Origin of the sequence: Domibacillus indicus (assembly GCF_000970685.1) — a bacterium.
GTDB classification, from domain to species: Bacteria; Bacillota; Bacilli; order Bacillales; family Domibacillaceae; genus Domibacillus; species Domibacillus indicus.
On the sequence record NZ_LAJB01000007.1, the window covers coordinates 1 to 461373 of the forward strand.

The 461373-nt window shown below is 43.5% G+C and carries 469 protein-coding genes, 1 tRNA gene, 1 other RNA gene, 4 pseudogenes, 7 riboswitches and 1 other annotated feature (1 of these 483 only partly in view); of the genes and pseudogenes, 86 read left to right on the plus strand and 389 right to left on the minus strand.

Going from position 1 to position 461373, the window contains the following annotated elements; all coding sequences use genetic code 11:
• Nucleotides 1-5 precede the first annotated feature (5 nt).
• The 3 genes from VP98_RS08125 to VP98_RS08135 form a co-directional block, all read right to left on the minus strand.
• Nucleotides 6-605, minus strand: coding sequence for a lytic transglycosylase domain-containing protein (locus VP98_RS08125; protein WP_052712189.1), 600 nt, complete (start codon nucleotides 603-605; stop codon nucleotides 6-8).
• A 112-nt stretch (nucleotides 606-717) separates the two neighbouring features.
• Nucleotides 718-2229, minus strand: coding sequence for a glycine betaine uptake BCCT transporter (locus VP98_RS08130; protein WP_046174892.1), 1512 nt, complete (start codon nucleotides 2227-2229; stop codon nucleotides 718-720).
• Between the two features lie 106 nt (nucleotides 2230-2335).
• On the minus strand, nucleotides 2336-3838 hold the full coding sequence (locus tag VP98_RS08135) for a hypothetical protein (RefSeq protein WP_046174893.1): 1503 nt from the start codon (nucleotides 3836-3838) through the stop codon (nucleotides 2336-2338).
• 219 nt (nucleotides 3839-4057) lie between these two features.
• On the opposite strand from VP98_RS08135, the gene VP98_RS08140 reads away from it, so the two are divergent.
• The 3 genes from VP98_RS08140 to VP98_RS08150 are packed head-to-tail and all read left to right on the plus strand — an operon-like array spanning nucleotide 4058 to nucleotide 6702.
• Nucleotides 4058-4411, plus strand: coding sequence for a DUF485 domain-containing protein (locus VP98_RS08140; RefSeq protein ID WP_046174894.1), 354 nt, complete (start codon nucleotides 4058-4060; stop codon nucleotides 4409-4411).
• Nucleotides 4408-5931: a solute symporter family protein gene (locus VP98_RS08145; protein WP_046174895.1), complete on the plus strand. Its 1524-nt coding sequence runs from the start codon at nucleotides 4408-4410 to the stop codon at nucleotides 5929-5931. Before VP98_RS08140 ends, VP98_RS08145 begins: the two co-directional genes overlap by 4 nt.
• A 60-nt stretch (nucleotides 5932-5991) precedes the next feature.
• Nucleotides 5992-6702: a L,D-transpeptidase family protein gene (locus VP98_RS08150; RefSeq protein ID WP_231584147.1), complete on the plus strand. Its 711-nt coding sequence runs from the start codon at nucleotides 5992-5994 to the stop codon at nucleotides 6700-6702.
• An 11-nt stretch (nucleotides 6703-6713) separates the two neighbouring features.
• Here VP98_RS08150 and VP98_RS08155 read toward each other — a convergent pair whose 3' ends face one another.
• The 5 genes from VP98_RS08155 to VP98_RS08175 all read right to left on the minus strand — a co-directional run bounded on the left by VP98_RS08155 (nucleotide 6714) and on the right by VP98_RS08175 (nucleotide 13386).
• The gene (locus VP98_RS08155) at nucleotides 6714-7940 is read right to left on the minus strand and encodes a PucR family transcriptional regulator (protein ID WP_046174896.1); all 1227 of its coding nucleotides are present in this window, start codon (nucleotides 7938-7940) and stop codon (nucleotides 6714-6716) included.
• 189 nt (nucleotides 7941-8129) lie between these two features.
• Nucleotides 8130-8309 carry a hypothetical protein gene (locus VP98_RS08160; protein ID WP_046174897.1) on the minus strand — a complete coding sequence of 60 codons (180 nt, stop codon included), beginning with the start codon at nucleotides 8307-8309 and terminating at the stop codon, nucleotides 8130-8132.
• 169 nt (nucleotides 8310-8478) lie between these two features.
• Nucleotides 8479-9060 carry an SCO family protein gene (locus VP98_RS08165; RefSeq protein ID WP_046174898.1) on the minus strand — a complete coding sequence of 194 codons (582 nt, stop codon included), beginning with the start codon at nucleotides 9058-9060 and terminating at the stop codon, nucleotides 8479-8481.
• Between the two features lie 103 nt (nucleotides 9061-9163).
• Nucleotides 9164-12271, minus strand: a complete 3108-nt coding sequence (locus VP98_RS08170; protein ID WP_046174899.1) for an SbcC/MukB-like Walker B domain-containing protein — start codon at nucleotides 12269-12271, stop codon at nucleotides 9164-9166.
• Nucleotides 12268-13386, minus strand: coding sequence for an exonuclease SbcCD subunit D (locus VP98_RS08175; RefSeq protein ID WP_046174900.1), 1119 nt, complete (start codon nucleotides 13384-13386; stop codon nucleotides 12268-12270). The genes VP98_RS08170 and VP98_RS08175 overlap by 4 nt, the downstream gene beginning before the upstream one ends.
• Before the next feature lie 129 nt (nucleotides 13387-13515).
• Here VP98_RS08175 and VP98_RS08180 point away from each other — a divergent pair, with 129 nt between their 5' ends.
• Nucleotides 13516-13941, plus strand: coding sequence for a DUF2621 domain-containing protein (locus VP98_RS08180; RefSeq protein WP_046174901.1), 426 nt, complete (start codon nucleotides 13516-13518; stop codon nucleotides 13939-13941).
• Between the two features lie 22 nt (nucleotides 13942-13963).
• Here the strand turns inward: VP98_RS08180 and VP98_RS08185 are convergent, their stop codons facing one another.
• A complete protein-coding gene (locus tag VP98_RS08185) occupies nucleotides 13964-14458 on the minus strand; it encodes a CcdC family protein (RefSeq protein WP_407919215.1) in 495 nt (164 codons plus the stop codon).
• Nucleotides 14459-14490: 32 nt separating this feature from the next.
• The gene (locus VP98_RS08190; protein ID WP_046174903.1) at nucleotides 14491-15207 is read right to left on the minus strand and encodes a cytochrome c biogenesis CcdA family protein; all 717 of its coding nucleotides are present in this window, start codon (nucleotides 15205-15207) and stop codon (nucleotides 14491-14493) included.
• Between the two features lie 172 nt (nucleotides 15208-15379).
• Between VP98_RS08190 and VP98_RS08195 the strand changes: the two genes are divergently transcribed.
• Nucleotides 15380-15559: an aspartyl-phosphate phosphatase Spo0E family protein gene (locus tag VP98_RS08195; protein ID WP_046174904.1), complete on the plus strand. Its 180-nt coding sequence runs from the start codon at nucleotides 15380-15382 to the stop codon at nucleotides 15557-15559.
• Between the two features lie 26 nt (nucleotides 15560-15585).
• On the opposite strand, the gene VP98_RS08200 is transcribed toward VP98_RS08195, so the two are convergent.
• Nucleotides 15586-16110, minus strand: coding sequence for a hypothetical protein (locus VP98_RS08200; protein WP_046174905.1), 525 nt, complete (start codon nucleotides 16108-16110; stop codon nucleotides 15586-15588).
• Between the two features lie 349 nt (nucleotides 16111-16459).
• Between VP98_RS08200 and VP98_RS19435 the strand changes: the two genes are divergently transcribed.
• Together VP98_RS19435 and VP98_RS08210 are read left to right on the plus strand one after the other, a co-directional pair.
• Nucleotides 16460-16657, plus strand: coding sequence for an S-layer homology domain-containing protein (locus VP98_RS19435; protein ID WP_046174906.1), 198 nt, complete (start codon nucleotides 16460-16462; stop codon nucleotides 16655-16657).
• Complete coding sequence (locus VP98_RS08210; protein WP_046174907.1) at nucleotides 16651-16857, plus strand: hypothetical protein; 207 nt, start codon at nucleotides 16651-16653, stop codon at nucleotides 16855-16857. Before VP98_RS19435 ends, VP98_RS08210 begins: the two co-directional genes overlap by 7 nt.
• A gap of 350 nt (nucleotides 16858-17207) precedes the next feature.
• On the opposite strand, the gene VP98_RS08215 is transcribed toward VP98_RS08210, so the two are convergent.
• From VP98_RS08215 to yneA, 5 genes are all read right to left on the minus strand, one after another.
• Nucleotides 17208-17423 carry a YneF family protein gene (locus VP98_RS08215; protein WP_046174908.1) on the minus strand — a complete coding sequence of 72 codons (216 nt, stop codon included), beginning with the start codon at nucleotides 17421-17423 and terminating at the stop codon, nucleotides 17208-17210.
• A 133-nt stretch (nucleotides 17424-17556) separates the two neighbouring features.
• Nucleotides 17557-19578: a transketolase gene (gene tkt, locus VP98_RS08220; protein ID WP_046174909.1), complete on the minus strand. Its 2022-nt coding sequence runs from the start codon at nucleotides 19576-19578 to the stop codon at nucleotides 17557-17559.
• A 120-nt stretch (nucleotides 19579-19698) separates the two neighbouring features.
• Nucleotides 19699-19932 (minus strand): DUF896 domain-containing protein, encoded by a 234-nt coding sequence (locus tag VP98_RS08225; RefSeq protein ID WP_046174910.1) that lies wholly within the window; start codon nucleotides 19930-19932, stop codon nucleotides 19699-19701.
• A gap of 71 nt (nucleotides 19933-20003) precedes the next feature.
• A complete protein-coding gene (locus VP98_RS08230; protein ID WP_046174911.1) occupies nucleotides 20004-20660 on the minus strand; it encodes a YneB family resolvase-like protein in 657 nt (218 codons plus the stop codon).
• A 6-nt stretch (nucleotides 20661-20666) separates the two neighbouring features.
• Nucleotides 20667-20978 (minus strand): cell division suppressor protein YneA, encoded by a 312-nt coding sequence (yneA, locus tag VP98_RS08235; protein ID WP_052712190.1) that lies wholly within the window; start codon nucleotides 20976-20978, stop codon nucleotides 20667-20669.
• Nucleotides 20979-21134: 156 nt separating this feature from the next.
• On the opposite strand from yneA, the gene lexA reads away from it, so the two are divergent.
• Together lexA and VP98_RS08245 are read left to right on the plus strand one after the other, a co-directional pair.
• On the plus strand, nucleotides 21135-21752 hold the full coding sequence (lexA, locus tag VP98_RS08240) for a transcriptional repressor LexA (RefSeq protein ID WP_046174912.1): 618 nt from the start codon (nucleotides 21135-21137) through the stop codon (nucleotides 21750-21752).
• A 340-nt stretch (nucleotides 21753-22092) separates the two neighbouring features.
• Nucleotides 22093-22854, plus strand: a pseudogene (locus VP98_RS08245) (SDR family NAD(P)-dependent oxidoreductase).
• A gap of 216 nt (nucleotides 22855-23070) precedes the next feature.
• Here the strand turns inward: VP98_RS08245 and VP98_RS08250 are convergent.
• The 10 genes from VP98_RS08250 to VP98_RS18820 all read right to left on the minus strand — a co-directional run bounded on the left by VP98_RS08250 (nucleotide 23071) and on the right by VP98_RS18820 (nucleotide 31805).
• Entirely contained in the window at nucleotides 23071-23856 is a 786-nt protein-coding gene (locus VP98_RS08250) for an ABC transporter permease (protein ID WP_046174913.1), read from the minus strand.
• Nucleotides 23857-23859: 3 nt separating this feature from the next.
• The gene (locus VP98_RS08255; RefSeq protein ID WP_046174914.1) at nucleotides 23860-24651 is read right to left on the minus strand and encodes an ABC transporter permease; all 792 of its coding nucleotides are present in this window, start codon (nucleotides 24649-24651) and stop codon (nucleotides 23860-23862) included.
• Nucleotides 24644-25660: an ABC transporter ATP-binding protein gene (locus tag VP98_RS08260; protein WP_046174915.1), complete on the minus strand. Its 1017-nt coding sequence runs from the start codon at nucleotides 25658-25660 to the stop codon at nucleotides 24644-24646. The genes VP98_RS08255 and VP98_RS08260 overlap by 8 nt, the downstream gene beginning before the upstream one ends.
• A gap of 116 nt (nucleotides 25661-25776) precedes the next feature.
• The gene (locus tag VP98_RS08265; protein WP_046174916.1) at nucleotides 25777-27087 is read right to left on the minus strand and encodes a D-serine ammonia-lyase; all 1311 of its coding nucleotides are present in this window, start codon (nucleotides 27085-27087) and stop codon (nucleotides 25777-25779) included.
• Nucleotides 27088-27117: 30 nt separating this feature from the next.
• Nucleotides 27118-28305, minus strand: a complete 1188-nt coding sequence (locus VP98_RS08270; RefSeq protein WP_046174917.1) for a DNA polymerase IV — start codon at nucleotides 28303-28305, stop codon at nucleotides 27118-27120.
• A gap of 182 nt (nucleotides 28306-28487) precedes the next feature.
• The gene (locus VP98_RS08275) at nucleotides 28488-28781 is read right to left on the minus strand and encodes a Dabb family protein (protein WP_046174918.1); all 294 of its coding nucleotides are present in this window, start codon (nucleotides 28779-28781) and stop codon (nucleotides 28488-28490) included.
• Between the two features lie 491 nt (nucleotides 28782-29272).
• Entirely contained in the window at nucleotides 29273-29551 is a 279-nt protein-coding gene (locus tag VP98_RS08280) for a helix-turn-helix domain-containing protein (protein WP_046174919.1), read from the minus strand.
• A 157-nt stretch (nucleotides 29552-29708) separates the two neighbouring features.
• Nucleotides 29709-29796, minus strand: a riboswitch (cyclic di-GMP riboswitch).
• Nucleotides 29797-30034: 238 nt separating this feature from the next.
• Entirely contained in the window at nucleotides 30035-30343 is a 309-nt protein-coding gene (locus VP98_RS08290; protein ID WP_231584148.1) for a hypothetical protein, read from the minus strand.
• A gap of 62 nt (nucleotides 30344-30405) precedes the next feature.
• Nucleotides 30406-30500, minus strand: a riboswitch (cyclic di-GMP riboswitch).
• 469 nt (nucleotides 30501-30969) lie between these two features.
• On the minus strand, nucleotides 30970-31533 hold the full coding sequence (locus VP98_RS08295) for a hypothetical protein (protein WP_052712191.1): 564 nt from the start codon (nucleotides 31531-31533) through the stop codon (nucleotides 30970-30972).
• Nucleotides 31534-31646: 113 nt separating this feature from the next.
• Nucleotides 31647-31805 (minus strand): hypothetical protein, encoded by a 159-nt coding sequence (locus VP98_RS18820; protein ID WP_156151344.1) that lies wholly within the window; start codon nucleotides 31803-31805, stop codon nucleotides 31647-31649.
• A gap of 251 nt (nucleotides 31806-32056) precedes the next feature.
• On the opposite strand from VP98_RS18820, the gene VP98_RS08300 reads away from it, so the two are divergent.
• On the plus strand, nucleotides 32057-33526 hold the full coding sequence (locus VP98_RS08300; RefSeq protein ID WP_052712192.1) for a recombinase family protein: 1470 nt from the start codon (nucleotides 32057-32059) through the stop codon (nucleotides 33524-33526).
• Here the strand turns inward: VP98_RS08300 and VP98_RS18825 are convergent.
• The 6 genes from VP98_RS18825 to VP98_RS08325 all read right to left on the minus strand — a co-directional run bounded on the left by VP98_RS18825 (nucleotide 33425) and on the right by VP98_RS08325 (nucleotide 36413).
• Entirely contained in the window at nucleotides 33425-33796 is a 372-nt protein-coding gene (locus VP98_RS18825; protein WP_156151345.1) for a hypothetical protein, read from the minus strand. The genes VP98_RS08300 and VP98_RS18825 overlap by 102 nt on opposite strands.
• A 191-nt stretch (nucleotides 33797-33987) precedes the next feature.
• Nucleotides 33988-34242 (minus strand): hypothetical protein, encoded by a 255-nt coding sequence (locus VP98_RS08305; RefSeq protein ID WP_046174923.1) that lies wholly within the window; start codon nucleotides 34240-34242, stop codon nucleotides 33988-33990.
• Between the two features lie 221 nt (nucleotides 34243-34463).
• Nucleotides 34464-35054, minus strand: a complete 591-nt coding sequence (locus VP98_RS08310) for a YiiX/YebB-like N1pC/P60 family cysteine hydrolase (protein WP_046174924.1) — start codon at nucleotides 35052-35054, stop codon at nucleotides 34464-34466.
• Nucleotides 35055-35326: 272 nt separating this feature from the next.
• On the minus strand, nucleotides 35327-35896 hold the full coding sequence (locus VP98_RS08315) for a manganese catalase family protein (RefSeq protein ID WP_046174925.1): 570 nt from the start codon (nucleotides 35894-35896) through the stop codon (nucleotides 35327-35329).
• Nucleotides 35897-35920: 24 nt separating this feature from the next.
• Complete coding sequence (locus VP98_RS08320) at nucleotides 35921-36184, minus strand: spore coat protein CotJB (protein WP_046174926.1); 264 nt, start codon at nucleotides 36182-36184, stop codon at nucleotides 35921-35923.
• A complete protein-coding gene (locus VP98_RS08325; RefSeq protein ID WP_046175458.1) occupies nucleotides 36177-36413 on the minus strand; it encodes a spore coat associated protein CotJA in 237 nt (78 codons plus the stop codon). Before VP98_RS08325 ends, VP98_RS08320 begins: the two co-directional genes overlap by 8 nt.
• A gap of 154 nt (nucleotides 36414-36567) precedes the next feature.
• On the opposite strand from VP98_RS08325, the gene VP98_RS08330 reads away from it, so the two are divergent.
• Entirely contained in the window at nucleotides 36568-36798 is a 231-nt protein-coding gene (locus tag VP98_RS08330; RefSeq protein WP_046174927.1) for a hypothetical protein, read from the plus strand.
• A 162-nt stretch (nucleotides 36799-36960) separates the two neighbouring features.
• Here VP98_RS08330 and VP98_RS08335 read toward each other — a convergent pair whose 3' ends face one another.
• From VP98_RS08335 to VP98_RS08345, 3 genes are all read right to left on the minus strand, one after another.
• Entirely contained in the window at nucleotides 36961-37815 is an 855-nt protein-coding gene (locus tag VP98_RS08335; RefSeq protein WP_046174928.1) for an STAS domain-containing protein, read from the minus strand.
• Nucleotides 37816-38278: 463 nt separating this feature from the next.
• Nucleotides 38279-38515 carry a hypothetical protein gene (locus VP98_RS08340; RefSeq protein WP_046174929.1) on the minus strand — a complete coding sequence of 79 codons (237 nt, stop codon included), beginning with the start codon at nucleotides 38513-38515 and terminating at the stop codon, nucleotides 38279-38281.
• Nucleotides 38516-38745: 230 nt separating this feature from the next.
• On the minus strand, nucleotides 38746-39063 hold the full coding sequence (locus VP98_RS08345; RefSeq protein ID WP_046174930.1) for an IDEAL domain-containing protein: 318 nt from the start codon (nucleotides 39061-39063) through the stop codon (nucleotides 38746-38748).
• A 489-nt stretch (nucleotides 39064-39552) separates the two neighbouring features.
• Between VP98_RS08345 and VP98_RS19075 the strand changes: the two genes are divergently transcribed.
• Nucleotides 39553-39723 (plus strand): hypothetical protein, encoded by a 171-nt coding sequence (locus tag VP98_RS19075; protein WP_197076573.1) that lies wholly within the window; start codon nucleotides 39553-39555, stop codon nucleotides 39721-39723.
• A gap of 49 nt (nucleotides 39724-39772) precedes the next feature.
• Nucleotides 39773-39994: a DUF2188 domain-containing protein gene (locus VP98_RS08350; RefSeq protein ID WP_046174931.1), complete on the plus strand. Its 222-nt coding sequence runs from the start codon at nucleotides 39773-39775 to the stop codon at nucleotides 39992-39994.
• Between the two features lie 203 nt (nucleotides 39995-40197).
• Here VP98_RS08350 and VP98_RS08355 read toward each other — a convergent pair.
• Both VP98_RS08355 and VP98_RS18830 read right to left on the minus strand, forming a co-directional pair.
• Nucleotides 40198-40758 (minus strand): annotated as a pseudogene (locus VP98_RS08355) (glycoside hydrolase family 25 protein); the annotation flags it as partial.
• A gap of 247 nt (nucleotides 40759-41005) precedes the next feature.
• Complete coding sequence (locus VP98_RS18830; RefSeq protein ID WP_156151346.1) at nucleotides 41006-41254, minus strand: hypothetical protein; 249 nt, start codon at nucleotides 41252-41254, stop codon at nucleotides 41006-41008.
• 274 nt (nucleotides 41255-41528) lie between these two features.
• On the opposite strand from VP98_RS18830, the gene VP98_RS08360 reads away from it, so the two are divergent.
• Nucleotides 41529-42059 carry a GNAT family N-acetyltransferase gene (locus tag VP98_RS08360; RefSeq protein WP_046174932.1) on the plus strand — a complete coding sequence of 177 codons (531 nt, stop codon included), beginning with the start codon at nucleotides 41529-41531 and terminating at the stop codon, nucleotides 42057-42059.
• A gap of 343 nt (nucleotides 42060-42402) precedes the next feature.
• A complete protein-coding gene (locus tag VP98_RS08365; protein ID WP_046174933.1) occupies nucleotides 42403-43152 on the plus strand; it encodes a TraR/DksA C4-type zinc finger protein in 750 nt (249 codons plus the stop codon).
• Between the two features lie 99 nt (nucleotides 43153-43251).
• Here the strand turns inward: VP98_RS08365 and VP98_RS19080 are convergent, their stop codons facing one another.
• Nucleotides 43252-43428, minus strand: a complete 177-nt coding sequence (locus VP98_RS19080; RefSeq protein ID WP_197076574.1) for a hypothetical protein — start codon at nucleotides 43426-43428, stop codon at nucleotides 43252-43254.
• 214 nt (nucleotides 43429-43642) lie between these two features.
• Between VP98_RS19080 and VP98_RS18835 the strand changes: the two genes are divergently transcribed.
• From VP98_RS18835 to VP98_RS08380, 3 genes are all read left to right on the plus strand, one after another.
• Nucleotides 43643-43813 carry a hypothetical protein gene (locus VP98_RS18835; protein ID WP_156151347.1) on the plus strand — a complete coding sequence of 57 codons (171 nt, stop codon included), beginning with the start codon at nucleotides 43643-43645 and terminating at the stop codon, nucleotides 43811-43813.
• A 379-nt stretch (nucleotides 43814-44192) separates the two neighbouring features.
• Nucleotides 44193-44546 carry a response regulator gene (locus tag VP98_RS08375; RefSeq protein WP_269431499.1) on the plus strand — a complete coding sequence of 118 codons (354 nt, stop codon included), beginning with the start codon at nucleotides 44193-44195 and terminating at the stop codon, nucleotides 44544-44546.
• Nucleotides 44547-44656: 110 nt separating this feature from the next.
• The gene (locus VP98_RS08380; RefSeq protein ID WP_046174935.1) at nucleotides 44657-45151 is read left to right on the plus strand and encodes a L,D-transpeptidase family protein; all 495 of its coding nucleotides are present in this window, start codon (nucleotides 44657-44659) and stop codon (nucleotides 45149-45151) included.
• A gap of 81 nt (nucleotides 45152-45232) precedes the next feature.
• Here the strand turns inward: VP98_RS08380 and VP98_RS08385 are convergent, their stop codons facing one another.
• On the minus strand, nucleotides 45233-45679 hold the full coding sequence (locus VP98_RS08385) for a hypothetical protein (protein WP_046174936.1): 447 nt from the start codon (nucleotides 45677-45679) through the stop codon (nucleotides 45233-45235).
• A gap of 833 nt (nucleotides 45680-46512) precedes the next feature.
• Between VP98_RS08385 and VP98_RS08390 the strand changes: the two genes are divergently transcribed.
• Both VP98_RS08390 and VP98_RS08395 read left to right on the plus strand, forming a co-directional pair.
• Nucleotides 46513-47169: a 2OG-Fe(II) oxygenase gene (locus tag VP98_RS08390; RefSeq protein WP_046174937.1), complete on the plus strand. Its 657-nt coding sequence runs from the start codon at nucleotides 46513-46515 to the stop codon at nucleotides 47167-47169.
• Between the two features lie 764 nt (nucleotides 47170-47933).
• Nucleotides 47934-48140 carry a hypothetical protein gene (locus tag VP98_RS08395; RefSeq protein WP_046174938.1) on the plus strand — a complete coding sequence of 69 codons (207 nt, stop codon included), beginning with the start codon at nucleotides 47934-47936 and terminating at the stop codon, nucleotides 48138-48140.
• A 54-nt stretch (nucleotides 48141-48194) separates the two neighbouring features.
• Here VP98_RS08395 and VP98_RS08400 read toward each other — a convergent pair whose 3' ends face one another.
• Both VP98_RS08400 and VP98_RS08405 read right to left on the minus strand, forming a co-directional pair.
• Nucleotides 48195-49037 (minus strand): STAS domain-containing protein, encoded by an 843-nt coding sequence (locus VP98_RS08400; protein WP_046174939.1) that lies wholly within the window; start codon nucleotides 49035-49037, stop codon nucleotides 48195-48197.
• A 187-nt stretch (nucleotides 49038-49224) separates the two neighbouring features.
• On the minus strand, nucleotides 49225-49482 hold the full coding sequence (locus tag VP98_RS08405; RefSeq protein ID WP_046174940.1) for a hypothetical protein: 258 nt from the start codon (nucleotides 49480-49482) through the stop codon (nucleotides 49225-49227).
• Between the two features lie 363 nt (nucleotides 49483-49845).
• On the opposite strand from VP98_RS08405, the gene VP98_RS18840 reads away from it, so the two are divergent.
• Nucleotides 49846-50001, plus strand: a complete 156-nt coding sequence (locus tag VP98_RS18840) for a hypothetical protein (protein WP_156151348.1) — start codon at nucleotides 49846-49848, stop codon at nucleotides 49999-50001.
• Between the two features lie 712 nt (nucleotides 50002-50713).
• Here the strand turns inward: VP98_RS18840 and VP98_RS19330 are convergent.
• The gene (locus VP98_RS19330) at nucleotides 50714-51643 is read right to left on the minus strand and encodes a methyl-accepting chemotaxis protein (protein WP_046174942.1); all 930 of its coding nucleotides are present in this window, start codon (nucleotides 51641-51643) and stop codon (nucleotides 50714-50716) included.
• 379 nt (nucleotides 51644-52022) lie between these two features.
• Between VP98_RS19330 and VP98_RS08420 the strand changes: the two genes are divergently transcribed.
• On the plus strand, nucleotides 52023-52274 hold the full coding sequence (locus VP98_RS08420; RefSeq protein ID WP_046174943.1) for a hypothetical protein: 252 nt from the start codon (nucleotides 52023-52025) through the stop codon (nucleotides 52272-52274).
• A gap of 5 nt (nucleotides 52275-52279) precedes the next feature.
• On the opposite strand, the gene VP98_RS08425 is transcribed toward VP98_RS08420, so the two are convergent.
• The 5 genes from VP98_RS08425 to VP98_RS08440 all read right to left on the minus strand — a co-directional run bounded on the left by VP98_RS08425 (nucleotide 52280) and on the right by VP98_RS08440 (nucleotide 55002).
• Nucleotides 52280-52666, minus strand: a complete 387-nt coding sequence (locus VP98_RS08425) for a DUF6173 family protein (protein WP_052712194.1) — start codon at nucleotides 52664-52666, stop codon at nucleotides 52280-52282.
• 496 nt (nucleotides 52667-53162) lie between these two features.
• A complete protein-coding gene (locus VP98_RS08430) occupies nucleotides 53163-53390 on the minus strand; it encodes a hypothetical protein (RefSeq protein WP_046174944.1) in 228 nt (75 codons plus the stop codon).
• Between the two features lie 137 nt (nucleotides 53391-53527).
• Entirely contained in the window at nucleotides 53528-53674 is a 147-nt protein-coding gene (locus VP98_RS18845; protein WP_156151349.1) for a hypothetical protein, read from the minus strand.
• A gap of 165 nt (nucleotides 53675-53839) precedes the next feature.
• A complete protein-coding gene (locus VP98_RS08435; protein WP_046174945.1) occupies nucleotides 53840-54061 on the minus strand; it encodes a hypothetical protein in 222 nt (73 codons plus the stop codon).
• A 299-nt stretch (nucleotides 54062-54360) separates the two neighbouring features.
• Complete coding sequence (locus VP98_RS08440; RefSeq protein ID WP_046174946.1) at nucleotides 54361-55002, minus strand: deoxynucleoside kinase; 642 nt, start codon at nucleotides 55000-55002, stop codon at nucleotides 54361-54363.
• Between the two features lie 491 nt (nucleotides 55003-55493).
• Here VP98_RS08440 and VP98_RS19230 point away from each other — a divergent pair, with 491 nt between their 5' ends.
• Nucleotides 55494-55598 (plus strand): aspartyl-phosphate phosphatase Spo0E family protein, encoded by a 105-nt coding sequence (locus tag VP98_RS19230; protein ID WP_231584163.1) that lies wholly within the window; start codon nucleotides 55494-55496, stop codon nucleotides 55596-55598.
• Here the strand turns inward: VP98_RS19230 and VP98_RS19085 are convergent.
• Nucleotides 55567-55728, minus strand: a complete 162-nt coding sequence (locus VP98_RS19085; protein ID WP_197076588.1) for a hypothetical protein — start codon at nucleotides 55726-55728, stop codon at nucleotides 55567-55569. The two genes, VP98_RS19230 and VP98_RS19085, sit on opposite strands and share 32 nt — an antisense overlap.
• A gap of 170 nt (nucleotides 55729-55898) precedes the next feature.
• Between VP98_RS19085 and VP98_RS08450 the strand changes: the two genes are divergently transcribed.
• The 6 genes from VP98_RS08450 (at nucleotide 55899) to VP98_RS08475 (ending at nucleotide 61126) form a co-directional block, all read left to right on the plus strand.
• Nucleotides 55899-57197, plus strand: coding sequence for an ATP-binding protein (locus VP98_RS08450; protein WP_046174948.1), 1299 nt, complete (start codon nucleotides 55899-55901; stop codon nucleotides 57195-57197).
• A 135-nt stretch (nucleotides 57198-57332) separates the two neighbouring features.
• The gene (locus VP98_RS08455) at nucleotides 57333-57818 is read left to right on the plus strand and encodes a hypothetical protein (RefSeq protein ID WP_156151350.1); all 486 of its coding nucleotides are present in this window, start codon (nucleotides 57333-57335) and stop codon (nucleotides 57816-57818) included.
• 251 nt (nucleotides 57819-58069) lie between these two features.
• Nucleotides 58070-58576 (plus strand): hypothetical protein, encoded by a 507-nt coding sequence (locus tag VP98_RS08460; RefSeq protein WP_046174950.1) that lies wholly within the window; start codon nucleotides 58070-58072, stop codon nucleotides 58574-58576.
• A gap of 1084 nt (nucleotides 58577-59660) precedes the next feature.
• A complete protein-coding gene (locus VP98_RS19335; protein WP_082087897.1) occupies nucleotides 59661-59825 on the plus strand; it encodes an aspartyl-phosphate phosphatase Spo0E family protein in 165 nt (54 codons plus the stop codon).
• 405 nt (nucleotides 59826-60230) lie between these two features.
• Nucleotides 60231-60584: a hypothetical protein gene (locus VP98_RS08470; protein WP_046174952.1), complete on the plus strand. Its 354-nt coding sequence runs from the start codon at nucleotides 60231-60233 to the stop codon at nucleotides 60582-60584.
• Nucleotides 60585-60844: 260 nt separating this feature from the next.
• Complete coding sequence (locus VP98_RS08475; protein WP_046174953.1) at nucleotides 60845-61126, plus strand: hypothetical protein; 282 nt, start codon at nucleotides 60845-60847, stop codon at nucleotides 61124-61126.
• Nucleotides 61127-61192: 66 nt separating this feature from the next.
• Here VP98_RS08475 and VP98_RS08480 read toward each other — a convergent pair whose 3' ends face one another.
• The 4 genes from VP98_RS08480 to VP98_RS08490 form a co-directional block, all read right to left on the minus strand.
• Nucleotides 61193-64240 (minus strand): DEAD/DEAH box helicase, encoded by a 3048-nt coding sequence (locus VP98_RS08480; RefSeq protein WP_046174954.1) that lies wholly within the window; start codon nucleotides 64238-64240, stop codon nucleotides 61193-61195.
• Nucleotides 64241-64604: 364 nt separating this feature from the next.
• Nucleotides 64605-64742 (minus strand): DUF3199 family protein, encoded by a 138-nt coding sequence (locus VP98_RS19440; RefSeq protein ID WP_082087898.1) that lies wholly within the window; start codon nucleotides 64740-64742, stop codon nucleotides 64605-64607.
• A 205-nt stretch (nucleotides 64743-64947) separates the two neighbouring features.
• Nucleotides 64948-65790 (minus strand): STAS domain-containing protein, encoded by an 843-nt coding sequence (locus VP98_RS08485; RefSeq protein ID WP_046175462.1) that lies wholly within the window; start codon nucleotides 65788-65790, stop codon nucleotides 64948-64950.
• Nucleotides 65791-66323: 533 nt separating this feature from the next.
• The gene (locus VP98_RS08490) at nucleotides 66324-66707 is read right to left on the minus strand and encodes a VOC family protein (RefSeq protein WP_046174955.1); all 384 of its coding nucleotides are present in this window, start codon (nucleotides 66705-66707) and stop codon (nucleotides 66324-66326) included.
• 465 nt (nucleotides 66708-67172) lie between these two features.
• Here VP98_RS08490 and VP98_RS08500 point away from each other — a divergent pair, with 465 nt between their 5' ends.
• A complete protein-coding gene (locus VP98_RS08500) occupies nucleotides 67173-67454 on the plus strand; it encodes a hypothetical protein (RefSeq protein ID WP_046174957.1) in 282 nt (93 codons plus the stop codon).
• A gap of 362 nt (nucleotides 67455-67816) precedes the next feature.
• On the opposite strand, the gene VP98_RS08505 is transcribed toward VP98_RS08500, so the two are convergent.
• Nucleotides 67817-68176 carry a hypothetical protein gene (locus VP98_RS08505; RefSeq protein WP_156151351.1) on the minus strand — a complete coding sequence of 120 codons (360 nt, stop codon included), beginning with the start codon at nucleotides 68174-68176 and terminating at the stop codon, nucleotides 67817-67819.
• Between the two features lie 250 nt (nucleotides 68177-68426).
• Between VP98_RS08505 and VP98_RS19090 the strand changes: the two genes are divergently transcribed.
• Entirely contained in the window at nucleotides 68427-68591 is a 165-nt protein-coding gene (locus VP98_RS19090) for a hypothetical protein (RefSeq protein WP_197076575.1), read from the plus strand.
• A 415-nt stretch (nucleotides 68592-69006) separates the two neighbouring features.
• Here VP98_RS19090 and VP98_RS08510 read toward each other — a convergent pair whose 3' ends face one another.
• Nucleotides 69007-69318 (minus strand): IDEAL domain-containing protein, encoded by a 312-nt coding sequence (locus VP98_RS08510; RefSeq protein ID WP_046174959.1) that lies wholly within the window; start codon nucleotides 69316-69318, stop codon nucleotides 69007-69009.
• Nucleotides 69319-70093: 775 nt separating this feature from the next.
• Here VP98_RS08510 and VP98_RS08515 point away from each other — a divergent pair.
• Complete coding sequence (locus tag VP98_RS08515; protein WP_046174960.1) at nucleotides 70094-70339, plus strand: DUF2164 domain-containing protein; 246 nt, start codon at nucleotides 70094-70096, stop codon at nucleotides 70337-70339.
• Nucleotides 70340-70600: 261 nt separating this feature from the next.
• Here VP98_RS08515 and VP98_RS18850 read toward each other — a convergent pair whose 3' ends face one another.
• The 6 genes from VP98_RS18850 to rpoC form a co-directional block, all read right to left on the minus strand.
• The gene (locus VP98_RS18850; protein ID WP_156151352.1) at nucleotides 70601-70762 is read right to left on the minus strand and encodes a hypothetical protein; all 162 of its coding nucleotides are present in this window, start codon (nucleotides 70760-70762) and stop codon (nucleotides 70601-70603) included.
• A gap of 524 nt (nucleotides 70763-71286) precedes the next feature.
• Nucleotides 71287-71472: a hypothetical protein gene (locus VP98_RS08520; RefSeq protein ID WP_046174961.1), complete on the minus strand. Its 186-nt coding sequence runs from the start codon at nucleotides 71470-71472 to the stop codon at nucleotides 71287-71289.
• A gap of 1099 nt (nucleotides 71473-72571) precedes the next feature.
• On the minus strand, nucleotides 72572-73387 hold the full coding sequence (locus tag VP98_RS08525) for an SDR family oxidoreductase (protein ID WP_046174962.1): 816 nt from the start codon (nucleotides 73385-73387) through the stop codon (nucleotides 72572-72574).
• A 17-nt stretch (nucleotides 73388-73404) separates the two neighbouring features.
• Complete coding sequence (locus tag VP98_RS08530; RefSeq protein WP_046174963.1) at nucleotides 73405-73812, minus strand: VOC family protein; 408 nt, start codon at nucleotides 73810-73812, stop codon at nucleotides 73405-73407.
• A gap of 1350 nt (nucleotides 73813-75162) precedes the next feature.
• Complete coding sequence (locus tag VP98_RS18855; RefSeq protein ID WP_156151353.1) at nucleotides 75163-75333, minus strand: hypothetical protein; 171 nt, start codon at nucleotides 75331-75333, stop codon at nucleotides 75163-75165.
• A gap of 164 nt (nucleotides 75334-75497) precedes the next feature.
• On the minus strand, nucleotides 75498-79736 hold the full coding sequence (gene rpoC / locus VP98_RS08535; RefSeq protein WP_231584149.1) for a DNA-directed RNA polymerase subunit beta': 4239 nt from the start codon (nucleotides 79734-79736) through the stop codon (nucleotides 75498-75500).
• 341 nt (nucleotides 79737-80077) lie between these two features.
• Here rpoC and VP98_RS08540 point away from each other — a divergent pair, with 341 nt between their 5' ends.
• Complete coding sequence (locus tag VP98_RS08540; protein WP_052712195.1) at nucleotides 80078-80710, plus strand: thermonuclease family protein; 633 nt, start codon at nucleotides 80078-80080, stop codon at nucleotides 80708-80710.
• Between the two features lie 65 nt (nucleotides 80711-80775).
• Nucleotides 80776-80820 carry an excalibur calcium-binding domain-containing protein gene (locus VP98_RS19240; RefSeq protein ID WP_331428620.1) on the plus strand — a complete coding sequence of 15 codons (45 nt, stop codon included), beginning with the start codon at nucleotides 80776-80778 and terminating at the stop codon, nucleotides 80818-80820.
• Nucleotides 80821-80934: 114 nt separating this feature from the next.
• Here VP98_RS19240 and VP98_RS08545 read toward each other — a convergent pair whose 3' ends face one another.
• Both VP98_RS08545 and VP98_RS08550 read right to left on the minus strand, forming a co-directional pair.
• Entirely contained in the window at nucleotides 80935-81792 is an 858-nt protein-coding gene (locus VP98_RS08545) for a hypothetical protein (RefSeq protein WP_046174964.1), read from the minus strand.
• A 64-nt stretch (nucleotides 81793-81856) separates the two neighbouring features.
• Nucleotides 81857-84307, minus strand: a complete 2451-nt coding sequence (locus VP98_RS08550; protein ID WP_046174965.1) for a hypothetical protein — start codon at nucleotides 84305-84307, stop codon at nucleotides 81857-81859.
• A gap of 526 nt (nucleotides 84308-84833) precedes the next feature.
• Here VP98_RS08550 and VP98_RS08555 point away from each other — a divergent pair.
• The 3 genes from VP98_RS08555 to VP98_RS08560 all read left to right on the plus strand — a co-directional run bounded on the left by VP98_RS08555 (nucleotide 84834) and on the right by VP98_RS08560 (nucleotide 86479).
• Entirely contained in the window at nucleotides 84834-85157 is a 324-nt protein-coding gene (locus tag VP98_RS08555) for an ImmA/IrrE family metallo-endopeptidase (protein WP_082087899.1), read from the plus strand.
• Between the two features lie 188 nt (nucleotides 85158-85345).
• Nucleotides 85346-85513 carry an Arm DNA-binding domain-containing protein gene (locus VP98_RS19245; protein ID WP_231584150.1) on the plus strand — a complete coding sequence of 56 codons (168 nt, stop codon included), beginning with the start codon at nucleotides 85346-85348 and terminating at the stop codon, nucleotides 85511-85513.
• Between the two features lie 6 nt (nucleotides 85514-85519).
• Nucleotides 85520-86479 (plus strand): tyrosine-type recombinase/integrase, encoded by a 960-nt coding sequence (locus VP98_RS08560; protein ID WP_231584151.1) that lies wholly within the window; start codon nucleotides 85520-85522, stop codon nucleotides 86477-86479.
• 110 nt (nucleotides 86480-86589) lie between these two features.
• Here the strand turns inward: VP98_RS08560 and glnA are convergent, their stop codons facing one another.
• The 3 genes from glnA to VP98_RS08575 form a co-directional block, all read right to left on the minus strand.
• Complete coding sequence (glnA, locus tag VP98_RS08565; RefSeq protein WP_046174966.1) at nucleotides 86590-87924, minus strand: type I glutamate--ammonia ligase; 1335 nt, start codon at nucleotides 87922-87924, stop codon at nucleotides 86590-86592.
• Nucleotides 87925-87971: 47 nt separating this feature from the next.
• Complete coding sequence (locus tag VP98_RS08570; protein ID WP_046174967.1) at nucleotides 87972-88367, minus strand: MerR family transcriptional regulator; 396 nt, start codon at nucleotides 88365-88367, stop codon at nucleotides 87972-87974.
• 110 nt (nucleotides 88368-88477) lie between these two features.
• On the minus strand, nucleotides 88478-89740 hold the full coding sequence (locus VP98_RS08575) for a methionine gamma-lyase family protein (RefSeq protein ID WP_046175465.1): 1263 nt from the start codon (nucleotides 89738-89740) through the stop codon (nucleotides 88478-88480).
• 155 nt (nucleotides 89741-89895) lie between these two features.
• On the opposite strand from VP98_RS08575, the gene VP98_RS08580 reads away from it, so the two are divergent.
• Nucleotides 89896-90498, plus strand: a complete 603-nt coding sequence (locus VP98_RS08580; protein WP_046175466.1) for a trimeric intracellular cation channel family protein — start codon at nucleotides 89896-89898, stop codon at nucleotides 90496-90498.
• Between the two features lie 51 nt (nucleotides 90499-90549).
• Here the strand turns inward: VP98_RS08580 and VP98_RS08585 are convergent, their stop codons facing one another.
• The 7 genes from VP98_RS08585 to VP98_RS08615 all read right to left on the minus strand — a co-directional run bounded on the left by VP98_RS08585 (nucleotide 90550) and on the right by VP98_RS08615 (nucleotide 97572).
• A complete protein-coding gene (locus VP98_RS08585; protein WP_046174968.1) occupies nucleotides 90550-91185 on the minus strand; it encodes a TetR/AcrR family transcriptional regulator in 636 nt (211 codons plus the stop codon).
• 37 nt (nucleotides 91186-91222) lie between these two features.
• Nucleotides 91223-92131 carry an AAA family ATPase gene (locus tag VP98_RS08590; protein WP_046174969.1) on the minus strand — a complete coding sequence of 303 codons (909 nt, stop codon included), beginning with the start codon at nucleotides 92129-92131 and terminating at the stop codon, nucleotides 91223-91225.
• A gap of 78 nt (nucleotides 92132-92209) precedes the next feature.
• The gene (gene hfq, locus VP98_RS08595) at nucleotides 92210-92443 is read right to left on the minus strand and encodes an RNA chaperone Hfq (protein ID WP_046174970.1); all 234 of its coding nucleotides are present in this window, start codon (nucleotides 92441-92443) and stop codon (nucleotides 92210-92212) included.
• A 43-nt stretch (nucleotides 92444-92486) separates the two neighbouring features.
• Nucleotides 92487-93428 carry a tRNA (adenosine(37)-N6)-dimethylallyltransferase MiaA gene (gene miaA, locus VP98_RS08600; protein ID WP_046174971.1) on the minus strand — a complete coding sequence of 314 codons (942 nt, stop codon included), beginning with the start codon at nucleotides 93426-93428 and terminating at the stop codon, nucleotides 92487-92489.
• Nucleotides 93429-93481: 53 nt separating this feature from the next.
• On the minus strand, nucleotides 93482-95104 hold the full coding sequence (locus VP98_RS08605; protein WP_046174972.1) for a glycerol-3-phosphate dehydrogenase/oxidase: 1623 nt from the start codon (nucleotides 95102-95104) through the stop codon (nucleotides 93482-93484).
• Between the two features lie 152 nt (nucleotides 95105-95256).
• Nucleotides 95257-96747: a glycerol kinase GlpK gene (gene glpK / locus VP98_RS08610; RefSeq protein WP_046174973.1), complete on the minus strand. Its 1491-nt coding sequence runs from the start codon at nucleotides 96745-96747 to the stop codon at nucleotides 95257-95259.
• Entirely contained in the window at nucleotides 96748-97572 is an 825-nt protein-coding gene (locus VP98_RS08615) for an MIP/aquaporin family protein (protein ID WP_046174974.1), read from the minus strand.
• 240 nt (nucleotides 97573-97812) lie between these two features.
• On the opposite strand from VP98_RS08615, the gene VP98_RS08620 reads away from it, so the two are divergent.
• Entirely contained in the window at nucleotides 97813-98577 is a 765-nt protein-coding gene (locus tag VP98_RS08620; RefSeq protein ID WP_046174975.1) for a polyphosphate kinase 2 family protein, read from the plus strand.
• A 204-nt stretch (nucleotides 98578-98781) separates the two neighbouring features.
• Here the strand turns inward: VP98_RS08620 and VP98_RS08630 are convergent, their stop codons facing one another.
• The 120 genes from VP98_RS08630 to VP98_RS09235 all read right to left on the minus strand — a co-directional run bounded on the left by VP98_RS08630 (nucleotide 98782) and on the right by VP98_RS09235 (nucleotide 223287).
• On the minus strand, nucleotides 98782-99342 hold the full coding sequence (locus VP98_RS08630; RefSeq protein WP_046174977.1) for a glycerol-3-phosphate responsive antiterminator: 561 nt from the start codon (nucleotides 99340-99342) through the stop codon (nucleotides 98782-98784).
• A gap of 12 nt (nucleotides 99343-99354) precedes the next feature.
• Nucleotides 99355-101187: a DNA mismatch repair endonuclease MutL gene (gene mutL / locus VP98_RS08635; RefSeq protein WP_046174978.1), complete on the minus strand. Its 1833-nt coding sequence runs from the start codon at nucleotides 101185-101187 to the stop codon at nucleotides 99355-99357.
• Nucleotides 101188-101198: 11 nt separating this feature from the next.
• A complete protein-coding gene (gene mutS, locus VP98_RS08640; protein ID WP_046174979.1) occupies nucleotides 101199-103778 on the minus strand; it encodes a DNA mismatch repair protein MutS in 2580 nt (859 codons plus the stop codon).
• Between the two features lie 85 nt (nucleotides 103779-103863).
• Nucleotides 103864-104364: an outer spore coat protein CotE gene (gene cotE / locus VP98_RS08645; protein WP_046174980.1), complete on the minus strand. Its 501-nt coding sequence runs from the start codon at nucleotides 104362-104364 to the stop codon at nucleotides 103864-103866.
• Nucleotides 104365-104466: 102 nt separating this feature from the next.
• Nucleotides 104467-104904 (minus strand): RicAFT regulatory complex protein RicA family protein, encoded by a 438-nt coding sequence (locus VP98_RS08650; RefSeq protein ID WP_046174981.1) that lies wholly within the window; start codon nucleotides 104902-104904, stop codon nucleotides 104467-104469.
• Between the two features lies 1 nt (nucleotide 104905).
• Nucleotides 104906-106441: a tRNA (N6-isopentenyl adenosine(37)-C2)-methylthiotransferase MiaB gene (gene miaB, locus VP98_RS08655; RefSeq protein ID WP_046174982.1), complete on the minus strand. Its 1536-nt coding sequence runs from the start codon at nucleotides 106439-106441 to the stop codon at nucleotides 104906-104908.
• A gap of 125 nt (nucleotides 106442-106566) precedes the next feature.
• Complete coding sequence (locus VP98_RS08660; protein WP_046174983.1) at nucleotides 106567-107448, minus strand: 2-oxoacid:ferredoxin oxidoreductase subunit beta; 882 nt, start codon at nucleotides 107446-107448, stop codon at nucleotides 106567-106569.
• Nucleotides 107448-109193, minus strand: coding sequence for a 2-oxoacid:acceptor oxidoreductase subunit alpha (locus VP98_RS08665; RefSeq protein ID WP_046174984.1), 1746 nt, complete (start codon nucleotides 109191-109193; stop codon nucleotides 107448-107450). The genes VP98_RS08660 and VP98_RS08665 overlap by 1 nt, the downstream gene beginning before the upstream one ends.
• Before the next feature lie 361 nt (nucleotides 109194-109554).
• On the minus strand, nucleotides 109555-109815 hold the full coding sequence (locus VP98_RS08670) for a stage V sporulation protein S (protein WP_046174985.1): 261 nt from the start codon (nucleotides 109813-109815) through the stop codon (nucleotides 109555-109557).
• Between the two features lie 67 nt (nucleotides 109816-109882).
• A complete protein-coding gene (locus tag VP98_RS08675) occupies nucleotides 109883-110683 on the minus strand; it encodes a TIGR00282 family metallophosphoesterase (RefSeq protein WP_046174986.1) in 801 nt (266 codons plus the stop codon).
• Nucleotides 110684-110745: 62 nt separating this feature from the next.
• Nucleotides 110746-112305, minus strand: coding sequence for a ribonuclease Y (rny, locus tag VP98_RS08680; RefSeq protein WP_046174987.1), 1560 nt, complete (start codon nucleotides 112303-112305; stop codon nucleotides 110746-110748).
• A gap of 244 nt (nucleotides 112306-112549) precedes the next feature.
• On the minus strand, nucleotides 112550-113599 hold the full coding sequence (gene recA / locus VP98_RS08690; protein ID WP_046174989.1) for a recombinase RecA: 1050 nt from the start codon (nucleotides 113597-113599) through the stop codon (nucleotides 112550-112552).
• 310 nt (nucleotides 113600-113909) lie between these two features.
• A complete protein-coding gene (locus VP98_RS08695) occupies nucleotides 113910-115202 on the minus strand; it encodes an O-acetylhomoserine aminocarboxypropyltransferase/cysteine synthase family protein (RefSeq protein ID WP_046174990.1) in 1293 nt (430 codons plus the stop codon).
• Nucleotides 115203-115281: 79 nt separating this feature from the next.
• Nucleotides 115282-116517 (minus strand): competence/damage-inducible protein A, encoded by a 1236-nt coding sequence (locus VP98_RS08700; protein ID WP_046174991.1) that lies wholly within the window; start codon nucleotides 116515-116517, stop codon nucleotides 115282-115284.
• A gap of 63 nt (nucleotides 116518-116580) precedes the next feature.
• Nucleotides 116581-117159: a CDP-diacylglycerol--glycerol-3-phosphate 3-phosphatidyltransferase gene (pgsA, locus tag VP98_RS08705; protein WP_046174992.1), complete on the minus strand. Its 579-nt coding sequence runs from the start codon at nucleotides 117157-117159 to the stop codon at nucleotides 116581-116583.
• 24 nt (nucleotides 117160-117183) lie between these two features.
• A complete protein-coding gene (locus tag VP98_RS08710; protein ID WP_046174993.1) occupies nucleotides 117184-118071 on the minus strand; it encodes a helix-turn-helix domain-containing protein in 888 nt (295 codons plus the stop codon).
• A gap of 18 nt (nucleotides 118072-118089) precedes the next feature.
• A complete protein-coding gene (locus VP98_RS08715) occupies nucleotides 118090-118881 on the minus strand; it encodes a DUF3388 domain-containing protein (protein WP_046174994.1) in 792 nt (263 codons plus the stop codon).
• Nucleotides 118882-119020: 139 nt separating this feature from the next.
• Entirely contained in the window at nucleotides 119021-119266 is a 246-nt protein-coding gene (locus tag VP98_RS08720) for a DUF3243 domain-containing protein (RefSeq protein ID WP_046174995.1), read from the minus strand.
• 58 nt (nucleotides 119267-119324) lie between these two features.
• Nucleotides 119325-120047 (minus strand): elongation factor P 5-aminopentanone reductase, encoded by a 723-nt coding sequence (gene ymfI / locus VP98_RS08725; protein WP_046174996.1) that lies wholly within the window; start codon nucleotides 120045-120047, stop codon nucleotides 119325-119327.
• 3 nt (nucleotides 120048-120050) lie between these two features.
• Entirely contained in the window at nucleotides 120051-121346 is a 1296-nt protein-coding gene (yfmH, locus tag VP98_RS08730; RefSeq protein ID WP_046174997.1) for an EF-P 5-aminopentanol modification-associated protein YfmH, read from the minus strand.
• Nucleotides 121346-122623 (minus strand): EF-P 5-aminopentanol modification-associated protein YfmF, encoded by a 1278-nt coding sequence (yfmF, locus tag VP98_RS08735; RefSeq protein WP_046174998.1) that lies wholly within the window; start codon nucleotides 122621-122623, stop codon nucleotides 121346-121348. Before yfmF ends, yfmH begins: the two co-directional genes overlap by 1 nt.
• Nucleotides 122624-123081: 458 nt before the next feature.
• Nucleotides 123082-124041, minus strand: a complete 960-nt coding sequence (locus VP98_RS08740; protein ID WP_046174999.1) for an ABC transporter permease — start codon at nucleotides 124039-124041, stop codon at nucleotides 123082-123084.
• The gene (locus VP98_RS08745; RefSeq protein WP_046175000.1) at nucleotides 124042-125088 is read right to left on the minus strand and encodes an ABC transporter permease; all 1047 of its coding nucleotides are present in this window, start codon (nucleotides 125086-125088) and stop codon (nucleotides 124042-124044) included.
• A complete protein-coding gene (locus VP98_RS08750) occupies nucleotides 125081-126607 on the minus strand; it encodes an ABC transporter ATP-binding protein (RefSeq protein WP_046175001.1) in 1527 nt (508 codons plus the stop codon). The genes VP98_RS08745 and VP98_RS08750 overlap by 8 nt, the downstream gene beginning before the upstream one ends.
• A 151-nt stretch (nucleotides 126608-126758) precedes the next feature.
• On the minus strand, nucleotides 126759-127847 hold the full coding sequence (locus VP98_RS08755) for a BMP family lipoprotein (RefSeq protein WP_046175002.1): 1089 nt from the start codon (nucleotides 127845-127847) through the stop codon (nucleotides 126759-126761).
• A gap of 27 nt (nucleotides 127848-127874) precedes the next feature.
• Entirely contained in the window at nucleotides 127875-128618 is a 744-nt protein-coding gene (locus VP98_RS08760) for a GntR family transcriptional regulator (RefSeq protein WP_046175003.1), read from the minus strand.
• 392 nt (nucleotides 128619-129010) lie between these two features.
• Complete coding sequence (locus VP98_RS08770) at nucleotides 129011-131242, minus strand: FtsK/SpoIIIE family DNA translocase (RefSeq protein ID WP_046175467.1); 2232 nt, start codon at nucleotides 131240-131242, stop codon at nucleotides 129011-129013.
• Between the two features lie 160 nt (nucleotides 131243-131402).
• A complete protein-coding gene (locus VP98_RS08775) occupies nucleotides 131403-133070 on the minus strand; it encodes a ribonuclease J (protein ID WP_046175005.1) in 1668 nt (555 codons plus the stop codon).
• Nucleotides 133071-133299: 229 nt separating this feature from the next.
• Nucleotides 133300-134166 (minus strand): 4-hydroxy-tetrahydrodipicolinate synthase, encoded by an 867-nt coding sequence (gene dapA, locus VP98_RS08780; protein WP_046175006.1) that lies wholly within the window; start codon nucleotides 134164-134166, stop codon nucleotides 133300-133302.
• A gap of 43 nt (nucleotides 134167-134209) precedes the next feature.
• On the minus strand, nucleotides 134210-135418 hold the full coding sequence (gene dapG, locus VP98_RS08785) for an aspartate kinase (RefSeq protein ID WP_046175007.1): 1209 nt from the start codon (nucleotides 135416-135418) through the stop codon (nucleotides 134210-134212).
• Between the two features lie 40 nt (nucleotides 135419-135458).
• Complete coding sequence (gene asd, locus VP98_RS08790; RefSeq protein WP_046175008.1) at nucleotides 135459-136511, minus strand: aspartate-semialdehyde dehydrogenase; 1053 nt, start codon at nucleotides 136509-136511, stop codon at nucleotides 135459-135461.
• Nucleotides 136512-136680: 169 nt separating this feature from the next.
• Nucleotides 136681-137286: a dipicolinate synthase subunit B gene (locus VP98_RS08795; RefSeq protein WP_046175009.1), complete on the minus strand. Its 606-nt coding sequence runs from the start codon at nucleotides 137284-137286 to the stop codon at nucleotides 136681-136683.
• A gap of 3 nt (nucleotides 137287-137289) precedes the next feature.
• Complete coding sequence (gene dpsA, locus VP98_RS08800) at nucleotides 137290-138162, minus strand: dipicolinate synthase subunit DpsA (RefSeq protein ID WP_197076576.1); 873 nt, start codon at nucleotides 138160-138162, stop codon at nucleotides 137290-137292.
• A 103-nt stretch (nucleotides 138163-138265) separates the two neighbouring features.
• Complete coding sequence (locus VP98_RS08805) at nucleotides 138266-139507, minus strand: M16 family metallopeptidase (protein WP_046175468.1); 1242 nt, start codon at nucleotides 139505-139507, stop codon at nucleotides 138266-138268.
• A 130-nt stretch (nucleotides 139508-139637) separates the two neighbouring features.
• Entirely contained in the window at nucleotides 139638-141761 is a 2124-nt protein-coding gene (gene pnp, locus VP98_RS08810) for a polyribonucleotide nucleotidyltransferase (RefSeq protein WP_046175011.1), read from the minus strand.
• 75 nt (nucleotides 141762-141836) lie between these two features.
• Complete coding sequence (gene rpsO, locus VP98_RS08815) at nucleotides 141837-142106, minus strand: 30S ribosomal protein S15 (RefSeq protein ID WP_046175012.1); 270 nt, start codon at nucleotides 142104-142106, stop codon at nucleotides 141837-141839.
• 111 nt (nucleotides 142107-142217) lie between these two features.
• Entirely contained in the window at nucleotides 142218-143180 is a 963-nt protein-coding gene (gene ribF / locus VP98_RS18865; RefSeq protein WP_046175013.1) for a bifunctional riboflavin kinase/FAD synthetase, read from the minus strand.
• An 18-nt stretch (nucleotides 143181-143198) separates the two neighbouring features.
• On the minus strand, nucleotides 143199-144095 hold the full coding sequence (gene truB, locus VP98_RS18870) for a tRNA pseudouridine(55) synthase TruB (protein ID WP_046175014.1): 897 nt from the start codon (nucleotides 144093-144095) through the stop codon (nucleotides 143199-143201).
• Between the two features lie 82 nt (nucleotides 144096-144177).
• Complete coding sequence (gene rbfA, locus VP98_RS08830; RefSeq protein ID WP_046175015.1) at nucleotides 144178-144528, minus strand: 30S ribosome-binding factor RbfA; 351 nt, start codon at nucleotides 144526-144528, stop codon at nucleotides 144178-144180.
• Between the two features lie 24 nt (nucleotides 144529-144552).
• The gene (gene infB / locus VP98_RS08835) at nucleotides 144553-146544 is read right to left on the minus strand and encodes a translation initiation factor IF-2 (RefSeq protein ID WP_046175016.1); all 1992 of its coding nucleotides are present in this window, start codon (nucleotides 146542-146544) and stop codon (nucleotides 144553-144555) included.
• Between the two features lie 31 nt (nucleotides 146545-146575).
• Complete coding sequence (locus VP98_RS08840) at nucleotides 146576-146890, minus strand: YlxQ family RNA-binding protein (RefSeq protein WP_046175017.1); 315 nt, start codon at nucleotides 146888-146890, stop codon at nucleotides 146576-146578.
• Nucleotide 146891: 1 nt separating this feature from the next.
• The gene (gene rnpM, locus VP98_RS08845; RefSeq protein ID WP_046175018.1) at nucleotides 146892-147167 is read right to left on the minus strand and encodes an RNase P modulator RnpM; all 276 of its coding nucleotides are present in this window, start codon (nucleotides 147165-147167) and stop codon (nucleotides 146892-146894) included.
• Between the two features lie 14 nt (nucleotides 147168-147181).
• The gene (gene nusA / locus VP98_RS08850; RefSeq protein ID WP_046175019.1) at nucleotides 147182-148318 is read right to left on the minus strand and encodes a transcription termination factor NusA; all 1137 of its coding nucleotides are present in this window, start codon (nucleotides 148316-148318) and stop codon (nucleotides 147182-147184) included.
• Between the two features lie 42 nt (nucleotides 148319-148360).
• Nucleotides 148361-148834: a ribosome maturation factor RimP gene (gene rimP, locus VP98_RS08855; protein ID WP_046175020.1), complete on the minus strand. Its 474-nt coding sequence runs from the start codon at nucleotides 148832-148834 to the stop codon at nucleotides 148361-148363.
• Between the two features lie 148 nt (nucleotides 148835-148982).
• Nucleotides 148983-153296: a PolC-type DNA polymerase III gene (locus VP98_RS08860; RefSeq protein ID WP_046175021.1), complete on the minus strand. Its 4314-nt coding sequence runs from the start codon at nucleotides 153294-153296 to the stop codon at nucleotides 148983-148985.
• A 62-nt stretch (nucleotides 153297-153358) separates the two neighbouring features.
• Nucleotides 153359-155065: a proline--tRNA ligase gene (locus VP98_RS08865; RefSeq protein WP_046175022.1), complete on the minus strand. Its 1707-nt coding sequence runs from the start codon at nucleotides 155063-155065 to the stop codon at nucleotides 153359-153361.
• Between the two features lie 36 nt (nucleotides 155066-155101).
• Complete coding sequence (gene rseP, locus VP98_RS08870) at nucleotides 155102-156358, minus strand: RIP metalloprotease RseP (RefSeq protein ID WP_046175023.1); 1257 nt, start codon at nucleotides 156356-156358, stop codon at nucleotides 155102-155104.
• 43 nt (nucleotides 156359-156401) lie between these two features.
• The gene (dxr, locus tag VP98_RS08875; RefSeq protein ID WP_046175024.1) at nucleotides 156402-157553 is read right to left on the minus strand and encodes a 1-deoxy-D-xylulose-5-phosphate reductoisomerase; all 1152 of its coding nucleotides are present in this window, start codon (nucleotides 157551-157553) and stop codon (nucleotides 156402-156404) included.
• Nucleotides 157554-157566: 13 nt separating this feature from the next.
• Nucleotides 157567-158355 carry a phosphatidate cytidylyltransferase gene (locus tag VP98_RS08880; protein ID WP_046175025.1) on the minus strand — a complete coding sequence of 263 codons (789 nt, stop codon included), beginning with the start codon at nucleotides 158353-158355 and terminating at the stop codon, nucleotides 157567-157569.
• A gap of 25 nt (nucleotides 158356-158380) precedes the next feature.
• Nucleotides 158381-159142: an isoprenyl transferase gene (locus VP98_RS08885; RefSeq protein WP_046175026.1), complete on the minus strand. Its 762-nt coding sequence runs from the start codon at nucleotides 159140-159142 to the stop codon at nucleotides 158381-158383.
• A 117-nt stretch (nucleotides 159143-159259) separates the two neighbouring features.
• Nucleotides 159260-159781: a ribosome recycling factor gene (frr, locus tag VP98_RS08890; protein ID WP_407919216.1), complete on the minus strand. Its 522-nt coding sequence runs from the start codon at nucleotides 159779-159781 to the stop codon at nucleotides 159260-159262.
• Nucleotides 159782-159818: 37 nt separating this feature from the next.
• Nucleotides 159819-160541 carry a UMP kinase gene (gene pyrH / locus VP98_RS08895; RefSeq protein WP_046175028.1) on the minus strand — a complete coding sequence of 241 codons (723 nt, stop codon included), beginning with the start codon at nucleotides 160539-160541 and terminating at the stop codon, nucleotides 159819-159821.
• 91 nt (nucleotides 160542-160632) lie between these two features.
• Nucleotides 160633-161514, minus strand: a complete 882-nt coding sequence (tsf, locus tag VP98_RS08900; RefSeq protein WP_046175029.1) for a translation elongation factor Ts — start codon at nucleotides 161512-161514, stop codon at nucleotides 160633-160635.
• A 110-nt stretch (nucleotides 161515-161624) separates the two neighbouring features.
• Nucleotides 161625-162377: a 30S ribosomal protein S2 gene (rpsB, locus tag VP98_RS08905; protein WP_046175030.1), complete on the minus strand. Its 753-nt coding sequence runs from the start codon at nucleotides 162375-162377 to the stop codon at nucleotides 161625-161627.
• Nucleotides 162378-162525: 148 nt separating this feature from the next.
• Nucleotides 162526-163011: a hypothetical protein gene (locus VP98_RS08910; protein ID WP_046175031.1), complete on the minus strand. Its 486-nt coding sequence runs from the start codon at nucleotides 163009-163011 to the stop codon at nucleotides 162526-162528.
• Nucleotides 163012-163020: 9 nt separating this feature from the next.
• The gene (locus tag VP98_RS08915; RefSeq protein ID WP_046175032.1) at nucleotides 163021-163317 is read right to left on the minus strand and encodes a hypothetical protein; all 297 of its coding nucleotides are present in this window, start codon (nucleotides 163315-163317) and stop codon (nucleotides 163021-163023) included.
• Between the two features lie 27 nt (nucleotides 163318-163344).
• Complete coding sequence (locus VP98_RS08920) at nucleotides 163345-164106, minus strand: FliA/WhiG family RNA polymerase sigma factor (protein ID WP_046175033.1); 762 nt, start codon at nucleotides 164104-164106, stop codon at nucleotides 163345-163347.
• A gap of 113 nt (nucleotides 164107-164219) precedes the next feature.
• Entirely contained in the window at nucleotides 164220-164717 is a 498-nt protein-coding gene (locus VP98_RS08925) for a chemotaxis protein CheD (protein ID WP_046175034.1), read from the minus strand.
• Complete coding sequence (locus VP98_RS08930) at nucleotides 164710-165351, minus strand: chemotaxis protein CheC (RefSeq protein WP_046175035.1); 642 nt, start codon at nucleotides 165349-165351, stop codon at nucleotides 164710-164712. Before VP98_RS08930 ends, VP98_RS08925 begins: the two co-directional genes overlap by 8 nt.
• A 12-nt stretch (nucleotides 165352-165363) precedes the next feature.
• Nucleotides 165364-165801: a chemotaxis protein CheW gene (locus VP98_RS08935; RefSeq protein WP_046175036.1), complete on the minus strand. Its 438-nt coding sequence runs from the start codon at nucleotides 165799-165801 to the stop codon at nucleotides 165364-165366.
• Nucleotides 165802-165814: 13 nt separating this feature from the next.
• The gene (locus tag VP98_RS08940; RefSeq protein ID WP_046175037.1) at nucleotides 165815-167869 is read right to left on the minus strand and encodes a chemotaxis protein CheA; all 2055 of its coding nucleotides are present in this window, start codon (nucleotides 167867-167869) and stop codon (nucleotides 165815-165817) included.
• A gap of 6 nt (nucleotides 167870-167875) precedes the next feature.
• A complete protein-coding gene (locus VP98_RS08945) occupies nucleotides 167876-168967 on the minus strand; it encodes a protein-glutamate methylesterase/protein-glutamine glutaminase (RefSeq protein ID WP_082087900.1) in 1092 nt (363 codons plus the stop codon).
• Nucleotides 168964-169854, minus strand: coding sequence for a MinD/ParA family protein (locus VP98_RS08950; protein ID WP_046175038.1), 891 nt, complete (start codon nucleotides 169852-169854; stop codon nucleotides 168964-168966). Before VP98_RS08950 ends, VP98_RS08945 begins: the two co-directional genes overlap by 4 nt.
• A gap of 5 nt (nucleotides 169855-169859) precedes the next feature.
• The gene (gene flhF / locus VP98_RS08955) at nucleotides 169860-170966 is read right to left on the minus strand and encodes a flagellar biosynthesis protein FlhF (RefSeq protein WP_046175039.1); all 1107 of its coding nucleotides are present in this window, start codon (nucleotides 170964-170966) and stop codon (nucleotides 169860-169862) included.
• Nucleotides 170963-172999 (minus strand): flagellar biosynthesis protein FlhA, encoded by a 2037-nt coding sequence (gene flhA / locus VP98_RS08960; RefSeq protein ID WP_046175040.1) that lies wholly within the window; start codon nucleotides 172997-172999, stop codon nucleotides 170963-170965. The genes flhF and flhA overlap by 4 nt, the downstream gene beginning before the upstream one ends.
• 21 nt (nucleotides 173000-173020) lie before the next feature.
• Entirely contained in the window at nucleotides 173021-174100 is a 1080-nt protein-coding gene (gene flhB, locus VP98_RS08965) for a flagellar biosynthesis protein FlhB (protein WP_046175041.1), read from the minus strand.
• Between the two features lie 4 nt (nucleotides 174101-174104).
• Nucleotides 174105-174881, minus strand: a complete 777-nt coding sequence (gene fliR, locus VP98_RS08970) for a flagellar biosynthetic protein FliR (RefSeq protein WP_046175042.1) — start codon at nucleotides 174879-174881, stop codon at nucleotides 174105-174107.
• 6 nt (nucleotides 174882-174887) lie between these two features.
• Nucleotides 174888-175157: a flagellar biosynthesis protein FliQ gene (gene fliQ, locus VP98_RS08975; protein ID WP_046175043.1), complete on the minus strand. Its 270-nt coding sequence runs from the start codon at nucleotides 175155-175157 to the stop codon at nucleotides 174888-174890.
• 12 nt (nucleotides 175158-175169) lie between these two features.
• Complete coding sequence (gene fliP, locus VP98_RS08980) at nucleotides 175170-175835, minus strand: flagellar type III secretion system pore protein FliP (protein WP_046175044.1); 666 nt, start codon at nucleotides 175833-175835, stop codon at nucleotides 175170-175172.
• Nucleotides 175828-176499 (minus strand): flagellar biosynthetic protein FliO, encoded by a 672-nt coding sequence (locus tag VP98_RS08985; protein ID WP_046175045.1) that lies wholly within the window; start codon nucleotides 176497-176499, stop codon nucleotides 175828-175830. Before VP98_RS08985 ends, fliP begins: the two co-directional genes overlap by 8 nt.
• A gap of 13 nt (nucleotides 176500-176512) precedes the next feature.
• Complete coding sequence (locus VP98_RS08990) at nucleotides 176513-176875, minus strand: response regulator (protein ID WP_046175046.1); 363 nt, start codon at nucleotides 176873-176875, stop codon at nucleotides 176513-176515.
• A 22-nt stretch (nucleotides 176876-176897) separates the two neighbouring features.
• On the minus strand, nucleotides 176898-178100 hold the full coding sequence (fliY, locus tag VP98_RS08995) for a flagellar motor switch phosphatase FliY (protein ID WP_046175047.1): 1203 nt from the start codon (nucleotides 178098-178100) through the stop codon (nucleotides 176898-176900).
• 31 nt (nucleotides 178101-178131) lie between these two features.
• Complete coding sequence (gene fliM / locus VP98_RS09000) at nucleotides 178132-179091, minus strand: flagellar motor switch protein FliM (RefSeq protein WP_046175048.1); 960 nt, start codon at nucleotides 179089-179091, stop codon at nucleotides 178132-178134.
• Nucleotides 179092-179122: 31 nt separating this feature from the next.
• Complete coding sequence (fliL, locus tag VP98_RS09005) at nucleotides 179123-179572, minus strand: flagellar basal body-associated protein FliL (protein WP_046175049.1); 450 nt, start codon at nucleotides 179570-179572, stop codon at nucleotides 179123-179125.
• The gene (locus VP98_RS09010; RefSeq protein ID WP_046175050.1) at nucleotides 179562-179783 is read right to left on the minus strand and encodes a flagellar FlbD family protein; all 222 of its coding nucleotides are present in this window, start codon (nucleotides 179781-179783) and stop codon (nucleotides 179562-179564) included. The genes fliL and VP98_RS09010 overlap by 11 nt, the downstream gene beginning before the upstream one ends.
• Before the next feature lie 67 nt (nucleotides 179784-179850).
• Entirely contained in the window at nucleotides 179851-180771 is a 921-nt protein-coding gene (gene flgG, locus VP98_RS09015) for a flagellar basal body rod protein FlgG (RefSeq protein WP_046175051.1), read from the minus strand.
• Nucleotides 180772-180856: 85 nt separating this feature from the next.
• Entirely contained in the window at nucleotides 180857-181243 is a 387-nt protein-coding gene (locus VP98_RS09020) for a TIGR02530 family flagellar biosynthesis protein (RefSeq protein WP_156151355.1), read from the minus strand.
• A gap of 14 nt (nucleotides 181244-181257) precedes the next feature.
• Nucleotides 181258-181914 carry a flagellar hook assembly protein FlgD gene (flgD, locus tag VP98_RS09025; protein ID WP_046175052.1) on the minus strand — a complete coding sequence of 219 codons (657 nt, stop codon included), beginning with the start codon at nucleotides 181912-181914 and terminating at the stop codon, nucleotides 181258-181260.
• Nucleotides 181915-181917: 3 nt separating this feature from the next.
• The gene (locus tag VP98_RS09030; protein ID WP_046175053.1) at nucleotides 181918-183273 is read right to left on the minus strand and encodes a flagellar hook-length control protein FliK; all 1356 of its coding nucleotides are present in this window, start codon (nucleotides 183271-183273) and stop codon (nucleotides 181918-181920) included.
• A 51-nt stretch (nucleotides 183274-183324) separates the two neighbouring features.
• Nucleotides 183325-183942: a MotE family protein gene (locus tag VP98_RS09035; RefSeq protein ID WP_046175054.1), complete on the minus strand. Its 618-nt coding sequence runs from the start codon at nucleotides 183940-183942 to the stop codon at nucleotides 183325-183327.
• A 7-nt stretch (nucleotides 183943-183949) separates the two neighbouring features.
• The gene (fliJ, locus tag VP98_RS09040) at nucleotides 183950-184396 is read right to left on the minus strand and encodes a flagellar export protein FliJ (RefSeq protein WP_046175055.1); all 447 of its coding nucleotides are present in this window, start codon (nucleotides 184394-184396) and stop codon (nucleotides 183950-183952) included.
• Nucleotides 184397-184399: 3 nt separating this feature from the next.
• A complete protein-coding gene (gene fliI / locus VP98_RS09045; protein WP_046175056.1) occupies nucleotides 184400-185716 on the minus strand; it encodes a flagellar protein export ATPase FliI in 1317 nt (438 codons plus the stop codon).
• Between the two features lie 3 nt (nucleotides 185717-185719).
• A complete protein-coding gene (fliH, locus tag VP98_RS09050) occupies nucleotides 185720-186478 on the minus strand; it encodes a flagellar assembly protein FliH (RefSeq protein WP_052712196.1) in 759 nt (252 codons plus the stop codon).
• Nucleotides 186471-187484: a flagellar motor switch protein FliG gene (gene fliG, locus VP98_RS09055; protein WP_046175057.1), complete on the minus strand. Its 1014-nt coding sequence runs from the start codon at nucleotides 187482-187484 to the stop codon at nucleotides 186471-186473. Before fliG ends, fliH begins: the two co-directional genes overlap by 8 nt.
• Nucleotides 187485-187496: 12 nt before the next feature.
• The gene (gene fliF, locus VP98_RS09060) at nucleotides 187497-189068 is read right to left on the minus strand and encodes a flagellar basal-body MS-ring/collar protein FliF (protein ID WP_046175058.1); all 1572 of its coding nucleotides are present in this window, start codon (nucleotides 189066-189068) and stop codon (nucleotides 187497-187499) included.
• 33 nt (nucleotides 189069-189101) lie between these two features.
• Complete coding sequence (gene fliE / locus VP98_RS09065; RefSeq protein WP_046175059.1) at nucleotides 189102-189407, minus strand: flagellar hook-basal body complex protein FliE; 306 nt, start codon at nucleotides 189405-189407, stop codon at nucleotides 189102-189104.
• Nucleotides 189408-189420: 13 nt separating this feature from the next.
• Nucleotides 189421-189867 (minus strand): flagellar basal body rod protein FlgC, encoded by a 447-nt coding sequence (gene flgC / locus VP98_RS09070; protein WP_082087902.1) that lies wholly within the window; start codon nucleotides 189865-189867, stop codon nucleotides 189421-189423.
• A 2-nt stretch (nucleotides 189868-189869) separates the two neighbouring features.
• Nucleotides 189870-190256, minus strand: coding sequence for a flagellar basal body rod protein FlgB (flgB, locus tag VP98_RS09075; protein ID WP_046175061.1), 387 nt, complete (start codon nucleotides 190254-190256; stop codon nucleotides 189870-189872).
• A gap of 236 nt (nucleotides 190257-190492) precedes the next feature.
• Nucleotides 190493-191272, minus strand: a complete 780-nt coding sequence (gene codY / locus VP98_RS09080) for a GTP-sensing pleiotropic transcriptional regulator CodY (RefSeq protein ID WP_046175062.1) — start codon at nucleotides 191270-191272, stop codon at nucleotides 190493-190495.
• Between the two features lie 20 nt (nucleotides 191273-191292).
• Nucleotides 191293-192699: an HslU--HslV peptidase ATPase subunit gene (hslU, locus tag VP98_RS09085; protein ID WP_046175063.1), complete on the minus strand. Its 1407-nt coding sequence runs from the start codon at nucleotides 192697-192699 to the stop codon at nucleotides 191293-191295.
• 11 nt (nucleotides 192700-192710) lie between these two features.
• Nucleotides 192711-193253 carry an ATP-dependent protease subunit HslV gene (gene hslV / locus VP98_RS09090; RefSeq protein WP_046175064.1) on the minus strand — a complete coding sequence of 181 codons (543 nt, stop codon included), beginning with the start codon at nucleotides 193251-193253 and terminating at the stop codon, nucleotides 192711-192713.
• Nucleotides 193254-193268: 15 nt separating this feature from the next.
• Nucleotides 193269-194168 carry a tyrosine recombinase XerC gene (gene xerC, locus VP98_RS09095; RefSeq protein WP_046175065.1) on the minus strand — a complete coding sequence of 300 codons (900 nt, stop codon included), beginning with the start codon at nucleotides 194166-194168 and terminating at the stop codon, nucleotides 193269-193271.
• 62 nt (nucleotides 194169-194230) lie between these two features.
• Nucleotides 194231-195535 carry an FADH(2)-oxidizing methylenetetrahydrofolate--tRNA-(uracil(54)-C(5))-methyltransferase TrmFO gene (gene trmFO / locus VP98_RS09100; protein WP_046175066.1) on the minus strand — a complete coding sequence of 435 codons (1305 nt, stop codon included), beginning with the start codon at nucleotides 195533-195535 and terminating at the stop codon, nucleotides 194231-194233.
• Between the two features lie 141 nt (nucleotides 195536-195676).
• Nucleotides 195677-197755, minus strand: coding sequence for a type I DNA topoisomerase (gene topA, locus VP98_RS09105; protein WP_046175067.1), 2079 nt, complete (start codon nucleotides 197753-197755; stop codon nucleotides 195677-195679).
• Nucleotides 197756-197958: 203 nt separating this feature from the next.
• Complete coding sequence (gene dprA / locus VP98_RS09110; RefSeq protein ID WP_046175068.1) at nucleotides 197959-198837, minus strand: DNA-processing protein DprA; 879 nt, start codon at nucleotides 198835-198837, stop codon at nucleotides 197959-197961.
• A 66-nt stretch (nucleotides 198838-198903) separates the two neighbouring features.
• Nucleotides 198904-199806 (minus strand): succinate--CoA ligase subunit alpha, encoded by a 903-nt coding sequence (sucD, locus tag VP98_RS09115; protein ID WP_046175069.1) that lies wholly within the window; start codon nucleotides 199804-199806, stop codon nucleotides 198904-198906.
• A gap of 34 nt (nucleotides 199807-199840) precedes the next feature.
• Entirely contained in the window at nucleotides 199841-201001 is a 1161-nt protein-coding gene (gene sucC / locus VP98_RS09120; protein ID WP_046175070.1) for an ADP-forming succinate--CoA ligase subunit beta, read from the minus strand.
• A 155-nt stretch (nucleotides 201002-201156) separates the two neighbouring features.
• On the minus strand, nucleotides 201157-201432 hold the full coding sequence (locus VP98_RS09125) for an EscU/YscU/HrcU family type III secretion system export apparatus switch protein (protein WP_046175071.1): 276 nt from the start codon (nucleotides 201430-201432) through the stop codon (nucleotides 201157-201159).
• Nucleotides 201429-203186, minus strand: a complete 1758-nt coding sequence (locus VP98_RS09130) for a hypothetical protein (RefSeq protein WP_046175072.1) — start codon at nucleotides 203184-203186, stop codon at nucleotides 201429-201431. The genes VP98_RS09125 and VP98_RS09130 overlap by 4 nt, the downstream gene beginning before the upstream one ends.
• Before the next feature lie 20 nt (nucleotides 203187-203206).
• A complete protein-coding gene (locus VP98_RS09135; RefSeq protein WP_046175073.1) occupies nucleotides 203207-203971 on the minus strand; it encodes a ribonuclease HII in 765 nt (254 codons plus the stop codon).
• 70 nt (nucleotides 203972-204041) lie between these two features.
• Nucleotides 204042-204896: a ribosome biogenesis GTPase YlqF gene (gene ylqF / locus VP98_RS09140; RefSeq protein WP_046175074.1), complete on the minus strand. Its 855-nt coding sequence runs from the start codon at nucleotides 204894-204896 to the stop codon at nucleotides 204042-204044.
• A gap of 24 nt (nucleotides 204897-204920) precedes the next feature.
• Nucleotides 204921-205460, minus strand: coding sequence for a signal peptidase I (gene lepB / locus VP98_RS09145; protein WP_046175075.1), 540 nt, complete (start codon nucleotides 205458-205460; stop codon nucleotides 204921-204923).
• Nucleotides 205461-205556: 96 nt separating this feature from the next.
• The gene (rplS, locus tag VP98_RS09150) at nucleotides 205557-205904 is read right to left on the minus strand and encodes a 50S ribosomal protein L19 (protein WP_046175076.1); all 348 of its coding nucleotides are present in this window, start codon (nucleotides 205902-205904) and stop codon (nucleotides 205557-205559) included.
• Between the two features lie 113 nt (nucleotides 205905-206017).
• Nucleotides 206018-206764, minus strand: a complete 747-nt coding sequence (gene trmD / locus VP98_RS09155; RefSeq protein WP_046175077.1) for a tRNA (guanosine(37)-N1)-methyltransferase TrmD — start codon at nucleotides 206762-206764, stop codon at nucleotides 206018-206020.
• The gene (gene rimM / locus VP98_RS09160; protein WP_046175078.1) at nucleotides 206761-207282 is read right to left on the minus strand and encodes a ribosome maturation factor RimM; all 522 of its coding nucleotides are present in this window, start codon (nucleotides 207280-207282) and stop codon (nucleotides 206761-206763) included. The genes trmD and rimM overlap by 4 nt, the downstream gene beginning before the upstream one ends.
• 4 nt (nucleotides 207283-207286) lie before the next feature.
• Nucleotides 207287-207676: a YlqD family protein gene (locus tag VP98_RS09165; protein ID WP_046175079.1), complete on the minus strand. Its 390-nt coding sequence runs from the start codon at nucleotides 207674-207676 to the stop codon at nucleotides 207287-207289.
• 81 nt (nucleotides 207677-207757) lie between these two features.
• Nucleotides 207758-208030 carry a 30S ribosomal protein S16 gene (rpsP, locus tag VP98_RS09170; RefSeq protein ID WP_046175080.1) on the minus strand — a complete coding sequence of 91 codons (273 nt, stop codon included), beginning with the start codon at nucleotides 208028-208030 and terminating at the stop codon, nucleotides 207758-207760.
• Nucleotides 208031-208132: 102 nt separating this feature from the next.
• Nucleotides 208133-209482 carry a signal recognition particle protein gene (gene ffh, locus VP98_RS09175; RefSeq protein ID WP_046175081.1) on the minus strand — a complete coding sequence of 450 codons (1350 nt, stop codon included), beginning with the start codon at nucleotides 209480-209482 and terminating at the stop codon, nucleotides 208133-208135.
• A 12-nt stretch (nucleotides 209483-209494) separates the two neighbouring features.
• Nucleotides 209495-209809 carry a putative DNA-binding protein gene (locus tag VP98_RS09180; RefSeq protein ID WP_046175082.1) on the minus strand — a complete coding sequence of 105 codons (315 nt, stop codon included), beginning with the start codon at nucleotides 209807-209809 and terminating at the stop codon, nucleotides 209495-209497.
• A 90-nt stretch (nucleotides 209810-209899) separates the two neighbouring features.
• Nucleotides 209900-210916 (minus strand): signal recognition particle-docking protein FtsY, encoded by a 1017-nt coding sequence (gene ftsY / locus VP98_RS09185; protein WP_046175083.1) that lies wholly within the window; start codon nucleotides 210914-210916, stop codon nucleotides 209900-209902.
• A 20-nt stretch (nucleotides 210917-210936) separates the two neighbouring features.
• Nucleotides 210937-214494 carry a chromosome segregation protein SMC gene (gene smc, locus VP98_RS09190; RefSeq protein WP_046175084.1) on the minus strand — a complete coding sequence of 1186 codons (3558 nt, stop codon included), beginning with the start codon at nucleotides 214492-214494 and terminating at the stop codon, nucleotides 210937-210939.
• A gap of 17 nt (nucleotides 214495-214511) precedes the next feature.
• The gene (rnc, locus tag VP98_RS09195; RefSeq protein ID WP_046175085.1) at nucleotides 214512-215246 is read right to left on the minus strand and encodes a ribonuclease III; all 735 of its coding nucleotides are present in this window, start codon (nucleotides 215244-215246) and stop codon (nucleotides 214512-214514) included.
• A 213-nt stretch (nucleotides 215247-215459) separates the two neighbouring features.
• The gene (acpP, locus tag VP98_RS09200) at nucleotides 215460-215693 is read right to left on the minus strand and encodes an acyl carrier protein (protein WP_046175086.1); all 234 of its coding nucleotides are present in this window, start codon (nucleotides 215691-215693) and stop codon (nucleotides 215460-215462) included.
• A gap of 59 nt (nucleotides 215694-215752) precedes the next feature.
• Nucleotides 215753-216496 carry a 3-oxoacyl-[acyl-carrier-protein] reductase gene (gene fabG, locus VP98_RS09205; RefSeq protein WP_046175087.1) on the minus strand — a complete coding sequence of 248 codons (744 nt, stop codon included), beginning with the start codon at nucleotides 216494-216496 and terminating at the stop codon, nucleotides 215753-215755.
• A complete protein-coding gene (fabD, locus tag VP98_RS09210) occupies nucleotides 216493-217440 on the minus strand; it encodes an ACP S-malonyltransferase (RefSeq protein WP_046175088.1) in 948 nt (315 codons plus the stop codon). Before fabD ends, fabG begins: the two co-directional genes overlap by 4 nt.
• A 7-nt stretch (nucleotides 217441-217447) precedes the next feature.
• Nucleotides 217448-218440 carry a phosphate acyltransferase PlsX gene (gene plsX / locus VP98_RS09215; protein ID WP_046175089.1) on the minus strand — a complete coding sequence of 331 codons (993 nt, stop codon included), beginning with the start codon at nucleotides 218438-218440 and terminating at the stop codon, nucleotides 217448-217450.
• Nucleotides 218424-219014: a transcription factor FapR gene (gene fapR / locus VP98_RS09220; protein WP_046175090.1), complete on the minus strand. Its 591-nt coding sequence runs from the start codon at nucleotides 219012-219014 to the stop codon at nucleotides 218424-218426. Before fapR ends, plsX begins: the two co-directional genes overlap by 17 nt.
• Nucleotides 219015-219101: 87 nt before the next feature.
• Nucleotides 219102-221159 carry an ATP-dependent DNA helicase RecG gene (gene recG / locus VP98_RS09225; RefSeq protein WP_046175091.1) on the minus strand — a complete coding sequence of 686 codons (2058 nt, stop codon included), beginning with the start codon at nucleotides 221157-221159 and terminating at the stop codon, nucleotides 219102-219104.
• Between the two features lie 79 nt (nucleotides 221160-221238).
• Nucleotides 221239-222906, minus strand: a complete 1668-nt coding sequence (locus VP98_RS09230) for a DAK2 domain-containing protein (protein ID WP_046175092.1) — start codon at nucleotides 222904-222906, stop codon at nucleotides 221239-221241.
• An 18-nt stretch (nucleotides 222907-222924) separates the two neighbouring features.
• Nucleotides 222925-223287: an Asp23/Gls24 family envelope stress response protein gene (locus VP98_RS09235; RefSeq protein ID WP_046175093.1), complete on the minus strand. Its 363-nt coding sequence runs from the start codon at nucleotides 223285-223287 to the stop codon at nucleotides 222925-222927.
• Between the two features lie 223 nt (nucleotides 223288-223510).
• On the opposite strand from VP98_RS09235, the gene rpmB reads away from it, so the two are divergent.
• The gene (rpmB, locus tag VP98_RS09240) at nucleotides 223511-223699 is read left to right on the plus strand and encodes a 50S ribosomal protein L28 (RefSeq protein WP_018392308.1); all 189 of its coding nucleotides are present in this window, start codon (nucleotides 223511-223513) and stop codon (nucleotides 223697-223699) included.
• A gap of 53 nt (nucleotides 223700-223752) precedes the next feature.
• On the opposite strand, the gene spoVM is transcribed toward rpmB, so the two are convergent.
• The 16 genes from spoVM to VP98_RS09320 form a co-directional block, all read right to left on the minus strand.
• Nucleotides 223753-223836: a stage V sporulation protein SpoVM gene (spoVM, locus tag VP98_RS19445; protein WP_046175094.1), complete on the minus strand. Its 84-nt coding sequence runs from the start codon at nucleotides 223834-223836 to the stop codon at nucleotides 223753-223755.
• The gene (locus VP98_RS09250; protein WP_046175095.1) at nucleotides 223833-224486 is read right to left on the minus strand and encodes a thiamine diphosphokinase; all 654 of its coding nucleotides are present in this window, start codon (nucleotides 224484-224486) and stop codon (nucleotides 223833-223835) included. Before VP98_RS09250 ends, spoVM begins: the two co-directional genes overlap by 4 nt.
• Nucleotides 224483-225142: a ribulose-phosphate 3-epimerase gene (rpe, locus tag VP98_RS09255; protein WP_046175096.1), complete on the minus strand. Its 660-nt coding sequence runs from the start codon at nucleotides 225140-225142 to the stop codon at nucleotides 224483-224485. The genes VP98_RS09250 and rpe overlap by 4 nt, the downstream gene beginning before the upstream one ends.
• Before the next feature lie 4 nt (nucleotides 225143-225146).
• Nucleotides 225147-226022, minus strand: a complete 876-nt coding sequence (rsgA, locus tag VP98_RS09260; RefSeq protein ID WP_046175097.1) for a ribosome small subunit-dependent GTPase A — start codon at nucleotides 226020-226022, stop codon at nucleotides 225147-225149.
• 11 nt (nucleotides 226023-226033) lie between these two features.
• Nucleotides 226034-227971, minus strand: a complete 1938-nt coding sequence (gene pknB, locus VP98_RS09265) for a Stk1 family PASTA domain-containing Ser/Thr kinase (protein ID WP_046175098.1) — start codon at nucleotides 227969-227971, stop codon at nucleotides 226034-226036.
• A gap of 4 nt (nucleotides 227972-227975) precedes the next feature.
• A complete protein-coding gene (locus tag VP98_RS09270; protein WP_046175099.1) occupies nucleotides 227976-228728 on the minus strand; it encodes a Stp1/IreP family PP2C-type Ser/Thr phosphatase in 753 nt (250 codons plus the stop codon).
• A gap of 4 nt (nucleotides 228729-228732) precedes the next feature.
• Nucleotides 228733-229812 (minus strand): 23S rRNA (adenine(2503)-C(2))-methyltransferase RlmN, encoded by a 1080-nt coding sequence (gene rlmN, locus VP98_RS18875; protein WP_046175100.1) that lies wholly within the window; start codon nucleotides 229810-229812, stop codon nucleotides 228733-228735.
• Complete coding sequence (rsmB, locus tag VP98_RS18880) at nucleotides 229813-231138, minus strand: 16S rRNA (cytosine(967)-C(5))-methyltransferase RsmB (RefSeq protein ID WP_046175101.1); 1326 nt, start codon at nucleotides 231136-231138, stop codon at nucleotides 229813-229815.
• 1 nt (nucleotide 231139) lies between these two features.
• Nucleotides 231140-232081 carry a methionyl-tRNA formyltransferase gene (gene fmt, locus VP98_RS09285; RefSeq protein ID WP_197076577.1) on the minus strand — a complete coding sequence of 314 codons (942 nt, stop codon included), beginning with the start codon at nucleotides 232079-232081 and terminating at the stop codon, nucleotides 231140-231142.
• Nucleotides 232078-232563 carry a peptide deformylase gene (gene def / locus VP98_RS09290; RefSeq protein ID WP_046175102.1) on the minus strand — a complete coding sequence of 162 codons (486 nt, stop codon included), beginning with the start codon at nucleotides 232561-232563 and terminating at the stop codon, nucleotides 232078-232080. The genes fmt and def (VP98_RS09290) overlap by 4 nt, the downstream gene beginning before the upstream one ends.
• 14 nt (nucleotides 232564-232577) lie before the next feature.
• Entirely contained in the window at nucleotides 232578-234974 is a 2397-nt protein-coding gene (priA, locus tag VP98_RS09295; protein ID WP_046175103.1) for a primosomal protein N', read from the minus strand.
• Nucleotides 234971-236176, minus strand: coding sequence for a bifunctional phosphopantothenoylcysteine decarboxylase/phosphopantothenate--cysteine ligase CoaBC (gene coaBC, locus VP98_RS09300; protein WP_046175104.1), 1206 nt, complete (start codon nucleotides 236174-236176; stop codon nucleotides 234971-234973). Before coaBC ends, priA begins: the two co-directional genes overlap by 4 nt.
• A gap of 95 nt (nucleotides 236177-236271) precedes the next feature.
• Nucleotides 236272-236499, minus strand: coding sequence for a DNA-directed RNA polymerase subunit omega (rpoZ, locus tag VP98_RS09305; protein ID WP_046175105.1), 228 nt, complete (start codon nucleotides 236497-236499; stop codon nucleotides 236272-236274).
• On the minus strand, nucleotides 236499-237122 hold the full coding sequence (gmk, locus tag VP98_RS09310) for a guanylate kinase (protein ID WP_046175106.1): 624 nt from the start codon (nucleotides 237120-237122) through the stop codon (nucleotides 236499-236501). The genes rpoZ and gmk overlap by 1 nt, the downstream gene beginning before the upstream one ends.
• 5 nt (nucleotides 237123-237127) lie before the next feature.
• Nucleotides 237128-237388 (minus strand): extracellular matrix/biofilm regulator RemA, encoded by a 261-nt coding sequence (gene remA / locus VP98_RS09315; protein WP_046175107.1) that lies wholly within the window; start codon nucleotides 237386-237388, stop codon nucleotides 237128-237130.
• Nucleotides 237389-237444: 56 nt separating this feature from the next.
• On the minus strand, nucleotides 237445-237693 hold the full coding sequence (locus VP98_RS09320) for a hypothetical protein (protein WP_046175108.1): 249 nt from the start codon (nucleotides 237691-237693) through the stop codon (nucleotides 237445-237447).
• Nucleotides 237694-237837: 144 nt separating this feature from the next.
• On the opposite strand from VP98_RS09320, the gene VP98_RS09325 reads away from it, so the two are divergent.
• Entirely contained in the window at nucleotides 237838-239541 is a 1704-nt protein-coding gene (locus VP98_RS09325; protein WP_046175109.1) for an Rqc2 family fibronectin-binding protein, read from the plus strand.
• A 32-nt stretch (nucleotides 239542-239573) separates the two neighbouring features.
• Here VP98_RS09325 and pyrE read toward each other — a convergent pair whose 3' ends face one another.
• The 39 genes and pseudogenes from pyrE to VP98_RS09520 form a co-directional block, all read right to left on the minus strand.
• On the minus strand, nucleotides 239574-240200 hold the full coding sequence (gene pyrE / locus VP98_RS09330; protein ID WP_046175110.1) for an orotate phosphoribosyltransferase: 627 nt from the start codon (nucleotides 240198-240200) through the stop codon (nucleotides 239574-239576).
• Nucleotide 240201: 1 nt separating this feature from the next.
• The gene (gene pyrF, locus VP98_RS09335) at nucleotides 240202-240912 is read right to left on the minus strand and encodes an orotidine-5'-phosphate decarboxylase (protein ID WP_046175111.1); all 711 of its coding nucleotides are present in this window, start codon (nucleotides 240910-240912) and stop codon (nucleotides 240202-240204) included.
• On the minus strand, nucleotides 240912-241823 hold the full coding sequence (locus tag VP98_RS09340) for a dihydroorotate dehydrogenase (RefSeq protein ID WP_046175112.1): 912 nt from the start codon (nucleotides 241821-241823) through the stop codon (nucleotides 240912-240914). The genes pyrF and VP98_RS09340 overlap by 1 nt, the downstream gene beginning before the upstream one ends.
• Entirely contained in the window at nucleotides 241820-242599 is a 780-nt protein-coding gene (locus VP98_RS09345) for a dihydroorotate dehydrogenase electron transfer subunit (protein WP_046175113.1), read from the minus strand. The genes VP98_RS09340 and VP98_RS09345 overlap by 4 nt, the downstream gene beginning before the upstream one ends.
• Nucleotides 242596-245802, minus strand: a complete 3207-nt coding sequence (gene carB / locus VP98_RS09350) for a carbamoyl-phosphate synthase large subunit (RefSeq protein ID WP_046175114.1) — start codon at nucleotides 245800-245802, stop codon at nucleotides 242596-242598. Before carB ends, VP98_RS09345 begins: the two co-directional genes overlap by 4 nt.
• Nucleotides 245795-246910 (minus strand): carbamoyl phosphate synthase small subunit, encoded by a 1116-nt coding sequence (locus VP98_RS09355; protein ID WP_407919211.1) that lies wholly within the window; start codon nucleotides 246908-246910, stop codon nucleotides 245795-245797. The genes carB and VP98_RS09355 overlap by 8 nt, the downstream gene beginning before the upstream one ends.
• Nucleotides 246883-248169: a dihydroorotase gene (locus VP98_RS09360; protein WP_046175115.1), complete on the minus strand. Its 1287-nt coding sequence runs from the start codon at nucleotides 248167-248169 to the stop codon at nucleotides 246883-246885. Before VP98_RS09360 ends, VP98_RS09355 begins: the two co-directional genes overlap by 28 nt.
• On the minus strand, nucleotides 248153-249061 hold the full coding sequence (locus tag VP98_RS09365; protein WP_046175473.1) for an aspartate carbamoyltransferase catalytic subunit: 909 nt from the start codon (nucleotides 249059-249061) through the stop codon (nucleotides 248153-248155). Before VP98_RS09365 ends, VP98_RS09360 begins: the two co-directional genes overlap by 17 nt.
• Before the next feature lie 190 nt (nucleotides 249062-249251).
• Complete coding sequence (pyrR, locus tag VP98_RS09370) at nucleotides 249252-249788, minus strand: bifunctional pyr operon transcriptional regulator/uracil phosphoribosyltransferase PyrR (protein ID WP_046175116.1); 537 nt, start codon at nucleotides 249786-249788, stop codon at nucleotides 249252-249254.
• Between the two features lie 158 nt (nucleotides 249789-249946).
• Nucleotides 249947-250858, minus strand: a complete 912-nt coding sequence (locus tag VP98_RS09375; protein ID WP_046175117.1) for an RluA family pseudouridine synthase — start codon at nucleotides 250856-250858, stop codon at nucleotides 249947-249949.
• A gap of 1 nt (nucleotide 250859) precedes the next feature.
• Complete coding sequence (gene lspA, locus VP98_RS09380; protein WP_046175118.1) at nucleotides 250860-251321, minus strand: signal peptidase II; 462 nt, start codon at nucleotides 251319-251321, stop codon at nucleotides 250860-250862.
• A 60-nt stretch (nucleotides 251322-251381) separates the two neighbouring features.
• Complete coding sequence (gene ileS, locus VP98_RS09385; RefSeq protein ID WP_046175119.1) at nucleotides 251382-254153, minus strand: isoleucine--tRNA ligase; 2772 nt, start codon at nucleotides 254151-254153, stop codon at nucleotides 251382-251384.
• Between the two features lie 156 nt (nucleotides 254154-254309).
• Nucleotides 254310-254528: a binding site (T-box leader), on the minus strand.
• Between the two features lie 53 nt (nucleotides 254529-254581).
• Nucleotides 254582-255091 (minus strand): DivIVA domain-containing protein, encoded by a 510-nt coding sequence (locus tag VP98_RS09390; RefSeq protein WP_046175120.1) that lies wholly within the window; start codon nucleotides 255089-255091, stop codon nucleotides 254582-254584.
• A gap of 87 nt (nucleotides 255092-255178) precedes the next feature.
• Nucleotides 255179-255955 carry a YlmH family RNA-binding protein gene (locus tag VP98_RS09395; RefSeq protein WP_046175121.1) on the minus strand — a complete coding sequence of 259 codons (777 nt, stop codon included), beginning with the start codon at nucleotides 255953-255955 and terminating at the stop codon, nucleotides 255179-255181.
• A gap of 12 nt (nucleotides 255956-255967) precedes the next feature.
• The gene (locus tag VP98_RS09400; RefSeq protein ID WP_046175122.1) at nucleotides 255968-256228 is read right to left on the minus strand and encodes a YggT family protein; all 261 of its coding nucleotides are present in this window, start codon (nucleotides 256226-256228) and stop codon (nucleotides 255968-255970) included.
• Between the two features lie 5 nt (nucleotides 256229-256233).
• Nucleotides 256234-256658: pseudogene (locus VP98_RS09405) on the minus strand (cell division protein SepF).
• A 21-nt stretch (nucleotides 256659-256679) separates the two neighbouring features.
• A complete protein-coding gene (locus VP98_RS09410; protein WP_046175123.1) occupies nucleotides 256680-257351 on the minus strand; it encodes a YggS family pyridoxal phosphate-dependent enzyme in 672 nt (223 codons plus the stop codon).
• On the minus strand, nucleotides 257341-258171 hold the full coding sequence (gene pgeF, locus VP98_RS09415) for a peptidoglycan editing factor PgeF (RefSeq protein ID WP_046175124.1): 831 nt from the start codon (nucleotides 258169-258171) through the stop codon (nucleotides 257341-257343). Before pgeF ends, VP98_RS09410 begins: the two co-directional genes overlap by 11 nt.
• Nucleotides 258172-258229: 58 nt before the next feature.
• Nucleotides 258230-258490 (minus strand): YlmC/YmxH family sporulation protein, encoded by a 261-nt coding sequence (locus VP98_RS09420; protein WP_046175125.1) that lies wholly within the window; start codon nucleotides 258488-258490, stop codon nucleotides 258230-258232.
• A gap of 75 nt (nucleotides 258491-258565) precedes the next feature.
• Nucleotides 258566-259345, minus strand: coding sequence for an RNA polymerase sporulation sigma factor SigG (sigG, locus tag VP98_RS09425; protein ID WP_046175126.1), 780 nt, complete (start codon nucleotides 259343-259345; stop codon nucleotides 258566-258568).
• Between the two features lie 61 nt (nucleotides 259346-259406).
• Entirely contained in the window at nucleotides 259407-260126 is a 720-nt protein-coding gene (gene sigE / locus VP98_RS09430) for an RNA polymerase sporulation sigma factor SigE (RefSeq protein WP_046175127.1), read from the minus strand.
• 21 nt (nucleotides 260127-260147) lie between these two features.
• Nucleotides 260148-260996: a sigma-E processing peptidase SpoIIGA gene (locus VP98_RS09435; protein ID WP_046175128.1), complete on the minus strand. Its 849-nt coding sequence runs from the start codon at nucleotides 260994-260996 to the stop codon at nucleotides 260148-260150.
• Nucleotides 260997-261149: 153 nt separating this feature from the next.
• Nucleotides 261150-262316 (minus strand): cell division protein FtsZ, encoded by a 1167-nt coding sequence (gene ftsZ, locus VP98_RS09440; RefSeq protein ID WP_046175129.1) that lies wholly within the window; start codon nucleotides 262314-262316, stop codon nucleotides 261150-261152.
• Between the two features lie 36 nt (nucleotides 262317-262352).
• The gene (ftsA, locus tag VP98_RS09445) at nucleotides 262353-263666 is read right to left on the minus strand and encodes a cell division protein FtsA (protein WP_046175130.1); all 1314 of its coding nucleotides are present in this window, start codon (nucleotides 263664-263666) and stop codon (nucleotides 262353-262355) included.
• 210 nt (nucleotides 263667-263876) lie between these two features.
• Complete coding sequence (locus VP98_RS09450) at nucleotides 263877-264674, minus strand: cell division protein FtsQ/DivIB (RefSeq protein ID WP_046175474.1); 798 nt, start codon at nucleotides 264672-264674, stop codon at nucleotides 263877-263879.
• Nucleotides 264675-264746: 72 nt separating this feature from the next.
• Entirely contained in the window at nucleotides 264747-265856 is a 1110-nt protein-coding gene (murG, locus tag VP98_RS09455) for an undecaprenyldiphospho-muramoylpentapeptide beta-N-acetylglucosaminyltransferase (RefSeq protein WP_046175131.1), read from the minus strand.
• Between the two features lie 130 nt (nucleotides 265857-265986).
• Nucleotides 265987-267048: a putative lipid II flippase FtsW gene (gene ftsW, locus VP98_RS09460; RefSeq protein ID WP_046175132.1), complete on the minus strand. Its 1062-nt coding sequence runs from the start codon at nucleotides 267046-267048 to the stop codon at nucleotides 265987-265989.
• Nucleotides 267049-267139: 91 nt separating this feature from the next.
• Nucleotides 267140-268489: a UDP-N-acetylmuramoyl-L-alanine--D-glutamate ligase gene (murD, locus tag VP98_RS09465; RefSeq protein ID WP_046175133.1), complete on the minus strand. Its 1350-nt coding sequence runs from the start codon at nucleotides 268487-268489 to the stop codon at nucleotides 267140-267142.
• Nucleotides 268486-269457, minus strand: a complete 972-nt coding sequence (gene mraY, locus VP98_RS09470; protein ID WP_046175134.1) for a phospho-N-acetylmuramoyl-pentapeptide-transferase — start codon at nucleotides 269455-269457, stop codon at nucleotides 268486-268488. The genes murD and mraY overlap by 4 nt, the downstream gene beginning before the upstream one ends.
• Nucleotides 269450-270937 carry a UDP-N-acetylmuramoyl-L-alanyl-D-glutamate--2,6-diaminopimelate ligase gene (locus VP98_RS09475; RefSeq protein WP_407919212.1) on the minus strand — a complete coding sequence of 496 codons (1488 nt, stop codon included), beginning with the start codon at nucleotides 270935-270937 and terminating at the stop codon, nucleotides 269450-269452. The genes mraY and VP98_RS09475 overlap by 8 nt, the downstream gene beginning before the upstream one ends.
• Before the next feature lie 119 nt (nucleotides 270938-271056).
• Nucleotides 271057-272949 (minus strand): stage V sporulation protein D, encoded by a 1893-nt coding sequence (locus tag VP98_RS09480; RefSeq protein ID WP_046175135.1) that lies wholly within the window; start codon nucleotides 272947-272949, stop codon nucleotides 271057-271059.
• A 104-nt stretch (nucleotides 272950-273053) separates the two neighbouring features.
• Nucleotides 273054-275258: a penicillin-binding protein gene (locus tag VP98_RS09485; protein ID WP_046175136.1), complete on the minus strand. Its 2205-nt coding sequence runs from the start codon at nucleotides 275256-275258 to the stop codon at nucleotides 273054-273056.
• On the minus strand, nucleotides 275255-275605 hold the full coding sequence (ftsL, locus tag VP98_RS09490) for a cell division protein FtsL (RefSeq protein WP_046175137.1): 351 nt from the start codon (nucleotides 275603-275605) through the stop codon (nucleotides 275255-275257). Before ftsL ends, VP98_RS09485 begins: the two co-directional genes overlap by 4 nt.
• Complete coding sequence (gene rsmH / locus VP98_RS09495; RefSeq protein WP_046175476.1) at nucleotides 275598-276563, minus strand: 16S rRNA (cytosine(1402)-N(4))-methyltransferase RsmH; 966 nt, start codon at nucleotides 276561-276563, stop codon at nucleotides 275598-275600. Before rsmH ends, ftsL begins: the two co-directional genes overlap by 8 nt.
• A gap of 22 nt (nucleotides 276564-276585) precedes the next feature.
• Entirely contained in the window at nucleotides 276586-277017 is a 432-nt protein-coding gene (mraZ, locus tag VP98_RS09500; protein ID WP_046175138.1) for a division/cell wall cluster transcriptional repressor MraZ, read from the minus strand.
• Between the two features lie 125 nt (nucleotides 277018-277142).
• Nucleotides 277143-278759 (minus strand): bacillithiol biosynthesis cysteine-adding enzyme BshC, encoded by a 1617-nt coding sequence (bshC, locus tag VP98_RS09505; RefSeq protein ID WP_046175139.1) that lies wholly within the window; start codon nucleotides 278757-278759, stop codon nucleotides 277143-277145.
• Between the two features lie 111 nt (nucleotides 278760-278870).
• Entirely contained in the window at nucleotides 278871-279734 is an 864-nt protein-coding gene (locus tag VP98_RS09510) for a 2-dehydropantoate 2-reductase (RefSeq protein WP_046175140.1), read from the minus strand.
• Between the two features lie 274 nt (nucleotides 279735-280008).
• Complete coding sequence (rpmF, locus tag VP98_RS09515) at nucleotides 280009-280182, minus strand: 50S ribosomal protein L32 (RefSeq protein WP_046175141.1); 174 nt, start codon at nucleotides 280180-280182, stop codon at nucleotides 280009-280011.
• Nucleotides 280183-280244: 62 nt separating this feature from the next.
• Nucleotides 280245-280775: a YceD family protein gene (locus VP98_RS09520; RefSeq protein WP_046175142.1), complete on the minus strand. Its 531-nt coding sequence runs from the start codon at nucleotides 280773-280775 to the stop codon at nucleotides 280245-280247.
• 146 nt (nucleotides 280776-280921) lie between these two features.
• Between VP98_RS09520 and VP98_RS09525 the strand changes: the two genes are divergently transcribed.
• Nucleotides 280922-282109, plus strand: coding sequence for a nucleotidyltransferase (locus VP98_RS09525; protein ID WP_046175143.1), 1188 nt, complete (start codon nucleotides 280922-280924; stop codon nucleotides 282107-282109).
• On the opposite strand, the gene VP98_RS09530 is transcribed toward VP98_RS09525, so the two are convergent.
• Nucleotides 282101-283138: a SepM family pheromone-processing serine protease gene (locus VP98_RS09530; protein ID WP_407919213.1), complete on the minus strand. Its 1038-nt coding sequence runs from the start codon at nucleotides 283136-283138 to the stop codon at nucleotides 282101-282103. The genes VP98_RS09525 and VP98_RS09530 overlap by 9 nt on opposite strands.
• 182 nt (nucleotides 283139-283320) lie before the next feature.
• Between VP98_RS09530 and ylbJ the strand changes: the two genes are divergently transcribed.
• Nucleotides 283321-284445, plus strand: a complete 1125-nt coding sequence (gene ylbJ / locus VP98_RS09535; RefSeq protein ID WP_046175145.1) for a sporulation integral membrane protein YlbJ — start codon at nucleotides 283321-283323, stop codon at nucleotides 284443-284445.
• 18 nt (nucleotides 284446-284463) lie between these two features.
• Here the strand turns inward: ylbJ and coaD are convergent, their stop codons facing one another.
• The 3 genes from coaD to VP98_RS09550 form a co-directional block, all read right to left on the minus strand.
• On the minus strand, nucleotides 284464-284958 hold the full coding sequence (gene coaD / locus VP98_RS09540) for a pantetheine-phosphate adenylyltransferase (protein ID WP_046175146.1): 495 nt from the start codon (nucleotides 284956-284958) through the stop codon (nucleotides 284464-284466).
• On the minus strand, nucleotides 284958-285527 hold the full coding sequence (gene rsmD / locus VP98_RS09545) for a 16S rRNA (guanine(966)-N(2))-methyltransferase RsmD (protein ID WP_046175147.1): 570 nt from the start codon (nucleotides 285525-285527) through the stop codon (nucleotides 284958-284960). The genes coaD and rsmD overlap by 1 nt, the downstream gene beginning before the upstream one ends.
• Before the next feature lie 101 nt (nucleotides 285528-285628).
• A complete protein-coding gene (locus VP98_RS09550) occupies nucleotides 285629-287032 on the minus strand; it encodes a stalk domain-containing protein (RefSeq protein WP_046175148.1) in 1404 nt (467 codons plus the stop codon).
• A gap of 132 nt (nucleotides 287033-287164) precedes the next feature.
• Here VP98_RS09550 and VP98_RS09555 point away from each other — a divergent pair, with 132 nt between their 5' ends.
• Nucleotides 287165-287542 (plus strand): DUF7147 family protein, encoded by a 378-nt coding sequence (locus VP98_RS09555; protein WP_046175149.1) that lies wholly within the window; start codon nucleotides 287165-287167, stop codon nucleotides 287540-287542.
• 35 nt (nucleotides 287543-287577) lie between these two features.
• Here VP98_RS09555 and VP98_RS09560 read toward each other — a convergent pair whose 3' ends face one another.
• The 3 genes from VP98_RS09560 to VP98_RS09570 are packed head-to-tail and all read right to left on the minus strand — an operon-like array spanning nucleotide 287578 to nucleotide 289352.
• Entirely contained in the window at nucleotides 287578-287853 is a 276-nt protein-coding gene (locus VP98_RS09560; protein ID WP_046175150.1) for a YlbG family protein, read from the minus strand.
• Between the two features lie 25 nt (nucleotides 287854-287878).
• Complete coding sequence (locus tag VP98_RS09565; RefSeq protein ID WP_046175151.1) at nucleotides 287879-288319, minus strand: YlbF family regulator; 441 nt, start codon at nucleotides 288317-288319, stop codon at nucleotides 287879-287881.
• Nucleotides 288320-288356: 37 nt separating this feature from the next.
• Nucleotides 288357-289352 (minus strand): CAP domain-containing protein, encoded by a 996-nt coding sequence (locus VP98_RS09570; RefSeq protein ID WP_046175152.1) that lies wholly within the window; start codon nucleotides 289350-289352, stop codon nucleotides 288357-288359.
• 234 nt (nucleotides 289353-289586) lie between these two features.
• Between VP98_RS09570 and VP98_RS09575 the strand changes: the two genes are divergently transcribed.
• Nucleotides 289587-289943, plus strand: coding sequence for a YugN family protein (locus VP98_RS09575; RefSeq protein WP_046175153.1), 357 nt, complete (start codon nucleotides 289587-289589; stop codon nucleotides 289941-289943).
• Nucleotides 289944-289981: 38 nt separating this feature from the next.
• Here the strand turns inward: VP98_RS09575 and VP98_RS09580 are convergent, their stop codons facing one another.
• From VP98_RS09580 to cyoE, 7 genes are all read right to left on the minus strand, one after another.
• On the minus strand, nucleotides 289982-290446 hold the full coding sequence (locus tag VP98_RS09580) for a DUF420 domain-containing protein (RefSeq protein ID WP_046175154.1): 465 nt from the start codon (nucleotides 290444-290446) through the stop codon (nucleotides 289982-289984).
• A gap of 62 nt (nucleotides 290447-290508) precedes the next feature.
• The gene (gene ctaG / locus VP98_RS09585) at nucleotides 290509-291414 is read right to left on the minus strand and encodes a cytochrome c oxidase assembly factor CtaG (protein WP_046175155.1); all 906 of its coding nucleotides are present in this window, start codon (nucleotides 291412-291414) and stop codon (nucleotides 290509-290511) included.
• 130 nt (nucleotides 291415-291544) lie between these two features.
• Complete coding sequence (ctaF, locus tag VP98_RS09590; RefSeq protein WP_046175156.1) at nucleotides 291545-291877, minus strand: cytochrome c oxidase subunit IVB; 333 nt, start codon at nucleotides 291875-291877, stop codon at nucleotides 291545-291547.
• Nucleotides 291878-291879: 2 nt separating this feature from the next.
• A complete protein-coding gene (locus tag VP98_RS09595) occupies nucleotides 291880-292509 on the minus strand; it encodes a cytochrome (ubi)quinol oxidase subunit III (protein WP_046175157.1) in 630 nt (209 codons plus the stop codon).
• Nucleotides 292509-294389 carry a cytochrome c oxidase subunit I gene (gene ctaD, locus VP98_RS09600; RefSeq protein ID WP_046175158.1) on the minus strand — a complete coding sequence of 627 codons (1881 nt, stop codon included), beginning with the start codon at nucleotides 294387-294389 and terminating at the stop codon, nucleotides 292509-292511. The genes VP98_RS09595 and ctaD overlap by 1 nt, the downstream gene beginning before the upstream one ends.
• A 34-nt stretch (nucleotides 294390-294423) precedes the next feature.
• Entirely contained in the window at nucleotides 294424-295509 is a 1086-nt protein-coding gene (gene coxB / locus VP98_RS09605; RefSeq protein WP_046175159.1) for a cytochrome c oxidase subunit II, read from the minus strand.
• Nucleotides 295510-295595: 86 nt separating this feature from the next.
• Nucleotides 295596-296504 carry a heme o synthase gene (gene cyoE, locus VP98_RS09610; RefSeq protein WP_046175160.1) on the minus strand — a complete coding sequence of 303 codons (909 nt, stop codon included), beginning with the start codon at nucleotides 296502-296504 and terminating at the stop codon, nucleotides 295596-295598.
• Between the two features lie 298 nt (nucleotides 296505-296802).
• Between cyoE and VP98_RS09615 the strand changes: the two genes are divergently transcribed.
• A complete protein-coding gene (locus VP98_RS09615; RefSeq protein WP_052712197.1) occupies nucleotides 296803-297741 on the plus strand; it encodes a COX15/CtaA family protein in 939 nt (312 codons plus the stop codon).
• Between the two features lie 20 nt (nucleotides 297742-297761).
• Here VP98_RS09615 and pyc read toward each other — a convergent pair whose 3' ends face one another.
• The 3 genes from pyc to VP98_RS09630 all read right to left on the minus strand — a co-directional run bounded on the left by pyc (nucleotide 297762) and on the right by VP98_RS09630 (nucleotide 302790).
• Entirely contained in the window at nucleotides 297762-301199 is a 3438-nt protein-coding gene (pyc, locus tag VP98_RS09620) for a pyruvate carboxylase (protein WP_197076578.1), read from the minus strand.
• A 70-nt stretch (nucleotides 301200-301269) separates the two neighbouring features.
• Nucleotides 301270-302421 (minus strand): FtsW/RodA/SpoVE family cell cycle protein, encoded by a 1152-nt coding sequence (locus tag VP98_RS09625; protein WP_046175162.1) that lies wholly within the window; start codon nucleotides 302419-302421, stop codon nucleotides 301270-301272.
• Between the two features lie 87 nt (nucleotides 302422-302508).
• On the minus strand, nucleotides 302509-302790 hold the full coding sequence (locus tag VP98_RS09630) for a YlaN family protein (RefSeq protein ID WP_046175163.1): 282 nt from the start codon (nucleotides 302788-302790) through the stop codon (nucleotides 302509-302511).
• A gap of 162 nt (nucleotides 302791-302952) precedes the next feature.
• On the opposite strand from VP98_RS09630, the gene VP98_RS09635 reads away from it, so the two are divergent.
• Nucleotides 302953-303453, plus strand: coding sequence for a hypothetical protein (locus VP98_RS09635; protein WP_046175164.1), 501 nt, complete (start codon nucleotides 302953-302955; stop codon nucleotides 303451-303453).
• Between the two features lie 277 nt (nucleotides 303454-303730).
• Here VP98_RS09635 and VP98_RS09640 read toward each other — a convergent pair whose 3' ends face one another.
• Both VP98_RS09640 and VP98_RS09645 read right to left on the minus strand, forming a co-directional pair.
• The gene (locus VP98_RS09640; protein WP_046175165.1) at nucleotides 303731-304834 is read right to left on the minus strand and encodes an HD-GYP domain-containing protein; all 1104 of its coding nucleotides are present in this window, start codon (nucleotides 304832-304834) and stop codon (nucleotides 303731-303733) included.
• Nucleotides 304835-304870: 36 nt separating this feature from the next.
• The gene (locus VP98_RS09645; protein WP_046175166.1) at nucleotides 304871-305332 is read right to left on the minus strand and encodes a pyridoxamine 5'-phosphate oxidase family protein; all 462 of its coding nucleotides are present in this window, start codon (nucleotides 305330-305332) and stop codon (nucleotides 304871-304873) included.
• Between the two features lie 105 nt (nucleotides 305333-305437).
• On the opposite strand from VP98_RS09645, the gene VP98_RS09650 reads away from it, so the two are divergent.
• Both VP98_RS09650 and VP98_RS09655 read left to right on the plus strand, forming a co-directional pair.
• Nucleotides 305438-305641, plus strand: coding sequence for a YlaI family protein (locus VP98_RS09650; RefSeq protein WP_046175167.1), 204 nt, complete (start codon nucleotides 305438-305440; stop codon nucleotides 305639-305641).
• On the plus strand, nucleotides 305629-306054 hold the full coding sequence (locus VP98_RS09655) for a hypothetical protein (RefSeq protein ID WP_046175168.1): 426 nt from the start codon (nucleotides 305629-305631) through the stop codon (nucleotides 306052-306054). Before VP98_RS09650 ends, VP98_RS09655 begins: the two co-directional genes overlap by 13 nt.
• A gap of 14 nt (nucleotides 306055-306068) precedes the next feature.
• Here the strand turns inward: VP98_RS09655 and VP98_RS09660 are convergent, their stop codons facing one another.
• Both VP98_RS09660 and typA read right to left on the minus strand, forming a co-directional pair.
• Nucleotides 306069-306383 carry a YlaH-like family protein gene (locus VP98_RS09660; RefSeq protein ID WP_046175169.1) on the minus strand — a complete coding sequence of 105 codons (315 nt, stop codon included), beginning with the start codon at nucleotides 306381-306383 and terminating at the stop codon, nucleotides 306069-306071.
• A 15-nt stretch (nucleotides 306384-306398) separates the two neighbouring features.
• Nucleotides 306399-308231, minus strand: a complete 1833-nt coding sequence (gene typA / locus VP98_RS09665) for a translational GTPase TypA (RefSeq protein ID WP_046175170.1) — start codon at nucleotides 308229-308231, stop codon at nucleotides 306399-306401.
• 157 nt (nucleotides 308232-308388) lie between these two features.
• On the opposite strand from typA, the gene VP98_RS09670 reads away from it, so the two are divergent.
• Nucleotides 308389-308574: a YlaF family protein gene (locus VP98_RS09670; protein ID WP_046175171.1), complete on the plus strand. Its 186-nt coding sequence runs from the start codon at nucleotides 308389-308391 to the stop codon at nucleotides 308572-308574.
• Nucleotides 308575-308677: 103 nt separating this feature from the next.
• Here VP98_RS09670 and VP98_RS09675 read toward each other — a convergent pair whose 3' ends face one another.
• Complete coding sequence (locus VP98_RS09675; protein WP_046175172.1) at nucleotides 308678-309466, minus strand: inositol monophosphatase family protein; 789 nt, start codon at nucleotides 309464-309466, stop codon at nucleotides 308678-308680.
• A 144-nt stretch (nucleotides 309467-309610) separates the two neighbouring features.
• On the opposite strand from VP98_RS09675, the gene VP98_RS09680 reads away from it, so the two are divergent.
• Nucleotides 309611-310246: a YktB family protein gene (locus VP98_RS09680; protein WP_046175173.1), complete on the plus strand. Its 636-nt coding sequence runs from the start codon at nucleotides 309611-309613 to the stop codon at nucleotides 310244-310246.
• Between the two features lie 19 nt (nucleotides 310247-310265).
• On the opposite strand, the gene VP98_RS09685 is transcribed toward VP98_RS09680, so the two are convergent.
• On the minus strand, nucleotides 310266-310535 hold the full coding sequence (locus VP98_RS09685) for a UPF0223 family protein (RefSeq protein ID WP_046175174.1): 270 nt from the start codon (nucleotides 310533-310535) through the stop codon (nucleotides 310266-310268).
• Between the two features lie 139 nt (nucleotides 310536-310674).
• On the opposite strand from VP98_RS09685, the gene VP98_RS09690 reads away from it, so the two are divergent.
• On the plus strand, nucleotides 310675-312144 hold the full coding sequence (locus VP98_RS09690; protein ID WP_046175478.1) for an aminotransferase class I/II-fold pyridoxal phosphate-dependent enzyme: 1470 nt from the start codon (nucleotides 310675-310677) through the stop codon (nucleotides 312142-312144).
• 94 nt (nucleotides 312145-312238) lie between these two features.
• On the opposite strand, the gene VP98_RS09695 is transcribed toward VP98_RS09690, so the two are convergent.
• The 5 genes from VP98_RS09695 to pdhA form a co-directional block, all read right to left on the minus strand.
• Entirely contained in the window at nucleotides 312239-312355 is a 117-nt protein-coding gene (locus tag VP98_RS09695) for a GapA-binding peptide SR1P (protein ID WP_046175175.1), read from the minus strand.
• A gap of 172 nt (nucleotides 312356-312527) precedes the next feature.
• A complete protein-coding gene (lpdA, locus tag VP98_RS09700; protein WP_046175176.1) occupies nucleotides 312528-313937 on the minus strand; it encodes a dihydrolipoyl dehydrogenase in 1410 nt (469 codons plus the stop codon).
• Nucleotides 313938-313940: 3 nt separating this feature from the next.
• Complete coding sequence (locus tag VP98_RS09705) at nucleotides 313941-315305, minus strand: dihydrolipoamide acetyltransferase family protein (RefSeq protein ID WP_046175177.1); 1365 nt, start codon at nucleotides 315303-315305, stop codon at nucleotides 313941-313943.
• Nucleotides 315306-315373: 68 nt separating this feature from the next.
• Entirely contained in the window at nucleotides 315374-316351 is a 978-nt protein-coding gene (locus VP98_RS09710; RefSeq protein WP_046175178.1) for an alpha-ketoacid dehydrogenase subunit beta, read from the minus strand.
• Nucleotides 316352-316354: 3 nt separating this feature from the next.
• Nucleotides 316355-317464, minus strand: coding sequence for a pyruvate dehydrogenase (acetyl-transferring) E1 component subunit alpha (pdhA, locus tag VP98_RS09715; RefSeq protein ID WP_046175179.1), 1110 nt, complete (start codon nucleotides 317462-317464; stop codon nucleotides 316355-316357).
• Between the two features lie 393 nt (nucleotides 317465-317857).
• Here pdhA and def (VP98_RS09720) point away from each other — a divergent pair, with 393 nt between their 5' ends.
• The 4 genes from def (VP98_RS09720) (at nucleotide 317858) to VP98_RS09735 (ending at nucleotide 321251) form a co-directional block, all read left to right on the plus strand.
• On the plus strand, nucleotides 317858-318412 hold the full coding sequence (gene def, locus VP98_RS09720; protein ID WP_046175180.1) for a peptide deformylase: 555 nt from the start codon (nucleotides 317858-317860) through the stop codon (nucleotides 318410-318412).
• Between the two features lie 375 nt (nucleotides 318413-318787).
• Entirely contained in the window at nucleotides 318788-318997 is a 210-nt protein-coding gene (locus tag VP98_RS09725; RefSeq protein WP_046175181.1) for a DNA-dependent RNA polymerase subunit epsilon, read from the plus strand.
• A gap of 3 nt (nucleotides 318998-319000) precedes the next feature.
• Complete coding sequence (gene rnjA, locus VP98_RS09730; protein WP_046175182.1) at nucleotides 319001-320668, plus strand: ribonuclease J1; 1668 nt, start codon at nucleotides 319001-319003, stop codon at nucleotides 320666-320668.
• A 58-nt stretch (nucleotides 320669-320726) separates the two neighbouring features.
• Nucleotides 320727-321251 (plus strand): C39 family peptidase, encoded by a 525-nt coding sequence (locus VP98_RS09735; protein WP_046175183.1) that lies wholly within the window; start codon nucleotides 320727-320729, stop codon nucleotides 321249-321251.
• Here VP98_RS09735 and VP98_RS09740 read toward each other — a convergent pair.
• From VP98_RS09740 to VP98_RS09830, 19 genes are all read right to left on the minus strand, one after another.
• Nucleotides 321248-321907: a potassium channel family protein gene (locus tag VP98_RS09740; protein ID WP_046175184.1), complete on the minus strand. Its 660-nt coding sequence runs from the start codon at nucleotides 321905-321907 to the stop codon at nucleotides 321248-321250. The genes VP98_RS09735 and VP98_RS09740 overlap by 4 nt on opposite strands.
• A 74-nt stretch (nucleotides 321908-321981) precedes the next feature.
• Complete coding sequence (locus VP98_RS09745) at nucleotides 321982-323001, minus strand: cytochrome d ubiquinol oxidase subunit II (protein WP_046175185.1); 1020 nt, start codon at nucleotides 322999-323001, stop codon at nucleotides 321982-321984.
• A 15-nt stretch (nucleotides 323002-323016) separates the two neighbouring features.
• Nucleotides 323017-324351 (minus strand): cytochrome ubiquinol oxidase subunit I, encoded by a 1335-nt coding sequence (locus VP98_RS09750; protein ID WP_046175186.1) that lies wholly within the window; start codon nucleotides 324349-324351, stop codon nucleotides 323017-323019.
• Between the two features lie 153 nt (nucleotides 324352-324504).
• Nucleotides 324505-324960, minus strand: coding sequence for a TlpA family protein disulfide reductase (locus tag VP98_RS09755; RefSeq protein WP_046175187.1), 456 nt, complete (start codon nucleotides 324958-324960; stop codon nucleotides 324505-324507).
• A 76-nt stretch (nucleotides 324961-325036) separates the two neighbouring features.
• Nucleotides 325037-325579: a biofilm-specific peroxidase AhpA gene (gene ahpA / locus VP98_RS09760; protein ID WP_046175188.1), complete on the minus strand. Its 543-nt coding sequence runs from the start codon at nucleotides 325577-325579 to the stop codon at nucleotides 325037-325039.
• A gap of 230 nt (nucleotides 325580-325809) precedes the next feature.
• Complete coding sequence (locus VP98_RS09765) at nucleotides 325810-326931, minus strand: N-acetyldiaminopimelate deacetylase (protein ID WP_046175189.1); 1122 nt, start codon at nucleotides 326929-326931, stop codon at nucleotides 325810-325812.
• A 64-nt stretch (nucleotides 326932-326995) separates the two neighbouring features.
• Nucleotides 326996-327706, minus strand: coding sequence for a 2,3,4,5-tetrahydropyridine-2,6-dicarboxylate N-acetyltransferase (dapD, locus tag VP98_RS09770; protein ID WP_046175190.1), 711 nt, complete (start codon nucleotides 327704-327706; stop codon nucleotides 326996-326998).
• Nucleotides 327707-327770: 64 nt separating this feature from the next.
• Entirely contained in the window at nucleotides 327771-328661 is an 891-nt protein-coding gene (locus tag VP98_RS09775; RefSeq protein ID WP_046175191.1) for a LysR family transcriptional regulator, read from the minus strand.
• 3 nt (nucleotides 328662-328664) lie between these two features.
• The gene (locus tag VP98_RS09780) at nucleotides 328665-330113 is read right to left on the minus strand and encodes an MDR family MFS transporter (protein WP_046175192.1); all 1449 of its coding nucleotides are present in this window, start codon (nucleotides 330111-330113) and stop codon (nucleotides 328665-328667) included.
• A gap of 54 nt (nucleotides 330114-330167) precedes the next feature.
• Nucleotides 330168-330608, minus strand: a complete 441-nt coding sequence (cbpB, locus tag VP98_RS09785; protein WP_046175193.1) for a cyclic-di-AMP-binding protein CbpB — start codon at nucleotides 330606-330608, stop codon at nucleotides 330168-330170.
• A gap of 119 nt (nucleotides 330609-330727) precedes the next feature.
• Entirely contained in the window at nucleotides 330728-330988 is a 261-nt protein-coding gene (locus VP98_RS09790; protein WP_046175194.1) for a YkuJ family protein, read from the minus strand.
• Between the two features lie 128 nt (nucleotides 330989-331116).
• The gene (locus tag VP98_RS09795) at nucleotides 331117-331335 is read right to left on the minus strand and encodes a hypothetical protein (RefSeq protein WP_046175195.1); all 219 of its coding nucleotides are present in this window, start codon (nucleotides 331333-331335) and stop codon (nucleotides 331117-331119) included.
• A 64-nt stretch (nucleotides 331336-331399) separates the two neighbouring features.
• Nucleotides 331400-332605, minus strand: a complete 1206-nt coding sequence (locus tag VP98_RS09800; protein ID WP_046175196.1) for an EAL domain-containing protein — start codon at nucleotides 332603-332605, stop codon at nucleotides 331400-331402.
• A gap of 98 nt (nucleotides 332606-332703) precedes the next feature.
• The gene (gene treR, locus VP98_RS09805; RefSeq protein ID WP_046175197.1) at nucleotides 332704-333423 is read right to left on the minus strand and encodes a trehalose operon repressor; all 720 of its coding nucleotides are present in this window, start codon (nucleotides 333421-333423) and stop codon (nucleotides 332704-332706) included.
• Between the two features lie 48 nt (nucleotides 333424-333471).
• Complete coding sequence (treC, locus tag VP98_RS09810) at nucleotides 333472-335136, minus strand: alpha,alpha-phosphotrehalase (RefSeq protein ID WP_046175198.1); 1665 nt, start codon at nucleotides 335134-335136, stop codon at nucleotides 333472-333474.
• Between the two features lie 43 nt (nucleotides 335137-335179).
• The gene (gene treP, locus VP98_RS09815; protein ID WP_046175199.1) at nucleotides 335180-336589 is read right to left on the minus strand and encodes a PTS system trehalose-specific EIIBC component; all 1410 of its coding nucleotides are present in this window, start codon (nucleotides 336587-336589) and stop codon (nucleotides 335180-335182) included.
• 116 nt (nucleotides 336590-336705) lie between these two features.
• On the minus strand, nucleotides 336706-337470 hold the full coding sequence (gene fadH, locus VP98_RS09820; RefSeq protein ID WP_082087903.1) for a 2,4-dienoyl-CoA reductase: 765 nt from the start codon (nucleotides 337468-337470) through the stop codon (nucleotides 336706-336708).
• An 86-nt stretch (nucleotides 337471-337556) separates the two neighbouring features.
• Entirely contained in the window at nucleotides 337557-339656 is a 2100-nt protein-coding gene (locus tag VP98_RS09825) for an RNA degradosome polyphosphate kinase (protein WP_046175200.1), read from the minus strand.
• A 14-nt stretch (nucleotides 339657-339670) separates the two neighbouring features.
• Nucleotides 339671-341206 carry a Ppx/GppA family phosphatase gene (locus VP98_RS09830; RefSeq protein WP_046175201.1) on the minus strand — a complete coding sequence of 512 codons (1536 nt, stop codon included), beginning with the start codon at nucleotides 341204-341206 and terminating at the stop codon, nucleotides 339671-339673.
• 129 nt (nucleotides 341207-341335) lie between these two features.
• On the opposite strand from VP98_RS09830, the gene VP98_RS09835 reads away from it, so the two are divergent.
• Nucleotides 341336-341800 carry a YkyB family protein gene (locus VP98_RS09835; protein WP_046175202.1) on the plus strand — a complete coding sequence of 155 codons (465 nt, stop codon included), beginning with the start codon at nucleotides 341336-341338 and terminating at the stop codon, nucleotides 341798-341800.
• A gap of 40 nt (nucleotides 341801-341840) precedes the next feature.
• Here the strand turns inward: VP98_RS09835 and VP98_RS09840 are convergent, their stop codons facing one another.
• Nucleotides 341841-342743 carry a chemotaxis protein gene (locus VP98_RS09840; protein ID WP_046175203.1) on the minus strand — a complete coding sequence of 301 codons (903 nt, stop codon included), beginning with the start codon at nucleotides 342741-342743 and terminating at the stop codon, nucleotides 341841-341843.
• 142 nt (nucleotides 342744-342885) lie between these two features.
• Here VP98_RS09840 and VP98_RS09845 point away from each other — a divergent pair, with 142 nt between their 5' ends.
• Nucleotides 342886-344037: an aminotransferase A gene (locus tag VP98_RS09845; RefSeq protein WP_046175204.1), complete on the plus strand. Its 1152-nt coding sequence runs from the start codon at nucleotides 342886-342888 to the stop codon at nucleotides 344035-344037.
• A 151-nt stretch (nucleotides 344038-344188) separates the two neighbouring features.
• On the opposite strand, the gene ptsP is transcribed toward VP98_RS09845, so the two are convergent.
• Together ptsP and VP98_RS09855 are read right to left on the minus strand one after the other, a co-directional pair.
• Nucleotides 344189-345907, minus strand: a complete 1719-nt coding sequence (gene ptsP / locus VP98_RS09850; RefSeq protein WP_046175205.1) for a phosphoenolpyruvate--protein phosphotransferase — start codon at nucleotides 345905-345907, stop codon at nucleotides 344189-344191.
• A complete protein-coding gene (locus VP98_RS09855) occupies nucleotides 345907-346173 on the minus strand; it encodes a phosphocarrier protein HPr (RefSeq protein WP_046175206.1) in 267 nt (88 codons plus the stop codon). The genes ptsP and VP98_RS09855 overlap by 1 nt, the downstream gene beginning before the upstream one ends.
• Before the next feature lie 143 nt (nucleotides 346174-346316).
• Between VP98_RS09855 and VP98_RS09860 the strand changes: the two genes are divergently transcribed.
• Nucleotides 346317-346703 (plus strand): PilZ domain-containing protein, encoded by a 387-nt coding sequence (locus VP98_RS09860; RefSeq protein WP_046175207.1) that lies wholly within the window; start codon nucleotides 346317-346319, stop codon nucleotides 346701-346703.
• Here VP98_RS09860 and VP98_RS09865 read toward each other — a convergent pair.
• The gene (locus tag VP98_RS09865; RefSeq protein ID WP_046175208.1) at nucleotides 346691-347428 is read right to left on the minus strand and encodes an SDR family oxidoreductase; all 738 of its coding nucleotides are present in this window, start codon (nucleotides 347426-347428) and stop codon (nucleotides 346691-346693) included. The two genes, VP98_RS09860 and VP98_RS09865, sit on opposite strands and share 13 nt — an antisense overlap.
• A gap of 12 nt (nucleotides 347429-347440) precedes the next feature.
• Entirely contained in the window at nucleotides 347441-347635 is a 195-nt protein-coding gene (locus tag VP98_RS09870; protein ID WP_046175209.1) for a hypothetical protein, read from the minus strand.
• 173 nt (nucleotides 347636-347808) lie between these two features.
• Between VP98_RS09870 and VP98_RS09875 the strand changes: the two genes are divergently transcribed.
• Nucleotides 347809-347988 carry a YkvS family protein gene (locus VP98_RS09875; protein ID WP_046175210.1) on the plus strand — a complete coding sequence of 60 codons (180 nt, stop codon included), beginning with the start codon at nucleotides 347809-347811 and terminating at the stop codon, nucleotides 347986-347988.
• A gap of 39 nt (nucleotides 347989-348027) precedes the next feature.
• Here VP98_RS09875 and VP98_RS09880 read toward each other — a convergent pair whose 3' ends face one another.
• From VP98_RS09880 to VP98_RS09890, 3 genes are all read right to left on the minus strand, one after another.
• Nucleotides 348028-350163, minus strand: a complete 2136-nt coding sequence (locus tag VP98_RS09880) for an ATP-dependent Clp protease ATP-binding subunit (RefSeq protein ID WP_046175211.1) — start codon at nucleotides 350161-350163, stop codon at nucleotides 348028-348030.
• Nucleotides 350164-350385: 222 nt separating this feature from the next.
• Nucleotides 350386-350994, minus strand: a complete 609-nt coding sequence (locus VP98_RS09885) for a CPBP family intramembrane glutamic endopeptidase (protein WP_046175212.1) — start codon at nucleotides 350992-350994, stop codon at nucleotides 350386-350388.
• Between the two features lie 67 nt (nucleotides 350995-351061).
• Nucleotides 351062-351499, minus strand: coding sequence for a MarR family winged helix-turn-helix transcriptional regulator (locus tag VP98_RS09890; RefSeq protein WP_046175213.1), 438 nt, complete (start codon nucleotides 351497-351499; stop codon nucleotides 351062-351064).
• Nucleotides 351500-351677: 178 nt separating this feature from the next.
• Between VP98_RS09890 and VP98_RS09895 the strand changes: the two genes are divergently transcribed.
• Together VP98_RS09895 and VP98_RS09900 are read left to right on the plus strand one after the other, a co-directional pair.
• Nucleotides 351678-352679 (plus strand): acyltransferase family protein, encoded by a 1002-nt coding sequence (locus VP98_RS09895; RefSeq protein ID WP_046175214.1) that lies wholly within the window; start codon nucleotides 351678-351680, stop codon nucleotides 352677-352679.
• Complete coding sequence (locus tag VP98_RS09900) at nucleotides 352676-354412, plus strand: B12-binding domain-containing radical SAM protein (protein ID WP_046175215.1); 1737 nt, start codon at nucleotides 352676-352678, stop codon at nucleotides 354410-354412. The genes VP98_RS09895 and VP98_RS09900 overlap by 4 nt, the downstream gene beginning before the upstream one ends.
• Nucleotides 354413-354599: 187 nt before the next feature.
• Here the strand turns inward: VP98_RS09900 and VP98_RS09905 are convergent, their stop codons facing one another.
• The 3 genes from VP98_RS09905 to VP98_RS09915 form a co-directional block, all read right to left on the minus strand.
• Nucleotides 354600-355388 carry a TerC family protein gene (locus tag VP98_RS09905; RefSeq protein ID WP_046175216.1) on the minus strand — a complete coding sequence of 263 codons (789 nt, stop codon included), beginning with the start codon at nucleotides 355386-355388 and terminating at the stop codon, nucleotides 354600-354602.
• Nucleotides 355389-355491: 103 nt separating this feature from the next.
• Nucleotides 355492-355594: riboswitch (yybP-ykoY riboswitch) on the minus strand.
• A gap of 32 nt (nucleotides 355595-355626) precedes the next feature.
• Nucleotides 355627-358707: an efflux RND transporter permease subunit gene (locus VP98_RS09910; protein WP_046175217.1), complete on the minus strand. Its 3081-nt coding sequence runs from the start codon at nucleotides 358705-358707 to the stop codon at nucleotides 355627-355629.
• A 300-nt stretch (nucleotides 358708-359007) separates the two neighbouring features.
• Nucleotides 359008-360579 (minus strand): peptide chain release factor 3, encoded by a 1572-nt coding sequence (locus VP98_RS09915; protein WP_046175218.1) that lies wholly within the window; start codon nucleotides 360577-360579, stop codon nucleotides 359008-359010.
• Nucleotides 360580-360750: 171 nt separating this feature from the next.
• Between VP98_RS09915 and VP98_RS09920 the strand changes: the two genes are divergently transcribed.
• The 3 genes from VP98_RS09920 to VP98_RS09935 all read left to right on the plus strand — a co-directional run bounded on the left by VP98_RS09920 (nucleotide 360751) and on the right by VP98_RS09935 (nucleotide 362874).
• Nucleotides 360751-361968 (plus strand): NupC/NupG family nucleoside CNT transporter, encoded by a 1218-nt coding sequence (locus tag VP98_RS09920; protein ID WP_046175219.1) that lies wholly within the window; start codon nucleotides 360751-360753, stop codon nucleotides 361966-361968.
• A gap of 69 nt (nucleotides 361969-362037) precedes the next feature.
• The gene (locus VP98_RS09925; RefSeq protein WP_046175220.1) at nucleotides 362038-362472 is read left to right on the plus strand and encodes an OsmC family protein; all 435 of its coding nucleotides are present in this window, start codon (nucleotides 362038-362040) and stop codon (nucleotides 362470-362472) included.
• 150 nt (nucleotides 362473-362622) lie between these two features.
• Nucleotides 362623-362874, plus strand: a complete 252-nt coding sequence (locus VP98_RS09935; RefSeq protein ID WP_046175222.1) for a GlsB/YeaQ/YmgE family stress response membrane protein — start codon at nucleotides 362623-362625, stop codon at nucleotides 362872-362874.
• Between the two features lie 47 nt (nucleotides 362875-362921).
• Here the strand turns inward: VP98_RS09935 and metC are convergent, their stop codons facing one another.
• Together metC and VP98_RS09945 are read right to left on the minus strand one after the other, a co-directional pair.
• Entirely contained in the window at nucleotides 362922-364067 is a 1146-nt protein-coding gene (gene metC, locus VP98_RS09940; RefSeq protein ID WP_046175223.1) for a cystathionine beta-lyase, read from the minus strand.
• A gap of 5 nt (nucleotides 364068-364072) precedes the next feature.
• The gene (locus VP98_RS09945; protein ID WP_046175224.1) at nucleotides 364073-365173 is read right to left on the minus strand and encodes a methionine biosynthesis PLP-dependent protein; all 1101 of its coding nucleotides are present in this window, start codon (nucleotides 365171-365173) and stop codon (nucleotides 364073-364075) included.
• A 62-nt stretch (nucleotides 365174-365235) separates the two neighbouring features.
• Nucleotides 365236-365341, minus strand: a riboswitch (SAM riboswitch).
• Nucleotides 365342-365503: 162 nt separating this feature from the next.
• Here VP98_RS09945 and VP98_RS09955 point away from each other — a divergent pair.
• Both VP98_RS09955 and VP98_RS09960 read left to right on the plus strand, forming a co-directional pair.
• The gene (locus VP98_RS09955; protein ID WP_046175226.1) at nucleotides 365504-366808 is read left to right on the plus strand and encodes an NAD(P)-dependent malic enzyme; all 1305 of its coding nucleotides are present in this window, start codon (nucleotides 365504-365506) and stop codon (nucleotides 366806-366808) included.
• A gap of 175 nt (nucleotides 366809-366983) precedes the next feature.
• A complete protein-coding gene (locus tag VP98_RS09960) occupies nucleotides 366984-367259 on the plus strand; it encodes a hypothetical protein (protein WP_046175227.1) in 276 nt (91 codons plus the stop codon).
• Between the two features lie 31 nt (nucleotides 367260-367290).
• On the opposite strand, the gene VP98_RS09965 is transcribed toward VP98_RS09960, so the two are convergent.
• The 7 genes from VP98_RS09965 to VP98_RS09995 form a co-directional block, all read right to left on the minus strand.
• Nucleotides 367291-367803 carry a divergent PAP2 family protein gene (locus VP98_RS09965; protein WP_046175228.1) on the minus strand — a complete coding sequence of 171 codons (513 nt, stop codon included), beginning with the start codon at nucleotides 367801-367803 and terminating at the stop codon, nucleotides 367291-367293.
• Between the two features lie 102 nt (nucleotides 367804-367905).
• On the minus strand, nucleotides 367906-368808 hold the full coding sequence (locus tag VP98_RS09970) for a diacylglycerol/lipid kinase family protein (protein ID WP_046175229.1): 903 nt from the start codon (nucleotides 368806-368808) through the stop codon (nucleotides 367906-367908).
• A 198-nt stretch (nucleotides 368809-369006) separates the two neighbouring features.
• Nucleotides 369007-369636 carry a thiamine phosphate synthase gene (gene thiE, locus VP98_RS09975; RefSeq protein ID WP_046175230.1) on the minus strand — a complete coding sequence of 210 codons (630 nt, stop codon included), beginning with the start codon at nucleotides 369634-369636 and terminating at the stop codon, nucleotides 369007-369009.
• Nucleotides 369633-370439, minus strand: coding sequence for a bifunctional hydroxymethylpyrimidine kinase/phosphomethylpyrimidine kinase (gene thiD, locus VP98_RS09980; RefSeq protein ID WP_046175231.1), 807 nt, complete (start codon nucleotides 370437-370439; stop codon nucleotides 369633-369635). The genes thiE and thiD overlap by 4 nt, the downstream gene beginning before the upstream one ends.
• 1 nt (nucleotide 370440) lies before the next feature.
• A complete protein-coding gene (gene thiM / locus VP98_RS09985) occupies nucleotides 370441-371247 on the minus strand; it encodes a hydroxyethylthiazole kinase (RefSeq protein WP_046175232.1) in 807 nt (268 codons plus the stop codon).
• Between the two features lie 15 nt (nucleotides 371248-371262).
• Complete coding sequence (thiW, locus tag VP98_RS09990) at nucleotides 371263-371745, minus strand: energy coupling factor transporter S component ThiW (protein ID WP_156151359.1); 483 nt, start codon at nucleotides 371743-371745, stop codon at nucleotides 371263-371265.
• 51 nt (nucleotides 371746-371796) lie between these two features.
• A riboswitch (TPP riboswitch) is annotated at nucleotides 371797-371896 on the minus strand.
• A 118-nt stretch (nucleotides 371897-372014) separates the two neighbouring features.
• On the minus strand, nucleotides 372015-372452 hold the full coding sequence (locus tag VP98_RS09995) for a peptidylprolyl isomerase (RefSeq protein ID WP_046175481.1): 438 nt from the start codon (nucleotides 372450-372452) through the stop codon (nucleotides 372015-372017).
• A 149-nt stretch (nucleotides 372453-372601) separates the two neighbouring features.
• Here VP98_RS09995 and VP98_RS10000 point away from each other — a divergent pair, with 149 nt between their 5' ends.
• Entirely contained in the window at nucleotides 372602-374302 is a 1701-nt protein-coding gene (locus VP98_RS10000) for an AAA family ATPase (protein WP_046175233.1), read from the plus strand.
• 29 nt (nucleotides 374303-374331) lie between these two features.
• Here the strand turns inward: VP98_RS10000 and VP98_RS10005 are convergent, their stop codons facing one another.
• The 3 genes from VP98_RS10005 to VP98_RS10015 form a co-directional block, all read right to left on the minus strand.
• Nucleotides 374332-375054, minus strand: coding sequence for an amino acid ABC transporter ATP-binding protein (locus VP98_RS10005; protein ID WP_046175234.1), 723 nt, complete (start codon nucleotides 375052-375054; stop codon nucleotides 374332-374334).
• On the minus strand, nucleotides 375041-375706 hold the full coding sequence (locus VP98_RS10010; protein ID WP_046175235.1) for an amino acid ABC transporter permease: 666 nt from the start codon (nucleotides 375704-375706) through the stop codon (nucleotides 375041-375043). The genes VP98_RS10005 and VP98_RS10010 overlap by 14 nt, the downstream gene beginning before the upstream one ends.
• 62 nt (nucleotides 375707-375768) lie before the next feature.
• Nucleotides 375769-376596 (minus strand): basic amino acid ABC transporter substrate-binding protein, encoded by an 828-nt coding sequence (locus tag VP98_RS10015; RefSeq protein ID WP_046175236.1) that lies wholly within the window; start codon nucleotides 376594-376596, stop codon nucleotides 375769-375771.
• 560 nt (nucleotides 376597-377156) lie between these two features.
• On the opposite strand from VP98_RS10015, the gene VP98_RS10020 reads away from it, so the two are divergent.
• The gene (locus VP98_RS10020) at nucleotides 377157-377636 is read left to right on the plus strand and encodes a hypothetical protein (RefSeq protein ID WP_046175237.1); all 480 of its coding nucleotides are present in this window, start codon (nucleotides 377157-377159) and stop codon (nucleotides 377634-377636) included.
• A 76-nt stretch (nucleotides 377637-377712) separates the two neighbouring features.
• Here the strand turns inward: VP98_RS10020 and VP98_RS10025 are convergent, their stop codons facing one another.
• From VP98_RS10025 to VP98_RS10130, 22 genes are all read right to left on the minus strand, one after another.
• Complete coding sequence (locus VP98_RS10025; RefSeq protein WP_052712198.1) at nucleotides 377713-378081, minus strand: 2Fe-2S iron-sulfur cluster-binding protein; 369 nt, start codon at nucleotides 378079-378081, stop codon at nucleotides 377713-377715.
• The gene (locus tag VP98_RS10030) at nucleotides 378074-378928 is read right to left on the minus strand and encodes a family 1 encapsulin nanocompartment shell protein (protein ID WP_046175238.1); all 855 of its coding nucleotides are present in this window, start codon (nucleotides 378926-378928) and stop codon (nucleotides 378074-378076) included. Before VP98_RS10030 ends, VP98_RS10025 begins: the two co-directional genes overlap by 8 nt.
• A 12-nt stretch (nucleotides 378929-378940) precedes the next feature.
• The gene (locus tag VP98_RS10035; RefSeq protein ID WP_046175239.1) at nucleotides 378941-379513 is read right to left on the minus strand and encodes an IMEF encapsulin system ferritin-like cargo protein; all 573 of its coding nucleotides are present in this window, start codon (nucleotides 379511-379513) and stop codon (nucleotides 378941-378943) included.
• A 103-nt stretch (nucleotides 379514-379616) separates the two neighbouring features.
• A complete protein-coding gene (locus tag VP98_RS10040) occupies nucleotides 379617-381074 on the minus strand; it encodes a nicotinate phosphoribosyltransferase (RefSeq protein WP_046175240.1) in 1458 nt (485 codons plus the stop codon).
• 109 nt (nucleotides 381075-381183) lie between these two features.
• Entirely contained in the window at nucleotides 381184-382482 is a 1299-nt protein-coding gene (locus VP98_RS10045) for a hemolysin family protein (RefSeq protein ID WP_046175241.1), read from the minus strand.
• Between the two features lie 129 nt (nucleotides 382483-382611).
• Entirely contained in the window at nucleotides 382612-383856 is a 1245-nt protein-coding gene (locus VP98_RS18280; protein WP_052712199.1) for a polysaccharide deacetylase family protein, read from the minus strand.
• 96 nt (nucleotides 383857-383952) lie between these two features.
• Complete coding sequence (locus VP98_RS10055; protein ID WP_082087904.1) at nucleotides 383953-385386, minus strand: cobyrinate a,c-diamide synthase; 1434 nt, start codon at nucleotides 385384-385386, stop codon at nucleotides 383953-383955.
• 34 nt (nucleotides 385387-385420) lie between these two features.
• Nucleotides 385421-386494, minus strand: a complete 1074-nt coding sequence (locus VP98_RS10060) for a cobalt-precorrin 5A hydrolase (protein ID WP_046175242.1) — start codon at nucleotides 386492-386494, stop codon at nucleotides 385421-385423.
• Complete coding sequence (gene cobM, locus VP98_RS10065; protein WP_046175243.1) at nucleotides 386491-387264, minus strand: precorrin-4 C(11)-methyltransferase; 774 nt, start codon at nucleotides 387262-387264, stop codon at nucleotides 386491-386493. The genes VP98_RS10060 and cobM overlap by 4 nt, the downstream gene beginning before the upstream one ends.
• Nucleotides 387261-387965, minus strand: a complete 705-nt coding sequence (gene cobI, locus VP98_RS10070; RefSeq protein ID WP_046175244.1) for a precorrin-2 C(20)-methyltransferase — start codon at nucleotides 387963-387965, stop codon at nucleotides 387261-387263. Before cobI ends, cobM begins: the two co-directional genes overlap by 4 nt.
• Nucleotides 387962-389170 carry a bifunctional cobalt-precorrin-7 (C(5))-methyltransferase/cobalt-precorrin-6B (C(15))-methyltransferase gene (locus VP98_RS10075; protein WP_046175245.1) on the minus strand — a complete coding sequence of 403 codons (1209 nt, stop codon included), beginning with the start codon at nucleotides 389168-389170 and terminating at the stop codon, nucleotides 387962-387964. Before VP98_RS10075 ends, cobI begins: the two co-directional genes overlap by 4 nt.
• Nucleotides 389163-390251, minus strand: coding sequence for a cobalt-precorrin-5B (C(1))-methyltransferase (locus VP98_RS10080; protein WP_046175246.1), 1089 nt, complete (start codon nucleotides 390249-390251; stop codon nucleotides 389163-389165). The genes VP98_RS10075 and VP98_RS10080 overlap by 8 nt, the downstream gene beginning before the upstream one ends.
• The gene (locus tag VP98_RS10085; RefSeq protein ID WP_046175247.1) at nucleotides 390248-390892 is read right to left on the minus strand and encodes a precorrin-8X methylmutase; all 645 of its coding nucleotides are present in this window, start codon (nucleotides 390890-390892) and stop codon (nucleotides 390248-390250) included. The genes VP98_RS10080 and VP98_RS10085 overlap by 4 nt, the downstream gene beginning before the upstream one ends.
• Nucleotides 390882-391661, minus strand: a complete 780-nt coding sequence (cobK, locus tag VP98_RS10090) for a precorrin-6A reductase (RefSeq protein ID WP_046175248.1) — start codon at nucleotides 391659-391661, stop codon at nucleotides 390882-390884. The genes VP98_RS10085 and cobK overlap by 11 nt, the downstream gene beginning before the upstream one ends.
• Nucleotides 391658-392563: a sirohydrochlorin chelatase gene (locus VP98_RS10095; protein WP_046175249.1), complete on the minus strand. Its 906-nt coding sequence runs from the start codon at nucleotides 392561-392563 to the stop codon at nucleotides 391658-391660. Before VP98_RS10095 ends, cobK begins: the two co-directional genes overlap by 4 nt.
• A 12-nt stretch (nucleotides 392564-392575) precedes the next feature.
• On the minus strand, nucleotides 392576-394141 hold the full coding sequence (gene cobJ, locus VP98_RS10100; protein WP_046175250.1) for a precorrin-3B C(17)-methyltransferase: 1566 nt from the start codon (nucleotides 394139-394141) through the stop codon (nucleotides 392576-392578).
• Entirely contained in the window at nucleotides 394138-394509 is a 372-nt protein-coding gene (locus tag VP98_RS10105; RefSeq protein WP_046175251.1) for a (2Fe-2S) ferredoxin domain-containing protein, read from the minus strand. Before VP98_RS10105 ends, cobJ begins: the two co-directional genes overlap by 4 nt.
• Nucleotides 394510-394650: 141 nt before the next feature.
• Nucleotides 394651-394843: riboswitch (cobalamin riboswitch) on the minus strand.
• 187 nt (nucleotides 394844-395030) lie between these two features.
• Complete coding sequence (locus VP98_RS18285) at nucleotides 395031-395549, minus strand: PepSY domain-containing protein (RefSeq protein ID WP_052712200.1); 519 nt, start codon at nucleotides 395547-395549, stop codon at nucleotides 395031-395033.
• A gap of 89 nt (nucleotides 395550-395638) precedes the next feature.
• Nucleotides 395639-396154 carry a PepSY domain-containing protein gene (locus VP98_RS18290; protein WP_052712201.1) on the minus strand — a complete coding sequence of 172 codons (516 nt, stop codon included), beginning with the start codon at nucleotides 396152-396154 and terminating at the stop codon, nucleotides 395639-395641.
• Nucleotides 396151-397533, minus strand: a complete 1383-nt coding sequence (locus tag VP98_RS10120; protein ID WP_046175252.1) for a sensor histidine kinase — start codon at nucleotides 397531-397533, stop codon at nucleotides 396151-396153. The genes VP98_RS18290 and VP98_RS10120 overlap by 4 nt, the downstream gene beginning before the upstream one ends.
• Nucleotides 397530-398201: a response regulator transcription factor gene (locus tag VP98_RS10125; RefSeq protein WP_046175253.1), complete on the minus strand. Its 672-nt coding sequence runs from the start codon at nucleotides 398199-398201 to the stop codon at nucleotides 397530-397532. Before VP98_RS10125 ends, VP98_RS10120 begins: the two co-directional genes overlap by 4 nt.
• An 82-nt stretch (nucleotides 398202-398283) precedes the next feature.
• Nucleotides 398284-399120, minus strand: a complete 837-nt coding sequence (locus VP98_RS10130) for a TetR/AcrR family transcriptional regulator (protein ID WP_052712202.1) — start codon at nucleotides 399118-399120, stop codon at nucleotides 398284-398286.
• 159 nt (nucleotides 399121-399279) lie between these two features.
• Between VP98_RS10130 and VP98_RS10135 the strand changes: the two genes are divergently transcribed.
• Nucleotides 399280-400773: a DHA2 family efflux MFS transporter permease subunit gene (locus VP98_RS10135; protein WP_082087906.1), complete on the plus strand. Its 1494-nt coding sequence runs from the start codon at nucleotides 399280-399282 to the stop codon at nucleotides 400771-400773.
• Nucleotides 400774-400841: 68 nt separating this feature from the next.
• Here VP98_RS10135 and VP98_RS18295 read toward each other — a convergent pair whose 3' ends face one another.
• Entirely contained in the window at nucleotides 400842-401246 is a 405-nt protein-coding gene (locus VP98_RS18295; RefSeq protein WP_052712203.1) for a DinB family protein, read from the minus strand.
• A gap of 158 nt (nucleotides 401247-401404) precedes the next feature.
• On the opposite strand from VP98_RS18295, the gene VP98_RS10145 reads away from it, so the two are divergent.
• The gene (locus VP98_RS10145; RefSeq protein ID WP_046175254.1) at nucleotides 401405-402700 is read left to right on the plus strand and encodes a lysine N(6)-hydroxylase/L-ornithine N(5)-oxygenase family protein; all 1296 of its coding nucleotides are present in this window, start codon (nucleotides 401405-401407) and stop codon (nucleotides 402698-402700) included.
• Nucleotides 402701-402723: 23 nt separating this feature from the next.
• Here VP98_RS10145 and VP98_RS10150 read toward each other — a convergent pair whose 3' ends face one another.
• The 4 genes and pseudogenes from VP98_RS10150 to VP98_RS10165 all read right to left on the minus strand — a co-directional run bounded on the left by VP98_RS10150 (nucleotide 402724) and on the right by VP98_RS10165 (nucleotide 407424).
• A complete protein-coding gene (locus VP98_RS10150) occupies nucleotides 402724-403374 on the minus strand; it encodes a CAP domain-containing protein (RefSeq protein ID WP_046175255.1) in 651 nt (216 codons plus the stop codon).
• A 231-nt stretch (nucleotides 403375-403605) separates the two neighbouring features.
• Nucleotides 403606-404091: pseudogene (locus VP98_RS10155) on the minus strand (amidase domain-containing protein); the annotation flags it as partial.
• A 359-nt stretch (nucleotides 404092-404450) separates the two neighbouring features.
• Entirely contained in the window at nucleotides 404451-405215 is a 765-nt protein-coding gene (locus tag VP98_RS10160; protein WP_046175257.1) for an IclR family transcriptional regulator, read from the minus strand.
• A 52-nt stretch (nucleotides 405216-405267) separates the two neighbouring features.
• Entirely contained in the window at nucleotides 405268-407424 is a 2157-nt protein-coding gene (locus VP98_RS10165) for a malate synthase G (protein ID WP_046175258.1), read from the minus strand.
• A gap of 341 nt (nucleotides 407425-407765) precedes the next feature.
• Between VP98_RS10165 and VP98_RS10170 the strand changes: the two genes are divergently transcribed.
• The gene (locus VP98_RS10170; protein WP_046175259.1) at nucleotides 407766-407996 is read left to right on the plus strand and encodes a cold-inducible protein YdjO-related protein; all 231 of its coding nucleotides are present in this window, start codon (nucleotides 407766-407768) and stop codon (nucleotides 407994-407996) included.
• 64 nt (nucleotides 407997-408060) lie between these two features.
• Here the strand turns inward: VP98_RS10170 and VP98_RS10175 are convergent, their stop codons facing one another.
• Together VP98_RS10175 and VP98_RS10180 are read right to left on the minus strand one after the other, a co-directional pair.
• A complete protein-coding gene (locus tag VP98_RS10175; RefSeq protein WP_046175260.1) occupies nucleotides 408061-408351 on the minus strand; it encodes a hypothetical protein in 291 nt (96 codons plus the stop codon).
• Nucleotides 408352-408424: 73 nt separating this feature from the next.
• Nucleotides 408425-408907, minus strand: coding sequence for a DUF456 domain-containing protein (locus VP98_RS10180; protein ID WP_046175261.1), 483 nt, complete (start codon nucleotides 408905-408907; stop codon nucleotides 408425-408427).
• A gap of 67 nt (nucleotides 408908-408974) precedes the next feature.
• Between VP98_RS10180 and VP98_RS10185 the strand changes: the two genes are divergently transcribed.
• Nucleotides 408975-409352, plus strand: coding sequence for a nucleotide excision repair endonuclease (locus VP98_RS10185; RefSeq protein WP_046175262.1), 378 nt, complete (start codon nucleotides 408975-408977; stop codon nucleotides 409350-409352).
• A 230-nt stretch (nucleotides 409353-409582) separates the two neighbouring features.
• Nucleotides 409583-409756 carry an aspartyl-phosphate phosphatase Spo0E family protein gene (locus VP98_RS18570; RefSeq protein WP_082087907.1) on the plus strand — a complete coding sequence of 58 codons (174 nt, stop codon included), beginning with the start codon at nucleotides 409583-409585 and terminating at the stop codon, nucleotides 409754-409756.
• Between the two features lie 125 nt (nucleotides 409757-409881).
• Here the strand turns inward: VP98_RS18570 and ssrS are convergent.
• A non-coding RNA gene (gene ssrS / locus VP98_RS18575) (6S RNA) lies at nucleotides 409882-410083 on the minus strand.
• 162 nt (nucleotides 410084-410245) lie between these two features.
• Here ssrS and VP98_RS10190 point away from each other — a divergent pair.
• On the plus strand, nucleotides 410246-411223 hold the full coding sequence (locus tag VP98_RS10190; RefSeq protein ID WP_046175263.1) for an LLM class flavin-dependent oxidoreductase: 978 nt from the start codon (nucleotides 410246-410248) through the stop codon (nucleotides 411221-411223).
• Nucleotides 411224-411387: 164 nt separating this feature from the next.
• Here VP98_RS10190 and ppnP read toward each other — a convergent pair whose 3' ends face one another.
• The 19 genes from ppnP to VP98_RS19095 form a co-directional block, all read right to left on the minus strand.
• Nucleotides 411388-411702, minus strand: a complete 315-nt coding sequence (gene ppnP / locus VP98_RS10195) for a pyrimidine/purine nucleoside phosphorylase (RefSeq protein WP_046175264.1) — start codon at nucleotides 411700-411702, stop codon at nucleotides 411388-411390.
• Between the two features lie 267 nt (nucleotides 411703-411969).
• Nucleotides 411970-412269, minus strand: coding sequence for a hypothetical protein (locus tag VP98_RS10200; protein ID WP_046175265.1), 300 nt, complete (start codon nucleotides 412267-412269; stop codon nucleotides 411970-411972).
• Between the two features lie 60 nt (nucleotides 412270-412329).
• On the minus strand, nucleotides 412330-414147 hold the full coding sequence (gene asnB, locus VP98_RS10205) for an asparagine synthase (glutamine-hydrolyzing) (RefSeq protein ID WP_046175489.1): 1818 nt from the start codon (nucleotides 414145-414147) through the stop codon (nucleotides 412330-412332).
• 77 nt (nucleotides 414148-414224) lie between these two features.
• Nucleotides 414225-414674: a MarR family winged helix-turn-helix transcriptional regulator gene (locus tag VP98_RS10210; RefSeq protein ID WP_046175266.1), complete on the minus strand. Its 450-nt coding sequence runs from the start codon at nucleotides 414672-414674 to the stop codon at nucleotides 414225-414227.
• Nucleotides 414671-415150 (minus strand): glutathione peroxidase, encoded by a 480-nt coding sequence (locus VP98_RS10215; protein ID WP_046175267.1) that lies wholly within the window; start codon nucleotides 415148-415150, stop codon nucleotides 414671-414673. The genes VP98_RS10210 and VP98_RS10215 overlap by 4 nt, the downstream gene beginning before the upstream one ends.
• Nucleotides 415151-415163: 13 nt before the next feature.
• Complete coding sequence (locus VP98_RS10220; RefSeq protein WP_046175268.1) at nucleotides 415164-415583, minus strand: organic hydroperoxide resistance protein; 420 nt, start codon at nucleotides 415581-415583, stop codon at nucleotides 415164-415166.
• A gap of 90 nt (nucleotides 415584-415673) precedes the next feature.
• Nucleotides 415674-416270: a TerD family protein gene (locus tag VP98_RS10225; protein ID WP_052712204.1), complete on the minus strand. Its 597-nt coding sequence runs from the start codon at nucleotides 416268-416270 to the stop codon at nucleotides 415674-415676.
• A 72-nt stretch (nucleotides 416271-416342) separates the two neighbouring features.
• Nucleotides 416343-417146: an SGNH/GDSL hydrolase family protein gene (locus VP98_RS10230; protein ID WP_046175269.1), complete on the minus strand. Its 804-nt coding sequence runs from the start codon at nucleotides 417144-417146 to the stop codon at nucleotides 416343-416345.
• A 179-nt stretch (nucleotides 417147-417325) separates the two neighbouring features.
• On the minus strand, nucleotides 417326-418213 hold the full coding sequence (locus tag VP98_RS10235) for a peptidylprolyl isomerase (RefSeq protein WP_046175270.1): 888 nt from the start codon (nucleotides 418211-418213) through the stop codon (nucleotides 417326-417328).
• A 107-nt stretch (nucleotides 418214-418320) separates the two neighbouring features.
• Nucleotides 418321-418950: a GTP pyrophosphokinase gene (locus VP98_RS10240; RefSeq protein ID WP_046175271.1), complete on the minus strand. Its 630-nt coding sequence runs from the start codon at nucleotides 418948-418950 to the stop codon at nucleotides 418321-418323.
• A gap of 90 nt (nucleotides 418951-419040) precedes the next feature.
• The gene (locus tag VP98_RS10245) at nucleotides 419041-419427 is read right to left on the minus strand and encodes a PDDEXK family nuclease (RefSeq protein WP_046175272.1); all 387 of its coding nucleotides are present in this window, start codon (nucleotides 419425-419427) and stop codon (nucleotides 419041-419043) included.
• An 86-nt stretch (nucleotides 419428-419513) separates the two neighbouring features.
• Nucleotides 419514-419810: a hypothetical protein gene (locus tag VP98_RS10250; protein ID WP_046175273.1), complete on the minus strand. Its 297-nt coding sequence runs from the start codon at nucleotides 419808-419810 to the stop codon at nucleotides 419514-419516.
• A gap of 127 nt (nucleotides 419811-419937) precedes the next feature.
• Entirely contained in the window at nucleotides 419938-420537 is a 600-nt protein-coding gene (locus VP98_RS10255; RefSeq protein ID WP_046175274.1) for a response regulator transcription factor, read from the minus strand.
• Entirely contained in the window at nucleotides 420534-421667 is a 1134-nt protein-coding gene (locus VP98_RS10260; RefSeq protein ID WP_046175275.1) for a sensor histidine kinase, read from the minus strand. Before VP98_RS10260 ends, VP98_RS10255 begins: the two co-directional genes overlap by 4 nt.
• Before the next feature lie 66 nt (nucleotides 421668-421733).
• Nucleotides 421734-422759, minus strand: coding sequence for a fatty acid desaturase (locus tag VP98_RS10265; RefSeq protein ID WP_046175276.1), 1026 nt, complete (start codon nucleotides 422757-422759; stop codon nucleotides 421734-421736).
• Nucleotides 422760-422909: 150 nt separating this feature from the next.
• Nucleotides 422910-425393: a bifunctional 2',3'-cyclic-nucleotide 2'-phosphodiesterase/3'-nucleotidase gene (locus tag VP98_RS10270; RefSeq protein WP_046175277.1), complete on the minus strand. Its 2484-nt coding sequence runs from the start codon at nucleotides 425391-425393 to the stop codon at nucleotides 422910-422912.
• Nucleotides 425394-425703: 310 nt separating this feature from the next.
• Entirely contained in the window at nucleotides 425704-426582 is an 879-nt protein-coding gene (locus VP98_RS10275) for a TRM11 family SAM-dependent methyltransferase (protein ID WP_082087919.1), read from the minus strand.
• Nucleotides 426583-426736: 154 nt separating this feature from the next.
• A complete protein-coding gene (locus VP98_RS18885; RefSeq protein WP_156151360.1) occupies nucleotides 426737-426877 on the minus strand; it encodes a 3-methyladenine DNA glycosylase in 141 nt (46 codons plus the stop codon).
• A 143-nt stretch (nucleotides 426878-427020) separates the two neighbouring features.
• Nucleotides 427021-427197 (minus strand): hypothetical protein, encoded by a 177-nt coding sequence (locus VP98_RS19095; RefSeq protein WP_197076580.1) that lies wholly within the window; start codon nucleotides 427195-427197, stop codon nucleotides 427021-427023.
• Between the two features lie 122 nt (nucleotides 427198-427319).
• Between VP98_RS19095 and VP98_RS19100 the strand changes: the two genes are divergently transcribed.
• Nucleotides 427320-428198, plus strand: coding sequence for an exonuclease domain-containing protein (locus VP98_RS19100; RefSeq protein ID WP_197076581.1), 879 nt, complete (start codon nucleotides 427320-427322; stop codon nucleotides 428196-428198).
• A gap of 15 nt (nucleotides 428199-428213) precedes the next feature.
• On the opposite strand, the gene VP98_RS10285 is transcribed toward VP98_RS19100, so the two are convergent.
• Nucleotides 428214-428759, minus strand: a complete 546-nt coding sequence (locus tag VP98_RS10285; protein ID WP_046175279.1) for a hypothetical protein — start codon at nucleotides 428757-428759, stop codon at nucleotides 428214-428216.
• 116 nt (nucleotides 428760-428875) lie between these two features.
• Between VP98_RS10285 and VP98_RS10290 the strand changes: the two genes are divergently transcribed.
• Nucleotides 428876-429475, plus strand: a complete 600-nt coding sequence (locus VP98_RS10290) for a TetR/AcrR family transcriptional regulator (protein ID WP_046175280.1) — start codon at nucleotides 428876-428878, stop codon at nucleotides 429473-429475.
• A 29-nt stretch (nucleotides 429476-429504) separates the two neighbouring features.
• On the opposite strand, the gene VP98_RS10295 is transcribed toward VP98_RS10290, so the two are convergent.
• The 3 genes from VP98_RS10295 to VP98_RS10305 all read right to left on the minus strand — a co-directional run bounded on the left by VP98_RS10295 (nucleotide 429505) and on the right by VP98_RS10305 (nucleotide 432763).
• Nucleotides 429505-431301 carry a sensor histidine kinase gene (locus VP98_RS10295; protein ID WP_046175281.1) on the minus strand — a complete coding sequence of 599 codons (1797 nt, stop codon included), beginning with the start codon at nucleotides 431299-431301 and terminating at the stop codon, nucleotides 429505-429507.
• Between the two features lie 19 nt (nucleotides 431302-431320).
• Nucleotides 431321-432301, minus strand: a complete 981-nt coding sequence (locus VP98_RS10300; protein WP_046175282.1) for a BMP family ABC transporter substrate-binding protein — start codon at nucleotides 432299-432301, stop codon at nucleotides 431321-431323.
• Between the two features lie 159 nt (nucleotides 432302-432460).
• Nucleotides 432461-432763: an iron-sulfur cluster assembly accessory protein gene (locus tag VP98_RS10305; protein WP_046175283.1), complete on the minus strand. Its 303-nt coding sequence runs from the start codon at nucleotides 432761-432763 to the stop codon at nucleotides 432461-432463.
• Nucleotides 432764-433074: 311 nt separating this feature from the next.
• Here VP98_RS10305 and VP98_RS10310 point away from each other — a divergent pair, with 311 nt between their 5' ends.
• Entirely contained in the window at nucleotides 433075-433794 is a 720-nt protein-coding gene (locus VP98_RS10310; RefSeq protein ID WP_046175284.1) for a gamma-glutamyl-gamma-aminobutyrate hydrolase family protein, read from the plus strand.
• Between the two features lie 62 nt (nucleotides 433795-433856).
• Here the strand turns inward: VP98_RS10310 and VP98_RS10315 are convergent, their stop codons facing one another.
• Nucleotides 433857-434729 carry a glycerophosphodiester phosphodiesterase gene (locus tag VP98_RS10315; RefSeq protein WP_046175492.1) on the minus strand — a complete coding sequence of 291 codons (873 nt, stop codon included), beginning with the start codon at nucleotides 434727-434729 and terminating at the stop codon, nucleotides 433857-433859.
• A 301-nt stretch (nucleotides 434730-435030) separates the two neighbouring features.
• Here VP98_RS10315 and sspK point away from each other — a divergent pair, with 301 nt between their 5' ends.
• Genes sspK through VP98_RS10325 form a run of 3 tightly spaced genes read left to right on the plus strand, consistent with a single transcriptional unit; the run spans nucleotide 435031 to nucleotide 435595 of the window.
• On the plus strand, nucleotides 435031-435186 hold the full coding sequence (sspK, locus tag VP98_RS10320) for a small, acid-soluble spore protein K (RefSeq protein WP_046175285.1): 156 nt from the start codon (nucleotides 435031-435033) through the stop codon (nucleotides 435184-435186).
• 17 nt (nucleotides 435187-435203) lie between these two features.
• Nucleotides 435204-435380, plus strand: a complete 177-nt coding sequence (locus VP98_RS18890; protein ID WP_156151362.1) for a hypothetical protein — start codon at nucleotides 435204-435206, stop codon at nucleotides 435378-435380.
• Nucleotides 435381-435406: 26 nt separating this feature from the next.
• Nucleotides 435407-435595 carry an H-type small acid-soluble spore protein gene (locus tag VP98_RS10325; RefSeq protein WP_046175286.1) on the plus strand — a complete coding sequence of 63 codons (189 nt, stop codon included), beginning with the start codon at nucleotides 435407-435409 and terminating at the stop codon, nucleotides 435593-435595.
• Between the two features lie 126 nt (nucleotides 435596-435721).
• Here VP98_RS10325 and abc-f read toward each other — a convergent pair whose 3' ends face one another.
• Both abc-f and trhO read right to left on the minus strand, forming a co-directional pair.
• Nucleotides 435722-437284, minus strand: coding sequence for a ribosomal protection-like ABC-F family protein (abc-f, locus tag VP98_RS10330; RefSeq protein ID WP_046175287.1), 1563 nt, complete (start codon nucleotides 437282-437284; stop codon nucleotides 435722-435724).
• A 289-nt stretch (nucleotides 437285-437573) separates the two neighbouring features.
• Nucleotides 437574-438530, minus strand: a complete 957-nt coding sequence (trhO, locus tag VP98_RS10335; protein ID WP_046175288.1) for an oxygen-dependent tRNA uridine(34) hydroxylase TrhO — start codon at nucleotides 438528-438530, stop codon at nucleotides 437574-437576.
• Nucleotides 438531-439023: 493 nt separating this feature from the next.
• Here trhO and VP98_RS10340 point away from each other — a divergent pair.
• Nucleotides 439024-439094, plus strand: a tRNA-Cys gene (locus VP98_RS10340).
• Nucleotides 439095-439153: 59 nt separating this feature from the next.
• Here the strand turns inward: VP98_RS10340 and VP98_RS18300 are convergent.
• Nucleotides 439154-440110, minus strand: coding sequence for a lysozyme inhibitor LprI family protein (locus VP98_RS18300; RefSeq protein ID WP_052712205.1), 957 nt, complete (start codon nucleotides 440108-440110; stop codon nucleotides 439154-439156).
• 317 nt (nucleotides 440111-440427) lie between these two features.
• Between VP98_RS18300 and VP98_RS10355 the strand changes: the two genes are divergently transcribed.
• Nucleotides 440428-441147 carry a hypothetical protein gene (locus VP98_RS10355; RefSeq protein WP_046175290.1) on the plus strand — a complete coding sequence of 240 codons (720 nt, stop codon included), beginning with the start codon at nucleotides 440428-440430 and terminating at the stop codon, nucleotides 441145-441147.
• Here VP98_RS10355 and VP98_RS10360 read toward each other — a convergent pair.
• A complete protein-coding gene (locus VP98_RS10360) occupies nucleotides 441144-441548 on the minus strand; it encodes a hypothetical protein (protein ID WP_046175291.1) in 405 nt (134 codons plus the stop codon). The two genes, VP98_RS10355 and VP98_RS10360, sit on opposite strands and share 4 nt — an antisense overlap.
• Nucleotides 441549-441965: 417 nt before the next feature.
• Here VP98_RS10360 and VP98_RS10365 point away from each other — a divergent pair, with 417 nt between their 5' ends.
• Nucleotides 441966-442358 carry a hypothetical protein gene (locus VP98_RS10365; protein ID WP_046175292.1) on the plus strand — a complete coding sequence of 131 codons (393 nt, stop codon included), beginning with the start codon at nucleotides 441966-441968 and terminating at the stop codon, nucleotides 442356-442358.
• A 38-nt stretch (nucleotides 442359-442396) separates the two neighbouring features.
• Here the strand turns inward: VP98_RS10365 and VP98_RS10370 are convergent, their stop codons facing one another.
• The 8 genes from VP98_RS10370 to VP98_RS10405 all read right to left on the minus strand — a co-directional run bounded on the left by VP98_RS10370 (nucleotide 442397) and on the right by VP98_RS10405 (nucleotide 452791).
• On the minus strand, nucleotides 442397-442642 hold the full coding sequence (locus tag VP98_RS10370; protein ID WP_046175293.1) for a hypothetical protein: 246 nt from the start codon (nucleotides 442640-442642) through the stop codon (nucleotides 442397-442399).
• Between the two features lie 38 nt (nucleotides 442643-442680).
• Complete coding sequence (locus VP98_RS10375) at nucleotides 442681-443307, minus strand: TVP38/TMEM64 family protein (protein WP_046175294.1); 627 nt, start codon at nucleotides 443305-443307, stop codon at nucleotides 442681-442683.
• 98 nt (nucleotides 443308-443405) lie between these two features.
• The gene (locus VP98_RS10380; protein ID WP_046175295.1) at nucleotides 443406-444293 is read right to left on the minus strand and encodes a TIGR01777 family oxidoreductase; all 888 of its coding nucleotides are present in this window, start codon (nucleotides 444291-444293) and stop codon (nucleotides 443406-443408) included.
• Between the two features lie 137 nt (nucleotides 444294-444430).
• Nucleotides 444431-445105 carry a 4'-phosphopantetheinyl transferase family protein gene (locus VP98_RS10385; protein ID WP_046175296.1) on the minus strand — a complete coding sequence of 225 codons (675 nt, stop codon included), beginning with the start codon at nucleotides 445103-445105 and terminating at the stop codon, nucleotides 444431-444433.
• Between the two features lie 12 nt (nucleotides 445106-445117).
• The gene (locus VP98_RS10390; protein ID WP_082087908.1) at nucleotides 445118-448690 is read right to left on the minus strand and encodes a non-ribosomal peptide synthetase family protein; all 3573 of its coding nucleotides are present in this window, start codon (nucleotides 448688-448690) and stop codon (nucleotides 445118-445120) included.
• Nucleotides 448691-448740: 50 nt separating this feature from the next.
• Nucleotides 448741-450384: a methyl-accepting chemotaxis protein gene (locus VP98_RS10395; protein WP_052712206.1), complete on the minus strand. Its 1644-nt coding sequence runs from the start codon at nucleotides 450382-450384 to the stop codon at nucleotides 448741-448743.
• 224 nt (nucleotides 450385-450608) lie between these two features.
• Nucleotides 450609-450692, minus strand: a riboswitch (cyclic di-GMP riboswitch).
• Nucleotides 450693-451336: 644 nt separating this feature from the next.
• Complete coding sequence (locus tag VP98_RS10400; protein WP_046175297.1) at nucleotides 451337-451738, minus strand: hypothetical protein; 402 nt, start codon at nucleotides 451736-451738, stop codon at nucleotides 451337-451339.
• A gap of 93 nt (nucleotides 451739-451831) precedes the next feature.
• Entirely contained in the window at nucleotides 451832-452791 is a 960-nt protein-coding gene (locus VP98_RS10405) for a glycine-rich domain-containing protein (RefSeq protein ID WP_046175298.1), read from the minus strand.
• Nucleotides 452792-453240: 449 nt separating this feature from the next.
• Between VP98_RS10405 and VP98_RS10410 the strand changes: the two genes are divergently transcribed.
• Entirely contained in the window at nucleotides 453241-454509 is a 1269-nt protein-coding gene (locus VP98_RS10410) for a M48 family metallopeptidase (RefSeq protein ID WP_052712207.1), read from the plus strand.
• A 97-nt stretch (nucleotides 454510-454606) separates the two neighbouring features.
• Here VP98_RS10410 and VP98_RS10415 read toward each other — a convergent pair whose 3' ends face one another.
• Nucleotides 454607-456154, minus strand: a complete 1548-nt coding sequence (locus VP98_RS10415; protein ID WP_046175299.1) for a histidine kinase N-terminal 7TM domain-containing diguanylate cyclase — start codon at nucleotides 456152-456154, stop codon at nucleotides 454607-454609.
• Between the two features lie 274 nt (nucleotides 456155-456428).
• Between VP98_RS10415 and VP98_RS10420 the strand changes: the two genes are divergently transcribed.
• Nucleotides 456429-457325, plus strand: coding sequence for a patatin-like phospholipase family protein (locus tag VP98_RS10420; protein ID WP_046175300.1), 897 nt, complete (start codon nucleotides 456429-456431; stop codon nucleotides 457323-457325).
• A gap of 61 nt (nucleotides 457326-457386) precedes the next feature.
• Here the strand turns inward: VP98_RS10420 and VP98_RS10425 are convergent, their stop codons facing one another.
• The 5 genes from VP98_RS10425 to VP98_RS10445 form a co-directional block, all read right to left on the minus strand.
• Nucleotides 457387-458616 carry a DUF418 domain-containing protein gene (locus VP98_RS10425; RefSeq protein WP_046175301.1) on the minus strand — a complete coding sequence of 410 codons (1230 nt, stop codon included), beginning with the start codon at nucleotides 458614-458616 and terminating at the stop codon, nucleotides 457387-457389.
• A gap of 227 nt (nucleotides 458617-458843) precedes the next feature.
• Nucleotides 458844-459641 carry a DUF4097 family beta strand repeat-containing protein gene (locus VP98_RS10430; protein WP_046175302.1) on the minus strand — a complete coding sequence of 266 codons (798 nt, stop codon included), beginning with the start codon at nucleotides 459639-459641 and terminating at the stop codon, nucleotides 458844-458846.
• On the minus strand, nucleotides 459634-460194 hold the full coding sequence (locus VP98_RS10435; protein ID WP_046175303.1) for a DUF1700 domain-containing protein: 561 nt from the start codon (nucleotides 460192-460194) through the stop codon (nucleotides 459634-459636). Before VP98_RS10435 ends, VP98_RS10430 begins: the two co-directional genes overlap by 8 nt.
• Nucleotides 460187-460510, minus strand: a complete 324-nt coding sequence (locus VP98_RS10440; protein WP_046175304.1) for a PadR family transcriptional regulator — start codon at nucleotides 460508-460510, stop codon at nucleotides 460187-460189. Before VP98_RS10440 ends, VP98_RS10435 begins: the two co-directional genes overlap by 8 nt.
• Before the next feature lie 637 nt (nucleotides 460511-461147).
• A protein-coding gene (locus tag VP98_RS10445; RefSeq protein WP_046175305.1) for a winged helix-turn-helix domain-containing protein crosses the window boundary here: on the minus strand, nucleotides 461148-461373 show its 3' portion. Its footprint extends 971 nt past the window's final position; only the last 226 of its 1197 coding nucleotides appear in the window; the start codon falls outside the window, past its right edge; the stop codon is at nucleotides 461148-461150.

Genomic DNA, 461373 nt, shown 5'->3' on the forward strand with positions numbered 1-461373 from the left:
ATTTTTTATTGTTCTTTTTTTGTATATATATCTACATAATACAAAATGTCTGCTACATACTGATCACTTTTATTGTAGGCAAAGATAGCACGTTCAATATCTCCGTCTGCTGCCCCATTTTCACTTAAATAGTAGGCGGCACTGTAAATGGCATCTTCCGCGTTAAAAGGGTCTGCCTTTCCATCCCCATTTGCATCTACTCCGTACCCCCCGTACTTTGCGATAACAGCCGGGTCTGTTTTTTCTTCTTCTGAAATGTTTCCTTCTCCAAGACCACTGCAGGTCGGATGCTCCCAGCCGACAAAAGTGCAGGGCATAAACTGCATTGGACCTTCGGCGCCGGCCGGTGAAACCATTGGATCCATCGTTGAAAACTTTGTTTCAACACGGTGATGGGCTGCAAGCAGCTCCCATTGAATTCCGTATTCTTTTGCGGCAGCTTTATAAATAGGAATGTACTCTTCCGGAATCGCTTTAGACTGCAGGAATTTTGGTGTTTGATCTGTTATCGAAAAAACAACCAAAATTAAAACAGCCGCCGCCAGAAATGGAATTGCTAAACAGCCATACGCCCTTTTTTTCAGCTTTCTTCTTTTCTTAGCCATAATATAAATTGAACTCCTTTATTGCACTTGCTTAACTCATCATAGAAAAGACAGACCAAAAGTTCAAGCAAAATAAACAACCTGCCAGATGATGGCAGGGTGTTTAAGATTATTATGTAAGCGGACGGCGTCCACTTACTTTTCTCATTTCTTTTCTTTCAACCGCGAACGCTTTATAAAGAGAAACCATCATTAAAATCATAATAATGGAAAATGGAAAAGCTGCGGCAATCGCTGCATTTTGAAGAGCCTGCAAGCCGCCGCTGTATAACAGCACGACTGCTATCAGGGATTGAAAAATCCCCCATGTAACTTTTACGTTGTTCGGCGGTGTCAAAGAACCATATGTGGTTTGCATGCCAAGAACAAACGTAGCAGAGTCAGCGGACGTAATGAAAAAGGTTGATACAAGCAAAATCGCCACAACAGACAGCACTTGTGACCATGGGAGTTCATTGAAAACAGCGAACAGCACTTCTTCTGTAGCAAATTGTGTTAAGTCGGCTGCGCCTTCCATTTGAAGATTCATTGCTGAAGCCCCGAATACGGCAAACCAGAAAAAGCTCACCACGGATGGAGCCAGCAGCACACCGATCAAAAATTCTCTTACTGTGCGGCCTCGTGAAACCCGGGCAATAAACACGCCAACAAATGGCGCCCAGGAAATCCACCATGCCCAGTAGAAGATTGTCCAGCCATTGATCCAGGTATTATGTTCCTCATCTAATGGTGCAATTTGAAAGCTCATTCGCGCGATATTTTGTAAATACGCCCCGATTGTGTCTGTAAACAAATTTAAAATAAACATAGTCGGCCCTAAAATTAACATTAGAACAAGCAGGGCAATCGCTAACACCATATTGGTATTACTTAAAATCTTAATTCCTTTTCCAAGGCCTGATAGGGCGGAAATGATAAACAGTACAGTAACCACAGCAATAATACCGAGCTGTACAGTAAATGAAACAGGTACCCCGAACAAATACGAAAGACCTCCATTGATTTGCGCCGCGCCAAATCCAAGCGTCGTCGCTACCCCCACAACTGTAGCAAAAACCGCAATAACATCAATGACTGTGCCAACCCATCCTTCTGCATACTTCCCGAGTACCGGCTTCAGCGTTCTGCTGATCAATCCCGGCTCTCCTTTTCTAAATTGTGAATACGCAAGCGCTAAAGCTACAACAGCATAAATAGCCCACGCATGGAGACCCCAGTGAAAAAATGAATATCTCATTGATTCACGAAGCGCTTCATTTGTTCCCGGCTCTGAAAGCGGGCTTGAGATTGCATAATGGCTGAGCGGTTCAGCCGCACCCCAGAAAACAAGACCGATTCCCATTCCGGCGCTAAACAGCATAGCGAACCACGTAGCTGTAGAATACTCCGGTTTCTCCCCCGGCTGCCCGAGCCGTATTTGTCCGATCGGACTAAAAACAAGCACGAGGCAAAACAATACAACAACAGAAACTAAAATTAAATAATACCACCCAAACGAGGAGGTAATAAAACTTTGAATATTTGCAGTCATAGCGCCGAACGACTCAGGAACAGCCGCACCGAACACTGTGGCAGCCAGGACTAATGCCGCAGTCCACCAAAAAACACTTGACATCTTCTTCATACATTTCCCCTTCCAAATTGTGCATCCAAGCAAAATAAAATTAGTTATAATGCCACACTTTTCTTTTACGACACCTTTAATACCGTATCAAAAGAAAGAAGCCCTATCAAGCGATAGGGCTTCTTTCAATGGCTTCTCCTGTTCCAATCTGTTTTAATCCCGGTGTTTTGGAAGCGGATTCCGCCGCTTTCTCACGCAGTTTCAGTTCTTCACTTCTTATTTCGGATAAAGATTTTGCCGTTTCTGCATCTTTTTTCCGGAGCCTGCTGCATTCGGACTCCCACTCATTTGCATTTGCACGGGCGGTTACTAATTCTGATATCAGATCTGCTTCATAGTAAGGGTACTTTTCCATCACTTCATCGGCCATTTTCTCATAAGATGACTGAAGTTTTTTCTCTAATGTGTTTTTTTCCGCCTGCAGATAAACATTTGAAAGCCAGGCACTGGTTGCTTTTAATACACCTGTCCTGGACTTATTGGATTCCATTTTTCCTGTCACCCGCAAAAATTTTTCTCTTAACCGTGTATTTGTTACACTAATGTCTCCAAGATACGGGCGGGCAGGGTCCGTTTTTAGCAGTACAATCAGCCGTTCCCGCAAGCTATGATAAACAGCACGCGCACGTTCTTCGGCGCTTTCTGCTGAAGCAAGCTCTTTTTTAATCTGTGCAATCTGTTTTTCTTCTTGCTGCTGCTCTACTTTCAACTCATTTATTTGCCTGAGCAAAAGAAGGTACGCAGACTCCCTTGCCATCCACTCAGAGGCTAAAATTGATTCGTCAGCCTTTTGAACGCTTTCATCGGGTGCATATAAAAGCAGCATGGCCGCAGGCAGCGACCAGTTCCCCAAAAATAATGTCTTGATTGCTTCATCCGGTGTAAACACAGCATTCGGATGTAGAATCCATAACTCTTTTGGCAGACCTTTTGGGATATCCTCCTGAATAGAAGGAAATATATTCCTATACATAGCAAGGCCTGAGCGCGTGCCCATTTCAAATAGAAGCGCAGCGGTGCCTGCTTCAGCAACAAGTTCCTCGAATGTAGCCTCACGGCTGATTTTTAAATGTTCAAAAATCTGTACCTTCCGATACGCCGGCAGCTGTTCCCAATAGTGGCGAATGCTTTCTTGAAGCGGTTCTTTTTCTTTATCAACTTTTTCATTTTTTAAAAAACGTTCCAGCAGCTGTACATACTCATAATGCAGCATAAATTCTAACTTGTTTGTCAGCAAAGATGCTTCAAAGCGCTCCTCGATCGATTTATCTTTTTTTGCTTTTCTATCAAACCACTTATTGCCGATTTCCTCTGCACGTGCCGTCACTTTTTCTTTTTCATTCAGGCGCGCAGCCGGCAGTTTCAATAATTTGGACAAAGCAATAAATACATCAAGCTGCAATGCCTGCTCTGAACTTTCATTTCTTTTTTTTGCTTCCTCGGCAATGGACTTAAAATAAGAATTGCCCTCTTCCTTTAACAAATGGCTTTTTGCTTTTAATGCAAGCAGCTCCTTTGCTTGAATGGAATAAAGAATCGCATGAACAATTTGAAGTCTCATACCTGTTAAATTGGCTGCAGCCAGCCCGACTGGTTTTATATCTGTCATGTTGATCCGCTCCATTTGCTGTCTTTTATATGATTGTACACGAAAAGGAATGGAAAGAAAATGAAGAGCTATTTTTCTGACTGACTAGTCTTTTTTACTTAAAATGTTCACTTTTTTGACAAAAATAGTTGCACAAATTCCACTATTTTTTTAGAATAAAGATACAATTCTGAATTGTAAGCGATTACAGAATTGAATACAGCCTGGGGGAGGGCTACTATGGAGCAGAAAGTAGAACGTATGGGGCAGCCGCAAAAAAAGCACGACTATGAAACAATTGCGGATAGTCCGGAGTTCAAGTCACTGGTTAAAAGAAAAAACAAGTTTTTGCTTCCTGTTACGGTATTTTTCTTATTATTTTATTTTTCACTGCCGGTTTTAACTTCTTTTTCTACTGTATTAAATAAGCCGGCTATCGGCGATATCACCTGGGTGTGGATACTTGCCCTGGCTCAATTTGTTATGACGTGGACGCTTTGCATGATTTATGTAAAAAAAGCAAATGGATTCGACTCAGAGGCGGATGAAGTTCTACGCCGCCATAACAAGCTGGAGGGGCGTGAACGCACATGAGTGTTATTGGACTTTTATTTTTTGTTGCTATTGTTGGCCTGACTTTATTTGTTACATATTTGGCCTCAAAGCGGACAAATTCAGCCAGTGAGTTTTATACAGCCGGCGGCGGGCTGACTGGCTGGCAAAATGGAATCGCCATCGCAGGCGATTATTTATCTGCTGCTTCTTTCCTGGGAATTGCCGGGGCTATTGCACTAAATGGATTTGATGGCTTTTTCTACAGCATTGGCTATCTTGTTGCTTACCTCGTTGTGTTATATATCGTTGCAGAGCCGCTTCGAAATTTAGGAAAATACACGCTTGCTGATATGATTACCGCACGATTCAACCAGCAAAAAGTTCGTGGAGCAGCAGCGGTCAGCACATTAACAATTGTGTTATTTTACATGATTGCCCAGCTTGTCGGGGCTGGAGCACTTATTCAGCTTTTACTCGGCATTGATTACTGGATTGCCGTTTTGCTGGTGGGAATTATGATGACTACTTATGTTTTATGGGGCGGAATGGCTGCAACAAGCTGGGTTCAAATTATTAAAGCTATTTTATTAATGATTGGAACCATTCTTATTTCCTTCCTTGTTTTGTTGAAGTTTGATTTTAGTATTTTTAAAATGTTCAGCGACATGAAAACAGTCACTCCTGCGGGGGAAGCATTTTTAAATCCCGGCGTTAAGTATACCAATGGAATTGATACAATTTCTATGATGATCGCGCTTGTTTTTGGAACAGCCGGTCTCCCGCATATCTTAATGCGCTTTTTCACTGTAAAAGATGCCAAAACAGCACGAAGCTCTGTCGTGTACGCCACCTGGATTGTCGGAATCTTTTATATATTAACCATTTTCCTTGGTTTTGGCGCAGCTGCTTTTGTCGGGTCAGATGAAATAATTGCTGCAAATGCAGCTGGAAACATGGCTGCTCCGCTTCTTGCCCAGGCTCTCGGCGGCGATCTGCTTATGTCTTTTGTATCAGCTGTTGCTTTCGCTACAATCTTAGCCGTTGTAGCCGGCCTTGTTTTATCAGGAGCTTCTGCTTTTGCTCATGATATTTACGGACAAATTATAAAAAAAGGGAACATAACAGAACAGGAACAAATGAAAGCTGCTCGATTTGCCTCGATCGGCGTATCTGTTATCTCAATTATTCTGGCCCTGGGCGCACAGTCAATGAATGTCGCTTTCCTTGTATCGCTTGCATTTTGTATTGCGGCAAGCGCCAACCTGCCAGTGATTATTTACACAATATACTGGAAACGATTTAACACAACCGGCGCATTGTCTGCCATGATTACGGGTCTTGTTACAGCTCTTATTCTTGTGGCAGTAAGCCCAAATATCTGGAGTCCTGAAGGTACGGCTATTTTAACGGGAACAGCGCTGTTCCCATTAACCAACCCTGCCATCATTTCAGTTCCAGCCGGCTTCATTGCAGGTTATATCGGATCGGTCCTTTCAGAAAAAGCAGACGCACGCAAATATGCAGAGGTGGCAGTAAAAGCCAATACCGGGTTAAAATAATACAAGGAGCAGACGGAATGGTCCGTCTGCTTTTTTAATGAGAAAAAAGGAGGTTTTCCTATGCGAAAAGTTCTAGCAGCGGGTTTATGCTTTCTTTTGGCGGCTGCCGCTGTTTTACCGGCTTCCTCTGAAGCAGCAAGAGATCCCTATACGGCTGCACTTTTACATGTTAAGGACAGCAGGCAGGTAATTATCGCTGAAGGAAGCACAAAGTCTACCAAAGCCGTCATGCGCCTTTATGAAAAAAGCGGAAACAGCTGGAAGTTAAAAAGCACCTATCCCGCCGTAACCGGCAAAAGCGGTCTTTCCTTCCACAAGAAAGAAGGCGACGGCGCGACACCGACAGGTAGATATGCTCTTGGACGAATGTTTGGCTATGCTCAAAAGCCATCTGGTGTCAAAACGGATTATACAATTACAAACCGGTTTCATTACTGGGTTGATGATCCTTCTTCGGTTGACTACAACAAATGGATTTACTACCGCGGCAACCCGTCATTGCGCTGGAAATCGTTTGAACGCCTGAATCATGAATTATACAAACACGCCATTGTCATCCGCTACAATGAAAATCCAATTGTAAAAAAAGCCGGGAGCGCTATTTTTATTCATCGCTGGCGCAAAAGCACTACCCCGACAGCCGGCTGCCTTGCATTGAACGAGTCTAATTTAATTTCTCTGATGAAATGGATTGATCCTGCCAAATCCCCTAAAATTATTATTGGCACACCCAGCTCGATCCAATCTGATTTAAGTAAGCCAGGACGCTGATCAGCTATTTCTTATAAAAGAGAATGATCCATATGCCGGATTAACAAATCGATATACAAAATGGTTTTTTCATTCATATCTTTGCTGTTAAACCCGGTAATTTCACTGATGCGCTTAAGCCTGTATGAAAGCGTATTTGGGTGCACATGCATGACACGTGCTGCTTCATTTATATTTCCGTCATAAGCTAAAAACATATAAAGCGACTCCAGCATATTGGCATTATGCGCCTGATCATATTCGGCAAGTGTGTCAATAACGGCATTTCTTTTTCCCAGCCGAATCGTGCGAAATTGTTCAATCGATTGAAAAATCCCAAGTTTATCGAAGCAATGCGGCAGCGTAATCGTTGTAAATAACTGCTTCATTCTAAAAACACGGACCGCTTCCTGATAACTGTCTTGTACGTGCAAGGGGTTTTGAATAGCAGCCCCTGCCGCTCCTGCTGGTGAGATTCCAAGCCGTTCTGCGGATTTAGCGATAAAATTGTCAATGTAACTGCTGACTGCATCCAGGTTATTTTCTTCTTTTAAACGAATCAGCATAACGAGCTGGCCATCATCATAGGTGCGGGCAATACAAGACAGCTGTTGAAGTGTTTCAACTAAATAGTCAATTTGCCGTTCAAGCGTTCGATTAATCGGCTGGCCAAAATCAAAAAGAATCACCAGTAAGCTTCCGGTCAATGACAGGCCATACGTTTTATTCGCCTGCTCGATTTCATTCCGGCTCGTAAAATGGCCGGTTAACAATTTCCAGAAAAACTCTTGATGACTTTCTTCAGCAGCACGTTTTCTTTTTTCATGCTGAAGCAGCTGATTTTTCACTGCTTCTGCTGCCTCTTTTAAAATATCCATCTGTTTTTTTGAAAAATGGCCGCCTGACTGCGCCCAAATAAACCCGATTACCTTGTCCTGTTTTCGAACGGAAATCGCTACACGCTCGCCAAGAGCTACTTGATCAATGGCCGGAATCGTTACCGGCTCATCTGTTTCAAAAAGAGTCGGAATCGCACCGCTTTTCCATAAGCTGTTGATGACGTGTTCCGGAACGCGCCTTCTCATAATAGTGGCAATTCGGACCGGGTCAATTTCTCCTTCATGGCGGCTGTAAGCTATAATTTGATGATTGGCATCTTCAATTGTAATCGGGCAAAGAAGAGCTTCGCTAATTCGGTCTGCCAGCATTTCAATTGATTCATATTCATGGGCAAAATAGTGGGTTTTATCATTTGACATAGTGTTCCTCCGGTGCAATAGGCTATACTTATTATAATCGCCGGCTGGCTGGTTGTAAAAAAAATTAGGAAAAGCGGGCTCCATTATAAGGAACCCGCTTTTTTACTGCGGCACTTGGCTTTTAAAGATGAAGGGACATTTCGAAAGAAAGATCAAATAGAAGGGTTACTCATTAAGGTTGAGGATGTATTAATATTTTCTTGAACCGCATTCAGGGCAAATATAGACGTCTTCTGCATCAAAAATGGATCCGCACTTCGTTTGTTCCAGAACAATCATGGCGCTTCGGAGTTCCGCCCGTTGCCCTTCCCATCCGCACTCACATTTAACACGGCTTGTTGAACCATACTTATACAATCCATAATTCACGTTTATTCCCCCCTTTAAATAAAAGTACGCAGATATATACATCTGTATGATTATTTTACACATTAAACCATTATTTTGCAATAAAAATAATATAATTATTCATAAATTTCTGATAAATAAATGTTTTTTTAAAAAAAGACTCCGGTTTTCCGGCCGGAGTCTTTTTAGTTTATTGTTTTGATAATTGTTTTACATCTTGAACAATTTCATCATACGGGACATCCCCATTTCCTGAATAGCTTTTGACAACGGTCCCTTCTTGATTAATTAAGTAAAAATAGGTTCCATGTACAAACTGGTCTGTATTTGGTTCAGCTACAGCTACTGCCTGGAAGCTTTCTTCTGCAAAAGTACGAATATACTCTTCTGTATAGCCTGTTAACAGCTGCCAGTTCGTTTCGTCTGCTTCATAGTGGGAGATATATTGCTTCAATGCTTCAGGGGTATCGCGTGAGGGATCGATGCTAAACGAAACAATTTCATAGTTTTCCACTCCCTCTTCATTTAACAGATCCTGCACCTCGCTCATGTTTCGGGTCATGGGCGGACAAACGGTTGTACAATTTGTAAAGATAAAGTCCGCAAGCCACACTTTTCCTTTCAGGTCAGCCAGGCCGACTTTTTCGCCGTTTTGATTTGTATTCGTAAAGTCCTGCACTTTTACATCCATATTTCCTTCAAAGTCACTGCTGCACGCGGATAACAAGAAAAGGGCAGCGACCGCAATGGTCAAAGCTCGTAATAGTCTCAAAAAAAATTCCCTCCAAACAGCTTTTATATCTTTTATGGTAGAGGAAACGCTCCTGCTTCTCAATGCTCTTCTTTCATCTATCTTGAATAATTTATGAACGTTTTCATCCTTCCCCTGTAAAAACAAATTTCGCTTTGCTTCCGGTATCAGACTGTCCTACTTCAAGGCGGGCATCAATTCTTTCTTTCAGCTCCGGCACATGTGAAATAATTCCAACCAGACGGCCATCTGCTTGAATATCCATCAGTGTTTCAACCGCCTGGTCAAGCGACTCTGGATCAAGCGTACCGAAGCCTTCATCTACAAACATCGTTTCCAGAGAGACACCTCCTGCATAGTTTTGAACCACTTCTGCGAGTCCAAGCGCTAATGCCAGAGCAGCTTTAAAGGTCTCTCCCCCCGACAGCGTTTTTACATGCCGGCTGGCGCCTGTATATTGATCAAAAGCCAGCAGATCCAGTCCACTTTGTGCATTTCCTTTCGATCGTTCCTTCAGGCGCTGAAGCTGAAACCGCCCATTTGTCATTCGTGTCAGCCTTGTATTAGCTGAAGCAAGAATATCTTCCAGAAAAGAAGCGAGCACATAGCGTTCAAATGTTACTTTCAATTCATTTTTCCCATGTGTTACTTCATATAAATGACCGGCCAGGCGGTATGCTTCTTCAGCTTCTGCTATTTGGCCCGCTATTTTTTTAATTGACTCCTGAATTCGGATCGAGTCTTTTATTTGTGCCGTAATAGAAGCAGACTGGGCCGTCAAATGGGCAAGCGTTGGATTCAATAACTCAATGTCTTCTTCAAATTTCACAATATCTGCACGGACAGATCCTTTTAAAGCGTCTTTAAGCTCTGTTATCAGCAGGAAAAGCTCCCGCTGGCTTTGTTCATATTGCTTTACTTCTCCTTTTAGATCAGCAAGCGACTGAGCCAGCTGCCTGGCGGTTTGGTAGCATTCCATTGACTCAAACCCGGCTTCTTTACATGCTTGAAGAAATACAGCATTTGCTTCCTGCCAGGCAGCTTCCGCTTCTTTTTGTGACTGCTGGCGCTCTTTGAAAACCGACTGGGCTTCCTTCCAGGAGATAGTTGATTTTTGGGCTTTTTCCGCTGCCTGCTCGAACTGCTTCTGCATAAGCTCTGTTTCTTTTTTCAGCCGACTGAGCTCTGCTTGAAAATAGCTGTGCTCCCGCATCGGTTCGGGTACAGCCTGCTCGAGCTGATGCAGCAAACTTTTCTTCTCGATTAGATTTGTATTTTCACTTATTTCAGCTGTTTTATTTTCTTCCAGCTTTTCTGCCGACTGTTTTCTCAGCTGTTTAACCCGGAGAAGCTCCTGTTCCAGCTTCGCCTTTCTCTCCATGTCCTGCTTTGCCTTCTGATAGTTACGGTCAGCCTGCTTTAAACGAGCTTCTGTTTCCTCCACTTGAAAATCTTTCTGCAGTTTTTTTTCTGAATTCGCAACGTTTTCCTGTGTGTTTTTCATTGCAAAACGGACTTCCATCCAGTTCTGCTCTGCCTGTTTATTTTCTTCATTATAACGGCCGGCCTGTTTTTCCGCTTCTTCCAATTCCCGTTCTGATACATAAGAAGCCTCTGCTGCAGCGGGATTTGGATGGTGAAGAGCCCCACAGACAGAACAGGCTTCTCCTTCTTTCAGCTGGCCGGCTAGCACCGCAGCCTGCCCTCTGCTCCATTCATCCCGAAGGCGCTGCAACTGTTTTCGTGAATTAGCAGCATATTCAGCTGTTTTTTCGGCTTGAAGCCGGGCCGCTTTTTCTTTTTCCTCCTGCTCTTTCAATACACGCCGGGCTGCAGAAAGCTCTTGAAATTGGTCCAGCAATGCTTTTAATTTTTCAATCAAGTAGCCCGCTTCTAAATACTTTTCTCTGGAAGTCTGCAGAGAAATCAGTGCCTGCTCTACTTCCTGTTCACTATTCAGCGATTCTTGATCTTTTTTGAGCAGGACCAGGCCTTCCTGCTTTATTTTTGTGAGTCGCTCTTCCGCTGCTTTTACTTCATCCGCTGTTTTTTGATAAATCTTCACGGATTCTTCCATTGATTGCAGCTTTTGCAGCTGCTTTGCTGATTCATTACGAACTGGCTGTAAATCCTGCTGTTTTTTAAACTGGCTTTCTGCTTTTTCGTGAATCCGGGCGGCTTCCTGCATTGCTTTTTCTGCTTCATCCTTACGTTCTATAGCAGTATGGGCTGTTTGGCCGGCATTCTTTTCAAGCATTTCATATGAAACGATCTTTTCCGCTTTTACAGCCCAGTTTATCTGCGACTCTTTTCTTTCTATCTCTTCTTTTCGTTCATCAAGCTGATTTTTATTTCGAATAGCGTTTTCCAGGCGGTCAAATTGAGCATTTCTTGCTATGCCTCGTTCCCGCTCACCGAGCAGGAAATCTCGGCGGCGGCTCGTCTCATCTATCTCCTGCTGAAGAGCTTTGTGCTGTTTATTCATTTCCAAAAGATCAAGATCAAGCTGCTTGAAAATGGCTTCCTTTTGAACCTCTTCCTCCTCAAGCAGCTGCCGCATTTCTAACGAATACGCCGGCAGGCTTTTTAAAAGTGCGGCCTGCTGGCCTGCCGCTTTTCCTGCTTTTTTCTTCAGCGCATCAGCTCTTTCCTTTAACACGTCTTCCACTCGTTTATAAAAGGAGGTTTGAAACAGCTTTTGTAAAATCTTTTCTTTTTCCTGGCTTCCGGAGATTAACAGTTTTTGAAATTCCCCCTGCGGAATCATTAAAATTTGCCTGAATTGATTCGCTTCGAGCCCAATCAACTCGTTCACTTTTTCATCGGTATCCCGGACATTTGCCGCAAGCAGCTCGTCGCTGCCATCCGCTTTTTTTTCATACAGCTCCGCTGCCGCTCCTACTGTCGTCATGCCGCCGCCTCTTGCTTTGGGCTTTTCCTGCTGAGGCGACCGCCGAATAAAAAACGTCCGCCCTTTCAGCTGGAATAAAAGAGAAACTTCTGTAGGCTGTTTTGGATCGGCAAACTGGCTTCTCATTTCCGAAGCGCTCCGCTGGTCTCCGCTTGGTTTTCCGTACATTGCAAAACTAAGGGCATCAAAAATTGTTGTTTTTCCCGCTCCCGTTTTGCCTGAAATAACAAACATTTTTCGATTTTCAAGCTGTGAAAAGTCAATCACCTGTCGGCCCGCATATGGACCAAAGGCTGTTATGGTTAAAGTAATCGGCTTCATGATCGCTCCTCCCTTTTTGCTTCTTCTAAAACAGATGCTATATAGGCTTTTTTTTCTTCTGAAAAAGCAAGCCCGGTCATGGCCTCATAAAACTCCTTGAAAAGCTCCAGGTTATTTTGCTTTTTTTTTGTTGAAGAAGCAAATTCAAAAGAAGAAGGAGCAGCTGTCAATTTCTCAAGGTGAAGGATATTGGGAAATTTCCGTCTAAGCTTTGCCATCGGATCGATCAAGGCACCCTCATCTTTTAAAAGCACTTTTATATAATCCTCAGAGGCTTCAGCTTCCATCAACTCATCAAAAAAGCCAGTCATCACCTTCATATCCCGTACAGGCTTTAATGCTTTATTCGTAACGGATACGCATTTATTTTCATCAATCTCCACGATTGCCACACTTTTTGTATGCGCAGCTTCTGAAAATGAATATTTAAGAAGAGACCCTGCGTATTTAACAGAAGCATGCTGAATGGCCCTGGGATTGTGCAAATGCCCGAGAGCTGTATAGTGAAACGGAGAAAACAGTTCAGCTCCCACATTTCCTGTTCCCCCAACCGATAAAACTCGTTCCGAGTCACTTGTCTGGCCTCCTGCCACAAACGCGTGCCCGACCGCAACATGGACCGCATCCGGGTCCATCTTTTCACTCAGCCGGCTTATAACAGCTTTCATGGCATCATGATGCGTATTCACCGAGTCATCTTTAAACAAATGCCGGATTACTCCGGGTTCTGCATAAGGAAGGCAGTGGAAATGAACACCCTCGATAACCGGACAGAACATTTCCTGTTCCATTTTTCCGGCAAGATAAAAACGGTTTTGGCGAAACCAGGTTGCACCAAATGCCAGGCGGTCCGCGCTGTCATGATTGCCTGAAATAGCTACAACCGGAACATTCAGCTCCACGTTGATTTTAAAAAGCGTTTCATTAAGCAGGTTTACAGCTGAAGCAGGCGGAACCGAACGGTCGTATAAGTCACCAGCTATAACCAGTGCATCTGGCTGTTCCACCTCAATTAACTGAACCAGCTCCTGCAAAATAAAACGCTGGTCGTCAATCATTGAAATCCCATGAACGATCTTGCCGAGATGCCAGTCAGCCGTATGGATAAATTTCATTTTACTTTCCTCCCAATACGTATGTATGTTCCGATCATATCAGATGAATCAAATCTTGAAAAGAATCAACAAGAGGTTTACAGTTTGCTATAATAAAAAGATAGAAGAAATCATAACGGAGGTTTCAGCATGCTTGAAGGCTGGTTTTCTTATTTTATCGTTGCCTGGACATTTATTCTTGTGGGCCTGTTTGCAATTGGCGGTTTTTTTATGTTCCGGAAGTTTTTAAAAAAAATGCCCAAACAAGACGGCCGTTCTGATATGGATTGGGAAGAATATTATGTAAATCAAACAAGAAAGCTATGGGGATCTGAAGAAAAAGAGATGTTAGAAGAATTGGTGAGCCCGGTTCCAGAATTGTTTCGTGATGTGGCCCGCCAGAAAATCGCCGGCAAAATCGGCGAGCTGGCTCTGCAGGAAAAAGCCCGCTTTATTTCTACTGATCTCATTATCCGCGGCTATATTATCGCAACGCCTAAGAGAGACCATAAATTTTTACGAAAAAAACTTGATGAAATGAAGATTGATGTGACACCTTATCTTCACTTATTTTAATGCAGAAAAAAACAGCCTTCATTTAAAAGGCTGTTTTTTCAGTTATAGCAATCGAACGGCCCGAAAGCTGGCGTTTCAGCAAGATATATTTTTTATACATGGCGATACGCCATGGAAGAATCATCGAAAAAGCGAGAATAAAAAACATGCCGCCAAGCTCTCCTATATCAATCGCCGTAGCTAAAACAAGCTTTCCGACGATTCGGACAACAAGCAGCGTCATCAAAATAACCGGAAACGCTTTTGATCTTTTTAAATAAATATCCTGTCCACGTATCTCAAAGTTTGACGTTTTAATAAGCAAAATGGAAAACACACACCCTACGGCCGCTGCTTCCAGTAATTCAAGACCGGTTACCCGAAACATTGGAAATAAAAACATAAGCGCCCCTGTGCTCATAAAAAGCGGCGGCATAATAATTTTTTTAGCAGAAGCCGGTTTTTTGGCAGCTCTCATCCGAATAAATAAAGCGCCAATCCCCATCATAACAGCTGCAAGTGATGATGCCGCAACCATCCAATCCATATCGATCATTCCTTTAGTGCAGATTAAAAACCTGTAAACCCGCCGAATAGCGGTGTTAAAATCATGATGATTTTGGTCATCCAGTCGAAAAATAAGATAATGCCCATTCCTATCATAACATACCCGCCGATATTTACAATCCTGGCACTATGCGTCCGAATCCATTTCATCCGCCCAATAAAGAAGGACAGCACAAAAAACGGAACCGCGAAGCCAAGTACATACGCCATCATGTAAAGCATGGCAGAATCGGGATTTGTGCCAGCCATGTAAATCACCGCAAGCAAAATAGGTCCCGTACATGGCGTCCATCCAGCACCGAACGCCAGCCCGATCAATACGGACCCGGCGTACCCAACCGGCCGGTTTTTAAATTCAACCCGCTTTTCAGACATCATAAATTTTGGCTGCAAAATACCTGTCACGATCAGTCCGAAAAAGATAATAAAAATTGCGCCGAGCTGGCGAATGAGATCATCCCATTCCTTTAAAAGCTGGCCAATAAACGATGATCCAAAACCAAGTAAAAGAAAGACGAGTGAAAAGCCAAGAAGAAAGAAAAAAGTATGCAGCATACTGCGTTTTTGCAGCATGGCATTATCATTTTTCAGCTCGTTTACACTCATGCCTGTTATATATGATAAAAAAGCAGGATACAAAGGCAGGCAGCAGGGCGAAATAAAGCTCAAAAACCCAGCACCAAATGCCAGAAAAATATTTAAATCGGTTAAACCAGCCATGACTTCAACATCCTTTCCCTCTTATTGTAACAGAAACCAATCACTTTGGATGTTTACATATGTGTGAACAGAAAAAAGGAAAAGAAACGACAAATTTTTTTGAAAATAAGTAAATGATTGGGTATACTAGATAGTGTAAAACTTTACTAATCAATGGAAAGGATGGTCCTCCGTGAACAAAGAGTCGCTGCTTGACAAAATTGAAGTGAAGCGGACTGAATTACTTAACGTTGCTTTTAAAAACGGGCTCACATCCTCTCTTGCAATTGAGCACAGCCAGGAGCTTGACCGGCTGTTAAATTTATATGATGAACTCCACATTCAAAACTTAAAAGAAGTACATATAAAATAAAAAAGCTGTCCGTTTGGACAGCTTTTTTATTTATTCTTATAAACGCCGATCAGCCCATTTTCAATAAACATCTGGTCAAATTCAGCTGTTACTTTATCACCAGGAAGAAGTTCATCTCCATATACATTATCACTCGTAAATATAATATCCCCTGACTTGGAACTTGTTCCTGATATATACATTTGGCCGTGCTCATACCAAACGCGTTTTACAGTATAGCCCACTTTTTCCGGCTTTACATATTCAGCAATATTGAAACCGCCATCCTCCCAGTATGTACGGATGCGGTCACCTACTGATAGTTCAATTTCTACATCCGCCGATGTAAATCGAATGGTTTCTCCATTACTGGCTGTAGCTTGATAATATCCATTTTCAATTTGTTTAGATTTATATGTAACAATATAATGCTTTAAAGAAATACCTTCTTTTTCTAGCATTTCGTATGGCGTGCCTGTTAACTCCTCTTCTGTTTCAATTGCCGATGCTGGTAAGCCTGCGCCTGCTAACATGAGTGGAATAATTAATAAAGACAATAACTGTTTTTTCATGCTGCTTGTCCCCCTTTTTGTCTTATAGTTATATGTACCCCAATCTTCATCAATTACTCTTAAAAAAATAAAAAAAACCGTTTTCAAAAGAAAAACGATTCATGACTTTTTGTTTAGCTTTTCACTTACTTTTTTCTTTTACGGATGAACACCGTTCGCACACTGTAATTATTAGGAAATTGGCAATGAATTACTTATCCGTTTCCACAAACAGATTACATTGACTAGGACTTTTGAATCAAAAAAATATCACTTTTGTAATAATTTTGGATAATTTATTAAAATAAAGTAATGAATAGAGGATATATTCCAAAGAGTAGATATCTTTGATGAAAAAAATTGTAGTTTCTTGTTAGTTTGCTGTTTCTTCTTTTTCACCTCCAGTTTTGCTTTTGCCTCATTTAATGATGTTTCCAAATCACACTGGGCAAAGGATGAAATTACATATTTATTCGGCCAAAAAATTATTAATGGCTTTGCAAACGGTATCCGTATCGTTCCTGCTTTAAAATGGGATTACCATAAAGAGTCCCTTGCAATTTGGTGAAAAAACACGGCAGCTACTATTACTGCTATCAAAATCTAGCCGGACATCCTTATAAACCAGATTATCGGGAAACTGCTGAAGCAAAAGCATATGGCCGGCTGCATGACAGACTTGAAAAGTCCAATCTTTCTATTCAGCCAAATCAAAAAATAGACTCACTTAAACCCGCTGTTGAAATGCCCGGCGGGTTTTTAAATTAAAAGCACCGGGAGTATAGCTCAAGGGGACCGAAAGCGTGCGTTTGTCAACCGCTTGAGCACCGTTTCATATAGAACTCTATATTTCCTTTACAGATTTCATTCAAACAATAATGGGCACATTTATATTTTCGGACGGAACATGATCATTTTCTTTAAGAGCAGCTTCTAAAAACACAAAAACCACCCTTTCCGTTAAGCTTACACGGAAAAATGGTGGTTGAAGTGGTCTGTATGATAAATTAATCATTATCTTTCAATAAAATAAGATGGATTAATTATTTCCTTTTCATCGCATTATCAATGCATAGATGAGTCCTGGAAATCTGGCCATACCTTTGATACAAGCAGTTTTACTTCTTATCCATTTTATTCATTTGAGCCATCATTTGATTAATTTTCTTCTGCGACGGCTTCATGCCCATTTGCATCATCATCATGCGCAGCATTTGCTCGTTAATCGGCGGATTTTTCTTTAGATAATCCATCATGTAACGGCGTGCGATGAAAAAACCAATAGCGATACCGGCAGCGAGTGCCAGGACAGCCGTAAGCACATACCAAAACATAAACGTGTTCCTCCTTCAAGTCATCTATTCAAAGTGTACTAAACCATTGGCGATTATACAATAAGCGGCTGTAAATTTTTGCGGAGCTATGGCGAAAAAAAGTCCGGAACCGAGGTTCCGGACCGGCCTTTTATTATCTTTCTAAAAGTGCTTTAACGCGTGCTACCACATTTTCGACTGTAAAGCCGTATTCTTTCATAACAATATCACCAGGGGCAGAGGCACCAAATTGATCAATTGCCAAAATGTCTCCTTCATCTCCTGTATATTTATGCCAGCCGAATGAAGAGCCGACTTCGATGCCAAGACGTTTTTTCACTGATTTCGGGATAACTGACTCTTTGTAAGCTGCATCCTGCTGTTCAAAACGGTCAAAAGACGGCATGCTGATAACATTTGCATGAATGCCTTCCCCCTGAAGAACTTTTTGCGCTTCTACGGCAAGGCCTACCTCTGAACCTGTTGCCAGAAGAAGAACATCCGGTGTTTTTTCTGCTTTTACTACCGTATAAGCACCTTTTTCTACACCTTCATGCGCTTTTTCTTTTGATCCTGGAAGAACCGGCAAGTTTTGACGAGTCAAAACAAGGGCAGTCGGTGTCGACTTGCTTGTGAGCGCCAATTTCCAGGCTGCTGCTGTTTCATTTCCGTCAGCCGGACGGATCACAGATAGGTTCGGCATGCCACGAAACGCGGAAAGCTGTTCTACCGGCTCATGTGTTGGTCCATCTTCTCCTACAGCAATACTGTCATGCGTAAACACATACGTAACCGGAAGACCCATTAATGCAGCCAGACGAATCGCCGGACGCAGGTAATCAGAGAATACAAAGAACGTTCCGCCAAATACCTGCAGCCCACCATGCAGTGCCATTCCATTCATAGCAGCGCCCATTGCAAATTCGCGGACACCAAACCAGATGTTACGGCCTTCATAGCTGTTAGGAGAGCCGTAGCCCGCCGGCATAAAATCTCCGGAATCCTTAATAGTGGTTTTGTTTGAGCCTGCTAAATCTGCAGATCCGCCAATAAATGTCGGCACTGCTTTAGCAATGGCATTTAATGCTTCACCGGATGTGTTGCGTGTCGCATTGGATGTTCCTTCTTCATAAACTGGAAGTGATTTTTCCCACTCATCCGGCAACTCACCGTTAATTGCTTTTTGAAGCTGATCTGCCAGTTCGGGATAATTTTCTTGATAAGAAGCAAATAATTTGTCCCACTCTGCCTGTGCTTCAGCCCCGCGGTTCACTGCAGCTTCTTCAAAACGGCTGTATACCTCGTCTGGCACATGGAAGTCCTGCTCAAATGTCCATTTGTAATACTCTTTTGTCAGTTTCATTTCATCTTCACCAAGCGGTGCACCGTGGGAAGCAGATTTACCTGACTTATTTGGAGAGCCGTATCCAATTACCGTTTTTACTTCGATAATAGTTGGAGCATCTTCGTGCTGCTTAGCAGACTCAAGCGCTTTTACTACTTCATCCAGGTCATTGCCGTCTTCTACACGAATATAGTTCCAGCCGTATGCTTTAAAGCGGCCTTCTACACTTTCAGAAAACGATTTATCAAGTTCTCCATCCAACGAAATGTCATTGGAATCGTAAAGAACAACGAGACGGTTTAATTTCAAGTGTGCTGCAAGCGATGCTGCTTCGGATGCTACACCTTCCATTAAATCGCCATCACCGCATAATGCGTATGTATGATGGCCAACGACCTCATGTCCATCTTTGTTGTAAACGGCTGCCAGGTGACGCTCTGCCATTGCCATTCCAACGGCCATTGCAATTCCCTGGCCAAGCGGACCCGTTGTTGCTTCTACGCCATCTGTATGCTTGTATTCTGGATGGCCTGGTGTTTTGCTTCCCCATTGGCGGAAGTTTTTAATTTCATCAAGCGAAAGATCATAGCCGGCAAGATGAAGCAGGCTGTATAAAAGCATGGAACCGTGACCGGCTGAAAGTACGAATCGATCCCGGTTAAACCATTGCGGATTTTTCGGATTGTGATTCATTACTTTTGTCCAGAGTGCATACGCCATTGGAGCAGCACCCATTGGCAAACCCGGATGGCCGGAATTCGCTTTTTCAATTGCATCGATGGATAGCGTGCGGATTGTCGTTACCGCAAGCTGGTCTGTTTTGTCAAACATGAGATTCATCCTTTCAAAAGGGGATTTACCCCTCTATATTAAAGGTCTTTGGCAGAATATACAACAAAAATACTGAACAATATGAAAAAAGAGACAGCTTTAGCTGTCTCTTTTAAATCATTAATTCATCTTTCTGCGCTTTTGGATATCTCGTACCTTTTTCGGTGTTACTTCCTTTCCATTCGGATCAAACACACGGACATGTTCAACAGTGTCACGCATTGAAGCGCGAAATACGCTTAAATATTCCTGGCGAAGTGCCGTCTGCTCTTGCAATTCCTCATCCGATAATGAGGACTGCTTTGCTTTTTTTGCCAGCTCATTTATCCTGGCAATTTTTTCAGATGATAACATACCTGCCGCTCCTTTCCCGACTCCGTTATCGCTATCGTACAAAAATGACGCGAAACTGACAAGAAAAAAGCTTAAAGGCTGTCGGTATTATTTTCAATAAATTCTATGTAACGCCGGTGAACAGTCGCACGGGAGATTTTATAGCCGAACCCCCGAAGAGTAGCGGTTATTTCTTCATAGGTTAAACCGTTTTCACGAAGGCGGATGATTTCAGCAATTGGCACTTCTTTCCGGCTCCGGCCGTTATCGTTGCCTCTATTTTTTAAATTTTCTTCTGGGCGGTAGCCTTTTTCAACAGCTCTCTTCATTCCACGCTTAATTTTTAAATTATGTATTTTACGCTGATATTCCTCCACCATGCTGACAATCTGTAACACCATTGAGTCAGATTCAGATAACCGCAGCTCTCCGTCATCCGCTATGCTAAAAACAGAAACATCTTCTTTATATAAGCAGTGGATAAGGGCAATTTTAGCGTTTCCCCGCCCAATCCGCGTTTCATCCTGAATCAAAACAGCTTCTATCTTTTCCATTTTGATCAGGTCGAGCATTTCAAGCATACCGGGACGGTTCAGCTCATAGCCGCTTGCCCTGTCACGGATCACGCGGACTGCTTCAAAGCCTTTTAAACGGGAAAGAGCCAGGAGTTCTTCTTCCTGGCGTTCAAGAGAAGATTCCTGAGTTTCTTTTTCCGTGCTGACGCGGCAATAAATAACTGCTTTTTTCATTCTTCATCATTTCCCATCTGCCAGTTGAAGCTCGTTTTTAAAGTTTCCCGCGGGTACTGGAATAGTTAATTCCTCACCCGGCACAATTTTTGTTGTAATCAATCCATTTTCTTCTTGAACCCATTTTATAAAGTCAATTTGATCCATTTTGTGCATTTCCCGGTATTCCTCCGCTAAACTCCATAGTGAATCGCCTTTCCCTACTTTTATAGACTGATAAACAGTCTCGCTTGGGCCTGAAAAACTAAAATACAAAGCAGCAGATGCCATCATTGCCGCCAGTAGTAACATAAATGAATAGTTTTTTGCTTTCTTCACTAAGAACACCCTTTCCTCGAATACTCGTTCGTGATATAATTTCATTGTAAGGCGAACGATTGTTTCAGTCAAGAGAAAATTCGAACTTACGTTTGTTAAATATTAGAACACATGTTATACTGTACGTAAATATTAACTAAGAGAGGTGTAAAAACATTGACTAAGTTATCAAAGCGCCAGCAGGACATTCTCGATTTCATCAAGGATGAAGTTCGCCGTAAAGGCTATCCCCCATCTGTACGGGAAATTGGCGAAGCAGTCGGCCTCGCTTCAAGCTCAACGGTCCATGGCCACCTTGCCCGTCTTGAAGCAAAAAATTATATCCGCCGGGATCCCACCAAGCCGCGCGCCATTGAAATTTTAGATACCGACAGCTCCGTGCCGAAACAGCATCCTGTCAACGTACCGGTCGTTGGGAAAGTAACCGCCGGCCTGCCGATTACAGCTATTGAAAATGTGGAAGAATATTTCCCTTTGCCTGAGCGGCTTGTCCCGCCTGACGAACATGTATTTATGCTTGAGATTGTTGGAGAAAGCATGCGCGAAGCGGGTATCTTAAACGGTGACTATGTTGTTGTAAAACAGCAGCAAACAGCCAAAAACGGTGACATTGTTGTTGCGATGACAGAAGACGATGAAGCAACGGTAAAAAGGTTTTATAAAGAAGCCGATCACATCCGCCTTCAGCCTGAAAACTCTTCTATGGAGCCGATCTTGCTTCCTACCGTAACCATTCTGGGAAAAGTCATTGGAGTATACCGGGAAGTTCACTAAGCTTGTTCATCCTATGTAAGCAATCTGTGCAACATGAAAAAAATCCCCTAATTTTATTAGGGGATTTTTTCGATAATATAAAAAACACCCTGCCTTGAGGCAGGGTGTTTCTCGAAATTTGCGGCGTTCAAGCCATGCTCCACAACATGTTTCTTAAAAAGAAGTGCCTGATCGTCTTACGCAAACGAGCTCATCGCATAAATTAAATAATACACTTTTCTTTAATAACTGTCAACCTTATTTTCTCTGCTTTAAAACTGTAAAGATAAGTCCTCTCTGCTTTGCAAAATTCTCCCTGATCTTTTATTGTTATAGTATCCGAAATAAGGAGCTGAGAAAAATGAGCAGGACTGTTTTAATTACCGGGGCCTCAAGCGGGCTGGGTCTTGAATTTTCAAAAATTTTCGCCGAAGCTGAATATAACCTTGTTATTACAGCCCGCAGTGAAAACAAATTAGAAGCTTTTGCGGATTTATATCCAAATACCGAAATTAAAATAATCAAAAAAGATTTAAGCAAACCTGGAGCGGCAAAAGAGCTGGCAGAAGAAGTGAAGCGGGCCGGCATTCAAATAGATGTTCTGATCAATAACGCAGGCTTCGGGCTGTCTGGGTCATTTGCGGATTTAAGCCTGGAAAAGCAGACAGAAATGATGTAGCTGAACATAATGGCTTTAACAGAACTAACACATCTTTTCCTTCCCGGCATGCTTGAGCGGAATTCCGGCCGGATTTTAAATGTCGCAAGCACAGCGGCTTTTCAGCCTGGCCCGATGATGGCTGTTTATTTTGCGTCAAAGGCTTTCGTTCTTTCGTTTTCTGAAGCACTGGCAGAAGAGCTGGCAACTACCAATGTTACAGTAACGGCTCTCTGTCCGGGAGCGACCAAAACAAATTTCGGCACAGTTGCCAGTGTTGAAAAAACCAAAATGTTCAGCCAGGCTATGCCGGCAGCACAAGTTGCACAGGAAGCAATCGATGGACTGTTGCAAGGAAAGCGTGTTATTATCACCGGCAGCAAAAACAAAGCAGGTGCACTGGCTGCAAAACTGCTGCCGCGAAGTACGGTGGCAAAAGCCGTAAAGTCGATCACTCAATCATAAATAAAAAGCCAGTTCGAAAACGAACTGGCTTGAAAGTGTAAACAAATTTAGAAAGCAGACGGATTGAAAACGTTTATTCTTCCAGGAACGCGGCCGGCTGGGAAGCGGTGGAGTGACCTTTCGGGGTTCTGGAGCATTCCCAGCCGGCAAGTGACGCCAAAGGCAAGCGTTTGTCACCAGCCTGAAGACAGTGCGAAAGTGTACTGGATTTTTATGTTAATTGCCGGCTCCCCGGTATTTGGTGACGCCTGCATTCCACATAAAGATAGAAAACAGAAAAAAAACGAGGCCGATAACCGGCGTTAAAAAAGCATATAAATACCAGTTTTCACGGCCTAGAAAATACGCAGCCGGATAAACACCAACAAATGCAAAGGGCAGAATCCACGTAAGTAGAAAGCGGATAATACTATTATATATATTAACGGGATAACGGCCGTAGTTCCCTATGTTATACATCATCGGCATAATACTGGTCGGGCTGTCCGACCAAAAACTGATACTGGCAATTAAAATAAATATGGAAGCATAAACGAGTGTGCCGCCCAGCACAAGAAGCACAAAAACAAATGGATCATACCAGGCTATTGTCAAATCAAGACGGCTTCCTGCATAAAACATAACGGCAATCCCCGTTATGACACCAAAAAGTGACTCGAGCTCCATCCGTTCCAGCACAATTTGAAAAAGGCTGTGGATTGGACGGGTCAAAATCCGGTCCATTTCTCCTTTGACAATGTAGCGCTCATTAAAATCCCAAATGTTAAAAAAAGCACCAAATATGGCAAATGGCACAAGAAAAAATCCATAAATAAAAATAATTTCCTCACGTGACCAGCCGCTGATCATTGATGTATGGCCAAAGACCAGCAAAATAAAAATAAAATTAACGGCCTGTGACAGTAAATCGGATACGATTTCCACCACCATATCGGTTCGGTAGGTGAGCCGTGTTTTCATATATTGTGCCGCATATTGGAAAAAAAGCTGTGTATATTTCATGGTTTATCCTCCCTGCACAACCAGCTGTTTTCTGGCGATCAGCCATAGAGTTTGAATTGGGAGAACTAAAATGAACACCCAGACAATTTGCAGCAATACGGCATGGATCACTTCAGAGCCACTGAAGCTTTCTGTAAAAATCATGCTTGGCACATAGCTGATCCCCTGAAAAGGCAAGAAATTCATAATTTGCTGTGCCCAGCCTGGAAAGAAGCTAATCGGAAGCAGCAGCCCGGAAAACAAATCAATAATAACCCGTTTTGCCCGGATCAGGCCTGTATTGTTATAGAAGAAAAATGTTAAAATGCCCGTCAATAAATTTATCTGCATGTTAATTAAAAAGCTGAATACAAGCGCAACAGCAAATAGCAGCCAGGTAACCGGATCAGCTGAAAAAGCAATCGGAAAAATAAGCGCCACAATTACCATGCCGGGAAACGAAAAGAAAGAAAGGCGGAAAATCCCTTCACCAAGCCCCTGCATTGTTTTCATAAGCAAATAGTTGTAAGGGCGGATCAGTTCTACCGCTACTTTTCCTTCCTTAATTTCCTGTGCGATTTCCCGGTCGATATTATTAAAGTAAAATGCCCGGGCCATCCATGCGATCGCAATGTAAGAGGTCATTTGCAGAGCGCTCATGCCTTCAATCGATCCTTTATCCCCATAAATCGCATTCCAAAGAAAATAATAGGCTCCAATATTAATGCTGTAAATTAAAATACCGCTATAATAATTTGTTCGGTACGCCAGCATCATTAAAAAACGGATTCGAATCATTTCAATATACTTACCCATTTTTCACGCCTTCTTCATAAATATTACGAATAATATCTTCAATGGAAATTTCGTGGACTTTTAAATCCGTGATTTTATGCGCAGCCACAACCCGGCCAATCACTTCTGAAATTACCTGTTCTTCATTCAGTACATTGGCAATCCAGACGTTTGGGCGGCCGCCAGGTGTCCAGGCAGCTTCCATTTCTGCCAGCAGCGGCTGAAGCGTTTCTTTCGTTACAGCGGTGTCAGCAAACTGAAATTCAATCTGCTTGCCTTCTCCCCAATTTGACCGCAGGCTTGAAAGCCCGCCATCATAAATGATTTTCCCTTCATCCAGCATTACAACCCGCTCACAAAGCGCTTCAATATCGCTTAAATCATGCGTGGTAAGCAAAATGGTTGTGTTGTATCTGGCGTTCATTTCCTTTAAAAATTCCCGGATTTTCAATTTTACAAGCACATCCAGCCCAATAGTCGGCTCATCTAAAAACAAAAGCGGCGGATTATGCAGCAGCGCTGCTGCAAGCTCACACCGCATCCGCTGGCCCAGTGACAGCTTACGAACAGGCTTATCAAGCAGCGGACCGATATCAAGTGAGTCAATCACATGGCTCATATGATCATGGTAAACTTCATCCGGTACATTATAGACTTTCTTCAGAAGGCGAAAGGATTCCTGAACAGCGATGTCCCACCAGAGCTGTGAACGCTGGCCAAATACAACTCCAATGGACCGGACAAACTGCTCGCGCTCTTTATGGGGATCCATCCCATTCACACGGACAGCTCCGGATGTAGGTGTTAAAATACCTGTAAGCATTTTAATACTCGTTGACTTTCCGGCTCCATTCTCTCCGATATAGCCAACCATTTCCCCTCGTTTTACTGAAAAAGAAATATCGTTTACAGCCGGAATTACTTTGTAGTTGCGCGTTAGCAAATCACGGAATGCACCTTTCAATCCCGAGCGGCTTGAATGTGATTTAAATTCTTTTCGCAATTCTTTTACTTCAATTATCTTTTCCAAAACAATACACGTCTCCTCTTTCTTTTCACCTTCAATAGTTTACCGAAGAGCATGCAGGGACACAAATTATTTTTCCTGGCTGCTGCATTCAAACTGTTTTGGCTAATAAAAACCACTTATATATTCATCTTAAAGCTTTCTTCCGAAACGCTGCGTCCTTTTCGAATGTACTGCTCCATGATGCTGTCCGGTACCATGCTTCCTCCGGTTGCCCAGACAAGATGCAGTGGATGGCCTTTCACTTTCTTATGATGGGAAAGGACTAGCGGGCCGGCCATTCCTGCCAGGGCGGATGGTTCAAGCCTGATTTTTTCTGTTTCCGCCAGCCCGGCAAGCATGCCGAACAATTGCTCATCTTTAACCGTATAGCTGCCAGCTATAAAAGAGGCTGCTAGTTTTCCAACAAAGCCGGAAGGGCGCCCGACCGCGAGACCGTCTGCCTCTGTTTGATTGGAAAGGCCAATTTCCTGTACAGAAATTTGATCATGAAGGCCTGTTGCAAGACCAAGAAGCATACAGGGACTTTCCGTCGGCTCTGCAAAAAAACAATGAACATGCGGACCAAATACGAGCTGAAGGCCAAACGCAACGCCGCCCGGCCCGCCGCCAATGCCGCAGGGTAAATATACGTAAAGAGGATGATGCCTGTCCACTGTAAGCCCGGCACGAGCAAACTGCTTTTTCAGCCTCAGCCCTGCAGCTGCATACCCTAAGAACAAAAGGTGGGAATGCTCGTCATCAACAAAGTATGCATTCGGGGACTGTTCTGCTTCTTTCCGCCCCCGGGCGACCGCTTTTTCATAATCAGCTCTATGTTCTACAACAATCGCTCCCCTGTCACGCAGCAATGCTTTTTTCCACTCTTTTGCGTCTGCTGACATATGGACTGTTACATTAAAGCCCATTTTAGCGCTCATAATTCCAATGCTAAGACCTAAATTCCCGGTTGATCCAACAATAATGTGGTGCGAGGAAAAAAGCTGCTTAAACGCCGGCTGCTTAAACGCTGAATAGCTGTCTTTTTCTGTTATCAAGCCTTTTTCCAGAGCAAGGTTTTCAGCATAGGTTAAAACTTCATATATCCCTCCCCGTGCTTTAATTGAACCGGATACGGGAAGAGCATGATCCGCTTTCAGCCATAAATCACCGTCAATTTTTCCGCCGGCTTTTTGCTCAAGCCATTTTTTCATGTGAGGAATAGCCACAATCGGGGACTCAATCAATCCATTCGTTTGCTCGAGCTCCGGAAATGCTTTTTCAAGATAGGGAGCAAACCGCTGCAGCCGGCTTTCCGCTTCTTCCACGTCTTTTATCGTAAACCGGGAAAAATCCTCTCTCTTCCGGCTGTTATTCATCCATAAAGTGTTCTGCTTCTCCCTTAATTCCTGAATGATCGGGTGCTGCCGTGAAAGTGCATTAAGATCCAATCCTCTCTTCCTCCCCCGGTAATTGCTCCATTATTGGAGCCCTTTTTTTATAATACTTTCGCCGAATTTTTGCTTTAAAGCTTCAACAGCCGTATAAAGCGGTTCTAATTTGTCCGCTTCTTCTTGAAAAGAAAACAGGTCCATCTGTGTGGTCTCGGTTCGCTTATCAACGGCATTTTGTGCGGTAACGCCAAGCAGCCTGACCGGTTCGCCATTCCAATGTTTAAAAAAGAGCGATTCGGCGGCAGCCAGAAGCTGCTCCTCATCCTGTATATCTTGCTTGAATGTCCTGCTCCTTGTGACCGTTGTAAAATCATCGTAACGAATCGTTACCTGGATCGTCCTCGAGACGGCGTTTTTCTGCTTCATCCTACCGCTCACGGATTGAGATAGCCCGCGCAATTTAGCGCGAATGGCGGCCGGTTCCGTAAGGTTTTGAGGGAATGTAGCAGAATTGCCAATGCTTTTGTAAGATGTATTCGCTTCTGGATCAACCGGGCGGTCGTCTATGCCGTTAACCCTGTCGCGCATCCTCACCCCTCTTATGCCCATTATTGCACGAATTTTGGCAGTATCTGCTCTTGCCAGATCGCCTATGGTAATTATCCCCTGCTCCCGCAGTTTCGCAGCTGTTTTCTCCCCTATTCCGTGTGCTTCTAATACGGGCTTATCCCAAAGTACATGCTTTACATCCCTTTTTCTTAACACCGTAAGCCCGAGCGGCTTTTTCATATCACTCGCCATCTTGGCTAAAAATTTATTCGGGGCAATTCCAATAGAAATAGGAATATGAAACCGGTCCGCAATCTCCTGCTGAATCTGCACGGCAATATCAATTGGAGAGCCAAGATGGGAGCACTTTGTAATGTCAAGGTAAGCTTCATCAATAGACGCATACTCAATAACAGGGGAAATTTCGGCCAGGCAGGCAAATATTTTTTGAGAGTATTCTTTATAAACAGCGTGATTCGGTTTAATGACAACTGCTTCCGGTACAAGCTTTAACGCTTCCTTCAGGGCCATTGTTGTGTAGACACCTTTTTCCTTGCATAAATAATTAGCCGCTACTACGATTCCTTTTCGCTCTTCCGGGTTCCCGGCAATGATGACCGGCTTATTTTTCAGTGCTGGATTTTCCGCTATTTCCACACTGGCAAAGAATGCGTTCGCATCAATGTGGAGAATTACCCGGCCATTTTTCGGATAAAATTCCGCCATCTTCTCACCCCCTGGGAAAACCACTTTAAATTATTTTACCATTTTGCAAACATTTATATTATAAATAGACAGCGGGCGCGATTAACCCCATGGCAGCTGCCATGGGGTTAACATTAAGCCGTTATAGTTTTTAGCAGAAAATAACTTCAAAAAACCCCTCGAACAATCAAGGAATGAAAGCCTTAGATTTCAATATCAACAACAATGCTGTCAAGCCGGCCCACTTCACGAATAAAAGCAGCTACTGCCTGATGCTCAGGATGAGGCCCGTAGGCGTCAAGTGCCGCCTTATTTTCAAAGCGAGTCGTTAATACAACTTGATAGCCTTGATTTTTTTCAGAAAAATTAATACCTGCCTGAATATCGATAACACCTTCAAGGTGCTGTTCAAGAGCTTTAAAACGCTTTGTTACTTCTTTAAGCTGCTCGGGAGTCGTTGTTTCCGCAAATTTCACAAGTACAATATGATCAATCATGGTAAGTCCTCTTTTCAAAAATTACTTTCATTGACTATAGCATTTTTTTACCCGTCGGTAAATAATTCCCTTCTATCCCGGCTTTCTTTTGGATAATTGACGGAACCATTGTTCATCATCTGTCATAATGGCAAGTGCTGACACAATGAAAAGCAGGTATGTTTGTAAAACGATTACTCCTAAAGACATGTAACCATTTATACAAATAAACAAATTGATTCGAACACATTGAAACTAGTTATTTTCTTTTATTAAGTGGTAGAATCTCGATATTAAATTAAAAATTATATAGGCTTTTATCACACATATAGAGGAGATTGTCAGCCAATGCCTGGTCAAGAGGAAAAAGAAGGTCTTTATACGTTTGGGTCCCTCTCAATCATGATTTTCTGTTAATAGATCATAAGGAAATTGCGTATCCTTCCGTATTTAGATAAGCCCTGGCTGAAACCAAGGCTTTCGGGCAGCTCGCCCTTCCAAATTGAATGTATTCATTTCTTATCTACAATGATAATCTGCATATCCATGGCATCCAATATACTGATGATTGTTTTTAAAGTCGGGTTTACCCTCATTGTTTCCAGTCTCGCAATGGCCGCTTGATCCGACCCTATTTTTTTGGCAATATCTCTTTGTGTAAATCCGCTTTTCTTTCTTTCATAAACTAAGTTTTCTATAAATTTCTTTTCTTTCTTTGAAAGCACTTGCCCCGGAACCCGTTTATCGTCTTTTAATGGGATCGTTTTTTTTATTTCCGCTCTTATTCCCATTCCCGTATTTCCTTCCCCGTCTTATTAAAAAAGATCCTATCTTTATTCATCTTCTTTAAAAACCCGGTTCTAGTCCACTTTACTAACATTAAACTTTCTTTCATGGTGTATAGCGGCATAAAATGTTCTCCCTTTTTAAAATTGTACGTAAACCGTATTCGATAACTGGCTGGCATAGTGTTTTTTTCACCTTAGCCCCTTTAGCTTTGCGTCACTATTTTTTAATAGTTTTGCCCGTTCGTACAATAGTTGGATGCACTTTATATATCGGCCTATATACCTATTTTGTTAAGCTTAAACTTATGGCAAATTGCTGCTTTCAACTCCTTTTAAATCATATCTGTTTTATATTATCTTTTTCTATTCTTTTTAATATAATAAAAAGCAAACAGGAGGAGTATCCCGTTTGCTTTGTTTTGATGCTTAAATAAGCGCTCTATCCTCTTATAATATTATTAATAGTGCTTTTCCGATTGGCACCTGTTACTTTTCATTTTTATTTTCAAAAATGGCCTGAAGTTTATTTTCCGCCTCTTGGATATTCATAGAGAGGCCAGTTAAAAAAGCCAGCATGTTATCTTTTTCCGATAGCTTTTTCATCGTTTGAAAAACAACAGGTTTATGTTCTTTCAGCAAAGTCATTATTTCAATAGCCGGCAATACATCTTTTTGGGTATTTCCTCTTAAAAAAGAGCGCAAAAATCTTACATAAATAAAAGTTGAATCTACGCTGTCTGGATAGTTTTTTAACAAAATAAAAAATTTCTCAATATGTGACCTTACTTCATTCATTTCCTTCCGCATCACTGTCCGCCTTTCATCATTCTTAGACCAAATACGGAGGTACTTCCCTATTTGGCAGCCCGGCTGCCGTAACTCAATAAATAAATGAATGTTAGGCCCGTGGCTTTGCGTCCTTCCCTTTCGGATAAGTTTGCCTTTATCATTGTATTTATTAAATCATGTCGAATCGTGTCGGTCAATGAAAAATTACTTACTCTCAGTTTTAAAAATCAGACCATTATTCCTATTGATCATAACAAGCGAATGCGTTTTTTAATTCAAAATAACTAAACATCTTTAGAGAATATGAGAAAAAGCTGCTCCTGTCCTTTTTCTATGAAATCATTAATGCTTCAGCAGCCGGATAATTTCTTCCGGCTTTTTTGCATACATCATTTTTTGCAGCATATACCTTTATTGGTGGTAAGTGTGAAAAGGGATCTGCCAATGGACAGCCAGGACAGCCTGGCTTTTTTTATTTCTTGTTTAAAATTTTATTAAGCGGAGATACTGGTAGTGTGAGTTTAATACTCAACTCCTTACAGTCGAAGTCTTCTTTCAGCCAGAGTCTCCTCTGGCTGTTTTTTTATGCTTGCATTTCTTCATTGCAGCTTCCAGCCGAAAATTCTTTTATTTCAGCCAGTTCTCTTTCGGAACCCAGCCCAGCAAGCGACAACTAGTCCTCCTGCTGTACCCGTCAGCAAATCCGTCATCGTATCCTTGTTTTTGTCTTCTACCATAAAGCCTGTAACAGCCCCGATAAATTCAGCGCTTTCCCATAATATGTTAATAGTCATTGCAAATGAAAAAACGAATAAAAAAATCATCCATCGTGAAATTCCTTTTTCCAGGGCATTTGGCAGAAGAATATTATAAATAGCTATGCCAATAAAGGCCGTATAAGCACTGCCGAAAAAATGAAGCACTGTATCCCACCAGCGGAAACGATTATAAAAGCCGAGAATGGCACCCAGAATGAATGTACAAAATAAGAAAAGGTAGTAACCGATGATCAAAGAAAGGCTGAACCGAATTTTTCTAAGAAATAAAAGAAAAACAGGCAGTACACTGAACAAAATTCTGCCCAGTGCATCCGGCCAGGTGGCAGAAAAGTCTCCCTTTGTGATGTCTTGGATAAAAACGGCGGCCATTACGACTACAAACGTTATGCTTAAAAATAAAATCATTTTCTTTTTCAAATGCATCACCATCTAAAACAGTTTTTTATTAGCATATCCAATAAAAACTGTTTCAACTCAATAATCAAAGTGCCTCCTTTCTCTTTATTCCCCTTTGAATGTATAAAGAAAGATCAAGAAGGTTCATCTCTGCGTTTGCGAGGCGCTATCTCATAGCTGGTGATTACGACCCTGGTGCCCGTATGGCGAGACAGAATTTCTTCCATAACTGCCTTCACTTTTTCTGCTTTCTCCGGCGTGAAATCAACAGGCTCGAGGATAGGCTTCTTCATTACATGACCGCCTTTCATAGCTGTAATGCTTATAACTATGCCTCTCTTTATGCCGGTATGGCTGGACAAACATTTTAAATTGAATTAGTCCTTTTTCGCCAGATTACCTTATAAAATAAAAGGAGGTCTATCTTGATAAGAAATTCCTGACAGCGCATGTATGTTCACTGCCTGTTAATTGACGCAACTGTATTACTCGCTTTCTTGAATTGCGCTTGAAAGCAATTAACTCTTGATACCGAGGTGAAAAAATGAAAGCTGCTCTTTATATACGTGTATCAACGGAGGAACAGGCGCAGCATGGCTATTCACTCGCTGCCCAGGAAGAAAAGCTGAGTGCCTATGCACTCTCCCAGGACTGGGAAATTGTCCAGGTTTATCGGGATGAAGGCCGCTCAGCGAAGGATTTAAAACGCGAACAACTGCAGCGGATGCTGACGGATTTAAAAGACGGACTGTTTGACGTCGTTCTTGTCTATCGTCTCGATCGTCTCACCCGCTCCGTTCTGGATCTGTACGAGCTGCTTAATATTTTTGATCAGTATGGCGTGAAATTCAAGTCTGCCACAGAGGTTTATGACACCACTACAGCGATCGGGCGCTTGTTTATCACACTTGTAGCCGCCCTGGCACAATGGGAACGCGAGAACCTCGCTGAGCGTGTTAAATTCGGTATGCTGAAGAAAGCCAGCCTGGGTGAATGGATGGGCGGAATTGTTCCGTATGGATATACGTTAGAGGGCAGCTCTTTTCGCATCATTAAGCATGAAGCAGATATTGTCAAAAAAATTTTTAAAATGGCAAAATCAAAAGGTATGGATGCCATTTCCAAATCACTTAATGCAGAGAACTGCCGCACGAGAAAAGGCTTTAATTGGAGCGGATTCACTGTACACTATATTTTAAGGAATCCAGTCTACACAGGGCGCTTCCGCTATAATGAAGGCAGCGGAAAAACGGACCGGCCGCTGGAGGATCAGCGTATTTTTGAAAGTGAGCTGATTGATCCTATTGTCACGGAAAACGAATTCTGGGAGGTACAAAAAATATTGGACGCGCGAAAAAGTAAGAAAGGAAAAGCATTGACCGGCAAATATTATTTCACCTCTGTTCTCCTATGTGGAAAGTGCGGCGCCTCTATGACTGGAACTGCTTATAAGTATAAAGAAAAAAATGGAGAGACAAGGGTTACGAAGTATTATCGGTGTTCCAATAAAATAAAGTCCGGGGACTGCGCCATGCCCCAGATACAAGAAAGCCGGTTAGCAGAAGAAATAATACGGACTTTCAACGATTTAACCGAAAACTGGTTTTCAAAACCGCAGGCCAAACAAATTGCGGATTCAAACGCTGACAGAAAAGCTGCTGCCAGGGAACTTGATAACGTGAAAAAAACGATCAATAAATACAAATTAATGTTCATCAATGATTTGATTGACATGGAAGAGTTAAATAATCAGCTGGCTGCTTTGAAAATAAAGCAGAAAAATCTGGAAGAAGGATGGAGCAGGGTGCCTGATCAGGACGATACAGCCAAACTATCTCCTGGGGAATTAGAAAACATGATTTATCATTTTAAAGCTGTCTGGGATATTGCAGATGATGAAGAACGAAAAAAATTAATCACGTCCATTTTTTCGGAAATTGTCATTGATGCCAGAGTGAAATCTCCCTGTGGACCGGGCACATCCAAGCATTTTTGGATCGTTAGTGCGAAATAGCTGAATCAGCAGGGTATACCTGCTTTTACCCCTGATAGGGAGGTCAATCATGGCGTCCCAATCTTCTTTGGCCAGGGTCAGTCCCACCGCCATTACTTTTTTTGTTTCTACAACCTCTAGAACTGGTTTAATGGCTGTTATCCGTTTGTCCAAATACTTAGACACTTGTACAATGTACACTTCATTCCGCAGTCTGGAAAAGTCGCGGATAAATCCAATAATCCGTTCCTGCCCATTTGCAATAATAACCCAGTCACCGGGTTTGAGCATATGTCCCCCCTCCTCGCCGCTACTGCTATTAATATTAGATGCAATTAGCCGGCTGAATGCGCTTCTTTTTAACAGTAATTTTGCTTCTTCTGCTTGAATTTCTTTATTGATTCCTTATAAAAAATACTATCTCCACCAGGGACTTCTCAGCGGAGACAGCATTTTTCCAATAAAAAGAGTATGGTGTTTGATTATTCTTCTGGCCCGGTATTTTTTTCAAGAAACTCATAACCGGATACTGTAACTGAACATTCATCCTCAATTGTATAGCCAGTCACTTCTTTTGTTTCGTCTGCACGGTTTACAGTAATTCCTGTAGCAAGATTATTGGAATCAAGAAAGTGAAGAGCTTCTCCAAACAATTCAAGGCTGTCATTTCCCTGTTCAGGCTTGCTGCCATTTTTGATTTCAGTCAATACTTGTAATGCCCGTTTTTCTATTTGCATAACTGGTCACTTCCTTTTTCTTTTTCAGTATCATCCTTTTCCCTTTTTGCTGTAATGTATGCTTTTTTTTATAAATTTTGAATTTTACATATAGTGTTTTAATTCAAATAAATTTTTGCTTATTAAGCATCACTGTTTTAAAAAGAGTGTTTAATAAGTGACGAAATGGCAGAATTTGCGGTATTTACTTACAGAGCAAATATACTCCTGGCTGCTTTACGTCAGGCTGCCAGTTCAAACATCGGATAAACACTGGAATCAGCTGCAATATGCTCAGGGTAAATAAAACCTCCTTCATCACGAGGAAACGAGATGCCTATTTGCTGGAAGCACTGGTCGACAAATTCTGAACAAATATATTGGTCGTTATCCTCGTGCCGGCCAATCCCAAGCTTAATCCGGGTCAAAATTTTAATTAATTCCGCCTGGTTATAATCCTGATTGAGCAAGTCGATTGCTTTGCCCATCATATTTTTTAAAAGGGACCGGTCAAAAGAAGAAGATATCAGCTGTTCATGACGGGCAATATAAAGCGAGCCTTTATACTTTTTTCCGGTGTTTTCGTAATTTGATACGTATTGCAGAAGCGGAATAATCCGGACACCGGTACCTTCCACGCTCTCGAATACAAGAGTCCGGTTATGCCATTTAAACAAAAAAGCAACATGGCTTATAAAAGAATTAGAGGCTTTTTTAATGAATTCACTGATTAAATACGTACCGCTGCAAAGTAAAAGATCCCCTGTTTGAATACTTTTCACTGCCTGTTCATAATGAACGGGATTAATTTCCTGGAATTTTTTTGTCCCCATTTCTCTTCCCCCCCCTGAACACCTCATTACACAATATGCTTTCTTTGCTGAGTCGTTATTAACAAAGCCTGCCTGTCCAGGAAGTGGTTTTTTTCTCAGCATACTCTGGCATACAGAAGACGGGAAAGCGAATTCAAGCGCAGAAGAAAGTGCCGGGGATATGGGCAGGGTCTTTTCTTATTGCATTTTTTATTCTCTTATCATTATTGGAACAGTCATTGATTTTAGTTCTCATTAAAAAAACCAGAGCGGGAATGCTCTGGTTTTGTTCATTAAAAAACTTTTTTCCGGTTCTGATCCTCTTTTAACATCTCCACTGCTTCACGAAAGCGCTGTGAATGAACAACTTCCCGTTCTCTTAAAAAACGAAGTGAATCGTTTAAATCCGGGTCGTCTGACAGGTCAATAATCCATTGATAAGTCGCTCTTGCTTTTTCTTCCGCTGCAATATCTTCATATAAATCAGCAATTGGATCTCCTTTGGCCTGTATATAAGCAGCTGTAAATGGCACCCCTGCTGCATTATTATAAAAAAGGGCACTGTCATGGCTGACATAATGCTCGGCCAATCCCGCATCGCGGAGCTGCTGGGGAGTCGCGTCTTTTGTCAGCTTATAAATCATCGTTGCAATCATTTCCAGATGGGCAAATTCTTCTGTGGCAATATCGTTTAAAAGCCCAATTACCTTATCCGGAATGGTGTACCGCTGATTCATATACCGAAGAGCCGCCGCCAGCTCTCCGTCTGCCCCTCCGTACTGCTCCATTAAATACTTTGCCAGCGTTGGATTACACGTACTGACTTTGACTGGATATTGCAGTTTTTTCTCGTAGATCCACATTCCATTTCCACCTTTTCTGCTTTTTTAGACCTGCCAGGGCCACGGAGACTCGCCCCATGTCCAAACAGTCTGCGAAGGGTTTGGGCTCCCGTGCTGCAATGGACCAAATTGAACTTCAAATGCCTGCTTTAACTGCCTGCTGTGACGGGCAAATTGATTGTGTTGTTCAATTGCCTGCCGGTCAGTCGGGTGTGTGTTTAAGTACAGTACTAATTCTAATGCAACGAAATCAGCTGCCTGAATTTCTTCCAGCCTCGTGTAGTACTCCTTAGGAAGAGGTTTAACCATGAGTTTTCCCCGCTCCTTTACGGTAAGGATTATCATAATAATCATAAAGTACTTTCCAGAGTGTCCCTTTCCTTAAAGCATCAGCAGGAGAAAACTGCGGCAGACCCGGCGGCTGGAAGCCTAAATATAAATTAGGCGGTGTACTGTAATATTTCGTTCCGATAGGTGGACATGGATCAAAAGGGCTGCGAGGCGGGACATACGACTTAACATGACTAAAAATCTGCATCTGGCTATTCACATTTTCCCCTCCTATCCATCATCCATTTTATATATGTTTTGCTGCTGAATATTATGAACCGGGTCCCGGGCTGTTTAATACGAAAAATAGGTTTTTTCAAGCCGGTTTTGTGGGTATGGCATGCAATAAAGGAGCGATTTTTATGAATATTGATTATCAGCGTCTTTATGAAGACTATTTGCTTTCAAAAGAAGAAAAAACCAGACAGCTTGAAATTGATGAATTTGAAGATGAAAAGCAGCACATGGCCAACTGGCTGCAAAAAGTCCGGGGAATGACCGTAGAACAGGCCGAAGCCGTAATCGAGCATTCTCCTATCAGAAGCCAGATTGAGCAAGAATACAAAAAAAGAAGCGACTCATCAAGCCGTTAAAAGAAAAACAGCGATAAGCTGAAACAACCGCCATAAATGTTGATACAAATTGCGGATTCCTTCATTTTCTGTTTCGCTTAACCACTGTCTTTGTTTTCTCAGCAGCTAAAAAAGGAGCCTTTTAAAAGGCTCCTTTTTTAGCTGCTTTGTCAGTTGTCTGGATTATTTATCTTTGAGTAAACGGATATCCTCAAATGCCTGATGTAAGTTTGCTTTTACGTTTAAATTTTCAACGCTTAAACCAAGCGTGATCATTGTCTGTGCGACTTCAGGGCGTATCCCAGTAATGATTGTCTCCACACCGAGAAGCGATAAAGCGTCAATGACTTTAAAAAGCTGGTCTGCTACCATAGTGTCTACAATCTGCACACCGGATACATCAAAGATAAGATGAGTCAGTTTTAAATTTGTAGCTTGCTGCAAGGTTTTTTCCATCAGCAAACGCGACCGTTCTGTATCAATGTTTCCGATCAGCGGAAGAACCCCGACTCCTTTCAACAGTGGAACGACAGGCACCGACAGTTCCAGGAAAGCATTTCTTGCATTTTCCAGCGTTTTTTGATGCATTCGAACATATTCCAAACTAAAGTAATAAACTGCGTGATCTAATAATGGGTCAAATACCGAAATAAGTTTGAAGATAGAAGCGGCAGACAGATTTCTTGCAATAGCCTCTTTCTCCATAGCCTTCCAAATATATGTACGGTAATATCTTGTTTCTTTTAAGGCTTCATCCAAAGGGGCACCAAGATCATAAAAATAAGCCCCTGTCTCTTTCCCCCATTCCTCTATTTCGGGGAATATCTTTTGCGAGCCGGATTGTTCCGTTATCCCTGCCCCAAGCAGCTCAATAAATTGAATGCGCATGTCCATTATAGTGGGTTCCAGCCTTTGAAGTTCCTTTTTTTGCTGTTCGGTTAACATCACGCCAGACATTCTTTTCTCATGAATTAATTGGGCAATTTCCCGTTTCTTTTCAATGATTATATCACCTAATAGCTGCAATTCATTGACCATTTCTTTTCCTCCTCCATGCGCCTGCCGGCTGAATCATTACCGGCAGAAAAAACAGCTGTATCCAATTTTTCTTTCAGTCATTGTTACTTAAAGGCATGGGGAGCATTTTTGAAATAAGAATCCTTCTCTTTAAATCCGAGAATGTCTTTTTATTTCCTTTCCTGCTCCTTCCGCACTCTGTTTTAAGCTTTTTTTATTATAGGTTATCCAATCAATGTCGTATAGCCTTTTTATATTATTGAGTTCTATCCGACAGTATATACGAAGACGTTTTTCTACCTGTATTTCATTTAAAAACAGAACCATTAAACGTTCCTTTTATCTTTTTGTTGTGCCGAGTATATTTACTGGCGGATAAGTGAAAACCAAACACAAAAAGAAACGGCAAGAGCTCCTGATTAACGGAGGCTTTTGCCGTTTCCGAAAAAGCAGCTGTTCGCTGCTTCACTATTATTCTATCTTTTTAGATTGCTGTCTCAAACCGTCCATGCTTCTTTTTTTGAAACGGTTTTGAAGCCGCTAAAATATTTTCCCGCTTAAACGTCCGCAGTCCTCTCCGCTTAAAGCAGTAGGCCTGAATATAGTCAGGATGGATTTTTCTTACAATAATGTTACGATCGGTAATCACCCTGTCTTCTGTCATATACATAATTAAAACAGGCTTTTTTTCTTCAAGGGACATTTGAAACAAACCATTCATTTTACATCCTCCCTTTCCTGTTCCTATTATACCGAACAAACGTTCAAAATTCAACTGAGAAACGAACATATTTTCGTTATAGAACCCTGCCGGTCAAACAGCCCGGCCCATCGCCTCATATGTTCAATGAAAAAATTACATGTTCTTAAATACAAAAAAGCGCCTCTGAGGACGCATCCCGGCATTTACCGCCTCTATATTTAAAGAAAGGAAATACAGATTCTTTTTTTCTAATCTGTTTCTTCGCAGCCTGGACGTTTTTGTGTCAGCTGTTCAAACCACTGTTTATCTCTTGTGGCAAGCGCTAAATCAATCAAAATGGTTTTATCCTGATACTGGTCCAGCAGCCTGACAGCGGAGCGGAGACGATTTGATTCGTAAATGCCCTGTGTCGGCCTGCGCCATTCGATGATTCCACCAATTATCCAGCCTACTTTTGTAAATTCAACGCAATCTCCAGGACAGCTATAATTATTAATATTGCTTATATAGCCAATAGCTGTGGCATCACCAATTTTAATGGTTTTCCATTCGCCCATTTTCAGCATACTAACCTTCCTTTCTGCTTAATTTTTTTGAACTGGCCAACACTTCTTATCCCAAAAACAAAAATTGTTTATGAGTCTTTTACTATGCCTGAAAAGAACCTGGCTTAATTTTTATAAAAGCGTTCTAGTTCCATCTTTCGAAAATTTCTGCTTGTTTCAGTGTATGTTATAAAAGACTGTAATAGACGTTTCTTTCTATTCCGTTTATATTCGAATTTTACATATTTTATATTATTCACTTATTATTCTTTCTTTTATTTTAGAATTGCGTTTTTAAAATGCCTGGTTCTTTTTTGGTATATTTTTTTACATACAGGTTAAGCTGATAGAGTCGGGATATCTATTCCCTCTACTCCTATTTCAGCCAGTCTTTTAAACCGGGGAAAATTCCCGGTTTTTTATTTTTCTTTCAGCACAGTATGTTTACCTTTTATGAAAAAGGGTAAAGAAATAATTCAATATTCCATGAGCAAGGAGGTTTTCTGTATCATGGCACCAATTGAAATAGTTGGGTGGTTTTTATCTGCTTTTTTAACCATCTGTTTTATTAGTTCCGTTCTTTTTATATTAAAAAAACCAAAATTATTTTCTGAATCTGATTCCAGCTTTCTGCAGAAAAATTACGAAAAAGCAAAATCAAAAAGCAACAGGCTCTTTTAACAATTTTTTCTTATTATTTCAAAAGATTTCTTATAGGAGGCGGCTGTGAGTGGGCAAAGACCAGCATATTTTAAAACATGAACAAGGATGGCAGGTAAAAGGTTCCGGCAACACGAAAGCAACCAAATTGTTTGAAACTCAGCAAGAAGCAAAGCAGTTTGCAAAAGAAAAAGCGAAAAACCAACATTCGGAAGTAGTGATCCATGGCCGCGATGGACGAATTCGTACAAAAGACAGCTACGGAAACGACCCATTTCCACCAAAGGGATAAAGCAAAAAGCCTTTCAGTTTTCTGAAAGGCTTTTTGCTTTCGAATTGCATTTTCTCTTTTTTCGTTTACTTAAACAGCCTGTGAATGATTTGAACAGCCTGGGAAGCTGCTTCCTTTAACAAAAAAGCTGGTTTTTCATCTTTTCTGCTTTTATTGTTAATCGCCTTTGTTTTTTCTCCAGCAGCTTTAGTTGGAAGATCGCCAAGAAACCATTCTAATGTTTTGCTTCCATTTAACCGGTTAAGGTCAACATTCCCGGTAATACCGGCTACTTTTCCTTGATCGGTGTACTGCCAGAGATCACAGGGAAATGCCGGTTTATTGCTGCTATAGCGGGGAATCCATTTAAAGTCAGCTTTAACATCTGCTGCTTCAAAAGCCGCATACCTGTGATGAGCTGCATACAAGCCTGCTTTTTTGGCTCCCAAATGGTACAGTTCATCAATAAACGCTTGAGTGCCGGCACGCATATCCTCCATTGTTTTGATTTCTACATCCGCTACCCAAAAGAAAGCGTCCTGATCTCCTCGTTCCCAAAAATCACGGGCTTCTTTCCTGGCATCCTCTATTGAAACAAACCGGCAAAAAGCGTAGTTTCCAAATGGTATGTGATTTTTTTTACATCCAGCTGCATTTGCCGCATACTGCCTGTCAGGCGTAGTGCTGCCATCCTGTACACGTAAAATAGCAAGTTCTACCTGTTCCCTGGCTGTAGACCAGTCAATTACTCCCTGATGATGCGACACATCAATAATCCTCTTCATTTTCCTCCTCATTTCCGTATAAAGTGTGTCCGCGGACTTTTGTATAGAATTCGTTACTACCTAGCCGTTCCCTCTTTACAGAGCTGCAAACGCGGCAGCCGTTGCTTTCTTTTGTTAAAAATGCTAAACCCATTATTTCTTTCATATCTTATTAGTAGAAAGGTCTTTTTTTGTTCCTTTTTAAAAACTTAATACAGGAGGTGTTCGGATGGATTCTGTTGAGGTTTTCGGCTGGATTGTCTGTACGCTATTGGCGGTAAGTTTTATTGTCTCTCTTGTTTTTCTGCCAAAACAGCAGGAGCAAGAAGTAAAACATGATAATAGAAGCAGATTTCAAAAAAACAAGCTGCCAAAAACAAAAAGAAAACACCGTTCCTCCTAAAGCGCTTAAGGCGCTTTTTGCTGCGGAAGTAAAAGGCGCGCGAAAATTGGAATCATCGCAAAAGATGATGCGGTAACGGATAGGAAAATAAAAATAACCAGGCTCCTTTTTCATTCCGGCCCCCCCCAAGATAAATCACTCGGAGCGAAAAGAAGCGATCAAATACAATTCAGCACTTCAAATTGCCACAATACTGAAGATTCTTTAATTAATGAATACAGCCATATGCGGATCAAAATACTCTGCACTTTTACAATTAAAACCATATTTTTATAAATAAAGATAAAAATGGTACAATTTATAAATCCAGCCCTGAATCAGAACGAAAAATCCCCCGGCAGCTGTTTTTCACTTATTCATTACTTGTATAACAAGGAGGTACAGGAAAATGAAGGATTTTTTACATACCGAAAGATTGTATTTAAGAAAAATAACAGAAGCTGATTCCCGCCGCTTATTTGAAATCTGGTCTGATCCAGAAGTTACTAGATTTATGAATATAACAAACTTCACCAAAGAGGAGCAAGCAAAGGAAATGATCCTGCTGCTGAATAAACTTGCTGCGGAAAACAGGGCAATCCGCTTCACCATTATTGAAAAAAAATCAAATCTGATAATTGGTTCCTGCGGTTTTAATGTTCTTGACCGCGAAAACGCCAGAGCGGAAATCGGGTATGATCTTGCCAGAAACTTCTGGGGAAAAGCTTATGCTTCTGAAGCTGTTTCCATTCTGGAAGATTATGCTTTTAAAGAGCTGGGTTTGGTTCGAATTGAAGCAAAAGTAGAACCTGAAAACTTCAATTCTATTAAAGTATTAGAAAAATCAGGGTTTTATTTTGAAGGAACATTGAGAAAAAGCGAAAAAGTAAAGGGCCGTTTTGTTGATCTTAATATGTATTCAAAGCTGAGCACAGATTAATTTGTTTTCGACCCATTTATAATGTAAAAAAAATGATATTACAAATCCTTTTATTTTGGCGTTATAAAACGCTTGTTTTCTGATGCAATTCGCCGGCCGTATGAAAATCACTTTTTTACAAATGCTATACCTGCAGCAAAATCGGGAACCGGCATCAAAGAGGCAAGCCTATTCTCAAGGTGGACCGTAATGATTATTTTTGCCATATTGTGAGTTAAAAATACACCTGTGTATTTCTTCCCGGATTTAAAACACATACTCTGGGAATCCTACTTAGAAAGCTCCTGCTCATTGTAAGCAGCAATGCAGTAAACCTAAAAACGGAATGCAAAGGACTGAACTTATGCTGAATAAAACCCAATTAGCCAATTTTCAAACCGAGCTGACCAACAGAAAAAAGGAATTGACAGCCCGCTTTGAGGATAATGATAAGTTTCAAACAGAGAGGGGCCTGCCCGATTCTACGGGAGAATTATCACTGTATGATAACCACCCGGGTGATACAGCAACAGAGGAATTTGAGCGGGGCAAGGATATTGCGTTAAATGAACACGCTAAACTTGAACTGCTGGAAATCAACAGAGCCCTGGAAGCCATTCAAAATGGTACTTACGGTATTTGCAAGGTTTGCAAAAAAGAAATTCCATTTGAGCGCCTGGAAGCTATTCCAACCACCCTGTTCTGTACAGAGGACTCTAAGGATCAAAACATTTCGAATGACCGGTCGATTGAAGAACGGTTTTTGGCTCCTGCCTTTAAAAAATTTGATATGGATGTGAAAGATGAGAACGTTGCTTTTGACTCAGAAGACTCCTGGCAGGAAGTTGCACGCTATGGAACATCCGAATCTCCATCTGATTTTGCAGATCCGCCCGAGGATTACGAAGATATGTATGTGGAATCTCAAGAAAACGTCGGTTATGTAGAGGACTACGAAAATTTTGCAGCTGTTGACATTAACGGCAGAAGAATAGATGTGTACCCTTCAAAAGAACATGAAAATTACGAGGATTCCCTGGACGAAGAGGACCTTATGACGCCTATTGGAGACCTGCCTGCGTTTGAGCACGAGCCTTATACTGATAAAGATTAAATAAGTAAAACCAGCTGAAGCAGTAAAGGGGCAGCTGGTTTTATATTTCTCTGCTCCAAAGTACGTTAAAACTTCCATAGCTTCTCTCCTTCAATATTCTTAGGAGCCCGACGGCCTCATATTTCTGGTATTTCTTGAGCGAGAGGAAAATCGCTCTCCTACTGTCTGCTCTGCTTTTCTCAAATATGCCGGCCGTTTCTGTTCGAATTTTTGGAAATACATATCCATTTCTTCCCTCGTCCAATGCTGTGCCACGACCGTTCTCCGATATGCCATTTATTTTTCCCTCCAATAAATGCGGCTTTTACTTTTACAGCCGCTCCGATTTGACTATATTTTCCCCTTGATTCGCTCTCCTCATTCGTATTGATTACAGAGTTCTTTTTTTGTTTTCCTGCTTCTTTTCCCGAACGGACGTTTAAACTTCTTTAAGCAGGGAATACCTATCTTAATTACCTGGCAAAGTTAATTAATGAGGAGGTCCGTTTTAATGCTTACAATTGACTTTTTTGCATCCGTACTGCTGGCTCTTATTTTTATCGGCCTGATCGGGTCATTAATGTTTATTACAGAAAAGCCAAAGCTTTTATCAAGAACGGAATACAGCAATCCATCTAAAAATAATCCGCCTGTTTATAAAAAAGGAAAACAGCTGAATTAAAATATTTCTTCTTTTTGCTGTTGGGAAACAGCATCGGCTTGCTGGAATTAATTTCAGTCATTTTTTTAAAAATTGTTTAGTGATTCAAATTCAAAAAATCAGCCAGTTTGTTTCTGGCTGATTTTTCATTTTATCGTTTTTTGGAATGATATTCCTCATGGCTTATTATGCAGTGATTTTCAATCCTTATTTTTCCTTAATAAAAAATATTTTTAAAATCATATATTTTTTTAAATTCATGTTATGATTTTTACGAAGTGAATTTTTATTAAAAAGCTAAAGTAATAAAGCTTTTAATAGCAGCCAGATTTTCAAAAAATTTATATTCGGAAATCTCTTTTCGTTTTTTCCTCATTTTAACTGAAAAAGGTGAACACTTTTGAAGACTGTTTTAATTGCAGATGATTCTCGATTTATGAGAAAGTGGCTTTCCGATATACTAGTCTCAGCAAATTATTTAGTTATTGAAGAAGCTGAAAATGGCCAGGAGGCAGTATCAAAATTTAAATCTGCAAAACCTGATATTGTGTTAATGGATGTTACGATGCCTCTTAAAAACGGGGTTGCCGCCCTTTCTGAAATAATAGAAATATGTCCCGAAGCAAATGTAGTCATGTGTTCCTCAATGGGCCAAAAAAGCTTGATCCTCGAGTGTTTGCAATTGGGAGCAAAAGATTTTATTGTTAAGCCTTATTTTACTAATCTTATCCCCATTCTCCGTAATCTTGATTAAAAGGCTGTCCCAAAACTTTCCGGCCGCTCTTTTGCTTTGCTCCCTTAATTCTTTCTTCCTTTTTAGCATGCTTTGAATAAGATAAAGTAAAGCAAAAAAGGGGGATTACTTTGATTCACATCGTTAAGCGCGGAGAAACCCTTTCCTCAATTGCCGGCGATTACCGGGTCTCAGCTGGTTTACTGATTGCCGCTAATCCGGGAATTAATCCAAATTTGATCTATGCAGGACAGCAGATTGTTGTCCCGGGCTTTCCTGATCCGTCCGCAGTCCCCTTTTCGATTTATGTTTCCCTGACAAACAGGACTTTAACACTGCGGCATCACGGGCAAACGAGAAAAGTATATTCGGTGGGAGTTGGCAGAATGCTGCATGAAACCCCGACAGGGAATTTTATTATCATTAACAAAGCTCCCAACCCGGGCGGACCCTATGGAACTATGTGGATGAGTTTATCTAAAAAAGGCTATGGAATACACGGCACTAATGACCCTTCCTCCATCGGAAAGTATGTATCAAGAGGCTGCATCCGCATGTATAACCGGGATGTAGAAGAACTTGCCAGAACCGTGCCGATTGGGACGCCTGTTTCTATCAGTTCATAATTCGGTCTTAAAGCTTCACTCACGGTAAACGGCCCGGTGTTTAACAAGCTCCGGGCTTTCCGTTGATTTCTTGGCCACGGCTCATTTTTTCGGCGGTCCAGCCAGGCTTTTCTCAATCACAATGGCATTAAGAGCAGGCGTCCCGTCATCCGCTTTCTCCACAGCGGCCACTCCATAAACGGTAACCATACTTCCTTCTTTCGGTTCTACTTTTGTTGAATTTATAATCGTAAATATTCCGTCATCCGCCTGAAGAGTGAATGTACCCATAATGCCTGGTTCTATAACTTGCAGAACTCTGCCCAATACTTTAACTTTTTTGCTCTCTGGCAGGCTGCCGTTATCAAGATCCGCGAATCGGGCAGGCTCAGCTTCTTTTTTCATTAACTCGGCCAGTTCTTCTTCCGTCGGCTCTTCTATCATTGAAGGAGCTTCTTCACTAAACATTTTCTGCACCAGCTTTTCCTCATCCGCTGAACAGCCGCTTATTATCCCTGAAAGACTAATTGCTAGAAGCCAATTTTTCATTCCATTACCGCCTTTTTAATCTGCTTGTCCCGTATAAAAATGTATATTAAACAAATCCCTTGTAAGACCATCTTTAAGTAAACAGCAGAAATTATACAGGCGAAGATTTGACTTATCTCAAAAAAAACAAAAGATAGTCTTGAGCAATAGAAATAAAAGTGCTCATAGTATCTTTCATTAATCAGCTTAAAAAGTTTTTAAAAAATAGAGCTGCTTTTTTATTTTTTAGGTTTCATTTTTTTAAAACAGGGTAATAAAAATTTGGTTAAGCTGATTATTCTGGAGGATGCTTCCCTATGTTATCCATTCATTTTTTTGTTTATATCTTTTTAATATTATTAGAAATGAGCCTGCTCATTTTGCTGGGCACTATTTTAAAAAAATTCAGCTTGTTTTCCAAATCTGAGTATAAGCCTGCAAAAAAGACCAATCGGTCTGTTTACTGGAGAGATAAACTGTCTTCTTAAACTAAATTATGCGCTTTTTATTTTAGTCTTTTAAACACTATTTTTTGCTTGCCCATACCTACGTATGCAGCATTTTCTTTCCTCACTTTGGATCTAAAGGATAGTCAACCCGATAAAAGAGCTGACTATTCTTTAGTACCGCCTCGAAAATCTGCGAATATCCGCGAACGCCTCGCGAGCCAGCAGATACCTTCTAGCCATATCTTTCATACCTGGCTTTTCAACAGGAAAACAGCAGGTTTTGCCCGCCTAAAAATGAGTTGAAAATTCCATCTAGATTTATGGTATTATTATATATTGTAAGCGCTATCCTAAATGAAGAAATAAAACACTTTGAAATTTTACTTTTTAAGGGGCTGACGAACGTTGAAAATAGAGAGTAAGCAATCAACCATTAAAGAACAAACGATTTTTAATCACACAGGATCTACTATCAAAACTGAAGATAGAGAAATTCATATTATTGCCCGCTTAGAAGAGCCGCTTGTAGCCGTTTTGGGAAATGTTTTGAGTGACGATGAATGTGACGAACTTATTACATTATCAAAGAACAGAATGCAGCGTTCAAAAATTGGCGCTTCACATCAAGTAAATGAGATGAGAACAAGCAGCGGTATGTTTTTCGATGATAATGAAAACGATATCATTACTAAAATTGAAAAAAGGCTTTCATCAATTATGAATATACCTGTTGAACATGGGGATGGTATTCAAATTCTTAAGTATTCAGCCGGAGAGGAGTATAAACCGCACTATGATTTCTTTTCGCCAGAAATCGGCGCTTCAAGAAATAACCGAATCAGCACACTCGTCATGTATTTAAATGATGTAGATCAAGGCGGAGAAACATTTTTTCCACAGCTGAATTTTTCTGTCTTACCAAAAAAAGGAACGGCCGTGTATTTCGAATATTTCTATACCGATATGAATTTAAACGAACGGACCTTGCATGGCGGCGCGCCTGTTATTACCGGTGAAAAATGGATTGCAACACAATGGATGAGAAAACAAAAATTCAGATAAACACAAAAATTCTATAATAAAAATCACTCAAAAAAAGAGTGATTTTTATTGCTGCCGGCTTAATAGATAATTCAATTCCCCTTGCAACAATGATCCCTGCATAAATTCGCAAACCTTCATTCTAAAATCCTTCAATCCCGGATTCTATTCAACAGCAAGTAACAGCCGTGAAAAAAAACAATCTACTTCTTTGACAAAAAAGTATCAAAAAACACGAAATTTGCGCATGTTTTTTTGAAAAAAGGGTAATAATATACACGGCTCTTGATTTTTTACTTTCGTTTTCAAGGAAAATACCTCAAGTCTTATGGATCGAACATATATACAGCTAAATTACACGAAAAAGGAGCGTTTACTCTGGAAGATGTGACTATGATATTGTCCGCTGAATTGAGCCGCCTTATAGATGACTATTACAGATGTAACGATTCATCCCTCAAAGCACAAATTCAACTCGATATTCAACTTTTACGCGAAGCGCTAAAAGAATGTGAACAGCCGATATAGAAATATGTTGGTTTTTTTTATTTATAATTTTGAATTTTGTACAGTGATCTTTTTTACAAGAATGTATATTTGCCCCTCATTTCCTTATTAATCTATTCCTTTTTTTCCATTTCTCTCTTTTATCTGTAAATTACCAGTTACAAAAGCCTTCTTTTCATTTCAAAAAAGAGAGGATTTTCATTTCTCATTCGGGTTACGAGTAGCTTTTTACCTATTATTTTTGATATAATTTCCATAAACGAGAAGGGAGTGACATTTTGAAATTATTACAGTATGTCTCTGACCGGTCTTTCTATCGACTGCTTGACGAAAAGAAAAACCGGATAAGTCTGCCATTTGACAAAAATGGTACTATTCTTGAGCAAAGCAACCAGCAAGAAACCTGGGTAGATGCATTGTCGGTTGATATGGCAAAGTGGGAAACAAAAAACGCATACACACAAGCAGTTAAGAAAGACCGGTAACATACCGGTCTTAACAAAAAAGAACCGCGGACTGTACCGCAATTCTTTATATAATCAAAGAGTTTCCGGATTATAGTTCAAAGCTCTTGATAGTGTGGAAGTAACCGGAATATTATCAAAAGAAAGACCAAGCTGAATGGCAGTTTGCGCAATTTCGGGACGAATTCCTGAGAGGGTTGTTTTTACTCCTATTAAACTTAGCGCATCATGCAGCTGAAAAATTTGCTGTGCTACCATTGTATCGATTGCCACGACTCCTGATAAATCAACATACAGGCAATTAAGCTTTTTATCGGCACATTGTGTTAATGTGTTTTCAAGGATAAGTTTAGCACGCGCAGTATCAATGTCTCCGACAAGCGGAAGCAATCCAGTGGTCTCATTCAGCTTAATAACCGGTGAGCTTAGTTCATAAATCAGCTCCTGATGATCCTGCAGTCTTTTCTTTAAGTATTTACTATGTTCTTCTATAAACCAAACTGTGACTTTATCCATTGTGTCAATAATCATCTTATTCCACAAATCGATATCTTCCTGTGTATACTGGCCTTTTTGGAGTGATACAAACTCTCTTACAAGTTCTATGTACTGGTCACGAGTTCGATAATACTCATTTAAAATTGAATGTGAAGGAGTCGCAAGGTGATTCGGGTCGCTCGCAACGTTCACAATCCACTCTTCAAATTGTTTTATACAGCTTGCTTCTTCTTTAGTGAATACTTGAAAAAATTGTTTATGAAATTCCTGGTTTTGTTTTTTAACAAGCTTGATGTCTTCCTCGCTTGAAGAAGCATAAACTCCTGACGAATTACTTTTTTCTAACGTTTGGTACCATTCTTCTGTTAATCGTTCTGTTTGATCCATTAAATAGCTGTAAAGCTCCTTATTCTTTTCCACTAATCTTTCCTCCTGATTAATCCGAAAAAATGAATGTTTTATAATCATTTTAACGCAATAAAAGAATGGAAGCTATTTATTCAATTTTCAGCTTCTGTTTTTGCTTCTTTTTGAATCCTTCAAAAACAAATAAAACGGCTCCTGGCAAGTTTGTTTTTCAACACTTTGCTCAATAGCCGCTTTTCATTCATTTAAATTCTTTTGTAAAATCATCATTTATCTTCAATTCTACGGATTGGTAAATCTTTTTGGCTTCTTCTGCGGAAATATTGAATTCACGGCCGACAAGGGCAGTGATTTGCGGATCATAAATCTCATCTTCATACGTATTTCCGTTTTTTATTGACTGATTGTATTGTTCTTTCATAAAACGATAGATATCTTGTTCTTCCTGCCCGGGCTCCTCCATGTCTGTTTTCGCCTCATACTTTTGTTCAAATACCAATTGATTCAGACTCCTTTCTTCTTTAGTTATTATGCTTCCCCTAAAAATATCATTTAATCACTTCTCTGAACGCTGCCTTTATCCTGTTTACATTCCGTTCATAAACCTCCTTTGAAGCAGCTTTTTTTAAAGGGTAATACAAACGGATGGAAAAAGTCTGATACTGAATTAAGGGGCTTTTTCTGTTCTTCAACTTGCCACTCATGCCGGCCGCTTCGTTTTGCTTTGCGTTTTCCAGCGAAAGAAAAGGGGTAAATATTTACTGGATTTGCTTTCCAGATAAACCGGCCAGACAGCTTGCAGCGAATAATTTTGCTGCCTGGACAAATACTGCCAATAACTTTATTGAGAGGAGTAAAATCATTGCGCAAATACCTGTTGTTTTTCATATCAAGCCTTTTGTCTGCTGTTATACTCTCCGGATGCAATAACACCGATACTAAAACGGATACGTATACGCCTGACGGTACCGATGAACACGAGTCGCACGAGGAACAGGAGGCAAAAGAAGACCAGTAAGCTTCCCGGGAGCACTGCTTTACGCAGGGCGCAGTGTTCGCCCTGCCGGAAAGTGCATCCGCCAGCCCGCATCCCATTATGCTGCTTTTTTATGTGATCGGAAACGGCGGAAGCAAAGCTTATTTCACTTCTATTGTTCAGAGAATGGAAGTACTTTTATTACATCATTTCGATTAACAATTTCTTTTCTCAACCGCATGATAGATTTTTTAATTCATCCCTTAAAATAAAAAAGCAAATAGAGGCAGTCCGCCAATTCTTTATTTTAATTGCTTTTTGTCTTGAATTCTTTTCATAATTGCAGCGTATATATAGTTAACCTGGCGAAGGGAGGAGACAGAATGGATACTGCTGCATGGGTGGCAATATGCATTGCTGTTTTTTCAGGTATTATGGCTGCGAACAATGGAAGCAAAAAAAAGAAATAAAAGGAACAGTTTAAGAGTGTGTTTTTCTTCATCGGGCATCATACATTGGATTCTATGAAGTGGTTTCCAATTTCAATACTAATTAAAGAAGCGGCCGCAGCAGACAGAAAATGTTGAAAAATATCGATTTTTTTCGAATTTTTTGTTTACAGCGCGCTAAAACGGGTACTTAATTTGTAGTTCACTTACCTAATAACCCTTTTTTCTTTTTGCCGAGGCTTCACTTCGGCATTTTTTTATTGAACAGACCGTTTTTTTTAATGATAATTTTTATTTTTCAGCTATTATAGAATATCTTTAAACACCTGTGCCTGCTCCTCAAGACGGCGCGCCGCCTCATCTATCTCTGTAAATGCTTCTGATGCCTGTTTTATCAGCATTTGGCTGTTTATAATGCTGCCTTGTGAATGCTCCGTTGTGCTGCTAACCTTGTTTACTTCAATGGTAATTCCTTTTATATGGGCATTTACTTCCTGGATCGAGTCCTGTACACGCCCAGCAAGCTTTCTTACTTCACTTGCTACAACATTAAACCCTTTCCCATGCTCCCCGGCACGGGCCGCTTCAATAGAAGCATTTAATGCCAATAAATTGGTCTGGGCAGCTATTTCCCTTATTGTTTTAACGATTCCCTCAATAGAACCTGCCTGGTTTTTTAATGACTTTAAAGCCTCCAGATTTTCATTTGACTCTAAAACAAGTTTTTCGGAGGCTTCTGCAATCTCTTCACTTCTCTCCATTCCTTGATCAGCGCGGTAACGCAATTCTGTAGCCATTCCTTGAAGTACAGAAGCCACTTTTACTGTTTTCTTTTCGCGCTCATTAATATTAGTGGCTATTTTTACAATTCCCGCTACTTTCCCATCTACATCGTACACAGGTGTATAAGTTGCTTCAAGCCAAACAAGAGAGCCATCTTTTGTAACCCGCTGAATTTTTTGCTGCATTCCCTGCCCGCTTCGTAAATCGCTCCATAGCTTTGAATACCCGGGACTCCTGACAAAATCCTCTGTGCAAAACTGCTTGTGGGAAAGCCCTGGCATTTCTGCAACGCTGTATCGCATTGTTCTGGCAAAGTTACTGTTTGCCCAAAGAACTTCTCCCTGCGGATTAAATTCAATCATGGCAAGCGAGCCCTCAATTGCCGCTAATACAGCTTCTTTATCAAACTTTTGTGTGCTGACAGCTATTTTTTCTGTTTGCTGAATCTTCATATAAAGCCTCCCGTTGTCATATTTAAACCTGTGAAACTCATGACCTTTTTCCTATCCAAATTCAACGGTAGCAGTATATAATTTTAAAAGCAAATCTGAATGTTTTACTTCCCTGGCATTTTTCTTTGATCGATTAACAGCTCAGTATAAAGAAAAAACACCCACATCATGTGAGTGCTTTTCCATCTTTTATATGCATACTATTACGATTTTTTTGTGGCTTACCAAACCATATAAAGTGTATACCCTGTACACCTGATTTTAAACTTTGGCCTGTTCACTGCGGCAGAGGTTGTTTAGCTTTATGGCTGCTTTATATACTTCAGGAAAAAGTATGCATTGAAATTCCAGGACGAATTTCAGTATAGAGAAACCGCTTATGCCTAATTATGACGTTCTTTTTTCTTTTTTCCCGTTTTTAGCAATTGGTTTGTTTAAAAATATCCGGAAGGTATTAAAAGCGAAAGGTCATGAAGATTTTAAAAAATTAATTAGCTTCATTATGGGTGACGGCGAACGTTTTATCCTTTGTGGCTCTGCCTTTTTTACTTTGTTTAATATCTGGTGGAGATTATTCTTCTGGCCTTCCCCTGCTTTGAACGATTGGAGGATATGCCGCTCCTTACATTGACTTTTTTATTGAATAAAACCTAATGGAGTTTTAGGCTCTTTGGGGTTGGGCCGGGGCATCGCCATCAACAAAAAATTAAGCTGCGATACATGTTGAACCAACTGCACTTCTAATCCGCTCTCCGTAACGCCCGCAAACGTGATTAAACTGGGGTCGCAGTAGCCCAGTGCCTTGACCTGGAAGGTAATGGACTGCCCCGAGGGAATAAGCCTGATTCCCACCCCCTGGCTGCCATCCAGTTTATTATCGAAATCTTCAGCTCTTTTTTTTAAATGCTTATAAAATTCACTTGCCAGGGTTTGTTGTCCCTCTGCATTTGCTGGCAGAGGCAATTCATTGCAAATTTCGTTGCCGCCTGGTGGTTGTTTTGATGGTTCTTCCTTGGATTCCACTTTGTCATCTCCTTCGCCAGCCGGTTAAAGCTGCCCTGAATTCTGCTTTATTATCTCCTTTTTCGTCACCTTATTATGCTTCACACTAAGCCAAAAGCTCCTGTTCTTCTCCAGCTTTTATACGAAACCATTTTAAGCCGGGCATTTTCTTCCGCTTTATTTCTTTTGTATAAACTCTTCTGCTGCGGGTAATATATTAGTGGTGAGGTGGTCTTTTCCTCCCAAGCTTGTATTCCCATTACCCAGTGCAGCCAGGACCCCTCTGGCTGTTTTTTGCTTTATAAATCCCTTCTTTGCCCTTTTGCAGCTGCCTGAAATATCGATTTGTGATTTAAAATATCATATTCGTTACGGACAGGTTATCTATTTCAGCAGCAAATAGAGCAATGCTGAAATTTGGCATTGGTATGTTTTTAAGTTTCAGCTTCTCGCGCTGCTTATTTTTATTCTCGGCAAAAAAAACAGCACCCATAGATGCTTGTTATCTTTTTTTGCATTATATGTTTTTCGGTTCATTTTTAATGCCGGCCGGGCTTATAAATGAGATTTTTGTAACTAACTCTAAATTAAACGCCTGGTTATTTTCATCAATAAGCCATTTTTCTTCATGGTCGGTAAACATTCTCAAAACTACCTCCTCCTTGCCAGGCGGACCTTTAACTTCAATGATTTCACTATTTTCTTTATCAAATTGAAGTTTGACTTTATAGATGATTTTATCCATTAAGCACTCCTCCTTTTATCTTGCATTTCGACAAAAGGATTTGTTTTCCTTCCCCTCACTCACCTTTAAAATCTCTTTCCTGTCCAATAGGCTGAAAAGGCTTTTCAACCCACTAAAAAAAGCATCACTGTGGATGCTTACTCAATTACTGTTTTGCATTTTGGACAGTAATGCTCCCAATAAGAATCGGATCCGTTTTCTGCTGCCCTCTCGTCCTTGTCTGTTTCCTCAAACTGGCCTTCCCATTTACAGCTCGGACATTTAAAAATTTCTAAATCAGCCATGAGCTTCACCCCTGTGCTATTTATGTGCAAACAAGTAAGTTTAATTTTGTTTCTGTAAAGTTTATAAAAATTATACCCTTTCATAAATATCCTAAGCATGCCAGGAAAACATTTTTTGTTCTCCAAGGATTTGTGCTGCTATAGCAGCAATCATATATGCTTAAATCAATGCCGTATCCCTTTTGTTGTATATTGCCGTTTCTGGCCATTTGCAAAACGGACATCCACTGCGTTTTTTTGCGGGTTCGATGTTACTGCCACTACACTTCCAAGCCCGTATTGCCCGCGCTCTTCACCTTTGAGCAATCCAAGGTGTTTGTTATGTGCCAGGATAAATAACTCCCGTTCGGCATCGCTTAAATGTTCATAACCTTCAATAGGCTTCATGCTGTTTTCCTCCTCCTGCTCGTACATTTGTGTCAACTAGGCCGGCAGTTTTTTATACACTCCATAGCATTGGTTTTCCCAAAAGTAACGATTAATATAAGTGGTTTCACAGCAGTTTTATTTTGCACATAGTGTCTTTTTAATAAACTTTGCAAAGAAGCAGCAATGAATGGAGAATTTGTTTCTAAGCAAAGAAAACAGCACCTCCCGGGATGCTGTTTATAAAAAAGGAAAGCTGCTTTATTACATTTTATGAGTAAGAAGCTTATCATCGGTACTGTTAACTGAAGCATCCAGTGTTATCGGGGCTTTTCAATTTTCATTTCAAAATAGTGAATGTCTTTTAAAGCTTTGCCGATTAAGCACAGTACACTTTCTTTATGATCTTTGTTGTTCGCGAAATCCAGATGATTTACACCAAGCAGAACCTTTGGGGAATGGTGATAATTTTCATACCAGGCATCATATCTCTCATTCAGCCGCTCCCAATAATTTATATCCACTTCAGATTCAAATCCTCGTCTGCGGCGGTCGATCCGCTCTTTTGCTGTTTCTGTATCACACTGAAGATAGATCAGCAGATCCGGTGCTTTTGTGGTTGCCACAATAGCTGCAAGAAGTTTTTTATATGTCCGATACTCTTCCGGTGCCATGCTTCCATCTTCACTTAAAAGCTCTGCAAATATCTCGTCACCAAAAATAGACCGGTCGAGTATACCGTTTCTTTGTCCAGAAACTTGTTTAATCATTTCCCAGCGCTCTGTGGCAAAATGAATTTGCGTGGTAAAAGACCATCTTGAACGGTCTCGATAAAAACGATTCAGCAATTTTTCTGTATCTGGATTGCCCAGCTCTTCAAAAACTGGAATGCGAAAATGATCGCTGATTAAACTGGAGAGTGTTGATTTCCCTGCTCCTACCGTTCCCTCAATAAGTATCATGAGGTCTTCTCCTTTATATTTCTTTTTATTTCGGCAGTGTATACCAATCCTGGATAGCATCGCTTTTAGCGAGCTCTTCTAATTTGATTGTGAATCTTAACCCATCATTTTATACAAAAAAAGACTTCGCTTTTTTGCTTTTCCATTTTTCGGTCTCCCTTCTTCAATATGCCTGGAACAACTTAGTAAGAGACCCGGAAGCTTTCACGTGTAAACTTTCGTTATTTGTCATTGTAAATATACCCCTTTCCCGCTGTTTTAAATCTGCCGCCAGGTTATCGGGCACCCTTTTCACAGTTAAAAGCCTGAGATATAATTCCCCTTATTTTTTGTTTCACGATTCTATACTCCAGGCATAAACATTTCAATTTCAAGATAAATATTCTATAATTACCCATATATGTTTATTGATATACAGGAGGAGTACTATGATTTACGCCCAGGGAGCCTTTTGTGACTTACTTTCCCGCATTAATAACCTCAGGCATCTTATGGTTGCTGCTGGCTTACAGTATGGCCTTACCAGTCCTGAAACATTACGGTACAGCGAACAGCTGGATGAGCTTATTCTTCAATATCAATTTCAAAACAAATAAATATTATGAAAATCAAACCTTTTTGTTTGTAATTTTGGAAAGCGGCTATTTGCTTTATGGTGTAAATCTCGAAACCAGGTCTTTTTTCCTTTGCCGGGTCTTCTCCCGGCTTTTTTATTTGCTTGCTCAAATCATCCTTCCAGCAATAAAATGCAAAACAAAAATCTTATATATAAATTAAATTTATATACAAAATTTATACAGTTATCGTTATTATATAAATTAAGATGCTTCCATCAGGAAACACATAGATGCTGAATTTTTAAAATTGAATAAAAGAATGAGACTGGAGCTGCTGCGGTGAATGTTTTATTTGATAATATCGAAACCACCCTGCTAAATATTCTTTTTATTTACTTTAGTTTGACTATGTATTACCAATTTCTTAAAAAGAAAACAAATAGATTGGCAGATACTTTAGTCATTATTTTAGTGTGTGGACTTTCGATAATTTTTTTTCAGACCTTTCCTATTATAACTATAAAGGATATTCCCATTGACTTTCGCCAGATTCCTTTCATTGCGGGGGCATTGTACGGAGGGCGTCGGGTTGCTGTTATATTAACCGGGATTTTACTGGCCTATCGATTTTTTGCAGGCCCTGACTTTATTACAGCCCTCTGTGTTTATTCACTGCTGCTTCTTTTATTATGTATCGTTATTCCTTTTTACAAAAGTACAGTGAATCTGAGAAAAAAAGCATGGATTTCTCTATGTATTTCTGTATTTTTTGTTTTACTTACCACAGCCTTGAATGCACTTTTTCTTCCGCTGGCCATTACCGGAGAAATTCTTCTGTATACTTTTGCTTTTTCAACCATTCAAGCGGCAGGAGTGCTGTTTTGTATACTTTTTATTGAAAAAGCAAAAAAGGATTTTATTCTTTCTAACGAAATCGCAAAGCTGGAAAAGCTAAAAACGGTCAGTACAATAGCCGCGAGTATATCACATGAGATTCGCAATCCTTTAACAGTTACAAAGGGCTTTCTTCAGCTGTTACGTGACTCTGGCCTCTCAGAGCAGGATAAAGAACATTATATTGTGATTTCACTCGAAGCATTAGAAAAAGCAGAATCCATTATTACTGATTATCTAACCTTTGCCAAGCCTTCGCTGGAAAATGTGAAGATGCTTGATCTGTTCAAGGAACTAACCAGCATTAAAAATTTTCTGGAACCCTATGCCGCTCTCAATAATGTGAAAATTGAAATGAGCCTGGAGAAAAACCTGTATGCAGCCGGGGAAAAAGATAAATTTAATCAATGTTTTATAAATATCGCAAAAAATGGAATTGAAGCTATGCCACAAGGTGGAAATTTAAAAATTAAGCTGAAACGCCTGAAAGAAATTGCTGTAATAACTGTAGAGGATACTGGAATCGGCATGAATAAGGAACAGCTTGAACGGTTAGGCAGCCCATTTTTTACAACAAAGGATATTGGAACCGGGCTCGGTACAATGGTGGTCTACAGCGTGGTGAAATCTATGGGTGGAGAAATCCATATTGAAAGCTGTCCGGGCAAAGGAACAAGCTTTGCCGTCTCTCTTCCAGCCGCTGAAGGAACAGCAGCAAACCACTCTTTCATTATGCGTCTTTAAAAAGATAAAAAAAGTTTTTGATATTTTCTTTCGAAAGTATAATTCGGACATATACGGCAAGGCATGTATTGTTTCAAAAAATTTAATGTTTGGAGATGAGTTTATATTCAAAAGATAAGTAAAGCTGTTATATATTTGTCTGTGGTGCTTCTTGGTGTCATCGCTTGCTTGTTACTTATCGTGAACCAGTTTGTAACAAACCATTCTACAGACGAAGGTCAATCAGTTACAGCTGAACCATCGGAAACTGTACCGAATGAGGAAAAGCAGTCCGCTGCCGCAGAACCGAAAACGGCGGTATCCGATAAAGAAAACAGCCAGGACAGCCCAATGGAAATGGGAAATAAAAAGGACGTTGAAGAAAAAACGGAAATCGGGAACAATCAAGAAGGATATATGGCTGATTGGTTTCAACAGACCAATTCACAAGAAAATGAGAAAACGGCTGCTTCTTCTAAAGGCGAGGTGACTGACCAGGAGAAATCAGATGAGTTGAACAGCGAAGATAAAGCGGCGGAAACAACTATGGAGCAATCAAATGAAGAAGCTGGTAAGCAGCAATCAATCATTTCGCCTGTTCCCCCAGTGGAACCAGAACAGCCTTCTTTTTCTGAAAAATAGCTCCTGGTTGGCTAAAAATAAAAAAATACGGCAGAGCCATTCCTGCTGGCGATACAAATTGTGTAAATGGTAATTTTTACAATGCATTTTATCAAGAAGCTAATGTTTTGCAAACTATTTTTGGGTAAATATTAATATAGTCTATCTTTTTAATAAAAAGTATCGCAGTGCATTTTTTCTTTATCTGCTGTATCAACAACTTGATAATAAAGCGCTGCAGATTATATAAATTGCAGGAAGAAGGTGTTTTTATGGGTTTTTGGAAAGGAGCTGCTTATATTGCCGGTGGAGCTGCCGCAGCTGCGGCAGCCCCCCTGGCTGCCAGTGCTATTGCGGCTTCCGCAGCGGGAATTGCTATTGCTGGGACTGCGGCGGCCGTGACTAGTTCAGCAGCCGCGGCCGGAACCATTGCCGCTGCGGCGGCCACAGCGGCAGGTGCTGCCGCGGCCGGGATCACTACTGCTGCTGGAACAGCTATCGCGGGAGCAGCTACAGCGGCAGGTGCTGCTGGTGCAGCAGGTGCTGTCACTTCGGCTGCCGGGACCATATCGGGAGCTGCTGCTGCGGCAGGAACAGCAGCAGCGAGTGCAGCAGGCGTTCTGGGAACCGCTGCGGGTGCTGTTGGAGCTGATATGATTATGAGTACAATTTCTCCCAGAGGAATCAGAAAAAAAGGGTTCAAAACAGCAGCACGCGGCGTAAAAGAAATATACAAATCCCGGGAAAATACTCGAGTCGGTAATGAAAATCAAAGTTAAGCAGAAAAGAAAAGCCGTGCCAGTACATTAACTGATACGGCTTTTCCATTGCTTAAGCTGCACTTTTATGAATCTGGATAAAGAGGTTTTTTCATCCATTGCATATCAGCAGTTATGCGCATTGCTGCTCGTTATCTTTCCTGTATAAACTTTACCACGTCATATCCGCACTTATTACAAACCATTAAATGAGGACAAATCTGGTCTTTTGCTGTATTGGGATATCCATCACCCATCTTTACCGTTTCTTCATCATTATAATGGCCATAAGGATCTAAAAAATCCGACACCTTGCCCGAGTCGTCTAATCGAGAATTACATGCCGGACAATATATTTCTAATACTTTTAATGAATTGCATAAAGGACACATTGCCATACGTTTCACTCCTTTCAGCTTTAAAATTTATTATCTATTATTTTCTGGATACTATGTAACATCATAAAAAGTTAAATCGTTCTGTTTTTTATACAGTTCAAGTTGAGGAAAGAATCTAAGATCGAATGCTCCATGACAGATGCTTAGTCAAATACGGTAAAACTTTTCCCTCGACAATAAGCCACAGCAGTATAGGTCCTTTCTCTTCAGCGGCAGCAGCCGCCTGGCACATTATCTAAAATGCCTTCACGCTCAATAGCAGTTCGGCCCTTAAACCTTTTACTATATCCTTCTTCAGCTAAGCATTTTCTTTCTTTAAAATAAAATTGATAAAAGGACATCGTTTTCTGTTTTATTTCTTATAAAACAAAAGTTTTAAAAGCTTGTCTATCGGGCATACTTTAAACAGGTGCATATTACGACTGCGGTACTTAACCAGATTTTCAAGACCTCATGGCACCTGTGAGGTCTTCCTTTTAAAATAGAGGTGTGAGAACCCAGGGTTGGTCCTGGCTTTTTAAATTTCTTTTTTCACCTAATCTAATTTAATCTCCGGTAATCCTTTAGCGTTTTTTCCCTGGACAGTGATTTGCTTCCTGCTCCTTTTTTTGTAAAAAAGCTGCAATTCCTCAAAAAAATCATTTCAATTTCGAGATAAACATTCTATAATTTGCCTAATATGTTTATTTGCATACAGGGGGAATACTATGACTTATGCCCAGGATACTTTTTGTGATTTGCTTGATCGCATTGAGCAGATTCGACAACTTATGATTACTTCTGGCCTGCAGTATGGTCTTAGCAGTCCTGAAACAGTACGATATAGCGAGCAGTTAGATGAGCTGATTCTTTGGTATCAGCTTCAGTGCTGAAGGAAGAGCAGCAAGTAAAAGTTACGTTCCTTTCAGCATTGATGTTTTTTCCGCCCTCTCAAGAAAAAGCCGTAAACGTTGAATCTTTAGAAGAATAATGATTCAGTAATTTTTTGTATAAATTTTCATTAGCCGGAGCATACTGATATTGTTAGTTTGAATACCCACTCCTACTTCAGTCGAAGTCATTCTTCAGCCAGATCCCCCTCTGGCTGTTTTTTTATAAAATCTCCGCATCGCTCATTCTTTGCAGCCTCCAGTTCTCATCAAAACTTTTCCCTTCTTTATTTAACTTTTTAAGCACATTAAATTTAAAATGCTAATTGTGAATTTCCGGGCTAACCGTTTATACATAAAAGTCCATATCCGAATACCTTAAAGTAACCCTTTAAAGGAGGCTTACGAGTGATTATGGATGAAACGTTGAAAGATCTTTTGGCCAAGGCTAACTTGTATGGCTTGCTGGCAAAAAAATATGAATATGTGGACCCGCAGAAGCACATGCATTTTTATCAAAAACACTTTCATCACGTAATGCGGGTTGAACAGCATTATATGATGCTTGAAGGACGCAGTCATGTTCCCACAAGGAATCCTAAAGGATGTGGATGCAATAGTGCTCCCCGGCTGATGCCTGAGGAACATAATAACGCTCCTCATATGATGCCCGAGGGCTATAACAATGCCCCTCACATGATGATGGCAGAGGGCTATAATAATGCTTCCCACATAATGCCCGGGCAGTTTCCAATGTATTAATTCTTTTAAGAAGTCGTTTTTACGGCTTCTTTTTAGGTAACAAACGATTTTTGCTTTTTCTTCTTTGCGACTGTTCCAGTACTTTACAACCTTTCTCAGGAGCCGAAATCCTTGGAAATTTGGCTTCATCTTCAACCTTGATAATGACCGAATTCTGGAGCACCTGATAAAAAGATGAATTGAGTTTTACTTGACCATGTAATAATTTGATCCTTCAAACAATAGGATTAGGTTATAACAATTGTTTGGAGGTACACCAAATGCTTACTGAAAAATTCGATCTAGAAACCCTTTATGAAGTAAGAAAAAAATTATATGAAATTCAAGAATGGTCTTTTGATCAAAAAAACGATCATCAGGAGCTCTATCATATCATTGATGGCCTATGCCGGGTTGCAAACATGTACAATGACGTTGTAGTACAAGCCATCAGGGATAATGAAATTTTCACAGCAGATCCTCAGCGTTACATTGAGAATAAGCTGAAAGCGTCGTATCACGCGTATGAAAATAAAAAAACTAATCAAAAGTCCTTTTACTAAGGGCTTTTGTTATTATGTTTTTAATCTGCACAAATTCTATCTATTAAACAGAGAACCGTATCAGCTTTATAGCTGATACGGTTCCTTTATGCTGCAATCTACTTTGATCTCATCAACGGCTTCTATGATAGATGAATAGTATGGTTTAGAAGAAAAACGTCTATAATCTCCGATTATATAAAATTCTTTCTTGGCACGAGTAACAGCTACGTTTATTAAATTTGGCTTAGAACATGACCAATTAGCTGCTCCATCACTGTTTTCATCTGTGCCGGTTACAAAGTATACAATATCCGCTTCTTTTCCTTGAAACGTATGCACCGTTCCGACAGATTTTTTTAGCCAGTTATTGATTTCTTCTTTAGAAATTTGTGCCTCTTTGAGTCGGCTCCGTAGTATTTTTTTAATGCCTTCCTTTACTGCTGTAAAAGGGGAAATAATATATACGTTAGGCGGCCGATCCGCATTCTCCCATAGCTTAGCAATGTGTTCGCCCACCAGTTCACCCTGTTCCTTTACAAATTGTCGATGTACTGCTGTGCCTTTACAATCATACCATGTACTTTTTCCTTTCTTTTTATCAGCCAATACCATTTTGTTATCATAAGCTATTTCATTTGCAATCATAAACATTGGATTTAAGCAGCGTCTGTGGACCCATAAAGGCGTTCCCATCCACTGGCCATTGGCAGCAAGCATGCCGTATGGATTTGCTTGATCTGCTAACATTTGAACGGATGTACTCCCACCAATATATCGATTATCAATATTTGAGTGCTTCCTTATATCTTCTAATATAGTCTGGTCAATCGTTACCACAGGTTCGATTTGTATTGGGTCGCCTACTACTATTGCTTTTTTAGATCTCCACAAAGCACCTGCCGCTTGCTGAGGACTTGCCTGGCCCGCTTCATCTATAAACAGGTAATCGATAAAGTCAGATTCTATCCCACGGTACATAGTATTAAAGCTTGCAAATGTTGTACTCAGTACTGGCGTTATCAAATGAACTATTTTCCACATATTCTCCAAGTAAGACCTATGTTTACTATCATTGAGATTTAGTTTTTTACGGCTGTTTAACAAACGAATAGTCGACTTAACCGCTTTAAAATTAAAGGCTAACATCAATTTATGCAGCTTCATCGCTTTTAGAAATAAAAGTCCTCTTTCAAAATTCAACTCATCCGTAAACCAAATTGTATTTAAATGCCGATACTCATACGCCTCCTGCGAATCAGACCAGTATCCCTCTTCAGGTATAACCAATCCCTGCTTTTTATAATAATCGTGCTGTTTTATGTAGTCAGTTAACGTTTTTCTTAAAACCTGGATATCTCTGTTTTTCTCTTCTATTTCGTTTTTTTTCTGAAAGAGTTTGCTTCCTTTATCCTTCAAATTCAAAAGAATGCCATTTAATTCTTCCTGTAATATGTTTTTTTCTTTATTTTTTTTGCCTATTAACTTTAAAAGAAATGATGGTTTAGGTAAATTATATATTTGCTGTTCAGTAAGTTGCTTTTGTTGTTCTAGATGGTTAATTTCATGTTCTATATTCGATTGTTCTTCTTTAAGTTTGTGTACCTGCGGCTCGAGTTCTTCTAATTGGGAATTCAAAGCTTGTACGGTCTTAAACTGCTCAACAAAATGCTGCAGCTGATTTTTCTTTAATTGAATTGATTTGTAAAGTTCTTGAAACTCTTTTACAGCATCCTGCCAATCTTTTAGCTTAACTTGCTCGCTGTCTTTTGCTAATTGAGCTAGAAAACTATATTGATCATCTTTTGCTCCTTGCAGCTTCCAACCAAAAGATGAAATGTTCTTTGATTTACCAAGAGCTCCTGAAAAGAGGCCCCAGGCATCCGTATCATTGCCTAGAAGATCTGCAGCTGCAGACGGGTACATAGATACTTCTTTCGCCTCTTTAGAATATAATTCTTCATAATTTTCAAATTTGCTTTTTCCCGCTGAACGTATAATTTGGTTTTCTTGAGGAAGCTCCTTTGAAATATTTTCAACTGCACCATTATTGCTTGAAGCAACAACCATTGAAAATTTACTCAAATTTGGATTCATAAAAAAAATGGGGTAATAATGACCGTCTAGATTAAGAGTCCCTTCTTTCTGAAAAGCATCAGCAGGATTCTTAAATTCCAACATTTTTTTTGCTCTTTGGACTACCAGATCAGCAAAAACATCTTTTAATAATGTAGTTTTCCCTGTTCCAGGCGGGCCATTTACAGAGCTGATTTTTTGATCATTATTTAGAATTTGATTGACAGCTACTTGTTGCATTAAGGACAAACGATGCTCGACAGGCGAAGGCCACCGGCCAGCAGGCATATACTTTGGCTGTAAGACCTCCTCAATATATGCAGGATTATGATTCAAATTAATGCGTGTATCTATATCTGCTCCTTCAATAAAACAACGGATTGTTTTATTTTCTCCTTTAGAGATTATATTTTGTAAATCATTAAGATAAAAGCTATTAAAATTTTGAGAGGTAAATTCCTTATCCTTCTCTTTGATTTCTATCTCCATATAATTCATTGTCGCATTATCAATTTTTTCAAAATAATGCCGGTATATTTTCTGAACCTCGTGTAAAGACTCCTTTGTCACTCCGTTGATAAATATATTACGTGCTTCTTCCTCAAACATTTTCAATTCGCCTTGAAAACGGTTCATAAGATCTTTATATTGAAAACTCCCGTTCTCGCTCATCAATTTTACTGCATACATAAGAAATGGAACGAATATAGAATCTTCCAGATAGTTCCCTTCACTGTCGACCGCGAAGGAAAAACTAAATAAAGTTGTTTTATCGTGATTAAAAATCTCTTCTTCAAATTTATAAATATCACGTATACGGCTAACAAGTTCATGCTGCTCAAAACAAGATAAATAGTAACGATATTGGACTTTAAAGCTATTTTTGTCCTTTAATTGATCCTTCCATGGAGATTCATCGAAAGCGACCAAACGTGTCCTAACCCTTTTTTTGTTATCTTCAAAATATTTACTTTCTACTATTTCATCTTTTCCGGACACTTCGCCAGGAGTTAATGACTCTATTAAATGCCAGGCCTGCAGTACTGTTTTTACTCCCATTCTTTAGTCTCCATCCCGTTCAATGATAGCAAGCTTATCATTTGCGACTTAATCATTGTCATTAAAACTCCTCCTAAAAAGTCATTTTTAATTTTGACATTCACGCGAATTTTATTGCTTTAAAACCTTTATATATTTCAAAATTCGACCATTTCACTTTAACAATTATATCTAATTTAATTATATTATTTAAAAAAAGGAATTGATATGGATTTATTTATCGATTAAAGGTTTTTGCCATAAGTCGAAGCAATGCTATCTTGCTCTTCCAGCCGGTATTACGTCACGCCGACAGGTAAATAACTTTCGATAACGCATGCAGCCTCACTCATATAGGCATTTCCTGGATCAGCCGGCTCTTTTTTTACAAACACTTCGAGCATACGGATGTATCCGGCATTGTACTGCTGTTCGTTTCTGACAACGTGTAAGAGTAATCACCAGTCTTTTTGCTTTTTGTGAGTGTTTCACCTGCGTTTAGCAGTGCAAAATATTGAGCCATTTCAACAAAATGACTGAATTGAGTGCATCCTGAGGTGCCCAAAACTCACGACGGCATGTGTATAATACATTTATTTTCTCTTTTCCAAGTTCAAGTTCATTAAGCTTGATTACTTTACGCCAAAGGAAAAAGACCGACTTGGCCGGTCTTCACTAAGTAATCTCTTTTCTAGTTAATATATATTTGTCAGCTAAATTAAAAGCTGTCAAACCTGTATAAGAGAAGCATCTATAGCATTAGAGAGCGTAGATACAACCGATACATTATCAAAGCCGAGACCCAGTTGGACGGCAGTCTGTGCGATTTCCGGTCTGATCCCTGAGAGAGTTGTTTTTACTCCGATTAAACTCAATGCATCGATAATTTGAAAAATTTGGTGGGCCACCATTGTATCAATCATGACGACACCAGACAAATCAATTAGAAGGTGATTTATTCTTTTGTCGGAGCATTGTTTCAAAGTTTTTTCAAGGATTAGTTTTGCTCGTGCTGTATCAATGTCACCTACTAATGGAAGCAATCCCACATTGCTATTAAGCTTTATGACTGGCGAGCTTAATTCATTAATCATCTCTTGTTGGCCTTCCAGTCTAACTGTTGAAGTCTTGTGATGCTCTTCCATAAACCAGGTTACCACCTCATCCATGGTATCCAGGATTTGTTGATTCAATAATTCGATAGTCTCTTCTGAATACTTTCCTTTGTTTAAAGAAACAAACTCTTTGATTAACTTTAAGTATTGATTTCGCAAATTAAAAAATTCTCTTGCTATAAAATGAACAGGTGTTGCTAAATGCTGTGCATCGTTTGCTAAATAGGTCAGCCACTCCTCAAGCCCCTCTTTGAACTTAGCTTCTTCCTCAATAAACATTTGGAAAAAACGACGGTGGAATTCATAATTTTGCGTTTTCAATAATTTAACATCTTCAAGGTTAGTACTGGTATAAACTCCAAACGATTCACTTTTATCTAAAGATTTATACCAATCCTCAGTCACTTCCCATGCTCTTTTCATTAGAAAGTCGCCTAACTCTTCATTTCTGTACACCATTATTCCTCCTATAGCTTCTCGAAAATTATCTGTTAACGTAAGGTTTATTTTAACCTAGCGGAGGAAAAGTATCTATTTTTCACTTCCTTCTATAGCTGGACCCTCAGCTCCTCTTTCTCCCCTTGCTTAATCCAAGTAAATCCTTATTCACCTCAAGAGATAGCACACAATGGCAATTCACACTCTTACTCGCAGTCAAAGAAGTATCACGTCGACGATCAGCTGCGCGACTGTTCACATCAAACGTTTCATCGCTGTCTATTTCTCCTCCATCCAGGTCGATATATACTTTGCGCAGATTGTTTTTCTTGCCGTGAGAATGCCGCCATCATTTTTTTCAACTGCTTTTATGTATAGCCTTTATGTTTACTTTTTCATTTTTCATTGCCGGCACCTTTATTATTGTTTTTAAGCAAAGATAAAACATCTCGTAGGATTCCTGTACTTTTTATAAGCTGTGTTAATTTTTAGTCGTGATAATTAAACAAAATAAAAGGAAACCAAGATACTAAGGTTTCCTTCAGCCTGATTTATTCAACAGAAGTGCAAATTTCAATGTAATGTCCATCTGGGTCTGCTATATAGGCAACTGTTTGTCCCCACGGCTTTGTATCAGGTTCCTTTAGGATTGTAACCCCTTGTTGACGCAGACTTTCAATTGTTGCTGCAACATCTTCCACAACAAATCCGACCTCAAATGTTTGTGCAGAAGCAGAACCTTCAGGAACATGTAAACCTGTTAACTCTTTCACATCCTTACGAGTATTAATTGATAAAGTTATGACACCTGTATCAAATTCAACATACGTATCTTGTTGCATCTTAACCGACAGTCCAAGAATCCCTTTATAAAAATTCATTGCTTTTTCAAAATCATTCACATACAAAATGACATATTTCATTACCGGGTTCATGGTTTCACTCTCCTTTTTATCTTTAACATTTCGATAAAAGGAGATAATTTCCTTCTTCATACATCATGAATTCGATGGCGCTATTATCTAGGCGAGGTGAATATCGTGGAAACGAAGCGGAAAATTGATTTAAGTATAGATTATAACATCCGAAAATATCGCATGCGTTCATTCAGTGCCTGTCAGTTCTTGGGTAAAGGATTTATTTATATTGTTATAACTTCTGGGATTTTTTCATCCTGCCAGCACGTCCGCTGGCAAGCGAAAAGCTTTGTGTACCTGAATAATCCAGGTAAGATCTAGTCGAGTATTGCTTTCTGCTAAGATAGTGACATAATACTCGGTTTTAATACAGCTTGCTTTTCCTCTAAATAACCTTACCTTCTCACTACTCAGAATTTTCCACATATACTATAGAAAGATATTGAGTTCAAAATTTCTCTGTTTTGAAAGGAGGATATCATATTGAAACCCCCTTATCCACGGAACACCCAGCAGGAAAGCTCTTCATCCACTTCCGAAACTACTCTGGCTAAGCTGGCTTTTATCGCTTCAGCCATTACAACACTTGGTGATGCTATAGCAACTTTTGCTGCAGCGCTTGCCCTAGAAGAACTATCTAATTCTAACTCAAACACCAATTCCAATTCTAGAAAACAAGTAAATTCAGAGTTAATTAATAAGAAATTAATAGATATGCAAAACCAAATTGATTATTTAACGAGAGAAATTTCAAAAAGGCAATAACCTTCCAATCCCAGCTATCCTGCATACGTTCCTGCTCTAATATATGGGCAGGAACAAGCTGTTTCCGGCCTTTTTCTAATTTCAAGACTCAAATCGGATAACTCATCCTTTTAATTCCAATGCATAATTGGTTCAAAAAGATACATACTAACTTTGCCATTTCGATGATTCCATATAAAACGGAAAGCCCTTTGAAAACACATACATTTAAACCTTTAAAAACCTAATAACCATAACGAAGACATTTTCACATGCTTTATAAGTAAGGCTTACTCATTGTATTTTGGGCGGAAATACTTTGAACCAAAGTGAAAATGCTGTTCATTGATATTGCTATATTGAGAGCTATGTTAGTGCTCTTTTTAAATAACTGCCTTCACGTCTAAACGGTGACGCTCTCTACAGATAACTTCAAGCACCTGATTGTTCTTCCAAATAAGTGTATCTTCACCGTGTTCCTTTGGTGTAACAATGAGCACATGTCCCTTTCTTGCGATGTAACCAGCCTCTTCCATAAGGCTGGTTTTTTCTGTCATCTTTTTCTCTTGCACTGGATTTTCTTTGATTCTGTAAGCTCCCAGTCTGTTAAAGTAAAAGTGCGAGTAATACTTTAAAGGCCCGGGCTTTTCCTCGGTTTTTTTATTTCCTGTATAAATTTTTATCATCTGGACCATACTGATACTGTTAGTCTGAATACCCATTCCTAATTCAGTCGAAGTCACTCTTCAGCCAGAGACCCCTCTGGCTGTTTTTTGTGCAAATTAGTGAACTCCTCAATCACTTCCTGCGCTTCTTACCTGCATCCTTATATTTTCTAAAGAATGAAAACAGTATAGCGATTTGCACCTTTAGTTTCTGAATAAAACTTCTTGAACGAATGCTCCTACATGATCAAACTTTTTCAAAAGAATAATTTCCAACTCGCTGTAGATAATAACCGAAGTAAAATTTTTTGAAAGGAGGAAAAAATGCATGCAGAATAAATACCGATTGACTGCTATGTCAGCTGTTTTTTCGTTGGGATTACTCTCAGCCTGCGCTGGAGGCGGGCAAGATGACAATGAGCCAGACGTAGAAGAAGAGCCTTCTGAACAGCAACAACAAAATAACGAAGAGCAGCAAGAGGATAAAGAGTAATGTTTGATTCAAATAAAAATGCATTTAACCTGGTCCTTTTTAAATCCCACTCTGTATAGGCGGGGTTTTAAAAGAATTTTCTTTCCCAAATTCTTGTTAAAGACTTTTAGCCTGCTGGTAAGGAGGGAGAACCCTCTCCCTCTTGATTCATCCACACCGTCCTGCTTGTCTTCCTGCTTCACGAGATAGCTCCTTATATCGATTTCTATCTCTTATCAAGGGTGTCCTGCCTTTTATTCATTTTTTAGATATAAGAATGATTTTCTTATATAAAATCAGTCAATAATCCGCATGTACTGCGCTTTGCTAAGATTTCCATTCAAGTTTGTTTCTTTAAATTTCGCAAATAAGAAGGCAGCTTTATCCGAATTTTTCATCACCATAAGCTTTTACTTCTTCTAGCATCCACTGTTGCTCAATTACTGCTCCACGATATGCCATTTTTTAATCCTCCCGTCAATTCTTCAAACCATTTCTTGTCTTTTGTCATAAGTGCTAGATCAATGAGCGTTGTTTTATCCTGTATATCATCTAGCAGTGTGCCCATAGGCTTCAGACGATGCTCCTCAAATAGCAAGCTCGTTGGCGATCCCCACATCATTTTGCCTTTTATAATTCTTCCGACTACCGCTAGCTCAATCTGACTACCGTAATAACCGATGCGACTGATATATCCGATGACTGTAAGGTCCCCAATTCTGGCTATTTTCCACTCTCCGATCTCCAAGGTTGTTTCCCCCTTTTTTAATAAGCAGAAGTATGAACCATATTAGGGGGTAAAAAGGCGTAAATTCCTGAACTTTCGTACACTACACGCAAAATTTTTAGGCTCTGTTATGTTTGCCTTATTTAAAAAAGTGAGACGTAAATAATACACGTGACTTCATCATTCAAAACTGCATTTCACTTCCTCTGTTGTTGCTGCATATAATAAATTTACCCAGACACCTTTTTGCACGTATTTAGAAACTTTTGAGGTAACGATTCCTGGTTGGAATAGCTGCTTTTTTATCTATTCATACACGTCAAAATTGTGTTGTTTTGCCCTGCAAATTTCGCTGCATATTCCTTTTAACTAAGATCAGCGTTTCCGCCTCTACTTCCCCTATTTGTATTTTATTACCGCTCCTTCATGCCCGTTCTCCTGCTCCAGAAGCTTTCTTTGGAACGAGAACCCCCGATATGATCTAATTTCTCTCGAAAATCGAAGACTGCCACCTCCCTTGTCCAAATTACCTATGAATCTTTCTAGTCGGAAAAACGTATAAAGAACCAAATCACTATTTGGAGACGATATTTTGAGTATGACTACCTGGGTTTTAATCGTTGTTTTTCTTATTGCAAATGTACTTATTATGGACGATATCCGAAAAAGAATAAATAAGTTAACAGAATTTATGAAGCCACCTTTTTGTACATAATATTTAATGGAAATACAGACTGGAATTTTATAAAATCTGTCTGTATAGTTACATATACTACAATTCGAAGGAGTGTTTCATTTGTTTCTAAAGCTTACAAAAGAGCAACAGCAGTTGATGATTTCTGATATCCAACTTTTCTTTTCTCAAGAAAGAGAGGAAGAAATAACGGAGTTTGCCGCGGAAAGAGTATTAGATTTCATTAAGGAGTCACTTGCTCCCCACTTCTACAATGCTGCTGTCTTGGATGTGAAACATGTAGTTGAACAGCAATTTTCCTCACTGGAAGATGAAATATTAACACTGGAACGCCCGATAAAAAGATAAAGAACTTTTCGAGAGTGAATTTGATAACAATTCACTCTTTTTAGCATGAGTCATCGATTGTTAAGGAATGCAATCTCTTCCGTACTGATTAAGCAGCTCCGTCCTGCCATCTTCCTTTTTTACGAGATAACTCTTCATACCAATCTCCAGCTTTTATCAAGGCTGCCTCACCTTTTATTCATTTTTTAGATATAAAATTGATTTTCTTGTATAAAATCAGTTTTAGTAGATCATAATGAGAATAGAATGTTAAATTTCATATTATGAAATAGTCTTAATCATTTTTTTGCAGCCGGGTCCTTCCCTGGCTGTTTTTTTATGCAAATTCCATCGCTTTTTAGCAGCCTCCAGCCCTTCTCCTGTTAAATCCTGGTACCGGGCTAACATATGCTCATCTGAAACGCCTTTCTCTTGGTAGCGCATGTATTGCGCTTTCCTATGATAATTGACTGTCCGCTTCACATATGGGGAGAGCTGGTTTCCTATTCGTTCCTCTGCTTCTCATACATAAGCTGGGCGTTTCGCTTCAAACTGCTTGTAATACTCAGCCATCTCTTCTGAAGTCCATTGCCGTTCAATTACTACTCCATGGTATGTCACTTAAGTTCTCCTTTTTGATGAATAAAATTGTTTATTTTTTATTAGACTGGGTATTTTAACTTCGATAAAATCACAATATTTATTTTTGTGGGGGTCTTCTTATTATGTCTTTAAACGAATTGATTTTATGGGTAATTCTAACGGCCTTGGAACTTATTCTTATTTATCCAATAATTTCAAGACTAATAAAATCACAATGGTTTACAACATCTCAATATAAACGTTCACAAAATACAAGCCGTAAACTCAAAGAGAAAGATACATTTCTTAATTAAAGCGCTTTTGGCGCTTTTTTTATTTTATTTTTGTTACTGCAACTTTTCTAAACGAACAGTTTCGATCAACTATTATTCGTCCATTATGTCGACAATCTGGCCAGAATTAATTTCAAGCTCTGTTGCCATTTTGGAGTATGAGTATGATTCACTCTCTAAACGGCGCTTCACATATTGAGAAGGCTTGAATACCCGGACTGTTAATTTTAAAGATCCTTCCAGAATCTGGGCTGATCGATGTTGAGAAGCATCGAGCATACTTCTTAAAGTCCTTTAATTTTTGTGAGTCGTATATTTGAATTTTGCCATAAAAGGCAGAAGCTTGCGGCCGCCTCTGTGCAGCTGACTCACCGTAAAATGGATCATTTCTGCTTTTTTCTCCTTTCCGTGCCAACGATCAAGATATGTAACCTTCCTGCTGCCTTGGCACATTCCAATACTGTTACTTCCTGCCGAATTACTTATTCCAAAGTATTTTTTTAAAATCTATGCATATTTTCTAAACTTTTGAGTAGGGATATTATAATTCTAGTTTTTTATCTTTCTTCATATCTTTCTCAAAAGCACTAAAACTTTCATACTCATATGCACTGCAGCCAGGTTAAAATATTCTACAAAGGAGAAACCTCTATGCTGGAAATAGCTGTTATTTTATCCAAGGAACTGACTCGATTATTAGACGATTACTATAGCTGTAATGATCCGAATCTTAGAGCGCTAATTCATAGTGATATTCAACTTTTGAGCAAAGCGCTGATGCACTGTGAACTGCCAGTATAGAAAATAGATTAAATATTATTTATTAGTTTTTAATAATGAATTTTGCACAATGTTTATTATGTTTTATATAAGACTGTGTTAGTTTAATTCCATTTCCTTTTTCTGTAATTATTGCTGTTCACCATTGAGGAATCGAACATCGCCAGCTGCCTGCTGCGTATTGAGGTTGACTTCAACGACGTTTTCACATAATTTGAAAAGTCTTTAAAAAGCATGGAATTAGAATAGTTTATTTACTCCTTTTCCCGATACTTTTCTTTAGAAATAGAAAAAAGGACGACTCTCTCCAGTCTTGAAATGAACGTTTGCTGCTGGCTCATATTGCTGCTTTGTCGCTTTTAGCTGTGCGGAATAAAACTGATCGAATTGATTTGCTTCATTCCAAATAGCCTCGAATGCTTTATTTCTTGGGGATCAATAACTGATCCTTTTCTGTTGAAACAAATGCGGCATAAAAACCTAGTAGTTTATAAATACAAATTTAAAGCAAAAGCCGTACCAGTTTAATCACTGATACGGCTCTTGCTTATTGGCAGGCTTGAGCTGCTGCTCTTTCGTATGCTAACTGATACTTTGCTCATTTCTTGAGCCGGAGTTTATAGAAGTCCGGCTCACTTGCATCTTTAGCAATGTTTTTTAACGCCTCCATATCTTCATACACGGATATCACTCGTCCCGCATATTCATTAAGCTCACCTGCTGCCATGTAATAGGCAAGCTGTGGAGCCTGGTACGGCAGTACATCAATATTTTGCTTAAACAAATCCTCTATTTCACTTAAATAACGCCGGCCATCTTCACTGTTTCGCTGATATCGAGTCATATCCGTATCATTCAAGCCTGGATCTAATGCAAATACTTTAACAGGTGTTTCCATTAATTCTTCAGTTACGTTTTCTGTTAACCGTGCAACACCTGTTTTAGACGTTCCATATCCACTTCCATATTTAAACGCTCCTGCCGTTCCGCCGCCAACAACATTGATAACGCTTCCATAATCCTGGTTGATCATGACCGGCACTACCGTCTGGATACAGTGAAACGTTCCGAATAAGTTAGTCGTTATATCATTTATCCAATCTTCTTGCTTAACTTCCCAGGTAGGTCCTATTGCTTTAAATGCACCCGCATTATTAATCCAGACATCAATACGTCCATATTTCTCCATTATCTTTTCCACTGCCTGCTGAATCTCTGCTGGCTGCGTTACATCCATTGATATCATCGAATGTTCAGGTGAATACTTTTCAAGCTCAGTTTTTACTTCTTTTAATTTTTCGAAATCGCGCCCTGTTCCAATCACTGTATATCCCTTTTCTGCAAAAAACAAAGCAGTGTTGCGGCCGATTCCTCTCGTTGCACCTGTTACCACTGCTATTTGTTTGTATTCCATTGAAAGTACCTCCGTTTCTAACAGTTCATATGTGGCGAATCTGGCTCAATTTGCATAAATTCAATTCGATTTCCATCAGGGTCTTTAATCCAGCATTGATAATTATTGTCTTTTCCCCTGGTTGGTTCAACATCCAGGATTATCCCTTCAGCCTTCAAATGGTATGCTATTTCGTTTATATCATTCACCTCTAAACACAAATGATTAAAACCGATTTGATGACTTCTTTCTTGTGGTTTGTTTTGCCCGCCATAAAATAACTCAATGAATTGCCCTGGAGCTACTTTAACGTATTCAATCCAGGGTCGATTCTCATCGTCACGAATTTCAAAAACCCTTTCAAAACCTAGAATGTCGCAGTAGAATTGAAGTGATTTATCCATGTTTTGAACGGTTAATGCCAGATGCCCAATTCCTTTAATCAAAGGTATCTCTCCATTCTTCGCCTAATACTTAGGCTTTTTTAAACCGGGTGGATAAAGCTAGAATCAATTCGATCCGGCCTTGTATTTCAACTGGAACAACTGCTTCTATTATTTTATCATTCTGTTCTACCCGGCCTGGCTTACATTACCTCCATTATGTGATATTAATGGATCTATACGTATTGTAGTAAAAGGGATAAAACAAAAAAAGTACTGAATTTATTTATAGATACTTACCATCACTTTAGTTACTGACTAACCATGCCAGTTCTGTCTGGCTCTTGTCAATCGAGTCGATTGATAACTACGTTTCTCACTAATTTACCGAGCATTTTCATATGAGCGTGTTGGATTTCTGCTATTTGCCCGTATATTCACCGTTGTCTATTCCAAACAGGCAGGCAGCTGCTCTTTTGCTGTTGAGCCAGAAGTTCCGTAAACGGTATTTCCTGCCTCTAAGGCATATCTGTCAGAGAATATAAGTTTGGCTTTTCCGTATACAAACTAGCTATTAACTTTAAAGACTAAACTATCATAGTAGCAAAGAACCTAGATTTAAAGAAAAAGGACAAGCTGTTTGCAGATACAAAGCGTGATAATTCTTTCCGTATTATGCAAGTCGTTAACACGATTCTTCAAGACCCTTTTAAACATCAGAATCAGAATAAAGCAGCCCTTGGTGAGTTGCATCATCACGACTTTTCCGGAATGATGGAAACAAGCACCTTATAAACAAAAGTCTTAATGGCTTCTATCAAAATCTCTTTAAAGGGATTTTTTCGTTTTCCTTCTCTCCGCTTTTTTGCGAACCGTTTCGGTCTTCTACTGAGGAGGGAGAGAACCCCTCCCTATTGATTAAGCCGCACCGTCCTGCTCGTCTTCCTTTTTACGAGATATAACTCTTCATACCAATCTTCAACTCCTATCCAGGCTCTCCCGCTTTCCACTCAACCTTTTTCTTTTTCCTAAATTCAAAAAATAATGATTCTTTTTCTTTTTACTGGGTAAATGAGTAATTCAACAAACAATTTTTTAAAAGTTTCACGATTTTTTATTTTTGTGACAGTCACTTTTTAATCTACTCTTGAATCTTTAATAAAACTGTCACGCCTGCTATTTAATTTGGACGAACTATTTTGTTTATGAATCTACTAGTTTAAAAGTTTTCGCTTAGCCAGACATAAGAATACCCGAATACTTGCAAGGAGCTGATACTGTGAGCTATCCCTTGTTTTTATGGATTTTTATGTTCTTCCTTTTTTCAACTGTTATCACTTTCAGCTACTTTTGGGCGAAAAGAGACTAAGCTGTTATGGAGTAAACAGAAAGTGGGGAAGCTCCCTATTTCGATTAAGCAGCTCCGTTCTGCCCATTTTCGTCTTTCTGTGAATGTTGGTTCGTTCCTTCTTGTTTAGAATCGGTCTGCTCAGCTTCTGCAGCTAGTTTAATATCATGGCCCCCTTCCTCATCCTGCGGATATAAATCCGGGCCTATAGCGCGAAAAAACATACCAGTTTCCATGTTTCTATCTATCTTAGATACATATGCGATCGAGCCCACTCTATCTCTAGATATTAGAACACGATAAACATTTTTTACGGTTTGTCGGGATTTTGATATCGACTCGTAGGCCTTATTACCCAATTACCGTTGTTTTACTCGTTATTAGCAATCGATATATCCTGTTAATAAAAGTTATGAGCACCCGTTCCCGCCGGAATAAGATTACCAACAATCACATTCTCTTTCAAACCGAGCAATTCGTCACGTTTCCCTTTGATTGCTGCCTCTATAAGAACATCAGTCGTCTCCTGGAATGAAGCGGCTGACAAGAAAGAATCCGTTTCAAGCGATGCTTTTGTAATACCAAGCAGAATAGAGCGTCCCGTTGCCGGTGTGCCGCCTTCGAGAAGCACTTTTTCGTTCAGATCGCGGAATTGATGAATTTCAAGCAGGCTGCCTGGAAGAATGTCTGTATCGCCTGCTTCAAGAACACGCACTTTACGAAACATTTGGCGTATTATTACCTCAACATGCTTATCATCAATTTCTACCCCTTGCATACGGTACACTTTTTGAACTTCACGTAATAAGTATTCTTGTGCAGAGATGACTCCTTTAATTTTCAAATATTCTTTCGGATCAATGGAGCCTTCTGTTAGTTCTTGACCACGGACTACTTGATCATTGACTGTTACTTTTAAGCGCGCTGTGTATGGAGCAGTATATGTACGTGTTTCCATATCGCTTGCCACCACGATTTCCTGCTGAATGTCAGGGCCTTCATTAACCGCCACAATAGTGCCATTGATTTCTGAAATGATCGCCTGGCCTTCTGGATTCCGCGCTTCGAAAATCTCCTGGATACGCGGAAGACCTTGTGTGATATTGTTTTTTGCTACACCGCCCGTATGGAATACACGCATGGTAAGCTGTGTGCCCGGCTCCCCGATTGACTGAGCAGCAAGGACACCAACCGCTTCGCCAATTTCAATCTCTTCATCGGTCGCTAAATCAAGCCCATAACATTTTTGACATACACCATAGCGCGTATTGCATGTAAGAACAGAGCGAATCCATACCTTATCTACTCCAGCCCCCACAATAATCTTTGATGTTTCTTTCGTGATTAATTCATTTTCCCCAACGATGACCTTACTCGTTTCTGGATGTCGAATTGATTTTCTTGCATAACGACCAGTTAAACGATCCTCCAGGTGCTCAATAACGTCTGTGCCATCTCTAAGTGACGAAACCAGTATCCCACGATCAGTTCCACAATCATCTTCACGAATAATCACATCTTGAGCAACGTCTACTAGACGACGTGTTAAATAACCGTACTCTGCTGTTTTCAAGGCTCTATCAGCAAGACCTCTGCGAGCACCATACGTTGACACGAAGTACTCCGATACCGTCAATCCCCTATGAAAGTTTGATTTAATTGGCGATTCTATCACTCCGCCAGACGGGTTAACCATGAGACCACGCATACCTAAAAGCTGATTGAGATTTGAAAAGTTACTACGGGCACCAGAATCACTCATCATGAAGATTGGATTATGGCGGTCAAGGGACTCTGTTAATTTACTTTCCATAACATCTTGTGCCTCACTCCAAATCGCAACAACATTATCATAACGCTCGTCTGCTGTGATTAAACCGCGTCTAAATTGCTTTAATATGCTATCTACTTTAACTTGAGCATCTCTTACAATTTGTTCTTTGCCCCTTAAAACTGCCATGTCCTTTACACCAAATGTAATACCAGCCTTAGTAGAGTACTTAAAACCTAAATCTTTTATACAGTCAAGTATTCTTGATGTCTCCGCAGTTTTAAAACGTTTGAATACCTCAGTGATAATATCTTCGAGGAATTTTTTCTTAAGAGGCTCAATGATTGCCTGGCTCTTAATAAACTCCTTCACATGCACACCTTTATCCATAAAATATTTCTCAGGCGTTCCGACTTGGATATTTTGCTGGGTTGGTTCATTAATGTATGGAAATGACTTCGGTAAAATTTCATTAAAGATTAGTTTACCTACTGATGTCACTAATAATTTTTGGTTTTGCTCTTCTGAAAACGTTTCGTTATGTAAAGATCCTGCATATATAGCCACGCGTGCATGCAAGTGTACATATTCATTTTGGTACGCGAGCAACGCTTCATCTGTATCTTTAAAGACCATACCTTCCCCAGCAGCACCTTCACGCTCTAATGTTAAGTAGTAGTTGCCCAGTACCATATCCTGTGAAGGGGCAAAAGCTATGTTTCCATTTTGTGGACTCTTTAGATTTCGAGTGGCCATCATCAAAATACGCGCTTCTGCTTGTGCTTTCGCAGAAAGTGGTACATGAACCGCCATTTGATCTCCATCAAAGTCTGCGTTGTATGCGGCGCATACTAACGGATGCAAACGAATGGCACGTCCTTCTGCCAAGACAGGTTCAAACGCCTGGATGCCGAGACGATAAAGTGTCGGTGCGCGGTTCAGCAAGACTGGATGCTCTCCGATAATTTCTTCAAGCACATTCCAAACATCAAACTGATCATATTCAACAGACTGAACACGTTCAATTTTTCGTTTTGCACTTTTAATATCATGTGCGAGACCGCGTTCTACAAGCTCTTTCATAATAAAAGGCTTGAAAAGTTCCAGTGCCATTTCTTTCGGAAGTCCACATTGATGGATTTTTAAGTTTGGACCAACGACGATAACAGAACGCCCTGAATAGTCAACCCGTTTTCCGAGCAAGTTTTGACGGAAACGCCCTTCTTTCCCTTTCAGCATATGAGAAAGTGATTTTAACGGCCGCTCTTGAGGACCTGTAACCGGACGACCACGACGGCCATTGTCGAGTAAAGCATCTACTGTCTCTTGCAGCATGCGTTTTTCATTTTGGACAATAACACTTGGAGCGCCAAGATCCATAAGCCTCTTCAAACGATTATTCCGGTTAATAACACGGCGGTACAAGTCATTCAAGTCAGATGTCGCGAAACGGCCGCCATCAAGCTGGACCATGGGGCGAAGTTCCGGAGGAATAACCGGAAGAACGTCAAGAATCATCCAATCCGGACGGTTACTGGAATGGCGGAAGGCTCGAATCACTTCAAGTCGCTTGATCACACGTGTACGACGCTGGCCCTGTGCTGACTTTAGCTTTTCTTTCAACTGTTCTATTTCTTTCTCAAGATCGGTGTCCTGAAGAAGCTGTTTAATCGCTTCTGCCCCTATAGAAGCTTGGAACTTACTTCCGTACCTGTCACGGTATGTAAGGAATTCTTTTTCGGAAAGAAGCTGTTTTTTCTTGAGAGATGTGTCACCAGACTCAGTAACAACGTACGAGTCAAAGTAAATAACTTCTTCCAATGCACGCGGTGACATATCCAAAACAAGACCCATTCGGCTTGGAATTCCTTTAAAATACCAAATGTGTGACACAGGAGCAGCCAATTCGATGTGTCCCATGCGCTCACGGCGTACTTTTGCTTCTGTTACTTCAACGCCGCATCGATCACACACAACCCCTTTGTAACGAACACGCTTATATTTACCGCAATAACATTCCCAATCTTTTACCGGACCAAAAATACGCTCACAGAATAATCCATCTGCTTCTGGCTTTAATGTACGATAGTTAATTGTTTCTGGCTTTTTAACTTCACCATAAGACCAAGAACGGATTTTATCAGGTGAAGCAAGGGTTAATTTAATAGAACTAATCAAACTTTTAGTTTTGCCTGTTTTAACTTCCAGTCCTGATCCAGTGTCTTTTTCGTTAACAACGGAAGGTCTGTTTCTTGAAGAAAATAGGTATTCTGCTTTTCCTATGTCTTCCTTTCTAACCCTGGTTGCTTCTTCCTCTCTGGCTTTTGCTTCTGCTTCTTTAATCCGGAGCGCTTCTTCTTCTCTAGCTTTTGCTTCTGCTTTCTTAATCCGGAGCGCTTCCTCTTCTCTGGCTTTTGCTTCTGCTTTCTTAATCCGGAGCGCTTCCTCTTCTCTGGCTTTTGCTTCTGCTTTCTTAATCCGGAGCGCTTCTTCTCTGGCTCTCGCTTCTGCTTCTTTGATTCTGAGTGCTTCTTCCTCTCTAGCTTTTGCTTCTTTAGCCTTGAATGTTGCTTCAAGTCTAGCTGCTACTTCTTCTCCATTTGAAATTTTATCCTGATAACCATTTTGTAATTCCCAAGCCTCTTCTCTACGTTTTCTCTTATTTTCAAGGGACTCTATCGTAATATTCTCAGTACTTCTAGTACTACCATTTTTGGAAGTGTCTAAATTTGTATGGACAATTCTTTTCTCTATTCCAGTTTTATAATCTGTATTTTCATTATTGTTATCATGATTGAATTCTTGATTATTTCTATCTACGTTTTCGTTGTTAAAAATATTCTTCAGAAGCTTTTTTATAAAAGCCATTTCGTCTCCCCCTCTTGTAAAACAAATTCGGAAATATATGACGCTTTTTTATATCCTCAAAAAAATAATTCCTTTTTCTGATGCCAACTCATATATCTCCGCTTACCTTCGTCCATCTCAATTTCAAATTTTGCTACCTTCATCCTTTCAACCAATTAACAATCCAGTTCTTTTTACATGTATTTTAGATCGAAATATCACTAATTTAATTATATAATTAGTAAATTTGAAATAAAATTATTTTATTTATCGTATTTTTCCGATAGAAAAGGTGGTAAAATGCCTTTTTTTGTAGGAAAATAAGGTAAAAAATGTTATTTTATTAAAAAAGGAGAATAACCGTGTTACAGAAGAAATTCTTAAAGCCTTTTGCCGCGTCCCTTTTGTTTTTCTCATTGCTTGCAGGATCTTTCACACCGACTTTCAATAACGAGCCAACCCAAATAGCTGAAGCTGCCTTGCCTAAAACAGCCACTAAAGTGACTGTTAATGAGGTGGTTGATGGTGATACCGTTAAAGTTACTTATAACGGTAAAGTCGAAACCGTTTGTGTGATCTTGATTGATACACTAGAAACAAAACACCCTGACAAATGTGTTCAGTTGTATGGCCCTGAAGCTACTGCTTACACAAAGAAGTACTTATTAGATAAAAGCAAAACTGTCAGCATTGAGCTTGGTGTTCAACAACGTGATAAATACGGCCGCCTTCTCACCTATGTGTATATAAATGAAACTATGTTCAAAAAATTATTGCTGCAGAATGGTCTCGCTCGTATTGCCGTTTATCCACCAAATACACAATATCTTGATGAATTGAAAGCTGTTGAAGCGAAAGCAAAGAGCGGAATCTGGTCTAGCAAAAATGCAACAAATGGTGGCTGTGTCCCAACAAAGAAGCCAGCGCCGGCTCCAAAGCCTGTTCCAAAATCAGCGCCTAAACCGGCTCCGGCTCCTACAAAAGAGTCGTTTTAAGAACTGCACAGAGCTGCGTAAAAAATACCCAAACGGGGGTTAAGAAAGTCCCTCCTGCTTACGAGGTGAAGCATGACCGTGATAAAGATGGCTGGGCTTGTGAAAGATAGGAATACAATTGTGCTGAAACAAAAGCCGCATCAGCTTGATAACTGATACGGCTTTTACTTATTGGCTATGCTTAAGCAAATACCCCTAATTAATCTTTAATTTCTTTTCGTTACTTAATCCTTACCTTTGTTATCTGAGTTCTCTTCATCAAAAATTTGTTCTTCTATCTCAACAAATTCAGCATCAATTACATCTGGCATCTCTTTCTTCATCTCTTCAAGGTCTTTTTTCAAGTCTTCTTTAGAGTAATCAATTGAGTCAGTTAAAGTATTTCTTAGACGGTTCCCCATCTTTTTCATCGAAGCATATGTTAACCCGCCTGATATTGCCCCTCCTAAAAGTGGAACTGCTTTCGAAACACCTTTTGCAAATGATTCCTTTGTTATTTTTATTCCTATAGCAGCAGCTATTTTTTTAATAATTGGATAATAAACAGTCTTAGTTAATGCCTTTTGCGGTAACTTTTTTAACACCTGTTCTGATATTTTGGAAGACAGTACTTTTAGTGCTGAAGTTGATCCTCCAACGCCAAACATGACCCCTAAGAATAGCATTAGTTCCCCTCTTACTCGATCTAAGTCAAGTTCTTCATCTTCCCACAAGTCCTTGTAGCCAAAAAGATATGCCAGTTCTTGAGCTAGGCGTAATGCAACGCCAAAAAACTGTGCAGTGTCCGCCGGAATTGTCGCTGCCATCGCAATACCTCCTGGCAAGCCAACTGTAAAAGACGCACCGGAACTTTGAAGAGTTCTCTTTTCAATCAGAGATTTTGCAATCTTATTTATTTTATAGGGATCCATCCCCGCTTCAATAGGTCCTTTTTCCAACACAACACTCAATTTCTCTGAACTAATATGGTTAGCTAAAGTTTTTGCGAGAAATTCTTTTCGGTTTACTTTAACTCCTGGTAACTTCATTGCATTGGATACAATAATTTCTACGGAGTTTGACGTTTTTTCATTATTAGACATGTAATTATTACCTCCTAGCGTTTCTCTATCTCGATTAGATTTTTATATAATTAAAAAGTTTATTTTAATCTAAAGAGTTCTGGTAGAAAGAGACTAAAAAAGGGATCATGATATGTTCACCCTTAAATTCATATGAAAAATAATGCTTCATTTCTTTTTTATCATTTTGATTTGTTATTTGCATCTTGTGTACAGGCCTTAAATCAGCAAACTGCATTTTAAATTCTTTTGCAATTGGGCGTGATACTTTAATGTTCTTCTCTTGATTACCGACTAGCATCTTAAAAGTTTCTGTATCTGCATCGTATAAACCAATTTCTATTTCTGAGATGTAGGATTGATAATAGTAATTTACTACTTCACTTGCATCAAATTGATTGTTTAGATGATGTTGTATATTTTCAGTCTCTCTTTTAATGGAATTCAACATTTTTTCACGTGATTCAATAGCGGTTGTTAGATTGCTTAGATCTTTCGTGATTGTTACTTTTATTTCTTGTTCAAGGATATTTAATTGCTTTCTAATATAAGGATTGTCATTATAAGCAGATTTTAATTCTTCTGCTCGTGTTCTTTTACGGATTTCAAATTCAGATGAAGTTTCAAATTCATCTTTTTCACCCATTTCAATACTCGCAGCTTCATACAAGATGCTATCTAATTTACTATTTTTTAGGGCTTCAAATTTTCCTTCAAATGAATTCTCTACTTTTAGTTTGCTTTTAACATAAATTTCTAATTCACTTTCAAGCTTTTGTTTTTGTAATAATAGCTTTTCGTATTCTTCTTTAGAAGTTTTTGGATGTAGCAAATATTTCATATATTCATTTTGGTTTTTGGTTAATAACTCCTGCACATAAATTTCTACTTTGCGTTGATATTCTTCAAGTGAATTATTTATGCTAACCTCCATTTCTGAAGTTGCACTCATTACAGTCAAATTGCCAACATTAGAATTAATCGAATCTACACCCTTAATTAAGAAATTGCCAACTTTATTTTTTAAACCTTTATTTTTAAGCTCTCTTAACATTTGAATCAGATCATAATCTAGGATTTCGAGGGCGCTTATTATAAAATCATCTTCTGCATCCATACTTACTAAGTTTAATGTACTATGTCCAAGTATATTGCGATCGTTTGAATTATATGTATCTGCTAAAAGTTGAACACCTTTCACATCTCGTTGCACAATAAAATGCATTAAAGGTGTCATCCCCCAATTATCTTTAACTCCTTTTAAATCAGGATAATTTTGAAAAAAGGTATAATTTTTATTACGAACTGTCTCATGGATAATATTAGAAATATTCATTTTCGTTTTTTGAAGACTTTGTTCCAATTTCGCTGCTAATTTTTTATCTGTTTTTTCAATAGCAGCTATTTTTGCCTCTACTTCTTCAAATGCATAAAGGCCGATCTTTGCCTGTATATAATACTCCTCATATTGTTTAGTAGGATTTATATTATTTAATTCTTCAATAATAAGTAACACCTTTGAATATTCTTCAGTTTTTATTTTTTCTAAAATAGCCGATTCAAGTGAACAAATATACTCACCTTTTAAAAATTCGATATTTTTAATCTCTTCATCTAATTGTTCAATCGATTTGACACCTAACTTTTTTTGCTCAACTACAAGAATAATGGCTTGGTCAAACTGATTTTCTTTTATGCAGATTTCCTTTTGTTCTTTTAACTGTATAAATTCATGTCGAGCTTTCTTTGAATCAAATATTTCTTTTAATTTTCCAAGTCTACTTTCTTCCCATTCTCCTAATTCCTTTAAATTTGATAAATTTTTATATGCCTCTTCAAAATTAGCTTGCTCTATTTTGATTAAAAACCCATAAAAATTAAGGGTTGCACGGTAATTTTTATCCTTATTAACAATAATATTTTCTAAAGAAATATATTTTTCTTCAGCTTCAGTATAAAGTTTTTGTTCAATTTTATCTTTAAGTGTATTTAGAGTGTTTATAACATAATCCGTATAAATGCTGTTCAAGTATTGATCTTCTTCTAAAAGCAAATCTTTCAATAGTTTAAAAAATAAAGTAAATTCCTCTGTCTTTAAATCATAGATATTTCCTTCCACGTATAGCTGTTGATTATTGCTGTTTATTCCTGATTTGACTAAATCCTTGAAATTCACTTTCAATGCGGAACCAAAAGCGTGTTTATAACATATGCAGTATTCACATAAAACAATTCCATCTTTTCCAGATTTAAAAAGTGTTGTATCATACAGTGCAACAATTTCAGTTTGTTCGATACCATAAGTACTTACTACATTAGATACTTTTTTCTCTGGAATGTCTTCGGTATGTAATACTGAGTTATTCAAAACACTTTTTGTTAACTCTACTAATCTATAAATAATTTCGGACGAAACACTATAGTATTCTTTATTACTACGATTCAACTGCTCGCTCTCGCTCCCAGAGTTTTTTCGCTCCCTAACCGAATCGAAAATCTGCTCTTTTACTTTACTTTCAAAAAGTTTTTTTAACATTTTTGCACCTACTTTTTTAATTTTATAAAACCAACTCTACGTGTAATTTTTGTTATTGCTTTCATTTAATTAAAGAACAGTACTTATCCAATACTTTAAACACACCAAATAAATACTTCCATCTTAAATCACTTTTTTATTTTATCACAAGAATAGTTCTATATACTCAATAATTTGATAAATGTATCTCTTCTTAAACGGTATTATGTACTAATCATCTGTTTTAATATAGAAGAGATTGAATAACATCTAAAACAGTTATTCTCTGTATGAATTATGCCAAAATTAAGCTTATGTCTTTTATTGAGAGATTTTTTATTGTATACTTTTAAACAAACATATATTCCCATATTTATAAATCGAAAAAGAGGCGGTTATTTTGGTCTGCACAAAAACGCATCTTGAAGAATTTGTAGAAGCACTTTATTTGAAAATCGATATCTTTCGGCCTGCGTAATTAGATATCGAGTTAATTGCATCACGAATAGGTATTAGCGTAGAATACATATCTGGCACCAGCAAGGGTATGGAAGTAGGCTCTCAATTAATTATTTTATTAAATGAATCCCTTTCTCCTTCCCTTCAGTGGCAGGAATTTGCTCATGAACTGGCACATATACTTCGCCACGTTGGAAATCAATACATACTTCCCAAAGATTTTAGAATGCTGCAGGAATGGCAAGCAAGCCATTTTGCGTTGTACTTCTGTATACCTGGTTTCATGCTCCAGAATATAGAGCTTCCTTCTTCTAAGCAAGAAGCCATTTTAAAAGTCATGGATGTCTTTCATGTGACTCCTTCTTTTGCGGCTGCTCGACTTGATCAATGGGTTAACCATATATTTTTTTAACTCCAAAAGAACATATATTCCGAATAGGAGTTTCGTTAAAACATTTTTATACATAAAGGTGTAAATCCCTTTTATGTTTTGTATGATTCATTGCTGTTTATGGATAGTTACCAGGAGTGTTTGTATTGATTTATATATTGAATCATCCTGCCATGCATTAAATGATATAAACAAAGGAGTGAACGACTATGGCTAGTTTTCGTAAGATCGGTAGCGTTTGGCAGTATCGGGTTCGTTTTAAACATGAAGATGCAGATGAATGGATGGAGGTTTCAAAAAGCGGGTTTAAAACTAAGAAAGAAGCACAGTTAGCGGCTGCTAAAAAAGAGCGTGAATTGTTAAACGGCATTGAGTAAGGTGAAATGAATTTTGCTTTTTATATGTATGAATGGCTTGCTCAGTATGTAAAAGATAAGAAGCGTCCTAATACATATAGGACTTATCGCAATGCAATCGAAAAGCACGCTATTCCTCGTTTCGGTCATATGGATTTAAAAGATGTAAAGCCGATGATATATCAAAAATTTATAGACAGCAAAATAGAAGAAGGACTCTCCACTGAAACTGCACGACGTATTCATAATGCAGTATACCAAGCCTACAAACGAGCAGTAATAAATGGGTATGTAGAAAAGAATCCATGTGAACATGTGCAGATCAGCAAGCGTGAAGTGAAAAGGCTCAAATATTTAGAACCAGAGCTAGTGCCCCTTTTTCTTAAAGAAGCATATAAACGCGGCCATATATACGGTTTATATTTCAAAGTCCTATTTGAAACCGGTATGTGTAAAGGTGAAGCAGCCGCCCTTCAATGGTCAGATATTAACTGGAAAGATGGTACCATCCATATTCAACGTTCGTTGGACTTTCAACCTGAAGAAGGTGATGAGCTATTTGGACAAACAAAGACCTATCATTCAGATCGCATTATTAGTATCCGTTCTTCTCTTCTATCTGAACTGCAGGCACACTTGAAATATCAAAATGAACGCAAGCTGCATTTAGATGATTTATACCTTCATGACTTGAACCTTGTTCTTTGTAGGGATGATGGATCGCATTTACCTAAATCTACATTATTTAATGCCTTTGATGGTTGTTTGAAGAAAATTGATGGACCAAAACTGCCCATACATTCTACTCGCCATACACATGCCGTGATGCTGCTAGAAGCTGGAGCCGACATGAAAATGGTTCAAGAAAGACTTGGCCATGGTTTCATGCAAATTACGTCAGACGTATATGCTCATGTTTCAAAGAAAATGGAATCCCGTTCTTTGGATCGATTTGATAGCTATATGCAGGAATTAGAGGAATCGTAAAAAATCCGTGGTCAAAATGTGGTAAGGTTCTAAAAACCTTACCACGAACCCTAGAAATCTACACAAAAGAAAAACCCCTCCAAGCCATACGGCTCAAGGGGTTGAGTTTCTTAGTACATTGACATGTACTGTTCGCGCTCCCAAGGGTGTACTTGTGTGCGGAACATATCCCATTCGATTTCTTTTGCTTCGATGAAGTGCTCAAGGATGTGCTCGCCCAGTGCGTCTTTGATTGTGTCGTTTTTCTTCAACACTTCAAGTGCTGCAGCAAGCGTAGCTGGAAGGTCGCGTAGGCCTTCTGCTTCGCGCTCTTCTTTATCCATCGCGTAGATGTTGCGGTCTACTGGAGCTGGAGCTTCCATTTTGTTTTTGATACCGTCAAGGCCGGCTTTTAAAAGTACAGCCATTGCAAGGTATGGGTTCGCTGATGGGTCAACGGAACGTACTTCTACACGTGTGCTCATTCCGCGTGATGCCGGGATACGGATCAACGGGCTGCGGTTTTGGCCGGACCATGCAACGTAGCAAGGTGCTTCGTAGCCAGGAACTAGGCGTTTGTAAGAGTTAACAGTCGGGTTGCAGATTGCTGTGAATGCTTCTGCATTTTTCACTGTACCTGCGATAAACTGGTACGCTGTTTCGCTAAGTTTCAATTCGCCGCTTTCATCAAAGAATGCGTTTTGACCGTCTTTGAATAAAGACAAGTTCATGTGCATACCAGAACCGTTTACGCCGAACAATGGTTTTGGCATGAATGTTGCGTGCAGCCCGTGCTTGCGGGCAATTGTTTTAACAACCAGCTTAAATGTTTGGATATTGTCACAAGCTGTGACAGCATCTGCGTATTTAAAGTCAATTTCGTGCTGCCCTGGTGCTACTTCGTGGTGAGAAGCTTCAATTTCAAAGCCCATTTCTTCAAGCTCAAGAACGATGTCGCGGCGGCAGTTTTCACCAAGATCTGTTGGCGCAAGGTCGAAATATCCACCGTTATCGTTTAGCTCAAGAGTTGGTTCACCTTTTTCATCTAATTTGAAAAGGAAGAATTCCGGCTCAGGCCCAAGATTGAAATCTGTGAATCCAAGCTCTTTCATTTCTTCTAATACACGTTTTAAGTTTGCGCGAGGATCGCCTGCGAATGGCTCGCCTTCAGGAGTGTAGATGTCACAAATTAAACGTGCTACTTTTCCTTTTTCAGCCGTCCAAGGGAATACAACCCAGGTGTCAAGATCCGGATAAAGCTGCATGTCAGATTCTTCGATGCGTACGAAGCCTTCGATTGAAGATCCATCAAACATCATTTTGTTATCCAGCGCTTTGTCAAGCTGGCTGACAGGAATCTCTACGTTTTTGATTGTGCCAAGAATGTCTGTGAACTGAAGACGAATGTATTTTACGTCTTGTTCTTTCGCTAAGCGTTGAATGTCTTCACGTGTGTACTTACCCATTTGTTATCCATTCCTCCTCGAATATGTAAACCTTGTATGGCAAAAGATTAGTGGAAAAACCGACGGTCCATTCCAGAAGAGCGATTGAAGCGCCCTGCATTAATTAACTCCTTGCGAAGCAGCTTGCGCAGTTCTTCGTCGGTGAACTCTTTTTTCGATTTTACGCCACTACCTTTTGTTTCTAGTTCAACATCCTGTGTTTCGTCTTTCAGCAGGATCTTTTTTATCCCGGCCATATTGATGCCCTGGTCAAGAAGGTCTTTCACTTCAAGAAGACGGTCAATATCGTTCAATGAATAGAGACGCCGGTTTCCATCAGAACGATCCGGGGTAATTAAATGATGCTGCTCATAATAGCGGATTTGCCTTGCGGTTAAATCTGTTAGTTTCATTACGGTTCCCATTGGAAAAAGCGGCATCGTCCGGCGTATTTGGCTGCTCATGTTCTCCCCTCCTCTTTATCATCTGATACTCTTACTATAAATCATGTTATTTCATTTGTCAACATCGTGTTACCTTTTATCACACTAATTTATATTTTTTTAAAAGGCTGTCAGATTTTTTTGGATTCTATCAATGAGTCCACCGCGCTTGTAATGGCAATTTTCACATGCGCATACGTTAACCCGCCCTGGACATAAGCCGCATAAGGCGGGCGCAGCGGCCCGTCCGCTGTCAGTTCAATACTCGCTCCTTGAACAAAGGTGCCGGCTGCCATGATTACATCATCCTCATATCCCGGCATATAAGCAGGCTGGGGCGTTACGTGCGAATTTACCGGCGAAGCAAATTGAATAGCCTGGCAAAAAGCGACCATCTTATCGCGGTCATCAAACTGGACTGCCTGAATCAAATCTGTTCGCGGCTCGTTCCAGGCAGGAACAGCTTTCATCCCGAATTGTTCGAGAAGTGCAGCGGTAAAAACGGCTCCTTTTAAGCTTTGGGCAACCACATGGGGTGCTAAAAACAGCCCCTGATACATTTCCTGCAGGCTGTATAGGCTGGCCCCTGCTTCTGCACCAATTCCCGGCGATGTCATACGATAAGAACAGCTTTCTACAAACTGTTTTTTGCCAGCAATGTACCCGCCCGTTTTAGCGAGGCCGCCGCCCGGATTTTTAATAAGCGATCCGGCCATTAAGTCAGCGCCGACATGAAGCGGTTCTGCCCGCTCTACAAACTCGCCGTAGCAATTATCAACAAAAACGACCGCGTCCGGTTTAATTTCTTTTACGAAAGATACCATTTCTTTTATTTCTTCTATTGTAAACGAAGGACGGACAGCGTATCCTTTTGACCGCTGAATCGCGATCATTTTTGTTTTTTCATTGATACTGCTTCGAATTCCCGCAAAATCCGGGCGGCCCTGTTCATTCAGGTCAACATGCTTATACGTAATCCCGAAATCCCGAAGCGAACCGTTTGAAGGGCCGTTAACACCAATAATTTCATCCAATGTGTCATATGGCTTGCCCGTTATATACAGCAATTCATCTCCCGGCCGCAAAATGCCGAATAACGAAATCGTAATGGCATGAGTGCCGGAGATAATTTGCGGGCGGACGAGCGCGCTTTCTCCGCCAAATACATCGGCATACACGTTTTCGAGCGTTTCTCGTCCTGCATCGTCATATCCATAGCCCGTTGAAGGGGTGAAGTGAAAGTCGCTTACCTGGTTTTTTTGAAAGCTTTGCAGAACGCGGAACTGATTGTACTCCGCTGTTTCTTCTATCTGCCGTTGAATATCGGCAATTTTTGTTTCGGCCCCGGTCGCTTTTTCGCGAATGATAGAGCCATTTTTCAGTAAATCAAACATGCTTGTCATGTACTCGCTCCTACTTTCTTTTTCACTTGTTTTATCATAGCAAAATCCTTGTTTTCTTGAAAGAAAAAGTAGCTGTAAGGACGCGGATGGTTTATAATAATACCCGAACATTAAACATTTTGGATGAAGGAAGGTTCGGAATGGATATTACGTGGGATGTTTTCACGGTGATCGGCACGGTCGCCTTTGCGATTTCAGGCGCAATTGTCGCAATGGAAGAAGAATACGACTTATTTGGTATTTATATATTGGGAATGATTACCGCCTTTGGCGGCGGGGCAATTCGGAATTTATTAATCGGCGTGCCCGTTTCTGCTTTATGGGAGCAGGGAGAGTTTTTTACGATTGCGGCGCTTTCCATTACAGCGGTTATTTTATTTCCGCAAAACCTGCTTCGCCACTGGCCGGTTTGGGGGAATTTTTTTGATGCGATCGGGCTTGCTGCTTTTGCTGTGCAGGGAGCTCTGTACGCGGCTGGAATGAATCATCCGCTTAGCGCGGTGGTAGTGGCGGCGGTATTAACAGGAAGCGGCGGCGGTCTTGTCCGGGACATTCTGGCACAAAGAAAGCCGGCTTTGCTTCGCGATGAGGTGTACGGGGTATGGGCAGCACTCGCCGGCCTCATTATTGCGGTCGGCGGCGCTGAGACACCGGCACAGCTTATTGTTTTATTTCTGTTTATAACCGTACTTCGAATTATTTCCTATAAATACGGCTGGCATTTGCCAAAAAGAACCGTTAAATTATAACAGCCGCCTTTATGGCTGTTTTTTTTTGCAAAAAAAAAAAACAGCTCCTCCTTATTGGACGGACTCTGTTTTTAAAAGAAACTTGTCGCCTTTTCCCGCTTCCATTGCCTCTTCGGTTAAAAGCGAATGCAGCATCATATCATTGAAAATGCGGGCGATTTCTTCAAGCGAAAGCTCTCCTTCTTTTTTAAACCATTTATACATCCAGTTAATCATTCCCATGATGGCCATGGTGGAAATTTGCGCGGGAACTTCCTGCCGAAAATCGCCGCTTTCCTGGCCTTCACGGATAATTTGCAGAAGAAGCTGGCGGTACTGGTCACGTTTTTCATTAATTTGTTTTTCAAAGTCGCCTTTTAAATAAGTGCTTTCCTGGTAAAACACCGTGATATGCGGCTTATATAAATCAAATATTGTAGTAAAAGACGTAATTATGCCGCACATTCTAGAGACCGGATCGGTTTCTTTATCGTAGGATTCTTTGGCTTTATTCAGCAGATACGAAATAAACACATCATGTATATGATACAGCAGTTCATCCTTTGATCGGAAATTATGATAAAATCCGCCTTTTGATGTACCGCATTTATCCACAATTTGATCGACGGTTACACCATGGTAGCCATGTGTTTCAAACATAATTAAAGCGGTTTCAATGATTCTTTCTTTCACGGGCTTTTTTTTCATTGTCATCATCCTTTTCGACATTTTACCATATGTGCCATTATGGTGACAATTGAAAATCCTCCCCTTTCAGCAATTTCAAATCTTTTTTCGTATATATGGACTGTGTCATTAACCGGAGAGCCTGGCGCCGTGCCGCCTTTTCAATAAGTGTCCGGATATTTCGGCCATTCGCAAATCGAAACCCGCTGTGCCGTTTTTCCTGTTCAATAATAGCGGTTAAAGCATACCGGCCGTGCCGGTCAATTTCGTATTTCTTTTCTGCTGCAATCACCTCTGCTATTTGCAGCAGTTCATCTACCGAATAGTCAGGAAAGTGGTGAATAAGAGGAAAACGTGATTGGAGGCCGGGATTCATTGACAAAAAATGCGCCATCTCGCGCGGATATCCGGCCAGTATTAAAATAAAGCTGTTTTGGTGATCCTCCATTTGCTTGACGAGCGTATCAATTGCTTCTTTTCCAAAATCTTTTTCCCCGCCGCGCGCAAGCGAGTACGCTTCATCAATAAACAGAACCCCTCCAAGCGCTTTTTTCACGAGATCACGTGTTTTTTGAGCAGTATGGCCAATGTATTCCCCCACAAGATCCGCCCGTTCCGCTTCGATAAACTGGCCCTTTTCTAACAGGCCGAGCCGCTTAAACATCGAAGCGATAAGCCGTGCTGCCGTTGTTTTACCGGTTCCCGGATTGCCTGTAAACAACATATGAAGCATCTGGCCCTTTGTTTCAATTCCTGCTTCCATTCGCTTTTTGCTTATATAGGCGGCTGCATAAAGCTCTCGTACAAGAGTTTTTAAACCGTTTAGCCCAATTAGTGTATCCATTTCCTGTTCAATAGAGCGCAGAAGGCCATGTTCTGGCTGATCCGGCCATTCTGCCGCTTGTACTGGCTTTTCTTTTGGATTCAGGACGACATGAATACGGCCCTCTTTATTTGTCTGTTTCATGCGGCGTCCCTCCTTTATAGGAAGGATATGCGCATATACGAAAAAAAGACCCGCTTTCAGCAGGCCCTTTGATGCTTCTTATTCCTGTTCTTCAAAATTCAAGCTGACACTGCGTTGAGGAGCAAATGTTGAAATGGCGTGCTTAAATACAAGCTGCTGCTTGCCATCGGTTTCCACAAGAACGGTAAAGTTATCGAACCCTTTAATGAGGCCGCGCAATTGAAATCCATTCAATAAAAATACAGTAACCATCGTGTTTTCCTTACGCAGCTGGTTCAAAAACTGGTCTTGAATGTTAATCGGCTGTTTCATGCTTCGTTCCTCCTCTTTCTATCTCAATCCATTATTACTAATTCTACCTTATATTCAGCTTTCCTGCCAGCAGTGAGCAAATTTGTTGTTTTTTTTCATCTCGTGTCCGTTCATCGGTTACATCAAACCAGTTAATATCCATTTTATTGCGGAACCAGGTCAGCTGGCGTTTGGCGTAACGGCGCGAATTTTGTTTTAACACTGCCGCCGCTTCTTCAAGCGTCTGCTCGCCGCGCAAATATGGAAAAAGCTCTTTATAGCCGATTGCCTGAACCGCCGGCGCGTTTTTTAGCTTCATTTCAAACAGCCATCTTGCTTCCTCTATAAGACCTGCCTCAATCATAAGGTCAACCCGCCGGTTAATCCTATCATACAAAACAGCCCGGTCCATTGTTAAGCCGATCATTGCATTTTCATACTTTTCATCCGGTGCTGCAAGCCGCTTTTGTTTGGACGCCGGCTCACCCTTCAGCCGGTAAATTTCAAGAGCCCGGATAGTCCGTCTTACATTGTTCGGATGAAAAGAAGCAGCGGCTTCCGGGTCCACTCCCTTTAATTGTTCATACAGTGCCCCGGGTCCGATTTTTTGCGCTTCTGCTTCAAGCTCTTTACGGACTGTTTCATCCGTGCCGTCCTCGCTAAATTGGTAGTCATACAGAACAGATTGAATATAGAGGCCGGTGCCGCCGCAAATAATCGGCAGTTTTCCCCGTGCGTTAATATCAGCGATTTTTTCACGGGCAAGCTGCTGGAACTCGGCAGCTGAAAAAGGTTCATCCGGATTTTTAATATCAATTAAATGATGGGGAACCCCCTCCATCTCTTCTCTGGTTACTTTTGCGGTTCCAATCGAAAGACCGCGGTAAATCTGCATCGAATCCCCGCTGATCACTTCTCCATCAAATCGCTTTGCTAAATGGATGCTTAAATCCGTTTTACCGGATGCTGTCGGTCCAATGACGACAGCCACTTTATCTTTTTTCATGTTGTTTCACAGCCTTTGTTTATAAGTATCCTTATTATAGCGGATACCGGCTGTTACGAACAGGCGGCGATTTCTGCTTCAAGCTCCGCGGCATGTTTTGCTTTTTCTTCATCTGTCCAATTGAAAAGCCGGGCCATTTTTTCGATAACCTGTTCCTTATATGCTAGAACTGTTTCAATATCAAACAGCAGCGCTCCCGTTCGGCGTATAAAAAAGTCAGCTGGCGTGTAGGCCATTTCTTCGTTGATTGCATACAGGAGCTGTGCATTCAAAATTGTAGGAAGTTCACTTTTCTCGTTATAAGAAAATAGTTTTTCGGCATTTGAGCCATACATACGCACGATTTTTTCCGCTTCAGCTTCTGTAAAGCCTTTCGCAGCACCGGCTGCTGCTTTTGATTTGATATAAGCCGGGAAGCCGTCCGAGCCTCCTACGTCACCTCCTGAAATCGGCAGTTGCTTTGTTTCAGAAGGGCTGTATAAAATGCCTTTTTCCTCTTTCAGCCGCTGTGCCACCCGGTCGACTATCGTCTCAGCCATTTTCCGGTAGCCGGTTAATTTTCCGCCGGCAATGGTCAGCAAGCCGGATTCCGTTTCCCAGATTTCGTCTTTTCGGGATATTTCAGAGGGATCTTTTCCTTCTTCATAAATAAGCGGGCGGACTCCAGCCCAGGATGATTCGATGTCTCTCTCCGTTACACGAACCTGAGGAAACATAAACCGGATGGCATCCAATAAATAGCCGCGGTCTTCTTCTGTTACGTCCGGCCGGATCGGATCTGTGTTATAAAATGTATCTGTTGTGCCAACATATGTTTTTCCTTCACGCGGAATCGCAAATACCATCCGTTTATCGGGTGTATCAAAATACACAGCCTGGTGCAGCGGGAAAACGGACTCATCAAGCACAATATGCACCCCTTTTGTCAGGCGCAGGTGCTTTCCATTTTCACTGCCGTCTTTTTTTCGCACTTCATCAACCCAGGGACCTGCTGCGTTAATCACTTTTGCAGCAGAGATGGCCAGCGGCTCTTTTGTCAGCTGGTCAACTGCTTTAATGCCGGTCACTTTGCCCTTTTCATACGTAAACCCATCTGCTTTTACATAGTTTAAGCAAATCGCTCCTTTTTCAGCAGCTTTTTTCATTACCTCTATTGTCAGTCGCGCATCATCCGTTCGGTATTCTACGTAGTAACCTCCCCCTTTTAGTCCTTCTTTTTTTACAAGCGGCTCCTTTTGAAGGGTTTCCTCCGCAGAAAACATTTTCCGGCGTTCTGACCGCTTCACCCCTGCTAAAAAGTCATAAACCCGAAGGCCCAGTGAAGTTGAAAGCGGACCGAACGTGCCGCCCTCATGAAACGGAAGCAGCATCCACTCCGGCGTCGTAACATGAGGGCCGTTTTCGTAAACAATCGCCCGTTCTTTTCCGACCTCCGCGACCATTTTGACTTCAAACTGCTTTAAATAACGCAGACCCCCATGAACCAATTTTGTTGAACGGCTGGACGTGCCTGCCGCAAAATCCTGCATGTCCACTAAAGCGGTTTTCATGCCGCGCATCGATGCATCAAGAGCGATTCCTGCGCCGGTAATGCCGCCGCCGATAACAAGCACATCGAATTGTTCTGCCTGCAGTGCTTTAATTTGTTCTGCACGCTCATAATTTGTAAAACTCATTGAAAGTCATCCCCTTATGCTGGTCTCTTTTTTTATACCCCGAATAAGCAAAAAGAGACCTGAAAGAACAAAACAGCTTTTGCTGCCTTGCTTTCAGGTCTCTCCTATTTCTCCGGACAATATATTAACTTGATTCTATTTTATCATTGCTGTTATTGAAATGCAATAGCCGCTTTAACGGCTTTTTTCCAGCCGCTGTACAGCTTTTCGCGCTTTTCTTCGTTCATGTTCGGCTCAAACGTGCGGGCTACCTGCCAGTTTTGCGCAATCTCGGAACGATTGTTCCAGAAACCGACCGCCAGTCCTGCCAGATAAGCTGATCCAAGAGCTGTTGTTTCGTTAATTTGTGTCCGTTCAACTGGCACAGCCAGCATATCGCTTTGAAACTGCATTAAAAAAGCGTTCATGACAGCTCCGCCATCCACGCGAAGCGTTTTTAGCGCAATGCCTGAATCTGCCTCCATGGCTTCAAGCACATCCTTTGTTTGATAAGCAAGAGACTCAAGTACTGCCCGAATAAAATGTTCCTTGTCTGTTCCGCGTGTTAAACCGAAGACTGCACCCCGTACATCACTTTCCCAGTACGGTGTTCCAAGCCCGACAAAAGCCGGCACCACATAAACGCCATCGGTTGACTCAACCCGCTCAGCATACTGCTCGCTGTCCGCTGCCTCCTTAATCATCCGCATTCCGTCTCGAAGCCATTGAATGGCAGAGCCTGCTACGAAAATACTGCCTTCGAGCGCATATTCTACTTTGCCATCAACCCCCCAGGCAATGGTGGTGAGCAGGCCATGCTCTGATTTTACTGCTCTTTCGCCAGTATTCATCAGCATAAAGCAGCCGGTTCCATATGTGTTTTTAGCCATGCCTTTATCAAAGCAGGCTTGTCCAAATAAAGCAGCCTGCTGATCACCCGCCGCACCGGCAACCGGAACTTCCTGGCCGAAAAAGTGGTAAGAAGCGGTCGTGCCATAAACCTCGGAGGAAGGGCGAACCTCCGGCAGCATTTGCTTTGGAACCGTTAGGATGTCGAGCAGCTTCTCATCCCATTCAAGCGTGTGAATATTGAACATCAGCGTGCGAGATGCGTTGGAATAATCGGTTACATGTGCTTTTCCGCCGGTCAGCTTCCAAATAAGCCATGTATCAATTGTTCCAAATAATAGTTCTCCTTTTTCTGCGCGACCTCGTGCTCCTTCCACATTATCTAACAGCCATTTTACTTTCGTGCCGGAAAAATAGGGATCAATAAGCAGCCCTGTTTTCTCACGAAATACCGGCTCATGGCCTTTTTCTTTCAAATCTGCACAAATGTCCGCTGTCTGGCGAGACTGCCAGACTACCGCGTGGTAAATCGGCCGGCCGGTTTCTTTATCCCAAATGACCGCTGTTTCACGCTGGTTTGTAATTCCAATTGCTTCAACCTGCTCTGCGTGAATATCAACCTCACTTAGTACGGTTGCCATACAGGATAAAACAGAAGCCCAAATTTCATTGGCATCATGCTCTACCCAGCCCGGATTTGGAAAGTACTGCTTAAATTCTTTTTGTGCCGAGTGAACAATTTCGCCTTTCTTATTAAATAAAATGGCGCGTGAGCTTGTTGTTCCTTGATCGATTGACATAATATACTTTTCCATTTAAAAGTCCCCCTTATTTATATGCAGCTGAACAGCTGTACCTGCTGATACCAGTTTTATTATCATTACCAGGCCGGCAGATACCGCCAGTGCAGCATAAAATGCACCGGCTCCTTCGTTCAGAAAAAACCCTTTATAGAAAAACGCGGCAAGTACGGCGCCGATAATCGGACCGGCTACAGGAATCCACGCATATCTCCAATTGGACCTGCCTTTTCCGGGAATTGGAAGCATGAAGTGAGCAATCCGCGGTCCAAGATCCCGGGCTGGATTAATCGCATATCCCGTTGTGCCTCCGAGTGACAGGCCGATTGCAATGATTAAAAAGCCGACAATCAGCGGATTTAAACCATCGGAAAATTTATTAGCGCCGATTGTCAATAATCCGAGAATCAATACAAACGTTCCGATCGCCTCACTGATTATGTTGGCATAGGGGCGGTCAACTGCCGGTGAAGTAGCGAAAACTCCCAGCTTAACCCCTGCATCTTCTGTTTCTTTCCAGTGCGGCAGGAAATGCAGGAACACAACAGCAGAACCGATAACAGCACCAATCATTTGTGCTGTTATATATAATACAACATCCGTCCATGGAAACGAACCTGTAATGGCAAGGGCAATGGTAACCGCTGGATTTAAATGGGCTCCGCTTACTCCGCCAACTGCGTAAACGGCCATTGCAACAGCAAGTCCCCAGCCAAACGCAATAACAATCCAGCCTCCGCCGTTTGCAAATGATTTTTTCAAGCTTGTATTCGCACACACACCTGCCCCTAACACAATAAGCATTGCCGTTCCAATTAATTCCCCCATAAATGGTGTCATTTCACCCTCATCCCTTCTTCTTGATTTTTGCCTTTTGATGTGCCCCGGATCACATTAAAGGCGGGAACGAAAAAAACTCACACTGATCCCCTGTAAAGGTGTCAATGTGAGTCTCCATGTTCTCGGTCACAAATTTATGAACTTGTTGTTTATCATAACGGCATTTGGAAGCGTTGTCAATTATTTTTTATTGTTGAAGAAAGGGAATAACGGGTATAAGGAAACAAAGGGGGAATAGTAATGGATATTAAGCTGGAAGAGTTAAAACAGGATAAACAATTAACAGACAAAAAAGAATACAAAACAGAGCTCGAAAAATATCAGCGGCGCCTGCTTGCCCTGCAGCAAACATTGTTTCAGGAAAAGATCGGGCTGATTATGGCTTTTGAAGGAATGGACGCGGCCGGCAAGGGCGGGGCCATTAAGCGAATGAATGAACAGCTCGACCCGCGCGGTGTAATCGTTCACCCCATTTCAGCTCCCCAGCCGCACGAGCTGCGCTACCACTATATGCACCGGTTTTGGAGAAAACTCCCCCAGCACGGACAGATCGCTATCTTCGACCGTTCCTGGTATGGACGCGTGCTTGTTGAACGGATTGAAGGCTATGCCAGGGATGCTGAATGGCAACGCGCGTATGATGAAATCAATGCATTCGAAAAATCATTAACTGATGAACGATACATAATGATGAAATTCTGGGTGCAGATTTCAAAAAATGAACAGCTGCGCAGATTTGAAGAACGCCAGCAAAATCCGTTGAAGCGCTGGAAAATTACCGATGAAGACTGGCGGAATCGAGAAAAGTGGGAACAGTATGTAAAAGCTGCGGAGGAAATGCTTCAAAAGACGGACTCCTCCTATGCACCCTGGTATGTTATCGAAGGAAACGACAAAAAATATGCCCGGGTTGCTGTATTGAAAAGAGCCGTTGCCCATATTGAGCAGGCTTTAATTCAAATGGAACTGCCGCTTCCTGACTACCGGCTTTTCGGTGCAGGCTAAAAAAGCGCAGCCAGGCGGCTGCGCTTTGAGAATGTAAACAGAATTAGAAAGCAGGCTGGTTGAAAACGTTTGGCTTTCCAGGAACGCCGGCGGCTGGGAAGCGGAGTGACCTCCTGGGGTCGTGAGCATTCACAGGCGGCAAGTGACGCCAAAAGCAAGCGTTTGTCAACAGTCTGAAAGCGCAGCCAGGCAGCTCCGCTTTCCCTACCTTTTGGCAAATTCTTTCCACAGCTCAACGTTTGACGTGGTAACTGCGGAAGCCCCTGCTTTAATTGCCGCTTCTGCTTCTTCTTTCGTTTCAATTAACCCGCCAGCAAACACCGGCTTTCCCGTTTTGCTGCGCATCAGTTCAATAATTTTCGGGGCAACTCCTGGCAACACCTCAATATAGTCAGGGTCTGCTTTTTCGGCAAGCCGCACGCTTCGGTTTACTGCATTTGAATCAAGAATAAATGCACGCTGTGTGGCCGCCAGCCCTTTTTGCTTTGCTTTGACCAGAGCACTTCCTTTTGTTGAAATAATGCCGTACGGCCTCGCGTATCGGGCAATAAATTCAACTCCATGCTCGTCGCCGGCAAGTCCGCTGATCAAATCTAAATGAACAAACATATTTTTTCCATTTTGCCTCGCAAGCTCAAGCACGCTTTTTACCTGCCCGATGTGCAAATCTAAAAACACGCCGTATTGATAACTCATTTCCAGCATTTTCTCAAAATCTTTCATTGACCGGATCGCCGGCAAAACAACCTGCCCGTTAACTGACATCACGCCACCTCTTTACATAATTCGTTTAAACATTTTTTCGATATCGTAATTGGATAAATGAATCGTAATCGGCCGGCCATGGGGGCACGTAAATGGGTCGCTGCTTTTTCTTAAATCATTAAGCAGCTGTTCTATTTCGTCATTGCGAAGGTGGCGATTTGCTTTGATGGACCCTTTACAGCTCATTAAAATGGCCGCCTCTTCCCGGATCTTTTTGACATCCGGCTTTTTCATCGCCAGTACTTCTTCAATCATCTCTTCAATCACATCACGCTCTTCATTTTTCGGAAACCAGGCAGGATGCGCCCGAACCACGTAGGATTTATCGCCAAACGGCTCTAAAAATACCCCTACTTCTTCAAGAGCCGCTTTATTTTCTTCAATTTTCATCCATTCATCCGCCGAAAAATCAAAAGTCATCGGGATCAGCAGCTCCTGAAGCTCCGGTTCTGTTTCGCCGACCTTTTCCCGGTAATACTCATACTTCAACCTTTCCTGCGCAGCGTGCTGGTCAATCATATACAGTCCATGCTCATTCTGGGCAAAAATATAAGTTCCATGCATCTGGCCGATTGGGTAAAGCAGCGGCATCCGGTCAGCAGCTATTTCTGCTTCCGATTCTTTCATCGGCTTGCTTTGGATGGGAGAAGCATCTGCTGCTTCCGCTTTTTCCTCTTTCTCTCTTTCCGGTGCCGGCTCTTTAACCGGTTCATTGTAGTACTCCGGCTTGTACAGCTTCTCTAATTCCTTTTGAGGGGGCATTGAAGCCGGCTTCGGAGGCGGTGCTTCGAATTGAAAAGCCCGCTGCTCGGTAAAATCCTTTCTTTTTTTTAAAACAGGCAGCGCATCCGGAATTAACGTTTCTTTTCGAAGGGCAGCTTTCACTGTTTCCGTAATTAACGTGCAAAGCTCCTGTTCCTTGCTGAAACGGACTTCAAGCTTCGCCGGATGGACATTGACATCAACAAGAAGCGGGTCCATTTCAATAGTTAAAAGAACAATTGGATAACGTCCGACCGGTAGAAATGTGTGATAGCCTTCCAGAAGAGCATTGGAAGCTTTAAAGTTTTTAATAAACCGCCCATTGACCATCATCGATATATAATTGCGGGAAGCACGTGTAACTTCCGGCAGGGAAATAAATCCCGAAATCGTAAAATCAACAGACTCCGCTTGAATTGGGATCATTTGCTTGGCAATTGATATCCCATAAATTGCTGCCAGCACCTGCCTTGCATCGCCGCTTCCATTCGTTTTTAATAACTCACGCCCATTGTGGCGAAGCCTGAAAGAGACATCCGGTCTGCTGAGAGCCATGCGGTTCACTACATCTGTAATATTGCCAAGCTCCGTATGAACGCTTTTCATATATTTCAAGCGGGCCGGTGTGTTAAAAAACAAATTGGTCACTTCTATTTCTGTACCTTTTCGGGCCGGACCCGGTTTTTTTGACTGGACAATGCCGCCGGATAAAACCATTTCAATTCCCGCTTCAAAGCCGGTTGAAGTGGACATAGTCAGCTCTGAAACAGAGGCGATGCTCGGCAGCGCTTCACCGCGAAAACCGAGCGTCCTGATACGGAAAAGATCGTTTTCATCTTTAATTTTGCTTGTGGCATGCCTGTAAAAAGCCCGCTCCACATCATCCGGCTCAATGCCGGAACCGTTATCGGTAATCCGGATCAGCCCGAGGCCGGCTTCTTCAACATCAATTTCTATCACTGTGCTGCCGGCATCAATAGCATTTTCCGTCAGTTCTTTTACAACGGAAGCCGGCCGTTCGACTACCTCACCGGCGGCAATTTTGTTGGAAAGAGCTTCATCAAGCTGGCGAATCAGCCCCATGTTGGTTCACCTCATTTTTTTGCTTCTTTTTGCAATGCATATAACGTATTCATCGCTTCCATCGGCGTCATTTCCATAATGTCATAGCTTAACAGCCTGGCAAGAATAGCTGAATCTGCTTTTTTGGGCGGCTTTGGAGTTTCTGCCGGTTCCGGCTTTTCTTCAAAAAAGGAAAGCTGGCCTTCCCGGGCAAGCACCGGCTCAGGATCGGCTTTGGGCTTTTCCTGGTTTTCAAATGAATGAAGCAGCTCGTCCGCCCTCTTAATAACAGCATCCGGCAGTCCGGCCAGCTGGGCCACATGAATTCCGTAGCTTTTGTCTGCCGCTCCGTCTTTTACTTTGTGCAGAAAAACGACCTTTCCATCCTGCTCGGCCGCCGTAACATGAACGTTTTGCATATGGCCAAGCGATTTATCCAGTACTGTCAGCTCGTGGTAGTGGGTGGAAAATAATGTTTTTGCCCCGATGCTTGAGTGGATATATTCAATCATCGCCTGCGCCAGCGCCATTCCATCATAAGTGGAGGTTCCCCGGCCGATTTCATCGAATAAAATAAGCGAGCGGCCGGTGGCATTTGCAATCGCATGCTTTGCTTCGAGCATTTCAACCATAAAGGTACTCTGGCCTGACACAAGATCATCCGCCGCACCGATCCGGGTAAAAATCTGATCGAAAATAGGCAGCACTGCTTTATCGGCCGGAACAAAGCAGCCGATTTGCGCTAAAATTGCAATTAAAGCTGTCTGGCGCATATATGTGCTTTTTCCCGACATATTCGGTCCGGTGATCAGCAGCATATTCCGCCCTTTTTCCATCCGGCAGTCGTTCGGCACAAATCCCTGCGCATCCATTACTTTTTCAACTACTGGATGGCGGCCTTCCTGAATGTGCATCCGGCCATCAGCCGAAAAAGATGGACGGACAAAACGGCGGGCTTCGCTGACGGCTGCAAAGCATTGCAGAACATCAACTTCACTCACGGTACGGGCAAGGTTCTGCAGCCGCGGAATAAATTGCTTTACATCCTCGCGCAGCTGTGTAAACAGCTCGTATTCAAGCTCCATCATTTTATCATTCGCTTCTAAGATAAGCGTTTCTTTTTCTTTCAGTTCCGGTGTAATAAACCTCTCACAGTTTGCAAGGGTCTGCTTGCGTTCATAACGGCCTTCTGGCAGCAGGGAAAGATTTGCTTTTGTTACTTCGATATAATAGCCAAAAATTCGGTTATAGCCGATTTTAAGTGATTTAATACCGGTTTTTTCCCGCTCTTTCCGTTCTAATTCTGCAATCCACTGCTTTCCGTTTTTTGCGGCATCCCGGTATTCATCAAGCTGCATATGAAACCCCTCCCGAATCATGCCGCCTTCTTTCACGGAAATAGGAGGTTCTTCAATCAGGGCCCGTTCCAGCTCTTCAAACAATTCTGTACACGGATCAAGAGAATCAGCCAGCTTGGGCAGCTCGGCTCCGTTCATTTGCTTTAAGAGGCTTGCGAGCATAGGAATTTGCCCCAGAGACTTCTTGAGCTGAACAAGGTCACGGGCGTTCACACTGCCAAAAGCTACCCGGCCGGCAAGACGTTCCAGGTCATACACTTCTTTTAGCTGCTCGCGAAGCTCTTCCCTTTCAAAAAAAGACACCATAAACGTTTCTACAATATCTAGACGGCGACTGATGTCGGATTCATTTAACAGCGGCCGGTCGATCCACTGCTTTAAAAGACGCCCGCCCATCGCCGTTTTTGTTTCATCAAGCAGCCAGAGAAGGGAACCTTTTTTTCCTTTTGAGCGAATCGTTTCCGTCAGCTCCAGATTCCGTTTTGAAAAGTAGTCGATATTCATATAGTCGCGGATTTCATAAGGCTCTGCTGGCTGCAAGTGGTCCAGGCTGCGCTTTTGTGTCCGGTGCAAATAGTGATAAAGACGGGCAGACGCTTTTCGTGTTAAGCCATCTGTTAAATTAAACAAAAGACGGTCAAATGGTGATTCTTCCGCTATTTCTTCTACTGAAATAACCGCACCGAGTCTTGCACGGATTTGTTTGATGTCCTGCTCAGTCCAGGAACCGTTTGTTATTACTTCCTTCACACCGTAAGCCGCAAGTTCGTGTACAGCCGCATCAAATGCTGCAAACACAGCGGCTTTGCATTCTCCTGTGGTTACATCTGCTGCCGCTACTGCGTATTGGCCGCCTGCGTTTTCAATCGCAGCAAGGTAGTGGTTTTCTTTTTCCTGAATACCGGCGCCTTCCATCATCGTTCCCGGTGTGATAACCTGCACTACTTCTCTTTTGATAACGCCTTTCGCCTGCTTCGGATCTTCACGCTGCTCGCAGATTGCCACTTTGTGCCCGGCCGCAATTAACCGTTCTATGTACCCCTTCGCCGAATGATAGGGTACACCGCACATCGGAATTCGTTCGGCACTGCCTCCGTCACGCGATGTTAACGTAATTTCTAAAATCTGGCTTGCTTTTAAAGCATCTTCAAAAAACATTTCATAAAAGTCACCAAGACGAAAAAATAAAAAGGCATCTTGATAGTCTGCCTTTACACGCAAATATTGCTGTATCATTGGAGTATACTGTGACATGTCGCTTTCCTCTCTGTCTTTCTTCTTTTCTTAGTATAGCATACAGAAAAAAAGCGGGAAAACAGTTCGTTTCCCGCTGCTTTTTTTACTTTTCATGATGCTCTTCAGCAGTTTCCCGCTCGCAGTCCCAATCGTCCTCGTAATCGTGAAACGCCACACACACTTTTGTTTCTCCAGTGACTTCCACTGTTAGTTCCCGTTCTGCCTGCACATTAATTTTTGTACCGCAGTCTGAAATAACCGCTTCCTGACAGTTTGGCTGCTGCAATACTTTTACCCAGACATCGTCATCGCCTTCGCAGTCATCATCGCGGTACGTTAATTTGAGAACATCCTTATACTCTACCTTATCTGTGACAACAGCTGTTTTCGTATGATTTTGATACGAATACCAGACGTTAATTTCATATGTGCCAAAAACGTCGACGGTTCTGCCTGATTTTTTCGCTTTGTATTCATGGTTAATGATCCAGCATCCTAAAATGCCCGACGGCTTATTCGGCGGCAGAATCGTATGGTGCGTCTGTGTATATTTTCGGCCTTTGGCGACGACGGACTTCGTAATAATTTCGCGGAATTGGCTCACTCTGTTGTCCCTCCTCTGATGTGGTCTTTGTATTGTATGCAGGGAGGGTGAGACGGGTGCCCAAGAATCAAAAAATCCCGCTTTAATCAGCGGGATTTGTGATTACGAGCAGCTGCCTGGTGTACCGTTTTTCATCTGGGCGCCTGTTTCGCCGCGAAGCAGATCGCCGCCTGTTTCATTAATAATATTGTCCGTTACTTTATTGGAAATTGCCGTAGCAACCATTTGCAAAATTGCGTTCACGTCAGTCTGTGACTGTTTGAACTGCTGTACAATCGGCATTTCATCAAGCTCCTGCTCAATTTTCTCAATTTTTTCTTCTACCATTTTTAATGCTTCTACTTTTTTATAATGCTGAAAATTGACCGCCTGCTTCTGAAGGCTTTTCAGGCCGGCCATTTTTTCGCGAATCTTTTGGTTTTCATGAATTTTTGCTTCTGCCTGCTTAAAAAATTCCACTTCTTCGGTTGCAGAAATCATATTGGCGATTTCAGTTGCTTTTGCAATGATCTCATCTTTTGTATAAAGAGTTTTTTCCATATTAGTTCACCCCGGCCATATTTTCGATTTCTACTGCTTCCCCGTCCATTGACCATGATTTTGTTTCGATGATTTTAACAGGGATGATTTTTCCGATTGCGGACTTTGGTGCTTTTACATTGACAAGCTTATTTTTAGAAGTGTAGCCGGCGAGGACATCCGGATTCTTCTTGCTTTCTCCTTCGATCAACACGTTCACGATTTGTCCTTTATACCGTTTCATTGATTCGCCTGACAGTTCATTCACAAGAGCATTTAAGCGCTGCAAGCGGGCTTTTTTCACGTCCATTGGCACGTTGTCCACCATTTTTGCGGCCGGTGTACCTTCACGCGGTGAATAGAGGTACGTATAGGCCATTTCAAAGCCAACTTCACGGTAGAGTGACATTGTTTCTTCAAACTGCTCTTCTGTTTCATTCGGATATCCAACGATAATGTCTGTTGTCAGAGCCACATCCGGCATAGCTGCTTTAATTTTACGGACCAGCTCTAAAAACTGCTCACGAGTATATTTGCGGGCCATGATTTTTAAAATATCGGTTGAACCGCTTTGTACCGGCAGGTGGATATGATCCATTAAATTACCGCCTTTAGCCAGCACCTCAATTAAATGGTCATCAAAATCACGCGGATGGCTTGTTGTAAACCGCACACGCGGAATGCCAATCTGGCGGATTTCATCCATTAAATCACCGAGGCGATAGTTTATGTCAGCAAAGTCTTTTCCATATGCGTTTACATTTTGACCAAGCAGCATAACTTCCTGATATCCCTGTGCAGCAAGCTGGCGCACTTCCTGGATAATTTCTTCCGGACGGCGGCTTCGCTCTTTTCCACGCGTATATGGCACAATGCAGTACGTACAGAACTTATCGCAGCCATACATAATGTTTACCCAGGCTTTTACGTTACCCTGGCGCACTTTTGGAAGGTTTTCGATTACATCGCCTTCTTTAGACCATACTTCGATGACCATTTCTTTTGACATATATGCTTCATTCAGGATTTCCGGCAGACGGTGAATATTATGGGTTCCAAAAATCATATCAACATGATGGTATGATTTTAAAATTTTATTAACAACCGACTCTTCCTGCGACATGCAGCCGCATACGCCGAGCAGCAGATTTGGGTTTTCCCGTTTTAAATGCTTTAAAAAGCCAATTTCGCCAAATACTTTGTTTTCCGCATTTTCACGAATCGCGCATGTATTCAGCAAAATAACATCTGCTTCTTCTGCTGTTTCCACAGCATTGTAGCCGAGCGCCATAAAAATGCCGGCCATCACCTCGGTGTCATGTGCATTCATCTGGCATCCGTACGTGCGGATATAAAAGTTTTTGCCCTTGCCCATACCCTGGAAACGCTCATTGATTTTAAAATCGTTGTGATAAGCCACTTCTTCTTTTCCGCGCTTTTTTGCGTCTTTTAAAGAAGGCGGCGTGTAAACAGTTTCGAAATACCGGCTGTAGTCCTTGGCGGATTTTTTGTCCGATGGATTAGCTCGTTCACTGTCTTTACGTTGTTCTTCGTTCATGATTATTCCCCTTTCCGATCTTTCAAACTATCGTGCACATTTCATAAGTATATACTGTCAAAACACTCTGCTCAAGTGCATCAATGAAAAAGACGCAGAGCACTATTCTCCCTGCGTCATAAAAATTACATAAATTCCTTTACAAGCTCGCCAAACGCCTCTTCACTAAGGTTCAGTTCAGCTTCAGAAAGCGGTGCTTGCCCGTACCCTTCGACAAGATCCTGATAGGATGGACGGTCTGTATCCTGATAAATAATGCCTGTAACAAGATCATCATGCTGCATTAATGTATTCATGGCAGCCTGCCGGTCTGCCGGGTCATATCCTTCAATGGTTGAAAGCTTCGTTAAGTTCTCTTTAAACCAGTCATATGTGTTTACTTTATTGTACGTAACACATGGACTGAACACGTTTATAAGTGAAAAGCCCTTATGATTAATTCCTGCTTCAATAATCGCCGTTAAATCTTTTAAGTCTGTTGAAAAACTCTGGGCAACAAAGGTCGCACCGGTTGTGACAGCGAGCTGCATCGGTGACAATGTTTGTTCAATCGAGCCCAGCGGCGTCGATTTTGTTTTGAACCCGGCCGCTGAGCGCGGAGATGTCTGTCCTTTCGTCAGGCCGTAAATCTGGTTATCCATGACGATATATGTGATGTCAATGTTTCGGCGCATAGCGTGAATCGTGTGGCCCATGCCAATCGCAAAGCCGTCGCCGTCACCGCCCGAGGCAATAACCGTTAAATCTTTATTGGCCATTTTCACGCCCTGCGCAATCGGAAGAGCGCGGCCGTGAATGCCGTGAAGCCCGTATGAATTAATATAGCCGGAAATACGCCCTGAACAGCCAATCCCGGAAATCACCGCTAGTTTTTCAGGTGTTAAGCCAACATTTGCGGCCGCACGCTGAATCGCTGCCTGAACAGAGAAATCACCGCACCCCGGGCACCAGTTGGGCTTGACATTATTCCGAAAATCTTTAAATGTTGCCGTTGCTGTTGTTGCCATTAGTAAATCAGCTCCTTGCTGCTCTCAACAATATGATGCGGCTGGAACGGATTGCCGTCATATTTTAAGATGCTTTTTATTTTTTGCGGGAAGCCGGCATTCATTTTAATAATACTTGCCAGCTGGCCGGTTGCATTGTTTTCAACGACCGCTACATTTTTTGCCGATTGGATCAGCGGCACTATTTCTTCGGTCGGAAACGGATGTACAAGGCGGATGCGCGCGTGATTCACTTTCAAACCGTCTGCTTCAAGCCGTTTCATAGCTTCCTCGATCGCACCGCCGGTTGAGTTAAAGCCAATCAATAAAAGATCCGCATTTTCATGTTCAGCATTTTTATAAACCGGATTTGGAAACACATTCGACAGCTGGTCAATTTTTCTCATACGCTTGTCCATCTGCGCTTTGCGGTTTGCCGGTGATTCCGATGGCTTGCCGGTTTCGTCATGCTCGACACCTGTTACGTGATGAATGCCGCCGCTGACGCCCGGAATAACCCGCGGCGATATTCCATCTTCGGTTACTTCATAGCGTTTAAAATAGGATTTGTCCTCACGCGGCTCAATCCCGTCCTTTACAAGCTTGCCGCGGCGAATTTCCACTTTGCTGTAATCCAGCGGCTCAACCGTATGCTTGCCGAGCGATAGCTGCAAGTCGGATAACAAAATAACCGGCACCTGATATTCTTCCGCAATGTTGAAGGCTTCCACAGTATCATAGAAGCCTTCTTCTGCCGTGCCCGGCGCGATGACGACTTTTGGAATTTCACCATGCGTCCCATAGATCATAGCCATTAAATCCGACTGCTCCTGCTTTGTCGGAAGGCCGGTTGAAGGACCGCCGCGCTGTGTATCCACTACCACAAGCGGTATTTCCGTCATACCAGAAAGGCCGATGGCTTCCATCATAAGAGAGAGGCCCGGACCGGCAGAAGCAGTGAACGAACGAATACCTCCGTAATTGGCTCCGATTGCCATAGTTGCGGCTGCGATTTCATCCTCCGTTTGAATCACTGTGCCGCCTACCTTGGGAAGCTTTTTAATCAAGTATTCCATAATTTCTGAAGCGGGGGTAATCGGGTAAGCAGCCATCAAGCGGACGCCCGCTGCTAATGCTCCAAGCGCAATTGCGTCATTTCCAATCATAAACATCCGCTTCTGCCCATCGGCGGGAGGAAGCTGAAGATGGCTTGTCCCGCCTTCGAGCTGCTCTTTCATATAGTTATATCCCTGCTGAATGGCTTCCATATTTTTTTGAACAACCGTTTCACCTTTACGGCCGAAAATTTCTTCTACCACACCGAGGAAAACAGAAACATCCAAATTAATAACCGCGCAGGTTGCTCCAACCGCTACCATGTTTTTCATTAGTGAGGTGCCGAGTTCTGTCGCCAATTCTGTAAACGGAACGTCGTAAAAAGCTGCTTCTGTATCCTCCGGCTTTAACGGATTAAATTTTGCATCGGCAATAATGATTCCATTTGCATGGAGTTCGTGGTAATTCACATCAATGGTTTCCTGGTCAAACGCTACTAATATATCTAAATCATCCGCCACCGCACTGACCTTTTTCGTGCTCACGCGAATTTTGTTGTTTGTATGTCCGCCTTTAATCCGGGAGGAGAAATGCCGATATCCATATAAATAGTATCCAAGGCGGTTTAGTGCCATGGAGAAAATTTCCCCTGTACTTTCAATCCCTTCCCCCTGCTGTCCTCCCACTTTCCAAGAAAGCTGCTCTGCCATTGTTCCAAACACTCCTTTAAAATATTGACCGTATCATTTTTCTGCTTCTCATAGTGTATCATTTTTGTATGTAAATCACTATATCGGTGCTTTATCGCTTGTACACATACCCTCTGTTTAAAACTAGCTACAGTTGAGATCGGTGGAGCCGGCAGGTGAAAACGAGCTTAGCGAATGCGGATTCACTTACCTGGACTAAGCGCTGTTTTTATACGCTTTTTCTGAGAAGCAGTATGTAAAATCATTTGTTCAATTTAAATACATTAATCGAATTAAAACAATGTTCATAGTTTACTCCTTTTACTAAAAAAAATCAAAAGCATTTACATAAAAAAACATTCCAGCCAGACGGCTGGAATGTTTATCGGGACTGAATGATTAGTTTCATTGCTGTACGGGATTCACCGGCAATCATAATACTTGTGAAAGCGGGAATACAAATTAAATCAATGCCGCCTGGAGCGACAAACCCCCTTGCAATCGCAACCGCTTTTACTGCTTGATTCAATGCACCTGCTCCGACAGCTTGTATCTCAGCACTGCCTTTTTCCCGCATCGTGCCGGCCAATGCCCCGGCCACTGAATTCGGGTTTGATTTTGATGATACTTTCAACACATCCATTCCCTAATCCCCCTTTTGAAGCCTCCATTCGTCTTTCATATATATTCAAATGAAGAGGGGCTATGAATTAATAATCATGAAAAGGATGGTCGTCATTTATTAAGATGCGCTGAATGGATTTAGCGAGCCCCGTTTTTCGGTCTGCTGTGATCATACATCCTGATAATTGCGTGCGTCCGTCTTTCGGCACTTCAAACCGTGCTGGCAGCTGAGTTTGAAACCTTTGTATGATCGCTTCTTTTTCCATTCCGAGAATCCCGTCATAAGGACCGGTCATTCCAGTATCAGTTAAATAAGCGGTGCCGCCCGGAAGCACCCGATTATCAGCAGTCTGTACATGCGTATGTGTACCGACAACGGCCGTTACCTTCCCATCGAGGAACCACCCCATCGCCTGCTTTTCACTGGTCGTTTCCGCATGGAAGTCGACAAAGATAAACGGGGTTCGCTGTCTTGCTTCCCCTACAAGCTGCTCGGCTTTACGGAACGGGCAGTCAAGATCATTCATAAATACGCGGCCCTGCAAATTAATAACAGCAACTTCCAGCTCTCCAGCCGGGATATAAGCAATGCCCTGGCCTGGCACGGAATCCGGAAAGTTTGCCGGACGAACAAGCCATTTCGCTGTATCAATAAAATTAAAAATATCTTTATTGTCCCAGGCATGATTGCCCAATGTAACCGCATTTGCTCCATCCTGCATAAACTTTTTATAAATTTTCTCAGTAATGCCGCGGCCGCCTGCCGCATTTTCTCCATTGATAATTGTTACACCAGGACGATATTTTTTCTTTAGTTTCGGTACATACTCACTCACCATATCCCGTCCCGGCGATCCCACAACATCTCCTATAAAAAGTAAATCCATGCTTCTCCTTCTTTCCTCTGCCAATAAGAAAAGCGATGTGGTTTCCACACACCGCTTTTCTCTTATTTTGCGTATTCAACTGCTCTTGTTTCACGAATAACGGTTACTTTAATATGTCCCGGATAATCAAGCTCACCTTCAATCCGTTTGCGGATATCGCGAGCCAGGCGGTGAGCCTGTAAATCATCGATCTGTTCCGGCTTTACCATAATCCGCACTTCACGTCCTGCCTGAATGGCAAATGATTTTTCCACACCATCATATGATTCTGAAATTTCTTCTAGTTTTTCTAAGCGGCGGATATAGTTTTCGAGCGTTTCACTGCGGGCGCCAGGTCTTGCGGCAGACAGTGCATCTGCTGCAGCTACCAGCACTGCAATAACTGAAGTTGGTTCCGTATCGCCATGATGTGAAGCGATACTGTTAATAACAACCGGATGCTCTTTATATTTCTGGGCAAGCTCAACACCAATTTCAACGTGGCTGCCTTCTACTTCATGGTCTACCGCTTTTCCGATATCATGAAGAAGGCCAGCGCGGCGGGCAAGTGTTTCATCTTCCCCAAGCTCCGCTGCTAAAAGCCCGGATAAATATGCCACTTCTACAGAGTGTTTGAGCACATTTTGCCCATAGCTTGTCCGGTATTTCAAACGGCCAAGAATTTTAATCAGGTCCGGATGCAATCCAAGCACGCCTACGTCAAATGTCGTCTGCTCACCGATTTCACGGATATGCTCATCGACTTCGCGCCGCGCTTTGTCCACCATTTCTTCAATACGCGCCGGGTGAATACGCCCATCCTGAACCAGTTTCTCAAGCGCGATTCGGGCTGTCTCGCGGCGGATCGGGTCAAAGCCGGACAAAATAACTGCTTCAGGTGTATCATCAATAATTAAGTCGATGCCTGTCAGCGTCTCAAGTGTACGGATGTTACGTCCTTCACGTCCGATTATGCGCCCTTTCATTTCATCGTTTGGCAATGTTACAACCGATACGGTAGTTTCGGCTACATGATCAGCTGCGCACCGCTGAATCGCCAGGGACAGCACTTCTCTTGCTTTCTTATCCGACTCTTCTTTTGCACGATGCTCGTTTTCTTTTACCATGATAGCAATATCGTGGGATAATTCCTGTTCTGTACGTTCTAAAATGATGGAGCGCGCTTCGTCTCGTGTCAGAGCGGAAATTCGCTCTAGTTCGGACTGCTGCTTTTTGACCATCTCATCCACTTTGCTGTCCATCTCTTCAATATGTTGTTGTCTTGTATTTAACGCTGCCTCTTTTCGTTCGAGCGCATCTTCCCGCTTATTTAGGGAATCATCCTTTCGATCAAGATTTTCTTCTTTCTGAAGGAGGCGATTTTCCTGTTTTTGCAATTCATTTCTTCTTTCACGGAGATCATACTCAGTATCCGTGCGCAGTTTATGAATTTCATCTTTTGCCTCTAAAAGAGCTTCTTTTTTTGACGCTTCTGCTTCCCGCTTTGCATCTTCCACAATCTGATCTGCAGCACTGCGGGCGCCAGCGATTTTTGATTCGGCAATTGATTTTCTTACAAAATAGCCAACAACGACACCAATGATAAGGCCAAGCAAAATGGAGATGATTGTAATGGGTTCCATCATTTCACCTCCTCTTGCTATAAATAATTGTCATGTTTTTCACATGTTGGCTGTTGTTACATTTGGTTATGAAACAAACAGCGCTACATTTCCATTTTCAAGATAAAAAAATGTCAAATATACAATCTTAATTTTATCGATGGGAATTTTCATTGTCAAGGTTTTCTCCGGGAAACACCTTATTTCTAAAGGTTCAACAAAAAAAGCAGAAAACGGAACCCCGTTTCCTGCTTTTTGTTCGTTCTTATTCTTCATCAAAAAGGGTGTCTGCTCCGTTGTCTTCCTCTGCTGGCGGCAGATCTTGTACATTATCAAGTCCGTAGCGTTCACGGATTTTCATCATAATCTCGTGGCGTACATCTGGATTTTCTTTTAAAAACTGCTTGGCGTTTTCCCGGCCTTGCCCAAGACGCTCGCCATTATATGAATACCAGGCACCGCTTTTTTCAACAATGTCTTCCTCAGATCCGAGATCAATAATTTCTCCTTCACGTGAGATCCCTTCTCCGTACATAATATCGACCTCTGCCACACGGAACGGAGGAGCTACTTTATTTTTTACTACTTTGATTTTTGTTTTGTTCCCAACAATATCGTTTCCTTGCTTCAACGCTTCCGCCCGTCTTACCTCAAGACGGACAGAACTGTAAAACTTAAGAGCACGGCCGCCGGGAGTTGTTTCTGGATTTCCGAACATAATCCCAACTTTTTCACGAATTTGGTTAATAAAAATCGCGATAGTGTTCGATTTATTAATAGCACCTGAAAGCTTGCGAAGCGCCTGAGACATAAGGCGGGCCTGCAGCCCAACGTGCGAAGCGCCCATTTCTCCTTCAATTTCGGCTTTTGGTACAAGCGCCGCTACGGAGTCAATAACGATGATATCAACAGCACCGCTTCGTACAAGTGCTTCAGCAATTTCTAACGCCTGCTCTCCTGTATCCGGCTGCGACAAAAGAAGTTCATCAATATTTACGCCGAGCTTTTGTGCATAGACCGGGTCAAGAGCATGCTCAGCATCGATAAAAGCAGCTTGTCCGCCAGTTGCCTGTACTTCAGCAATTGCATGAAGAGAGACGGTTGTTTTACCTGAACTTTCCGGCCCATAAATTTCTACTACGCGCCCGCGCGGATAACCCCCTACTCCAAGTGCTGAATCCAATGCAAGAGAGCCGCTCGGCGTTGTAGATACACGGCGTTCCGCCTGCTCTCCAAGCTTCATTATCGATCCTTTACCGAATTGTTTTTCAATCTGTTTAAGCGCCATATCCAAGGCAGCCTGACGATCGTTCACTATAAAATTCCTCCTTAAAAAATACATATCTATATTACGAACAGCTGTTTTGCCGGTTGTTTTTTAACCTGACTTAACTATACCGCAATCACGAACGAATTTCAAGCAAAAAACGAACATTTATTCGATATTTTTTGCTGTTCGAATGAGGGATTGTCTACTACCTGAAGAGATAAAACGAGCTGATGAAACATGAAGAAAAAGAAGATCAATTGAAGAATTTTTCAACGCAACAACCGGCTTGCTGCTTCATTTATTATACCATGAACCCGATAAAAAAAGCCCGCCGGAGCTACCGGCGGGCTTGTATTTATTCAGAAATTCCTGTTCCTTCTTCAATGGCCTGTTTTAAATCGGCTATTAAATCATCCGCAGCTTCCAACCCTACCGAAAGACGAATCAATTCCTCTGTTACACCGGAATTTTTCAGTTCTTCCTCGCCCAGCTGCTGGTGAGTGGTTGAAGCCGGATGGATAATTAATGATTTGCCATCACCGACATTTGCAACATGAGACCAGAGTTCAACAGAATTGATTGCTTTTTTCCCCGCGTCACGGCCGCCTTTAATTCCAAATACCACAATAGAACCAAATGTGCCATTTAAATATTTTTTCGCCAATTCATGAGAAGGATGGTCCGGTAAAGAAGGATGCTGAACCCACTCCACTCCCGGGTGTTCTTGTAAAAAGCTGACCAGCTTTTGTGTATTTTCGTGGTGGCGCTGTATGCGGAGATGCAGCGTTTCAAGCCCCTGCAGCAACAAAAAAGCACTATTTGCACTGATCGCCGGCCCAAAATCACGCAAAAGCTGGACACGAAGCTTCACTGCAAAAGCCGGGCCTTCAATATCAGCAAACTTAAGCCCGTTATAGGATTCATCAGGCGTCGTAAAGCCGGGGAATTTATCTGAATTCCAATTAAATGTGCCGCTGTCTACCACCACGCCGCCAATCACGGTGCCGTGGCCGCTGATCCACTTTGTCGCAGAGTGAACCACAATATCAGCTCCCCATTTAATTGGCTGAGAACCGTATGGCGAGGCAAATGTATTATCTACAATTAATGGAATGCCATTTTCATGAGCAATTGCCGAGACCGCTTCAACATCCAGTACATTCAAAGAAGGATTGCCGATAATTTCCGCAAAAACTGCTTTTGTTTTTGGCGTAATTGCTTTTCGGATATTTTCTGGATCGGTTGAATCAACAAATATCACACTTATTCCATACTTTGGAAGTGTATTTGCGAACAAATTATATGTACCGCCATACAAATTAGCAGCTGCAACAATTTCATCTCCTGCATGAGCCAGGTTCATAATTGCAAACGAAATCGCTGCCATCCCTGATGACAGAGCTACTGCAGCAGCGCCGCCTTCCAACAAAGCAATCCGCTTTTCAAATACATCCACCGTCGGATTGGTAATACGCGTATAAATATTGCCGGCTTCTTCAAGAGCAAATAATGCCCGGGCATGGTCTGTGTCATTAAATACATAGGAAGTCGTCTCATAAATCGGCACCGCCCGTGCCCCCGTAACCGGGTCCGGCTTCTGTCCCCCATGCAACAAATTTGTTTCTGCCTGCCAGTGTTCTCTTGTCATTCCCATCCCCCCTGATCTAGTTCTTTCGACGTAAGTATAACGATTTCCCTAAAAAACGTCAATCTATTTGTCAAAACATTCAATCAATGAGCTGAAGCAAGTAATGGCAGCCGTATTTCACTGTCCGCTTGCGAATACCGGTCCTGCTTCCGGCCATTTTCAGCGAATGAACAATCGTTTCCTCTCCTTCGCGTGCAATAGCTAAAAAGACTGTACCCGGCTCACGGCCTTCGAGCTGACCCGGGCCTGCGACGCCTGTAAAGCTGATCCCTATCTGTGCACCGCATAATTGGCGTATATTCTCAGCTAATTCCTTCGCGCATTCTGCGCTGACTGCCCCGTAAGAAGCCAGCGTTTCTTTTTTCACACGCACAACCTGCTCTTTCACTTCGTTTGTATAACAGACTACGCCCCCTTTTACACAGGCACTTGTTCCAGGTATGGCTGTCAGCTCACCCAAAAACAAACCGCCGGTCAGGCTTTCCGCTGAAGCAATTGTCACCTGTTTTTCTTTTAATTTGGCAGCCAGTTCGGCGGCAATAGTTGTTTCTCCATATCCGTAGAAGAAAGCACCGACTCTTTCTAAAATTTCATTTTCTGCCTGCTGGATAAGGCGATTGGCTTCTTCAGGAGATTCATGTTTCGCAGTAATCCTCAAAATTACTTCTCCATCTCCGGCAAGCGGCGCAATCGTTGGGTTTGTCTGCTTCAGCAGGATATCATCGATTTCTGTTTCAAGAGCAGATTCACCAATCCCAAAAAACCGCAGCACCCTTGATTCAATCCGCTCCACCTTCTCCATTGTTTTTAAAATCTCCGGACGCCCGTAATGTAAAAACATCGGCTGCATTTCACGCGGCGGCCCTGGCAGAAGCATATATTGTTTTTCACCTGCTTTTATAAACATGCCGGGAGCCATTCCATTATCATTGGCTAAAACAATGCTGTCTTTGATCACAAGCGCCTGCTTTTTATTATTTTCCGTCATGGGACGTCCTGTTTTTGTAAAATAAGCTTGAATGCTCTGGAGAGCTTCCTCGTTATATTCAAGAGTGGTTCCTATTATACGGGCAATCGTTTCTTTCGTTAAATCATCTTTTGTCGGCCCGAGACCGCCCGAGAAGATAATTAGGTCTGCCCGCTGCTGAGCCATTTTCAACGCCTGTTCAAGACGGTCTTCGTTGTCACCGACAACTGTATGATAATAAATATTCACCCCGATTTCCGCCAGGTGCTGAGATAAAAACCGGGCATTTGTATTGGTTATCTGGCCAAGCAATAATTCTGACCCTACTGCAATAATTTCGGCATTCATTTTATACAAACTCTCCTTTTTGGTAAACGAAAAGCACCATTGGAAACCCATGGTGCCTTACGCTTACTTAGAATTTTTAAACACATCTTTATTTAATTTAAAATAATCCCAGCCGGACCAGAGTGTGAAAAACAGGGCAATCCAGAGCAGCCAGTCGCCAGCCGGAATGCCAAAGCTTTCAAATGGTGCATTATGCAGCAACAAAAGAGAAATAGCAACGATCTGTGTCCAGGTTTTAATTTTGCCAAGCATATTGGCTGCCACTACTTCGCCTGTTTCAGCCAGAATAAGCCGCAGCCCTGTCACGGCAAATTCACGGCAAATGATCGCAATGACAATCCACGCAGGCGCCAGCTGAAGCTCCACCAAAAGAATAAGTGCAGCTGATACAAGCAGCTTGTCTGCAAGCGGGTCAAGAAACTTGCCGAGATTAGTAACAAGATTATATTTTCTGGCGATATAGCCGTCGATCCAGTCTGTAATGGATGCGATAATAAAAAGAAGCGCTCCGATCAAATGCTCCACTGGCATCTCGGTACCTAACACGCGGACCATTCCCCATCCAAAATCCACTGACATAATCAGAATGAAGAATGGAATCATCAAAATGCGTGAGATGGTAATTTTATTAGGTAAATTCAAAACTGTTCCCTCCAGAAACGGCCGTTATTGTGCTTTTGGGCGAATGATTATGTCCTGCAGCACTTGCCCATCCGCTGGCAGCTTATAGGCAAGTGTTTCACCATTCACCGTAATAACAGTATCAGGGGCAAAACCAACTTTAATCTTCGCTTCTTTTTGGCCTGTCATATTGTGTGTTTGGGTCTGGCCGTTGGCAAGCATGCCGCTGAAATAACTTTTGCCGCTGCCGTCTGTAATTTCAATCCATGTCTCGCCTTTTGAAGCAACCGACACTTCAAACGCCTGCGCGCCTGAAAGCTCATAAACAGTCTGGCGTCCACTTGTTGAAACTGCCGTAAGTGCCTGGGCAGGCGCGGCAGGTTCCGGTTTTTCTTCTACAGCCGGGTCTTTTTCAGGAGCAGGTGTTTCTTCTACAGCCGGCTTTTCTGTTGCCGGTTCCTCTGTCGCCGGTTCCTCGACTTGCACCTCTTCCTCTACAGCCGGGTCACTTTCAGAACCGCTTTTCGGAATTAAAAAATAAACCAGGGCAACAGCACCAATAATAAAAGCTGTTACTAAAATTTTCGGCAAATAATCTAGCAATTTAGAAGACTCGCGGACAGGCTTGGACGCATCTACCCTTGTTTTCTGGCTGCTGGCTGATGCTGTTGGGCGAAGCGGCACTTCATCCTCTTTAGAAGACGGCACCTCGCTTTTAAACTCCTCAAACAGCTCTTCAGCGTTTAGCCCGACCGCCTCTGCATATTGCTTAATAAACGCCCTGACATAAAACTTGCCCGGCATAATGTCATAATTTCCTTCTTCAATGCCTTGAAGATACCGCTTTTGAATCTTTGTTGATTCTTGAACGTCTGACAATGACATTCCTTTTGATTCGCGAGCTTCCTTTAATTTTTTCCCTAACTCTGTCACCCATAACACCTTCCAATACTAAAAGTTAAACCCGCCGAATTCCGAGTCCTGAAACATCGTATTTTTTTCAACCGCCTCATACGTAATCTCTTCATTCGGTTCATTGCGGAGCTCAATAATGTAATCAAAATCATCAATTGAATAATGGCTGTTTTCTGCGAAAACGTCTGGATGCTCTACAACCTTCACGGCCGGAAGCTGCATCACTTCGCGAATAAGCTGCCAATGCTTCTCCCCAGCACGGTTAGCGGAAATAACACCATCCATTATAAAGATATTCTTTGGGCTGTACTCATTGCGCAGCAGCTGTTCGCGGACAGTTTGCTTAATCATGGTTGATGACAAAAACAGCCACCTTTTGTTTGCACAAACACTTGCGGCAACAATTGATTCTGTTTTACCGACCCGCGGCATGCCGCGAATGCCGATTAATCGATGGCCATCCATTTTGTACAATTCTGCCATAAAATCAACTAGAAGTCCAAGCTCACTCCGTACAAAACGAAATGTTTTCCGGTCATCCTCATCCCTCTCGATATAGCGGCCATGCCGAACAGCCATTTTATCGCGCAGTTTCGGTTCACGCAGCTTAACAACTTCAATAGTATCCATGGTTTTCAAAATCGATTCAAGGCGCTTTATCTGATCTTCACTTTCTGCCCGCATTAGCAAGCCGCGGCTTTTATCATGCACGCCGTTAATTGTCACAATGTTAATTGACAGCATGCCAAGCAAAGATGAAATATCACCGAGCAGGCCAGGGCGGTTTTTTTTAATTTTGTATTCAAGGTAATATTCTCTTTTCAACATTGTATTCCTCCAGTGCGGCGTGCCCATCGTTCAACTAGTGATCCTTTTACTATAATAAAGGATAATATGTATTTTTTAAAGCAGAAGTAAAAAGAAAACCCTCCCCGGCCTGAAACAGCCGAAAAGGGTTATGCCTGCATTATTTTTGCACGAGTTTCATCATGCATGAAGCTATTGCTTTTTGTTCAGATTCACTTGCAACGGACCATAAATCTGCCAAAACACGCTCTTGTTCGTTTTTTGGGTCTACGTTTGCGTATAAATAATCACCGATTTCATACGCCAGCTTTTCGATTGCTCCTCCAGGCATCCCACGATGCTCAGCATTATCCATTTTGTTTCCTAAAAACCGTTTCCACTCCTGCCAGTTGTCGAGTACAGACATTTAAGGTCTCCTCCTTTTCAAGTAAGAATCCCTCTTATTGTGTACCCAATGTGCGAAATTATGCGTACCATCCACCGTTTACCGACAAAGTGTGCCCGGTAATATATCCGGCTTCATCCGACGTTAAAAATAACACAGCGGCGGCTATTTCGTCCGGCAAAGCAAAGCGGCCAAGCGGGATATTATCCGCCATCTCCTGCCGCTCTTCTTCCAAAAATCCAGCATTCATAGAGGTATCAACAGCGCCAGGAGCAATGGTATTGACTCGAACACCTGAAGGGCCCAGCTCTTTAGCAAGCGCTTTGGCAAAAGCTATCTGCGCCCCTTTTACGGCTGAATAAACGGATTCGCAGGAAGCGCCGGTTTCTCCCCAAATAGAGGAAATAAACGTAATAGAACTATGCCGGTTTGCCAGCAGAGCCGGCAGCAGCTCTCTTGACAAAATCATCGGCGCTTTCACATGAACAAGCCAGAGCTCCTCCATTTCTTCGTCTGATACATCCTGCAGCATGCCATACTGACTCATTCCTGCCGCAAAAATAAGAGCTGAAGCGGATCTGGATGCATCAATAAGCCTCTGGACCTGCTGCCGGTCTGTTAAATCCGCTTGAACAAGCAAAGCTTCCCCTCCGGTGCCCCGGACTGCTTTTGCTGTTTCAGCGCCTGCTTTGTCATTATGGCTGTAGTGAACGATAATATCCCAGCCCGCTTTTGCCATCTTTAACGCGACGGCGCGGCCAATGCCGCCTGAAGCACCTGTGATTAGCGCTGTTTTCTTCATCCGTTATGCCGTCTCTTTTGGCAGAACGAAACAAGAAGAAAAACGTTTTTCCTCAATCATTTCCTTTGCAAAGTTTGTTACATCCTGAAGCGTCATTTTTTCAAGGATAGGGACTATTTCAAATAAATCCATCTCGTTAAACTGGTAGCGTGTGAACTGATTGGCGATAAACTCGGGAGAATTAAATGCACGCAGTGTTGTGCCGATTTTTTTCTTGCGTGCACGTTCAAACGCCTCTTCTGTTAAGTGGCTTCCTTCCCTGGCATCGAGAAGCTGCGTGCGAATACGCTCTCCTAACTGCTCGGGATTTTCGGTATCTCCGCCCACCAGCGCAAAATTAAAGCCGCGCTCTGCTGTGTAGTCAAAACCAAACGTATCGTCAATTAATCCCGACTCATACGCTTTTTCGTAAAACTTGGCCGTTTTGCCAAATAACATTTCGAGTAAGAGACTGGCCGCCAGTTCTTCACGCAGCTTATCCGCTCCCGCCCGGCCTGAAGACGGCATTTTAAAGCCCACTTCGCATTTTGGCGTATTCACACTCATATGAATTTCATGGTGCGTTCGCCCTGCTTTTTCCGGCTCTTCAGGAAAGCGGCGTTCTACTGGAACAGGTTCTGGAAATGATTTTTTCGATTGGTTTTCTTTTACGAACTGCATTATTTCATCAGAATCCACCGGCCCAACAATAAATAAGGTCATATTCACCGGGTGGTAAAATGTGTTATAGCATGTGTATAAATGATCTTTCGTAATATCGGCAATCGATTCAACCGTGCCCGCAATATCAATTTTCACCGGATGATTCTCATATAAGTTTTCAATCAATCCGAAATAAACCCGCCAATCCGGATTATCATCATACATTCGAATTTCCTGGCCAATAATGCCTTTTTCTTTTTCAACCGTCTGTTCAGTAAAATAAGGCTCCTGAACAAAATCAAGCAGTGTTTCTGTATTTTCTTTTATATTCGAAGTGGCTGAAAATAAATAAGCGGTTCGTGTAAAAGAAGTGAATGCATTGGCTGATGCACCCTGGCTGCTAAATTTTTGAAAGATATCTCCTTCTTCTTTTTCAAACATTTTATGCTCTAAAAAATGAGCGATGCCGTCCGGTACATGGATAAAATCTGATTCTCCATTCGGAATAAATTCATTGTCAATGGAGCCATAGTTTGTCGTGAATGTTACATATGTTTTATTAAAGCCTTTTTTCGGCAAAATATAAACGTTCAGCCCATTATCCAGCTGCTCATGATAAACCGTTTCATTCATTTGCTCAAAAACCGTTTTTTTCATTACTTTTCCTCCTTGCCCGACAAAAAGTACACTGTATCAACCGTTATGGTTTGAGCGGCGGCAGACGCCTGCTCTTTTGTCACAGCATCAATATCTTTCAGCCATTGCTCGATTGGGCGGCTTGTACCCGATGAAATATTGTGATAGAGCACTTCCACCATACCGCGCGCTGTGTCTGCCGATTCCTGGAGCTGATTTTTTAAAAGGGCTTTTGTCTGGTTCATTTCAAGATCTGAAATATTCCCACTTTTCACTTCATCAAGCTGTTCATTCATAATTTGAACTGTTTTATCGTAGTTTTTCTGGTCGATACCGGCAAGCATGACCACAAAGCCCTTATGACTGTCCAGGCGGCTTGCCGCATAATACGCCAGGCTTTCTTTCTCGCGGACATTCATAAATAATTTTGAATGGGCAAATGCGCCCAAAATTCCGTTGCATACCTGCATGGCCGGAAACTGGGGATCCGTGTACGTAATCGTTGTGCGGCAGCCGATATTTAGCTTCCCTTGATTAATATCCTGTGTTTCCTGAATAACCCGGACTTGCTCGGGGCTTTTCCCTGTTTTTGTTTCTACAGCGGCAGCAGAACGGTCGGAAAAAGGAAGATACCTGCCGATTTTTTCAACCGCTTCCTCTGCTTTTAAATCACCAACCACAAAAATATCAATGATATCTTCTGACAGTGCCCTTTGGTAGTACGCATATAAAGATGCTGAATCAATGGGCTCTACTTTTTCCAGCACACCGCCCGCAGGAAGAGCGTATGGATCATCTCGATACATTTCTTCCACAAGTTTAAGCGATGCATAGCGTGTTTTATCGTCATAAATAGACCGGATTCGCTGTTGGAGGCTTCTTTTCTCCTGACGCACTGTTTTTTCCGGAAAAGATCCTTCTTTTAACTTCGGGCGGAATAAAACATCCGATAGAAGGGACAATGACCGGTCAAATAGATTATTTTCTCCATGCAGATAATTTTCATTGGCTGCTTCCATTGTAAAAGTAAGTACATGTTCGTTACCTTTCTTGGCAGAATCCGCAAAAAACAGGGCTCCGTACAGTTCATCCAATGCAGCCCGAAAAGCAGCAGCGGACGGCGCATTTTCCGTTCCAGATTGAAGAACATGCGGCAGCAATGCACGCATCGTCACCGTTTCTTTTTCAAGCGGCGCTCTCATTTTAACCATAATTGTATTTGTTTTGTATTTTTCTGTTTCAATAACATGAATAGTATATCCAGGTTTATTGAACGTCTGTTCACGTGTTGTTTCCATCGTATTCCTCCTCTAATCCTGCGGCTGCTTACCTCATTCTAGTATATCTTCACGATCTTCCCATAGGAAATATAACGTCTTAAAGGAAATAAAAACCTTATATATAATGAAGTTTTCGGGCAAGATATACATGTAAAAGCAAATGCATTTTAAAAACAGTATGAGAAAAAGAACAGATTTTTACTCTCTTTCTCCTTTGTTTTTCTTTATAGGGGCTTTTCTTGCTACTTTGCATCTCCATGAATTTACTCAGCAAAAAGGAATCCACACGAAGTGGAATTCCTCAGAATATAAACAAACTTATTTTTCATTGATTTGCTTTTTATATAAAATTTAAAACGGCGGCAGGCTTGCCCGAAACGCCGCCTGTTCGTTTCAACTATGGGACTTTAAATAAAAAGACTGCCGACTTTGTCGGCAGTCTCAGGAATTCAATTCAGCAGAGAGCGCGGTCCCTTTTACCTGCTTCCCTTAATATACGGCATACCTGACGCTTTGGGGGCATCGGCACGGCCAATAAACCCGGCCAGAGCCAGAATGGTCAGCACGTAAGGCGCGATAAGCAAATAAACGGCTGGAACATTTTCTAAAAAAGGAATACTTGATCCAACAATACTGAGGCTCTGGGCGAAGCCAAAGAAAATCGCCGCTCCCATTGCGCCAAGCGGATGCCATTTACCGAAAATCATAGCGGCAAGTGCCATAAATCCCTGTCCGGTAATGGTGGCATGGCTGAAATCAAGAGAAATGGACTGGGCATAGACTGCTCCTCCAAGCCCGCCAAGCAGCCCGGAAATAAAAACGGCAATGTAGCGGGTTTTCGCAACGTTTACACCCATCGTATCCGCTGCCATCGGATGCTCTCCTACTGACCGGAGGCGAAGGCCGAACGGTGTTTTGTATAAAACAAACCATGATACAAAAGCAATGATAAATGCCCAAATAGTCGGCCGGGCGATACTGCTGAAGAAAATATCCCCAATAACCGGGATATCGCTTAAAAAAGGAATATCCTTTCGAATAAAACGGCTGTCAATCATATCCGTCTGGCCTTTGTCATACAGTAATTTTACAAGGAAAAGCGACAGTCCAAGCGCCAGAAAGTTGATGGCCACGCCGCTGACCACCTGATCCGCCCGGAACGCAATAGATGCAACACCATGGAAAAGTGATAACAGGCCGCCTGCCAGCATGGCCGCCAAAAGAGCGAGCCACGGCGTCATGCTGCCAAACGTGTCGACGAACGTTAAGTTAAATACAATAGCAGTAAACGCTCCAATAATCATTAATCCTTCCAGGCCAATATTAACAACACCTGATTTTTCAGAAAACACGCCGCCAAGCGCTGTAAAAATAAGCGGCGTGGCTGCAAACAAGGATGAAGAAACAATCAATGAAATAATCGTTAACGCATCCACTTATTTCGCCTCCTTCTTTTTAAAGCGGCTTAACAGCCACGTAATCATATAGCTTGAGGCAACAAAGAAAATAATAAGAGCAATAACAATTTCAACGAGCTCATTAGGCACCCCTGATTCAACAGGCATATTTAACGAGCCAACCTTCAGCGCTCCAAACAGCAACGCCGCAAGCACAACGCCGACCGCTGTGTTCCCGCCAAGAAGCGCAACAGCAATTCCGTCAAAACCAATGCCTGAAAAGCCCGAATTGATAAACATGTTTCCAAATGTCCCAAGACCCTGCATGGAGCCGCCAATTCCTGCAAAAGCACCGGAAATAACCATAGACAAAATTATATTCCGATTAACATTCATTCCTGCGTATTCCGAGGCATGCTGGTTGTATCCAACAGCCCGAAGCTCATAGCCAAGAGTTGTTTTTTCAAGCAGGAACCACATAATAATGGCGGCAATTACAGCTAAAAATATACCGTTATGAAGAGATGAAAAATCTGTTAAGTTTTCTAGAAAAGGCGACCGGAGGCTGGCTGATTCCTTTACCACATCTGTAGCATCAGAACCGTCGCTGATCACATTCCGGATAAAATGGTTGGTCACGTGAAGAGCCGTATAGTTAAGCATAATGGTAACAATTACTTCATGAACGCGGAGACGGGCTTTTAAAAAGCCCGGAATAAATCCCCAGACCGCCCCTGCCGCTGCCCCTGCTAAAACAGCGAGCGGCAAATGAATGACTTTCGGCAGTTCAAATGCAACGCCTACCCATACGGAAGCAAGCCAGCCGACTAAAAGCTGCCCTTCTACTCCAATGTTAAATAAGCCTGTTCGAAACGCAAATGCGACAGCAAGGCCGGCAAAAATATACGGCGTCATTTGGCGCAGTGTTTCTCCGGCATAAAATGAATCGCCAAAGGCACCATTCCACAGCGCCATATACCCTGCAGCAGGATTGTTTCCACTCACAAGCATAATGACCGCTCCAGCCAGAAGGCCAAGCAAAACAGAAATGACAGGAACAGCTAGTACTGCCCATTTTTTAGACACGTTCACCCGCTCCTCTCTTTGAACCGGCCATCAACAGGCCAAGCTCCTGTTCCGTCGTTTCTTTCGGATCAACCACCGCCACAATTTGGCCTTCGTAAATAACAGCGATCCGGTCCGACACGTTCATGATTTCATCTAATTCAAACGAAAGAAGCAAAACAGCTTTTCCGTTATCACGCTGTTCGATAAGGCGGCGATGAATAAATTCAATGGCTCCCACGTCCAATCCGCGAGTCGGCTGGGCGGCAATCAATAAATCCGGATTCCGGTCCACTTCGCGTCCGATAATTGCTTTTTGCTGGTTTCCTCCTGACAGCGCCCGCGCCAGTGTAGTTTCAGAAGGAGTCCTTACATCAAATTCCTCAATTAGTGTATTTGCTTTTTTATATACTTCTTTATAGTTCATAATGCCCGATTTAGAAAAAGGCTTTTGATAGTAAGTCTGAAGCACCATATTGGCACCAATCGGGTAATCTAAAACCAACCCATGCTTATGGCGGTCCTGAGGAATATGAGCGACTCCGGATTCTGTGACTTTTCGCGGCTTAAAAGAGGTAATCTCTTTGCCATTTAGCTCAATGGTTCCAGCCGAAACCTTTCTAAGGCCGGTAATCGCTTCGATAAGCTCTGACTGGCCGTTGCCGTCAACTCCGCAAATACCGACAATTTCTCCTGCCCGTACCTCCAGATCAAGGTCCCGGACGGCTTGAACACCGCGCGCATCATTTACAGAAAGACCACGAACTTCCAATACGGTTTGTTTTGGCTCAGCAGCCGTTTTTTCTGTTGTAAACGTAACATCCCGGCCAACCATCAGGCTTGCCAAATGGTTCGGATTGGTTTCCGAAACATCCACCGTACCAATTCCTTTTCCTTTACGGATTACGGTGACCCGGTCACACACTTCCATAATTTCTTTGAGCTTATGGGTAATTAAAATGATCGATTTTCCTTCTTTAATAAGAGCGCGCATAATTTGAATTAATTCTTTAATTTCCTGCGGAGTTAAAACAGCTGTCGGTTCATCAAAAATAAGAATTTCCGCTCCGCGGTACAATGTTTTTAAAATCTCTACACGCTGCTGCATACCAACAGAAATATCGGCAATTTTCGCCGATGGGTCAACCGCAAGCCCATATTGCTCGGAAAGCTCCCGCACCTTTTGCTCGGCCTGTTTTAAATTAACTGTTCCAAGCTTTTTCGGCTCATTGCCGAGGATAATATTTTCCGTTACCGTAAAAGTATCAACGAGCATGAAATGCTGGTGAACCATACCGATTCCAAGATCATTTGCTATATTTGGGTTTGTAATGTGCACGGGTTTTCCGTTAACTTTGATCTCACCCGCTTCCGGCTGGTAAAGACCGAATAAAACGTTCATTAAAGTGGACTTGCCGGCTCCATTTTCTCCAAGAAGAGCATGAATTTCACCCCTGGCGAGCTGAAGCGTAATATTATCATTCGCGACAAACCCATTAAACTCTTTTCGTATGCCCAGCATTTCGATCACATAATCCACTTTTCTCACTCCTTTATCTGCATTTTGTATTCCTGTAGGATGTCTGACCTTATAAACAAAAAATTTTAAAAATCAAGGCAGCACAGCTGATCTGTACTCCCGTCATCTTTAAAAAAGTGCCGGTTTCAAAACCGGCACTCGGCTGTTTAAATTATTTGCCGCTTGGAACAGTTGGTACTTCTACTTCACCATTTTTGATTTTTTCTGTCCATTCATCTACGGCCGCAATTGATTCTTCTGTTAAATTATCCTGTGTCGGTGCGATGCTGACGCCTTCTGCATCAAGGCCGTATTCGATAACCTCACCGCCAGGGAATTCGCCATCCATCGCCTTTTTAGCAACGTCCTGTACAGCAAGATCAACACGTTTTACCATTGACGTTAACGTTACGTTCATTTCCTTGCCATCTACTGTTACTTTTCCTTCTTCAGACTGGTCACGGTCAACCCCGATAACCCAGACTTCTTTTTCCGGATCTGTTTCTTTTATGCTTTTCGCTTCCGCAAAAACACCGTTTCCTGTGCCGCCTGCTGCGTGGTAAATAATATCAATTCCGGAAGAGTACATTGCTGATGCCATTTGCTGGCCTTTATCAGCTTTATCGAATGCACCCGCGAATTCAATTGTGACGTCTGCATCCGGGTTAACCGCTTTAACTCCTGCTTCAAACCCGCCTGCAAATTTATTGATCAAGTCACTTTCAATACCGCCGACAAATCCAATTTTATCAGATTTTGTCTGCAATCCTGCTACAACTCCAACAAGAAATGAGCCTTCATGCTCTTTAAACGTAATGCTTGTTACGTTATCAAGTCCTTCTACAACGTCATCCACAATCGCGAATTGACTTTCTGTACGCTGTTTTGCCACTTCTTCAATAGCTGGCTTCAGCTTATAGCCAATTCCGTATGTTAAATCAAATTCGTTACGTACCGCTGTATTCAAGTTTGTTTTATAGTCAGCATCGCTTTTTGATTGGATATAGTCGTAGCCGTCTGTTCCTTTTTCAAGACCGTTTTCTTCACCGAAAGCCTGCAATCCTTCCCAGGCAGATTGGTTAAATGACTTGTCATCAACACCACCGACATCTGTTACCATTGCAACGGTAAATTTATCCGTGTTTTCTCCGCTTCCGCCGCCGTTGTCAGTCGCTTCTTCCTCGCCACCGCCGCAAGCGCCTAAAATCGTGCCCGCTGCTAAAACCATGGACATTGCAAAACCAAATTTACGTTTTTCCATTTGTTTATGCCCCCTCAAAAAATTTAATTAACGTGAATGCCCGGCCTGCATACGTCTGCGCAATACGTGGAAGCTGAACTTGTCCGCGCGGAAGTAATTTACAGAGTATAAAACAGGAAGGTCCTTTTCTGTGTAATGAAGCTGTTTAAGTGCAAGCAGGGCCGTTTCGGGTTCACATTCAAGAATCGGCGATACTTTTTCATGCCACCCGTACGGCTTAATATCAGCCACAGCGTATGAAATAGGATGTGCCCCCTGCTCATCAAACAAAGTAAACAAGGACTCCTGCCCTGCATCAAACTGCCCAGGGAACAGCGATTTTGGTATTTTATCTACACAATACACTACCGGCGCCCCGCTGGCAGTCCGCACCCGTTCAATTACCATCAGTTCCGCGTCTGGCGCACACGCCAGCTGGCGTGCATCCTCCTCACTCGCCTGAATTACAGCGGATGAAAGAAAAATGGTGCCCGGTTCCATACCCGCATTGATAATCATATCCGTGACACTGATCAATTGTTCAATTCCCGACATAAATAATGGTTTAGAATGAACAAAAGTGCCTACACCGTGGCGCCTGATAATAACGTTTTCCTCTTCGAGTATGCGCAGAGCTTCACGAAGTGTTGCTCTGCTGACACCGAGCTGTTTCGCAAGTTCGAATTCGGAGGGAAGCTTCTCTTTTTCTTTATAAATTCCTTCTTCAATGTCTTTTTTCAGCCGGTCAATTACTTGCAGGTATAAATGCCGGTTGTCCTGTTTAATGGACATGGGGTCACCACCTTTTCATTTCATTCGCATGAGACATCAGACCTCTGAGGTTTAACATTTACGCTAATTTCATTTAACATATCATTTTTTTCAATAATTGAAAAGATGTTATTTAATTGAATAAACAATCAACTTATCATTCTAATTCTTTCTAGGATTACTATATAAAGAAAGTAAATCGCTGTGGAAATCGCTTTCAAAAAGATTGGAAATCGCTTAAAAAATTTTTTCAAAAAAAGAACAGCGCAGGGCTGTTCTTTAAAAGTGCCGATAGAGTGGAAAAGCAGGCTGATTAAAACACCTGCTTTTCCGGGAACATGGCTAAACAGCACTTTGAGCATTTGCAACCGCAAGAGCGAATGTTTGCTGACAGCTAAAATAGGTGCTGCTTTTTATACGGACTCCTCAGACGGTTTGGGAACCAGAACCGTCCGTGGCTTGCTTCCTTCATAAGGGCCAATAACTCCCCTCATTTCCATTTCATCAATCAGCCTCGCAGCTCTGCTGTAGCCAATGCGGAAGCGCCGCTGCAGCATTGATACGGAAGCGGTCTGCATTTCAGAAATAAGCTGCACCGCTTCATCGTATAGTTCATCTTCAGACTGGCCGGTTGTTTCTGGAATATCATCTGGAATCATTTCCTCCTGATACTGCGCTTTTTGCTGTGAAATCACAAAGTCTACAATGTCTTCTACTTCTTCGTCAGACAAAAAAGCTCCCTGTACACGCACCGGCTTAACAGCACCGGATGGATAAAACAGCATATCCCCGCGCCCAAGCAGTTTCTCTGCTCCACCCATATCCAGGATCGTTCGTGAATCGGTTGCCGATGACACCGAAAAAGCAATGCGAGATGGAATATTTGCTTTGATGACACCGGTAATAACGTCAACGGATGGACGCTGGGTGGCAATGATTAAATGAATACCCGCTGCACGCGCCATCTGGGCAAGCCGGGTAATGGCGTCTTCTACATCATTTGATGCTACCATCATTAAATCAGCAAGCTCGTCCACGATAACCACAATGTAAGGCAGGTGCGGCTGCTTTTCACCTGTTTCATTATTATGCCTGGTCACATGGCTGTTGTACCCTTCAATATTGCGTGTTCCCGTATGAGAAAATAAGTCATAGCGGCGCTCCATTTCGCCAACTACTTTTTTTAATGCCTGTGACGCTTTTTTCGCATCCGTTACAACAGGAGCCAGTAAGTGGGGAATGCCATTGTAAACATTTAATTCTACCATCTTCGGGTCAATCATCATCATTTTTACTTCGTGCGGCTTGGCCCGCATTAATATACTGGTAATAATGCCATTGATGCATACGCTTTTTCCGCTTCCCGTAGCACCGGCTACGAGCAGATGCGGCATTTTATTCAGCTCTGCTGCAATTGCTTCTCCAGTAATATCCCGTCCCAGCGCCGCCAGCAGTTTTGATTCTTTCTTTTCATTCTGCTTTGCTTCAATCACTTCCCGGAAGCTGACCATTGCCACTTCCGCATTTGGCACTTCGATGCCGATTGCAGACTTTCCTGGTATTGGAGCTTCCATGCGAATGTCTTTTGCTGCCAGTGCCAGTGCCAGGTCATCGGTCAGCCCGACAATTTTGCTTACCTTTACACCAGTATCAGGCTGAACTTCATATTTTGTTACTGCCGGTCCCAGATGAATCTGCGTCACTCTTGCTTTTACACCAAAGCTTTGAAATGTTTTTTCGAGTTTTTGGGCATTTTTCTGAATATGCTTTTTTTCATTGCTCTGGTCTGCCTGCTGCGGCTTTTGTAAAATGGTTGAAGGCGGAAGCTGGTAGTCTGTGTTTTCTTCCTCTGTAAACGATAAAACTGCAGGCTCTGTTTCTTTTGTTTCAGGCGGTTCAACCTTTGACGGCTCAGCAGCTGGCTCGTCTGTATAAGCTTTTTCAACAAAGCTTGAAATAACTGGAGCAGGATCAGAAGAAGCCGCTTCTACTTGAAAATCCTGCGTGGATTCTGCCGCCGGCTCCACTTTTTTCGGTTTTTCTTTTTCAAGCTTTTCCTGTTTCCTTTCTTCACTTCGCTCAGACCAGCGTTCTTTTACTTGATACCATGACTCGTTCAGCTTTTCTGCTGACAGCACAGCCGCGCGGGAAACCTTTTCCACAAGCGGCTTGCCGCCGATGAGGACAATGCCCGCAGCAAACAGGGCGATCATGAATATCCATGTTCCCGGCTGGCCGAATAGAAAGAAAAATAAGTGAAACAAAGCTCCGCCAATCATCCCGCCTCCGACATTTGCGTCCTGAATACCGGAAATGCTCTGTTTGTATAACAGCCAGGTTTCGGCAGTATAATTAACACCTTCTGCCGAACCAGCGAACAGGCGAATATGCAGGAACACGAGCAAACTGGCGATAATCAGCATCACGCCAATAATTCTACGCTCCCAAATAGGCGGCTGGCTGCGTTTGATAATCATATAAAGTGCCATGCCGGCAAGCCCAATCAGTCCAATTACATAAAGCGTCCCAAAGAAAAAGGAAGCTGCCCCTTTGACAATTTCGCCCGCTGCTCCTGTACCGAGCAGGCCGATTGCACAAAGAATCAGCACTAATGCTCCGGCTCCTTGAATTTTCAATGCATCCATCCGCTTTTTCTCTTTATTTGTCCGGCGCCGGGCCGGCTTTTTTCGTTTTTTTTGTGCCACATCGTTCACCCTAACTTTATGATCTTTAAACACTTAAAAGCAGCCAGTCGGCTGCTTTCACATTATATCATATTATCGACAAAAGGGAACATATGAGCGGTTACACTTCCATTATGATCGGAAGGATCATCGGGCGGCGCTTTGTTTTTTCATGCAGAAATGAATTAAGCTGGTCCCGTATATCCTGTTTAATACCTGACCATTCGAACGTTTCACCTGCAAGATTTTTCTCTACAATACCTGTCACAAGCTTAACAGAGTCATCAATCAGCTTTTCTGATTCCCGTACGTATACAAAGCCGCGTGAAATAATTTCCGGCCCCGCAACAATTTTCTTTTGTTTTTTGCTTAACGTAATAACGACAGTAAAAATCCCATCCTGGGACAGCAGCTTGCGGTCACGAAGAACAATATTACCAACATCGCCTACACCAATTCCATCTATAAGCACATTCCCCGCTGTTACACGGCCGGCCGGACGCATCTGGCCGTTTTTAAACTCAATTACATCGCCTTTTTCCGGAATATAAATATTTTCTTCTGGAACACCAGTCGTTTGGGCTAGTTTTTTATGGACTTTCAGCATCCGGTATTCCCCTTGAACCGGAATAAAAAACGCTGGCTTCATCAGGTTCAGCATAAATTTCAAATCTTCCTGTGATCCATGCCCGGAAACATGAACCCGTCGGCTTCCTGTCAGCACGTTCGCACCGGCGCGGTAAAGCAAATTAACCGTTTTAGCCATTAATAGTTCTAAACCGGCTGAAGGAGTGGCAGTAATGAGCACTGTATCTCCTTCTTTGATTTTCACATGGCGGTTTGTTCCTTTTGCCATTTTCTGAAGCGCTTCAATTGGCTCTCCCTGCACGCCAGTCGCCAAAATAACAACTTCATGATCCGCATGCTTGCTTATTTCATTTAAATTAATTAAGATGTCTTCTTCAACATGCAGATAGCCAAGCCGGATAGCGATATCGTTAACACGCTGAATACTTTTTCCGCTGACAGCTACTTTCCGTCCGGCTTCAGAAGCAGCGTCAAATACTTGCTGCATCCGGATTAAATTCGACGCAAACAGCGATACAATAATGCGCCCGTTCGCGGAATGAAAAGCATCTGACAATTGAGAAGCAATGACTGCTTCCGATGTTGTATGGCCAGGCCGTTCTGCTTCAGTAGAATCTGACAGCAAAACAAACACTCCATTTTTGCCAAGCGACGCCATTTTACCGATGTCCGGTGCGTAAGGACCTTTTGCGCTTTGATCAAATTTAAACTCACCTGTGTGCACAATAGCTCCTTCAGATGTGTGAATAGCAACCCCAACTGAATCAGGAATACTGTGGGTGGTCCGGAAAAAGGTTACATCCGCGTGATCAAACCGCAGCTTTGATTCCGAATGCACCGTGTAAAATTTCACGTCTTCTTTTACGTTTTCTTCACGCAGGCGCATTTTGGCAAGTGCCAGTGTTAATTTCGTTCCATATACAGGCGCCTGCACTTTTTTCAGTACATATCCGAGTGATCCCAGTGCGTCTTCATGGCCGTGTGTAAGAAATATACCTTTTACCCGCTCTTTGTTTTCCTCTAGATATGTAATATCTGGAATGACAATATCGATGCCCAGCATTTCATTTTCGGGAAACATGAGACCGGAATCGATCACAAAAATGTCTTGATCCACTTCCACGACTGTCATGTTTTTTCCGATTTCTCCGACTCCGCCGAGCGGAATGATTTTAATTAACTCGTTTATTCTCTTGCTCACATTATTTCCTCCTAAACATTTAAAAACCCGATCCATACATTACGTCTATTATAAGCGATGAAGAAAATGAAAGCCAATACTATCTGCATCGAATTTAGAAAAGCACAGAGCTGCCTCCGGCCGGGTTAAAGAATAAAAGCACCACTATGGGTGTAATTATGTAAAAAGAAGCTTATTTCTAAATAAAAAAACCAGTTTTTACAGTTTGCCTGTAAAAACCGGTTTTTTATTAAAGCAGAGTGGAAAGAACCGTCCGCTCTTCTTCTGTTAGTGGAAGGAGCGGCAGGCGGACACTGCCTACATCCATCCCTTTCATTTGAAGCGCCGTTTTCACTGGTACCGGGTTTGGTGCTGCAAATAACCCACGGAACAGCGGAAGAAGCTGCTGATGAATGGCTGCGGCTTCCTGTACGTCTCCGTTCAAAAAGGCCTCCACCATTTTTTTCATTTCCTTTCCTGCTACATGGGAAGCTACTGAAACAATGCCAGTACCTCCCACAGAGAGAATCGGCAATGTCAGCCCGTCGTCTCCGCTGTATACAAGAAAGTCTTTATCTGTATTGGCCACAATTTCAGTCACAATGTCGATACTGCCGCTTGCTTCCTTCGTCGCCTTAATGTTAGGAACTTCGTTCGCGAGACGGATTGTCGTTTTTGGTTCAACCAAAATAGATGTACGACCCGGAATGTTATAAATCATCACCGGAAGCGCTGTAGATTCCGCAATGGTTTTAAAATGCTGGAATAATCCTTCCTGGCTCGGTTTGTTGTAATACGGCGCAACGAGCATAATGGCGTCTACACCTTCTGCTTCTGCTTTTTTTGTCAGTTCAATAGATGCTCTGGTATTATTGCTTCCTGTTCCAGCAATTACTGGGATGCGCCCGTTCACTGCTTTCACTGTATGGCGGAACAGAGCGATTTTTTCTTCTGAAGTAAGGGTTGGTGATTCACCCGTTGTTCCAGCTACAACAAGAGAATCTGTTCCAGTTTGAATTAAATGTTCAATCAGCTGCGTGGTTTTTTCGAAATCAATATTTCCTTTTGAGTCAAACGGCGTTACCATTGCCGTTGACAACCGGCCGAAAGAAATCATACGCAATTGCCTCCTAATCCCGGCTTCCTAAATCTAATTCAGCCTATTCATTTATTTGTTGAAGTAAAAATGTATCGTGCAGTGCATTGACAGCATCCGGCATCTGTTCTTCTTTCACCAGAACCCAGATTGTCGTATGGCTGTCCGCTGACTGCATAATAGTAATTCCACGGGCAGCCAGCGCCGAAACGATTTTGGATGTTACGCCTGGAACGCCCGTCATGCCGGCTCCAACAACCGATACTTTTGCGCAGTCCGCTTCCATAACCGGTTTGTACCCGTGTTCTTCCAATTGCTGTTTGGCTTTTGAGGCATCGGAATCAGCGACCGTAAAGGTGACACGGTCTTCCGAAATATTAATAAAGTCGACACTGATTCCTTCCTCCGCCATCAGCTGAAAAATGTGCGCCTGCTCCCCTGTGTGAACTCTGATCCGGGTAATGCCGGTCACATGGGCAATACCCGTTATGAGGCGGTCCCGCGCGTCAGATCCACGATTTTCATCTGACGCAGATGTTACGAGCGTGCCGGCTTCTTCTGAGTACGTAGACCGAATACGCAGCGGCACTTTTGCCTGCATGGCAATTTCTACAGCGCGCGGATGAATTACTTTCGCTCCCTGATACGCCATATTACATACTTCTGTGTACGTTACAACAGACAGCGGCCGTGCATTTGAGGCAATTCTAGGATCTGCTGTCATAATACCATTTACATCAGTAAAGATATCGATGAAATCGGCTTTCAGCGCCGCCCCGAGAGCAGCAGCCGATGTATCACTTCCACCTCGCCCAAGTGTTGTTACCTCACCTGATGTAGATATGCCCTGGAACCCTGCAACCACAACTACGTCACAGTCTTCAAATTCCTTAAGCAATCTGGCAGGCTTCATTTCAATAATCTTTGCATTCGTATGATTATGGTCTGTAATAAAGCCGGCCTGGCCGCCTGTCAAAGCGATAGAAGACAAGCCGTTTTCTCTTAGCATGGCTGAAAAAACCAGACTGGAGATCAGCTCCCCGGTTGACATAAGCAAATCCGTTTCTCGCTTCGTCAGCGTGCTTTCTCCGTTTCCAGCAAGCGAAAGAAGCGTATCCGTCGCGTACGGATCGCCTTTTCGCCCCATTGCGGAAACGACCACAACCACTTTATATCCTTCACGTACTGCACGCTGCACATGAACAAGGGCGCTCAGCCGGGATTGCTCATCCCGAACAGAGGTGCCACCAAATTTTTGAATGATAATGTTCACTCTATACACCTGGCTTTCTCGATTAAGAGTGGCAGCCGGTTTATTTTTCTGTCACAATCCCCATATCAATCAATGTTTCAGCGATCTGCACAGAATTCCAGGCTGCTCCCTTTAACAGATTATCAGAAACAACCCACATATGAAAACCGTTATCTGTATCAAGGTCTTTACGGATACGTCCGACAAATGTATCATTTTTGCCAACACAATCAGCCGGCATTGGATAAATTTGTTCAGATGGATTATCCTGCAGTACAACTCCCGGAGCGTCTTTTAGCACATTTTGAATATCGGCTGCGCTCAAGCCGCCTTTTTCTGTTTCAAAATACAGAGACTCGGAATGTCCTGTTGCCACTGGAAGACGGACACAGGTTGCTGCTACTGGCAGATCCTCCATATGCATAATTTTTTTTGTTTCGTTAATCATTTTCATTTCTTCGTAAGTGAAGCCGTTATCCTGGAATTTATCAATTTGCGGAATGGCATTAAAAGCGATTTGATAATGTTTCTTATCACTGCCAACCGGCAGAATCTGCGGTTCAAACGGCTCATTGTTTATAATCGCTTTTGTCTGGCTGTAAAGCTCCTCTACTGCTTTTGCGCCAGCACCGGATACTGCCTGGTACGTAGAAACGATTACTTTTTTTAGTCCGTACGCCTGGCGGATCGGTTCAAGAGCGACAAGCATTTGAATCGTTGAGCAGTTTGGATTGGCAATAATTCCGTTATGGCCGCGCAAATCTTCTTTATTGACTTCCGGTACAACAAGCGGCACATCCGGGTGCATCCGGAAGGCACTTGTATTGTCGATTACAATCGCACCGCGCTTGGCGGCTTCGGGAGCAAGCATTTCAGATACACTGCCTCCTGCTGAAAACAGGGCAATATCTATTTCTTCAAAGCTTTCCGGCTTTGCTTCTTGAATTGTTACGTCCTCGCCTCTAAAAGAAACGGTTTTTCCCGCTGAACGGGCGGATGAAAGCAGCGTTAATGTTTTAATTGGGAAATTACGCTCTTCCAATGTTTTCAGCATTTGCTGGCCGACCGCTCCCGTCGCACCAACGACGGCTACGTGAAAACCTTTGTTACTCATTCAAATCTTCCCCTTCCAGAATAAAAAGTTCATCTTTGCGTATAAAGATATATTGTCGAATAAAGCTGAGTGTTGAAAATGATATCTTGATACTGATAATAGCATTATTTTAACACAATAAAGTGTGTTGAAAAGAAGAAAATCAGCTGCAGACAAAAAAAGCTTTCATTTAACCTGTTATTTGTGGATATTCTTTTAATAGTGGCTGGATTTGTTTATGCAAAAGTGCCTGTAAAACCGTTTCCGGAATCATGTCCATAAAGGCGACGAGAGAATTCGGTTTTTTATAAGGATCATCCTGTCCAAATGGAGCAAAATAAATATTTTTCATATTTAGCAGCTTTGCAATATTCTGGCTGTTCAGCCCGAGGGCATCATTCGTGGAAATCGCTACAACAACCGGGCTCCCATTACGAAGTGTTGCTTTGGCAGCCATTAAAACCGGTGAGTCTGTAGCTGCATTTGCGAATTTGCTGATCGAATTTCCAGTCATCGGGGCAATGACCATGCAATCAACTGGAATCTTTGGCCCAAGCGGCTCTGCATCCTGAATAGTAGTGATCGCTTTGCGTCCCGCTATATCCTCTACTTTTTTCAGCCATTCTCCTGCTTCTCCAAATCGGCTCGCTTCTTTTTGCACCGTATTTGTTGCCACTGGGACTACATCCGCACCCAGCTTCTTTAATTTCATAACGACTGGTACAATTTCTTCAAAAGTGCAGTGTGAACCTGTTAAACCAAAGCCAATCCGCCGTCCTTTTAAAGATTGATCCACGTCTTACAATCCCCTTTCAGTTTTCCATTCTTTCACAGCGTCTATTAGCACATGGCCAAGTATTTCTCCGGCTGTTTTCGGTGCTATTTTGCCTGGCAGGCTGAGTGCGTGAATCGCCTGAATGCCGAATTGTTCAGCTGCTTCAAAATCAGTTCCTCCCGGCTCAGAAGCAAGGTCGATAATAATAGAATCCGGATTCATTTGAGCTAAAATCTCTTTAGTGAGAACCAATGCCGGCACGGTATTGATCACAATATCTGCCCGTTCAATTTCCTGCATCAAGCTTTCCATATAAAATGGGTGGAAATTCATCTCTTTTGCCCGTGCGAATTTACCCGTCTCCCTTACCGCTGTAGTGACATGAGCGCCGACTTGATAAAACAAACGTGCTGTTGTTGTCCCAACCCGTCCGAAACCAATAACCATAACATTCGAGCCATGAATAACATGGTCCGTTTTTTGCATGGCAATCATAAGCGCTCCCTCGGCGGTTGGAATCGAATTCAAGATGGCAGCATCTTCCCTGTCAAAAATATAAAGAACTTCACGCTGCACAATTTCCTGTAAAGCAGGCGTAGAGATTCCGCTGATGATAATGCAGTTTTCTGAAAGCGATTGAGCTATTTCATTTGTCATAAAAAGCGGCTTGGAAGAAAAAGGCGCATGCACAACTCCTCCTTTTTTCACACCAGATACCGGCAAAATAAAAAGGTCCATTAAATCAAAGGCCAAGTCCTCATTTTTAATGACTTCAGCGCCCTTTAATTCATTTCTCGCCTGGTCAAACCCTGCCATATACACGTGGATGCCGCGTTCCATTAATAGGCGGCCCACTTCAATTTGTCTAGCATCTCCGCCAAAAATTAATGCGTTCACATTCATCTCCTCCATTTGCGGCGTGTTCTTTTTATTGTATGAATCCCTCCACCGCCTGTGCGTTCTGATTTTGCTAAAAAAAAGAATCCGCAAAAAAGCGGATTCAGATTACAGCGGTTTTAGGCCATTTGCCATCCGGGCTGATAAGCGAGGCAGAAAATGGCTTATCAAATAATTTCTTTGCCAGTTCATCTACACGTTCTTTTGTCACATCATCAATAAGTGAGATTACTTCATCCAGTGTACGATGGCGCTTTAAAAGCAATTCATTTTTCCCGTTTCGGCTCATTCGGCTGTTTGTGCTCTCCAGGCTGAGCATTAAACTGCCCTTTAACTGCTCTTTGCTGTTGTGAAGTTCTTTTTCTGTTATACCTTCTGCTTTCACAAGATCAATCGATTCAATAATGGTTTCATATAATTCGCCAAGCTGATCAGCACCTGTTCCGCCATAAAAGGTAATAAGGCCTGTATCTTTGTAAGAAGAATGATATGAGTAAACCGAATACGCAAGCCCCCGCTCTTCACGAACTTCCTGGAAGAGACGGCTTGACATGCTTCCGCCGATAATATTATTCATGACAATTAAATTGTAAATATCTTTGTCTCCGATAGAAACTCCTTCATAACCAAGGCATAGATGCGCTTGCTCGGTTTCTTTGGAACGGGACTTTTTCTCATAATAAAACTCTGAAACAGATTCCATGACTGGCGCTTTACCGCCCTCATATTTCCCAAAAAGAGCTTCTGCTTTTTTAATAAGCTCTTCTGTAATATTTCCCGCGATTGAGATAACGACCCGATCCGGCGTATACATGTTGTACATATATTCCTTTAATGTATCACGCGTAAATGAAGACAGTGTTTCTTCCGTGCCCAGAATCGGCAGTCCAAGCGGATGGCGCCCGTAAGCGGCGCTGCTCAGCAGGTCATGGACAATGTCATCCGGCGCGTCCTCGTACATTTTAATTTCTTCTAAAATGACATTTCGCTCTTTTTCAAGCTCGTCACTGTCGAACTTTGAATGAAAAAACATATCTGCAAGCACATTCAGCGCGTGATCCGCATGATTATCAAGCACTTTCGCGTAGTAACATGTGTATTCTTTTGATGTAAATGCATTTACCTGGCCGCCGATACTGTCAAAGCTTTCGGCAATTTCTTTTGCGCTTAATGTGTCTGTTCCTTTAAAAAACATATGCTCAAGAAAATGGGATACACCATTTAATTCAGGAGTCTCATCGCGCGAACCTGTTGCAATCCAGATTCCAATTGCAGCGGAGCGGACAGTTGACATTTCCTCCGTTACAATGGTCACACCATTCTCACATACAAATCGTTTTATCAACGTAATCATATCCTCCTAATTTCTGTTCATCCTGGTGACAGCTTTATAATATCAATGAATAACAATATCACATATTGCTTTCAATTACTATAAAAAAAGCAGAGACTCCTATAGAGCCTCCACTTTTGCTTTATTGCTGCTGTTTAGCCGCTTCTTCTTTTTCACGCTGCTCTTTTAACACAGCTTTTCTTGATACATTTACGCGGCCCTGATTGTCTATAGCAATTACTTTTACAAGGAATTCGTCTCCAAGTTTTAATACATCTTCTACTTTTCCAACCCGCTCTTCAGCCAGTTCGGAAATGTGAACAAGTCCGTCTTTTCCTTTAAACAGTTCAACAAATGCACCGAACTTTTCAATTCGTTTCACTTTCCCCATATAAAGTTCGCCAACCTGCACTTCACGAACAATGTCTTCGATAATTTTCTTTGCACGCTCGTTATCTTCCTGGTTAATGGAAGAAATAAACACTGTGCCATCTTGTTCAATATCAATTTTAACGCCTGTTTGCTCAATAATTTTGTTAATTTGTTTACCGCTTGGACCAATTACATCACGAATTTTGTCTGGATTAATCGTCATTGTAATGATTTTCGGCGCATAGGCAGATAATTCGCCGCGCGGTTTGTCAATAACAGAAAGCATATGCTCTAAAATGTGCATTCTTCCTTCTTTTGCCTGCTGTAGCGCTTCTTCTAAAATTTCGCGGCTCAAGCCATCAATTTTAATGTCCATCTGAAGCGCGGTAACCCCTTTTGAGGTACCCGCCACTTTAAAGTCCATGTCACCAAGATGGTCTTCCATTCCTTGAATGTCAGACAGGATTGTATAATGTTCGCCTGATTTAACAAGACCCATTGCAATACCGGCAACCGGTGCTTTAATCGGCACACCGGCATCCATCATTGCCATAGTGCTTGCACAAATGCTCGCCTGCGACGACGAACCATTTGACTCAAGCACTTCTGATACAAGGCGGATTGTATATGGAAAATCTTTTTCATCTGGAATAATTGGATAAAGAGCCCGTTCTCCGAGTGCTCCGTGCCCGATTTCGCGGCGTCCCGGTGCCCGAAGCGGACGGGTTTCCCCTACGCTGAATGACGGAAAATTGTAATGGTGCATAAACCGCTTCGATTCTTCTGTACCGAGACCATCCAAAATCTGGACGTCTCCCAGGGCACCAAGTGTCGCAATGCTGAGAACCTGCGTCTGGCCGCGTGTAAACATTGCTGAACCATGAGTACGCGGAAGCAGTGTTGTTTCTGAGGCCAGCGGACGGATTTCATCAATTTTCCGGCCATCCGGACGGATTTTCTCTACAGTGATTAACCTGCGCACTTCTTCTTTGACAATTTTTTCAAGAATAACCGATGCTTCACCAAGCAATTCTTCTTCATCTTCAGACAAAAGTGCTTCTTTTACAGCATTTTTCACTTCTGTGATCGCTTCTTCACGCGCATGCTTTTCAGGAGTTTGAATCGCCTGCTTCATGTCCGCTTCACACATAGCCCGAATTTTCGCTTCCAGTACCCTGTCATTTTCATAAAGAACAACTTCACGTTTTTCTTTTCCACAGGCTTTGGCAATCTCTTCCTGGAAGGCAATTAAGCGCTTGATTTCTTCATGTCCAAACATGATTGCTTCAAGCATCACTTCTTCCGGCACCTCGTCCGCACCCGCTTCAACCATGTTGATAGCTTCTTTTGTTCCTGCAACCGATAAATCAATATCGCTTTGTTCCTGCTGCTCCACAGTCGGATTGATAATAAATTCATCATTAATGCGCCCGACATTTACTCCAGCAATCGGACCATCAAAAGGAATGTCTGAAACAGACAAAGCCAGTGAAGAACCAAACATAGCGGCCATTTCCGGAGAACAATTCTGGTCAACACTCATAACCATGCTGATTACTTGAATTTCATTTCGGAATCCGTCTGGAAAAAGAGGACGGATTGGCCGGTCAATCAGCCGGCTCGCCAGTGTTGCTTTTTCACTTGGGCGGCCTTCCCGTTTAATAAATCCTCCTGGAATTTTACCAGCTGCATAAAGACGCTCTTCATAATTTACAGTTAACGGGAAGAAATCTACAGCTTTTGCTTCTTTAGAAGCCGTAGCAGTGCTCAGTACAACCGTATCGCCGTAGCGGATAAGCGCTGAACCATTGGCCTGCTTCGCGATTTGTCCAACTTCAACAGTCAATTCGCGGCCTGCCCAGTCGATGGAAAATGTTCTTTTTCCCTGCTCCATTAGGTAGCACCTCTCTTTATTTAAAAACCATTTTTTCCTAACAAAAAAGCGGGAAATATCCCGCTTGATAGTGAATTATCGGCGTAAACCGAGTTTTTGGATCAACTCGCGGTAACGGGCTACATCCTTATTGCGAAGGTATGAAAGCAGGTTACGGCGGCGGCCGACCATTTTCAATAGACCGCGACGTGAATGGTGGTCTTTTTTATGAGTGCGTAAATGTTCATTCAACGTGTTGATTTGTTCAGTCAGCACAGCGATTTGCACTTCTGGAGAGCCAGTGTCGCTTTCGTGTGTTCTGTACTCCTGAATTAGTTCGTTCTTGCGTTCTTGTGATAATGCCATTTTGTATTTCCTCCTTTTAATATGTTTCATCCCCGTCAGCCGAGCACACGTTGGAGAGTCGCAATGCCAAGCAGCGGTTCAAAATGTCAAGCACTGTATATTATACGAAACTTATGCTTTTCCGTCAAGGCGTATGCTGTCGAAGAAATGAACAGCTTTCTGTTTGTCTCTTTCAATCTGGACTGTCAGCTCTTCGATGCCGTTAAATTTTTGCTCTCCGCGCAGCCGGATAAACCAGTCCACTTCTACTTCTTCTCCATAAATATCTCCGCTATAGTGAAAAATATGCACTTCAATAGACAGCACCGGCTTGTCCGGACTTTTAAAGGTGGGCCGGTACCCGACATTGCAGACTCCTTCATGCCATTGATTCTGCACATGGATTTTTACCGCGTACACACCGGTCATCGGTAAAAAGAAATCATCATCCGGTTCAATGTTAGCTGTCGGGAAGCCAATTTTCCGCCCGCGTTTATCCCCGTGGATAACTGTTCCATGTAGCCGGTAAGGCCGCCCAAGCAAATCGGACGCATCACGCACAAGTCCAGCTGAAAGGAGCTCTCTTATTTTCGTGGAGCTTACTTTTTCTTTTTCAAACTCAAGCTTTTCAACTGCTGTAAATGTAAATTCTCCGCGCGAGTGAAACATTAAGGTTTCCATCGTTCCTTTGCCCAGCCGCCCGTATGTATAGTCAAAGCCGGCTGCCACATGTTTCACGTTCAGGCCAATAATATACTCATCGACGAACTGCTGTGGTTCAAGAGCCGCAAAATCAGATGTAAACCGAACGATAAACAGGTAATCAATGCCAAGTTCTTCAATAAGGCGTTTTTTTTCTTCAAGCGGCGTAATGTGACGGATATGCCTGTGTTTTCTGCCAAGAACAACAGATGGATGCGGATCGAATGTCATGACAGCACTTTTCCAGCCCTGTTGATCCGCTCTTTTTTTTGCTTCCGCAATTACTTTTTGATGGCCTTTGTGCACACCATCAAAAAATCCAAGCGCAAGCGCCATCGGTTTAAATTCTTTTTTTTCACGCCCGTGCGGATGGCGCAGCATAATAACATCCATATCTTTACACCTGTCTCTCTATCGTTGTGGCATTACTTTAACCGGCTTGACTTTCCCTGTTTTTTCAGGATGATGCTGGTAAATAGCTAAAAGCTCCCCGTTTAAATAAACGGCTGCTTCTGCTTCTCCAGACGGCCATTCAGCCGGCTTTGGCAGTACTGCCCCATTTTTTATCTTTATTGCTACTGTATCATTTACATGCCACTTCGGCAAATGAGAAACCGCAATCTCCACAGGCTGTAAAACTGCTTCAGGAGAAGCTTCTGCCAGCTCGGCTAATGTCACACAATCTTTCTCCTGAAATCCGCCGGACTCAGTGCGGACCAGGCGGGACATATGAGCCGGATAGCCCAGCTTTTCCCCGATCATTACAGCAAGCGTCCGGATATAGGTTCCTTTTCCACAGGCAATGCGAATTGAAAAACGGGCACATACACCATCCTGCTCTACCGGACTGATTTGCTCGAGTCTGTATATAGAAACCGTACGAGATGGCCGTTCAATGGTTTTTCCAGCCCTCGCATACTCATAAAGCCGTTTTCCATTTACTTTTACAGCTGAATACATGGGCGGTGTTTGTTTAATATCCCCCGTCAGTTCCTCAAGCACACGTTTAATATCCTGCTGATTAATCGGGGCTTCTATCATTTTTGTTTGTATAACGGCGCCGGAAGCATCTTCTGTTTCCGTTGCAGCTCCAATTGTCACTTCTGCTTCATACGTTTTCCCGCTGTCTGTTATGTATTCAGCCAGACGGGTTGCTGTTCCAATACAAAGCGGCAATACGCCTTCCACGTCCGGATCAAGCGTGCCAGTATGACCGACTTTTTTTGTTTTAAGAATTTTGCGCGCCTTAAAAACACAGTCGTGCGATGTCATTCCTTTTTCTTTCCAAAGCGGTAAAATACCATTCATGGCGGATTCCTCCTTTTTTCGCCAAAAAACGCCTGTCGAATCAGCAAAATCACTCCGCTGCTTCTCCAGGCGTCTCCCTTTATTACGAAGGATCTGAATCTCTAAGTTCTCTTAGAAGCGTATCGATTTTATTTCCATACGCCACCGATTCATCAAATTCAAACATCAATTCAGGTGTTTTGCGAAGGCGGATTCGGGTTCCAAGCTCTGAGCGTATAAACCCTTTTGCTTTCGCCAGGGCTTTCAATGTTCCTTCCCTCTCTTCTTCGCCTCCAAGCACCGTTATATATACGGTTGCCTGCTGCAGATCACCTGTTACTTCAACATCTGTTACTGTCAGAAAGCCGATCCGTGGATCTTTCACCTTCCGGCTTAGAATTTCTGTTAATTCTTTTTTCATTTGTTCTGCAACACGATTTGAACGCATAGACATACATTTCACTCCTTCAGGCGAAGGTTATTTGCGCTCGATTTCCTGCTCGATGAACGCTTCAATAATATCGCCTTCTTTAACGTCATTGAAGCCACGAATGGTAATTCCGCACTCATAGCCCTGTGCTACTTCTTTCGCATCGTCTTTAAAGCGTTTCAGCGCATCAATTTCCCCTTCGAAAATAACGATGCCGTCACGGATCAAGCGGACGCCGGAATCACGTGTGATTTTCCCATCTGTTACATAGCTTCCCGCAATTGTTCCGATTTTAGACACTTTGAATGTCTGGCGCACTTCCGCCTGTCCAATAATTTTTTCTTCAAATTCGGGATCAAGCATCCCTTTCATTGCCGCTTCAATCTCTTCGATAACTTTGTAAATAATACGGTGAAGACGGACTTCGACTTCTTCTGCTTCTGCTGTACGTTTTGCATTTACATCCGGACGCACATTAAACCCAATTACGATTGCATTTGAGGCAGACGCTAAGATAATGTCGGATTCTGTAATAGCACCGGCTCCAGTGTGAATAATTTTCACGTTTACGCCTTCTACTTCGATTTTTTGAAGGGCGGCCGCTACTGCTTCTACCGAGCCCTGCACATCCGCTTTCAAGACGATATTAAGGTCTTTCATTTCACCCTGCTTCATATGTTCAAATAAATTATCGAGGCTGACTTTGGTTTTCTCGCTCCGTTGCGCCTGAAGAGCATCCTGCGCACGGGATTCACCGATCTGGCGCGCTGTTTTTTCATCTTCAAACACAACAAAACGGTCACCAGCGAGCGGCACTTCATTTAGCCCCGTAATTTCAACCGGTGTAGAAGGACCAGCTGTTTTTACACGCCGTCCTATATCATTTACCATTGCGCGGACACGACCAAACGTATTTCCGACTACAATTGGGTCACCAACATTCAGAGTACCGTTTTGAACGAGCAGTGTGGCTACAGAACCGCGGCCTTTATCAAGCTCAGCTTCAATTACTGTACCCATTGCTTTCCGAGTTGGATCAGCTTTTAGTTCTTCCACTTCCGCTACAAGAAGAATCATCTCTAGAAGAGTATCAATACCTTCACCGTTTTTTGCTGAAAGAGGAACAAAAATCGTCTCACCGCCCCATGCTTCAGGAACAAGTCCATGCTCAGTTAATTCCTGCATGACCCGGTCCGGATTCGCTGCCGGCTTATCAATTTTATTGACAGCTACGATAATCGGAACTTCTGCTGCTTTTGCATGGTTGATCGCTTCAACAGTTTGCGGCATAACACCGTCGTCTGCTGCAACAACGAGAATTGTAATATCAGTTACTTTCGCACCGCGTGCACGCATTGTTGTAAACGCCGCATGTCCCGGTGTGTCAAGGAATGTGATTTTTTTGCTGTTTGTTTCAGCCTGGTAGGCACCAATATGCTGCGTGATACCTCCAGCTTCGCCTTCTGTTACTTTTGTGTTACGGATGGAATCTAAAAGAGTGGTTTTCCCATGATCAACATGACCCATAATCGTTACTACAGCCGGACGTTCAACAGCGGTTTCTTCCGTGTCTTCCTCTTCAAAATACGTTTCAAGATCCGCTTTGTCGATTAAAATTTCTTCTTCTACTTCTACGTTAAACTCGCCTGCCACAAGTTCAATTGCATCTTTATCGAGCTCCTGGTTTATTGTTGCCATTACACCAAGCATAAATAGCTTTTTAATAACGTCAGATGGCTCAACGTTCATTTTCTTGGCAAGCTCACCCACTGTTAAAGAACCAGAGAAAACAATTTTTTCCGGAATCTCTTTCTTTTTCACTGGCATTGGCTGTTTTGGCGCGCCTTTACGCTGTCCACCCGAACGGCCTTTTCCGCGCGGTCCGCCGTTAATACCGCGGGATCCTGGTTTCGAACCGCCACGTGCACCGCCGCCCTGTTTTTGCTGACCCGGTTTTGAGCCCGTTGGTTTCGGCTTTGCCGGCCCACGGTTTCCTGATGGTTTATTTGTTGATTGTTGATTATTTGGTTTATTATTCAAATTTGAACAGCCTCCTCGTCATAACAGCTTATTAACTGTCATTCCCATCGATAAGCATTTTTAGCTTTTTAGCAAAGCCGGCATCTGTCACGGTAACTACTACACGTGCTTCTTTGCCAATAGCCTGTCCAAGCACTTCACGGTTTTCGACGCGACGAACCGGAACTTTGTAAAAAGCCGCTTTATCCGTTATTTTCTTTTCTGTATTGCGCGATGCATCCTCTGACAGCAAAATCAGCTTTGCATTGCCGCGCTGTATTTCTTTTACAGTCAATTCTTCGCCGGTAATCAGCTTCCCGGCCCGGTTTGCGAGACCAAGAAAAGACGTCCATGGATTTAATGCCATGTTAACGACTGCCTTTCGTTACAAGATCAAGCAGATCATCATAAACAGATGGCGGGATTTCCGCGTTAAGCTGCCGCGCAAGAACATTTTTCTTTTTTGCTGCTTCAACCGCTTCTTTCGTTTTTGAAACATATGTACCGCGCCCCGATTTTTTTCCCGTCGGATCCACAGATACATCTCCTTCTTTTGAACGCACGATGCGGATCATTTCTTTTTTCGGCTTCATTTCACCGGTTGCCGCGCATTTTCTAAGCGGCACCTTTTTAGGCACTGGCATCCTGAAACGCCTCCTTATTCAATTTCTTCTGAAAAGAAATCTTCAAGGTTATTATCTGCAGGCTCGAAATCGTCCTCTTTTTGCTCAGCACTGTTTCCAGTTGGATAAATTCCTGCTGCGCGGGCATCTGTCTCACTCTTGATGTCAATTTTCCAGCCCGTTAATTTTGCAGCAAGCCGAGCATTTTGACCGCGCTTGCCGATTGCAAGCGATAATTGATAGTCCGGAACAATAACAGTTGTTGCTTTGTTTTCTTCGTCAACCATTACTTCGACTACTTTTGCCGGGCTTAACGCATTCGCTACAAAAACAACAGGGTCCTCTGACCACTGTACGATATCAATTTTTTCGCCTTTTAATTCATTGACGATTGCCTGAACCCGGTTTCCTTTCGGCCCGACACATGCCCCGATCGGATCAACTTCAGGGTTCTCTGCATGAACAGAAATTTTAGAACGGTCGCCCGCTTCACGGGATACAGAACGAATTTCCACTGTGCCGTCAAAAATTTCCGGAACCTCAATTTCAAATAAACGCTTTAAAAGTCCAGGATGTGTGCGGGACACATAAATTTGGGGCCCTTTTGTGGTACGTTCTACTTTTGTGATATAAACTTTAATCCGATCATGCGGCTTGTATGTTTCATTCGCCATTTGCTCTGCCTGCGGCAAAAGCGCTTCAATTTTGCCAAGACTTACATAAATAAAGCGGGCATCCTGACGCTGGACAATCCCGGTCATGATATCCTCTTCGCGGTCAATAAATTCCGAATAAATGATGCCTCTTTCCGCTTCACGTACCCGCTGTGTTACAACCTGCTTTGCAGCCTGCGCTGCGATGCGGCCAAAGTCTTTTGGTGTTACTTCCATTTCCACAATATCGCCGATTTCATAAGCCGGGTTGATTGCTACAGCATCTGCGAGTGCAATTTCCAGACGGGAATCGAATACTTCATCGACCACTTCCTTACGGGCGAAAACCCGCATAGAACCGCCTTCTAAATTCAAGTCAACGCGCACATTTTGCGCCTGGTTAAAGTTTCGTTTATAAGCAGAAACAAGTGCCGCTTCAATTGCTTCAATTAATAAATTGCGCTCAATGCCTTTTTCCTTTTCCAGATAAAGAAGCGCATCATACAGTTCTGAACTCATTGGCTGAAAAGCCTCCTTACATTCTTATCTTATTAAATTTTCTTAAAAAGTGACAGCAAGACGCGCTTTTGCCACTTTTGACATTGGAATAGTGATTTGTTTTTTACGTGTTTTCACCATATATTCCACTGTCAACTCATCGTCTGCAAATGAAGTGAGAGTTCCTTCATACACTTTTTCCCCATCAAGCGGTTCATAAAGCTTAATATTGACGTACTTGCCAACTGCGCGTTCAAAATCCTGCTGTGTTTTTAGCGGCCGTTCCGCACCTGGTGAAGACACCTCAAGAAAATAGTTATGCGGAATCGGATCAGGTTCAAGCGCATCAAGCTGCTCGCTTAGCCGCTCACTAACTACTGCACATTCCTCAATATCCACACCGTTTTCTTTGTCAATATACAAACGAAGGAACCAGTTTTTTCCCTCTTTTACATATTCGACTTCCACGAGTTCAAGATTTAATTCTTCAACAATTGGTACAGCAATTTGTTCCACTGTTTCGATGATTTTACTCATTTTTTGTCCTCCCGCATGAAAAAATTTGTTTCGGAACATCCCCGCAACAAACACGAAAGAGTGGGGGTGGCCCACTCTTTCGAAGAGAGTTATCATGCAATTTCCATTTTCAAGAATAGCATAAACGGCCCTTTTTTGCAAACACGCATCAAAACAACGACAGCTGGTTTTGATCAGGCAGTGCGTCCAGGCAGCCCATTTTTTCTAAGTACTCCATAATGGTTTTGGATACTTTCCCGCGCTGCTGTAAATCTTCTTTTGATAGGAATTCACCATCCGCCCGTGATGCAACAATGTTTTTTGCGGCATTTGTTCCAAGCCCAGGCAGTGCATTGAACGGGGGAATAAGCGAGTTCCCGTCAATGACAAATTCATCTGCACTCGAACGGTATAAGTCGACTTTTTTAAAGGTAAAGCCCCGTTCCACCATTTCAAGAGCGAGTTCAAGCACTGTCATCAGGTTTTTTTCTTTTGGCGACGCGTCCAGCCCTTTTGCATTGATTTCCTGCAGAAGAGCTTTTATTGCCGAAGAGCCCTTTGACATTACATCAATATCGAAGTCTTCCGCCCGGACGGTAAAATAAGCAGCATAATAAAGGAGTGGCAGATGCACTTTAAAATAAGCAATGCGGACGGCCATTAGCACATAAGCAGCTGCGTGTGCTTTCGGGAACATATACTTGATCTTTTTACAGGAATCAATATACCACTCCGGTACTTCATTTTTGCGCATTTCCTCTTCCATTTCTTCTGATAAGCCTTTTCCTTTACGGACCGACTCCATAATTTTAAAAGCAAAGGCGGGATCCAGCCCCTGATAAATCAAGTAAACCATAATATCGTCCCGGCAGCCAATTACATCGGACAGCTGGCAGATCCCTTTTTGAATCAGCTCCTGTGCATTGCCAAGCCACACATCCGTTCCATGTGAAAGACCTGAAATTTGAACAAGCTCTGAGAAAGTGGTCGGCTTTGTTTCCTCAAGCATCTGCCGTACAAATCGCGTACCAAATTCCGGGATACCAAGCGTACCAGTCTTGCACATAATTTGTTCCTCAGTCACACCAAGCGATTCAGTACCGCTGAAAATTTTCATTACTTCCGGATCGTCCGTTGGGATCGTTTTTGGATCGATTCCTGATAAATCCTGCAGCATCCGGATCACGGTCGGATCATCGTGCCCAAGAATATCAAGCTTAAGCAAATTATCGTGAATGGAATGAAAGTCAAAGTGAGTCGTTTTCCATTCGGATTTATCGGAATCTGCTGGATACTGAATCGGCGAAAAATCGTAAATATCCATGTAATCCGGCACAACAATAATACCGCCCGGGTGCTGGCCCGTCGTTCTCTTGACACCTGTACAGCCCGATACAAGCCGGTCTACTTCCGCACTGCGGTACTGCTTCGTATATTCCTCTGCATATTTTTTCACGTAGCCATAAGCCGTTTTTTCGGCTACTGTGCCAATCGTTCCCGCCCGGAATACATAATCTTCTCCAAACAGTTCTTTTGTATAGTTATGGGCACGCGGCTGATACTCACCAGAAAAGTTCAAGTCAATATCCGGTACTTTATCTCCTTTAAAGCCAAGGAATGTTTCAAACGGAATATCGTGACCGTCTTTTTTATAAGGAATATCGCAATCCGGGCAGTCTTTATCCGGCAGGTCAAATCCCGAGCCTACTGAACCGTCATCAAAAAACTCCGATTTTTTGCAGGACGGACAGACGTAATGCGGAGGCAGCGGATTTACCTCGGTAATTTCTGTCATGGTTGCCACAAAAGAAGAACCGACAGATCCACGCGAGCCGACAAGATAGCCATCATCAAGCGACTTTTTCACGAGTTTATGTGAAATCAAATAAATAACCGCAAACCCGTGGCCGATAATGCTTTTTAATTCTTTTTCAAGACGGGCTTCTACAATCTCCGGAAGTTCTTCCCCGTATATACTGCGGGCCATGCCGTAACTCATCTCCCGCATTTCCTCATCGGCGCCTTCAATCTTCGGCGTATAAAGGTCGTCTTTAATCGGCTTTACTTCTTCAATCATGCCGGCGATTTTATTTGTATTTTCCACGACAATTTCGTGTGCTTTTTCTTTTCCTAAAAATGAAAACGCCTCAAGCATTTCATTGGTTGTACGGAAATGAACATCCGGAAGCGTCTGCCGGTTCAACGGATTGGCTCCGCCCATTGAAGAAATTAAAATATGGCGGTATACTTTATCCTCTTTGTTTAAATAGTGAACATTTCCTGTTGCAGCAACTAATTTGTCCTGCTCCTCTCCAAGCGCAACTATATTTTGAACGATGTCATGGAGCCCTGCTTCATCGCGCACAAGTTCCATTTCAATGAGCGGCGCGTAGACAGCGTTTGGCTGTACTTCCAGATAATCATAAAACTCGGCCGCTTTTCGCGCTTCATCCATTCCTTTTTGCATCATCGCTTCAAATACTTCCCCTTTATTGCACCCTGAGCCAATCAACAGGCCTTTCCGGTGCTTTTGCAAAACAGACCGGGGAATGCGCGGCACCCGGTAAAAGTAATTAATATGCGAAAGGGAAACGAGTTTAAATAAATTTTTCAGCCCTTCTGCATTTTGGGCGAGAAGAGTGCAATGATAAGGGCGGGCCCGTTTATAAGCTCCTCCTTCTCCCATATAATTATTAAACTCGTTGTGCTTTTTAATTCCTTTTGCCTCGGCCTCTTTTAACAGCTTCAGCAATATATATCCGGTTGCTTCCGTATCATAAATCGCACGGTGATGCTGCGTTAATTCTACGTCGAATTTTTTCGCCAACGTATTCAGCCGGTGGTTTTTCATATCCGGATACAGCAGGCGGGCCAGCTCAAGAGTATCGATAACAGGGTTGCCTGCACGGCCGATATTGTATTTCTCATAGCCAGTTTGAATAAATCCCATATCGAACGATGCATTGTGGGCAACCAGTATTGCCTCCCCTGACCATTCTTTAAAGTCTTTTAGTACTTCCTCTGCCTCTGGCGCATCGACCAGCATATCGTCTGTTATTCCTGTCAATTCAATAATTGTAGCGGAAAGCGGCTGGTGAGGATTAGCAAACCGTTCAAAGCGGTCAATGATTTCGCCATCTTTAATTTTTACTGCGGCCAATTCAATAATTGTATCATAAACAGCGGAAAGCCCGGTTGTCTCAACGTCAAATACAACATACGTATCCGTTGCCAGTTCCCGGTCTGCATCCTCGTAGGCAATCGGAACACCGTCATCAACAAGATTTGCTTCCACTCCGTATAAAATTTTTACGCCATTTTTTTTACCGGCACTGTATGCTTCAGGGAATGATTGTGCGACCGCATGATCCGTAATTGCCATAGCGGAATGTCCCCACTTTTTCGCCTGGGCAATCAAAGCACTGACAGAGGACACGGCGTCCATTTGGCTCATCGGGGAATGAAGATGCAGTTCCACCCGTTTTTCCTCCGCTGTATCTTCTCTCATCGGCGGCCGAATTTCATTAATATCATTGGCAATCATGACAAGATCGCGGACAAATGTATCGTTTTGAACGGAACCGCGCACGCGAACCCACATACCTTTTTTCACCCGGTTAAACATGGCTGCATCCTCTTTATCCCGGGAAAACATCTTGACCATGAGGGAATCAGTATAATCGGTGATTTTAAATGTAAGCAATGTCCGGCCGCTGCGCAGCTCTTTTGTTTCCGCGTCAAAAATATATCCTTCTGATGCAATTCGGCGTTCTTCATCAATAATTTCTTCCAGCTTTTTAAACTCGGCATCCTCTTTAATTGTATAACCAATCGTAACAGGTCCTGAATCTTCGGGAGCGCCTTCCTGTTCTTTCGCCCGGTTCTGCATGTCAATAACAGCCTGTCTTGCGCGCTCTGTATCTTCTTTTCGTTTTTCTTCCAAAAACTTTTCGTATTCTTCAGACTGCCTGTTTTCAGACACCTGAATATCAAACGTTAATGGCGGAAAGCCAAGACTTTCGTAAATGTCGCAAATCCGGCGTCCGTATTTATTTTTCAGCGCCATGCCTTCCATTTCATTATTGGATTTAATGATAAGCTTTGTGCCAGAAACATCAGGCTTTTGTCCATTTAAGGCAGCCAGGATTGGAGGCGCAATTCCATCAAGCTGGCGGATACAGTAAGGCCAGTAGTCTGTTACATGCTCAGGTGTACAAGTCCGATCCTCTGTTTCGATTGAAAATGTTACGAATGCAAAAGAAGAAAACGTTCCAGTCAGCGCATCCGCAAATCTCATCAATACACTTGCCGGGATCAGTGACGGTGCTGAAAAAACAAAATGCCACTTTTTCTCCTGCTTTAATACGGTTAATTTTTTTATTTCTGTTCGGTCAAAATGGCGCACAACGGCATCTTCTGTCAGACGCAGCTGATCAAGTAAAATTAAAAACCGGCTGCGTCCGCTTGATGCATCTCCATTCATTTCCTTTCCTCCCCTTACACAGAAAAGGATGAACGGCACAGGCCGGTCATCCTTTTTTCTTTTTAAAGTGCAGCTTGCAAGTTACGCACAACTTGCACAATTTCACTCACCGGCGACTCAATTACTTCGCCTGTTTTGCGGACTTTCACCTCAACGATGCCTTCAGCTGCTTTTTTTCCAGCAGTGACACGAACAGGCAGGCCGATTAAATCACTGTCTGTAAATTTAACGCCGGCCCGTTCGGCACGATCGTCCAGAAGAGCAGTCATGCCGGCAGACCGCAATGCGTTATAAATCTCATCGGCTGCTTTGACTTGATCATTATCTTTTACGTTTACCGGAATAACATGGACATCGAATGGAGCCAGATTCACCGGCCAGACAAAGCCTTTTTCATCATTAAACTCTTCTGCCATGGCCGCTACAATCCGGGAAACTCCAATGCCATAACAGCCCATGATCATTGGCTGTGTACGGCCGTTTTCATCTAAATAAACAGCGTTCATCGCTTCACTATAACGTGTGCCTAATTTGAAAATATGCCCTACTTCAATTCCCTTGGCAAATTGGATATGCCCGTTTCCATCAGGGGACGGATCGCCTTCTAGAATAAAACGCAGGTCGGCAAATTCAGTTACCTGGAAATCGCGCCCTGCATTAGCATTTGTATAATGCCAGCCATCTTCATTTGCGCCGCATACAATGTTCACCATCGATTGAACCGCATTGTCAGCTAATACTTTCACATCAGCAGGAAGCCCGACCGGTCCAAGCGATCCAAAGGAAGCTCCAAATAATTTGTTTGCTTCTTCCTCTGAAGCCATTTCGACTGTTTTCGCATTTAAGCTGTTTTTCAGCTTAATATCGTTGATTTCATGATCACCTCGAGCCAGTACAACCACAAGATCTTCATCTACTTTAAAAACGAGTGTTTTAATACATTGCTGTGCAGAAACATTCAAGAATTTGCCTACAGCTTCAATTGTTTTTGAATCCGGTGTTTCCACTTTTTCAAGCGCTTTTTGCTCCTCATCGCTTTTTTCATAAACAGTTACGACAGGCGCCATTTCAACATTGGCTGCATAATCTGAAACATCGGAGTACGCAATCGTGTCTTCACCAATCTCAGAAAGTACCATAAATTCATGTGTATCTTTACCGCCCATAGCGCCAGAATCGGCAATGACTGCGCGGAAGTTTAATCCGCAGCGGCGGAATATATTCGAATACGCAGTAAATAACCGATCGTATACTTCGTCCAGGCTCTCCTGTGAAGAATGGAAAGAATAAGCATCCTTCATGATAAATTCACGGCCGCGCAGAAGGCCGAAACGAGGCCGTTTTTCATCCCGGAATTTTGTTTGAATTTGATACAGGGTCAATGGCAGACGCTTATATGATTTAATTTCATCACGAATCAGTGATGTAATCACTTCCTCATGGGTTGCGCCGAGGGCGAATTCCCGTGAATGGCGGTCTTTTAAACGCATCAATTCCGGTCCATATGTTTGCCAGCGGCCGGATTCCTGCCAGAGTTCCGCCTGCTGCAGCGCAGGCATAAGAAGTTCTACGGCTCCGGCATCATCCATTTCTTCACGGATAATCTCTTCTACATGGCGAAGCATTTTTTTTCCAAGCGGCAGGTAGCTGTAAACACCGCTTGCATTTTGCCGAATAAAACCGGCACGGAGAAGCAGCTGATGGCTTTTTACTTCTGCATCAGCCGGCACTTCCCGCATTGTTGGAATTAAGGTTCTGCTTTGTTTCATTCAATCGCACCTCGACTAAAATTGGAATAAAAATAATTATAAAAAGAAACGCTGAATGTCGTTCCATGTTACTACGATCATTAACAGCATAAGTAACGCAAAGCCGACAAAATGCACCATGCCTTCCATCTGGCGGTCTACCGGTTTTCCCCGCACCGCTTCATACAGGAAGAACATAAGGCGTCCGCCATCAAGAGCCGGAAGCGGCAGCAGGTTCATAATTCCCAGATTAATACTTAACACACCTGCCCATTTTGCCAGATTAAAAATACCGGACTGGGCGACTGTGTCCGTTGATACGTAGATACCAACAGGACCCGACAGCATATCAAGGGAAAACTGGCCGGTTACAATTGTGCCAAGAAGCTCAAAAATAAGCTTGGTCCAATTGTATACGTCTTTGGCTCCATACGTAAATGACCCAATAATTGAATGTTCAAATGGACTGTATACGCCAATCCGGCCAAATGTTTTTCCTTCGGCTTCTTCTGCGGAAGGCGTGACCGGAACTGTTAATTGCTCTCCCTCACGGTCAACGATAAAAGTAAGTTCTTCTCCGGGATTTTCCTGGATCACTTTCACAATTTCATCCCAGGAAGCCATGTTTTCACCGTCAATTGAAACAACACGGTCCCCTTCTTTTAAGCCGGCTTCAACCGCTGCCCCTTCATCAATCACTTCTCCAAGCTCCGGCTCATTTGTTGGAATCCCTTGAATCATCGCCAGCACTACAAAAACGATAAATGCCAGAATAAAGTTAAACAACGGTCCCGCAAAAATAGCCATTGCCCGCTGGAGAAGGGTTTTAGAATTAAATTGGCGGTCATATGGCGCTATCTGTATACTTAATTGGTCTTCGGTTATAAGGGCCTCACGATGGACAGGGTATGTTTTTAATTCTTCTTCTCCTTCTTCATAGCCGCTTATAGTCAGGCCATGCTCAAGGTCGGCCCGTTCAATCTCGATGACTCTGGCATCTTTAAACCGGTCTCTCCCATTTATAATAAGATTGACCGCTTCTTCGTTTTCATTAAATACAACTCCAATTCGCTGTCCCGCTTTTAATTCGGTTGTTTCTGGATCTTCACCTGCCATCCGGACATAACCGCCAAGCGGCAGCAGCCGAATTGTCCATACAGTTTCTCCTTTTTTGTGGGAAAACACTTTCGGCCCGAAACCGATCGCAAATTCACGGCACAAAATGCCTGCTCGTCTGGCAAATATAAAATGGCCCAGCTCATGGAAAAAGACCAGCGATCCAAATATAACGATAAACGCTATGACGGTATTCAAATGTTTCTAACCACCTTTTTATAATAAAGTGATCTTTTACCCGCTAAATACGAGATAAAAGTGAGCTTACGGTTTCTCTAGCCTGCGTATCTGCTTCTAAAATGGCCTCTAATCCCGGGGATTGAATTGGCATATGACGCTCCATGGCTCGTTCGACTGCTTCCTCAATTCCAAGAAAAGAAAGCTTTCGGTCTAGAAAAGCAGCAACAGCTGCTTCATTTGCCGCATTCATTACTGCTGGCATTGTTCCGCCTATTTTTCCTGCCTCATAAGCAAGATAGAGCATACGGTATCGTTTAAAATCCATTTCCTCAAAATGAAGGCGTCCTATTTCCGCCAGATTCAGCACTTTTGTATCAGGCAGCGGCAGCCGGTCTGGCCAGGTTAATGCATATTGAATCGGTACACGCATATCAGGAGAACCAAGCTGCGCGATTACCGAGCGGTCTTGAAATTCTACCATTGAATGAATAATGCTTTCCCGATGCTGGATTACGTCGATCTGGTCATACGGCAAATGAAACAGCCAGTGTGCTTCGATTACTTCAAGTCCCTTATTCATCATTGTAGCAGAATCCACTGTAATTTTCGCGCCCATTGACCAATTTGGATGGTTCAATGTTTCTTCTACTGTCACCCGCTTTAATTCTTCCCGCTTTTTATCACGAAAGCTTCCGCCTGAGGCAGTTAATATAAGGCGGCTTATGTTTTTTTCTTTCTCTCCCTGTAAGCTTTGAAAAATAGCTGAATGCTCGCTGTCTACCGGCAGCAGGTGCACACCGGCTTTTTTAGCCGCCGTCGTCACAATATGGCCGGCGGTCACCAGTGTTTCTTTGTTGGCAATGGCAATGTTTTTCCCTGCATCAATTGCTTCTAGTGTCGGCTTCAGGCCGACACTGCCAATTACCGCATTGACAAGTGTATCTGCCAGTTCATGAACAGCTACTGCCTTGAGTCCTTCTTCTCCGAAAAAAACCCGGGTATTTGGAAAATTTGACTGCAGGCGTTCTGCCGCGTCTTTTTCTATGACCGAGACGACCTCGGGCTCGAACTCGCGGATCATCGCTTCAGCTGCTCCTTCATTTCGACCGGCAGAAAAAGCGGCTAATCGGAAAGACTCCGGATGCTTGCGGATAATATCGAGCGTCTGCACTCCAATAGAACCAGTCGCTCCTAACAAACTAATCGTTTTCAATACGTTCATCCCCTTACAATAATTGAAGCATATGCAGCAGTGGAAAAACAAACAGCCAGCTGTCTGTACGGTCTAGAATGCCTCCGTGGCCCGGCAGCAGGGTGCCGGAATCTTTAACATTGTAGTGGCGTTTTAAAGCCGATTCAGCCAGATCACCAATTTGCCCGGCAATAGAAAGGACAGTTGCAGCAGCCAGGACCCATACAGCAGGTGCAGGAAAGTCTATGACAAACAGAAAAGCGCCGGCCACAAGGGTCGCCGAAGCAATACCTCCGTAAAAACCGGCCACAGTTTTATTTGGGCTGATTTCAGGCCACAGTTTTCTTTTACCAAACGAGCGCCCGACAAAATACGCGCCTGAGTCCGAAGCCCATGTTATAAACAAAGCAAAAAAGACAAAGGCAATTCCTGCTTCTCTTGTTTCAATTAAATAAGAAAAGCCAAAGCCAATATATAAAGGCAGCAATACACAATAGGCCGCGTCTTCAAATGTAAAACGGTTTTTGGTAATAACCGTATTTACTAAAAAGAGCAAAACAAATAAAAGCAGAAGCTCCAGCTTTCCAAACCCGAGCAGCTGCCACTCGCCTGCTCTCTCTTCCGGAATAAGCATAACGAAAGAAAGAAGAATAGACAAAAAGCCCGCCGTTGAAAAAACAGCAATTTTTTTCATTTTTAATGCTTCTGCAACAGCAGCTGCGCTCATGATATAAACAAGAAGGATAAACGGCAGGCCGCCAATCAGCACGATTGGCAGAAACGCAGCTGCCGCGATAATCCCTGTAACGAGTCGTTGTTTCATCTCAGTTAATCTCCCACCCATTCCATTACGACAAACCGCCAAACCGCCTGGATCTCTTCTGATAGGAAGCAATTGCTTCAATCAAATGCTTCTCTGAAAAATCAGGCCATAAAACGTCCGTAAAGAAAAATTCTGTATAAGCCAGCTGCCAGAGCATAAAATTGCTCAGCCGGTGCTCGCCGCTTGTTCGAATAAGTAAATCCGGTTCCGGCAAATGGCTTGTCATTAAATAGCGGGAGATTGTGGCATCCGTTATCTCCTGCTCTGACAATGCCCCGTCTTTTACATCTTTTACAACCGCTCGTATTGCTTGAACAAGTTCTGTGCGGCTGCCATAATTCAATGCAAAATTAAGAATAAGCCCATCGTTGTCGGCAGTCTGCTCCATTGCATTTTGAACAGCTCTTTGTGTATGTTTTGGCAGTTGTTCTATATCGCCAATCATTTCCACACGAACATTTTCTTCTATTAATTCAGGCAAGAACGTTGAAAGAAATTCCTCTGGCAGCTTCATTAAAAAGTCAACCTCCAGCTTTGGACGCTTCCAATTTTCCGTTGAAAACGCATAAAGAGTCAATACTTTGACTCCAAGCTGGCTTGCAGAACGAGTAATTTCTCGAACGGTTTTCATTCCTTCATTATGGCCGGCAATACGGGGCAGTGCTCTTTTTTTTGCCCAGCGGCCGTTTCCATCCATAATAATGGCAATGTGTACGGGAATGCCTTCTTTTGAAATTGTAACATCCCCTGTATTTTTTGTTTGCCAGAACCACTGTTTATGCGCCATAAAAAATCCCCCATATCGCTTCTTCCAACCTATTTTACCACACATGCTGAATTCGTAGTAATGAGAGCGATAAAATCCAAAAAAAGAAACCCTCCTGCCAGCAAGAGGGTTTGCTTTTTACACTTCCAAGATCTCTTGTTCTTTTTCTTTGGCAATCTCGTCTACCTTTCGGATATAGGCATCCGTTTGTTTTTGTACGTCTTCTGTGTAACCTCGAAGATCATCTTCAGTCAAGTCGCCGTTTTTCTCGCTTTTCTTTAAATCATCGTTTGTGTCGCGGCGAATGTTGCGGATCGCTACTTTTGCGTCTTCTGCTTCTTTTTTGACAAGCTTCGCCAGCTCTTTACGCCGCTCTTCTGTTAAAGCAGGGAAATTTAAGCGGATCACAGAGCCATCATTTGAAGGCGTCAACCCAAGATCCGACTTTAAAATCGCTTTCTCGATATCCCCCATAGACGATTTATCATAAGGAGTAATGACAAGCAAACGTGCTTCTGGAATATTAATAGAAGCAAGCTGATTAATCGGCGTAGGTGCTCCATAGTAATCAATGGTAATCCGATCCAGCACGTTCGCACTCGCCCGTCCGGCACGGATGGAAGCAAGCTCCCGGTTAAATGCTCCAATTGCTTTTTCCATTCTTTCTTTAGACTGACTGATAATTTCTTGAGACACCTTATTTCCCCCTCACCGTTGTTCCAATATTTTCACCAAGTACTACACGTTTTATATTGCCTTTTTCCATTATAGAAAAAACGACCAGCGGAATATCATTATCCATGCATAATGAAGAAGCTGTTGAATCCATTACAGCAAGACCTTCCTTAATAACGTCAAGGTAAGACAATTCTGCATATTTCACAGCATCTTTATCCACTTTTGGATCTGCGCTGTAAACGCCATCGACATTATTTTTCGCCATCAGGATTACTTCTGCTTCGATTTCAGCAGCGCGCAATGCCGCTGTAGTATCTGTTGAGAAATAAGGGTTTCCTGTGCCTGCCGCAAAAATAACTACACGGCCTTTTTCTAAATGACGAATCGCACGCCGGCGAATGTATGGCTCAGCAATCTGGCGCATTTCAATGGAAGTCTGGACCCGGGTTTCAATGCCAAGCTGTTCCAGGCTGTCCTGTAAGGCCATTGAATTCATTACGGTTGCCAGCATTCCCATATAGTCTGCTGTCGCGCGGTCCATCCCCATTTCACTGCCGATTTTACCGCGCCAGATGTTGCCGCCGCCAACAACGACTGCTACTTCAACATCCAGTTCACTTACTTCTTTTACTTGTTCAGCTACAGATTGAATCACAGTTGGGTTAATCCCAAACCCTGCTTCTCCTGCTAAAGCTTCACCACTTAATTTTAATACGACACGTTTATACTTTGGCTGGCTCATGTAAACCTCCATCTGTAATGTACATGAAATCCCTCACCAAAAGCGGTAAGGGATTTCACTTATTCCTTTCCGGCCGGCGGATACGGAATTATTATTTTTTCACCTGGCTCATAACTTCTTCTGCAAAGTTATCCTGGCGTTTTTCAAGTCCTTCGCCTACTTCATAGCGAACAAATTCCGTTAATGTTGCTCCTTTAGACTCAAGGAATTGGCGAACTTTCTGATCAGGATCTTTAACAAAGCTCTGGTCCAAAATGCATACTTCTTCAAAGAACTTGCCAAGACGGCCTTCAACCATTTTTGCCACAATATTTTCAGGTTTGCCTTCGTTTAACGCTTGCTCTGTTAAAACTTTACGCTCGCGTTCTACTTCTTCTTCTGATACCTGATCACGTGAAACATATTTAGGATTTAATGCAGCTGCATGCATCGCAACGTCTTTTGCAGCCGATGCGTCTGTTGTGCCTTCAACCATTGCTAATACACCAATGCGCCCGCCCATGTGGAGGTACTCACCAAATGCTGCATTATCACCTTTTGTACGCACTTCAAAACGGCGAAGCGTGATTTTTTCCCCGATTTTTGAAATAGCCTCACTGATGTATGTGTCAACCGTTTTGCCATTTTCCATTGTTTGAGCCAGCGCTTCTTCAACTGAAGCAGGCTTTTTAGCCAATAAATGAGCAGCGATTTCTTTTACAAGTGTTTGGAAGTTTTCATTTTTTGCTACGAAATCTGTTTCGGCATTTACTTCAAGGATTACAGCTGTGTTGCCTTCGCTGGCGATAAATGTTGTACCTTCTGCAGCGATACGGTCCGATTTTTTCGCAGCTTTTGCGATTCCTTTTTCACGAAGGTAATCGATCGCCTGATCTAAATTACCATCTGTTTCAACAAGGGCTTTTTTGCAGTCCATCATGCCTGCGCCTGTTTTTTCACGAAGTTCTTTTACCATTTGTGCAGTAATAGCCATTATGGGTTCCTCCTTTAAATATGTAAGGCCGCTTTTTGCGGTTTTATATCTTTCATGTCTTTAAAAAAAGGTGATAAGAATTATCCCTCTTATCACCTTTATCTGTTTGATTACTCTGCTGCAGCTTCTGCTGTTTCAGCTTGCTGTACTTCTTCTTGAACTTCCTCTTCAGCGATTTCTTCGCCTTGTTTTGCTTCAAGGACCGCGTCAGCCATTTTACCTGTTAAAAGTTTAACAGCGCGAATCGCGTCATCGTTTGCCGGGATTACATAATCGATTTCATCCGGATCGCAGTTTGTATCAACGATACCAACGATTGGGATGTTCAATTTACGTGCTTCTGCAACAGCAATGCGCTCTTTACGCGGATCGATAATGAATAGCGCATCAGGAAGGCCTTTCATATCACGGATACCGCCAAGGAATTTCACAAGACGTTCATGCTCTTTTTTAAGCTGAACAACTTCTTTCTTTGGAAGCACTTCAAATGTACCGTCTTCCTGCATTTTTTCAATGTTTTTCAAACGTTGTACACGCTTTTGAATTGTTGAGAAGTTAGTAAGCGTACCACCCAGCCAGCGCTGGTTTACATAGTACATACCTGAACGTTCTGCTTCTTCTTTCACAGAATCCTGTGCTTGTTTTTTTGTACCAACAAACAATACTTTCCCGCCGTCACCGGCAACTTCTCTTACAAATTTATACGCTTCTTCCACTTTGCGAACCGTTTTTTGAAGATCGATAATGTAGATCCCGTTACGCTCCTGGAAGATGTATTTTTTCATTTTCGGGTTCCAGCGGCGAGTTTGGTGGCCGAAGTGAACGCCTGCTTCAAGCAATTGCTTCATTGAAATTACTGACATTACTATTTCCTCCTGTTTGGTTAGATTTCCTCCGCCTTTCTCGTTTTCACCAGCCTCCATCGAAGACGGCACCAGCTGGCGAATCAAAAGGCGTGTGTATTAACACCGTTAGTTACTATACCATACTCATTATTGGTTCGCAACTATTTTATTCGTCTTTATTAAATTTAAACGCAAGCTTCACTTCTGTTATACCGATACGAAGTGCTTTAGCTATTTCTTCATCCGTCATTCCCTGCTTTTTCATATCAGCCATTCGCACTGCAGGCGGCATATCTTCCGGCTTTTTCACTTTTGTGCCGGCATGCTTTGTACCGGCATATGCCTGCACGGCAGCTTTACGTGCTGGATACTGTGGCAATGGCAGCGGCATCTCCTTTTCCTCATATTCTGCCGCTAAAGGAGACGGCGCTTTTTTAGCAGGAGCCGTTTTTGATAAATCAGCAATAAGCTGTTCATTTTCCTCTTTTATTTCCATTAAAAATGCGGACATCATCTCTTCCATTTCTTCGGCGGTCCGCTTCATTTCTTTTTCCAAATGATTCGTCTTATTCTGCCGCTGAAAAAGAAGAATCAAGGCAAATAAACTTATAGCATGAATTAAAAAAGAAATAGTAATTAAAAATGTTGTCATACGTCCCTCTCATCCGCTAAAGTCAATTTGCTGCCCTTTATAAGGGTGAGCAGCATATGTCTTCTCTTGCTGTTTCTTTTTTTGCTGCTGGTGTTTACTCTGCTGTTGTTCATGCCCTCTCTCGCCTGTTTTAGCAAGGTCGCCGCTTTCTTCAACCGCTTTTTGCCGCCATTCGGCTTTTTTTTCCGTTTCTGCTTGTGCATGATACTGAGTGGCCTGGGCGGTTTGCTGATGATCGTGAAAGCTTTTAGCTGCATCGAAAGTTCTTGGAAGGGCGACCTGCATTTCAACCGATTTAAAGTCCATATTCAGCACCTCAATCTGAATGTCCGTTTATTTTTTTAGCAGCTGCTGCTTTAATTTAAACAGCGCTTTGGAATGAATTTGTGAGATACGTGATGTGGAAAGATCCAGAACTTCGCCAATCTCTGTTAATGTAAGTTCTTCTTTATAAAAAAGATCAATAACAAGCTGCTCTTTCTCCGTGAGCTTTTTGATTTGAGCAGACAGCTCTTCAATTTGCTCCTGCTTTACCACTTCTTCCTCGGGTGTTCTCATTTGCTGGTCTTTTAGTACAAAACCGGTTCCTTCAGGCTGATCCTGATCCTGCATTTGCTCATCCACCGATAAAACATGAGCAAAAAAATGTTCAGCCATCGTGTCCTGGACATCCTCAACAGTAAGCCCCAGCTCTTCCGCCACTTCCTCCGGTGTTACAGCCCGTAAATACTTTTGTTCCAGCTTCGAGGAAGCAGCTTCAATTTTCTTTGATTTTTCCCTTGCGGCTCTTGGGAGCCAGTCCTCTTTTCGAAGACCGTCCAAAATAGCGCCGCGAATACGGAAAGAAGCGTATGTATCAAATTTCAAGTCGCGCGACGGCTCAAATTTAAGAAGGGCATCATAAAGGCCGCTCATTCCATAGCTGGCCACTTCTTCTCTGCTCACTGTTTTGGGAAGGGCTGCACTGATACGGCGGCAATGGAACGTAACAAGCGGCATATAACGGGCAACCAGTGCATCTCCGTCTTCTGGATTTTGCTCTTCTTTCCACCTTTCCCATAGTTTCTGCTCATCCTGGGGCATTTGTTTTGCCATCTAATCTCTCCTCCCGGCGTAGCACGTTGCAAGTCTTTCCTTTATTCTAAAGAAAAGTACCCTTTTTGCCAACAGTCTACACAAAAAAGCAGCGGGACGCAGCCGCTGCTTAATTAAATCGTTTGCTCACCTTTATTAACTGTTCGAATATGAAGCAGAAAAGTGGACGGATCAAACTCAATCGTCCGGCCGCTGCTGCCGCCCGTATCTTCTGACAAAATAGGAATGCGAGCAGCCTGCAGCTGTTCTTTCACAGCTTCTACATTTCTGGGCCCGATTTTCATTAAATCAGAACCGGATTTAAATTGAAACATTTGAGCTCCGCCCGCAATTTTCGCTTTTAACCGAATGGTCCGTGCGCCGCGCTTTTCAAGTTCGCTGACAAGTGCCCGGATGCCAGTATCCGCAAATTTCGCTTTGTTTTTTATGTTCTCTCTGGCAAGACCTGAATTCGGAAGCATCACATGAACCATTCCGGCAATCCGGGTTGACTCATCATAAAGAACAACACCCACACATGAACCAAGACCAGAAGTTCTAATTACATCAGGCGGTTTTACAATATTCATATCCGCAATACCGACTTTAACAATTTCTCCTGTCTTATTCATTATAGCCCGCTCCAAGTGCCTCAAATAAAACCGGAAAAGAATCCGGGGACAAAAGCAGAAAAAAGTGGCCTTTTACTACTTCCCCGTCTCCTTCATCCATTTCAGTTAAGAGCGTATCGATCACAATGGTATAATCACTGTATTGTGAAATCTCAAGCAGCCCGTAGCTGATAATAGCGCCAAACATATCAACAGCAAGCTCCGGTACGGATGGCTGCAGCTTTAGCTGTGTGAAATCACCCAGCGCCGATAAATAAGAGCCAGACAAAATGTTTCCCATTTCCTGCATGGCAGAGAAGCCGATGCTGTGGCTATGACGGTCGTAAAAAGTAAAGGACTCATCGCTCATTAACTTTTGAATGAACCGGTCAGCTTCTTCAACAGCCAGCATAAAAAACATATTGCCGCCTGCTTCTCCTTCAATGGAAAGACTGACACTGACGACTTCTTTTTCTGATCCGCCTGTTAATTCCATCATCTCCGCAAAAGGAACAATCCGCACGCTCGGCACTTTCATGTCAATTTTTCGGTTTAAAAGTGTCGAGAGCGAAGTGGCTGCATGACCGGCTCCTATATTGCCGACTTCTTTTAGAATATCAAGGTGAATGGGCTGGATTTTATCGATATAGTTCATATTCCGCCGCCTTTATTTAAAGATCTTCTGCAGGCTCAGCATAATAAGAAGCCTTCTGTCCAGCTTGGCTACTCCGGTTATATATTCATCTCCAAGTGAGCCTACCACCTCGGGCTGAGGCTCAATAGCCTCCAGTGGAATATCCAGCACATCATTTGCCCCGTCAACAATCAGCCCGACCTCAATATCATCAAGAGCGGCGATGATAATACGAGTTGAATCGTCGTATTGTTCATCTGACAGGCCAAATCGGCTGCGCAGATCAATAATTGGTGTTACTACGCCGCGCAAATTAATAACTCCTTTAACAAACGGAACTGTGCCGGGCACACGGGTAATATGCATTAGTTTTTCAATCGAGTAAACCTGATGAACCGGAAGTGCATACTCCTTGTCGATCAGTTGAAAAGCAATCACTTTTACTGTTTCGGATGCATGTATTTCACTCACTTTGTGCACCTCCTTATTTGATCAGCGCATTGCAATCTACAATCAGCGCTACTTGTCCGTCTCCGAGTATAGTCGCACCGGAGATCGCAAAAACATTTGATAAATAGTTTCCGAGCGATTTAAGCACTACTTCCTGCTGTCCGATAAAGGAATCTACCACTAATCCAGCCATCTTTTCGCCTTTGCGGACAAGAACAACAGAGTAAAAGCGGTCATCCTCTTCTTCATGCGGCACTGAGAAAATATCCTCTAAAAATAAAAGCGGAACTACCTTTCCACGGAAATCAATGACCTGCTGGTTATGCGCATTCATAATATCTTCTTTTTTAACGATCGCCGTTTCAATAATAGACGACAAAGGAATAGCGTATTTTTCTTTCTCCACTTCAACAAGCATAACAGAAATAATTGACAATGTTAGCGGAAGCTGGATAGAGAAAATCGAGCCTGCTCCTTCTTGAGAATCGATCGTAATAGAGCCGCCCAGCGATTCAATAGTTGTTTTCACAACATCCAGCCCTACACCGCGGCCGGATAAATCAGAAATCACTTCAGCTGTTGAGAAACCAGACGCCATAATCAGTTCAAAGATTTGGCGGTCTGTCATTCCTAACGCCTGCTCTTCTGTTACAATCCCTTTATCAAGCGCTTTTTGAAGAACACGGTCTTTATTGATTCCCGCGCCGTCGTCTTCGATTTCGATAAATACGTGGTTGCCGCTATGGTACGCTTTCAGCTTAATGGTCCCTTCAGCCGGCTTGCCTTTTGAAAGACGAACTTCCGGCATCTCGATTCCATGATCCCCTGCATTCCGGATCAAATGAACGAGCGGGTCGCCAATTTCATCAATAACTGTGCGATCCAGCTCCGTCTCTGCCCCGATAATTTCCAGGTTGATTTGTTTATTTAAATCTCTTGACAATTGGCGGACCAATTTTGGAAAACGGTTAAAAACAGTTTCTACCGGAACCATTCGCATATTTAAAATAATATTTTGCAGATCTCCTGAAATACGCGACATGCGTTCAACGGTTTCGTTTAACTCGCTGTGATTTAATTCAGTAGAGATAGATTCAAGGCGTCCGCGGTCAATAACGAGCTCTTCAAATAAATTCATTAGAATATCGAGCCGCTCAATATTTACGCGGATTGTTTTATTGGATGCTGACGGCTTGGCTGCTTTTTTTTCATTTTGCTCTGCTTTAACCGGCTGGATGGCTTTGCCCTCTTCTTTTGAATCAGCTGGCTGGATGGCAGAAACAGCCGGCACTGGAGCCGGGGCAGATTTTTCACCTGTCTCCCCTTTTGCTGCAACAATTTCTTTAGCGTGAACCTGTTCTACTTCGGAAACTTTTTTCACTTTTTCTTGAACGTCTTCTATCGGTTCTTTTGTAATTAACGTCACTGTGAAGATTTCATCGAATTTTTCTTCCTCCAGCTGCTCTGAGGATGGAATAGATTTAATGACTTCCCCGCATTTTTCAAGCACTTCAAATACCATAAACACGCGGGCTGCTTTTAATACACAGTCTGCTCTAAGCGAAACAGCCAGCTCCCAGCAAGTAAACCCCTGCTCTTTCGACTGCTCAATAACCGTCCATTCAAATTCATCATATTGAAAGTTATTTTCCGGAAAGTCTGCCGGCGGAGCTTTTGGTGCTTCCGGCGCCTCCACTGCTGCGGCGGCTTCTCCCTGTTCAATGAGCAGAAGCTGCTCTACAATAGCAGATACATCACGCTTCCCATCACCACCAGACGAAATATCCTCTACCATCGCTTCAAGATCATCAACGGAAGAAAAAACGATATCCATAATCGCGACTGTAACAGAGATTTGTTGATTTCGAATGGCATCGAGTACGTTTTCAAGTTTGTGCGTTAAATTAGCCAGATCTTCATAGCCCATTGTGGCGGACATGCCTTTTAATGTATGGGCTGAACGAAAAATTTCATTTACAATAGCTGTATTGCCCGGGTCTTTCTCAAGTTCAAGTAAATGTTCGCTCATTGCTTGAAGGTGTTCTTTGCTTTCGTCAATAAAAATTTCTAAATATTGATTTGTATCCATCCATGTTCACCTCTTATTGTATACGTGCTTAACAATAGCTGAAGCAATTTCGTCGACCGGTACTACATCATCGACAAGATGAGTCGCAACGGCCGCTTTTGGCATCCCGTATACAACACATGTTTCTTTCGCTTCGGCAATCGCCTTTACAGAGCCCGTTTCCTTTAGCTTAACAAGCCCTTCTGCTCCATCTGATCCCATGCCTGTCATAACAACAGCTACTTTTTCAAGACCTTGAATTTCCGCTGCTGAACGGAAAGTGGTGTTAGCAGCAGGCCGATGCCCTCCTTCAGGAGCCGATTCGTCAAGCGCTATCACAGTCGATGTCCCGGCTTTTTTTAAACGCAGGTGTTTTCCGCCAGGAGCAATATAAACAGTGCCTTTCTGCAAAATTTCTCCGTCTTCTCCTTCTTTCACGTGAATTTCAGACAGTGTGTTTAGTCGTTCGGAGAGAGACTTTGTAAACCCCGGCGGCATGTGCTGCACAACTACAACGGGTGCCGGAAGTGCCCGTGGCAGCTTTGTTACCACATGCTGCAGCGCACGAGGACCGCCTGTTGAAGTAGCAATTAAAACGAGCTTGTCCATCTTTTTGCCATGCCCCTGGGAAAATATCGGGCTGCCTGCCGGGTGATGGCTGTCAGCAGGCGGCTGAACGGGCACAGGCTTTTCTGACAAAACCGGTCTCATGCTGATATTTGCTTTCGATGCAGCCAGAACCTTTTCAATAAGTACATCTTTGATTTTATGGAGATCTAATGAAATGGTTCCAGATGGTTTAGCGATAAAATCCACAGCCCCAAGTTCAATCGCTTTTAATGTTGTTTCGGAACCTTCTTTTGTTAAGCTTGACAGCATTATGACTGCACAGGGCTGCTTCCCCATAATTTCTTTTAGCGCCTCCAGGCCATCCATTTCCGGCATTTCAATATCCAAGGTAATGATATCAGGCTGCAATTCCAGCGCTTTTTTTACAGCATCCCGGCCGTTCCGTCCAAAGCCTATGACTTCCAGCTGAGGATGCTCTGATAAAAATTCGGAGATAAGCTTTCTCATAAAAGCAGAATCGTCCACGACAAGAATTTTTTTTGAATTCACTCTGCGTCCCCTCTTTCTGTGAAAAAGCGGCGAAGCTTGTCCATAAACCGCGGGCCATGTTCCGTCTTTTTTTCCGGCACGCCGGCATACGCTTGAACAATCTGCTCAAAAGACAGAGATACTTTTGTTTTCGGAAAAGAGAGAGTAAACGGGCTTCCCATCTTTACCGCTTTTCTGACGCAGGCATCTTCCGGCAGAGATCCGAGAAAAACAGGTGTTACATTTAAAAAAGTTTCCATGGTTCTTTTTAGGCGATTGGCCGTTTCCCGGCCTTCTTTTGCACTCTCAGCCCGATTGCAGATCAAATAAAAAGATTTTTCGTGATCACGCATATAAATAAATTTAAGCATCGAATAGGCATCCGTCATCGCTGTCGGTTCAGGGGTAGTGACTGCCAGCACTTCATCTGCCGCTTCAAGAATATTTAAACTTGCTGCGTTTGCCCCGGCACCCATATCAAAAAGCAGGAAATCATATTCTGTAGAAAGAGTTTCAAGAGCTGCCATCCATTTTTCTTTATACTCCTGCTTCCACTCAAACAGTTCAGAAAAAGCAGAACCGCCATGTATATAGGAAATTCCGCCAGGACCGGTTTGTACCAATTGATCTATTGACCGATTTCTTTCAAAAAAATCAACAATCGACAAAGAAGCATCGCCATTAATTAAATGATAAATATTACCCATCCCAATGTCCATATCAAACAGCAAAACTTTTTTATTTAATTTAGCAAGCCCAATTGCCAAATTAACTGAAATATTTGTTTTGCCAACGCCGCCTTTCCCGCTTACAACCGCTAATGTTTTAGCCTGTTCAAAGGCTTGAACCGTTTGTTTCAATGACTTCTGCATCATTTTTTGACGTAGTAATGCTGCTTGATCATTCATATTTTTCAGTCCTTAAATAAGCTTTCTACTAAAATTTTATTCGATGATTCAATTAAATCGTCTGGTACATTTTGACCATTAGTGATGTAAGATGTACCAACTTTATAAGTATACATCAAATTAATAATCAAGCCTTTTGTTTTAGTCTCATCTACTTTCGTAAAAATGAAACCATCTAACTTGACAGATAAAAAGTTCTGGATAATTTCATGTAAATCTTCTTCTTTAGCTGCTGCACTTAAAACGAGAAAATAACCTGACTCTTTCGGGCGGTGCATAATCAGGGGCTTTAAATCAGATACATATTGATCCTGTAGATAATTACGGCCCGCCGTGTCGATAAAAACGGCATCAAACGATTGAAGTTCCTCGACAGCTTGTTTCATATCATCTTCAGAATACGCTACATTTATCGGAGCATTTAAAAGCCCTGCATATGTTTTTAACTGTTCAATTGCTGCAATCCGATATGTGTCAGTCGTGATAAAGGCAACATTTTTATTATCTTCTAATACCTGCTTAGAGGCCAGTTTGGCGATGGTCGTTGTTTTTCCTACTCCCGTCGGTCCAAGAAGGTAAAAATACTTCGCTGTTTTTTTTCCGTTCAATGGCAAAGCCGGCAGACAGTTTTCTAAATACCCGGCTGCCCACTCTTGGAACTGCTCCTCTGTTGCTGCAGCTTTTTCTGTATTCCATTTACCAAGCAGATAAGAGGCTGTCTGGTCCCGGAGTTCCTTTGCTACATGATGCTTTTCCAGCTGGTCCATAACAGGCTTCATTACCTCTGGATATACGGAAGGAGAAGCCGATTTTTGCAGATCCCGGAGCATTTTTTTCATCTCATTCATTTCATCTGTTAATTCGGACGGCACTGTTAATGCCGTTTTTTGAAGAACAGGAGGCGGCGGAGCACTTTCCTGCGCCTCCGGAGTATTTCGTGCGTTAGGGTCTGCCGCTGCTACAACTTCAATATTCTTTTTCTTAAATAAACCTAAAAAGCCGCCTGTATATACCGTTTTTGACTGTAAAATAACGGCCTGGGCTCCCAGTTCAGCCCTTACTTTTTTCATAACCTCCGGCATAGAAGAAGCCCGATATTTTTTCACCTTCATTCGATTGTCACCACCCCTGTACTCTGTACTTCTATACTTGGTTCAAGTTCGTTATAAGAAAGCACCGGAATTTGCGGGAAATAACGCTCTAAGAGCTGCCGCACATACATGCGGATTGCAGGAGAGCAAAGAATAACAGGTGATTGCTGCATAAATGAAGCCTGCTCAACCTGCTGGGCTGTCGCCTCTAAAATCCGCTGCGAATCATTCGGATCAATTGATAAATAATTTCCATGTTCTGTTTGCTGGATTCCATCTGCAATCAGCTTTTCAATTCTTCCTGAAAGAGTAATAACATTCAAGGAGCCGCCTTCATCGGCAAACTGCATTGTAATTTGACGGGCAAGTGCCTGCCGGACATATTCTGTCAGCAAATCGGTATCCGATGTCATTTTGCCATAGTCCGCAAGAGTTTCGAATATAATTGGCAAATTTCGGATGGATAAATTCTCTTTTAAAAGTTTGGCCAGCACTTTTTGTACTTCGCCAACCGATAAAGGATTTGGCGTAACCTCGTCTACTAAAATAGGATATGATTCTTTTAAATGATCAATCAGCTGCTGTGTTTCCTGGCGGCCCAGAAGTTCATTCGCATGCTTTTTAATTGTTTCTGTTAAATGAGTTGAAACAACACTTGGCGGGTCAACAACCGTATATCCAAAAATTTCCGCCTGTTCTTTTACATCTTCTGTAATCCATTTAGCCGGAAGCCCAAAAGAAGGTTCAATTGTATCAATTCCTTCCACCATATCATCTTCCTCGCCCGGGCTCATCGCCAAATAATGATCTAAAAGCAATTCTCCTCCGGCTACTTCACTGCCTTTAATTTTCATGCGGTATTCATTCGGCTGAAGCTGAATATTATCCCGAATGCGGACGACTGGAATAACCAGTCCCATCTCAAGTGCAAGCTGGCGCCTTATCATGACGATACGGTCAAGGAGATCCCCTCCCTGGTTCGTGTCCGCAAGGGGAATTAAGCCATAGCCGAATTCGAATTCAATCGGATCCACTGTTAATAAGTTGACGACGGATTCAGGGCTTTTTAACTCTTCCGCTTCTGTTTCGTCTTCAGACGGCGGAAGTTCCTCCGTATCCTCTTTCGGAGACCGGGTAATCATATAACCGCCGAAAGCCAGGCCTGCTGCAATCGGAATGGTTAAAATGTCATTAATCGGGGTGGCAAGACCTAATAGAAAAATAGTTCCCGCCGCGATATAAAGCATCGATGGGTAACGCAGCAGCTGCCCTGTGATCTCTTCTCCCAAATTACCGTTTGAAGCAGCCCGGGTAACAACAATACCAGTTGCAGTGGTGATGAGCAGAGCAGGTATTTGCGAGACAATACCGTCCCCTACTGTTAAAAGAGAATAGCGTGATGCCGCTTCATTAAAAGCTAGTTCCTGCTGCATCATCCCAATTACAATACCGACAATAAGGTTAATAATAACCATGATAATCCCGGCAATGGCATCTCCTTTTACAAACTTTGTGGCACCATCCATTGCTCCATAAAAATCAGCTTCTCGGCTGACCTTCTCCCGGCGCTCACGGGCCTGCACCTCGGAAATCATACCGGCGTTTAAGTCTGCATCAATACTCATTTGCTTTCCGGGCATCGCATCAAGCGTGAATCGGGCCGCCACTTCGGAAACACGCTCCGCCCCTTTGGTAATAACAACAAACTGGATAATAACAAGAATGATAAATACAACGATCCCAACAATAACATTTCCGCCAACTACAAACGTCCCGAACGTCTCGACAACGCCCCCAGCTTCTCCATGACTTAATATGGACCGCGTTGTCGACACATTCAGGCCAAGCCGGAACAGGGTCAACAATAAAAGGAGCGATGGAAACACGGAAAACTCCAGCGCTTCTTTCATGTTCATGGAGATAAGCAAAACGAGAAGCGCAAGAGAAATATTCATGATGATCAGCACACTCAACAGCCATGTTGGCAGCGGAACAATCAGCATGGCCACTATTAAGATAACGCTAAGTAAAACCGTGAGGTCTCTTGCTTTCATTTTTTTCTCTCCCAACCAACACTACAATTTATTTTTTATTCGATATACATAAGCTAAAATTTCAGCGATTGCTTTGAAAAACTCTTCCGGCACCGAATCGCCAATTTCTGTTTGATCGTGAAGCGCCCGGGCAAGCGGACGGTTCTCAACCGTCATTACATTGTTTTCTTTTGCAATCAGCTTAATTTTTTGGGCAATATAGTCTGTGCCTTTCGCTACTACATACGGAGCATCTCTCTTTGATTCATCATACTTGAGCGCGATCGCATAGTGGGTAGGATTCGTAATAACCACGTCTGCATTCGGCACTTCCTGCATCATACGCCGCATCGCCATTTCCCTTTGCGTCTGCCGGATTCTTGATTTAATAAGAGGATCTCCTTCTGAGTTTTTATGCTCATCTTTAATATCCTGCTTGGACATACGAAGGCTTTTTTCAAAATCAAACTTCTGGTAAAAATAATCCAGGACTCCTAAAACAAGCAAAGCGGCCGCAGCTGCCAGTCCCATTTGAACAGTTAAAGAACCAACAAGCGGCAGTGTATCTTCGATCGGTCTTAAAGCCATTTTTAATACTTCTTCAATATTTATCCACAAAGTGACAAAAGCTGCTGTACCAACAAAGCCAATTTTCAAAATAGATTTTAAAAGCTCGACAATGGAGCGCATCGAAAAAATCCGTTTAAATCCTTTGATCGGATCTAACTTCTCAAGCTTTGGCTTAATTGGCTCTCCTGTTACAAGCCATCCGACCTGCGCGTAGTTGGCAGCAACACCTGCGGCTACTGCAGCCAGCATAAAGGGAGCCAGAATCACGGCACATTGCTCCATCACCTCAAACACAATCGTTTTTAAATTCGCCTCGGTTACATCCATTAACATATAATATTGAATAGAATGCTGAAACATATGGAAAATATTTTTCCCCATAGAAACTGCAAAAGCGGATAAAAAACCAAATAGCACTAATAAACTCACTGCTGTATTTAAATCCTGGCTTTTGGCGACCTGCCCTTTCTTACGGGAATCCTGCTTTTTCTTCGGCGTGGCTTTTTCTGTTTTTTCACCAGCAAAAAACTGTAAATTCAGCTTTAGCAGCATGTTCTTACCCGCCTCCAAAAATAGTCATTAAATCCCGCATTGTATATAGCATCATCCCGAACAAATCGCGCACTAAAGTAAAAATAACACCAATCACAATAAAAACAACGATAAACGCAACACCAATTTTCAGCGGAAAGCCTACGACAAAAATGTTGAGCTGGGGCACTGTACGAGCTACCACCCCGAGCATGACATCTGTTAAAAAAAGAACGGCTACAACCGGCATTGCCATCTGAAAAGCAATTAAAAAAACACTGCTGAGTGTTCTGGCCATGTAATAAGCTGCTTCTCCGCTGCCAAAAGACAAGTAAAGCTGGTCAATAGGGATAAATTCATAGCTGTAGAAGATACCGTCCAATATTAAATGGTGTCCGTTTAGAGCCAAAAGCATTAAAAGGGAAAACATATATAAATACTGGCCCATCAGCGGACTCTGGACCCCTGTCTGCGGATCAATGACATTCGCAATGGCAAAGCCCATTTGAAAGTCAATAAAACCGCCGGCAATCTGGACAGCAGACAGCACAATAAACGCTGCCAGGCCAATTAAAAGGCCTGTCACCGCTTCTTTTAAAACAAGCAGAACATACTCACCATTTATTTCAAAGGGCGCTGCATCAATCGAATAGTACATTGTCCAGGCCAGCACTATCGAAAAAGCAATTCTATGCTGTGCAGGAATCGTCCGGTACGAAAACAAAGGCATTGTCACAAAAAAAGCCGATACACGGACAAGGATAAGCAGGAAAACCGATACGTCCGGAATAAGCTCTGTCATGCCCGCCTACCCGACGAATCTCGTTAAATTAGTAAAAATATCTGTGGTATACGTAATAATCCGCTCAAGCATCCAGGGCCCGAAAAAAATCATGCCGATCATCACGCCGGCAATTTTAGGCACAAACGCCAGCGTTTGTTCCTGAATTTGAGTGGTTGCCTGGAAAATACTGACCGCCAGGCCTATGCCAAGGGCAAGAATCAAAAGCGGCGCACACACAATAAGTGTGGTATACACACCTTTTTCAGCAAGAGAAATTACCATTTCCGTATTCATTTTGTCACCTTCCTAGAAGCTTTGAAGCAATGATTCAATAACCAAATACCAGCCATCAATGAGAACAAAAAGCAAAATTTTAAACGGCAGAGAAATCATTACCGGCGGAAGCATCATCATCCCCATTGACATGAGAACACTTGCGACAATCATATCAATAACAAGAAAAGGGATGAAAATCATAAAGCCAATTTGAAAAGCCGTTTTTATCTCGCTTAACGCAAAGGCAGGTACAAGCGTAGTCAGCGGAATATCGTCAATGGATTCCGGCTGTTCAGCCTGTGTATAGTTTAAGAACAGCTGTAAATCTTTCTGGCGTGTCTGTTCACTCATAAACTCTTTAAAGGGGCCGCTTGCACGTGTATACGCTTCTTCAAGATTGATTTCTTCGTTAAAAAGCGGTGTCAGCGCCTCATCGTTTACTTCCTGCAGAACCGGAGACATAATGAAAAAAGTTAAAAAAAGCGACAGGCCCAGCAGTACCTGTGTAGGCGGCATCTGCTGCGTGGCAAGAGCTGTCCGGACAAATGACAGGACAATAATAATCCGCGTAAAGCATGTCATTAAAATTAAAATGCTTGGGGCAATCGAGAGCACGGTCAGCATCAGCAGAAGCTTTACTGAGGTAGAGACATTTTCAGGGTCGCTTGAATTAAAAAGTTCCATAAATTCATTCATTCTGATTCCGCTCCCTATCTGCTAAGTCCCGCATTGCCCGCTCTCGGCTTTTTTTCAGCTCATCCATCTTCTGCTCAAATTCATGTTTAAATGAAACTGATTCTTTTGCTTTCGGCTCTTTTGAGAAACGGTTTTTCAGCTTGCTGACAATGTGGGCCGGCTGCATCAGCATATCAGACTGGTCTTCATAACGGCTGATTAAATCGTCGCGTTCTGCTGGATCTTCAATTTCCTTCAGCAGTGAAACATCTTCTCCGACACCAAGAACAAATACACGGTTCCCTATTTTTACAACCTGGACCGAGCGGCTGCCGCCAAGCGGTGTCCCTCCCAGATGGCGGACAATATGGGTCTCCTGGTAAGAACGGCTTTTTTTGTTAATAAACCGCAGTAAAAAATAAAGAAGCGCCACTACAAAAGCCAGTGCCGCAATCATTCGGACAATATCAAAAAAGCCTATGCCAACGGGAGCTGCCTCATCTTTTGTGTTTAATTCCTGATTGTCATTTTCAGCTGGCTGTTCCTGGCTGCACAACTCTGGATTGTCCAGGCAGTCCTGTACACTGCTTTTATCTGATAACGCTGCTCCGGCAATGATTTCATTGCCGGAAAACAATATGACCATTAACAGAAGCATAAAGCTGCATTTGCTTAATAATTTCATGAACAGCCGCACCTTAAGAAAGCACTTTGGAAATTGCTTCAATAACACGGTCGGCCTGGAATGGTTTTACAATAAAGTCCTTGGCGCCTGCTTGAATGGCGTCAATAACCATTGCCTGCTGGCCCATCGCGGAGCACATAATAATTTTGGCGCCCGGATCTGCGGCTTTAATTTCCTTCAAGGCAACAATCCCGTCTTTTTCAGGCATGGTAATATCCATGGTCACTAAGTCCGGCTTTAATTCTGCATATTTTTCAACAGCCTGGGCACCATTCTCTGCTTCGCCCACTACCTCGAACCCATTTTTAGATAAAATGTCTTTAATCATCATCCGCATAAATGCTGCATCGTCTACTACTAAAATTCGATTGCTCATTTTTTTGACCCCCTGTGATTATCTAGTTTAAATTTTTTAATCGGTCAGCCGGACTCGCAATATTCGTGATCCGGACACCGAAATTTTCTTCAATAACAACAACTTCTCCCTTTGCAACAAGGCGGTTGTTAACGAGGACATCAACAGGCTCCCCTGCCAGCTTGTCAAGCTCAATAATAGAACCGGATGTTAACTCCAGTATATCTTTTACATTCCGGTTCGTACGGCCAAGTTCCACCGTTACCTGAAGCGGAATATCAAACAGCATATTCAAATTGCGCGCTTCCTGCTCGCCAAGCTGTGGTGATTGGAACGATGAAAACACTGCCGTTTCTACATTTGGCTGGGCACCCTGGCCCTGTCCAAATGAATTACCCCCCATAAATGCCGGCTCATTTGATGGCCGCGAAGGCATCGGCGGCGGTGCGGGATTCATCTGTCCATTAACCGGCGGCGTCTCCGGATTATGCTTTGGCTCTTCTACGGGAGCCTGCTGAATCGGCTGCACCGGCGGCTCATTTTCCGGCGGTGCGGGATTCATTAATTCATGTACCAGCTGTTTCCCAAATGGAAGCGGAATAAGCTGCATAATATTAGAATCAATTAACTCCCCTACTGTCAGCCGGAACGAAATTTTAATTAAAAGCTCCTGCTCCGGAATTTGGTCTGTTCCTGTTCCATCATTTAAATCTAAAAGAGAAATAGACGGAGGAGAAATATCTACTTTTTTATTGAAAATCGTCGACATCGAGGTAGCCGCTGAGCCCATCATCTGGTTCATCGCTTCCTGGACGGCACTTAACTGCAATTCGCCAAGTTCCTGAGCTACTTCTATCCCGCTGCCTCCAAGCATTAAATCGGCAATAATCGCCGCGTCATTTTGATGAATGACAAGCAAATTAGCACCGGAAAAGCCTTCTGTGTAATGAACCTCAATTGCTGCATAAGGATGAGGGAACTCCTCTTTTAACCGGCTTTTTTCCACTACCGAAACGCCCGGCGTGGTAATTTCAACTTTTTGGTTAAGCAGGCTGGAAAGCGCAGTAGCAGAGCTTCCAAATGAAATGTTGCCAATTTCGCCAAGCGTATCCTGTTCAAAGCTGTCCAAGTATTCTTCCACGCCGCCCAGTGCACCAGTCGCTGAAGCGTCTTCCAAATCGTCGCTTTCTCCGCCTTTTAGCAAAGCATCAATTTCTTCTTGTGATAACATATCATCACTCATCATCTTCATCCCCTCCTTCCGCATAATCAAGCACTTAAACGGCTAATTTGCGGTTAACTCGGCCAGGCTGCGCCAAAAATTTTGGTACATTCCCGACTTTTATGGTCAATGCATCTCCAACCACTGTATTCAAGCTGATAATATCACCTTCTGACATAGTTAAAAACTCTTCAATGGTAATGCCCGTCTGTCCAAGTTCAGCGATAACAGGCAGCGTTGCTTTTTTAATCCGCCGGTCCAGGTTTTCCAGCTCACCAGGGCTGCGCTCTTTTTTGTCCGGATTTTGCATCCAGTAATGAACGGACAGCTTCGGAATAATCGGTTCTAATACAACGTGGGGAATACAAATATTAATCATGCCAGCTGTTTCGCCAATTGTGGTATTTAACGAAATAACGACGACCGTTTCATTCGGGGAAACCATCTGCAAAAATTGTGGATTCACTTCAAAATCAGTCGCGACTGGATCAATATCGACTATATTTGACCAGGCTTCCCGGTAATTTTCAAAAGCGTGGTCGAACAGGTTCGACATGATCCGGGTTTCAATTTCCGTTAAATTTTCCACTTTATTGACACTGACACCACGGCCGCCAAGAAGCCGGTCCAGTATGGCGTAGGCGATATTCGGGTTTACTTCCATCAAAATCCGCCCTTCGAGAGGCGGAACTTCAAATACATTCAAAATCGTCCGGTTTGGAATCGAACGAATAAATTCTTCGTATGGAATCTGGTCTGCTGAGACGACTTCCAGATGAACATACGTCCGAAGCTGGGCTGCGAAAAACGTGGTTAAAATTCGCGCAAAGTTATCATGCATTCGTGTTAAACTTCGAATCTGGTCTTTTGAAAAGCGCAATGCCCGTTTAAAATCGTAAACTTTAACTTTCTTTTCCTGCTCTTCTTTTTTTAATTCTTCTGCATCCATTTCTCCGGTTGATAAAGCGGATAGCAATGCATCAATTTCATTTTGGGATAAAATTTCTCCGGCCAACTGGCTCACCTCCGATCAATGACAGGCCTCTTTATTGAATAATGTACGAGGTGATATATACAGCCTCTACTTTACCATCCTGCATAATGCTGTTTAAATCTGTTTTTAGCGTTTCTGTTAATTTTTGCTTGCCCGCTTCCCCTTTTAAATCGTCCGCGGTCATTTCGGAAAGCTTCTGGATAATCATGTCCTTCGCCTGGAAATCACGCTTCGTCATTTCATCCATCGCTTCCGGGCTGTCAGTTTGAATTTTAAATGAAATGCGAATAAAATCATCCGATGCGAGATTCGTTGTCATTTCCGGAATATCAACCGACGATTCAATCACTTCATCAATGGACGGCTCTTTATCCGCCGCTTCGCCGCCAGCTGACTTTAATATAATCACAACGGCGACAGCTCCGGCAAGCAGAATAACAGCCATTAATACGACCATGATCGTTAGTAATTTATTTTTTGGTGCTTTTTGTTCATTCTCCATCCTGATCCTCCTCCGCTTTCACTTTCCCTAAAAGTGAAATGCGTGTGTAAAACATTTCAATATCCGCTGTTACCTTATCATGCGGTTCGCGGACCACATACTTTTTTCCATTCGTCAGCGTGATGGTTGTGTCCGGAAAGCTTTCTACCGTTTCTATGTAAATAGCATTTAACGAGAATGGCTTGCCGTTCAGCCTGGTCACCGTAATCATAATTGCCAGGACCGGATAACCCGGCCCTGTCCCCCCCTGCATTCAAGAATAAGAAAGAATTTATCTTTTAACGTTTCATGCTCATCAATTCTTGTAAAATTTCATCCGATGTTGTGATAATGCGAGTATTGGCCTGGAAACCACGCTGTGCGACGATCATTTCGGTGAATTCTTCGGATAAGTCGACGTTAGACATTTCGAGTGAGCCAGCTATGACGTCACCATTTCCACCTGACCCAGCAACATTTAAAGCCGGTGTCCCTGACGCGGGTGTTTCTGAAAAATAGTTACTACCTGATTTACTCATTCCTTCAGGATTAGAAAACTTTGCTATTATCAATTGTCCAGCCCATCTCAATTCACCGTTAGCGTCAGTAAATGTCACTGTTCCATCTTGTCCAATGCTCACACTTGTTGCATCATTCGGAATTTTAATTGGTTTATATGCGGCGTCCGTCAAAGTTGGGTTTCCAGTTGCTGGAAAATTCGGAGTACCGGTTATTGTATCGGGATCTGCATACGATGTAGAATCATTAGGAGTAGTCGTATTATCAGCAAAACCGACCAAATAAAAACCGTCACTATTTACAAGCATCCCATTTGAATCCATATAAAAATTCCCAGCACGTGTATATTGAATACTGTCAAAAGCACTTGTTCCACTTGCTGACTGGCCAACTTGGAAAAAGCCATCTCCTGAAATTGCGAGATCTAGTGTGCGGCCTGTTGTCTGTAATGATCCTGTAGTATGCAATGTGTCAATAGCAGCAATTTGTGAACCTAGCCCTACTTGCTTGGGATTTGTTCCCCCACGAGTATTTGTAGGTGCGCTTGCTCCTGCTACAGATTGAGAAACCATATCTTTAAATGTAGTACGCCCTTTTTTAAATCCGTACGTGTTTACATTCGAAATATTATTCCCTACTACATCCATCTTTGTCTGGAAGTTTTTCATGCCGCTGATTCCTGAGTACATTGAACGTAACATAAGTTCTTTTTTCCCCTTTCAAATTCGCCTGCGTCAGTCGGTCGGCAGGCAGCAGGCTTCCGTTTCGGTCCAGCCTGTTTCAAGTTTAATTGTCCATAAGAATAGTGCCATTAATATTCGTAAAAATATGTGTACTTGCTTCTTCTCGGTTCATTGCGGTAATGATCGTATTGTTTTTGGCGCTTGCCACAAGTGCCGCATCCTTCAGCACAACAAGCGAGTCGGTGACGCCTTTTGATTTTGCTTCCGACAGCTTCTGGCCAATTAAATTCCATTCACTTTCCTGAATTTGGATGCCGCGCTCATTTAACCGCTGCGCCGCATGCTTCGAGATGGTCAGCGACTGGGCTTCAGATGAGACGTTTTTCAGCGTTTCGCTAAATAAAGCAGAAGCACTTTGCTTGATCTCTTTTTTCGCCGGCGGAATAATCGGCTGGCGCGTTCCGTGAACAATCGGGTTAATGGATTTCATTTTTCATCACCCGCCTATTCTATTTTCGTAAGAGTAGAAGAAGCGATTTTTTCCCCATTGACAAGCTGCAGCCAGACCTGCCCGTCTTTCATTGACACAGATTGAACTGCTGCGCTTTGCTCGGAGCCATCTGTTCCCCATGTGACCGTGCGGCCGATTAAATAGCTCGCTTCCACTAACGGATTTGAACTGGTCACACTTCCCGCAGAACTTCCGCTGCCACTGCCTGTTAATTCGGAAATATTGGCCGGCTCCAGTTCTGTTCCATCCGTCAGCGTAAATTTCACGCTTTCCCCCGAAAATTTAATAGAGTCGACTGTGCCGTTTCCTGTTTCCACAACCGGCTGCCCATTTTCATCCGTTTGGTCAGTCAGCTTATGCCAGACGACATTTTTTCCGACAAAGGATTGATAATTAATCATCTGTGAAGCGGTCTGCGCCTGTACCATCTGTTCGATCATGGATGTCATGTTCACCATTTGCTCCAGCGATGTAAACTGGGCCATCTGCGCGATAAAATCCTTGTCTTCCATCGGGCTGAGCGGGTCCTGGTTTTGCAGCTGAGTCATTAAAATTTTGAGAAACTCATCTTTACCGAGAGCGCTGTTACCGGTTTGCTTTGTTTGAGCCGGGTTATTGGCTAAATAAAGCGAAGGATCAATTTTTGACATCGCTTATTCCTCCATTTCTGCATTGAGTAGGGCTTCTTCAAACGAAGAAAGCACTTCGCTGTCCTTTTGTTCTGCTGGCTGATCATTTGACTGCTTCTGCTCCTGCTGGGTGCCGCGGTCAAACAGCTGCTGTCTTGTTTCCGGGCTGGTAATATCGATTTTGTCGACCGTCACATTTTGCTGGCTGAATGCATGCTTTAGCTGGTGGGCGTTTTGCTCAAGCAGCTCTTTTACCGACTGGGTAGACGATAGAATTTTCGCCGTCATTACGCCATTTTGCTGCAGCAGTTCAATGCGGAGCGAGCCAAGCTGCTCTGGATACAATTTAATCAGCATTTTTGTTCCGTTTGGCATTTTCACCATGTTTGAATTCCCGAGAATTTGGGTAAATTTTTCAATGAATTGTTCCATATTCATCGGCCGCGGATTGGTTTTTACGCTAAAAGCAAATTGTTCCGCTTTTGAAAGCTGATTTAAAAACGGGTGTACGGATTCAACGGACTGGGCGGCAGATTTTAGTGAAGCTGCTTTGCCGTTTGCAGCTTCAGATGGCTCCTGGCTGCTGCCGTAATTGGCAAACGCTGTTTGTAAACTAGCTTGATTTATGCTTGCTTGAGAAGTTTGCGAACCTGGCTGGGAAAGCTGAATAACCGGCAAACCAGCTTGTTTTCCAACTAACGGTGATGACCCCTGATTCTGCCCTTCCAATAAGGCTGCCCCATTTTTCAAAGCGTCCTGCAACGGCTGAAAACGTGCTTTCTGGCCTGGAAGGTTTTCCGCAAAGTAGTTAATCAGCTGCGCTGCCCTGACTACCGTGCTTATAAGCTGCTTATCTGAGCCGCTAAAAGGAATCGCTGTGTTTTCTGCTATCAGCTTTACAAGACCTTCCAGTTCCTTGAGCGGCAGCTTTTCGAAGGGCTGGCCTGTACTTGTTTCCTGCAGCATCGAATCAATCATTTCTTTTACTGTGCCTTCCCCATTATCCTGTGAGCTAAAAAGCTGTGCCAGCTTTTGCAGTGCATTTTGCAGTGCTTCTACATCAACCTGCAGCAAAACCGCCAGATCCTGAATCGATGGCATTTCTTCTTTATCTAAAAGCTCCTGTGCGTGTGCAGCCAATTCCGGCTTTTCTTCTATTAATCCATCCAGTGATTCAACAGGCTTAAATAGTGAAGCAAGCATCGCTGAAAAATCCGCTGGAAGTACTTGTTCCATATTTGGCAGTTCACTTGTATTTTGAACTGTTTGCTGAATGGAGCCCAGCAGGCTGCCAAATCCTCCGGCTGCCGGTAAAACCGCTTGATTGGAAGATGTGCCGCCGGTTAAAGGCGAAGAGATAGCTCCTAAGAATACCTGCATTATTTCACCTCCTTTTCTTCAACATTATCTCACATTTTTCTCTGTTATTCTTTATTCATTCGATAATATTTTTGTATATTCAGCGGCTTTTTTCGCTTCTAGATTCTCGAGTACCGCTCCTTGCTTTTCAACGCTCAGCTCTTGTAGAATAGCTGCCGCTTCTGTGTTAGTTAAATTAATAATAATGCCTGCGATACTTTCCTCATCCATCGATTCATATGTTTTCGCTACATTGTTTGCTGTTTTTGTTTCTTTTGAGTCGGCCGCTTCTTTTTGCTGCTGCTGAAGCTGCTTGATCTCGGCGTTCAGCCGGTCCTGTTCGGTCAAAAGCTCTTCTATTTCTTTTTCCGAATTGTCAAGTTCCTCCGACAGCTGCCCAATTTTTGCTTCTTTGTCTTTTACCTCCGCCTGCAGCTCGGCAACTTTTTCGCTGTCCAATTTTCCATCCTGCTCTGCCGTCTCCACCCATTCCGATACAAACGGAACATTTTCTGCCAGCTCTTTTGTTTTTTCAAATACATTGACGCCCGCGATGGTCATGACCACCAGCGCAATCGTCAGGGCGAATAAGAGAGGAATGACAGCCACAAATATTACCCATTGAAACGCGTTGTATTTTTTCTTTTCTTCTATTTCAGCCGGCTCTATTTTTTTCTTTTTTGCTGCCATTTGTCTATCACCTGATCTTTCGGTTCATAAACTGGATAGAAGAAAGCTCATCCATTTGCTTTGCTTCTTCTAAAGCCATCCACCTGCGGTAATGCACCAAATCATTCGCGCGGATTTTGCTGTATTTTTTCACTTCAATATTTTTTTCTTTTAACTGCTGCTCACACCACTGCATTCGGCCGCGTGTTGTCATGACAACACGCTGCTGCTGGTCAATCAGCTTTTCAAGATTAGAAATAAACTGCTGGTAGTGCTGAATGTCAAGAACGGAAAAGCCAGATTTCATTTTTTGCTCCTGAACAGCGATCAAATCTTCTTTTTTCTTTAACAGTTCATAAAGCTTATTTGCTTCTGTTTCAAAAAGAGTCTGCGCCTCTTTAAAAACAGTTTCTGATTCTTCTTTTTCCCGCTCGCGCAGCTGCATGATTTTTTCGAATTTATAATTGAATGCCATGTTTTATCCATCCTTTCGATCTGCAAGACGAACTAATCCAAAAGCTGTTTCATCCAATGTCGCTTGTTCATCTGTACGCTGCTTTAAAAAAGAGAGAATTGGCTGATAGTTTTGTATCGCCCGGTCGATCTCAGCAGACGAACCTTTTTTATAGGCACCAATATTAATTAAATCCTCTGAGTTTAAATAGGTATTTAACGAGTCTCTTACCGCAACCGCAGCATCGTAGTGATCACGGCTGACAATGTGCGGCATAAGCCGGCTGACGCTTTTTAGAACATTAATGGCTGGATACTGGCCTTTATTGGCGAGCTCGCGGTCAAGAACAATATGGCCGTCTAAAATACCACGTACTGCATCGGCGATCGGCTCGTTCATATCATCACCATCTACAAGAACCGTATAGAATGCTGTGATGGTTCCATGTTCGTTTGTGCCGGTTCTTTCCAGCAGTTTCGGCATAATCGCAAAAACGGAAGGCGTATAGCCTTTTGTAGCAGGCGGCTCTCCAACTGCAAGCCCGATTTCCCGCTGGGCCATTGCCACCCGGGTAACAGAATCCATCATCAGCATGACATTAAGCCCTTTATCACGGAAATATTCAGCAATCGCTGTTGCAGTAAAAGCCCCTTTTATCCGCATAAGTGCCGGCTGATCTGACGTCGCAGCCACAACAATCGACTTCTTCATTCCTTCCGGACCAAGGTCACGCTCTATAAACTCACGCACTTCACGCCCGCGCTCCCCGATTAAAGCAATAACATTTAAATCAGCTTTTGTGTTTCGGGCAATCATGCCGAGCAAGGTGCTTTTCCCCACACCGCTTCCCGCAAATATACCAACACGCTGTCCTTTTCCGACGGTCAGCATGCCGTCAATTGCCCGGACACCTACTTCGAGCTTTTCACGAATAGGCGGCCTCGTCATCGGATTGGGAGGCTCTGCTTCTGTTTCAATCGCTGTTAAGGTACGCGGCAGCACGGAATCATCAAACGGCTCACCGAGCGGATCAATAATTTTTCCGATCAAAGCCGGACCCGCCTTTACCTGCAGCGGGTGGCCGAGCGATTCCACCAGGCTGCCCGGCGAAATCTCATTGATATTTCGATAGGGCATTAAAATAATCATTTCATCGCGAAACCCGGTTACTTCCGCCATAATGGTCCGTTTCCTGTCTTTCGAATGAATGAGACAAATGTCGCCAATGGAGCTCTCAGGCCCCTGTGATTCAATCATCAGCCCTACTACCCGCTTTACGCGGCCATATCGTTTAAAAGAATCAAGTGATGGAATGGTATATTTTAAATCCGATGCTTTCATTGTCTACTCACTCTCCAATAATTGAAGGAGTGTTTTACGAAGCTGTTGAAGCTGCGTATCAATTCCCGCGTCAATCCGGCCATTCGCTGTTTCAATAAAGCATGTATTTTCACCAGCTTCTTCACTTGGATATATATAACAATTAATATCGGCTGGAAAAAGAGCTTCAATTTCGTCTTTTTGAGAAATAACCAATTCATACTTTTCAGGATGAACATGGATCTGCACTTCTTTTTGATTTTTCACTTCTTTTAAAGCCGATCGGACAATTCCCATAAACAGCTCATTGTCATTTTCTAGTTCACGCTGCAGAATTTTTTCTGCACAGGTTACAGCAAGTTCGACAATCGTCCGTTCCGACCTCTCTACGTTTTTTTCGTATTCTGTTTTCGAAGAGTGGACGATTGACCGTGCTTCGTCAATCAGCGTGCTTACTTCCTGATAACCGGCATTTCGTCCTTCTTCCGAGCCTTGCTGAAAAGCCTGTTCATATGCTTCCTGCTGCAGGCTTGCTTTTTCCTGCTCCCATTGCTGCTGCCAATTTGACGCTTCTGACATGATCCGCTGTTTTTCGGCCTCAGCTTGTTCAATAATCGCTTTTGCCTGACGGTTTGCTTCTTCTAGCACGATTGACCGCTCTGATGAAAAATCGGGAATATCTGCTTCTTCCTGCTCCTTATTCGCATAAAAAGGCTTGATGCCGATCACCCGCTTCGGGCTTTCAATTACTTTCGGAAACTCGTCTCGAACAAAATTAGACAATGATATCATCTCCTCCACCGCGGGCAATAATGATTTCACCAGTTTCCTCTAAGCGGCGGATGGTTCCCACAATTCGCGATTGTGCTTCCTCAACATCACGAAGCCGGACAGGACCCATGTACTCCATTTCCTCTTTAAATGTTTCAACCATACGCTGTGACATATTCCGGAAAACAACTTCTCTTACTTCCTCGCTCGATACTTTCAGCGACAGCAGGAGGTCTTCATTTTCACAATCGCGGATAACACGCTGAATCGACCGGTTGTCGAGCGTGACAATATCTTCAAATACAAACATTCGTTTCTTAATTTCTTCAGCCAGCTCGGGATCCTGTATTTCCAGAGCATCGAGAATGGTTTTTTCTGTCGACCGGTCTACACCATTTAAAACTTCTACCACTGCTTCGACGCCGCCTGTTTGTGTGTAATCCTGGGTAACAGTCGAACTTAATTTCCGTTCTAATATTGCTTCAACCTCATTAATAATTTCAGGCGAGGTGCTGTCCATAATGGCAATCCTTTTTGCAATATCAGCCTGAACCTCCTGTGGAAGCTCTGACAGGATTTGTCCGGCCTGCTGCGGGTCCAGATAAGAAAGAATCAGGGCAATTGTCTGCGGATGCTCGTTTTGAATAAAGTTTAAGATTTGCCCGGCATCCGCCCGGCGCGCAAAATCAAATGGCCGAACCTGCAAAGAGGATGTTAAACGGTTAATAATGTTTTGCGCCTGATCCTGGCCCAGTGCTTTTTCAAGTACAGTTTTGGCATATCCAATTCCGCCCTGGGAAATGTAATCCTGTGCCAGCGCAATATTATGAAACTCTTCAAATACTTCTTCTTTTATATCTGTATCTACTTTTTTTACCCCGGAAATTTCCAGTGTTAACCTCTCAATTTCTTCTTCCGATAAATGTTTATATACAGAAGCCGAAGAATCCGGTCCGAGGGAAATAAGCAGAATCGCGGCTTTTTGTTTTCCAGTTAATTTCTTCTCGCGTGCAGCCATAATAGATCTCTCCTATTCCTCAGACAGCCATGTGCGCAAAAGCTTCGCAAACTCTTCCGGCTTGTCTTTCGCCATCGTTTCCAATTGCCTGCGCCGTGTGCTGCTCTCTGTTTCAGTCAGCAGTTCTTCTATATTTTCCTCTGTTACGTCATCTTCAAACTCTTCTTCCTCTTCCTCCCGGCGTCTTCTAACCATCATAAAGATTAATACACCGATGATAACAACGAGAATGCCGCCGATGAGATATACCCACCAGGGAATAGTGGAAGCTGGCTCTTCTTCAAACGAAACTTTTCCGTTCAGCTGCTGTACTGAAACGGTGATTTTTTCTTCAAGAGCTTGATCCGTTAACTCTGTATTATAGCTTTCGTCAATAGACGTTCTCACGATATTTCCAAGAAGCTGCTGAATATCCTCTACACTTTGATCCGGCATTGTATTCGGATCATCCGGTGTCGGCGGTTCAACCATGACTTGAATGCCTAAATCCCGGATTTTATATGGACTTTCCGTAATTTCACGGCGGATCCGGTTTACTTCATTGTTGATTGTTTCTTCTGTCCGCTCATAGTCTCCGCTGCCTGTGGCTCCTTCAAGATAAGTAGCTGTATCTCCTGCGTCTTCTGCCTGCGGAATACCTCCTGCACCGGCTGCATCGCCTGTGTAGGTTTCAGTAATTCGCTGAGCGCTGATTTGAATGCCTTCCATGTTTTCTTCATCAACCGGCTCTACCAGATTCTCTTCTCTGTTTTCCTGAGTAAAGTCGATATCAGCTGTTACTGTCGCAACTACTTTGTCATTGCCCATCAAGGCACCAAGCATACTTTGAACCTGGCGCTGCACATCACGCTCTACCTGTTTCTTTACAGCCATTTGCTGTTCAAAGGAATCACCTGAACTGCTGCCGCTGCCGGCCATATCATAATACTCAAAATTCTGGTTCATAATGGCGATATTTTCAGTTGGCAGATTCGGCACGCTTTTTGAAACCAAATGATAAAGCGATTTAATTTGCTTTTCATCAAATTGATAGCCCGGCTCTGTATTCAGCACAATGGATGCAGATGCCTGTTCCGCTTCTTCCGTAACAAAAATCTGTTCCTGGGGAAGATTGATCATGACATTGGCATCTTTTACTCCGTCAATTCCCTCGATCAATGTTCCGAGCTCTGTCTGCATTGCATCCAGCTTTAATACATTAAACTCGTTATCTGTCATACCAAACCCGGCATTTTGGCTGAAAAAGCTATAATCAATTTTGCCGGATTGCGGAAGTCCTTCAGCTGCTAAATCTACTTTCAGGGTGTCTACCGACTCTTCGGGAACGAGAATCCCTGTCCCGCCTTCTGTAATTTCATATGGAATGCCCCGTCCATCCAAGTTTTCTTTTACCGCACCAATTTCCGAAGGGGAAAGTTCACTATAGAGCGGAGCCATTGTTGTTCTTGTCGCAAAATAAACGATTAGTGACAAGGCAAGAATGAAAAAGAAAAAGAAGGCGGTTCCGACTATTTTTTGCTTTTTCGATCGCGTATTCCAATATTCTTTTATTCTAGCAAGCTGCTGTTTGATAGTTTCGTTCATTACAATCCCCCGGTCACTTCAATACCTTCTACATTACATTTGCATCCGCATGATTTCTTGATATGCTTCAACGGCTTTGTTACGCATTTCCAGCGTTAACTGCATCGTTATTCCCGATTTTTGAGCCGCTGACATTACCTGGTGTATATCAACGTTTTCTCCGTTAATCATTTTTGTTGTCAGTGAATTGGACTCTGCTTCTGTTTTCATTACATCATTTAGTGCATCTTTTAAAAAATTACCGAAATTCTGCTGAGATTCAGCTGGAGTTGCGGCTTTTTTTACACTGCCCGGTTCTATCATTGCTGATGAGACGGCATTCAATGCTTCTATAGCCATTTACTTCATCTCCTTATTTTCCAATTTCCAGCGCTTTTGTCATCATTGCTTTTGACGCGTTAAATACCGTTACATTTGCTTCATAGGAACGGGTCGCACTCATTAAGTCCACCATTTCGCGCAAAGGGTCCACGTTTGGCATATTAACGTAGCCTTCTTCATTTGCATCCGGGTGCTCAGGATCGTAAACGAGCTTGTTGGGCGTTTCTGTATCCTCAACAATCCTAGTTACTTTTACTCCGCCGCCAGCTTCCTGGCGGTTGGCCGCTGCCTGCAAAAAAGTTGAAAAAGAGCCTTCCTTTGGCTGCATCACAACAGATTTACGCTGGTATGGCTGCCATTCTCCATCAACCAATTTGGCTCTTGTTGATTCGGCATTCGCCATATTGGATGATACAACGTCCATCCGAAGCCGCTGGGCCGTCAAAGCAGACGCGGTAATATTCATGCCATTAAACATTATCACCGGCCTCCTTTAATAATATTTGACAGCGATGCATACTTGGAACTCAGCCGGTCCGTGAGCGCATTATAATAAATCTGATTTTCAGCCATTTCCGACATTTCCGAATCTAAATCGACACTGTTGCCACTTTCGTTATAGGCCACATTGCGCGCCGTTATGACCGGACCGCTTGATTGCGCGGAAAATGTAAAATGTCTTTTGTCTGTCCGGTAATTTTGAAAGTCATTTTTACTATCTTCTAATATTTTCTTAAAATCCACATCTTTAGCCTTATAATTTGGCGTGTCGACATTGGCAATATTGTTCGCAATTGTTTTTTGCCGTAAAGATGCATAGTCCAAACCTCGTTCTAAAGACGTTATTGAGTTTGAAAACAGGTTCAATTCGCCCACTCCATTTTTATTAAATAGTTAATTTTTATCTGCACTTAAAGAAATATAACATAAAAGTCATTTTCCGACACTATTCTTAACAAAAATAACAAAAAAATTTCACGACTTATAAATCCGAGTCGCAAAATGTCATAAACTTATAATTATTATACATTGTTGTTAACTTTTGTACATAAAAAAAATTAAAAAAACGCCAGCGGATGGGGGTTCCACTGGCATTGTAAAATTTAGTTGGATTTCAATTTTTCCAATTCCATCAAGAATTTATTATTTAATACTTTAATATACGTTCCTTTCATTCCGAGAGAACGCGACTCAATAACACCGGCACTTTCAAGTTTGCGAAGGGCGTTTACGATAACTGAGCGGGTAATCCCGACACGGTCGGCAATTTTCGAAGCAACGAGTAGGCCTTCTTTCCCATCAAGTTCTTCAAAAATATGTTCAATCGCTTCAAGTTCACTGTACGAAAGTGAGCTGATCGCCATTTGAACTACCGCTTTGCTGCGGGCTTCTTCCTGCATTTCCTCTGACTTTTCACGTAAAATCTCCATTCCAACTACTGTTGCCCCGTACTCAGCCAAAATTAAATCATCATCGTGAAATTGTTCTTCCAGCCGTGCAAGCACAAGAGTTCCAAGTCTTTCGCCCGCTCCTATAATAGGAACAATAGTCGTTAAACCGTTTTGAAATAATTCCTTGTTTTCAACCGGAAACGCTGTATACTCGCTGTTTACATCCAGATTCGAGGATGTTTCTGTTACGTTAAATAAGTTTTTTGTGTATTTTTCAGGGAACTGGCGTTCTACAAGCATCTGCTTCATTCGTTCATTTTCAATTTGCTGGTTGACTCCAAATCCAAGCAGCTTGCCGCGGCGGCTGACAACGAAAATATTTGCTTCAATCACTTCAGAAAGAGATTCAGCCATCTCTTTAAAGTTCACTGTTTTGCCTGCTGCATTTTGAAGCATTTTGTTTATTTTTCTTGTTTTAGCCAAAAGATTCATGATGTATTTCCTCCGATTGATTATAAAATAAATTCGCGTAAATCTTTGTTTTGTGAAATGGCAGATAATTTTTCATCTACATACTGAGGCGTTATTGTAATGGTCTCCATCGTAATATCCGGTGCTTCGAATGATAAATCTTCAAGCAGCTTTTCCATAATAGTATGAAGACGCCGCGCTCCGATGTTATCTGTTTCGCCATTAACATGAAAAGCAATTTCAGCCAGGCGGCGGACCGCTTCCCCGGTAAACTCAATGCGTATGCCTTCTGTTTCAAGCAACGCTTTGTACTGCTTAAGCAGCGCATTGTCAGGTTCAACTAAAATACGGACAAAATCATCTGTTGATAATTTTTCGAGCTCGACCCGGATCGGAAAACGCCCTTGCAGCTCCGGAATTAAATCCGACGGCTTCGACATATGAAACGCTCCAGCGGCAATAAACAAAATATAGTCTGTTTTCACAGCTCCATACTTTGTAACAATAGTAGAGCCTTCCACAATTGGCAAAATATCACGCTGCACGCCTTCGCGCGAAACGTTCGCCCCCGACTGCGCGCCGCCTTTCGCTGCAATTTTATCTACTTCATCGATAAAGATAATACCAGTCTGTTCTGCACGCCGGACAGCCTCCTGTGTTACTTCATCCATATCAATCAGCTTTTGGGCTTCTTCCTGCTCTAAAACCGGACGGGCATCTCGTACAGTGAGTTTTTTCTTTTTTTTCTTTTTTGGTATAAGGCCGCCGAGTGCATCCTGCATGTTCATCCCCATTTGCTCCATTCCTGAGCCCTGGAATAAGTCAAACATAGAAGGCGGCTGCTCTTCTACCTCAACAGTGATGATTTCGTTTTCAAGTTCTCCATCTGAAAGCTTTTGCTCAACAACACGCCGCTTTTCGTAAAGGGACATATCCTCCGTAGGCTCCTCAGCTTCCTCCTGCTGCCCGCCGCCTCCAAAAAGCATTTCAAACGGGTTTTTAACAGAGGCTCCTTTTTTGCGCGACGGGACAAGTAGTTCAACAAGCCGGCGGTTTGCTGCTTCTTTGGCAGGTTCACGCACCTCAGCCATTTTCTCTTCCTTAACGAGCCGGACAGCTGTTTCAGCCAAATCCCGCACCATGGATTCTACATCTCTTCCAACATAACCGACTTCCGTAAACTTGGTGGCCTCCACTTTAATAAACGGCGCCCCGGCAAGTTTGGCCATACGGCGGGCAATTTCTGTTTTTCCGACACCGGTCGGTCCAATCATTAAGATATTTTTCGGAATGACTTCATCCTGGATTGAGCTGTCAAGCAAGCTCCGGCGGTAACGGTTGCGCAGTGCAACAGCAACAGCTTTTTTCGCTTCTTTCTGCCCAACTATATACTGGTCCAGACGCTCCACAATTTGACGGGGTGTTAAATTGATTCCATTTGCCTTCATCTTTCCACTCCTCAGCCCAGTTCTTCCACAATAATATTATGGTTTGTATATACACATATATCCGCCGCCGTTTTTAGTGCGGCTTCCGCAATTTCTGCTGCTGACAATTGAACGGCATACTGTTTTAACGCCCGTCCTGCAGACAGAGCATAATTCCCGCCGGACCCAATTGCCAGAATGCCGTCATCTGGTTCAATAACCTCTCCGGTTCCAGATACAAGCAGTAAATGGTCTTTGTCCATTACAATGAGCATCGCTTCTAAGCGGCGAAGCATTTTATCGGTCCGCCATTCCTTTGCAAGCTCTACGGCCGCTCGCTGCAGATTCCCGCTGTACTCATTTAATTTTTTTTCAAACAGCTCAAATAGTGTAAATGCATCTGCTACAGACCCCGCAAAGCCAGCCACTACTTTTCCATTAAAAAGGCGGCGCACTTTTTTGGCGGTATGCTTCATCACAACAGCGTTTCCAAATGTCACCTGGCCATCCCCTGCCATAGCAGAAGACCCATTATGCTTTACTGCGAATATCGTTGTCGCATGAAATTGTCCCAATCTATTTTCTCTCCTTTATGCACGCGGATGATGGTTTCGATATGTATGCTGAAGGTGCTCTTTCGTAATGTGCGTGTACATTTGAGTGGATGACAGGCTGGCATGACCCAGCAGCTCCTGCACCGTCCGCATATCCGCACCGTTATTTAACATATGGGTGGCAAATGTATGCCTTAGCATATGCGGATGAATTTTTCCCGATAACGATGCTTTTTGAATCAGTCCATTTAATACATGGCGGATGCCTCCGGTTGTAATAGGCGCACCCCTGAAATTAACAAACAGCTTTCTGTGCGCTGTTTGTTTCATCAAAAAAGGCCTGCTGTTTTTCAAGTAGCTTTCCACCGCTTCTGCAGCAAAACCTCCGTACGGCACATACCGTTCTTTGCCCCCTTTTCCGTGGACAAGCAGAACTCCAAGCCGCATGTCAAGGTCTGGCAATTCCAGGCCGGCACACTCACTCACCCGGATGCCGGTTCCATACAGCACTTCAAGCAGGGCACGATTTCGAACAGAGAGGGCATCCGTTCCCTCCACCGTGCTGAATAATTCCTGCATCTCTTCTTCATAAAAAAAAGAGGGAAGTTTTTTTGCTCCTTTTGGACGGTGCACCAGCAGGAAAGGATTTTCTTCCACCACGTTTTCCCTCATTAAAAAGCGGTAAAACCCGCGGAGAGCAGATATTTTTCGCGAAACAGAAGCACGAGCCATTTTCTTTTCATGAAGCAGCGTTAAAAACAAACGAGCTTCCTGGTGTGTTACATCCTTCAAATCCTTTAGCTGCTGCTCATCCATAAACACAAAAAAGTGCTCCAGATCATCACGATAGCTTTTTATCGTGTGAACAGAGCTGTTTTTTTCAATTTGTAAATAAGCAAAATACGAATCCGTATAATTTTTGAAAAGTTTAGACATTTTCCCACCTCATAAAAGGGCTACTAAATGATAACATAAGTTAGCAGCCCTTCGCAAGAAATTTACAAACTTTTCGAAAAAGTTTGAATTGTTTCTAAAGCACGCCCAGCAAGTGCTTCATATCGTTCTTTTTTCCCTTTAATTTTGACCGGCAATGCTGGAAACAAACCAAAGTTCGCATTCATCGGCTGAAAATTATCAGGTGAAGTATGAGTAATATAGTGGGCCATACCGCCAATAGCCGTTTCCTGCGGTGCTGTGACAGGGTCTTTGCCCAGGGCAATTCTGGCAGCGTTAATGCCTGCCATTAAACCGCTCGCCGCTGATTCCACATACCCTTCCACCCCCGTCATTTGTCCGGCGAAAAACAGGTTTGGCCGATCTTTCAGCTGATATGTCGGCAACAGTGCTTTCGGTGAATTAATAAAGGTATTTCGGTGCATAACCCCATAACGAACGATCTCGACATTTTCGAGGCCTGGAATAAGCTGAAGCACTTCTTTCTGCGGTCCCCATTTTAAATGAGTTTGAAAGCCTACAATATTATAAAGTGTTCCGGCCGCATTGTCCTGGCGAAGCTGAACGACTGCATATGGGCGTTTTCCAGTCCGCGGATCTTCAAGCCCTACCGGTTTCATCGGTCCGAACAGCATGGTTTTTTTTCCTCTGCCGGCCATTACTTCGATTGGCATGCATCCTTCGAAAAAGATTTCCTTTTCAAATTCTTTTAAAGGCACTGTTTCCGCGGAAATAAGGGCTTCATAGAAACGGTCAAATTCTTCTTCATTCATCGGGCAGTTTAAATAAGCTGCTTCTCCTTTGTCATAACGTGACTTTAAATACGCTACGTCCATATTAATGCTGTCTTTCTCAACAATTGGTGCAGCTGCATCATAAAAATATAAGTATTCTTCGCCTGTCAGTGCCTTAATTCTTTCAGCAAGGCCGCTCGTTGTTAATGGCCCTGTCGCAATAACGGTAATCCCTTCTGGAATTTCGGTTACTTCTTCATTAATAACTGTTACATTTGGGTGGTTTTTTACCCGCTCCGTTACATGTCCCGCAAATTCATGCCGGTCCACCGCGAGAGCTCCGCCAGCCGGAACCGCACATGCATCAGCAGAGCTGATAATTACGGAATTTAAACGGCGCATTTCTTCTTTTAATACACCGACTGCATTTGTCAGGCCATTTGCACGCAATGAATTGCTGCAGACCAGCTCGGCAAATTTATCTGTATGGTGGGCCGGCGTTTGCTTGACAGGTCGCATCTCATATAAACGAACCTGAAGACCGCGCTCGGCAATTTGAAAAGCGGCCTCGCTTCCCGCAAGCCCGGCTCCGATAACATTAATTGATTGAGTCATTTTATTTCCCCCTGCTTTAAAGGTACGTACCTATTATATCCTTTTAGCATTTTACACTACCTCGTTATAGAAAAAAAGAAAAATGTTTTTTTCAAGCGAAGAACCGCCTGGCTGTCTTTCCTCTCAGGCGGTCTTCTTTCTTTATGCTTGAGGCTGTTCTTTGTAGTCACATTCAGTACATTGAATCTGTACACCTTTTTTAAGCTTTTTCTCTACAAGCAGCTTGCCGCATTTTGGACAAGGGCGTTCAATCGGCTTATCCCAGGAAAGAAAATCGCATTCCGGGAACCGGTCACACCCATAAAAAATACGCCGCTTTTTACTTTTTCTTTCTATTATATTGCCTTCCGAGCATTTCGGACATTTTACACCGATCTCTTTTACAATGGCTTTTGTGTTCCGGCAGTCAGGAAAGTTGCTGCATGCCATGAACTTTCCATAGCGTCCCATTTTAAAGACCATTTCATGTCCGCATTTTTCACAGTCTTCGCCAGCAGGCTCATCTTTTATTTCAACCTGCTCCATTTCTTTTTCTGCTTTTTCCAAATGCCCCTCGAAGCCTTTGTAAAATTCATCGATAACAGCAGCCCATTCTTTGATTCCTTCTTCTACGTTATCGAGATCCCGCTCCATTTTAACTGTAAATTCCACATCAATAATATCCGCAAAAAATTCAACCATTAACTCATGAACAATGGTGCCAAGCTCAGTTGGAACAAAGCGCTTATTATCTAATGCTACGTACCCTCTTTTTTGAATGGTGTCGAGTGTCGGCGCATAGGTGGATGGACGTCCGATTCCTAATTCTTCAAGTGTTTTTACAAGCCGTGCTTCTGTGTAGCGGGGCGGCGGCTGGGTAAAATGCTGCTTTGGATCGATCGCTCCTGATTGTACTTTGTCGCCATTTTCAAGGTTTGGCAGAAAGTTATCTTTTTCTTCTTTTGCATCGTCTGATCCTTCTACATATACTTTCATAAAGCCTTGAAACTTCACTTTTGATCCTGTTGCCCGGAACATCACATCCCCATTAACAATATCTGCGCTTACGGTATCCATTACCGCAGCTGCCATTTGGCTGGCAACAAATCGTTCCCAGATAAGCTTATATAGCCGAAGCTGGTCGCGGGATAAAAAATCCTTCAAGCCAGATGGTTCACGAAGGGTGCTCGTTGGCCGAATCGCCTCATGCGCGTCCTGGGCATTTGTTTTTTTCGGCTCTTTTTTTTGTCCCAGTTCTTTCGCATAGTCTTTGCCGTATTGAGAAACGATATAATCCAGGCTTTCTGACTGAGCCGTTTCTGCGACCCGTGTTGAATCCGTTCTCATATACGTAATCAAGCCAACCGTGCCTTCTTTTCCAAGGTCAATCCCTTCATATAACTGCTGGGCAAGCATCATCGTTTTTTTAGCCCGAAAATTCAATTTTCGGGCAGCTTCCTGCTGAAGGGAGGAAGTTGTGAAAGGCGCTGCCGGGTTCCGGCGCCGTTCTTTTTTAGTTACTGATTCTATCGAGAACTGGTTCCCTTTAATCGCCGCCAGTACCTTTTTAACATCTGCTTCCGATGCCAGTTTTTCTTTTTTTCCATTCAGTCCGTAGAAAGAAGCACTGAAGGTGTCACGTCCCTTTGTAAATTCCGCATCAATTGTCCAGTATTCTTCCGGCACAAATGCTTTAATTTCATTTTCGCGGTCAATAATCAGCCGAAGAGCGACTGACTGTACTCTTCCCGCACTAAGCCCTTTTTTGACTTTTTTCCATAGCAACGGGCTGATGTTATAGCCCACAAGCCGGTCTAAAATACGGCGCGCCTGCTGGGCATCTACCAAGTCCATATTGATTGGTCTTGGATGTTTAAAAGACTCTTTTATAGCATCTTTCGTAATTTCATTAAAAACGACCCGGCAGTCGGAAGATGTATCAATATTTAATGAATGAGCTAAATGCCAGGCAATCGCTTCTCCTTCGCGATCCGGGTCAGCCGCTAAATAAACTTTCTTCGCTTTTTTCGCAGCGGTTTTCAGCTCTTTTAAGACTGGTCCCTTCCCGCGAATCGTAATATACTTTGGATCATAATTGTTTTCAGTATCTACACCCATTTGACTTTTCGGCAAATCCCGAACATGCCCCATTGATGCCCGTACTTTGTATTTCTTCCCGAGATAGCGTTCAATTGTTTTCGCTTTCGCCGGGGATTCCACTATTACTAAATAATCTGACATAAAACAAAGCCTCCCCCGAAAGGTAAAATGAATAATTAGACATATTATTATGCGGATACCGCTTGTTTGTCAAACGTTTCTCTTTTACCTTGTTCCTTTTCATCCTCTGCATGTTACAAAACAGGACACGTTTTGTAAAATCATTCTGTTGCAAAATTTATATGATATTGACAGAAATTGCAACTGTTTTTAAAAAAAGTTTTTTATTCCTTCTTAATCTCTACTAAAATATCATCGGCACTGTGAACAATTTTGGCTCCATCCGCAATTAATGAATGCACCCCTTCGGAAAGAGGATGCATGATAGGTCCCGGTACGGCGAATACCTCAATTCCTTGCTCCATGGCGAAAGCAGCAGTGATCAGCGATCCGCTTTTCTTTGCTGCTTGAACGACAAGCACACCTTTAGACAACCCGCTTATAATTCTATTTCGAGCCGGAAACTGCCATTTTTCGGGTCTTTTATCCGGTGCATATTCGGATAACAGCAATCCTTGTTTTGATATTCGCTGAGCAAGCTCTCTGTTTTCCCGGGGGTAAAAGTGCTTGAAACCTCCCGCAATAACGGCAATGGTCCGGCCTCCTGCCTGCAGGGCTAATTCATGTGAAAAAGCATCAATTCCCCTGGCAAGCCCGCTTACAATCGACACCTTCTTTTCTACCAGAGAGGGAATAATGACTTGAAGTGCTTCTTTTCCATACTGGCTGCCGTTTCTTGAACCAACAACTGCGAGCATTGTTTCGTCAGCCAATAAATTGATATTTCCCATCGCAAACAAACCCCAGGGCGGCTGTGGAAGCCGCTTTAATTGATCCGGGTACAATTTATGATAAATGGGAATAAAAGTTGATGAGAGCTCTCTTAGAGATGTGCACAGGTGATTGGTGGATAAGGAGCAGAGGTTTTGCAGAATGAGGGCTGCTTGCTGAGTGGACCTTCCGGTAATATGAGCATATTCTTCGCTGGACATTCGCGAAAGCGAGGTCAGGTGAGGATCATTTTTTAATAATAAGTATTGGTCTTTCCAGGTGATGTTTTCGCAATATTGCAGCTTCAGCAGCCACTTGGTTGTTTCATCCATACGCTTTTTCTCCTTTTATTCACACAAAATGAGACGCCTGATTTCACCAGGCGCCTATTTTTATGATTAATGTGTTTTACATTCGTCCAAAAGTCCTTTTTCTTCAAGAACTTTTATCAGGGTTTCACCCATGACAGATGGCGTTTCCGCTACTTGAATGCCGCATTCGTTCATTACACGGATTTTTTCATCAGCTGTACCTTTACCGCCAGAAATAATTGCTCCCGCATGTCCCATGCGTTTTCCTGGAGGCGCTGTGCGTCCGCCAATAAAGCCGACAACAGGCTTCGTCATATTGGCTTTTACCCACTCGGCTGCTTCTTCCTCCGCTGTTCCACCGATTTCACCAATCATGATAACAGCTTTTGTTTCCGGATCTTCATTAAATGCTTTTAATACATCAATAAAGTCTGTTCCATTTACCGGATCACCGCCGATACCGACAGCCGTAGACTGGCCAATGCCTGCCTGAGTAAGCTGATGCACCGCTTCATACGTAAGCGTTCCGGAGCGTGATACAACGCCTACATGGCCTTTTGTATGAATATAACCTGGCATAATGCCGATTTTGCATTCTTCCGGTGTAATAACACCCGGGCAGTTAGGCCCGACAAGGCGGGTTTTCTTGCCCTGCATATACCGTTTTACTTTTACCATATCAAGAACGGGAATATGCTCTGTAATACAAATAGCGAGATCCAGCTCTGCATCAACCGCTTCCAAAATCGCATCCGCTGCAAACGGAGCAGGAACATAAATAACGGATGCATTGGCTCCTGTTTCTTCCACCGCTTCTTTTAGCGTATTAAATACAGGCACACCTTCAACTTCTGTGCCGCCTTTACCGGGAGTAACGCCGCCGACGATCTTTGTGCCGTACTCCAGCATTTGTTTTGTATGAAAAAGGGCCGTCGAGCCCGTAATTCCCTGAACAATTACCTTTGTATCTTTGTTAATAAATACACTCATGCCTATACCTGCCTTTCTATTGTCAACATCCTGATTATTTTACAAGACTAACGATTTTTTGCGCGCCATCTGCCATTGAATCTGCTGAAACGATATCAAGGCCTGACTCGTTTAAGATTGCTTTACCAGCATCTACGTTGGTACCTTCCAAGCGGACAACAAGAGGTACTGACAAGCTCACTTGCTTAGCAGCTTCTACAACACCTGTTGCAATAACGTCACATTTCATAATTCCGCCGAAAATGTTGACAAAAATTCCTTTTACATTTTCATCAGAAAGAATAATTTTAAACGCTTCTGTTACTTTCTCAGCTGTTGCGCCGCCGCCAACATCAAGGAAGTTAGCCGGATCGCCGCCGTAATGCTTGATAATATCCATTGTTGCCATTGCAAGACCTGCACCATTTACCATACAGCCGATGTTGCCGTCAAGCGCGATATAACTAAGGTCATATTTAGAAGCTTCAATTTCTTTTGCATCCTCTTCCTCAAGATCACGGTATTCTAAAATGTCTTTATGGCGGTACAGGGCATTTGAATCAAAGTTTAATTTTGCATCAAGCGCCATTACTTTGCCGTCTCCTGTTACAACAAGCGGGTTAATTTCCGCAATTGAGCAGTCTTTGTCGACAAATGCCGTGTAAAGGCTCATCATGAACTTCACTGCCTGGCCGACAAGCTCTTTTGGAATGTTGATGTTGAACGCAATACGGCGGGCCTGGTACGGGCTGAGGCCTGTCACTGGATCAATGTACTCTTTAAAGATTTTTTCGGGTGTTGCTGCTGCTACTTCTTCAATTTCCGTTCCGCCTTCTTCAGAGGCCATTAAAACAACCTGAGAAGTCGCCCGGTCTAATACAAGGCCAATATAGTATTCTTTTTTAATATCGCAGCCTTCTTCAATAAGAAGGCGCTTTACTTCCTTGCCTTCCGGGCCGGTCTGGTGTGTAACCAAAACTTTTCCGAGAATTTCTTCTGCATATGTACGTACTTCGTCAAGATTCTTTGCGACCTTTACTCCGCCTGCTTTTCCACGGCCGCCCGCATGAATTTGTGCTTTGACAACGTTTACTGCTGTGCCGAGTTCTTTTGCCGCTTCAACCGCTTCCTCAACGGAAAAGGCAACCTTCCCATTCGGCACGGCAACGCCGTAGCTTCTGAGAACTTCTTTCCCTTGATACTCATGAATATTCATCTTCCAGCCTCCTATCGATCTCAAAACATAGTCTCATTGCAAAACAGACTGCGACTTCATTGTAGAGAAAAAAAGAATTTATGTCCAGTTTTTGAACATAAAAAATCCGTTCTTTTTTTCAAGAACGGAAAATTTCTGCTTAACGCTTACAATGTTTATTTATCAAGGTGCCTGTCAAGGCGATACACGAAAGCAAACACTTCAGCAACCGCCTGATACAAGTCTTCCGGTATCGCTTCATTTATTTCAAGCTGGCCGAGCAGCTCAACGAGACCGGGATCCTCCTGAATAGGAATATTGTTTTCTTTTGCTGACTGAATAATTTTATCTGCAATCAGACCTTTTCCTTTTGCTTTTACTACAGGCGCCCCGGCTGAATCGGGATTATAAGAGAGAGCTGCTGCCTGCCTGCGGTTGTTTGGCCGGCTCATATGCGGATATCCACCTCCGTATAGCCCTCATCCTCCATAATGCGGGCAAGCGGCGGCTTTAATCCTTCTTTTGCTTCCTTGCGGGTTGGTTCTTTGAACTGGATGCCTGACAGCCGGTAGCCTCCTGCTTCTAAGGCTTCTTTTAACGAATCTGCCGCCTGCCCGCTTACTTTTTTTAAAAATGCCGGAGAAGCTTCTGCTAGAATTGTAAGGTGAATAATACGGTTTTGCACCTGCATATCAATAACAGTGTTTCGCAGATTCGGCATTTCTACATAAAATAATACACGGCAAAAATCAGCATCAATTTTCCCATCCGGTTTTTTTCTTCCCTGCCACTTAATTGTCACATCTCCTCTAAATTCCCCGAATTGAAGAGGAGACTGCATCACCAGCTGCTGGAGCGGTCCGGATTCAGTCGATAAGATGTGCTGGGCATTTAAACGTCCGACCAGCTGTTCCGCTGCTTCTCTTACAGGAGCCGGCATTGTCTCTGCCATTAGTTTAATAAGTTCCTGCTTGACTGTCTGCGGGGGTTCTTCCGGCCCTTTTAGAGCAAGCACTGCTTCATGGTCAACGCCAAGAAAACGAAATGCTTCACGAAAGGGCGGTGATTCCTTCGGCGGGAACACATCTGTTCCAAGCAGTATCGACATTCGTGCTGCCGCACGGTCGGGAGCCGACACAGCAGCTGCAGCGGCTATTTGAAAAAGCTCCGAGACCGCCTTTGCATCAGGGAATCTTCCTGGCTTTAGCCCTTCTGCCAGCTCTTCTGCCTGCTGCACGACCGCTTCGCGATTAGGGTGCTGGATCGGGACAGCCAGGGATACCGCTTCTTTAAACGCAGCAATTGACCCTGCTGAAACAGGCCGTTCTGCCAAATGAATGAGGGCTTCTTTCATTTTTTGAATGGGTCCGCCTCCTTGACCTCCTTCTTTTTGAAGAGTTGAAAGGTTTTTAACAACGGCAGCGAGCAATTCCTCGGTTCCCTCCTTTGTGACGGCAGCATTCGGCATTACTATGCTGCGGAGTTCGTTTGCTGCTTCTCTTGCCGCTGGACCGGTGCTTTGCAGAGCATGCACAAGCTGAACCGTTTTGCTGTTTATGCTTTCTTCTCTGGCACCTCCCTGAAAAAGCTTCGGATTAAGAAGCCGTTCAATAGCGGCCAGGGCTGTTTTGCCTTCACCGCCCGCCGGTAACATTTGCTGCAAGGCGGCCATTTTATCGGTCAGTGAATCCGCTGAGCGGGCGGCCGTGAGCGAACGAAAAATTTGTTCATTCATAGGGAGGTTACGGCTCATCATAAAGCGGATGGCTTCCATTCCATCTTCCAGCCCCGATTTTCCGAGCCAGCCGGAGACGGTTTGAATCAATCCTTTGGATAAGGATCTTCCGCTTTCAAGCGCATATGCCGTAAAAGCAGCCGCTTCTTTTGAGGCAGGAAGCTGCAATTTTTCAAGCAGTGCAGATGCCTGCTCAGACGACCCTTCCATCGGTGTACTGCTGCCCAAGACACGAAGGCGTATCCCTTTATCCAAAGAAGCTACTTGAAAAAAATAGCGTTCTCCTGTTTTTAGCGGAGCTTCCAGCTGAGCCGTTATTTTTTGTCCGAAAACCGCGATTTCAGCCATCTGGCCCGGCAGCAATGTGACTGCTTTTCCAGTGAAAATCTGTCCTTCTTTTACTGTTTCAATTCCACCGCTCCCTGGTTGTTTATTTAGAGCTGGTTGTATCGCCTGCCGGCTGATCTCCATATGTCTTCACCCCGCTTTTCTTACAGCATATCCTTTACCGGCGCAAATGTTTTGCGATGCTGAGGTGTAACTCCATGCTCCTGCAATCCCTTTAAATGCTCTTTCGTTCCATAACCCATGTTTTTTTCAAAGCCGTACCCCGGATATTGGGCTGCATACTGTTTCATCAGCCGGTCACGCGTTACCTTGGCTACAATGGAAGCAGCAGCAATAGAAGCACTTTTCGCATCTCCTTTAATGATTGATTCCTGCTCGATTGGAACAGGCAGGGCCATAGCATCAACCAGCAGATAGCCGGGCTGTTCAGGCAGTTCATTTACAGCCTGAATCATCGCTTTTTTGGCTGCTTCATAAATATTAATTTGATCAATGGTTTCTGCACTGACAATTCCTATTCCCACAAACGCTTTTTCAGTGATTAGTTTAAATAATTCATTTCGAACGGATTCATTCAGCTTTTTTGAATCGTTGAGACCCTCTGGCAAAAATCCTTCAGGTAAAATACAGGCTGCCGCTACAACCGGCCCGGCAAGCGGTCCTCTTCCTGCTTCATCAATGCCTGCGATTAACTGCTTTCCCTGGCTTATCGCTTTGCGTTCAAAAAACATAATCTGATCCAGGCGCTGCCGCTCTTCCTCCTGTTTTTGAAGCCGGCGCCTGCACGCTTTTAAGGCAGCTTGAACACCGCTTCGTGAATCCAGGTCCCACTGAGCCAGTTTTTCATCTTCCAGTGATGTAACCAATAGAAGCTGTTCTTTTATCCGGGCGATTGTTTCTTTTTTCATTTTTCCGCTCCTCCTATTTTTATCGGCTATGTATCATTTTTTTTCATACAAAAAGCGCGAAGGAAACCCTTCACGCTTTTTCGGGCGGGACATCAAATGTAAGCCGGCCAAACTGCATGGTACGCACGTCACGGATAATAATATCTGTTACTTTGTCATAATCAATCCCGCCGCCCGATGATAAAGCACCCCGCCGCTCGCCTATTTGATCAAAAACAGCTGCCATATCATCTGGCAGTTCCTGATATCCATACCGTTCCTCCAGCCTGGATGGATATTGTCCTTCTAAAAAGCGCAGCCCCCAGATTGCTACATCCTGCAAATTTAAAATAGAATCTTTAATGGCACCGGTCAGCGCCAGTTTATAGCCAATCTCCGGATCTTCAAATTTCGGCCATAAAATACCGGGTGTGTCGAGCAATTCGAGGTTTTTAGCGGTTTTGATCCATTGCTGTGCTTTTGTCACCCCGGGCATATTACCGGTTTTGGCAATATTTTTTTTGGCAATGCGGTTAATCAGCGTTGATTTTCCGACATTTGGAATGCCGACTATCATTGCCCTCATCGCCCGTGGTTTCATACCGCGGGCGCGCATCCTGTCAAATTTTTCTTTTAAAATCTGCTCTGCCGCTTTTACAATTTTATCAAGCCCATTGCCGGCCTGGGAGTTAACAGAGACCGCTTCAATTCCCTGCTCTTTAAAATAAGCGATCCAGTTTTTAGTAGCAGCCGGGTCTGCCATATCCTCTTTATTTAATATAACAAGACGAGGTTTTTGGTTTAAAATTTCATCAATCATCGGATTTCGCGACGATAAAGGCAGCCGGGCATCAACCAGCTCAAAAATAATATCTACGAGCTTTAATTTTTCCGTTACCTGCCTTCTTGCTTTAGCCATATGGCCGGGAAACCATTGTATTGTCAAGCTTGTACAGTCCTTTCAGTCTGTTTAGTCTACGAGATGGATCTGGTCAAACGGCCAATAGACGAATTTGGTTTCACCAACAATTTCATCTATTTTAATGGTTCCAATGTGGCGGCCGTCTTTACTAAAGCGCCGGTTATCGCCGAGAACAAAAATCTCTCCTTCTGGCACTGTTTCCTGTCCAATTATATCGACAAGTGTAAAGTCCGGCGTCAGAGGTCCATCGGTCACTTCGCTTTTGTACTGATCCAAGTATGGCTCATCTATTGCTTTACCATTCACATATAATACATCATCTTTATATTCGACTGTTTCGCCTGGCAGCCCGATGACCCGTTTTATGTAATCTTTTTTTTCCGGCGCATGAAAAACGACGATATCAAAACGGTCCGGATCACCAAGTTTGTTCACAATCATCCGGTCTCCGCTTTCAAGCGTCGGCATCATAGAAAGCCCATCAACTACAATCGGCGCGAAAATAAAATACCGGATAAGAGCAGCAAGCCCGACTGCAATTAACAGTGCTTTTGTCCATTCCCAAAATTCATTTTTTCCTTCAGCCATGCTGGCACCACCTTCATTCTAAGTACATCTATCATATCATGATGAATGGAAAATCTGAAAGAAAAAGGAGCCTGCAAGCAGACTCCTTTTAACATCTTAGTTTCTGATTTCTTTAATGCGCGCTGCTTTACCGCGTAGGTTACGCAAGTAGTACAACTTCGCACGACGAACTTTACCACGGCGCATAACTTCGATTTTCGCGATTTTCGGTGTATGAAGCGGGAATGCACGCTCAACACCCACTCCGTAAGAAATCTTACGTACAGTGAAAGTTTCGCTTACGCCGCCGCCGCGACGCTTGATTACTACGCCTTCAAATACCTGAATACGCTCACGTGTACCCTCAACAACTTTAACGTGTACACGAACTGTGTCTCCCGGACGGAATGATGGAAGATCAGTACGAAGCTGCTCCTGTGTTAACTCTTGAATAAGCTGGTTCATTGTGTTTTCCTCTCCTTCTAACGAATGCTCATATTCGCACAACCACGACAGCGGAACATTGTTTAATGCAATGTGTTATTTTACACACTGACTACGAAATTCTATCATATATTTTATGTTAAATCAACTTGTTTTTCTGCTTCCCACGACTCAATTTGCTGTTTTTCTTTCTCTGTTAATTCGATGGAGGCTAATAAATCCGGCCGCCGCTCCCACGTTCTTTTCAATGATTCAGTACGGCGCCATTCCTCAATGTATTTATGATTTCCAGACATAAGTACGTCCGGAACTTTCATTCCTCTGAAATCCGCAGGGCGTGTATAATGCGGATGCTCCAGCAGGCCGGATGAAAACGAATCCTGGGGCGCTGACTGCTCATTGCCAAGCACGCCCGGCAGCAGTCGGACTACACTATCTGTTACTACCATTGCTCCAAGCTCGCCGCCAGTCAGCACATAATCTCCAATTGAAATTTCTTCCGTGACCAGATGCTGGCGCACCCGTTCATCATATCCTTCATAGTGGCCGCATAAAAAGATTAAATGTTTTTCCCTGGCGAGTTCTTCCGCTTTTTGCTGTGTGAACCGCTCGCCTTGCGGACACATAAGAATAATGCGGGGGTTTTCCGCCGTTTTTGTCAGATCAGCAACCGCATCGAAAAGCGGCTGCGGCTTCAATACCATTCCGGCACCGCCGCCATACGGATAATCATCGACAACTTTATGCTTTCCTTCCGCATACTCCCGGAAGTTGACAGCCCGAAGAGATGCTTTGCCTTTATCTGACGCTTTTTTCATAATAGAGGATGAAAAAACTCCGTCAAACATTTCTGGAAACAGCGTTAAGATATCAATTTTCATTCAAAGAGACCTTCCATCGGCTCAATGATAATTGTTTTCTTATTTATATCAACCGACTTCACAATATCATCAATGTATGGAATGTAATATTCTTTGCCGCCGCCTTTCACAACCCACACATCGTTAGCACCGGGTGTAAGAACTTCAGCAACCTTGCCGACCGGGTCGCCGGACATGGTTTGCACCTCACAGCCGATAATTTCATGGAAGTAAAATTCTCCTTCTTCCAAATCACCGAGGTAGTCTTCATGCACCTTTAACACAGCTCCTTTAAACCGCTCCACATCCTCGATCGATGGATGCCCTTCAAAGGTGAGTAAATCAAAGTTTTTGTGTGTCCGGTGCGCTGCCACAGTCACTGGTATTCCTGTTCCATCCTTATTGTCCGGCTTAAAAACAGCAAGCTCGCTTCCCTTTTTATACCGCTTTTCCGGAAAATCAGTTTGCGACAGCACTTTGACTTCTCCGCGCAGGCCATGGGTATTTACTATTTTTCCGACATTAAACCACTTGCTCATTTCTTCACCCCTCGGTGCGAATTTCGATGATAATGCCATCTTTTACTACAATGGTTCCTCCGTTTTTTCCATCAAAACGGCTCCCCACTTTTAGTTCTGCAATGGATTGGATTTCCCGTTCTTTTAATTCAGTTCCAAGCGGAAGCTGGTCGAGCTGGCTCATTTGAAATTCTAAAACAGATATTTTTTCATGGCGCCGGTCAATTTCAATTTGAAATCTTGCTGCCGCTTCCGCTTGCTTCGTACCGCCGCGCTCCGCTTTTTTCTTTTCAAATAAAAGCTGGGCAGTTTCCCGTTCAAGCTGGCGCTTTTGCTGTTTGTATGCATCCATCCGGGTTTGTTTTAATGCTTCTGTTACTACTTGAACAACAGATACAGTTTGTAAAACATGCATCCCCACCGCTCCTTTACCTGGAACAAAAATGGCAATTCCCCAAAAGAATTCTCTTTTGGGGAACTGTTATATTGCAATAGCTTACTTGCTGTATTTTGCATTGTGGAATTTTTCCAAAATGCCTTCTTTAGAGAAAAGATTGCGAACAGTGTCAGATGGTTTCGCACCATCTTGAAGCCATTTAAGCGCAAGCTCTTCGTTGATTTTTACTTCTGCCGGCTGAGCAACCGGATTATATGTTCCGATTGTTTCAATTGAACGGCCGTCACGCGGCGCGCGGGCGTCAGCTACTACAATACGATAGAATGGGGATTTTTTTGCACCCATACGTTTTAAACGAATTTTTACTGCCATGCTAATAAGCACCTCCGAAATAGTTTCACACAAGATAGAATCATATCAAATAGTTCGAATGTTGTAAAGTGTTTTTTCTTTACAGTTTGAATCTAATTTACATTACATAAAAGGAAGTTTGGGCATGCCGCCTTTTTTCTTTCCTTTTTGCTGCATAGCGGACATTTGCTTCATCATTTTTTTCATGTCTTCAAACTGTTTTAACAGCCGGTTTACTTCCTGAATGGTCGTGCCTGAACCACGTGCAATCCGCTTGCGGCGGCCCGAATTAATGATCTCAGGCTGCTGTTTTTCTGCTGCTGTCATAGAGCGAATGATTGCTTCAACACGGCCAAGCTGTTTTTCGTCAACCTGCACATTGTTTAAGCCTTTCATTTTGTTCGCACCCGGCAGCATCTTTAAAAGCTCGTCAAGCGGCCCCATTGAACGGACCTGGCCAAGCTGGTCTAAAAAATCATCAAATGTAAAAGACATTGTCCGCATTTTTTTCTCTAGCTCTTTTGCTTTTGCTTCATCTACATTGGTTTGTGCTTTCTCGATAAGAGACAGCACATCGCCCATACCAAGAATACGGGACGCCATGCGTTCGGGATGAAACTGTTCAAGCGCGTCCAGCTTTTCCCCCATCCCGACGAACTTAATCGGTTTTCCGGTTACAGAGCGGATCGAAAGCGCTGCTCCGCCACGTGTATCACCGTCAAGCTTCGTAAGCACGACTCCGGTTACGCCAAGCTGCTCATTAAAGCTTTCCGCAACTGTGACAGCATCCTGCCCGGTCATTGCATCAACAACAAGAAAAATTTCTTCTGGCGAAGAAAGCTCTTTTATTTGTTTAAGCTCACCCATTAATTCTTCATCAACATGAAGACGGCCGGCTGTATCAATCAGCACATAATCCAAATGCTCGTCCTTCGCTTTTTGAATTGCCTGCCTGGCAATTTCAACCGGGCTTTCCTGGTCGCCAAGTGAAAAAACAGGCATATCAAGCTGCTTTCCAAGCGTTTGAAGCTGTTTAATCGCCGCGGGGCGGTACACATCAGCCGCCACTAAAAGCGGCTTCCTGTTATATTTTTTACGCAGCAGATTCGCAAGCTTGCCGGTTGTTGTTGTTTTTCCGGCCCCCTGCAGGCCAACCATCATAATAACAGTTGGCGGCCGCTTTGCAGTGCCGATTCGGCTTTCTTCGCCGCCCATTAACTCCGTTAATTCCTCTTTAACGACTTTGATCACCTGCTGGCCGGGTGTTAAGCTTTTCATCACTTCCTGGCCTACAGAACGCTCACTTACTTTTTTAACAAATTGCTTAACGACTTTAAAGTTAACGTCTGCTTCCAGCAAAGCAAGACGCACTTCCCGCATCATTTCTTTCACATCAGCTTCGGATACTTTTCCTTTGCCGCGAATTTTCTGCATTGTACCCTGCAGTCGTTCGGCCAATCCTTCGAATGCCATCATGCAGCCCCCCTATTCAAGCTCCTCAATTGCCTTGATTATTGTCAGCATGTTTTCATCAGCTCTTTTTTTCAGCTGATTGATTAACACCTGGCGTTCTTGGAATTTTTTTAGCAGCATTAACTTTGCTTCATATTCTTCAAGCATTGCTTCTGTGCGTTTTATATTATCATAGACCGCCTGGCGGCTCACCTCATATTCATCGGCAATCTCACCGAGCGAATAGTCATCCAGATAGTACAGGGACATGTAGCTGCGCTGCTTGTCGGTTAGAAGCATCTGATAGAAGTCATACAGATAGTTCATCCGCATTGTTTTTTCAAGCACGGCCGCCCCTCCTTTGTTAAGTGAAAAACCTTTACACTAAAACAGTGTAACTCCTTGTGTTCTTTCTGTCAAGAACAGGATCGTACCGCTTTATTCGGCTGTTTCTTCCTCAGGCTCTGCTTCTCTTTGTTCAAATGCCTGTGCAAATAAACCGTAGGCATACTTTTCTGCATCAAATGGCTGCAGATCATCCATTTTCTCCCCGAGGCCGACAAATTTCACAGGCACCCCGAGCTCTTTTCGAATGGCAAGAACAATACCGCCTTTCGCTGTTCCGTCCAGTTTTGTCAGAATGATTCCGGATACATCTGTTGCTTCTTTGAATGTTTTTGCCTGCACAAGTGCATTCTGGCCGGTTGTGGCATCTACAACAAGCAGCACTTCATGCGGAGCATCCGGGATCTCCCGCTCAATTACACGTTTTACTTTTTGAAGCTCGTTCATTAAGTTGACTTTGTTTTGCAGGCGGCCTGCTGTGTCACATAGCAGAATATCCGCCCCGCGGGATTTTGCCGCACGTACCGCATCGTACATGACAGCGGCCGGGTCTGATCCTTCCGCCTGCTTGATTACATCTACTCCGGTTCTTTCTCCCCATACCTCAAGCTGCTCAATTGCACCGGCACGGAAGGTATCGCCGGCTGCCAGCATCACTTTTTTTCCTTCACTTTTAAATTGATGGGCAAGCTTGCCGATTGTAGTCGTTTTTCCGACTCCATTAACACCAACAAACAGAATAACAGACAGGCCGTCCTGAATATTTAACTCCGACGAAGTTTCGCCTTCCCCTGCATAAATTTCAACAAATTTTTCCGTGATAATTTCCCGGAGTGCTTCCGGCTCATTTGTATTCCGGCGCTTCACTTCCATTTTCAGCTCGTCAATCAGTTCCATAACGGTATCAAAGCCGACATCTGCACCGATTAAAATTTCCTCAAGCTCTTCAAAAAAGTCCTCATCTATTTTTCTGTAGCGGGCAAACAGGTTGTTCATTTTTTCAGAAAAACCGGATCGTGATTTTTTTAATCCTTCCGTGTATTTTTCAGCAGTTTGCTCCTGTTCCTGAGAACCGGAAAACTTATCTTTTAATTTCTTAAAAAAGCTCATCGATTTCTTCCTTTCTTTCGTTATGTGACTGCCGCTTCCTCCAGCCTTACTGATACAAGACTTGTGACTCCCGATTCCTGCATAGCAACGCCGTACAGGGCATCAGCTTCTTCCATTGTCTGTTTGCGGTGTGTAATGACAATAAACTGTGTTTGTTCACTGAATTGTTTTAAATAGCGGCTGAAACGGTGGACATTCGCTTCGTCAAGCGCCGCTTCCACTTCATCTAAGATACAAAACGGCACTGGCCGTACACGTAAAATGGCAAACAATAGGGCAATGGCTGTCAGCGCACGCTCGCCGCCTGAAAGCAGGCTTAAATGCTGCAGTTTTTTCCCGGGAGGCATCGCTGAAATATCGACACCTGCATTTAAAATGTCTTTCGGGTCTGTTAGTTTTAATTCTGCCCGGCCTCCGCCAAACAGCTGTGTAAATGCCGGCTGAAACTCAGCTTTAATTGCCTCAAATGTCTCTGAAAACCGGCGGGTCATTTCACTGTCCATTTCGTTCATAACATCTCGAAGCGTGTTTTTCGCTTCTTCCAGATCTTCTTTTTGGCCCCGCAGAAACGCGACCCGTTCAAATGTCGTTTCGTATTCCTCGATTGCCCCGAGGTTTACATCGCCGAGCTCTTCGATGGCTCTTTTAATCAAGCGTACCTGCCGTCTTGATTCTTCAACCGGATGAAGCAATGGATAGGAACGCTTGGCTTCTTCAAATGAAAGGCCATATTGTTCATTTAACTTTTGCAGCCATGTGTCAATTTCTACATCTAACCGGGCAATGGCTACATCATGCCCGCGCACTGATTCTGTTAAACCTTTAAGCAGGCGGCGCGACTCCTGCAGTGAGGCCGTTTCTTCCTCAAGGCTTTTTGCTTTGTTGTTTCTCTTTTCTTTATACGAGGCAATTTGTTTTATAAGGCGGTCTTTTTCAGCAGCCTGGTCTTCTGATTGCTGTGCAAGTGTTACGCCGGTTGTGCCGCTGTCAGACTGTTCACTCCTCAAGAATAAAAGCTCTTCTTTCAGCTGCTTCAATTGTGCTTGAATTGTCAACCACTCTGTACTCAGCCGTTGTTCCTGCTGGTCACTGTACATAAGCTGTTCTTCAAGTACGGCTATTTTAGGGCGCAGGGCATGCACCTGCTCTGTCAGCTGGGTCCGCTCCGACACAGCTGTTTTTTGCTGTTTTTCAATTGAAGCAATTTGCGTATCCAGCAGTTGAATCGCCTGCTGCTTTTCGGCTAAAAGGCGGGCCGCTTCCTCTTTGCGCTGCTCGAGACGGGCTTTCTCTTCCTGAAATTCTCTTTTCTCTGCGTCATATACTGCAAGCCGGTCATTAATAGACTGTTCATTAAACGACCATTCCAGCTGCTGATTTTTTGCTTCCTGAAGCCCCTGGCGGTACATCTCGCCCTTTTCCTCTAGCTGGCTGACAAGACGGTCACATTCTGCAGCTCGGACCTGGAGGACTTTCACTTCCTTTTCCGCCTGGACTGTTTTTTGTTCCATCTGTTCAACTTGCTCTTTTAAGGATTCCAGCTCATTTTTACGGCCAAGCAGTGATGCGCCCGTTTTTTGAGCTGAGCCCCCGGTCATCGAGCCGCCGGCATTTACAACATCACCTTCAATTGTAACGACACGATAGCGGTGATTCATTTTGCGGGCAATGTGGTTTGCTTCTTCAAGTGACGCCGCAATAATCACATTTCCAAGTAAATGCCGGGCTGCCCGTGCATACCGCCCATCATAGTCCGTTAGTTCTGCGGCCGTACCGAGAAAACCTTTTTCATGGCGGACAAGCGCTAATGTATGCTCGGGGATGGACTTTTCTTTTATTGCCGATAAAGGCAAAAATGTCGCCCGTCCCGCTTTATGCTGTCTTAAAAACGCAATCGCTTTTCTGGCAGCCGCCTCATCGGTGACGACAATGTGCTGCAAGGCTCCGCCGAGGGCTGTTTCAATCGCCAGCTCATATTGCTTTGGAACCTGGATCAATTGAGCGGCCGCACCGATCACGCCGGGCAGGCTGCCATTTTTCTCTTTTAAAACTTCTTTTACACCAGAATAGAAGCCTGAATAGTCTTCTTCCATTGATGCTAAGAGATCGCGGCGGGATGCTGCTTCCTGCAGAATTTGGTATGCCTTGTATAAACCGTTTCGTTTTTTTTCAAGAGTTTCTTTTACTCTGTCCCGTTCCCGCCTTGCTTCATGGTAAGCGCCGGTGTGTTCGTTCAGCTTTTGCTCTGCTGCCAGGCGGGCTTTTTCGATTTGTTCCTGCTCCTGCTGAAGAGCGGCCCGTTCTGATAAATACTGATCATTATGCCCGCCAAGGCGCTCAAACCGGGCAGACAGCCTTTCAAGCTGCCGGTCAATTTCAACCAACTCATTCTTAGCTGCTGCTTCTTTGCTTAAATGGTCAATATAATCTGATTTCAGGGAATCAAGCGTTTCAGCACTTTTTTCCGACAGCGCATGCAGCAGGGCCTCTTTTTCTTCTGCTTTTCTTTTTAACAGTTGAAGCTCCTGCTTTTTCTCCCCGGAAAGCTTTTCGGCTTCTGCCAGTGCCTGCTTTAATTGAGCTTCTTTTTCTTCTGCCGCCTTTATTGATTGAGCAAGCCTTTCCTCGTTATAGGAAGCATTTTTTTGGCGTTCGTCCATTAAGCGCCGTCTGCCCTCAATTTTCTCCAGCGATTCGATAACAGCCATCAGTCCCTGCTGCGCGGATTCTTCTTCAATGGCGAGATGCTTCACTTCCTGTTCCAGCGCCTGAATACGCAGCTCTGTATTCTCTGCCTCTTTACTAAAATAGGAGATTTGCTGTTCCTGATGCTGGCGGTCTTTTTTCCGCTCTTCCCATTCTGCATGCGACTCGGCAATATCATATGCCCAAACTGATACTTCCACTTCTTTTAACTCGGCTTTTTTCTCGAGAAAATCTTTTGCGGCAGCCGCCTGAATTTCCAGCGGTTCGATCCGCTGTTCCAGTTCATATAAAATATCCTGGACACGGCTGACGTTTTCTTCTGTTTCGGCGAGCTTTAATTCCGCCTGCTTCTTACGGGTTTTATATTTGAGTACTCCGGCAGCTTCTTCAAAAATAGACCGTCGTTCTTCGGGACGGCTGTTTAAAATTTCATCAACGCGCCCTTGCCCGATAATCGAAAAAGCTCCCCGGCCAAGACCGGAATCCATAAACAATTCAATAATATCTTTTAAGCGGCAGCTTTGTTTATTAATGAAAAACCCGCTGTCGCCGTTTCGATTCACGCGGCGTGTGATACTTATTTCACTGTAATCAAGCGGAAGCGCCCCGTCCCGGTTATCGAGCGTAATGGTCACGTCCGCTTCATTCAGCCGCCTTCTCGAATCACTTCCCGAAAAAATCACATCTTCCATTTTGCCGCCGCGCAGGTTTTTAGCCGACTGTTCGCCTAACACCCAGCGAATTGCTTCGGTAATATTGCTTTTCCCTGACCCATTCGGCCCGACAACTGCTGTTACACCCGGCATAAAGTCGATGGTTACTTTTCCCGCGAATGATTTAAATCCCGCTATATCAAGCTTTTTCAGGATCATATTTATCCACCTGTCTTCTACTTCGATTGTTTTAAGTGCTCAAGCGCCATGCGCGCCGCAAACTGCTCTGCTTCTTTTTTCGAACGGCCGCTTCCGGTACCCAGTACAGTGCCATTCAATGAAACTTCCGTAATAAACTCTTTACTATGCGCCGGGCCTTTTTCTTCTAGTATTTGATACGATGGCGCCCCTTTTAATTCACGCTGGACATATTCCTGCAGCTGGCTTTTAAAATCCATTACATGAGAGAACGCCCCGGCACTGATTTTCGGAAAAACATATTTTTCAAGAAAAGGAATAACTTCTTCCATTCCCTGATCCAGGTAAAGTGCGCCAATATACGCTTCAAAAACATCGGCTAAAAGAGCCGGCCGCATTCTTCCCCCGGTCATTTCTTCGCCTTTTCCTAATAAAATAAGCCGGCCAAATTCGAGTTCGTTTGCAAACGTAACCAGTGATGGCTCACAAACAACGGCTGCCCGAAGTTTCGTCAGCTCTCCCTCTGACATAATAGGATACGTTTTATATAAAAACTGCGAAACAGTCAGCTCCAATACAGCATCTCCTAAAAATTCCAAACGTTCATTATCTTCATAAGGCTTTCTCCTATGCTCGTTTACATAGGAAGAATGGGTAAACGCCTGCTTTAGCAAAGATTCATTCCGGAAAACAATTCCTATTTTTTCCTGAAAGGCTTTGAATTCTGCATTTTTCCGCTCAGAATAGCGCTGCTCCCGATTTGTTTTTTTCATTATTGTTCCTCCGCAATGTTAAAATCCACACAAAAATAGTTTATCCGAAAAAAATGCATAGCGCAAAGAGAATTAAGCACCAGGCATTGGTTTATCCGCAGCACGTACAAAAAGAGCCTGGCAGGACATGATTTTTGCCCGGGGAGAGCCCGCAGCCGGAATAAAAAATAAAAAAAGCAGATCCGAAAAATCGGATCTGCCATTAATAGACGATTAGCTTTTGCTGTTTATGTACGTTACAGCGTCTCCTACCGTCGTAATATTTTCCGCATCATCATCGGAAATTTCCATATCGAATTCATCTTCGAGCTCCATTACAAGCTCAACAACGTCTAAAGAATCGGCTCCAAGATCTTCCTTGAATTTTGCATCAAGATTGATTTGAGATTCTTCAACACCAAGACGATCAACGATAATTTTCGTTACACGTTCTAATACATCTGCCACTGTGGTTCACCTCCCCTCAAGTATTATAGACGATTCAAAGCGGCAAAACACGCTTTTTCTTACATTGCCATGCCGCCGTCCACGCCGAGCACCTGGCCGGTAATATATTTAGCCCCGTCACTTGCTAAAAATGCAGCTGCGGCGGCGATATCGGCCGTGTCACCGAGTGTGCCCAGCGGAATTTGACTAATCAGCTGATCTTTCGCTTCTGCCGGCAATTCATCGGTCATGTCAGTAGTAATAAAGCCAGGGGCAATTGCATTAACCGTAATTCCTCTTGCAGCAAGCTCACGCGCAGATGCTTTTGTTAACCCAATAACACCTGCTTTCGCTGCCGTATAGTTCGCCTGTCCAGCGTTTCCAATTCGGCCGACCACAGAAGAAATATTAATAATCCGGCCGCTCCGCTGTTTCATCATTTGCCGGGTGACCGCTTTTGTACAGAGGAAAACTCCTTTTAAATTTGTATTAATGACATCATCCCATTCTTGCTCCTTCATGCGCATCATTAAGTTATCTCTTGTAATGCCTGCATTGTTTACTAAAATATCGAGACGGCCAAATTGGTCAACCGTTTCTTTTACCATCGCTGTAACAGCCTCGCTGTCGGCAATGTCACACTGTACGATGAATGAGCGCCGTCCCATCGCCTGAATTTCTTCAGCTGTTTCTTTTGCTTTTTGCTCACTGCCTGCATAGTTAACTGCTACATCGGCTCCAAGGCGTGCAAGCTCCAGTGCAATGGCTTTTCCAATCCCCCGTGATGCTCCTGTGACAAGCGCTGTTTTTCCCTCTAAGTTCATTGTCCATCCTCCTTGATCGCAGCCGCTGCTTTTGCAGCCGATTCTTCATCGCTGATTGCAAAAGTGCGAACGCGCCGGTTTACTTTTTTAATAAGCCCGGATAACACAGTACCTGAACCAATTTCAACAAACGTGTCGACGCCTAAATCAAGCATTTTTTGCACACTGTCTTCCCATAAAACCGGTGAATAAAGCTGTTTTACAAGGTTTTCTTTAATGGCTTCTGCATCACTAACCGGCTGTGCATCAACATTGGCAATAACCGGGATGCTGCTTGAGTGGATGTTTGCTTCTCTTAGAACAGCGCGCAGCTTTTCAGCTGCGGGCTTCATTAAAGGCGAGTGAAACGGACCGCTGACGTTCAGCGGAATCACCCGTTTTGCCCCCTTTTCTTTCAGCAGCCCGGAAGCTTGCTCCACACCCTCTTTTGAACCGGATATGACAATTTGCCCGGGACAGTTAAAATTCGCTGCCGCCACAATATGCCCTTCCTTTGAAACGCCGGAAACAACTTCTTCCAATAAAGCTCTGTCCATACCGAGAACAGCTGCCATTGCACCTTGTCCGGCAGGGACTGCTTCTTCCATCAAATTCCCGCGCTGGTGAACCGCCCGGACGGCTTCTTCATATGTAAGGGACCCGGCTGCCGCAAGAGCGGAATATTCGCCAAGGCTGTGGCCGGCAGTGTAGTCCGGCTTAATCCCTTCTTTTTCAAACCGCTTTAAAACAGCCATGCTTACTGCCAAAAGTGCCGGCTGCGCATTGGATGTAAGCGTTAGTTTTTCTTCCGGGCCGTTAAACATAATATCTGTTAAAGAATAGCCCAATTTTTCATCTGCTTTTTGGAGCATTTCTCGTATGTAAGGATGCTGATCTGCAAGGGATTTCCCCATTCCAACTGCTTGGGAGCCCTGCCCCGGAAATACAAATGCAATTTTCCCCATTGTTCTGTCATTCCTTCCCGCTGGCAATTTGTGATTCAATAATGGACGGCACGTTCGCCTGCGCCATTTTATGCGCCTGCTCGATTGCATGATAAAAAGCATTTGCATCAGAGGAACCATGCGCTTTAATAACCGGCGCTTTTAAGCCGAAAAGGCCCGCACCGCCATATTCCGCATAATCCATTTTGCTTTTCAGTCCGCGCAGCTCTTCTTTTAAAAGCAGGGCGCCTATTTTTGATTTGGCAGAAGCGGTTAATGCCGTTTTCAACATAGAAAATATAGAAAGCGCGCTTCCTTCAATTGTTTTTAATACCATGTTGCCGGTAAAGCCGTCTGTCACGACAACATCGGCAGCTCCGTTTAAAAGTTCCCGGGATTCAACATTGCCGATAAAATTCAACTCGGGTGTGCTGCTTAGCAGCTTGTAAGCTGCCTTTGTTAATTCATTTCCTTTTTTTTCTTCCGTCCCGATGTTCAGCAGTCCTACCCGCGGCTTTGAAACAGCGCGTACTTTCTCCGCGTAAACAGACCCCATTACGGCATACTGAAGCAGGTGCTCCGGTTTGGCGTCCGAGTTGGCTCCTGCGTCAAGCAGTACAAAACCGGCTCCATTAACCGTTGGAAGTGTAGGTGCCAGAGCAGGGCGTTCAATTCCTTCAATCCGGCCGACGATGAATAAACCGGCCGCCATAAGAGCTCCTGTATTCCCCGCCGACACGCAGGCTGCCGCTTCCCCGCTGGCCACGGCTTCTGCCATCATGACGAGAGAGGATTGTTTTTTGCGCCGGACAGCTCTTACCGGTTCATCCGTTCCAAGAATTAAATCGGGTGCATGGATAATTTCCGCCCTGCTTTCCTTTTCCAGAAGAGGCTCGATTTTTGTTTGATCGCCAAAAATCAGCAAATCCAAATCTGGTAACTCCTTTAACGCACGGTTGACACCAAGAATAATTTGTTCAGGTGCATGGTCTCCGCCCATCGCATCAATTGCCAGCTTCATTTTCTTCCTCCTTTTCTGAAGACGGCGCACGGAACATGGAGAATTCACCTCGAAAAACGAGGTCACTGCCCACAAAACTTGACACTTCCACAATGGTCCGCCCTTTCTCAGAACTTGTTACTTTTGCTTTGGCCACAACACGGCTTCCTTCTTTGACCGGCTGTGTAAATCGAATCTCTGCTTTTCCTGTCAGCGCCATTTCATCATTAATGACCGCTACAGCCAATGAATTAGCCTGGGCGAATAAATGATGGCCGCGCGCAATGCCATTTCGGGTAAATACATGCTCTCGCTGCACATCAAAAATCGAAATAGCACTTTTGTCCAGTTCAATATCAATAATTTCACCAATCACTTCCTCAAGGGGAAGAGACCGGACTTCATCTTTCATATTTTTCTCGGCTACATATTTTATACGCTCCCGCAGTTCAGGAATCGATAATTCCATACGGTCAAGCCGAATCGTCTGAACGCTTACGCTGAATTCCTGTGCCAGTTCTTCATCCGTTATAAACGGATTTTCTTGAATCGTTTTTTGCAAACGTTCCTGGCGGTCTTTTTTTGACTGTCTCATCTTCATCCCACCATCCGATATTAGGACTAGGTACTAAAAAACAGTATAAAGATAACAAAAAAAGAATGCAAGAGTTAACTTGCATTCTCAGTCAAGCTTTTCTCCAGCAAGAACCCCTGAATCAGTTAAAACCGCACGTAAATAGCGGTACTCTTCCCCTTTCCAGAAAGACGGATCATTGATCAGCTCCTTTGCATCCTCCCGCGCTGTTTCAAGTGCCCGGTAGTCGTGAACCATATCTGCCATTTTAAACTCCGGCAGGCCGCTCTGTTTCCGCCCGAAAAAATCCCCAGGACCGCGCAGCTCCAAATCCTTTTCACTTAAAACAAATCCATCATTTGTTTCTGTCATCGCAGTCATGCGCTCCTTGCCGGTTTCTGATTTTGGATCGGCAATCAGCATACAGTATGACTGTTCGGTGCCCCGTCCCACCCGGCCCCGCAGCTGATGAAGCTGGGACAGGCCGAACCGCTCCGCATCATAAATAATCATAACCGTTGCGTTAGGGACGTTTACCCCGACCTCCACTACTGTAGTTGACACTAAAATATTTAGTTCATTGGCGCTGAAGGATTTCATCACAGCTTCTTTTTCTTCCGAGCTCAAACGGCCATGCATAAGGCCGATTGTAAATCTTCCGTTAAAGTAGCTTGTTAATTGCGCATGTACATCAAGCGCATTTTGAAAATCCAGCTTTTCTGATTCTTCAATGAGAGGGCAGATTACATATGCCTGCCGTCCTTTTTCCAGTTCTTTTTCTGTAAAGTCTAAAACACGGCCCAGCATTTCTTCTTTTGCCCAGTAAGTTTCAATCGCTTTCCGGCCTGCCGGCATTTCATTGATAATAGAAACATCCATTTCACCGAAGACTGTAATAGCCAATGTTCGTGGAATAGGCGTGGCAGTCATAAACAAAACGTCCGGGTTTTCTCCCTTTGCCCGGAGAGTCCGGCGCTGGTTTACACCGAATCGATGCTGTTCATCTGTGATGACAAGCCCAAGGCTGTGAAATACTACATCATCTTGAATAAGTGCGTGTGTGCCAATTAAAATATCAATCTCACCCGCTTCAAGAGCAGCAAGCAGCGCTTTGCGGCGTTTTCCTTTTACCGTTCCTGTCAGCAGGGCGGTTGTAATGCCAAACGGTTCAAGCATATCATGCAGCGATTTGGCATGCTGCTCCGCTAAAATTTCTGTCGGTACCATTAAAGCGCCCTGGAATCCGGCTGTAACAGATGCATAAAGAGCCAGTGTGGCAACAGCCGTTTTTCCGCTGCCAACATCCCCCTGCAGCAGCCGGTTCATCCGGTACGGCGATTTCATATCTGCGCATATCTCGTTTACTGCTTTTTTTTGGGCATTTGTTAATTCAAAAGGAAGCGAATCAATAAGCTGCTTCAGCTTAGCAAGATCATATTTTTGAGCCATTCCCCCGGACTGTTCCCGAATCGTTTTGCGAAGCGCCTGCATCTTCAGCTGAAAATAAAAAAATTCTTCATATACAAACCGGCGGCGGGCTTGCTTCATTTCATTATGTGATACCGGGAAATGAAGGGCCCGAATCGCTTCTTTTCTTTCCATTAAGCGGTATTGCTCAATGAAACGCATAGGCAGCGTTTCTTCAATAAAATTTCCATAGAGATCGATTGCCTGCTTGACGAGCTTTCTAAACTGCTTTAGCGGAATGGCATTACGAAGTAAATAAACCGCCTCAAAGTCTGTCCCTCTCGAATATGCTCCTGTTTCAAGCAGCTGTCCTGATACTGCCAGCCGGTGCCGGTCCCATTTTCCGGTCACGGTTACCGTAGCGCCGGCCGATATTTTTTTCTTTAAGTACGGCTGATTAAAAAAAGTTACATTAATCAGGTGGGGGCCAGAAAGCATTTTAAACGTCAGCCTTGATTTTTTCTTTCCATAGTACATGACGGACGGTTCCGTTTGAATAACGCCTTCGATTGTTACCTTTTCATCATGTTCCGCTTCTTCGGGGCTTTTTAAGCGCATATCATCATAACGAGCAGGCACAAACTCTATTAAATCACCTACCGTCAATATTCCGATTGACGCAAGTGATTCTTCGGTTTCTTTCCCTGCACCTTTTAAAGCACTGACTGGCTGATTGAGCGGATGACCTGTTGCAGGCATTTCCCTGCCTCCTTTCAAATAAAATGGCCTTGCTTTCAGCTTAATGAGAAAAAGAGAGAGAATGATCTCCCTCTCTTGTTTATTCAATCGAAAAAATAAATGGATACAGCGGCTGCTTTCCGTCATGGACTTCTACTTCGATATCTGGATAATGCTCCCCGATAAACTCTGTCACTTGTTCGACGGCTGTTTCTGAAACTTCTTCTCCGTAAATAACGGTCACAATTTCCGATTCGTCATCAAGCATTGATTGAAGAAGCTTTTTAGCCGCATCTATTTTTTCTGAATGGGTTACAATAATTTTTCCTTCTGCAAGACCCATAAAATCGTCTTTTTTAATATCAATCCCATCAATTGTCGTATCACGGACCGCATGAGTTACCTGCCCTGTCTTTACCTGGGCTGACGCTTCTATCATAGCGGCACGGTTTGCAGCTTCTTCGCCATCTGGATTAAATGCGATTAACGCAGCAAGACCCTGGGGAACCGTTTTTGTCGGGACAACCGATACAGGGGTTTTTGCGATCTCTGCTGCCTGTTCAGCTGCCATAATAATATTTTTATTGTTCGGCAGCACAAAAACATGCTCTGCATGGCAGTCATTAATCGCTTTAACAATATCCTCTGTTGATGGATTCATGGTCTGGCCGCCCTCAATAACAGCAGCTGCACCAATGCTTTTAAACAGCTCTGCAACCCCAGAACCCATAGCAACGGCCACTACTCCATATTGTGCTTTTACAGCCGGCTTTTCAGCAGAAGCGGAAGCCGAACTTGTAATGGCACTATGCTGCTCACGCATATTTTCAATTTTCATATTGATCAAGCTGCCGTACTTCTGCCCGATAGTCAATACACTTCCGGGCTGTTCCGCATGAATATGCACTTTGGCGATTTCCTCGTCGGAAATAACAAGCAGAGAGTCTCCAAATTCACTTAATTCATGACGGAACCGGTCTTCAGAGAAAGGATTCTGCGCTAATTTTTTCTCATCGAACTTCACCATAAATTCTGTACAGTAGCCAAATTCAATATCCTCTGTATTCATAAAGCTTTGCACGCTTTTATGATGTTCAGCACTGACAAGATCTTTCATGTCCTGCCTTGTTGAAAGCACAGCCGGAAGAGCCTCTCCTTTAAGTTCTGCCAGGAACCCCTCATAGACCAGCAAAAGCCCTTGTCCGCCGCTGTCCACCACTCCGACTTCCTTTAAAACGGGCAGAAGCTCAGGCGTCCGCTTCAGCGAAGCCTGTCCTTCCTTCACCAATGCTTCCATAACAGCAATAATATCGGTTTCTTTTTGTGAAACGGCTACTGCTTTTTTGGCTGCGTCTTTTGCCACAGTTAAAATGGTTCCTTCCACGGGCTTCATTACTGCTTTATAAGCCGTTTGCACTCCAGCTTCAAACGCCGCGGCCAGCTCAAAAGCTGATACTTCCTGCTTGCCGGCTACTGCTTTTGAAAAACCCCGGAACAGCTGGGATAAAATCACACCGGAATTCCCCCGTGCGCCCATCAGCAGGCCTTTTGAGAGCGCTTCAGCTGTCTTGCCAAAATGAGCCTGGCTGCCAGCTTTCGTTTCTTTCGCTCCCGATGTCATCGACAAATTCATATTTGTCCCAGTATCACCATCCGGAACTGGAAATACATTTAATGCATCGACCATATCTGCATTTATTGATAAATGCTGGGCGCCCGCCGAAACCATCCTGGCAAAGCGCACCCCGTCCAACGAAGTCATCCTCACAAAAATTTCCTCCTCACACTACGGGTTCGTTACCCGTACACCCTGTACAAAAATATTAACTGAATCGACAGACAGCCCAACTGTTTGGTTAAGCGTATATTTTACTTTTGATTGAACGTTGCTCGCCACTTCGGAAATTTTTGTTCCATAGCTGACAATGATATACATGTCAATAAAAATACGGTCTTCCTCCTGGCGCACGACTACTCCGCGCGTGAAATTTTCACGGCGCAAGATTTCTGCAATGCCGTCTTTCAATTGTTTTTTTGACGCCATACCGACTATCCCGTAGCAATCCACTGCTGCTCCGCCCGCGATCATTGCGATTACTTCATTTGAGATGTCAATTTGGCCGAGTTCAGTCGTTAATTCAATCGTCACAAAAACTCCTCCTCGCGAATCGAACTAAAGCCATTTTACTATACTTATATATAACTTCACAACTCAACAACCGGAATGAAAGCCTTTTTCGCTGTCAAGGTGTTTTTCTTGAAAGACTTTTTTATAGCTATTGCATTCATTGGATGAATATGATAAATTATTTAAGTGTCTTGCACATAAAAAAGTAGACAATGATGATCCTGAATAGTAAGGAGTGAATACAATGCCAAAACAATGTGTTATTTCTGGCCGTAAAGCACGTACTGGAAACAACCGCTCTCACGCGATGAATTCAAGCAAACGTACTTGGGGTGCTAACCTTCAAAAAGTTCGTATCCTTGTTGATGGTAAACCAAAACGTGTTTGGGTTTCTGCCCGCGCACTTAAATCTGGAAAAGTTGAACGCGTTTAATTTCATTTTTCCATAAAAAAAAAGCACCGGTGCCAAGCGGCACCGGTGCTTTTTTATTTTCTTTTTTTTCCGGCTGACAGCACCATCCGGATCATGCCCCCGACGAATTTTGGCAGTTTCAGTGTATAAAATTTCAAAGGCGTCTCCTCCCGTCACAGCTTCTAATAACCATTAATATGCCTGAACGGAATGAAAAGACCCCCTTTTTTTCAATGATTTCATTGCTGACGCATCTTGATGAGCCGTTCTGTACGGTATAATTATAAAGCGGAAATTTAAAACCTGAAAGCGTCAGCCCCTCTACCTGCTCACTCATCGCAAAAAACGAAATATACGGCCATTTTTTTGTACGGCTGATGATTGTTTGTCCCGGTGCATAAATGGAAATTTCATTCTGGCAGTCGACAATGAAAACCGGGCATTCCAGCTCCTTTTTCATAAGCAGTGTGACAGCGCCGAAAAAATGATCAAGCCGCCCTCCGGTTACTCCATATAAATAAATAGCTTCCGGCTGCTGCTTGATTGCATCATTTAATGCAATTTCAAGATCCGTTTCATCTTTTTCAGCCGGAAATTGAATGTGGTACGGGACAGCAGCGGCGATCCGGCTCCATTCCTCCACGGTTATGGAATCAAAGTCTCCAAATGCTCTAGCGGGTGTAATGTCCCGCTCCAGCAAATAAAGAGCACCCCGGTCGACTCCAATCCATTGCTCCCCGTCTTTAAAATCCGCCTTTAAATCTGGCAGCAGTTCTTCTGGACCGCCAGCCACAATTCGAATAATCACGCGTTTTCAGCAGCAGCGCGAATCGCCTGAATGGCTGCACCGCGGTTTTTTTCGTTATATACAGCGGAGCCGGCAACCAAAACATTTGCTCCTGCTTCTGCACAGATTTTAGCTGTTTCTGTATTTATGCCGCCGTCTACTTCAATATCTACGCTTACGCCGGCTTCGCTGATCATATCGCGGACATGCCGGATTTTCGGTACAACTGCTTCAATAAAAGACTGGCCGCCAAACCCGGGGTTGACTGTCATTAATAAAACCATGTCAATGTCCCGGATCACATACTGAAGCACATCTGCAGGAGTTGAGGGATTCAAGACTACACCCGCTTTAATGCCAAATGAACGGATAAGCTGAATGGTCCGGTGCAGATGCGGGCAGGCTTCAGCGTGAACGGTAATAATATCAGCGCCGGCTTTTGCAAATGTTTCGATGTATTGGTCTGGATTCTGTATCATCAAATGTACATCGAGCGGCAGGCTTGTTACTGGACGGATCGCTTCCACAATCAGCGGGCCGATTGTAATATTCGGCACAAAATGCCCGTCCATTACATCGACATGAATATAATCAGCGCCTCCGTTTTCTGCTTCTTTTACTTCTTCACCAAGCCGCGCAAAGTCAGCGGATAAAATAGAAGGAGCAATCTTCACCATAAAATTAGTACCTCGGCTTTCTCTCTTTGATTTCTTCTATAAATTGCAAATAATGCTCATACCGGTAAGAAGGAATTTCTCCATTCTCTGCCGCCTGTTTTACAGCGCATTTCGGCTCATTTAAATGCAGGCAGCCACGAAACTTGCATGCTGAGCCCCGTTCCGCTATTTCCGGAAAACAACCGGATAATTCCTCGGCCTCTACCTCATCAAAATCCAAGGAGCTGAAGCCAGGTGTATCCGCAACCAGCCCGCCGGCTGCTGGAATAAGCTCTACGTGGCGGGTTGTATGCTTGCCCCGCCCAAGCGAATTTGAAATTTCATCTGTTTTCAATTCCAAATCCGGCCGAATCGCATTTAAAAGCGATGATTTGCCAACACCTGACTGGCCTGCAAATACGGAAGTCCTGCCTGCCAGACAATCCTGAAGCGTGTTAAGGCCCTGCATTGCTTTAGAAGAGGTTTCCACAACCGTATAGCCAATTTCCCGGTAATCCTTAATATATTTGTCGAGCTCGTCCGGTTCCTCCGCTAAATCCATTTTGGTTAAACAAATGACCGGCTCAATATTTTTGGACTCAATCAGCACTAAAAAACGGTCAAGAAGCATTGTGCTGAACGACGGTTTTAATACTGAAAACACAAGCACAGCCTGGTCGATATTCGCAATAGGCGGCCGGATAAGGTCGTTTTTCCGTTCTTTGACTGCTAAAACGTAACCCTCTTTTTCATTTTCCGCTTCATATTCCACATAATCCCCAACGAGCGGAGTGATATTTCGCTTGCGGAATACTCCCCGGCCGCGGCATTGAATAATGTTCTCGCCGTCAAGCACATAATAAAATCCGCTTAATGCTTTAATAATTTTGCCTTCTGGCATGTAGCACCACCTTATTCAGATTCTGTTTCTTCTGGATAGGGAACAGTCTCATCAATGATAACCACTTGATCCCTGATCACTTTGTAACCTGCTTTTTGGCCTTTTTCAATCGAAAACACAAGTGTCCGCTTTGTGTCTTCGGTGATTAAAAATTTTTCATACGGTTCTGTCATACTGTGAGCGGCATCTTCCATATAAATTTGAACTTCCTGCGCCTCTCCCTCTGCTTCGGGCTGATACGGAATAACGATTTCAGCTGATACTTCTGCCGGCGGAATTTCTTCAGGCCCTTTCGACAATGTTACTTCCACTGTACTTCCCGGTGCCACTTCACTGCCTGCTTGAGGAGACTGGCTGATCACCTGTCCCGCAGAAACGGTATCAGAAAATTCCTCACGGGAAATATCAATAGTAATCCCATTGGAATCTGCATAATCCTCCAGGCTTTTTTCCGTATAGCCGCTCAAATCTGTCAATAAAACATTTGCCAAGCCCGCACTGACCGTTAATTCAACATCCGTTTCTTCGGGAATAACAAGTTCCTCTGCATTTGGGTTTTGTTCCAAAACGGTTCCCGCCGCGCTTTCATCGTAAACCATTTCCGTCTCAACATTGCGAAAACCCGCTTCTTCGAGAAGCTCCCTTGTTTCTTCCAGTGTGCTTCCTGTATAATCGGCCATTGCTTTTCGCTCTTTCCCTGCGGAAACAAATAAATCTACTTCACTGCCTTCCTGTGCCGTTTCACCAGCTTCAGGAGCCGTTCTTATTACTTTTCCCTGCTCAATATCTGCACTAAACTCCTCTTCTGAATCACCAACGACTAACCCGGCATTAATCAGTGTAGAAGCCGCCGCCTCGGGACTGCTTCCATTTGTTTCGGGCACCTCCACCTCTCTCGGTGTCATTGCGACTGTCCAGGCAACCGCGCCCAAAACACCGGCAATAATTAAGAAAAGGAAAACTCCAAGCCATCGCTTTTTCTTTTTCACTGGTATTGTTTCCTCTTCTTTTTTAGGAGAAGATACAGGCGGCTGTATGCGTTCCGGCGACTTTGGAGTAATAACCGGAATGGCTTTCGTCACTTCGTCCTCGTCATCAGGAATGGCGAATTTTTGCTCATGCATCCGGTACTCCTCAAGAGCAGTTGACAGGTCATGTTCCATTTCTTCCGCACTCATATAGCGGTGAAACGGGTCTTTCGCCGTTGCATGCAGCACAACATTTTCAATACTTTGCGGAATTCCGGGATAAAGTTCTTTAACGGAAGGCGTTTCGGTCTGTAAATGCTTCAGGGCAATCGATACTGCTGATTCTCCCGAAAATGGAAGCTTTCCCGTTAGAAGTTCATACATAACAATGCCAAGCGCATAAATATCGGATTTTTTTGTAGCCATCCCGCCTCTTGCCTGTTCAGGTGAAATATAATGAACCGATCCAAGTACAGCATTTGTCTGGGTAATCGAAGTTGCACTCATGGCCATTGCAATTCCAAAATCAGTCATTTTAACCGTACCATCACGATCAATCAGCATATTATGCGGTTTTATATCCCTGTGAATAATCGAATGCTGATGAGCAAACGCAACAGCAGCTGTCATTTGTCTCATAATATCAATTGCTTTTTCATACGGAACCGGCGAAAATTGCAGAATATACTCTTTTAGCGTCATTCCGTCTACATATTCCATTACAATAAAGTGAATATTATCTTCTTCCCCAATATCGTAAATGCTGACGATATTGGGGTGAGCAAGGCTGGAGGCGGCTTGCGCTTCCCGCTGGAAACGGCGCAAAAACTCTTCTTCTCCCACGTAATCGAATCGAAGGACTTTAATTGCCACATCGCGGTCTAAAATCATATCGCGTGCCAGATAGACGTGTGCCATCCCGCCTCCGCCGATGGTCCGGACAATTTTATAGCGGCCGCTTAGACTTTTGCCAATTAACATACATTCACCCGCTTTCGCGTTCAGCACAATGTTCAAGGAGTACAACAGTAATGTTGTCTTCTCCGCCATTTTCATTGGCCATACGAATGAGAGTATCCGCTTTTGCCTGAAGCGAATCTGTTAATTGTAAAACACGGTGCATTTCCGCAGCCGAAACTTTATTGGACAAGCCATCTGAACAAAGAAGCAGTAAATCTCCTTCTTCAAACATAATGGTTCTGTAATCAACCGCCAGCTTTTCATCGGTTCCAAGCGCCCGTGTTAGTACATTTTTTTTCGGGTGGTTTTCGGCTGCTTCTCTGGTAATCTCGCCGGATTTAACAAGTTCATTTACAAGCGAATGGTCTTCTGTTACTTGCGAAAAGCCATCTTCACTTTGCAAGTAGCAACGGCTGTCGCCTACGCTGGCAATCGCGCAAAACTTTTCAGTACAAAGAGCCGCTACAAGGGTTGTTCCCATTCCGCTGCATTCGGGATGTGTGCTGGCATGATGCAGAATTTCAATATTAATGACAGGAACAATGGATTTAAGCCAGTTTAACGCTTCTTCAGGGGATTGAATAGCAGCCGCTGTCTCCATCCAATGATTTTGAAATATGTTAACCGTCATCCGGCTTGCCGTATCTCCCGCATTATGCCCGCCCATTCCGTCTGCTACAATCGCAAGGCAGAGGCTGTTTTTGTGATAAAACACGCCTCCGCTGTCTTCATTATGCGTTCGGACCCGGCCCCGGTCTGTTTCAAATACAGCGTTCATATGGTCACCTCGTTTCGCCGGCACGCTCTTTCGCCCGGAGCTGGCCGCATGCTGCGTCAATATCCGTTCCCTGCTCTCGTCGAATCGTTACATTTACATCATTTTTCTTTAATGTTTTTTCAAATTCAAAAATTTTATTGCGGGGTGTGCGCACATAGTCACGCTCTGGCACGTAGTTAACCGGAATTAAATTCACATGACATTTGATTCCTTTAATTAAAGCAGCCAGCTCTTCTGCATGCGCTGTTGAATCGTTTTCGCCGCCAAATAATCCATACTCAAATGTAATGCGGCGGCCGGTTTTTTCTGTGTAATACCGAATAGCTTCCATCAGATCTTTCAGCTTGTAAGCGCGGTTGATGGGCATAAGCTTTGTCCGCAGTTCATCATTTGGCGCATGCAGAGAAACAGCAAAATTAATCTGGGTTTTTTCATCGGCGAATTTATAAATTTTTGGCACGATGCCGCTTGTGGAAACCGTAATATGGCGGGCACCGATATTCAGCCCTTTTTCATGATTGATAATGTGCAAAAACGACATCATTTCTTCATAATTGTCAAACGGTTCTCCAATTCCCATGATTACCACAGAGCTCACCCGTTCCCCAACCTCATCAAGCGCTTGCTGCACTTTGACAACTTGAGCGACAATTTCACCTGCTTCCAAATTGCGTTTTAACCCGCCAAGCGTTGAGGCACAGAACGTGCAGCCAATTCGGCAGCCGACCTGTGTTGTTACACAAATAGAGTTACCGTATTCATGGCGCATAAGAACTGTTTCAATGGAATAACCATCATGCAGTTCGAATAAAAATTTAATCGTACCGTCTGCAGATTCCTGCTGGACAGCGGTTTTTAAAACGGTAAACACAAACCCTTCTTCAAGCTTCGTACGCAGTTCTTTCGAAAGGTTCGTCATCTCATCAACCGTTTTCGCCCGCTTCACATACAGCCAGTCAAAGATTTGGTCAGCCCGAAATGGCTTTTCGCCATTTTCTGCGAGCCATTGCTTTAATTCATGAAGCTCCAATGAATAAATCGACGGCTTCTGCGGTTCTGTTTGTTTTTTTCTTGCGGTTGTCATTTAATTTATTTCCTTCTTTCTGAATTTACTTATAAAGAAACCATCGCCGCCAAAGTCATTTGGAAACACCTGAATCATTGTTTGTTCCGGTGTAATTGAAATTTGTTCAAGCGGTGCCGGCTCAAATTCCGGATGGGCATTTAAAAAAGCGTTAACGGTTCCTTCATTTTCTTCCCTATCTACTGTACATGTACTGTAAACCAGCACACCGTTTTCTTTTAACAGCGGCACAGCCGCGTCCAATATGGAGAGCTGAATGCGCTGCAAATTATCCAGATCCTGCTCGGTTTTTGCATACTTCAAATCCGGTTTTCGGCGAATAACTCCAAGTCCTGAACAGGGAGCATCCACAAGAATTGCATCAAATGTTTTTTCCTCAAACAATTCTCCCGCTTTGCGCGCATCCTGTTTTTGCACATGAATATTCGAAAGCGCAAGCCGGTCAGCATTCTGCGCCACAAGCTTTAATTTATGCGCATGAATATCGAGCGCATCAATATGCCCTTTTCCATCCATCTGTTCAGCAAGATGTGCTGTTTTGCCGCCCGGCGCGGAGCACATGTCAAGGATTCTCTGGCCTGGCTTCGCTCCGACAACCGGCGCAACAAGCATGGAGCTTTCATCCTGAATTGAAATGGCGCCCTGTTTATAAAGCGCTGATTTTGCAGCATTTCCTTTCAAAATCCGAACAGCATAGGGTGAAACTTCGGACTGTACCGCCTCAAATCCTTCTTCCTTTAAAGCGGAAACCGCTTCATCACGTGACAATTTCATTGTGTTTACCCGTACTGCCTGTTCTGGAGCAGTTAAATTATACTGGCACATCGCTTCGGTTTTTTTCGTTCCATAGGCTTTTATCCACCTTTTTACAAGCCAGAGCGGATGGCTTGTTTCAATAGAGATTCGTTCAGCATCGTCTTGAATCGACTGTGTGCCCTGCACGCCTTCCCGCTGAATAGATCGAAGCACACCATTTACCATTCCAGCGATGCCTTTGTGGCCGCGCTTTTTTGCAATATTAACCGCTTCATGAATGACAGCCCGTTCCGGTACTTTATCGAGATAAAGCATCTGATAGAGAGATAAACGAAGCAAATTATGAACCCAGCGTTCGGGCTTTTTTTTCAAAAAAGGCGCCAGATAAAAATCGAGTGTTAACTTTCGCTGAATCGTTCCGTACGTAATTTCCGTTAGGAGGGCAGCATCCCGTCCGGAAATATGATTTTTTTCGATTGCTGTATTCAGCATCAAATTGCTGTAAGAACCGCTTTTCTCAACTGTATCAATTAAATCCAGCGCAATTTCCCGTACATTCAATAATTTCATGTTATTCTCCAAATACCACACCCGACTGCAAGGACGCACCTGAGCCGCGCAAATAATCACGTGCGCTCATCCGCTTTTTCCCGGCCGGCTGCAGTTCTGTTATTTTTAACGCCGTATTTGACCCTGTGGCTGTTACAATGCCATCTTCTTCAATTGAAAGAATCGTTCCCGGCCTGCCGCTTGCGCCAGGCACCTTTTCACTTTTCCATACCTTTATTACTCCTCCATCAAGCGTTGTGTAAGCAACCGGCCACGGGCAGAGCCCGCGCACCTGATTGTACAGCTCTTCTCCAGGCCTGATCCAGTCGATTTTTTCATCTGACCGGCGGATATTCGGCGCGAAGGTTGCTTGCGATTCTTCCTGCGGTATTCGCCGGGACGTTCCATTGATGATGGATGGAATTGTTTCCGACAGCAGTTCTGCGCCCACCACGCTTAGTTTATCATGCAGGGTTCCGGTCGTGTCTTTTTCCTCAATGATTACAGCTTTTTGAGAAATAATATCGCCCGCGTCCAGTTTTTCAGCCATGTACATTATGGTAATGCCTGTTTCTTTTTTGCCCTGTAAAATAGAGTAATGAATGGGTGCACCGCCTCTTAATTCAGGCAGCAGGGAAGCATGTACATTAATACAGCCAAACTCCGGGGCTTCGAGCAGTGCATTCGGCAGCAGCTGTCCATATGCCGCTGTTACAACGAGATCCGGCTTCAATCGGATAATTTCATCCAGTTCACTTGACTTTGATAATTTTTCCGGCTGTAAAACAGGCAGGCCATGCTTCATAGCGGCTGCTTTAACCGGCGGCGGGGTTAATATTTTTTTTCGGCCAACCGGGCGATCTGGCTGTGTGACAACCGCTAAAACGGTATAGCCGTCTTTCAGTATTCTTTCAAGCACCGGCACGGAAAAATCCGGGGTGCCCATAAAAACAATGCTGGTCACTCTGCCTCACTCCTCTCTAGTTCTTCGGCTGGAATATATTTTTCGACCTTCGATGTGAACAGCACACCGTCTAAATGGTCCATTTCATGGAGAATCGCACGGGCCAGGAATCCTTCCGCTTCCAATGTATAAAACTGCCCTTTTACATTTTGTGCTTTTATTTTAATTTGATTAGGCCGTGTTACTTCTCCATACAAATCGGGAAAACTCAAACAGCCTTCTATATCTGTTTGTTTCCCTTCTGCTTGAAGCAATTCCGGATTAATCAATACAATCAGGCCATGTTCATCTTCAACATCCACCACAGCGAGGCGCATATCTTTCCCAACCTGCGGTGCCGCCAGGCCTACTCCATCTGCTTCAATCATCGTTTCCTGCATATCACGCACAAGGCGCTTTAATTTACTGTCAAATTGTTTTACCGGCTGGCATTTTGTTTCTAAAATAGCCGCCGGGTGTTTAACAATGGATAGAATTGTCATTTTGTTCCTCTTTTCTACATCAATACATATGGGTGAATATCAATGGATACCATTAATCCCGTTGACTTTCCCTGTTTTGCATAATGCTCAAGCACCTGCTTCAGCACATGGCCAAGCTTTGGTTCACGTTTGTATTTTATCAGACATTGCCAGCGATATCTATTGTTGATCCGTGAGATCGGGGAGGCGACCGGCCCCAGCACTACCGCCGCCGGTGATAATTCCGGCTTAATGTTCATGACAATTTTGTTTGCTTCTCCAGAAGCAGTAACTGCCTCCTCATGGCTGACCGTAATAAGAGCCAAGAAGTAAAATGGAGGGTATCCGCCCATTTTTCTTACCTGCATTTCCTGTTCATAAAATGCTTCGTAATGCTGGTCAGCCGCCAGCTGAATGCTGTAATGCTCAGGTGTATATGTCTGAATAACCACTTCGCCGGGCAGTGTATGCCGTCCGGCCCGCCCGCTTACCTGCGTCAGCAGCTGAAACGTTTTCTCCGATGCGCGGAAATCAGGCAAATGGAGCATCGTATCCGCGCTGAGCACCCCGACGAGCGTAATATCAGGAAAATCGAGGCCCTTTGCAATCATTTGAGTACCAAGCAGAATATCGGCTTCTTTATTAGCAAACTTTTTCAAAAGCCGCTCATGAGCTCCTTTTGTCCCTGTTGTATCAACATCCATACGGATAATTCGTGCTTCAGGGAGCAGTTTTAAAAGCTCTTCTTCCACTTTCTGAGTACCTGTGCCAAAATGCCGGATGTGCTCGCTTCCGCATTCCGGGCATACATTTGGCGACGGCTCCTCATGGCCGCAGTAATGGCATTTTAATTGATGGCGGTGGCGGTGGTAGGTCATGGAAACATCGCAGTTTGGACATTCCGGCACATACCCGCAGTCCCGGCACATAATAAAGGATGAATAGCCCCTTTTATTTAAAAACAGCACGGTCTGTTCCTTTTTTTCAAGGCGATCTTTTATTTTAGTAAATAAGCTGCGTGAAAACATGGATCGGTTTCCATCTCGGAGCTCTTCACGCATGTCGACAATCTCAACTGACGGCAGCGGCCGGTCGTTAACACGTTCGGCTAGCGTCAGCAGTGTATAAACGCCTTTTTGTGCCCTGGCAAATGATTCGAGGGCGGGAGTAGCACTTCCTAAAATAACAGGACATTGATAAAAGCCCGCCCGCTGAATGGCCACATCACGGGCATGATAGCGCGGGTTTTCTTCCTGCTTGTAGCTTGTTTCATGTTCTTCATCAATGATAATAAGCCCGATGTTTTCGAATGGGGCAAAAACAGCCGAGCGGGCGCCGACAACCACTTTTACTTCTTTCCGGCTGATCTTCCTCCACTCATCATACTTTTCGCCTGTTGACAGGCCGCTGTGGAGAACGGCTACATCATTCCCGAACCGCTGTTTAAAACGGTCGGTCATTTGAGGGGTTAGTGAAATTTCCGGCACGAGTACAATGGCTTCCTGCCCTTTTTTCAACACCTCACTAATGGACTGCAGATAGATTTCTGTTTTCCCGCTTCCTGTCACCCCATGCAGCAGAAAAGTCTCAGTCCTGCCCTCATTTATTTTTTCAAGTATCGGCTCAATAGCTGCTTTTTGTGTTTTTGTTAATGGCAGCGGCTTATCTGGTGTGAACGTACGGCCCGCCAGAGGATCTCGATACCTTTCTTCTTTCTTTTCCTCGAGCAGGCCTTTGTCAATAAGTGCTTTTGCAACGGCTGATGATATACCGGTTTCTTTTAAAGAGAGCCACTTTCCTGTTCTCCCCTTGAAAATCCCCAGCGCGTTCACCTGTTTAACCGCATTTTTCGGCATAGACTGAATCGTTTCCTCAAGTTCTTCATCGGATAATGAACACTTGACCATGCGAATCGTTTTTTTTTGGCCTTTGCTTTTTACTGAATAGAGAATGTCCAGCGATCCTTTTTTCACTTCTTTGCGGACTTCAGATAAAACACCCGCTTCTGAAGCCTCTTCCCAGGGCATTTCATCTCTTCCGTTTAAAAGAGACTGCATCGGCAAGCTGAGCGGAGCAAGACCGGTCACTTGAATCTGCTTTGCATATTTTGCTTTCATAGCAGCAGGCAGCATAACCTGCAGAGCCGAAATTTTAAAACAAAGTGATTCTGCTGTCAGCCAGTCCGCCAGTGAAAGCAGCTCTTTATTAAGTACCGGCACAATATCCATCGGCTCAACAATCGGCTTTAGCTTGCGGCTTTCCTCTTCTTCCTTGATATCCAGCACAAAGCCCTGAACATGGCGCGGGCCGAAAGGAACGATAACACGCATGCCTGGCTGAATGATCTCTTCCCAGGCCGAAGGGATCTCATAGTCAAATGGACGATCAGTCTGCATAACAGCTACATCCACAATGACAGAAGCAATTTTCATTTCACTTCACCTATTCTTGCTGCCGCAGCTTTTAAAATTTGCACAGCAGCTTCTTTTTTGGCCATTTTCTCAAAATTTTCGCAAGTGCCGTCCCGGTGATAAATGGAAATAATATTCGTATCGCTGCCAAATCCGGCTCCTTCCTGCTTCACATTATTTGCAACAATCATATCTGCATTTTTTGATTGAAGTTTTCGCTTTGCATACAGTTCGACATCATTTGTTTCCGCCGCAAAACCGATTAAAAACTGATGGGTCTTTTGTTCACCGAGCGTCTTTAAAATATCCTTTGTCCGTTCCAGCTCAAATATCATAGAACCATCCTGCTTTTTCATTTTGTGTTCATGGACAAATTTCGGCCGATAATCAGCCACAGCCGCTGTTTTCACGACGAGATCCGTCCCCTCAAACACTTCCATGACTGCGTGAAACATTTCCTCTGCACTTTCCACCTGGCGGACTATCACCCCGGCTGGCGGCTCAATTGCCACAGGGCCGGAAATAAGCGTGACCTCTGCTCCAAGCTCAAATGCCGCCTCTGCTACTGCATAACCCATTTTACCAGTTGATTTATTTGTAAAAAAACGAACCGGGTCAACCGCTTCACGTGTCGGACCCGCTGTAACGACAACGCGTTTGCCCGCAAGCGGTTTTTCTGCTGCTCCGGCAAAAAACTCTGCCGCAAGCCCGGCAATTACTTCCGGTTCCTCCATCCGCCCTTTTCCTGTATAACCGCAGGCAAGATATCCTTCTTTCGGTTCAATAAACCGGTAACCAAAGGATAAAAGTGTTTTCATGTTTTTCTGCACAGCAGGGTGCGTATACATATTGACATTCATTGCCGGAACAATCCATCTTGGTGCTGTGCCGGCAAGAAGCACCGTTGACATCATATCATCAGCGATGCCATGGGCCATTTTGGCGATCATATTCGCTGTTGCAGGCGCTACAATAACAAGGTCCGCCCAGTCGGCAATATCAATGTGGGCAATTCTTGCCGGATCTTTTTCATCAAATGTATCGGTATAAACGGGCTCACCGGACAATGCTTGAAAGGTTACCTGCGTTACGAATTTCTGGGCAGACTCCGTCATAACTACTTTCACATGCGCGCCCGCTTGTTTCAGCTTGCTTGTTAGGGCTGCTGCTTTATAAACAGCAATGCCGCCGCTGACACAAAGTAAAATGTTTTTTCCGTTCATTCAAATTTCCCCCGTTCCGGTCAAATCGTTATGTAAATATGATAGCATACAAAAAGAAAAGGCCGGTATCCGCCGCCCTTTTCTTCTTTGCTTATTTATACTTCATCTGAATATGTTTCATTTTCATCTTTTTGCTTCATCACAAGCTCGTCGGCATAAATTTCTTCTAGAGCCTTGCCCACAAATTTATGAGATTTGTAAGCACTTAAAGCGCCTTTTCCTTTGCTTTCCTGCATCGAGCGCGCACGTTTTGCGGCCACGCTGACCAATGAATACTTGGAGTCGATTTTTGTTAGTAAGTTATCAATAGATGGATATAGCATTATTGTTCCCCTTCCAGTTCCAGCATAATTTGATATCGGTGCTGCACACGTTCACGGCGGCAGTGCTCTGCTTCAACGATAGATTGAATCCGTGAGCATGCCCGCTCTACTTCATCATTTTCCACGACATAATCGTAGAGGTCCATCATTTCTATTTCCTTGCGTGCTTGTTCCATACGGCCTCGAATGACCTCGTCCGTTTCTGTTCCACGGCCGATAATCCTGCTGTGCAGCTCCGAAAGACTCGGCGGTGCCAGAAAAATAAACAGCCCTTCCGGAAACTTCTCCCGTACCTGCCGGGCACCCTCCACTTCAATTTCAAGAAAGATATCCGTTCCTGCATCAAGCGTTTCCCGCACATAGTCAACAGGTGTACCATAATAGTTGCCGACAAACTCCGCATACTCAAGCAATTTGCCTTCTTGGATTAACTGCTCAAATTCTGCCCGGGATTTAAAAAAGTAATCTACGCCATCTACTTCTCCTTCACGCGGCTTGCGTGTTGTCATGGAAATGGAGTATTCAAACTTTACATCTTTTCTTGAAAAAATGGCTTTTCGCACAGTCCCCTTGCCTACACCAGAGGGTCCGGACAATACGATTAACAAACCCTTTTCCTTCACTCACTTCACAATCCTTCCTCAGCTTCCTCATCTTTTAATGCCGCTCGATTCGCGACTGTTTCCGGCTGAACAGCCGACAAGATAACATGGCGGCTGTCTGTTAAAATGACCGCACGCGTCCGGCGGCCAAATGTTGCATCAACAAGATTGCCTTTATCACGTGACTCTTGAATGAGCCGCTTAATTGGCGCCGACTCCGGGCTGATAATCGCCACAATCCGCTCCGCCGAGACGACACTGCCAAATCCAATATTGATTAACTGCATCAATTGCGCTCCCCTTTGCCACGTTTCGTCCATTTTTGCACACTTGAGCCATTATATCATATTTGACTCTTTTCCTGCTCAATAAAAGCAAGAACTTCTTCTTTTTCTTCCACGGGTCTGGCCAGTCCCAATTCCAGCTTCATTTTTTCCGTTTCAAGCAAAAAGTTTTCCTGTTTCAGTTTTTCCAATTCAATCTGTTCTTTTACAATTTTGTACTGAATTTTTGATTGGCTTCTCATATGGGCTGTAATAATGGCAACAATAGGAATGGAAAATACCATAATAACAGTGACGAATCCAGTCATAGTACGCCTCTTTTCTTCATTAAATTTATAAAAATAGTATACAGCAGTTTTGGCCGTTAAAAAAGAAATGTTCTCAAATTTACGAAAACGCTGTATACATGGTAAGATGGATAAATATGTTCGTATAAAAAGGGAGTATGAATCATGGCATTTGATGGATTGTTTACAAAAGCAATGGTTGAAGAATTAAATGAGGCTTTGACGGGCGGACGGGTGAATAAAATTCATCAGCCCTATAAAAACGAAGCAATTATGGTTATCCGGGCACGAGGGAAAAATAATAAGCTGCTTTTATCCGCTCACCCATCGTATGCGCGTGTGCAGCTGACGGAGACTGTTCAGGAGAACCCTTCTGAGCCGCCGCTTTTTTGCGTAATGATGCGAAAGCACTTAGATGGAGCTATTTTAGAGAATATCCGCCAGTTTGGCCTTGACCGGACAATATGTTTTGAGTTTAAAGGAAAAAATGAAATTGGTGATGTTTCTTATAAAGAGCTGTATGTCGAAATTATGGGCCGCCACAGCAACATTCTGCTGGTAGACAAAGAAAAAAAGACGATTATCGACAGCATTAAGCACATCCCCTCTTCCATGAACAGCTACCGGACGATTTTGCCGGGAGCCGAATATGTCCAGCCGCCGGCTCAGCATAAGCATAATCCGCTTACAGCCGATGCAGAACTGGTTACACGTGCGCTTGATTTTAATGCCGGAAAAATCGCCAGACAGCTTGTTTCTTCCTTTGAAGGGCTGTCTCCGCTCATCAGCAATGAAATTGTGGCCCATGCCGGGCTCGCAAACCGGGTAACGATTCCTGCAGCATTCTCAGAAGTTATCCAGCCAATAAGGGAAAGCCGGTATTCACCTGTAATGATTGACAATGGCGAAAAAACATACTTTTATATGATTGATCTGCCGCACCTGGCCGGTGAGCGTACTTCTTTCGATACTCTGTCTGTTCTTTTGGACCGCTATTATTTTGGCAAAGCAGAACGTGACCGGGTCCGCCAGCAGGCAAATGACCTGGAGCGGTTAATCAGCAATGACCTTCAAAAAAACCGATCTAAAATCCAGAAGCTTGAACGAACGCTTCAAGAAGCAGAAAACGCCGGTGAATACCAGCGGCTTGGCGAATTGTTAACGGCTAATTTATACGCAGTGAAAAAAGGCATGACTGAAATTGATGTAATCGACTACTACGATGAAAACGGAAAAATGATTACCATTGCGCTTGATCCGCAAAAAAACCCGGCTGAAAATGCGCAAAAATATTTTTCACGCTATCAAAAAGCAAAGCATGCGGTTATCGCAGTGAAGGACCAAATTGAAAAAACAAATGAAGAAATCCGCTACTTTGAAGCTCTTTTGCAGCAGCTTGAATCTGCTTCGCCTCGCGATATTGAAGAAATTCGTGAAGAGCTGGCGGATGAAGGATATATAAAAGCCCGGAATGTGAAAAAGAAAAAGAAAGCAGCCGTTCCGGCAATTGAAGAATATACCGCCACAGACGGAACTGTTATTTACGCCGGCAAAAATAACCGGCAAAATGATTATTTAACAAATAAAGCGGCCCGCCGTGATGACATCTGGCTTCATACAAAGGACATTCCAGGCTCCCACATTGTTATTCGTTCTGAGGATCCATCAGACGAAACGATTTTAGAAGCGGCTATGATTGCCGCTTATTACAGCAAAGCCAAAGATTCATCCTCTGTTCCGGTAGACTACACAAAAGTGCGCCATGTAAAAAAACCATCTGGCGCCAAGCCCGGGTTTGTTATTTATGATAACCAGCATACAGTTTATGTTACCCCTGATGAGGGCAAGGTAATGTCCATGAAAAAATAAATAAAAAGCAGTGAGCCCGGGCTCACTGCTTTTTATTTTGCTCCCCATGCATCGGGGTTTTGCTTCCACTGTTTTAACGTTTCAATGTCGCCTGATTCTACATAGTTCTTTTCAGCAGCCGTTTCAATCAGCGCGTCGTAGTCGCTTAACGCCACTGCTTTTAATTCAGCTTCAGCAAGACGGGAATCGCCTTTTGGCAGTCCATATGTAAAGATTGCCGCTGCGCCCAGCACTTCACAGCCTGCCGCACGCAGAGCTTCTGCCGCAGTAATCGCGCTGCCGCCGGTTGAAATCAGGTCTTCAATCACAACTACCTTTGAGCCGGCTTCTGCTTTTCCTTCAATTTGATTGCCTTTGCCATGTTCTTTCGCTTTCGAACGGACATAGCACATCGGCAAATGAAGGATATCTGATACCCAGGCAGCATGCGGAATTCCCGCTGTAGCTGTACCGGCAATAATCTCTGCTTCCGGGTACTCTTTTTGGATAAGCTCAGCCAGTCCTGCCGCAATTTTTTGCCGTGTTTCTGGATAAGACAGAGTTAAGCGGTTATCGCAATAGATCGGTGATTTCATTCCAGACGACCATGTAAACGGGTCATTCGGCTGCAAAAATACCGCCCGGATTTTTAATAGTTCTTCTGCAATTTGTTTTTTCATTTTATGCATTTCCTCCCCAGAGTGCTTTAACGTGCTGATAGGCTGCAACCGGGTCGGCTGCTTTCGTAATGGGACGGCCGACAACAATCATCGTTGAGCCGATTTCACGTGCTTCAGCCGGATCCGCAATACGCTTTTGGTCATCTGCACTTCCGTCTTTTAACCGAATGCCCGGCGTTACTTTGAAAAACTCTTCGCCGCAGGCCGCACGAATAGCACCGGCTTCCAAAACAGAGCAGACAACCCCGTCACAGCCGGCTTCCTTCGCTTTTTTTGCATAATGAAGAACCGATTCCTGAAGAGGAACTTGAATCAGCTGATCCGCCTGCATGGCTTCTTCTGATGTAGAGGTTAACTGCGTTACTGCCAGAAGAACCGGGCGTCTGCCTTCATAAGCCCCTGCTTCCAGTCCTTCACGTGCTTTTTTCATCATTTCAACGCCGCCGGCTGCATGCACATTGATCATATCGACGCCAAGTGCTGCAAGACCTTTCATTGCCTGGCCCACCGTGTTGGGAATGTCGTGCAATTTTAAATCAAGAAAAATACGATGATTCATTTTCTTCAGCTGTTCAATAATGAACGGGCCGTTTTGCAAGTACAGTTCCATGCCCACCTTTACATAAAGCTTTTCGCCATGAAAAGGCGCAAGAAATTGCTCGGCTTCCCTCCATGCGGGGAAATCGAGTGCAATAATCGGTTCATTTTCCATTATTTCCAGCTCCGTCCCTTTAATTCACTGATATGGTCTACATTATGCTGCTCTAAATAGCGGTCCAGTTCTTCAATAAGTTCCGGACATACAAATGGATTAACAAAGTTTGCTGTTCCGACAGCAAAAGCATCTGCTCCTGCCAGCGCAAATTCAATGATGTCTTCAACCGTTGAAATGCCGCCCATGCCAATAATCGGCAGGTTCGTCTGCTGGCTGACTTCATAAACCATCCGCACAGCAACTGGCTTAACTGCAGGACCTGATAATCCGCCTGTCCGGTTGGAAAGAACCGGCTTGCCCGTTTTTAAGTCAATCCGCATGCCAATTAACGTATTAATCATTGTGATGCCATCCGCACCGCCGTCTTCAATTGCTTTCGCCATTTCTACAATGCTTGTTACATTCGGCGACAGCTTCACATAGACCGGCACTTCCGATACTTCTTTCACACGCTTTGTCAGTTCTTTTGCTGTTTCGGGAATCGTACCGAATGCAATACCCCCGGTTTTCACGTTCGGACAGGAGATATTCAGCTCCAGTGCATGGACATTTTCCACTTTGGAAATTTCTTTTGCCACCTCAACATAATCTTCTGTCTGTGACCCGGCCACGTTCGCAATAATCGGCACATCAAATTGCTTGAGCCATTCCAGTTCATTAGCGATTACTTTTTCCAGCCCTGGATTTTGCAGACCAATGGCGTTCAGCATGCCGCCCGGTGTTTCCGCCACACGGGGTGTTGCATTCCCGTAACGCGGCTCTTCTGTTGTCGCCTTAATCATAATGGATCCAAGCTTGCTCAAGTCAAACAGCTGACTGAATTCACGGCCAAACCCGAAGCAGCCCGAAGCCGGCATAACAGGGTTTTTCAATGATAATCCTGGAAGTTCAAGAGCTAAGCGGCTCATAATGCCACCTCCCCGGCTTTAAAAACAGGGCCGTCACTGCATATTTTCAAATAAGCAGTACCCGTCTCATCCTCTGCCGGATGGCATACACACGCAAAGCAAGCGCCAATGCCGCAGCCCATCCGCTCTTCAAGAGAGATATAGCCATGCGGTGCCGCATAAAGCTGTTCAACAGCTTTCAACATAACAGTCGGGCCGCACGAGTAAAAAATATCCGCTTTAATGCCGCGCCTGTTCACAACATCAGTAACAAAACCCTGTTCTCCAAGAGAACCGTCAACGGTTGCTACATACGTTTCACCGAGTGCCGCGAACTGCTCGGTGTAAAAAGCGGCTTCTTGATTTTGAAACCCCAGTACATGAATCGTTTGAACTCCCTTCGCATTTAAGCGGCGGGACAATTCATAAAGCGGCGGGACACCAATTCCGCCTCCGATCAAAAGAGCGGTCTGCCCGGCAGCTGCTTCTTCAACCGGAAACCCGTGGCCAAGCGGACCAAGAACGTCCACCAGGTCACCAGCCCGTTTACGGGAAAGCGCACTTGTTCCTGCGCCTTCCACACGGTAAATCATCGTAAATTCCTGCTTTTCCGGTTCAACCCGGGCAATACTGATTGGGCGGCGGAGCAGGGGCATCATTTCTTCCCCTGCTTTTAAGTGAACAAATTTTCCCGGCTCATCGATTTGGTCAACAAGCGTCCCTGTTAATGTCATTTCAAAGATGTTTTTTGCGATTTCTGATTGGGAAACAACCGCCATCAGCTCTTTTTGAATCATGAATGGACCGCCTCCAATGCCGCCTGCGGCATTGCTTCAGCGTTAAATATCATTGACTCGAGTACTTCAAGAATGGCTGTTGCTGTATCCAGTGACGTTAAGCATGGAATACCGTTTTCAACTGATTCACGGCGGATGCGGAAGCCGTCACGTGCCGGCTGCTTGCCTTTTGTCAGCGTGTTAATGATAAACTGCGCTTCACCGCCGCGGATTACATCCAGCATATCCGGACCTTTTGCACCGATTTTCGCGACCGTTTGAACCGGCACGCCCGTTTCGCTGATCATATTTGCTGTTCCATGAGTAGCAAGCAGCTGGAAGCCGATATTATGGAAACGTTTTGCAATAGCGAGTGCTTCTTCTTTGTCTTTATCGGCAACAGTCAATAATACAGCGCCTTTTGTCGGAATTTTCATGCCAGAGGCAACAAGCCCTTTGTAAAGTGCTTTTTCAACCGTTGCATCTTTCCCCATAACTTCACCCGTTGACTTCATTTCCGGGCCAAGAGTGGTATCAACGCGGCGCAGCTTCGCAAAAGAGAAGACCGGCACTTTTACATACACACCTTCTTTTTCAGGAACAAGGCCTGATTCGTAGCCCATTTCTTTCAATGAGTGCCCCATAATCGCTTTAGTCGCCAGGTTTGCCATTGGCACATTGGTAATCTTGCTTAAGAAAGGCACAGTCCGGCTGGAGCGCGGGTTCACTTCAATGACGAACACTTCACCTTTCGAAATAACATATTGAATATTCAGCAGCCCGACAATATTCAAGCCTTTTGCAAGCCTGGTTGTGTATTCGATGATTTTGGCTTTCTGGTCCTCTGTTAGTTTTTGCGGCGGGTAAACGGCGATTGAATCTCCAGAGTGCACACCTGCACGCTCGATATGCTCCATGATGCCTGGAATTACAACATCCGTGCCGTCTGAAATTGCGTCAACTTCAATTTCTTTACCCGTTAGATAACGGTCAATCAAGACCGGGTGCTCCGGATTTACTTTTACTGCATTTTGCATATATTGAAGCAGCTCCGCTTCTTTATAAACAATTTCCATTGCCCGGCCGCCAAGCACATAAGAAGGACGGACTAAAACCGGATAGCCGATGCTGTTGGCAATTTCAACAGCTGCGTCTACCGAAAATGCTGTTCTGCCAAGCGGCTGTGGAACGTTAAGCTCCTGCAGCGCCTGTTCAAATTTATCACGGTTTTCCGCGCGGTCTACATCTTCAAGGCTTGTACCCAGGATTTTCACACCGTGCTCTACCAGCTGGCCTGCCAGATTGATCGCTGTCTGTCCGCCAAACTGAACAACAACACCTTCTGGCTTTTCCAGATCAATAATGTGCATAACATCTTCAATTGTTAACGGCTCGAAGTAAAGCTTGTCGGAAATACTGAAATCCGTCGAAACCGTTTCCGGGTTGTTGTTAATGATAATTGCTTCGTAGCCGGCTTCTTTTAGCGCCCATACCGAGTGAACTGTTGCATAGTCAAATTCAACACCCTGGCCGATCCGGATTGGTCCCGAGCCAAGTACCACTACAGATTTACGGTCCGTAACGATCGATTCATTTTCTTCTTCGTATGTTCCATAGTAGTAAGGTGTTTCAGATTCAAATTCTGCAGCACATGTATCAACCGTTTTAAATACCGGCACAATTCCATTTTCTTTCCGCCAGTCATATACTTCTTTTTCTGTTTTGTTCCATGCTTTGGCCAGTGTTTTATCAGCAAAGCCAAGCTGTTTCGCTTTTCTGGCTATTTCTGCATCAAACGGATTATTTTCGACTTCTTTTTCGTATTTTACAATGTTTTCAAATTTTTTCAGGAAGAATAGGTCAATTTGACTCCATTCGTGAATCGTTTCGATCGTTATGCCGCGGCGCAGTGCTTCGCCGAGATAGAATAAGCGTTCATCACCTGCTTTGCGGATTCGTTTTTCAAGAAACGCTTCATCTTTATCTGCCAGCTCGTCAAGTGACAGGTGATAGACGCCGCTCTCTAAAGAACGGACCGCTTTCAGCATGGATTCCTCAAATGTACGGCCGATTGCCATGACTTCTCCGGTTGCTTTCATTTGCGTGCCCAGTGTACGGTTCGCATTTTCAAATTTATCAAAAGGCCAGCGTGGGATTTTCGACACAATATAATCAAGTGCCGGTTCAAAGCACGCATATGTTTTCCCGGTAACCGGGTTCATCATTTCATCCAGCGTTAATCCGACAGCGATTTTCGCCGCCAGCTTCGCAATTGGATACCCCGTTGCTTTTGAAGCAAGGGCGGATGAACGGCTGACACGCGGGTTTACTTCAATAATGTAATACTGGAAGCTGTGAGGATCAAGGGCAAGCTGGACGTTACAGCCGCCTTCAATGCCAAGCGCGCGGATAATTTTTAAAGATGTATTGCGCAGCATCTGGTATTCGCGGTCCGTTAATGTCTGGCTTGGCGCCACAACGATCGAATCACCTGTATGGACGCCGACCGGGTCGATGTTTTCCATATTACAAACAACAATCGCATTATCGTTTGCATCACGCATTACTTCATACTCGATTTCTTTAAAGCCGGCGATGCTTTTCTCAAGAAGGCATTGCGTAACCGGGCTTTGCTTTAAACCGTTTGTTACTATTTCAATTAATTCGTCTTCGTTCTCGCAAATTCCGCCTCCGGTACCGCCAAGTGTGTAGGCCGGGCGGACAATAACCGGATAGCCGATTTGCCCGACAAAGTCTTTTGCTTCTTGAAGTGTATGGATAATTTCACTTTCCGGCACCGGCTCATTTAAATCATTCATCAGCGTACGGAACAAATCGCGGTCTTCCGCCTGCTCAATAGCTGAAAGCTTTGTGCCAAGAACTTCAACATTGTACTCATCCAGCACGCCTGCATTGGAAAGCTCAACCGCCATATTTAATCCGGTCTGGCCGCCGAGTGTCGGTAAAATGGCATCCGGACGTTCTTTTTGAATAATCCGGCGTACGAATTCAAGTGTAATTGGTTCAATATAAACTGCATCGGCAATTTCTGTATCTGTCATAATGGTTGCCGGATTCGAGTTAACAAGAATAACCCGGTATCCTTCTTCTTTTAGTGCAAGGCACGCCTGGGTGCCTGCGTAGTCAAATTCTGCCGCCTGTCCAATAACAATAGGGCCGGAGCCGATTACAAGTATACTTTTGATGTCTGTACGTTTAGGCATGATGTGTCTCCTTTGCAGCGTGTGTTTTCATTAAGTTAATAAAACGGTCAAATAAAACATTATCATCTTCCGGTCCAGGAGAAGCTTCTGGATGATACTGCACCGTGAAAGCCGGATGAACTTTATGGGCAAGCCCTTCTACCGTGCCGTCATTCAATGCAACGTGTGTAACTTTTAACTCAGTGTTGGCAATGGACTCCTCGCTCACCGCAAAACCATGATTTTGTGAAGTCAGGGCGGTCCGGCCTGTTTCTAAATCTTTTACTGGATGGTTAGAGCCGCGGTGGCCAAATTTAAGCTTAAATGTATCTGCTCCCGCTGCAAGCGCAAAGAGCTGATGGCCGAGACAGATTCCAAAAATCGGCACCTGGCCAATGAGTTCTTTTATTGTTTCAATCGCATGTGGAACATCTTTTGGGTTGCCTGGCCCGTTCGTCAGCATAATGCCGTCCGGCTTAAACTGCATAATTTCTTCTGCGGTTGTATCATGTGGCACTACTACCACATCGCAATTGCGTTCATTTAATTCTCGTAAAATACCATGCTTCATGCCAAAGTCTATCAGCACAACACGGAATCCGCGTCCAGGGCTTGGATAAGCAGATTTGGTTGACACCTGCGCAACCTGGTCATTTGGCAGTACAGTCGCCTGCAGGCGGTGAAGGACATCTTCAGGATTTACTTCCGCTGAAACAATTGCACCTTTTAAAGCACCATGCCGGCGGATAATTCTTGTTAATTTGCGAGTATCAATACCCGAAATTGCCGGGATGTCTTTCATTTTCAAGTACTCATCTATTGAAAATTCGCTTCTGAAGTTTGATGGGAAATCAGCAGCTTCTTTTACAACCAGTGCTTTAACCGCTGGCTGAATCGTTTCAAAATCATCACGATTGATGCCGTAGTTTCCAATAAGCGGGTATGTGAATGTAACAATTTGCCCGCAGTATGACGGGTCGGACAATGTTTCCTGGTAACCCGTCATGCCTGTTGTAAATACAACTTCTCCTGTTACGTCTTTTGTGCTGCCGAAGCCTTGACCGGTAAAAATTGTACCATCTTCTAAAATAAGCTGTTTTTTCATTCGTTGATCGTTCCTTCCTGCCATACAAGATTTCCTTCAAAAAACGTTGCAGCCGGCCAGCCGGAAAGCATACGGCCTGCAAATGGTGTGTTTTTTCCTTTGGATAAAAACGTCTTAGGATCGACTTCTTTTTCTGCTTCAAGATCAATAATTGTTATATCAGCACTCGCGCCCTCTTCCAGGCGTCCGTGAGGCAAGTTAAAGGTTTGAGCCGGCTTGATTGTCATCCAGTCAACCAGCTGCTGTAAGGTGATAACTCCTTTTTTCACAAGCTCCGTATAAAGAAGCGGAAAAGCAGTTTCAAATCCGGTAATGCCAAACGGCGCTTTTTGAATGCCGGCGGCTTTTTCTTCTGCGGTATGAGGGGCATGATCTGTTGCGATAAAATCAAGCGTGCCGTCCAGAAGGCCTTCAATCAGGGCTGCTTTGTCTTCCGCTCCCCGCAGCGGCGGATTCATTTTAAAATTCGGGTCCTGTCCGGGAATATCCATATCGGTTAAAACGAGATGGTGAGGTGACACTTCACCTGTTACGCGAATACCTGCTTTTTTTGCATCCCGGATAACCCGGACAGATTCTTTTGTGCTGACGTGGCAGACGTGATAATGGCAGCCGGCGTTTTCGGCAAGCAGCACATCGCGGGCAATTTGCACTGATTCACAAATCGATGGGATGCCCGGGATTCCTTCCCGCTTTGCATACTCTCCGTCATGGACAGCACCGCCATAAATTAAGCTGTTGTCTTCACAGTGGGCGACAATCGCCATATCGATGGCTGCCGATTTTTTCATTGCCGCATGCATCATGCCTGCTTCTTGAATTCCAACACCATCATCCGTGAAAGCAAAGGCCCGGTTTTCTTTGAGCGAATCAAAGTCAACCAGCTCTTTTCCAGCCTGGCGAATCGTAATTGAGGCATATGGCAGTACACGGATATGGGCTTTTTCTTCAATTAATTTATTTACTTTTTGAAGGTTTTCTTCCGTGTCCGGTACAGGGCGCGTATTCGGCATTGCAGCAATAGTCGTAAAACCGCCTTTTGCTGCTGCTTTTGTTCCGGTTTCAATCGTTTCTTTGTGCTCACCGCCCGGCTCGCGCAAATGCACATGTAAATCGACAAGCCCTGGTGCAACCAATTTCCCGCCTGCATCTATTACTTGTTCCTCAGCAGCTGTAAGCTCAGGTCCAATTTCTGCAATTTTTCCGCCCTTCACACGAATATCTGCTTTTCTTAGCTCTCCATTTTCGCTTAATACTTGTCCATTTTTAATTAACCAGTTCATTTGCCAATCTCCCCTCAAGCACTTCTTTTAAAACCGCCATGCGGACATATACACCATTCTGCATTTGTTTAAAGATCCGTGACCGGCCGCACTCCACCAGGCTGTCGGCGATTTCTGCATCACGGTTTACCGGAGCAGGATGCATAATAATGCTTCCCCGCTTCATACGCCCTTCTCTCTCTTCAGTTAAGCCATAGCGTTCGTGGTATTCCTCTTTTGTCATAGCGGATGCAACCTGGTGACGTTCATGCTGGATGCGAAGCAGCATCAGAACATCGACTTGCTCCACCAGCTCGTCTATCTCTACGAAGCCGCCCGACTGTAAAAAGTCTTCCTCAAACCACTCAGGAGGACCGGAAAATTTCACCTCAGCACCGAGTCTTCTAAGTGCCTCTGCATTAGAACGGGCCACCCGGCTGTGCCGGATATCACCCACGATGCCGATTTTCAAGCCGTCAAACGTGCCGAACTCCTGCTGAATGGTCAGAAGATCAAGCAGGCACTGCGTTGGATGCTGTCCGCACCCGTCACCTGCGTTAATAACGGGTATATCAATCTGACCGACTAATTCATCATAGTAGGCATCTGCCTCATGACGTACAACAACCGCGTTAACGCCGATGGCTTCCAGCGTTTTCACTGTATCGTACAATGTCTCTCCTTTTAAGACGCTTGAACTTCCGACATCAAAGGGTATAACATCAAGTCCTAATTTTCGTTCGGCCATTTCAAAGCTCGTTTTCGTCCGCGTACTCGCCTCAAAAAACAGGTTGGCAACATATTGCTTCTCGGGCGGCATCCAAATTTCACCTTCCGCAAACTTTTGCGCCTGCATTAATATTAACAAAATTTCATCTTTATGCAAATCCCTAATTGAAACTAAATTTTTCAGCATCGATTTCCGCCTCCGTTTTCATAAAAAAAACACCCTGATTTTCAGGGTGTTTTCTCGTTTTACAGCATGACGAAGCTGTACTGCACATGGGCGCAGACCGATTTCACCCTTAAATGCCTCTCGTGCATTTTTAAAAGGTTGTCAATGTTCACAAAGCCTCTCGGGACTTTTACGGAAACATTTATCTTTATTCATAAATACTTATACGATCCGTTTCATCTACTTCTTCGAGGGTAACCACAATCCGCTCCGTTTTAGCCGAGGGAATGTTTTTCCCTATGTAATCTGCTCTTATTGGCAGTTCACGGTGACCCCTGTCTACAAGCGCCGCCATTTGAATATGCGACGGCCGCCCAATATCCATAATCGCATCCATTGCTGCCCGCACAGTGCGGCCCGTGTACAGCACGTCATCTACCAGAATGACTGTTTTGCCGTTTAAGTCAACCGGGATTTCCGAGCCTTTTACTTCCGGCTCGCGGTTTTTGTTTTTTTCAGTTAAGTCATCTCGGTACAATGTGATATCCAGGTCTCCGACTGGTACCCGCTGCCCTTCTATTTGAAAAATCCGTTCCGCCAGCCGCTGGGCTATATAAATTCCGCGTGTTTTAATACCAATCAGCACGCAGTTTTCTATACCTTTATTACGTTCAATAATTTCGTGTGCAATTCTTGTTAAGGCCCGCCGAATCGCCTGCTGATCTAGTACGACCGCTTTCTCCATGAAAAAAGCCTCCCCACCCGATTCCGGTGAGAAGGCATACTGGTTCCTTGAAAATGGCATAACACTGCCATTATGTCCGATTCCTTCTCAGCCTCACGGGACTGTTCTTAAAAGTTCTTATTCAACTGAATTAAGTGTAACGATAACGGGAACAAAAGTCAAATCTTTTTGCCCAATTCCTCAAGCAAATCAGTAAATTCTTTTGGAGCAGGTGCTTCAAATTCCATATATTCATTTGTCCTTGGGTGAATAAAGCCCAAAACACCTGCATGGAGAGCCTGGCCATCAATATCCAGTGTTTTGCGCGGGCCATATTTGGGATCTCCCGCAAGCGGAAAACCAATATACTTCATGTGTACACGAATTTGATGTGTACGGCCTGTTTCTAACTCACATTCGACAAGGGTAAAATCTTCAAAGCGCTCCAGCACATGAAAATGGGTAACAGCAGCTTTTCCATGATCAACAATCCCCATTTTCTGGCGGTCCTTCGTGTCACGGCCAATCGGTGCATCAACAGTGCCAAAATCATGCTGAATTACACCATGCACAATCGCCTTATATTTGCGGGTAACTGATTTTTCAACAAGCTGATTAACAAGGTTTTCATGGGCCATGTCATTTTTCGCCACCATCAGCAAGCCTGATGTATCTTTGTCAATTCGGTGCACAATACCCGGACGCATAACCCCGTTAATGCCGGATAAATCTTTGCAATGGTACATAAGCCCATTTACCAGAGTTCCTGTTGTGTGACCAGGCGCCGGATGAACAACCATGCCGCGCGGCTTATTCACAACAATAACATCCTCATCTTCGTAATAAATATCGAGATTTAAATCTTCCGCTTCAATATTCAGTTCTTCCGGAGCAGGTATATCGATGAGTACTTCATCTCCTGCCGTTGCTTTATAGTTGGCTTTAACCGGCTTTCCATTTACACGGACACGCCCTTCCTTCAGCCACTCCTGTACCTGGGAACGTGAATACCGGTCATCCTGCGAGGCAGCAAGCTTGTCAATCCTGTTTCCATTTTCTTCTTCACCAACTGTAAACTGAAGTAATTTCATGTTATTCCTTCTTTCCTTTTCGGTCTTCTATAAACATGGCTATAAACAATAAGATAACGCCTATTGTCAATGCTGCATCTGCAATATTAAAAATAGGAAACCGGTAGCTGAAAATAAATGTCTGGACGAAATCAACGACCTCTCCGCGAAATAACCGGTCAATAAAATTTCCAACCGCGCCGCCAAGTAATACAGCTAACGATATTTTCATTAAAGGTTTCCCTTTTGCTTCTTTTTGCATGAAATAAATGATTCCTGCTACAACGACAGCTGTAATAATGTAAAACAGCCAGAACTGGCCTTCAAGCATCCCCCATGCGGCTCCTCTGTTTCGATGTGAAGTAATGTGGAGCAAATTTTCAATAACCGGTACGCTTTCGCCAATTTCCATTGATTTGACGATAAGCCACTTTGTCCATTGATCCAGCAGAATAATGATCAGTGCCAATACGTAATAATACATATCTTCCCTCCAGCAATGAAAAGAGGTTAGCGACTTTATGCTAACCTCTTTTTCGCCTTTTTAGTTTACTTCTGAATAATGTTCTTTTACAACAGACGCACAGCGCAGGCAAAGCGTTGGATGCTCTTCGTCCTGTCCTATTTCATCTGTTACGGTCCAGCAGCGTTCACATGTTTCGCCTTCTGCTTTTTCAACCACTACAGCCGCTGTATCAAGCTTCACCGCATTCTCCGGCGCTTCTGAAACCGGTCCGGCCGCCTCAAAGCCGGATACGATAAACAGCTGTTTTAAGTCTTCCTCAATTGACTCAAGAAGCGCTGCCGTTTTACTGTCTGCATACAAACGGATATGGGCAGTTAGTGACTTGCCGATTACTTTTTCGTTTCGCGCTTCTTCCAGTGCTTTTAAAACATCATCACGAACCGCCATAAACGCTGTCCATTTTTCTGTTAATTGTTCTGCATCTGAAAGCTCTTTGTATTCCGGCATGTCCGTCAGCTGCACATATTGTTCGGCTGCTTCAGGCACTTCTGCCCAAACTTCATCTGCTGTGTGTGGCAGAATTGGCGAAACCAGCTTGGCAAGCGCTGTTAACGTCTCATACATTACCGTTTGAATAGCACGGCGCTCCTTATTGTCTTCAGCCTCAATATATAAAACATCTTTTGTAAAATCAAGGTAGAATGAGCTTAAATCAACTGTACAGAAATTATTAACAGCATGATAAATCGCTGCAAATTCATACTTTTCATAATGGCTGCGGACAGTTTGCACCAGTTCGTTTAATTTCACCAGCATAAACCGGTCTACTTCACGCAGATTTTGATATGGCACCGCGTGCTCACCCGGCTTAAAGCCGTGAAGATTTCCAAGCAGGAAGCGGAACGTATTGCGGATTTTCCGGTATACTTCTGCTACTTGTTTTAAGATAGCATCTGATACCCGGACATCTGCTTGAAAGTCCACCGATGATACCCATAGACGCAGGATATCCGCACCAAGCTGCTCCATTACCTTTGCAGGGATCACTGTATTGCCAAGCGACTTACTCATTTTGCGGCCTTCACCATCAAGGGCAAATCCATGACTTAATACGCCTTTGTATGGTGCCTGGCCAGTTACGGCTACAGCTGTAATCAATGAAGAGTTAAACCAGCCGCGGTATTGATCCGATCCTTCCAGGTAAAGATCTGCCGGCCGCTGGGCATCCTCACGCTGCTCTAACACTCCTTCATGCGAAGAACCAGAGTCAAACCAGACATCCATAATATCATTTTCTTTCGTAAATTCGCCATTTGGGCTTCCGGGATGCGTAAATCCTTCTGGCAATAATTCTTTAGCCGTCCTTTTAAACCAGATGTTTGAACCATGCTCACGGAATAAACCAGACACATGTTCAATCGTCTCGTCCGTAATAATCGCTTCGCCGTTTTCTGCATAAAATACCGGAATTGGCACTCCCCACGCACGCTGGCGGGAAATGCACCAGTCGCCGCGGTCACGGATCATATTAAACAGCCGCGTTTCTCCCCATGCTGGCACCCATTTAGTTTCTTTTACCGCTTCTAGTAATTGGGACCGGAATTTATCGATTGATGCAAACCACTGTGCGGTAGCACGATAAATAACCGGTTTTTTTGTCCGCCAGTCATGCGGGTAAGAGTGGGTAATAAACTCTAGTTTCAGTAAAGCGCCCGCTTCAGACAGCTTTTCAGTGATTGCTTTATTCGCTTTGTCATAAAAAAGCCCTTCAAAGCCTGGCGCTTCTTCTGTCATGATGCCCCGGTCATTCACCGGGCAAAGCACGTCAAGACCGTATTTTTTCCCAACAATAAAGTCATCTTCTCCGTGTCCCGGTGCAGTATGAACAGCTCCGGTACCTGAGTCGGTTGTAACATGCTCCCCAAGCATCACCAGGGAATCGCGCCCGTAAAGCGGATGTTCCGCAATAACATGTTCGAGCTTTTCCCCTTTTATTACTTCTTCAACAGCATGAGACTCCCAGCCAATTTTCAATGCGACTTCTTCAAGCAGCGCTTCTGCTACAACATATTTTTCACCATTTGCACTGACAACCACGTAATTTAAGTCAGGATGCAGGGAGATGCCGAGATTTGCTGGAATCGTCCACGGTGTTGTAGTCCAGATAATAATTTTTGTTCCTTCTTCCAGCACATCGTTTCCTTTTTTCACATTAAAAGCAACATAAATGGAGGCGGACTTTTTATCCTGATATTCAATTTCTGCTTCCGCCAGCGCCGATTCAGATGATGGAGACCAGTAAACAGGCTTCAATCCTTTATAAATAAACCCTTTTTTCGCCATTTCACCAAACACTTTAATTTGTGCTGCTTCATATTCAGGCTTTAAGGTAATATACGGATTTTCCCAGTCGCCCCGTACACCAAGACGCTTAAATTGCTCGCGCTGATTTTCAATTTGCTTATACGCATATTCCTCGCAAAGCTGCCGGAACTCTGCCACCGTCATTTCCTTTCGGTTTACACCTGCGTTTGTCAGTGCCTGCTCAATCGGCAGTCCATGTGTATCCCAGCCCGGAATATAAGGTGCGTAGTAGCCGCTCATCGATTTATAGCGAACGATAAAGTCTTTTAAAATTTTATTTAGCGCATGGCCAATATGAATATCGCCATTTGCATATGGAGGGCCGTCGTGCAGTACAAACATTGGCCGGCCTTTTGTACGGTCGAGCACTTTTTTGTAAATCTCTTCCTCATTCCAGGTATTCTGCATTTCCGGTTCGCGCTTCGGCAGGCTGCCGCGCATCGGAAACTCGGTTTTCGGCATTAGTAATGTCTCTTTATAGTTCATTGCCTTTTCTCCTTTTTAATAAAATATACACTGGGCGTTTTTTCTTCCCAGGAGGCTTAAATGAAGAAACCATTTTCTTGGAGCCGCCGGGTTCTATCAATTGTACTCCCCTGAGCCGGACATCTTAAAAACAAAAAAACCTTTCTCATCCCCCAAAAAAGGGACGGAAAGGTTTCCGCGGTACCACCCTGGTTGACAGCTCCAAGCTGCCCGCTCTTAATCCTTAACGTGGATAAGCCGTTTTTCGCTACTTAAAAGGTTCACGAAAAAAGCTCAAGGGTGATCTTAAACGGCAGATAGCCGCCGGGCTTCCACCATCCCCGGTTCGCTTTTGGCTATTAACTGCTGTCCTGCTGTCCCTGTCATTGCTTTTGTTAATTTTTGTTCGAATGGTTACATTATAAAAATGAACCGTTCATTCGTCAAGCTTACATCTCATCGTCGCTTAACTGTTCAAGTTCCTCTGTATCTACTTCAAAGTCAAGCAGCGCGTCCCAGTCATCATTGTTTAACAAATCTAATTGGGCCTCCATCAGCATTTTAAACCGTGTCCGAAATACTTTGGACTGTTTTTTTAATTCTTCAATTTCCACTGCAATCCGGCGGGCTTTTGACAGAGATTCTTCCACAATCCGGTCGGCATTTTTCTCCGCTTCCCGGATCAGCAGCTTTGATTCCTTTAAAGCGTTTCGCTTAACGTCTTCAGCGGTTTCCTGGGCAATTACAATTGACTTGTTTAATGTTTCTTCGATATTTGAAAAATAACTAAGCCGCTCCGTTTGACCGGCTAGCTGTGCTTCCAATTCTTTTTTTTCACGAATAATGAGCTCATAATCTTTAATAATTTGATTTAAAAAGTCATTTACTTCATCTTCATCGTAACCGCGGAATGAACGGCCGAATTCTTTTTTATGTATGTCCAATGGCGTTAAGGGCATACAGACACCTCCAAAGCGTTACATGATCATTAATTATTATAAAGGTTTTTCGACCGCTTGTGGGAAAATCCCTTTATTTTCACAAATTTATTTTAAAATCCCCAGTGTCATTCGCCACTTTTCTTTTTTCGTCTTTCCATCAATGGACAAAATTTTCATGCGCCCGACTCCCCGAACCGAAAGCATATCACCCTGTGCACACTCAAAGGATGTTTGATCTGCTGTTTTCCAGTTCACCTTTACCACACCGCTTTTAATCAGCTGCTGCGCTTTCTGCCTCGACATCCCTGGCAACGCTCCAATCACTGAATCCAGGCGCAGGGAGGAAACCGTGACCGCCTGCTCGCGCCACTCTTCAGCCGAGTAAACCGCTTCTGAAAAATTTTTGGGTATTAATTTAACCGGCACGTTCCCTACACGGTTAAATTGCGAGTCTAAATAACTGGTTACCTCTTTTGTCACAACAATTTGAAAACGCTCCTGCTTATTTAAAATATCACCAAACTTTTCCCGGCTTAAGCCAAGTCCCATTAAGCTTCCTAAAATGTGCGGATGGGTGATCGAAGCAAATTTTTGCGGATATTCAAGCTCAAGCAGCTCGATATCAAAATCCGTTTCTTCTGGAGCGAAATAAGAAGGATGAAAAAGCCCTCTTTTTCGTTCGGCAGATGGATGGCCGCCAAAAAAAGAAACTTGTACATCTTCGGACGACCCGACAACTGAACGTATAATCTCACGCTCACGAGGATTAAGAAATTGGGTTAATTTCGGCGCATACATATCGGCAGTTTTTTGTTTCCATTTTATAGCCTTATCAATAAACTCTTTTTCTTCCGGACGAAAATGCTGGTAAATTTCCTGCATATAAATTCCGCTTTACAGCCATGTAGCGAGCTGAATAAGTCCGCGTGTCGCCAGATTTAATGTAATAAAAGCAACAATTGGCGAAATATCAAACATGCCAAGCGGTGGAATAATCCGGCGGAATGGATCCAGATACGGCTCGCAAATTCTTGTTAAAAACCGTCCAATAGATGTATTGCGTGCGTCTGGAAACCATGACATTAAGATATAAATAATGAGTGCCCAGGAATATAAATCAATTGCCCGGACTAAGAAAAAAATAACTGTATCCATTTATGTTATTGCCACCCCGTTTTTTCTTGATCATGATGCGTAAACTGCGTAATGCTTCCGGTTATTTCTACGTTTTCCGGCGCACAGAAAAAAATTTTTTCGCCCACTTGCTGGATTTCTCCGCCGATGGCGTAAACCGTTCCTCCCAGAAAATCAATAATTCTGCGGGCCTGGTCTGTTTGAATTTGCTGCAGGTTTACAACAACTGCTTTTTTCGATTTTAGATGGTCAGCAATTTCCTGTGCTTCCGCGTAAACACGCGGTTCTGCCATAACGACTTTTGCTGGCTTCTGGGCGCTTTTTAAACTGACTACATTTTTTTGCGAGGCACTGGTGAAGCCGGTTCTTCTTCGTAAACTTCTTCTTCCGCCATGTCGTAATCTTCATCGTCAAGCAGGAAAAATGACTTAAACTTCGATTTCACGCTCATCGTTCCACCTCCGCTTTTTCTTTATTCTCCTACAAGCGCCGTTCCAATACGAATCATCGTTGCGCCTTCTTCTACCGCCAGCTCAAAATCGTTGCTCATGCCCATAGAAAGCTCATTGCATGGAGCATAGGGAAGATTCAAAGCTTTTACTTCCTCTCTGCACAGGGCAAGCTTGCGAAAACAGGCTCGAAGTACACTCTTTTCTTCCGTTAAAGGCGCCATCGTCATTAAGCCGCACACTTGAATTTTTTCATATGGATGAAGCGATTGAATAAACGGAATCACTTCTTGAGGCGGCAATCCATGTTTGGATTCTTCTCCTGATACATTGACCTGAATAAAGCACCGAACTGTTTTTTCAGCTCTTCGGTTAATTTCTTTCGCAAGAGACTCCCGGTCAAGCGAGTGAATATAATCGACTTTATCAATAATCGATTTCACCTTTCTTGTCTGCAGTGAGCCGATAAAGTGCCAGGCTGCCGCTTCTCCAATAGCTTCATATTTCTCATTTAATCCTTCAGCCCGATTTTCACCAAGATGGAGAATCCCGGCTTCTATTGCTTCCTGGGCTCTTGCTGTCGTTACATATTTTGTAACTGCGATAATTTTTACGTCTTCTGCTTGACGGCCAGAACGTCGTGCGGATTCCTCAACGCGCTGTTTAATACCTGACAAATTTTCGCTAACTTTCATGATTTCCTTCCTTCCAGCCAATGTAACCCATCATCCTGCCGGTGTATCCTTTATCGCGCCGATGTGAAAAAAATTCCGGCGAGCAGCTTGAACAAAGCGATGTTACATAAATATTTTCCGGCGGAATGCCTTTTTTTACAAGCAAATCTTTATTGAACTTTTGCAGAGAAAGAAAATAGGTATCCGTCTTATTTGGCACCGGGGAGAAGGGAGCTTCTTCACCCGGTTTATACCACTTTTGTACTTCAGCTGCGACCGAAGCGCCCACTTTGTAGCATGAGCCGCAAATGGAAGGTCCGATCGCGACTTCGATATCCTGAAGACGGCTGCCTTCATTCTCCCACTCTCCTGCCATTTTCGGACCAATTCCATTAACGGAGCCTTTCCATCCTGCATGTGCTGTTCCGATTCGTTTCGTTGAGCGGTCAAGGAAAAAAAGAGGGACACAATCCGCGAAACAAAGTGTTAGTAAAATGCCGGCAGTATCAGTGTAAAGCCCGTCTGTAGATAAAAGCGCCGTTTCATAATCAAGAGCACCGCGGCCGGCATCTTTTTTTGACACAGATTCGATAGAAATATCGTGTGTTTGTTCACAGCCGATCCATTGATCGACAGGAAATTCGAGTGCCTTGCTTACATATTTTCGGTTTTTCTGTACATAAACAGGCTCTTCATGGACATGAAAGGCCATGTTTAAGCCGTTATACTTGCCGGAACCGCCTTCTTTTGAAGTAAAGCCGGCAGCAAGGCCTGGTTCTTCTCTTTCCCATCTTTCGATATGAAATAAGCCGCTGTTTGTTTTTTCAAATGGCTCTGTCATGGTATACTCCCATTGATTTTTTTTAAGTGTACCACATGACACCCTTTTTCGTCACCGTTCATCTCCTTTCATCCCCTCTCGGTTCTGTTTCTCCATAGCGGACTAAAATAACGTCACCGCCAATTTTTACAATATGCATCCAGGGAATGACCACTTCTTCCTCTTTGCCAAACAAACCGAATTTTTTTCCGCTTTGTTCAATGATCAGCGCTGAAATAGCTCCTGTTGCGTTATTCAATTCAATATCAGCGAGCCGGCCCAGTTTTTTACCGTTCGTTACATTGACAATGTCTTTCAACTGAAATTCAGAAATCCGCATAAGAGCCCCTCCTTTTTACCAATGTATGCTTGAAGACAAAGAAAAAAACAGAAGATAGGCTCTCCTGTTTTTTTCTTATCCATTTATTTTCTTTTTCATTTGCTTGATGGCTCCTTTTTCAAGCCGGGATACCTGGGCCTGAGAGATGCCGATTTCATCAGCTACCTCCATTTGAGTCCGGCCTGTAAAAAACCGTTTTTCAATAATCATCCGCTCCCGATCCGATAATTTATTTAATTCATCGGTAACGGTCATCGTATCCACCCATTCTTTTTCCCTGTCTTTTCCATCACTAATTTGATCCATCATGTAAATTGGATCACCGCCGTCCTGGAAAACCGGTTCAAACAAAGAAACGGGATCTTGAATGGCATCAAGCGCAAATACCATTTCTTCCTTTGGTACATCAATCGCACGGGCGATTTCCTCTGTTGCAGGCTCAACCGACCGTTCTGCTGTCAGTTTCTCTCTTGCCTGCAAAGCTTTATAAGCAATATCACGAAGAGAGCGCGATACCCGAATCGGGTTGTTGTCTCGAAGATAGCGGCGTATTTCACCGATAATCATTGGAACTGCGTATGTTGAAAAGCGGACATTGTGGCTTAAATCAAAATTATCGATTGATTTCATCAAACCGATACATCCAACTTGAAACAAATCATCGGCTTGTTCGTTACGGTGGTTAAATCGTTGAATAACACTTAAAACGAGGCGTAAATTTCCGGTGACAAGCTCTTCACGCGCTTGCTTATCCCCATTTTGATATTTCACAAACAGCACTTTCATTTCAGGATTGGTTAACACAGGCAGCGTCGATGTATCAACACCGCATAAGACAACTTTATTTCGGGCCATCACTGTTCCTCCTCATGATGTCTGTTTCTCAGAACAGTATTGCCGGCCCGAAAAAAATTATTCAGCGCAGTTTATTGAGTTCCTTTTTCAATCTCCCAATAATCTTTTTCTCAAGTCGCGAAATATAAGATTGCGAGATTCCCAGCAAATCGGCCACGTCTTTTTGCGTTCTTTCTTCTTGTCCATTCAACCCAAAACGCATCTCAATAATTTGCTTTTCACGTCCTTCTAAGTCTTCAAGCGCCTCTGACACCAGGTGTTTGTCCACTTCTTCTTCAATGCCTTTTGTAATAATATCGCTTTCTGTGCCAAGCACATCGGACAGCAGCAATTCATTCCCGTCCCAGTCAATATTTAAAGGTTCATCAAATGAAATCTCTGAACGGATTTTATTATTGCGGCGCAGGTACATCAAGATTTCATTCTCGATACAGCGGGACGCATACGTTGCGAGCTTTATTTTCTTTTCCGGGTCAAATGTATTCACTGCTTTAATAAGCCCGATTGCTCCGATACTAATAAGATCTTCAATATGAATTCCAGTATTTTCGAATTTCCGGGCAATATAAACAACGAGGCGTAAATTCCGTTCGATCAGCATTGCCCGGACCGCCTTATCTCCTGATGAAAGCTTTTTTAGAAGGTGCGCTTCTTCATCTCTCGTCAGGGGGGGAGGAAGCGCCTCACTTCCGCCGATATAATAAATCTCTTTCGACTTGATACCGGCTTTTTGCATCATATTGTACATAACATACATCCACTTTGTTTTTACTTGCCGCAAATTGTTCACTCACCTTTCCATTCATTCCTGAACCATATTCGGATGCAAAATGCAGACAAACGACTGATCATTCGATAAAGCCCTGTCCGTAAATGTGACAAGCGCTCTATCCGTTTTCCGTTCTTTCCCGTTAATCCAAACTGTAAAATTGTCTGTCCGAAATGAAGCAAGCAGCCTGCTTTCGGCATGAATAGACTTAGATGGAATCCAAACGAGTTTTTCAGTCCAATTGTCTGGAAGTTGCAGCAGATCGCTAATATCTTCTTTAAACAACGCTTCCGGCCACTGCTCGTGCGGATTGATTTGACATATCGCTACCTCTCTTTTAGAGATGGGGTCGCAAAGCGCATTGCCTGTGTCAATCAAGCCTTTTCCCGACCAGTTTATCCCGCAAAGCGTAAAAGAAACGGGCACTGTCTGGCTGATTGTCCGCCTTGTAGCATTCAGGTTAAACAGCCGGCGCTGAATAAAGTAAAAAGAAATTGCTACTGACATAATAAAAAAGAATACGAGAGACCATTTTCCTCCCGCGGCATACTGTGTATACATAGATTGAAATCCGAATAAAATACCGCCTGTGAGAAAAACGATCAGATAAAACGTAAGGACCATAGAGATGAGACTTGTTACACCGGTTGTTTTGAAAGCGATGCGGATCATGAATAAAGGCATGACCATTGTTAACGATTTGTTTAAAAGCCCGGTGGGACCTGCCGCTAAATAAAGCCATACCGGTATGGTTCCGGCTAATGAGGCTGCAAGCAGCCGGGAAAGCCGAAGCGGGCGGCCGCTCAGCTTTCCCGTTACAAAAAGCAGCAGCGCATCTGCAGCAAAATTAAAGAAAATAATTCCCTCAGCGTAACCGGTCAATTCATCCCTCCCTTTTTCCGGCTGCCTGTCCTATGAGCAATAGTGTAACGGAATCATTAGCTGATGTATGTCGGAATGTCAGTGAATTTTTACAGTAGTTTTTCCGAATCATGTCAAAAAAAATCCCGCCACAGTAGTGGCGGGATTTCGCTTTTATCTTCTTCGATTGCGATTGCGCAAGAAAGTTGGTATATCAAGTGTTTCGTCTGCTGAAGGCTGCTGTGGCTGGCGAGTCGGCTGCTCCGGCGCCGGTGCATCTTCACGTTTTACTTCACGCGGCTTAGGCTGATGCTGCTGAGAAGCCGGCTGCTGCTGTGGTTTTATTTGTCCAAGCCCTGACCGAGGCTGCTGCCCGGCTTCATTAGGCATTTCTTTAAAGCCTGTTGCGATCACTGTAACCACAATTTCTTCTTTCAGGTTCTCATTGATAACAGAGCCGAAAATCATATTTACATCCTGGTCAGAAGCGGAAGAAACAATATCTGCTGCTTCCTGCACTTCATAAAGGCTTAAATTTGTTCCACCTGTAATGTTCATCAGAACGCCCTGGGCACCATCAATTGCTTTTTCAAGCAATGGGCTGGAAATGGCTTTTTTCGCAGCTTCTACTGCCCGGTTTTCCCCGGAGGCAACACCGATTCCCATGAGCGCTGAGCCTTTGTTTGACATGATTGTTTTTACATCGGCAAAATCCAGGTTGATTAGCCCAGGCGTTGCAATTAAGTCAGAGATCCCCTGAACACCCTGGCGGAGCACATTGTCGGCCTCACGGAAGGCTTCAAGCATTGGCGTGCTTTTATCGACAATTTCCAACAAACGGTCATTCGGAATGACAATTAGCGTGTCTACAGATGCTTTCATTGCCTCGATTCCACCAGCTGCTTGTGTAGCGCGCTTACGCCCTTCAAATGTAAATGGACGTGTTACCACGCCAACAGTTAACGCACCAAGATCTTTTGCGATCTGGGCAATAACTGGTGCGGCACCAGTACCTGTACCGCCGCCCATTCCAGCGGTAACAAAAACCATATCCGCACCTTTGAGTGCTTCTTCAATCTGCTCTTTACTTTCTTCTGCCGCTTTTTTTCCGACTTCAGGGTTGGCCCCTGCCCCTAAGCCTCGTGTCAGCTTATTGCCAATTTGCATTTTCACTTCCGCCTGGGATAAATTAAGGGCCTGCGCGTCTGTATTGACCGCAATAAAATCTACTCCCTGTACTCCATGTTCAATCATTCGGTTAACGGCATTGTTTCCGCCGCCGCCAACACCGATTACTTTAATCGTTGCCAATGAGTCTACACTTGTATCAAATTCAAGCATGGCAAATCCTCCCATTCACTGAGTCTTTTTTGGCGATTATTCTTCAAAAAAGTACCCAAAAAGTTTTTTCATCTTTCCTTTGACGCCTTTTTCTTCTTCAGCATGCGGCTGCTCTTTTTTAGCAGACTTTATTACTTCCTGCTTCACTTCCGGCCGCTCTTTTCTTGGTTCTTTTCCTGCTGACGGCATTTGATTTGCCTCACTTAATTTCCGTCCTGTTAACCGGGCATTTTTATAGGCGTACTTTATAAGGCCCACAGAAGTGGTATACTGCGGTTCACGAACACCAATATAATCCGGAATTGCGACACGGACCCGATTCTGAAATACATCCTGGGCTAAATCAAGAATACCATTCATGGCAGATGATCCGCCGGTTAAAACGAAACCGCCTGGAATATCATGAACACCTGATTGTCGAAGATGTTCAACAACCATCATAAATAGTTCTTCCAGCCTCGCTTCAATAATTTCCGAGATTTCAAGCTGGTTAAATTGGTCATGCTGGTCACTGCCAATAACAGGGACACTGAACACCTCTTCTTCTGAAGCTAGATCGTAAAAAGCATGGCCATGCTTTATTTTAATTTGTTCTGCTTCTTCTGTCGATGTGCGAAGACCTATAGATAAATCTTTTGTAATATGGTCACCGCCGACAGGGAGTACTGTGGTCTGCCGGATATACCCGTCTCTAAAATACGAAATGGTTGTAGACCCTCCGCCAATATCCACGAGCACAGTCCCAAGATTTTTTTCATCCGTCGACAATGCGATTTCTCCGCTTGCCAGCGGCTGAAGCACAATTTCATTAATATCCAGGCCTGCACGTTCAACACAGCGCAGTGTGTTATGTAAAAACGTTCTAGAACCAGTCACAATGATGCCTTCCATCTCAAGACGAACACCAAGCATGCCGCGCGGATCATTAATTTCATCAAAACCATCTACAATAAACTGTTTTGCGATAATGTTTACGATTTCTCTATCCGGCGGAATCGACATTACTTGTGCGGCATCTTTTACACGGATCACATCTTCACTTGTAATTTCACGGTTTTCACTTGAAACAGCCACAACGCCATTACAAGGGTGAAGAATAGCATGATTGGCTGCAATGCCAACGATCACTGACCGAATTTCAAGACCAACCATACGCTCTGCCTGTTCAATCGCTTTTTTGATTGAATGGACCGTGTCATCAATGTCAACAACCGCTCCTTTTCGAATCCCTTTTGATTTTACACTTCCGACACCAATTATATTTAAAGAATCATTAACCATTTCGCCAATAATTACTTTAATTGCGGATGTACCGATGTCGAGACTTACTAGAACTTCATTATTATTCATGCTGCGGCACCTCCTTTACCCTAAAAGCGTGAATAATCGAACGACAATTCGCACATTTACTCCTTGAATATATGTTAAGAACGTAATTCGTCATATTCCACATGATTTCCTTTTAAAGTTTTATTTTTTGTGTTTTCAAAACTCTCTCATACAAGTCTACACTAAGATAAGAAGCTGGAAAAGGCTAAGTTATTCTGTTTAAAGAAAACTTTATGGCATTTCAGCCTCTTCCTCAGCCTCTTTGTCTGTTTCTTGCTGCTCTGTCGGATCATAAGCTTTAAAATAAGAGCCGACTTCAATGTCAATGACACCTTTCACATCAGGATTAAGCTGTGTGGAAATGGAAGGATAATAAACCATTTTCTCTGCAAAGGTTGAGAGGGTGGCAGATACTTCAAATCCATCTGTCATAAACGCTTTTATATGGAGAGGGTCATTTTTTTTCGGATCATAATACACTTCGGAGATTGTATTAAAAACTTCATCTGGAAGTGTACGGGCAGCTTCTGTAAATAAATCCAGCGCTTTTCCTTCTTTGAAATCATATAAAATAGGCAGCTGCAGCGGAGCGCCGCTGACAGGCTCGCTTAAAATTTTCCCATTTTGAAGAATCGGATACAAGCCGCCTTTACGGGCAGCGTAAGCGACCTCCTTCTGTTCAACAACGGCGATGATAAGATCATTGGGAAATCCCATTGTGATATTTGCTTCCTTAATCCGGTCATCTTTTAAAAGTTCTTCTTCCGCTTTCTTTTTACCGGTTGTCCATATATTGGTTCCGGTTTGAAGGCCACTCTGTTCGATAACCTCCTGCTTTGACATAAGACTGCTTCCCTGCACATGAATCTCGGCTACTTTACTTAATGAAGACTGCAAGTAGACAACAAGAAGGATAAGAGAGAAAAACAAAGACAACAAGAGCAGCATTCGGCGATTCGCTTTCTTTTTTCTTATTTGCTTCAGCTTTGGAATGCGCTCTTCAATCGAAACTACTTTTTGCTTTGTCATGTTCACACCTCTGCCCATGTTATCAATCATCCGCCCATTTTCTTTTTATTCTGACGGCTGACTGCCATGTTTTCAAGATGAATGGCCGCCTTTTTTTGTTAGTTCGGCCATTACAGCATACAACCGGTCAGCAGCATCACGAATACCAAGGCGTGCTGACTCTTCTTTCATTTTTGAAAGCCGCAGGTCATTCATAAGAATAGCGTCTAATTCTTTCATGAGCAGCCCGCTCGTTAAATCTTTCTCAAGAAGCAGTACGGCGGCTTCCCGATCGGTTAAAGAGCGTGCATTTTTTTCCTGATGGTTATTCGTCACATAAGGACTTGGAATTAAGATAGACGGAATTCCCAGAGCCGTTAATTCCGCCAGTGTGGTAGCCCCTGCTCTGGCCACAACGAGATCACAAGCGGCAAGGACATCCGGCATATTGTGAATAAAAGGCTCAACCGCAACATTTTCAGGCTTTTCTATGGTGTTTAACATGTTTGACACCTGTTCATAATGAACCTCACCTGTAACATACAGCACCTGGTACTGGCGGCTTGCTAAATCTTTCAGCGCCCCCGTTACAGCGTCATTGATCGGCCTTGCACCGCGGCTTCCACCGAAAATCAGCACAGTTTTTCGGCCGGTTCGAAATCCGTATTTTTCCAATACTCCAACTCCGCTCGCTTCAATCACTTCCGAGGCACGCGGATTGCCTGTAAGGACGGTTTTTTGTTCAGGGAAATAGGCTTTTGCTTCCTCAAAGCAAATGGCCACTTTGTTCACATACTTGCTTAAAAACTTGTTTGTCAGCCCGGGCACGCTGTTTTGTTCATGAACAATTGTAGGAATATTCATTTTAGCTGCCGCGTACACGACTGGTCCGCACACGTAGCCTCCTGTCCCAATCACAACGTCAGGCTGAAATTCTTTCAGCATTTTTTTGCATTCATTAACGCCCTTTAAAAAGCGCATAATTGTTTTCACATTTTCAAATGAGACCGACCGGCGAAATCCAGTAATATCAATCGACTTAAAAGGAATGTCTTCGCGCACGACAAGCTTGGATTCAAGCCCCTTTTCTGTTCCGATATATAAAAAAGAAGTGTCCGGATGTTTCATTTTAATCATTCGAATAAGTGCGAGTGCCGGATAAATATGTCCACCCGTTCCTCCGCCGCTGACCACTATTTTCAATTCTTTCACCTCAATAATTCATCTGGCAGCTTTTATTGCTTAAATCCGCTGTCCAATGCATTTTCATCTTAAATCAATGCGTCCCGAGAATCAAATATTATCTTAAAAAAGCCGCAAATTTCCTTCTAAATTACCGCATATGACGGCTGGCGCTTAACACAATACCGGCAAGAGCGAGAGTCATTGTTAAGGAGGAACCGCCGTAGCTTAAAAAAGGCAGCGTAACACCGGTTACAGGAAGAAGGCCGGTTACCACACCCAGATTAATGAAAGATTGTAAACAAATCATGCCCGTCAGGCCGAAAACAAGCAGCATGCCGAATGGATCGTCCAGCCTCATGGCAATATACACTCCGCGCCAAATCAGCAGAAAAAATAATAGAATGATCCAGAGTGCGCCAATAAAGCCTGTTTCTTCTGACCAAATGGCAAAAATAAAGTCTGTCTGCGGCTCTGGAAGATAGTAATACTTTTGGCGGCTTTCGCCATATCCATGGCCGAAAAGACCGCCCGGACCAACCGCATACAGGGATTGAATAATTTGAAAGCCGCTTCCAAGAGGGTCCGACCACGGGTCCAAATAAGCGGTAATCCGCTTCATTCGATAAGGCGCCGATGCGATCAGCACCACAAGCCCGATTACAGCTGAAACACCAATTGTAACAAAAAAACGGATCGGTGCTCCTGCACTGAAAAGCAGAAGAAAAGCGGTGCCGCCCATCACTGCTGCTGTGCCAAGGTCCGGCTGCAGCATGATCAGTCCAAAAGCAGCTCCAATAACCGCAAGCGGAAGAAATAAACCTTTCCAAAATAAATGGATCGTTCTTTTTCGTTCAGAAAGAATAGCGGCTAAATAAAAAACAAGAGCCATCTTCATAAATTCGGACGGCTGAAATGATAAAGACCCAAAACCGATCCAGCTCTGTGAACCGTTTCGGACCATTCCAATACCGGGAATAAGAACGGCAATCAGGAGAAGAAAAGCAAGCATAAGTGCCGGCTTTGAATATTCCCTCCATAAGCGGTAATCAAAACGCGAGCAAAGAACCATCACCAGCACTCCTGCTCCAGCAAATATGGCTTGTCTTTCTACAAAATAAAAGGAATTTCCGTAGTTAAACTGCCCCCACACCTCCCCGGCACTTGCGACCATAAAAAGGCCGCTTCCCGTCAACAATAAGACAAGCAACAAAAAAAGTTTATCTGTCCCTTGAGTAAAAACGGCAAAGCCACCCCTTTCAAGTGCATTAAAAAACCGGAGCCACCCTGGCCCCGGCTCTTTCTTATAACGTATTCACGCACTCAATAAATATGTCTCCGCGTTCTTCAAACGTTTTATATTGATCCCAGCTTGCGCAGGCTGGCGATAATAAAATCACATCTCCTTCTTTAGACAAGGCAGCTGCCTTCTGAACAGCGTCATTCATATAATCAGCTTTTTCAAAAAGTGGTATGCCTGCTTTTTCGGCTGTTTCTCTCCATTTTTCAGCTGTTTCTCCAAAAGCAACAACCGCCTTGACAGCATGCAGATATGGAAGCAAATCATCAAATCCGTTTCCACGGTCCAGTCCCCCTGCAAGCAAAATAACCGGTGATTGAAAAGCGGTCAGCGCGCTTTTTGTTGCGAGCGTATTTGTTGCTTTTGAGTCATTATAAAACTTCCGGCCTTTCCATTCACGGACAAACTGCGTACGGTGCTTAACTCCCGAAAAGCTTTTAAGAACATGACTAATTGCTTCATTAGAAACGCCTGATAATTTCACTGCTGCCACTGCCGCCAGAATATTTTCGAGGTTGTGGCTGCCCGGAAGTGCAATATCAGCTGCTGACAAAACCGCTTCTCCGTCGAAATAAACCATGCCTTGTTCTACATAAGCCCCTCTTTCAACCCGGCGGGAAACGGAAAAAGGAATGATGCGGGCGCGGCTTGTTTCCGTCATGGATAATAAAGCTTCCTGATCCGCGTTCACAATTAAATAATCTTCCGCTGTCTGGTTTTCCGTAATCTTTATTTTCGCTTTTGCATATTCTTCACGTGAGCCATGGTAGTCCAAGTGGGCATCATAGATATTTGTAATGATGGCAATATGCGGACGGAATTTCTGAATCCCCATCAGCTGAAAAGAAGAAAGCTCAATGACTACATGATCCTTCACAGAGGCATGCTGGACAACTTCGGAAGCTACTTTTCCAATATTGCCCGCAAGCACTGTCCCTTTGCCGTCTTTTTTCATCATTTCTTCAATCAGTGTGGTGGTAGTCGTTTTTCCGTTGGTCCCCGTAATCGCAATAAATGGCGCCTCCGAGATAAGGCCGGCCAATTCTACTTCTGTAATGACCGGCAGCCCCTTGGCCACCGCTTTTGATACAATCGGGTTTGAATACGGAATGCCGGGATTTTTCACCATGACCTCAAAACCTTCATCGAGCAGCGTTAACGGGTGGCTGCCACAAATCACGTTAATTCCCTCGGCTAAAAGCGAGCGGGCTGCTTCATTTTCTTCCAGAGGCTTTCCATCGTTAACCGTTATCTCGGCCCCGAGCTTTTTTAATAACCGTGCTGCTGCAAGGCCGCTTTTGGCCAGTCCCAGCACCAATACTTTTTTTCCACTAAACTCATTAATCTGTTTCATATATTCCATACTCCAATCCAGACACCAATCGCTGCTGCCACCACGCCGACTGACCAAAATGTCACGACCACACGCCATTCGGACCAGCCGCCTAATTCAAAATGATGATGCAGCGGGCTCATTCTAAAAATTCGTTTTCCTCTCGTTTTAAAGGACCAGACCTGTAAGATAACCGACAGCGTTTCCGCTACAAAAACGATACCGATCAATAGCAGCAAAAATTCAAATTTCGTTAAAATGGACAAAACAGCGATAGCTCCGCCGAGCGCTAATGAGCCTGTATCTCCCATAAACACATGCGCCGGATACGCATTAAATACCAGAAACCCAATAATTGCTCCCACTACTGAAAATGCAAAAATAGCTGTCTCATCAAGCCCCTGGCTCCAGGCAATAACAGCATATGCCCCGAATGCCACCGAGGCTGTCCCGGATACAAGGCCGTCAAGGCCGTCCGTTAAATTGACAGCATTTGAAAAGCCCACAAGCCAGAACAGCACAAACAAGGCGTAAAGGATGCCCAGGTCAAGAGAAAAGAAGCCAAACGAAAGCTCTGTTGATAACCCGTGCTGCGCATAAATAACATAAAAAATGATCGAAATAATAATTTGCCCAATTAACTTTTGCAGAGAAGTCAGCCCGAGATTCCGCTTCATGACCACTTTAATAAAGTCATCAAGAAAACCAAGCAGCCCAAACCCGATTGTTACTAGCAGAAGAAGAGTCGTTTCTGCTCCTATCGAACCAAACAGCTGGACGAAAAATAAAGTTGTGACCACAATAGAAAGCAAGAAGACAATCCCGCCCATCGTTGGCGTGCCTGATTTTTGCTGGTGTGATTGAGGCCCCTCTTCCCGAATACTCTGTCCAAATTTCAAGCGCCGTAAAAATGGAATAAAAAGAGGCGCGATAATAAGAGTAATAAAAAAGGAAACTGCAATAATTAATGCGATCTGCCATTCATTCATGTTTCTCACCTTCCTTTTGCAGAAGTGCTTCTTTTGCCGTTTCCCGATCATCAAAATGCAGGACATTCTGGCCAATAATTTGATATGTTTCATGTCCTTTTCCAGCGATAACTACTGCATCGCCAGGGCGGGCATCTTCAATCGCTTTAAAAATAGCTTTTTTCCGATCTTCAATTACCAGATACTGCTCATCTGGCACACCGGATTCCATATCGGCTAAAATCGCAGCAGGGTTTTCGCTGCGCGGGTTATCAGAGGTAAAGATGGCCTGGTCCGCATAACGGCAAGCCGCCTGTGCCATAAGCGGCCTTTTTGTTTTGTCACGGTCTCCGCCACAGCCAACCACAACTGTAACACGTCCTTTTGCCAGCGGACGAATCGTTTCAAGCACGTTTACCAGGCTGTCCGGAGTATGGGCATAATCAACTATCACCGAAATATCCTGTTTATTCGGTACAAGCTCAAACCGGCCTGCCACACCTGCTACACTTTCCAGTGCTTTTCGAATCGTTTCAGGGTTGATTCCAGACACAAATCCAGCTGCAAAAGCAGCAATCATATTATAAACGTTAAAGCGGCCCGCTAATTTTGATTGAACAGATACTGTGCCTCCTGGATATTTAACAGTAAAAGCAGTTCCTTCAGAGGTCAGGCGTACATTTTCAGCTTTCACATCGGCCTTATTATCAATACCGTACGTGACAACGTGGGCCGCTGTCATTGATTGATAAATAGATGAGGCAGCGTCATCAGCGTTTAAAACAGCAAACGCCGGCCTGCCGGCATAAAACAAATTACCAAGGCGTGCGAATAAAAGACCCTTGGCCGCCCGGTATTCTTCCATTGTTTTATGAAAATCAAGATGGTCCTGCGTTAAGTTAGTAAATACAGCTACATTAAAGGCTGTACCATTTGTCCTGCCTTCTTGAAGGGCATGAGAGGAAACCTCCATTACAGCGGACGTAACACCCGCCTGTTTCATTTTTGAAAATGTTTTTTGAAGTGTCAGGCTTTCCGGCGTTGTATTTTTCGTTTCGATTGTTTCATCACCAATTTTTATATACATGGTTCCAATCAAGCCGGTCGTTTCCCCATGGGTCTGCAATATTTGCTCAATAAGGTGGCTCGTTGTTGTTTTCCCGTTCGTGCCGGTAATCCCAATCAAGTGGAACCCTTCAGTTGGGTATTGATAGAAGTGTGCAGCTAAATAGGCCATTGCCCGTTTTGTGTCGGACACATAAATAACAGGTACAGATACATTAACAGGGCGCTCTGCCACAATGGCAGCTGCCCCTTTTCGCACAGCTTCTTCCGCTGCTTCATGACCGTCAAAGGTAAAGCCTTTTATACAGATAAATAACGATCCCTCTTGAATAAGCCGGTGATCGTTTTCAATCGAAGTAATCGCCGGGTTTCCCTCTTTATCTTGCTGATAAAATGGAAGCGCTGCGAGCACAGTTGATAAATCCACGTTTTTCAATCCTTTCTCTTCTCAGAACACTATGTACAATTCCCGCGATTTCTATTGTAACGAAAAAAAGCCGCCGATGCGAATGCTTTTCAGCCTGTTTCGGCCAAATTTGGCGGCATTAAATAAATTTATTTTAGAAATACACGTACTTTGCTTCCTCTTTCTACTTTCACGCCTTGTTTTGGAGATTGTGAAATCACTACCTTGCCTCTTCCCTCGGTAACAATATTAACGTTCACCAGCTGCTCTTTTAGTTTTTCCTTTGTTAACCCTATTAAATTCGGCACGCTGATAAGGTCTGGATCATTCCACGCTTTTTCTTTTTCAAGCTGGTTCTCCTGTTTTTTTACATGTAACAGCGGCAGAATATCCTCCATCATTTTCCCTACAATAGGCGCAGCCACTGTTCCGCCAAATTGAACAGTACCTTTGGGATTATCAATGGCTGTATAAATCACCACTTTAGGGTCATTTGCAGGAGCCATCCCGATAAATGAAACAATATGATTATTCTCCAAATAGCGCCCGTCTTTTGCTTTTTGGGCTGTTCCTGTTTTCCCGCCAATTCGATACCCATCTACAAAGGCGTTTCTTCCCGTGCCTTTTGCTACCACACTTTCAAGAGCGCGTCTTACCTCTTTTGACGTTTCCTCCGATATAACACGGCGCACTTTTTTTGGCTTTTGAATGGACTCTACTTTTCCCGTTACTGGATTTACCCAGCTTTCCGCCACATGCGGTTTATACAGAATTCCGCCATTAATCGCAGCTGACACAGCGGTTACCTGCTGAATAGGGGTGACAGCTACCCCTTGTCCAAAAGCAGCTGTTGCCGCTTCTACCGGGCCTGCTGATTCTTCTGTAAATAAAATACCGGTCCCCTCTCCATACAAATCAATCCCTGTTTTTTCACCAAATCCAAACTTGCGAATATAACTGAAAAGCCTTTTCTCACCCAGACGTGAGCCGAGTTCAACAAAACCCGGATTGCATGAGTTTTCCACCACTTCAAGAAACGTTTGGTGTCCGTGTCCTTCCCGTTTCCAGCACCGCAGGCGGGCACCATCAACTTCTACATAGCCAGGGTCCGAGAAGTGTTCACGGTCAAGATCAACCTCTTTTTCCTCCAGAGCTGCTGCCAGTGTAATAATCTTGAACGTAGAGCCTGGCTCAAAGGTGCTCCAAACCGGCAAATTCCGATTATATATGTCAGGATCATATTCACTGAAGCGGGCAGGGTCATAGGAAGGACGGGAAGACATTGCCAAAATAGCACCTGTATTGGGGTCCATTGCAATGCTCATCGCTCCATCTGGCTTGTACGTTTTTTCAGCCTGGTCCAGTTCTCTTTCCATTACTGCCTGAATGTCCGCATCAATGGTCAATTGTAAATCCATTCCGTTCACCGGTGCTTTATAATCATTAGCCAGGCCGGGCATTTGATTTCCTTTGGCATCTGTATACATCTGGATAGAACCTGGTTTTCCAGAAAGCTTCTGGTCATAATACGCTTCAATACCGGCAAGCCCTTGATTATCCGCGCCTGTAAATCCGATAATGTGGGCGAGCCGGTCTTTTAACGTGTAATCACGGATTGAGTCTTCGCCGAGCCAGACCCCCTTTAACTGAAGATCCGCTACAGCCCTGGCTGTTTCGGCTGATAAGTGTCTTCCTTTTGAAGAAAGCCGTTCAATAGACGAGCGTTTTGTCATTCGTTCATATAAAACGGATTCTTTTTCACCAAGAACCGCCGCTAATTTTTCAGCAGTCTGCTCTGGATCATCAATTTGAGCTGGAATTACATAAACAGTCGGAGCATTTTTATTGCCAACGAGAACCTTGCCAGTACGATCAAGAATAAGTCCGCGTTCAGGTTCGGCGGGAATGCTTCTTCCCCAGAGTTCTTCTGCTTTGTCCGTCAATTCACCCCCATTAAGCAATTGAATATAGCCTGTTCGGATAATCAGGGCTGAAAAAGCGATAAAAGAGAAAACAAGTATCCAAAACATTCGAACCCGCATCGCACATCCCCCTTTTCTTCATGATCATATGCAGCATGAAAAAAAAGTTGACAAAAAAGCTGCCTCAAACATAAAGTGCGCGGCACTTAGTGAGGCAGCTTTTTTTATCGGGACTGGTCCGATTCAGCGTTTGCGTTTTGATTTGCTTCTTCAGCACTTCCCGGCTCTTCAAGCTTAATAATTAATTTTTGGCCTTCTTGTATTGTTTTACCTGCTTGTATATTTTGTGAGACAACATAGCCAGAACCTGAATAGCTTACCTTGAGACCGGCTCCTTGTGCTATCTTCATAACGTCGCGGATTGCCCACCCGCTCAGATCCGGCATTGTCCATTCGCCCGATGTCAGGAGCACCGCTTTTTCACCTTGAAGAAGCTTTTCACCGGCTGCCGGTACTTGTTTGGTAATTTCACTGCCGGTGCCAATAATCACTGGATCAAGTCCCGATCCTTCATAGTCTTTACGCGCTTCAGCTGTTTTCCTGCCAGTAAAGTCTTTTATTTTAACAGTTTGAGAGACAATTGTTTCTTCCGGCTGGATATTTAAATACTGGAGGCTGTTGCGCATCACAGGATTAAATACTTTCGACACAGGTACTGATCCGGATTCATTGTCAAGCTTCGGCTTAGCGACCGCCACATACACAATCAGCTCTGGATCATCTTTCGGTGCCATGCCAAGAAATGAAAACAGGTAATTGTTAGTGCCTGTTAAATACTGGCCGTTTTCCCCGACCAGCTGTGCTGTTCCTGTTTTTCCGGCTATGTCGTATCCTTCAATATGATAGGGTTTTCCGGTACCATGCTCCGCTGTAACGACTGTTTCAAGCACATCCAGGGTTTTCCCGGCCGTTTCTTTGGAAATTGGCTCACCGACTACTTCTGGCTCTGTATTCACAAGCGTTTTCCCGGTCGTGTCATCAACAATCTTTTCGATAATATACGGCTTCATCATTTTTCCGCCATTTGCAACAGCTGTTGCCGCCTGAACCATTTGCAGGGCATTAACGGTAGAACCCTGTCCGAATGCGGTTGTTACCTGCTCAAGCGGATAATTAAACAAAATGCTTCCAGGTGCCTCATTTGGCAGTTCAATTCCTGTTTTTTGGCCAAAATGGAAGTCTTCGAGATACTGCCTGAACACACCCGGGGTTATTTGCTCGAGCATATTGGCAATCGCTACATTTGAAGAACGCTGGATCCCTTCTTCATACGTGATTTTTCCCCAGCCGGCTCCTCCGTTATGATCACGAATACGGTTTGGCCCCACACTGTATGTGCCGGACTCATAGGTAGCGTCCGGATGAAACACGCCTTCTTCGATGGCTGCGGCCAAAGTAAAAATTTTCATAGTAGAACCGGGTTCATATGAATATTCAACCAGGTCATTCATCCAGTTTACATCAAGACCTTCACGAGTGCCGGGGTGAAATGTCGGCCGCTGGCTCATAGCCAAAATTTTTCCCGTTTTCGCTTCCGCTACGATTGCGAATGCTTTTTCCGGATCATATTGGGTCTCGACTTCATTCAGGGCATCTTCCAGAAACGTTTGAATTTTAGAGTCAAGAGTTAAATAAATATGGTCTCCATCTTCCGGCTCTGTAACCATTTCCTGTTTCTCCGGAAGCAGATAGCCCCATAAATCACTTGTATAGCGTATCTTTCCGTTTTTTCCTTTTAAATATTTCTCATACGACTTTTCAATGCCCATCTGCCCTTCCGTTTCTACCGTGACATTGCCGCTTTCATCTTGCTTTTCTATCTGCTGTGCAAAGCCTATTAAATGCGAAGCAAATGTTCCATTAGGATAAAATCGCTTCGCCTGGCGGATAAACGTAAGACCGGGCAGATTTTCTTCTTCAATTTGCCGTTTTACGCTATTTGATAATCCGCGCCCCGCGCTTCCGAATTCTACCTGAAACGCACCGTCCTTTTTGAGCCTTGCCAGTATATCTTCTTCACTCATGTCAATATATTTAGCCAGCACTTTTGCCGTTTTCTCAGGATCAACTACATGATTCGGAGACTCTGGATTTGTTGTAACAGAATCATCTAAAATAGCGGCGATGGTGAAAGAAGTTGTATCTTCTGCAATTACCTGGCCATTTGTATCGTAGATTTTTCCTCTGCTCGCTTCAAGTACATCTGTGCGCATATATTTTTCAAGAGCTTCATTCTTCAACTCATGTCCATCTGCTTTTCCTGTTGCCTGAATATAAAAAACTCGCGAAAACAAGATAAAAAAGAGGAGGGCGAACCCTATGTAAAGGATCGCAGCTCCTATTTTACGATTATTTCTATTTTCTATCATTTGGGTTCAACAACCTTAATATTTTGTTCACTCAAGTCCAGTCCCCTTGCCTTGGCGCGTTCCCAAATTTTTTCATATGTGCTTTCTTCACTAATTTGCACTTCAAGGTCATGATTCACTTTTTCCTGCTCTTGAATTTTAGCATTCATATCTTGAATTTGCTTGTTCGTTTCGTAAATAGCCGCCTGTGTTGATATAAGCTTGGCACACATAAAGCAAACAGTAAGTACAAAGACAAGAAACAACACCTTTTCTCCTGGTGTGAAAAATTGCTTGATTACCTTTCTCGGTTTGGCGGGAGCGGTTCTTGGCTGGTCGACAACTGGCTTTTGGGCTGTATTATTCACTTGGATCCCCCCTAAACGTTTTTTTCTTTTTTTCGGCAATACGCAGCTTGGCAGACCGAGCCCGGTTGTTTTTTTCCAACTCTTGGTCTGTAGGCATAATCGGTTTTCTTGTAACCAGCTTTAAAACAGGCTCATATTCTTCAGGAATCACTGGCAAACCAGGCGGCAGCTGCGGGCCAGAAGATGCTTCTTTAAAAACAGTTTTGCAAATACGGTCTTCAAGTGAATGAAACGTAATAACACTAATACGGCCGTTAACTCCCAGTAAATCAATGGCATCATGAAGCGATCGTTCAAATACACCGAGTTCATCATTCACAGCAATCCGGATCGCTTGAAAAATCCGCTTAGCCGGATGGCCGCCTTTCCTTCTCGCTGGGGCTGGAATGGCATCTTTTATGAGTTCCGTCAGCTGACCCGTCGTTTCAATTGGCTGCTTTTCACGTGCCGTTTCAATTCTGCGGGCAATCTGCTTAGAAAACTTTTCCTCTCCGTATTTAAAGAAAATCCGGACAAGCTGTTCAAAGGGCCATTCATTCACCACGTGATACGCTGACAGCGAAGCATGCTTATCCATTCGCATATCAAGCGGCGCATCGTGATGATAGCTGAATCCGCGCTCAGGTGTATCAAGCTGCGGCGATGAAACGCCTAAATCGTATAAAATGCCATCAACTTCTTTAACGCCTCGCTTATGAAGTTCTAATTTTAAATGTTCAAAATTGCTTTTTATAAATTCAACGCGATCAGCAAATAATTCAAGCCTTTTTTTGGCATGGGTAATCGCTGTTTCATCCTGGTCGAATGCGTATAATTTCCCATGAGGCCCAAGCTGTGAAAGCAAATATTCACTGTGGCCTGCTCCTCCAAGTGTACAATCAACATAAATCCCGTCAGGGCGAATGTTCAGCCCGTCAACCGTTTCATGAAGCAGAACGGTCGTATGATTAAATTCCATCTTCTTATCAGTCCAATCAACGTTATAAATCAAAATCAGTTAAACTTTCTGCAATGTCTGCAAATGAGTCAGCCGACATTTCCAGATACTCGTCCCATTTTTGGGCATTCCAAATCTCCATCCGATTAGAAACCCCGACAATTACACATTCTTTACGGAGCGATGCGTAGTGCAGCAGCGGCTCGGGAATATTTATTCTTCCCTGCCTGTCGAGCTTACAGTCATTTGCTCCTGAGAAAAAAAAGCGGGTAAACGCCCGGGCATCTTTTTTAGTTAACGGTAAAGTGGATAATTTGCGTTCTATCTCTTTCCATTCATCAAGCGGGTATGCAAATAAGCACTCGTCAAGTCCGCGCGTTACAATAAATGTTTTATCGGAATCACCACGGAATTTCGCAGGAATAATCAATCTGCCTTTTTCATCGATTGAATGACGGTATTCCCCCATAAACATTGTGCTTCCCCACTTTCTACACTAACTTTACCACATCCCCCCACTTTGCACCACCAATTTCATGACAGGCTGACAGTCCTTTTTTTCTTACAAAAAAAAGCCTGCCCAAAAGGCAGACTTTTCATTTAAATATATATAACATAGTGGCTTCCATCATGCTTATACGACTGGCCGAGTAATTCATCAACGAAAGATGGCCCGTACGAATTTAAGAAAGGATATAAGTTCCATACTCTTTCCTGCAGCCCATCCGGCCGCAGCCGCATTTCTGCCAGGTTAAACCGGCGCAGTGCCGCTTCGTGCGTCTGCTTTAAAACAGCTTCGCTTTTTTGAAGGAGAATATCGATTTGCCGTTCATGATATGCCTTGTTTTTCTCAACAATTGGCATAAGTCCTTTATGGAGCTCCTCCGCCCGCACTTCGATTTTCTTATAGCCGGCCAGCAGCTGCTGCTTTGTCTGTTCGACCAGATCATGCAGGTGATGATCTCGAACGGATTCGATATAAGCGTTTTTTTCCTGTCCCACGCCGCTTTGAACAGCCGTTTCAACAGATATGCCAGTTTCTAAAAGAGTGCTTGCCGTACCCCGGTCGACAATTGTTATATTTAAGCGCGGAACGACCGGCGGCATATTCATCTCAAAATGTTCAAAAGCGCCTTTTAGTTCAGCCCAATACGCAATTTCTCCCGGTCCCGCAATAAAGGAAAGTGTTGGAAACAGCCATTCCTGCATAAGCGGACGTGTCACCACATTATTGCTGAATGATTCAGGCGACTCTTCAAGAAGCTGAAGCAGGTCCGCTTCTGTATATTTGCGGCCGCTTTTGCTGACAAAAAGCCCATTTTCCCTTTCCAGTAAATAGCGTTCCCCTTTTTCTATTAAAAATAAGTTTGCAGGCTGCACGCCTGTCTCAATGGCAGGAGTAAAGCCCATCTTCTCTATCTTTTCCTGTGTATTTTTAACCGCTTCTGCTAACGGTTCACTTTCCAAAATCAAACGCTTGAAAAAAGAGGATTCAAGTTTTCTCAGGGCAGGATCGGCCGCATCGACCAGCAGCAGGCCGTGCCTGGCAAAAAAAGAACCGGTTAAATATGCAAAAAATTCTGTAAACGTATCGCTTTCTTTTACAGCCGCTTTTAAATCGTCAAGCAGCTGGTTGGTATACTGCGTTTCTTTCAAACAGGCAAAAACAGATGTGATCCATTCCCACATTACCTTTTTATCGTAAACCGTGCTTGATGCCGGCTGTTTTTTTATAAAACGCTCGGGGTAGCCCATTTTTTGCATACGTTCATTTTTTTCAACAAAAACATGGTTAATTTCTAATAAATCATGGTCCTCCCCGGCAATCCAAAAAATAGGCACCACTGGAATACCAAGCTTTTCTTCCTGCTCTTTCGCTAAATGCAGAATAGAAATAATTTTATGTATAGAATACAGGGGACCTGTTAAAAGTCCCGCCTGCTGGCCGCCTATGACTGCTACGGACAAGGGGTTTTTCAGCTTTTGAAGCGACTGCTCCACCTCTTCTGTAAGATGGTGGGGAGACATATAGTTTTGGATTACATCTGCCAATTCTTCTCGTTTAAATATCCGCGTCCGCACTTCTTCAGCACGTTGTTCAAAAGACTGCTGCAAGAATGGATTATAGTCAAAAAAGACTTCGGTACGAGGTGAACCGTTAATATATTCATTTGCGAACGGGTTTAAAGCGGGAACAGAAATGCGTTCTTGTTCCATACACGTACTTCCTTTCTTTCGGACAAATTTTCTTGTTCGAGTATACCACCTGTTGGATTAAAAGAGGAAATAATGTGCCTGCTGCCAAGCATTTTTTTTAAAAAGCCGGCTTCAGCCGCCTGCTTTGCCTTTTACAAGGCTGTATAAAATCGTAAAAGCGGAGGTTTGTATATTCTTCCGGGCCGCCTCATTTAACAGCGCTCCTACAATTGCATCCAATTCAGTGATCCGTCCTGCTTTTACATCACCTAACATTGACGATTCATTGGATGCTGTCCTGCGGCAGACTGCCAGAACAGACTCAGCAGCCTCTTCTTTTGAATAATATGGAAAAACAGACACAAACTCTTCGCAAAGTGTTTTAACAGCCGCACGGTAAGCAGGGTTTTCTACAAGTTCTCCATTTTTTACGTTAAGAAGCGCAGTGAGCGGGTTGATAACAGTGTTCGCCGCCATTTTATCGACCAGCATTTTATACGCATCCATTTCCCAGTGAAAAGAAAAGTTCACTGTTTCCAGCACGCTGCCAATCTTATCGCTTCCCCCTATTATAGAAGCCACCTTTGTTGTGTTGCGCCCATTCACTTCAATTGACCGTCCATCTACCCTGGAGATTCCATGAGTAACAGAAGCAGCATAAACATTCGAATGAACAAGACGCTGCATTTGTTCAAAATGGCTTAAACCATTTTGAACAAATAAAAGTGACGGCGCATTGGGAAGGTTCTGCAGGACTCCGTCTAAATGATATTGTTTCACAGCTATGACGGCCAGTTCTGTTTCTGCCGGAGCAGACGAAGCTGCCTTGACCATATAAACCGCTTCACGGCCATTTTCTATAACCCGGATCCCTTCCTTTTCAATCCGTTCCCCCTGTTCCTTTGTTCGTGTTTGGACAGTCACTTTGTGGCCGCTGCACCACTGCGAAGCAAAAAACAACCCGATTGCTCCGCCTCCAATTATATGAATATTCATATTCTGCTCCTATGTTATAAGCCATTCTCCCGGCCTCTGCTTTTTAATTCATTTTATTATATACCAAAAACACCTGAACAGAAGTAATTCAACGAATCTTGTTTTTTATCAAAAGACCAAGGTGAGCCAGGGATCATACCTGATTCTTTATACCCTGATGTTCTTGCTTAAAGGTAAGCTGGCTTTCTTGATTCCCCTTATAAAGATTAATAAAAAAACACAAAAAAAGTGAAGAGCCATGGTCTCTCCACTTTTTTCGAAAGATGAAAAAGTCTTATTTGCTAACGACTTCTTTGCCTTTATATGTTCCGCACTCTTTGCACACACGGTGCGCAAGTTTCATTTCACCGCAGTTCGGGCAAGCTACCATACCAGGCACTTGAAGTTTGAAGTGCGTACGGCGTTTGTTTTTGCGTGTAGTAGAAGTTCTTCTAAAAGGTACTGCCATGTGATATACACCTCCTTAACGGAATAAAAACTATATGAAGCCAGAATAGCTGTACTTCTCAATTACTCATCATCGGACGAAAAGAAGTTTTGGAGCCCGGCCAGTCTCGGATCAACAGCCGGCTTTTCCTTTTCTGGAAGTTCATCTTCCTCTTCAAAAAACGCCCAATCTTTTCCAGAGTGAACAACATGCTGATCCGCTTCTTCACTGAAAATCTGCATCGGCACCTCTAAGATAATCGCCTCTTCCAAAATCGGCCGCAAGTTAATTACGTTTCCTTCTGGAAAATGGACATCTTCCTCTTCGTAAGATTCGCCTTCCTCCGGCTTTAACAAAAACCGTTCAGTGAGCGGAATCTCAAAGGCGTAAGGCACGTCTACAAGTGTCCGTGAACAAGGGACAATCATTTCACCCGTTGCTTTTACATGAAAAACAATTTGATCATGACGGATATCAGCCCGTCCCGTTACCCGGACAGGTGAAATACGGCGTATGTCATTATCGAGCGTTGTTAACTCTGTTACGTCAACTGTTTCATCAATTTCAAGCCCGCGGTCGCGGTATTTTTGCAGTTGAATTATTGACCATTTCATTTAATCACCTCAAGGCAACAAAAGTAATTATAGCCCTCTCCAGGATGAATGTCAATATATTTTCTTTACAGTGAAATGTCGGTTTGACTTTTTATTCACCATCTTTAAAAATAAAAGTACATTCTCTTGAGGAAAGGACGTTTTCAATGAACGCTGCTGGTATTGTCGTTGAATATAACCCATTTCATAACGGACACCTCTACCATATAAATGAAACGAAACAATTGTCAAACGCAGAGGTGATTGTCGCTGTTATGAGCGGCTCCTTTCTGCAGCGCGGAGAACCGGCCGTTACAGATAAATGGACCCGGACTAAAATGGCCCTGCAGCATGGAGTTGATATTGTCGTTGAACTTCCTTATGCTTTTTCTACTCAAAAAGCAGAGACCTTTGCGACAGGCGCTATTCATATTCTCAATTATTTAAAATGCCAATTTTTTTGTTTTGGCAGTGAAAACGGGCAAATCGCTCCGTTTCTTCATGCTGCAGAGCGCTTAAAGCAGCAAAACAATGAGTTTTCCAGGCTTGTTCGCTCTTTTATGAAAGAAGGAGTGAGTTATCCATCCGCCCAGACAAAAGCAAGAGATTCCATTTTTCAAAAGAACCCTTTGCCGCTTGACTTATCGAAACCAAATAACATTTTGGGCCTTCATTACGTTCAGGCAAACAATGAGCTCGGCTCCCCTATGACGCCTCTGACTATCCTGAGAAAAGGGGCTGGTTTCCATGATACAGAAGCAAAAGGATCTATTGCGAGTGCAACAGCAATTCGAAAACAGTTGATTGAAAAAAGCGGTTCAATTGATCATGCAGTGCCCCCTTTAAGCGCTGCAGCACTAAAAAAACAATTTCTGCATTCATGGGAATTATATTGGCCGCTGCTGCGCTACCGCCTTTTAACCATTGAGCCCGGACAGCTCGCTTCCATTTATGAAATAGAAGAAGGAATCGAGCCGCGGCTGATAAAAGCCGCTCTTCAAAGCGATTCATTTGCTGAATTTATGCAGCGGGTAAAAACAAAACGGTATACCTGGACCCGCCTGCAGCGAATGATGACGCACATTTTAACAGACACCGATAAAGAAAGCATGGAGCAGGGTGCAAATGTTTCATTTATCCGCTTGCTTGGCATGACAGAAGCCGGCCGTGCTTATATCCGGTCAGTCAAAAAAGATATACAGGTGCCGCTGATTTCGCGTACAGCTTCCGGCAGCAGCCTTCTGTCACTGGATTTAAAAGCGTCACGAGTTTTTGCATCCGCTCCCCGGCTGCCGGGAGAGTATGCTCACTCCCTTCTTAAGCAGGAATATTCAACGCCGCCGATCTTACTTTGAATCAGAAATACGTTTTAAATAATCAACTGCATCTGAAAAGGTTTTAACCGGCACGACCTTCATATCTGTGCCGATATCTGCGGCTGCCTGAACAGCCTCTTCATAATTGGTTTTGAGGCCGCCGCTTTCTGCCGGAAGCTGATCATTCGGGGCAAAAAAGAACTCTGCTCCTGCCCGGTCGGCTGCCACAACCTTTTGCGAAATGCCGCCAATCCGGCCCACTGTTCCATCTGACGAAATAGTACCCGTCCCGGCAACCTTTAAACCAGCTGCTATATCCTCTTCTACCAGCCGGTCGTAAATTTCGAGAGTGAACATAAGACCTGCGGAGGGACCGCCAATGTCTTCTGCTTCGAGCTTTACAGCCGGATCGGTTCGCAGTGTGCGGTCATCTGCCAGGCTGATGCCAAGGCCAGACTTGCCTCCCGCTTCAGCAAAAGCGTCGAGTTGAATGGTTTTCTTCATTTTTTCTTTATTGCGTATAAAGGCAATAGTCACTGTTTCGCCTGGTTTTTTTGATTGTACGTAATTTGTCATTTCTTTTGACGATTTTATTTTTTGGCCGTCAATAGTCGTAATTCGATCACCTGCTTCAACGATTCCTTCAGCAGGCATTCCAGGAAATACACCAAGCACATAAATACCGTTATATTTCCATTCGTAGGATTTTCCCGCTTCATCAAATGCCACCGTAATAGCATTTTGCTGAGAGGTATCCATTAAATGAAACTGCCTCACGTTGTATTCATCATTCGATTCATGCGGATAACGTACTTCTTCTTTTGGCAGTATTTCTTCATAATCACGCATATATGCCCATGCATATGAGTAAACGTTGGCCGGTCCCATCCGGATAGTTGTCAGCATCAGTGTACTCGTATCATTTTGGTCTCCTCCCTCTACATGCACAATCGGGTCAAGCTCATGTGCTCCGCCGGGTTTTGTTACATAATAAGGAAGCGGTATAAAAGCGGCTGCAATGATAATAAAAAGCACAGCATACAGGAGCACAGTTTGTTTATTCTTCACATTTGTTCGTCCTTCCATGCAGAAATCTCTTTGAGACGGCGCGGCCTGTTCAGTCTTCTATTCGACATCACTTGTTTCCCCTAGTCTATTCTTGAACACCCCACATATCCTTTTGTACAGGCTCTTTTTATTTTACAAAATTTTAAGCCGCTGCGCTTTATATTACACTCGGGAGGCTTTTTATGTGGAAAAATTACGCTGCTGCTTGCCTGGTTACACTTTTCGCCGCTGCCCTTCTTTTTTCTCCTCAAACCGGCTTGCAGGCAGCAAAGTACGGAATGGATATGTGGTGGAAAACCGTTTTTCCCTCTCTTCTTCCCTTTTTTATCTTGACCGAATTAATGGCAGGTCTCGGGGTCATTGCTTTTTTTGGCTCTCTGCTGGGGGGAACTATGCAATTTTTCTTTCGCATTCCCGGGCCTGCCGGCGTTTCCTGGATGCTGTCGCTTGCTTCCGGATTTCCATCGGGCGCGAGGATGGCAGCCCGGCTTCGTGCGGAACGCTCCATTACACGAATTGAGGCCGAACGGCTGACCGCAATGGCCCACTCGTCCAATCCTTTGTTTATTTTAAGTGCTGTCGCCTCAGGATTTTTAAAAAATCCTGAAGCAGGTTTTTTGCTGGCAGCCGCTCATTATAGCGGAGCATTTTTTGTAGGACTGACGATGCGCTTTTATGGAGGACGCCCGGAAGGACAAGCAAAAAAAGTAAAGATCGAGCCTTTAAATGCTTTTAAGGAAGCCAGAAAAAAGGATGGACGCGTGTTTGGCACAATGTTTGCCGACGCTGTTCTGTCATCTGTGCAAACACTAATGCTGGTTGGCGGGTTTATTCTCTTTTTTTCTGTTTTAACTGCTCTGTTAAACGAGTATGGCGCGGCCGCTTTTTTATTTTCATTTTTTCCTGCCCAGGAAACAAGCATGCCAATCGCCCGAGCTTTATTTGCCGGTTTTTTTGAACTAACCTCCGGCTCCCAGCTGTCAGCTTCTCCTTCTATTGCTTCAAGTACAGGCCTTCTTTTAATTAGTGCCATTCTTGGATTCAGCGGTTTAAGTGTGCACGCACAGGTAGCTGCCATTATTAGCAGCACGGATATTCGTTACGGCCCGTTTTTTGCTGCCCGGGTCCTTCACGGCTTTTATGCAGCCGTTATAATGACCCTGCTTCTCTCACGCCCGTTTTCTTTTCCGGCAGCGAGCCTTTCTTTTGTACCGGAGCACGGCATGATATTTACGCTTTTATTTCTTGGAATGGCTTCTATCCTGCTGGCTTTTCGCTGGTCAAAAAGCCGGGAAAAAAGAATATGATCTTTTTTCCCGGCTTTTTCATACAGAGGAATTGGAAAGGCGCTTTTTCCTTAAAGCAGCTTCGACTTCTTTTGGGACGAGCTCTGAAATATCCGCGCCATATTTCGCCACTTCTTTTACAATGCTTGAGCTAAGAAAAGAATACTGGCTGTTCGTCATCATAAAAAATGTTTCGAGTTCATCGTTCAGCACGCGATTCATTGACGTAATCTGCATTTCATATTCGAAATCAGACACCGCGCGGAGCCCGCGTAAAATAGCTTTTGCATTGACTTGCTTCGCATAGTCAACAAGCAGGCCCTGGTAATGATCCACCTCGACATTTGGGATGTGAGAGGTAACCTTTCGGATTAACTCCGCTCGTTCTTCAGCTGAAAATAATGGTTTTTTGGACGAATTGCTTAATATCACTACATATACTTTATCAAACACTTTTGCCCCACGCTGAATGATATCCAGATGTCCGTTTGTAATTGGATCAAAGCTGCCCGGGCACACTGCAATACTTGCCATTAGTCTTCCTCCCCATGGTCTGCTTCCTTATAAATCGAAACAGAGATGATTCCATATGTTTCACTTCGCTTGCAGAAAAACGGGCCAATCTGTTCTGGAAGATGTACTTCCTCCCCGTGTTCACACATAATAAACCCGTTTTTCGCCAGCAGTTTATTCTGGGCTATAAATTGAAGCGTGGATTCAAGCTTTTGTTTTTTATAAGGCGGATCAAGAAAAATACCATCAAACGACAGCCCCCGCTTTACAATAGCTTTTAAAGCGCGATCCGCTTCATTTCGATACACTTCCGATCTTTCTTCCAATCCGGCCGTACGAAGATTTTCCTTTACCGTTTGAATCGCTTTCATGTCCCGGTCAACGAATATGATTCGGTCAAATCCCCGGCTGAGCGCTTCAATACCCAGGCCTCCGGAACCTGCAAAAAGATCGAGGCCGAGACCGCCTTCAAAATAAGGACCAACCATATTAAAAATGGATTCTTTTACTTTATCAGTGGTCGGGCGCGTATCTCTGCCCGGCACCGCTTTTAAGGGAAGCCCCTTTTTTCCGCCTGAAATAATTCTCATTTTTTAACCTGCCATTCATTTTTCTTCATTTATGGTATCATAAACAACTAAATGAAATCTACAGCGCCAAAAAGAAACCCTGCATCAGTTTTACAGGGTTTCTATAAGCCGTAAGACTTCAAATGGACTGCTTCCTTCGTTTCCTGCACTTCTACAAGGAAAATTTTTTGAAACCAGATTTTATCAATGTAAATGGCACCATCGATTTTTTGAAGAGCCGTTTCATATAAAGTATATGGGCGTTTATTTAAAAGAACTTGATTCCTGCTTAAATAAAATTGGTACGTTTCAAAGTCTTTCCTCATCAGCAATTCCTGGGCGTACTCTTCTTTTACAGAAAAGCCGAGCGCTTTCGCTGCCTCTTTTAACGGGATGTAAAGCATGCTATCTTTTTTCTTTATATGAAAAGAAGCTTCCACTTCTTCTACCATTACGGGACGGCCGTCAAAAAAAGTGAGCGCGGCTGCCGGTGAATGAATGCTTTTGTTTTTTTCGAAATAGTCGGTTTGCTCGCCTTTTACCGATGACAGGGCTTCATCAAGTTTCTGGCTGCTGAGTTTTTGCCCTTTCAATTGCCAGAGCTCGGCTTTCCATTTTTTTTGTTCTTCTTCTGTTAACATAGATATAATTTCTTTATTCATACCTGCTGCTTTTTCTTCCTCCGGCTGTTCATTATATAAAGCAGCAGCAAGCAGAGATATCATCCACTGCTCTTCTTCGGGGAAAACAAAATACTGAGCCAAATAATCATTAATCATCTTTGTGCGTATCGATCCCAGGTCGCTTTCCTTTTGAATGAATGTCAGCCCATTAAGCTGCTGCGCCCTGACACCCTGGGTAATCACAATCACTTGAGCAGCGCTTTCCTTTTCAGAAAACAGCACGGAAACCGAGTCTGCAGGTATGTCAACGGGATTTTCCGCAAAAACAGTAATACTGCCTGCCCTGCTTTGGGGCATCGGACTTTTTTGCCAGAATAAGGGCGGGTTTTCAATTTTTCCTTCAAAAGAATAAAAATCAATCATTGAGAGACTTTTAGATGCTGTTTGTGCAAGAGAAGAAATCCACTGTCCTCCTTTTTTCGTGTGATCTGTAATTTGAAGGTTTGTCTCGACAATGTCAACCCCTTCAAATGAAGCCTGCCAGTTATTTAATAAAAAAGATTGAGAAGAAAGCGAAGCCGGGATCCGGTATTGGATGTAGAAGTCTCCGCCGGCAGCAGTTATCGTACCAGACTGGCTTGCTGTTACACATTTATCTCCCCTGGAGCAGGACAGCTTTTGCACATCAGCAGGAAGTTTCATCGTTAATGTTGTTCTTTCCGGCAGTGAATGAAGGGTTTGTTTTACGGAAAATCCATCATCCTGCACATCTATTTCAAGTGTTTGGTCTGCTGTAACTTTTTCAGAAGCGCTGGACAATTTTTCATAGCCAATCCATTGAACAGTAATTAAGCTTCCAGAAAGAACAAGCAGCACAACAGAAAATAAAAGGACTTTTTTCACAAATAATCCTCCTTAACTAGGTAATATAGCTTAAATTCATCATATCAAAAAAAAGTGAACTTGACGATGATTTTTGTTAAAAGAAGCAGAATAAATGCGTATAATAAAAGTGGAAGAAACGGAGGGTAAAAGATGATTCAACGATTTATTGAATTAGGGGAAGGGTATTCAGATTTATATGAACTTATCAATATTGCGGAACGGTCAAATGAAAGGCTCGTTCATTTTATTGCTCTGCACGCCGGAGAAGCTACTTCGTGTGCCGTTATTTTGCAGCCCACCGCTACAGGCGGTTTTCAGCCGATTTACATATGCCGGGAAGGGATCCCTAACCCTCGCAAAAAAGAAAGCGAGCGGTTTCGGTTGTTTCAAGAGGCTGCTGCTTTAAGCGGCCGTCCCGTTATTCAGATGGAAGTGAAATCCTCAGCTCTATTTGCGGACAAAACACTTTATTACCAGTACTTAATCGGAATTTTGCGGCTTAACAACTATCTTCCTCCCCTCTCTTAAGAACAAAAAAAAGGCTTGTCAAAAGACAAGCCTTTTCACACACCTATTTTATAATCATATTCTTTCGCTTTATCCGGCCGGGAATTTTCATAATCCACTTTTAAAAATGGCTTCTCAGACAAGTCGACTTTTTTCACAAAAGAAAAAGCAGCAATTTTCTCTGCCAAATCCGATGCTTCGGCATGATTGCAGTATAAAACTGCATACTTCATTTTTTTCGATACATAATGAACATTCCCATATTTACGCAATGACTTGGCCGGCTTCAGTGAATGAAGCCAGACAATTAATGCTTGTCGTTCCGTCAGCATAATTCACCCTCCGCACCTTTTATTTTTAAGCGGAACAGCCGCATGAACCGCCACTGCCGCAGCTGCCGCAGCCGCTTGTAAAAACCGATCCTGCTCCCGGCACTTTCACCTGCTCGGATACCGAACGGGCAATAAGCAGACTGATATCATCTAAAAGCTGCTGCAGCTCTGTCTCGGCCCGCCGAAAAGCCGCAACATGTTCATCCATATCCATTTCACGCTTAGCGGTACGTGTGTCCATCATAATTTGTTTATAATCTGGATGATAACGTCCAAATCGCTGGACGTCTTCATATTTTTCTTTCAGGCGGCTAAAAGCAAAAATTTTATATTTAACGGATTCAACCGTATAAAGCTTATTGTAACAATCCTGATATCGCTTCGCTTGTTCTGATTGAAGAATCATATCGCCAAGCTCATCCGCGGCATTAGCCACATTTATGAGTTCCATCGTTGTAGCAATCATTTCTGGCACCTCCATCGGCTTATTTTATCATACTTCGCTACATTCCGGTGAATATTTGTGTAAAATGAGTACGATAAGCCCCTGTTCCAAACGAACTATAAGACCTGTCTAACAGAATCTCCCGCTCTTCTGCAGAATTCAGCCATGCTTCTATAGCGGCAGGTGCATCAACATAGTTGGCACTGATCAGTTCATTTGATGCCTGGAATGCGATGCCCGCTCCTGTTAAACGCTCTTTAACATTTCCAAACTCCGGTGATTCATGATCAAAAAAACCGGCTTCCAGCATATCTTTGCTATGCTCCCTTGCCAGCGCCCTGATTTCCGGTTTCCATAAAAGCCGCGGTACACCTGCCTGCTCACGAACTAGATTGCTTATATCCGCTAACTGTGCCTCGCTCCCTCGTTCAATATGAACCCACTCAGACATTTCCGGCAGTGGAACCTCCGGTAAAGTTCCTTCATAGACCAGCTCATACGGACGCATTTTAAGCAGAACATCAGCTGTCATGAAGCGGACACTGGACAATGTTCCGGTCTGCTGGTCAATATAAAGCTGTGCATAAAAATCGCCGATCGGAATAAGCGGCCTCAAATTCAGCTCTTCCTCCGATAGTTCAAAGCGATAGTAGCTGTCATTAGCATGCACGACGATTTCTGTTTCTGGATACCGGGAACTAAAAATTTCATTTGAAGACCGCCCAAGCGTAAAAGGTGCTGTATTGATATTCCCTTTAGCAAATACTGTTACCACATGGCCGCTTTCAATGCCTGCAAGCATATACTGGCCTGAAGACTTATAGACCCACCATTCATATCCGTATGCTGACGGATCTTTTCGAATTGGCTCTCCATATTCTTTTACAAGCAGATCCGCTGACTTTCCTATTATCGACCCGCTTCCCTCGCCTGGAGCCGGTTCCACCTCTGCCGGCAGCTCCGGCTCAACCTCGCCGATATTAACAGGCGGCGGCTTAAGAGGTTCATTGCTTTTTTCATCTATTGCTTTATCGGTATAAACACCAATTAGCATTAAAATTAAAAAAATGATTAAAATCTTAAAAACAGCTCGCAGACGATCATCTCCTTACATCCCCCGTCTCTTTCTTTTAACAGTATATCATTCTGTATCCACGATTGAAAAAACTTGTTATTTACTTCTTGGAAATTTGTTTTACTAGATCATCTCAACCACATTGCATGAAAGCGCAATATCGACTATTATGAAAGAAGAAAAAAAGATATATAGGCAGGAAGGAGTACGTTTATGAAATTTGAAAACACAGGTCTAGAAGGTACACAAATTGATTTAAACCAGCTTACGCATATTATGGAAGAGCATGACATGGTTCTTGCCGGCCAGTGGGATTATGAACGTGTTACATACGATCGAAAATTCGAATTAAAAGAAGGCGTCTATTACTTGCGTATTTTTGGTGTTGCGGTTAAAGGAGACGTGGGTGCTGAAGATGCGATGATTGAATTGCTGACTCCTCTCCTTGGCAAGCACTATTACCCACACGGCGTTGAATACGGAGCTGATGAATATTTTCCTGAATCACTCGTAAAAACATGTGAAAAGCTGCTGGCAGATATTAAGGGAGAAATTGTACATTTTGTTTAAAAAAAAGCTTTCCTCTAGTAAGAGGAAAGCTTTTTTCGTTATTCTCCGCCAAGAATTGCTTTAAAAACAGAGGTTGTCGGCCCGCCTGTATAAAAAACATATAAAAGCAGATAAACAGCCACTCCTGTAATCGCAGTAAAAAACCAAATCACGCTTGTGTATGGCCCAATTTTACGGTGAAGCTTCAAATTGTTTTTCAAGCCGCTCAAAATGGATACAAGCCCAAAAACGGCTCCTGTGGTCGCCAGGCAAATATGAAAAATTAAAAAGATAGTATAGTAAATTTTGATATCTGCCGGTCCGCCAAAAGCCGTGTTTCCGATAAATAAAGTCCGGCTAACATAAATGATGAAAAAGGTGAGTGCAAAAATTCCTGCTAAAAGCATTGTTTTTTTATGTTTTTCTATTTGGCGCCGTTTTATTTGCGCCCAGCCAATCGCTACAAAAACCGCACTCAGCGCGATAAAAAATGTGCTGATTGTCGGCAAAACTGGTAATGACATAGTAAAATTCCCCGCTTCCATTATGTAAGACAAAGGAAATGGAGGGCCATTTCCTTTTTTGGTTACTGTATATGATTATGGCGAGCTAATGCCGCCTCAGTAATTTTATCTGCATCCTCTTCTTCTTTTCTAAACCATTCAAAGAAAACCTGTGCCAGCACAAAACCGTACACAATTTCCTGAATAATTTTCATTACTATTCCGCCTGTTTTCTGATCTTCTACAACAGCCATACTGGAAAACAATTCAGGCCCGCTTAAATTCAGTCCAGATAAAGTGGAAGCCGGAACACAGAGCTCCATTGCCTGCAGCCAGGCTGCTCCATTAGAATACGTTTCATAAAGCGGTGTTGAAGCAAAAATAATTAATGCACAGGCCGGTGTTAACAAAACCCCGTTTGCAAATATATAACCGATTTTCTTTAACCCGTCAATTCCTTTGCTTTCGGGCTGCTCATTTACCAGCGGCCACCACATACAGATTGCCAGGAAAAATAAAACGACTGTATATAAGCTGTGCAGTGCCTCATTCATTTTAATGAAATCAAAAATGAGCGGGATATGATAAAACGAAAACATGCCATTGAATAAAATAAGCGCAATAAGCGGACGCGTGGCAAATGAAAAAATATGTTTTATGACAGGCGCCTCGATAGCCGGCTTCCATATCCACCAGGGAATAGCTTTTATAAAAAGCGGCGGCACTACGAGATAAAGAACAGCCATTTGAACCATATGGTATGTCATCATAATATGACCCATTAAATCAAGCGGCGAACCTTTTACTGCATACAAAATCAAGACAGCAGCCAAAAACAGCACTGCCTGGCGCTTCGTGAGCGGTTCACTTTCCTTGAATCCTCCCCGCCATTTAGCAGCCGTTAAAAAAAATAAAATCGTTATAAGCAGCAGTACAACAATAAAATACGGACTCCAGAGAGCCGGAAAACCAAATATACTGATTGGCACCTTATTCACCTCAATTATATTCGATGCTCCCCTTATTATATCGCCCCTATATGTTTGTGACAACGCCATCAATTGACAAGTTCATGACAGAAAAAAAGTGTTTCCTGTTTTCAGGAAACACTTTTTCTTCTTACCACCAAATGATTGTAACAAATGCAAGAATGGTTACAAATCCTACAATCACACCAGAATACATGAACAATTGCGGTGCTTCATGCCCTTTATGGCTCATATGCATAAAGTAATAGAGCTGGAAAATTACCTGCACAACAGCCAGCAATAAAACAAATGGTACAATAAACCATTTTGAAAAGCCAGCTCCTACAGCTGCAAAAGCGATAACCGTAAAGAAAATCATCATTGTAAAGGTTATAACCTGCATTCTCATTTCTTCTGCATGTTTTTTACGGCGGTATTCATACGTAACTTTAGGATCACCTGAATTCGGATGTAAATTCGCCATCGTTATCCCACCATTCCCATTAAGTATACGACCGTGAAGATGAACACCCATACGACATCAATAAAATGCCAGTATAGGCTTGCTAAATAAAACTTCGGCGCATTGTATAGAGTAAGCCCCCGCTTGGCATTACGGATCATGAGCGCAATAATCCAGGAAAGCCCGAACACAACGTGACCTCCATGGAAGCCAACCAGCGTGTAAAAGGCAGAACCAAATGCACTGCTTGTAAATTTATGTTCAAACTCATGATAATAATGATTGAATTCATAAATTTCACAGCCAAGGAAGCCTAATCCTAATGCGACTGTAATAAACAGCCATTGCTGCATTTTCTTAAAATTATAGTTTTTCATGTGATACATTGCAAATACCGATGTTAATGAACTTGTTAACAGAAGCATCGTCATCAAGAAAACGAGCGGCAATTCGAATAAATCTGCTGCTTTTGCGTGTGTATCACTTGGCACACTATCTTTTAACGCGAGATATGTTGCAAATAGCGAAGCAAACAGTACTGTTTCCCCGCCAAGGAAAAACCAAAAACCTAGAAATTTATTTTTGCCTTCAAGCGTTGCCTGCTCAGGTGATTCGGGCCACGTTTGCGGCGTGAATTTTTGTTCAGCTGCCATTAAACTGCCCCTCCTTTGCCTGACTCGTCCAGCAATTCTTCTTTATGAATGTGATAACCGTGATCATCTTTGATTGAACGGTAAAGCATTGCACCAAATGTTACAATCATTCCAATGATAAGAACGGGGATTGCCCAGTCTTTGCCTTCATCTGCATGATACATAGCACCAAATGCCGCAATGAAAAGGCCTAATGAAATCACAAACGGAACAAAGGAATTGTTCGGCATGTGGATATCGCCAACTGGTTCTGCCGGTGTCATTTCTGTTTTGCCTTCCATTTTTTCAATCCAATATGGATCCAGCCCGCGAACAAGCGGAAGCTGCTTGAAATTGTAGTAAGGCGTTGGAGATGGAAGAGACCATTCAAGGGTACGCCCATCTTCCCAAGGATCACGTCCTACCTGCACGTTTTTCACTTGCGTTATAACGACGTTCACAAGGAAAATAATAACCCCGACCGCCATAAAGGCTGCCCCGATTGAACTTATAAGATTTCCACTATCAAGCCCCTGGCCAGGAAGGAAGGTCCAGACACGGCGCGGCATCCCCATTAATCCAAGGAAATGCTGAATAAAGAATGTTAAATGGAAGCCGATTAAGAATAAAACAAAGGTAACTTTACCGAGTTTTTCACTAAGCATTGTACCAAACATAAGCGGCCAGTAGAAATGGGCACCGCCAAGAAGGCCAAGTACAATCCCGCCAACGATTACATAGTGGAAATGGGCTACGATAAAGTAACTGTCATGGAACTGGTAGTCAGCCGGTGCTGCTGCCTGCATTACTCCTGTAACTCCGCCCATAACAAACGACGGTATAAAAGCAACAGCGTAAAGCATTGGCACGGTAAACTTAATGCTCCCGCCCCAAATGGTTAAAATCCAGTTGAAGATCTTAATACCGGTCGGAACAGCAATGGCCATCGTTGCTACAGCGAAAATAGCGTTGGCAATTGGTCCGAGTCCCGTTGTAAACATATGATGGGCCCAAACCATGAATCCCAGGAATCCGATTAGTACAGTCGCAAATACCATGGAGGAATAACCAAAAAGGCGTTTCCGTGCAAACGTTGGGAAAATCTCTGAAAAAATCCCGAAAGCAGGAAGGACGAGAATATATACTTCCGGATGTCCGAAGATCCAAAAGAAATGTTCCCAGATAATTGTATTACCTCCCATTGCGACATCAAAAAATCCTGAACCAAACATACGGTCAAAGATAAGCATAAACAATCCGACCGTAAGCGGCGGGAAAGCAAATAAGATAAGAGCGGATGCCACAAATGTCGTCCAGGTGAAAAGCGGCATTCTCATATAGGTCATGCCCGGTGCACGCATATTAATAATCGTCACCAAAAAGTTAATACCGCCCATCAATGTACCAAAACCGGAAATTTGCAGTCCAAGGGCGTAGAAATCAATACCATGCCCTTCAGACGCAAGTGAAAGCGACGCATAAGACGTCCATCCTGCATCTGGAGCACCTCCCAAAAACCATGAAAGGTTTAAAAACAGCCCCCCGAAAAAGAACAGCCAAAATCCAAGCGCATTGATAAACGGAAAGGCAACGTCACGCGCGCCAATTTGCAGCGGCATAACAGCATTCATAAATGCAAATAATAAAGGCATTGCTGCCAGGAAAATCATAGTGGTACCGTGCATTGTAATAATTTCATTAAATAAACCGGCACTGACAAAGTCATTGTTCGGCACAGCCAGCTGAATGCGAATCATCATTGCTTCAATACCGCCGACAATAAAGAAAAAGCCGCCAGCAAGTAAATAAAGTATTGCGATTTTTTTATGGTCAACTGTTGTTAGGTATTCCCAGACTGTACCGGCAAATCCCCGTTTCTGCGTATGTGCAATGGTACTCAACGGTTTTACCTCCTTTACCCTAACTCTATAATTATTATTCTACTTTAAGACTCATTAAATAAGCAGCCAGCTGATCCAGCTCCTGGTCAGACAGCTCACCGTATGTACCGGTCATTTTATTACCTGGTTTGTACTGCTCGGGATTTTTAATCCAGCTTTTTAATTCTTCTTCGTTATGCGCCAAAATACCGGCTACTAGTTCGCGGTCTCCAAAATTCGCAAGATTTGGCGCGGTACGCGCTGCTTCCGGCCGTGCATCAGCGGTTGTGACAGCATGGCAGCTTAAACACTTTTGATTAAATACTTCCTGTCCTGCTGCTGCAGTTGGATCCGTTGGCACTTCTTCCGCTGCCTCTGCATCTACAGCCTGCATAGCTGTTATCCATTGGTCAAATTCTTCCTGTGGAAGCGCACGCACTTTAAAGTCCATTAAAGCGTGAGAAGGACCGCAAAGCTCGGCACATTTCCCATAGAACAAGTTATCAGCTTCAGCCGCTTTTTCATTATCAAATTCAAGCCACATTTTATTGACATTATCTACATTTGTATCAATCTTTCCGCCGGCAGCCGGAATCCAGAATGAGTGTTTAACGTCAGATGCTTTTACATTAAAATATACTTTTTGGTCAGTCGGAACAACAAGATCCTGGCTTGTGATAATTTTCTGGTTGGGATACTCAAATTCCCACCAGTACAGGTTGGCCCGCACATTTACAACTAAAGCGTCTGTTGTGCCATCTTCATTTTTCTTATCCATTGCCTTCGTATCAGCCAGATCGAATGTAGCGATGACTGTTGGAATTGCCAGAACGATAAGCAAAAGGATTGGAATAGCAGTCCAGATAATTTCCAAAACGTGGCTTCCTTCCACCTGTTTTGGAATGGCTTTATCTCCTTTTCTGCGGCGAAACTTGATGACAGCAACAGCAAACAAAATCGATACAACGATAACTACTCCTACCATAATCCATGTGCTCAGCATCATAAGATCATATGCGGTCTGGCCTGCTTCACCAGCAGGGGTCAGCGTTGAAAGAAACGGTTCACCGCAGCCGGACAGAACGAGCGCCAGCAGGCCGACTGCCGTAAAAAGGCGCCATTTTGTTAGCTTCTGTTTCATAGCGTATTACTTCCCCTCTTTCGTATAAAATTTCTACTAAAACAGTGCGTATATATGGATTTCTTCAAAAGAAAGAACTCCCTTTATTAAATAACAGTCACAATGACCATCGCTACGAAAATAATGGTTAAATACTGCAATGAATAAATAAACATATATTTAGCCCATTTCAAATCGTCTTTAGTTCTGAAGCCTGTTGCAGCCAGCACAGCCCATCCTGCATTTAGCAAAGTTGCCAAAATGATAAATGCCATGCCCAGTTCAGTCATGAAAAACGGCAGCGGCAAAAGGAGAAGCGTCCAAACAAACATATGGCGTTTTGTGACCGCAAACCCTTTCACAGTAGGAAGCATTGGAATACCCGCTTTCCCATATTCATCTGCCCGCTTCATCGCCAGTGCATAAAAATGCGGCGGCTGCCAAATGAACATGATCAAAAAGAGCATCCACGGCAAGACGTCAAGTGTCGGATCAACCGCTGCCCATCCGATAAGAGGCGGAACCGCCCCCGAAATACTTCCTACAATTGTATTGCTGACGTGGCGCCGTTTTGACCACATTGTATAAATAACAACATAACTCAGAATTCCAATGACGCCGATGACGCCTGCTGTGAACGTTGTCATAAATAAAAGCGCTGATCCGATAATGACGAGCGCAAGTCCTAATGTTAATACTTTGGAATAGCTGATCTTTCCTGTAACCGTCGGCCTTGTTTTTGTACGCTCCATTAACGGGTCAATGTCTCGATCGATATAATTATTTAAACTTGCGGAACCCGCAATGATTAAAGCGGAGCCAATAAGAGTCAAAACGATTGTATTAAAATTGGCCAAAAACGGAATATCATTTAAGATAAAGGCCAGCCACATACCTGTAAAAACGGTTATTAAGTTAGAATTAACAATGCCGATTTTAATTAGCGCTAAAAAATCTTTCATTGCTGTTGTTTCCGGCACATTTGATTTATCTATAGTTGTTGCTGCACGCGACATCTTTCCTCCCCCTTTCTTATTTTACTATAAAGGATATAGCCGCGCTTTTCTACCATATTTCAAAACATTTCAAAAGCATGGCGCTCTCTTCCATATTAAATCATATCCTTTCTTTTTTATGTGAACGGATAATGAACTATTTTTGTCTAATTTGTGTCTCGTGAAAACCTTCTGTTTTCAGGCGTTCTTTTTTATAAGATAATATGAAGATGTATAATAGGCGGCTTTAAAAAAAGACAGCCTTCTGGATTTGCTGGAATGATAGATATATATAGATAGAAAGAAGAAGGTGAACATTTTGCACAGCTGGCTTAAATGGCTTGGTGTTGTGACCACTCTTGTTATGCTTGCCGTCTTGATTGGCGGTGCGCTTGTCACAAAAACGGATTCCGGTCTTGGCTGCGGAAATGAATGGCCGCTTTGCCACGGCCAGATTATTCCGGAAGATATTACGATAGAAACCATCATTGAACTTTCACACCGCGCCGTTTCAGGAGCAGCCGGCCTTCTTGTTCTGGCGCTGTCCATTGCATCCTGGCGCTTTATCGGCCATAAGCGGGAAACAAAGTTTCTGGCTGTCCTGGCTCTTTTCTTCTTGATTGCCCAGGCACTGATTGGGGCAGCGGCTGTTCTTTGGGGACAAAACGATTTCGTGTTAGCGCTTCACTTTGGCATCTCTCTTATTTCGTTTGCAGCCGTCCTCTTACTGACACTGCTTATTTTCGAAGTAGACCAGCGGTTTGATGCGTCATCTCTTGTTGTTGACAGCCGCATGAAATGGCATACGATCGGAGTTACTCTTTACAGCTACATTGTTGTTTATACAGGGGCTCTCGTCCGCCACACAAAATCAAGCATGGCATGCAGTTCATGGCCAATGTGCGGCAACAATGATTTGCTGCCATCAAATTTGTATCAATGGGTTCAAATGAGCCACCGTGCTGCAGCAGGACTTATTTTCCTGTGGATTGCTTATATTGCTTACCTTTCCGTTAAGCATCATAAGCACCAGCGCGTTTTGTACTATGGGTGGCTGATTGCGTTTATTCTGGTGCTGCTTCAAGTCATTGCGGGCGCAATCATTATTTGGACGAATTTAAATTTATATGTAGCCCTCGCTCATGCTCTTTTTATATCCTGCTTATTTGGACTGTTATGCTACTTTATCCTGCTTATTTCCCGCAGTAAAGTTAATACGCTGGATCAAATAAATAATAAAAGCACTGCCTCCAATTAAGAGGCAGTGCTTTTATTTTCTTATTTTTCAAGCTCTACAAGCAAATCGCCTGTTGCAATTGCTTCGCCGTTTTGAACATGAACCGCTTTAACTGTTCCATCAAATGGCGCCTGTACGGTTGTTTCCATTTTCATTGCTTCTGTAATCATTAAGTGGTCACCGCGCTTTACTTTATCCCCTTTTTCAAGGATAACTTTGATAACCGTTCCCGGCATTGTTGCCGCGATGTGGCACTCATTTTTTGGATCTGCTTTTACTTTTGCATTTACAGCAGATTTGATGCTTTCATCTTTAATTACGACATCACGCGGCTGCCCATTCAGCTCAAAGCTTAAAATACGCGTTCCGTCTGCCTGAGGATGGCCGATTGAAACAAGCTTTACAATTAACGTTTTTCCTGTTTCAATTTCAATTTCTTTTTCTTCACCAAGACGCATGCCGTAAAGGAACGTTGGTGTATCTAAAACGGAAATATCTCCATATTGCGCTTTTACTTTTGCATAATCGCTAAACACCTTAGGATACAGCGCGTACGCGATCACATCTTGATCTGTCGGCTCTTCCCCGATTTCCTGCTCCAGCTCTTTGCGAAGCGCCTGGAAATCCACTGCTTCAAGAAGCTCTCCAGGCCGTACACTGATTGGTTTCTTGCCTTTTAAAATAACTTTTTGAAGCTCTTCCGGGAATCCGCCTACCGGCTGTCCAAGATAGCCTTCAAACAATTCGATTACCGAATCCGGGAAGTCGATTTTATCTCCGCGGCTAAGTACGTCTTCTTCTGTTAAATCATTTTGAACCATAAACAGCGCCATATCGCCGACTACTTTTGAAGAAGGAGTTACTTTAACAATATCACCGAACATAAGGTTTACACGGCGATACATATCTTTCACTTCATCCCAGCGGTCGCCAAGCCCTACGCCTTTTGCCTGCTGCTGAAGATTTGAATATTGCCCGCCTGGCATCTCATGCTCATAAATTTCTGTATGCGGAGCCAGCATGCCGCTTTCAAATGGCGTGTAAAACTTGCGGACATCTTCCCAATAGTAAGAGACTTTTTCAAGCGCATCAATGCTGACCGATGGTGCACGGTCTGTTCCATCCAATGCATATCGCAATGTGCTGGCACTTGGCTGGGACGTAAGCCCGGCCATTGGGCTGAGTGCGGTGTCGACAATGTCTACTCCTGCTTCAATTGCTTTTGTGTACATCAAAATACCATTGCCGCTTGTATCGTGTGTATGCAGATGTATTGGAATATTTACCGCTTCTTTTAATTCTGAAATCAACCGGTAAGCAGCCTGCGGCTTAAGAAGGCCGGCCATATCTTTAATACCAAGAATATGAGCGCCCTGGGCTTCTAATTCTTTAGCCATCTGCTTATAGTATTCTACATTATACTTTGCACGGGATGGATCATCAATATCTCCTGTATAGCAGATAGTGGCTTCTGCAATTTTGCCCGATTGACGAACTGCATCAATAGCTACTGTCATACCTTTAACCCAGTTTAAGCTGTCGAAAATGCGGAATACATCAATGCCTGTTTCTGCAGACTGCTGAACAAACTCCTGAATAACATTGTCTGGATAATTTTTATAGCCGACTGCGTTTGAGGCCCGAAGCAGCATCTGGAATAATACATTCGGCACCTGCTTGCGCAATACCTCGAGCCGTTTCCATGGATCTTCTTTTAAGAAGCGGTAGGCTACGTCAAATGTCGCGCCACCCCACATTTCAAGTGAGAATAATTCCGGAAGAAGACGTGCCGTTGCAGGCGCAATATGCGTTAAATCCGTTGTGCGAACCCGGGTTGCCAGCAAGGACTGGTGGGCATCACGCATTGTTGTATCCGTCAAAAGAACCTCTTTTTGATTTTTCACCCATGTTACAAGGCCGTCAGCACCCTGCTCATCCAGGATCTGTTTTGTGCCCCGTGCCGGTTTTTCAGACAGCTTAACCTTTGGAATGCGCGGTGCATCAAAAACAGGCTTTTTCTTTTGCTCAATACCCGGGAATCCATTCACCGTTATGGTTCCAATATAGTTAAGCATTTTTGTGCCCCGGTCTTTTCTTTTCGGGAAAACAAACAGTTCAGGCGTTGTATCAATAAATGATGTATCATAATTTCCTGAAATGAAGTCTTTATGCTTCATTACATTCTCCAAAAATGGAATATTCGTTTTAATTCCGCGAATTCGGAACTCCTGCAAATTCCGTACCATTTTAGAAGCAGCCTGTTCAAACGTCATAGCAAATGTAGACACTTTTACAAGCAGAGAATCATAATACGGGGTAATAACGGCACCCTGGAAGCTGTTTCCTGCATCAAGGCGTACTCCGTAGCCGCCACCGGAGCGATAAGCCATAATTCTTCCTGTATCCGGCATAAAGCCGTTTTCCGGATCCTCTGTTGTCACTCGGGATTGAATGGCGTATCCCATTGTGCGGATGTCCTTTTGCAGCGGAACTCCTACTTTATCGCTGTGAAGGCCATGGCCTTCTGCCACTAAAATTTGTGTCTGAACGATATCAATACCCGTAATCAGTTCCGTAATCGTGTGTTCTACTTGAACGCGGGGATTAACTTCAATAAAATAAAAATCTTCTCCAGCAGTTAAAAACTCAACCGTCCCTGCATTTAAGTAATCCACATTTTTCATCAACTTAACTGCGGCATCGCAAACACGGTCTCGCAAATCAGCTGAAATAGAAACCGCCGGCGCTACTTCCACCACTTTTTGATGGCGGCGCTGTACCGAGCAGTCACGTTCAAATAAGTGGACTACATTGCCTTCATGATCGCCAATAATCTGTACCTCAATGTGTTTTGGGTTTTGAACAAACTTCTCTACATATACTTCATCGTTGCCGAATGCTGCTTTCGCTTCCGATTTGGCACGGTCGTATGCTTCGCTGACTTCTTCCAGGCTCTGGACAATCCGCATGCCGCGCCCGCCGCCGCCAAGTGACGCTTTAATAATAATAGGGAAGCCGTGCTTTTCACCAAATTCCCTTACTTCATCCAGGCTGTTTACCGGTCCATCTGAACCCGGAATTACAGGGATTTCTGCGTTAATAGCCTGTGTCCGTGCTTTTACTTTATCACCGAACATATCAAGGTGGGCAGACTTTGGTCCGATAAAAATAATCCCTTCCTCTTCGCAACGTTTTGCGAATTCGATATTTTCAGATAAAAATCCGTAGCCGGGATGAATAGCGTCTACTTCTGCTTGTTTAGCAATTTCAATAATGCCTTCAATGTCCAAATAAGCGTCAATCGGCTTTTTACCTTCGCCGACAAGGTATGCTTCATCAGCTTTATAACGATGATATGATCCTGAATCTTCCTTCGAGTAAACAGCTACTGTCCGGATATGTAATTCTGTGCAGGCACGAAATACGCGAATAGCGATTTCTCCCCTGTTCGCCACCAGCACTTTGCTGATTTTTTTCATCTTCATCTCTCCCCTGATCTGTTGATAAAATATATATATAAAAAGGTTCAACTGGTGAACCTTTTTATTTTTATGATTTATAGTTTTTTTCGTATTTTGACTGCATCGATACATTCGCTAGAATTCCGAGCGAAATGGAAAGCAGCAATAAAGACGAACCGCCGTAACTAATAAAAGGAAGCGGAACCCCGGTAATCGGAATAACTCCTGATACACCGCCCAGATTGATAAATGCCTGAAGCCCTATCATGGAAGAAATCCCGACTGCAAGCATAGAGCCGAACGAATCGGAACTCCGTATCGCAATCCGAAGTCCATGTAAGACTATAAAACAAATTCCTCCAATGACAATAATGATTCCGAATATGCCAAGTTCCTCCGCAATAATGGCCATAATAAAGTCCGTATGCGGTTCTGGCAGATAGCCAAGTTTTTGAACACTCTGTCCAAGCCCCCGACCAGTCAGTCCGCCCGAACCAATCGCAAGGTAGGAGTTTACAAGGTGATAACCCGCATCTTCTTCATATTTAAATGGGTCCATGTAACTTGTAAGCCGGCTCATTCGTTCTTCTGACAATATATTGTCTTTCTGCCATATTAGGAGGGGCGATAAGAGCACAGTGAAAATTCCGATAAGAAGAAGAAACTTTGCAAGCTTTTTCATTTTTATACCGGATGATAGAACAATTGTCAACCCAATCGCGAAAATGATCGATGCTGTTCCATAGTCCGGCTCAAGCGCGACAAGAAAACAAACCACAAATAAAACGATTACTGGAGGAGCAATACTATTGTTTAAGGAATTAATGTTTTTTTGTTTTTTCGAAAACACAGCTGACATGTAAATAATAATAACAAGTTTTGAGAATTCAGAAGGCTGAATAGAACGGGCTCCCACTTGAAACCAGCTTTGCGCATTATTAGATACGCTTCCAAATAAAAACAACAAAAACAATGTGAGAAACATTCCGCCCGTCATGATAACTAATAACCGGTTTGCTTTTAAACGCCGGTAAGGAAATATTGACATGAATCCAAAAGCAAGAAAAGCCAGAACGACGTGGATCTTTTGTTTATCATAAAAATATCCGCTTTCAAGTCCCCATCGCTGTACCGCCATTACTGAACTTGCACTGAAAATCATCATCAGCCCAAACAAACATAGTATTAAAAATACAGCTGCCAGTGGATAGTCATATGATTTTAACTTTCTCTTCCACATACATACCTTCCATTCATACGCTTATCGAAAAGCGAGACTCAATTAGGTTAAAAAAAACTCAAACAGCTGTTTGAGTTTTCTGTCTGTTTACCGGTCGATCGATGCTTCATGCAATGCTGATAATTTTTGTTCGAGCGAATCGATCAGCTGTTTGCCGTCTGCTTCATCCACCAGTCCGAGACGTATGGCGAAATCTATTTCACGGGATAAGCCGAACATTTGAGTGTCAAGCACTTCCTCGTATAAAGGACACTGCGGCATCGTTAAGTTGTCCATTTGTACTTTAATGAGACGCAAAATTTTTTCCGCATCCGCCTGCAACAGAGAGTAGGCTTTTTCCCGATGGTCTATTTTCATTTCAGATGCCATTATTTCTCCCCCTGTTCCAAGAATGGAATCACTGTATATTAAAAGATTTTATCGTTAATACAGGGAATTTGCAAGGAATTTTAATACATGCACTGACAACCTGAACGTTTCAGGGTATACTTAATTTATACATAGCCAACTACACAAAGGAGATTTAACCCTATGGAACAAATCATTCCAATCAAAGGGAAAGTATCATTTCCTGTTACGCTTGACCCGGGCGTCTGGATTTTCGACGACCGCCGTATTGATTTAGATGAATTTTTTTCTTCTTCAAGCCAGCCAGAAAGAGACGAAGAAGAGGAGTATATCAAAAGCACATCCAGGTTTTGGGAAAAAGAAATTCGAGAAGGTGCTGTTTTTCCGCCGACGATTAAATCAGAGAAAAAATATGAAAAAGAAAAAGTGCTTACAGGCACTTTCGGTATTCCTTTATCTCCATTTTTAAAAAATGCAGAGCCGCTGGATGAAGCTTCTGAAATTTTATTTGAGACAAAAAACGGTCCGGTTTCATTTCCATTAACAGAAGCTGAACTGCTGATTCTGCAATTTTCGCTAAAAGGGAAACCACTTCATGAAGAAGGTCCTGTTCATGTATTGTTCAAAGATGGCTCAAATCGCGAAAATCCTATTACTCATGTTACAGCTGTTCAAATCCGCTAAACGCCCCGTATGAAAGATAAAGATATTGAAATACAGCTTATCTTCCGCCGGCCGGGAAGCGGAGTGAGCAGCGTCAAACCTTCTACAGGACTGTCGACAAAGTCGCCAGTCCTTTTCACTTAACTTCTACATTTGAAAAAGTACAGGCGGTTTACTGGGAAGCCCTGCTTTTTGGAAAAAGCCGGATTCCCGCTGCTGCCTTAGATTTTCCACAAAAAAGCAAACAGATTGCAAATGACTTGATCGGCAATCTGCTTCTGTTTCAATAAAAAGCTCCTTATGTATAAAATAATGTTGTATCGGTTTCCGTAATCATAAGGGTCGTCTCTTTTGCCATATTTACTTTATAGGGCACATCCAGGACATGCCCTTCCTCTTCTAAAATAAGAAGCACGGGGCGGTCGCTCATATGTTCATTCTGTTCGGAAACAACCCCCTTCCGCCCGTCATTCAGCCAGACAGTTAAACCCTTAGGATACATTACAATCGCTTTTCTAAACATTTCAATATAAGCTGTTTCAAACTCAGTTCCTGAGCCTGCATATAAAATTTCCATTCCTTCATGAGGGAGCATTGCTTTCCGGTATATCCGGTTAGAAGTAACTGCGTCATAAACATCAGCAATGCCAATCATCTTGCCGAAAATGTGAATTTCATCTCCGCTAATGCCACGCGGATAGCCCGAGCCGTTTAACCTTTCGTGGTGCTGAAAAGCGCAATGCGCTACGGTTACCGGAAGGCTGTGTTCTTTTCGGAGCAGGTCAAATCCGAATTCTGTATGTTTTTTTATAAGTTCAAATTCTTCACCTGTAAGCCTGGAGGGCTTTTTTAAAATGGCCGCCGGAATAAGCAGTTTGCCAACATCATGCAGCATTGCCCCTAGTCCAAGTTCTTCTGTTTGTTTCGCTGTTAAATTTTTCAGTTTAAGGCTGAGTGCCAAGGTATAAATAGTCACGTTCAATGAATGGATAAAAATGTAATCATCATGAGCATACAAATGCGTCAATAAATCAATTGCTTCTTTCCGTTCTTTAATCTGGCTGATAATGTCCCGGACAACCACCGCAAACCTTTTTTCCATTTTATGCAGCCCAAATCTCGGAGACCCTTCAGCCAGCTCTTTTTTTACTTGATGAAACGCTTCCGACATCATAGTAAGAGCTTCTCTCCGCGTTTCTTCTGCCAGAACCGGCCGGATGTAAATATCATCCGTTCTTGCATCCTCGATATAAACATAGGTAATTCCCAGCGAATGCAGACGCTTTAAAATGGAAGATGTAAGTTCCACACCAGACCTTAGCAATACTTGTCCTCTGCTGTTTAGTACATTTTCAGCAAGATAGACATTTTCTTGAATGGATGACAAAGCAACTAATCTCAATATTTTCGAACTCCTTATATAGTAAAACTGGCCTCGTCAGCTCCTCCCCTGCCTGAGGGCGGCCATAATTTGCCGGTCCAATTTTTCCGCAGCCTGCAAATCATATGTTTGCTCATAAACCGGTTCAACTGCAATTTTTGATCCATAAAACATAACGTCCCGCACTTCTTTTATAGCCAGTTCTATTACAGACGCTTTTAATGGCACGTCATCGAGACGGCTGGATATCACTTTAGCACTTCCGCTGATGGTAAAAGTGGAGCCGGAAGCAAAAACAGCCAGGGAAACGAGCGGGTTTTTATGAATATTATCGATGATTTTCGAGCGGCTGTCCACCGCAATCCGCAAAATCTGGTCCGTCGGGGCATAAACCCAGGATATGGCGTTCATAAAAGGCGCTCCTGTTTCCGCGTCTACCGTTGAAAAAAAAGACAGGCGCTCTGTCTGAAGTGCTTCGAATAAGTCTGGCAGTAAATAAGATTCATTTCGGTTTGCCAATATTTCCACCCCGTTATTTTTTCCCTCATTATACCAACAAACGTTTTGTAATTCTATTGCTGCCTCTTTATCATGTTATACTAGAGAGAACATGGAGGTGCCCTTATGAGAGTAAAGTGTGTAATGTGCGATAAAATTGAATCGCTTGATGATCATTTGCCTGCCGCAAAAAAATTGCGGAACCGCCCTATTCATACATATATGTGCGAAGAATGCCACGCACGTATTGCAGAAAAAACGGCCAATCGGATCAAAACCGGACATTTTTTCGTTTACCGATCCGGCAGCCAAAAAGAATGGCTTCAATAACTTATATTTTGCTGGCCGGTGCTTCCGCCGGTCTTGCACTTGGCCTTTTTCTAAAAGGAGTTGAGGCGGCCACGGGAATTGCTGTTTATAAACTCCTGCTCAATGTGGATTTTATTCCATACATCAATCAGGTTTTATGGCCTGAATGGGCTGAATTTATTTTCCACCTGTTTATTTCTTTTCTTTTATCAGCAGGATTCTTTGCAATTCTGCTAAAATCAAAACACCCGTATACGATTTCTTTTCTGCTGACACTGCCAGCTGTGTTTCTGTATTTTCCTTTGTCCTGGCTGGCTCACAAGCCCGTTCCGGCAGCAAATAATATGCAGGCTTTTGCCTGGTGGGCAGCAGGGCATATTTTATACGCATTCACGCTGGCTTTGTTTGGTCAAAAATATAAGCGGGAGGCCTAGGCCTCCCGCTTTCACTATGATGACATTTTCTCTTCTTTTTGGTGCTTTTTCAGCCTGAATTTATACGTACCCAGCACAAGCGCAGCTACCATGAGGCTTTCCACAACCGGAAGCTGGTACGATAAAACCAACAGTAACAATGAGCCAATAGCAAGCGAAAAATAAACAATTATGTTTTGCCATAATTTTAACTTTTTCGCAAATCCAAGATTATAGACAAGAATGGAAAGCACAATCAATATCGCCCAATACATTTGCACCGCGGTTCCAACGCCAAATTGTTGAATAAGCGCGCGCAGAATTGGTCCGACATGTTCAATTCCTTCCATATCCATCCCCCTTTATTACTGGTCTTTTTTGTTCTTTTTCGCGGCTTTTTCACGTTCATTTTTATCAAGAATTTTTTTACGCAGGCGAATTGACTGCGGTGTGAGCTCGCAGTATTCATCATCATTTAAGTACTCAAGCGCTTCTTCCAGCGACATAATACGCGGCTTTTTCATGGTAGCCGTTTGGTCTTTTGTCGCTGAACGGACATTCGTTGCCTGCTTTGTTTTCGCAATGTTTACAGTAAGGTCATTATCACGTGTATGCTCGCCGACAATCATTCCTGCATAAATTTCCGTTCCTGCTTCGACGAAAATGGTACCGCGGTCTTCAACCCCCATAATTCCATAAGTAGTGGCTTTTCCAGTTTCCTGGGAAACAAGTACTCCCTGGCGGCGGCCGCCGATGCGTCCTTTTTGCATTGGCTGATAGCTGTCAAAAGTATGGTTAATAATTCCGTATCCGCGAGTCATCGTTAAAAATTCGGTTGTATAGCCAATTAAGCCGCGTGCTGGCACCATGAAAATTAACCGGACTTGTCCGTTTCCATTATTAACCATGTCGAGCATTTCGCCTTTCCGCTCACCCATTGATTCAATGATTGACCCGGTGTATTCTTCCGGCACATCAATTTGAACACGCTCAACCGGCTCACATTTAACCCCGTCAATTTCCCTTACAATAACTTGAGGCTTCGAAACTTGAAGTTCAAATCCTTCACGGCGCAGATTTTCAATTAAAATGGATAAGTGAAGTTCACCGCGTCCGGATACAATCCACTCATCAGGCGAATCTGTATTTTCGACACGAAGGCTTACATCTGTTTCCAATTGGGCATGAAGACGCTCTTCAATTTTTCTTGATGTAACGAATTTTCCTTCACGGCCTGCAAATGGGCTGTTATTAACTAAAAAGTTCATTTGAAGAGTCGGCTCATCAATTCGAAGAACGGGCAGTGCTTCCTGATGCTCCATTGGTGTGACAGTTTCGCCGACGTTGATATCTTCCATACCGGAAACCGCTACAAGATCGCCGGCTTTTGCTGTCTCAATTTCCACGCGTTTTAATCCAAGGAAACCAAACATTTTTGTTACACGGAACTGTTTTACTTTTCCGTCAAGCTTCATCAGCGCAACTGGCTGGCCGACTGACATTTCTCCACGGAATACACGGCCAATCCCAATACGTCCTAAATAATCATTATAGTCCAGAAGTGAAACCTGGAACTGAAGCGGCTCATCACTGTTATCCACCGGTGCCGGGATATGCTCGATAATAGCTTCGTACAACGATTCCATATTTTCATCCTGCTGGTCCGGATCTGTGCTTGCTGTTCCATTAATGCCCGAAGCATAAATAACCGGGAATTCAAGCTGCTCATCGTTAGCATCAAGTTCGATAAATAATTCAAGCACTTCATCTACTACTTCAGCCGGACGGGCAAAATCACGGTCAATTTTGTTTACAACTACAATTGGACGAAGGTTTTGCTCCAGCGCTTTTTTCAAAACAAAGCGTGTTTGTGGCATGCATCCTTCATAGGCATCAACAACAAGAAGAACGCCGTCCACCATTTTCATGATCCGCTCTACCTCACCGCCAAAATCCGCATGCCCAGGGGTGTCCAAAATGTTGATTTTTGTATCTTTATATTGAATCGCAGTATTTTTAGCGAGAATTGTAATACCGCGTTCACGTTCAAGATCATTTGAATCCATCGCGCGCTCTTCTACATGCTCGTTTGAGCGAAAAATTCCTGATTGCTTTAAAAGCTGGTCGACGAGCGTCGTTTTCCCATGGTCAACGTGGGCGATAATCGCGATGTTCCGTAAGTCATTTCTTGTTTTCAAACTGTTTCCTCCTGCCTTTTCTAGAAACTTTCTTTTGTACAGTTTCCATTAACTGAATTATTATATCACACACTTTACATGATGCCTATTTGGAAAAAGCCGCATTGCAAAAAAAGCCGACAATATACTACAATAGAAGAAAAAGGGGGAATGAACTTTGCCTGCTATTCAATGGCCATTTTTAGGATTTGCTGTTTTAGCTGCCGCCTGCATGATCGGCACTGGCATCGCTATTGGAGAACAAAGCTTTCTAGGCATTGCAGCGTCAATCATTTTGCTGCTGGCCGTTATGGGATTTGGCTTTTCATACAAAGCAAAAATGCGACGTGCCGGAAAGTTATAAAAACCTTGTTTACCGGCCCGCGGCTGCAAATCGATAATTGCTAAGCATATATAGTTCTTGCTGCATAAAAAGGAACGGCTTCCGCTAAGCGCCGTTCCTTTTTTTAATTTAAATATTTTTTTAAGATGTCATCATGAAGACCTGGAGCAGATGCAAAAACCGGATTGACTGTAAGCATATTTATTTCTCCGCCGCTCAGGGTACTGACAATTCCTCCTGCCTCTTCTACAATCATTTTTCCGCCTGCAAAATCCCATGGAGCATTCCGCATTGTAATGTAAGCACTAAGGCGCCCAGAAGCAACGTATGCAAGCTCCAGCGCAGCCGAGCCATAAGACCTTGTTCCACGCACATCTTTTGCAAGCTGGACTAGCTTGTTTTGATCAAAATGCCTATTATCCACAAGCCATGTTGCACTTATACCGATCACCGCTTTTTCCACAGGTACAGGATCAAGCTTCTTAAGCGGCGTGTCATTCATCCAGGCACCGAGCCCCTTTTGAGCATGGTAAAGTTCGTCATGGACAACATCATATATGTAGCCGAGCTGGCCGATACCATTTTCATATATCCCAATGGAAAGAGCAAAATTTCGCTGCTGGTGAACAAAATTCATTGTTCCATCAATCGGGTCAATAATCCATATTACGCCATCAAGCGACTTGATGTCGTCTCCCTGTCCTTCTTCTCCCAGAATGCGGTGGCCGGGAAATTCGGTCCGGATCCGCTCAATAAAAAAACGCTCTGTTTCTTCATCCACATTTGTAACTAAATCATTTGGATTTGACTTTGCCTGTATACTAAGCGAACCGGCAAAAGAAGCACGTATATTTGCCCCGGCCTCTTGAATCCAGCGTTTTACTGTTTCATCGATCTTTGTCCAATCTGCCACATAACTTCCCCCGTTCCACTTCAAGCCATTTTCTTTCACCTTACATGAAATACAATGGGTTATCAAGTTATTGCCACCAGGTGCTTTATGTGATAATAATTATTATAATAAAGAAATGATTCGCAAGAAAGGAATTAAGGTATTATGAATTTTAATGGCTTTACGGCACACGATTTTGAAGCATTTCACATACAGGGATTAGAAGAGCGGATGGCCGCTATACAGGAACGTATTCAGCCGAAATTCAAGCTGCTGGGAGAAGTTCTCGCTGATGACCTGTCTGTTATGCTCGGCCAGGAAATGTACTTGCATATCGCCCGCCATGCTCGCAGGAAGGTAAACCCGCCAAACGATACCTGGCTGGCAATTGCCCATAATAAACGGGGTTATAAACAGCATCCTCACTTTCAAGTCGGCTTGTTTGATGACCATGTATTTATCTGGACGGCGTTTATTTATGAGCTTCCCGGAAAAAAAGAAATTGCCCAGACATTTTTAGATCACATAGACTTTTTAAACAATACCATCCCGTCCGATTACGCCGTGTCTTTGGATCACCTGAAAAAAGAAGCAGAATCCTGGGGCAGCCTGGAGGCCCAGCAAGCTCTTTCCCGGTTCCGCGACGTAAAAAAAGCAGAATTTTTAATTGGCCGCCACATCCAAGCCGATGATCCGGTTTTACAGGACGGTAATGCTTTTTATGAATTAGTTAAAGAAACGTTTGAAACCTTGTTTCCGGTTTATCAGCTGGCATTAAAACAAGAAGCAGCCCGTCCCTGATAAAGGGAGCGGCCTGCTTTTACATACGTATTTTTGTTTGGTCAGGTGATTGTTTCATTTTTTGAATCGCACGGTATGAAGAATAGCCGCTTACTTCTTCAAATTCATCACAGATGCGTTTTTCATCCGCTTTACCCGGCACAATCTCCTTGAACCGTTTGTATCGTTCCATCAATTCTTCTTTCACAATGCCTTTTTCGTATGCCTGTTCAATGGCTTCAAAAAAAGCCACTACACTAATCACTTCTTCTGTTGACCAATCCGTTGAAAACGGGTATGAATATTCCATTATTCTCACCTCACTTTACCTATTCTATTCTTCCCTCTCCAACTCCTTGTTAAATAAGAAAAATTTCTATGCAACAAAAGTTCAAAATGCTATAATTCTTTTGCTTTAGCGAATGATTAGAAAAGAGGTGGAAATGGCGTTGTCACAACACGAAACTCCATTATTTGACGGGCTGCTCCGGCATGCAGAAAAAAACCCGGTTCAATTTCATATTCCAGGCCATAAAAAAGGCAGCGGAATGGATCCAGTATTTAAAGAATTTATTGGAGAAAATGCATTATCCATTGACTTAATTAACATTGCGCCGCTTGATGACCTGCATCAGCCGCATGGCATTATCAAGGAAGCCCAGCAGCTCGCGGCCGAAGCATTTGGTGCTGACCATACGTTTTTTTCTGTTCAAGGAACTAGCGGTGCCATTATGACAATGATTATGGCTGTTTGCGGACCCGGCGAAAAAATTATCGTTCCGAGAAATGTTCATAAATCAATTATGACGGCTATCGTTTTTTCTGGAGCCATCCCTATTTTTATCCATCCGGAAATCGATAAGGATCTGGGGATTTCGCACGGTATCACAACTGAGTCGGTAACCAGGGCCTTAACAGAGCATCCAGATGCTAAAGGCCTTCTTGTGATTAACCCGACGTATTTCGGTATTGCAGGCGACCTCAAGCAGATTGTAGATATTGCCCATTCTTTTCATGTTCCTGTACTGGTTGATGAAGCACACGGTGTGCATATTCACTTCCACGAGGACCTCCCAATCTCTGCTATGCAGGCAGGCGCAGATATGGCGGCAACGAGTGTGCATAAGCTGGGCGGTTCTTTGACCCAGAGCTCGATTTTAAATGTGCGAGATGGGCTTGTTTCTGTAAACCGTGTGCAATCTATTTTAAGCATGCTGACCACCACGTCTACATCATATATCCTGCTTGCTTCACTTGACACTGCCCGGAGGCATCTTGCCATTAACGGACATGATATTATCGATAAAGTGATTGAGCTTGCACAGGATACCCGCAGACGAGTCAACAAAATTGATCACCTGTATTGTGCAGGTGAAGAAATTCTCGGATCAAAAGCAACCTACGATTACGATCCGACTAAACTGATTGTTTCTATAAAAAACCTTGGCATTACCGGACATGACGCTGAAAAATGGCTTCGTGAGAAATATAATATTGAAGTGGAACTCAGTGACCTGTATAACATCCTTTGTATTATTACGCCAGGAGATACAAAAGAAAACTGTGATCTGCTTATACAAGCACTTACTGAAATGGCAGCCGCTTTTAATGGCACTGTCCAATCCAAATATGCCCACGTTTTGCTGCCGGATATTCCGCTGCTCGCTTTATCCCCTCGCGAAGCATTTTACGCCGAGACAGAGACAGTCCCACTTGATGAATCTGCAGGCAGGATTATGGCGGAATTTATGATGGTTTACCCGCCCGGAATCCCAATTTTTATTCCTGGAGAAATCGTTACGGAAGAAAATCTTCGGTATGTAAAAGAAAACGTGGCGGCCGGCCTGCCCGTGCAGGGGCCAGAGGACGAAGCACTCAAAACATTACGGGTTATTAAAGAGCGTAAACCGATTTTTTAAAAACACAAATGAAGCGGGCCCTCAATCGTTTTGCTCAATAAAAGCTTTTTAAAAAAAGACTGACGGCAAAGCCGTCAGTCTTTTTATATAATTGTTAATCATCAATTTCTGTTTCTTGATCGCACCCGCAGTGAGAGTATAAAACGGTCACCTTTTCTTCTTCAAAATGCTCGATTGTTGATTGGCAAGCTTTGCAGACAATTGTTCCCATGTTTCATAACCTCCTGATTGGTTTTTTGAAAGCGATTTATGTTTCTTGAGTTTATAATAATATAACACATTAATGATTGCAAGCACTTATTGTATAACATAATTAAAAACGGGACAAAAAACCCCCGGTTTCCTATAATCAGGAAATCGGGGGTTCTGTTTAATTAGTTCTTTTATTTTACAATGTGAATTGGTGTGCCAAGTGCCACTTCCGCCGCTTCCATTGTCATTTCCGCAAGCGTTGGGTGTGCGTGGATAGTCATAGCAACGTCCTCAAGCGTCATGCCTGCTTCGATTGCAAGACCAAGTTCTGCGACCATGTCAGAAGCGCCGGAACCAGCGATTTGCGCGCCGATAATAAGCCCGTCTTCTTTACGTGATACCACTTTTACAAAGCCGTCTGTGCTGTTAAGTGCAAGAGCACGGCCATTTGCTGCAAATGGGAATTTCGCAGATACGATTTCGATGTTTTCTTCTTTTGCCTGCGCTTCGCTATAGCCAACTGTTGCAAGCTCAGGCTCTGTGAAGCAAACAGCCGGAATTGCAAGGTAATCTACTTCGGATTTCTCTCCTGCAATTGCTTCTGCAGCAATTTTACCTTCATAAGAAGCTTTATGGGCTAATGGTGGTCCCGAAACGATATCACCAATTGCGTAGATATTTTCTACACTTGTACGGCATTGCTTGTCGATCTCAATCAAGCCGCGGTCTGACATTTTCACGCCAACACCTTCAAGCCCGATTTCATCTGTGTTTGGACGGCGTCCTACCGTAACCAATACGTAATCAGCTTCAATAGTTTCTTCTTTTCCGCCTGCTTCGTATGTTACTTTTACGCCATTGGCTGTTTCTTCAGCCGATTTGGCCATTGCTTTAGTTACAATTTCAATGCCCTTTTTCTTCATGCTGCGTTTTACGAGAGCAGACATTTGCTTTTCAAAGCCGCCCAGAATCTCTGGAGCGCCTTCTAGAATCGTTACTTCTGTTCCAAAATCCGCATATGCTGTTGAAAGCTCGGAACCAATGTAGCCGCCGCCGACAACAACCATTTTTTTCGGGATTTCTTTTAGTGATAATGCGCCCGTTGAATCAATTACACGGTTTGAAAATTTAAAGTTTGGGATTTCAATTGGACGTGATCCAGTAGCAATAATCGCATTTTTAAAAGTATACGTTTGTGCAGAATCTTCACCCATAACACGAAGTGTATTAGCATCATTGAAATATGCTTCCCCACGCACGAGTTCTACTTTATTTCCTTTAAGAAGGCCTTCAACGCCGCCTGTCAGCTTTTTCACAACGCCGGCTTTCCATTCCTGGACTTTATCAAAGTTGACTGATACTTTCTCGGCAACAATACCAATATCATCAGAATGCTGTGCCTGCTCGAAGCGGTGAGCCGCTGTTAAAAGAGCTTTAGAAGGAATACAGCCTACATTTAAGCAGACGCCTCCTACGTTTTCTTTTTCAACGATGGTCACTTTTTGTCCAAGCTGTGCTGCACGGATTGCCGCAACGTAGCCGCCAGGTCCTGAACCAATTACTATAGTGTCTGTTTCAATCGGGAAATCTCCTACTACCATCTCTTACGCCTCCATTAGTAAAAGTTCTGGGTTGTTTAACAACCGCTTAATGTGATTCAACGCATTTTGTGCTGTCGCTCCATCAATCATACGGTGATCGAAGCTCAATGATAATGCTAACACAGGTGCAGCTACAATTTCACCATTTTTTACAATTGCTTTTTCAGCGATGCGCCCAATACCTAAAATAGCAACTTCAGGATGGTTGATAACCGGTGTAAACCATTGGCCGCCAGCTGACCCGATGTTTGTGATTGTGCAGGAAGCGCCTTTCATTTCTGCAGGAGCCAATTTGCCGTCACGCGCTTTTACAGCAAGTTCATTGATTTCATTAGAGATCGCGAACATTGACTTGCGGTCTGCGTTTTTCACAACTGGTACCATCAGGCCTTTTTCAGTGTCAGCCGCGATACCGATGTTGTAGTAATGCTTGTGAACAATTTCGCTTGTTGCATCATCAATTGATGTGTTAAGCGCAGGGAATTCCCGAAGTGCACTTGTTAAAGCTTTTACTACATACGGAAGGAATGTTAGTTTTACGCCTCTTTCCGCTGCAATGTCTTTGAATTTTTTGCGGTGCGCCCACAGCTCGGTTACTTCTACTTCGTCCATTAAAGTAACGTGTGGCGCTGTATGTTTTGAATTTACCATTGCTTTTGCAATTGCTTTGCGGATACCGCTCATTTTTTCGCGTGTTTCCGGGAATTCGCCTTCTGGAATTGCCGCTGCTGCCGGTTTTGCTTCTTCCTTCGCTGCTGGCGCTTCCTGCTGTGGCGCTGCTTCAGTATTTTGAACAGCTGCCTGCGCACCGCCGCTTAGGAATGAATCAATATCTTCTTTGGTAATACGTCCGTTTTTGCCACTGCCGGAAACCTGTACAATATTTACTCCTTTTTCACGAGCATATTTGCGTACAGATGGCATAGCAATAATACGACGGTTCGGATCCACTTCTTCCTGCGATGGAGATGGAGTAGTACTTACAGGACCTGTAGATTCTTTCGGCGCTTCTTCAACAGGAGCTTTTTCGATGTTTTGTCCGCCCTCTAAAGAAGACTGAACCTGCGCTTCTGTTTTCGCTTCGCCTTCACCGTCATGATCGTCGCCCTTGAATTTCAAATCTTCGTATCCAGGAGCGTCAAATTTGATTAATGTATCGCCCACAATTGCTGTTGCGCCCTCTTCAACAAGGACTTCTTCTACTGTACCCGCAACAGGTGATGGAATTTCAACAACCGCTTTATCATTTTGCACTTCGCAAAGTACGTCGTCTTCTCCAACTTTGTCACCTGGCTTAACAAACCACTTGACGATTTCACCTTCGTGAATACCTTCACCAATATCCGGTAATTTAAATTCAAATGCCAATGCATTCAACCTCCTGTTTTGTTAGTACTGAAAAGGAGAACACGCCTCCTTTTCAACAATTATTATGATTAAAATTCAAGAACTTTTTTCGCTGTATCGATAACATCTTTATAATTCGGAAGCCATACACCCTCCGCTTGGGAGAACGGGAATACAGTGTCCGGTGCTGCTACACGGAGAACAGGGGCTTCCAGGCTTAAGATTGCACGGTCGTTAATTTCAGCGACCACGTTCGCTGCAATACCGCCTTGTTTTTGCGCTTCTTGAACGACAATTGCGCGGCCTGTTTTCTCTACTGAAGCGATGATTGTTTCGATATCAAGCGGCTGAATCGTACGAAGGTCAATTACTTCCACTGAATGCCCTTCTTTTTCAAGTGCTTCCGCTGCTTTAAGAGATTCATGAACCATTGCGCCGTACGTGATAATTGAAAGATCTGTACCTTCACGCTTTACAGCTGCTTTACCAAGAGGAATTGTGTATTCTTCTTCAGGCACCTCTTCACGGAATGAACGGTACAATTTCATATGCTCTAAGAAAATAACCGGATCGTTATCGCGAATAGCGGAAATCAAAAGTCCTTTTGCTTCATAAGGAGTGGAAGGAATAACAACTTTTAAGCCAGGCTGCTGTGCTACCAGCCCTTCCAGGCTGTCTGCATGAAGTTCAGGTGTGTGAACGCCGCCGCCAAATGGAGAACGGAATGTTACAGGGGCAGAATAAGTTCCGCCTGAACGGTAGCGCATGCGCGCAAGCTGCCCGTTAATGGAATCCATTACTTCGTAAACAAATCCGAAGAATTGAAGTTCTGGTACTGGACGGAATCCTTCCAAAGCAAGGCCGACAGCTAAACCGCCGATTCCGGATTCTGCAAGCGGTGTATCGAAAACGCGCTCTTCCCCGAATTCTTTTTGAAGGCCTTCTGTTGCACGGAATACGCCGCCGTTAACGCCGACGTCTTCACCGAAGACAAGGACGTTTTCGTCATTTTTAAGCTCTACGCGCAAGGCATCCGTAATCGCTTGAATCATTGTCATTTGTGCCATGGCTTACTTCGACTCCTTTTCAGTGTAGATTTCATATTGTTCTTTTAGGTTTGCTGGCATTTCTTCATACATATTTTTCATAAGGTCTGTTACTTTTTGTTTTGGTGTTTCGTCCGCTTTTTTAATCGCGTCTTTGATTTCTTCTTTTGCGCGTTCAATTACTTCTGTTTCTTTTTCTTCATTCCAAAGACCTTTTGCTTCCAAATACTTACGGAAACGAACAAGCGGATCTTTTTTCTCCCACTCTGTATCAAGGTCAGAAGTACGGTAGCGAGTCGGGTCATCTCCGGCCATTGTATGCGGACCGTAACGGTAGCATAGTGTCTCGATCAATGTTGGGCCTTCACCGTTGATTGCACGCTCACGCGCATCTTTAACAGCTGCATATACCGCAAGTGGGTCCATACCATCAACAAGAACAGATGGAATACCTGCTGCAATCCCTTTTTGAGCGATTGTTTTGGCAGCCGTTTGTTTTTCACGCGGAGTTGAAATCGCGAATTGGTTGTTCTGAACGATAAAGATCGCTGGCGCATTAAATGCACCAGCAAAGTTGATTCCTTCATAGAAATCACCTTGTGATGAGCCGCCGTCGCCTGTGTATGTAACAGCTACTGCTTTTTTGCCGCGTTTTTTAAGCCCTAATGCTACGCCGGCATTTTGAACGTATTGGGCGCCGATAATGATCTGTGGAGACAAAACATTTACGCCTTCTGGTGCCTGGTTGCCTACAAAGTGACCGCGTGAGAATAAGAATGCTTTCCATAGCGGAAGGCCATGCCACACGATTTGCGGAACATCACGGTATCCTGGCAGAATCCAGTCTTCTTTTTCAAGAGCGTATTGCGAAGCAATTTGAGAGGCTTCCTGTCCAGCAGTTGGCGCGTAGAAACCAAGACGCCCCTGGCGGTTTAATGAAATGGAGCGCTGGTCAAGCACACGAGTGTAAACCATGCGTGTCATCAATTCCTGAAGTTCTTCATCTGAAAGCTTTGGTGCTGCACCTTCATTTACAATTTTTCCTTCTTCATTTAAAACTTGAACCATTTCAAATTGCGTTTCAATCGATTCAAGCGTTTTTTGCGGATCGAACTGAGTTTTCTTTGGACTCATGGTTGTCACCTTTCCTTTCCGTATTGGTTATATCTGGCCGTATAGCTGTTTTTTATTTTTCAGCTGTCTGTACCAGTTAATTTTTAAAAACCACTAATACAATATAAAGCTACGGTTAATAGTGTATAATAACCGGGTTCATCCGTCAATTCAAAAAGATTTTTTCTAAATTCCAGTTTATTTCTTTATTAAAATCTTATCTGTATCAATAATCATCATAAAACTGTACTATAAAAAGAAAGCGCTTTTTTAACCTGTTATACATTACGCATTTTCCTCCATCTTCCTTATTCCCTTCTCACCTGGTACAAAACAAAAGTTTTGCTTCATTAACATTTTGCACACTTTTTGATAAGATAAATACACTAAACGTGAAAAAGGGAAGTGAAGTCCATGATTAAAATGAATGATATTGTGCGGGAGGGTAACCCTGTTCTTCGCCAAAAAGCCGAAGATGTTTCTCTGCCGGCATCAATTGAAGATAAAGAAACACTAGCTTCATTAATGGAATATGTACAGAGCAGCCAGAATCCGGAGAAAGCAGAAAGATACGGGCTGCGTCCCGGCATAGGCCTTGCCGCTCCGCAAATCGGCGTCTCTAAGCGCATGATTGCCGTTCACGTAAAAGATGAAAAAGGAAATCAAGTGAGCTACGCGCTTTTCAACCCGAAGATTATCAGTCATTCTGTTGAAAAAGCTTTTTTAACAGGCGGTGAAGGCTGCTTGTCTGTCGACCGTGATGTTCCAGGCTATGTCCACCGCTATGCCAGAGTGACCGTTAAAGCGACAACTTTAGAAGGGGATGAAGTAAAGCTTCGCTTAAAAGGACTTCCGGCTATTTGTATTCAACATGAAATTGACCATTTAAACGGCATCATGTTTTATGATTATATAAATGAAAAAGACCCATTTTATGTAGAAGAAAATGCTCAAGCAATTGAACGATAAGCCCCGCTGTTATTCCTGCCGCCTGGCACGAGAGAATTGCCCATTCCCTTTTCATTCAAGCATCCATGTGATAAAATGGCAATAAGGAGTGATCCACGATGTTGAAGAAGCTGAAAAAAAAGCTCGCTAAACAGTGGAAAGATCTGCTTAGAAGAAAATCAATCGCATAATTATGAATGGTTAAGCCCTTCCATTATGAAGGGCTGTCTTTATGCAGGAGACAAAAAAGGTGTTCTTTCGTGTCAAAACGCCTTTCTTTCTATATAATGAAATCAACCACCGCAAGGCTGCTTTTGTAAGTCCTTGTAATAAAAATCGAGAAAAACCGCTTTATTGCGGTTTGTATATATCAAATCGGTAAAAGGAGAGAAAATAATGATTTACAAAGTGTACTACCAGGAAGACCGCTCAGAAGTACCAGTTCGTGAAAAAACAAAAACGTTATACGTTGAAGCGGAAACAGAACGTGAAGTCCGCCAAGCACTGAAAAGCCGCCCCTATAATATCGAGTTTGTTCAAAAAGTAAATGATAACCATCTTGAATATGAAAAAAAGTCTCCGAACTTTAATTTGGAGCAGCTGTAACATATGAAATTTGTAAAAAATGATCAAACAGCAGTTTTCGCCCTCGGCGGTTTGGGCGAAATCGGCAAGAATACGTATGCCGTCCAGTTTCAGGACGAGATTATTTTAATTGATGCTGGAATTAAATTCCCGGAAGACGAGCTTCTCGGAATTGACTATGTGATTCCTGATTATTCTTATCTTCAAAAAAATGCAGATAAAATCAAAGGCCTTTTTGTTACACATGGTCATGAAGACCACATTGGCGGCATCCCGTATTTATTACGTGTGGTTAACGTTCCAGTGTACGGCGGCAAACTTGCTTTAGGCCTTTTGCGGAATAAGCTGGATGAACATGGCCTTCTTCGGCGTGCACGCCTGCATGAAATCAACGAGGACGATGTAATTAAGTTCCGAAAAACGTCCGTTTCTTTTTTTCGGACTACACACAGCATCCCTGATTCATACGGAATTGTTGTGAAAACTCCGCAGGGCAATATCGTTCATACAGGAGATTTTAAATTTGATTTTACACCAGTCGGTGAACCTGCCAATTTAACAAAAATGGCTGAAATCGGCAAAGAAGGTGTTCTTTGTTTACTGTCAGACAGTACAAACAGTGAGGTCCCGAATTTCACGATGTCCGAACGCAAAGTCGGCGAAAGCATTCATAATGTATTTCGCAAGGTAAAGGGCCGTATTATTTTTGCTACGTTTGCCTCCAATATTCACCGTCTGCAGCAGGTTGTGGAAGCGGCCGTAGAAGATGGACGTAAAGTTGGTGTATTCGGACGGAGTATGGAGAATGCGATCAATATCGGGCAGCAGCTCGGTTATATCCGATGCCCAAAAGACACTTTTGTTGATACACATCAGTTAAATAAACTGCCTGCGGATAAAGTCACTATTTTGTGTACAGGCAGTCAGGGTGAGCCAATGGCTGCACTTTCGCGAATCGCCAATGGATCTCATCGCCAGATTCAAATTCAGCCGAACGACACAGTTGTTTTCTCATCTTCCCCTATTCCTGGAAACACAGTAAGCGTAAATCGGATCATTGATGCCCTGTCCCGTGCCGGTGCGGATGTTATTCACGGTCCGTTAAATGATATCCATACATCCGGCCATGGCAGCCAGGAAGAACAAAAGCTTATGCTTCGATTAATCAAGCCCAAATTCTTTATGCCGATTCACGGTGAATACCGCATGCAGAAGACGCACTGCCAGCATGCCATCGATTGTGGTGTTCCGCCGGAAAATTGCTTTATTATGGATAACGGAGATGTATTGGCGTTATCTAAAGACGAAGCATATGTTGCGGGACGCATTCAATCAGGCTCAGTTTATATTGATGGAAGCGGCATAGGCGATATTGGCAATATCGTTCTGCGCGACCGCCGTATTTTGTCAGAAGAAGGCCTTGTTATTGTTGTAGTCAGCATTAATAAAGAGAAAAATAAAATCGAAGCAGGCCCTGACATTATTTCACGTGGGTTTGTTTATATGCGTGAGTCTGGAGATTTAATATACGAAGCACAATCTATGCTAAACCGGCATGTAAAACAGCTATTAAACAATAATTCGACCCAGTGGTCCGACATTAAAAATGAAATTACGGATACGCTGTCTCCATTTTTGTATGAACGAACAAAACGCCGTCCGATGATTTTGCCAATTATTATGGAAGTATAAAAATAAAAGAGCGCTCCTTGCTGACAAGGAGCGCTCTTCTTTCGATGGAGGCATTTGTATGATTCAAGTAAAAGGACAATCGCAATATGGAGTGAATATTAAAGAGAAATATCGTTCTTCTGCCTGCGGACCTGTCACATTCTCTGTTATCTTACAATACTGGAACAAACCTTATTCGGCGAATCAGCTGTATAAACAGCTTTGGACAACAAGGCTTGGCTCCTCCCGCTTTGTTATGATCCGCCGCCTAAGGAAGTTACTGGGGAAAAGCTGGGTGGTTTCTTCTTCAAACCGTATCGATGAAGTGACCAATGAGCTCAAACAAGGACATCCTGTTGCAGCCAAGTTCGATAAATATTTTTCGTTTCGATTTCTCTTAAAGCCTATGTATGCTTACCACTGGGTTGTTCTTGTTGGATATAAAATCAAAAACGGCAGCATCTATTTATATTTTCATGACAATGGCGCCCCTGGACGAAAAAGCAGATTACGCTGCGTTTCGTATGAGGAGCAGGCGCAGGTACTCCGCTTCGTTCTTCTGCATCCCAAAAACCCCCGCAGTAAAACGGGAGATCGGGATTAATCATTCATTTTTTTCTCAAAGCGGTCAATGTCATTATCGGCACCGATAATAATCAGAATATCATTTAAATGAATAGGCTCATCTGCCTGGGGTGAAACAATAATTTCTTTGCCGCGTTTAATGGCTACAATATTGATTCCATAGCGCGCCCGAATATCAAGATCAATGAGTGTATTTCCAGCCAATGTTTCATTCGCAATGATTTCCATTATAGAATGCTCATCGGAAAGTTCAAGGTAATCGAGCACGTTGTTTGAGACAATATTATTGGCAAGGCGCCGTCCCATGTCTCTTTCAGGATGAACAACCTGGTCGGCACCGATTTTTAGCAGCACTTTTTCATGGTAATCATTCTGGGCTTTTGCGGTTACTTTTTTTACGCCGACTTCTTTTAACATTAATGTTGTTAAAATGCTTGATTGAATATCATCACCAATTGCCACAATTACGTGATCGAAGTTCCGGATGCCGAGGCTTTTTAACACTGATTCATCTGTTGTATCCGCCACAACAGCATGAGAAGCGATTGAAGCAAATTCATTAACACGGTCTTCATCCAGATCAATTGCCATTACTTCCATTCCCTGTTCACTCAGCTCCCGGCAGATACTGCCGCCGAAACGGCCAAGACCGATAACGACAAATTCTTTTTTCATTATTCATTCCCCCGCTGTTAATGCTAAAAATGGTTCTGCTTTGACAGTTTACCATGAACCTGCCAACAATGCTTTCATTTCTTTTTTCCTTTTACATAATCTGTATCAAATAAAAACAGCCGCATAACTAAAACAAGCGATGGAATAAGCAGGCACAGGCCGAGAATAAAAACGACAACAAGGGCCGCTGCCATTGCATCACTTGTCACATTTTCCCGAAACGAAATATACGGGTACAAGATATATGGTAGATGCGATGCCCCGTATCCGAAAAATGCAAAGAAAAATTGAAGCATTACCATAATGAATGCCGCCCCATATCTTTTTCCGATATAAATAAACCAGGAAGCAGCCCCAAAACAAAGAAGTGACAGTCCAAACATCCACCAGTACTCCGTAACGGCTTTACTGTAATGCTCCGGGTTATGCATTTGCAGTGATATAAAAGCCAGAAGACTGGCCACGATGGTCGGCATACTCCAAAAAAGGGCAAACTGGCGCAATGTTTTTCTCGCCCAATTGTTTTCTGCGCGATCTGCATAAAATGTTAAAAATGAAGCGCTAATAAAGAGGACAGAAACAATAGATAAAAAAACGACACTCCACGAATAAGGGCTCGTTAACAGCTCTTTTGCAAGAAAGATAACGTTCCCATCTATTTCTTTTAAAAAACCTCCTTCTGAGATCGTCAATACTGTCGACAGAGAGGCGGGTATTAACAGGCCAGCCGCCCCGTACAAAAATAAATAAAAGGTGCTGTTGCGTGAGCCATAGTTATTAAAAGCGTAAAAAGAGCCCCGCACACCGATTAAAATCAGAGCAACACTGCCAGGAAGAAGCAGGGCAGTTCCATAGTAGTACGCAGCAGCTGGGAAGAATCCGACGATTCCAACAAAGAAAAATACAAAGAAAACATTTGTTATTTCCCACACCGGTGATAAATAGCGGGAAATAAGGTCATTGATAATATGGTCCTTTTTCTTTATTTTTGCATAATACGCAAAAAAACCGGCTCCAAAATCAATTGAGGCGACAATAATGTACCCATACAGAAAAGTCCAAAGAACGGTAATGCCGATCAGTTCATAATTCATGGTTCCTCCTCCTTCTTATTCCCGGTTCGGATACCGTTTTTCAATTTCAAGTTCTGCAGGTGAGTTTTTAAACATTTTAATCAAAATCACAGCTGTCATTATACCGAGTACAAGATAAAGCAGGGCAAACAGTATAAAGACCATGGCGATGCTGTCATTGGTAGTTGCCGCTTCCGCCACTTTTAAGTAACCACGCATAATCCATGGCTGGCGGCCGGTTTCCGCAAGAACCCATCCCGCTTCAATGGCAATCATCGACAGCGGCCCAGCAGCAAGAATTCCAAGCAAAAGCGGTTTACTTAATGCATTCCTTCTTTTCGCCCGGTCCATTAAAACAAAAAGCAGCGTAACCGCCATCACATACATGCCAATGGTGACCATTGTATCAAACATATAATGAATCCAGAGCGGCGGCCGTTCATCTTCTGGTATATCGTTTAACCCAATTACTTCTGTGTCAAAAGAGCCTCCTGCAAGAAAGCTGAGCAGCTTTGGAAAACGCAGGGCATTTTCCACTTCTCCATCTTCATTTACTGTTCCAAAGTAAACTAAATCCGCTCCTTTTTCTGTTTCAAAATGCCATTCTGCAGCAGCTAGTTTTTCAGGCTGGGCATCAGCTAAAAATTTTGCCGAAACATCTCCTGCAAAAGCTGTTAAAAGCGAAAAAACAAACGTACAGGCTGCCGTTAAGCGAAGCGCTTTTTGTTGATAATGCCCGCGGCGTCCTTTTAATATTGCAAAAGCGGCAATTGCAGCCAGTATTGCTGCTGAGGTCATATAAGATGATGCCACTACATGAAACACTTTAGAAGGCATTGCAGGATTCAGCATAGCGGCGACTGGATCGACGTTAATAGTTTCGCCATTTTGGATCTCAAACCCCCTCGGCGTATTCATAAATGCATTTACTGTGGTAATAAAAAAAGCTGATGCTGTGGAACCGAGCAAAATCGGCAGTGTCAGCAGCCAGTGCGTCCACTTATTTTTAAAGCGATCCCATGTGTACAAATAAATCCCCAAAAAAATTGCTTCGAAGAAAAAAGCGAATGTCTCCATAAACAGCGGCAGCGCAATAACCTTGCCTCCAACTTCCATGAAGCTTGGCCATAGAAGGGAAAGCTGAAGTCCAATAATAGTGCCGGTCACAACACCCACTGCTACTGTGATGGTATAACCGCGTGTCCAGCGTCTGGCAAGCACCAGATAATGATGATCATTTCGTTTAATCCCAAGAAATTCGGCAAAGGAAATCATCACTGGCACTCCAACACCGATTGTGGCAAAAATAACATGAAACATTAACGTCATTGTCGTCAGCATCCTGCTCAGCATAACACCATCCAGTTCCATTCAGTCGACCTCTCCTTTGTGATTCAGCTACTTATATGTTACCCGTGTGATAAACCTTAAACAAAAACAGCTGCATTATTAAACAAAAAACGGTTCTTTGTGATTTTACTCACAAAGAACCGGACAAAAAAACCGGCTTATGCCGGTAATTCTTTATTCTGCTTTCGCCGTTTCATCTAATACGCGATTAACACGTTTTTCAAGCATTTTCATACCGCTGCCCCCCGCCTGGAAATGGCGGAGCTGGCCTTCTTTATCAAATACATAATAAGCGGGAACATACTGATTTTCAAATGCTTCTGTAAGCGTATGTTCACTGTCTACGAAAATCGGCTGTGTAATTTCATGTTCAGCCGCAATGGATTTGATTTGTTCAAGATTCAAATCATCTTCTGAACGAGGCATATGCACAGCAAGGACATTCAATTTATCTTTATAGTCATCACGGAATTTATTTACGCTCGGCATCGCTTCTTTACAAAGATGGCAGCTGATAGACCAAAAATGAATTAACGTCGGTTTTTCACCAGTTAAATCACTTTTTGATACTTCTCCATTCAGCCATTCTGTTGCACCGTTAAGCTCAGGCATCTGGTCTCTTAATTTCATGAATCTACCTCTCCTTTTCTTTGTATAGACGCATCAGGACCTAACACAATGTTAGGCCCTGCTGAAAAAATCAGTATTAAAGAGTTGTTTGGCCCGGTTTCCAGTTCGCAGGGCAAAGTCCGCCCGTTTGAAGAGCTTGAAGCACGCGAAGCGTCTCATCTACATCGCGGCCGATATTATTATGGTTTACCACCTGATATTGGAGCTCGCCTTCCGGATTGATAATGAATAAGCCGCGAAGTGCAACACCCTCCTCTTCAATGAGAACACCATAATCACGGGAAACAATGTGATTCGTATCTGCTGCAAGAGGGTATTTTAGATCACCAAGGCCGTTATCTTTGCGGTCTGTTTTGATCCATGCCAGATGAGTATGGATTGTATCAGTAGAGACACCAATCACTTCAGCATCAAGATCTTCGAATTCATCGTAGCGGTCAGAAAGAGCCGTAATTTCTGTTGGGCATACAAAAGTAAAATCCATTGGATAGAAGAAAAGAACCGTCCATTTGTCGTTTTTCATATTTTCTTCAAGGCTTACTTTACCGAATTCTTTGTTCGCAAGTACTGCTTCCATTTCAAAGCGTGGTGCTTGTTTTCCTACCATACGTTCTGCCATGAATAAAAAACCTCCAAATTAATTGTTTTAATTGAGAAAGCCCTTTTAAATTCTCAATAGCTTTCAATTCACGGAAATGGTTATAAACCTTCCGCCAAAACATGTTAATTTCTCATTGTAATCATTTTAACCAAAAAGTGATTATTTAAAACGACCATTACTAACTCAAGCACTGTTTTAGTTTACCACGTTTTGGGACAATGGCAAAATAATAAGCCCTGTAAAACAAATTACCGGCTGCCCAAGTAAGTAAAGTAGCGGATAATAAACGAAATTGCAGTGTCAATAGCCTTCTCGTCTGGATTCAACATTGCATGATGAAGGCCATACTCGGAACCGACACCAAGCCAGAACATAAGGCCGGGTATTTCCTTTAACATAAAACCAAAGTCTTCCCCTGTCATTGCCTCTCGTGATTGAACAAACTGGATATCCGGCTGCTGTGAAGCAAACTGAATAAATCGACCGGTAACTTCCGGATCATTAAAAACCTGGTAATAGCCGCTTCCACAGTCAATCTCTATTTTGCAGCCAAATGCCGCTTCGACACCTTGTAACAGTGATTGAATTCGCTCCTTTGCCTTATCCATGGCTTCTGGTGAGAGTGTCCGAATCGTGCCCTCCAGCCTTGCATGATCAGCAATAACGTTTTGCACTGTGCCCGCTGTCATCTTTCCGATCGTAACGACCGCACTGTCAAGCGGATCAACATTTCGCGAAACGACGGATTGAAGCTGGGTAACAAAATAAGAAGCAGCAACAACCATATCCTTTGTTTCATGCGGATAAGCAGCATGGCCGCCTTTTCCGCGGAGGTCAATAAACAGTTCAGAAGTGTTTGCAAACAGAAGGCCTGGCTTTGTGGAAATTGTTCCGGCTGGATGCTCCGGAGCAATATGCAGCGCATAAATTTCATCCGGCATCCATTCACGAAATTCCGGTGAAGCCATCATTGGCTCTGCTCCTCCCGGCCCTTCTTCAGCGGGCTGGAACACAAACAAAAGACTATCGTCTATTGGATTCGAAGCAAAATGTGTTACTGCTCCAAGAGCAATACTCATATGAAGATCGTGGCCGCATGCATGCATTCGACCTTCATGAGTGGATGAAAACGGAAGACCAGTTTTTTCTTCAATCGGCAGGCCATCGATATCTGTACGCCAGCCGATTGTTTTTGATGGATTTGTTCCGTTTATTTTCACAAGAATTCCTGTACGCCATGTTTTGATTTCCATCCGTTCCTGTGGGAGCGACTGCAAATAAGCTAATAAATAAGCCTGTGTCTTCAATTCCTGAAACCCCAGTTCAGGAATTTTATGTAAATCACGGCGGATTTCCGTAAACTGACTCATTTCTTTTCCCCCTTTTTAGAAAAAAACGCGCGGGCAACTGCCCACGCGTTCTGCCTCACCGCTTTTACAGTTTGCGGAGTTCCTGCATAATTTCTGTTTTTGATTTGGTTTTGTCATCAATTTGCTTAATTACACGGGCCGGTGCTCCAACCGCTACAGAATAAGGAGGGATATCCTCCGTTACAATTGCGCCGGCAGCGACAACTGATCCTTCCCCAATTCGGCAGCCTTCTAACACAACAGCATTGGCACCAATTAAAACATTATCCTCCAATACGACCGGTGAAGCGGAAGGAGGCTCAATTACCCCTGCAAGAACGGCTCCTGCTCCAACGTGGCAGTTCTTCCCTGTTGTAGCACGGCCTCCAAGAACTGCATTCATATCAATCATCGTTCCTTCGCCGATCACAGCACCGATATTGATAGAAGCGCCCATCATAATAACTGCATTATCACCAATTTCAACCTGGTCTCGAATCACAACACCCGGTTCAATGCGGGCTTTGATGTTTTTCAAGTCAAGAAGTGGAATGGCTGAATTGCGGCGGTCATTTTCCACTACATAATCAGTAATTTTATCTTTATTCTGCTCAAGTGCTTCCGAGATTTCTGCCCATTCTCCAAAGACAACGGCTGACTTTCCTTCACCGAATACTTTAGCAGAAGCGCCAAAGTTTATTCCTTCTATCTCTCCATTTACATATACTTTGACCGGAGTTGCTTTTTTGCTGTTGCCAATAAAAGCAATAATTTCGTTTGCATCCATCATTTTCATAATTATGTATTCCTCCTGAAAAATCTCTTTTTTCTGCTCTTACTTTATCAAAGCACTGTCATTTTCACAAGCGATTTTCATTGTTCTCCGCCATAAAAAGTTCAACTGTTTCAACAAAAGCCTGTACTTGCCGGAGTTCAAAGGCTGTATCATATCCGAGAAGCCATGTATCACGGCGGATCGGCTGCCCCTCGCGGTCAAGAAGAGGAATTTGAAACAAATCATTCTCCTGATTTGCCAGTGTAATGGCAGGCAAAATCGCGTATCCGAGACCATTAAAAGCCATTTGCCTGCACGTCTCAATTTGATCGACAACGATAGACCGCTTTGGAGCCATTTGAAACCGGCTGTGCCACCACTCCTGTATTTCCTGATCGTAGTTAGAATCGCTTTTAAATTGAATGAAGGGCTTGTCGGTTGATAAAACATCTTCAATATCCTGAATTTCTTTATCGACCAGATAAAGCGGGTCCTCAAACAAATGAATTTTCCGCCCTTTCCATTCAGGTGTCCCCCGGATGATTCCGACATGCACCTCCCCTTCATACAGAGCTTTGGCAATTTCACTGCTCCAGCCGGTGATCAACTGAATTTTCGCATGAGGATACCGCTCCACAAATAACTTCAATACTTTTGGCAGCCAATTCTGTCCAACAATGGTTGCACATGCAATCTTCAATGTACCATGCACCTGGGGCTCCAGCGACTGAAGCTCTTCAAGCAGCTGTTCTTTTTTCTCAAGTGTTTCCTTTGCATACTCAACAATCAGCTCACCAGAAGGAGTTAAAGACAATCCTTTTGTCGACCGGTTAAAAATTTTAACTGCCCATTCTTTTTCAATTGTCTGCAGCCGCTGCGAAAGAGCCGGCTGTGAAACAAACAGCCTCTCGGCCGCTTTACGCATATTCATTTCCTCAGCCAAAACGGTTAACAATCGAAATTCTGAAAACGACATTTTTCACTCTCCTTTCTTTAAAAGCAGCAGAAGTACAAATGAGGCTGCCGCAAACAAAAAGACTACAATGTAAACAGTATGCAAAGAAGAGGTTAGTGCTTCGCTTAAAACAGACTGCGCTGTTTTGTTTAAATCAGCCTGGCCGCCCAGCAGTTCATTCACAGAATTAATGGTCAGCCCTCCTGCATCATCGCTGCCTTTTAAATAAGCGGAAAGCCGGCTGTTCAATACTCCCCCAAGCAGTGCAGCGCCAACTGTATTTCCAATGTTTCTCATAAACATATTAGAAGCAGTGGCCGCTCCTCTTTCATTCCAGCCGACTGCGTTTTGGATAGAAACGATAAACGCTGTAGAGGTAAGGCCCATACCGATTCCGACTACAAAAGACGAAGCCGCTGCCCACCACGGGCCCAAATCCGGTTTCATAAGCGTAAACATAAAGCCGCCCGCAAGCAAAGCGGCACCGCCAATCAACGTTGTTGTACGGTATCCAATTGATTGAAGAAGGCGTCCGGACAGCGAGGAGGCAATTGGCCAGCCTATCGACATGGCTGTCAGCGTAAACCCGGCCACTGTTGCGTTTTTACCCATTACTCCCTGAACATATGTTGGCAGAAAGGTTGAAATCCCAATCAGTATAATTCCCGTTGTAAATGATACGAGGTTGGCAATTAAAATCGGCCGGACTTTCCATAAATGAAATGGAATGATGGGTGATGGCGTACGCTGTTCATGAAGAGCAAACAGGATAAGTGATACAATGCCAATTATAAGAAGAGGCACTGTATAAGCGGTTTTCCCCGCTTCTACTAAAAGATACATAAATGTTGAAATACTGATTAAAAACAATAGTGTCCCAATATAATCGATATTTGGCTTTTTCTTTTCAACTTTTTCATGCAAAAAGAACAGAAGCATCAAAATAGAAATAATCCCGAGTGGAACATTAATCCAAAATACCCACCGCCAGGAAACATATTCAACAAGCAGACCCCCGAGAGCAGGACCGGTTACAGCAGAAATACCCCATACACTGGAAAGATACCCTTGAACCTTCCCACGTTCCTCTTTTGTATAAATATCCCCGACAATCGTTGTAGCAATCGGCATTACTGCACCCGCACCAATTCCTTGAATAAAGCGGAAAGCAATCATTTGCTCCATGGAACCCGCCAGCCCGCAAAGAATGGAGCCAGCTAGAAAAATGCCTATTCCGGCAAACAATACAGGGCGCCGCCCGAAAATATCGGAAAGCTTTCCATAAATCAGGACAGTTGCTGCATTCATTAACAAGTAAGCTGAAAATACCCAGCTATACAAGGAAAATCCGCCAAGGTCCGCTACAATGTCCGGCATGGCGGTAGCAACGATGGTTGCCTCGATTGCTCCCATGAACATTGCCAGCATGACAGCCGCCAGGACTAGAGGACGTTTTGTTGTGGTTTGTTTCATATGTTTCACCTCATAAATTCAAGAAAAAAAGACCCGCCGCGTGGCGGATCTTCATTAATTTAGCTGATCAACATAGTAATTCAGCTGTTTTAAAATTACCCGTCTCGTCAGTATTCCTTCAAAGTGGCCCTCTTCATCCGTTACACAAAGGAAAGGATGATTAATGAGCTGGCCGAGCGCTTTACGAAAATGATCATGGACTGTCAGCCTTGGTTTATCGACTGACATTACTTCCTCTACTTTTAATTCTTCAAGCCGTTCAAATTCGACGCGCTCTAATCCGAGGATAGACTCTGTAATCATCGGGATGCTGATCAGCCCTTCAAGACGATATTTTGCGTCCAAAACCGGAATAGCCGTGTAGCCGCTTTTTGTCAGGACAAGCAGTGCGTGTTCAAGACTGTTTCCCCGCTGAACAAAAGCAACTTTTTCTGCTGGAATAATATAATCCATTATATTTGTCTGCAAGACATCTTTATTTTCGAAGGAAATCATCGATTTTCTCCTTTTTCTTTTTGTAAGCGCTTTACTCCTCTTCTATTATAGCAAAATACTTTATGCTAATCCAGAGAAACGAGCCGGCTTCTCCCACAATCCGGCCCGGCAGGCCGTTCTTATTCCTGTGCTTCCTGCTTTGCTTCTTGAAGAAGTTCAAAAATTTCAATAGCTGTCATATCAATATCATCAAAAGGATATTTGCTTCCTTTTCCATCCTTATCGTATACCTCAAGTTCAAAGGTGTCTTTATTGGGAAAATATTTTACCTGACAAAGAGTTTTGCCGTTCAACTCAAACAGGCGCTGTTGTACTTCTCCCTGTTCACCGCCCTCCTGTAATGACTTTAAACGCTGCACGATTCCAACCAATTGTGACATATATTGTCGACCCCTCTCTTAATCGTTATCCATTTAGTAAGCACAAGAAATATACCACACATCCCTTGTTTAATCCAATAATTTTGTCCTGTTTTTTCGATTGAATAAAGGTAAAAAAGACGCTCAAACTAGCGCCCTTTTATCCAAACAACGATGATGATTCCTATAAAAACGACAAATACCGCCAGATACAGCCAAACAACCGGATTCAGCATATATGGGTGGTGCCTGACCGGCCCCGAATTGTCCGTATCCTTCCGTCCCAGAGCACCGGAACGCCTCATAATGGAAGCTGTCCAAAGACCACCGCCAACCAGGACGGCTGCCGACAAAATGATCCAGATCATGCAAAGCATCTCCTTTTCATTTCAGGATGCTTCCATTGTTTCCAGCTCCAGCATGTTTCATACGTTAATATAGCAATCCATCCTGGTCATACAAATATTCATATGGTATATCGAAAAATAAGTACTCGTGATCGCTGACAGGGTAAGAAAAAGTCCGAATGGTTTCGCCTGTTTCAATGTCATTATATAAATCTGAAATCAGGCCGCCGCCATTTTTGTTCATTTGAACAATGTTTTCAAGAAAATACGGGCGCCAGCTCCAGTTTTTATCCAGGTACTCGGGCTGAAAAATCCATTTTCCGTCTTTTTTAAAGTAGTTTGAGGTTAATTCAAATCCATTTTCATCGCAAATATATAAGCGAAAGCACATTTCATCAAACTGCTGCGCAATTTCCTCAAGAAGCTTTTCTTTCGAGTCTGCTTTTGACCTAGCAATCACTGCACTAAGTCCTGTTTCCAGCTGTTCAGCAAGCGAATAAACACTGCCAAGTGCTTTTTTCTCGTAGGAAATAAACCGGCTGCATTTTTCTCTCAGCATGTCTTTTAAGCCGTCTGGCTCTGCAAAGCCGGCTAAAGGCTCTGCCAGATAAAAGCCCTGGTAATAGCGCCCGCCATTTTTCCAGGCGTATTGCAATTGGTATTCTGCCTCTACTGTTTCAAATAAAAGGGAAGCCCCTAACTTTCGAGCAAACATGGAAAGAGAGTATACAATATTTTTGTAGGACTGATCGCTCGCATCTTTTCTCAGCGCCCGCAGGCTTATTTTTAAAATATCCGGCGATGATCCGGCAAAATGCCGAATATCGCCGTCCAATTCCCCAATATGGTCCACTGCAAGCCGAATGCCGAGTGTTTTATAATACCGCAGCACATTATCGAGCGGCTTGCTATAGTCAGCTTCAGATATTTCAAGTACTACCTGTTCAAGCCGCAAACCTTTTTCCGTATATTCATCTAATATGGCTAGAAAGGACTCCCCATAATCCTCTAGAAGCCCTGCCGCCCTGCGGTTAATAAAAAGCATCTCTGTTTTCCTGGCTTCTGTAAATGCATTAAGTGCTTTTCTAACAATAACGTCCTCTACTTCACGACGAAAGTCATCCGGTGTATCTTCATCATGGAAAAAGCGCCCGAGGCTTCGAGCCACCCCATTTTCTATGTAACGTCCTAATACTTCGTATCCAATAATTTTATGTTCATCGGCGCTAAAAATCGGCTGATAATATGGGACAATGCGATCAAGATTGCTCATAATTTCCAGTGCATCCATGAATAAACCCCCTATTCCGTCAAATCGCTTATTATTATACATGACTTTTGGCAATTATGCTGTGAATTAAAAAGAACCCGGCACAAAACTGCGCCGGGCTACTTTATGTGGCGGCGGGCAAAATCGACGAATCGAAATTTGTCCGGCCGGTGTCTTGATTCTGTATATTGGAAAAGGCTCGCATCCTCCAGATATACATAGTTGCGAACAACAACCACATGTGAAAAGCCATTCGCATCAAGAAAACTCATATCTTCCTGTGTACACGGCTCGACTGTTATTTCTTTTTTGGCGAAGCTGATGGTCAGCCCGAGCTCCTGCTCAATATAAGCATAGATTGACTGGCCGCAAATGTCTTTTGTCAGCGCTGGAATATGTTTTTTCAGGAGATAATCCTTATCTAAAATCACACGCTCCCCATCAAATGTGCGCGTGCGGATCACCTTCCAGACTTCTGTTTTCGCATTACATTGCAGCTGATGCTGCAAATACGGCTCCGGGTGAATAGTGCTGAACTCTTCTACAGTTGTATGAACAGTCCCGCTCATTTGGTCTGCCAATTCTTTAAAACTGACAAGACCTGAAATAGGAAAGCTGGCCCGGTTTGTATCAAGCACTACTGAACCTTTGCCGCGCAGCTTTTGAATATAGCCATTTTGCGAAAGAAGCGTCAGCGCTTTACGAATTGTCTCTCTTGATGTCTCGTACTTTCCTGCCAGCTCATGCTCTGATGGTATAAGCTCGCCCGGCTGAAATGTGCCTTCTTTCATTTGCTGAGCAAGTTCCTCATAGATATACTTATATTTGTTTTTTTTCATATTTGTTCACCTGCATGCTGTCATTCTTCTACTATAACATAAAATAAACTAGTTAGACAGGCGGTATACAGTACTTTCATAAGCTGTCAGCGTCCAGTCTGACAATGTTCGAGGAGCATCTGGTTCATTGGACAAGATAAGCTCCGATTTCATCGACTTAAATTCCTGGGGCACTGTAAAGGCTGCTTTTTCTTCGTAAAAATTATTAGCGGCCAGCCATATTTCCCCTTTGTACTCACGAACGTAAACAAATAAAGCGGGATCATCTTTCAAAAGAAGACGAAAGCTTCCTTCACGCAGGGCAGCTTCCTGTTTTCGCAGCTGAATTAGTTTTTGGTAATGCTTAAAAACAGAATCTGTTTCGTTTTGTACCGCTTCCGCGTTGATTTCATGATAATTTGCCGCAACGCCAATCCAGGGACTGCCTGCAGTAAATCCTGCATTGGGACCGTTATTCCACTGAACAGGCGTCCGGCTGTTATCACGGGATTTCTGTTTTAAAATAGCCAAAACCTTTTGTTCAGGCACACCACGAGCTACTAATTCTTTATATATGTTCAGGGATTCCACATCGCGATACTCTTCAATCCGCTCAAAATTCGGATTTGTCATGCCAAGTTCTTCACCCTGGTAAATATAAGGAGTCCCTTTCATAAAGTGAATGACATTTGCAAGCATCTTTGCTGACTTTACCCGGTATTCCTTATCATTGCCATAACGGCTTACAATGCGGGGCTGGTCGTGATTACACCAGAACAATGCATTCCAGCCGCCGCCTTTATCCATTTCCATCTGCCAGGTTGACATTACATCTTTCAGCCAGAGAAAATCAAAAGACGTGTCCGTCCATTTCTCGCCATTTGGATAGTCTGCTTTTAAATGGTGGAAGTTAAACGTCATTGCCAGTTCATGCGAGTTGGGATGCGAATAACGAATACAGTGCTCAATTGTAGTTGAAGACATTTCTCCAACGGTCAGCAATTCCTCGTACTTAGAAAACACTTCATTATTCATCTCCTGCAAAAATTCATGAATATGAGGTCCATCTGTATAAAAACGCCGCCCATCCCCTTCAAAGTCATCCGGAAACGCCTGATTTTTTGAAATTAAGTTGATTACATCCAGACGAAATCCGTCAATGCCTTTTTGGAGCCAAAAATGCATCATTTCGTATAATTCTTTCCGCATTTTTTCATTTTCCCAATTCAAGTCTGCCTGTGTACGGTCAAACAGGTGCAGGTAGTACTGGCCGCTTTGCTCGTCATATTCCCAGGCTGAACCGCCGAATTTGGACTTCCAGTTATTCGGGGGCCCTCCACTTACTCCATCTCTCCAAATATAATAATTACGATATGGAGAATCCGGGTTTCTTGACTGTTTGAACCACTCATGCTCTGTTGACGTGTGGTTGACAACCAGGTCCATTACAATCTTTATGCCACGGCCATGCGCCTCCGACAAAAGCTCTTCTACATCCTTCATCGTGCCGTAGTCCGGATTGATGCGGTAATAATCACTAATATCGTATCCATTGTCTTTTTGGGGAGACTCATAAATAGGTGTCAGCCACAGGACGTCAACTCCGAGCTCTTTTAGATAATCAAGCTTTTCAATAATGCCCGGTATGTCCCCCACTCCATTTCCGGTCGTATCATTAAAGCTTTTTGGATAAATTTGATAAACCACACTTTTCTTCCACCATTGTTCATTCATAATTAATGCCTCCTAATAGAAAAAAAGGGCAAAAAGACGCCCTTTATTTTTGTTTCGCAAATTTCGAAAAAACGAACGTTAAGATGACCGGCAGCACAAGAACAATGATCATCCCTATTAAAAAGGAGGTCATTCCTTTACTGATAACAAGAAAGCCTGGAATGCCGCCTACCCCGATTGTGCTGGCCAATACACCGTTGATAGAAATAAACATGCCGGCAACGGCTGAACTTATCATAGCCGCCGCAAAAGCATAGCGGAAGCGCAGGTTAACCCCGAACATCGCGGGCTCTGTCACACCAAGAAAAGCCGACAAAGCTGATGTATAGGAAAGTCCTTTCAGACGTTCTTCTTTCGCCAGGAAGCCGATTGTTAAAGCAGCAGCCCCCTGCGCAATATTAGACAGCGCGAGCATCGGCCACAAGAACGTGCCTCCGAGGGATGAACCGACAAGCTGCAAGTCAACCGCCAAAAATGTATGATGCATTCCGGTAATAACAAGCAGGCTGTACAGGCCTCCATAAATCAATCCTCCAAGGACAGGAACCGTGTCAAAAATATAAATAACGGCATCTGTAATCACATTTCCAACCGCAAACATAACCGGACCGATTAAGATAAACGCGGCAAACCCTGTGACAAGAAGAGCAACCGGCGCAACAACCAGCAGCTGAATGCCTTCCGGAACCCGCTTTGTTAAAAAGACTTCAATTTTCGCCAGCACATAAGAAGCAAACAGGACCGGCAGCACCTGCCCCTGATAGCCTATTTTTTCAACTGTGAGCCCGAGGATGTTCCAGGTTGGAATTTCTCCTGCTTTTTCAGCTTCACCATACGACCAGGCGTTTAACAAATCAGGATGAACCAGAATAAGACCGAGGACAATTCCAAGCAGCGGACTGCCGCCAAACCTTTTTACCGCTGACCATCCGATCAATGCCGGCAAAAAGGTAAAAGCCGTATTTGCGATTAAGTTGATAACGTTCGCAATGTCTGCCCACTGTGGATACCGTTCAATCAATGACTCCTCAAAAAAGATTCCCTGGCCCGTTAATATATTATTCAATCCAAGCAATAAACCGGCTGTTACAATAGCGGGCAAAATGGGTATAAAAATATCAGCAAGTGTTTTAATTGCACGCTGCAGAGGGTTTAAATTTGATTCAGATGCTTTCTTCACATCATCTTTTGATGCTTCTCCAATTCCCGTTTCTTCTACGAGGTCCTGGTACACTTTATTTACTGTGCCCTGCCCGATGACAACCTGATACTGCCCATTAGCAGAAAAAGACCCTTTTACTACGTCAATTTGTTCAAGCTTTTTTTCATCCACCAGGCTTTCATCTTTTAAAGCAAAACGAAGACGTGTTACACAATGTGTAGCCGCTTGAATATTTTCTTTGCCGCCGACTGCTTCTACAATCTGCGAGGCTTGTTTTGAATACGCTCCCATTTCAGCTTCCCTCCTAAACTTGTATATACATCTTAACGCTAGTTTAATACTTGTATATACATGATGTCAATAAAAAAAAGAAAGCGATAACAAAAAAACAGCGAATGCCGCTGTTTTTAAAAAGGAAAGCGATTCAGCCACTGTCCTCCGTCAATTGCAATGCACTCACCATTTATATATTCCGCTTCATCAGATGCCAAATAATACGCAAGACCTGCAACTTCTTCAGGAGTTCCCAGCCTTTGAAGAGGGACACTGTTTATTGTCCTCATTGCTGCTTCCTCTGATTCCCATAGCTTTTCCGCTCCTCCCGTCCGTTCAATTGGGCCCGGTGCAATAGCATTCACCCGTATGCCATATCGGCGCCCCCACTCTACGGCGAGTGTTCTGGTCAGGGACAGCACGCCAGCTTTTGCTGCGGCTGAATGGGCAACCCCGGCTCCTGCATTCCATGCATATGTTGCGGCCATATTGATAATTGAACCTTTTGTCCCTTGTTCGATCCAGTAGTTTGCCGCGGCATGGGAACAATAGAAAGTACCGTTTAAAACGATGTCAATAACTGCCTTCCATCCATTTGGCGTTAATTTTTCAGCAGGGCAAAGAAAGTTCCCCGCTGCATTGTTAATTAAAATATCCACTGATTGAAAAGCCTGTTTCGCTTTGTCGACCAGCTTTACAGCTTGATCAGGTTCTCTTACATCCATTTCCATCGTTAAAAAACGGCTGGCTCCCTCTGCTATTTCTTTTTTCGCTGCTGCCAGCTTTTCTTCACTGCGTCCTGAAATCAATACGTTTGATCCTTCCTGATAAAAACGCTTTGCCATATACTTTCCCATGCCGCTTGAGCCGCCCGTGATAATGACCGTTTTGGTTTTCAAATTTCTTCTCCCCTTTCTTTATGAATGATTATTCACTCATTAATTATAGCATAAAAAAATCCGCAAATGATTTTTGCGGATTTTTGTTATTCCTCATCTTCACGAACGCGGTAAGCAGCTTTTAATGATTCAAGCTGACAGTCAATATAGGTATCTTCCGGTCCATGTTTAACATAATGGTAATTCCCTTCGTTATCCTGGTAACGGGCTTTCGCATTGTCAGCTAATTGCAAATGAAGAAAATTATCCAGCCTTTCTTTCAGTGCTTCCTCTAAAATTGGAAACAAAATTTCGACCCGCTTGATCATGTTTCTTGTCATCATATCCGCAGATGATAAATAAATTTTCCGCTCACCATTATGATGGAAGTAATAGATCCGGCTATGTTCAAGAAAGCGGCCGACAATGCTGATCACCCGGATGTTGTCGCTTACCCCGGGAATTCCCGGTCTCATACAGCAAATCCCCCGGATAATGCAGTCAATCTGTACTCCGGCGTTGGATGCCTCATACAGCTTCATAATAAGCCTCTTATCTGTCAGCGAATTCATTTTTGCAATGATCCGGCCATTTCCATATTTTTTGTGAATTTCAATTTCCTCATCTATCAGTTTGATGAAAGCGTCTTGAATATCAAATGGTGCTACCACCAGGTGGTTATACTTTGGTTTATCCATATAGCCGCTTAAGTAATTAAAAAAATTAGTCGCGTCTACACCAAATTCTTTTTTGGCAGTAATTAATCCATGGTCGGTATAAAGCTTCGCCGTTGCATCATTATAGTTTCCAGTGCCGAGATGGACGAACCGTTCAATTCGTCCGGCTCGCTTCCGCACAATCAGGGTAATTTTGCTGTGGGTCTTTAAATTATGCATCCCGTAAATAACATGGCAGCCTGCTTTTTCCAGCTCTTTGGCCCATTGCACATTGTTTTCTTCGTCAAACCGGGCTTTCAGCTCTACAAGAACCGTTACCTGCTTCCCTTTTTCGGCCGCCCGTTTAAGCGATTCAATAATTGGAGAATCACCGCTCACCCGATAAAGCGTCATTTTAATCGCCAATACGGTAGGGTCGTCTGCCGCCTGTGAAATAAAATCAATCACTGGCTCGAATGATTCATACGGATGATAAAAAAGCACATCCTGCTGGAGCGTTTTTTCAAAAATATCTTCCCGGGAAGTCAGATCTTCCGGCAGCTGGGGTATAAAGGTCTCATATGATAGCCCTTCACGGAGAGTGCCTAGTTTTTTCGTGAACGGAAACAAAAAAGTTAAGTCAATCGGCCCGTCAATTTCATATACATCTTTGCAATGTATTTCAAGTTCCTCCAGCAGGTAATCAAGCACATGCTGATCCAAATCCTGGGACTTGATTTCCAGACGAACAGCGGCGCCCCACTTTCGCTTCTTCAGTTCTTTTTCAATTTCCAGCAGTAAATCCCGGGCACCTTCTTCATGAATTTCCATATCGGCATTTCGTGTAATCCGGAACGTGTTAACGTTTTTCACCTTATAACCATGAAAAATGCGGTCGATAAAGTATTCAAGCACGTCTTCCAGCAAAACGAATGCCCCGTCTTTTTCTGAAGGAATTTCAATTGTCCGCTCCAGCACACCGGGCACCTGTACAATCGCGACACGGTCCATTTCTGCATCCGGTTCATCATTTTCGAGCATTACAACGAGATTAAGAGATCTGTTCAGCAGCATGGGGAAGGGCCGGTATGCATCAATCGCCATAGGTGTAAGAACTGGAAATACTTCATTATCAAAGTAATCCAGCAGGAACTGACGTTGTTCTTTTGTTAATTCAGCTGGTTTTTTCAAATAAAAACCTTCTTCTGCAAGAGAGGGCAATATTTCTTCCCGTAGCACCCGATTTTGAATTTTCACCAGCTCATGTGCCTTAATACTGATCCGGTTCAGCTGCTGCTTCGGTGTCAGCCCGGCTTTGTTTTCAGGCTTATTAAAGCCAGCCTTTACCTGGTCTTTCAAACCAGCCACCCGCACCATAAAAAACTCATCTAAATTCGAACTGAAAATAGCTAAAAACTTCATCCGCTCCAGTAAAGGATTATTTAAGTCCGATGATTCTTCCAATACTCGTTTATTAAAGTTAAGCCAGCTTAACTCCCGGTTATTGTAATACATCGGATTTGCCAAATCGATTACGGCCCGCTCACTCATCGGAATCCCCCGTTTCAATTGATTTCAATTCGTTTAAAGACAATTTCAACTGTTTTTTGCAAAGCTTTTTCCAAGTGGCGTTTTTGCTTATCGCTCTGGTAGCGTTCAGCCAGTTCACTGCCTTCACAGTAAACGGTAATGACAATATGATCATTTTTTCGCTTTACATTCAGGTCGCTTACAATGCTCCGCTTTGAGCTGTTTAAACTAAAGCACAGCTTTAACAGCGAACCGTATTCACGCATTTTTTGAATTTCGTCTTTTGAAAACCAGCCATCAAATTGTTCCAAATACTGTTTTAAAGTTGAATTGTTTGTAAAAGAAGCTGTTAGGGAAATATAAGCCTTCTCCCGATGAGTAAATCCATCGAATAAAGAGTTGATAAGTAAATAAAACGTATGGCGGCTTTTTGAACTTGAGGAAATATATTCGCCAAGATAAAACAAAGCGGCCGACTGCTCGATGATAAAGCGTTCTTTGCCCGTTACTTCCATAATGCCTTCCCGCTCGAAGCCTCTCAGCATATTTCCTGTCAGTTTCATCATTTGATAATGGTGCTTTGCATCGTGGCCATAAACCGTCAAAAGCCGCTTTATGCCGTTTCGCTTTACGTCTTCAGCTGTTTTCCAGGCACCGCTTTTTGTCCGCTCCAGCATAATGCCGTCGCGAAGCCCTCGCGAGCTGACGAGAAGCCCTTTCGCTTTTGTATGTATGGCAAGCTGGTAAAATACCTCAATAGCCGGCAATATCAAGTCAGCACGTTCATTTGACAGTCCATCTACTTTTTCAAGTTCTGAATAAGAAAGCGGTGAAAGTTCTGCTCGGAGCTCGTCAAGCGCCTCGATCGTCAGTTCATAGCCATGAACACCGAGCGGCGGGTAATTCTCTTTTAACTGCTGGACATTCGCCAGGTTCCGGGCGCTTCCGCCAATTGCTGCAATAACGCCTTCCGGTGCCTCTTCCAGCCAGTCAAACTTTTTAAGTTCTGCTTGAATATATTCAGCCATTTTCTTTTGTTCTTTTGGCTTCATCCGGTCTTCTGTTATAAATTGTTCCTTAAGCGACACAACACCGAACGGAAAGCTGAAAGAATGCTTTAGTTCTCTGTTTTCAAACAAAGTGATTTCCGTGCTGCCGCCGCCAATATCAATAGTTAATCCCCGATCGGCCGGCATGGTTTTCAATACAGCTGACAGCCCATAGAAAGCTTCTTCTTCACCCGATAGCAAACGAATTTGAAAACCGGTTTCTTTTTTCACTCTTTCAATAATGACATTCCGGTTTGCTGCCTGGCGCACCGCAGCGGTCGCTGTGCATTCCACTTCTGTAACTTCGTAGTAATCGAGCACTTCTTTAAAATTTCTCAGAGCTTCTAGAAGAAGCTGAATTCCTTCCTCATTCATCTCACTTTCCGCATCCAAAAAGCGGCGCAGTCTGAGCGGCGCTTTTACATTGCGGAATTCTTCTATCGCTGATCCATATTCTTTATATAAGACAAGGCGCACTGTGTTTGATCCAATGTCAATAATCGCTGTTTTGCTTTGTTTCATCGCTGTTCCTGCTTTCGTTTTTTATTCATTTTCCCCTTACAATATACCATGCAAACCACGGTGAATGCTTCCATATCGGGCTTAAACAGTATATAATAAGAAAAAATGAGCACGAAAGGAGTCACTATCTTGAGCAGTAAATCTGAACCCTTCACCCAATCTTCATCAGATGATACCCTCGCCAAAGCGATCTTTACAGTTAACCGTCATGCGAAGACGGCCACTAATCCAAAGTATTTGTACTCGCTGAAAAAATGCGCCCTCTTAAAAATGATCAAAGAAGGCAAAGCAGAGAAAAAGGGCCTTCACTTTTCCCGGAATCCGAAAAACAGCCGCCAGCAGTCCGATGTGCTAGTTTCATGCGGCAACTATACTTTTCATATGCCGCCCTGCAAAGAAGACTTTAATTCACTGCCCCATCTTGGCCGGCTGAGTGATCAAACACGAAATCCCCGCTGCTCGATGGGGCTTTCAAAAGCAAAACATATCCTCGAATCGTACACAGGAATGAAAGAAGAACACTCCAAGCATAAACCGCCAGGGCAAAAAAAGTATACAAAGCCTGTTTTCAAGCCACTTGGCCAATCATATTAATAAAAAGGACGCAGCCGCCAGGGAAGCGTCCTTTTCTGATTTATAGGGCCAGCTCGTCAATATATTGAATAAGGCGGGCAATCTCCGGCTTGCTCACCTGTGCGTCCGCTCCCACTCCTGTTCCTTTATGGCGGAGCTCATCCGTAATAAGAGAAGAAAAGATAATAACAGGAAGCTGTTTCAGTATCGGATGATCTTTCACTCGTTTTGTTAAATGGTGGCCGTCCATTTTTGGCATTTCAATATCTGTTACGAGAAGCTGCACTTTTTCGAATGTGTTCTCTTCGTCAAGTGTTGATTCTAAAAAGTCATAGGCAAGCTGCCCGTTTTCAAAAAACTCAACCCGTTCATAGCCAGCTTCCCGCAGCGTGTCGTGTAAAAGCTTACGAAGCAGCGGGGAGTCTTCAGCTACAATAATTTGCTTTTCTGAACGCTGGCGTTCTCCCAGGCTTTTAATTTGGTCAACATGAATACCTGAATGCGGATTAATATCGACAACAATTTTTTCAAAATCAATCAGTAAAATCATCGTACCGTTAATTTTAATAACACCGATAATTTGATTGTTGCCGCCCTGATACATTTCAGACGGTTTTTCAATATCATTCCATGAAATCCGGTGAATACGAGTGACGTTTTGAACATGAAAAACAACCTTTTGCTGGTTAAATTCCGTTACAATGTATTTATCTGTAGATTGATTTTCAGCCGGCTGCATTCCCAATACTTTTGCCATGTCGATAACCGGCAGCACTTCACCGCGCAGCTGGATAATTCCTTCGATGTTTGGATGTGCATGCGGAATGAAGATAATCGGCATCGGCTGTATAATTTCCTTCACTTTCATAACATTAATGCCATATTTATTTCCTTTTACTTCAAATTCTACCACTTCGAGTTCATTTGTTCCAGATTCAAGTAAAATTCCATAATCATTTGTCATAAGCCATTAGTCCCCTTGCTTTTTTATTTTACTATATCACGAAATAAAAAATTGTCGATGCTTGAAAAGTTTATAATTCTTTAATATTCATCTAAAAAATTTACATTATAATAACAATAGAATAAAAAAAGGTGGTTTACAAATGGAACATCAATTAAATACTCGTGTAAAAGAAATTGAAATTTCGGGTATCCGCAAGTTTTTTAATTTAGTCGGCACACAGCAGGACATGATTTCTTTAACAATCGGCCAGCCGGATTTCCCGACACCGGAGCATATCAAAACAGCAGGAATTGAAGCAATCAATCACAATGAAACCGTTTATACACCAAATGCGGGGCTTCCCGAGCTGCGAGACGCAGCTGTCCGCTTTTATAAAACAAAATACGCAGTCGAATATCATTCTGAGAGCGAGGTAATTGTGACCGTTGGAGCCAGCCAGGCTATTGATATTGCTCTTCGGGCTATTCTGGAGCAGGGCGATGAAGTGATTATTCCCGGACCGGTTTACCCTGGCTATGAACCGATTATTCATTTGTGCGGAGCAAAACCAGTTATGGTGGATACAGCCGCAAACGACTTCCGCCTGACGGCCGCTCTTATTGAACAGCAGATCAATGATAAAACAAAATTGATGGTCCTGCCTTACCCGTCTAACCCGACGGGCGTGAGTTTAACTGCAGCTGAACTACAGGAAATTGCAGCCCTTGCAAAAAAGCATAATTTATTCATTCTCGCAGATGAAATCTACAGTGAGATTGTTTACGAACATCCGCATATTTCGATTGCTTCTTTTTTAAAAGACCAGACCATTGTAGTGAATGGATTATCGAAATCACATGCCATGACCGGCTGGCGAATTGGTTTTTTATTCGCACCAAAAGCGATTGTGCAGCATATCCTCAAAGTTCATCAGTATAATGTATCATGCGCTGCCTCTATTTCACAGAAAGCGGCGATTGCCGCTCTGACAGACGGAATAGACGATGCTCTGCCTATGAGGGATGAGTACAAAAAACGCCGCGATTTAACGTTTAAAACACTGGGGAGCCTTGGGCTGCATACTGTAAAGCCTGATGGCGCGTTTTACTTTTTTGTGAAAATACCAGCAGCTTATTCCGGCTCCTCTTTTGATTTTTGTTTAACACTGGCAAAAGAGTATAAAGTAGCCGTTGTGCCGGGCAGTGCTTTTTCCCGGGCTGGTGAAGGCTGGTTCCGCCTGTCGTATGCCTGCAGCGTGGAGGAAATTACAGAAGGATTATCACGAATTGAACAGTTTTTAAAAACATTATAACCAGCATAAAGCGGCTTCTTTTGAGAAGCCGCTTTTTTAAACAAAAAAATCCCGGGCAGCGTTCGCCCGGGCAAAAGTGAGAGAAATGGAGAATGAAAAACTGGTTACGCTACTATCATTCCCGCTTTTTCTTTTTTTACACCTTTTTTTATTAATTTTTTTCAATCGAGTTAACAAGTTCGACAACTTCTTCTGCTGTAGACATTTCTACCGCTTTGGCTGCCAATGATTCCATATCTGATTTGGACAAGTTCTTCAGCTGTGCACGTGCTTTTAAAATAGAAGTCGCACTCATTGAGAATTCGTCAAGACCTAAGCCGAGCAGCAGCGGAATAGCCGTTTCGTCGCCTGCCATCTCACCGCACATACCGGCCCATTTGCCTTCTTTGTGTGCGGCTTCAATGACCATTTTAACAAGGCGCAAAATAGAAGGATTATACGGCTGGTATAAATAAGAAACCCGTTCGTTCATGCGGTCTGCCGCCATTGTGTACTGAATTAAATCGTTTGTCCCGATTGAGAAGAAGTCCACTTCTTTTGCAAACAGGTCAGCGATAACAGCTGTTGATGGAATTTCCACCATGATGCCCAATTCAATTTCTTCCGCTACCTTAATACCTTCCGCTTCCAATTTCGCGCGTTCTTCCGATAGAACCGCTTTCGCCTGGCGGAATTCGTTTACAGTTGCAATCATTGGGAACATGATTTTTAGGTTTCCATAAACACTGGCGCGAAGCAATGCACGAAGCTGCGTGCGGAAAATATCCTGTTGTTCCAGGCAAAGACGGATTGCACGGAAGCCAAGGAACGGGTTCATTTCATGCGGAAGATCCAGGTATGGAAGCTCTTTGTCACCGCCGATATCCAGTGTACGGACAACAACCGGTTTGCCTTCCATTCCTTCTAAAACAGCTTTATAAGATTCAAACTGTTCTTCCTCTGTCGGCAGATTGTCACGGCCCATGTATAAAAACTCGGTCCGATACAGGCCAACGCCTTCTCCGCCGTTTGATTTTACGCCATCAAGATCTGCAGGCGTTCCTATGTTAGCTGCCAGTTCAACATGGTGACCGTCAGCGGTTACAGTCTGCTCGTTTACAAGCTTTGCCCATTCTGCTTTTTGCTTGGCAAATGCTTCAGCACGTTTTTTATATTCTGCTGCGATTTCTTCAGTTGGATTAATGTGCACTTCTCCCTGAAGGCCGTCAATAATAATCAGGTCGCCGTTTTGAATATCTGCCGTTGCATTTTTTGTTCCAACAACCGCCGGAATTTCAAGCGAACGTGCCATGATGGCAGAGTGAGATGTACGGCCGCCAATATCAGTTGTAAATCCTTTTACAAACTCACGGTTTAATTGTGCTGTCATGGATGGAGTTAAGTCTTCTGCAACGACTACAACTTCTTCGGCAATCAGCGCCGGCGCCGGAAGCTCTGCCCCAAGAAGCGCAGCCAGCACACGTTTTGTTACATCTTTAATATCTGCCGCACGCTCTTTCATATACTCATTGTCCATTGCTTCAAACATGCCGACAAACATCGTCGCTGTTTCTTGCAGCGCGAATTCTGCATTAACAGAATCCGACTTGATTTTCTCCTCAATGGGCCCGGTTAATTCTGGATCGTTTAATACGAGCAAATGGGCTTCAAAAATAGCCGCTTTGTCGTCTCCCAGGTCGATACGTGCTTTTTCTTTAATTGCTTCAAGCTCTGCTTCTGATTTTTTTAAAGCAGCGCGGAAACGCTCCGCTTCAGCTCCCGTATCAGCCACATCACGCTTTTCAACAGTTAAGTCAGGTTCCATTAAGCGGTACGCTTTCGCAAAGGCAATTCCGTCAGATGCTCCAATTCCTTTTAATATCGCCGCCATCAGTTCGCAAGACCTTCGCTTTTCAACAAGTTTTCAATTGCTTCAATTGCCTCTGTCTCGTCATTGCCCTCGGCTGTGATTGTAATTTCGGCACCTTTTCCAATGCCAAGAGACATTACACCCATAATTGATTTCAAGTTCACAGTTTTGCTGTTAAACGCAAGGTTTACATCGCTTGCATATTTGCTCGCTGTTTGCACAAGAAGTGTAGCAGGACGTGCATGAATACCTGTATCTGCTGTTACTGTAAATGTTTTATTAGACATTAATCGGTCTCTCCTTCATACGTTTTCTTCATAGAGAATAGCATTAAACTTATTTTCCCTCAACGATCGCGCCTTCTCATATTGCTCTTCCTGCTTTCATTTTATAAAATAGACAAATATAGTAAAAGCAAGGAGATTTTATCATGTATTATAAAAGACAAGAAGCTTTTCGTTATGTTTTCCCTGAAGCCATTTCTGCTTCAGGCGAGGTGTATCAGTATTCCGCTGGCAAAAAAGAAAAGGTTCAGGTGTTTGATGCTTATATTCTCGATATTAGTCCGAACGGGCTAAAAGCCTCTTCTAAAACAGACATTGAATTAAAAAACGGCCTGATTGTTATCCTTTCTTTTTCACTTTCTGGAACATTCATTCATTTTACCGGGCAGCTTATTCGAAAACGAAGAGCTGGCAGTGTCTTTGAATATGGTATCCAAAGCGATGGAAGTGATGCTTTAAAAGACCAGATTGTTTCAGCGTTGAAGCTTTATACAAAAGAACAGCTGAAAAAACAAAAAAGTCAAGGAAAGTAAATCATCTTACGCGTCATGCCGCCGTCAATCACAAGGTTTTCTCCGTTTACAAACGTGTTGTCCGGATCCGCAAGATACAAGCAGGCTTTTGCAACATCCTGCGGTTTCCCGACACGCCCGGATGGATGCTGGGCATGATCTTCTGGACGAAGCTTTGCATAATCTCCCGTCTCGATCCACCCTGGACTAATACTGTTTACACGTATTCCTTTGCCGCTGAATGTCATAGCGAGCGTATGTGTTAACGAATAAACCGCTCCTTTTGATGCCGCATACAGCTCAGTGTCAGGTTCTGACATGCTGTGCCGGGTTGAGCACATATTCACAATTGCACTGCCCTTTTTCATATGTTTAGCAGCTTCCCGAGAACAAAAAAGCACACTTGCGGCGTTAGTGGTCATAATTTTGTCCCAGTCTCGTTTATTTATGTCCCAGATGGAGCCAAAAGAAGAAACGCCTGCATTATTAATTAATATATCAATAGTACCTCTTTTTTTGACAATATCAGAAAATACATTCTCTATTTTTTCAATGTCTCCAACGTCTGCAGCATAAAAAGCAGCCTCAAGGCCTGAGCTTTTCCATTCTTGAACCGCTGCCTGGCCTGCTTGTTCATTTACATCAATGATTGCCGTAAATGCTCCTTTTTCCGCAAATGCAAAAGCTGCTGCTTTGCCGATTCCATTGGCTCCACCCGTAACAACTACTGTTTTCCCTTTAAACATATGTCTCCTCCCTTAGCTTCGAGGTATTTTCATATATTCATACTCAACATGCCCTCCGTGTTTTGCGATTCCACGGAAATGCTTAAAGTCCTGCTGTTTGATCAGCTCTTGTCGAAAGGACAAGAAATCTTCTTTTTGAACTCTCAGGATTTTTATAGTTTCATTACGAAGGTTCTCAATCGACTGAACGGCCTCTTCCGGAGTCAAGTAGTCACCTCCCTGGTAAAATAGTCAAAAAATTAACACAACATCGTGTAAAACCCTTTACTATTTTCAAAAAATAAGGCAAAATTTAGTTTAATACCTTTTGCTGACGTTTTTTATTATAAAAGAAAACAAGCAAAAATGGTATCGCCAATTGTCGAAAAGGAGCGAAATAGATGACAAAAGCAGAAGTCGGCAACATTATTGAATTTAGAAATGGCCTGCGCGGAATCGTCGAAAAAGTAAATGAAAACTCCGTGATTGTTGATTTGACTATTATGGAAGATTTCGACGAGCGCGAATTAGAAGAAAAAACAGTCGTTAACCATAAAAATTATATCATCGTCCATTCATGAAAAAAAGAGCGGATCATAAAATCCGCTCTTTTCTTTGTTTTATGCTTGTTTAATAGTAATTGCCTCATCTTCCAGCACAGCGTGGAGCTCCGTTACCTCGGGATGGTCAAGCACAAAATCAGCGATGCCGTCTTCAATTTGTTCTTGAATGACCCGGCGAAGCGGACGTGCTCCAAATTGCGGGCTGTATCCCTGTTCAGCCAGTTTTTCTTTTACCGCTTTGTCTACTTCAATCTTCATTTGCTGCTCAGCAAGCATTTCATTCAATTCAGCAATCATCAAATCAACAATTTGAGCCAGCTGCTCTTTGCCCAGTGCCTGGAATTCAATAATTGCATCAAACCGGTTTAAAAACTCTGGTTTAAAGTAATCAGATAAAGATTCTAAAACGCTGCCGATTGATGCTTCCGGCTGCTTCTCAAAGCCAACTGTGACACTCTTTCTGCCAACGCCGGCATTACTTGTCATAATAATAACGCACTCTTTAAAACTTACCGTCCGGCCCTGGCTGTCTGTGAGCCGTCCATCTTCCATAATTTGCAGAAACATGTGCTGCACATCGGGGTGCGCTTTTTCAATTTCATCCAATAGAATAATGCTGTAAGGATTGCGGCGCACTTTTTCAGTCAGCTGGCCCGCTTCTTCGAAACCGACATAGCCTGGAGGTGATCCTATTAGTTTTGAAACACTGTGTTTCTCCATGAATTCACTCATATCCAGGCGAATGAGTGCATCTTTAGAGCCGAACAACTCCTCCGCCAATGTTTTGGTTAATTCTGTTTTCCCGACACCAGTCGGCCCGACAAACAAGAAAGAACCTATTGGGCGATTTTTGGCTTTTAATCCAGCCCGGCTGCGCCGAATGGCTTTGGCCACTTTCTTTACCGCTTCTTTCTGACCAATTACCTTTCCTGCTAGATTTGCTTCAATCAATTTCATTTTTTGTTGTTCATCCTGCTGAAGCTTCCCAACTGGAATTCCAGTTTTGCTTTCAATTAACTTTTGAATATCTTCTGCTGTCACGGTTGGAGCCGCCGCCACACTTCCGCCTTTAGCAAGCTTTTGCTCCAGGGCGGCTTCCTCATCACGCAATTTCGCTGCTTCTTCGTATTGTTCTCTTTGAAGAGCTTCTTCTTTTCTTTTGGCAATGCCGGCAAGCTGCTCTTGAATTGATGCTGTATCTGCTTGATCAAGCGTTAAATTCAGCTTTGAGCCTGCTTCATCCAGCAAGTCGATCGCTTTATCCGGCAGGAACCGGTCCTGAATGTAGCGGTGAGATAACTGGGCACATGCTTGAATCGCTTCATCAGAATAAGACACCTGGTGGAAAGCTTCATAATTCTTTTGAAGACCTTTTAATATTCGAACAGTTTCTTCAACATTTGGTTCTGCAACCTGAACCGGCTGAAAGCGGCGTTCAAGTGCTGCATCTTTTTCAATCTGGCGGTACTCTTTAAGCGTTGTTGCTCCGATGAGCTGCATTTCACCGCGGGCAAGCGCCGGTTTTAAAATATTTCCCGCATCCATTGACCCTTCTGCCGAACCCGCGCCGACCAGCTGATGAATTTCATCAATAAAAAGAAGTATATTTTTGCGTGTTTTTACTTCTGAAATGATTTCTTTCATGCGCTCTTCAAACTGTCCTCTTATTCCTGTACCTGCAACAAGTGACGCGACGTCAAGAACGTATACTTCTTTGCCGGCAAGCTTTTGCGGCACCCGGCCTTCTGCAATATACAACGCAAGACCTTCTGCAATCGCTGTTTTTCCGACACCCGGCTCACCAATTAACACCGGGTTATTTTTATTTCGTCTATTTAATATTTCAATTACACGTGCTATTTCTTTATCACGGCCAATAACTGGATCAATTAAGCCTGCTTTTGCAAGAGACGAAACATTCCGTCCAAACTGATCAAGAATTCCGCCGCCTCCTCGTCCCGCTTGAGCCGGAGGTGTTTGCTGCTTCATTGACTGTGGCTGTCCCGGCTGCATTTGTTTCATAAATTCATCAAATGGAAAACCAAATGGTTGAAAGTTCATATTCATTCCCCCAATTGTTTGTTTTTCTTTTTGATAGCAGGCATTGCATAAAAAGTACTGCGCAGACTGCCCATTGACACGTACACTCATTTGCACATTCGCTTCATGCTCCTGGCATTTTTGACATTTCATCTACGTCATCCCCTTTATTTGACTTTGACTATATTTGACTATAGATTTATTATAATTTGACCTTGTTTGACTTTCAAGATCTTTGCTTAGAAAAAAGCATCTTATACATGAAACACTTCTTTTCATTTGACCATCTTTGACTATAAACCTATTATAATTTGACCTTAACTGACTTTCAAGATTTTTGTTTTAAAAAAAGAAGTGTCTTTTATATTAGACACTTCAGCCAAGCGGAAGAAAAATGATAAAAAGCAGATCAAAAATTAAATGAGAGATAATTAAAAGTGGAATGCTTTTTCGCCAAATATAAAGGCTTCCCCAAAAAACACCTCCGCATAAGGCGGCCAGCATCCAGATCCATTCTCCGGAATAAATAAAAACAGAGGCATAGAAAAGAGCGGCAATGACCATCGCTGCCCATTCATTCATATAGCGTCCCAGCCTTTTTTGAATAAATCCGCGAAAAAAAAGTTCTTCTCCCGGAATAATAATAAGTACCAGAACGATATAATGCCAGATAAATACCGGGCTGAACAATGCATATATAGATGATACGTGCTCTTCAACTGATAAAGGCAGCACTTTTAATAAAGCGTAACCCGCTGCAAACAGGACGTATAAAACAATTCCTGAACCGATTCCGTAAAGCATAAATCTATTTGTATTTTGCTGGTCATCAATCGGCTCGCTTATAATAGAAATGCTCATAAAAAACAAAGCGGCAGCCGTATAAATATACCAGAAAATATCCGAATCAAAAAAAGTTACGTATAAAAGAATATACGCCCCAATCACTCCAACAATAAAACGCCAGTCTTTCCACAATGCCATTTGTAAAGCCCCTTTCTCGTTAACCCGAGTCATTTTACCATAGATAACGCCGAGTGATCAAAAAGGGTTATGACAAATTTTTGATAGATAAGCCCAGTTTTTTTAATATTGCTGTTGCCTGTTCCACTTCTTCCTCTGACAAGACCTTAATCAGCTCATGAATATTTTGTTCGTGCTTCGGAAAAATACGTTCAATTAAATTTGTTCCTTCTTCCGTTATGGCCGCATGAGTGATACGGCGGTCCTCAGAGCACGCCACCCGCTTCAGCAGCTGTTTTTTTTCTAGTTTATCAACCACGTACGTAATACTTCCACTTGCCAGCAGAATTTTTCCGCCTATCTGTTGAAGCGGCTGCGGCCCTTTGTGATACAGCAGTTCAAGCACTGCAAATTCTGTCGGATTAAGTCCGGCTTTTTGAATATATCCGTTTACTTGTTCATTAACCACTTTGTATGCACGCGATAAGACGATGAATAGTTTTAACGATGCTTTACTGTCTTTCATGGCTGCTCCCCTGCCTGTTCATTTCTTTTTACTTCTTTCTACGTTACACATTTTTGCTTTGAATGAAAAGTATTAACCCGCTTATTTCTAATTTTTCTACAATTGTTTTTTGTCGATTTCTTTTCCAGGTCGTGTATAATAGCGTCATGTGTTTATCTTACTTATTCAGGTGATTTTATTGAAAAAGCGTGATGACTATTTTGATAATGTACGGTTCTTTTTGATTTTTTTAGTTGTCTTTGGCCACTTAATGCGTCCTTATGTTTACGATAGCCCGCTTATTTACTCGCTTTATATGACCATCTATTCGTTTCATATGCCGGCGTTTATTTTTATATCTGGTTTTTTTGCTAAAGGAATTATGCGGCAGGGCTATCTTAAAAAAACAGCAGGAAAGCTGCTCGTTCCCTTTGTGATCTTTCAAATTGCTTATTCCATTTTTTACTTCTGGATCGATCATGAAGAAGCACCATCTGTCAGTCTGCTGATTCCCGAATGGTCTCTTTGGTTTTTAATCAGCTTGTTTTTCTGGAACGTATTTCTTTTCATAGTAGTAAAATGGCTAAAAAGGCCTTTTCTGGCGCTTGCGGTTTCAGTTGCGGCGGGGCTGCTGATTGGGTTAATGAGTGACTCGCTCACCATTCTCAGCGTGGGGCGGACATTTGTTTTTTTTCCTTTCTTTTTAGCAGGCTATTATGCAAAAAAAGAATGGCTTCAGCCGCTTTTCCGGGCTTCAAGCCGGCTGCTGCTGCTGCTTTTTGCAGCGGGGCTGTTTGTGTATTATCACGCCAATACCGATATTCAAATCGAGTGGACGTTCGGTTCCATTTCTTATGCAGAGCTTGGGGCCCAGCCATTAACCGGTGTGCTTGTCCGTATCTTAATGTATATTATTAATGTTATTATGATTGCTTTTGTGCTTTCTATTGTGCCAAAGAAAACGTTTTTCTTTACGCCCTGGGGCCGTCATACCCTTTATGTGTATTTGCTGCATGGCTTTTTCGTTCAGTCATCGCGGCGGGTCGATACACTGGAGCTGCCGCCCTCCCTGTTCGTTTTGCTGGCAGCTGCAGCCGGGTTGACGCTGCTGCTTTCGTCGCCATTAACGGCTGCTTTGTTCCGGCCTTTTCTTGAACAAAAACGGCCGGGCTTTTTACTGAAAAAGGAGAATAAATTGTGAATATAACTGTTTGCACGCTAAATGCAAAATACATCCATACCAACCTGGCCATCCGCTGCTTAAAGGCATATTGTGAAGATGCTTATAATATCCGGATTGCAGAATATACGATTAAAGACCCTGTTATGAATATTGTGGCAGACTTATACAGCCAGAAACCAGATGTTATCGGCTTCAGCTGCTATATATGGAATATTGAAGAAACGATCCGGGTTGCCGGCATGGTCAAAAAAGTGCTGCCACATTGCACGATTGTGTTTGGCGGGCCGGAAGTGACCTATGATGTTCCGCACTGGCTTGACCGACTGAATGATGTTGATTTTATTGCGATAGGCGAAGGTGAAAAAACCTTTCGAATGCTGTTAGACGAGTTGTCCGGCAGCCGGAATTTTTCAAATGTGCCCGGACTTGCTTATAAACAGGATGGCACTCACTGTATCCAGCCGCAAACAAATAAAATTGACCTGCGGGAGCTTCCTTCCCCATTTCGATTTGAAGAAGACCGGGATTCTTTATCCAAGCGGATCACCTATATTGAGACAAGCCGCGGCTGCCCGTTCCGATGCCAGTTTTGCCTGTCGTCCATTGAAACAGGAGTCCGCTATTTTAACCGAGAAAAAATAAAAGATGACATTCGGTTTTTAATGAAAAATGGCGCCAGAACGATTAAATTTGTTGACCGTACATTTAATATAAGCCGCAGCTATGCAATGGAGATGTTTCAGTTTTTAATCGATGAACATTTGCCGGGCACTGTTTTTCAATTTGAAATTACCGGAGACATTATGCGTCCGGAAGTTATTCAGTTTTTAAATGAAAATGCGCCGGCCGGTTTATTTCGATTTGAAATCGGCGTACAGTCAACAAATAATGATGTAAATGAACTTGTTCAGCGCAAGCAAAACTGGGAAAAGCTTGTCCGAACGGTTACCATGGTGAAAGAAGGCGGCAAAATTGATCAGCACCTTGATTTAATTGCCGGCCTCCCTGAAGAAAATTATGATTCATTCCGCCGTACATTTAACGATGTATTTGCACTCCGTCCTGAAGAGCTCCAGCTTGGCTTCTTAAAACTGCTGAGGGGTACCGGACTTCGTTTGAGCGCTCCGCACTACGGCTACAAGTATATGGACCAGGCACCTTATGAAATGCTGTCCAATCGTGTCCTTCCGTTTGAAGAAGTCATCCGTATTAAACAAACAGAAGATGTTTTGGAAAAATACTGGAATGATCATCGAACGGATGAAACGATTGAATATATTACCCGTCATCTTGCTTTGACGCCTTTTGACTTTTTTCAAGATTTCGGAGCATTTTGGGAAACAAAAGGCTGGGGGCGGATCGGCCACCAGCTTGAGGACTTATTTAAACGGCTCTTCTCCTTTGTACAAGAAGCGTATCCGGAAGAATCTGCTCATGTAGAAAGCATCATGAAATATGATTATTTGATCAATCAGCGCTTTAAGCCCCGCAAGCCATGGTGGCATTCAGAAGAAACGAAAACTGCCCCGCTCATCTACAAACAGCTGGCTGCCCATCCTCTTGCTCTGGGCGAGGCATTTGCATCACTTCAGCTGCGTGAAAAGGATTTGCATAAACACACCATTCTAGAACCTGTAACCATGCAGAAACACAGAGATGGATGGGTAAAAGAAGATGGATGGATGCTTGTTTACTTTAATCCAGCTGGAACCGGAGCCTCTGTTTATTTTTTGGGGGCACAGTGTAATTGAAGCTATTTAAAAAAAGGAAGGGACCTTATGGCGGCTCCCTTCCTTTTTCTTTATTTTAGGCTCGTATCTTCTTTCTTTTAATTAAAAAGAAAAAGCAGGATCAATTTTACCCATAATATGCTCTGCAATAAGCTGTGATAGGAACAAATTGTACACGCTTGAACTGTTAATGTTTGAAGCGTTTTGTTTATATACCCGGTTCTTCAATATTCCTTTCCGGGCCTTTTAACCGGGCGACAAGGTAGCCGCCTGCCGCGATTGCAAGAAGAACAGCCCAAAATGTCAGCTTCCACGGCTTGGATTCAGGAAAATGCTCATCAAGAACAGCCAGGGAAGGATGGGACAATGTGAATACTGCCAGCTTTACACCTACCCAGCCAACAATTAAAAACGCAGCTGTTTCGAGTGTCGGGTACTTTTGCAGCAAACGAACAAACCAGGTTGCTGCAAACCTCATAATAATAACTCCAACAAAGCCGCCGAGGAACATAACAAGGAACTGGCCGGAGTCGATGCCACCAATTTGTCCCCATCCGGCTTCAGGAAGAGTAACGGCGAGCGCGACGGCTGCCAGCATGGAATCGATAGCAAATGCAATATCGGCTATTTCCACTTTAAGCACGGTCATCCAAAAAGAAGACCCTTTTAAATCTCTTTCAACACCATGTCCTTCCACTTCCTCCTTTCGTTCTTTCCATTTTTTGAACAGATGGCTAAAAGCGATGAAAAACAAGTAAAGAGCTCCAATTGCCTGGACCTGCCAAACCTGCACAAGAAACGAAATAAGAAACAGCGCGGCAATCCGGAAAACAAATGCCCCCAATAATCCATAAAATAAAGCTTTTTTCTGTTCTTCTTTCGGTAAATGTTTAACCATTACCGCCATAACCACTGCATTGTCAGCCGCTAAGATACCTTCAAGGATAATGAGAACGCCAAGCACCCAGGCGTACTCCAGTAATAACGCTGTATCCAATCGCTTCTCCACCTTTCATTTTATTCCATTTTTTGATATATAAACCAGAATGAAGAACAAAAAAAGCGAGACCTTTGCCTGAAATTCAGGCAAAGGTCTCGCTGAGCATGTCTCGTCTTCATGCCAACAGCCCCGATGGATCAAATCCATGAAATGACGACGCTGTTTTAGGTTTATACCTAACGCTACTCCCCTTTGACTATTTGTCAAAAGAAAATTCAATTTTCTACAAAGTTAATTATACTTCTTCTCCACTTTCCTGTAAACTCTTTTTTTTGCGTGTCTGGCGGTCAAACAAGCTGAAGACCACGGGAATCACAAATAGTGTTAAAAAAGTACTGGAAATCAAGCCGCCAATAACGGTAATTCCCATCGGCTGATTAATTTCTGTTCCATCCCCAATTCCTGATGCAAGGGGAATTAATCCTAAAATAGTCGTAAGCGACGTCATTAAAATCGGGCGGACTCTGTCTTTTACCGATTGGACAATTGCTTCAGCGCCGTCGTATCCTTCTCGTTTCCGCTGCAAAATATAATCGACAATCACAATCGCGTTGTTTACGACAATTCCTACTAAAATGAGTATGCCGATAACAGCCGGAATGCTGAGCGGCAGCTTGGTAATAAGGAGTGATAAAGCGACTCCGATAATCATTAAAGGAACCGTAAACATAATAACAAATGGATATTTAAATGATTCATATTGCGCGGCCATGACAATGTAAATGAGCACAACGGCTAAAATCAAAGCCATAATCATATCGTCTTTTGAGTTATCAAGCAATTCCTGGTCACCGCTGTATGACATAATGGTTTCATCAGACAGCTGCAGGTTTGCAACCCGCTTATCGACAGCCCCGGAAATATCACCTAGATTTTCATCAGCTGCATAGGTAACTGTAAATTGAACCGCATCCTGCCCTTCAATATGGCGGATATTAACAGGACCGTTTGTTACCTCGATATTGGCCACTGATTCAAGCGCAATAAAATTGCCGGACGGTGTTTTAATCTGCATTTGTTTAAGGGCATCCAGATTTTCGGTTACTTCTTGATCATAACGGACATATACCGTTTTCACTTCAGAGGTTTCACTTTCAATCATTTGAGTCGCAAAAGCTCCGCGTGTTGCATCATTCACAATTTGGGCAATTTGCGCCGGAGCAAATCCAGCAGCCTGTGCGTCTTCCCGGTTTACCGTCATTTGAATTTCCTGGACTGTTTCATCGCGGTCTGTTCTTACATCGGTTACACCGCGAATCCCTTCCACTTCCGATTGGATTTTTTCAACAGCCTTATCAAGCCGGCTCGAATCGGCATCCCGGACGCTAAAGCTCAATGTCTGGGGAGCCGTACCGGAAGCCGACTGAAGGTTGAATGTTACTTCAGCTTCTTGATTAACCGCCTGTGCCGCTTTCTCTGCAGACGGTTTTACATCATCCACAAATTCAAAAATAGAGCGATTTCGCTCTTCAGTCATTTTTACATAAATCTCCGCTTCGTTGGCTTCGCCTGTCCCGCGTGAAGCATTTTCCTGGGTTGAACCGATTAAACTTACATATACTTGCGTATCGCTTTCTTCAGCAAGCACTTTTTCCACTGACTGGACGACCCTGTTTGTTTCTTCAAGCGATGTCCCGCTTTCCGTTTCTACGCGGATCGTCGCAAACCCTTCGTCGGTCGGCGGCAAAAACTGGGTGCCGGCTCTTGTCAGGCTGAATATGCCGGCCGCCAGAAGAACAAGCGCTGTAACAAGTACAACAGCACGGTGTGCCAGTGACCAGCGAACTGCTTTTTCAAACGCCACAAGCCGCCGTGACTGCTGCCGTTTTAATTCAGCCTCTGCCGGCACCGAGGTTAAAAAGCGGCTTGCCATCATCGGAATCACTGTTAAAGCGACCACAAGAGATGCAAACAGGCTGAATGAAATGGTCAGCGCAAATTCCTTGAAAATTTGCCCGAGAATACCGGAAATAAATACAACAGGCAGGAAGACAGCAACGGTTGTCAGCGTAGAAGCAGTAATGGCTGCTCCTACTTCTTTTGCGCCGTCATATGCAGCTGTTTTCGGATCTTTTCCCATTGACAGATGGCGATAAATATTTTCAATTACGACAATAGCATTATCTACCAGCATACCGATGCCAAGCGCAAGCGCGCCAAGTGTCATGATATTCAAGTTAAACCCGGCAAAATACATCAGTACAAATGTGACAATAACCGAGTAGGGAATCGCTACTCCAATAATAAGCGGGCTTTTTATATTGCGCAGGAAGAAAAACAGCACCGCCATGGCAAGCAGCCCGCCGACAATAAGCGAGCTGGCAATATTGCTGATTGCAAGGCGTATATAGTCTCCCTGGTCAAATAAAATATCTGCCTGAACCGATTCATACTGTTCTCTTGCCAGAAGTTCGTCCAGCTTTTCCTGAAATCCTTCTGACACGTCTGCCGTATTTGCATTGGATTCCTGAAGAATACTGAGCAGGACCGCAGGCTTGTCATTAGCACGCGTAACGGTATTTTCATTTAAAGCCTTCGTTTCCACAGCAGCGATGTCCGCCACTGTTACTTCTTCTCCATTCAGCGGGTTAACAGATACCGTTAAATTTCGGATATCTTCCTGGGAAGCCAGCTGGCTCATAACACGTGTTGTGAGCGTTTTGCCCTCTGATTCAACTGTACTGCCCGGAAGCGAGATATTATTTGCCTGGATAAGCTGCACCACATCGGACTGGCCAATACCATACTCCTTCATTTTTTGCTCATCCAGTTCGACAATGACTTCATCGGCAGTAATGCCGGTGACGCTTACACTGGCTACTCCTTCAACAGATGAAAGGTCTGTTTGAAGCGTTTCGGCCAGCTGCTCAAGGTCTGCTTCTCCATCCGACTGAAGAGACAGCTGAATAATTGGAAATTGGGACGGATCAAATTTTAAAAATTGCGGCTCGCCAGCCCCTTCAGGCATTGTTGTCTGTCCAATCCGCTGCAGCACGTCATTTTGTACATCATCAATATCCGTACTCCATGAAAATTCAAGTAAAATAAAGTTAGATCCTTCCTGTGACGTAGATGAAATATTTTCAATCCCTGGAAGCGTAGACAAATTTGCTTCAAGCGGCTTGGTTATTTTTTCTGACACCTCGGCAGGCCCCGCTCCGTCGTATGTGGTAACCACAACGGCAATCGGGGGATTTAAATCAGGAATTAATTTCAGCGGAATGCGCATAAGCGATACAATTCCGAGAATAATGACTAAAAACATGATAACCGTCGTGAAAACGGGACGGTCAATGGAAAACTTGCTTAATTTCACATTTTGTTCCTCCTCTTTGCTCCGAACGTTATTCTTTCACTATACCGAATGTAAAGCCTTCTGACCAAATTGAACACTTCTTACAAAAAAAAGAAGTCTCTCAAAGGAGACTTCTTTTGGAGTGTAGACAAAGTTAGAAAGCCGGCTGATTGAAAACGTTTGGCTTTCCAGGAGCGCCGCCCGCTGGGAAGCGGAGTGACCTTTTAGGGGGGGCATGAGCATTCCCAGCCGGCAAGTGACGCCGAAAGCAAGAGTTTGTCAACAGCCTGAAAAAAGTCTCTCAAAGGGGACTTCTTTACATTATCCTATTAAGTTATAAAGGCGGATATTTTCGTGCTTATCCTGGAACCAGCGCAGTGCAAAGTCATTTTCAAACAAGAAAACAAGATTGCCGTGACGATCGCGTACAAGCGTGCTGCGTGAGGAAGACATAGCGTCGGTAATATCTTCTTCATTTTCAACCCAGCGGGCGATTTTCTGGCCGATCGGCTCCATGCGGACTTCTGAATTGTATTCGCCGCTCATCCGGTGCTCAAACACCTCAAACTGAAGCTGTCCGACAGCACCGAGAATATACTCTTCTGTGCGGACTGTTTTATACATCTGGATTGCACCTTCCTGGACAAGCTGTTCGATTCCTTTATGAAAACTTTTTTGCTTCATGACGTTTTTCGCGGCCACTTTTACAAAAAGCTCCGGCGTAAACTGAGGAAGCTTTTCAAATTCGAAAACCGGCTTTCCGCCTGTCAGTGTATCGCCAATCTGGTACGTTCCAGTATCATACAGCCCGATAATGTCGCCGCTGACTGCTTCATTGACTGTACTGCGGTCATCAGCCAAAAATTGTGTTGACTGTGAGACTTTTGTTGTCTTTCCTGTCCGGGCAAGCGTCACCGGCATGCCGCGTTCGAATTTACCGGAGCAAATACGCAGGAAAGCAATCCGGTCACGGTGAGCCGGGTTCATATTTGCCTGGATTTTAAAAATAAAACCGGAGAATTGTTCATTAAGCGGATCAATCTCCCCGGTATCCGCTTTACGGGGCTGCGGAGAAGGAGCAAACTGCAAATATGTTTCCAGAAAGGTCTGCACTCCAAAGTTCGTTAAAGCACTGCCAAAAAAGACCGGCGAGAGCTCACCAGAGTTGATTTTTTCTCGTGAAAAATCATTGCCTGCTTCATCAAGCAGCATAATATCATCCATTGCTTCTGTGTAAAGCGACGACTGTTTGATTGGATGATCTTCCGCAATATGTCCATCCTCATCAAGCGGTAAAAATCGGTTCTCCTCTTCCGTCCGGAACTGTTCCACCCGCTTGTTGTAACGGTCATAAATGCCGAAAAATTCTTTCCCCATACCGATCGGCCAGTTCATCGGATACGATTGAATACCAAGCACTTCTTCCAATTCTTCAAGCAGTTCAAGCGGCATTTTTCCTTGCCGGTCAAGCTTGTTGATAAACGTAAAAATGGGAATGCCGCGCATCCGGCAAACTTTAAACAGCTTTAATGTTTGGGCTTCAATCCCTTTGGCTGCATCAACAATCATAACCGCACTGTCCACTGCCATAAGCGTGCGGTAGGTATCCTCGGAAAAGTCCTGGTGTCCCGGTGTATCCAGGATGTTTACATTATATCCTTCATAAGCAAACTGCATAACGGAAGAGGTAACCGAAATGCCCCGCTGCTTTTCAATTTCCATCCAGTCGGAGGTGGCAAACTTTCCTGTTTTCTTTCCTTTTACCGTTCCGGCGTCCCGGATTGCTCCTCCAAATAGGAGAAGTTTTTCTGTCATGGTTGTTTTCCCGGCATCCGGGTGGGAGATAATAGCGAATGTTCGTCTTGATAATACATCTTCTTTAAATGATGTCATTCTGTTCTTCCTTTCTTTCCTTACGCGTTTATATTCTGACGATTCAGATAACATATATAAGTAAGTATTATTTTAATTTTACGTCTTTTTTTAAACAGTTGAAGAGCCGACGGTGTTAATTATAAACTAGTCAGATGTGGATGTGTAATGAAAATTAAAGGAGTGGGCTAAATGACGTTCCTATGGGGACTTTTTGGAATTGCGATTATACTGGGGATTGGGTTTCTTTTTTCAACGAATAAAAAACGCATCAATTGGCGAACCGTGCTGGGCGGGCTGGCCTTTCAGCTTGTTTTTGCTTTTGTTGTATTAAAGTGGTCCTTCGGCCAGAAAATGCTGTTAGGACTGACCGAGATTGTAAATGCTATTACCGGATATGCGAACGAAGGAATTAACTTTTTGTTCGGCGGCCTCTATTCGGAACAATCCGGCATTACCTATGTTTTTGCATTAAACGTTCTGCCGGTTGTGATTTTTTTCTCGGCGCTTATTTCGGTTTTGTACTATTTGAAGATTATGCAGTTTTTTATTAAAATCATCGGTGGCGTGTTATCCTTCCTGCTCGGCACCCGAAAAGCAGAATCGATGTCTGCTGCCGCCAATATTTTCGTCGGGCAGACGGAAGCACCACTTGTTATTAAGCCTTATATCGGAAAAATGTCAGAATCCGAATTATTTACAGTGATGACCGGCGGACTCGCCTCTGTCGCCGGCTCTGTTCTCATTGGGTACTCGCTGCTTGGCGTCCCGCTTGAGTATTTGCTTGCGGCAAGCTTTATGGCCGCTCCAGCCGGTTTGGTGATGGCGAAATTATTCGTTCCTGAAACTTCAAACGAGCCGGAACCGGCAGAGTTTAAAATGGAATCAGATGAAGATGCCGCCAATGTTATTGATGCAGCGGCCAAAGGAGCCGGCGTCGGCCTTCAGCTCGCTTTAAATATTGGCGCTATGCTGCTAGCGTTTATCGCAATTGTAGCATTGATTAACGGATTGCTTGGCTTTATTGGCGGACTGGTCGGCTTTGATGAGCTTTCACTCGAGTTAATTCTCGGCTACATCTTTGCGCCAATTGCCTTTGCAATCGGTGTTCCGTGGAATGAAGCCGTTACAGCCGGAAACTTTATCGGCCAGAAGCTTGTAATTAACGAATTTGTCGCTTACTCCAATTTCGCTCCGGAAATTGGCAGCTTATCAGAAAAAACGGCCGCCATTATTAGTTTTGCGCTTTGTGGATTTGCTAACATTTCCTCTCTTGCTATTTTGCTTGGCGGTCTTGGCAATCTGGCGCCGACCCGCCGTAATGATATTGCCCGTCTTGGCTTAAGGGCAGTGCTCGCCGGCGCGCTTGCGTCATTGCTTAGCGCTGCAATTGCCGGAATGCTCATTTAACGTTTCACCGTTCTGGATCAGGGGAAATAAAGAAGAGATAAAATTTGACCTGATAAGGAGCGATTGCTAATGGAGCCTGTTTACAGTGTCACTGTTAATGCGCAGGGCGGACGCGAAGGAAAGGTCTGGACGGAAGAAGGACCATTAAACCTGGAATTGACTACCCCGGCTGTTCTGGGCGGAAAAGGGCAGCTTCGGACGAGCTACCTTGAATTGTTTGGCGCTTCTATCGCGGCCTGTTACCAAAATGCTATTCAACAGGCGGCAGGCATTGACGACCATGATAATCCAGACGAAGTATTTGCGGATGTCGCAGCACAGGTAGATGTATTAAAAGATCCGGAACGGGGCGGCCATCGCCTCAGCGTCGTGCTTCATGTAAAATTCTATGGCGGGCGCTTTAATGAACTGCTTGATCTGCGTGTGATTGATGAAGCAAGTGGATTTTGTCCGCTTATTAAAGCTCTTGAAGGCGAATGTGATTTTGCAATACGGAGATACTAAAGAAAGAGCCGGGGCTCTTTCTTTTTTTACAATAACATTATCGGAATATTTCAAATTGATTTTTATTGGATTTTTGGTTTTAGAATTCGTATATCGGGAATACATAAACCATCAAGCCATTACAATTTACTTATTAGGAGGTAACAAACTATGGGCTTTATTATTTTCTTGATTGTCGGTGGAATCATCGGCTGGCTGGCTGGACTTATTCTAGGTAAAGATATTCCAGGCGGAATCATCGGCAACATTATTGCAGGTATCATTGGTGCATGGATTGGCGGCGCACTGCTGGGCGACTGGGGACCAGACATTGGCGGAATGGCAATTATTCCCGCATTGATCGGTGCAGTAATTCTCGTTGCCATTGTAAGCTTTATCCTTAAAAAAATGCGTCACGCATAATATTTAAAAAAAACGTCATCCTTCGCAGGATGACGTTTTTTTGTTTATTAATTTTCAAATGCCTGCTCGAAATCGCGGATAATATCATCTGGCGATTCCAGCCCGACAGAAAGCCGAAGCAGGCCGTCTGTGATACCCCGTTTATTCCGTTCCTCATCCGGCATCGCCGCATGCGACATTTTGGGAGGATAAGACAAAATCGATTCTACCGCTCCAAGGCTTACAGCGAATACTGGAATCTTCACATTTGCACTAAATCGGCGCACCGCCTCTTCGTCCTCAAGTTCAAACGATAAAACAGCACCGCCTCCGGAAGCCTGCCGGAAATGCACAGAATGGCCGGGATGAGAGACGAGACCAGGGTAATAAACATTTTTCACTTTTGAATGTGAAGCCAGGTAATGGGCAATTTCGGCCGCACCTTTTTGTGACTGTTCCATCCGTACAGACAATGTCTTTAAGCCGCGCAGTACAAGCCAGCAGTCCTGCACGCCAAGAACGGCGCCAAATGAATTTTGGAGAGCATACAGCCGGGCAGCCAGTTCTTCATCTTTCGCTACTGCCAGGCCGGCCAGCACATCACTATGTCCGGATAAAAATTTCGTGGCGCTATGTAAAATAAGATCGACTCCTAGCTCAATCGGACGCTGCAAGTATGGAGTGAGGAAAGTATTATCTAAAAATGTCAGGCATCCATTTTCTTTTGCCAGCTTAACAACACCCTCAATATCCGTCACCTTCAGTAATGGGTTTGAAGGTGTTTCCATATAAATTACTTTCGTATTAGGCTGAATCGCTTCAGCTACTGCCTCAAGGTCGGTCATATCCACAAATGTATGATCAATGCCAAAACGTGTTAATACAGACGTTACCATTCTAAATGTTCCGCCATAAACATCCTCGGTTACAACAACATGGTCCCCTTTTGAAAGAAGAAGAAATGCTGTTGAAATAGCGGCCATGCCGGATGCAAAAGCAAAGCCACGCACGCCCCCTTCCAATTCCGCAATTGCTGCTTCGAGCGCTTCGCGTGTTGGGTTTCCGGACCGGCTGTAGTCATACTGGCCAAACGCATCAAAATCCGCCTGGTGAAAGGTGGATGCATGCTGAATCGGCACGCTGACTGCTCCGGTGGCAGGATCGAATTTATGGCTGTTATGCAGTAATTTTGTCTGGAATGTATAGTCGCTCATGTTGTTCATCCTTTCATTTTCTCAAATGCCTGCGTAAGATCTGCAATTAAATCATCTGCGTGCTCAATGCCGATTGAAAATCGAAGCAGCCGGTTACAGACGCCATTGGCAATACGTATTTCTTCTGGAATATCCATATGTGTCTGTGTCGCCGGATAAGTAATAAAGCTTTCTACACCGCCGAGGCTTTCGGCAAAGGAAACAAGGTTTATATTCTGGAGGAACCCGTTTACCCATTCTTCTGATTTTAAACGAAACGAAAGCATTCCTCCCTGTCCCGGATACAGGACATCGAGAATATCATCATGAGAAGCAAGAAACTCGGCAACTTTCCGGCCGTTTTCAGTATGCTGCTTCATACGAAGGCTTAACGTTTTCATGCCCCGGGCCAGAAGCCACGAATCAAACGGCGACAGCACAGCCCCGATTGCATTTTGAAATTCAAATACTTTCGCTGCAAGCTCTTCCCCTTTTACTGCAATTAATCCGGCCAAAACATCATTATGCCCGCCAAGATACTTTGTTGCGCTGTGAAGAACAATATCGGCACCCTGCTCAATCGGGCGCTGCAGCACAGGTGTATAGAAGGTGTTATCTACAATCAGGATAAGGTTATGCTCTTTTGCAAATGCCGCTACCGCTGCAATGTCAGTTTCTTTCATAAGCGGATTTGTCGGCGTTTCCAGAAAGATGGCTTTCGTCTGCCCAATAAGATTGTTTTTTGTTTCTGTTAAATCCTCAAAGCTTTCATATGTAAAATCCAGCCCGAATTTCTTCCAGCCTTTTTCAAACAAGCGGTAGGTCCCGCCGTATAAATCAGCTGACACTAAAAAGTGGTCGCCTGGCTCAAATAATGATAGAAGCGTGTGGATAGCGGCCATGCCGGAAGAAAAAGCAAACCCTGCATCGGCATCTTCAAGGTCAGCAATCGCTTTTTCCACAACCTCCCGGGTTGGATTGCCTGTACGGACATAATCGTAGCCAGTTGACATACCGATCCCTTCATGACGGTAAGCTGTCGAAAAATAAACAGGGGGATTTACCGTCCCGGTCGGATTATTTGTCCGGTTGCCAATTTGTGCTAGCTTTGTTTCAATATTTGTCATTTCAATCGCTCCTTTATATATAAAAAACAAGCCTCCATGGAAGAAGGCTTGTTTTACACTTCTTCTCATCTTCCGGACGGTGTCAGCCCGCTGGATTTAGCACCTTTGCCATTTTGGCAGGTTGCTGAAGCATCGCCGGGCCAGTCCCTCCGCTTCTCTTGATAAGGTTTTGTTTAATTGGTCTTATTTTTTAAATGTACAGGAAAAAGCGACAGCTGACAACCTTTTTATTTTTGGGACATTTTTTGCCCGATTCTATTTACAAGCCTGCAAAAAGACGATACAATACAAAAATAAATTTTCTGAAAATTTAACGAAAGAACTATTTTCATGCTGTGTAAACGAACTGTATTAAACAGAGGAAGAGGGATTGTATTGAAAAACTTGCGCCAGGAAGCTTTGGACATTCACCGCCACTATCAAGGAAAGCTGGAAACCACTGCTAAAGTCTCAGTAGCCAACTTAAAAGATCTCAGTCTGGTTTATTCACCAGGTGTGGCTGAACCATGCCTTGATATTCATGCAAGCGCTGAAAAAATTTATGATTATACGATGAAAGCAAATACTGTCGCTATAGTGTCTGACGGATCAGCTGTTTTAGGCCTTGGGGATATCGGTGCAGATGCCGCCCTCCCTGTTATGGAAGGAAAAGCAATTTTATTTAAAAATTTTGGGGGTGTGGACGCTTTTCCGCTTTGTATTAATTCCAATGATATTGAAGACATTATTAAAACGGTGAAGCTGACCGCTTCTTCTTTCGGCGGGATTAATCTGGAGGACATCAAAGCCCCTAATTGTTTTATCATTGAAGAGCGCCTGAAGCAGGAAATGGACATTCCCGTTTTTCACGACGATCAGCATGGCACGGCAATTGTAACGGCTGCCGGCTTAATAAATGCGCTGAAACTTGTGAATAAGTCTTTTCACGAGCTGAAGCTTGTCATTAACGGCGCCGGTTCCGCAGGGATTGCCATTGCCAGGCTTTTGTTTCAATTCGGTGTCAAGGAAATCATTATGTGTGACACGAAAGGCGCTATTTATAAAGGGCGTACTGCCGGCATGAATCTGGTAAAAGAAGAGATTGCTTCCTTTACAAATCCGAATTGTGTAAGCGGTTCTCTTGAAGCAGTAATAAAGAAAAGTGATGTATTTATTGGTGTATCAGCCGCAGGAGCTCTTACACCCGCTATGATTCAAACAATGAACAACAATGCAGTTGTATTCGCCATGGCAAATCCAAACCCGGAAATCCTGCCGGCTGAAGCTAAAAAAGCAGGCGTCCGAATTATCGGCACAGGCCGATCTGATTTTCCGAATCAAGTGAACAATGTACTCGCCTTTCCAGGAATCTTCCGCGGTGCTCTTGATACACATGCAGTTGACATTAATGAAGAAATGAAAATGGCAGCTGCTCATGCCATTGCTTCTCTTGTAGATGCAGATAAGCTTTCTGAAGATTATATTATTCCTTCTGCGTTTGACCCGCGAGTCGCACCGGAAGTAGCTGCAGCTGTCGCCCAGGCCGCAATGGATTCGGGTGCCGCCAGGAAACATGTTTCAGCGGAATCAATCCGTCATAAAACGTATCAGCTTTCTTCCCTGCAGGTTCGCCCAACACCTGTCCCTGTATCTTGAATGTAAAAAAGCCCTGGCACACAGGGCTTTTTTTATGCATAAAAAAAGGTTTACAGCATAAAAATAAAAGGAATTGTAAATAAAAATCCTCTGAATGTTAAAGTTTTGTAAATTTTGTGTTAAGATATACATAAATCTATTGACAAGAGGAAATGGAGGAAGGAGTGAATGAGCTATGACAGTAGCTGAATTTTACGGAGGAATCGAGTATTCTGTTACACAATTTGCTGTACAGCTTACAAATGAAATTGAAGAAAAAATTGTTATGCGTGAATTGTTTTATGAAGATCAAATTACCCGCTATATTGAACGCCGCGCTGCACTTTTCATCCAATCTTTAAACCTCTCACCCGCTATTTCAGCCGTTATGAAAAAAGACGTGATGCGCCATGTTCTTTTTAAATTAAAGCCAGTTATGAACCGCCATATTGTTTTCAAATTAGTAAAGTAAAAAAGCGCCCATTAAGGGTGCTTTTTTTACTTTACTGCCGCGGCTGCCTGACAGCGATACGCTGCTCCGCTTTACGGATGCCATCTTCTATTTTCGCTGATAAAAGGCCTAGCAGAACGCCTAATAATGCACCTGCTCCCACTTCTACCGGCTGATGGCCAAGAAGCTCTTTCAGTTCTTTTTCACGCTGGACATATTCAAAGCTTGGGAATTCACCGGAGAACTTGACCAGATTGTCTTCAAGGTCATTGACAAGCTGGGCAATCTCTCCTGTGTGACGGCGGATTCCCTGGGCATCGTACATTACAATAACGCCAAATACAGCAGCAAGCGCTGTTTCAGTATGGCGCCAGCCTTTGTTTGCAGCTACGTAAGAAGCCAGCGCTGATACACCTGCCGAGTGAGAACTTGGCATGCCTCCCGTTGTAAATGCCTGCTTCCAGTCCCACTCGCCGCTCACTTTTTTATGAGTAAAAATCTTCATTCCCTGTGCAATTCCAATTGCAGATAAAGCGGTGACAATACCTCGATTCATCTTTTCCATTCATACCCCTCCACTTTACAAGCTGGCCTGTAAGAGCCTTTCAATTCATCTTCTGTTCTTTTGATACCCCAAAAAAGATTTTTATATGCAGGCAAAGCAGATTTAACGGGCTGTTATGATCATATTAACTGCTTTTTCATAAATAGCAATAACAGCAGGAGTCATGCCGATTTGCTCACCGTCAATCATTACTTGAACAGGATGATTCGTTTCAATCATAATATTTTTCCCTTTTTTATAGGTAACACCTGTCCGAAAAATTGGTTCTCCTCTTATAAGAAGCGGAAACAGGCCAAAAAGCAGCCGGCTCCGCTTAACGGAATGAATGAGTGTTACGTCTGCTATTCCATCAATCGGATGGGCGTATGGACAGATCACAAGTCCTCCCCCGTATAAGGATGTATTGCCACAGGCAATCATCCATGTCCGGTCGGATACATACTTATCTCCGTCAATGGTCACAATGCTTTTAAATGGTTTGAAATAAAAACTGGAAAGCAGAGCACCCAGCCTGAAGGAAAGCCCTCCGGCTCCCGCTCTTTTAAGAATTTTTCTTAAGACAGCTTTAGATGAGCGTCCCGCGATAAATGCATCAAGGCCAATGCCCGATACTGTTAATCCGAAGCTGTTGTTTACTTTTAGAACATCAAGCTTAGTCGGCTTTTCTTTTAAAAGCTTCTCTACAAATAGGTGAGGATTGTTTGTTAAACCAAATATACGGGCGGCATCGTTTTCAGAGCCTGCTGGCAGCAAGGCTGCTGCCGTATCTGTGTGAACAAGATCCTGCAGAATGGCATTAAGCGTGCCGCTTCCTCCAATCGCCGCGACTGCTCTTACCTTTTCTTCTTTCAGCCTGTTCCAGACAAAGTCACGCACTGCTGCTTCAGAACCGCCAATGAGTACGTCATAATAAACTTTTTTCTCTTTTAAAACCTTTTCAACTTTCTTCCACAATGAAACGGCCTGCCTGTTTCCGGAAGATGGATTAACAATAAATAGGTACATCGTGTCACCCGGCCTTATTTTAATCTATCATTTTCTTCATCATAGCATGAAAAAAGACCTCATGCTTTTTTTCTATAATAAAAAGAGGTGCCGTTGAAGCACCTCTCAGCTTGCAGACAATGTCACTTTATCATTGAACAAATAGAAGAAGATGATTGCAGCTTAAAAACGGAATATCTTCTTGACGACTCTCTTTTTTTAATTTCCTGCTTTTTTTAACTGCGCAGCAGCTGCCGCCGGGTCATCTGCCCTGCTGATAGCTGTAATAACAGAAACTCCGTCTGCTCCCGCCTCTATGACTGCACCGGCGTTTTCAATTGTAATGCCGCCGATTCCTACAACCGGAAATTCCGGATGATGCTTTTTCATAAGGCGAATTAAAGCTGTCCCAGCTACAGGACGCGTGTCAAGCTTCGTTTCTGTTGGATAGACCGGTCCTGTACCTGCGTAATCAGCGCCATCTTGGATTGCCTGCTCAAACTCTTCCATTGTATGTACGGATACACCGACGATGCCTCCTTTTATTTTTTTCCTTACCATGGAAGCCGGTTCATCCTCCTGCCCGATATGAACACCGTCTGCACCAATCTGGACAGCAAGCTCAATATCATCATTTACAATGAACGGAATACCCGCCTCCCGGCAAATAAACTGCAGGTTAAGGGCCGTTTTCTTTTTCGCTTCTCCGGTCAGTGCCCCTTCACCTTTTTCGCGGAATTGAAACATTGTAATCCCGCCTTTAATTGCTTGTTTAAGTACTTTCTCGATTGGTTCGGGGCAGTTTGGAGTTCCAGCAATAAAATAAACGGCCAGCTGTTCACTTTTCATTTACTGCCGCCTCTCCGGCGAAACGCCCAGTGATTGGTCGGCCCATGCCCTTTGCCAAGATAAAGCCCATCTTCAATAGCCGCCTGTATAAATTCCTTGGCTGTTTCAGCTGCCGCCTGCACGGAAGCACCCGTGGCAATTGAAGCCGCCATTGCTGCTGAAAAGGTGCAGCCGGTCCCATGCGTGTCTTTTGTATCGATCCGGCGGCCGGTGAATGTATAATACTCACTTCCATCGAACAATAAATCAACAGTTTGAGATCCTTCCTCGTGGCCGCCCTTGATAAGCACATTTTTCACGCCAAGCGACAAAATGATCTCTGCGGCTTCTCTTTTGCTCGCTTCGGATGTGATTTTCATGCCGGCAATAACTTCTGCTTCAGGAATATTTGGTGTAACAACAAGCGCACGCGGAAGCAGTGTCCTTTTCAACGCTTCAACTGCCGCTTCCTGCAAAAGGGAAGCCCCGCCTTTGGCAATCATCACTGGATCTACAATGATGTTTTGGCAGTTGTATTCCGATAGTTTCCGGGCAGCCGCCTCAATGATTTCCGCTGAAAAAAGCATTCCGGTTTTTACTGCATCTGCACCAATATCTGATAGGACCGCATCGATTTGCTTTTCTACCGCTTCAGCCGTCATCGGATAAACTCCATGAACACCAAGCGTGTTCTGGGCTGTCACAGCTGTTAAAGCAGAGGTTCCAAACACGCCAAGCTCTTGAAATGTTTTTAAATCAGCTTGAATTCCCGCGCCTCCTCCGCTGTCTGATCCTGCAATCGTTAACACTTTATAAATAGCCATCTTAGATCGCCTCCAATTTTCCGCCCTGGATGATTTCTTCATGCCCGGTTTGATGCAGTTCATTTAAAAATTCAGCAGCAAATGTACCGGGGCGGCCTGCACCAGACAGCCCGGCGGCCCGCTCCGCAGCAACACCGTAAAATAACAAAGCTGCAGCTGCGGCCTTTGCATAATTTTTTTCAACCGCGCAAAATGCTGCAATAACGGAGCCAAGCAGGCAGCCCGTGCCGGTTACACGTGTTAAAATCGCATCGCCGTTTTGAATGGCGTACGCCTCCCCTTCCTGCCTAAAAACAATATCCTCCTTGCCTGTGATTACACAGGTAAGGTTCAGCTGGCCGGCTGCCTCTTTTGCCAGCTTCCGCATATTTTCATTTCCGCCGCCGTCTACACCTTTTACTTGAACGGGCCGGCCGCATAAAACCGCAATTTCGCCGGCATTGCCCCGCAAAACATCTACCTTCACTTCCGATAAAATACGCCTGGCGCTTTCTGTCCGGTATGAAGTAGCTCCTGCTCCAACCGGATCAAATATAACCGGGATGCCTTTTTCATTGGCTGCTTTTCCAGCTAGAATCATCGCTTCAATCTTGTCTGCAGTGAGCGTGCCAATGTTTAAAACAACCGCTCTGGCAATATGGGCCATATCTGCTGCTTCTTCGACTGCATCCGCCATAACCGGAGAAGCTCCAAGTGCAAGCAGGCCGTTTGCCGTAAAGTTTGTGACAACTGTATTTGTTAAATTGTGAATAAGTGGCTGTTCATTTCTTACTTTTTCGAGAAGCTGTGCTGTATAATTATTATTCATTTCCTATCATCCTTTCTATCTAAATAGTCGTGTTTTTTTTAAGCGGACCGTAATCAGCCATCCTAAAACGGCGCCTGTTACACTGCTGATCAGAAAAGCCGGCATAAAAGCAAGCGCCGCCGCTTCCATCCCGAGAAACAAGTTGGCAACAGGCACCGACACAAGTGAGGCCACAACTCCTGTACCAATCATTTCTCCCACCGCTGCTAAAGGTGCTTTTTTCCATTTCCAGTACGCATAGCCTGCAAAAAGCGCTCCAATCATGCTGCCAGGAAACGCCAGTATGGTGCCCAGCCCGAGCAGGTTTCGGACTGCTGCAATTAAAAAAGCGATGATTACGGCAGGCCCCGGACCAAGGAGGACAGCCGATGCTACATTAATAGCGTGCTGTACGGGAAAGGCTTTGGCTGCACCCGCCGGAAACCAAATAAACGTTGCGCCAAGCACTCCAAGGGCAGCCATCAGGCTCATTACAGCCATATTCTTTGTTGTAAACACAAAAAACCTCCTCAAAAAAAGCCGGCTCAGCAATACGCTGAGCCGGCTTTTTGTCAGTGATTGCTACTTCCCTCCGCCGGCATAATCCGGATCAGGTCATTGGAGTTAAGGAACATCCTCTCTCAGCCCGAAGGCACCCCCAGTAGTCTTATATTCAATTGCCTATTTTATTTTTGCATAACCCTGTCAGGCTCGTCAACCATATCGAGGGGAACAGCAGACACTCTTTCTGCATAAAAAAAAGCCGGCAATCCGCCGGCTTCTGTACATTATGCGTCAAACACTTCTACTTTTTCCATTACATCGCCATTTTTCATGGATTTTACTGCTTCTATGCCGGATGTTACCTGGCCGAATACCGTATGAACACCATTTAAATGTGGCTGTGGCTCGTGAACGATAAAAAACTGGCTTCCGCCTGTATCTTTACCAGCGTGCGCCATAGAAAGAGATCCTTCCTGGTGCGTATGAGGATTTCCTTCTGTTTCACACTTAATCGTGTAGCCGGGACCGCCCATACCAGTTCCTGTCGGGTCTCCTCCCTGGCTGACAAAGCCAGGAATAACGCGGTGGAATACTACGCCGTTATAAAATCCTTCATTTGCCAGCTTCTCAAAGTTTTCAACTGTACCCGGCGCTGCTTCCGGAAACAGGTCAAATTCAATTTTCTCGCCGTCTTTCATTTGGATATAACCTTTTTTGGCCAAGTGAATCGCTCCTTTGATTTTAATCTTTCTTATCATACCACGCACCTTCAGATTTTAAAACAAGAGTGTCTTATAGTAATGTTTCCCGCTTTCATCCACTCTCGTTTTCTCTTATAATAAAGAGAGACTAGAAAGGGAGTGTGATATTTATGCTGACACGTCCCGGAGTGTGGTGGAAAGCAGCTTTAGCTTTACTGCTGCTGGCAGCTGGCGTTATTATCTGGTACGTACAGGATACAAACAAAGCAGCCGTCATTCCGTTTTCGTCGGTTGAATCCATTATTCAGGAAGAAAATGGCCGGATGGTGGAAATAAAGGAGTATAATACCGGAAAACTGCTTATTTCTACACAAAACGGCGAATTCACTTCATATATTTCTCCGGACAGCGATGCCATTGACCGTTTAAATGAAACTTATAATATCCGTTACACATATGCCCAGGGCAGCGCATATGAAAGCTGGATTATTATCGCGGTTCTTTTACTTGCAGCCGGAATCGGTTTTTATTTTTACCGAAAAAAAGGCGGCATGGGAGTGGCCCACTCTATGAAAAACAGCCTTTCGCAGGCACGTCCGCTTCCAGATATTACGCTGGATGATGTGGGCGGCCTGTCTGACGAGATGAAAGAGGATATTTTACAGACTCTCTCGATTTTAAAGGAAAAAGACTTATCGACCCGCCTAGGGCTTGAACCGCCGCGCGGCATCCTATTGTACGGCCCGCCGGGAACGGGAAAAACCCTTCTTGCCCAGGCGATTGCCCGAGAAATCGGCGCTTCATTCTTTTCATCAAGCGGTTCTGCTTTTACAGAGTTATTTGTCGGCGTCGGCGCATCGCGCGTACGCAGCTTATTTACTGAAGCACGCAAGCAAAAGCCCGCCGTTATTTTCATCGATGAGGTAGATGCTCTGGCAGGACGCCGAAAAGCGCATGGCGGAGAAGAAGGCGAAAAAACATTAACCGAGCTGCTTGTTCAGCTTGACGGCGGCCTTGATAACGATGGCATTTTGTTTATTGCTGCTACAAACCGGCGCGATATGCTGGATGAAGCGTTTCTTCGCCCCGGCCGGATTGATTTCTCATTCCACGTTACACTGCCGGATGCAAAAGGACGCAAAGAAATTATCGACATTCACGCGAAAGGAAAAAACCTGGCTGAAAATGCGGCCGCTATGCTGCATGACCTGGCTGAATCAACAGTCGGCTTTTCTGGTGCTGAGCTGTCTGCCCTTTTTGAAACAGCGAGCCGCAGTGCCATCCGAAGCGGCCGCGATACAATTGAGAAAAAAGACTTTGACTATGCGCTTGACCGCACGATTCTTGGCACGACTACACGGCCGCTGGCAGATCCGGCTACAAAGCGGCGTGTAGCCATTCACGAAGCCGGCCATGCTCTTGTGTCCGCTTTGACAAAGCCGGGATCTGTCCGGAAAGCGACCATTATACCGCGTGGACAAGCACTTGGTTATGTTGCTCCGGTGCCAAAAGAGCTTCATTTGTCAACCGCCAGTGAACTGATTGACCAGGTCGCCATGATTTTAGCAGGCGGCGTCGCAGAACGGCTTTACCTCGGTGAACACTCTATCGGCGTAAGCGGCGATGTACAGCAGGCAAAGCAAATTCTTGAGCGCATGGTTGATACCGGTATTTTTCAAGACCGCTTTTCACTTACGTTCCGGCAGTCAGATAAAGAAACAAAAATGAATGACTTGTTTGAATTAGCGCTTGAACGGTCGGAAACATTGATTGAAGAACATCGTGATGCATTTGACCGCCTTGTTGAAGAGTTAATGACGAAAGAAACACTTGAAGGCGAAGAAGTTGAAATGCTTATCCACCAGCTGTAAAAAAGGATGCCTCCGTCGGAGGCATCCTTTTATAATACTTTACTTAAAAATGCTTTTGTCCGTTCATGCTGCGGAGCATCAAACAGGGCTTTCGGCTCGTTTTGCTCAACAATATAGCCGTTGTCCATAAAAATAACCCGGTCGCCGACTTCCCGGGCAAAGCCCATTTCATGTGTGACGACAATCATTGTCATGCCATCTTTAGCCAGCTGCTTCATCACTTCAAGCACTTCGCCGACCATTTCCGGATCAAGCGCAGATGTCGGTTCATCAAACAGCATCACTTTCGGTTCCATTGCAAGAGCCCGGGCAATCGCAACCCGCTGCTTTTGACCGCCTGACAATGATTCCGGATAAGCAGCGGCTTTTTCAGCCAGGCCCACTTTCGCAAGCAGGATGCGCGCTTTTTCTTCCGCCTCTGCTTTTTTCATTCCCCGAACATTGATCGGTGCAAGTGTCACATTTTCTAAAATCGTCTTATGTGGAAATAAGTTAAAATGCTGAAACACCATTCCGACATCCGTTCTTATTTCATTGATGTTGGTTTTTTTGTTCGTTAAATCTTTTCCGTCAATCACTATGTGTCCGCCATTGATGGTTTCAAGCATATTCAGGCAGCGGATAAAGGTGGATTTCCCTGATCCGGATGGTCCGATCACAACGACGACTTCCTGCGGAGACACATCCAATGAAATGTCTTTAAGAACTTCATTATCACCAAATGATTTTTTTAAATTTTTAACGTTGATCACTGGTGCTCAATCTCCTTTCAACGTAATTCATCAAATAAGTTAATGACAGCGTCAGCACCAGGTAAATAAGCGCGACGGTAATATAAGGCTCCCACACCCGAATATACTGTCCGGCCGCAGCGCGCCCCCAATACATAAGCTCGGGGGCAGCCAGTACCGAGCCAAGAGACGACTCTTTCAATAGCACGATAAATTCATTCCCAAGCGGCGGAATCACCCGTTTAACGGCCTGCGGCAAAATAACCAGCTTCATTGCCTGGGTGCGTGTCATTCCAAGCGATCTCGCTGCTTCCATTTGTCCTTTGTCAATGGATTGAATACCCGCCCGGAAAATTTCCGCGATATAAGCGGCGGAGTTCAAAGAAAGGCCGATAACAAGCGATACGAGCGGATTGGATGGAGACATAAACAACGGCACCACGCCAAAGTGAATAATTAATAGCTGTACGAGCATAGGTGTTCCCCTGAATATATTAATATATATATTAAAAGGAAGCTGAACCCAGCGGCTGGACGACATTTTTCCAAGGGCAATCAAAAGCCCTAAAACAAGCCCAATTAAAACACCGGCAAGGGAAACACCAATCGTAATCCCCATTCCCCGTAGAAAAAACGGCATATAATCCGTTACGATATCAAAACGAAAATCCACTATTCTCTCTCCTTCCTACTTAAAAACGGCTGCCCGTTTGCTCATGGACAGCCGTTTTCTTTTTATTGTGCTGCTTGCTTTAAAGCTTCCATATCCGGTTCTTCATTAAACCATTTTTCATAAATTTCAGCGTAGGTGCCATTCTCATAAAGTGCATTTAAAGCTTTATCGAAGTCGGCTTTATATTCGCTGTTCTTTGGAAAAGCAATTCCATAATATTCTGGAACAAACTGATCATCAGTAATCGTTTCAACACCTGCGTCAGGGTTTGATTTTGCATATTCAACCGCTACTGCAATATCTGTTACTACTGCCTCAACATCTCCGCTTTGAAGAGCCTGGAACATAAGAGCTGCTGTTTCGTATTTTGAAATAGCTTTATTGTTTTCGCCAATAACCGATTCAGCTGCAAACTGGCCGGTTGTTCCATTTTGAACACCAACCTTTTTCCCTTTTAAGTCTTCGGCGGAAGCAATGTCGGCTCCTTTTTTATAAGCAATCATTGTTACAGATTCAAAATACGGAACTGAAAAATCATATGTTTCCTTCCGCTCATCTGTAATCGTGATACCTGACATGCCAATATCTACCTGGCCGCTTTGAAGACCCGCAAGCATCGCATCCCAGCCAGTGTTTTGAATGTCGACCTCATATCCGGCTTCTTCGGCAGCTGCATTCAGCAGATCAACATCAAACCCTGACACTTCTCCTTTATCCATAAATTCAAATGGTGCAAATGTCGCTTCCGTTCCAACATTCAAAACTTTTTTATCTTCAGAGCTTTCTGTGCTGCCTGTGCTGCTGCCCTCTTCCGCTCCGCCGCATGCGGCTAAAAGCAAGGCGCTGCTTGCCACAATAGCTGCTGCTGCTTTTTTAAATGAATAGGTCATTTGAAAAACCCCTTTATCTTTTTTGTATATTAAGATAATAACCCTTCTCTCATAAAAACTCAATGTTTTTTTGTCAAAAAACTTATTTTTATACAACGTTATTCATTAAAAACGGGTTTTTCCTGCATTTTATTGCATTAAAGTGAATACAGTTTGCATAAAGAAGGAATTTTCTGAATAGTAAGGCATATATATTTTTAACAAGAGCTTCATGATTGCTTCTGCTCCGGAAAAAAAGCAAAAAGTTAAAAATACGGGTAAATGAGATTGTTAAATAAAACTATATATAAAGGTGTAAGAAAATTCCACGGCTTTTCCCATATTTGTAGGAAAGTACAAACATTTTGTTCTTGTTAAACAGCTAACACGAAAAAAGATTTCCTTACCGATAAAATGCTTCCCGCCTTCTTTAATAGTGCCCATATTCACAACAGGCATTTCCTTTTTAATTTATATTATTTAAAAAAAGCATAATCCGCTTTTTATACTGTTCTTTGTTGACAATGATTATCATTCCCTATAAGATGAAAGTACAATGACAACGGAAAGAGGGAGACTTCATGAACGGAATGCTTCATGGGCTAAAGGATATCCATATGGTGATTGCCAACAGCCGGAAGCTGGGTGGTGCTGCGGAAGCCGAGTCTATTACACTTTCATCCGGTGAAATATATATAAATCCGGTTTTTACAAATGTCGATTTGTCGCAGGGAAAATATGTTTCATTTAGCTTTATCGCAGAAAACGGCGAAAATATTACAGCCCATGTAGATCAAATTGGGGTCATGAAAGGACTTCGCCATAAGTTGATCTGCCAGTTAGAAAATAAATCAGTCCGGGAAATGATGACCGAGGAAAGTCTTCGTTATTTAAAAAAGCTTTGTGAAGTAAATGAAGGTTTTGTCACCAATTCCTTTAAAAAAGAAGCGCTGAGACTTGTGCGCGATGTGAGTGTGGATGAGCTTGAAAAGCGGCATGTGAATTTGCCGTTTGCCATTGATTCAAACGTTGTCTCGATAACCAAAAGAAAATTTGCATAATTGCATTTAAAGCCTGTCAGAAGGCTTTTACATAAAAAAGAACTGTCTATCTAAAGTGAAGACAGTTCTTTTTTTATCAGCCATTTAACACGGCCTGGCAGGCAAGACGGCGCGGTGAAGTCCCGAGCTTTTTCTGCTCTGCTTCGTTTCTCTCTGTTAAATAGGCCGAGCCCGAAATAATATCGACTGCACACCGGCCGCATGTTCCTTTGCGGCATTTAAACTGAACGCTGCATCCCTGTTTTAATGCTGCATCGAGCAGGGTGGTACCCCGGGAAAGAGGAACAGAACAGGTTACATTTCCCTGCCTTAATTCTACAAAGGGCTGCTCAGGTGTTTTGGGCTTTTTAAATTTTTCTTCCGCCGGGCGCACCGCTGCTTTTCCTCTGGTTAATGATATTTCTCTGCCTGGAATAAGCGAGCCGACCGTCCATTTCCTATTCATCGTCTCTAGGGTCGGCAAATGTGCAGATTGCAGACGGCCGTTTAATACGGAGTACGGCCGTTTCAAATACACGGAATGGATGATTCATTCCTTCTTCGCCGAGATAGGCGGTTTCAAAGTCTTCAGAAACGGCCATGTCAAGATTATTGCGCCCTGTGTTCACAAGAACGCCCGTTTTCCCTTTTAATACGGGCGACTGGAACACACCGGCCGTTACAAGCTCACGGACATGTTCAATTTCAAGAACATTGGTATCGCGGTGAACACGGTGCAAAAGAGCGTACAATTCTGGAGAAAGCACAAGCGCGTATGGACCATTATGATTCATTTCCATCAGCTTTCCACGCGCTTCTACAACATCTTGAAAGGCAGTACCGGATTCATACCAGTTGCTGATCAGGTGCGTCTGGCGCCCTTTTACATTCATCAGCCCTGGAATATCAAACTGCCCGGCACCGTGGAAAATCATTTCATCTTCCAGCAGCGCTACGTCACGTGCCGCATTTGCCGCTGCTGAGAAATCCATCGGAATACCGAGAGCTTTTGCCTGCTCAATGTCACGCCAGTACAAAACAAAATCTTTATACAGCATTGGAATTGTATAGTTTACACGACGGGCTGATTCTATTTCCGTATCAAATGATCCCTGCATGTCCATATGAGCTTCGCTTTTTTCAGCAAATATATCAGTATGAATGCTTTGGACACCCCGTCCAAGCGGGCCATAGAGCTCAATAAACCGGCGGCCGGTTAACTGCTGCCTGGCCGCTTCAATAACAATTTGATCAAGCTCCTCAAAATCATCCGCTGACAGCGGCGCGTCCGGGTATAAATGTACTTTGCTCATGAATGGTTCCCCCTACTTTTTAATAAGTGATCCTACTGTAAATGAACGCTTTATCCGTGCCGGCCCTGGCGGCTGAGCTGTTTCAGTGTGAATATGATGATCTAAATGGTCGCCATGCTCATCGTGATGGGCATGCGGATCTGTATAACCCGTATCGAAGCGTTCATTTATACCGGCAAGCTTTTCTTTTACAAACTGGTAGCTTTTATGATTTGCTCCGCGCATTTCAGACAATTTCGCCTGGCGTTCCGCATCCTTAAATTGAAACAGCGCCAGATCCAGATGCTCGACAAAATTATGCAGTCCGAATTTTTCTAAATTCAACTCTTGAAGCAGCCGGTTAAATGCATTGTTGGATGGTGAAAAATCGCCGCCTTTTCCCGCCTGGAACATTTCAATTAACGGAATCAGTTCAGCAAGTCGTGACAGCCTCTGTTCTTCTTCTTCATAAATATGGTGGTAATAAAGCCGCTCATGGTCATCGCCTGCATTGTTAATTACAGGATCAAGCATGGCCATGAAGCTTTCGATATCTTTTTTCGTGCCGGTAAAAATATCGTAAAATTCGCTCAATTCTTCTTGCATGCATTGCACCTCCTCTATTCACTACTATTATTATAATCTCTCTATTTAGCAGTAGCAAAAAATACATGAAAAAATGGTGCCGGTTCCGGCACCATTTAATATGCTATATCTGTTCCTGCGGCTGAATTTTAGCTGCTTCAATATTCTTCATTTTATTGTCCCAGCATGCCTGGCTTAAATCAACCGGGTATTCCTCTGGATTAAGAGCCCGTTTGTATTCGCTCCACAGCAAGGATAGATTGTCCCGTGTTCTTTCCCGGATTGATTTAATATCCGGCAGTTGATATAAACGCACTCCATTCAGGAAAATCAGCTCATGAAGTTCGCGGGCTTCAAAATCAGTTACGAACTTGCTGACAAAGGTATGCACGGGATGAAACATTTTCAGCCGCTCTGCATGCTGCGGGTCTTCCTGCTCAAGGGCAATGTAGTCCCCTTCCGCTTTTCCATTCAGCTTATTAACGATTCGATATACGCGCTTCAGCCCCGGAGTGGTTACTTTTTCCGGATTGGCTGATAACTTAATTCTATCGCTCATCTTCCCGGCTTCATCTTCAATCGACACAAGCTTGTATACAGCCCCCAGCGCTGCCTGATCATATGCGGTGATCACTTTTGTGCCGATGCCCCATACATCAATTTTCGCATTTTGCGCTTTTAAATTCATAATGGTATACTCGTCTAAATCATTTGATGCAACAATATGCGCTTCTGGAAAACCAGCTTCATCAAGCATTTTGCGTGCTTCTTTCGATAAATACGCCATATCGCCGCTGTCAAGGCGAATGCCAATAAAATTAATGCGGTCTCCAAGCTCTTTCGCTACACGAATTGCTGCCGGCATGCCGGATTTAAGCGTGTCATACGTGTCCACTAAAAAAACACAGTCCCGATGGCGCTCGGCATATTTATGGAAAGCCGTATACTCATCTTTGTATGTCTGCACAAGAGCATGCGCATGAGTGCCGGTAACCGGGATGCCAAATAGCTTGCCAGCCCGGACATTGCTAGTTGCGTCAAAACCGCCGATATAAGCGGCCCGGGTTCCCCAGACAGCTGCATCCATTTCATGGGCGCGCCGTGATCCAAACTCCATTGCTGTTTCATCACCAAGCACCTGCTTAATACGTGACGCTTTTGTGGCAATTAATGTTTGGTAATTCACAATATTAAGCAAAGCCGTTTCGACAATTTGTGCTTCCGCCAGCGGTGCTTCTATTCGCAAAATCGGCTCGTTTGCAAAAACAAGCTCACCTTCCTGCATGCACTTTAATGTACCGGTAAACCTCATATTTTTTAAATAGTGTAGAAAGTCTTCTTTATAGCCAATATCACGCAAATAATCGATATCACTTTGCGTAAAACAAAAATTCTCCAGATAATCAATGATTTTTTCAAGCCCGGCGAATACAGCATATCCATTTCCAAATGGAAGTTTTCGAAAATATAATTCAAATACGGCTTTTTTCGTATGAATACCGTCATGCCAGTACGTTTCGGCCATATTAATCTGATAAAGGTCGGTATGCAAGGCAAGACTGTCGTCTTCGTATCGTGACATTGTTTTTACTCCCTTTGCTTATCCATCGTATTTCATTCCTATCATCCTACACCTTTTCAGCTGTTCCGGCAACACCTTCTAGGGTTAATATAAATAAAAAAAGCGCCCATTATGGACGCTTCTTTGCTTCAATGTACAGGATATGGTGGTCTTCCATTTCTGTAATGGTAAACTCCCAGTTCTCTGTTTCAAGTGTGTCATGAAGAGCTGTATCGATTCTTTCGGTTAAAAACCAGCCGCCAAGCGTGTCAACATCTTCAGCATTTAATTCCGTCCCCAGCAAAGCATTGATTTCATCAATCAATACCCGGGCGCTGAAAATAAAGTGGCCATCTTTTATCTTTCTGATTTCTGCAATTTCATCAGTATCATACTCGTCCCGGATTTCCCCGACAATTTCCTCTAAAATATCTTCAACCGTTACAAGGCCTGAAGTGCCTCCATATTCATCGATCAATATCGCCATATGCTTCCGTTCTTTTTGCATTTTAACAAGCAGGTCGTGGAGAAGCATATTTTCAAACACCCGGATAACAGGTTTGACAAATTGGCGGAGCGGTTCCACTCGCGGAAGAGGCTTTCCTTTAACAGCAAAGCTTAAAATTTCTTTAAAATTGACCATGCCAATCACATTATCTTTATCTCCGTCTATGACAGGATAACGCGTATATTTCTCTTCTTTAATAATCGCTAAAACTTCTTCCAGTGTATCGTCAATCGATAAACTGACCATTTCAGTCCTGGGCACCATAATCTCTTTGGCCAGCCGCTCATCAAACTCAAAAATATTATTAACATACTTTAATTCATTTTGATTGATCTCCCCGCTTTTGTAGCTTTCTGAAAGCAGCAGCCGCCATTCTTCTTCTGTATGAACAGCCTCATGCTCCGACGTCATTTTCAATCCAAACAAGCCGGTAATAAAGCGGGCGGAGCCATTTAATGCCCATATAAATGGGTACATAATTCGATAAAACCAGATAAGCGGAACGGCAAGCGCCAGTGTAACAGCTTCTGCTTTTTGAATAGCCACTGTTTTAGGAGCCAGCTCACCCACTACAACATGCAAAAATGTTACAACTGCAAATGCGATCGCAAATGATAAAACAGACGTAACGGAAGAGGCAAGTTCGAACCGCTCAAACACCGGGTGAAGGAGCCTTTCAACAGTAGGCTCTCCAATCCAGCCAAGCCCAAGTGCTGTAATCGTAATTCCAAGCTGGCAGGCAGATAAGTATTCATCTAAATGCGTCGTAACGCGCTCAACCGCTAACGCTCCCGGTTTTCCTTCTAGAACAAGCTGCTCGACGCGCGATGCCCTCACTTTTACAATGGCGAATTCCGCTGCTACGAAAAAAGCAGTGAAAGCAATTAATAACACAATACCGAGTAAATTGACAATCTCCAATGACAGGCTCCGATAATACGGAGCACCCACCTCCTGTTTCCAAAAATCACTGTTATTTTCTTTATCATATCACGTTGAGCCGTCCTTTAGCACAAAATCCGGCCTGGCTTCTGCCAAACCGGATACAGGTTATATATCGCTGACGGTTACAAATTCATATCCATCTCTTTGTAAAGAGGACACCAGTTCATCGAGAGCCTCTGCCGTCGTTTGATGAATATCGTGCATTAAAACAATTGATCCGTCTTTTGCTTCTTTTTTAACAACGGCACAAATGGCTTTTGGATTATGTGATTTCCAGTCCATTGTATCAATCGTCCAGAGCACTGGCTTTGTACCAATTACTTCGTTTATTTTATCATTCATCGCTCCATAAGGAGGGCGAACGGCCAGTGGAGACACTCCCGCTGCCGCTTCAACAGCCGCAGCAGTCCGGTCAATTTCATCCTTCACTTCATTTGGCTGAAGCTTCGTAAAATCGCGGTGGCTCCAGGAGTGATTGCCTGCTTCATGGCCGTCCTGAACAATTTTTTCTACTAATTTTGGATAGCGTTCAACACGTCCGCCCAGCATAAAAAATGTCGCTTTAACATTGTGTTTTTTCAGCGTAGCCAAAATTGCTTCCGTGCTTTTGGGATTTGGGCCGTCATCAAACGTAAGAGCAATTCTTTTTACATTTTTGCCGGCAGCCACATTTGTCTTAGCCGGGCCAATCGCAAGCCGGTCCCGCCATTCTTTTTTTAGAAAAGGAGCTGCTTTATGAAATGCAAGGCTTCCTGCCTCATCTTCTTGATCGTTTAAAAATACAATTTTATTTCCCTGCAAATACAAACTAGATTTTTTTATATCAACAGGGGTATGCAGGGCAAGAGCCGCTTTTTCCGGACTGATAAACAAGTCATCCGGCTTAGCAGCGGCCCCTTCATCTGGATCAACAATAAATATAGCAGCGGCCGAGACATTTTTTTCAGGAGCCAGATATGTTTTTTCATTAAATAAAACAGAATAAACCCCTCCGTCGGCGGGAATAAGCTCAAAGGTAAGCGCGAGGGAAGCGGGCTGCTTTTTTAACTTTTTCTCATCTATTTTTTCAATTTCTTTTAAAAAATCCGTCTCTTTTTTCTTTACATAGTATTCAAACTTCTTATTTAATGCATCATTTTTAAAGACAGGATACTGGAAAGCCAGATGATACCGTTTTTCTTTTGCTTCTCTTGTTTTTACATCAATATTTTCATAGGGCGATTTTGTCAGATTTGTTGCCCATACTGTTTTATTATGCGGTGTGGCAGTTGCAATTAAATTGACCAGCACCATTGCCAAAAGCAGTAAAACACTTGCCAGCAAAGCGACGGCGGCCTTTTTCTTTTTCATACGTATCCCCTGTTTAGTCACAATATTTGGATGTAGCTTCCATTTATTATTGTAAACAAATAGATACTATAATACAATACTTTCGTAAAAAAATTGTTACTTTTCTGTTATGATTTTCTTTAATTGGTGAAGTTCGTCTGTTTTTGTCAAAGAAGCAGAAGTTGTCACCTTCTTCTGGCCATAAACCCGGGCGGCTTCCGCAAAGGCAGCCGGTACGTCCGGATTAGACGGAAAATATAAATGAGCGTAGCCAGCAACGGCGTTAAAAACTGTACATCCATCCGCTTTATTTCCAAAGCGGCTTTTTGATTGAAAGGCCGGTGCCGGTTTTTTCTCATGCTTACAAATCGAGTAATGAAATTCATGGCCTCTGACAGTCGTCCCTTCCGGCAGCCAGGCTCCTTTCACTGCTGTTAATTCACGATAGCCCAGTGCCGCCCTTGTTGACTTCATCATTGTTTTTCCTTCGATTACGCCGCACATTGGGTATACATGGTTGTCTACTGTTTCCAGTTCGCTGGTTAAATACATAAAACCGCCGCATTCAGCAAGCACCGGCATGCCTGACTCAACCGCATTTCGTATCGATTTTCTTGCTTCGCACTGGGCAGCCAGGACTGGTGCGAATTCTTCCGGGAACCCGCCTCCAATATAAAGGGCCGCAGCATCAGCCGGCACAGCTTCTCCGGCAAGCGGCGAAAAAAAAGAAAGATTGGCTCCCTGTGCCTGTAGCATTGCAAGATTTTCTTCGTAGTAAAAATGAAAGGCGGCATCCTTTGCAACCGCAATTGTAACAGGTTCACCTGCTTTTTGATCAAAGCAGCCCGGCGATGGAATGGTTAATTCCGGTGCACAGGCCAAAGAAAGAAGCTGGTCAAGATCCATTGTTTTCTCCGCTGCATCAGCAAGGGTGTTGAAAAATTGGTTTAAATCTCCCCTTTCAACAGCTGGAACCAGACCAAGGTGCCGCTCCGGCACGTGAACTCCCGTCATTTTTAAAAGATGCCCGACAACCGGTATGCCGCATTCCTGCTTAACTGCCTGTTCAATAAGCCGGAAATGCCCTTCGCTTCCTGTTTTATTGGCAATCACCGCCGCTATTTGCCCGGGTGCCATCGCCTGAAATCCTTTCACAACCGCCGCCGCGCTCCGGGCTGTGCCGGAAGCATCGATAACAAGCAGTACCGGCGCCGATAAAAGTTCACTAATTTCGGCCGTACTGCCATCGTTTTTCAAAGGATCTTTTCCGTCAAACATACCCATAACCCCTTCAATGACGGAAATATCCGTATTCTGTGAAGAGCGGACAAAAATTTCTTTCAGCACGTCTCCATTTCCCATCCAGCTGTCCAGGTTGCGTGACTGTCTTTTGCAGATGGCAGTATGATAAGTTGGATCGATATAGTCAGGACCGCATTTAAACGGCTGCACCGATAAACCTCGCCGCATCAATGCGCCAAGCAGCGCCAGCGTCACGGTTGTTTTGCCTGACCCGCTTCCCGTTCCTGCAACAACTAATCGTTTTGGCATTTTCCTGCTCCCTCCTTTGTTTAACAAATTCCAGTTAATGCTTTATAATAGCTGCAGAAATAGTGACATTCCCGCTTTTTTTCTTTGGAAGAACGATTTCTCCGCCATTTGAGGCCAGGTAAGCTGCAGGCTCGCTGACTCCATAAGCTCCGGTAAATTTAAACACTGTTGCTGACTTTTCTCTCATGGGCGCTTCATTTAACTGGCCGGCTGTGAATGTTAAAAACGGCCAGCTATTTTTTTCGGCAACCGCTAAGATACCCGCTTCATCTTTTTTCAGATCAATGGATGAAATCGACCGGACACTCGTTTTAGACAGTGAAAGATCATCAAGAACCTCATCAATGACCTGTTCAATTTCTTCCGCTTCTGTTCCACGGTTACACCCGATGCCAAGTACGATTGATTTCGGCCGGTATACAACAGGATAGCGAAGGCCTTCCAGTTCTGCCTCATCCAGCAGCCGGTGTGTCACAACAAGAGCCGCATTGTGGGGAGTTTCGAGCGCTTCTTCTACCGAAGCTGCCGTTTTAATATGAGCCGGCACCGGCCGGTCGTGCTTCCACCAGTCCGGCTCCCCTGACTCCTGCACGATAAGCACTGGTTCTTCGTTTACTACTGCCGCGGCTGCCTGCGTTAAAAAGCGGTCATATTCAAATGTCCAGCCGAATTCACGGCCGAACATATCAACCGGAATCGTTTTTTGCACATCCGATGCGGTTGTAATTACCGGCCGGGCGCCTGTCAGCCCGGCCACCCGGTGTGTAAGCTCGTTTGCGCCGCCGATATGGCCTGAAAGGACGCTGATTGCATGCTCGGCCCGGTCATCCAGGACAACTACTGCTGGATCAGTTTTTTTATCGCCTAAAATTGGAGCAATCATCCGGACAACCGCCCCAAGCGAAATGATCAGCACAATACCGTCATATTCTTTAAACAATTTTGGCAGCTGAAGGCGTACAGAGCCGTCAAACAGCGTAATATTTCGTTCTTCTTCATCGCCTCGGCAAAATTTCTGCATATAATACAAATCCGCCTGCATCCCTTCTGCAAGTCTGCGGGCGGTTTCTGTGCCGTGTTTTGTAATCGATACAACCGCAATCCTCATTGCTTAATTCCTTTCCTGAATCCGTGCGTAAAGGTTTTATCGTATAATTTGGACCGGTATCCGGACTTGCCAATCTCCGGGTCCAGTGCTTTTCCGGCTAAAATCATTGCCTGCTTGCGAATGCCATTTTCACGCATTGCCGCGTCCAAATCACCAACCGTTGTTCGGACAATTTTTTCATCCGGCCACGTGGCCCGGTAAACCACAGCTGCCGGCGTGTTTTCAGGCCAACCTGCTTCAACCAGCTCACGCGTGACCTTTTTGGTCAGCGTTGCGCTTAAGAAAAAAGCAATTGTGCATTCATGCCTGGCTAAATCCTTCAGCTGCTCTTTCTCCGGCACCGGCGTTCTTCCTTCCGCCCGTGTTAAAATAACAGTTTGTGTTACATCCGGAATGGTCAGCTCCGCACCCGCTGCTGCAGCTGCCGCAAAAACGGAGCTGACTCCGGGCACGATTTCCGTCTCGATGCCCGCTTCCTTCAGCAGGGCAATTTGCTCGATGATGGCTCCGTAAACAGCCGGGTCGCCTGTGTGAAGGCGGACGACTTTCTTTCCTTCCTTCACATAATTGACCATGGTTTCTACTATTTCTTCTAAATGCATGCCGGCTGTTTTCAGTACAACAGCCCCTTCCTTGCAGCCCGCCATTAATTCCTCGTTAACGAGTGAATCGGCATATAAAATCACGTCTGCCTCCTCTACAAGCTTCATTCCGCGGACTGTAATTAAGTCCGGCGCCCCCGGTCCCGCTCCCACAATAAACAGCTTCATTTTTTCTTCACCACCATCAGCGTTAAATAGTTTGGTTCTGCCCGTTCAAATTCCTCGAGTGTCCAGATGATTTCATCTTCGGAGGTTACTTTTGTTACCGCATGAGCGTGCTGTTCAAGTCCAAGCTCCCGAATAACGCTTGAAATTAGTGCAGCTACTTTTGCCACCTTCAAAAAAATGACGCAGTCGTGCTGCTCAATTGCCCGTTTTAATGCTTCTCTATCAGCTGTTGCAGGTATAATTGCGACATGCTCGTCTCCATCTGCCAGCGGGATATTGAGCCTGGCTGCTGTTCCGTTAACAGAAGAAATGCCTGGCACTACTTCTGTTTTTACATCCGGTATTTTTTTTTGCAGCACCTTCTTCATATGAATAAACGTGCTGTACAGCATTGGATCCCCTTCTGTCACAAATGCCACGTTTTCGCCTGACTGGAGTTTTTCTGCTACAGCCCCGGCTGCTTTATTCCATTCACGCTCCAAAATGGCCGGATCCTTTGTCATCGGGAAAACGAGGCCAAGCATGTCTTTTTCCTGCGGATCAATATACGCATCAATAATCTGGCGTGCATAGCTTTTTTCACCGGACCGTTTTTTCGGAAATGCAATAACCCTGCTTTCCGACAAAATACGAAACGCTTTTACGGTTAACAGCTCCGGATCGCCCGGTCCTGCACCAATCCCATATAAAATACCTGTCATGACTGTTCCTCTTTTCTTTTCGCACATATAATGTAAACCGGATTTTGCGCTTCAAGGCGCGTCATATTTAAAATAGGCCTGGACAGGGATACCTGCGCAAGCGCCATATCCACCTCAAAGCCGGCTTCCCGAAATAGCTGATGGGCTTTCGACATATTTTCAATCGTAACAGCATTCAATACGATCGTCCCGCCCGGCTTCAGCCGCTTTGCGCACGTATCAATAAGCCTGTCCATATTACCGGCTGTCCCGCCCATAAATACGCAGTCCGGGTCAGGAAAAGCCTCTAACCCATCGGGTGCCTTCCCATGAATGAGCGTGATGTCCGCACGGAATTTTTGAAAATTCGCTTCAGCATTGGCAAGGTCCGCTTCATTTTTCTCAATGGCAAAAACGGCGCCGTTTCGGGCTATTTTCGCTGCTTCAATTGCAATGGAGCCGGTGCATGTGCCGATATCCCAGACTGTACTGTCCCGATGGATATTCATGCGGCCAATAGTAAGAATGCGGATATCACGCTTTGTAATCAAGCCTTTGTCCGGCTTGCGCTGGCTGAATTCCTCATCCGGAATACCGGCAGTCCATGTTTTGAATGGCCGGTTTTTCTTTAAGATGACCACGTTCAACGGAGCAAACGACGCTTCACTCATTTCTTCAAGGCTTAAATGGCGGCAGCGCTCGTCCGGCGCACCAATATTTTCGGCCACAAATGCATCGTACTCGGTCATATTAAACCGAAGCAGATAGCGGGCAATCATATCCGGTGAATTTATTTCATCTGTCAGCAGCGCCACTTTTTCCTCACCATCGATCTTTTGGGCAAGCCCGGTGATGGGCCGGCCGTGCACGCTGATCGTTTTCGCATTGTGCCACGATTCATTCATCCGGGCAAATGCGAGCTGTATACTGGACGGCTGCGGTTCAATCACAGCTTCCATACTTCCTGACAAATAGGCCCCGATTCCGTAGAAAAGCGGATCGCCTGAAGCGAGGACCACGACTGGATCTTCCTCGTCCTGAACCCGTTTTTTTATCTCTTTTAAATTCCCTCCAATCACGAGCTTCTCCCCTGTGAAATCAGGAAAAAACGACAGCTGCCGTTCTCCGCCGACAAGCAGCTGGCTTTCTTCAATACGTTTAAGAAGGCGCGGGTGCAGCCCTTCCGCTCCGTCCGCACCGATGCCAATAATATGTACGTTACTCACTGTATTCCGCCTTTCCTAAAAGCTGTCCTTTCATCGCAAACAGCAGCGTTTCAACCTCTATGCCGCCGCGTACTTCCCGAACGGCATTTCTTGAGCAGCTGCAGCAGAAAAGCGCAAAAAATGCCGGATAATCCGCCATTAATTCTGCTGCATGCGTCGCTGTGTTTGCTGCCCGCACTTCCTCAATTTCATTTTTTATGGCGCCTGCTTCTTCTGCCATCTGCGCCAAAAAGTTCATATCGACCGGTGCGCTTTTGGAGTGCACCATCATAACGCCTTGAGCGACTTTTGAAAATTTGCCCGGCATCCCGGCGAGTGTGACTTTTCGAATACCGAGCCGTTTACAATGCTTCAGTGTAAAGCCGACAAAATCGCCCATTTCAATGAACGCTTCCTCCGGCAGGTGCGGCAAATGATTCATGGCATATTTTTCACTGCGCCCGCCCGTTGTGGCAGCGACGTGTGTACAGCCGGCTGCAACAGCCACTTCAATGGCCTTCACAATACTGGCCCGAAAAGCAGCGGTTGAAAACGGGCGGACAATGCCGCTTGTCCCTAAAATAGACAGGCCGCCTAAAATGCCAAGCCTTGCGTTTAAGGTTTTCTCAGCCAGCTCCTCGCCGCCGGGAATCGAGATAATCACGCGGACCCCTTTTCCAGCACCGGATTCCAGAAGCAATTCCTGCACGGCTTCCGTAATCATCCGGCGCGGCACCGGATTGATTGCGGCTTCTCCCGGCGCTACATCGAGCCCCGGCTTTGTCGCCCGGCCGACTCCTTCCCCGCCATCAAGCTCAATACCCGGTTCGCTTGTCCAGCTTACTTCTGCACAAATCACCGCTCCGTGTGTAATGTCAGGATCATCTCCCGCATCTTTTTTAATGCCGGCTTTCACAGAGCCCACGCTCATTTCAATAAATTCAGGTATGAAATGAGCCCATTGCTTCGCCGGCAGATAAATTGAAACCGATTCGGGCGGCTGTCCTGAAAGAAGAGCCTGAAGAGCGATTTTTGCCGCAGCAGTCGCACAGGATCCTGTTGTGTATCCTGTTCGAAGCGGCTTATCAGGGACCGGCTTCATTTTACGGAAAGCAGTGACAGAGCATTCAACGCTGCCACGGTGACCGTACTGCCGCCTTTCCGGCCCATATTTGTAATAAATGGAATATCAAGTTTCGCCAGCTCTTCTTTTGATTCTGCCGCCGACACAAAGCCGACTGGCATGCCGATAATCAAGTCCGGCCTGGCGAGCCCTTCTTTGGCGAGACGGATAATTTCCAAAAGAGCGGTCGGGGCATTGCCGATCGCGTAAATGCCGCCTTCCCCAATCGCTGCCGCTTTACGCATGGAAACAATAGCCCGCGTCAGCCCAAGCTCTTTTGCTTCTTTCATCACATCTTCATCCGATATATATACATGCACAGAGCCGCCAAACTGCTCAATGCGCGGCTTCGATACGCCGGATTGAATCATTTGCACGTCACAAATCACACGTGTACCCTGCCGAATCGCGCGAATACCGGATTCGATGGCCCTTGGATGAAACAGCACGCTTTTTCCAAGTTCAAAATCGGCAGAAGCGTGAATCACCCGCTGGACAACGGCGAACTCTTCCGGTGACAAATCATGAGAGCCGAATTCGTTCTCAATTATCGAAAAACTGAGTGATTCGATTTCCATTGGCTTCACGGTTTCTGGTATAAAGGTTGTTTTAAAGTCCATGCTTCATTTCCTCCAGGCGATTTAATGTATGGATCACTTGCTCAAACTGTTCGCATCGATTCGGATACCGCACCGGCGGCCGGGAAATAACAATCGTTTCAATGCCAAGCGACACGGCTGCTTCGATCTTTTCCGCAACGGCGCCGATCGCGCCGCTTTCTTTCATAACGGTTGTTGTTACGCCGTAATGACGGTACAGTGCAAGGTCAAACTCTTTTGTAAAAGGCCCCTGCATGGCCACAATATTTTTTTGAGGCAGTCCAAGTCTGGCACATTTCTCCATATTATCCGTGCGCGGCAGCATACGGGCAATCAGCCGGATATCACTGCACGGGAGCAGCTTTCGGGTAAAAATTTCCAGCGTCTTGCTGCCCGTCGTCAGGAGCACGATCCCCCCTCGCTCAAGTGCTGCCTCCGCCGCTTCTTCATACGTATCCACACGTGTAACAAGCGGATGTTCACTGATTTGCGTGCCGGCCCGCTCAAAACGGATATAAGGAACGCCGGCCCGCTCTGCTGCTTCGATGGCATTCCGGGACGCTTCTTCCGCAAAAGGGTGGCTGGCATCGACCACTGCCGTATAACCCTTTCCAAGAATAGACATCATTTCGTCTGCAGAAAGCCGGCCCACACGCGTTGAAATACCCTCGGCCTTAAGCTCAGCCGCCGCATTTTCAGTGACTACGGAGGCTGTAACCGGGCGCCCGTCCTTCTGCAGCTTCACAGCGAGCTCGCGGGCGTCACTTGTACCCGCCAAAAAGAAAATCATCGAATCGCCTCTTTTTCATGATCATGGCTATGACTGTGGTGATGGCCATGATCATGATCATGGTCGTGGTCGTGGTCGTGGTCATGATCGTGATGATGGTGGATGCCCGCTTCAAACCGGTACTGGCATGTATCGCAATTCATGAGGGACTTGCCGCCGAGCGCTTCATCAATCCGGTCTGTTATAATCACTTTCAGCTTCGGATGAAATCCGAAATAATCAGCAAGCGTGAAAGACAATTCTGGATATTGCTCACAGAACAGAGCCAAATCCTGCTCAATCCGCTTGATCAGCACACCCGTAAACAAAAAGTAAGGCAGAATAATAATCTTTTTCACACCAAGCTTTTTAACCCTTTCTACCGCCTGGGGCAGTGACGGCTTTGTAACACCGTAAAACGCGGGTTCAACGATTTCAAAAGATGTTTTCTCCCATAAAATCCGGGCGATTTTGCATAAATCACTGTTGGCATCTGCATCGCTGCCGCCGCGGCCAAGCAGGATCACTGCATCTCGTCCGCCGGCTCCGTCCGGGTCTATGCCGGCGTCCTGAAGCCGGTCTTTTAAAATCACAGATGTTTCATAATGAATACCGATAGGCTTTCCATAAGTAAATGTTACGTTTGGATACTTTTCCTTCGCCGCGTCAATTGCGGCGGGAATATGAATTTTCGAATGCCCTGCCGGCAGCAGCATAAGCGGCATTAAGGCAATCTCTTTTGCCCCTCTGGCCACACACTTGTCAATTCCTTCTGCAATACCGGGACGCGCAAACTCCAGGAAACATGTTTCGTATAAAACGAGCGGATTCAAATCTGGCAGAAAACCCTGAACAAACTGGTGAATCTGCTCATTTCCCTGTGGGTCACGGCTCCCATGCCCAACAAAAAGTACTGCTTTCATTTCTTCTCCCCCTTATTCACCGCACGGCATCGGCTCAATGTCCGGCACCGGCATATCCCGATGTGCAAATCCTTCGACTTCGCCCACACGTTTAAAATATTTAAAGAACCGTTCATTCGGATGGCCGGATTCTCGGTACTCTTTTACAATCCGTGTCAGCATCGGCACAACTTTCTCAGGTGGAATACCCTCTGCTGCATATACACCCGGATGAGCGGTCCGGCTGACCACTTTAGCGCCTAAAAATAAGTCAAAGGCTCCTTTGCGGTAGACAATGCCGATATCTTCATTTACCGCACCGTAGCAGGCCATGCCACAGCCGTTGACACCAATGCGAAGCTCTTTCGGCACACCAAGGCCGCCAAGCTCCCGCCCAAGCTGTTCTGTATAGGGAATCGCGTCACCTTTGTCACCATTGCAGAAATCACACGCCTTGATGGTGACAACATCCCCTGCCGGTGCAAGGCTTAGTCCCGCTTCTTTCAATTTTTCAATAATCGGCTGCGGGCTGCTCGTTTCGGTTTTTAACAGCACATAATGATGCGGCGTGTATTCAATCGTGCCGGTTTCGCCCGCTGCTTCAGAGATAGCGATCAGCTGCTGAGGTGTAAAATGCTTGTTTACCACACCCGGGCTGACTGCTGCTTCAAATATTGTTTTAACAGCCGGCGGGGCATTTTTCTTTTTCTCAATTGCCGCCAGCGCCTGGAGACCCAATTCCTTTAAAGGCCGTTTTGCTTCGTTTTTGCCGCCGTGCAGCGCCCACGGTTCATTTTCCGGACGAAGCCGCTCATGCGGACGAAGCGGCTGCTTTTCTTCTGTTAAGGTATATTTGCGTGTGTAGCCGCGCGGAGTGATCATCAGCCCCTCATAAAAAAAAGTCGTTGAATTGCCGATCACTACTGTCGTCAGCATGCCAATCTCATGATCCAGCATGTTACGAAGCGTCGTCATCACAACTTCCTCCCGGTCACGATAGGCACTTTTCACAAGTCCCACCGGTGTTTCGGGGTTTCGGTACTTCAGCAAAATTCGCTGCGCTTCCTCAATTTGTTTGGTGCGCCGGCCGCTTTTCGGGTTATACAGCGCAATCACAAAATCAGCGGCTCCTGCTGCATCAATTCGTTTTGCGATCAGCTCCCATGGTGTTAAATGGTCGCTCAAGCTGATTGTGCAGGAATCATGCATAATTGGGGCGCCAAGCAGAGATGCACAGGAGTTAATCGCTGAAATACCTGGAATAATCTCCACGCGTATGCCGGTATCACGCTTCCAGCCCTGCTCTGCCAGCACTTCGTATACAAGGCCTGCCATGCCGTATACGCCGGCATCACCGCTTGAAATAACAGAAACTGTTTTGCCGCGCTCCGCCTGCCTGACTGCTGCCTGTGCCCGGCTTACTTCTTCGCTCATTCCTGTTGAAATAACTTCTTTTCCTTCGATCAGCGGGGCTACAAGCTCCATATACGTTTTGTATCCAATCACATAGTCGCTTTCTCTTAATGCTTGTTTGGCCCGGCCGGTAATATGATCTTCATGGCCGGGTCCGAAGCCGACAACGTACAATGTACCTGTCATTTTTTCTCTCCTTTTTCTGTGCCTCTGAAGCGGCTGTTCAATAGCTGCATGCCTTCGCCTGAACGCTCATACGCAATCCACTTTTTTAACGGCTGATTGTTTTGCAGATGCGAAGCAACCATTTCCCTGGCCCGGTGCTCGTCCATTTCAAAATACCAGTCTGCTTCTGGATAAACGACTACCACACAGCCGTCTTTACACCGGCCGTTGCACCGGGTTCTTGTTGTATGTATACTGGCGTCTAATTCACGCCTGTTAATCTCTTCCCGGATTGCCTGTGTTACTTCCTCGCCGCCCTTTCTCATGCAGGTTGATCCATTGCAAATAAGGACATGCTTGTTCATCTGTGTTAAATTCCAGGTCGCCATCTCTGATTCCCTCCTTTTGATAAAAACGCAAAAAGCCCCCGCTTCTTCGGCAGAAGCAGGGGGCAGAAAAGGGCATTAAAAAGAAGCAAGACATAAAAAGTCCATGCATGCACGCTCATCCCGTTCTTCCCACCGAAGAATGATGTTTCAGCATCAAAAGCAGGTCTCCTGGCTTGCGGTCACTTTACTTTTGTCTCCCTTCCCGGATAGTTTCCAGTGGGGCAATCAGACAAGTTCATCACGCTTACAGTAGCGGGGGCTGCACCGGACTTTCACCGGTTTCCCTATTATCCCGGATGTACAAACTCCGGGCACTTTTAATGTGTAAATATTTAGTTTTCCTGCCATTAACATTAGCAGGAAAAGCCTTCCTTTGACAAGCAAAACTTAAAAGAGCAGGTGCTAATTATAAAAAAGACCTCTTTTTAAAGAGGTCTAAGGCTGTTGACAAACGCTTGCTTTCTAACTTTGTCTACACTCTCAGACCTCTTTTTAAAGAGGTCTTTTCAATTCTCTATTGATCAATCGTTTAAATCTGTTTCTCCGACTTGCACTTTACCTGTCGTTCCATCTACATAAACATCGGTCTCTTTATTGCCATCATGGATTTCAATTTCGTACCCGCCGTCATCAAGTTCTATATCTTTTACTGTGCCTTTTACTTGTTTTTCCGCTGCCGCGATTGCTTCCTCCTGAGTCACAGCTGCACTGGCCTGCTCATGTTGACCGTTAAAATCATCATCAGTATCGTCATCATCCTGTTCTGTTTTTAAAACATCTCCCGAATTCCCATCAATTTTTACATCATATCCCTGTGTATCTACCTCATACACCGGGCCTGTTAAATCACGCTCCAATTCTACGCTTTCAACAGCTGAATTTGTTTCTTTTTCAGCGATTGAACTCGCTTCCTCAATTGTCAGCTTTGTGTTAAAACCGGGAACTTCTGCTTGTATTTTATCGTTCTGCATTCCCCAAAAAACTCCACCGCCCAAAAGTCCTGCTGTTAATAAGCTGCCGGCTATTATTGTTTTTTTCATTCTGGTTCCTCCTCTTGTTTTTCCTGCTTTTATCATAGCCAGACAAAATGAGAAGAAAGAGAGGAGAAAATGAGAATTCGATGAGAAAATTAATCGTCCCAGGTGATTGACATAATGCCGCCCGAAATGGCATTTACCTGAACAGTCGCTTCCTCACCGCTTTTTGTTTCAATATCGATAAGGTAGGAGCCGGCTTCTTCTTCATCCCCGAGTTCGGCCTCCTCAATAGTCCCGGGTACTTTCGTTAACGCAATCTGTCCCGCTTCTTCCGCTGTCAGCATCCGAGTGCTTTCCTCCTGTATGAACGGAGTCTCGGCTTCCAATGCAGCGTCTTCTTTTTTTATTTCCGAAAGGCGTGCCAGCTTTATTAATTCTCCTGTTCCGCTGTTTACTGCCAGCTCATATGCACCCTGTCCCGTAACTTGAAGGATATAAACAAATTGTCCGTTTTTTTCTTCCGACTGAACGACAGTTCCATTATACTGCCGGGCCAGCTTTTCTCCGGCTTCTGCAATAGTTGGCGGTGCCTGCCGGAAGAAAGAATAAAAAACAAATGCGGCGGCCAGCGCGGCGCCTGCAATAATCAAGAGTATCACTTTTCTCACAGCTGCTCCTCCTGTTTTTCTTTTAGTGTAACGGGAGAAAATGAGAATTCACTGAAAGTTAAAATGGCTGTTGTCCCGCTGCTCTCCTCACTTTCCAGGCGGATCTTTATATCCAGGGCATCCGCAATCTCTTTTGCAAGAGCCAGCCCAAGACCAAACCCGCCTGTCTTGCGCGATCTTGCTCTATCTACTCGATAAAAACGGTCAAATACTTTTTGCAGGTCATCCGCAGGAATACCGATACCCCGGTCGATCACCCGAATCTCTTTCTTATTTACTTTTATTTCGACCGCTTCCTCTGAATATTTTCTTGCGTTATCCAAAAAAATATAAAGCAGCTGCCTTAGCTTTGAACGGTCCGTGTGGATTATAAACGGAGCCGCCACATGAACAGCTACCGGACGCTGATGGGCTTTTTCAAAAGCATCAGCTGTTTCCCGGACGAATTCATCAATGGCTATCTGCTCGTGCTTTATATCCCAGCCCTCACCGCGCCGGGCCAGTGCCAGAAGCTGCTGTGTCAGCTCTTTCATACGAATTGCTTCTTCGTGGATGGCTTCCACTGATTCCTCCCATAATTCGGGCCGTTCCCTGCCGCGCCGCTTAAGTAAATTTGCATATGATTCAATAACTGTGAGCGGTGTTTTCAACTCATGAGAGGCGTTTTGCACAAAAGCCTCCTGCTTTCGATAATTTTCTTCAAGCAGATCCATCATGCCGTTAAATGTCACGGCCATATCCTGCAATTCATCATGGCGCTTTTCTTTCGTTTGTATCCGTTCATAGGTGCCTCTTGTTCGGATGTGCTGCATCGTTTTTGTCATTTCTTCGACTGGATTCGAAATAATGGCACCGAGAATGCGGGCGGAAAAAACAGCTGGAATCACCGCAATAATGGAAATAAAGATAAGAATAAGGCGCAGTATATGTAAAATCCGATCTGTAGCTTGTAAACTTTCCATTCTCTCAAGCAAGGCGATTTCTCCGCTCCGCCAAATAACAGGGATGGCTGCATATGCGTAAGAGGAATTCTTTGTTTCGACAACCAGACGCTTTTCGCCATTCCCATAACGCGCTTCACGCTCGCGAAGCGCCGCAGTATTCTGTGATACAGAAACCCCGTCAACTGTCCCGTTTGGCAGAATCACTCGAATCATGCCATCTGAAGGCGTGTAAGCACGTAGCAGATCACTGCTTGCAACTGATTCGGCTGGACTGGAAATTCCGCTGGCTGTCCGTGCTGCATCAGCGGCATTTCGTTCCAGGTCAGCTTCTTTTAACATATAAGAAGCAGTAAAATAAATAGAAGTATTTATAAGAACAACAATGACAATAAGCAGGACGCTCGTTCCAAGGTGAATTTTGTTTTTCAGCTTCATGATTCTTTCAGCACGTATCCGACTCCGCGAACCGTCTGGATCAGCGGCCCGTCAAACGGCTTATCAATTTTATTTCGAAGATAGCGGATATAGACATCCACAATATTGGTGTCTCCATAATAGTCATATCCCCAGACACCATCCAGGAGCTGCTCCCGCGATAAAACATGACGCTTATTTTTTAATAAATAAAGAAGCAAATCATATTCTCTCGGTGTTAAATCAATTAATTGCCCCGCACGTGTTACTTCATGAGCTGCTTCATCAACGATTAAATCTGCTGCTGATAATGAAGTGCCCGGCACGGTTTTCCGGAGCGCGGCTCGAATTCTCGCTAAAAGCTCGTCCATATCAAAAGGCTTTGTCACGTAATCACTGGCACCAAGATCAAGCCCGCTTACTTTATCCGCCGTTTCATCCTTCGCTGTCAGCAGAATAACCGGCACATCACTTCCCTGCTTGATTCTCCGCAACACCCCCATACCGTCCAGCCCCGGCAGCATCACGTCCAGCAGCACAAGATCAAACTCACTTTCCCGAAAAGCTGAAATCGCATCAAGACCGTCCAGTACTTTTTTTGTTTTGTATCCTTCATGCTCAAGCTCGAGTTCCAGCAAACGGGCAATCCGCTCCTCATCTTCTACAATCAGTATTCGATGGTCGCTCATTTCATCCGCTCCTTTCCTTCCTCTTATTATCCGTTGAAAAACCTTTGTTTGTCCAAAAAAAGACGACCTTCACCAGATCGTCCTATCCCTTAAAAAAATCATCTATTAATGTTAAAAGGTCTTCGTTTCCAGGAATACACTTTGCCACGGTTTCTATAACAAGCCGGCGGGGAGTTTCTTCCCTTGCTTCATCCTGCAAAAATCGGAGCAGCTCATCTGCCTGCTCGTCAGCTGACTGCTGCATGGCGCCGATTTTCTGCAAAAGCCGGCTTTTTTTGCGTTCTTTTATAAGAAGCTCTTCTGGCTGCCATCTCTCAAGCAAGCGTGAATCGAGCAATACATCTTTTGTCTTCACAATATCTTCTACTACTGCATCCATTCTACGCATGGCATAAGCAATCACAGAATCAACTTCAACATCCTCTTCTATTGCGGCCAAAAAATGAAGCGTATTTTGAATAATGCCGAACATGCTGATGGCCGTATCTAAAGAATACGGACGAACGCGCGAACCATATACCTCCACGAGCCGTCTTTGCATCCAGCGCAGTTCCTTTAAATGGTGCCGCTTGACGAATTTTTTCAGTTCTTCATCTTCCGATATAAACACACCCTGAAACAGAGCAAATAAATTGTTTTCTTTGTTTACTTCCATTTTTACTTTGACCTGCCGGATAAACACCTCTTTATCATGAACAGGGCGCCCGGCGATCACCTCGGTGCGGCGTTCATCTGCTTCCAAATTAATTTTTTCGAAAATACTGATCAGCAGCTCACTTTTAGATGGAAAGTAATTATAGAAGGTTCCTTTTGAAATGCCGCTTTTCTCTAAAATATCCTGAACGGATGTAGCCGTATATCCTTTTTCCACAAATAAAGCGTGTGCGGCTTTCATGACATTTTTTTTACGCTCGTTCAATGAATGCACTTCCTTTTTTGAACTGTCGGTCTATTCAGAGATTAACGCAGCACACTTATTATTTCAAGGTTTAATAAATAATCTTTAATTATTTGTTGATTTTTTTGGACGACCGGTATAATATAAATACCTATTGGAATACAAGTTCAAAATTTGAACATGCAGTATGCTAGAGGAGGAATTATTTTGAATACACAAGGAGCGATGGAAAAACCGCCCTATGCAATGATTGCGATTTTATTTGTCGGCGCGTTTGTCTCTCTTTTAAATGAAACGTTATTGAATGTGGCCCTGCCATCGATTATGAAAGATTTTGATGTATCAGCGTCTGCTGTACAGTGGCTGTCAACCGGTTATATGCTTGTAAATGGCGTGTTAATTCCGGCAAGCGCCTTTTTCATCCAAAAATTCACAAACCGGAATTTATTTATCACCGCGATGATTTTATTCACTGCAGGATCTGTTCTCGCAACACTGTCACCGACATTCGGCGTACTTTTAGCCGCGCGGATGATTCAGGCATCCGGCTCCGCTATTATGATGCCGCTTTTAATGAACGTTATGCTGGCAAGCTTTCCAGTGGAACGGCGCGGGGCAGCGATGGGCATCTTCGGACTTGTCATGATTACAGCTCCCGCTATCGGGCCGACTCTTTCGGGCTGGCTGATTGAACATTATTCATGGCGCACGCTGTTTGACGTTGTTATTCCAATTGCAGCGATCACCCTTATTTTTGCGCTTTTCAAGCTGAAAAATATCACACCACAGCGAAATATTACGCTGGACGCACTATCGCTTGTTTTATCCAGCATTGGATTCGGCGGAATATTATACGGATTCAGCTCGGCCGGCGAAAAAGGCTGGGATTCTATTCATGCCTACGGGGCGATTGCCGCCGGCGTAATCGGGCTTATCCTGTTTGTTCTGCGCCAGATGAAGCTGGATGAGCCATTGCTTGAGTTCCGGATTTACAAGTATCCAATGTTCGCCCTTTCATCTGCGATTTCGGTGGTTATTGCAATGGCGATGTTTTCCGGCATGCTGTTAATGCCAATTTACGTGCAGACCATCCGCGGTATTTCCCCGCTTGATTCAGGACTGCTAATGCTGCCGGGCGCTATTGTAATGGGGATTATGTCGCCGATCACCGGTATTTTGTTCGATAAAATTGGCGCGCGAATCCTGGCTATTTTCGGACTGTCTGTGACGATTTTAACAACCTTTATGTTCAGTAATTTAACGCTGGATACATCATACGGCTACCTTATGTTCGTGTACACGCTGCGCATGTTTGGTATGTCGATGGTGATGATGCCGGTTATGACAAATGGATTGAATCAGCTGCCGCCGGTGATGAATCCGCACGGTACAGCGATGAACAATACTCTTCAGCAGGTATCCGGCGCTGTTGGTTCTGCTTTACTCATTACCGTTATGCAAAATCGGGCTGAGTCCGAGGCAGAACGGCTGGCTGAATCAGCAGCTGGCGACCCGTCTGCCATGGCGAATATTGCAAATGAAGCAACATTGAATGGGATTAACTTTTCGTTTACGGTATCTGTTTTCATTGCCCTGGCAGCACTTGTGCTTACCTTTTTTATGAAGCGGGTAAAGCCTGCCCACGAACAGGTCAAGCAGCAGTCTGCCGGCTGATTCACTTACTCTTTCAGAGGCTTAATTTAAAAAAACGCCCCTGCCGGCTGCGGCAGGGGCGTTTTTTATCAGGCCTTTTTTGTTAAGCTTTTAATAATTCCCGTATGCATACCTTCATGAAAGGTGACAAATTGGAGAACGGCATTGATGGTTGTCATCTCGAGCGGCCCGATTGTAACCGGCTGGTCTGCATCTTGATCGAGTTCCCCGCAAAATTCTGTCAATGCGTCCCATTTGCTCTTGAAGTGCATGGATAATTTCCTCTGCTGACGGCACATTTCCCTGCCAGTCTGACGGCCGCGTTCCAGTCGCAAACAAAGCAGCCCCTCGGCCAATACAAAAATATGCCCGGCATTCCAATGAATATTGTTGGATGACGAGCCCGGCATTTCTGCCCATTTTTCCTGCGGCGCATTATTGATTATATGGAATGCCGAATTTCTGGCAAAAACGAACTGTTTAATAGATTCCATTCAATCTCCTGCTGTGCGATAATCGCCTATATCTTATCACATTTCTTTTCCCCCACACTTATTCGAGGGCTCGAATAAAAGCATATTTGTATGTTTTAAGAAAACAATAGAACGGGAAAACAAAAGGAACTATAAATGGAGAAGGGACTGGATTTAAAATGTCAAAGCAAGTTTACGACCTATGCGGCGTTGGCATTGGTCCATTTAATTTAGGTATGGCTGCTCTTGCGGATAAAACCAGCTTGAAGTGCCTTTTTTTAGAGAAAAACAGCTCATTTAACTGGCACCCCGGTATGCTTATCAGCGGCAGTGATTTGCAGGTGCCTTTTCTGGCAGATCTGGTTACATTCGCCGACCCTACCAGCCCCTATACGTTTTTAAATTATTTGCATCATCAAAATCGGCTTCATTCCTTTTTCTTTTTCCAGCGCTTTGATATTCCGCGCCAGGAATATAATGAATATGCTAAATGGGTAGCGGCCCAGCTTCCGTCCTGCCGCTTTGATTCAAAAGTCACAAACGTAATCAGCCGTGATGGACTGTATGAAGTAACGGTAAATGGCCAGGAAACGATTTACGCCCGCCATGTTGTTCTCGGAACAGGCTCTGTGCCGATGATGCCCCCTGGCTTCAAGCCATCAAATGATGTGATTCATTCCAATTTCTTTTTACAGCATAAAGCTCATCTGCAAAAAGGCGAAACGATTGTTGTAGTCGGCTCGGGGCAAAGTGCGGCGGAAATTTTTTTAGAACTGCTGACGGAAAAAGACCAATTCGGTTATAAACTCGCCTGGCTGACCCGTTCTTCGGGATTTCTGCAGATGGAATCAGCCAAGCTTGGCCAGGAAGTTTTTTCTCCTGACTATGTCAATTACTTTAAAACTCTTTCATACAAAACCCGAAAAAGCTCTCTTAATGAGCTGGAACATCTGCGAAATGGCGTTGATGCTGCTACCTTAAAAGCGATTTATGATCATATGTACCACCGGTCTATTTATGGAAAGGAAACAGACGTGCTGATCCAGCCTTTAACGGAGGTTAACGGATTTGAAGACGGCCGCCTGCACTGCCGGCAATGGCAGGAGGATATTTCATTTGAACTGCCGGCCGACCGGGTGATTTTGGCGACCGGTTACAAACCTCATCTGCCGGACTGGCTGCTTCGGATGAAAGAAAAAATAAAATGGGAAGATAAACATTTTTTTGAGATTGATGATGACTACCGGATTATATTTAAAGATAACCGGCCCAATCATTTGTTTACCCTGACGAACCTGGAGCTTGCCTCTGGAACAGGCGCAACAAATCTCGGTCTTTCTGTCCGGCGGAATCAGGTTATCTTAAATGCCGTTGCTGACAAGCCATTATTTAATCTGAAACAGGATACGGTGTTCCAAAACTTTTCAGCAAATTTTATTCAAGAGACCTTTTCCATACAAAAAAGCGGGAGATGAAAATCATCTCCCGCTTGCTTTTATTATTTTCCAATGAACATTTGTGTCCAGTGGCCGTCTACATATCCTACACCAATGTGTGTAAAGTTTGTGCTTAGGATGTTTTTCCGGTGACCGTCACTGTTCATCCATGCCTTCATAACTTCTTCCGGAGTCTGCTGGCCTTTCGCGATATTTTCGCCGGCCGCTTTATACGTGATGCCAAACTGCTTCATCATATCAAATGGTGATCCGTATGTTGGCGACTGGTGAGAAAAGTAGCCTTTATCCTTCATATCCTGTGATTTTGCACGCGCTACCTTGCTAAGCTCAGTATCTAGTTCCAATGCTTTCAATCCAGCTTTTGCACGCTCTTCGTTTACAAGTTTGGCAACTTCCTGTTCAAAAGCATTAACAGATTCAGAAGCCGTCTGCGGGGCAGCTGTTTCTGCTGTTTTTTCCTGCTGCGGTGCTTCTGCAGCAGGCGCTGCCGCTTGCTGCGGTTTTGCTTCAGCTGTTGGAGCAGCTGTTTGGCTGGCAGCTGGCTGTTTCACCTGGTAAGTATATTTATAAGTTTTGTATTGAACAAGTTTTGATACGTCGCAAGTTGGTGCTGCTGCTTCCGCTTGTCCTGCTGTAAATAGTCCAATAGACATTAATCCGGCTACTGCGGCAATACGTACATTTATTTTCAAGGTAAAAATCCTCCTGTGTTTTTTAAGACTGCCCGGGCTGTGTGATTACTATAGCTTGAATCAAAACACCGCCGCAATAGATTTAAGCATGGAAAATGCTAGACTCTTTACATAATGGTAGTTTCCTTAATTGCCCACGGCGTTGAGCCCATACAAAATAAGCGGTTCAACTCTTCTTAAAAAAAGAAGAATTGAACCGCGAAACAAAAGCGTAATTAAGTGACATAAATGTTACAATGCCGTACTTTCATCTATATGGAAAAAGTAATAACGAATGCCAGCTGTATATGCGGTCGATGTTGTATAGCTCCAATGGCGGTTTCGGCTGTTGGCTGTATGGGCGTTAACGAGCGGTATGCCATTTTGTTTGCTTACCACGATCGCAGCATGATCCATTCGGCCATCCCCCGTAAAATCATAAATAATCACATCTCCCGGCAGGAGCATTTCAGGCGATTGCTTTCTCGCTGCTTTTAATCCGCTTCGTGACCCTTCCAGGTACCACCTGAGCGAATGTGCCACACTCCAGCTGAAGCTCCATGCGCCCCCTCTGATCCACCACCCGTTCTCTCTGCCCGGGTAGCCTCTCATTGGAGCGCCGCCTGCAAGCAGGCATTGGGATACAAAGTTAGTGCAGTCTACAGAAAATGAAGGAAAAGCCGGGTTGTAGCTGTTCCACCATTGATGGGCATAACGGACAGCTGCTTCACGATTGTACATATCCATTCCCCCTTAATAAATGGTATGCAAAAAAGAACATAGAAAAACCGGCCTGGGAAACCAGGCCGGTTTTATTTAAAAAAATAAAGTAACTCACAACGTTTTGCAGATGAATCTTTTCTTCATTCTGCATGAAACCGCCGCGGTATTATTAATTCTACATTATCGTTTTTGATGTACCTAAACGACCTAAGCCCTTCCTGCTCTTAAGTCCTTGCAGCTCCGAAGCTGCTCCAGTGTGAATAAGTTTAGTCAACACTAGCAGAATGCCAGAATTTTATTTAAACGTTCCAAGTTACGCTCTCAATCAGAAGGTAATTATATCATCTGTTCCTGACAAAGTCAACAGTATGTTATTATTTCCAGCCGAGGCGCTTTGAAATCTCCCGGCCCGCTTGAATCATCCGCTGCCGCAGCGGGATAAGCCGTTCATCTGTCATTCGAAGAGTCGGGCCCGAGATTGACACAGCTGCCGCTACAGCTCCGGTGTGATCAAAAACGGGAGCAGCAATACAGCGGATGCCGGCTTCGTTTTCTTCAAGATCAAGGGCGTAGCCTTTTTTCTTTACGTCCGCTAACTCTTTTAAAAATTCTTCTTTTGTAGTGATGGTATGCTCAGTATGAGCCGGCAGCCCTTTCCGGTTTAAAATCTCGATTACTTCCGATGACGGCAGATGGGCTAAAATAGCTTTGCCGACAGAAGTACAATGCACAGGTGCCCGTTTGCCGACTTTTGAATGCATTCTCAGTGCTTCATAACCGTCAAGCTTTTCAATATAAACGACTTCCCCCCGGTCATATACAACAAGATGAACCACTTCATTTGTTTCTGTTTCAAGCTGGCGCAGCACGCGCTGGGCTTCTGCCCTTACATCAAGTGAGTCAAGCAGCTTCGAGCTGATATTTAAAAAGGCATATCCGATCCGGTAGCGGCCGGTTTCTTCATTTTGTTCAATATATCCGTACTGCTCAAGTGTGGCGAGTGTTCGAAACACCGAGCTTTTATTAATATCCATTTGATTAGCAATTTCTGTCACCCCAAGCCCCGACCGGGACAAACTGACAATTTCAATAATATCGAGCGCCCGCGCAACAGATTTTACGACATTTTCTCTTTCCAACCGGTCTTCCCCCTCTTTTGAATGAGAAAAGCCGGCCGCAGCCAGCTTTCTTTTACGATTTAATCCTGTATTTTTCTTTTGCTTCGAGCCGTTTTCTATGCAGGATCGGCTCGGTATAGCCGTTCGGCTGTTCACGCCCTTTAAAAACAAGATCACAGGCAGCGCTGAATGCAACGGAACTATCATAGTCTGGTGCCATCGGCCGGTAGCCGGGATCACCGGCATTTTGCCGGTCAACCACCTTAGCCATGCGTTTCATCGTTTCCATCACCTGTTCTTTTGTGCAAACGCCATGGTGCAGCCAGTTGGCTGTATGCTGGCTTGAAATGCGCAGAGTGGCCCGGTCTTCCATCAGGCCAATATTATGAATATCCGGCACTTTCGAGCAGCCGACACCCTGCTCTACCCAGCGGACAACATACCCGAGAATGCCCTGCAAGTTGTTATCCAGCTCCTGCTGAATGTCTTCTGGACTCCAATTTGATTCATCCGCAGCCGGTATTTGCAAAATGTCATCCCGAAAAGCTGACGCACTCTGTGTTAATTCTTTTTGAACGCCGGACACGTTTACTTTATGGTAATGAAGTGCGTGCAGCACAGCGGCAGTTGGCGACGGCACCCACGCTGTACTGGCGCCGGCTTTTAAATGGCCAATCTTCTGCTCCAGCATCTCCGCCATTAAGTCAGGCATGGCCCACATTCCTTTGCCAATTTGTGCCCGCAGCTGAAATCCTGCCGCAAGGCCGGTGGCAACATTGGATTTTTCATAAGCGGCAAGCCAGGACGATGTTTTCATATCTCCTTTTTTTATCATTGGCCCCGCTTCCATTGAAGTGTGTATTTCATCTCCTGTCCGGTCTAAAAAGCCTGTGTTAATAAACGCAATCCGATTTTTAACAGCAGCGATACAGTTTTTTAAATTAAGAGAAGTCCGGCGTTCCTCATCCATAACGCCAATTTTCAACGTATAACGCGGCATTTCAAGTAAATCTTCTACTCGGTCAAACAATTTATTGGCAAATGCCGCTTCCTCAGATCCATGCATTTTCGGCTTTACGATATAAATCGATTTCTTATGCGAATTGTACAGTTTAAAGCTGCCAAGTGCGGATGGCTTTGCAATAGCACTTGTTATAACAGCATCTAAAATCCCTTCAAAAATTTCCTCACCGCGCTCATCTAAAATTGCGTTAGTTGTCATTAAATGGCCGACATTACGGACAAACATCAACGACCTTCCCGGCAGGGTCGCCTCCTCACCATCCGGAGTCACGTATGAACGGTCTGGATTTAAATTTCGGCTCACACGCTGGCCATTTTTATTGAATACAGCAGACAGTTCTCCTTTCATGAGGCCGAGCCAGTTTTGATAAACCAGCACTTTGTCTTCTGCATCGACGGCTGTAACCGAATCTTCGCAGTCCATAATAGTTGTGAGGGCTGCTTCCATTAAAATATCTTTCACACCTGCAGGGTCCGCGGCACCAATTGGATGATCCGGGTCGAGCTGTATTTCAAAATGCAGACCGTTGTTTTGAAGCAAAATACCCGTTTCACTTATTCCTTTTAATTGATCAGGATCTTTCAAAGCGGTCTGTCCGCTCTTAAGCGACACGATCAGCTGTCCGTCCTCCACATGATAACCAGTGGCATCCCGGTGCGAACCTTCTGCAAGCGGCGCTGCTTGATCCAGAAAGCGGCGCGCATATATAATGACTTCTTTGCCGCGAACCGGATTGTAGACTGCTGTCTTCTCCGCTCCGTCTTTTTCTGGAATAGCATCTGTACCATATAACGCGTCATACAAGCTCCCCCATCTTGCATTCGCGGCATTGATTGCATAACGGGCATTGTTAACCGGCACAACGAGCTGCGGACCCGCCTGCAGGGCAATTTCCTCATCAATATTCTCTGTTGCAATTTTAAAATCAGGCACGGCCGGTTCGAGATAACCAATCTCTTTTAAAAAGGCTTTGTAGGCACGAAAGTCAAATTGATTTTTTTTGTGCCAATCATTAATTTTCTCTTGAAGCTCGTCCCGCTTCTTCAGCAGCCGGCGATTTTCTGGTGTTAAATCTGTTACAAGAAGGCTGAACCTGTCCCAAAACACGGCCGGTTCCATCCCCGCTTCAGGCAGAACACTTCTGTTTACAAACTCAAACAGCTTCTGATCTACCTGCAATAAACCTGCTTTCACATAATTCCCCATTTGAAACATCCCCTTTGTTTCTTATTACGCAACAGCGTTTCAAAAAAACCTTAAAAAAAGAGTAGCACGGCTTTCAGAAAATTTCAATCTTTTTCTGAAAGCCCTTTTTTATTTTTTCCACATTTTCATTAAAATTGGGTAGAGCTTAACCATTGCTAAAATAACAGCGGTCCAGACAATAACCTGTAATATAATATCGCTCACTATAATCTTCTCCTTTTTATCAGTATAACAAAAAAGAAAGAACACTAAATCAGAAAACATTCAAAGTAAATGTATCAGAATGAGCCAAAGTGTGAGATAATAAACAAGATTGACCAAATAACCCCGGGGGTGACTTAATGTCTTATTACAGCAAAAACCGTACGGAGCCGCTGCCTAACGTTGATATTGAAACGTGGGAATGCCCGTCGGATGATTGCAAAGGCTGGATGAGAAAGAATTTTTCAGAAGATGATTCACCATCGTGCCCATTTTGCGGAAGTAAAATGGAAAACGGAACCCGGCACACGAATTCGCTGCAGAACAATACGTTTCGTAAACCGGCAGAAGCCGAACAAAAAAAAGCGTGATTCCATTTTAGGAATCCGCTTTTTCTTTCTTGATTTATCCAAAAGCAGTGCTTTTTATTTACAATCAGCTGTTTGATTTTTTTGATGCCTTGATTTGATATCGTTTGCCGTTTTCCACTTTTGGAAAAACTTCAATCTCTTCCTCTGTTACAGAAGGCTCCCCTTCTGCATCGGCAATTACTTCTTCAAGCAGATCTTCATCCGGCTCAACCATCCGGGCATCATAAGCATTCATTATCTCCTGGAGATCTTCAAGCGTCTCCGCCTGCTGGTCGCGCTGTACTTCTTTTAACAGCCGAGCTGATTCTTCTTCAGTTAATTCGACATATCCAACCCGTATTCGTTCCGTCGCCATGTTAAAAGCCTCCTGTATGTTTCTTGGTAGATGAACTATACCCTTATGCGTTCAACCCTTAAACATACCGCTTTCACAGAACAGCTTCCGCCGCAAACCAGCCAATCATAATCAGCTGAATGATAATTTTCGCAAATGTTCCGCTTAAAAAGGCGATCAGCGTTGCGTACGCCACAAGAAATGCCTGCTTTATATTTTTCAAAATAACAAGTTCGACAGCAAGAACAGCAATAAATGGCACGATAATAATGCCAAATGGCGGAATAATAAACGAACCTGCAATAAGAGCTATCATCGCTGTCCATTCTCCCCATTTAGAACCGCCGTATTTTTTAACAAAGTAGCTGTTGACAAGAAAATCAGCTAAAAACATAAGGAGCGTGAATAAAAGCATCCCGATCCAGAAAATAACGGATAATTCTTCACGGCTAATGCCAGCATAATAAAGGCCAAAGCCTGCCCACAGCACAAGCACAGACGGCACAATCGGAAAAATAAAACCGGCAAAGCTGGCAATGAACAATAAAATAATAACAGTCCAAATCAAAATAGACATACAAAGCCCCTTTCCTCTGTTATGATAGCATTGTACCATTATGTAAAAGAATAGGACGTGATTTACATTGATTAAAATCGAGCTGCCACAGGCTGACTATATTTTAACCAGAAAACGAAATCCAGAAGATACAAGCGAAGCAGCAATCGCCCGGGAGTATGGATTTACGGATTATCATAAAATTCCCCGCGATAAAGCAGGAGTTTTTATGTTTTATGACGCTCAGGACCGCCTTATGTTCGCCGGAAAAGCCCGGAAACTTCGCATGCGGATCCGCAAACACTTTGAAGACAGCGTATCAGATATTAAAAACCATCGTGATGATGTGCATAGAATTGTCGTGTTTGTGGTAGACAGTCCGATGGAACGGGATATTTACGAAACATACATTATTAATACGTTCGAAGCAAAATACAATACTGATAAAGCGTTTTTCCGTTCTTAATCATTCTGCCGGCTGCAAAAGCCGGCTCTTTTATTTAGAAAACACAATTTATACAAAGTGCTGACTAAACTGTTTTATGACAAAAAAGCTGTTTTTCTCCATTAAATCTCGACATTTCTGTAATGTTTTTAGACGTTTTGTCGAATATGTTTTAACCCCGTCTTTTTTTGCGTATACTAAATGCTGTTCCTTTTAATTATAGGAAAAGAGCTTTATATGGAGGAATAGCTATGAATAAAGCGATGACTGCTGATGAATTAATCAAAAAAATTAAAAAAATGCGCCATGTGATGATTTCAACAGGAACAGCAAAAGGCTTAAATCATGAGGAAACCATTCAATACAGCCAGCAGCTGGACCAGCTTATGAACCAGATCTATTTCAAACACCCGGATATTCGTTAAAACAAGGCTTGCGTCTGCTGCTTTCTGCCCGGCGCCCCTTCCCCAAAAACAGCGTTTTCAACCAGCCTGCTTTTTCTTCCCCTTGAATATTAAAACAAAAAAATCAGTTCCTGAGGAACTGATTTTTTGGCGCCGCCTTTGCCGTATTGTTAAAAAATAAGAAAGTTTTAAACCACCACTCCTCAAAGTGGGTGTTTGCAAAAACATTCATGTTTGTCCTCCGTGCCGAACCGGCAGAGGCCTGTCAATCCTGTTTTAATGTTAAACTCCCTATTACAGCTTAAAGGTTAAAACTTAATTAAAAAAACACGCACAACGCAGCTGCCTTCGTATCTTACTTCTTTTCATCCGAAATTGCAAGCCGTTTTATTTTGCCTCACGAAATATTCCTGCTACACTAAACAAACAAAAGACCTGCACAACGCAGTGCTATTATCCTTTGTCCTGTTTCCTTTTTTATTTTAATTTAAAGAAAGAAGTGTCGATTATATGTCTATTCCCTATTCAGTCCTTGATCTTGCGCCCATTACTGCAGGAAGCACTGCTGCCGAATCCTTTCAGCGTTCTGCCGACCTTGCCCGGCATGCGGAGCAGTGGGGCTATAACCGTTACTGGCTGGCTGAGCATCATAATATGCCTGGCATTGCCAGCTCCGCTACCTCCATTGTAATTGGCCATATCGCCGCAGCCACGAACTCGATTCGTATCGGCTCCGGCGGCATTATGCTGCCGAACCATGCACCGCTTGTGATCGCTGAACAGTTCGGTACCCTGGAATCACTGTTCCCGGGACGTATTGACCTTGGTCTCGGCCGTGCTCCCGGAACCGATCAGGTTACCATGCGGGCGCTGCGCCGCCAGAATATGAGTGACGGGCACGATTTTCCGGAACAGCTTGATGAACTGCGCGGCTACTTTAATGGTACAAACCGTGTTCATGCCGTACCGGGTGAAGGCCTTTCGATTCCCATCTGGCTTCTCGGCTCAAGCGGCTTTAGCGCCCGGCTCGCCGGAGACGCAGGCCTTCCTTTTTCATTCGCGAGCCATTTTTCGCCTGATAACACTATTCCGGCACTTGCCCTGTACCGCCGCCACTTTACGCCATCTGAGACTCTGGAAAAGCCATATGCAATGCTTGGCGTCAATGTAATTGCTGCCGATACAGATGCGGAAGCAGAGCGTCTCGCCACTTCTATGCAGCAGCAGTTTTTAAATTTAATCCGCAATAACACCGTGCCTCTTCAGCCGCCGGTTGACAGCATGGACAGCATATGGAGTGAATTTGAAAAAGCGGCCCTTCAGCAGCAGCTTGGTTCTTCAATCATCGGGGGTCCCGAAACTGTTAAGAAAAAACTGGATGCATTTATGGAAGAAACAAAGGCGGACGAGTTAATAATCAATGCACAGATTTATGATCATGAAGCAAGACTGCGGTCATATGAACTTACAGCTGAAATTTTAAACTAATAAAGTGTGCGCAAAAACCTCCCTTCCACGCCGGTGAAAGGGAGGTTTTCGCTTTAATAAGGAACAGTATGTAAAATCATTTATTCCATTATGTAGTGAACAACACTCTCTACAAGCTGAAACACCTGATTAACAGGCGTTTTCTATAAAAATATTCTTTTTCTCTATTCTGATAAGTAGGAACAGCAGTAGTCTACAACTGTATGTACTTTTAACTGGAAAGACTCATTAGCCGGTACGTAAAAAATACCGCTTCCATTAATTGTTTCCCATTCTCCTCCTGCCAGTTTGTATTCAAGCTTCCCGAAGGATATTTCCATTTCCTCTTTTAAGTCCGTTGCAAATTCGTATTCTCCCGGCATCATGATACCAAGCGTTTTTTTCGTTCCATCTTGCAGAAAAACCGTTCTGCTTGTCACCTTTCCATCAAAATAAATATTCGCTTTTTTTACAATACTGGCATTTTTTATTTCAATCATAGCTCTCACCCTTTCAATTTCTTTTACTAATTTATCATAAAATTTTGACGATTAACATAAAATTTTTCCGTATCCGGGTGGGCAGCGGCCGTGATTACACAGATGCCAGCCCGCTTCAAGGAATTTACAGAGGAGGCAGCCAGACGCTTCTTGATGTAAAAGTAAGCGTAAAAACAATAAACACTCCTTAATTTATAAAAAAAGGGGTTATTCCAAGCAGGCAGCTGGAATAACCCTGTTTTATTTATAATAGCAAGTAATGTGTTTTTATTCACTGTGAATATCGAAAGTAATATCCTGATTCCGGTGGTCAATATAAGCAACGCTGAAGCAGCGGTTTCCTGCTTTGCAGCCATCCGGCGTTTCGAATTTGTAGAATGTTTTTTTGCGGTCTTTCCGGTCCGATATATAACGGTCGGATACCATTTCATAAAACTTGGACGTCTCGCCGCACTTGATATGAAAGTGAGTGCCTTCGCCGAGCTTTAACTCTTCTTCAAACGATTCGCCCTTCTTCCACTCTCCATGTCCCGTTTTATACAGGCATGTTACTTTATTTGTTTTCATCGTTCAGCACTCCTTTCTTATTTGCTTTCTATATTCCCTCAATTTTGGATAAAAAACATCTTACTTGTTATAAAATCTCACAGAGTATTCATCAAACCAAAAATGCATCTGAATAAAGTAAGCTACAAGCTGGGGGCCGGTCATCAGCTGGCCAAACCAGGGATACTGAAAAGAAGCTCCGCCGGTCCGTGCCAGTTCTTCCAGCTTTTCTTTGGAAAAGAATTGCAGCAGCGGCGAATCTTTTTTTAAGATGTCCTGCAGCATAGCGCAGACAGCAGACGTATAAGCAGGATGATGAGTTTTCGGGTACGGGCTTTTTTTTCGGTAAAGCACATCCGGCGGCAGAATGCCGTCAAGCGCTTTTCGTAAAATCCCCTTTTCCCGTCCGTCTGCTGTTTTCATATCCCACGGAATGTTCCAGACGTACTCCACAAGCCGATGATCTGCAAACGGCACACGTACTTCAAGGCCTGCCCCCATGCTCATTCGGTCTTTTCGTTCTAAAAGAGCGGCCATAAATGATACCATATTTAAATAAAATAACTCTCTGCGACGGCATTCCGCAGGGGGTTCGCCATCAAGGAGCGGTACTTCATCACGTAATTTCCGGCTTTGCTCCCGCCCATATTCTTCCAGAGGGAGAACCTGCTGCCACCTATCATTCAGCAGCTGCGATTTTTCTTTCATCGAAGTAATCCAGGGGAATCCTTCCTCCTGCTGATTTCGGTGAAACCAGGGGTAGCCGCCAAATAATTCATCAGCGCATTCTCCCGATAACCCGACTGTGAAATCCCGTTTTATTTCATGGCAGAACCAGAGCAAAGAGGAATCGACATCTGCCATTCCCGGCAGGTCCCTTGCAATCATGGCTTCCTTTAAAGCATCGGCAAGTGTGCTGTGATCAATAATTTTTGTATGATGTACGGAACCGATGTGCTTCTGTACTTTTTCAATCCACGGCTTATCCTCACCCGGCTGAAAAAGACTGCTTTTAAAGAAGCGGCTGTTGTCTTCGTATTCAATTGAATAAGTGTGAAGCGGCTGATCAAAAAACTCGGCCGCAAAGGCGCTGATGGCACTCGAATCTACACCGCCGGACAAAAAGGTACAAACCGGCACGTCTGCGGTTAATTGGCGGGTGACTGCGTCCTGCAGAAGCTCACGGACACGCAGGGCAGTATCTGAAATTGAATCTGTATGCGGGGTGCTTTGTACGTTCCAGTACCGCCAAATACGGAGACCGTCCCGTTTTACCGTTAGTGCATGCGCCGGGCGTAATTCTTTTATATTTTTGAACACTCCCTGCCCCGGAGTTCTTCCCGGCCCGAGCGCAATCAGTTCCATTAAGCCGGCCTGATCCAGCTCCGGCTTTACATCCGGATGGGCAAGCAGTGCTTTTATTTCAGAGCCAAAAATAAAAGCTCCATTTTTTTCTGTATAAAACAGCGGCTTAACACCGAGCCGGTCACGAGCCATAAATAACTCCTGGCGGCTGTCATCCCATACACCAAAAGCAAAAATACCATTTAGCCGTTCCAGGCATTGTTCCCGCCACTCGATAAATGCATAAAGAAGCACTTCTGTATCAGAATGCCCTTGAAATGAGTGGCCGCATTTAAGGAGTTCCCGCCGAATATCTTCCGTATTATACAGCTCGCCATTGTAAACGATGGTATACAGCCCCCGTGTCATTGGCTGAACACCTCCGGCCGGATCTACCACAACAAGGCGTGTGTGGCCAAAAGCCGCATGACGGGAATTCCAAACATTAAAATCATCAGGGCCTCTTTTTACAAGTGTCTGCGCCATCTGGCGGACGGTTTCTTTTTCATTGACAAGCTCCCGCTGAAATTGTACAAAGCCTGTTATGCCGCACATACGCATCACCCTTTCCTATAATACGATATGCTTGCCCCACATCAAAAATGTCCCTAAATACAAAAACCGCCGGCACGCTAAGCACCGGCGGATCCTGTCCGTTCTTTCAGTTTTTGATGCAGGCTGTTCAGCCTCTTCATCAGTTCCTCGTATTCAGATAAGCTAATATGACAAAGCTCGATTTCCTCTTTGATTCGTTCCGTAATTGCTTCCTGGCTGCGGCGTGCTGTTTCCTCCAGATAAATAAAAACGTTGCGTTCATCTTCTTTTGAACGTTCTTTTCGAACCCATCCGTTTTCCTGCATGCGTGAAACCATCGGTGTCAGGGTTCCCGTTCCGAGACGAAGCCGCATACCAAGCTCTTTCATTGTTACGCCGTCTTTCTCCCACAGCGACAGAAGCACCAGGTATTGCGGATACGTTAAGCCGAATGGCTGGAGTGCACTTGTGTACAGTTTAGTAAACTCTCCGGCCGTTTCATATACTGCAAAGCAAAGCTGGCTGTCCAGTGATAAAAAATCCTTCATGACAAAATCTTTTGAATATCCTCTTCAATTTTTTCTGGGCTTGTCTGGGGAGCATAACGCTCAACAACCTGGCCATTCTGATCAATCAGAAACTTTGTGAAATTCCATTTGATTTTTTTAGACAGCATCCCTTTTTTCTCTGATGTTAAATGAATAAATAAAGGATCCGCTCCTTCACCATTCACATCGACTTTTGCAAAGATGGGAAACGTCACGCCGTAATTCACCTGGCAAAACTCCGTTGTTTCATTAATATCATCATATTCCTGATTATTAAACTGGCTGCACGGAAAGCCAAGCACTACCAGCCCTCTGTCTTTGTATGCTTCGTACAATGATTGAAGGCCCCCGAACTGGGGCGTAAACCCGCACTTGCTTGCTGTATTCACAATAAGCAGCGGCCGCCCCTCATATTCCTTGAGCGGCACCATTTCTCCATTTGGTTTTTTTACATCAAAATCATACACGGTTGCCATTTTCATTCCTCCTTTACTTAATTGAAAGATCAACTTCAACGTTGCCGTTGATCGCTTTGGAATAAGGACAGTAGTGGTGGGCTTTTTGTACATACTCTTCTGCGGTGGCACGGTCTATACCTTCAACCGTTACTTCAAGCTTAACGCCAAGTTTAACGCCTTTGTTCTCTTTATCAGGATAAAGCGAAACTGTGGCCGTTACTTCGCTGCTCGAAAAGTTTACTCCCCCTTGCTCCAGCATAAGTTCAAGCGCACTATTAAAGCATGCGCTGTACCCCGCTGCAAACAGCTGCTCTGGATTTGTTGCTGTTGTCGCATTGCCGCCGAGTGCTGCCGGCTTTTCAACGTCCAGATTGAAAATATTATCTGGGGAATGCACTTCTCCGTTACGACCGCCTGTATTGATGATTGTTGTTTCATAAATAGGTTTCATGGTAAACTCTCCTTATTTATTAATTAAATCGCCTACAATTAAATCGTACACGATTTAATTAATAAAAACAAATAAAAAGAAGCCCTTTTTTCAAAAAAATGGCTTCGTTATATCCAATAGTGTTAATTTATTCAGTGATTTTTTCTTATTAAAAAAGCTTTCCGGAAAATCTGTCAGCCCGTATGCGCCGCAAATATCCTGAAAGTTACCTCTCGTACCGCCTGCCGTTAATACAATCCGCCATCCATCTTCTGCCCGGCGCACATCGCCAACGACAACACCCGCAGCATCCGAAAAATCTTCTCCGAGTTCATAGCGTACAATCTCTTCTTTTGTTTCATCGTTGATCATCCGTACAAAGGCTTCATTTACATCACGAAATGCCCGATCCCCTGATTGATGAAGTGCCGCGGCAATAATAATTTTATCGACAAATGCCGGCAGCATGGAAAGCTGGATAAACAGTTCCTCGTCGTCGCCGCTTCCCGCTCCTGTCTGGTTGTCGTTTGATAAAAGAACGGCACCGTTCATAGCCGTTAACTGGTTATAAAAAACAACATGCTCATGCGAAAGAACGGAATTGGTTTTATCCACCAGAATCGCCATCATGTCAAGATCAAATAATGAAGCGCTTCCATCCCACCCCAATGCAATTTTCATTGACTTTGTCAGCCGCTTTGGTTTCAAAGTATCCCTCCTTACGGTTGATCATATCAGCTGCAGGCTTTCTTTACAATGGGAAAGCCTGCGGGAGGCTGCTTATCTTGTTTTCTGTTGAAGCTCGTTTAGCATTTGGTTCGCAATCGCATGATAGCCGAGAGCACTCGGATGTATGCCGTCATCTGACAAGTTCTGCGGCTTTTCACTGTTGATTACTTCTGTCGTGTCGACCACAACGGCATTATCATAATTTGATGCCATCTCATAAAATTGGACATTCCAGCGCGGCAAAAACCGGCTCGCCAATGTATACAATTCAAAGTCTTTGTCGAGCGGATTATATAGTTCAAGCAATAAAACCGTTGCTTCTGGATTTAATTCGTGTACACGGCCCATAATATCAGCCAGATTTGCGCTAAACTCCTTTTGAAGAGAATCGAACGACTGAACTGCCTCATAAAATCCTTCTTCAAACCCAAGCTGCAAAATATCATTCCCGCCTATATTAATTGTCACAATATCTGCCTGTTGAATCTGCTTATCAAATTGTCCATTTTGAACAAGATCATTTAATTCACGGCTTGTAATTTCATTAATTCCTTCATTATGAAACTGTACTTCTTTGTGGATAGATGACTCGAGGTTTTCTGAAAATGCTTTAACGAGGTTTTCTTTTGGATGCGCGCCAAACCCGTTAATAACCGAATCACCAATGGCAACGTGGTAAAGCACAGGCTTATCAACTTTACGAAAATACTCAATATATGTGTCTTTCCGCTCACTAGCAAGCGTTTGAGGTCCTTCTTTTAACTGCTCTATTTGATATTGCGGATAGTAGATCCAGATCGCAAATCCTGCCACACAAGCTGCTACAAGACTAAAAATGGTGGCGATTATCTTCATTTTCTTTTTCTTGTTCCTCCCTTTTTTATTGGAAATACTTTTCAGTATGGCCTTTGTGATTCCTCATTATACGTCTTCTGCGCTTTTCTTCTCAACTATTTTGTCTCCTTTATTTCTTACCCGTATTTGTAAAATAAAACAGCTTTTCTGACAAAAAAACCTTGTCTTTAATGACAAGGTCACGACTCAAATGAATTGTAAATATCATATTCTTCTTTCTTTTCTTCCAGCCAGGCAGTGTACTCCGTCGAGAGCTTCTCTTGTGTTAACGTCTCTTTAATTTCCGCGCTGCTGTCTTTTAAATTTGCAGCTTTGGCTTCCTGCTTATCCGTAACTTTAATGATATGGTAGCCGTAATCTGTTTTCACTGGATCGCTTATTTCTCCGACTTTCATAGCAAAAGCAGTTTTTTCAAACTGTTCAACCATTTCACCCGTTCCAAAAAAGCCAAGCTCCCCGCCGTTTTCTGCACTCGTTGTATCGGTTGAATATTCTTTCGCCAGCTCGGCAAAATCACTGCCATCGGCAAGCTTTTTTGCTACTTCATTGGCCGTTTTTTCATCATCCACTAGAATGTGGCTGGCTTCTATCTGTTCAGGCGTAGCAAAGGTATCCTTATTTTCTTCAAAATAGGCGCTGATTTCTTCATCTGTAATTTCAATCCGTGGCTCAAGCAGCTTGACTGTCTGCAAGTAAGCCTTGATATCTTCCTTCATATCCTCTTCGGTCATACCGCTTGATTCTAAGGCTGATGCATAGGCTTCTTCACCGCCGTAAGATTCAATCGCCGCATTCAGCTCTTCTTGAATTTCTTTGTCCGTTACTTCTATTTTTTCTTTTACAGTTTCTTTTTCAACAATTTTATCGGCAATAAGTGACTCAGTTGCATCTGCGCCGTACATTTCCACGAGGGAATCATATAAATCATCTTTAGTAATTTTGGCGCCGCCAACCTCCGCAACAGTCTCCGCACTGCTTCCCGCTGTCGCAAAAAAGAAGCCAGCCGCCGCCACAACAGCAATAATGCCTGCCCATAAATATGTCCTGCCGCTTTTTAAAAACTTCATCTTCTCGCTCCTAACCTTTATATTCTAGCGCTAGTATAAAAAAGAAAAGTGAAAAAACGGTGAAAAGCAGCTTTTCTCACGGAGATTCCGTTTTCAAGTGATTTTATTTATAAAAATGTACCGCCCTGTTTAACAAAATCCATTTCGCGCTTGATCGCTTCCATTTTTTCATCAAGCACTTTCATCGTCTCAGCTGCACTTTTTAATTCCCGCCCGAGTGCCTGTGGGATTTCTTTCTCAAATTTGTAAAATAATTTGTGTTCCAGGCTCGCCCAAAAGTCCATCGCAACGGTTCGGATTTGGATTTCCACCAATGTTTTTTCCGTTGATGCAGCGAGAAACACAGGAATTTCAACAATTAAATGCAGGCTCTGGTAGCCGTTTGGCTTTGCGTTTTTTATGTAATCTTTTAATATGACGACTTGGATATCCCGCTGATGCTGAATCATCTGCACGACACGATAAATATCAGAGGTAAATGAGCATGTAATACGGACACCCGCTATATCGTGAACATGGCGTCTTGCATTTTCCGGGGTGACGGCATGCCCTTTTCTTTCTAATTTTCGAACGATTCCCTCCTGGTTTTTTAATCGTGATTTAATATGCTCGATCGGATTGTACTGGTGAATGTGCTGGAATTCTTCATTTAAAATTTGCAGCTTTGTATTCACTTCATCAAGCGCAAACTTATGAATAAGCATCAGCTTTTTCCACTTTTTTATTTCCTGCTCCATTGTTTACACGTCCTTTATCGATAATTGCCTGTTCAGCATAACGATGAAAGGTGAAAATTAAATGAAAAAAAAGCATCCTAAAAGGGATGCTTAGCCGCTTTCTTCATTGCCGCGCGTTAATTTAAAGTCGCCAAATTGATTCACGTCTACATTCAGCCTGTCGGATGCATTCAAATAACGCAAAATAGTAATAAACCGCTCTGGCTCAATGCCATGCTCTTTCATATATGAACGCATCTCGTCGTATGGAGGAAGGTCATCTGTTTCCGTCTCTGCATTTATATAAGGAGAAAAATATTCAGAAACCACAGCTGCTTCTTCTTTGCTGATAAATTTTAAGTTTTCAAACTCTATTGCTAACGCTTCTTCAAATCCGTGTAGCAGCCCATAAATATGGCCGTTATCTACGGTGCTGATTCCTTGATGATTTTGCACTTCGTAGATCCTGCCAAGCACTTTTCCTAAAGCTAATGTCAAGTCTCTATCCACCTTATCCCTCCTTTTCTTTTATCTTGGGCAGATAAAACCAATTTATACGATTTGCTTTATTTAAATTCCCCAGCTCAATTAGAACGAAACTTCTGGGTGGACAGCCACTCGCGCAGCATCGTTCGGGAAAAGTAAATCTTTCTGTTTATCTTGATGGAAGGAATGTCTGGATGTTCTTCAAGCAGTGCTTTCGTATCTCCTTTCATTGTGCCGATAAAACGATGCACCTCTCCTGCTTCAATCAGCTCCGGCTGCTCTCTTACTTTAAAATGATCCAGAAAGTTTCTTTCAGATGGATTTTTCCAGTTCTTCAGTCCGTCTCCTATAAAATAGCCGGCTACTGCAATTCCTATCCCTAAAAATAAACTCATCACTTGTCCTCCTTTTCACTCTTTTTTCCGCTTTTCTATCCTATGAACAAACATCGACCATCATTTCTTTTCAAAGAAAAAAACGTGCCTGGGCACGTTTAAAAGCAGCTGCTGTTTTACAAACGGATTACTTAAACCAGCCTTTTTCTTTTGACTGGGAAATCGCTTCAATTCGATTTTTCACTTCTAATTTATCAAAAATAGTCGAGATATAGTTGCGGACTGTCCCATTTTTTAAATTTAGCTTTTTTGCAATCTCTCCTGTGTCCTTTCCTTCCGCCACTAGAGAGAGCACGTCTTTTTCTCTCTCTGTCAATGGGTTTTCCTCGCTGTAAAAATCATCCATCAGCTCAGGTGCATAGACCTTTCGTCCATTCATAATACTGCGGATTGAGCTGGCAAGCTCTTCGCTCGGGCTGTCTTTTAATAAATAACCGCTCACCTTTGCTTTCAATGCACGCTGAAAGTATCCAGTTCGGGCAAAAGTTGTTAAAATAATGACCTTGCAAGAACCGCCTTTTAGCTCTTCAGCCGCTTCAAGTCCAGTCTTAAGCGGCATTTCAATATCCATGATGCAAATATCCGGATCCAATTCACGCACGAGCCTGACAGCTTCTTCCCCATTTGCCGCCTGACCGACCACCTCCATATCCTCCTCTAAATTGAGCAGCGAGCCAAGCGCTCCAAGAAGCATTCGCTGATCTTCAGCGATCACAATTCGAATCATGTTCTTACCTCCCCGTCGTGCTGCGTCACGTTATTTGGCACTGTCATCACAAGCGTCGTACCATCTCCACTTTGGATTTTCAGCGTACCATTTACAAATTCAAGCCGTTCACGCATGCCTGGAAGCCCGCTTCCTTTTCCGATATCCTGACGATTCAAGCCAATTCCATCATCTTTCACTGTCATACGGACTGAATCCTCCAGCTGTTCAATTTGAATGTGGCATGAAAATGCCTGGCTGTGTTTCACGATATTGGTGACTGCTTCTTTCATACACATACTCAAAACGTTTTCTACAAACAGTGATGGTTTTTCCAGCTCAAAGGCTGAATCTCCCGTATATTCAATTTGTGCCGCTTTTAACATTTGCTGAACGATGACTATTTCATCATTTATCCTGATGCCCCGCATGGAAGAAACAAGGTTTCTTACCTCGTTCAGCGCCGTCCGTGCTGTCTGCTGGACATCTAAAAGTTCATTCCTTGCTTTTTCTGGATCCTTTTCAATCAGCTTACGGGCTAAATCACTTTTCAGCCCGATTAAAGATAGCTTCTGGCCAAGCGTGTCATGCAGGTCGCGGGCAATTCTCTGGCGCTCCTCCTGCTTGACCAATTCTGAAATCCGGTTATTGGCCAGCTGCAGCTCCGTCTCAAGCTTTTCCTGCTTTTTTCGATTGTATAGTGTAAATGGCAGTAAAATAATGCTGATGAACACAACCACGATAATGGGCAGCTGCTGGATAAACAGTGGATGCTGAACGACAATATTGTAGTTAATAGAAGCAATTGTACTGACTAAATGAACAACGTAAACGGCTATAAATGCAGCTCGATTACGGATGCTTCCATTAAAGTAAGCGATATAAAATGAAAAATAAATAAATTGAAAGAGAATGGTCATGGTGACGGAAATAGCAACCAGGATACATGCCCATATATAAACCGGCCATCTTGATGATAAAAAGGCGAAACGAAAACTGATAAAAAATAAAATAGTTAGTGTGATGCCAATGACAATTTCACTTGTTGAAGAAGACTGGAAAATAAAATAAAACGGTAAAAAGCTTAAAATACTCCATATATAAGGAGACAAGCCTGAGCTTCTTTGAAGCGATGCAAATTTTCTTTTCATACAACACCTTTTTGCCCTTATTTTAACATAAAAAAGCCATCCTCATCGAGTGAGAACGGCTTTTCATTAATTAATCGCGTTTCGCTTATTAAATGCCCCGTACAATTTTTTCGCGTCTTTAAAGGTAATAAACTTATCCTGTGCCTCATCCCATAAACGGAATTTTACAGACTGAATACTCGTCCAGAGTGTAATCGTTGGCACATTTTGAAGAGGCTCCGAATTTGAGTGGGCATCTTCAAGCTGATAATTCGGCACACGCGGGCTTAAATGATGAACGTGGTGAAAACCGATATTGCCGGTAATCCATTGAAGCGGTTTTGGCAGCTTGTAGAAGGAACTTCCTTCCACCGCTGCTTTTACATAGCTCCAGTGCTCATCTTCTTCAAAATACGAATCCTCAAATGTGTGCTGAACGTAAAACAGCCATACACCGATAGCACCGGCGATCCAGAACATTGGTCCGTGTACAAGAAGAAAAGCCTGCCAGCCCACAAGCCAGCTCATGAATAGGACGCCTGCAAGAATGAGCACATTGGTTAAATACGTATTTACCCGCTCTTTTTTCCGCGCTCCTTTTACATTAAAGCGGTTTGTAATTAAAAACACCCAAACTGGCCCGATAACGAACATAATAAACGGATTTCGGTATAAGCGATAAGCGATGCGCGTTTTTAGCGGCGCTTCATAATATTCATTTACTGTCATCATCCACATATCTCCTGTGCCCCGTTTGTCTAAATTGGAGCTTGTCGCATGATGGATGTTGTGGCTGCGCTGCCATTGTTCATACGGGAAAAATGTCAGCACGCCTGTCAGTGTACCGATAAACCGGTTGAGTTTCCGGTTTTTAAAAAACGAATGGTGGCAGCAGTCGTGAAAAATAATGAAGATGCGTGTAATAAAGCCCGCACCTATTACTGCCAGGCCAAGCGTCAAGAAATAAGAAATAGATAAACTTTGGTACGCCAGATACCAGACCAATAAAAATGGTCCGATCGTATTAATTAGTTGAAAAACGCTTTTTTGTGTATTTGATTTTTCATAGGGAGCTACTTGTTTTCGTAAAATCTTTGTATGTTCTTTGCTCATAAAAGTCCCTCCGCTTAAGTTGTAGCTTTAGTATAGCGGAAGGAAAATACTTTGTGCAGTAGCACCCGTCATGCTGATTATATGACAGGTGTCATATAAGAATGCTGACAAACGTTTTAATCATCCTTCTTTTTCTTAACCTGCGGGCAATTATTTCTCATTGAGCAGGAATAAAACCTTTGCAGCTTCAGCGCGGATTGCTGTGCTGCCTGGCTTAAACTCACTTCCTGTTCCTTCCATCAAGCCCAGCTGATATGCTTTGTGAATGGATTCCTGCACAGACTTGCTGTACTGTGAAACATCCTGAAACGGCATAGAGCCGCTTTCCTTGATTTTCCCATGCTCTTTTTCATATGCCCGGACAAGCATAACGGCCATTTCTGCCCTCGTAATCGTTTTTGCCGGTTCAAATGTTTTTTCTGTTGTTCCTTTTACAATACCCGCTTCGTATGCAGCTGCTATCTCCTTTTTCAAGGCTCCGCCCACATCTGCAAAAGGCGCTTCTTTAGAAGCAGTCCACTTCATGGAACGGGCAATAAAGCTTACGAATTCACCGCGTGTAACATTGCCTGCCGGATCAAATACTGTGCTGGTTTTTCCTTTAATGATTCCTGCATCTGTGAGTGACTTAATATACTGAGAAGCCCAATGGCCAGCAGGAACATCTTTAAATGACTGGCCGCCACTTGAGGAACCTTTGCTTAAGTCAAGCTCGAAAAGCCCAAAGCCTTTTTCATCTGTGTCACCTGTATACGTAATATTGTTCGTTTCTTTCGCCAGTGCCGCCGCTTTTGGATTGGAAGCAAACGTGGCGACTGCATTGGTTTTGGCAAATGTCCAGTTGTTATTGACCGATGCATCAATTTCCTTGAACTCCTTCACATAATCCATCATTGCCTGACGGTTGGAATCGGGCGCTTTTAAAACTGTATTTATACCGCCTGGATTCATCAGCTTGCTGCCGGCTGCCCGATAGTCGTTGGTAGCGACGATAAATTCCATGTTATCCGTAACTGTCTGCCCGTTATACTTGAGGTTTTTAATACGATTGGCTCCTTCATTAATAAGATTTTGCCCTTTATCGTATTTTGGCTGTGACGTTACATCAATTTCATATGTTACTCCATCAATCACATCAAAATTGTACGTTGGAAAGTCTGAATTGATCAGCGGCTGCGCTTCTTCTTTAGCCGGATCGATCGTATTAAATTGTCCGGCTGACCACTCAAGCCATTCTTTTAAAGCGGCGCCGTTTACTTTTACAGCATTTATAACATTATTATCGTACAAATATAAATCGGCAATGTTCTTCAGCACAATAGTGCCTGACTTTACATCCGTATAATCTTCTGCTCCGCCGCGTCCCGCTTTAAATGGTGCCGCCGCAGAAAGAACCGGCAGCTTTTCGTACTGAGTGCCTTTCAGCGCGTTGTCAACATACCATGTCTGCGCGCGATTTAAAATTTCCATCGCTGCATTATCCTGTACAAGGCCGAAATATGTGTTTAAGTCTCCTTGAAGCTCGCCCACTGGTGTTTCCATGTAAGAAATGGTTGCTTCATGCTCTGCTTTAACAGACTCAGTGATCTCAGGGTCCGCTTCAGCTGTTTGCTCCCCAGAGGTGATCGGCTTTAAGGTGGATGTTCCTTCTGTTACATCCCATTTCCCATTGACTTTTTCAACCTGGAGTTCAACCAGGCCGATATTGTTTCCCCATGAACCCGGCATCACGACTGGAACCCCGTTGATCGTTCCTTCTGTATTGTCAATGCCGTTGCCATCCGGAAACGATGGCTTTGCTGCATTAGGGAAGCTTAAGTGCTGGTGTCCTGTTAAAATAGCATCCACATCTGGAATTTCGCTTAAATAATAAGAAGCATTTTCAATGCCTTCTGCATAGGCTTTCATGCTGCCGTTTTGATCATAGTCGGCAATGCCGGAATGAGACAGGATAACGATAATATCTGCTCCGGCCGCTTTCATTTCAGGTACAACCTTTTTGGCTGATTTTACAATATCTTCGACAACCAGTTTGCCCTCCAGGTGCTTCGCGTCCCAACTCATAATAGCCTGCGGCACAAAACCGGTTACTCCGACTTTAATGTTATGTACTTCACCATCTGCATCTTTTAATTGTTTTTCCAGAATTTCAAAAGGAGTAAAGTAAGGGCTGCCGTCCGTATTGTAAACATTCCCATTTACATAAGGAAAATCCGCGCCTTTAAGAGCTGTATTTAAAAAATCCAGTCCATAGTTAAATTCATGGTTCCCGACCGTTGCCGCATCATAGCTAAGCTGATTCATCGCTTTGTAAACAGGATGAATATATCCCTCTTTCATGAGCCCATTATTATAAACATAATCTCCTAAAGGGCTGCCCTGAATTAAGTCCCCATTGTCGAATAAAAGACTGTTTTGGGACTCGCCGCGAAGCTGTTTTATAAGTGCCGCCGCTTTGGACAATCCATACGCATTTGTAGCCGAATCTTTATAATAGTCGTAGTTCATAATGTTGGAATGAATATCGGATGTCTCAATTATACGTAAATTCACAGTATCCTCTGCCGCCTCCGCCATCGTTGGCAAAAATAAACTTGCTGCAATAACAGTTTTCGCTGTCCAAGCTTTTTTCATACAACTGCCCCCTAAATTGTTTTTTTACTATAAAAAGTATAGCATGGCCCCTTCCATCAAATCTGAAAATTTACAATTTTAACAACAAAAATTTACAAAATGCTCGTATAAAAAAAGACACTCTCAAAAGTGCCTGAGAGTGTAGACAAAGTTAGAAAGCAGGCTGATTGAAAACGTTTAGCTTTCCAGGAACGCCGCCGGCTGGGAAGCGGAGTGACCTTTTTGAGGTCATGAGCACTCACAGACGGCAAGTGACGCCGAAAGCAAGCGTTTATCAACAGCCTGAGACACTCTCAAAAGTGTCTTTCTCTTAGTTACACACTAAAATCCGCCTTGAAAATGTGCCTTTTTTGGCAATGCAGCGGTCTTGAATGTTAAACCCCGCTTGAGAAATCATTTCTTCAATCGAGTTTACGGAAACAACTACTAATTTTCGGGCAATCCTGCGGGCATGTATTAAAATGTCCTGCTGTTCCGCCAGTGTTGCGTGTGTGCATAGATCGTACGGCATATCAATAACTGCCACATCATAATGCTCCTTTACATCTGCAATCGGCCCGAAGGCAACCTTTCCTTCAAGCCCGAAAAAAGCAATGTTTTCACGTGCCCCATCGGCTACCAGCGGATTTATGTCGCGGCCTTCTATTTGAATGCCCATCGACAGCGCTTCTACCAAAACAGTACCAATTCCGCAGCATGGATCAATCGCCCTGATGCCAGCGGGGTCTGGCACGGCAATATTTGCAATGGCGCGTGCATCCCGGGCGCTTAAAGCAGTTGAATATTCACGCGGCTTTTTAATATGCTCTGTCCATACTCGTTTATTTTTTTGATATTCCCCGAAATACCAGCGGCCGCCGCAGGCAGCAATACCAAAATGGCGGTCGGGATTTTTCAAGTCTGCGTCTCCATTGATTTCCCAGCCTATTGCCCGTTCAATTTCCTTTCGTTCTTTATATTCGACTTTCTCATTTGCCGGCAGATTATTGATTTTAACAAAAGTAACTTTAAAAGTTTCATCGCCAAGATGGATGCCGCCTGCTTGTTTAATAATATCTGCAGGCGTTTCTCCTTCAAGCTTCACATCTATTTTTTCCCGTATAAAGGGACTCCGGTTCAAATCAAGATCAATGCTGCTTTTAAGGATCGGTCCCGATGCATCCGGGCCAAAAAAAGCCCGCAGCTCCATTTCAGCAAGCCCTTGATCTTCTTCACTATAATTAACTGTATAAACAAATTGGTTCACATTGGTCCTCTTTTCATTATGTTCTCCTGCTTATTTTGACATATTTTTTCGCTCCCTGGCAGAATCTTTTTAAATCAAAACAAAAAACCCTGACGATTTATTCAAAATCGTCAGGGTTTTTATCTTCGGGGCGGGGCTCTTTTTTATCGGGAGCACGCTGCGGCTCGATATCTTCGCCTCGTTCTTTTTTTCTTTGCTGTTCTACGGAATCGTTTGATTTGATATCCTTATCTGACATTTGTGTCTGCCTCCTTTGTCTTGCTTCTTTTATGTTATTTCCACAATCCACAGAAACTAAACACAGGTTATTATGTTTCTGCCGAAATAGTGCAGCCGTGCTTTCTCTACAAAAAATCCGCTGCCGGCTGACAGCGGATTTTGTTATTTCTTTTTTAAAATGCCAAATGTGCGAACCATGGAACCGATAAACATTACTAATGCTCCTCCAATTAACAAAAAAAGAAATATCTCTTTTGTAATTGCACCAAACGGATAAAGAAGTCCGCAAATAATGGAAATAAAGCCAATGGACGTAAGTGCCCAGCCAAATTTAATCATCTAAACACCTGCCTGCTGTGCATTCTTTCTGCTAGTTTATCATAGTTGGGCTGTTAATTGTTTTTCATGCTGAAAAACAGTACACTTATTCTACCACTTTATCATAAAGGAAGGATTCCGCTTTGAAAAATTTCACTGCTCTTGATTTCGAAACGGCAAACGCCAGCGGAAGCAGTGTCTGCTCGATCGGACTGGCGAAAGTTGTAAATGGAGAAATTGACCGCACCTATTATTCGTTAGTAAACCCGGGTGAACGGTTTGATGCCAGAAACATTGCCGTACATGGCATCCGGCCAGAAGATGTGCAGGATGCCCCTTCGTTTGCCGATATATTCGACGAAATACTAGCATTCATTGGAAATGATCCTATCGTTGCTCATTTTGCCCAGTTTGATATTAATGTTTTGCGCGGCACAGCAGGCAAACACCAGCTGACCCTGCCGAACAATCCTTATTTCTGCTCTTGTATGCTTGCCAAGTCTCTCTTGACGCTTCCATCAAATAAATTAAATGTTGTAGCCGGCCACTTCAACTTTACCTTTAATCATCATAATGCACTCGAAGATGCTATAGCGTGTGCGGTTATCGTGAACGGCATGTCGAACAATTACAGTTCTATTGATATGCTGCTTGAAAAAGCTAATTACTCCTTCGGGTATATACATGGCGATTCCTTCAAAAAAAAGAAACCCATCTCGAAACGAAAGCAGCCTGCAAAAACCGCAGCGCATCCTTTTTCGCAAAAAGCGATCGCTTTTACCGGCACACTTACAGCGATGAAGCGGCAGGAAGCTATCGATCTTGTGAAAAGCCTCGGGGCAACTATTCACTCTACAGTCAAAAAAGACACCGATTATTTAATCGTCGGCGAATCCGATGCGAAAAAGTACCGGAACGGCCAGCTGTCTTTGCAAATTCGAAAAGCAAAGGAATGGCAGGCCAGAGGCAGTGCTGTCAAACTGGTCTCAGAACGTAAATTTTTTGATGTGTTATCTAAATAAAAAAACGCGCTTGTTTCAGTGCGTTTTTTTGGCTTGCTTAGGCCAGATAAAATAGCTGGCTGTTATAGCAGCATCGATGGCCAGAACAAGACTCCATATACGCAGCACCTGCTGAAGCGCTTCAGTCCGCTCCGAATCACCGATAAAAAGAATAATGCCATAGAGAAGCCCGGCTCCAATGGCATAGGCAGCAACGTGCCGCCCCAGTCCCTTTGCCTCTTGTCTGGCAAATGCCAGGCCGGTTTTTTTCTCCTTCTTTCCTCCTTCTTTGAGTACATAATAACGAAATCTCCTGTCTGCCCAGCGTATCATACTTTTTCCATAAGCAAGAGAGATTCCAATATAAATTGCAGCTATTCCATGAGCAATTGTTGCGGTTGCACCGCGTTGTAAATCAATAAATGTGAAGCAAAGCAGCAGCAGGTCAATAAAGGGTGTGAGCGCTAAAAAGAAAAAGCCCGCTTTTTCTTTTTTGAACAGATACCTTGTTGTCAGCCCCGCCAGGATAACCAGCCAGAAAGAAATTTCACAGGCAACAATCAGCCATGCAATTGTATTCAACTTGATCTCTCCTTTTAAATAATACATTTGTATTATTTAAAGAATAACACATCAACTTATTAAATACAACTGTATCAAAAAAAGTTCTCCGGCGTCTTTTTTGCTATAATAAAGATATGCCTAAAATTGTCGATCACGATCAACGAAAACAGCGAATTGCCGAAGCCACGTGGAATGTTATTGTAAAGAAAGGAATAGAAGGGGCGACTGTCCGTGCTGTCGCAGCTGAAGCCGATGTATCACTCGGCTCGCTTCGCCATTACTTTTCATCCCAGGACGAATTGCTTTTTTATGCAATGAATCTCGTTAAAAAGCGGGTAGCAGAAAGGATCGAGTCCATTTTACAATCAGGCTGCCCGCCTGAGCAGGCCAGTATCCGTATTTTGCTTGAACTGATTCCCTACAACAAGGAAAGCGAGGTGGAAATGTCTGTCTGGTTTCATTTTGTGATGGCGGGCACCCACCATAAACAGCCGGCGGAGGATGGAATGTATGAAGGAGTAGAGCGTATTGTAACCGGTCTTTTTCAGGCAGGCCTTTTAAAAGAAGCGGTCAATCCTGCTATTGAAACGGAACGGCTTTATGCACTGGTTGACGGTCTGGCTCTTCACGCTATGCTTGATTCTAAACGGCTGCCGAAAGAAACAATAAAGCAGGTTATTGTTCATCATATGAATACACTATTTAAGCAGCCGGTGAAGGAGGCGGATATATAAAAAAGTGTGGCAGAATACGCCACACTTTTTTACGAAATCGGCAGGGAAATACAAAATGTTGTGCCGGCTTCTGATGTAGACAGCAGCTTAATCGTTCCGCCATGGCTTTCAATCATCCGCTGAACGAGCGGAAGACCAAGGCCGGTGCCTCCCTCTTTAGAGGTTGAGAAAGGATCAAATAATGTTTTTTGCATTTCCTCGGGTATACCGGTTCCTGTATCCTGTAAATAAATGCAGTACCAGCCCTTCTTAACCGTTGACTGAATGGAAATATGGCCTTTTTCTTTTATCGCTTCTATACTGTTGCGAATTAAATTATGAAAAATCTGCTTCATTTGATTCTGATCTACATGCAAAGGCTGAGCATCCAAAGAAAGAGTAAAATGGATATCCTTCTGCACTGACTCTGTAATAAGCGGCAAAATGTCCTGGATTAAGTCTTCCATCTTTGTCTCTTTTAAAATAGGCGCTTCAGGCTTGGACATCAGCAGCATATTTTCAATAATCAAATTAATCCGGCTGATTTCTTTTAAAATAAGCGGAAGGTAGTACTGCTCTTTCTCTTTCTTCGAAAAAGTCTGGTCCATTAATGTAAGAAACCCGTGAATAACAGCCAGCGGGTTGCGGATTTCATGGGCAGCCCCTGCGGCCATTTCACCGACAACCGCCAATTTCTCCGACTGCCGCATTCGCTGTTCAAGCTCGTTCATTTTTGTAAAATCAATAAAATAAAAAATCCGTCCGATTCCCTCTCCCTGCTCATTCACTAACGCTGCTTGAGATACAAGAAGCTGGTAGGATTGCTCATTGATCGAAAAAGAGATTCTTTCATTTTGACAAATACGCTTTGACTTTAAAATTTTCCAGAACGCTTCATTTTGTTCGAAATCAGCTTCTGCCAGGCACTGAATGGTGTCTTCCCGCGCTTTTAGCAAGTGCTTGGCGAAGGTATTTAAAGAAATTGAGCCCGTTTTATCGTCGCTTGTAATAATGCCGATAGGCAGTGAATTGACAATCTGTTCCTGATATATTTTACCTTCCGTTATTTCCTGAAACGATTCTTTTAAACGGTTCGACATTTTATTGATAGAATTTGTTATAGCTTTCAGCTCTTCCTGCTCTACTGCCGTTATTTCCAGGCCGTATCGCCCTCTGGCAATGGCGTCTACACTTTTAACCACTTTTTCAATTGGCTTTGTGAGGCTCCGGCTGATCCAGTGGGAAGCATAAATAGATAAAATGAGCGCAGCGGTTGTAAAAAACAACAGCAAAACCAGCGCTGTTTTAATAATTTCGGAAAATCGGCCTGCCCGCCCGCTCAGTGAAGAAAGCGTAGCCGCTTCTTTTTCCTCCAGCTTTGCTTTGAGCCGGTTCAGCTCCGGCAAATAATTGTTTGTTAAAAATGCGGCCGCCTTCTCGTTGCTGTTGTTAAGCAAAAGGCCCTGAACATTATTTTCAATTAAAAAATCCAGACGATCAATCTCACGGCCAAACGGCTCAAGCGTTGACGGAACTGCTACCTCTTCTCCTCTTATAAGCTGGACGGCTTTTTGATCCTGCTTCTTATATACGTCTATTAATGTGCTTTCCGAGCTGCCTGACAAATAATTTTCAACGATGTACTTCTTTATATTTAAATCTTCTTCCCAGTGGGAAATCCATACTACTTCAGGAATATCCGTTTGATTAATCCGCTGGCCAACGGTTTGCACATCCTCGATGGACTGCACAAAAACCAGGGAAAACCCGCTTAATAACATCGTATTGATTAATAAGACTATTAAAATTTTATGACGGAAAGACATATGAATAAATCGTTTTTTCATAACCTGCTTCCTTTTTGCATCAGTTCAGCTTATCCATTTCTGCTTGAATCTGCTGCCTCTCTTTTTCTGTGTACATAGGACCGAGCGGTGTAAGTGAAAACAAACCGTCCTTATTCGTGAGCATTGCCATACCGCCAGGCATTCCTTTTTCACTAAAGTAATCCTTCATTATGGCTTCGTAAACTTTCGGTATATCGTTAACAACACTCGTCAAAACAACTTCTTTTCCCAGATACGATTGATTATCCATATAACCGATCACGTAAACTCCCCGCTTCGCCGCATAATTAATAACAGCCCGGTTAAACCCATTTCCTCTGGAATAAAGAACATCAACTCCATTATCGATCATTTCTTTGGCAGCCTGGACAGCCTTCGTTTCATCTTCCCAATCGCCCGTTACTTCATAATAAAATTCTGCTTCTGGCGCAAACTTATCAAGTCCTTCTTCAAATCCCGGATGAAACAGCCGGTCTTCTACCGGATCAATTAAACCGATTTTATTCGTTTTTGTTTTCATAGAAGCAGCCAGAGCGGCAATCCGCTCAAATTCAACAGCGTTCTGCTTATATATATAAGACGTATGGTTGGCTTTTTTTGCTTTCCCATGCAAATTCGCAAACTGCACATCCGGATAAACGGCGGCAGCCCTATCAAAAGAGCCCGCGTATTCCCGTCCATGTCCAATAATGACTTTTGCTCCTTCATGCACTGCCCGGTCAATACTTTTTCTCATTTGCGCTTCGGAATGTATGTTACTCACCAGCTCCGCTTCAACCGGAAACTGGTCCTCTATTTGAAGCATGCCTTTGTAAGCGAGGCTGCTCCAGCTCTGATCTTCCGGTGCATCAGACGTTAAAATACAAACCTTTATTCTGGCTTCTTCTTGAACAGCCGCTTCTTTGTTTACAATTTCTTCTGCTTTTAAGCTGATCAAGAAAATGATAGCAGCGGCTGCGGCAAAAGCTCCTGCTAAAATAACCTTTCCCCGTTTGAACATTTGGCACCTAACACCCCCTGACCGGTTTGATAACGAAAAGTATTATACTTTGATAGTAAATCATGCGCCCGCAAAAATCGACATTTTTCTTTCTGTAATGCGTTTCTTCTTAAAACTCCTTTACATAAAAAAAAGACGCCGCCCTGGCGTCTTTTTTGCTTAATGATGATGCTGGCCGCCCTTTGACGAGTTTGTCACGACGAACCCTTCCTCTGGCACAAAAAAGTATTGAACAAAGATGCCATCCAAAAATTCTTCCCGGCTGTCAAGTATGATGTCGATGTCCTTATCTGTGTGAATAACTACATCATGCTCTTTTGGCGTATCCAGTGAAATAGCATAATGAGCATGGTTACCATGATGCTCTGTTACTTCCACACGGATCATTTTTCCTTCTGCTTCGGGTGTATCAAGCATTTTCTTTAATGCTTTTGCCGCTTTTTGATTTACTTTGCACTTCATTTTGTTCTCTCCTTTTTCCATTTCATAACAGGATGTTTCTTTCAGTGTAGCGGTTTATGGATGAAAATGCGAAAGTCCTGCCCTTCGCTGCTTGTTTTCTTAACTATTTCCCAGCTGCCGCTTAGCCAAATTGCTCTCTCACAAGGAAATCGGGATTCGAATAAAATAAAGCAGCGCCTCTTTCCCTGCTCGTTAAGCCTTTCCGATTTAAATTGTCTTTCATTCACTGAAAAGAAAGGAAGATACTTTGTTTCAACAGCAGGACAGCGGCCATCAAAACAGCCTGGATAAGCAGGTAAAGGAGGAGAAATATGAAAAAGGCTCCTGTTATCGGCATTACAAGTTCGTATGTCCGCCAAACCCTCAATTCAGAAGGAGTATATATTCATCACGACTATCACCGTGCGGTATTTAAGGCTGGAGGCATTCCCATTATTCTGCCGGCTGCTCCTTCAAATTTTATTCCTGATTATCTTGAAATGTGCGACGGCTTTATTTTAAGCGGAGGAGAAGATGTTGACCCGCTTTACTACGGCCAGCATGCTCACGAAAAATTAGGTTCTGTTTTTGCGGAACGGGATAAATTTGAACTCGAGCTGACCGATTTAGTATTAAAGCAAAACAAACCGGTCTTTGCCATCTGCCGCGGCCTGCAGGTGATCAATGTTGCACTCGGCGGCACATTGTGGCAGGATATTCCAAGTCAAGTAAACAGCCGCATTCAGCATTCCCAGACGATCCACCGATCGACTCCTACCCACCCGGTCACCTTCACCAGCCATTCAAAGCTGGCAAAAATCATTCAAAACACCACTTTACATGTAAACAGCCTGCATCACCAGGCAATTGACAAGCTCGGTAAAGGGCTTAAAGCTGTCGGCTACAGTCCTGATCATTTGATTGAAGCGGCAGAGATGGACGGGGATGTGTTTGTCATTGGTGTACAATGGCACCCCGAATCAATGGTTCCGGGAAGCATCGAGATGGCCAGGCTCTTTTCTTATTTTATTCAGTGCGCTTCTATTTCTTAAAAAGAAAGCGGCCTCTGCTCTCATACCACCCTGCGCTCGGATAAAAATCCGGGCGTTTCCAATCAGCCTGCTGTGGCCTTTGCTGATTCCTTTTTTACATTAAACAGTACATCCGGAAAATTGGTAAACATACCAGTCACTCCCCAGTCAATCAGCGTCTTCATCGTTTCTTTATCATTTACTGTGTACGGATGGATTTCAAGCCCGCTGGCCGTTACTTTCTCCACGTACTCTTTACTTAAAAAGGCGTAATTTGGTCCGATGCCAATCGCATATTTCTTTATTGCTTTGATTTCTTCCTCTGTGATAACTGCCTCAGATGTATATAAAAACAATTGAACAAGCTTAATCGAATGATCAAGTTCATGGATTTTGAGTAGACTTTCCGCACTGAACGACTGTATAAGGAGAGTATTTTTGTTAATTCCGTATTTATTTATAAGGTAGAGAAGCTCGTTTTCCATTTCCGGATAAACCTGCGGGGATTTTGTTTCAATATAATAATTTGCATTTGGCCCGAAGTACTGGAAGATCTCTTCGAGTGTTGGAACCGTAGCTCCTTCGTAGGCCCGTTTCCTGTTTTGGGGATATTTTTTATTAAACCAGCTTCCTGCATCAAGCTGCTTAATTTCAGCTAATGTATAATTCTTTACAAACCCTTTTCCATTAGTGGTCCGGTCAAGCGTTTCATCGTGCATGGCAACCAGCTGCTTGTCTTTGGTCATTTGCAAATCAATTTCAATATAGTCTCCGTTTAGCTTTTCGCCCATTTCATAGGAAATGAGGGTATGTTCAGGAGCATAGCCTGAAGCGCCGCGGTGCGACACATTTAAAAGCTCTTTATGCTTTTCGCCTGCCATGGCTTTGTTGCTGCCTAAAGCCAGCGTAATACTAATTATAAAAGCAAAAAACCTTGATCTCCATTTTTTCTTCACTCTCCCCAGCTCCGATCCGGTAATCAGTTCCTCTTTTCCTTTATCAGCCGCCTCTCGTTTCCCATCAAAGGCAGCAATACATAGGAAAAAAGCGCTTACCAAGATAATCAGTTGCAGCCAAAAACAGCATATCCGCCCGATAGGAAGCCCTGCAGATAAAAATATATTGTTTGTAGCTTTGCCTGAAACCTCAGAACAATACATCCATCATTTACACAAAAAATGAACTGATAATTCCTGTTTTCTATCTCATACTAACTGGGCGGAAACGCATAATTGAGCCCCAATGGGAGGGAGAGCATTGAGAAACAAAGCAAAAGATTTCCCTATTACAACCATGAAAGGCGAAGCTGGAAAAGCCCGAGCAAAAGCAGCTTATGCATCCAAACGCGCAAATGGCACTATTAATACTCATCCGCAGGAACGAATGAGAGCATCGACAGACCGGACGGATTAACGAAGGGAGCGGACAAAATGGGAAAAGATGAACATAAAGCAGGCAGCAACGGCGAACGGGTTCTTTCACAAACTCCGAAAAACCTGCGAATAGCAGCACACAGTGTAAACGAAGAATATGCCCGGGAACTGGCAGAATTGAGCAGTCTGCGTCAGAAAAGGCTCAATAAAAACCAGAAAGCGAAAAACAAGTAATTTTACCACTTTTCGGAGGTGATCTCATGGACGTTCAGCGTGCAAAACAAATTGTTTCCACTCCTTCTTCGGATATAGAAGTTCAATTTAACGGCGTATCTGTCTGGATTGACCGCATACACGAGGACGAGAAAACAGCAACCGTTCATTTGCGGGGCCCCGGCGAAGAACGGACACAGGTTGGCATTGAAGATTTAAAAGAAATTATGCATTAAGTAAAAGGCTGTTGACAAACGCTTCCTTTCGGCGTCACTTGCCGGAAGAACAGGCGTTTTCAATCAGCCTTCCTTCTAACTTGGTCTACACTCTGGGCTGTCCTTTCTGGAAAGGGCAGCCTTCTTTCACTTCGTTAGGGCTTGCTTTTTCCGCAGAAGCCGTTTCAATTCTTGTTCGAGTTCATCCGCTGGTTCCAGGCTTAATCTGCTGACTACTTCGGCAATCTTTGTTTCAAGCAAAAGCAGCTTTTCTGCTTTTTCATTATGGGAAGGAAGAATCTTTTTCTCTTTATATTCATGTAAAGTGCCGGTAAACGCAGCCAGCTTTCCATCTTCAATAGCCAGTACGTTTGTTGCAATTCTTTCAGCAAAACGCCTATCATGCGACGTAAACAGAACTGTTCCCCTGTACTCGGCTAAAAGAGATTCCAGTGCTTCAACTGCTTGAATATCAAGAAAATTGGTCGGTTCGTCCAAAATAAGCACGTTTGCATCACTGACAAGCAGTTTTACAAGCGCTGTTTTTACCCGCTCGCCACCGCTCAGCACCGATACTTTTTTAAAGACGTCTTCTCCCCAAAAGCCAATCCGTGCAAGCACAGTACGGATAAGTGATTCATCCTGGCCGGATGCTTCTTTTACATTCTCAATAATTGTGCGAGAGGGCTTTAAAATTGTAAGGTGCTGGCTAAAGTAGCCAACTGAAACAGCCGGCGCGATCGAAATACCCTCGTGCCGATGGACAATTTTCTCTAAAAGTGTTGTTTTGCCACTGCCATTCGGTCCAATCAGCACCGTTTTATCACCGCCATAAATAAAAAAGTCGGCGGCTTTCCAGAGATCCTGCTTCCCTGCTTTTCCTTCCACTTTTTCTGCCCGAATAACGACCCGTCCTTTCAAACTTTCCTGGTGCTGTGCCGTGATCTGAACCGGTGGAAGTTCCTGGGGCTTTTCGATCTTCTCCAGCTTTTCAAGCCTGGTTTCTAATGATTTGGCAGCTGTCTGGAGCTTTTTTTGCTTTTTAGCGTAATAAGGCTTAACATTGCGCGCTTCAGACAGGCCAACCGATTTCGGTTTTTTCACAGCTCGTTTCGCTTTTTTCTGCTTTGCCGCAATTGCCTGCTCCAGTTTCCTTTTGGTCTGCTCGTATTTTTCCGCTTCCAGTTCATTACGATGCCGTCTCTCTTCTTTTTGCATCTCATAGGCGGAATAATTTCCTTTGTATATATAAAAGCCCGTTTCTGTTATCTCCCAAATTGTTGTGCAGACGGCATCTAAAAAAGCCCGGTCATGGGAGACAACAACAAATGCTTCCGGCCATTCCACCAGCTTTTTTTCAACCCATTCGACGTGGCGCCTGTCAAGATGGGCAGTAGGCTCATCTGCCAGGAGCAGTTTTGCTCCGCTGTAAAATGCTTCATTCACATATCGCTGTGTGATTTCCCCGCCGCTTTTGCCCAAATCTGCTCGTTTCAGCTGTGGCAGCAGCTCAATTAATCCCCTTCTGATTATCGTGCCCTCGCTTGCCTTTGCTTTTCCTGCTAAAACATGCAGCAGGGTTGTTTTTCCGCTGCCATTTTTGCCGACCAGGCCAATCCGGTCTTTCTCCTGAATCACAAGATGTTCAATGGATGCCAGCAGCCGGTCCTTTGCCTCTAAACGAATTTGTTTGGCTTCTACTATATTCACTTTCTCATCCCCTCTTGATGGAATGGGGACATGAAAATGCCCCCTATTTCTTTTCAGAATAGGAGGCATCGCAAAAAAAGCAGGGGTATCCCTGATTGAATCTGCTCCATCCTATTCTGAAACCCCTATTGAACGCGCAACAAAAAAAATACTGCTGTTTTTTTGAAAGAACGGTTCAATTAGATGGCATTTCAAAAATAGGATTAGAACTTCATTCGCTTGGGTCACCCTTTCATTTATATGGTTGGTCTTACTTTAATTGAAAACACTATCATTGTCAATGCACTGTTTATGCGTTCTGCTTAAGAGCTGCGAGGCGCTCTTCGACTTCTTCAGGTGTCAGGTCATGCTCTTCAATATACCGGTTGCGCGGATGGGTCCGGCAATGCTCCGAGCAGCTGCGCAGGAAGCGGTGCTCTGACTCTTCTGATGCCAGAATTTTTTTGTTGCATTCCGGGTTGGCACAGCTCACATAGCGCTCGCACGGTTCCCCGGTAAAGAAGTCTTTACCGACGACTTTTGGATTTACACGGTTAACCGGCACACTGAGCCGGTCATCAAAAACAAAGCATTTTCCGTCCCAGTTTTCTCCCTGGACTTCCGGGTCTTTTCCATACGAAACGATGCCTCCATGCAGCTGCATAACATCTTCAAAGCCTTCCTTCTTTAAAAAGCCGGAAAACTTTTCACAGCGGATGCCACCGGTGCAGTATGTTAAAATCTTTTTGCCTTCCAGCTCTTCCCGGTGATCCTGGATCCATTGCGGCAGCTCACGGAATGTCTCAACATCCGGCCGAATAGCGCCTTTAAAATGGCCCAGGTCGTGTTCATATGTGTTGCGTGCATCAAGAATAACCGTATTTTCTTCTTTCATTGCTTTTAGAAATTCCTTTGGCTCCGCATATTCACCGGTTAATTCAAGAGGATTGATATCCTCTTCAAGGCGGAGCGTGACCAGTTCCGGACGCGGACGAACCTTCATTTTTTTAAAGGCATGGCCTTCTGCTTCATCAATCTTAAACACCATATCCTTAAAGCGCGGATCGGCATGCATTGCTTCCATATAGCGGTCCGTCTGCTCTTTTGTGCCGGAGACTGTTCCGTTGATGCCTTCTTTCGCGACTAAAATGCGCCCTTTCAATTCAAGTTCCTCGCAAAATTCCTTATGCTCCGCTGCAAACACTTCTGGATCATCTATCGGTACATATTGGTAGTAAAGTAATACTCTGTACATCTTATCCTCCATCTATTCACTTTTTTCATTTGGTATCATATCACGTTTAGGTTGGGTATGGGTGTAATCTGCCTTGCGTTCGGTTAAAAGAAGAATTTGCCCGGCAGCCGCCTTTTTACCCATTTACTCTTTATTGTATCCACTTCTCGCAGTTTACCACTGTTCCTTCGTAAAAATTTTTACTAAGCCATAAAAAAAAACTTCACGGGCGGTTTCATGCTGTTGAAAAAAAGAATGTGTTAATCTGAAAAGCGTAATAAAAGACCTAAAAATAATGCCATCCCCTGAACAGTAGAAGTGGAATAAGGCTCTGTCTCATATTAGAAATCATTTCCAACATGTTTTTTAGCATAAATGCTTTAATCCGCGAATAAACTATCTTTATATCAAAAATTGATCACTGTTGCTTTCTAAAAATATTATAAATTTTACAAAAAGAAAATATTGACTTTTATAGAAAAAAAAGTATAATAGGTTTATAAGTATTAAAGGAACAAAAAAACATGGTAGTATAGCCAAGCGGTAAGGCAAAGGTCTGCAAAACCTTTATCCTCGGTTCAATTCCGAGTACTACCTCTAACTGAAAAGAAGCAGGCCCGCAATTTTTGTGGGCCCGCTTCTTTTTTTTAAAAAGATTAATCCATATACCGGTCCACCAGCTCATAACAGCGATTTCTTGTTACATCTGCCTGTGTGCTTTTGTATTGGACCGATTCCCATGATCCTCCCGAAAATGAAGAAGCGGCTTCCTCTGCCGTTTCATCACGGAATTTAATCCATTCCCGCTGTGCCTGCCGCAGCTGTTCCATTTCTCCTGACGGAAGCTCTTTTTTTAATACGCCATATATTTCATTTAAAGCATCATCCCAGCGTTTATAGCGCTCTGTTTCTGCTTCTCTTATTTCAACGGTTGTTCCGGTTTCATAAATATAATCTAAATCGGCCAGCCCCCGCTCGATACGATCCAGCTTTTGATAATAGGTGGTTTTTTGGCTTACTGCCACAGCAGCGGCAGCTTCCTCGGCTGCTTGAACAGCTGCTTCTTTTTCTGCTTCGGCTTCATTTTGCTGCCCGGATTGAATATCGGCCGCAATTTTATCCACCTCGCTTGCAAAGCCGGCATAAGCAGCCTGCAGGTTTTCATCCTGCTTAATTTCATCAATCACCTCCTGTGCCTCTTCGTATTTTTTGTCTTCTGCCAGCTGTTTGGCCGTGTCGACTTTTTCCGCTGCAAGCTGCTCATTTTCTTTGGCTGCTTGAGCTGTATGTATAAACTGTTCTACCGGCTTTTTCAAGCTTTTTCCCAGTTCTTTTTCTTTTATCAGCGCATTTCCCTCTTCAACTACCTGATCCCATTGCGCCTGTTCTGCTGCTGCTTCTATGTTTTTGTAAGCCGACAGCTGCTTGTAAACTGCCTCTGCTTCCTTGTCATCCGGCTTTTCTTCCAGTGCCAGTTCAAACGATGCCAGCGCTTTATCAAATTCTCCTCCTGCCAGCGCCAGCTTCCCCTGCTCCATTGATTGATCATACAATCCATTTCCACATCCTGCTAACATGAACGCTGCCAGCAGCATTGCTGCTTTTTTCTTCATTTGTACCCTCCATTGTTGTTTCTTTCAGCTATTATTGCTATCAACATATTACCATTTGGTCATGACCAATAACACAGTTTTTTTGAATCTTTATAAGCCTGGCAGTACTGTTTTTCAGACTATCGCTTTATTCAACGAAGTAATAAGCCTCCAGGCTGTACCGGAGACCTATTTTTTAAAAGCATTTAAAAGACAGCATCGTCTGCTGGCCGCTGTAACGTTCAAAAGGAAGTTTTCCCTCGATTTTGAATGGATAAAGAAAGAAGACGGCATTCTATTTCCGTATACTGTTTTCTTACTATTGAAGGAGTGGTTTGATGATTTATTGTGATATTGCTGTTCCCATTAAATACCCAGGCACCTTATCCGGCTGCGGGACCGAGCAAATTGAACCTTTTATGTTTGACCGGCCGGCGCGTTTTACAGTATACCGGCATGAAACGGAACCTCATTTTATTATGAAAGACGATCATCACCGCTGGTATCTGGCGGTCCGCTGGAAATTCACTTCATTAACCGATGTAAAATACGCCCGGCAGGTTCACCGCCCCTCTTATGTGGACGAAGAAGTAACGTTAAAGCTGGTTGATTATCTTGAGGACATGAACCTTGCTCCTCAGCTGGATGACTTTGATAAAGCATTTGTTCATACGACTGTATTCGCTGAAGATTTGGATGATATTCCCGCCAGCAGGCAGCTGCGCATCGCCAATGCTGACGGTGAGGATGATCCTTCCGTCATGCAGTGCATCCACTTTATCGAGAATAAATACAATGGCCGGCGGACCCGCTTTCTGGCCGGTTTTGAAACCCGCTCCATTGCAACCGTTACCGAAAACCGCTACTATTTGGAGCATATCCATCTGCCTGCTTCTTCTTTTCTTTACCTGCAGTATTTTACTTTCTTCCAGCAGTACGGCCGGGTGCCCTCAAAGCAGATGATGGCCAGGCTCCTTGAAAATCTCTGGGCTTCTGCCCAGGCTATGAACAACAGGTGGAATCGTTCACTGCTGGTGACGGAGCAGGTTGAAAATTAAGCACCTGACTGCTGGCGGCTGAATGTAACCCGAAAGCCGCCTTTTGTTTTTTTGCCTTTAATCTCGAGCACATGCAGCCGGTGCTTCGCTTTTAGCGTATACGTTCCCTGCCTGCTTTCTGTAAATATCTCTCGCCAGACCGTTTCTTTTCCGTCCCTCCATTCGAGGCAAAGCTCTCCTTCTTCAACTGTTACTTCATAGGTAAGAGCCGCCACTTCTCCATGTCTGAAAAAAAACGAATAGTATTCAGCTCCATGGAACTTTTTATATGATACGCTCAGCTTATCGCCAAAATGTTTGTATGCATAGCCTATTTTTACTACCATTTTAAGCAGGCCGCATTTAAACAGCACATAGCCGATCAATCCAATTATCAAAATTGGTACAATAGATTCTCCCATCCCATACACCTCTCACTCTGTTAAAAAGGCTTCCCCGGTTTAGGGAAGCCTTGATCTTATTTTTTATTCTATCAAACTGGATAAGCTGACACCATGGTTTCAGTCCGGTTTCATGCGAGGAAAAGCCGCTATTTCATTAAACAAAATCACTGCGTTTCATGGATATTATATTTATAAGCAGCCGGATCATCTAGCTGTATATAAAACAATCTCATAACAAGGGAATCCTCTTTTGCAGTATCCGGCTAAATGGATCGATTCATCTTCCTGCTGCTGTTAACCGCTGCAGAAAGGCTTCACCCTTATAAAAAGGAAGACAGAAAACCGGGAATCCAGTAACATAAATAACAGGTTTATATTTTTTCCTTCTGGGCATGATAGGAGGTATAAAAATATAAAAGAGAGGAACGGTGAGAGATGGAAGACATTATTAGCCGTGTCGCATCGCTGGAATGGCTGACGATGGGAAATGCAGTAAAAGCCGTGTCTTATACCTTTTTCTTTGTGACCGTCGCTGTTTTTGCCTGGCAGGTGTTCCGCTGTATCCGTAGTGTTAAACATGCCATTTCCTTGAAAAAAGTCAGTTTAAAAGTGATTGGCCAAAGTTTGATTACGCTTTATATTATATTAGTTATACTGCTTTCAGCCGGGATTAACGGACTTACAGGAATCTTCTGGGTATTTTCCTTTATCGGCTTTTCCCTCACTGTAATTTTCTGGATTGACCGATCGGCAAAGCGGGGCACTAAACCAGAAAAGCTGAGACAGCCTCTTCAAAAAAGACGGCTGAAAAACAAACTGGGCGTCTAGCCCTTTTTTTCGGATGGCCGGGCTTCGCCTGCCTTCTTTTAAAGCTCTGTGCTTTCGCTACAAAAAAGCCAATTCTCTTTAACAACAGAGAGCCGGCTGGAGGGTTCTACTCTAGTGGTTACCTTGCTTTTACGTTGATAATCGCTTTTCCGTACTGATCCATTGCCTGCCGGTACGCTGTTACTGCTGTTTTTAATGGTTTTCATATACTTTTCAACTCTTCTTTTTTCTCTTAAAATCTCTCTTTTTCTTAATTTTTCTTTCTTTTTTATTTTTCGTTTCACCTGAGAGGAAAACTGCTGTCATACTAAAAAGCACCGGATTATTCCGGCGCTTTGTTCATTTTCCTATAGACAATAATATAATTGATGATCATAATAACAAGCACATAGAATCCATATAGCCCAAAAGAAAACCATTTATTTTCAGAAAAACTCGCTCCGGCAAATGACAGCAGGAGAATATTCGGCAATTTCCCAATCGCTGAGGCAACGAGAAAAACAAGTCCGTTTACTTTACTCAGCCCACAGACAATATTAACAACTGGCGATGGCACAATAGGGATTAAACGGACAAATAAAATAGCCAGGAACGCATTTTTATTTAGCTTTTCCTCATACTCTTTTACCTGGGGATGCTGCGAAATTTTCGCCTGCGCCCACTCTTTAAAGCCGTACCGGGCAATATAAAACAACAGCATGGTCCCAAGCATCGAGCCGCTGAGCGTAATGATAACGCCTTGAGGAGTGCCAAAAATGCCGCCAATTAATCCCGCCAGCACTGGAAACGGAACGATTGGCACGAATACGCAAATGGCCACCAGTACCATGCTGATGAGAATGGAATATGTCCCGCCCTCGTTTACAATTTCGAGGAGCGCCTCTTTTTGGGTGATGCCCAGTATGAGAATGCCGGCAAGTACCGCCAGACTGATAACTTTTTTTATCATAAAGCACCTCTTCTTCTGCAAATGTTTCTTTTAGATAGTTTACCATATACAAAAGAAAGAAATGCATCTTCCTCCGGCAAATGTTTGTCCATTCCGGTTTATTTGGATAAAATATGCTGAAATGCATTATCAAGTGTTTTAAAGGTGAAAACGTAGCCTTCCTGCTCCAGCCTTTCTGGGAGGACCCATCGGCTTTTGAGCACTAGCTCCGTTTCCGTTTTGATAACCCTGGCGCCAAGCTCCAGCAGCCACCCAGGCGACGGCAGGCCGAAACGGACATTCATTGCTGATCTTAGCTTTTGCATCAATTCGCGGTTTGTAACAGGATGCGGAGCCGAGCAGTTAAAAATGCCGCTCAAGTCTTCTCTATCTTTTAAGAAAAGAATAATTTGAAACAAGTCCTCGATATGAACCCAGCTGAACATCTGCCTGCCGCTCCCTTGAACACCGCCCATCCCAAACCTTGCCAGATTGCGGTAAGGAGTCATCACGCCTCCCTCTTTGCCCAATACAATGGCGATACGCAGGGCAATTTGCCTTGTTTCAGGCAGATCGAACGAAAAAAAGGTTTTCTCCCAGGCTGTGGCAACATCCACCGAAAATCCAGAACCTATTTCCCCCGTTTCTTCTGTCATCGGCCGGTCTTCTGAATGCCGATAAATGGTGGCTGTGCTTGAGTTCATCCAGGCCTTTGGCGGGTTCTTACAGGCCAGAACTGACTCTCCAAGCAGCGTTGTCGTTTGCACTCTTGAATTCATAATTTCCTGTTTGTTTTTTTCATTATATCGGCAGTTGACAGATTTTCCTGCCAGATTAACTAGCAGCTCGGCTCCTTCCAGCGCTTCTTTTATTCCGTTTTGATCATCCCACGAGATGTACGGCGACTGCCGTGAAATGATGTGGACTTCGTAGCCGATTTTCTCAAATTTTGATTTAAAATAATGGCCAATAAACCCTGTACCGCCTGCTAATACGACCTTTTTCATGTAGAAAACCTCCATCTTTTGCAAACTGGTTTCTTTCCCTGTCCATTGGCAGTGGTACTAAGTTTCTCATTATGTACATTTATTTTAGCATAATCAGGAAATCTCTTTAACAATATAAATATATGCGCCAAAACGCCTCAGTCAAAAAATGACTGAGACGTTTTGAATAAAAGTTGATTATTGACCAGTTCTTCTTCTGACAGCTCCTGTATCGTGTACCGGGCAGCTTTTTCGGAACAGATCGACAGCGTCATATTTTCCTTAAAAGGAACGGTGTAGAAGAACAAGTTGTTTTCTTTTTTATTTTTGGATTTTGTTATTTCTGCAATAACTAATTCGGGATCTTCCAGAAATCCGCTGCCAAGCATTTTCACATAAGCTTCCAGCTTTGTCCAGAGAGCGGTCCATTCACTGAGGGAAATCGCTTTTCCTTCTGCCCCGAACAGATCAGCCGCTGCCAGCCGCTCCACATCTGTTTTCCGGAAGTTTTTTTCCAAATCTATGCCTATTTTCCATTCGGACCAGGCTGCAGCAGCAATTCCACTGCTGTGCGTGATAGACAATTCCCCTGAAGCTTCCCGTATATATGGCTTTCCCTTTTCATCATGGCACAGGACAGCAAAAGGGTTTCCTGTTACATACTTGGCTAAGGCAAGCCCTAGCAAAGAGTCATATCTGCTTTCAAATGACAAATACTTATCCAGATACAGCCCTTCTGTTTCATGAATAGACTCATATAACGCCTCGTAAACTGTTAAGCGGTAGCTCGCCTCTATCCAGCACACCGAGGCGGCGTTTGTTAAGCTGTTCATGCTTTTTCTTTCTTACTTGCCGGCAGGCCGGGGCAGGTAGCCGGCATTCACTGCATAATCAAGCAGCCGATGGATAAATGCTTCATCTGGCTCGGGACAAACAATACCCTTTGCGCCCGCCGCTTTTGTTGTTTGAGGGCAGGCGTATGTGATCGGCGAATTTTTAGCGCCGTCTCCTTCTAAACCGGCAATAGCCAGCTCCACTCCCTCCCGGCTCTTGCGCTCATCCGAATATAGCCACGACTCAAACTCCGCCGGAGGCAGCAAATCAACTTGATAGCCATAAGATGCCAGACTGCTGATTAACGCTGTATACGGCAGGCTGTGCGGATTGCATATGTGAAAAATCCCGCCGACTGCCTGATCGTCTGTCACGATTCCTCTGATGGCTTTGCTCGCATAGTCAACCATCGTGAAATCCATATTAGCTTGAACATCCGGTGCTTTTCCTAACAGAATAAAGCTTTTAATCATCCTGTAAACCGCATTGGCGTCAATATTTTTTTGAAAAATACCTGTTTTATGCTGGCAGCTGATATTTCCGGGACGTACGATGGTCACAGGCAGCCCATTTTGATAAAATGCTTCAACGAGCTTTTCCGATTCCAGCTTGCTGTTTGTATATAAACTGCTGACGGCTGGCGCTTCTGAAATCCGGTCGGACGCGAGGAAGGCGTCCCAATGGCCTTCCATTGCCAGATCTTCCGGGATACCGATCGTTGACACATAATGGAACCGGCAGCCATCCAGCCTGGCAGCCAGCTTTAATAAATGCTCTGTTCCTTTTACATTGGCGGAATGGAAGGACTCCTGATCACCAAAGTGCCGTACATCGGCACCGCAGTGAAGAATGGCATTCACCCTTGATTCGATCAGCTGTTTGTCTTCCACTGACAGCCCTAGCTGCTCTTTACTGAAATCCCCCGCAACTATTTGGATTCGCTCGTCGGCATTATACATATTCCAAAAATCAGCCGGTGCATACATCTCAAGAGCCGATTTTACTTTTTGCTCTGCTTCCGCTCTGCTGCTGCCTCTGACAAGTACATAAATACGGGCGTTTGTTTCTTTTATAAGCTCTATCAAAAGATGCGATCCCAGGTAGCCGGTTGCGCCTGTTAAAAGAATATCCGTCTGGTCCACAAGTTTCGATACCCGGGCTGCTTTCAGCTTTACCGGGTGCTCCACAAGCTTGATTTCATCCGCTGGAAAAATGCTTTCCTGGCGTTCCTCTTTTGCACTGTCCGCTTTTTGAGCCAGCTCCTGAATCGTTGGATGCGTAAAAAAGTCGTTAATTTTCAAAGCAGGAAAATCTTTTTTAAGCAGCGATAAGGCTCCCAGTACTTTTAAGGAATGGCCTCCCAGTTCAAAAAAGTTCTCATCCACTCCGACTGTACGGATACCCAGGCTCTCCTGCCATGCTTCTGCAATTCTTTTTTCTGTATCTGTAACAGGCAGCTTTTTATCTCCCTCATTTGTTTGGGCAAGAGGCAGCGAGGATAAATACTTGCGGTCTACCTTGCCTGTTGGCGACAGCGGGATGGATGCCAGCTTAACAAAATAAGAAGGAACCATGTAAGGAGGCAGCTTCTCGGAAAGATATTCGATTAGTGTTTTTGAATCGATCGTCATATCATCCTTTGTTGAATAATAAGCAGCAAGAACCGTATCGCCATTCACTTCTTTTGTTACAACTGCCGCGTTAGCAATCAGAACTGACTGAGCAAGCGCATCTTCAATTTCACTTAATTCTACACGGAAGCCGCGTATCTTGACCTGCAAATCTTTTCTTCCGACAAATTCGATCTCTCCATCCGGCAGCATTTTCACTATGTCACCGGAACGATAAACCGTATCCTGGCTGAAAGGTACCTGAACAAAAGCGGCGGCTGTTTTTTCAGGCAGATTAATATAACCGGCTGACAGCCCTTCTGTTTCAATTAACAGTTCGCCTTCCACCCCAATAGGGCATAATTTCATGTTATCGTTCACAATATACGTTTTATAGTTGTGTACCGGCTTCCCGATCGGTATATTGATCACGCCTTCTTCCAGCCTGCCTGTTACTTTATAAAAGGTTGAGATGACCGTACACTCTGTCGGACCATACAGATTTACCAGCTCAATCAGGCCAAATTTATCTTGAAACAAACGAACAACTTCCCCGGTCAGAGCTTCTCCGCAGACACCCCATGATTTTATACCGGAAAAGCAGGCTGCTTCTTTCTCATCAGCATAAAGTGAAAATTGCTTTAACACACTTACCGGCACAGCAGGGATATATGTAATCCCCTCTCTTGTTACCATCTGTGCAAAGGAAGAAACGTCTACCCGTTCCGCTTTTGTAAGCAGATGAAGCCGCGCCCCTGTAAACATCATAGGACAGAGCTCTAAAAGAGAAGCGTCAAATGTCAGCGTATAAAACTGTGTCAGTACATCTTCAGAAGTAGTGGGAAAAATATCGGTTAATGCATACCCAAGCCCGACAATGCTTTTATGGGAAATTTTCACTCCTTTTGGATTTCCAGTCGAGCCGGATGTATAAATAATATAAGCAAGCTGCGTTTCCTCTGTGCCGTCAGAAAAAGGAGCTCCTTCCGCTTTGATTGCGCTGATCGGCACAATCGTTGTCTCCAGTCCGCCCAGCATTTCTTCAAGCTCTGCTGTATAAGCTTCCTGTGTGAGCACTGCTTTTGATGCAGAATCCTGAATAATGTACCGTGTTCTTGCTTTAGGATTGTCAGGGCTCAATGGCACATAAACAGCGCCAGCTTTAAGAATACCGAGCATGGCAGTGATCATTTCAACGCTCCGCTCCATGTAGACCGAGACATACTCTCCTTTTCGAATTCCGCTATCCTGCAAGTAACGGGCGATCTGGTTAGATCGGCTGTCCAGCTCCGCAAAGGTAACAGAACCGGCTTCAGACGAAAGAGCCGTTTGATCAGGATATAAACGGGCTGTTTCTGAAAAGACGGCATGCAATGTCCGGCCGGCCGGGTATTGCTTTTCCGTACTGTTAAATTTTTGCCACAGCATTTTATCCTCAGAAGTCAGGAGCTCCAAGTCTAAAATATCTTTTTCCGGAAAAGCAATCATATCCCTGGCCAAAATCTCAAAGCTGTCCAAATATCTGTTTTCGCATGACTCGTTAATAATTGACTCCTGGCCTGATAAATAAAATTCCATTCCTGTTTTCGTAAATTGCAGATCGGCTGCTTCGCTCAATATTCCACTGTCTGAAAAAACCAGTATGCATGTACCTGTTTCATTTCCTGCTCCTTGCAGCGCCTGTTCCACACTGCTAATAACGGCATTTGCCGTTATTCCTTTTGCAAATATTACTTCTGCAGGATAATACCGTCCATTTCGGTGAAAGTCTATCTGCAGCATTTCTTCTCCCGTCATCCGGTGTACCCAGATAACAAAAGCAGCCGCAAGTGCTTCATATTGCTGATAAGGAAGTTGTTGCTGCCTGCTCAGAAACAGTGTCTTGTTTCTGCGGTAGCGAATGTCCGCAGGAAACGGAAGAGTTCCTTTGGCCGGGTATGTAATTGTTTTTGTTTCTTGTATTAACGTGTTCACGATTGATCCTCCTGAGAAAAGGCCTTCTTTAAAAAGGAGACCTTTGTAGTTTATGCATTTAATTCCGACACAACTTTTTCCAGATCACTGACAACATCGGTCATCTCCTGGGCGGTGCCGATAATGTTTTCAAAAGACTTATGCTGCTGTTCAATATTGCCGGAAATGGCCATCGTCGTTTGATTGTTTTGCCGGGCCAGCTCAGACAATTGCTTGAACGTTAAAATAATGTCGCTGTTTTCTGCTGCCATTTCCTCTGCTGCAGAAGACACTTCTTGAATACTTGCGGTTACTTCCTGGGTAGCGGCTAAAATATCGGCAAAAATTGCGCCAGTTTCTTCAACTGCTTTCACACCTTCATTTACATAAGCAGCATTGTTGTTAATCGAATTAAACGCGTCATCCGTCTCTTTCTGAATATACGCAATCAGTCCTTTGATCTGTTCCGCTGACTGTTTGGACTGCTCGGCCAGTTTTCTAACCTCTTCTGCTACGACCGCAAAGCCTTTCCCCTGTTCACCTGCACGGGCTGCTTCTATTGCCGCATTCAAAGATAAAAGGTTCGTCTGGTCGGCAATACTGGTAATCAGCTCGACAATGCCGCTGATTTCTTCTGAGCGTTTTTTCAGCATCGAAATGCTGTTTTCCGAATTTCTAGTTGATTCATTAATCAGGGTCATCCGCTCCTGGACAGAAGAAACAGAATAATTGCCGTTTGATGCCCGTGTTTCCATATCCGCCGCCAGTTCACTTACAGCGGATGTGTTTCTGGCCACTGTTTCCACTACCTGTGACCATTCTTCAAGTGAATACAGCGCTTCTGCTGTAGAGGTTGTTTGAGATTGAAGCCGTTCAGACATGTCGGCTACTTCTCCTGTAATCTCTGTCAGGCTGTTTCCTGTCGAATGAATGGAGCTGAATAAGCTTTCAGACCGGATGTTTGTTTCATGCGAGGCCCCTTTAATCGATTGCAGCAGCCCGCCAATATTTCTTGTCATTTTGTTAAACTTCCCGACAACCACACCAAGCTCGTTCTTTGATTCTTTAAGTTCGAAATCGAAATTCCCTTTTGTGGCTTCTTCAATCCCATAGATTAACTCTTGAATAGGCTTGAAGGTTTTGGTGACTGATTTATACTGCCAAAAACTGAATACCAGCAGCAATACTAATAAAATAGAACCAACAATCCAAAGCATTTTCCGCTGATTGTCCAGATACGGTTTTGCGTCAAAATCCACTCCGTAATAAGCAAATACTTCGCCATTTTCGTTTACATATGGCTTTACGACTGTTACCCAGGTGCCAAAGTCATCTGTATAAGGCTCAGACGCGGCCATGGTTTTCGTTTGTTTCATTTCTTCGATAACCTTCACAATATTATCCGGCTGTGTATAAAAACCGCCTGTTTCCACTCCTGCTTCCGCCAGGGCATCCGTCAGAGCGGCTGGGCCTGACACATAGCGGGTATCGGTGCCACTCTCCAGTTCCGCTCCAAATATATATCCCTGTGCGACCTGCGGCTGATATTCAGATAAATCATTAAAATGCGCTTCCAGCTCCTGGCCGGTCTCACTATCTCTCTTCTTACTCTCCAGTAAACGGGCCGCATCCTCTGCGGTTACATCTTTTGACCATGCTTCAACTGTTTTTTCTGAATCAGCTACAAGCTGGTCAATCGACAATTTCATATTCATATAGTTGCTTACTCCAGCAATAATCACACCCACTGCTATAGTTATCAGGCATGTGAGGAGTATGGTCTTTGTTTTCATGGACAAATTTCGCACTGCTAATCACACTCTTTCCATTTGTTTATCGATTTTTGCTTTTCAATTTTTAAAATAAAACAAAAAGTCCATCCGAAAGAAAGATGGACTTCATTTAAAACAACTCGTTAAATAAAAGTGCTTCCAGCTTCTTCGGCAGCCTGGCTGCCATAGCGTTATGCTTTAGGCCCACAGCTTTGCGTCCTTATCTTTCAATAAGTTTGCCCTTATCAGAAAATATAACAATGATAAACTATATAAGTTAAACACATCCTGCTTCTCTGAAAAAGCATGTAGAGACAGGGCTTTACCTGGACAACGGAACAATAGCGCCATCGCGCGTCTGCTTTTTTTAAAAGAAATCCTATATGGAACTAAACCGCGAATATAAAGGTATTAATTCAACTTATGCAGGTCATTTGTATTGATTTCAAACATCAATTCCTTTCTCTTTTAATAAATAGAATAATAAAATCGACAAAAGGAGACTTATTACACATATTCCTCGATATAATTATGGGTTTTTTGTCATGCTTTTTATAATAATACGAATTCCAATAGATAGCAATTATATTTTTATAAAATAAATATTATTTTTTAAAGAAATATTTTTATTTATTCGCTTTTCTGTATGGCTATTTTATGGGCTTCTTTTCTCTTTAACTGGAATAAATAACTATTATTATATAACAACTACTTTCCATACTTTTTTCCTGTTAATCTCTCAAATCATTTTCTTTATTATGTTTTCGACAAAAAGTATAAGTTGCTTCTTTAAACAAGAAAAAACGCTCTTTACAAGAGCCCCTTTTTCATTTTCCATTAAAAAAGCCAATTTCGTTTTTAAAACGAGATTGGCTTTTTCAGCTTATATGATTTTTCAGCATACACGTTTTTGAATTTCGGAAGGGATTACTTTCTGGGAGGGCATGAGCCTTTCTAGTTCTTTTAGTTGTTTGACTGCTTCCTCGTAATGGACACTATCGTTGTATGTGGCTGAAAAGTACACAGATTCTGAAGAGCATTCAAGCAGGGCCTGAACGGTTATCGCTATTGCTTCACCACTGTCTTCATCCCCAATAGCAGCATCCGGCAAGGGGCTTTCCTGCTCACTTGTAAACAAGCTTTTCCTTCCGGCGGCCGATTCAACAAGCTCGATAAAATCCTCCAGCGTTTCTGCGCGCTTCATTTTCATCACCTCGTATGTACTGTTACCCTTTTTAATAAAATCAAACGTTCTTCTTTGATTTCCTTCAAAAACAAGCGTTTCCAGCGGTTTCACCCGGTTTTTCTTCCTTAAAACTGCTATAAAAAGAGACTAAAACGAATAAATACCCCGCGGATAAGCTCCAGCGGGGTACCGTGTTTAAACTGTTTAACTGCTGCAGCCACCGCCGCAGCTGCTGCAGGAAGAGCCCCCTGAATCTGATGAACAATTCGAGGAATCTGAATCGTGATGGGAGCCATTCCGGTCATCGTCATACCGCCGGCCATCGTACCCGCTGCAGGCATATCCAGCTGCTGAATCGTTTTCCTCTTCTTCAGGCTCATGGGCGGCTTCCATTGATGTATAAAGAAGCAGGAAAAGTGCTTGATCGCTGGCTGCTATGCCGCTTTTAGATTTTGAAAGAGGCGCTGCGGACCCACTCGTGACAAGTCTTTCCTTTGCAGTAATAAGCTGCCGGGCGATCTGCCTGGAAGCAGCACAGATCAGCTCACCATGCTGGGACACGTCCGCCTTGAAAAGCGTCTGCTCGATATAGCGTTCCAGCTCCTGCCCTCTCAGTTCTTCACATTCTAAAATAAATTCCCGGTTCAAAAGACTGTTCCCAAACGGTCCCTGAATCTGCTCCGAGCCTGCATGAAAATCAAACAAAACGCTGTATACCAGCTCATACAAGGCCCGTTCATGACGGATAGAATGGTTTGTTTTCGACGCTTTCTCTGTCGGCGTATGATGAATCATCGCACCGTTAAATCGCTCACAAAATTCAGAATAATCCTTTGTAAATAAAATCATGTCATGCCAGATCGCATCCACTTTGGCACTGTACATTGGCACATTTTTCATGATTGCCGTCATACAGAAAAACCGCTTTAACTCAAGCTCATACCATTCATATTCCTGACTGGAAAGAGCTCCCTTTCCAATTAAACGCTCCTTTACCGACCCGGCCATTTGCTTATTCCATGCTTGCTCAAGCTTTCCCGCCAGCGGATCACCTTCCTTAAGACGCATCCCCAGCGTCTGTCGCAGCTCTTCCGGAAATTCCGGAAGGCTCTCTCTTTCCTTCATCCGCTTTCTTTTATTAAAGTAATTTATAATAAAAAACATCAAAAGCCCCCTTGCTGTTTCGATTCACTCATCGCCTGGTTTCATCCTAATAAATGCTTATGTATAAGCGGCCCTTTCCTATTCCAAAGCAATACCGCTGCCCTTTCTTTTATTGTACATGAACTGGTAAATAAAAACATCCGCTTTTTCAATATTGAAACACTCTTCAATAAATGCCATGTTTCCTTTCACAGGACCGGCAGCCACTTTTATCGGCCTCGCTGTTTTAAAAGGGCTGATGATCAAAATCTCGCCCATTGTATAGACTGAGCATTTAATGAATGGAATAAAGCAGACCGAATATAATGAACAGGGTGCTAAAAACCTCTCCTTGACTGCCAGAAGGGATTTATTTAAAGTAAAAAAGGTATAAAGATCTAGGATTTTCATCCTATTAGATATATTACTTTGAATCCACGGCAATTTTTTTTAGTGAAAGGAAGAGCTTATTGAAGAAATTTTTATTTGGCTTTTTTATTTTCTATCTTTTGTATGCAGCTGGCATCAGTGTGTATTTGTTAAATCTCGAGCCGGGCTATGTGCCGGCTGAATATGCCGGCACGAGTGCAGATCCAAAAGAATTTATGACGAAAAGCGAGATTGAAGAAGCACACCATTTAGATCTTATCCAGTATTTTACGTTCTTTTTACAAACACCGCTTGATGTGGTGCTGGTGCTATTCTTTATGATGATCTCGGTTAAATTGCGCAATCAGGCCATTGCCCGGTTTCGTAAATCGTTTTGGCAGATCAGCTTTTATTATTTCTTTTTCAGCCTGGTGCTGACACTTTTGTATCTGCCGCTTGACTTTTTCTTTTATAAACTGTCGCGAGAATACGGCCTGTCCAGCCAGTCTCTGGCGTCATGGCTCGGCGATATGGGCATCAGCTTTGGCCTGGATATGGTTATGGGCATTCCACTTATTTGGCTGCTTTTTTTCGCTATCAGAAAATTCCCAAAAAAGTGGTGGCTTGCTGCATGGGCTGCGTCACTGCCGTTGACTATTCTGCTTATGTTTATTGCACCCGTCTTTATTGAGCCGCTTTTCAATGAGTATAAGCCGCTGGAAAACGGCAAAATCAAAGCGGAGATTCAGCAGCTCGCAGATGAAGCTGGTATTCCCAATGCAAAAATTTTGGAGATGAATATGTCCAAGCAAACAAATACAATCAATGCGTTTGTCAATGGCTTCGGCAGCAACATGCAGATTGTGCTTGGCGACACAGCCATTAATGAGTTAGACGTCGACGAACTTAAATTTGTGATGGCACATGAAATTGCCCATTATAAAATGAACCATATTTACAAAGGCCTGGCGCTGCAGGTGATCGTCAGCTTCTTTACCGCCTTTGTAACGTTCTGCTTATTTAATTGGGTACGCGAAAAATGGGGACACCGATGGGGAATTAAAAATCAGCAGGATATCGCGGTCCTGCCGCTGTTGATTACCTCGTTCAGCATTATTTCCTTCCTGGCTTCCCCAATTGACCACTGGCAAAGCCGGCATTTTGAAGTGGAGGCTGACCGCTATGCAATTGAAGCAGCAGGAAACAGAGAAGCTGCTATTACCGCTTTTCAAAAACTAACAATAAACTCAAAATCAACCGGCTATGAACCAGCTGTCATTCATTATATTATGGGTTCACATCCCCGTATTACGGAACGAATTGATTTTCTTGAAAATTACGATGCGAGTGATTCCGGGAAAGCCGATTGAAGATGGCACACAAATTCAAGCACCAAAACGGCCCGCTCAATGCGGGCTGTTTTGGTGCTTGACAAACGCTTGCTTTCGGCTTTCCTGCTCCTCCCCTTTAAGAAAGTGTCTGTACACAGTTGCGGCCATTCCGCTTAGCAGCGTACAAAGCCTGATCGGCTTCTCTCATCAGCATTTGAACCGGTGATTCTATACTGCCGGCTTCAATCCATACCTGTGAAATACCAAAACTTGATGTAACATTCAGTGCCTTGTCTTCCACATATACAGTAGCTTCAGCAATAGCCGTCCGGAGGGCTTCTGCCCGTTCGTTTGCATCAGCCAAAGATGTATGCGGCAAAAAAATAATAAATTCTTCTCCGCCATAACGGGCCAGCAAATCTTGTGAGCGCATGCTTTTCCGGGCCGTTTCCGCTACTTTCATGAGAACAAGATCTCCTGCCTCATGGCCAAATGTGTCATTCACCTGCTTAAAATGATCTATATCAAACATGATCAGTGATACGCTGTCCCCTTTTTCTTTTATTCCGAAGCAGGCTGCTTCTGCCTGTTCAAGAAAAAAGGTCCTGTTCAAAAGGCCGGTTAAGCCATCTGTTCTGGCAAGCTTTTGCAGCTGCTCCTCCATTTGCACCCGCTCTGTTATATTAATAAACATAACAATTTTGCCGACAGGCTCCTTTTTTTTATTGAGCAGAGAAGCAAAGCGGATGTGGAAATGCAGCTTCCTGCTTCCTTGAATGAGTTTGTAATCACCTTCCTGCCCGCTCTGCAGAATGTCGGCCAGCTGCTTATCAAAGCCGAGTATCTCTTTTAAAGGCCTGCCAATGGCATCATCCGTTAAAAATGGAAGCAGCGGCTTCATTGCCCGGTTGTAATCTACGATCATTTCTCTCTGGTCCAGTACCAGTACGCCTTCTTCTAAACTCTCAAATATGGTTTCCCGTGCGACCGGCACCACATCAAACATACGGAACCGCAGCAGAGCTGCTCCATGAAATAAAAATGACGCACACATAAAGACCGGCCCGAAATCAAGACCGCCGCTCAAGCCGCTCAGGTAAAAAAGAGTTCCCGCCACCGGGATTAAAATACCGATGCCCATCATTAAAATTTGTATATGAAAACGGGACGAAACTCTTTTCAGCTGGCTGAGCAGGATCCAGGCGCCAGCCAGTACACAAAAATAGAGAAAAACAGTCTGGACCCAGAACCATGGACCTCCTTCCAGCCTGGCAACCGGATGTCCCATATTTCTGCCCAGGCCGACAGACGTGTAATAAAAATGATGATACGAATTTGTCCAATTCAGCATAACTGTGATAACCGGAATTCCAAAAAGAACGGCATACATCCACTTTCTTGGCTTTCGGGCAGCATAATCAGCGCACATAAGCAATGTGACGGCCGGCAAAAAAGCAATGGCCAGGTATTCAACTGCTACCCAGAACAAAATTTTCTCAAGCGTATCCGATGTTAACTCGAATGCATATGTTAAAGCGAAAAAAGCGGCCAAAAATGCAGCCGCGCAAAAATACTTTCCGCCGGGTGCATGCCTGATCTTAATAAATGCATAAATTCCTAAAAACGAACTGACGGAGGCACCTGCAATTAACGCAATTATGTATAGCAGCAGCTGATGCGGCATTTCTGTTCCCTCACTTGGCAAAAAGTATAATAGTATCTATTAATATATCATTTCACTTTTATTTTTTGTTGATTTATTTCCAAAACGAGTAAAACTCTTCTAAATTTAATTCTTTTTTTAGATTTACAGATACTCACTCATTTTCGTTTTCATTTAAAATGATTCCGGCAGCCTTTACCGCTGCTCTCTTACAATGTCTTTGCCTGCCATCGGTAACCTGGCGGCGGCTCCTGAGTATGATGAAACAGAGTAAAAAAGCGAAGGGGCGAAAGAAGTGAAAATAGATGCAGTATTTGAGGGCGGCGGTGTAAAAGGATTTTCTTATATTGGCGCTGTCCAGGTATTGGAAAAATCCGGCTATGTATGGAACCAGCTGGCGGGATCTTCTGTTGGTTCTATTACAGCGGCCCTGCTGGCCGCTGGCTTTACTGGAGAGGAAATGAAGGAGTATTTTCTTAAATTCCCTCTTGACCAGTTAGGAAAAAAAAGTGGAATCAGCCGTATCCCTTTTCTTGGACCCGCATTAAGCCTGGAATTTTTAAATGGAATTTATTCACTAAGCCCTTTAGAAGCGTCGCTGGTCAGTGCCTTAAAAACAAAAGGAAAGGTTACCTTTGGCGACCTTCCTGAAAACAAACTAAAAATTGTCGTGTCCGATATTACCCAAAACCGAATGGCGATCCTTCCTGATGACCTCCCGCTTTATCACCTTAGCCCTGATGAATTTCCAATCGCCCGGGCAGTTACAATGAGTGCAAGTGTACCCTTTTTTTTCAAGCCTCTTACATTGGATGGAAACCTTATCGTTGACGGCAGCCTGTTGAGCAATTACCCGATCTGGCTGTTTGATTCAAAGGAAACACCGAGATGGCCGACCTTTGGGTTCCGCCTGTCGGGATCTCCCCGGGTACATCAGCAAAAGAAAGTAAAAGGGCTAGTCGATATTTCTCTTGCATTGATTAAAACGATGATGGAAGCCCATGATAAACGGTATATTGAATCGCATAATGCAGCCAGAACGATCTTTATTAAAGGGATTCCTGTCTCCACTACTCAATTCGATATTTCCAATGAAGAAAAGCTTCAGCTGATTGAGCTGGGAAAACAAGCGGCAGAGGAATTTTTAGCAAAGTGGAACTTTACCGAATATATCCACCGCTACCGGGCGTAATCTCTTCTCTATAAGAAGTATTCATAAAAAAGAAGCAGGCTTCTCCCTGCTTCTTCCTGTCCTATGAAATGGTCTTTGTTTCTTTTTCTTTTTCGGCGGGTGCCGCCTTTTTTATGGATGGAAAATATCCGTAAGTAAGCGAACGCCACAGCCATTCAAACGGGCCGAATGCAAACTTCTTCATCCAAAAATAGCTGTATGCCACCTGAAGCACATAAATAACAAGGCAGATAAGCGTTCCTGTACCCAGGCCGACTTTCCCATAAAAATCGAGTACGAGAAAAAGGAAAAAGCAAATAATTGTCTGTAATAGATAATTAGTCAGCGCCATCTGCCCTACATAACCAAGTGGACGGAGGCGTTTTTGCCACTTTGCTTTTTGCGTCAGCAGCATAAGTGAAGTTATATAAAAAAAGCATAATGTAAAGCCGCTTAAGCTGACCAGCAGCTCCTCAACGGTGCTCTGGTAATAGCCGCCGTCAATCCATGACAGCCTTAATGCAGCCAGGCTGGCAGAAAGCGGAATGCTTATCAGCAGTGCAGTGCGCCAGATTTTCTTAACAAGCGGTAAGTAAGGCGTGCCGGGCTGAAAAATGCCTATTTTCCCCGCATAAAGCCCAAGCAGAAACATGGCCAAAACCGGCAGCATAGAAAGCGGGAGCTGTGCTGTAATCAACGGAATCTCTTTGTCAAAGCGGTACGCGATCCATTCCAGATAGCCGGCTTCTTCATACATCGCCACATATGTTGGGAATTCTTCTGATTTCTTTTCTTCAAAAGCCATTTTTAATTGTTCAAATGATTCGTTAGGCATAAAGAAAGGAACGGCCAGAACAAGGTGGCAGGCTGCGAGCAAGCTGCCTGCCCAAACTAAAAGAGTTTTATTTTTCCGCTTATAAAATAAAAGCAGCAGCAGGCCGGTAATTGCATACGTATGCAGGATATCCCCGGACCATAATAAAATAAAGTGGGCCGTCCCGATCAGCAGCAGCACAGTCAGCCTTCTCGTAAATAAGCGATTGGTCTGCATGCCTTTTTTCTCGGCCCGGCTCATAAAAATGTAGAAGCCCAGGCCAAACAGAAACGAAAAAATCGTATAAAACTTCGCTTCCACAAACATCTGCAAAAACAGGGTGAGCCAGAAATCTTTTTCCTCTTCCCCGAGCCCCTGAAATACAACGGGTGAGTGAAAAGAAGGCATATTGACCAAAAAAATGCCCAACAGAGCAAAGCCTCGAATAATATCGATCGTCAAAATCCTTTCGCTGGCAGATAACGGTGCGGATTTCATTTTCTCAGCTCCCTATTTTAGTTTTGCTGTTCGCCTGAACAAACACTGCTTTTCCTCTGTATCTTTATTCAGCTTATGAAAACACATGAATATACAGAATATTTCCGCGGGCTTTTTGATAGAAAGAAAAACATTTTTATTCTAAGGACAGAAATCTATCAAACAAAAAACAAAGCGGGCTGTAACTGGCTTTACCGCTTTGTTTTCGATTTTGGTAATCCCGCCGGCTAGTTTATTACCTCGATTTTCCCATTGTTTGTAGCCAATTTAATTATATTTTCCCCTTTTCCAAACCGGGCGTTGCCATCGTACTGATCAAGAATATTAATGGACCCGTTATCTTTATGCACATCAAAAGTAGTGTTTGTCGGTTCTTTTTCCGATTCAACGGTAATTTCTCCATTGTTCGTTACAAGCTGCATCGGCCGGTCAAGATCCTCCGTCAGTACCTTTATACGGCCATTGATGACTTTTCCTTCAATGATACCGTCTACATGGTCAAGAAAAATTTCTCCGTTATCGGCCTCCACTTTTACATTTTGTGATGTGATATCCTCTCCGGCCACTTTTCCGTTATCTATCCGCATCTGCACGTTTTGAGCTGCCAGTTCACTCACCTTTACCCGGCCGTTATTGTTTTTTACATACAGCGACTCATATGTTTTTTCCGGAAGATACACGTTTAGTGTTATATGCGTCAAAACGAAATCCATCGTGTAAAATTTTTTTTGTTTTTCATCAAGTTCTACAACCAGTGTATCTCCCTCTACGTCTGCGCGGAAAACCAGTTCACTGCTCGGCTTTTGTTTTCCCGTCAATTCCACTTTCGCAGACGATCCCGGCACAGGAACGATATTCACATCTGCATTATCTGTATCCAGCTGTACCTCATTAATTGAATTCTCATTGAATGTTTTCTCTTCTGATACCTGGACAGCTGTATTTGCCCGGCTGAATGTCAGTACACTTCCTGCTCCGCCTACAAGCAGCAGAATCAATGCGAGAATCGATAATTTCTTAATCATGCCGCAGTCCGCCTTTCACAAAAGATGCATTAAATTTCAAATACCGGATAAACCCTCTCATTACAGATTTCGTCGCAAAAAACATACCGATCAAAATAAACAAACCGATGCCGCAAAGAGCCATGGAAGTAAAAAGATCAAACCATACAAATGTGCCCAGATTAATAACCGCACTAACAAGAACAAGCAGCGGTGAAGCGACTAAAGATACTCCCATCAGCCACCCGGACAGTACGAATCCCATCAGTGCCACAAAAGGAGCCAGCACGATAATTAAGTTGAAAAAACCAAGCCCAATAACAGCCCATACTGCCCTCATCACATTGCCTGCGGTTGCAGTTGTTCTCGCTCTTTCTACTTGATGGGAAGCGGCCAGCTCTTTTCCGATCTGGCGGGGCGAGCCGAGTGCGGAAGCAATTTCCTCCTCCGATTTTCCTTCCTCAAGCCCACTGGCAAAGTATTCTTCGTAATCCTGCAAAATATCACGCCGTTCTTCCTGCGAAAGTCCCTGCAGCGCTGAATCGAGCTGCTGCAAAAATTGTTTCTTATTCACTTGATCCACCCTCTTTAATTAATTGATTGACCCCTCTGGTAAATTCATTCCATTCTTCAATCAGCTTATGAAGGTACTCTCTCCCTTTGTCCGTTAATGTGTAATACTTGCGCGAAGGACCTTCGGTTGATTCCTGCAGGTAGGTCGTAAAGTATTCTTCTTTTGTCAGCCGTCTTAGCAGCGGGTAAACCGAACCTTCCGATATTTCAATCTGGTCCGAAATCTTCTGCACCAGCTCGTAGCCGTAACGATCCTGCTTTTCCAGGAGCACCAATACACACAATTCAAGAACCCCTTTTTTAAATTGGACGTTCAACTGTTTTTCACCTCTTTCCCACTACTATATATTGTGTAGTAGTGACTCATAATTAGTACCGGTTAGAATTATAATATCACCCAGTACTGATCATTGCAAGGTACCGTATTATATTTTTTTACCTTTTTTGTCCATATATACTTAGAAAAAGGCCAGGCAGCTTCTTGAATATTCCGTTAAGCAATTCTACATTGCTTTCTGTTCGGGGCAGTATAATACAATCCAGAGCGGTAGTTGCCGTACCCGGGGCGGAAAAACGTTTAAACGCCCCGCGAATAGTACCCGCCCTAAAATAAAAAATATCGCCCCCCGATAAAAAGCCCCTTCACTTACATTAACCGCTTTAGATAAGGAATTTTCCTCCACAAAAATTGGCTGGTCAAAAAGCTTGGCACAATGCCCAGAACGGAAACCAGAACAAATTTTACCCAGACGTTTACCTCCAGTCCAGAGATGCCGTATTGTAAAACAACGAAAACAGGCACATGAAGGAAATAAACGAGAAATGCGTTGGAGGCCATCAATTTTAGCACGTGATTAGACTTGTTTCCTTTTTCTCTGAAAAGTGTTAGCAAGGCTCTTATCAGTTATTTCATGAGTAAACAACTTTATTATCTCTATACAAATACAGAAAATATCAGTTCATAGACTCTGCCGAAATTCTCTCACACCCGTTGAATATTGCAAACTTTTGGAAACAACTGTTCAAAGCTGTTCGCAATTGTGTTGTTTGCTTCACACCGTTTTCGAACCAGATGTTTTTAACAACGAGTGTTCCAGTTTTTCTCTCTGCGATAATCTCTGCTCGTCCAATAAAGCTCTCTCCATATAATAGAGGCAGCACATAATAGCCGAATTTTCGT

What these genes read in the sequence shown, in the direction of transcription:
- VP98_RS08125 (WP_052712189.1), bottom strand. Translation starts at nt 605, where the DNA reads ATGGCTAAGAAAAGAAGAAAGCTGAAAAAAAGGGCGTATGGCTGTTTA.
- VP98_RS08130 (WP_046174892.1), bottom strand. Translation starts at nt 2,229, where the DNA reads ATGAAGAAGATGTCAAGTGTTTTTTGGTGGACTGCGGCATTAGTCCTG.
- VP98_RS08135 (WP_046174893.1), bottom strand. Translation starts at nt 3,838, where the DNA reads ATGACAGATATAAAACCAGTCGGGCTGGCTGCAGCCAATTTAACAGGT.
- VP98_RS08140 (WP_046174894.1), top strand. Translation starts at nt 4,058, where the DNA reads ATGGAGCAGAAAGTAGAACGTATGGGGCAGCCGCAAAAAAAGCACGAC.
- VP98_RS08145 (WP_046174895.1), top strand. Translation starts at nt 4,408, where the DNA reads ATGAGTGTTATTGGACTTTTATTTTTTGTTGCTATTGTTGGCCTGACT.
- VP98_RS08150 (WP_231584147.1), top strand. Translation starts at nt 5,992, where the DNA reads ATGCGAAAAGTTCTAGCAGCGGGTTTATGCTTTCTTTTGGCGGCTGCC.
- VP98_RS08155 (WP_046174896.1), bottom strand. Translation starts at nt 7,940, where the DNA reads ATGTCAAATGATAAAACCCACTATTTTGCCCATGAATATGAATCAATT.
- VP98_RS08170 (WP_046174899.1), bottom strand. Translation starts at nt 12,271, where the DNA reads ATGAAGCCGATTACTTTAACCATAACAGCCTTTGGTCCATATGCGGGC.
- VP98_RS08175 (WP_046174900.1), bottom strand. Translation starts at nt 13,386, where the DNA reads ATGAAATTTATCCATACGGCTGACTGGCATCTCGGCAAGATCGTTCAT.
- VP98_RS08180 (WP_046174901.1), top strand. Translation starts at nt 13,516, where the DNA reads ATGCTTGAAGGCTGGTTTTCTTATTTTATCGTTGCCTGGACATTTATT.
- VP98_RS08185 (WP_407919215.1), bottom strand. Translation starts at nt 14,458, where the DNA reads ATGGTTGCGGCATCATCACTTGCAGCTGTTATGATGGGGATTGGCGCT.
- VP98_RS08190 (WP_046174903.1), bottom strand. Translation starts at nt 15,207, where the DNA reads ATGGCTGGTTTAACCGATTTAAATATTTTTCTGGCATTTGGTGCTGGG.
- VP98_RS08200 (WP_046174905.1), bottom strand. Translation starts at nt 16,110, where the DNA reads ATGAAAAAACAGTTATTGTCTTTATTAATTATTCCACTCATGTTAGCA.
- VP98_RS08215 (WP_046174908.1), bottom strand. Translation starts at nt 17,423, where the DNA reads ATGTTTTGGTATGTGCTTACGGCTGTCCTGGCACTCGCTGCCGGTATC.
- tkt (WP_046174909.1), bottom strand. Translation starts at nt 19,578, where the DNA reads ATGTTTGACAAAACAGACCAGCTTGCGGTAACGACAATCCGCACGCTA.
- VP98_RS08225 (WP_046174910.1), bottom strand. Translation starts at nt 19,932, where the DNA reads ATGTTATCATCTGAAAAAATTGCCAGGATAAATGAGCTGGCAAAAAAA.
- VP98_RS08230 (WP_046174911.1), bottom strand. Translation starts at nt 20,660, where the DNA reads ATGAAAAAAGCAGTTATTTATTGCCGCGTCAGCACGGAAAAAGAAACT.
- VP98_RS08250 (WP_046174913.1), bottom strand. Translation starts at nt 23,856, where the DNA reads ATGAAATATACACAGCTTTTTTTCCAATATGCGGCACAATATATGAAA.
- VP98_RS08255 (WP_046174914.1), bottom strand. Translation starts at nt 24,651, where the DNA reads ATGGGTAAGTATATTGAAATGATTCGAATCCGTTTTTTAATGATGCTG.
- VP98_RS08270 (WP_046174917.1), bottom strand. Translation starts at nt 28,305, where the DNA reads ATGGCGGAATTTTATCCGAAAAATGGCCGGGTAATTCTCCACATTGAT.
- VP98_RS08275 (WP_046174918.1), bottom strand. Translation starts at nt 28,781, where the DNA reads ATGATTGATCATATTGTACTTGTGAAATTTGCGGAAACAACGACTCCC.
- VP98_RS08280 (WP_046174919.1), bottom strand. Translation starts at nt 29,551, where the DNA reads ATGGGAATAAGAGCGGAAATAAAAAAAACGATCCCATTAAAAGACGAT.
- VP98_RS08290 (WP_231584148.1), bottom strand. Translation starts at nt 30,343, where the DNA reads ATGAATGAAGTAAGGTCACATATTGAGAAATTTTTTATTTTGTTAAAA.
- VP98_RS18820 (WP_156151344.1), bottom strand. Translation starts at nt 31,805, where the DNA reads ATGAAGAAGCCTATCCTCGAGCCTGTTGATTTCACGCCGGAGAAAGCA.
- VP98_RS08300 (WP_052712192.1), top strand. Translation starts at nt 32,057, where the DNA reads ATGAAAGCTGCTCTTTATATACGTGTATCAACGGAGGAACAGGCGCAG.
- VP98_RS18825 (WP_156151345.1), bottom strand. Translation starts at nt 33,796, where the DNA reads ATGCTCAAACCCGGTGACTGGGTTATTATTGCAAATGGGCAGGAACGG.
- VP98_RS08305 (WP_046174923.1), bottom strand. Translation starts at nt 34,242, where the DNA reads ATGCAAATAGAAAAACGGGCATTACAAGTATTGACTGAAATCAAAAAT.
- VP98_RS08310 (WP_046174924.1), bottom strand. Translation starts at nt 35,054, where the DNA reads ATGGGGACAAAAAAATTCCAGGAAATTAATCCCGTTCATTATGAACAG.
- VP98_RS08315 (WP_046174925.1), bottom strand. Translation starts at nt 35,896, where the DNA reads ATGTGGATCTACGAGAAAAAACTGCAATATCCAGTCAAAGTCAGTACG.
- VP98_RS08320 (WP_046174926.1), bottom strand. Translation starts at nt 36,184, where the DNA reads ATGGTTAAACCTCTTCCTAAGGAGTACTACACGAGGCTGGAAGAAATT.
- VP98_RS08325 (WP_046175458.1), bottom strand. Translation starts at nt 36,413, where the DNA reads ATGCAGATTTTTAGTCATGTTAAGTCGTATGTCCCGCCTCGCAGCCCT.
- VP98_RS08330 (WP_046174927.1), top strand. Translation starts at nt 36,568, where the DNA reads ATGAATATTGATTATCAGCGTCTTTATGAAGACTATTTGCTTTCAAAA.
- VP98_RS08335 (WP_046174928.1), bottom strand. Translation starts at nt 37,815, where the DNA reads ATGGTCAATGAATTGCAGCTATTAGGTGATATAATCATTGAAAAGAAA.
- VP98_RS08340 (WP_046174929.1), bottom strand. Translation starts at nt 38,515, where the DNA reads ATGAATGGTTTGTTTCAAATGTCCCTTGAAGAAAAAAAGCCTGTTTTA.
- VP98_RS08345 (WP_046174930.1), bottom strand. Translation starts at nt 39,063, where the DNA reads ATGCTGAAAATGGGCGAATGGAAAACCATTAAAATTGGTGATGCCACA.
- VP98_RS19075 (WP_197076573.1), top strand. Translation starts at nt 39,553, where the DNA reads ATGGCACCAATTGAAATAGTTGGGTGGTTTTTATCTGCTTTTTTAACC.
- VP98_RS18830 (WP_156151346.1), bottom strand. Translation starts at nt 41,254, where the DNA reads ATGAAAAAGGAGCCTGGTTATTTTTATTTTCCTATCCGTTACCGCATC.
- VP98_RS08360 (WP_046174932.1), top strand. Translation starts at nt 41,529, where the DNA reads ATGAAGGATTTTTTACATACCGAAAGATTGTATTTAAGAAAAATAACA.
- VP98_RS08365 (WP_046174933.1), top strand. Translation starts at nt 42,403, where the DNA reads ATGCTGAATAAAACCCAATTAGCCAATTTTCAAACCGAGCTGACCAAC.
- VP98_RS19080 (WP_197076574.1), bottom strand. Translation starts at nt 43,428, where the DNA reads ATGGCATATCGGAGAACGGTCGTGGCACAGCATTGGACGAGGGAAGAA.
- VP98_RS18835 (WP_156151347.1), top strand. Translation starts at nt 43,643, where the DNA reads ATGCTTACAATTGACTTTTTTGCATCCGTACTGCTGGCTCTTATTTTT.
- VP98_RS08385 (WP_046174936.1), bottom strand. Translation starts at nt 45,679, where the DNA reads ATGAAAAATTGGCTTCTAGCAATTAGTCTTTCAGGGATAATAAGCGGC.
- VP98_RS19330 (WP_046174942.1), bottom strand. Translation starts at nt 51,643, where the DNA reads ATGAAGATTCAGCAAACAGAAAAAATAGCTGTCAGCACACAAAAGTTT.
- VP98_RS08420 (WP_046174943.1), top strand. Translation starts at nt 52,023, where the DNA reads ATGCCTAATTATGACGTTCTTTTTTCTTTTTTCCCGTTTTTAGCAATT.
- VP98_RS08430 (WP_046174944.1), bottom strand. Translation starts at nt 53,390, where the DNA reads ATGGATAAAATCATCTATAAAGTCAAACTTCAATTTGATAAAGAAAAT.
- VP98_RS18845 (WP_156151349.1), bottom strand. Translation starts at nt 53,674, where the DNA reads ATGGCTGATTTAGAAATTTTTAAATGTCCGAGCTGTAAATGGGAAGGC.
- VP98_RS08435 (WP_046174945.1), bottom strand. Translation starts at nt 54,061, where the DNA reads ATGAAGCCTATTGAAGGTTATGAACATTTAAGCGATGCCGAACGGGAG.
- VP98_RS08440 (WP_046174946.1), bottom strand. Translation starts at nt 55,002, where the DNA reads ATGATACTTATTGAGGGAACGGTAGGAGCAGGGAAATCAACACTCTCC.
- VP98_RS19230 (WP_231584163.1), top strand. Translation starts at nt 55,494, where the DNA reads ATGGTTGCTGCTGGCTTACAGTATGGCCTTACCAGTCCTGAAACATTA.
- VP98_RS08460 (WP_046174950.1), top strand. Translation starts at nt 58,070, where the DNA reads ATGGGTTTTTGGAAAGGAGCTGCTTATATTGCCGGTGGAGCTGCCGCA.
- VP98_RS19335 (WP_082087897.1), top strand. Translation starts at nt 59,661, where the DNA reads ATGACTTATGCCCAGGATACTTTTTGTGATTTGCTTGATCGCATTGAG.
- VP98_RS08475 (WP_046174953.1), top strand. Translation starts at nt 60,845, where the DNA reads ATGCTTACTGAAAAATTCGATCTAGAAACCCTTTATGAAGTAAGAAAA.
- VP98_RS08480 (WP_046174954.1), bottom strand. Translation starts at nt 64,240, where the DNA reads ATGGGAGTAAAAACAGTACTGCAGGCCTGGCATTTAATAGAGTCATTA.
- VP98_RS19440 (WP_082087898.1), bottom strand. Translation starts at nt 64,742, where the DNA reads ATGGCTCAATATTTTGCACTGCTAAACGCAGGTGAAACACTCACAAAA.
- VP98_RS08490 (WP_046174955.1), bottom strand. Translation starts at nt 66,707, where the DNA reads ATGAACCCGGTAATGAAATATGTCATTTTGTATGTGAATGATTTTGAA.
- VP98_RS19090 (WP_197076575.1), top strand. Translation starts at nt 68,427, where the DNA reads ATGCAGAATAAATACCGATTGACTGCTATGTCAGCTGTTTTTTCGTTG.
- VP98_RS18850 (WP_156151352.1), bottom strand. Translation starts at nt 70,762, where the DNA reads ATGCGCTACCAAGAGAAAGGCGTTTCAGATGAGCATATGTTAGCCCGG.
- VP98_RS08520 (WP_046174961.1), bottom strand. Translation starts at nt 71,472, where the DNA reads ATGCTCGATGCTTCTCAACATCGATCAGCCCAGATTCTGGAAGGATCT.
- VP98_RS08525 (WP_046174962.1), bottom strand. Translation starts at nt 73,387, where the DNA reads ATGGAATACAAACAAATAGCAGTGGTAACAGGTGCAACGAGAGGAATC.
- VP98_RS18855 (WP_156151353.1), bottom strand. Translation starts at nt 75,333, where the DNA reads ATGGAAACTGGTATGTTTTTTCGCGCTATAGGCCCGGATTTATATCCG.
- rpoC (WP_231584149.1), bottom strand. Translation starts at nt 79,736, where the DNA reads ATGGCTTTTATAAAAAAGCTTCTGAAGAATATTTTTAACAACGAAAAC.
- VP98_RS08545 (WP_046174964.1), bottom strand. Translation starts at nt 81,792, where the DNA reads ATGTCTAATAATGAAAAAACGTCAAACTCCGTAGAAATTATTGTATCC.
- VP98_RS08550 (WP_046174965.1), bottom strand. Translation starts at nt 84,307, where the DNA reads ATGTTAAAAAAACTTTTTGAAAGTAAAGTAAAAGAGCAGATTTTCGAT.
- VP98_RS08555 (WP_082087899.1), top strand. Translation starts at nt 84,834, where the DNA reads ATGGAAGTAGGCTCTCAATTAATTATTTTATTAAATGAATCCCTTTCT.
- VP98_RS19245 (WP_231584150.1), top strand. Translation starts at nt 85,346, where the DNA reads ATGGCTAGTTTTCGTAAGATCGGTAGCGTTTGGCAGTATCGGGTTCGT.
- VP98_RS08560 (WP_231584151.1), top strand. Translation starts at nt 85,520, where the DNA reads ATGAATTTTGCTTTTTATATGTATGAATGGCTTGCTCAGTATGTAAAA.
- glnA (WP_046174966.1), bottom strand. Translation starts at nt 87,924, where the DNA reads ATGGGTAAGTACACACGTGAAGACATTCAACGCTTAGCGAAAGAACAA.
- VP98_RS08570 (WP_046174967.1), bottom strand. Translation starts at nt 88,367, where the DNA reads ATGAGCAGCCAAATACGCCGGACGATGCCGCTTTTTCCAATGGGAACC.
- VP98_RS08575 (WP_046175465.1), bottom strand. Translation starts at nt 89,740, where the DNA reads ATGTTTGATTTACTGAAAAATGGCTCTATCATTCGCGAAAAAGCGACC.
- VP98_RS08585 (WP_046174968.1), bottom strand. Translation starts at nt 91,185, where the DNA reads ATGAAAAAAAAGCCCGTGAAAGAAAGAATCATTGAAACCGCTTTAATT.
- VP98_RS08590 (WP_046174969.1), bottom strand. Translation starts at nt 92,131, where the DNA reads ATGAAACAGACAAATAAAGAGGGCCGTATTCATGTCGTCCTGAATCCA.
- hfq (WP_046174970.1), bottom strand. Translation starts at nt 92,443, where the DNA reads ATGAAACAGCCGATTAACATTCAAGACCAGTTTTTGAACCAGCTGCGT.
- miaA (WP_046174971.1), bottom strand. Translation starts at nt 93,428, where the DNA reads ATGAAAAAAGATAAAGTGGCTGTCGTCATTGGACCGACAGCATCCGGT.
- VP98_RS08605 (WP_046174972.1), bottom strand. Translation starts at nt 95,104, where the DNA reads ATGAGTTTTACAAATTATGAGCGTGCAGAACAAATTAAAGCACTGCAG.
- glpK (WP_046174973.1), bottom strand. Translation starts at nt 96,747, where the DNA reads ATGGAAAAGTATATTATGTCAATCGATCAAGGAACAACAAGCTCACGC.
- VP98_RS08615 (WP_046174974.1), bottom strand. Translation starts at nt 97,572, where the DNA reads ATGACACCATTTATGGGGGAATTAATTGGAACGGCAATGCTTATTGTG.
- VP98_RS08620 (WP_046174975.1), top strand. Translation starts at nt 97,813, where the DNA reads ATGGATATTAAGCTGGAAGAGTTAAAACAGGATAAACAATTAACAGAC.
- VP98_RS08630 (WP_046174977.1), bottom strand. Translation starts at nt 99,342, where the DNA reads ATGTCAGTTAACGGGCAGGTTGTTTTGCCGGCGATCCGGTCAATGAAA.
- mutL (WP_046174978.1), bottom strand. Translation starts at nt 101,187, where the DNA reads ATGGGGCTGATTCGCCAGCTTGATGAAGCTCTTTCCAACAAAATTGCC.
- mutS (WP_046174979.1), bottom strand. Translation starts at nt 103,778, where the DNA reads ATGTCACAGTATACTCCAATGATACAGCAATATTTGCGTGTAAAGGCA.
- VP98_RS08650 (WP_046174981.1), bottom strand. Translation starts at nt 104,904, where the DNA reads ATGGAAAAAACTCTTTATACAAAAGATGAGATCATTGCAAAAGCAACT.
- miaB (WP_046174982.1), bottom strand. Translation starts at nt 106,441, where the DNA reads ATGAACGAAGAACAACGTAAAGACAGTGAACGAGCTAATCCATCGGAC.
- VP98_RS08660 (WP_046174983.1), bottom strand. Translation starts at nt 107,448, where the DNA reads ATGGCAACAACAGCAACGGCAACATTTAAAGATTTTCGGAATAATGTC.
- VP98_RS08665 (WP_046174984.1), bottom strand. Translation starts at nt 109,193, where the DNA reads ATGGCAGAGCAGCTTTCTTGGAAAGTGGGAGGACAGCAGGGGGAAGGG.
- VP98_RS08670 (WP_046174985.1), bottom strand. Translation starts at nt 109,815, where the DNA reads ATGGATGTGTTGAAAGTATCATCAAAATCAAACCCGAATTCAGTGGCC.
- VP98_RS08675 (WP_046174986.1), bottom strand. Translation starts at nt 110,683, where the DNA reads ATGGATTTACTTTTTATAGGAGATGTTGTGGGATCGCCGGGACGGGAT.
- rny (WP_046174987.1), bottom strand. Translation starts at nt 112,305, where the DNA reads ATGGAACCCATTACAATCATCTCCATTTTGCTTGGCCTTATCATTGGT.
- VP98_RS08695 (WP_046174990.1), bottom strand. Translation starts at nt 115,202, where the DNA reads ATGACAAGAGAACACTGGCAGGCAGAAACAAATTTGTTGCATGGGGGA.
- VP98_RS08700 (WP_046174991.1), bottom strand. Translation starts at nt 116,517, where the DNA reads ATGAATGCCGAAATTATTGCAGTAGGGTCAGAATTATTGCTTGGCCAG.
- VP98_RS08715 (WP_046174994.1), bottom strand. Translation starts at nt 118,881, where the DNA reads ATGTTGAAAAGAGAATATTACCTTGAATACAAAATTAAAAAAAACCGC.
- VP98_RS08720 (WP_046174995.1), bottom strand. Translation starts at nt 119,266, where the DNA reads ATGTCTGTACTCGACAACTGGCAGGAGTGGAAACGGTTTTTAGGAAAC.
- ymfI (WP_046174996.1), bottom strand. Translation starts at nt 120,047, where the DNA reads ATGAAGAAAACAGCGCTAATCACAGGTGCTTCAGGCGGCATTGGCCGC.
- yfmH (WP_046174997.1), bottom strand. Translation starts at nt 121,346, where the DNA reads ATGAAAAAAACGGTTTTTGAGCAAATGAATGAAACGGTTTATCATGAG.
- yfmF (WP_046174998.1), bottom strand. Translation starts at nt 122,623, where the DNA reads ATGGAAACAACACGTGAACAGACGTTCAATAAACCTGGATATACTATT.
- VP98_RS08755 (WP_046175002.1), bottom strand. Translation starts at nt 127,847, where the DNA reads ATGGAAAAACGTAAATTTGGTTTTGCAATGTCCATGGTTTTAGCAGCG.
- VP98_RS08760 (WP_046175003.1), bottom strand. Translation starts at nt 128,618, where the DNA reads ATGTCCATTAAACAGGACAACCGGCATTTATACCTGCAAGTAATTGAC.
- VP98_RS08770 (WP_046175467.1), bottom strand. Translation starts at nt 131,242, where the DNA reads ATGGATGCATTGAAAATTCAAGGAGCCGGAGCATTAGTGCTGATTCTT.
- dapA (WP_046175006.1), bottom strand. Translation starts at nt 134,166, where the DNA reads ATGATTTCTTTCGGCCGGTTGTCAACGGCAATGGTAACGCCGTTTGAC.
- asd (WP_046175008.1), bottom strand. Translation starts at nt 136,511, where the DNA reads ATGAGTAACAAAGGTTTTCACGTAGCCGTCGTTGGTGCGACGGGAGCG.
- pnp (WP_046175011.1), bottom strand. Translation starts at nt 141,761, where the DNA reads ATGGAGCAGGGAAAAAGAACATTTTCCATCGACTGGGCAGGCCGCGAA.
- rpsO (WP_046175012.1), bottom strand. Translation starts at nt 142,106, where the DNA reads ATGGCATTATCACAAGAACGCAAGAACGAACTAATTCAGGAGTACAGA.
- ribF (WP_046175013.1), bottom strand. Translation starts at nt 143,180, where the DNA reads ATGGATGTTATTATGCTGCGCCATCCGCACGGGCGTGAAAAAAAAGAA.
- truB (WP_046175014.1), bottom strand. Translation starts at nt 144,095, where the DNA reads ATGAATGGTATTTTACCGCTTTGGAAAGAAAAAGGAATGACATCGCAC.
- rbfA (WP_046175015.1), bottom strand. Translation starts at nt 144,528, where the DNA reads ATGTCTATGCGTTCAAATCGTGTTGCAGAACAAATGAAAAAAGAATTA.
- VP98_RS08840 (WP_046175017.1), bottom strand. Translation starts at nt 146,890, where the DNA reads ATGGCATTAAATCCATGGACGTCTTTTCTTGGTCTCGCAAACCGGGCC.
- rnpM (WP_046175018.1), bottom strand. Translation starts at nt 147,167, where the DNA reads ATGCCAGTGCCTAAAAAGGTGCCGCTTAGAAAATGCGCGGCAACCGGT.
- nusA (WP_046175019.1), bottom strand. Translation starts at nt 148,318, where the DNA reads ATGAGTTCAGAACTGTATGATGCGCTTCTTTATCTGGAAAAGGAAAAA.
- rimP (WP_046175020.1), bottom strand. Translation starts at nt 148,834, where the DNA reads ATGAGTAAAATCATCGAAACAGTGGAACAAATTGCTGTACCAATTGTT.
- VP98_RS08860 (WP_046175021.1), bottom strand. Translation starts at nt 153,296, where the DNA reads ATGAATGGAGATGCATCAAGCGGACGCAGCCGGTTTTTAATTTTACTT.
- VP98_RS08865 (WP_046175022.1), bottom strand. Translation starts at nt 155,065, where the DNA reads ATGAAACAAAGCAGAACCTTAATTCCAACAATGCGGGAAGTGCCGGCT.
- VP98_RS08880 (WP_046175025.1), bottom strand. Translation starts at nt 158,355, where the DNA reads ATGAAACAACGACTCGTTACAGGGATTATCGCGGCAGCTGCGTTTCTG.
- VP98_RS08885 (WP_046175026.1), bottom strand. Translation starts at nt 159,142, where the DNA reads ATGGCGCATAAACAGTGGTTCTGGCAAACAAAAAATACAGGGGATGTT.
- frr (WP_407919216.1), bottom strand. Translation starts at nt 159,781, where the DNA reads ATGGAAAAAGCAATTGGAGCATTTAACCGGGAGCTTGCTTCCATCCGT.
- pyrH (WP_046175028.1), bottom strand. Translation starts at nt 160,541, where the DNA reads ATGAGCCAGCCAAAGTATAAACGTGTCGTATTAAAATTAAGTGGTGAA.
- tsf (WP_046175029.1), bottom strand. Translation starts at nt 161,514, where the DNA reads ATGGCTATTACTGCACAAATGGTAAAAGAACTTCGTGAAAAAACAGGC.
- rpsB (WP_046175030.1), bottom strand. Translation starts at nt 162,377, where the DNA reads ATGTCAGTAATTTCAATGAAGCAATTGCTTGAAGCAGGCGTTCACTTC.
- VP98_RS08910 (WP_046175031.1), bottom strand. Translation starts at nt 163,011, where the DNA reads ATGACAACATTTTTAATTACTATTTCTTTTTTAATTCATGCTATAAGT.
- VP98_RS08915 (WP_046175032.1), bottom strand. Translation starts at nt 163,317, where the DNA reads ATGGACTTTAAATCGGTTGAAATGCAGGTCGCCCTTCCAAGAACTTTC.
- VP98_RS08920 (WP_046175033.1), bottom strand. Translation starts at nt 164,106, where the DNA reads ATGGCAAAACAAATGCCCCAGGATGAGCAGAAACTATGGGAAAGGTGG.
- VP98_RS08925 (WP_046175034.1), bottom strand. Translation starts at nt 164,717, where the DNA reads ATGAATAAGACAGGAGAAATTGTTAAAGTCGGTATTGCGGATATGAAT.
- VP98_RS08930 (WP_046175035.1), bottom strand. Translation starts at nt 165,351, where the DNA reads ATGAACTATATCGATAAAATCCAGCCCATTCACCTTGATATTCTAAAA.
- VP98_RS08940 (WP_046175037.1), bottom strand. Translation starts at nt 167,869, where the DNA reads ATGGATACAAATCAATATTTAGAAATTTTTATTGACGAAAGCAAAGAA.
- VP98_RS08950 (WP_046175038.1), bottom strand. Translation starts at nt 169,854, where the DNA reads ATGAATGATCAAGCAGCATTACTACGTCAAAAAATGATGCAGAAGTCA.
- flhF (WP_046175039.1), bottom strand. Translation starts at nt 170,966, where the DNA reads ATGAAGGTGAAAAAATATCGGGCTTCTTCTATGCCGGAGGTTATGAAA.
- flhA (WP_046175040.1), bottom strand. Translation starts at nt 172,999, where the DNA reads ATGAAAGCAAGAGACCTCACGGTTTTACTTAGCGTTATCTTAATAGTG.
- flhB (WP_046175041.1), bottom strand. Translation starts at nt 174,100, where the DNA reads ATGCTGCTAAAGCTGAATTTACAGTTTTTTGCTGGTGAAAAAACAGAA.
- fliR (WP_046175042.1), bottom strand. Translation starts at nt 174,881, where the DNA reads ATGACAGAGCTTATTCCGGACGTATCGGTTTTCCTGCTTATCCTTGTC.
- fliQ (WP_046175043.1), bottom strand. Translation starts at nt 175,157, where the DNA reads ATGAATACGGAAATGGTAATTTCTCTTGCTGAAAAAGGTGTGTATACC.
- fliP (WP_046175044.1), bottom strand. Translation starts at nt 175,835, where the DNA reads ATGAATGAATTTATGGAACTTTTTAATTCAAGCGACCCTGAAAATGTC.
- VP98_RS08985 (WP_046175045.1), bottom strand. Translation starts at nt 176,499, where the DNA reads ATGAAATTATTAAGCAAATGCAGCTTTATGCTTCTGTTAATGGTCATA.
- VP98_RS08990 (WP_046175046.1), bottom strand. Translation starts at nt 176,875, where the DNA reads ATGAGCAATCGAATTTTAGTAGTAGACGATGCAGCATTTATGCGGATG.
- fliY (WP_046175047.1), bottom strand. Translation starts at nt 178,100, where the DNA reads ATGATGAGTGATGATATGTTATCACAAGAAGAAATTGATGCTTTGCTA.
- fliL (WP_046175049.1), bottom strand. Translation starts at nt 179,572, where the DNA reads ATGGAGAATGAACAAAAAGCACCAAAAAATAAATTACTAACGATCATG.
- VP98_RS09010 (WP_046175050.1), bottom strand. Translation starts at nt 179,783, where the DNA reads ATGATTACGGTGACCAGGCTGAACGGCAAGCCATTCTCGTTAAATGCT.
- flgG (WP_046175051.1), bottom strand. Translation starts at nt 180,771, where the DNA reads ATGTTACGTTCAATGTACTCAGGAATCAGCGGCATGAAAAACTTCCAG.
- VP98_RS09020 (WP_156151355.1), bottom strand. Translation starts at nt 181,243, where the DNA reads ATGAAATCCATTAACCCGATTGTTCACGGAACGCGCCAGCCGATTATT.
- flgD (WP_046175052.1), bottom strand. Translation starts at nt 181,914, where the DNA reads ATGTCAAAAATTGATCCTTCGCTTTATTTAGCCAATAACCCGGCTCAA.
- VP98_RS09030 (WP_046175053.1), bottom strand. Translation starts at nt 183,273, where the DNA reads ATGCAGGTATTCTTAGGAGCTATCTCTTCGCCTTTAACCGGCGGCACA.
- VP98_RS09035 (WP_046175054.1), bottom strand. Translation starts at nt 183,942, where the DNA reads ATGGCAGCAAAAAAGAAAAAAATAGAGCCGGCTGAAATAGAAGAAAAG.
- fliJ (WP_046175055.1), bottom strand. Translation starts at nt 184,396, where the DNA reads ATGGCATTCAATTATAAATTCGAAAAAATCATGCAGCTGCGCGAGCGG.
- fliI (WP_046175056.1), bottom strand. Translation starts at nt 185,716, where the DNA reads ATGAAAGCATCGGATTTAAAATATACCATTCCATCACTTGATTCTTTT.
- fliG (WP_046175057.1), bottom strand. Translation starts at nt 187,484, where the DNA reads ATGGCTGCACGCGAGAAGAAATTAACTGGAAAACAAAAAGCCGCGATT.
- fliF (WP_046175058.1), bottom strand. Translation starts at nt 189,068, where the DNA reads ATGAACGAAACTATCAAACAGCAGCTTGCTAGAATAAAAGAATATTGG.
- fliE (WP_046175059.1), bottom strand. Translation starts at nt 189,407, where the DNA reads ATGGCTATAGAAGCATTGAATGCCGTCTCATCAGCAATGATAGAACCG.
- flgC (WP_082087902.1), bottom strand. Translation starts at nt 189,867, where the DNA reads ATGTTTAATGGCATGAATATTACCGCGTCTGCTTTGACGGCCCAGCGG.
- codY (WP_046175062.1), bottom strand. Translation starts at nt 191,272, where the DNA reads ATGAATCTTTTGGCTAAAACAAGAAAAATAAACAAAATGCTTCAAAAT.
- hslU (WP_046175063.1), bottom strand. Translation starts at nt 192,699, where the DNA reads ATGAAGGCAAATGGAATCAATTTAACACCCCGTCAAATTGTGGAGCGT.
- xerC (WP_046175065.1), bottom strand. Translation starts at nt 194,168, where the DNA reads ATGTCTAAACTTTTCAAAAATTATACGGATTCGTATTTTGCTTATTTA.
- trmFO (WP_046175066.1), bottom strand. Translation starts at nt 195,535, where the DNA reads ATGACTCAATCAATTAATGTTATCGGAGCCGGGCTTGCGGGAAGCGAG.
- topA (WP_046175067.1), bottom strand. Translation starts at nt 197,755, where the DNA reads ATGTCAGATTATTTAGTAATAGTGGAATCCCCGGCGAAAGCGAAAACA.
- dprA (WP_046175068.1), bottom strand. Translation starts at nt 198,837, where the DNA reads ATGGATGAAACAACCAAGTGGCTGCTGAAGCTGCAATATTGCGAAAAC.
- sucD (WP_046175069.1), bottom strand. Translation starts at nt 199,806, where the DNA reads ATGAGTGTATTTATTAACAAAGATACAAAGGTAATTGTTCAGGGAATT.
- sucC (WP_046175070.1), bottom strand. Translation starts at nt 201,001, where the DNA reads ATGAATATTCATGAGTATCAAGGGAAAGAAGTTCTCAGAAGCTACGGC.
- VP98_RS09125 (WP_046175071.1), bottom strand. Translation starts at nt 201,432, where the DNA reads ATGAGCCGGCCAAACAACCGCAGGCAGGCAGCAGCTCTCTCTTATAAT.
- VP98_RS09130 (WP_046175072.1), bottom strand. Translation starts at nt 203,186, where the DNA reads ATGGAGATCAGCCGGCAGGCGATACAACCAGCTCTAAATAAACAACCA.
- VP98_RS09135 (WP_046175073.1), bottom strand. Translation starts at nt 203,971, where the DNA reads ATGAAAAAAGAAACAATCGCCCGGATAAAAGAACAGCTTCTATTGGTT.
- lepB (WP_046175075.1), bottom strand. Translation starts at nt 205,460, where the DNA reads ATGGCTGAAGGAAAAAATGAATTTTGGGAATGGACAAAAGCACTGTTA.
- rplS (WP_046175076.1), bottom strand. Translation starts at nt 205,904, where the DNA reads ATGAACCAGCTTATTCAAGAGTTAACACAGGAGCAGCTTCGTACTGAT.
- trmD (WP_046175077.1), bottom strand. Translation starts at nt 206,764, where the DNA reads ATGAAAATTGATATCTTAACGCTGTTTCCAGAAATGTTTGACGGAGTT.
- rimM (WP_046175078.1), bottom strand. Translation starts at nt 207,282, where the DNA reads ATGAGCAAGTGGTTTAATGTCGGAAAAATAGTAAATACCCATGGCCTG.
- VP98_RS09165 (WP_046175079.1), bottom strand. Translation starts at nt 207,676, where the DNA reads ATGCATGTTTTACAAACTGTATCTGTTGTTCAAGTAGTAACAGAAGCA.
- rpsP (WP_046175080.1), bottom strand. Translation starts at nt 208,030, where the DNA reads ATGGCAGTAAAAATTCGTTTAAAACGTATGGGTGCAAAAAAATCCCCA.
- ffh (WP_046175081.1), bottom strand. Translation starts at nt 209,482, where the DNA reads ATGGCATTCGAAGGATTGGCCGAACGACTGCAGGGTACAATGCAGAAA.
- ftsY (WP_046175083.1), bottom strand. Translation starts at nt 210,916, where the DNA reads ATGAGCTTTTTTAAGAAATTAAAAGATAAGTTTTCCGGTTCTCAGGAA.
- smc (WP_046175084.1), bottom strand. Translation starts at nt 214,494, where the DNA reads ATGATCCTGAAAAAGCTTGATATAGCGGGATTTAAATCATTCGCGGGA.
- rnc (WP_046175085.1), bottom strand. Translation starts at nt 215,246, where the DNA reads ATGAAAAAAACAAATCGGGAGCAGCGCTATTCTGAGCGGAAAAATGCA.
- fabG (WP_046175087.1), bottom strand. Translation starts at nt 216,496, where the DNA reads ATGAACTTAGAGGGAAAAACAGCGCTTGTCACAGGAGCATCACGGGGG.
- fabD (WP_046175088.1), bottom strand. Translation starts at nt 217,440, where the DNA reads ATGGGGAAAATTGCATTTGTATTTCCGGGGCAGGGCTCCCAAGCAGTT.
- plsX (WP_046175089.1), bottom strand. Translation starts at nt 218,440, where the DNA reads ATGAAGCTGGCAATTGATGCGATGGGCGGAGACCATGCACCTGAACAA.
- fapR (WP_046175090.1), bottom strand. Translation starts at nt 219,014, where the DNA reads ATGAGACAGTCAAAAAAAGACCGCCAGGAACGTTTGCAAAAAACGATT.
- recG (WP_046175091.1), bottom strand. Translation starts at nt 221,159, where the DNA reads ATGCCTGCAACAGGTCATCCGCTCAATCAGCCAGTCAGTGCTTTAAAA.
- rpmB (WP_018392308.1), top strand. Translation starts at nt 223,511, where the DNA reads ATGCCAAAACAATGTGTTATTTCTGGCCGTAAAGCACGTACTGGAAAC.
- rpe (WP_046175096.1), bottom strand. Translation starts at nt 225,142, where the DNA reads ATGGTGAAGATTGCTCCTTCTATTTTATCCGCTGACTTTGCGCGGCTT.
- rsgA (WP_046175097.1), bottom strand. Translation starts at nt 226,022, where the DNA reads ATGCCAGAAGGCAAAATTATTAAAGCATTAAGCGGATTTTATTATGTG.
- pknB (WP_046175098.1), bottom strand. Translation starts at nt 227,971, where the DNA reads ATGTTAATTGGCAAAAGTCTAAGCGGCCGCTATAAAATTGTCCGGACC.
- VP98_RS09270 (WP_046175099.1), bottom strand. Translation starts at nt 228,728, where the DNA reads ATGAACGCTGTATTTGAAACAGACCGGGGCCGGGTCCGAACGCATAAT.
- rlmN (WP_046175100.1), bottom strand. Translation starts at nt 229,812, where the DNA reads ATGACAACCGCAAGAAAAAAACAAACAGAACCGCAGAAGCCGTCGATT.
- rsmB (WP_046175101.1), bottom strand. Translation starts at nt 231,138, where the DNA reads ATGAAATTATTGAATGTACGGGAAATTGCGCTGGATTTAATTGATACA.
- def (WP_046175102.1), bottom strand. Translation starts at nt 232,563, where the DNA reads ATGACAATTCTATCCATTGTTAAACACCCGGCGGCTATTTTAGAAACA.
- priA (WP_046175103.1), bottom strand. Translation starts at nt 234,974, where the DNA reads ATGAAAATTGCTTCTGTCATTGTGGATGTAGCTGTTATGCAGACTGAT.
- coaBC (WP_046175104.1), bottom strand. Translation starts at nt 236,176, where the DNA reads ATGAACGGAAAAAACATTTTACTTTGTGTCAGCGGCGGCATTGCTGTT.
- rpoZ (WP_046175105.1), bottom strand. Translation starts at nt 236,499, where the DNA reads ATGCTATATCCATCTATTGATAACTTACTAACAAAAATCGACTCCAAG.
- remA (WP_046175107.1), bottom strand. Translation starts at nt 237,388, where the DNA reads ATGCAGTTAATCAATATTGGATTTGGCAGTGTCGTCTCGGCGGAGCGG.
- VP98_RS09320 (WP_046175108.1), bottom strand. Translation starts at nt 237,693, where the DNA reads ATGACTGGATTCGTCACTGTTATTATGGTATTTTCCATTCCTATTGTT.
- VP98_RS09325 (WP_046175109.1), top strand. Translation starts at nt 237,838, where the DNA reads ATGGCATTTGATGGATTGTTTACAAAAGCAATGGTTGAAGAATTAAAT.
- pyrE (WP_046175110.1), bottom strand. Translation starts at nt 240,200, where the DNA reads ATGAAAAAACAAATTGCAGAAGAACTATTAAAAATCCGGGCGGTATTT.
- pyrF (WP_046175111.1), bottom strand. Translation starts at nt 240,912, where the DNA reads ATGGAAAATGAACCGATTATTGCACTCGATTTCCCCGCATGGAGGGAA.
- VP98_RS09340 (WP_046175112.1), bottom strand. Translation starts at nt 241,823, where the DNA reads ATGAGCCGCTTAGCTCTTGAACTTCCAGGATTATCATTGAAAAACCCT.
- VP98_RS09345 (WP_046175113.1), bottom strand. Translation starts at nt 242,599, where the DNA reads ATGATTCAAAAAGAGCTGATGGCGGTTGTTTCCCAATCAGAAATCGCA.
- carB (WP_046175114.1), bottom strand. Translation starts at nt 245,802, where the DNA reads ATGCCTAAACGTACAGACATCAAAAGTATACTTGTAATCGGCTCCGGC.
- VP98_RS09355 (WP_407919211.1), bottom strand. Translation starts at nt 246,910, where the DNA reads ATGGCAGGAAGGAACGATCAACGAATGAAAAAACAGCTTATTTTAGAA.
- VP98_RS09360 (WP_046175115.1), bottom strand. Translation starts at nt 248,169, where the DNA reads ATGAACTGGTTAATTAAAAATGGACAAGTATTAAGCGAAAATGGAGAG.
- pyrR (WP_046175116.1), bottom strand. Translation starts at nt 249,788, where the DNA reads ATGGAGAAAGCGGTCGTACTAGATCAGCAGGCGATTCGGCGGGCCTTA.
- VP98_RS09375 (WP_046175117.1), bottom strand. Translation starts at nt 250,858, where the DNA reads ATGAAATTACTTCAGTTTACAGTTGGTGAAGAAGAAAATGGAAACAGG.
- lspA (WP_046175118.1), bottom strand. Translation starts at nt 251,321, where the DNA reads ATGTATTATTACGTATTGGCACTGATCATTATTCTGCTGGATCAATGG.
- ileS (WP_046175119.1), bottom strand. Translation starts at nt 254,153, where the DNA reads ATGAACTATAAAGAGACATTACTAATGCCGAAAACCGAGTTTCCGATG.
- VP98_RS09390 (WP_046175120.1), bottom strand. Translation starts at nt 255,091, where the DNA reads ATGCCCTTAACGCCATTGGACATACATAAAAAAGAATTCGGCCGTTCA.
- VP98_RS09395 (WP_046175121.1), bottom strand. Translation starts at nt 255,955, where the DNA reads ATGCAGGAAATTTACCAGCATTTTCGTCCGGAAGAAAAAGAGTTTATT.
- VP98_RS09400 (WP_046175122.1), bottom strand. Translation starts at nt 256,228, where the DNA reads ATGGATACAGTTATTTTTTTCTTAGTCCGGGCAATTGATTTATATTCC.
- VP98_RS09410 (WP_046175123.1), bottom strand. Translation starts at nt 257,351, where the DNA reads ATGAAAGTTAGCGAAAATTTGTCAGGTATTAAACAGCGCGTTGAGGAA.
- pgeF (WP_046175124.1), bottom strand. Translation starts at nt 258,171, where the DNA reads ATGACAGAGCCATTTGAAAAAACAAACAGCGGCTTATTTCATATCGAA.
- VP98_RS09420 (WP_046175125.1), bottom strand. Translation starts at nt 258,490, where the DNA reads ATGCGGATTTCTGAATTTCAGTTGAAAGACATTGTCAATGTAACGAAC.
- sigG (WP_046175126.1), bottom strand. Translation starts at nt 259,345, where the DNA reads ATGGCCCGAAATAAAGTTGTCTTATGCGGTGTTGATACATCGACGCTG.
- ftsZ (WP_046175129.1), bottom strand. Translation starts at nt 262,316, where the DNA reads ATGCTTGAATTTGATACAAGTGTAGACTCATTGGCAACGATTAAAGTA.
- ftsA (WP_046175130.1), bottom strand. Translation starts at nt 263,666, where the DNA reads ATGAATAATAATGAAGTTCTAGTAAGTCTCGACATCGGTACATCCGCA.
- VP98_RS09450 (WP_046175474.1), bottom strand. Translation starts at nt 264,674, where the DNA reads ATGACAAAGCAAAAAGTAGTTTCGATTGAAGAGCGCATTCCAAAGCTG.
- murD (WP_046175133.1), bottom strand. Translation starts at nt 268,489, where the DNA reads ATGAAACAGATTAATGAGTTTAGTGGAAAAAAAGTATTGGTGCTGGGA.
- mraY (WP_046175134.1), bottom strand. Translation starts at nt 269,457, where the DNA reads ATGAATGAATGGCAGATCGCATTAATTATTGCAGTTTCCTTTTTTATT.
- VP98_RS09480 (WP_046175135.1), bottom strand. Translation starts at nt 272,949, where the DNA reads ATGCGGGTTCGAATGTTTTGGATACTTGTTTTCTCTTTTATCGCTTTT.
- VP98_RS09485 (WP_046175136.1), bottom strand. Translation starts at nt 275,258, where the DNA reads ATGATAGAAAATAGAAATAATCGTAAAATAGGAGCTGCGATCCTTTAC.
- rsmH (WP_046175476.1), bottom strand. Translation starts at nt 276,563, where the DNA reads ATGGAATTTAATCATACGACCGTTCTGCTTCATGAAACGGTTGACGGG.
- mraZ (WP_046175138.1), bottom strand. Translation starts at nt 277,017, where the DNA reads ATGTTTATGGGGGAATACCGTCATTCAATCGATGAAAAAGGCAGATTG.
- bshC (WP_046175139.1), bottom strand. Translation starts at nt 278,759, where the DNA reads ATGGAACAAGAACGCATTTCTGTTCCCGCTTTAAACCCGTTCGCAAAT.
- VP98_RS09510 (WP_046175140.1), bottom strand. Translation starts at nt 279,734, where the DNA reads ATGAATATTCATATAATTGGAGGCGGAGCAATCGGGTTGTTTTTTGCT.
- rpmF (WP_046175141.1), bottom strand. Translation starts at nt 280,182, where the DNA reads ATGGCAGTACCTTTTAGAAGAACTTCTACTACACGCAAAAACAAACGC.
- VP98_RS09520 (WP_046175142.1), bottom strand. Translation starts at nt 280,775, where the DNA reads ATGAAATGGTCAATAATTCAACTGCAAAAATACCGCGACCGCGGGCTT.
- VP98_RS09525 (WP_046175143.1), top strand. Translation starts at nt 280,922, where the DNA reads ATGAACGCTGCTGGTATTGTCGTTGAATATAACCCATTTCATAACGGA.
- ylbJ (WP_046175145.1), top strand. Translation starts at nt 283,321, where the DNA reads ATGTGGAAAAATTACGCTGCTGCTTGCCTGGTTACACTTTTCGCCGCT.
- coaD (WP_046175146.1), bottom strand. Translation starts at nt 284,958, where the DNA reads ATGGCAAGTATTGCAGTGTGCCCGGGCAGCTTTGATCCAATTACAAAC.
- rsmD (WP_046175147.1), bottom strand. Translation starts at nt 285,527, where the DNA reads ATGAGAATTATTTCAGGCGGAAAAAAGGGGCTTCCCTTAAAAGCGGTG.
- VP98_RS09555 (WP_046175149.1), top strand. Translation starts at nt 287,165, where the DNA reads ATGATTCAACGATTTATTGAATTAGGGGAAGGGTATTCAGATTTATAT.
- VP98_RS09560 (WP_046175150.1), bottom strand. Translation starts at nt 287,853, where the DNA reads ATGCTGACGGAACGACAAGCATTAATTGTCTGGCTTCATTCACTGAAG.
- VP98_RS09565 (WP_046175151.1), bottom strand. Translation starts at nt 288,319, where the DNA reads ATGATTGCTACAACGATGGAACTCATAAATGTGGCTAATGCCGCGGAT.
- VP98_RS09570 (WP_046175152.1), bottom strand. Translation starts at nt 289,352, where the DNA reads ATGCTAATTGGTGTTTATACCGATAAAGCAATAGATGAAAAAAGCAAT.
- VP98_RS09575 (WP_046175153.1), top strand. Translation starts at nt 289,587, where the DNA reads ATGAAATTTGAAAACACAGGTCTAGAAGGTACACAAATTGATTTAAAC.
- VP98_RS09580 (WP_046175154.1), bottom strand. Translation starts at nt 290,446, where the DNA reads ATGTCATTACCAGTTTTGCCGACAATCAGCACATTTTTTATCGCGCTG.
- ctaF (WP_046175156.1), bottom strand. Translation starts at nt 291,877, where the DNA reads ATGGCGAATTTACATCCGAATTCAGGTGATCCTAAAGTTACGTATGAA.
- VP98_RS09595 (WP_046175157.1), bottom strand. Translation starts at nt 292,509, where the DNA reads ATGGCAGCTGAACAAAAATTCACGCCGCAAACGTGGCCCGAATCACCT.
- coxB (WP_046175159.1), bottom strand. Translation starts at nt 295,509, where the DNA reads ATGAAACAGAAGCTAACAAAATGGCGCCTTTTTACGGCAGTCGGCCTG.
- cyoE (WP_046175160.1), bottom strand. Translation starts at nt 296,504, where the DNA reads ATGTCGCGTGCAGCAACAACTATAGATAAATCAAATGTGCCGGAAACA.
- pyc (WP_197076578.1), bottom strand. Translation starts at nt 301,199, where the DNA reads ATGAAAAAAATCAGCAAAGTGCTGGTGGCGAACAGGGGAGAAATCGCT.
- VP98_RS09625 (WP_046175162.1), bottom strand. Translation starts at nt 302,421, where the DNA reads ATGTGGAAGAGAAAGTTAAAATCATATGACTATCCACTGGCAGCTGTA.
- VP98_RS09630 (WP_046175163.1), bottom strand. Translation starts at nt 302,790, where the DNA reads ATGGCATCTGAAATGAAAATAGACCATCGGGAAAAAGCCTACTCTCTG.
- VP98_RS09635 (WP_046175164.1), top strand. Translation starts at nt 302,953, where the DNA reads ATGGAACAAATCATTCCAATCAAAGGGAAAGTATCATTTCCTGTTACG.
- VP98_RS09650 (WP_046175167.1), top strand. Translation starts at nt 305,438, where the DNA reads ATGAGAGTAAAGTGTGTAATGTGCGATAAAATTGAATCGCTTGATGAT.
- VP98_RS09655 (WP_046175168.1), top strand. Translation starts at nt 305,629, where the DNA reads ATGGCTTCAATAACTTATATTTTGCTGGCCGGTGCTTCCGCCGGTCTT.
- VP98_RS09660 (WP_046175169.1), bottom strand. Translation starts at nt 306,383, where the DNA reads ATGGAAGGAATTGAACATGTCGGACCAATTCTGCGCGCGCTTATTCAA.
- VP98_RS09680 (WP_046175173.1), top strand. Translation starts at nt 309,611, where the DNA reads ATGAATTTTAATGGCTTTACGGCACACGATTTTGAAGCATTTCACATA.
- VP98_RS09685 (WP_046175174.1), bottom strand. Translation starts at nt 310,535, where the DNA reads ATGGAATATTCATACCCGTTTTCAACGGATTGGTCAACAGAAGAAGTG.
- VP98_RS09695 (WP_046175175.1), bottom strand. Translation starts at nt 312,355, where the DNA reads ATGGGAACAATTGTCTGCAAAGCTTGCCAATCAACAATCGAGCATTTT.
- lpdA (WP_046175176.1), bottom strand. Translation starts at nt 313,937, where the DNA reads ATGGTAGTAGGAGATTTCCCGATTGAAACAGACACTATAGTAATTGGT.
- VP98_RS09710 (WP_046175178.1), bottom strand. Translation starts at nt 316,351, where the DNA reads ATGGCACAAATGACAATGATTCAAGCGATTACGGATGCCTTGCGCGTA.
- pdhA (WP_046175179.1), bottom strand. Translation starts at nt 317,464, where the DNA reads ATGAGTCCAAAGAAAACTCAGTTCGATCCGCAAAAAACGCTTGAATCG.
- def (WP_046175180.1), top strand. Translation starts at nt 317,858, where the DNA reads ATGATTAAAATGAATGATATTGTGCGGGAGGGTAACCCTGTTCTTCGC.
- VP98_RS09725 (WP_046175181.1), top strand. Translation starts at nt 318,788, where the DNA reads ATGATTTACAAAGTGTACTACCAGGAAGACCGCTCAGAAGTACCAGTT.
- rnjA (WP_046175182.1), top strand. Translation starts at nt 319,001, where the DNA reads ATGAAATTTGTAAAAAATGATCAAACAGCAGTTTTCGCCCTCGGCGGT.
- VP98_RS09735 (WP_046175183.1), top strand. Translation starts at nt 320,727, where the DNA reads ATGATTCAAGTAAAAGGACAATCGCAATATGGAGTGAATATTAAAGAG.
- VP98_RS09740 (WP_046175184.1), bottom strand. Translation starts at nt 321,907, where the DNA reads ATGAAAAAAGAATTTGTCGTTATCGGTCTTGGCCGTTTCGGCGGCAGT.
- VP98_RS09745 (WP_046175185.1), bottom strand. Translation starts at nt 323,001, where the DNA reads ATGAATTATGAACTGATCGGCATTACCGTTCTTTGGACTTTTCTGTAT.
- VP98_RS09750 (WP_046175186.1), bottom strand. Translation starts at nt 324,351, where the DNA reads ATGGAACTGGATGGTGTTATGCTGAGCAGGATGCTGACGACAATGACG.
- VP98_RS09755 (WP_046175187.1), bottom strand. Translation starts at nt 324,960, where the DNA reads ATGAAATTAAGAGACCAGATGCCTGAGCTTAACGGTGCAACAGAATGG.
- ahpA (WP_046175188.1), bottom strand. Translation starts at nt 325,579, where the DNA reads ATGGCAGAACGTATGGTAGGAAAACAAGCACCACGCTTTGAAATGGAA.
- VP98_RS09765 (WP_046175189.1), bottom strand. Translation starts at nt 326,931, where the DNA reads ATGAGTCAGTTTACGGAAATCCGCCGTGATTTACATAAAATTCCTGAA.
- dapD (WP_046175190.1), bottom strand. Translation starts at nt 327,706, where the DNA reads ATGAAAATGATGGATGCAAACGAAATTATTGCTTTTATTGGCAACAGC.
- VP98_RS09775 (WP_046175191.1), bottom strand. Translation starts at nt 328,661, where the DNA reads ATGTCGTTTTCAGAATTTCGATTGTTAACCGTTTTGGCTGAGGAAATG.
- VP98_RS09780 (WP_046175192.1), bottom strand. Translation starts at nt 330,113, where the DNA reads ATGAAACAAACCACAACAAAACGTCCTCTAGTCCTGGCGGCTGTCATG.
- cbpB (WP_046175193.1), bottom strand. Translation starts at nt 330,608, where the DNA reads ATGATTTCCTTCGAAAATAAAGATGTCTTGCAGACAAATATAATGGAT.
- VP98_RS09790 (WP_046175194.1), bottom strand. Translation starts at nt 330,988, where the DNA reads ATGTCACAATTGGTTGGAATCGTGCAGCGTTTAAAGTCATTACAGGAG.
- VP98_RS09795 (WP_046175195.1), bottom strand. Translation starts at nt 331,335, where the DNA reads ATGATCTGGATCATTTTGTCGGCAGCCGTCCTGGTTGGCGGTGGTCTT.
- VP98_RS09800 (WP_046175196.1), bottom strand. Translation starts at nt 332,605, where the DNA reads ATGGATGCACTGGAAATTATGAGCAATCTTGATCGCATTGTCCCATAT.
- treR (WP_046175197.1), bottom strand. Translation starts at nt 333,423, where the DNA reads ATGAAAAAAAACAAATATAAGTATATCTATGAGGAACTTGCTCAGCAA.
- treC (WP_046175198.1), bottom strand. Translation starts at nt 335,136, where the DNA reads ATGAATGAACAATGGTGGAAGAAAAGTGTGGTTTATCAAATTTATCCA.
- treP (WP_046175199.1), bottom strand. Translation starts at nt 336,589, where the DNA reads ATGGGAGCGTATTCAAAACAAGCCTCGCAGATTGTAGAAGCAGTCGGC.
- VP98_RS09825 (WP_046175200.1), bottom strand. Translation starts at nt 339,656, where the DNA reads ATGAGTGAGCGGGCCGTAATCGATTTGGCAAATCCGATGTATTACAAT.
- VP98_RS09830 (WP_046175201.1), bottom strand. Translation starts at nt 341,206, where the DNA reads ATGAAACAAAGCAAAACAGCGATTATTGACATTGGATCAAACACAGTG.
- VP98_RS09840 (WP_046175203.1), bottom strand. Translation starts at nt 342,743, where the DNA reads ATGACAAATGATTATGGAATTTTACTTGAATCTGGAACAAATGAACTC.
- VP98_RS09845 (WP_046175204.1), top strand. Translation starts at nt 342,886, where the DNA reads ATGGAACATCAATTAAATACTCGTGTAAAAGAAATTGAAATTTCGGGT.
- ptsP (WP_046175205.1), bottom strand. Translation starts at nt 345,907, where the DNA reads ATGGCGGCGATATTAAAAGGAATTGGAGCATCTGACGGAATTGCCTTT.
- VP98_RS09855 (WP_046175206.1), bottom strand. Translation starts at nt 346,173, where the DNA reads ATGTCTAATAAAACATTTACAGTAACAGCAGATACAGGTATTCATGCA.
- VP98_RS09860 (WP_046175207.1), top strand. Translation starts at nt 346,317, where the DNA reads ATGTATTATAAAAGACAAGAAGCTTTTCGTTATGTTTTCCCTGAAGCC.
- VP98_RS09865 (WP_046175208.1), bottom strand. Translation starts at nt 347,428, where the DNA reads ATGTTTAAAGGGAAAACAGTAGTTGTTACGGGTGGAGCCAATGGAATC.
- VP98_RS09875 (WP_046175210.1), top strand. Translation starts at nt 347,809, where the DNA reads ATGACAAAAGCAGAAGTCGGCAACATTATTGAATTTAGAAATGGCCTG.
- VP98_RS09880 (WP_046175211.1), bottom strand. Translation starts at nt 350,163, where the DNA reads ATGAAATGTCAAAAATGCCAGGAGCATGAAGCGAATGTGCAAATGAGT.
- VP98_RS09885 (WP_046175212.1), bottom strand. Translation starts at nt 350,994, where the DNA reads ATGGCATTGTGGAAAGACTGGCGTTTTATTGTTGGAGTGATTGGGGCG.
- VP98_RS09890 (WP_046175213.1), bottom strand. Translation starts at nt 351,499, where the DNA reads ATGAAAGACAGTAAAGCATCGTTAAAACTATTCATCGTCTTATCGCGT.
- VP98_RS09915 (WP_046175218.1), bottom strand. Translation starts at nt 360,579, where the DNA reads ATGACATCATTTAAAGAAGATGTATTATCAAGACGAACATTCGCTATT.
- VP98_RS09920 (WP_046175219.1), top strand. Translation starts at nt 360,751, where the DNA reads ATGACGTTCCTATGGGGACTTTTTGGAATTGCGATTATACTGGGGATT.
- VP98_RS09925 (WP_046175220.1), top strand. Translation starts at nt 362,038, where the DNA reads ATGGAGCCTGTTTACAGTGTCACTGTTAATGCGCAGGGCGGACGCGAA.
- VP98_RS09935 (WP_046175222.1), top strand. Translation starts at nt 362,623, where the DNA reads ATGGGCTTTATTATTTTCTTGATTGTCGGTGGAATCATCGGCTGGCTG.
- metC (WP_046175223.1), bottom strand. Translation starts at nt 364,067, where the DNA reads ATGAGCGACTATACATTCCAGACAAAATTACTGCATAACAGCCATAAA.
- VP98_RS09945 (WP_046175224.1), bottom strand. Translation starts at nt 365,173, where the DNA reads ATGACAAATATTGAAACAAAGCTAGCACAAATTGGCAACCGGACAAAT.
- VP98_RS09955 (WP_046175226.1), top strand. Translation starts at nt 365,504, where the DNA reads ATGCTGTGTAAACGAACTGTATTAAACAGAGGAAGAGGGATTGTATTG.
- VP98_RS09960 (WP_046175227.1), top strand. Translation starts at nt 366,984, where the DNA reads ATGACAGTAGCTGAATTTTACGGAGGAATCGAGTATTCTGTTACACAA.
- VP98_RS09965 (WP_046175228.1), bottom strand. Translation starts at nt 367,803, where the DNA reads ATGGAAAAGATGAATCGAGGTATTGTCACCGCTTTATCTGCAATTGGA.
- VP98_RS09970 (WP_046175229.1), bottom strand. Translation starts at nt 368,808, where the DNA reads ATGTACCTATTTATTGTTAATCCATCTTCCGGAAACAGGCAGGCCGTT.
- thiE (WP_046175230.1), bottom strand. Translation starts at nt 369,636, where the DNA reads ATGAAAAGTGAACAGCTGGCCGTTTATTTTATTGCTGGAACTCCAAAC.
- thiD (WP_046175231.1), bottom strand. Translation starts at nt 370,439, where the DNA reads ATGGCTATTTATAAAGTGTTAACGATTGCAGGATCAGACAGCGGAGGA.
- thiM (WP_046175232.1), bottom strand. Translation starts at nt 371,247, where the DNA reads ATGAATAATAATTATACAGCACAGCTTCTCGAAAAAGTAAGAAATGAA.
- VP98_RS10000 (WP_046175233.1), top strand. Translation starts at nt 372,602, where the DNA reads ATGCTGACACGTCCCGGAGTGTGGTGGAAAGCAGCTTTAGCTTTACTG.
- VP98_RS10015 (WP_046175236.1), bottom strand. Translation starts at nt 376,596, where the DNA reads ATGACCTATTCATTTAAAAAAGCAGCAGCAGCTATTGTGGCAAGCAGC.
- VP98_RS10020 (WP_046175237.1), top strand. Translation starts at nt 377,157, where the DNA reads ATGAACGGAATGCTTCATGGGCTAAAGGATATCCATATGGTGATTGCC.
- VP98_RS10025 (WP_052712198.1), bottom strand. Translation starts at nt 378,081, where the DNA reads ATGAATAGGAAATGGACGGTCGGCTCGCTTATTCCAGGCAGAGAAATA.
- VP98_RS10030 (WP_046175238.1), bottom strand. Translation starts at nt 378,928, where the DNA reads ATGAGCAAAGTACATTTATACCCGGACGCGCCGCTGTCAGCGGATGAT.
- VP98_RS10035 (WP_046175239.1), bottom strand. Translation starts at nt 379,513, where the DNA reads ATGCAAGAAGAATTGAGCGAATTTTACGATATTTTTACCGGCACGAAA.
- VP98_RS10040 (WP_046175240.1), bottom strand. Translation starts at nt 381,074, where the DNA reads ATGTCACGATACGAAGACGACAGTCTTGCCTTGCATACCGACCTTTAT.
- VP98_RS18280 (WP_052712199.1), bottom strand. Translation starts at nt 383,856, where the DNA reads ATGAAAAAGAAAAAGGCCGCCGTCGCTTTGCTGGCAAGTGTTTTACTG.
- VP98_RS10055 (WP_082087904.1), bottom strand. Translation starts at nt 385,386, where the DNA reads ATGCCAAAACGATTAGTTGTTGCAGGAACGGGAAGCGGGTCAGGCAAA.
- VP98_RS10060 (WP_046175242.1), bottom strand. Translation starts at nt 386,494, where the DNA reads ATGAGGATTGCGGTTGTATCGATTACAAAACACGGCACAGAAACCGCC.
- cobM (WP_046175243.1), bottom strand. Translation starts at nt 387,264, where the DNA reads ATGAAGCTGTTTATTGTGGGAGCGGGACCGGGGGCGCCGGACTTAATT.
- cobI (WP_046175244.1), bottom strand. Translation starts at nt 387,965, where the DNA reads ATGACAGGTATTTTATATGGGATTGGTGCAGGACCGGGCGATCCGGAG.
- VP98_RS10080 (WP_046175246.1), bottom strand. Translation starts at nt 390,251, where the DNA reads ATGAAGCCGGTCCCTGATAAGCCGCTTCGAACAGGATACACAACAGGA.
- VP98_RS10085 (WP_046175247.1), bottom strand. Translation starts at nt 390,892, where the DNA reads ATGGACTTTAAAACAACCTTTATACCAGAAACCGTGAAGCCAATGGAA.
- cobK (WP_046175248.1), bottom strand. Translation starts at nt 391,661, where the DNA reads ATGATTTTCTTTTTGGCGGGTACAAGTGACGCCCGCGAGCTCGCTGTG.
- VP98_RS10095 (WP_046175249.1), bottom strand. Translation starts at nt 392,563, where the DNA reads ATGAAAGCAGTACTTTTTGTTGGGCATGGGAGCCGTGACCCACAGGGA.
- cobJ (WP_046175250.1), bottom strand. Translation starts at nt 394,141, where the DNA reads ATGACAGGTACATTGTACGTTGTCGGCTTCGGACCCGGCCATGAAGAT.
- VP98_RS10105 (WP_046175251.1), bottom strand. Translation starts at nt 394,509, where the DNA reads ATGGCGACCTGGAATTTAACACAGATGAACAAGCATGTCCTTATTTGC.
- VP98_RS18285 (WP_052712200.1), bottom strand. Translation starts at nt 395,549, where the DNA reads ATGAAAAAAACAATAATAGCCGGCAGCTTATTAACAGCAGGACTTTTG.
- VP98_RS10120 (WP_046175252.1), bottom strand. Translation starts at nt 397,533, where the DNA reads ATGAAGCTGAAAAACAAAATTCACCTTGGAACGAGCGTCCTGCTTATT.
- VP98_RS10125 (WP_046175253.1), bottom strand. Translation starts at nt 398,201, where the DNA reads ATGAGCGACCATCGAATACTGATTGTAGAAGATGAGGAGCGGATTGCC.
- VP98_RS10135 (WP_082087906.1), top strand. Translation starts at nt 399,280, where the DNA reads ATGCAGTATGCTAGAGGAGGAATTATTTTGAATACACAAGGAGCGATG.
- VP98_RS18295 (WP_052712203.1), bottom strand. Translation starts at nt 401,246, where the DNA reads ATGGAATCTATTAAACAGTTCGTTTTTGCCAGAAATTCGGCATTCCAT.
- VP98_RS10145 (WP_046175254.1), top strand. Translation starts at nt 401,405, where the DNA reads ATGTCAAAGCAAGTTTACGACCTATGCGGCGTTGGCATTGGTCCATTT.
- VP98_RS10165 (WP_046175258.1), bottom strand. Translation starts at nt 407,424, where the DNA reads ATGGGGAATTATGTGAAAGCAGGTTTATTGCAGGTAGATCAGAAGCTG.
- VP98_RS10170 (WP_046175259.1), top strand. Translation starts at nt 407,766, where the DNA reads ATGTCTTATTACAGCAAAAACCGTACGGAGCCGCTGCCTAACGTTGAT.
- VP98_RS10175 (WP_046175260.1), bottom strand. Translation starts at nt 408,351, where the DNA reads ATGGCGACGGAACGAATACGGGTTGGATATGTCGAATTAACTGAAGAA.
- VP98_RS10180 (WP_046175261.1), bottom strand. Translation starts at nt 408,907, where the DNA reads ATGTCTATTTTGATTTGGACTGTTATTATTTTATTGTTCATTGCCAGC.
- VP98_RS18570 (WP_082087907.1), top strand. Translation starts at nt 409,583, where the DNA reads ATGAATAAAGCGATGACTGCTGATGAATTAATCAAAAAAATTAAAAAA.
- VP98_RS10190 (WP_046175263.1), top strand. Translation starts at nt 410,246, where the DNA reads ATGTCTATTCCCTATTCAGTCCTTGATCTTGCGCCCATTACTGCAGGA.
- ppnP (WP_046175264.1), bottom strand. Translation starts at nt 411,702, where the DNA reads ATGATTGAAATAAAAAATGCCAGTATTGTAAAAAAAGCGAATATTTAT.
- VP98_RS10200 (WP_046175265.1), bottom strand. Translation starts at nt 412,269, where the DNA reads ATGAAAACAAATAAAGTAACATGCCTGTATAAAACGGGACATGGAGAG.
- asnB (WP_046175489.1), bottom strand. Translation starts at nt 414,147, where the DNA reads ATGTGCGGCATAACAGGCTTTGTACAATTTCAGCGGGAGCTTGTCAAT.
- VP98_RS10210 (WP_046175266.1), bottom strand. Translation starts at nt 414,674, where the DNA reads ATGAAGGATTTTTTATCACTGGACAGCCAGCTTTGCTTTGCAGTATAT.
- VP98_RS10215 (WP_046175267.1), bottom strand. Translation starts at nt 415,150, where the DNA reads ATGGCAACCGTGTATGATTTTGATGTAAAAAAACCAAATGGAGAAATG.
- VP98_RS10220 (WP_046175268.1), bottom strand. Translation starts at nt 415,583, where the DNA reads ATGAAACCTATTTATGAAACAACAATCATCAATACAGGCGGTCGTAAC.
- VP98_RS10230 (WP_046175269.1), bottom strand. Translation starts at nt 417,146, where the DNA reads ATGAAGATAATCGCCACCATTTTTAGTCTTGTAGCAGCTTGTGTGGCA.
- VP98_RS10235 (WP_046175270.1), bottom strand. Translation starts at nt 418,213, where the DNA reads ATGAAGTTTTTAAAAAGCGGCAGGACATATTTATGGGCAGGCATTATT.
- VP98_RS10240 (WP_046175271.1), bottom strand. Translation starts at nt 418,950, where the DNA reads ATGGAGCAGGAAATAAAAAAGTGGAAAAAGCTGATGCTTATTCATAAG.
- VP98_RS10250 (WP_046175273.1), bottom strand. Translation starts at nt 419,810, where the DNA reads ATGAGTTTATTTTTAGGGATAGGAATTGCAGTAGCCGGCTATTTTATA.
- VP98_RS10255 (WP_046175274.1), bottom strand. Translation starts at nt 420,537, where the DNA reads ATGATTCGAATTGTGATCGCTGAAGATCAGCGAATGCTTCTTGGAGCG.
- VP98_RS10260 (WP_046175275.1), bottom strand. Translation starts at nt 421,667, where the DNA reads ATGAAAAGAAAATTTGCATCGCTTCAAAGAAGCTCAGGCTTGTCTCCT.
- VP98_RS10265 (WP_046175276.1), bottom strand. Translation starts at nt 422,759, where the DNA reads ATGAGCAAAGAACATACAAAGATTTTACGAAAACAAGTAGCTCCCTAT.
- VP98_RS10270 (WP_046175277.1), bottom strand. Translation starts at nt 425,393, where the DNA reads ATGAAAAAAGCTTGGACAGCGAAAACTGTTATTGCAGCAAGTTTATTT.
- VP98_RS10275 (WP_082087919.1), bottom strand. Translation starts at nt 426,582, where the DNA reads ATGGAGCTGCGGGCTTTTTTTGGCCCGGATGCATCGGGACCGATCCTT.
- VP98_RS18885 (WP_156151360.1), bottom strand. Translation starts at nt 426,877, where the DNA reads ATGTCAGATAAGGATATCAAATCAAACGATTCCGTAGAACAGCAAAGA.
- VP98_RS19095 (WP_197076580.1), bottom strand. Translation starts at nt 427,197, where the DNA reads ATGATTAAATTTGGCTGGGCACTTACGTCCATTGGCTTTATTTCCATT.
- VP98_RS10290 (WP_046175280.1), top strand. Translation starts at nt 428,876, where the DNA reads ATGCCTAAAATTGTCGATCACGATCAACGAAAACAGCGAATTGCCGAA.
- VP98_RS10295 (WP_046175281.1), bottom strand. Translation starts at nt 431,301, where the DNA reads ATGAAAAAACGATTTATTCATATGTCTTTCCGTCATAAAATTTTAATA.
- VP98_RS10300 (WP_046175282.1), bottom strand. Translation starts at nt 432,301, where the DNA reads ATGTTCAAACGGGGAAAGGTTATTTTAGCAGGAGCTTTTGCCGCAGCC.
- VP98_RS10305 (WP_046175283.1), bottom strand. Translation starts at nt 432,763, where the DNA reads ATGAAGTGCAAAGTAAATCAAAAAGCGGCAAAAGCATTAAAGAAAATG.
- VP98_RS10310 (WP_046175284.1), top strand. Translation starts at nt 433,075, where the DNA reads ATGAAAAAGGCTCCTGTTATCGGCATTACAAGTTCGTATGTCCGCCAA.
- VP98_RS18890 (WP_156151362.1), top strand. Translation starts at nt 435,204, where the DNA reads ATGGGAAAAGATGAACATAAAGCAGGCAGCAACGGCGAACGGGTTCTT.
- VP98_RS10325 (WP_046175286.1), top strand. Translation starts at nt 435,407, where the DNA reads ATGGACGTTCAGCGTGCAAAACAAATTGTTTCCACTCCTTCTTCGGAT.
- trhO (WP_046175288.1), bottom strand. Translation starts at nt 438,530, where the DNA reads ATGGAGGATAAGATGTACAGAGTATTACTTTACTACCAATATGTACCG.
- VP98_RS18300 (WP_052712205.1), bottom strand. Translation starts at nt 440,110, where the DNA reads ATGAAGAAAAAAGCAGCAATGCTGCTGGCAGCGTTCATGTTAGCAGGA.
- VP98_RS10355 (WP_046175290.1), top strand. Translation starts at nt 440,428, where the DNA reads ATGATTTATTGTGATATTGCTGTTCCCATTAAATACCCAGGCACCTTA.
- VP98_RS10360 (WP_046175291.1), bottom strand. Translation starts at nt 441,548, where the DNA reads ATGGGAGAATCTATTGTACCAATTTTGATAATTGGATTGATCGGCTAT.
- VP98_RS10365 (WP_046175292.1), top strand. Translation starts at nt 441,966, where the DNA reads ATGGAAGACATTATTAGCCGTGTCGCATCGCTGGAATGGCTGACGATG.
- VP98_RS10375 (WP_046175294.1), bottom strand. Translation starts at nt 443,307, where the DNA reads ATGATAAAAAAAGTTATCAGTCTGGCGGTACTTGCCGGCATTCTCATA.
- VP98_RS10380 (WP_046175295.1), bottom strand. Translation starts at nt 444,293, where the DNA reads ATGAAAAAGGTCGTATTAGCAGGCGGTACAGGGTTTATTGGCCATTAT.
- VP98_RS10385 (WP_046175296.1), bottom strand. Translation starts at nt 445,105, where the DNA reads ATGAACAGCTTAACAAACGCCGCCTCGGTGTGCTGGATAGAGGCGAGC.
- VP98_RS10395 (WP_052712206.1), bottom strand. Translation starts at nt 450,384, where the DNA reads ATGAATATGAAATTGTCGATTGACCAGCTTGTAGCTGATTCAGAAAAA.
- VP98_RS10405 (WP_046175298.1), bottom strand. Translation starts at nt 452,791, where the DNA reads ATGTTTTTTATTATAAATTACTTTAATAAAAGAAAGCGGATGAAGGAA.
- VP98_RS10415 (WP_046175299.1), bottom strand. Translation starts at nt 456,154, where the DNA reads ATGCCGCATCAGCTGCTGCTATACATAATTGCGTTAATTGCAGGTGCC.
- VP98_RS10425 (WP_046175301.1), bottom strand. Translation starts at nt 458,616, where the DNA reads ATGAAATCCGCACCGTTATCTGCCAGCGAAAGGATTTTGACGATCGAT.
- VP98_RS10430 (WP_046175302.1), bottom strand. Translation starts at nt 459,641, where the DNA reads ATGATTAAGAAATTATCGATTCTCGCATTGATTCTGCTGCTTGTAGGC.